Below are 404,764 nucleotides of genomic sequence, written 5' to 3' on the forward strand. Positions count from 1 at the left end.
GAGGCCGCGAAGGCGGCGCTCAAGGCGGCGACCCAGCGCACTTGAGAGGGTGGTCACCTGGTCGTGAGTGGTAATTAGGGTTCTAACCCGAATTACCACTCACGACCAGCCGCGGCAGGACCGGCCGGAAGCGCGTTTTCCGGGCGCTCTACCATCGATGCCGTGCCGTTCACCAGCCTCGTCGCCCGTCTGCCGTTTCCTTCCGCTGCCGTGCAGCGGGCCGTCGGGATCGCCGCGGTCCTCGCGCAGGCGCTGATCGGCGTCACCGGGTCGATCGTGCGCGTCACCGGCTCCGGGCTCGGCTGCCCGACCTGGCCCCAGTGCGTGGCCGGCAGCCTCGTGCCGAAGCACGACTCCGGGATCGACGCGCTCAACCAGTGGATCGAGTTCGGCAACCGGCTGCTCACCGGCGTCGTCATCCTGGTGGCCGCCGTCGCGGTCGTCACGGCGTGGCGGGTGCAGATCGACCACCCGGACCGCAAGCGCCTGGTGAAGCTGGCCTGGACGATGCCCGGCGGTGTCGTGCTGCAGGCCGTCGTCGGCGGTCTCACCGTGCTCGCGAAGCTGGAGTGGTGGACGGTCGCGATCCACTTCCTCGCGACGACCCCGCTCGTCTGGCTCGCCGTCCTGCTGCTGCGCGCGTTCCGCGAAGGCGACGAGCCCCCGCGGCCGCTGGTCCCGGCGGCCGGCCGCACGATCCTGGTCCTGCTCGCCGCCGTGATGTGGCTCGTGCTCGCGGCGGGCACCACGGTGACCGGCGCCGGCCCGCACAGCGGCGACATCAACACCCACCGCCTCGACGCCCCGGTCGAGACCCTCGCCCAGGTCCACGGCGGACTGCTGGTGCTCTACCTGCTGCTGCTCGCGGTGTTCGGCCTCCAGCTGCTGCGCGCCGGCGCCCCGAAGAGCCTCTGGCGGCGCTACACGGTGGTCTGGGTGGTCGCGGTCGCGCAGGGCGGGCTCGGTTCGCTGCAGTACGCGCTGGGCGTGCCGGAGGCGATGGTGTCGTTCCACGTGCTGGGTGCGATGGCGGTCATCATCGCGACGGCGTCACTGTGGACCGGCAGCCGCGACCGTGGCCCGGTGACATCGCTGACAGCGGCGCCCCGGGAGCTCACGGCCGCCTGACGTCAACGCGGCCGTAACTCCGCGTCGGCGTGCCCGTCCCGGCCGTGTATTACTGTTCGCGCCATGACGTCGCGCACCGCGCCCAAGCCGCTGATCTCCCACCGCCGCGGCACCGGCGAGATGATCGTGCTCAAGACCTTCCTGCTGGTGCCGTTCGCGGCGCTCCTGATAGCGGTCCCGCTGGTCTGGGGCTGGGGCATGAGCTGGATCGACCTGATCCTCGCCGCGGCGTTCTACACGTTCGCGACGCTCGGGGTGACGGTCGGCTTCCACCGCTACTTCACCCACGGCGCGTTCAAGGCGTCGCGGCCCCTCCGGGTGGTGCTGGCCATCGCGGGCAGCATGGCGGTCCAGGGCTCGGTGATCTTCTGGGTGGCCAGCCACCGCCGCCACCACGCGTTCGCCGACCGCGAGGGCGACCCGCACTCGCCGTGGCTGTTCGGCACGTCGCCGTCGGCGTTGCTGCGCGGCTTCTGGCACGCGCACATGGGCTGGATGTTCGGCCGCGAGGTGACCAACGCGGACCGCTTCGCCCCGGACCTGGTGGCGGACGCGGACGTCCGCTGGGTGAACCGCTACTTCTGGCTGTGGATCACGCTGAGCCTGGCCCTCCCGGCTGTGCTGGGCGGCCTGATCTCATGGTCCTGGTGGGGCGTGGTGACGGCGTTCTTCTGGGCGGGCCTGGTGCGGATCGCGTTCCTGCACCACGTGACGTGGTCGGTGAACTCGGTGTGCCACCTGATCGGGGAACGGCCGTTCGCCAGCCGCGACAAGGCGGCGAACTTCTGGCCGCTGGCGCTGCTGTCGATGGGCGAGTCCTGGCACAACTCGCACCACGCTGACCCGACTTGCGCGCGGCACGGGGTGCTGCGGGGGCAGGTGGATGTTTCGGCGCGGGTGATCTGGGCGTTCGAGCGGTTCGGGTGGGCGACGGATGTTCGGTGGCCGAGGGCTGATCGGCTGGCCGCGAAGCGGGCCACGAGTCCGTAGGGGTCCGGCCGACGCCCAAGCAACGTCGGTCATCGTTCAGCATCACTCAACCGGCCACTTGAAGAAGATCCCGTACTCCTCACGCGGTTGGCACGGTTCTTCGAAAGTGTGCTCCACGAAGCCGTCGCCGACCTCGAGGAGATGGCGATCGCCGTCCGGTGGTCGTCTCAACCGTTCGGGTTCGGTTTGCTCCGCATACCACCAGCAGGCATCGGGCAGGCACTGAGGATCGCAGTTCACCTGCACCGTCAGTCCGGCGATGGGCCGGCCGTGGTCATCGAAGGCTCCTGGCGCGATGCCGTGGTGATCCACAACCACGCCGATCCATCGCTTCCAGTCTTCGGGGTCGTCGTCCCAAGTCTCGGAAACGAAGTGATGCCGGTCTCCCCGGCGAAGCACCTTCGGGAATTGGAGCCGCGCCGGGGCCGGCGGCCCGGCACGCGGCGTCGAGAGGCGGCAAGCCCAGATCGCCTTCACCGGCAATTCGGAAAGGTCGGCGGTCCGGCCGGCCGACGCCAGGACGTCGAACCCGTCGACTCCGTCTTCGCGGGCGACGACGTCGCGTTCCGTCATGCGCCGAGAGACCTGCCGGCGATGCATGACCACTCTGACGAGCATGCGTTCCACGAACACCGGTTGCGCGCCGGGCGACGGTGCCCGGAATCGCGATCCGCCACCACTTCGCCGATCCGAGGAAAGACGGCGAGGTGGCTGCTCCGCGGCTCTCCGGCCGATTTCGGCGTAGCCCTGCCACGCCCGGCCGTCTTGCCGCAACAACTCGAGCTTCTCCGCCAAACAGTCCGCCAGTTTGCCGACTGCCCGCCGCCAAGCCTTGTGCATGGGCGTCGTCGTGGTCGGCCGCGGATCACCGAACACCCCCGGAAGTCCGGCCAACTGGTGGAACCGGTCATCGAGCGTCGCCTTCCACCCCGTCTCGGCTGCCGGAACGGGCGGCAACCGGAAAGCGGCCATCAGCGTGCAGCGGCGACGCGATGTCTCGGCCGAGCCCAGTTTGCCGATCTCGTCGACCATCAGTCCCCACACTGCGAAGGCGAGCGATTCCGACTCAGCTGCCTCCAGAGACGCGGTCGGTTCGACCAAACAGCCGAGGGCGACTGCCGACCCACTCGCCGGTTCTTCGATCGCGTAGCGGAGAAATCTCGGCGGCGTACCGTCCTTGCGAGTCGCGAGCCACCGCAAAGCGACCTCGATGTCCGCTCGCGCCGGCGATCCACCGGCGAGCGGGCCGTCCGACCGGATGGCCACGGTCTCCTCCGCTTCGTCGCGGGAGCAGGGCAATGATCGACATGTCCTCGGCAAGGACAGACGATGACCCGAACGGAACCGACAACCGACCGACGACGAAAGACATCTGTCGGACACGAATGACCACGCCCGGCACAGCACCCCGTCAGCCACCATCTATCCGAGGTGTCCTAGTACACCACGGAAGGGGTGTCACGGTGACGGAGAAGAAGACGGACAAACTTGCCCCAGACCGGCTCGCGGGGAAAACGATCAAGACCGGTCTCACCGGGATCGGCGGGCTTTACCTGGTCACCGGGTCGCTGACCGTCACGGCGATAGGAGCCGTGGTCACGGTGGCACTGGCCCTCGCGCCACGAGCCGGCCGGTGACTACGCCAGCTGCTGCCGCACCGCGGACGCGAACCGCGTCGCCGCCGCCGGGTCCGTCTGGCGGAAGCCCAGCGATGGCTCCGTCAGCTCCAGCTCCAGCAGCAACGGCTTGCCGTCCGCACCCCGCACCAAGTCGACCCGCGCGTACAGCAGCTCCGCCCGCAGGATCCCCAGCAACGCCGATGCCGCGTCCAGGACGTCCTCCGCCAACGCCACCGCGTCGGACGGTGGCTCGGCCTTGTCCAGCTGCTCGGTCAGGTACAGCCCCGACGGGTCCATTGTGGAACCGAGCATCGCGCCCTTCGCGAACGCGTGGGAATAGACCCCGCCGAAGTACACCAGGGCCAGCTCACCTTCGCTGTCCACACTGGACTGATACGGCTGGATCAACGCGGTGTGGCCCTCCGCGTGCAGCGCGGCCACGTGCGCCGAAGCGTCAGCGCCCGCCGCGAACCGGGCCGCTCCGCGGGAACCCGCACCCACCGAAGGCTTGACCACGAACTCCGACGACGGGAACCGGGCCGGGGAGTCAGGCGAGGCCAGCGAAGTCGGCACCACCGCCAGACCCGCGTCCAACAGTTCCACCAGGTACGACTTGTCCGTGTTCCACCGCACCACGGACGCCGCGTTGAACAGCGACGGGACCGACTCGCACCAGTCCAGGAACTCCGCCCGCCTCGAGTCGTAATCCCAGGTCGCGCGCAGGATCACCGCGTCCGCCGAGGAGAAGTCGAACGACGAGTCCCAGGGCGCCCACGAGACCGAAAAGCCCAGCGCAGCCAACGCAGGTACGACAGCGTCGTCGTCGCCGTCGCCCGATGGGAGCTCCGCGCAGCTGACCAGGACCGCCGTGGGGCTCACTTGCCCGCCATCTTCCTGCGGTGCTCCGGGCCGATCTTCGTCTGGTTGACCGTCTCCGCGTCCCACGTCGCCGGTGCGAGGTCCTCGACGGCCTCGATCAGGGCCTCGCCGGTCGCCGCCGAAGGCACCACGACGTCGCCGAGAGCGCCATCCGCGCCGACCAGGACCACGCGGGCTCCGGCCCGGCCGATGTTCTCCACCACCGCGCGGGAGGGCTTGCCGTGCGCCTTCACGAACTTGCGGGCCGCGGCCAGCTGCGCGCTGGTCGGCGCAACGACGGTTTCTTCTGAAGTCACGTCCCGAACGATAACCAACAAGCCGCCGGAACGCGGAACAGCGTGGCCTCGGCCATAGTTGCACCCGGGAGAACCGACCCGAGGAGGACCCATGCCCACCGCAGTACAGGTGACGAAGACCGGCGGCCCGGAAGTGCTCGAACCGGCCGAAGTGGACGTCCGCGCCCCGGAGGCCGGCGAGCTCCTGGTCGACGTCGCCGCGGCCGGGGTCAACTACATCGACACCTACCAGCGCCAGGGCATCTACCCGATGGAACTGCCGGTCGTGCTCGGGCTCGAGGGTGCCGGCACGGTCGTGGAGGCGGCCGACGGCACCGGCTTCGCGCCCGGCGACCGCGTCGCCTGGCAAGGGTCGATCGGCAGCTACGCGGCCCGCAAGCTCGTCCCCGCGTCGGTCGCCGTGCGGGTCCCCGAAGGCGTCTCGCTCGAGACCGCCGCCGCGACCATGCTGCAGGGCATCACCGCGCACTACCTGGTCGCTTCGACCTTCGAGGTCAAGCCGGGCCACGACGTGCTCGTCCACGCGGCCGCGGGCGGCGTCGGCCTGCTCCTGGTGCAGCTGGCGAAGGCGCGCGGTGCCCGCGTCATCGGCACCGTGTCGACCGAAGAGAAGGAAAAGCTGGCCCGCGAGGCCGGCGCCGACGAGGTCATCCGCTACGACCGCGACGACTTCGCCAAGCGCACCCGCGAGCTGACGAACGGCGAGGGCGTCGACGTCGTCTACGACGGTGTCGGCAAGGACACCGTCGACGGCAGCCTGGCCAGCCTGAAGGTCCGCGGCCTGCTCGCGCTGTTCGGCGCCTCCAGCGGCCCGGTCCCGCCGATCGACCCGCAGCGCCTCAACTCCGGCGGCTCGCTGTACCTGACCCGCCCGACGTCCGTGCACTACACGCGTACGCGCGAGGAGATCGACTGGCGTTCGAAGGAGCTGTTCGACGCCATCCTCGCGGGCGAGCTGAACGTCCGCATCGGCGGCAAGTACCCGCTGGCCGACGCCCGCAAGGCCCATGAGGACCTGCAGGCCCGCCGCACCACCGGCAAGCTCCTGCTCATCCCCTGACCCGAGCGCCCCAAGGCGGCCTTGGTTGCGTCTCACGCACCGAAGGCCGCCTTGGGTGCGTCTGACGCACCGAAGGCCGCCTTGGGGCGCTTGGGGTCACGCGGCGGCGACGGCCACGGCGTCGGTGACGAACACCAGCGTCTCGTTCGGCTTCATGCCGTTGCCGCCGTCGCCGTACGCGAGGTCCGGCGGGATGATCAGCAGCCGGCGGCCGCCCTGCTTGATGCCCGTCAGGCCCTGGTCCCAGCCGGGGATGACCTCGCCCGCGCCCAGGTTCAGGTCGAACGTCTTGCCGCGGTCGAAGGAGCTGTCCAGCTTCTGCTTGTCCGACCAGGTCACCAGCAGGTAGTTCATCTTGAGCTTCTGCCCGGCCTTGGCCGGCTCGCCGGTGCCCTCGGACAGGTCCTTCGTGACCAGCTTCTTCGGCGGGTCGCAGTCGTCCGGGACGGTGATCGTCGGCACCTCGCCGAACTTGCCCGTCGTCTTGACGTCGTCCGCGGTGCACTCGCGGCCCTTGCTCTGGGGCGCCTGCGGGGCGCTGGACGACGGAACGGGCGGTCCCGCCGGGGCGGCCGTCTGGGTCTTGGGGGTCTGGCCGCACGCGGCCAGCGACAGTGCCGCCGCGGCGACGACCACGATCTTCCCGATGTTCTGCATGCCGGGCACCCTAGCCAAGCACGGAGAGTGCCGGAACATCGTCACCGGTCCGGACCACGCCGAGCCGCCGGGTCGCCCTGGTCAGGGCCACGTACAGGTCGTTGAGGCCCCGCGGCGAACCCGCGACGACCTCGTCCGGCGCGACCAGCACCACCGAGTCGAACTCCAGTCCCTTCGCCCGCTCGACCGTCAGGACGCTCAGCCGCTCGCCGTTCCCCGCGAGCAACGCCGAAACCGCGTCGAACCGGGCCGCGGGCACCAGCACCGCCACCGTGCCGCCGTCCACTTCGGACAGCTCACGCGCCACCAGTCCGGGCAGCTCCGCGTCCACCGAAACCGGCCGCACCGACCACGGCGGTACGCCGGTCTCCCGCACCGACGACGGCACCGACAGCTCCGGGGAGACCTCCGCGAGCACCCGCGCGGCGACGGCCATGATCTCGGCGGGCGTGCGGTAGTTCACGGTCAGCTGTTCCAGCCGCCAGCGGTCCTCGACGTACGGCGAGAGCACCTCGCCCCACGACCGCGCCCCGCCCGCCGCGCCGGTCTGGGCCACGTCGCCGACCAGCGTCATCGACCGGTTCGGCGTGCGCCGCATCAGCAGCCGCCAGTCCATCGCCGACAGCTCCTGGGCCTCGTCGACGATCACGTGCCCGAACGTCCAGGTCCGGTCCTGCGCGGCCCGCTGGGCGGCGGTCAGCTCGCTGCGCTCCTGCTGTCGTTCGGCGAACAGTTCGGCGTCGAGGACGTCGGAGACGCGCAGCAGTTCCTCGTCGATGATCTCTTCGTCCTGCTCGAGGATGTCGAGCACGCCCTCGGCGTACGCACGGTCCTCGCGCTCACGACGTTTGCGCTCGACGCGGGCCTCGGTGTCGTCGACGCCGATCAGCTCGGCCAGCTCGTCGAGCAGCGGGACGTCGGCCGGCGTCCATTTCGCGTCGCGGCCGCTTTCCAGCAGGGCGCGATCGTCCGGGGACAGCAGCTTCCCGGCGGCCTGCGCGAGGCGTTCGCGGTCGGCGAACAGGTCGTCGAGCACGCCTTCCGGGCTCAGCACCGGCCACAACGAGTCGATGGCCGCGGAGACGTTCTCGTCCGCGGCCAGCTCGGCGCGGATGTCGGCCAGGTCCTGGCCGTCGAGGAGGTCGTCCCCCAGTTTCCGGGCGGCCTGGCGGGTCAGCGCGTCGAGGACGTCGGAGACGAACAGGCGCCGCGCCGGGTTGTGCGGGCGCCGCGAGCGGCGAGCCCGGGTGCGTGCTTCGGTGCAGGTCTTGCGGTCCAGCCGCAGCACATCGTGCTCGTACTCGATCTCCAGGACCGGCTCGGGCACGCGCTGGCGGTCGCGGACGGCGTTGGCCAGCACCTCGGCCAGCACCAGCCGGCCCTTGACCTCGATCGTCTCGCGCGGCTCCACGCCGTCGGCGGTCAGGCCGGGGTAGAGCTGGCCGACGGTGGCGAGCAGCACGCCGGTCTCGCCCAGCGAAGGCAGCACCTGGCCGATGTAGCGCAGGAAGGTGCTGTTCGGGCCGACGACGAGCACGCCGCGGGTGGTGAGCTGCTGGCGGTGCGTGTAGAGCAGGTAGGCCGCGCGGTGCAGCGCGACGGCGGTCTTGCCGGTGCCGGGGCCGCCCTGCACCACCATCACGCCGCCGAGCGGGGCGCGGATGATGCGGTCCTGCTCGGTCTGGATGGTCGCGACGATGTCGCTCATCTCGCCGGTGCGCCGCTGCTCCAGAGCGGCCAGCAGCGCGGCTTCGCCGGCCAGGCCCAGGTCCTGGCCCTGGTCGGCGGCGGTGAGGTCGAGGATTTCGTCGTCGAGGCCGGTGACCTTGCGGCTCAGCGACCGCAGGTGCCGGCGCCGCCGCACTCCGTCGGGCGAGGCGGCGGTGGCCAGGTAGAACGGCCGCGCGACCGGTGCCCGCCAGTCGACCAGCAGCGGCCGGTAGTCGTCGTCGGAGTCGAACAGCCCGAGCCGGCCGATGTAGGTGGTTTCCTCGGCGCTCTCGGGCACGAAGTCGAGCCGTCCGAAGGCCAGGCCCTGCTCGACGGAGCCGAGCTGGGCGAGCCGGTCGGTGTAGAGCGTCGTGGCGACGTCGCGCTCGGTGCGGGCCTGCGGGGTGCCGCCGGTCTGCCGCAGCGTCTCGTCGAGGCGGCGCTGGGCTTCGAGGCGCTCGGCGTCGAGCTTTGCGTAGAGGGTGGTGACGTACGCCTGCTCGCGGGCGAGCTCGGCGCCGAAGTCGGTGGGGTCGTCCGAGGAGACGGACAAGAGCATCCTGCTTTCGCCTCAAGGGAAAAAGAGCCAGTGAAGTGTAACGGCGGCCGCCGCGCGATCATTCCGTCCGCAGGTCGCAGTAGGGAAAGACCTCACCACCGGGCGGCACGGCGGCCGGCAGTTCCCGCTCGCCGGGTGCGCACGAGACGCTTTCCGGCGGCACCTGTGCACCCCCGGTGATGCGCCCGGACGGGTCGCGGAACAGCACGGCGGCGCCGCGGCCGGTCAGCGCGCGGCAGTTCCCGGAGCGGTAGCGGACCCCTCCGGGGACGACGGTGGCGGTCACCGGGCTGAAGCCGCCCAGCGCCTCGGGCGCGATCCAGACCACCGGGCCGAGCGTGGGCCGGTCGAGCACGACGCCGACCCGCTGTCCCGGGGTGAGCACCGGCACCTCGACGGTCCGGGAGCCGGACGTCACCGGGATCCGGTACGCGGCAAGAGTGCTGGTGTTCTCCAGCACCGCCGCACCCGGCCCCTGTTCGGCGACCCGCACGCTGCCGCCGTCGGGAGCCGGTCCGGGGACCGCGGTGATCCGGTTCGGGATGGCGCAGCCGCCGGTGAGCAAGGTTTCGTCCAAGGCCGGCAGCTTCCCGCGGCCGAGCAGGGCCAGCAGCGCGAAAACGACGATCGCGACCGCGGCGGCACCGATCTTCTTGACCATCCGGCGGCCTCAGGGAATTCCGGTGCTCGAGCTCGCGACGCGGTAGAGATCGCCGGCCTGCCCGTAGTCCGCCCCGGCGACCACGTAGACCATGATCCGCGCCGCCGGCTGCCAGTAGGTGCGTATTTCGTCCGGGTACGGCACCTCCACCAGCGGCACATCGCGAGCGGCGAGCAGCGCGGCGACCTCGTCGAACGTCACCGGCCCGGGGAAAACGCCGTAGCGGTCGCGGATGACGCGGTTGACCGTCTCCGGGCCGCCGGACCGAAGCCGGTGCGCCTGCACCGAGAAGTGGGTCCCCGCCCAGCGCCCGCCGGCCCGCTCCCAGAAGAACTCGACCAGGCCGTGGTCGCGCCCCAGGAAGCGTCTCGAACGGTTGTCGCCGTAGTGGTCGCCGAACAGCTCCGCCACCTGCTCGGGCGACCAGGTCCGGTCAGCGCCGAGCACGGTGCCGGACTCGACGACGTCCGCGAAGAACGCCGCCGGGCTCAGAACGGCAGGCCGAGGGTCGGCAGCCCGATGGCCGAGTCCACCGCCAGCGCCACGAACACGATCATCAGGTACGTGTTCGACCGGTGGAACAGCGCCATCGGCTTGGTCTCTTCGCCGCGCCGCACCGCCGCCTGCAGGCTGTGCGCGTAGAAGAGGAACCAGCCGCCCGCGAGGATCGCGAAGGTGCCGTACAGCCACGACGTCACCGGGAGCAGCAGCAGCGTCCACGCCACCATCACCCACGAGTAGATGACGATCTGGCGGGCGACGTGCTGGGCGGTGGCGACCACCGGCAGCATCGGGACGCCGGCGCGCTCGTAGTCGTCGCGGTACTTCATGCCCAGCGCCCACGTGTGCGGCGGGGTCCAGAAGAAGATCACACCGAACATCACGAACGCCGGCCACTGCACGGTGCCGGTGACGGCCGCCCAGCCGATCACCACCGGCATGCAGCCGGCCGCGCCGCCCCAGACCACGTTCTGTGACGTGCGCCGCTTGAGGCCGAGCGTGTACACGAAGATGTAGAAGAGGATCGTCGCGATCGCCAGGATCGCCGAAAGCAGGTTGACCGTGAGATAGAGCACGACGGCCGAGGCGACGCCCATCACCAAGCCGAAGACCAGCGCGCCACGGCGGGGCACCGAGTCCTTGACCAGCGGACGGCGCTTCGTGCGGTTCATCACCTTGTCGATGTCCGCGTCGATCACGCAGTTGAGCGCGTTCGCGCTGCCCGCGGCCATCGTCCCGCCGACCAGCGTGGCCAGGACCAGCCACGGCGAGGGGATCTGACGGCCGGCGAGGAACATCGCCGGGATGGTGGTCACCAGCAGGAGCTCGATCACCCGCGGCTTCGCCAGCGCGGCGTAGGCGCCGACGACCCGGCGGATGCTTCGCCGGTCACCGTGCGGTCGCTCACCGGTCGGGTGCACGGCGCTGGTGTCTTCACTGCGTCCGTGCGCAGCGTTCACCGGCGACATTTCACTCCCTGCGTCAGGTTCGATGGGCCCCAGCTCGGTTAGGCGTGGTGGAACCGAGGAACCCGCCGGACTGAACCCTGAACCGATGTTAGACGTGGTGAATCCCGTGGGTGATCGCGGGTCCTCGACCGGCCGAAGCACTAGGCTGGCCGCGACGGGCCGCGATTGCCCCTGCGCATGGCCGCGAGCAGGAATATCGTCCCTTCGGGATCGATTGAGATAGTAGCCGTGCGTACGGGTAACCGGAACGAGCAAGACCAGCCGCAACCATCATGACCGGGAGTTGGAGTTCAGTGTCCGAAACCGCCACTACCAGCGAGAACAACCCACTCCTCCGGCGCAGCACGCCTGCTGACTGGACCGACACCGACACCCGCGCCGTGGACACCGCCCGGGTGCTCGCCGCGGACGCGGTCGAGAACTGTGGCAGCGGCCACCCCGGCACCGCGATGAGCCTGGCACCGCTGGCCTACACGCTCTTCCAGCGCACGCTGCGTCACGACCCGAACGACCAGCACTGGCCGGGCCGCGACCGGTTCGTGCTGTCGGCGGGCCACTCGAGCCTCACGCTCTACATCCAGCTGTTCCTCGCCGGCTACGGCCTCGAGCTCGAGGACCTCAAGCAGCTGCGCAAGTGGGGCTCCAAGACCCCCGGCCACCCGGAGTACCGCCACACCGACGGCGTCGAGACCACCACCGGCCCGCTCGGGCAGGGCCTGGCGAACGCCGTGGGCATGGCGATGGCCGCCCGCCGCGAGCGCGGCCTGCTGGACCCGGACACGGCGCCCGGCGAGAGCATCTTCGACCACCACATCTACGCCATCGCTTCCGACGGTGACATCGAGGAGGGCGTGACCGCCGAGGCCTCGTCCATCGCGGGCCGCCAGGAGCTGGGTAACCTGATCGTCTTCTGGGACGACAACAAGATCTCGATCGAGGACGACACCAACATCGCGCTGTCCGAAGACACCGTGAAGCGCTACGAGGCCTACGGGTGGCACACCCAGGTCGTCGAAGGCGGCGAAGACGTCGTCGCGATCGAAGAGGCCATCGACAACGCGAAGGCCGAGACCGGCCGCCCGTCCTTCATCGCGGTGAAGACCGTGATCGGCTACCCGGCCCCGAAGAAGATGGGCACCGGCAAGGCGCACGGCGCCGCGCTGGGCGCCGAAGAGGTCGCCGCGGTCAAGAAGATCCTCGGCTTCGACCCGGAGCAGTCGTTCCAGGTCGAGGACGACGTGCTCAAGCACACCCGCCAGGCGCTCGAGCGCGGCCGGGCCGCGCACGCGGAGTGGAACGAGAAGTTCGAGGCGTGGGCCGAGGCCAACCCCGAGCGCAAGAAGCTCGCCGACCGGCTGTCCACGCGCACGCTGCCCGAGGGCTTCGCCGACAACCTGCCGAAGTGGGAGCCGGACGCCAAGGGCGTCGCGACCCGCAAGGCCTCCGGTGAGGTGCTCAACGCCCTCGCCGACCCGCTGCCGGAGCTCTGGGGCGGCTCGGCCGACCTGGCCGAGAGCAACAACACGACGATGAAGGGCGCCGACTCGTTCGGTCCCGAGAAGGCCTCCACCGACATGTGGCAGGCCAACCCATACGGCCGGACGCTGCACTTCGGCATCCGCGAGCACGCCATGGGCTCGATCCTCAACGGGATCGCGCTGCACGGCGGCACCCGCCCGTACGGCGCGACGTTCCTCATCTTCTCCGACTACATGCGCCCGCCGGTCCGGCTGGCCGCGCTGATGAAGGCGCCGGTCACCTACGTCTGGACGCACGACTCGATCGGCCTCGGCGAGGACGGCCCGACGCACCAGCCGATCGAACAGCTCTCCGCGCTGCGCGCGATCCCGGGCCTCAACGTCGTCCGCCCGGCGGACGCCAACGAGACCGCGTACGCGTGGAAGGCGGTCCTGGAGGACATCCACCACCCGTCCGGCCTGGCGCTGACCCGCCAGAACGTGCCGGTGCTCGAGGGCACCAGCGCCGAAGGTGTCGCCAAGGGCGGGTACGTCCTGGCCGACTCCGACGGCACCCCGGATGTGGTGCTGATCGGCACCGGCTCCGAGGTCCAGCTCGCCGTCGAGGCGAAGAAGACCCTCGAGGCCGACGGCGTCAAGGCGCGCGTCGTCTCGATGCCGTGCGTCGAGTGGTTCGACGCGCAGGACGCGGCCTACCGCGAATCCGTCATCCCGGCCGGTGTGAAGGCCCGCGTGTCCGTCGAGGCGGGCATCGCCCAGTCGTGGCACCGCTTCACCGGTGACGCCGGGGTGAACGTTTCGATCGAGCACTTCGGCGCCTCCGCCGATGCCGCCACACTGTTCCGTGAGTTCGGGTTCACCGCGGAAGCAGTCGTCGAGGCGGCCCGCCGCTCGATCGCCAACACCAAGAACTGAAGGGACTGAAGCAGCAATGAGCACCGACAAGCTCGCGCAGCTGTCCGAGGCCGGCGTTTCGATCTGGCTGGACGACCTTTCGCGTGAACGCCTCAACACCGGCAACCTGGCCGCCCTGATCCGCGACAAGCACGTCGTGGGCGTGACGACCAACCCGACGATCTTCGCCAACGCGATGTCCAAGGGCGACGCCTACGACGAGCGGACGCGAGAGCTCGCCGCCCAGGGCGCCGACGTCGAGGCGACCATCCGCGACCTGACCACGACCGACGTGCGCAACGCCGCGGACCTCTTCCGCGACGTCTACACCGCCACCAACGGCGTCGACGGCCGCGTCTCGATCGAGGTCGACCCCCGCCTGGCCAAGGACTCCGACAAGACGGTCGTCGAGGCGCAGGACCTGTGGAAGACCGTGGACCGGCCGAACGTGCTGATCAAGATCCCGGCCACCGAAGAGGGCCTGCCGGCCATCACCAAGACCCTGGCCGAGGGCATCAGCGTCAACGTCACGCTGATCTTCTCCGTCGAGCGGTACAAGAAGGTCATCGAGGCCTTCTTCGCGGGCCTGGAGCAGGCGAAGGCCAACGGCCACGACCTGCGCGGCATCCACTCGGTGGCGTCGTTCTTCGTGTCCCGCGTCGACACCGAGATCGACAAGCGCCTGGAAGCCATCGGCACCGACGAAGCCCTGGCCCTGCGCGGCAAGGCGGCCGTCGCCAACGCGCGGCTCGCCTACGCGGCCTTCCAGGAGTTGCTCGCCACCGACCGGTGGAAGGCCCTCGCGGCCGACGGCGCCCACGCGCAGCGCCCGCTGTGGGCGTCCACCGGTGTGAAGAACCCGGACTACTCCCCGACGCTGTACGTCGACGACCTGGTCGTCAAGGACACCGTCAACACGATGCCGGAGAAGACCCTCGACGCGGTCGCCGAGAGCTCCGAGCTCAAGGGTGACCAGGTCACCGGGCGCGCCGCCGAAGCGCAGGAGGTCTTCGACAAGCTCGAGGCCGTCGGTATCGACATCACCGACGTGTTCCTCACGCTGGAGAACGAGGGCGTCGAGAAGTTCGAGAAGTCGTGGACCGAGCTTCTGGAGACGGTGCAAGGGCAGCTCGAGCAGGCGAAGGGCTGACGCACCACATGACGACAGGTGAGAAGACCGGCGTCGAGATCGTGGACGCCGCACTGGCGGAGCGCGCCGCGCCGCTGGCCGAGCGGCTGGTCGCCGACCAGGCCGCGTCGAAGCTGGCGGCGCAGGACGCGACGCTCTGGGGGCCGGACGCCGAAGCCGAGGCGTCGATCAGGCTGTCCTGGACGACGCTGCACAAGTCGTCGCGGCCGCTGATCGGCGAGATCGAGGCGCTGCGGACCGAACTGCGGTCCGAAGGCGTCGACCGCGTCGTCCTGGCCGGCATGGGCGGCTCGTCGCTGGCGCCGGAGGTGATCACCGGCACCGAGGGCGTCGCGCTGACCGTCCTCGACACCACCGACCCGGGCCAGGTCGCCGACGCACTCGCCGGTGACCTCGAGCGCACGGTGATCGTGGTGTCGTCGAAGTCGGGCGGCACCGTCGAGACCGACAGCCACCGGCGGATCTTCGCGAAAGCGTTCACCGACGCCGGGATCGACGCGGCCCGGCGGATCGTGGTCGTCACCGACCCGGGCTCGCCGTTCCAGGAACTGTCCGAAAAGGAGGGATACCGCAAGGTCTTCCTCGCCGACCCGCACGTCGGCGGCCGCTACTCGGCGCTGACCGCGTTCGGGCTCGTCCCGTCCGGGCTCGCCGGCGCGGACGTCGCCCGGCTGCTCGACCAGGCCGCTTCGGTGGCCGACGAGCTCGCCGCGGATTCGGCGGACAACCCGGCGGTCAAGCTGGCCGCCGCATGGGCCGCCGCGCACGAGGCGGGCGCCGAAAAGGTCGTCCTGGCCGACACCGGTTCGGGCATCAAGGGTTTCCCGGACTGGGCCGAGCAGCTGATCGCCGAGTCCACCGGCAAGCAGGGCACCGGCCTGCTCCCGGTCGCGGTCGAGGGCCCGGAAGCACCCGGCTTCGGCGACGCCAAGTCCGACGCCACGCCCACCGCGGTCGGCAGCCCGAAGGGGGCGGCGAAGATCGCCGTCACCGGCTCGCTCGGTGCGCAGTTCCTGCTCTGGGAGTTCGCCACGGCGCTGGCCGGCCGGCTGCTCGGGATCAACCCGTTCGACCAGCCGGACGTCGAAACCGCGAAGAAGGCGGCCCGCGCGCTGCTGGACGACCCGGAGAAGCTGAAGGGCGGCGAGGAACCGTCCAACGTGGACGGTCCGGTCGAGATCTTCGGCAGCGACGGGGTTTCCACCGAGGGCAGCCTGACCGACGTGCTGCGCGCGTTCTTCGCTTCGGCGCCGGACGCGGGCTACATCGCGGTGCAGGCGTACCTCGACCGGCTCGACGACGCCTCGACGGCAGTGCTGCGCGGCGAAATCGCCAAGCGCACCGGGCTGCAGACGACGTTCGGCTGGGGCCCGCGGTTCCTGCACTCCACCGGCCAGTACCACAAGGGCGGGCACCAGAACGGCGTCTTCCTGCAGCTGACCGGCGCGGTCGAGCGGGACCTCGACGTGCCGGACCGGCCGTACACGCTGGGACAGCTGCAGCACGCCCAGGCCCTGGGTGACGGCCAGGTGCTCGCCGAGCACGGCCGCCCGGTGCTGCGCCTGCACCTGACCGACCGGGCCGCGGGCCTCGCGGCCGTCGCCCGCGCGGTACAGGAGGGGGCCGCATGACCTGGAGCAACCCCCTGCGCGATCCGCGGGACAAGCGGCTCCCGCGCATCGCCGGGCCGTCCAGCCTGGTGATCTTCGGGGTCACCGGCGACCTGGCCCGCAAGAAGCTGATGCCCGCCATCTACGACCTGGCCAACCGCGGGCTGCTGCCCGCGGGCTTCTCGCTCGTCGGGTTCGCCCGCCGCGACTGGGAGCACCAGGACTTCGGCGAGCTCGTGCACGACTCGGTCAAGGAGCACGCGCGGACGCCGTTCAAGGAGTCGGTGTGGAACCGGCTCGCCGAAGGCATCCGGTTCGTCCAGGGCACCTTCGACGACGACGACGCCTTCGACCGGCTCGCGCAGACGATCAAGGACCTCGACGAGGAACGCGGCACCGGCGGCAACACCGCGTTCTACCTGTCGATCCCGCCCGGCGCGTTCCCGGTGGTGACCAAGCAGCTGGCCCGGTCCGGGCTGGCGCACGCCGACGAGAACACCTGGCGGCGCGTCGTCATCGAGAAGCCCTTCGGCCACGACCTGAAGAGCGCCGAAGAGCTGAACGCGATCGTCAACGACGTCTTCCCCGAGGAGTCGGTGTTCCGCATCGACCACTACCTCGGCAAGGAGACGGTGCAGAACATCCTGGCGCTGCGCTTCGCGAACCAGCTGTTCGAGCCGATCTGGAACGCCAACTACGTCGACCACGTGCAGATCACCATGGCCGAGGACATCGGCCTCGGCGGCCGCGCGGGGTACTACGACGGCATCGGCGCCGCCCGGGACGTCATCCAGAACCACCTGCTGCAGCTGCTGGCCTTCACCGCGATGGAGGAGCCGCTGTCGTTCGAACCGCGGGCCCTGCGCGCCGAGAAGATCAAGGTGCTCTCGGGCACCAAGCCGGTCGAGCCGCTGAGCAAGACCACCGCGCGCGGCCAGTACGCGGGCGGCTGGCAGGGCGGCACGAAGGTGCCCGGCCTGCTGCAGGAAGAGGGCTTCGCGAAGGACTCGAAGACCGAGACCTACGCCGCGGTGACCCTCGAGGTGCAGAGCCGCCGCTGGGCCGGGGTGCCGTTCTACCTGCGCACCGGCAAGCGGCTCGGCCGCCGCGTCACCGAGATCGCCGTCGTGTTCAAGCGGGCGCCGCACCTGCCGTTCGACTCGACGTCGACCGAGGAGCTGGGGCAGAATGCCCTGGTCATCCGGGTCCAGCCGGACGAGGGCATCACGCTGCGGTTCGGCTCGAAGGTGCCGGGGACCACGATGGAGGTCCGCGACGTCACGATGGACTTCGGGTACGGCCACGCGTTCACCGAGTCCTCCCCCGAGGCCTACGAACGCCTGATCCTCGACGTCCTGCTCGGCGAGCCGTCGCTGTTCCCGGTCAACGAAGAGGTCGAGCTCTCCTGGAAGATCCTCGACCCGATCCTGGAGAACTGGGCCAAGGAAGGGGCGCCGGAGCAGTACCCGCCGGGCACGTGGGGCCCGCCGTCGGCGGACGAAATGCTGGCGCGCACCGGCCGGAAATGGAGGCGCCCGTGATCATCGACCTGCCGTCCACCACGACTTCGGCACTCAACAAGAAGCTGGTGGAGATCCGCGAACAGGGCGGCCAGGTCGCGCTGGGGCGCGTCCTGACGCTGGTGATCGTGGCCGACGACGACGCCAAACTCGAAGAGGCCATCGAGGCGGCCAACGGCGCGAGCCGCGAGCACCCGTCGCGGGTGATCGTGGTGGCCAAGGGCGCCCGCACGGCCGCCCCGCGCATCGACGGCCAGATCCGGGTCGGCGGCGACGCCGGCGCGAGCGAGGTCATCGTGCTGCGGCTGTACGGCCAGCTCGTCGGGCAGGGCCAGAGCGCGGTGGTGCCGCTGCTGCTGCCGGACGCGCCGATCGTGTGCTGGTGGCCCAGCGCCGGTCCGAAGGACCCGGACAAGGACCCGCTCGGCGAGCTGGCCCAGCGCCGGATCACCGACTCGGCCGCGGAGAAGAACCCGGTCAAGGCGCTGACCACGCGGGCAAAGGCGTACGCCGAAGGCGACACCGACCTGGCCTGGACGCGCCTGACGCACTGGCGCGCCCAGCTCGTCTCGGCGCTGGACCTGCCGCCGTACGAGAAGATCACCGCCGCGACGGTGACCGGCGAGGCCGACTCGCCGTCGACCGAGCTGCTGGCCGCGTGGCTGGCCGAGTACCTGAAGGTGCCGGTCAAGCGGGTCAAGAGCTCGGGCGCGGCCGGGATCATCTCGGTGACGCTCGACCGCAAGTCGGGCCCGGTGGAGCTGCACCGCCCGGACGGCCGCGTCGGCACGCTGACCCAGCCGGGACAGCCGACCCGCCGGATCGCCCTGCAGCGGCGCAGCACGCAGGACTGCCTGATCGAGGAGCTCCGCCGGCTCGACCCGGACGAGGTCTACGAGGCGGCCCTGCACGGCCTGGGCAAGATCACGTCAGGCACGAACGGCAAGACGGGAGCGCCGCCCAAGGCGGACGTGACGTCACCGGCCACGGCGGCCGGCTCGGCTGCGTCGGGTTCCTCGGCTGCTTCGGCTGCGTCGGGTGCTTCGGCTGCGTCGGGTGCCAAGAAATGAGCAAGACGGAAGTCGTCGTCTACGCGAACCAGGACATCCTGGCCGCGGCGGCAGCGGCTCGCCTGGTCACGCGGCTGGTGGACGTCCAGGCGGCCAAGGGATCGGCGTCGCTGGTCCTGACGGGCGGCGGCACGGGCATCGCGGTGCTGTCGGAGCTTCAGGCGTCCTCGGCCCGCGACGCGATCGACTGGTCGCGCCTGGACATCTACTGGGGCGACGAGCGGTTCGTCCCGGCGGATTCGGACGAGCGGAACGAGAAGCAGGCGCGCGAGGCGCTCCTGGACCACGTCCCGCTGGACCCGAAGCGCGTCCACGTGATGGCGCCCTCGGACGGTGAGTTCGGTTCCGACGTCGACGCGGCGGCCGCGGCTTACGCCGACGTGCTGGCGGCGCAGGCCGGCCCGGAGGACCACGGCGACGTGCCATCGTTCGACATCATGCTGCTGGGTATGGGCGGGGAGGGGCACACGGCCTCGGTGTTCCCGGAGTCCCCGGCCGTGTACGAGACCGAGCGGTCGGTGGTGGCGGTGCGGAACTGCCCGAAGCCGCCGCCGACGCGGATTTCTCTGACACTGCCGGCGATTCGGCGGGCTCAGGACGTGTGGCTGATGACGGCCGGTGAGGCGAAGGCGGACGCCGTGGCGTTGGCGTTGGCGGGGGCTGGTGAGGTGCAGCTGCCGGTGGCCGGCGCTCGCGGGCACCGGCGGACGTTGTGGCTGCTGGACCGGGCTGCGGCGGGCAAGCTGACGAAGGTTTATCAGCCGCCAACGGCTTGAGCGTGTTGTTCGGTGAAGGCCTCCTGCTGCGGCAGGGGGCCTTCACTCGTTCCGGTGGGTGCGCCGGGTCGCGAGGTCGGGCTTCGCTGGTCACCGAAGCGGGCTCACTCGGTCCGCCAGCCGCGCTGCAAGCGGGCTCACTCGGTCCGCCAGCCGCGCTGCAAGCGGGCGAAGATCTCCTCCGCCGCCCGGCGCGGGTGCGGGTCCGCCTGGATCAGCTCGCGGGAGGCCAGCGCGAACCGGGCCAAGGCCGCGCACGCGACGTCCCCCTCCGGGGCCCCCATTTCCTCCGCGATCGCGCGGGCGAGCGTCGTCTCGTGGCGCATCCACATCCGCCTGGCGTAGTCGCGCAGGGCCGGCTCGCTCTCGATCAGCCGCAGGAACTCGCCGCTCGGGGCGCCTTCGGCGAGGCGCAGGATGTGCTTGCGCAGGGCGTCCACGACCGAGTGGTTCGGCGGCCGCCCGTGGACCGCCAGGACGAGCGCCGCCTCGATGTCTTCGTCCTGGTCGAACACCAGGGCTTCCTTGCTGGGGAAGTACTTGAACAACGTCGTCACCGAGACGTCCGCGGCGTCCGCGACCTCCTTCACCCCGACCTGGGCGTAGCCGCGGGCGAGGAACAGCTCGAGCGCGGCGTCGGCGAGGGCTTTGCGGGTCTGCGCCTTCTTGCGCTCGCGGCGTCCGATCACTTCGGTCATGAGGCAAAGTCTAACTCACTCCAAAAGTTGAGTCGTTGCACTTTTTGAGTGACTATGCTTTCTTAGTGACATGACCTTTCCTCGTATCGCGATCGCCGGCGCCGGCCTCGGCGGACTCGCCTGCGCCCGCGTCCTGCAGCTCCACGGCCTCGACGTCACCGTCTTCGAACAGGAACCCGCCGCCGGCGCGCGGCCGCAGGGCGGAACCCTCGACATGCACGCCGACACCGGCCAGGTCGCCCTCCGCACCGCCGGCCTGAACGAACAGTTCCGTACATTGGCGCGGCCCGAGGGCCAGCAGATGCGCGGACTCGACCCGCACACCGCCGAAGCCGTCTTCGACGAGTCCCCCGCCGAAGGCGACGACTCCCGGCCCGAAATCGACCGCGGCCAGCTCCGCGGCATCCTGCTGGACTCCCTGTCCCCCGGCACCGTCCAGTGGGGCCGGCCGGTCGAGGATGTCACCAAGGCCGGCGCCCGGCTGACGTTCGCCGACGGCACATCCCAGGACTTCGACCTGGTCGTCGGCGCGGACGGCGCGTGGTCCCGCGTCCGGCGTGCCCTCACCGGCGTCCGGCCGGAGTACAGCGGCGTCACGTTCGTCGAGTTCGGCCTCGACGACACCGACCGCCGCCACCCGGCCCTGGCCGCGCTGACCGGCCAGGGGACGATGATGACGAAGGCCGGCGGGCAGGCGCTCGTCGCGCAACGCACCAGCAACGGCCACATCCGCTGCTACGCCACCTTCTACGCCCCCGAAGACTGGGCCGCCGGCCTCGACTTCGCCGTCACGGACGCGGTGCGCGACCACCTGCTCGAGCGCTACGCCGGCTGGCACCCGGACCTGCTCGCGTACCTGCGGGAGCACGACGGCGGGTTCACGCACCGGCCGCTGCACGTCCTGCCGGTCCCCCACGCCTGGACGACCACGCCCGGACTCACCCTGCTCGGCGACGCCGCGCACCTGATGCCGCCGCTCGGCGTCGGCGCGAACCTCGCCCTGCTGGACGGCACCGAACTGGCGACCGCGCTGGCCACGACCTCCAGCGTCGACGAAGCGGTCCGGACGTACGAGGCCGGCATGCTGCCGCGGTCGATCGAGATGGCGAAGGCCTGCTCGTCCGGGCTGCACGACCTGCTGAGCGACGACCTCCGGTCCATGGCGGCCTGAGAGCTGTGCACCAAAAGCGACCACACGTGGGTAACATGATTCCCACGATGTGGTCGTCTTGGCACACACTGGGAGACAGAGTTCCCACACTCGGTAGCACCGTTCGCCGGCTATCCGCCGAACGGCCCAACCGGTTACGGAATCCGGACGCCGGAGCGCCGCACACGGGTGAAACTAACCGTCTCCGTACGCGACCTCGTTAGCATCCGCACATTTGTCTGCCGCTGCGCGTCCCGATCGGGCCCTGAGCGCCTCTCACCACCAAGTCCACAAGACGAATGGGGTCGCCAGCGATGAGTACAGAGGGACTCTCGATTCCAGGCATCTCGATCGCCGGCTCGGGGCCATCGGCCGCCGAGCGGGTGCGCAAGCGCGGCCTGAGCCTGTTCGGCTCGGTGCCCCGCCCCGCTGTGGTCACGTTCGCCATCGAGGCGGCCGCGGTCATCCTGGCCGTGCTCGACGTCTGGCTGGTCATTCCCGAGAAGGCCCAGCCCTATTCGATCTGGCTCTCCGGCGCGGCCTGCCTCGCGGTGGTGTTCCGCCGGAAGTTCCCGTTCCTCGCCGTGCTCGTCGCGGTCCCCGGCTTCCTGGCCGGCTGGGCGCAGCTCGCGTCGATGATCACGCTCGGCATGCTCGCCACCCGCCGTCAGCTGCACTGGCAGGTCTGGGTCGGGGCCGCGCTGGTGTGGACCTGCCGGTTCGTGCAGTGGCCCCTGGAGGACTTCGCCGAGCTGAGCTGGCGCGAGCACATCCTCGACGGCATCTACGGCGTCCTGGTCGCCGGCATGCCGATCGCGATCGGCCTGCTCATCGGTGCCCGCACGGAAGTTTCGAACAAGCTCGCCGAGCTGGCCACGAGCCGCGACCGCGAGCGCCGCTTCCACGCCGACGCCGTCCGCGCCGAGGAACGCGCCCGGCTGGCCCGCGAAATGCACGACGTCGTCTCTCACCAGATCACGCTGATCGCCATGCAGGCCGGCGCGCTCCAGGCCCAGACCACCGACGACCGCGCACTGGAGACCGCGCAGGTCATCCGCATGCTGTCCAAGCGGACGCTGGAGGAACTGCGGTCGCTGGTCAGCGTCCTGCGAGCCGGGTCGGACGACGACGGCCCGCGGCCGGGGATCAACGAGCTCGACCGGCTGATCCGCACGTCCGACGTCCCGGTGCACCTGACGGTGGAGCACCTGCCGGAGGCGCTGCCCAACCAGGTGTCGGCGGCGGCGTACCGGACGGTGCAGGAATGCCTGACGAACGTCCACAAGCACGCCCCGGGCGCGACGGCGACGATCCGCATCCAGGGTGAGCACGGCGCGCTCAAGATCGAGGTCCGCAACGAGCGCGCGAACCGTCCGGCGGAGGGGTTGCCGTCGGGCGGCCACGGCCTGACCGGCCTGGCCGAGCGGGCCCGCCTGCTCGGCGGAAGCTTCGAGACCTCAGGCATGGAGGACGGCGGCTTCCGCGTACGGGCGCGGTATCCGCTGGACCGCTGACCTCCGGCCCCCGGTATCCAGCCTACCGACAGTCACCGACAGTTCCGGACCGCTCGCAGCCTCCGCCGGACGTGATTGGAGGGTCGACACGCGTGATTGGAGGGTCGACACGCGTGATTGGGCAACCATCGCGATGATGCCCCTCCAGTCACGCATGATGCCCGGCTGATCACGCTTGATGCCCCGTCAATCACGCGTGATGCCTTGCTGGTCACGGGGGTCGGCTGCGTGAGGGCGCGAAAAGCCACCTCGAGGGGTTCGCTTCCCTCGGGGTGGCCTTGTCGATCGAACCGCTAGAGGATTTCCCGGCGCTTGCGCAGGCGGTCGAGCGCCTCCGCCAGGATGGCCTCGCCGTCGGCGTCGCTGCGCCGCTCCTTCACGTAGGCCAGGTGCGTCTTGTAGGGCTCGGTCCGCGGCGCGGCCGGCGGGTTCTTCTCGTCCTGCCCGCCCGGGAGCCCGCAGCGGGGGCAATCCCACTCGTCGGGGATCTCCGCGTCGAGCGCGAACGACGGACGAGCCTCGTGCCCGTTGGCGCACCAGTACCCGACCCGGCGTCGCGGCGCCGATTCACCTCGTTCCGATTCGCCCGTAGGACCGGCACCCACCCGGGTGCCTCGAATCGCGTTACCGCCAACCATGAATCCTCACACCTAGGAATCGGCGGCGCGCCCCCCAATAGGCACGCCGAATCGCTGCGCCCCGCCGCCGTAACCCGGTCGCGGCCGACGACGGAACGCCGGACGCCTCACACCTTGAGCAGCAGACCCAGGCCCACGATGCTGATCAGCCAGACCGCGCCCAGCAGCAGGGTGATCCGGTCGAGGTTCTTCTCGGCCACGCTCGACCCGGCCAGGCTCGACTGCATCCCGCCGCCGAACAGCGACGATAGGCCACCGCCCCGGCCGCGGTGCAGCAGCACAGCGACCACCAGCAGGACGCTGGAGACGATCAACAGGATTTGCAGGAACAGCTTCATGTCATCCTCTGGGCTCTAGGAGAATGCAGGGGTACGGCATGGTCGTTTCCGACCTCCACCGTACCCCTGGACTCGTCCACTGCTGTGTGACGGACCGGATACACAGGTTACCCGGTCGTGGCCTCGATCAGGGCAGCGGCCCGCCCGCGGCGAGTGCACAGAGTTTCGTGAACTCCTCGCCGTCGAGGCTCGCTCCGCCGACCAGGGCACCGTCGATGTTCTCGCAGCCCACCAGTTCGCTGATGTTGCCCGACTTCACCGATCCCCCATAGAGCACCCGGACGGACGAAGCGACCTCGTCGCCGTACTTCTCCAGGAGGGTGGCCCGGATGGCCTTGCAGACCTCTTCGGCGTCGGCCGACGACGCGACCTTGCCGGTGCCGATCGCCCAGACCGGCTCGTACGCGACCACCACGCCGGCGACCTGCTCGGCCTTGAGGCCCTTCAGCCCCTCGATCAGCTGCGTCGTGGTGTGGTGGATGTGCTCGCCGGCCTCGCGGACCTCGAGCTTCTCCCCGATGCAGAGGATCGGCGTGATGCCGTGCTTGAGCGCGGCCTTGACCTTCTTGTTGACCAGCTCGTCGGTCTCGGCGTGGTACTCGCGCCGCTCCGAGTGCCCGACGGCGACGAACTTGCAGCCCAGCTTGGCAAGCATCAGGCCCGAGATGTCGCCGGTGTAAGCGCCCGAATCCTGCGGCGCGATGTCCTGCGCGCCGTAGGTGAGCGACAGCTTGTCGCCGTCGACCAGGGTCTGCACGCTGCGGATGTCGGTGAACGGCGGCAGCACCGCCACGTCGACCTTCGCGTAGTACTTCTCCGGCAGGGCGAAGGCGATCTTCTGGACGAGCGCGATCGCCTCGAGGTGGTTCAGGTTCATCTTCCAGTTGCCGGCGATGAACGGCTTGCGTGCCACTAGTTCTTCTCCTCCAGGGCGACGTTCTCCAGAGCGGAAACGCCCGGCAGTTCCTTGCCTTCGAGGTACTCCAGGGAGGCACCGCCGCCGGTGGAGATGTGCGAGAAGCCGTCTTCGGGCAGGCCCAGCTGCCGGACCGCGGCGGCCGAGTCGCCGCCGCCGACCACGGTGAACGCGTCGCTCTTCACGAGCGCCTCCGCGACGGCGCGGGTGCCGCCGGAGAACGCCTCGAACTCGAACACGCCCATCGGGCCGTTCCAGAACACGGTCTTGGCGTCGGCCAGCTTGCCCGCGAACAGCTCGCGCGAGCGCGGGCCGATGTCGAGACCCTGGCGCTCGGCCGGGATCGCGGTGGCGTCGACGACCTCGTGCTCGGCGTCGGCCGAGAACTCCGTCGCGGCCAGCACGTCGACCGGCAGCACCAGTTCGACGCCGCGCTTCTCCGCTTCGGCGAGGAAGCCCTTGACCTGGTCGAGCTGGTCGGCCTGCAGCAGCGACTGGCCGACCTCGTGGCCCTGGGCCTTGAGGAAGGTGTACGCCATGCCGCCGCCGATGAGCAGCCGGTCGACCTTGGTCAGCAGGTTCGCGATGACGCCGAGCTTGTCGGACACCTTCGCGCCGCCGAGCACGACCACGTACGGCCGCTGCACGTCGTCGGTCAGCTTCTTCAGCACTTCCAGCTCGGCCAGCACCAGGCCGCCCGCGTACGCCGGGAGCACCGACGCGACCTCGTAGACCGAGGCCTGCTTGCGGTGGACGACGCCGAAGCCGTCGGAGACGAACGCGCCGCCCGGGACGAGCGCGCCCAGTTCGGCGGCCAACTCGGAGCGGTCCGCGGCGTCCTTGCTGGTCTCGCGCGCGTCGAAGCGCACGTTCTCCAGCAGGACGACACCGCCGTCGGTGAGGCCGGCCGTCAGCGCCTTCGCGGACTCGCCGACCACGTCACCGGCCAGCGTGACCTCGGCGCCGAGCAGCTCCGAAAGCCGCTTCGCGACCGGAGCCAGCGTGTACTTCGGGTCCGGCTCGCCCTTCGGACGGCCGAGGTGCGCGGTGACGACGACCTTCGCGCCCGCGCCGGCGAGCTTCTCGATCGTCGGCAGCGCGGCGCGGACCCGGCCGTCGTCGGTGATCCGGGACCCGTCGAGCGGGACGTTCAGGTCGGACCGCACGAGTACGTACCGGCCCTGAACGCCCTCGCTCAGCAGGTTGTCGAGGTTCTTGACGCTCATCCGTTCAGGACAGCTTCGAACCGACGAGCTTGACCAGGTCGGCGAGGCGGTTGGAGTAGCCCCACTCGTTGTCGTACCAGCCGACGACCTTGACCTGGTTGCCGATGACCTTGGTCAGCGGTGCGTCGTAGATGCAGGACGCCGGGTCGGTGACGATGTCGGCCGACACGATCGGGTCCTCGTTGTAGCGCAGGTAGCCCGAGAGCGGGCCCTCGGCGGCGGCCTTGTACGCGGCGTTGACCTCTTCGAGGGTCGCGGCCTTGGTCAGGGTGACCGTGAGGTCGGTGGCCGAGCCTGTCGGCACCGGGACGCGCAGCGCGTAGCCGTCCAGCTTGCCCTGCAGCTCCGGCAGGACCAGGCCGATCGCCTTGGCGGCGCCGGTCGAGGTCGGCACGATGTTCAGCGCGGCGGCGCGGGCGCGGCGCAGGTCCTTGTGCGGCGCGTCCTGCAGGTTCTGGTCCTGCGTGTACGCGTGGATCGTGGTCATCAGGCCCTGCTCGATGCCGAACGCGTCCTGGAGCACCTTGGCCAGCGGGCCGAGGCAGTTGGTGGTGCAGGAAGCGTTCGAGATGATGTTCTGCGAGCCGTCGTACTTGTCGTCGTTGACGCCGAGCACGATGGTGAGGTCCTCGCCCTTGGCGGGCGCGGAGATGATGACCTTCTTGGCGCCGCCGGCGATGTGCGCCTTGGCGGCGTCGGCGTTGGTGAAGAAGCCGGTCGACTCGACGACGACGTCCACGCCCAGGTCGCCCCAGGGCAGGTTGGCCGGGTCGCGCTCGGCGAGGGCCTTGATGGTCTTGCCGTCGACGACGATGCCCTCGTCGCTGACGCTGACCTCACCCGGGAAGCGGCCCAGGATGGAGTCGTACTTCAGCAGGTGGGCCATGGTGGCGACGTCGCCGAGGTCGTTGAACGCGACGACCTCGATGTCGTGGCCGCTGGCCTGCACGGCGCGGAAGAAGTTGCGGCCGATGCGGCCGAAGCCGTTGACACCTACGCGAACGGTCACTGCTGCCACTCCTCTGAGGATCGGCCGGGTGACCCGGCCGTGACTTGCGGGCTCGCGGCCACCCTAGCGTGCGGGCATGCGCGTCCCTGACTGCCCTGACGAGACTTCCACCACTTGGCGAACGGGTCAAGAATCGATTAAGAAGCCGGGGCGCCACCGGGGGTGTTCCCGGGGTGGACCACGGCGGACCGGTGGCAGCCGGAGATCCGGGCGCCGGGACCGGTTCCGGCTGATCGCGAGCGGTGACCGCCGACCGGCGGGACGATCGGCCGCGAACCGGAAACCTGCACTTGACCGATCCAGACACCAGGCAGCCACCGCGGGCGATCGACGGCGGCCCGGCAGCGGGACGTGAGGTCGATGACTCGACCGATCCAGCGACCCGCGGCCGCCCCTCCCGCGGTCTCCTCGGACCGGTACCGCATCGCCCTCCCCCGCGGGGTGGCCCGGGCTCCGATTCGCCGTCAGCCGGTCAGCTCGCGCTCCAGCGGAGTGCGGAACCGCGGCGTCGCCCGGATCTCGCCGAACCACTTCGCGCACTTCTCCGCCTCCGCCTCGACGGCCGCCGCCACCTCCGCGCCGACGTCCTCCAGCAGCCGGAACACCACCTCCCCCGAGGCTCGCTGGGCCCAGCCGCCGACCACCCGCCCGGACGCCCACACCGTCGGGCCGACGTTGCCGCTGCGGTCGAACAGGGCCGCCCGGTGCGGGCCGAGGAACCAGTCGCGGTCCTGCCAGCCCATCGGCGTCGGGTCCAGCGACGGGAGGAACGCCACCCAGGGCGGCGGCGACGGCACCGGATCGAGGTCGTCCGCCGGCACCACTCCCGGCGCGCCGTCGAGGTCGACCTCCACCGGGGACAGCGCCGCCAGCGCCTTCTTCGTCTGGCCCGCCGTCCAGCCCGTCCACCACCTCAGGTCGGACACCGGGGCCGGGCCGTACGCACGCAACCAGCGCCGCGCCAGTTCCACCCGGGCCTCGTCCGCGCTCCACGCCGGCAGCCCGCCCGGGACCCACTCGTCGAGCGGGTGCCACACGTACTGGCTGCTGAGCCAGCTGCCGCGGGGACGGCCACGCGCGATCCGGCCGCCCGCCGCCAGCAGGAACAGCACCCGGCTCGTCACGTTGCCGATCGCCTCGTACGGCTTGCCGGCCGCCATCAGCAGCTGCTGGCGCAAGCGCGGCTCGTCCTCGCTCAGCTGCTGTGCCGTCGCCGAACCGCGGGCGCGCAGGGCCGCCTCGACCGACGCCTCGACGTCGGCCAGCCACGCCGCCGGCTCCGGCACGTTCTCCGGGTGCCCTTGCTGCCCGAGGTGCTGCTGCAGGAGTTTCCGCTGCTTGACCTCGATGTCCGCCGAGCAGCCCGCCTGGACGAGCGCCGCGGTGTCCAGGTCCGTCACGAACACCGTGCGCCGCATGCCCAGCATGCGCAGCAGCGAACGTTCGTCGTACAGCGCGCGCTCGACCTCGGACACCGCCGGGGCGGCGAGCCGGGCGGACGCGGACAGGTGGACGGTCGCCGGGTCGGTGGCGTGCAGGGCGACGACCCCGGCGACGGCGTCGGCCACCGTGGCCGCGGGCGCGGCGAGGTGGTGGCGGACGGCGAGGCGGGCCCGGCGCTGCTGGGTGCTGATCTTCGGAGGCACCCGCTTTTCCTATCAGCCGGCACCGACAAAAACCGCTGGTCGCGTCGGCTGACCTGGGGATAGCCTCGGGAAATGGTCTCCGGCACACACTTGGCGGCCTTCGCCGCACTGACGTTCCTCATGGTCGTGGTCCCCGGGCCGAGCGTGCTGTTCACGATCAGCCGCGCGCTCACGGTCGGACGGCGCGACGCCCTGCTCACCGTCGCGGGCAACGCCGTGGGCGTCTACACCCAGGTCGTCGCGGTCGCGTTCGGCCTCGGCGCGCTGGTGACGACGTCCGCGGCGGTGTTCACCGCGATCAAGGTCGCCGGCGCGATCTACCTGGTGTACCTGGGGATCCAGGCGCTGCGCCACCGCCGGAAGCTGACCGACGCGATGGCCGCGAAGGTGCGCGCCGCACCCGGCCGCGTGCTGACCGTGCTGCGTGACGGCTTCGTCGTCGGCTTCGCGAACCCGAAGTCGATCGTGTTCCTGGCGGCGCTGCTGCCGCAGTTCGTCGACCCCGCCACCGGGTCGGTGACCGCCCAGATGCTGGTCCTCGGGCTCTGCCTGCCCGCGATCGCGCTGGCGACCGACAGCGCGTGGGCGCTGGTCGCCGGGACCGCCCGCGCGTGGTTCGCCCGCTCGCCGAGGCGCCTGGAGCTGGTCGGCGGCACCGGCGGCCTGGTGATGATCGGCCTGGGCACCACCCTGGCCTTCACCGGCCGGGGTGACTGACTCAAGTTCGTGAAGGCCACCTTGAGGAACTTGTAGTTCCTGAAGGTGGCCTTCACGAACTACGGGCCGGCGTGACCGAGCACCAGGTCCAGCAGCCCCGGGAAGGCGGCGTCGAATTCGGGACGCCGCAAGCGGTTCAGCCGCCGCGGGCCTTCGTCGCGCTGTTCGATCAGGCCGGCCGCGCGCAGCACGGCGAAGTGGTGGCTGCGGGTCGCCTTGGCCACCGGCAGGTCGAACGTGCCGCACGCCTTCGTCCACGCCGGCACGGCCGCGAGCTCGCGCAGGATGCTGCGGCGCACTGGGTCGGCGACCGCGGCCAGGGCGTCCTGCAGCGAAACCTGCTCCGGGACCGCGTGCGTGAGGCCGCGCGCCCGCGCAGTGTTCGATGATTGTCGTACACTCATCCGGTCGACCTCCATCGAACACTCTAGAAGGAGCCGCGATGCCCCGGCACCTCGACGCCACCTTCGGTCTCGACGCGCGCAACCGGCTCGACGAAGCCGCCGAGCCCGGCCGCGAGGGTGCGCTGGCCGCGCTCGAATCGTTCTACTACGCCTTCAACCAGCGCGATCTCGAAGCATTCCGCCGGGTCTGGACGCGCGATCCCCTGGCCCAGCTGAACAACCCGCTCGGCGGCATCCTCCGTGGCGGCGAAGCGATCACCGAGCTGTACGACCGCGTCTTCCACGGCCCGGCCCGGGTCACCGTCACCTTCGGCGACATCGTCGAGTACTCCGGCGAGGGCCACGCGGTGTTCGCCGGCCGCGAGACCGGCGAGTACCGCGTGACCGAAACCGTGCCGCTGAGCATCCGCACGACGCGGTTCTTCGCCTACCAGAACGGCCGCTGGGTGCAGGTGCACCACCACGGCAGCATCGACGACGCCGACGCGCTCGCCGCGTACCAACAGGCGATCCGCGGTTAGGCCAGCGCCGTCACCAGCTCCGGCCACCACTCGCGGGGCAGGCCGCCGAGCGGGACGACCACCTGGTCGGCGCCCGCGGCCCGGTACTCCCGCAGCCGCGCGACGACGGCGTCGAAATCACCCCACACGGTGAGGCCGTCGACCAGCCGGTCGGACCGGTCCGCGATGTCCGCGTCGGTGAAGCCCATCCGCCGGAAGTTGGCCGCGTAGCCGGGCATCCCGGCGAGGAAACCCAGCGACCCGCCGCGCACGACCTCGCGCACGCGAGCCGCGTCGGTCTCCGCGACCACGTTGAGCAGCACCGCGAGCTGCCGGTCCGCGCCCAGGATCTCCCGCGCCGACGCGACGTAGTCCGTCGTCACCAGGTACGGGTACGCTCCCGCCGCGCGATCGCGCGCCAGCTCGAGCATCCGCGGCCCGAGCGCCGACAGGATCCGCGCGGACGGCGGCACGACGTCCTCGATCTCGTCGAGGTAGTCGCCGAGCGCGGCCAGCGGACGCGCGCCGTGCGCCCCGCCCAGGCCGACCACGAACCGGCCGGCCGGCAGCTCCGCGTACGCCGACGCGACGGCCGCCGCCGGAACCCGGTCCACCGACAGGATCCCGCTCGCCACCTGGATCCGCGAGGTCCCGCGGACGACCTCGGTGATCCGCGGCAGGTTGTTCCCCTGGCCGCCGGCCAGCCAGAGCGTGTCGTAGCCCAGCTCTTCGAGCTCGGCCGCCACGGCCGTGTCGGTGTCCAGTGCGGTGTGGGTGGCCCCCAGCGGCCCCAGTTTCGTCATGCGCCCGGCAACCCCGGACGACGCCGCGTTGTTCCCGTCAGGCCGGTTGTTCGTCCTCAGCGGAATCAGCGGAATCAGGGGCTTCGGCCGCCCGCGTGAACATCCGGGTCGCCGACAGCCGCGCGACGCCGTCGGGCTCGCCCAGGTTCTCCAGGGAGTTCCGGAGCGTCGAGTCCACGGACAGGTACTTCCGGCCCGCGCGCAGGTCGGCGTCGTTGCGCAGCCGCACGATCAGCGGGAACTCCGACAGCGCGCCCGCGTCGAACAGGCCCGTCGTGTAGATCAGCTGCACGCCCAGCGCCTCGGCCACCGCCCGCTGCAGCTCCAGCAGGTACCCGGCCGACGCACGGCCGATCGGGTTGTCCAGGAACAGCACGCCCGAGTGCCGGTTGCGGGCCTTGCCGCGGTTGTTGGCCCGCAGCGCCGCCAGGGTGCAGTACAGGATGATCGCCGCAGTCAGCTGCTGGCCGCCCGAAAACACGTCGCGGATCTCCGAGACGCGCTGGCGCTCGGTCCGCAGCACCGAGTCCGGCTTGAGCATGTCGACGCGGAACCCCTTGGGCGCCGCGGCCCGGACCCCGCGCAGCACCAGGGAAAGCCCGTCGCGCTTGACGTCGCGGCCGTCCGCCGTCTTGCCGACGGCGGCCTCGTCGACGACCTCGCCGAGCTTCTCGGTGAGCGCGTTGTCCTCCAGCTCGGTGAAGCGGATGCGGAGGAACTCCTGGCCGGACCAGTCGCCCAGGCCGTCCGGCAGCCGGGAGACGCGCTGGGCCGAGCGCAACGTCCGGAGCGCGCCGTCGACCATGCCCTGCAGGCGCGTGATGATGCCGCCGCGGTGCCGGTCGATCTGCGCGAGGTCGTCGGTCAGCGAGCGCAGGCGCGGCCGCAGCGCCTCGGCCCACTCGGCGGCGTGCGCCGGGAGCTGGTCGCGCTTGACCGAGATGACCTGCTGCCGCACCGGCGTGCTCAGCTTCTCGAACCGCTTCTCCGTCGCGTACTGCGCGAGCTGGTCCGCGGCCGCGCGCACCCGCCGGTCGCCGGCGTCGGCGGCCTCCTGCGCCTGCCCCAAGGTGGCGTTCAGCCGCGCGTGCTGGGCGCGCGCGGTGTCGACGTCGCCGTCGTAGGCGGCCGAGTCCGTGTCGGTCACCAGGTGGCCCATCGACTCGGCGAGCAGCGCGAAACCCGAAGCCGACGTGCGCGCCGAGTCCAGGGTCGCTTCCGCCGCCGCCCGGCGTTCCTGCAGCTCTTCCCACTTGCGCGCGGCCGCCGAGGCCTCCAGCCCGGCGGCGTCGATCAGCTCCAGGCCGTGCTCGATGTCCCGTGGCTTCTCGCCGTGGACGCCGTTCTGCAGCGGCAGCGCGTCCAGCTCCGCGCGGCGCGTCGAGACGAGCCCGATCGCTTCGGTGCGCTCGTCCTCGAGGCCGTCGACGGCCCGGCGGGCGCGGGCCAGCGCGGCCGCCCGGGCCGACGCGTCGGAGCCGTCGGGCGTCTCCAGCAGCTCCGCCGCGCGGGCCCGGACGGCCTCGTCCAGGGACTCGACGGCGGTACCCGCGGCGGCTTCGGCGGACTCGGCCTGCTCCAGTTCGCCGCGCAGGTCGCTGCCGACCTCGACCTTCGCGTACGACTCGGACGCCGACAGGTAGGTCCGGCGCAGGGCGTCGACCGGTTCGCCGGTCGACGGCCCTTCGGCAGCGTCGGCCGCTCCTGGCACCTCGGCCAGCTCGGCGCGCGCGGTGGTCGCGGTCCGGCGGTGACCGTCGGCGGTGCGCTGCTCCTCCGCCGCCTGCTCGCGCAGCCGCGCGGCCTTGCCCGCCGCGTCGGAGGCCTGGAGGTCGGCGCGCTCGGCGATCTCGGTCGCCCGCTCGGCTTCTTCGGACCACTGGGCGATCCGGGCGCTGCGGACGCCCAGCTCGCCGAGCCGCCGGGCCTTCTCCTCGGCCTCGGCGGCAGCCGCCCGCAGCTCCGGAACGCGCTCACGCAGCGAAGCGGCTTTTTCGCTCATCCGGGTGAATTCCGCGTCGGCCAGCGCCAGCGCAGTGCGGGCGGTCTCCCCCGCGGCCCGGGCCGACTGGGCCTGCTCGGCCAGGGTCGCGACGGCGCCGGGCGGGTAGTCCTCGCGCCACGTCGTGAGCTTCCACATCAGGGCGCCGTCCGCGGACAGCTTGGCGGACAACGCTTCGAGCCGCCGCTGCCGCTCGGTGTGCCGCCGGGCGACGGCTTCCCGCTCGGCGTCGGCGGCTTCTTCGTCGTACATGGCGGGGTTCGGCGGCACGAGGAACTCGACACCGGGCGCGGACGGCACCTCGGCCTGCAGCGCCTCGGTGGTGCCGACGGCGATGATCGCGCTCGGCAGCAACCGCCGCTTCGTCAGCACCTCGCGGGCGCGATCGGCGTGCGCGGGGTCGTTCAGCAGGACCCCGGACACCAGCTGCGGCAGGCTTTCCAGCACTTCGGCGCGCCGGAAGGCGTCCAGTTTGGACAGATAGCGCCAGCCGGACCACGCGGTGATCCCGGCCCCTTCCAGTGCGTCCAGCGCCGCCTGGACGTCCTCGGGGGGCGGCAGCAGCCCGCCGGACCCCAGCGCGGACAGGGCCCGCTCGTCGGCGGACTCCTCCATCCGCAGCGCGGTCTGCTCCTTTTCGACGGCCGCGCTCGCCTCGCGCAGCCGTTCCAGCAGCACCGGAAGGTCGCTCTCCAGGCTGACGTCGTCGGCGCCGAGCAGCTCGACCAGGCGGCTTTCGGCGGCGAGGGCGTCGGTCCGGCGGTGCGCGCGGTCAAGGTCCTCGGCGGCGCGTTCCAGGCGGTCCTGGGTGGTGCCGGCGAGCTGGTGCGCCTCGTTCACGGCCCGTTGCGCCGCCTGGAGATCCGTGCCGACGCGGTCGAGTTCCTGCTCGCGGCGGGCTAGTTCCGCACCAGCCTGCTCGGCCGCGGAGCGAGCGGCCCGCGACGCTTCGGCGACGTCGGCGCCCGAGGGCAGCAGCCCGGCGCGCACCGCCGTCTGGACCTCTTCGCGCAGTTCGGTGATCCGCACGGTCAGCCCGCGCGCCTCGGCCCGGCGGGCGGCCGCGAGGTTCGCGGCTTCGTCGCGTTCGGTCTGCGCCTTCTCGGCTTCGGCCCGCAACGCGCCCGCGTGCGCTTCGGCCTTGTCGGCCTGCCGCTGGGCGTCCTGGGCGAGGGCGTGCAACCCGCGGGCGAGCGCCGAAGCTGCGTCGTTGCGCGCCTTCAAGGCGGGCCGCGCCTTCTCCTCGCGGCTGCCGACGAGTTCGCGCAGGTCCTTCGCCTTGCGCGCCGCGTTCAGGGAGTTGAGGACGGTCGCCGTCTCACGCCAGGCTTCCGCCTCGGTCTTCGCCGACGCCAGCTCGGCGTCGACGCGCTTGCGGGCCTCCTGGGCTTCGTCCAGCCGCAGCACCGCGACCAGGCGGCGCAGCTCGGTGACGGCCGCGGCGAGCCGCCGGTGGTCACCCTCGGCGAGCTTCTCCGCGGACTTGACCTCGGTGACGTGGTCTTCGAGCCCGGACAGCCGCGCGTTCTCGAGTTCGTTGCGGGCGACGACCCGCCCGGCCAGCTCGGCCATGGCGGCCTTCGCCGATTCAGCGATCTTCCGCGACTCCGCGGCGACGCCTTCCTCGGCGGCCAGAGGGCCCAGCAGGTCCAGGGCACCGGCCACGAAGTCGCGCTCGGAAAGGAGATCTCCGCGCTGCGCGAGGTTGTGCGCGTAGGTGGCGACGACCTCGGCGAGGTCCTTCGGCTCGTCTTCGGAGATGACCGCGCGCAGCAGGAACTCGACGAAGGCGTCGTCGGTGCCGAAGGCGAACGCGTCCGCCGCTTCACCCTCGCCCGCGTTCATCGCACGCTGGTAGCGGAACAGCTCGGTGTCGAGGCCCAGCCCGTCCAGCCGACCGGTCCACTCGTGGTGGCGGCGGGTCCAGGACAGCTCCAGCTCGGGTTCGGCCAGCTGGGCCGCGGCGAGCTTGTCGTGGAAGCCGGACATGGTGAGCAGCCGGCCGTCCTGGGTCATCGGCAGGGAATCGAGGCCCAGCGCGGCGGTCGGGCGGAAGCAGTACCAGGAGTCGACCAGGTTCTCGGAGTCGGCGGACACGACGTGCCCGCGCCACTCCGACACCTTCCCGGTGATGATCCGGTGCCCGCTTTCGACGTGCAGCCACTCCAGCACGACGTGCGAGACGTCCTTGGCGGCGACGAACTTCTCCAGGACCTTGGTGCTGGTGGTGCCCACGACCTGGCGGCGGCCGGGCAGCATCACCGAGAAGATCAGCTTGATGAGCACGGACTTGCCGCCGCCGTTCTCGAGGAACAGCACGCTCGCCGGCGACGGGCGGCGCAGCTCGGCCGGGCCGGTCGCGTGGATGCCGGCGCTGAACAGCGCGTCCTGCTGAGGCGCGGTGATCTTGGCGCCGACGCCGCTGAAGTCGAGCACGACGTCCTGGTAGCGGGCGCCCGCCGGGCCCACCGAGTGCAGGCGGACCCGTGAAAGCTCGTACATCGGTTCCCCTCTTAGAGCGTGTCGGAGGCGGCCGCGCGCAGCGTGCCCCCGGCGGTCGCGACGGCCACGACGTCGAGCGCGAGCAAGTCGTCGAAGGCGGCGTCGGCGGCGAGTTCGCGGACCTGGATCTGGTAGCGCGGCGTGGTCCGGTAGGTGCCGCCCTGCTCGTCGCTCACCGGGACCAGGAAACCCTGGTCGGCGAGGAACCGCAGGGCCCGGCTGACCATGCCGCGGGTGGTGTCGGCGGCGAGCCGGCCGTCCTTGGTGGCGGCCGCGGCCGGACGGCGGGTGTAGGCGCGCCACGCCTGTTCCAGCTCGGGCGCGTCGGCCAAGGGGTCGTTGTTGGCCTCGGCGGCCGCGGCGCGTTCGTCCAGCATCCGCGCGGCTTCGCGGACCATCGCGTCGACCTGCTCGACGCTGACGCGGCCGATGTAGGTGTCGTTGGCGAGGTCGTCGGGACGCGGGTAGCCGAGCGCGGCGGTGGCGAGGTGGATCAGGCCGTGCAGCACCTTCTCGGTCTCGCGGCGCTCGCGAATCTTGGCCTGGCGCGCGTAGGAGTCCATCTTGATCTCGAAGACGGACTCGTCGGTGGCCGCGAGGACCGCGCCGGCCTGCTGGTTGACCTCGAGGACCATGAGGCCGAGCCCGGCGGCGACGGCGTGTGTGAGGGCCTTGAACGCGTTGTCTTCGCCGTAGCGGCGCACGAGGTCGCCGTAGACGACGTCACGCGCGGGCAGCTGCTTCGGCCGCATGCCGAAGGCGACCAGCCGGGCCGCGGCCTCGGCGTCCACGCTGCTGTGGGACAGCGCCATCAGGCGACCTCCTCGTTCTCTTCTTCGTCGGCGCGTTCGACGGCGGCCGTGGACAGCAGCAGGTCGGCGCCGCCGAACTCCGGGTCGTCCAGGAGCGTGCCGTCGTCGACGGCGAGCAGGACCGAGCGGTCCCCCTGGCGGCGGGCCGCGCCGACCCCGGGACTGTAGGCGTGGACCGCGCGCAGCGCGACCAGGGCGGCGAGCCCGGGCTGACGGCTGCTGCGGGCTTCGTCGAGCAGGCCGGACAGGCGTCGTGGCACCTCCGGCAGGTCGAGCAGCTCGTCGGCCCGGCGCCAGACGTCGTCGCCGAACTTGTCGGTGATGTCGGCGGGCATCAGCTCGGGTTCGGGGATTTCTCCGACGAGCTGGTCACGCTCGGGCGCCGGGCGCAGCAGCAGCGAGACGAGGGAAGACAGCGACGGCACGACCGGTGGGGTGATCCCGGCGGCCGCGTGGAAGAAGTGCTCGACGGGGGCGACGGCGTCGGCCAGCGGGAGTCCGAGCGTCGGCACCAGGAGCTGGCCGAACAAGTCCAGGGTCGCGCGCTGGGGCGGGCCGGAGAACTGCTGGCGGTCCTGCTCGGCGCGGAAGACCGCGCCCGCGTCGGCCAGCCGGGACTGCAGGCGGGTGTGGCGGCGGATGCAGTCGCCGACGATGTCGACGAGCTCGGCGGCGCGGCGCTTGCGGTCGAGGTCCTCGGTCTCGTCGCGGGCGGTGGTGATGTTCTTGAGGATGGCGTTCTCGGCGCGGAACCGGGCCTCGATGTGGCTGAGCGCGCTGTCCAGGAGTTCCGGGACCTCGCGTTCCCAGTCGACCGAACGGACGTCGCGGCGGGTCGCGTCGAGCTTCGCCCGGAGTGTCTCGCCGTACTGGACGGTCCGGTAGCGGGCCTGCTCGGCGGCGAGCTTCGCGTCGGCCAGCCGACCCCGCGCAATCAGGTTCTCGAGCTTGACCTCGGCGGCGATCTGCGCGGACTCGACGTCGGTGTCGAGCGCGCCGACCAGGACGTTGATGGCCTCGTCGGTGGCGCGCAGGTAGACCTCGCCGTCCCGCGCGGCCAGCTCGACCAGCAGCTTGAAGTCGAACTGGCGCCGCTGGTAGCCGCCGGGCCCGATCGAGCCGTAGACGCGCCGGAAGCCGCGGTCGGTGGTGCCGACGTTGATCAGGTTGTCCAGCACCCACTTGGCCACCCGGACGTGCTCTTCGGGCATCCGCGACGGCGCCTGCTGCGCGATGAACGGCAGCAGCCGGTCGATGACCTCGTCGTGGCCGGCGCCGGTGTCGAAGTCCATCGCGATGGTGACCTGGTCGATCGTGTGCAGCGCGATCTCGGCCATCTGGTAGACCGTGGCGTCGGCCCAGTCGAGCTTCGCCTTCCGCGCGTCCAGGTCGTGCAGCGGCGCGGTGCAGGCCAGTGCCTTGAGGCGGCGGGTCAGCCCCTCGTCGGCCAAGCCCATGGCGGCCCTGTCGTCGTCTCGCACAGCAGGCCAGGCTAGTCGGCCACCCTCTGCGCACGCGCGGGTGACGGGCTAACGTCCTTCTCATGCGTGAGATGAGCCGTGACGAGTGGTGGAATTTCGCTTCGGAGGGGACCCGGACCGGCAAGCTCGGCCTGGTCCGGGCCGACGGCGCCGCGATCGTGACGCCGATCTGGTTCCTGCTGGACGAGACCCCCGACGGCGACGAGCTGGTCTTCACCACCGGTACCGAGACCCTCAAGGGCAAGGCGATCCGCCGCGACCCGCGGATCTCCCTGGTCGTCGACGACCAGGAGCCGCCGTACTCGTATGTGCAGTTCACCGCCGAGGCGCGGCTGACCCACGACTACGACGAAATGCTCGACTGGGCGACGAAGCTGGGCGGCCGGTACATGGGTGCCGAGCAGGCCGAGGCGTACGGCAAGCGCAACGCCGTGCCCGAGGAATCCCTCGTCCGGGCGAAGATCACCAAGGTGATCGCGCGGGCCGACATCGCCGGCTGACCCCGGTTCGCTGGTAACCTGCTCCCGGGGGTGGGGGAATGCCTTCAGGGGACAGACGCGACGCCGTCAGGGCGATCGTCAGCGCGGGCCAGCGGGAACTGGTGGCCGAGCTGGAACGCCTCGACGGCGGGCGCTTCGGCCGGTCCGGCCGCACGAGGCTGCTCGAGAACGGTGACGTCTTCGAACGAGCCGTCGTCAGCGCGGCCTTCTCGGACGAGTTCTTCGCGGCCGGGCTGTCGGTCGTGCTGCACCCGCGCAACCCGTACGTCCCGGCGTTCCAGGCGCACTTCCGCTACCGCGAAACCGCCGACGCCTGGTGGTTCGGCGGCAGCGTCGACCTGCTCCCCTGCTACGGCTTCGCCGCGGACGCGACGCACTTCCACCGCGTCCTGAAGAACCACTGCGACACGCTCGACCCGGCGTTCCACGCGCAGGCGAAGCGGGCGTGCGACGACCGCTTCCGGCTCCCGCACCGCGACGAGGCCCTCGGCATCGGCGGCATCCTCTTCGACCACCTGAGCCTGCCCGGCCCGGACGGCTGGCGGCGTTCGGCGGCGTTCACGGCGGCGGGCATCGCCGCGATCGCCCCGGCGTACTTCCCGATCGTGCGGCGGCGCAAGGACGTGCCGTACGGCGAACGCGAGCGGCAGTGGCAGCTCTACCGCCGCGGCCGGTACGTCGAGTTCACGCTCGTCCACGACGCGGCTCAAGCCGATGCCGACGCGATCCTGACGGCGCTGCCGCCGTCGGCGCGGTGGCAGCCGGAGTTCACGCCCGAGCCCGGGAGCGCCGAGGCGGAGCTGTCCTCGTTCCTCGTGCCACGCGATTGGGCGGCGGAAGCGCCGGTCACCGCGGGCTGACCCGAGCGCCCCAAGGCGGCCTTGGGTGCGTCTGACGCACCGAAGGCCGCCTTGGTTGCGTCTGACGCACCGAAGGCCACATTGGGGCGCTCGGGGCCTGCGGGACTGGGCCGTCCTGGGCGTGGTGCCCCGGTGAGCGGGAAACCGTTGGCACGCTGGGTGAGCCGTCATGTCGAGTATTGACAGGGCCCGCTTGCAGGGTGTGTGATCTGTCCCATAGATAGGAAACTTTCCTAACTATTGTCGCCGGTGGTCCGCCGACCATTCCGCCCCGGTCACCCCCTGTCCCCCGACCCACGCAGGAGGCTCCCAGTGGCACCCCGTCCACCGTGGCGCGCGGTACTGGCCGGTACCGCCGTCGCGGCGCTCGGCCTCACCGCGCTCAGCCCGGTAACCGCTTTCGCGGCCGATACCGATTACGAGTCCGAGAACGCCACCATCTCCCAAGGCGCGGTCGAATCGAACCACGCCGGCTACTCCGGCACCGGTTTCGTCAACTTCGACAACGTCGTCGGCAGCTACGTCGAATACTCCGTGAACGCGGCCCAGGCGGGCACGCACACCCTGACCTTCCGCTACGCCAACGGAACCGCCGACAACCGGCCGGTCAAGCTGACCGTCGACGGCGGCGACAAGGGCACCGTCGACTTCCCCGCCACCGGCGCGTGGACCACCTGGAAGACGGTCACCGCGACCGTGCAGCTCACCGCCGGCGTCAACAAGGTCCGCACCACCGCGACCACCGCCACCGGCGGCCCGAACGCCGACAAGCTCACCGACACCTTCACCGCGCCGGTCGACCCCGAGCCGCCGTCGCCGCCGTCGAACCTCAAGGCGAGCAACATCCTGCCGACCGCGGCGACCTTCAGCTGGACGGCCGCGACCGACAACGTCGGCGTCGTCCGCTACGAGATCAACCGCGGCGGCAACATCCTCAAGACCGTCGACGGCACCACCACGAGCGCGACCGTCGACAACCTGACCCCGAACACGGCCTACGACATCTCCGTCGGCGCGTACGACGCCGCGGGCAACCCGTCGCAGCAGAGCAACGTGGTCACCTTCACCACGCCGCCGAGCAACGACACGACCCCGCCGAGCGTGCCGGGCAACCTGCGCTCCACCGGCGTCACCGCGAACAGCGTCTCCCTGGCGTGGAACGCTTCCACGGACAACAGCGGCACCATCTCGGGCTACGACGTCTACCAGGGCGCCACGAAGGTGGCGACGACGACGTCCCTGAGCACGACGATCACGAACCTCGACCCGAGCACGTCCTACACGTTCACCGTGAAGGCCCGTGATCCCGACGGCAACACCTCGGCCGCCAGCAATGCCGTCACGGCGAAGACCAGCGCTCCGGGCGGCGCCGGGGGCATCCCGGAGTACGACAAGGACATCGCGAAGGTCGACCTCGCCTGGTCGGTGGACTTCCTGCCGAACGGCAACGCGCTGGCGACCGAGCGGGACCGGTTCGAGATCCTGCTGGTGACGCCGTCCGGCCAGAAGACCACGCTGGGCAAGGTGCCGGGCGCGGTCGGCACCAACGGCGAAGGCGGCCTGCTCGGCCTGGCGATCTCGCCGAACTGGGCGTCCGACCACGCGATCTACCTCTACCACACCGCTTCCGGCGACAACCGGATCGTGAAGATGACCTACGACGGCAGCACGCTGTCGTCGACGTCGACACCGGTGCTGACCGGGATCGCGAAGAACCGCTACCACAACGGCGGCCGGCTCAAGTTCGGCCCGGACGGCAAGCTGTACGCCACCGTCGGCGACGCCAAGAACAGCGACAACGCGCAGAACAAGAGCTCGCTCAACGGGAAGATCCTGCGGCTCAACCCCGACGGCTCGGCACCGAGCGACAACCCGTTCTACGCCACCGGCGGCAACGCGCGGTACGTCTGGAGCTACGGCCACCGCAACCCGCAGGGCCTGGCCTGGGACTCCCGCGGCCAGCTGTGGGCGGCGGAGTTCGGCGAGAGCAGCCAGGACGAGCTCAACCTGATCCAGAAGGGCGGCAACTTCGGCTGGCCGAGCTGCGAAGGCACGCAGGGCAGCTGCAGCGGCTACATCGCCCCGAAGAAGACCTGGTCCACTTCGCAGGCCGGGCCGAGCGGGCTGGAGATCGTCAACGACTGGATCTACATCGCCGGCGTCACCGGTGAGCAGCTGTTCGCCACGCAGATCAACGCGGCGGGCACGGGTGTCGGCACGGTGTCGACGCTGTTCTCCGGCCGCTGGGGCCGGCTGCGCTCGGTCACCAAGACCCCGGACGGCGGGCTCTGGCTGACCTCGACGAACAACGACAAGAACGGCGGCACGCCGTCGGTGCTGGACAACGTGATCGTGCGGCTGAAGTTCCCGGGCGGCAGCACGCCCGGCGGCTTCAAGCTGGCCAGCTCCGCCTTCGCCGACAACGCGACCATCCCGGACAAGTACACCTGCGCCGGGGACGGCACGGCGGGCCAGGACCCGTCGCCGCCGCTCGCGTGGGGCGAGTCCACGGGTGCGAAGGGCTACGCCGTCGTGTTCGCCGACGTCGCCAATAGCGGAAACAAGCTGCACTGGGCGATCTGGGACGTCCCGGCGGCGGCTCGTTCCCTCCCGGAGGGACTCGGGGCGGGCTACACCGTGCCGAACCAGGGTGGCGCGAAGCAGAAGGCGATGGGCAGCGGGGCGAACGCGCAGAAGTTCTTCGGCCCCTGCCCGGGCGGTTCGAGCCACCCGTACACGTTCACGCTCTACGCCCTGAACACCGCGACCGTCCCCGGCCTGACGTCGTCCTCGACGATGGCCCAGATCGAAACGGCGATCAAGGGCGCGTCGACGGCGAACGTCGTGCTGCGCGGCAAGTCCAGCGCGGCCGCCTGAAAGCCGCGGCAGGGGTGACCGGAGCGGCGCCGGTCACCCCTGCCGCCCTTACCGCCGGGCTCGGCCCGGTTCGACTCGGCCCGGTTCTGCTCGGCCCGGTTCTGCTCAGCCCGGTTCGGAGATCCGGCGCAGGTGCGCGTCGACGTCGAAGCCGTGTTCCTCCAGCCGGCGGCGGGCCAGCAGCAGCTCATCGGGGGTGAACAGCTCGGCGTACTCCTCGCGGAGCATCACGGCCTCGGAGCTGCGGCCGAGCTGCTTCTTCTCCCAGAGCACGGTGAACCCGCCCGCGGTGCCGGCCCCGCGCAGCAGCAGCCGGGCCGCTTCGACGCCGCCGTGCTCGCGCACCATGCGCTCGAACTGGGCGGGACGGTAGCCGTAATCCTTGGCCAGGACCCGGCAGCCGTCGAGCAGGTCCTCGGTGAACCGCGCGGCCAGCCGAGGATCGGCCGGGACGGATGCGGCTGGTTCGGGCATGGGGCAACCTCTCGACGGGACGGCTTCCCAGATTAATCGCGAACCGGGCCGGTTTCGCTACGCCATTCGAGCAACGAATTCGCGAAGAGCACTCTCCGTGTCCACAGAAGCGGGCGAATGCGGCAAATCGAAACTGTCGGTGGTCTCTGCCATGCTGACCGCCATGCGAACTGTGGTCCACGGCGACGTTCACGTCCACTATGGACAGATCTACGTCCACGACGAGGCCGGCGAGCCGTTCGAAGGCGACCTGACCGCCTGCTTCGCCGGGCAGCGCAACGGGCTGTGCGGCGCCGCGGTGCCCGGCCACCTCTTCCTCATCACCGGGCTGCACACCGGCGAAGTCGGCTTCACCGCCGAGGTGCACGCGTCCGAGCCGCCGGACGACGACGGGGAGGACGTCGTCGAGGCTTCCTTCCACGCCGGAGGCCGGACAGTGCTGGTCACCTGGGGCGGCGAGGACTGGTGGGACCTCGAGCTGGCTCCCGGCGACTACCGCGTCCGCTACCGCGGCACAGCGATGGACGCGGGCCGCGAGCGCGACACCCGGCTCGGCGGCGAACCCCGGCAGGACAGCTACCTGCTGCAGTTCTGGCCCGCGCCGCCGGCGCCCGACGTCGTCGTCCGCGAAACGAGCGCGATCGCGGCCTATTGGCACGGTTTCGCGCGCGATCTGCCCCCGCCGCCGACCGAAGAGGAGCTCGCCGCGCGGTGGGCGGCGCGCCAACGGGCCGAGGAAGAGGCACGCGCGAAGGCGCGGCACGAGCAACTGCTGCATGAGTGGGGTGGCACGCTGCCGGCCGGGCCGGTCCTGAACCTGCCGCCGGGCTCGCTGCGGGAGTTCGCCAAGGTCGATCGCGAACTGGTGGGCGCCGCGATCGCCGCCGGCCCGGAGATCTGCCGCGCGCTCGCCCGCCGGGTGGCCCACCTCGCGTGCGAGCGGGCCGGGCTCGACGGCGTCGGCTGGATCGCCGACGGCCTGCGTGCGATGGACGAAGGGAAGGCTTTGCCCGCGCCGTTCGACGACTGGACCACGGCGTGGGACCGGCTGTTGTCGGACCTGGACGTCCCGCGGACGCTGGTGCGCACGCCGGACGGCCGCCACGACAACGCCTTGCAGCAGGCCATGGCGTTCCCGGCGATCTTCGCCGCGGTGCACGAGAACGAGCCGGAGGCCTTGGGCGGAGCGATGTCGGCGGCGGAACACACCTACGGCGACGACCGGGCGCGGCTCCTGGCGGAGACGCGGGCGGCGCTGGCCGAGCTGACGGGGAGCGGCTGAGGTCCCCGTCGGTTCCCGCCCGAGCACCCGGCCGGGCGTCACCAGCCGAACAAGCCGCCCATGATCCGGGCGCAGCGGGCCGTCATCGCATCGGCGTCATCCTCGGGCCGGTCGATCCACCAGCTGATCAGCGAGTCGACCACCCCGGTCCACACCTGCGCGACGGCCTCGATGTCCGCCGGGTCGGCCAGGCCGCGGGAGGTCAGCAGTTGCGTCGCGCCGAGCACCGCGAACACGTCGAGGCGGCGGCGGTAGTCCGCGGCTGCCGCGGCGATGTCGCCCGTCGACGGCACCGTCGCGTCGCGCAGGAGACGCCACGCGTAGCGGTCGTGGTCGAACGTCGTGAAGATCGCCGAAAGCACTTTCAGCGGCATCTGGTCGGGCTCGCCACCGGCCGCCATGGTCGTCGCCACGCCGTCGGTCAGACGGCCGCCGGCGCGGTGGAGGCAGGCCAGGTACAGCCCGTCCTTCGAGCCGAAGTACTGGTACAGCAACGGCTTCGTGACCCCGACCCGGCGCGCGATCTCGACCATCGACGCGCCCGCGTACCCCGCCCGGCCGAACTCCTCGGTGCCGGCCACGACGAGCTGGGCCTCGCGCTCTTCGCGGGGCATCCCCTTGGTCCCGACCGCCCTTGACTCCGTCACAGGCGAGAGCCTACCGTGCGTAAAGTGACCCGAGGGTAAGTTACCGCATGGTCAGATCCAAGGAGGCGACGTGGCCGAGTTCCTGGCGCACCTGCGCGACCCCGTGCTGTTCGCGATTCCGGTGTTCCTGCTGTTCGTGACGATCGAAATAGTCGCGTTGCACGTGCTCGGCCACGACGACAACGTCGTCGGCTACAGCGTCGCCGACACCCGGACGAGCATGCTGATGGGCACGGTCTCCGTCGGCGTCAACGCGCTGTTCCGGCTGGTGATGCTGGGCGTGTTCGCGGCCCTGTTCGAGCTGGCACCGGTCAAGCTGGATCCGCGCGACTGGTGGACGTGGGTGCTCATGCTGCTCGGCCAGGAACTCGTGTTCTACGCCTACCACCGGGCCAGCCACCGCGTACGGCTGCTCTGGGCCGGCCACCAGGTGCACCACTCCAGCGAGCACTACAACTTCTCGACGGCGCTGCGCCAGAAGTGGACCCCGTACTTCCAGCTGCCGTTCTGGTCGGTGCTGGCGCTGTGCGGGATCCCGCCGTGGATGATCCTGACGGGGCTGTCGATCGACCTCGTCTACCAGTTCTTCGTGCACACCGAGAAGGTCGGCAAGCTGCCGCGCTGGTTCGAGTACGTCTTCAACACCCCGTCCCACCACCGCGTCCACCACGGCAGCGACGCCGAATACCTCGACGCCAACTACGCCGGCATCCTGATCATCTGGGACCGCCTGTTCGGCAGCTTCGTCCCCGAAGGCAAGCGGCCGACGTACGGGCTGACGAAGAACATCGGGACGTACAACCTGCTGCACGTGGGGTTCCACGAGTACGGCTCGATCCTGCGCGACTTGCGCGCAGCCCGGACGTGGCGCGAGCGCGCGGGTTACCTGTTCGGGCCGCCTGGGTGGCAGCCCGCCGGGGCTCGCGCGCTCGCGCCCGCCGAATACTGTGCCGATAGTTACTAATCCGACCACAGTCACGGCCGAATGACTTTCGCAGCAAAGGTTACGTGCCGCGCGAGGGTCGGCCTGCTTTTGGCCGGATTAGTGACTAGGCGGTGTCCTGCAGGGTCCGCTCGTTCTCCGGGCGCAGCGTCACCGGCAGGCTCGCCAGCGGCGGGCGCTGCCGGGACGTCAGGTCGGTCAGCACCAGTTCCCGCTCGACGCCGTCCGCCGACGCGCCGCGCTGGAACTGCGCCAGCATCGTGGCCGGCGGGATGGCCGTGACCAGCCGGTCGTAGCGCTCCAGACGGTCGAACAGCGTCTGCATGATCTGCCCGGACATCCGGCCGAGCGCCTGCGTGCTCTGGTGCCGGTGCACGCGATGGCCGAGGTCGACCTGGGCCAGCGCGTCGAGGCCACCCAGCTCCACCAGGTCGATGAGGTGCCCGATCTCGACGCCGTAGTTCACCACGAACGGGATGCTCTCCAGCACCTCGCGCCGCCCCGCGTACTCGCCGGCAAGCGGCTGGACGAACCCGGACAGCTCCGGCCAGAACATGTTGAGCAGCGGCCGCGCGACCAGCTCGGTGACGCGGCCGCCGCCTTCGGGCTCGCTGCCCGCCGCGCCGTTGAGGGGGCGGTGGTAGAAGCCCTTGACGTAGGCCACGGACGGGTCGGTGAGCAGCGGGCCGAGCAGCCCGGTGACGTAGCTCGTGGTGAAGTCGTAGAGGTCGCCGTCGACGAAGACGACGAGGTCGCCGGTCGTTGCCGCGACCCCCTTCCACAGGGCCTCACCCTTGCCCTGCAGGCCGTCGAGGGCGGGGAACACGGCGTCCTGCGCGACCACGCGCGCCCCGGCCGCGGCGGCCACCTCGGCGGTGGCGTCGGTCGAGTGACTGTCCACGACGAGGATCTCGTCGACCAGCCGGTGGTGTTCCCGGAGTTCCTCGCGGATGGCGGTGACGATGGCGCCGACCGTGGCTTCCTCGTTCCGGGCCGGGATGACGACGGAAACGGTGGTACCGCGCTTGGCCGCGACCAGATCCTCGGCCGTCCAGTCGCCCGCCTTGCTGCTGCGCCGGGCGAGCCAGGTGCCGACCTCCGGTGACACCTGCAGCCGCGCGTTGCTCGTGCGCATGCCTTCCCCTTCCCTCGTTCGGCGTATCCCTCCCGACCGAGGTTCGAGGGCCCGCGTTTCGGCGGCCACTCCCCGGTGCTACCGGAGTGTTACGAGATCGGCCCGGCGGCACCGATCCCGTTAACACGACGACCGACAGTGAGATCGCGCAGGCCCAGGCGCAAAACCACGTGGAGAATCGCTACTCGGCTCCGCGGAATTCCTGCATCGCGCACCCTGCGATGGCGGGCCGGAGGCCGGCTGTGGCTAGTACTACAGGGACACTTGTGTGCGTGACCTGGGTGAATAGAGTCACCGTCTGCGGTGGCTGGGTGGTCGTGAGTGGTAATTAGGGTTCTAACCCTAAAAAACACTCACGACCAGCCACGGCAGGCCGGCGTCGGGGGTGTCCCGGGCAGGCCGTCTTCGGCCGCACCGAGGCAACGATCTAGCCCTGTAGTACTAGGCCTCTTCCTCTTCCAGCATCTCCGGGGTGACCGCCGACTCGGTGTCCGGGATGTTCAGGTCCTTGGCCCGCTTGTCCGCCATCGCCAGCAGCCGCCGGATGCGGCCCGCGACCGCGTCCTTCGTCATCTGCGGCTCCGACAGCTGGCCCAGTTCCTCCAGGGACGCCTGCCGGTTGGACAGCCGGAGCCGGCCTGCCGCCAGGAGGTGGTCCGGGGCCGTCTCGCCGAGGATCTCCAGTGCGCGCTCCACCCGGGCCGCCGCCGCCACCGCCGCGCGGGCCGACCGGCGCAGGTTCGCGTCGTCGAAGTTCGCCAGGCGGTTGGCCGTCGCGCGGACCTCGCGGCGCATCCGCCGCTCTTCCCACTGCAGCACGCTCGTGTGCGCGCCCAGGCGGGTCAGCAGCGCGCCGATCGCGTCGCCGTCGCGGACCACCACCCGGTCGGCGCCCCGGACCTCGCGGGACTTCGCCTGGATGCCCATCCGGCGCGCCGCGCCCACCAGGGCCAGGGCCGCTTCCGGGCCCGGGCAGGTCACCTCGAGCGACGACGAGCGGCCCGGCTCGGTCAGGGATCCGTGCGCGAGGAACGCGCCCCGCCACGCCGCTTCCGCGTCGGCCACGCCGCCGGACACCACGGCCGCGGGCAGCCCGCGCACCGGGCGGCCGCGCTGGTCGATCAGCCCGGTCTGGCGGGCCAGGCCTTCGCCGTCCTTCACCACGCGCACGACGTAGCGGGTGCCCTTGCGCAGGCCGCCGCTGGCGGTGATCACGTGGACGTCCGAATGGTGGCCGTACAGCTCGTGGATTTCCTTGCGCAGCCGTCGCGCGACCGAGCCGGTGTCCAGCTCCGCCTCCACGACCACCCGGCCGGCCACGATGTGCAGCCCGCCGGCGAAGCGCAGCAGCGACGCGACCTCCGCCCGGCGCGGCCCGATCTTCGTGATCTCCAGCCGGCTCAGTTCGTCCTTCACCGCGGCGGTCATCGCCATTACTGCCCCTCCCTGCCTTTCGCTCCTCCCCCGTGCTCCCCGCCGAGACCGAGAGCCTCCCGCATGCACAACGCGAGCGCATCAGGATCATGCCGTCCCGCCACTTCGGGGTCGGCCACCGCCCCCAGGTGCGCCCGGCCGCCCAGCCGTTCCGCCGCGCGCCGGAGATTCGCCGGGTCGGGCACGGAATCGCGGTCCGCGATCACCGCGTCGACCCGCAGATCGGGCGCGTGCTCGAAGAGTACGTCGAGATGCCGCTCCGGCGAGAATCCCGCGGTTTCCCCCGGCTGGGGGACAAGGTTGAGCACGAGCACCTTCGTCGCGGCCGTCTGCACGAGCGCGTCGTGCAGCCCCGGCACGAGCAGGTGCGGCAGCACGCTGGTGAACCACGAGCCGGGCCCGAGGAACACGACGTCGGCGGCGAGCACGGCGTCGACGGCCTCCGCGCACGCCTGCGGCGGGCGCCCCGACCGGCCCGGCGCGTGCAGGCTGACGCGCTGCACCTGCCCCGGCGTCGACGCCACCGCGACCTGGCCGCGGATCGTGCGCACCGCCGCCGGGTCCTCGCTGTCGAGGCCGCTGACCTGACCCACGATCTCCAGCGGCTCCGGCGACATCGGCAGCACGCGGCCCGAGACGCCCATCAGGCGGCAGGCCTCGTCGAGCGCGGCGACCGGGTCGCCGAGGACCTCGAACAGCCCGGCCAGCAGCAGGTTTCCCACCGCGTGCCCGGCCAGTGCGCCGTCGCCGCCGAAGCGGTGCTGGAACACCTCGGCCCAGAGCGTGCCGCCGTCCTCCGCGGCGAAGGCGGCGAACGCCTGCCGCAGGTCGCCCGGCGGCAGGAGCCCGAGTTCGCGCCGCAGCCTGCCGGACGATCCGCCGTCGTCGGCCACGGTCACGACCGCGGTGACGTCGGGGGTGACCCGCCGCACCGCGGACAGCGTGGCGTGCAGTCCGTGGCCGCCCCCGAGGGCGACCGCGCGCACGTTATTCACGACCAAGGTCGCGGTGCACCACCTTCACGGCCATGCCGTCCTCTTTGGACAGACGCTGGGCGAGCTCGACCGACAGCGCGACGCTGCGGTGCTTGCCGCCGGTGCAGCCGACGGCGAGCGTCAGGTACCGCTTGCCTTCGCGCTTGTAGCCGGCGCCGATCAGCCGCAGCAGCTGGTGGTAGCGGTCGAGGAACTCCTCGGCGCCCTCCTGCGAGAGGACGTAGTTGCGCACTTCACCGTCGAGCCCGGTGTGCTCGCGCAGCTCCGGGATCCAGAACGGGTTCGGCAGGAACCGGACGTCCATCACCAGGTCGGCGTCCATCGGCAGGCCGTACTTATAGCCGAAGGACAGCACGGTGACCCGGGTCTGGGTGCTCGCCTCCGAGCCGAACGCGTCCTCGATCTTGGCCCGCAGGTCGTGCACGGACAGCGACGACGTGTCGAGCACCAGGTCGGCCTCTTCGCGCAGCGGCTCCAGCAGCGTCCGCTCCGCGGTGATGCCGTCGGCGAGCCGGCCGTCGCCCTGCATCGGGTGGCCCCGGCGGACGGCCTCGAAGCGCCGCACCAGCACGGCGTCGGTCGCCTCCAGGAACAGCACCCGCGGCTTGTAGCCCCGCGCGTCGAGGTCCTTGATGACCGAGGCCAGGTCGTCGGTGAACGCGCGCGAACGCACGTCCATGACGACGGCCACCTTGGTGATCGCGCCGCGTGCCTGCGCACCCAGCTCGACCATGGTGGCGATCAGCTCCGGGGGCAGGTTGTCGACGACGAACCAGCCCAGGTCCTCCAGGCACTTGGCCGCGGTGCTGCGGCCCGCACCGGACAACCCGGACACGACGGCGACCTCCATGCCGGAGCCGCGGATCTCCTCTTGCGCACTCACTCTGTTTCCCTACTCCCCTGCTTCTGTGCCGTTGCTCGCGCCGGACTCCCCGGCCAGCGCGGCGACCACGGCCTCCGCGGTGCGCCTGCCGAAGCCGGGCACCGCCTCGATCTCTTCGATCCTGGCCTGCTTGAGCTTCTTCACCGAGCCGAAGTGCTTGATCAGCGCGGTGCGGCGAGCCTGCCCCAGCCCGGGCACACTGTCCAATTCGGACGTCACCAGGCGCTTGGACCGCTTCTCGCGGTGGTAGGCGATGGCGAAGCGGTGGGCTTCGTCACGCAGCCGTTGCAGCAGATACAGCCCCTCCGACGTCCGGGGCAGGATCACCGGATCGGGGTCGGCGGGCAGCCAGACCTCTTCGAGCCGCTTGGCCAGCCCGATCACCGAGATGTCGGTGATGCCGAGCTCGGCCAGCACGTCCGCGGCCGCGGTGGCCTGCGGGCCCGCACCGTCGACCACCAGGAGGTTCGGCGGGTAGGCGAACTTCTTCGGCCGCCCGGTCTCCGGGTCGAGACCGGGCGTGCTCGACTCCTCCGCGGTTTCCTTCAGGTAGCGGTAGAACCGCCTTCGCACGACTTCGGCGATCGAAGCGACGTCACCCTCCGTGGCCGCCTCCCGCAGCGCGAAGCGCCGGTACTCGGACTTGCGCGCCAGCCCGTCCTCGAAGACCACGAGCGACGCGACGACGTCGCTGCCCTGGATGTGGCTGATGTCGATGCACTCGATGCGCAGCGGCGCGGTGTCGAGGGCGAGAAACTCCTGCAGCTCGGTGAGCGCCGCCGAGCGGGCCGTGAGGTCGCCGGCGCGGCGCAGCTTGTGCTGGGTGAACGCCTCCCCCGCGTTGCGCTGCACCGTCTCGGCCAGGGCCTTCTTGTCGCCGCGCTGGGGCACCCGCAGCTGGACCCGCGAGCCGCGCAGCCCGGTGAGCCACTCCGCGACCGCGTCGGCGTCCGCGGGCAGCTCCGGGACCAGGACCTCGCGCGGGACGACCGGCCCGGCGTCGACGTCGTCGCGGGCGTCGAGCTCGGCCTCGTCGCCGTAGAACTGGGTGAGGAAGTGGTCGACCAGGGCCGGGACGTCCATCTCCTCGGCCTTGTCGATCACCCAGCCGCGCTGGCCGCGGACCCGGCCGCCGCGGACGTGGAAGACCTGGACGGCGGCCTCGAGGTCGTCGTGGGCGAACGCCACGACGTCGGCGTCCGTGCCGTCGCCGAGGACCACGGCCTGCTTCTCCATGGCGCGGCGCAGCGCACCGAGGTCGTCGCGCAGCCGGGCGGCCCGCTCGAACTCGAGTTCTCCGGAGGCGGCGGCCATCTCGTTCTCGAGCCGCTTGATCATGACGTCGGTCTTGCCCGCCAGGAAGTCGCAGAAGTCCTCGACGATGTCGCGGTGCTCGCCCGCCGAAACGCGGCCCACGCAGGGCGCCGAGCACTTGTCGATGTAGCCGAGCAGGCAGGGCCGGCCGATCTGGCCGTGGCGCCGGAACACCCCGGCCGAGCAGGTGCGGGCCGGGAAGACGCGCAGCAGCAGGTCGAGCGTTTCCCGGATGGCCCACGCGTGCGCGTACGGGCCGAAGTACCGGACGCCCTTCTTGCGCGCGCCGCGGTAGACGTGCAGGCGGGGGAACTCCTCGTTCAGCGTCACCGCGAGCATCGGGTAGCTCTTGTCGTCGCGGTAGCGGACGTTGAACCGCGGGTCGAACTCCTTGATCCAGTTGTACTCGAGCTGGAGCGCCTCGACCTCGGTGGTGACGACGGTCCATTCGACGCCCGCGGCCGTGGTGACCATCTGCCGGGTGCGCGGGTGCAGGCCGGAGAGGTCGGCGAAGTAGGAGTTCAGCCTGCTGCGGAGGCTTTTGGCCTTGCCGACGTAGATGACCCGCTTGGTCGCGTCGCGGAATTTGTACACGCCAGGGGCATCCGGGATGCTCCCCGGCGAGGGACGGTAGGTGGTCGGGTCAGCCACGTTGTCAAGACTATGGGGCGGCACCGACAGTTTTCGCACACCCCCGGACTGCCCCACCGGAAGTAGGGTGATCGTCGGCTTCCGACCTTCGTCGGTGTCCGCACCTGTGACGCGGTGGTTACTTTCCGACCGGCCGATCCGGTCCCCCTCCGAAAGGATCACCGCCGTGACCTCTCTCCGTCTCCTCGGTGCCGCCTCCGTGATCTCCACAGCCGCTGTCGCGCTGACCCTGGCCGGCGGCGCGGTCGCCGCCGCGGGCGTCCAGCCGAACATCGTCGGCGGCACCACCGCTTCGACGGTCTCCTGGGGTGCCCAGGTGTACGTGAACACGCCTGGGCGTGACTACCAGGGCTTCAACTGCTCGGGCACGGTCATCGCGTCGCGCTGGGTGCTGACCGCGGTGCACTGCCTCGACCAGGACGGCTCGGGCATGTACGTCCGGGTCGGCAGCAACACGCTGCTGTCGGGCACGAAGATCGCCGTCGACAACGAGTACGAGTCCCCGAACGGCGACATCGCGCTGCTGCACCTGGCGTCGGCGACCAGCGCGTCGCCGATCTCGCTGGGCAGTGCGGACCCGGCGACCGGCAGCACCAACCAGATCTACGGCTGGGGCCGCACCACCCCGACCGGCCCGCCGGCGACGGCGCTGAAGACGGCGAACGTCCAGGTGACCGGCCGGTCCACGGACGCCTACGGCGGCCGCGCGATCCAGAGCGTCGGCGTCAACGGCTCGGCGTGGAAGGGCGACTCGGGCGGGCCGCAGGTCTCCGGCGGGGTCCAGGTCGGCGTCGCGTCGACGGTCCAGAACCAGAGCGGCTCGACCACGCGCGGCACGAACAACTACGCGAGCGTCGCGGCGAGCCGGTCCTGGATCCGGACGACCGCGGGCGTCTGACATTTCTCCGACGGGGCGGTGCTGTCGGCGCCGCCCCGTTCCGGCCGGTGCTGTGTGGGATGCTCGCGGGCATGCGGATCGCCACCTGGAACGTGAACTCCATCGTCCCCCGCCTGCCCCGCGTGCTGGGTTTCCTGGAGGAGACGGCGCCGGACGTGCTGTGCCTGCAGGAGCTGAAGAACACGACCGAGGCGTTCCCGGCGGCCGAGATCGAAGCGCTCGGCTACGAGGTCGCGGCCTACGGACTGGGGCGCTGGAACGGCGTCGGCATCGTGTCGCGCGTGGGGTTGACCGACGTCGTCCGCGGGCTGCCGGGCGAGCCGCGGTTCGAAGGTGCCGCGGAGGCTCGCGCGGTGGGCGCCACGTGTGGGGGCGTGCGGGTGTGGTCGGTGTACGTGCCCAACGGGCGTGAGCCGGACAACCCGCACTACGCGTACAAGCTGGAGTGGCTTTCGTCGCTGCACTCGCTGGTGGCTTCGGAGCTTTCGTCCGGGCCGTTCGCGGTGCTCGGGGACTTCAACGTGGCCCCGACGGACGCGGACGTCTGGGACATCGCGCTGTTCGCGGAGTCGACCCACGTGACGAAGCCGGAGCGCGACGCCCTGGCCCGCCTGCGGGACCTCGGCCTGTCGGACGTCTTCCCGCGGCCGCTGAAGTACGACCACCCGTTCACGTACTGGGACTACCAGGCGGGGAATTTCCCGAACAACAAGGGCATGCGGATCGACCTGGTCTACGGGAACGAGGCTTTCACCTCCGCCGTCACGGATTCCTATGTGGACCGCAACGCGCGGAAGGGCAAGGGGCCGTCGGACCACGCACCGATCGTGGTCGACCTGGACCTCTGACGCACCTTGTCGTGAGTGGTATTTAGGGTTCTAACCCGAATTACCACTCACGAGAGCCGCGGCAGACTGCTCAGCCGCCGGTGGCCGCGCGGTGCAGCTTGCGCAGCGCCCGCACCGCTTCCACCGCGCGGTCCCGGTCGACGGCCTGGACCGCCATCACCGCGTGGTACTCGTCGTCCGGCAGCTCCAGCCGCGCCCACGACGCCCCGTCGGGGAAACTCACCGACAGCACGTCGCTCCACGCGAAGCGGCGGGTGATCAGCACGTTCCGGACCTCGATGCCCTCCGCGTCCGCCCGGACCCGCGCGATCGCGAACAGCATCACGCCGCACGCCAGCAGGATCCCGATGCCCACCATCGCCGCCTGGTCGGAGCGCTGGAAGCGGACACCCGTGTCGCCGGTGCGCAGCAGGATCGCCACCACGACGAACACCGCGAGCAGCGCCACCGCCAGCACGCTGCACATGATCATCGCGCGCCGGGGACGGATCACCAGGAGAGTCTGCACGCTCACACGAAACCCCGCTCGGTCCACGGCTGGCGCAGGCTCCGCAGCACGTGCGCGGAGTCCAGGGCCGCCACCGTCGCCTCGTAGCCCTTGTCCTCCTTCGCGCCCGGACGGCCCGACCGGTCGACCGCCTGCTCGTGCGTGTCGCACGTCAGGACGCCGTTGCCGACCGGGGTGCTCTCGTCGAGCGCCACCCGGGTCAGACCTGCCGTCACCGCGTCGCACACGTACTCGAAGTGCGGGGTGCCGCCGCGGATGACCACGCCGAGCGCGACCACCGCGTCGTGGTTGCGGGCCAGCGCCTGCGCCACCACCGGGAGCTCGACCGCGCCGGCGACATGGACCACCGTCGGGTCGTCCTCGAGCTCGGCTTCGCGGGCCGCGACCAGCGCCCGCTCCAGCAGGACGTCGGTGATGTCCGCGTTCCAGCGGGTGGCGACGATGCCGAGCTTCAGCGACTTGCAGTCGGAGAGGTCCAGTTTGGCCTCAGGTCGGCCGTCGCCGCTCACAGTGCTCCTCCGTCGGGGTGCTCGGTCCCCGCGCCGACCTGGTCGTAGTGCTCCAGCTGGGCCAGGTCGTGGCCCATCCGGTCGCGCTTGGTCCGCAGGTAGCGCAGGTTCTCCGGGTTCGGCGAGATCGGCAGCGGCACCCGCCCGGTGACGCGCAGCCCGTAGCCCTCCAGGCCGATCCGCTTGGCCGGGTTGTTGGACAGCAGCCGCATGGTGCGGACGCCGAGGTCGCACAGGATCTGCGCGCCGGTGCCGTAGTCGCGGGCGTCGGCCGGGACGCCGAGCGCGAGGTTCGCGTCGACGGTGTCCGCGCCGTCGTCCTGCAGCTGGTAGGCCTGCAGCTTGTGCAAGAGGCCGATGCCGCGGCCCTCGTGGCCGCGGATGTAAAGCACGACGCCACGGCCTTCGGTGGCCACCGCTTCCAGGGCCGCCTCCAGCTGCGGGCCGCAGTCGCAGCGCAGCGAGCCGAAGACGTCGCCGGTGAGGCACTCGGAGTGCACCCGCACCAGGATGTCCTGGCCGTCGCCGATCTCGCCGTAGACGAACGCGACGTGCTCGATGCCGTCGAGGAGCGAGTCGTAGCCGACCGCGCGGAACGTGCCCGCGGCCAGCGGGATGCGGGCTTCCGCGACCCGCTCGACCTGCTTCTCGGTGCGACGGCGGTAGGCGATCAGGTCGGCGATGGTGATGATCGCCAGGGCGTGGTCGGCGGCGAACACCTCGAGCTCGTCGCGGCGCGCCATGTCGCCCTCGTCCTTCTGCGACACGATCTCGCAGAGGACACCGGCGGGGGCGAGCCCGGCCATCCGGGCCAGGTCGACCGACGCCTCGGTGTGCCCGGGGCGGCGCAGCACGCCGCCTTCCTTCGCGCGCAGCGGCACGACGTGCCCGGGGCGGCGGAAGTCCTTCGCGGTGGACGAAGGGGCGGCGAGCAGCCGGATCGTGTGCGCACGGTCGGCGGCGGAGATGCCGGTGCTGATGCCCTCGGCGGCGTCGACCGTGACGCTGTACGCGGTCCCGCGCGCGTCCTGGTTCGTGTGGTACATCGGGGGCAGGTCCAGCCGGTCCGCTTCGGACTCGGTCAGCGCCACGCAGACGTAGCCCGAGGTGTAGCGGACCATGAAGGCCAGCAGCTCCGGCGTCGCCTTCTCGGCGGCGAAGATGAGGTCACCCTCGTTCTCGCGGTCCTCGTCGTCGACCACGACGACCGGACGGCCCGCCGCGATGTCCGAGATCGCCCGCTCGATGGCGTCGGCGTCGAACACTGCCCCGCTGCCGCACGGGGTCCAGCCCGCTTCGGGCGTGGGTGCACTCGTCTCACTCATGACCGCTCCTCCGTGCCGCCGCCGCTGTCCCGATTCTGCACCTGGTCGCGGATGTGGGCCTCGGCCAGCTTTTCCACGTACTTCGCGACCACGTCGACCTCGAGGTTGACCAGGTCGCCGGCTTCCCGGCGGCCGAGGGTCGTCACTTCGAGGGTGGTCGGGATCAGCGCCACCTTGAACCGGTCGGCGGTCACCGCGGCCACCGTCAGGGAGATGCCGTCGACCGCGATCGAGCCCTTCTCGACCACGTACCGGGCCAGGTGCGCCGGCAGCGCGAACGTCGTGACGCCGTTCTCGTCGCGGCCGAGGAACACGCCGGTCCCGTCGACGTGGCCCTGCATGATGTGCCCGCCGAGCCGGCCGCCGGCCGGGGTGGCGCGCTCGAGGTTGACCCGGTCGCCGACCGCGACCTTGGCCAGGCTGGAGCGCTGCAACGTCTCGTGGACGACGTCGACGGTGAACTCGCCGCCCGCCACCTCGACGACGGTCAGGCAGACGCCGCTGACCGCGATCGAGTCGCCGTGCCCGGCGTCGCTGGTGACCAGCGGGCCGCGGACGCGCAGCCGGGCCGCGTTCGTCAGCTGCTCGACCGCGGTGACTTCGCCGATCTCCTCGACTATGCCGGTGAACACGTGCGCTGCCTCCTCGTGAGCCGGTCTGTGAGCCGGTCTGTGAGCCGGTCCTTCCATCCAACACCCGCCGCGGCCCGGTGGCTTCTCCGGTGCCGCTGCGGAGTCAGCCGGCCCGGCCGCGAGCCGCCTGTTCGCGCAGTGCGGCGACCGCCTTGCCCGGGTCGCCGGCGCCGTAGACGGCGGACCCGGCGACGAAGCAGTCGACGCCCGCCTCGGCGGCCTGCTCGATGGTGTCGGTGTTGATGCCGCCGTCGATCTCGACGATCAGCTTCAGGTGCCCGGTGTCGACCAGCCGCCGCGCGGTGCGGACCTTGTCGAGGACGTCGGCGATGAAGGACTGCCCGCCGAAGCCCGGCTCGACGGACATGACCAGCAGCGTGTCGTAGTGCTTGAGCGCGTCGAGCCACGGTTCGAGCGCGGTGCCCGGCTTGAGCGAAAGGCCGGCCTTCGCGCCCGCGGCCCGCAGGTTCTTCGCCAGCGCGACCGGGTCCTTCGCGGCTTCGGCGTGCACCGTGACGTTGTAGGCACCGGCCTCGGCGTACCCGATCGCCCAGCGGTCCGGATCGTCGATCATCAGGTGGCAGTCGATCGGCAGGTCGGTGCTGGCGATCAGAGCCTTGGCGACGGGCAGGCCGAGGGTCAGGTTGGGCACGAAGTGCGCGTCCATGACGTCGACGTGGACCCAGTCGGCGCGGTACTCCCCGCGGCCGGCGACGGCGGCGATCTCTTCGCCGAGCCGGGCGAAGTCCGCCGCGAGGATGCTGGGTGCGATCAAAGGTCGGTCTGCCACGTCCCGAGTGTAGGAGGGCGGCGCTGCTGCCTGCTAACCGGTTGTGACGGGTCTCGCCGCGCGATCTGGCTCCTCGGGGGGAAGCCCGCGGGCGCCCGCTTCCATAATCTCGACGTCATGTCCGGTTTCCCGCGTTCCCTCCTGCGTCTCGGCAGCTACCGCAGCGTGCCCTACGCCCTGCTCGGGATGGCGCTGGCGCTGCCCGCGTTCCCGTTCGCCCTCGTCGCCGCGCTGTTCCCCGGTACGCCCCGGCTGCTGTTCTTCCTCGCGCTGCTGGTGGTCGCCGCGGTGCTGGCGCTCGCCGGGCTGAGCGGGCCCGTGCGGCGCTTCGGCGTCGCCGTCGCCAACGCGGTGCTCGGTACCGACCTGCCCTCGCCCGGCCGGACCCGGCCCGCCTGGCCGGACCGGGCGCGCTCGGCCGCGTGGCTGGTGCTGCACGCCGGGCTGAGCGGGCTGCTGCTCGCGATCGGCAGCATCCTGCTGCTCGGCGTGCTGACCCCGGTGATGTGGCTGGCCGGCGACGGGGCGCAGTTCTCGTTCTTCGGCGCCACCGCCGTCGCCGGCTCGTGGACGGTGCCGGTCGCCCTCGCCATGCTGGCGCTCGCGCTGCTGCTCGCCGCGGCCGCCACCCCCGTGTTCCGGGCCGGTGCCACGGCACTGCTGGGCCCGTCCGCGGCCGAGCGCGCGGCGCTCGCCGAACGGCGGGCGGCGTTGCTGGCCCAGCGCAACCGGCTGGCCCGCGAGCTGCACGACTCGATCGGGCACACGCTGACGACGTCGACGATCCAGGCGGCCGCCGCGGCCGATCTGGTCGAGGCGGACCCGGCCCAGGTCCGGCGCGCACTCGGGACGATCGAAGAAGCGTCCCGAAGCGCGCTCGAGGACCTCGACCACGTCCTGGGCCTGCTGCGGGAGGAGCCGGCCGCGAAAGCGCCGACGCGCACGCTGGCCGAAGTCGACGTCCTCGCCGTGCGCGCCCGCGAAGCCGGGCTCGACGTCCGGCTGGCCGTCACCGGGCCGGTCGCCGCGCTGCCCGCCACGGTGTCGCGCGAGGGCTACCGCATCGTCCAGGAGGGCCTGACCAACGCGCTGCGCCACGCCGGTCCGGGCGCGGTCGACGTCCGGGTCGAGGCCGGCCCGGAGCGCCTCGGCATCGCGGTCGTCAACGCGCTGCCCGGTGCGGGGCCGCGGACCGGGCGGCGCGGGCTGGCCGGGCTCGCCGAGCGCGTCGAAGCCCTGCGCGGTGAGCTCGACGCCGGGCCGGACGGGCAGCAGTGGCGGCTGAGCGCGTCCATCCCGCTGCGGGCGGGCGCGTGACGCCCACGGTGCTGCTCGCCGACGACGAGCCGCTGGTCCGCACCGGGCTGCGGGCGCTGCTGGAGCAGCAGGGCCTGCCGGTGGTCGGCGAGGCGGCCGACGGCGGCGAGGTCCTGGACGCGGTGCGGCGGACCCGGCCGGACGTCGTGCTGATGGACGTCCGGATGCCCGGGACGGACGGCATCGAGGCCACCCGGCAGGTGCTCGCGGCGCTCGCGGAACCCCCGAAAATCCTGGTCGTCACGACGTTCGACAACGACGACTACGTGCACGAGGCGCTGCTGGCCGGGGCCAGCGGGTTCCTGCTGAAGCGGGCGCGCAAGGAGGAGATCGCGCACGCCGTGCGGACGGTCGCCGCCGGTGAATCCCTGCTGTTCCCGGAGGCGATCCGGCGGCTGGTCGGCAGCCGTCCCGCGGGCGGGAAGCACGCGCGTGCGGCGAAGACGCTGACCCGCCGCGAAGCCGAGGTGCTCCGGCTCATCGCCACCGGACTGTCCAATCAGGACATCGCGGCGGCGCTGGTGATCAGCCTGGAGACGGTGAAGACCCACGTGGGCAACATCTTCGGCAAGCTCGGCGCCGGAAACCGCAGCCAGGCCGTGGTGATCGCGTACGAAGCCGGGGTCGTGCAGCCCGGCCACGTCGGCCGCCGTTGACCCGAACGGGGGTGAGGTTTACCGCAGGAAGATCCTGCGGTTGTCCCCATCCCGCCGGCGTCCCGGATTCCCTAGTGTGCTTGGAGACCGAGACACCAAGGGGGCTCATCCATGCGGAAGTCATTGCACGGCAGACGGATCGTGGCGGCGGGCATGCTCGTCGTGCTGCTCGCCGCCACCACGGCGGCACCCGCGCTCGCCGCCACGAGCCCGGTCAAGGCCGGCCTGGACGTGCTGACCGCCCAGGACGGCGTGCCCGGCGCCGAGGTGGTGATCCAGGACGGCCGCCGGACGCGGGTCGTGCGCAGCGGCACCGGCGATCTCGCCACCGGGAAGCCGTTTCCGCGCGACGGCTCGTTCCGCGCGGGCAGCGTCACGAAGACGTTCGTCGCCACCGTCGTCCTGCAGCTCGTCGGCGAGGGACGGGTGCGGCTGGACGCACCCGTCGAGCGGTACCTGCCCGGGCTCCTGCCGGACACCCGGATCACCGTGCGCCGGCTGCTGCAGCACACGAGCGGGCTCTACAACTACACGCAGGACTTCGCCGGGCTCGACCCGGAAACGCTGCGCCACCGCGGCGCCGAACCCGCCGAGCTGGTGGCGATCGCGCTGAAGCACCCGCCGTTGTTCGAGCCCGGCGCGAAGTGGTCGTACTCGAACACCAACTACATCGTGGCCGGGATGATCGTCGAACGCGTGACCCGGCACGACCTGAGCGGCGAGATCGCCCGGCGGATCACCCGCCCGCTGGGCCTGCACGGCACCTACCTGCCCCGCCGCGGCGACGAGCGGCTGCCGTCACCGCACGCGGTCGGCTACACGCCGGTCGGCGGGAAACTCGCGGACTTCAGCGACTTCGACGCCACCATCGCCTGGGCCGGCGGCGGGCTGGTCACGACGCCGTCCGACCTCGACCGGTTCTACGGCGCGTTGCTGGGCGGGCGGCTGCTGCGCCCGGCCGAGCTGACGGAGATGAAGCGCACCGTCCCGGCCGACCTGGGCGGCATCCCGGGCGCGGGTTACGGCCTCGGGCTCGGCGGCATCCCGCTGTCCTGCGGCGGGGTGGCCTGGGGGCACGGCGGGTCGATCCCCGGCTTCACGACGATGTCCGGGGTCGCCGCGCACGACCACCGGGTGACGCTCGTGGCGAACCAGGACCCGGTGCCGAAGGGCACCTCCCAGCACGTGGCGGCCGCTTTCGACGCCGCCGCCTGCTCAGGGCAGTAGGTCCAGGGCCTCGGTCCACGGCCGCCGGACGTCCAGGCGGTGCAGCGTCACCCCGGCGCCCGCGAGGGTGTCGAGGTGGCGCTGCCACGCCGGGTGGTGCACCCGGGTGTCCTGGATCTGGTACGCCACGACGATCGTGATCCCCGGTGCGCCCAGCACGTCGCTGAGCACGGTCAGGGCCTGGTTGTCCGCGATGCCGAGCGCGAGCTTGGCGACCGAGTTGGCCGACGCCGGGGCGAAGAGGAACACCTCCGGGTCGGGGTGCGGCCGCGGCTCGCCGGGCAGCCGGGACACGCTGCGGACCGGCAGGTCGGTGCACGCGGCGACGTCGGCGAGCGCACCGGTCGCCTCGAGCCAGCGGTGGGCGGTCGGCGTCAGGGTGATCGCCGGCCGCCAGCCGCGGGCCGCGGCGGGTTTCGCCAGCTCGGCGGCGAACCGGACGTCCAGTCCGCCGCACGAGCCGGCGATCAGCCCGAGGTCCCTCACGGTTTGCGGAGCACCGCGCAGAACATCGCGTCCGTGCCGTGGCGGTGCGGCCACAGCTGGACGTACGGCCCGTCGCCGAGCTCCGGCACGCCGGGGAAGAACCCGCGCGCGTCCAGCACTTCGGCCTTGAGCCGCCGCGCCGTCTCCGCGAAGACGCCTTCGGTCTCGGCCAGGTGCGGCGAGCAGACGACGTAGGTGAGCGCGCCGCCGGGCCGCAGCAGGTCGTAGGCTGCGGTGATCAGCTCGCCCTGCAGCTTCGTCAGGTCCGCGACGTCGGACGGCTGGCGGCGCCAGCGCGCCTCCGGCCGCCGCCGCAGCGCGCCGAGCCCGCTGCACGGCGCGTCGACGAGGATCCGGTCGTAGCCCGGCTCCAGCCCGCTTTCGCGGCCGTCGCCGACGTGCACCTTCACCGGCAGGCCGGTCGTGGCCTTCTCGACGAGCTTCGCGCGGTGCGGCGCCTTCTCGACGGCGTCGACGCGCGCCCCGCTCATCGCGGCCAGCGCGCCGAGCAGCGCGGCCTTGCCGCCGGGGCCGGCGCAGAGGTCGAGCCAGCGCTGGTCGGAGCCTTCGAGCGGCACCTTCGTCGCGGCGATCGCGCAGAGCTGGCTGCCCTCGTCCTGGACCGCGGCCAGCCGCTCGCGGACCGGCTCGACGTCGGCCGGGTCGCCGGCGCCGGCGGGCAGGTGCACGCCGTAGGGCGAGTAGGGCGCCGGGTCGCCGCCGGTGATCGCGGCGAGCTCGTCGGCACTGATCTCGCCGGGGCGCGCGACGAGGTGCACCTCGGGGCGGGCGTCGTCGGCTTCGAGAGCGGCCTTGAGGCCGGCGCCCTTGTCACCCAGCGCTTCGGCGAACGAGCGGGCGATCCAGCGCGGGTGCGCGGTGCGCAGCGCGTAGGCCCCGATCGGGTCGGCCGCCTCGTCCGGCGCCAGCTCGTCCAGCCAGGTCTGCTCGTCCTTTTCGGACACCTTGCGCAGGATGGCGTTCGCGAAACCCGTGGCCCACGAACCGGCTTCCGCACGCACGAGGTCCACAGTGGATGTCACGGCGGCGTGCTCGGGGATGCGCGTGCGCAGCAGCTGGTAGACGCCGAGGCGCAGCGCGTCGAGCACCGCCGGGTCGGTCTGCTTGAGCGGACGCTCGGCGCAGGACTCGATGATCGCGTCGAGCAGGCCCTGGGCCCGCGACGTGCCGTACGTCAGCTCGGTGGCCAGCGCCGCGTCCCGGCCGGTGATCCGCCGCTCGCGCAGCAGGTCCGGCAGGACCAGGTTGGCGTAGGCGTCCTTCGTCCGGACGGCCGCGAGGACGTCGAACGCGGCCTGCCGGGCCGGGTCGACCTCCGGCGGGCGGCGCGGCCCCTCCTTGCGCGGTGCCGGCCGGCCCCGCTGCGGCCGTGACGGACGTCGTTCCCTGTGGTCGTTCACCGGAGGCGCTCTCCCTGGTCGATCCTCGTGCCGCGCGCCCAGTCGGTGGCCGCCATCCGTTTCTTGCCGGGTGCCTGGACTTCGCCGAGCCGCAACGGCTTCGTCGCCGTCCCGACCAGGACCCGTTTGCGTTCGACCACGATCTCGCCCGGCGGCGGGCCGGGTTCGTCGAGCACCGTGACCGGGCCGAGCTTGATGCGTTCCCCGCGGAACTCCGCCCACGCGCCCGGGTCCGGGCTGACCGACCGGATCTGCCGGTCGACGGCCGACGCCGGATCGGCGAAGGACACCCGCGCGTCCTCGACGGTCACCTTCGGCGCGTAGCTGAGGCCCTCGGCGGGCTGCTCCCGCGCGACGAGGCTGCCGTCGGCCAGACCGTCCATGGTGGACAGCAGCAGCTTGGCCCCGGACTCCGCGAGCCGCCCGAGCAGTCCGCCGGCGGTGTCGGTGGCCTTGATCGCCTCGGTGACGACGCCGTAGACGGGACCGGCGTCGAGTTCCTTGACGATCCGGAAGGTCGAGGCGCCGGTGATCTCGTCGCCGGCGCGGATCGCGGCCTGCACGGGCGCGGCCCCCCGCCACGCGGGCAGCAGCGAGAAGTGCAGGTTCACCCAGCCCAGCCGCGGGATGTCGAGGGCGGCCTGCGGCAGCAGCGCCCCGTAGGCGACGACGGGGCAGGCGTCCGGCGCGAGCTCGGCCAGCCGCGCGAGGAAGGCCGGATCACCGGCGCGCGCGGGCGTGAGGACCTCGATGCCGTGGTCGTCGGCGAGCGCGCCGACGGGCGACCGCACGACCCGCCGGCCGCGCCCGGCCTGCGCATCGGGCCGCGTGACGACGGCGACGACCTCGTGCCGCCCGGAATCGAGCAGGGCACGCAGGGCGGGGACCGCCGGGTCGGGAGTGCCGGCGAAGACGAGCTTCATCGGCCCACCCCCGGCGGAAGCAGGGTTTCAGGTGGCTGGAACATCGGAGCCGAGTCTAGAAGGCGGCCGCCGGCCGGGCGCGCCCGTGCCCCGATGTGCCGATCAGCAGGTCAGGCGGGGTTGTCCACAGACCGGTCGCGATGGGGACAACAGGGGCCGCGGCAGCGGCTTTCCCGGCTTTCCGTCGGCCGCGCTCGATACGCTGGACCCGGGGGGCGCCCCGGGGCCACCGGGGCCACCGAGTCCACCGACACAGCCGCGTCCGAGGTCTTGAATGACTCATTCAGGACCTCGGACGTCTTGAATGAGTCATTCAAGACACCACAGCGGGTCGGGCGAACCCGCGCCCTATCAGTTCGCCGGCCACACCACCTGCGCCGCACCCTGGCCGCGCCGCACCGGTTCCGCCGCCGCCAGCCACCGGCCGTCTCGCAGCCGCTCCACTCCCGTGGCCGCGCCGATCTCCGCCGGGGCCGTCGAGAAGCCCTGGCCACGGGTCTTCAGGTCCGCCGTCTCCGGCTGGTCCAGGAAGGCCTGCTCCACCTGGGCCGCCGCCGAGTTGCGCTGCGAGGCCCGCGGGGCCGCGATGGCGTCCTCCAGGGACAAGCCGCGGTCGAGGCGGCCGAGGATCACCTGGAGCACCGTCGTGATGATCGACGCGCCGCCCGGCGAGCCCGTCGCGAAGAACGGGCGGCCGTGGTCGAGGACGATCGTCGGGGCCATCGACGAGCGCGGCCGCTTGCCCGGGCCCGGCAGGTTCGGGTCCGGCACGCCCGGCGTCACCGGCGTGAACGAGAAGTCCGTCAGCTCGTTGTTCAGCAGGAACCCGCGGCCCGGCACGACGATGCCGCTGCCACCCTCCTGCTCGATCGTCAGCGTGTAGGCGACGACGTTGCCCCACTTGTCCGCCACCGTCAGGTGCGTGGTGTTCTCGCCCTCGTACGGCGTCGGCGCGGCGGTCGTGCCCGCGGCGCACGGCGCCGGGTGCTTCGGGTCGGCCGGGGCGACCGGGCTGGTCGCCGCCTTGTCCTTCGAGATCAGGCACGCTCGCGAGTCGGCGAAGCGCTGGCTCAGCAGTTCGCGCGCCGGGACGTCGACGAACGCCGGGTCGCCGATCCAGCGGTTGCGGTCGGCGAAGGCGAAGCGGGTCGACTCGAGGAAGTACTGCAGGTAGTCGGCCTTGCTCGCGTGCTTGAGGTCGAAGTTCTCGAGGATGTTGAGCGCCTCGCCGACCGTCAGCCCGCCGGACGACGGCGCCGGCATGCCGTAGACGTCGAGGCCGTGGTAGGTCGCGTGGGTCGGGCGGCGCTCGATCACGTCGTACGCGGCGAGGTCACCCGTGGTCAGCTTCCCGGGCCGGACGTTCAGCGTCGACGCCGGGTCGACCGGCGGTTTCTGCACCGTCTTGGCGATGTCCGCGCCGATCGGGCCGCGGTACAGCGCGTCGACGCCGGAACGCTCGAGCTGCGCGTACGTGGCGGCCAGGTCGGGGTTCTTGAACACCGTCCCGGGCGCCGGTGGCGCGCCGCCCGGCAGGTACAGCGACCGGGTCGACGGGAAGGCCGAGAACCGGGCCGCGTTGTTCGCGATCTGCGTCTGGAACGTCGGGTCGACGACGAAGCCGTCGCGCGCGAGCTTCTCCGCGGGCTTCAGCGTCTTCGCCAGCGAGCGCGTCCCCCACTTGCGCAGCGCCTCGGCCCAGGTCGCGGGCGTGCCGGGCACGCCGACGCCCAGGCCGCTGGTGACGGCGTCGGCGAACGGGAGCGGCTTGCCGTTTTCGACGAAGAGGTTCTCGTCGGCGGTCTTCGGGGCGATCTCGCGGCCGTCCAGGGTGTGGACGCGGCGGGTCTTGGCGTCGTAGTAGACGAAGAACCCGCCGCCGCCGACCCCGGCGGAGAACGGGTCGGTGACACCGAGCGCGGCGGCGACCGCGACGGCCGCGTCGACGGCGTTCCCGCCGTCGCGCAGGACCTGCGTGCCGATCGCGGTGGCGTCGGCGTCGATGCTGGCCACGGCACCCCCGAAGCCGACGGCGACCGGCGACTTCGGCGTGGGTGTGGCGGCGGTGGCGGGCGCGGCGACCCCGGCGGTGAGCACGGCGGCGACGGCCAGGACGAGCGTGGTGCGACTCCGATGCGCGGGCATGCGGGCGAGTCTGCCCCTTGCACCGGACGGCTTCAAGACACAGCCGACTTATGCCGCTATGCGGACCCCTCCCGGTCCGGAAGACTGGACCGCGGAGATCGCTCAGCGACGTGGAGGGAAACCCCGTGCGCCTGTCCGCCCTGCTCCCCCTGCTCACCGCCGTGCCGCTGTTCGTGCTGCCCGGCGTCGCCGCGGCCACGCCGGCGCGGAACTGCTTCGACGCGACCGTCCCGCTGACCGTGGAGGAGCAGCGGCTGACCGCGACGATGCCGGCCGGCGGGCCCGCCGTCGGCCCCGAGCTGGTCCGGCTGGCCGGGTTCGCCCCGTTCGTCGCCGAGGTCGGGCACGATCTCTGCGCCGCGCGCACACCGCGCCGGGCCGAACGGGTGGTCACCCAGGCCGGTGAGCGGCTGTGGCGGACGGCGGTCGACCGCGCCCAGGGCCGCCGGCCCGGCCTCGGCACGCTCGACCGCTTCGACGACCGGCCGCTGTACTGGGCCCGGCTGCAGCTCAGCAGCGCGATCCGGCAATGGCGGCCGTCCTTCCCGCTGCCGGCTGCGCAGCGGGCGTCGCTGCTCGCGGCGTTCGACCGCGGATCGCGCGGCCTCGACGACACCCGGTTCCCCCTCGGCACGGCGCGGCGGGTGATGGTGAGCGGCTTCGACCCGTTCCAGCTCGACGGCGCGGGCGTCCGGATCTCGAACCCGGCCGGGGCGTCGGCCCTGCAGCTGGACGGCCGGATCCTGACCACGCCGTCGGGCCCGGCCGTGGTGCAGGCGGTGACCTTCCCGGTCGTGTGGGGCTACTTCGACGCGGGCATCGTCGAAGCGGCCTACGGCACGGCGTTGCGCGACCGCGCGCGGCGGCCGGACGTGATCATGACCATCAGCCAAGGCCGCCCCGGCCGGTTCGACATCGAACGCTGGGCCGGCGCCTGGCGCGGCGGCTTCCCCGACAACAACAACGTCCCGGTGACCGGCGGCGTGCCACCGGCCGCGGGCTGGCCGCAGCCGGACGTCCAGTTCATCGAGACGACGCTGCCGTACGACCGGATGCTGGCCGCGCCGGCCGGTACCTACCCGGTGAACTTCAACCAGGCGTTCTGCGTCTGGCCGGACGCGTCCCACCCGGGCACCGGCACCCCGGTGTGCCGCTCGGACGCTCCGGCCGCGGGCGAGATCGCCGCCTCCGGCGGGGGCGGCAACTACCTGTCCAATGAATCCATGTTCCGCAGCAACCGCGTCCGCCTCGGCCTGGGCCTGGCGTCGGTGGCGGGCGGGCACCTGCACACACCGGTGCTGGGCCAGCCGGCGGCCCCGGAAGCCCTGACGGACGCGGACTTCGAGGCCCGCCGCCAGGCGATCGCGGCGCAGGTGGTCACGTTGACCACGGCGGCCGCGAGCGGCTCCGGCACCGCTGCGCCGCCGGCGGTCACGGAATCACCGCGTGCGGCGGTGGAGTCGTTGCCCGGCACGGTCCTGCCGGGCTGAACGGCGGAATTGCCTGCCGGGGGATCGAAACCGCGCGCCCCGGCGCTTCCTCACCGCCCACGGCGACAATGCGTGATACACCCACCCGAAATCGGATCCATCACGGAATTCCGTTCACATTCTTGCCGCCGGAATCCGGTCGTACACTGGCCGGATGGGTAGCCAGGAGCAGCGTGCACTCGATTCCCTCTACGCGATCGACAATGTGGTGTCGATCGATATCACGATGCCGCCCGGGGACTGGGATGCCGTGCGCAATGAGCAGCCCGCCGGTGGGGTGTGCAACTTCGACTGGACCGGCGGCAGCCGTTACACCTGGCGGAAGGCGACCTCGGTCGAGGTGTCCGGGACGAAGTTCCCCGCGCGGACGGCGTTCGCCGACGTCGGGATCAAGAAGAAGTCCTTCTGCGGCTCGCTCAGCAGCAGCAAACCCTGCCTGCACATCGACTTCGGGAAGTTCTCCGACGCGAACAAGGATCCGGTCCGGAAGCTGATCGGGTCGCGGTACCTGACGCTCAACAACTCCGTCCAGGATCTCTCCTACCTCCGGCAGCTGCTCGGCTACAAACTGTTCGAGCTCGCCGGTCTCCCCCATTCGCGCGGCAATTACGCCCAGGTGCGGGTGAACGGCGTGCCGATCGGGCAGGGGCTGGCCGAGGTCAACAGCCCCGGGGTGTTCGTGAACGTCGAGCCGATCATGCCGCGGTACATCGAGCGCAACTTCGGCAACCTGAACGGCAACCTCTACGAGCTGGAGCACAAGGATGACTTCGTCGCCGCGCGGCTGCCGTTCATCGGGGTCGAATCGCTGTCGAAGTTCGACGACAAGGCCGACCTGCGGTTCGCCATCGACCACATCGCCGCGCACGGGCTGGCCGGGGCGAGCGAAGTCTTCGACCTCGACCAGTTCGTCAAGATCTACGCGATGGAGTTCTTCCTCAAGCACTGGGACGGCTACTCCCGCAACACCAACAACACCTACGTCTACAACGACGTGGACGCCGTCGCCCAGCCGGGGGTCGACGACATCGACTTCAAGCTGATCCCGTGGGGCCTCGACCAGACCCTCCAGCCCGCCCGGCACTTCCGGCTCGACACGGCCGGGCTGCTCGCCCAGCTCGTGCGCGACGACGCGGGACGGCGGGCGCAGGTGCTCGACCAGGTCCGTCAGTACCGCGACACCGTCTTCGGCTTCCGGACCCACCGAGAGGTGCTGCAGCCGCTGCTCGACGGGATGGCGACGCTGCTGGCCGGCCTCGGCGTGCCGGACGTGCCCACGCAGCTCACCGCCGTGCGCAAGCAGCTGCGGCTGGCCACCTCCGCCGGCTACCTCTGCGGTGGCCTGCCCGGTGCCGCCGGGGCCTACATCCGCGACGACGTCACCAACGAATGCCTGCACGCCAGCGGCAGCGAGGCCATCCCGGCCACGGCGGCGGAGCCCGGCGGCGGCGAGGTCGACCACCGGTGGCGGCCGGCGAACGTCGACGACACGGACCTGTGGTGCCTCGCCCCGCTCGGCGGCGGGCAGTCGGTGGCGAGCAAGGCGTCCGGCCGGTTCCTCCACGCGACCACGACGACGTCGAGCCAGGGCCACCAGCTGCTCTGCACGCGCGCGGCGGACAACGCGGCCCACGCCGAGGAGTTCGCGGTGACCCCCGTCGACCCGGTCGGCGACCCCTTCACGTCCAGCGGCTATTTCACGGTGACGAGCGTCCGGACCGGGCTGGGTGCGGCGTTCGGCACGGATCCCACGGCGGCCGGGAAACCGCGGGTCCACCAGGACCCCACCCCGTCGAAACTGTACTTTTCCTGACTGTACTTTTTCCTGACTCAGAGAACCGCGTAGCCACCGGCGTCGTCGACGATCAGGATCCGCTGCCTGCCGCCGATCGTGAACGTCGTGACGCCTTCGGGCTTCGCGGTCCGGTGGAAGGTGACGTCGAGCAGCGCGGCATGATCGTCGGCGCGGTTCCAGGTGGCGAGCCGGAACGGCGTGTCGCCGTGGCTGGTCGAACGCCCGAGCAGGAGCAGGAAATCGCCGGTTCCCGCGGCACCGGAAATGTCGCGGACCCCGCGGGTCACCGCCGGCTCGGGCAACCGAACGTCGATCGATTCCGGCTGTCCGAGCGACGCGGTCGTCCACCTCGCCCCGCCGACGTCGGCGGGCACCCGGACCAGCGTGACGTGGCCGGGGCGTGCCGGCCCCCGCAAGCCGAACAGCAACGCGTTTCCGTCCCAGGCCAGGCCTTCCACGTTGAGGCCGTCCGCGTCCGGTTCCCGCCGCCCGGCCGCGGCGAGCGCGGGGACGCGATCGAGCAGCCAGTCCCGGAACCCGGTCATCGGTTCGGCGGGCAGCTCGCCATCGAGGGCGTACCGGACGCGCACGAGCCCGTCGCAGATCCGGTTCCCGTCCGCGACGCACAGCGAAGAAGCGACGACGAGAAAGATTTCCCCGTTCACGTCGACCCGGGTGAGGCCTTCGGGATCACGCAGCATTCCCTTGGCCACCCCGGCCAGCGGGCGCCGGTGAATCCGCCGGACCGCGACGACGTCGGGATCGAACGTCATTTCGAACAAAGCGGTGGGGTCTTTGTTGTCGACGAAGACGAACCGGCGGGAACCCACCCGCACCACCCCGGAAGCGTTGAACGGCGCGTTGCGGTTCTGCTCCGGGAAAGGTGTCGGCCGGACTTTCGTCATGAACCCAAAATACCGCGAGGCGGGGATCCGGGAATCAGATCAGGTCCAGCGGGTCGAGCTGGATGCGGATCGGTTCCGTGGCCTTCTTCATGTCCCGCCGGGCCGCCGCCGCCTGGATGGCCGAGGCCAGCGGCTTCCCCTCCGCCCGGGACACCCGCACCAAGGCCCGCTCACGCTCGGCGTTGCCCTCTTCGTCCACCTCGCCCAGCGGGACCGGCCCCAGGATCTCCCCCGACGACGGCAACGGCAGGTCCGCGAGGAACCCGGCCACCGCGTCCGGGCTGCCCTCGACGCTCGCCATCCGCATCGCCGGAGGGAAGCCCAGCTCCTGCCGCTCCCCCAGCTCCTGGCCCGCGTGCCAGGCCGGGTCCCAGCGGACCAGGGCCTGGACCACCGCCAGGCCCGCCTCGGCGCCGACGATCACCCGGCCGCCCGAAGCCGCCGGGCGGACCAGGGCCGCCGCCGCCATCCAGCGACGCAGGGTCTCTTCGCCCGCCCGCAGGTCCTGGCGGCCCAGCAGCGCCCAGCCGTCCAGGAGCAGGGCCGCGCCGTAGCCGCCCTCCGCCACCGGCTCCGCGCCCGGCGTGCACACCACCAGCGCCGGTTTGCCCGGCACCGACTCCAGGACCTCCGCCGCCCCGGACGTGCGGACCGGGATGCCCGGGAACGCCCGGCCGAGCTCCTCCGCCGTCCGCTTCGCGCCGACGATCACCGCGCGCAGCCGGACCGAACCGCACGCCGTGCAGCGGAACGCCGTTTCGGGGACGCCGCACCAGCGGCACGCCGGGGGTTTCGGTTGCCCGTCGAGCGATCCGCCGGGCAGCGCCAGCGGCCCCGCGCACCGGCGGCAGTGGGCCGGTGTCCGGCAGTTCCCGCAGGCCAGACCGGGAACATACCCGCGCCGCGGCACCTGGACCAGCGCCGGGAGGTCGGCCGCGAACGCCTGGCGCGCCGCCTCGAACGCCACCGCCGGCAGGCGCGCGACCCGGGCGGCCTCGTCGCGGGCGACGTCGAAGTCCTCGCCGACCGGCGTGACACGCGGGGCGGCGGAACGCAGCGTCGCGCGGTCCGCCAGCACCGGCGCGGCCCAGCCGGACTCGACGAGCAACTGGGCTTCGGCCGTCCGGGCGAAGCCGCCGACCAGCAGCGACGCCTTCGCCGCGTGCGCGCGGTCCATCAGGACGTCGCGGACGTGCGGGTACGGCGCGTGCTGGTCGAGGTGCAGGTCGTCGCCGTCGTCCCAGACGGCGAACAGGCCGGGGTCGTGGACCGGCGCGAACATCGCCGCCCGCGTCCCGACGACCACCCGGACCGCGCCGCGCAGCACGGCGAGCCAGCGCCGGTACCGCTCGGCGGGCCCGAGCCCGGCGATCAGCGCCACCACTCCGCCGTCTCCCACGACCGCCGCGCAGGCCGCGTGCACCCGGGTCAGGTCGCGGTGGTCCGGCACCACCAGCACCGCCCCCCGCCCCGCGGCGGCCACGACACCGGCGGCCTCGGCGAGCCGGCGTGGCCAGTCCTCGCCCGGCAGGGCCTGCCAGACGGCGTTCGCGGGCTTGCCCTCGCCGAGTGCCTCCAGGAACGCCGGGCCACGCTGGTAGCGCGCCCAGGCCGCGGTGTCCGGCGCCTCCGGAGCGGCCGCGGGCGGATGCGGCGGCTCGCCTTCGGCCTTGGCGTGCCGCGGCGGGAGCGCGAGCCGCAGGACGTCGGACAGCGTGCCGCCGTAGCGGTCGGCGACCGACCGGCACAAGGCGTGCAGCGACGGCGGCAGCACCGGCTCCGGCGAGGTCACGCGGTCGAGGAAGGCCAGCTTGCTGCCGTAGTCGCTGGTCTCGCCGCGTTCGATCAGGTAGCCGTCGACCAGCTGCCCGGCGAACCGGACGCGGACGCGGCAGCCGGGCACGGCGGTCTCGTGCAGCTTCTCCGGGACGAGGTAGTCGAAGGTGCGGTCCAGGTGGGCCAGCGGGATGTCGACGACGATCCGCGCGACCGGCCGCTCGGGCGCCGGCGACTGGGCACCCTTCGCCTTCTCTCCCGGCTTCGGCGCCTTCTTCCGGGCGCGCGAGGGTGCCGCCTGGGGTGCAGGCGGCTTCTCCGGGAGCTCCCAGAGGGCAGCGGGCTCGGAACTGCTCACGCCGTGATCTCTACCAGACCCCTCCGACAACCCGGACACCAGAACGCCGTGAAGGCCACCTTCAGGAACTACAAGTTCCTCAAGGTGGCCTTCACGAACTCGGGGATCAGGCTCCCGCGGCCGACTTCAGCGCTTCGGCGCGGGCCGTGCTCTCCCAGGGGAGGTTCAGCTCGGGCCGGCCGAAGTGGCCGTAGGCGGCGGTGGGGGCGTAGATCGGGCGCAGCAGGTCGAGGTCGCGGATGATCGCCGCCGGCCGGAGGTCGAAGACCTCGGTGATGGCCTGCTGGATCTTCGACGGGTCGACCGTCTCGGTGCCGAACGTCTCGACGAACAGGCCGACCGGGGCCGCCTTGCCGATCGCGTAGGCGACCTGGACCTCGGTGCGGGAGGCCAGGCCCGCGGCGACGACGTTCTTGGCCACCCAGCGCATCGCGTACGCGGCGGAGCGGTCGACCTTGGACGGGTCCTTGCCGGAGAACGCGCCACCGCCGTGGCGGGCCATGCCGCCGTAGGTGTCGACGATGATCTTGCGGCCGGTCAGGCCGGCGTCGCCCATCGGGCCGCCGATGACGAACCGGCCGGTCGGGTTGACCAGCAGGCGCGCGTTCGACGTGTCGATGCCCAGGCCCTCGAGCTCGGGGCCGACGACGTGCTCCTTGACGTCGACGCTGAGCATCCGGTCCAGGTCGATGCCGTCGGCGTGCTGCGAGGACACGACGACCGTGTCGAGGCGGACCGGCTGGTCGCCGGCGTACTCGATGGTCACCTGGGTCTTGCCGTCCGGGCGCAGGTACGGCAGCACGCCGTCCTTGCGGACCGCGGTCAGGCGCTTCGAGAGCCGGTGGGCCAGCGCGATCGGCAGCGGCATCAGCTCGGGGGTGTCCGAGCAGGCGTAGCCGAACATCAGGCCCTGGTCGCCGGCGCCCTGGCGGTTGATCTCGTCCTCGTCGGACTCGACGCGCGACTCGTACGCGGTGTCGACACCCTGGGCGATGTCGGGCGACTGCGACCCGATCGCGACGTTGACGCCGCACGAGTTGCCGTCGAACCCCTTGGCGGAGGAGTCGTAGCCGATCTTGAGGATGACGTCGCGGACGATCGTCGGGATGTCGGCGTACGCCTCGGTGGTCACCTCACCGGCCACGTGCACCTGGCCGGTGGTGATCAGGGTTTCGACGGCGACGCGGCTGCGCGGGTCCTTCGACAGCAGGCCGTCGAGGATCGAATCGCTGATGGCGTCGCAAATCTTGTCGGGGTGCCCTTCGGTCACCGACTCCGAGGTGAACAATCTGCTGCTAGACGCGGTCACGGTGGCCGTCACTTCCTCACCTTGTCGTCGGATGCCCGGAAAGTTAGGCACCCCTTACCTGTGCAAGCGTACTGACTATCGCTCGGGGGACGGTCAACGCTTCATGAAGCTCACCACAGCGTCCCACAACGTGGACGCCAGTTCGGCTTTCTGCGCGAGAGGTAGGGGTTTTTCCGTGGCATCGGCCCCTAGCAGCCAGCCCGAATTGTCCTCGGTGCCGAATGCCTTGCCGTCCCCGACGGCGTTGACGACCAGCAGGTCGGCGCCCTTGCGTTTGAGCTTCGCGCGGGCGTGCTCGAGCACGCTTCCGTGCTCGTCGCCGGTTTCCGCGGCGAATCCCACGACAACCTGTCCCGGACGCCGGTTTTGCACCAATTCCGCAAGAATGTCGGCATTGCGGTCGAGGGTGATCACCGGATCCGGCCGGCCGTCGGCCTTCTTGATCTTATGCTCGGCCCGGTTCGCCGGCCGGAAGTCGGCGACCGCGGCGGCCATCACGACGACGTCCGCGGACTGGGACGCGGCGTGCACCGCCTGCCGCATCTCCTCCGCCGTCGAGACGTGCTCGACCACCGCACCTGCCGGATCCGGCAGGGCGACCGTGTGGGCGGCGACCAGGGTGACCTCGGCGCCGCGCTGGGCGGCGACGCGGGCCAGCGCGTAGCCCTGCTTACCGGACGAGCGGTTGCCCAGGTAGCGGACCGGGTCGAGGGGCTCGCGGGTGCCGCCCGCCGAGATCACCACGCGGACGCCTTCGAGGTCGCGCGGGAGGGCGTCGGGGCGGGCCAGCAGCAGCCGGGCCAGGTCGACGATCTCGGCCGGGTTCGCCAGGCGGCCCTTGCCGGTGTCGGCCCCGGTCAACCGGCCCGAGTCGGGCTCGGTGACGACCAGGCCGCGCGAGCGCAGCAGGGCGACGTTGTCGCGGGTCGCGGGGTGCTCCCACATCTCGGTGTGCATCGCCGGGAAGAAGGCGACCGGGCACCGGGCGGTGAGCAGGGTGTTCGTCAGCAGGTCGTCCGCGAGGCCGTGGGCGGCCTTGGCGAGCAGGTTCGCCGTGGCCGGGACGACCAGGACGAGGTCGGCTTCCTTGCCGACGCGGACGTGCTGGACCTCGGGCACCTCGGTGAACACGCCCGTGTGCACCGGGTGCCCGGAGAGGGCTTCGAAGGTGGCCGCGCCGACGAAGTTCAACGCGGCTTCGGTCGGTACCACGCGGACATCGTGACCGGACTCGGTCAGCCCCCGCAGGACCTCACAGGCCTTGTAGGCGGCGATGCCGCCACCCACGCCCAGGACGACGCGGGGTTTACTCACCCTCGGTGTGCTCGAGCAGGCCGCCGTGGATCTCGCGCAGCGCGATCGAAAGCGGCTTCTCGCGCGGGCCCGGCTCGACGAGCGGGCCGACGTACTCGAGCAGGCCCTCGCCCAGCTGGGCGTAGTAGTCGTTGATCTGGCGGGCCCGCTTGGCCGAGTAGATCGCCAGCGCGTACTTCGAGCTGACCTTTTCGAGCAGGTCGTCGATCGGCGGGTTGGTGATGCCCTCGAGCTCTTCGGTCAGGGGTACCTGGTTGGTCACTCGTGGTGCTCCGCTTCTTCGGAAAACTGATCAGCTGCAATCAAGTTTAGCAAGTGCCCGGCGGCCTCCCGCACGTCGGCGTTGACGAGGCGGTGGTCGAACTCCCCCGCCGCCGCCAGCTCGCGCTCCGCTTCGGCCAGCCGGGCCTTCACGGCAGCCTGGTTTTCGGTGCCGCGTCCGGTGAGCCGGCCGACCAGTTCCTCCCACGACGGCGGCATCAGCATCACCAGCCGAGCCTCCGGCATCGCCGCGCGGACCTGGCGGGCGCCCTGCAGCTCGATCTCCAGGACGGCCGGGCGGCCCTCGGCGAGGGCCTTCTCGACCGGCTCGCGCGGGGTGCCGTAGCAGTTGCCGGCGAACTCGGCCCATTCCAGCAGCCGGCCGTCGGCGACCATCGCGTCGAACTCCGCGCGGTCGACGAAGTGGTAGTGCGCCCCGTCGACTTCGCCGGGACGCGGCTTGCGCGTGGTGACCGAAACGCTGAACCAGACATCGGGCTCCAGCTTCCGCAGCTCGCCCACCACGCTCGACTTCCCGACTCCCGAAGGCCCCGATACGACGGTGAGCCGGTGCCGGGGGATGTCCCCCGGCACCGGCTCACTGCCGCGGTCGGTGCCCCGGCTCACCGGGTAGTCACGACCGGCGCCGTTCACTCGCCGCTGAACTCGGCCAGCAGCGCCTTGCGCTGCCGGTCGCCGAGGCCGCGAAGGCGACGGCTGGGGGCGATCTCCAGTCGTTCCATGGTCTGCTGCGCGCGGACCTTGCCGACGCCCGGGAGGGCCTCGAGCAGAGCCGAAACCTTCATCTTGCCGAGAACTTCGTTCTCCTCGGCCTGCTTCAGCACGTCGACCAGAGTGGTACCGCCCCGCTTCAGCCGCTCCTTCAGCTCAGCACGGATCTTGCGAGCGGCGGCGGCCTTCTCCAGCGCCGCAGCGCGCTGTTCCTCTGTCAGCTGGGGAAGTGCCACGTTTTCCTCCGGTAGTTCTCAAAACTGGGTGGGTGACGCGACGGTACCCACCCGTGAGCACCGGCCACAATGCGGGGGTGCCTGGTGGGGGCCTGTTCCGCGCCCTGCTATTGGTCGTTTTCCTGCGGGTCGGCCAGCACTTCGGCGACTCGTTCGACCGCTTGGCGCAAAGCCGGTTGCTCCGGACCGTGCTTCAGGATGTCCCGGGACGACGCGGGCAGCACGCCCGGGAGACCAGCGCCGAACAGGGCCCGCAAATCGGCCACAGTGGCTCCCTGAGCGCCGAAACCGGGCGCCAGCACCGGACCGTTCAACCGCGAAAGATCAAGCTCTCCCGGCGGAACGGTGGCCCCGACGACGACACCCACATCGCCGAGCGGTTCCGCCTCTGCGTTGAGTGCCGCCACCGAATCGACGATCGCCTGCGCCACGGTGCGTCCGTCAGGCAGCTTCGCGTTCTGCACTTCGGCCGCTTCCGGGTTCGACGTCCGGGCGAGCACGAAGACGCCGCGCCCCGCCGAGACGGCCGTTTCGGCGCATTGGGCCAAAGAGCCGAACCCGAGGTACGGCGAAACGGTGATCGCGTCGGCGGCGATCGCCGCACCCTCGGCGACGTACGCGGCGGTGTAGGCGCCCATCGTGGACCCGATGTCGCCGCGCTTGACGTCCAAGAGCACCAGCGCCCCGGCTTCGCGGGCGGTCTCGACGACCCGTTCCAGCACCCGGACGCCGTCCGGTCCGAAACTTTCGAAGAACGCCGACTGCGGCTTCACGATCGCCGCGCGCGCCGCCAGGACCTCCGTGGCGGACAGCGCGAACCGTTCCAGGCCCGAGACGTCCGCCGGGAGCCCCCAGGCCTCGATCAGGCCCGGGTGGGGGTCGATCCCGGCGCACAGCGGGCCGCGGGCCGCGACGGCCTTGGCCAGCCGCGCCCCGAACCGCTCCCGCCCGCTCACGACTTCGCCTTCAGCGCCGCCTGGAGCTCCTGCAGCGACTTGACCCCGATGTCGCCCCGGATCAGCGCCTCGATGCCGTGCACGGCCGCCGCGGCGCCCTGCACGGTGGTCACGCACGGGATGTCGCGGGACACCGCCGCGGTGCGGATTTCGTAGCCGTCGACGCGCGGACCGCTGTTCCCGTAGGGAGTGTTGATCACCATGTCGACGTCGCCGTTCAGGATGACGTCCACGATGTTCGGCTCGGCTTCGGTCGAGCCCTCGTAGTGCTTGCGCACCACGGTGCACGCGACTCCGTTGCGCCGCAGCACTTCCGCGGTCCCGGACGTGGCGAGGATCTCGAACCCGAGGTCCGCCAGCCGCTTCACCGGGAACACCAGGGAGCGCTTGTCGCGGTTGGCGACCGAGACGAACACGCGCCCGGACGTCGGCAGCGAGCCGTACGCGCCGCTCTGCGACTTGGCGAACGCCTTGCCGAAGTCGACGTCGACACCCATCACCTCGCCGGTGGACTTCATCTCCGGGCCCAGCAGCGAGTCGACGCCGTGGCCTTCGGGGGTGCGGAAGCGGTGGAAGGGCAGCACGGCTTCCTTCACCGCGACCGGCGAGTCGGCCGGCATCCGCCCGCCGTCGCCCTCGGCCGGCAGGACCCCGCTCCCGCGCAGGTCCTTGATCGTCGAGCCGGTCATGATCAGCGCGGCGGCCTTGGCCAGCGGCACCGCCGTCGCCTTGGACACGAACGGCACCGTGCGCGACGCACGCGGGTTGGCCTCCAGGACGTACAGGACGTCGTCCTTGAGCGCGTACTGGACGTTCAGGAGCCCGCGGACGCCCACGCCCCGCGCGATCGCCTCGGTGGAGCGGCGGACGGCCTGCAGGTCGGTGTGCCCGAGCGTGATCGGCGGCAGCGCGCACGAAGAGTCACCGGAGTGGATCCCGGCCTCTTCGATGTGCTCCATCACACCGCCGAGGTAGAGCTCCTCGCCGTCGAACAGCGCGTCGACGTCGATTTCGATGGCGTCGTCGAGGAAGCGGTCCACCAGCACCGGGTGCTCGGGGTTGATCTCCGTGGCGCGGCTGATGTACCCGGCGAGGGTCTCCTCGTCGTAGACGATCTCCATGCCGCGGCCGCCGAGCACGTAGGACGGGCGGACGAGGACCGGGTAGCCGATCTCGTCGGCGATCCGCTTGGCGCCTTCGAACGACGTCGCCGTGCCGTAGCGCGGGGCGGGCAGCCCGGCGTGGGTGAGGACTTCGCCGAACGCGCCGCGGTCCTCGGCAAGGTGGATCGCCTCCGGCGGCGTGCCGACCACCGGGACACCGGCGTCCGCGAGCCGCTTCGCCAGGCCCAGCGGGGTCTGGCCGCCGAGCTGGACGATCACGCCGGCGACGGTGCCGGACGCCTGCTCGGCGTGCACGACCTCGAGGACGTCCTCGAAGGACAGCGGCTCGAAGTACAGCCGGTCGGAGGTGTCGTAGTCGGTGGACACGGTTTCCGGGTTGCAGTTGACCATGACGGCCTCGAACCCGGCCTCCCGCAACGCGATCGCCGCGTGCACGCAGGAGTAGTCGAACTCGATGCCCTGCCCGATCCGGTTCGGGCCGGAGCCCAGGATGAGCACCTTCGGCTTGTCCGGCTGGGCGGCCACTTCGGACTGCGCGTCAGGGTCGGACTCGTACGCCGAGTAGTGGTACGGCGTCGTGGCCGCGAACTCGGCCGCGCAGGTGTCCACGGTCTTGAACACCGGCCGCACGCCGAGGCGGTGGCGCAGCGTGCGGACGCCGTCCTCGCCGGCCAGTTCCGGCCGCAGCGCGGCGATCTGGCGGTCCGACAGGCCCGTGCGCTTGGCCCGGCGCAGCAGATCGCCGTCCAGGACCGGCGCGTCACGGACCTCGGCGCCGACCTCGCCGATGTAGGCGATCTGGTCGATGAACCACGGGTCGATGCCGGAGGCCTCGTGCACCTGCTCGACGGTGGCGCCGAGCCGCAGCGCACGCTCCACTTCGTACAGCCGGCCCTCCTTCGGCGTGCGCAGCGAGTCCAAAGTGGACTCCAGCGTGACGCCTTCCGGGTCGGGCAGCGTCCAGAAGCCGGTCGCCTTGGTCTCGATCGACCGCATCACCTTGCCGAGCGCCTCGGGGAAGCTGCGGCCGAACGACATCGCCTCGCCGACGCTCTTCATCGTCGTGGTCAGCGTCGGGTCCGCGCCCGGGAACTTCTCGAAGGCGAACCGCGGCATCTTGACGACGACGTAGTCCAAAGTGGGCTCGAACGCCGCCGGCGTCTCACCGGTGATGTCGTTCTGGATTTCGTCGAGGGTGTAGCCGATGGCGAGCTTCGCGGCGATCTTGGCGATCGGGAACCCGGTGGCCTTGGAGGCCAGCGCGCTGCTCCGGGACACGCGCGGGTTCATCTCGATGACGACCATCCGGCCGTCGGCCGGGTTGATCGCGAACTGGATGTTGCAGCCACCGGTGTCGACGCCGACCTCGCGCAGCACCGCGATGCCGACGTCCCGCATCACCTGGTACTCACGGTCGGTGAGCGTCATCGTCGGCGCGACGGTGACCGAGTCGCCGGTGTGCACGCCCATCGCGTCGATGTTCTCGATCGAGCAGACGACCACGACGTTGTCGTGCTTGTCGCGCATCAGCTCGAGCTCGTACTCCTTCCAGCCGAGCACGCTCTCCTCGATGAGCACCTCGGTGACCGGAGATTCGGTGAGCCCGGTGGAGGCGAGCCGCTCCAGGTCCTCGGGCGTGTGCGCCATGCCGGAGCCGAGCCCGCCCATGGTGAAGGACGGCCGGATGACGACCGGCAGGCCGAGTTCCTTGACGGTGTCGCGGACTTCGTCCATGTCGTGGCAGACGCGGGAGCGCGGAACTTCGGCGCCGATGGAGCGCACGATGTCCTTGAACTTCTGCCGGTCCTCACCGCGCTGGATGGCGTCGATGTCGGCGCCGATCAGCTCGACACCGTACTTGTCGAGCACCCCACGTTCGTGCAGCGCGACGGCGCAGTTGAGTGCGGTCTGCCCGCCGAGGGTGGCGAGCAGCGCGTCGGGGCGCTCTTCGGCGATGACCTTCTCGACGAAGTCGGGGGTGACCGGCTCGATGTAGGTGGCGTCGGCGAACTCGGGGTCGGTCATGATGGTGGCCGGGTTCGAGTTCACCAGGGACACGCGCAGGCCTTCGCTGCGCAGCACCCGGCAGGCCTGGGTACCGGAGTAGTCGAACTCCGCGGCCTGCCCGATCACGATCGGCCCGGAGCCGATCACCAGCACGTGCTGGATGTCCGTCCTCTTCGGCATCAGTTTCCTTCTTTCACCAGGCGCCGCAAGCCGTCGCGGAAGACCTGAAAGCTTTTGGAGCGGTTGTTCTCGATGTCCGCTTCTGCGCCAGGCGGATTGCAGAGCGAGATGGGCGTCTTGAATGAGTCATTCAAGACCTCCGCGGTCCTGAATGACTCATTCAAGACGCTTCCTGGCCTGGATGCGCTCGATGCCGGTCGTGAGTGTCACGACCGCTTCTCCATGAGCGAAACGAAATCGTCGAACAGGGGCGCCGCGTCGTGCGGGCCGGCCGCGGCTTCGGGGTGGTACTGGACCGAGAACGCCGGGACGTCCAGCGCCCGCACGCCCTCGACCGTGTCGTCGTTGGGGCAGTAGTGGCTGATCTGCGCCGCCCCGAACGGGGACTCGAAGCGCTGCCCCGGCTCGCCTTCCAAAGCGAACCCGTGGTTCTGCGCCGTGATCGCCACGGACCGGGTCGCCACGTCGATCACCGGGATGTTGATGCCGCGGTGGCCGTAGCGCATCTTGTACGTCCCCAAGCCCAGCGCGCGGCCGAGGACCTGGTTGCCGAAGCAGATGCCGAACAGCGGGATCTCGCGGCCGAGGACCTGCTTGGTCAGCTCGGTCGCGTGCACCGTGGTGGCCGGGTCGCCCGGGCCGTTCGACAGGAACACGCCGTCCGGCTCGATCGCCAGCACGTCTTCCAAAGAAGCGGAAGAGGGCAGCACGTGCACCTCGATGCCGCGCTGGATCATCTGGCGCGGGGTGTTGGACTTGATGCCCAGGTCCAGTGCGGCCACCCGGAAGCGCACCTCACCGTCAGGCGAGACCACGTACGGCGCACGCGTCGACACCTGGCCGGCCAGGTCCGCGCCCTCCATCTTCGGGCTGGCGAGCACCGAAGCGACCATGTCGTCCACCGTGCCGAGTGCGTCGCCGGAGAAGACCCCGGCGCGCATGGCGCCGCGCTCGCGCAGGTAGCGCGTCAGCGAGCGGGTGTCGACCTCGGCGATGCCGACGATCCCCTGGCGCACCAGCTCCTCGTCCAGCGTCCGGCGCGAGCGCCAGTTGGACGGCGTGCGCGCGGGGTCGCGCACCACGTAGCCGTTGACCCAGATCTTCGAGGACTCGTCGTCCTCGTCGTTCCAGCCGGTGTTGCCGATCTGCGGCGCCGTCTGCACCACGATCTGCCCGTGGTAGGACGGGTCGGTCAGCGTCTCCTGGTAGCCGGTCATGCCGGTGCAGAACACCGCCTCGCCGAGGGTTCGCCCCTGCGCGCCGTAGGCAGCGCCGCGGAACACCCGGCCGTCTTCGAGTACCAGTGCGGCCTGAGCGCGCGCGTTCACTGGGCACCTCCCTTGATCTTGAGCTGTTCGATCCACTGTGGATAGTCGTCGAGGTCGTCGCCGCGGAAGCCGGTGTCGAGCTCGGTTTCGCCGAGGCGCCACGTAAGCACCAGCAGCGCGTCCGTGCCCATCACCTTCCCGGCGATCTTCGTGTCGCGCCGGACGCCGGTGACGGCCTCCCGCGGGATCCAGAAGTCGGGCGCGCCGCCGCGTTCGATGGCGACGCCGCCGTCGTGGAGCCGCCAGGAAGCAGAACTCCGCAGCCCCGCGCCGCGGGTGACGATCCGGTTCTGCCACTCCCCCGCGATCGTCGTCGACAGGTAGACGCCGGTCGACTCCAGCAGGACGTCTCCCAAAGCAGCGGGGATGGCGGGGAACGGCGGCACCTGGGCGCTCTGCGAGCGGGACTTGCGCCGCCAGCCGACGTACATGCCCCACAGGCAGAGCAGGAAGAAGGCGAAGATCGCCAGCACCAGCCAGAAGCGCTCCATCAGCAGATCTTCCCGTCCCGCGCGGTGATCCGCCCGCGCAGCAGCGTCGCGGTCACCACGCCGGGCAGCCGCATTCCCTCGTACGGGGTGTTGGCCGCGATGCTGGCCAGCTCCACGCCCCGGACGGTCCACTCGGCGTCCGGGTCGACCAGGGCCAGGTTCGCCGGCTCGCCGACGGCGATCGGACGGCCCTGGTCGGCCAGGTTGCCGATCTCGGCGGGCCGCTCGCTCAGCACCCGGGCGACGCCGCGCCAGTCGAGCAGGCCGGTGCGGACCATCGTCTCCGTGACGATCGAGAGCGCCGTCTGCAGGCCGAGCATGCCCGGCCGGGCCGCGCTCCACTCGGTGTCCTTGTCCTGGACCGCGTGCGGCGCGTGGTCGGTGGCGACGCAGTCGATGGTCCCGTCGGCCAGCGCGGTCCGCAGCTTCTCCGCGTCGGACTCGGTGCGCAGCGGCGGGTTCACCTTGTTCACCGGGTCGTAGGTGGCCAGGCGCTCGTCGGTGAGCAGCAGGTGGTGCGGGGTGACCTCGGCCGACACCTTCGTGCCGCGGTCCTTGGCCCAGCGCAGCACATCCGCCGTGCCCGAGGTGGAGACGTGGCAGACGTGCAGCCGCGCGTTCGCGTGCCGGGCCAGGAGGCAGTCGCGGGCCACAATGGACTCCTCCGCGGCGGCCGGCCAGCCGGTGTAGCCGAGCCGGGCCGCGCGCTCGCCCTCGTGCGCCTGGGCGCCGACGGTCAGCCGCGGCTCTTCGGCGTGCTGCGCGATGACGACGTCGAGGGCGGTCGAGTACTCCAGTGCGCGGCGCATCAGCAGCGGGTCGGCGACGCAGAGGCCGTCGTCGGAGAACACCTTCACCTGGGCCTGCGACTTCGCCATCGTGCCCAGCTCGGCGAGCTTCTCGCCCTTGAGCCCGACGGTGACCGCGCCGACCGGGTGGACGTCGACCAGGCCGACCTCCTGCCCGCGCCGCCAGACGTGCTCGACGATCACGGCGTTGTCGGCGACCGGGTCGGTGTTGGCCATGGCGAACACCGCGGTGTAGCCGCCGAGCGCCGCCGCGGCCGAGCCGGAGTCGATCGTCTCGGTGTCCTCGCGGCCAGGTTCGCGCAGGTGGGTGTGCAGATCGACGAAGCCAGGAAGCAGGACCTGGCCGCTCGCGTCGATCACTTCGGCGTCTTCGGGGACATCGACGGCGCCGATCGCGGTGATCACGCCGTCTTCGATCAGGACGTCGACGGGATCGCCTTCGCCGTAGGGCCGGGCGCCCTTGATCAGGGTGCTCACGCGGCGGCTCCTTCGCTGGCCAGGAGGTGGTAGAGGACCGCCATGCGCACGTGGACGCCGTTGCGGACCTGTTCGGTGATGGCCGAGGCCGGGGAGTCGGCGACCGCCGAAGCGATCTCCATCCCGCGCAGCATCGGGCCGGGGTGCAGCACGACCGCGTGGTCCGGCAGCAGCTTGTGCCGCTTTTCCGAGAGGCCGTACGCGATCGAGTACTCCCGTGCGCTCGGGAAGAACCCGCCGTGCATGCGTTCCGCCTGGACACGCAACATCATGACGGCGTCGACCGCGGGCAACTCGGCGTCCAGGTCGTGCGAAACGGTCACTGGAAGGCTTTCGACGCCGTAAGGCAGCAACGTCGGCGGCGCGACGAGGACCACCTCGGCGCCGAGCGCGGAGAGCAGATGGATGTTCGAGCGGGCAACCCGGCTGTGCAGGACGTCCCCGACGATCGCGACGCGCCGGTCCTTCAGCGAACCCAGGCGCTCGCGCAGGGTCGCCGCGTCGAGCAGCGCCTGCGTGGGGTGCTCGTGGGTGCCGTCGCCGGCGTTGACCACGGACGTGCCGGGCTCGGCGAGCCACTCCGAGAGCCGCTGGGCCGCGCCGCTGGCGGGGTGCCGGACGATCACGCAGTCGGCGCCCGCGGCGGCCAGCGTCAGCGCGGTGTCCCGCAGGGACTCGCCCTTGTTCACCGACGAACTGGACGCGGAGACGTTGATCACGTCGGCGCTCATCCACTTCCCGGCGATCTCGAACGACACCCGGGTGCGCGTCGAGTTCTCGTAGAACAGGGTGATCACCGTGCGGCCGCGCAGCGTCGGCAGCTTCTTGACCTCGCGGCCGAGCAGGGTGTGCTTCAGCTCGTCGGCGGTGTCGAGCACGGCCGTGGCCAGTGCCGGGTCCAGGCCGTCGGTGGCGAGCAGGTGCTTCACGAGTCCTCTCCAGCAGGTTCGGACGGACGCAGCAGAACGGCGTCGCGGCCGTCGATTTCGGCCAGCAGGACGGACACACCCTCGGTGCGGGCGGTCGGCACGTTCTTGCCCACGTAGTCGGCGCGGATCGGCAGCTCACGGTGACCTCGGTCGACGAGGACCGCCAGCTGCACCGCGCGGGGGCGGCCATGATCACGGAGGGCATCGAGCGCGGCCCGGATCGTGCGGCCGGAGAAGAGGACGTCGTCGACCAGGATCACGACGCGGTCGTCGATGCCGTCGGTGGGCAGCTGCGTCTGTTCGAGCGCGCGCGGCGGGCGGCGGCGGAGGTCGTCCCGGTAGAGGGTGACGTCGAGGGCGCCGGTGGGCGGGCGGACCCCGGAGAATTCGCCGATCTTGTCGGCCAGGCGGACGGCGAGCGGCGTACCCCGGGACGGGATGCCGAGCAACACGGGCGGGGTAGTGCTCTCCGCACCGTTCGCGGTCTTTTCGATGACCTGATGGGCCATTCGGGCGATCGTGCGCGCGACATCGCCGGCCGTCAGGAGCTCGCGCTCCCCGGCCGAACCAGCCGCGTCACGCGGGCGTGACGACAAACCGGACTCCTTCCCCGCCTCACCGGACGGGTCCTTAAAGGACGTCTGTTCCCCTGCTGGTCGGGGCTTTCGCACCGACAGTAGCAGGCACTTTGCTCAGTCTTCCGGGTGGTGTGGCGTGATTCGCGGCAAGCTTCTGCTTGACCTGGTGACAACAATGCGTAACCATTACTCAGAGTATTCGACTCAGTGAGTCCCCCGGCCCGGTCACCCCGACCGGGAGGGGGTGAAGAACGGAGAACGACCAGATGGGCGATTACGCCAAGGCGCTCGGGGCCAAGCTCCGCGGGATCCGCCAGCAGCAGGGCCTGTCCCTGCACGGGGTCGAGCAGAAGTCCGGTGGGCGCTGGAAGGCCGTCGTCGTGGGCTCGTACGAGCGTGGCGACCGCGCCGTCACCGTGCAGAAGCTGGCCGAGCTGGCCGACTTCTACGGTGTCCCGGTGGTCGAGCTGCTGCCCGAGGGCCGGGTCCCCTCCGGCGCCGAGCCCGCCACCAAGATCGTGATCAACCTGGAGCGCCTCCAGCAGCTGCCGGCCGAAAAGGTGGGCCCGCTCGCCCGCTACGCGGCGACGATCCAGAGCCAGCGCGGCGACTACAACGGCAAGGTGCTCTCGATCCGCACCGAGGACCTGCGCTCCCTGGCCATCATCTACGACATGACCCCGGGCGAGCTGACCGAGCAGCTCATCGACTGGGGCGTCCTGCCGCCGGAGGCGCGTCCTTCCAAGGAGGACTGATCCGGATCCGGGAGTGCGCGAAACCGACGCAGTGAGCGTCCCTCGGTGGGGCACCGGAGACGCTCACTGATTCGTCGGGGGGCCCGCAGCACTCAGAGCACGGCGCGCAGGCGGTCGGCGATCGTGCCGATCCGGCCCAGGACGCCGTTGACGAACCGCGGCGAGTCGTCCGTGGACAGTTCCTTCGCCAGGCCGACGGCCTCGTCGATCGCGACCGGGTCCGGAACGTCCTCGGCCCAGAGCAGCTCGTAGACCCCGATCCGCAGCACCGCGAGGTCGACCTTCGGCATCCGCTCCAGGGTCCAGCCCTGCGCGTGCTCGGCCAGCAGCTCGTCGATCTGCGTCTTCCGGCCGGTCACGCCCTCGACCAGGCTGATCGTGTAGTCCGCGATCGGGTCGACCTCGGTCGCGCCGACCCGGTCGGCCAGCAGCGTCACCGCGTCGGTGTCGCGCTGCGAGGCCTCGTACAACATTTCCACCGCACGGCGGCGCGCCTGCCGGCGGCTGATCGCGCCGCCGCGGTTCGGGTGGGGTTTCGACGTCGGCATCAGCTGGAGACGCGGCCCAGGTAACGGCCGTCGCGGGTGTCGACCTTGATCTTCTCGCCGGTGGACAGGAACAGCGGGACCTGGATCTCCGCGCCGGTCTCCAGCGTCGCCGGCTTGGTGCCACCGGTCGAGCGGTCGCCCTGCAGGCCCGGGTCGGTGTGCTGGATGATGATCTCGACCGAGGTCGGGAGCTCGACGTAGAGCGCCTCGTTCTCGTGCACCGCGACCTGGACCTCGGTGTTCTCGAGCATGTAGTTGGCGTTGTCGCCGACGACCGCGGCCTGGACCGTGATCTGGTCGTAGGTGTCGCCGTCCATGAACACGAAGTCGGCGCCGTCCTTGTACAGGTAGGTCATGTTCCGGCGGTCCACCGTGGCCGTCTCGACCTTCGTGCCCGCGTTGAACGTCTTGTCGACCACCTTGCCGGTCAGCACGTGCTTGAGCGTCGTGCGCACGAAGGCGCCGCCCTTGCCCGGCTTGACGTGCTGGAACGCGGTGACGGTCCACAGCTGGCCCTCGAGGTTGAGGACGAGCCCGTTCTTCAGGTCGTTGGTCGTGGCCACGAGCTTGCAGTCTCCTGTGTCGGATCTTCGGGTTCGGGGCCGCTGTCAGACGACCACGAGGTTCTTGGTGCTCAGGGTGAGGAGTTCGGGTTCCCCGGCCCGCACGACGAGCGTGTCCTCGATGCGCACGCCACCGCGGCCCGCGAGGTACACGCCGGGCTCGACGGTGACCGCCATACCGGCGGCCAGTGTACCGACGCCCGTCGCGGCGAAGCTGGGCGCCTCGTGGATCTGCAGGCCGACGCCGTGCCCGAGACCGTGCGCGAAGTGCTCGCCGTGACCCGCGTCCGCGATCACCCTCCGCGCGGCGGCGTCCACATCGGACACCTCGGTGCCCGGCACGACGGCGGCGACCCCGGCCGCCTGGGCGGCGTGGACGAGGTCGTAGACCTCCCGCTGCCAGTCCGCGGGCTCGCCGAGGACGAAGGTGCGGGTCATGTCGGAGTGGTAGCCGTCGACGGTGGCGCCGAAGTCCAGCTTGACGAAGTCGCCGCGCTTCAGCTCGGCGTGCGTCGGCTGGTGGTGCGGGATGGCGGAGTGCGCGCCGGCGGCGACGATGGAGGCGAAGCTGGGCGCGGACGAGCCGTGCTCCAGCATCCGGTGCTCCAGGTCACGGGCGATGTCCAGCTCGGTCCGCCCGGGCCGCAGCCCCCCGGCGGCGACGAGGTCGTCCAGCGCCCGGTCGGCGGCGGCGCACGCCTGGCGCAGCGCTTCGATCTCGGCTTCGTCCTTGACCTCGCGCAGCCGCTCGACGAGGCCGGGGGCCCGCTTCAGCGGCACCTGCTCGTTCAGCGCCTCGTACTGCTCGACGCTGACGTGCTGGCTCTCGAACCCGACCTGCCCGTAGGTCCGGCCGTCCTTGGCGGCGCGGGCCACGAGAGCGGCGGCGCTGGCCCGGTCGACGACGGTCTCCAGATCGGGCACCTCGGCGGCCGACTGCGTGGTGTAGCGGCCGTCGGTGCAGAAGAGCGTCTTGTCGTCGCCGCCGGCGTGCAGCAGGACGGCGGCGTTCGAGCCGGTGAACCCGGTCAGGTAGCGGATGTTCAGCAGATCGGTGACCAGCAGCGCATCGACACCGGCACCGGTCAGGAGCCCGCGCAGCGCGCCGCGTCGTCGTCCATGGGTTTCAGGCACCCGTCCACCCTAGTGCGCGCGCTTCCCGGGGGAAGCGACTCGCCAGTAGGCCGCCTACACTCCGCAGGATGAGCGCCTGGGTGATTCGCGGACTGGTGATGGCGGTGCTGCACGGCGTCGCCCTCACGGTGCTGGCCAAGTACGCCGTGTACCACCCCACGGACCAGGCGCTGGTGATTTCCCTGACCCTGGCGGTGCTGGTCGGGGCCGCGGCCTTGTGGAGCGCGCTGGACGCCTGGCGCGACGTGCCGGAGCGCGGGCGCGTGTGGTTCATTTCCGCGCTGATCGCGGGACCGGTGGCGGGGATCCTGTACGTGATCGGCCGGGCGGTGTTCGTGGACCAGACCGGGGTCTCGGAGCTGGGTGGGGCGTTGACCGGCGGGGCGGCGTTCTCGGCGTTGCTGGTGCTGGTCCCGGCCGGGCTGGGCTTGTTCGTGGGTGGCCGGATCGGCCGGTCGCCGAACGCCGACCGCGAGAACCACGCCGGCTAAGTGCCCTGCCGCGGCCGGCCGTGACCTACGTTGTCAGTCGAGGCAGGAACGGCCAACTCACCGCCCAGAACGGCCAATTCATGAACCGGAACGGCCAACTCGCCGGCGGTGTGGGTGAGTTGGCCGTTCCCGTGGGTGAGTTGGCCGTTCCCGCGGGTGAGTTGGCCGCCGGGGGGCCGGGTGGAGGAAGCCAGTGGCGGGTCCGGATGCACCCGATGGGGTCCTGGGTGCGTTCCCGGCCGGCGCAGACGCCCCCGCGCCGTAGGTAGTCAAGTGATCGTCGGCCCTTACCCGACTTACCACTCACGACGGGCGGGGGCGGGACAGCTTCAGCCCACCAGGGACGCACCCGGCGGGAAGCCGTCCCACTGGGCCGTCGTCACCGGGCGTGCCGTCGAGCCGTTGTTGCCCACCGCCGCGGCGTCGGTGACCGGCCAGCGGCGGCCGTCCAGCACGAAGGCGTAGCCGCGGCCCGGCGCCTGCACCGCGTCCGCGCCCGAGGGCAGCCGCGTCGTCAAAGGGAGCGCCGCCAGCGCCGGCGGGGCCTTCTCGAGGACCTCGCCCGCCAGCGCCACCGCCACCGCGCGGCGGTCCACGCGGACTCGCCCGCCCGCCCGGACCAGGTCCATCGTCCGCTCCGGGGAGGGCGCCGTCACGCCGTCGAACGTCGCCGCCACCCGGCCCGGGGTCGCGCAGGCCTGGCTGCCCAGCAGGTCCAGCCCGAAGTGCCGCAGGTCGCTCGGGGCGCCGGCACCGCCGAGCGACGTCGCGCGCACGAGGTCGAACGGCACCCGGTCGCACGGGTCGGCCGGCGACAGCGGCGCGTGCCCGTCCGCGCGGCGCACCAGGCCCGGCCCTTCCCGCCACGGCCCGGGAACCAGCACGGGCCGGAACGGGTGCTCGGTGAAGTCCGCGGTCCAGAACGTCAGCGTGGTCCCGCCGTCGGTCTCGTGCGCGACGACGAACGCGGCGAGCGCGCCCACCCACATCAGGTCCGCGCTGAACCCGTCGACGACCGACCGGGCGCGCGGCGCCGAAGTCGACGCCACCGGCACGAACCCGCCGACGTCCAGGGCCTGCACCCCGGCCCCGAACGCCGGGTCGCGCGAGCGGAGCACGAACTGCCCGGCGCCGTTGGTGCCCGCGGCGCGGCCGGTGGTGTCGGTGAACATCAGGTAGAACCAGCCGTCGAGGTAGACGGCCGACGGCTGGCCGGCGCCGTAGACGTTCGCGCGGTGCACGTCGTGCGACGGCCCGAGGATCGGCCGCCCGCCGGCCGCGCGGGTCCAGTGGATCCCGTCGGGGCTGGTCGCGAGCCCGATCGAGTTGCCGAGCGCGTGGTCCCCGGCGGCGCCGGTGTAGTACAGGTAGTACGTCGAGCCGACGCGCAGCACGGACGGGTCGCAGGTGTGCATGCCGTCGAACTGCCCGGGCGCACCGGAGAACACGGCGGCCGGGATCCCGCCACCCGGTCCGGTGAACGGCCCGTCGAAGGAGCGGGCCTGCGCGTACAGAATGTCGTCCCCGGCCGGGCCGGCGCCGCCGTACTGGCTGCACCACCACATCCGGGTCTGCCCCCGATCGAGCATCACCGACGGTCCGTAGTTGTAGACGGCATCGGCCCCACCGGCGGCGATGACGCCACCACTCTGCCGGGGGTCACCCGAAGCGAGCTTGACGTCGCTGGGCCGCGGCGCGGTCTTCCCGCCCGCGATGGCGGGCTGCTCCCCCGCCGCCTGCGGCTGGGCGTAACCCTCGGTGCACCCCGCGACCAGGAGGCCCGCCAGGAGGCTGGCGAGCAAGGCACGAGCGGGTCGCCGACCCCCACGACGAAACGGGTGCACGGCATCGGAGTGTAGCGAGCGACCTCACCCGTCCGAGCGACCGCGCTCCTGTTCGGGGGTCTGCGGGGTCGAACGTCTTGAATGACTCATTCATGACGTCCGGCGCCAGGAATGAGTCATTCAAGACGTCGGAGACTCGAGCCGGCCGCCTCAGGTGCCTGCGAGCGGCCCTTCCGCCGCGACCAGCTCGACCTCGAACCCGGCCTCGTTCTCCAGGTACGCCGCGTAGTGAGCGTCGCCGCCCGCGTGCGGGTACCGGTCCGCGAACAGCGGCTGCCAGCCGTGGCCGGTCGCGCGGGCCGCCAGGTCGTCGACCTGCTCCCGCGTGCCCACGTGCAGCGCCAGGTGGTTCAAGCCCGGCCGGGTGCGCTCGTGGTCCGCCGCGCTCCGCGCCGGTGACGCCTCCACCACCAGGTACGTCCCGCCGAACCGCCAGCTGACGCCCGCCGGCCAGCGCTGGAACTCCCGCCAGCCGAGCTCGCCGAGCAGCCAGCCCCAGCTCCGCTCGGCTTCGGCGAGGTCGGGCACCCACAGCTCGATGTGGTGCGGCCGCCCGTGCGCCGCCGGCAGCGCGACCAGCACGCGGTGCAGGTCGCCGTAGTGCACGCCGCTGCCGACGTCGAGGAACCCCAGGCGCCCGGCCACCTTCAGGCTCGCCGCGTTCCGCTCGTGGACCAGCGCCCACACCGCCCGGAGCCCAAGCGTGCCGAGGCCGTGGTCCAGCAGTGCGCGGGCGGCCTCGGTGGCCAGGCCCTGCCCGGCGTGCGCGCTCGCGACGTAGTAGCCCAGCTCGGGCACCTCGCCCGGCAGCTCCGACGACGGCCGCAGGTGCGCGACACCGATCACCTCGCCGGCGCGCTCGATCACCCAGTGGCCCTGGCCGGCCGGGCCGCGGTAGGCCAGGCGGCGATCCACCATCGCGCTCGCCGTGGCCGGGTCGGAGAAGTCCGCCGCGAAGAACCGGCTCATCTCCGGGTCGGCGAACACCTTCACCACGGCCTCGCGGTCGGCCTCGGTCAGCGGCCGCAGCGTCAGCCGTGGCGTCGCCAGCCGGGTCATCCCGGGTGCGCGGCGAGCCAGCGCAGGGCGAGCGGGTAGCCGTCGACGCCGAGGCCCGCGATCACCGCCGTCGCGATGTCCGACAGCACGCTGTGGTGCCGGAACGCCTCCCGCTGGTGGACGTTCGAGATGTGCAGTTCGATCAGCGGCGCGGTCAGCTGCGCCGCGGCGTCGCGCACCGCGATCGAGTAGTGCGTCCACGCGCCGGCGTTGAGGACCACCGGGTGCCCGCCGTCGGCCGCTTCGTGCAGCCAGCCGACCAGCTCCCCCTCGTGGTCGGTCTGCCGGACCTCGACCTCGATGCCCAGCTCGTCGCCGGTCTTCACGCACAGCGCCGCGAGGTCGTCGTGCGTGGTCGAGCCGTAGACCGACGGCTCGCGCTTGCCGAGCCGGCCGAGGTTGGGGCCGTTGAACACGAACGCCTTCACAGCAGCACGCTCCCGCTGCCGCGAGACGGCTCCGCCGCGATCGCCGAGTACGCGGCCGCGAGCAGCGCCGGGTCCGGGCCCTCCAGCCGCCCGGGCTTGGCGAGCGCGTCGAGGACGACGAACCGCAGCGCACCGGAGCGGGTCTTCTTGTCGCCCTTCATGGTTTCCAGCAGCTGCGGCAGCGCGTCGGCGTCGTACGTCGTCGGCAGGCCGATCAGCTTCAGCACGGCGGCGTGGCGCTCGGCCGTGGCGTCGTCAAGCCGCCCGGCCAGCCGCGCCAGCTCGGCGGCGAACACCAGGCCGACGCTGACCGCGGCGCCGTGGCGCCACCGGTACCGCTCGCGGCGCTCGATGGCGTGGCCGAGGGTGTGGCCGTAGTTGAGGATCTCCCGCAGGTCGGACTCGCGCAGGTCCGCGGCGACGATGTCGGCCTTGACCCGGATGGACCGGCGCACCAGCTCGGCCAGGACGTCGCCGGCCGGGTCGAGCGCGGCGGCGGGGTCGGCCTCGATCAGCTCGAGGATCCGCGGGTCGGCGATGAAGCCGGCCTTGACGACCTCGGCCATCCCGGCGACGAGCTCGTTCTTCGGGAGCGTCTCCAGCGTCGCGAGGTCGACGAACACCGCGCTCGGCTCGTGGAACACCCCGACGAGGTTCTTGCCGGCCTCGGTGTTGATGCCGGTCTTGCCGCCGACCGAGGCGTCGACCATGCCGAGGAGCGTCGTCGGCACGTTGACCAGCCGGACGCCGCGCATCCACGTGCCCGCGACGAACCCGGCGAGGTCGGTGACGGCACCGCCGCCGAGGCCGACCACGGCACCGCGGCGGTCCAGCCCGATCCGGCCGAGCACCTCCCAGCAGAAGCCCGCGACGGACAGCGCCTTGCCGTCCTCGGCGTCCGGGATCTCGACGCTGTGGGCGTCGAGGCCCGCCGCGATCAGCTCGTCGCGGATGGCCTCGGCCGTGGTGGCCAGCGTCGGCGGGTGGATCAGCGCGATCTTCGAAGCATCGGCCAGGTGCTCGACGAGGTCGCCGAGCAGGCCGCGCCCGACCACGACGTCGTAGGGCTGGGCGGTGGCGACCGGGATGCGCACCGGATCAGACTGCGCCGGATCAGACACGGGGGTGACTCACTCCTTGGCTTCGGCGGGAGCGGCGAGCTCCGCCACGAGGTGCGCGACGATCTCGGAGGGCGTCCGGTCGTCGGTGACGATCTCGACGGTGGCGACCTCGCGGTAGACGGGCACCCGCTCGTCGAGCAGTTTCTTGAAGGTGGCGCGGGGGTTCACCCCGGCCAGCAGCGGCCGCGCACTCGACAAGCCGGTGCGCTGCACCCCCGCCGCCAGGCCGACGTTGAGGAACACCACGGCGTGCCGGGCCAGCCGGGCCCGGGTGCCCGGGGTGAGCGGCGCGCCGCCGCCGAGGGAGAGCACGCCCTCGTGCTCCGCCAGCGCCGTCGCCACCGCTTCTTCTTCCAGCGCGCGGAAAGCGGGTTCGCCGTCTTCCGCGAAGATGTCGGAGATGCTGCGCCCGGTGCGCGCGACGATGTCGTCGTCACTGTCCCGGAAGGTGACGCCGAGCGCGGTCGCCAGCAGCGGGCCGACCGTGCTCTTGCCCGAGCCGGGCGGGCCGACGACCACCGCGCGAGGACTCACCACCGCTCCTCGAGGGCCTTGAGGTACGCGTCGGCGTTGCGCTTGCTCTCGATGAGCGAGTCGCCGCCGAACTTCTCGAGCGCGGCGTCGGCGAGGACGAGCGCCACCACCGACTCCAGCACGACCCCGGCGCGGGGCACCGCGCAGACGTCCGATCGCTGGTGGATGGCGACGGCCGGTTCGCCGGTCCTGACGTCTACTGTGGACAGTGCTTTGGGGACGGTCGAGATCGGCTTCATGGCCACGCGGACGCGCAGCGGCTCGCCGTTGGTGATGCCGCCTTCCAGGCCGCCCGCGCGGTTCGACCGGCGGGTGACACCGACCGGGCCGGTGCCGCGGTCGATCTCGTCGTGCGCCTGGCTGCCCCAGCGACGGGCGGTCGTGAAGCCGTCGCCGACCTCGACGCCCTTCATCGCCTGGACGCCCATCAGCGCACCGGCGAGCCGAGCGTCGAGCCGGCGGTCCCAGTGGACGTGGGAGCCGAGGCCCGGCGGGAGGCCGTAGGCGAGGACCTCGATCACGCCGCCGACGGTGTCGCCCGCCTTCCGGACGGCGTCGACCTCGGCGACCATCGCGTCGGTGCCCTCCTGGCTGAAGGCGCGCACCGGGCTCTCGTCGATGGCCGCGAGGTCGGCGGCCACGGGCAGCGGGCCCTCGGGCGCGTCGGCACCGCCGATCGAGACGACGTGGCTGAGGATCTCGACGCCGAGCAGCTGCTGGAGGTAGTTGCGCGCGACGGTGCCGAGCGCGGTCCGCGACGCCGTCTCCCGGGCGCTCGCGCGCTCCAGGACGGGACGGGCCTCGTCGAAGCCGTACTTCTGCATGCCGGGCAGGTCCGCGTGGCCGGGGCGGGGCCGGGTGAGCGGTTCGTTGCGCGCGAGGCCGTCGAGGATCTGGGGGTCGACCGGGTCGGCCGCCATGACCTGCTCCCACTTGGGCCACTCGGCGTTCTCGATCTGCACGGCGACCGGGCCGCCCTGGGTGAGGCCGTGCCGGACGCCGCCGAGGAACTCGATGTGGTCGGTCTCGAAGCCCATCCGCGGGCTGCGGCCGAAGCCGAGGCGGCGCCGGGCCAGCTGCTCGGTGACGTCGGCGGTGGTGACGGCGACGCCCGCGGGCATGCCTTCGAGCACGGCGGCCAGCGCGGGTCCGTGCGATTCACCTGCGGTGATCCAGCGCAACATGGGCTCAATCCTGTCACGGGCGCGACGCGGGCCGGGAAATGCCTCCGGTCATCCCGCACCGGAGAAGAGCCGGGACGGTCGGCGCGTACCCAGAGGGACGACACGCGTGATCGAAGCGTCGACTCGCGTGATTGGAAGGTCGACACGCGTGATCAGGGGGTCGACACGACGGCCATGCCCGTGTCGGCTCCTCAATCACGGGTGGGTGGTGGCTCATCCGGGACCCCCTGCGGCCCGGATGAGCCACCGGCTCAGAGGGTCAGCCGGAGCAGGGCGGGCCCGTCCGTCAGGCGGATCTCGAGGGCCGCGAGGTCCGGTGTCTTCAGGGCCGTGCCGATCGAAAGGCGGGCCGTGTTGTCCGGGAGGGCCTTCCAGGTCGCGAGCTGGGTCTCCACCCCGGTGCGGGAGATCGCCATCAGGACGTACTCGCCGCCGCTGCGGCCGCCCGTGTAGCTGCACGACATGTCGACCTGGGTGCCCCAGTCGAACGCCGCCAGGCGGGCGTCGGCGCGGACCGGGAACTGGCCCAGCGCCGTCATCGCGACCGACGGGGGCGGAGCAGGCGGAGCCGGGGCCGGCCAAGCCACCACGCCCAGTGCGACGCAGGCCGCCACCGCGACCGCCGCCGACCCCGTGGTCACCGCGAAGCGGATCCGGCGGCCGCGCCGGACGCGGCGGAGCACCGCCGGCAGCAGGTCCGGCGGTGGTGGACCGGCGTCGGGCATTGAAGCCGGCGTGTCCACCCGGGCCAGCAGCCCGGGCAGCCCCGCCAGCTCGCGGACCGAGGCCGCGCACCGGTCGCACGTGCGCAGGTGCTCCTCGAAGCGCTGCCGGTCCTCGGGGGCGAGCGCCCCGAGCACGTACGCGGCGTCGAACGTCGCGAACGGGTCTTCGCTCACTGGGTCACTCCCCTCTCCTCGAGCACCAGGCGGAGCGCGCGCAACGCGTAGTGCGTGCGCGACTTGACCGTCCCTTCGGCCACCCCCAGCTTCAGCGCCGCGTCAGCGACCGAATAGCCCTGGAAGTAGCACAGCAGCAGCACCTCGCGGTGCCGTTCCGACAGCTCGGCCAGCGCCTCGGCGACCAGCCAGCCCTGCACCGCACGGTCGGTGCCGTCGGCCACCACGCGGTCCGGTGGCCGGTCGGTCATCACCTCCGACCGCGCCGCCGCCGACCGCCAGCCGTCGATCGCGATCCGCCGGGCGACCGTGAACAGCCACGCCCGCGCCGAACCCTGCGACTGGTCCAGCACCGCCGGCGACCGCCAGGCCCGCAGCAGCGTCTCCTGGACGACGTCCTCGGCCCGGATCCGGTCACCGGAGGTCAGGTGCAGGGCGTAGGACCACAGCGCGGCCGCGTGGTCCTCGTGCAGCGCGCGCATCAGCGCCTCTTCGGCCACGTCCTTCACCGGCAATGCCTCAGACCGCGGTGCGGCGCCGGTCCTTCACGAATATCAGCGCGAGACCACCCACGATGCAGATCGCCTCGGTGATGACACCCCAGTACTCCGGCTGGCTGTTGAACTGGTCGTGGTTCCCCATGAACCCGACCGTCGCGGCCAGCACGTACGCGCCGAGCGTCAGCGCCCCGAACCCGGCCGCACCCAGCGCGGGCAGCCAGTGCCGCCAGGCCAGGACGGCGATCGCGAGCACCAGCCCGGCGATCGCGTCGAGCAGGAACAGCGTCCCGGTGATGCCCGAGTAGCCCTGCGTCCACAAGAAGTAGTGCACGCCCGCCGAGCCGAGCAGCGCGGCCGCCACGACGATGCGTAGAACCCAACTCACCATGATCGTTCCTCCACTCCACACCCACTCCGGTACATACACGGAACAGGGGGCGATCCGGTTCACCGGGAATTGAACCGAACGGGTGGCGCTCTCGTTCTTTAGGTCATGACAGCCGAACTGCACTCCCGCCGCACCGTCCTCTCCACCGGTGCCGCCGTCGCCGGTGCCGCCGTCGGCGCCGTCGCACTCACCGCCTGCTCGTCGGAATCGAACGGCAAATCGGGCACCGCGCAGGCCCCGATCGCCGCCGGGACGCCGCTGGTCGCGCTCGCCGAGGTCCCGGTCGGGCAGGCGAAGGCGGCGAAGGCCCCGGACGGCTCCGACGTGATCGTGGCCCGGACGTCCGAGTCGGCCTGCGCCGCGTTCAGCGCCGTGTGCACGCACCAGGGCTGCACCGTCACCCCGAAGGGCGCCGACCTGGTCTGCCCGTGCCACGGTTCGGTGTTCAACGCGCTCACCGGCGAGGTCAAGCAGGGCCCGGCGAACAAGCCGCTGCCGTCGGTGCCGGTCAAGGTCGAGAACGGGAAGGTCGTCACCGGCTGACGAGCCGGACGCGCGAACGGGCCCTGGTGGATCATCCGCCCACCAGGGCCCGTTCGCGTGTGCCGGAGAAAGCTCAGGCGTCCCAGGCGAACAGCCGGTCGCCGGCGGCGACCTCGCGTTCGGTGTCCAAACCGGACAAAATCTCCGCCGAGGCGTCGAGCGCGACGACCGGGACGATAGCCGAGTAGCCCGCCGCGGTCACCGCCTCCGGGTCCCAGCTGACGATCGGCTGGCCGGCCCGCACCTGCTCGCCCTTGACGACGTGCAGCGTGAAGCCCTCGCCCTTTTCCTTGACCGTGTCGATCCCGAGGTGGACCAGCACGGCCTTGCCGTCGTCGGTCGCGATGACGTAGGCGTGCGGGTGCAGCGTCGCCACCGTGCCGTCGACCGGCGCGACCGCGTCCGAGCGCCCGCCCGACGGCTGGACCGCGATGCCCGGGCCCACCATGGCCTGCGCGAACACCGGGTCGGGGACCTCGGTGATCGGCACCACGCGCCCGGCGACCGGGCTGAGGATGTCGGACGTCACAGCAGGTCCTCGATGTCGCTGGCGATGGTGTCCGCCTCCGGCCCGACGATCACCTGCAGGGCCGTCGACCCCATCTTGACCACGCCCATCGCGCCGGCCTTCTTGAGCGCGCCCTCGTCGACGAGGCTCATGTCCTCGACCTCGCAGCGCAGCCGCGTGATGCAGCCCTCGATCTCGGTGAGGTTCTCCGTGCCGCCGAGTGCGGCGAGGATCTTTTCGGGCCTGTCATCCGCCATCGCGGTCTCCTTGATCACTGTTTGTTGCCAACCTGACGCGAACCGCGTGTCCACCTGTACTACGCCGTTCGCCCGCATGCACCCCGCCGCGGGCCACGAACGGATAACGGTGGTTGACACCCGTCCGCGCGGCGGAGCATCCTGCCCCATCAGATCATTGGTCTAGACCGGAACGTACCAATGTTCCGGGCCGGACGCGAGCACCGGTCCCCCGGTGAAGCGAGAACGAGGAGGGTGACGCCGATGAGCGCGGCAGCGCACGTCCCGCCACCCGACCGGGTCGTCAACGGGCCCACGCCCAAGCACGCCCAGCTGCGGGAAATCCTCCGCCGCACGGTGGAGCGCGAGCTCCCGCCGGGTGCGCCGATCCCGTCGGAACGCGAGCTGGCCCAGCGCTACGGCGTGTCGCGGCTCACGGTCCGGTCGGCGATCGGCAAGCTGGTCGAGGAGGGCCTGCTCGCCCGGGTCCGCGGCAAAGGCACGTTCACCGCGGCCCGGCGGATGGAGCTGCAGCTCTACCTGATGTCGTTCACCGACGACATGCGGAGGCGGGGGCTGACCCCGACGACCGAGGTGGTCTCGGCGACCACCTCGGTGCCGCCCACCGCCTCGGCGCACGCCCTCGGCCTGACCGAGGGCACGTCCGCGCACCACCTGGTGCGGTTGCGCCACGCCGACGGTGTGCCACTGGCCGTCGAGCGTGGTTGGTACCACGCGGGCCGGGCCCCCGGCCTGCTCGGGCTCGACCTGACCCAGTCCATTTACGCGCAGCTGGCCGAGACGTACGGTGTGCGTCCCGATCAGGCGTGGCAGACGGTCTGGGCCGAAGGCGCGGACCGCGAGACGGCCCGGCTGCTGGGCATGCGTGCCGGCAGCCCGCTGCTCGTGTTCCGGCGGGTCTCCAGCGCCAAGGGCGACCCGATCGAAGACATCACGTCCTGGTACCGGGGAGATCACTACCAGGTGACCATGCAGTTGGACCGGAACACCCCGGAACCCGGTCAACCACCCCACTATGGAGGATCCAGATGAGCTCCACCACCGCGGAAGGGGCGACCAAGAAGGGCGGCGGAGGCCTCGCCGGTCTTCAGCGCTTCGGCCGTAGCCTCATGCTGCCCATCGCCACGCTCCCGGCGGCAGGCATCCTGCTGCGCCTCGGGCAAGAAGATCTGCTCGGTCCGAAGGGGCTGGGCTGGAACAAGGTCGCGGACGTCCTCGGCGCCGCCGGCGGCACGCTGTTCAACTGGCTGCCGCTGCTCTTCGCCGTCGGCATCGCGGTCGGTTTCGCCCGCAAGGGCGACGGCTCGACGGGGGTGGCCGCGGTCGTCGGCTTCTTCGTGTTCACCAGCGTGATCCAGGCGATCTTCCCCCTGAAGGACGTGCCGGGCTACAAGGCGGGCTCGACCGAGCTCAACCCCATCAACTGGCCGTACAGCGTCCTGGCCGGTGTCGTGGTCGGTCTCGTGACCGCCGTACTGTGGCAGCGGTTCCACCGGATCAAGCTGCCTGCCTACCTCGCCTTCTTCGGTGGCCGCCGGTTCGTGCCGATCATCAACGCCGTGGTCCTGCTCATCCTGGGCGTCATCTTCGGCCTCCTGTTCAAGTACGTGAACAGCGGCATCCAGGCGGTCGGCGAGGCGGTCACCAGCAACACCATCGTCGGCGGCGGCATCTACGGCCTGCTGAACCGGCTGCTCATCCCGGTCGGCCTGCACCAGCTCATCAACGTGCCGGTGTGGTTCATCTTCGACGGCGGTGACATCAACAACTTCTTCAAGCTGGGCGACCCGCACGCGGGCGGCTTCACCACCGGGTTCTTCCCGATTTTCATGTTCGCCCTGCCCGCGGCGGCTCTCGCGATCTGGCAGACCGCCCGGCCCGCACAGAAGAAGGTCGTCGGCGGTGTCATGATCGCCGCGGCGCTGACCTCGTTCCTGACCGGGATCACCGAGCCGATCGAGTTCTCGTTCATGTTCGTGGCGTGGCCGCTGTACATCTTCCACGCGATCATGACCGGCTTGTCGCTGGCGATCTGCAACGCGCTGGACATCCATCTGAGCTTCTTCTTCTCGGCCGGGGCGACGGACTTCGCCTTGAACTCGAGCGCCGCGGCGGCGTCCAAGACCTGGTTGCTCATCCCCATCGGACTCGTGTACGCCCTGATCTACTACGTGGTGTTCCGCTTCGTGATCACCAAGTGGAACCTGCGCACACCGGGCCGCGAGGACGACGCGGTCGAGTCGGACCTCGAAGCAACCGCCGCGAAGTAACATCGCACCCGACGAAACCCCGTAGCGAGAGGACGAACATGCCGGAGAAACGCGTCGCCGTGGCCAGCAAGGTGGGGCTGCACGCCCGGCCGGCCGCGCTGGTGGCGAAGGCGGCCGCGGCGCAGCCCGTCGCGGTGCAGATCGCCAAGGCCGGCGGGAACCCGGTGGCCGCCGGCAGCGTGCTCAACCTGATGACACTGGCCGCCGGCTACGGCGACGAGGTCGTCATCAGCGCCGAGGGCGAGGGTGCCGAGGAGGCCGTGGAAGCGGTCGCCCAGCTGGTCGCCACCGACCTCGACGCGTAGGCCGCGCAGGGTAACCACAAGAGCCGTGCGGGGTGTCTCTTCACGACACCCCGCACGGCTCTTGTGCCGCAACACGGTTCCTACCGAAGTCTCAGATTCGAACACTCGAAGATCTCGTCGGTCCAGGGCGCACACAATTCCCGGTAACGTTGAGCGTCCGACGCGCTCTTGAACCGGTCGAGCAGAGCCGCGATCAGCGCATCGAGATGTCGCCCCGATCTGTCCACAGCGCTGTTCGAGATCAGTTCCTCGTCACGGCGGATTCGTATCGTCCGCAACAAGACGGAGCCGGTCAGCGCGTCGCCGATCAGGCCGGCGACCGAGCGAAAATAGTGGGCGTCCGGGCTGTCGCACCGATCGACGCGATCCAGTTCGTCGCAGTAGACGTGCAACGTCGCCCAGTCGCCCATCACCACGAGACCCTGACAGGCGATGCAGAGCGCCCGGCGGTAGTAGTGGCGGGCTTTCAGGCGGTCGCCCGTTTCGGGATCACGCTCGACCAGATCCTTCAACGTGCCGCACAGGTCCAGGATGCGCGCCCGATCAAGGACGGGGAGCCCGTCCCGAACCATGAAGTACGGCCACCGAGGGTTGTCCGGGTCGGCTTTCCCCGCCACGTTCAGCAACCGGAGATTGCGGCTTCTCTTGTCCTTTTCGGCGAGTACCGCTTCCTCGTACCCGTCATGGTGGAACAAGAGGTTCAAGCTGACCATGCCGACCGGCTCGTCCACAGGTCCGGCACACACCGGGTATTCGTGCACCGGTCCTCTATAACGAATGCGGCTGTCCGCCCTGAAAATGCGGGGAACATCCTCCATGACCTGGTCGCGGCCGACGTGCTGAATAATCGGCGCGAAAACCAAATGGTCCAGGCCTTGCAGAACGTTCAACGATGCCAGACAGGAGAGCAACTGTCCGGCGGAGCGCCTGTCGATCCATTCATCAGCGTCGAGGAAAACCACCCAGCCCGTGCCGACGGCCTCAATGGCGAAGTTGCGAACCTCGGAGAAAGAATCCGCCCACGGCACCCGGGCCAACTGGACGCCATGCCGCCGGTACTCCTCCACGATGGCCGTGGTCTTGTCCACAGAACCGGTGTCCACGACCAGGACTTTGTCCAATCCCAGGCCCACCAAGCTATCCAGGCAACGCGCGACGCACCTTTCCTCGTCCTTGGCGAGAACCACAACACTCACCGGGCACGTCACCGGCGCGCCAATGACGGCAAGCGGGGCGAGCGGCGGAAAGAGCCGCTGGATCCATCGGCTCGGATGTACCTGGCCGTCGTTCACGTCCATCCCCCCATGGGATCACCGTAGGTGCCTACCCCGCACAAGACGGGAGATCGGCACCTACGGTCATCGATCACCTTCTACCGGGCCAGCCCGTCTTACTCACATGCCGTGGTAGCACGGCCGGGATCGTGGCCGCACCCCAGATCGCGAAGCTGACTGAGGAACTTGTAGCAGTTCCTCTCATTGGGACCGGTACCGACCGTGTACGAACCCCGATACCAGTGATAGTAGCCGTTGGATCCGCACCCTTTGAAATGATCGCGCGGGATCGGATCCGGCTGCCCACAATTGCTGTTCACCGACCGAGGCGCGGCAGCAACCGTACCGGCGGACGCAGTGGACGCGAACAATGCGGAAAAAGAAAGGCACACCGCGAGCGTGGCGCCGACCATGCCCGCCCCTCGAGCAAACCTGGAGCCCCGCACCCGTCCCGAGCCGGACTCGCCGACACTGCAGGATTTTACGGCTTCCAGATCAGCTTCCATGTCGTCCAGAAACGCCAAATGCTCACCGTTCATGCAGATTTCCCTCCTGAAATATCCGGAATCAGTGACAAAATTGGTGGTCGAGTGCGGTTTTCGTTTTCGCACGCGGCCGGGCCGAGGCTCAGCCCTTGGCGCTTCACCAATGCCGACGGGAACACCGATGGCCGCCCGCGGCGTGCTCAACCTGACGACGCCCAGCCGAACTGATTACTTCACCCTGAACGACGCGTCACATCGAAAACAATGAAACGCGCGACTACAAAATCGATGAAATAGGCCGTTCATCGCCCACACCCGCTGCGGCCGGCTAATCGGAACGGGTCACCTGCCCGTCGCGGCACCCGGCTCGACGTACCAGCCTCGCAACTGCGGCGCGGACCTGATCGCGTTCTCACACAGCGATTTCCCGGCGAGCGCGCCCGACCGCGCATCCGCCGCCACGGAGAAAACCACCAGGCGGATGCGACCCGGCCCCGTGACCACGCGCAGGTGCTGGATGCCCCACTCCGGCACGGCCAGCGCCCATAGCAGATCGACCACGAGGTTCGAGTCGAGCCGGCGCCGCGGGGCGCCCTCCGTCGCGGCCAGCGCAACGGTGGTCATGTACATGCGGCGCCCTCGCCTTCCCGGCCGGCTTACCTCCCGGGCACCGGAACCGTCGCATCCCAGTCGAAGCCGCCCGGGCCGTTTACCGCAACCGTCCCATTGTTCGGGCAATGAGTTTTTTTCATCCGTCCCCCTATTTCATCGCTGTCGAGCTTGAACAGAGCTTTGCGCACGGACACGGCGTACGGAAGGGATCGGGGATGGCACGAACCACCCGCGCACCTTCGTGCCAGGACGGGACTTCCCCACGCGATCATGATTTCGTTGACAACCCCCGCCGTCGCGGAGGTATGATCACCATGGGCGCAACAGTCCGACTACCGGGGAGGGTAGCTCGATTGATGTTGAAGCCATTCGGGGTCGACAGCACCGCCGAGACGGTTTACCGGACCATGATCGTCCACCGTGACTGGAATGTCGGCGAGATAGCCGGCGCCTTGGAGCTGCCCGAGTCGGACGTCCGCGCCGCGCTGGACAGGCTGGCCGATCTCGCCCTCGTGCGGCAGTCGCTGGAGAATCCCGGGTCACTGCGCCCGGTCGACCCGGAATTCGGGCTGTTGTCGCTGATTCGGGGCCGTCAGGTGGAACTGCACCGCAGCCAGCAAGAACTCACCGAAAGTCACGCGGCGGTGTCCGAACTGATCGCCACCCTGCAGACCACTGCGCCACGCATGGAAATCGACCAGCTGATCGGCATCGACGAGATCCAGAGCCGGATCGAGGTGCTGGCCCACCAGGCGACCACCGAATGTCTCTCGTTCATCCCCGCCGGCGCCCAGACACCCGAGAGCATCGCCGCCGGCGGCCCGTTGAACGACGCCGCGCTCGACCGCGGCGTGGCCGTCCGGACGATCTACCTGGACAGCCTTCGCAACGACCCACCGACGTGCAGGTACGCGAACTGGCTCACCAGCCGCGGCGGAGAGGTCCGGACCAGACCGACACTGCCCGCGCGGCTGCTCGTGGTCGACCGGGAAGTCGCGCTGCTCCCGCTGGATACTGGGCACAGCCGGGCCGGCGCCATCGAGCTCACGACGCGCAGCGTGGTCCAGATGCTCACGGCCTTCTTCGAACACCTGTGGCTGAGCGCCATCCCGTTCGGCACGGAACCACCGCGAGACGACGCGGGGGTGACCGGTCAGGAGCGGGAACTGCTGGCGCTGCTCTCACAAGGACTGACCGATGAAATGGCCGGCCGCCGGCTCGGTGTTTCGCTGCGCACCGTCCGCCGGACCATGGCCGGTCTCATGGAACGTCTCAGCGCCAAGAGCCGTTTCGAGGCCGGAATGCGCGCAGCCGAGCGGGGTTGGCTCGCCTGAAGGAGTGAGCCGGGCGCCGAACCCGGCCTACCTCGGGGCCGGAGGCCGGCGCGGGACGGCGTTTCGTAGGGTGGGCGCATGGAGAGCGTGCGCCTGATCGACGAGTGGCCGGTGGACAACGCCGCGACGGCCGTGGTGACGACGGACGGCACCGTGGCAGGCAGCCACGGCGACACCGCGCGGAGGTTCCGGCTGGCCTCGGTGTCCAAGCCGCTGACCGCCTACGCCGCGCTCATCGCGATCGAAGAGGGCGTCGTCGAGCTCGACACGCCGGCCGGGCCCGAGGGCTCGACCGTGCGGCACCTGCTCGCCCACACCTCCGGGCTCGCTTTCGACGCGCACCAGGCGATGGCCGCGCCGGGCACGCGGCGGCTGTACTCCAACGCCGGGTTCGAGCAGCTGGCCGACGCGCTGGCCGAGCACTCCGGCATCCCGTTCGCGCAGTACCAGGCCGAGGCGCTGTTCGCCCCGCTCGGCATGACGTCGACCGCGCTGGACGGGTCGCCCGCCTCCGGCGCGGTGTCTACTGTGGACGACCTGGTGGCCTTCGCCGCCGAGCTGCAGGCACCGAAGCTGCTGGATCCGGCCACCGTTGCGGAAGCGACGAACGTCGTGTTCCCCGGGCTTTCCGGCGTGCTGCCCGGTTTCGGGCACCAGAAGCCCAACGACTGGGGCCTCGGCTTCGAAATCCGCGACCACAAGAGCCCGCACTGGACGGGCGCGACCAGCTCGCCGCGGACGTTCGGCCACTTCGGCCAGTCGGGCACGTTCCTGTGGGTCGACCCGGACGCGGGCGCGGCCTGCGTCGCACTGACCGACCGCGCGTTCGGCCCGTGGGCCGCCGAGGTCTGGCCGCGCTACACCGACGCCGTCCTGGCGGACCTGGGCGCGGTCAAGTAGAAGTTCGTGAAGGCCACCTTGAGGAAGTTGAAGTTCCTCAAGGTGGCCTTCACGAACTTCGGGCGGCCGGGCCGCACACCTTCTTCAGTCCATGACGCGGATCGGCGATCCCGCCTGGTAGGCCGCGATGTCCTCGACCGCGTCGCCGTAGAAGATCTCGTAGACCTCCCGGGTGACGAAGCCGATGTGCGGCGTCAGGACCGCGTTGTCGAGTGTCCTCAGCGGATGGTCGGCGGGGAACGGCTCGGTGTCGTAGACGTCCAGCGCGGCGGCGCGGATCTCCTTGCGCCGCAACGCGTCCACCAGCGCGGCTTCGTCGACGATCGGGCCGCGCGAGGTGTTCACCAGCAGCGCGCTCGGCTTCATCGCGGCGAGCTCGGCCGCGCCGACCAGGCCGCGGGTGCGCTCGCCGAGCACCAGGTGGACGGACAGCACGTCCGACCGCGCGAACAGCTCGTCCTTGGTCACCGCGGTGACACCGTGCGGGTCCGCCTTCTCCTGCGTCAGGTTCTGGCTCCAGGCGATGGTCTCCATCCCGAAGACCTGGCCGATCTTGGCCGCGCCCGCGCCGAGCCTGCCCAGGCCGAGCAGGCCGAGCGTCTTGCCGTGCAGCATGGTGCCGACACCGGTCTGCCAGCCGCCCTCGCGCATGGACCGGAACTCCTGCGGCAGGTTCCGCGACGCGGCCAGGATCAGCGCCCAGGTGTGCTCGGCGGTCGGCTCCCCGAGGTAGCCGGTGGCGGACACCACGACGCCGGTGCGCCGCGCGGCCGGCACGTCGATGGCCGCGTTCCGCTTGCCCGTGCTGACCAGCAGCTTCAGGTCCGGGAGGGCGTCGAGCACCTCGGCGGGGAACCGGGTGCGCTCGCGCATCGCGACCACCGCTTCGAAGCCCTGCAGCTGCTTCACGACGTCGGTCAGGGGCTCGGTGAAGACCGTGATGTCGGCCTTCAGCGAGTCCCAGTCACCGAAGGTGAGGGCGACGTTCTGGTAGTCGTCGAGAATCGCGATCCGCATGGCCTCACCGTAGTGGGGCTCAGCCAGGGTCGGCAGCGGGTGGCTCGCCGGGGAAGAGGATCGGGCTGAGCAGGTACCGCGTGCGGTCGGGGCCGGCCGGGTTGGCCAGTCGCGGGAGGATCGCGGCACGCAGCTCGCCGACCATCGCGACGAGTTCGTCCCGGCTCAGCCAGATCGCGTGCTGCCGGTAGGCGACGGGGTCGGCCGACGGGTCGGTGCCGTCGCGGTCGAGGTAGGCGTTGAACTCGGCGACCAGGGCCGCGACCGCCACGGCGAACCCGCGCCGGTGATCCTCGGCCGACATCGACGCGGCCGTGTCGGAGTCGATGGACGCCCGGTCCCGGCGCAACCGGTAGTGGCGCTCGACCGCGCCGCGGACCCGGCGTTCGCCGGCCACCTCCAGGACTCCACCGGCGGCGAGCAGGTCGACGTGCCGGTAGAGCATCGCTTTCGAGACGTCCGGCAGCAGCGCGCCGAGCTGGGCGGTGGTGAGCGTCCGTTCGCCACGCATGGCGTGCACGATCCGCAGCCGCACCGGATGCCCCAGCAGTTCCAAGGTGTCCACTACTCAATGATCTCATGGCGTGATACCGTTCGCAAAATCCGAGAACGGTGGGGGTGGGGATGATGGCGGGCACGGATCCGGCGGCGGTCGCTCTGGCGGTCGTCGACATGGTGACAGCGGGACGTTTTGCGGACGCCGAGGAGCGGTTCGCGCCGCGGCTGCGGGCGGCGGCGTCGGCCGCGACGCTCCGGGTCGGCTGGGAGACGGAGATCGCCAAGGCCGGGCCGGTCCGGGCGGTCGGCGGCCCGGTGCGCGAGCCTGCCAAGGCGGGGCTGATCCGGGTGAGCGTCCCGGTGACCTGCGAGCGCGGGGGCCTCACGGTGATCATGTCGATCGACGACGCCGGCCTGCTGCACGGTCTCCGGCTCGCGCCGCCGACCGGCACGTCGTGGGAGCCGCCGCCCTACGCCGAGCCGGACCGGTGCACCGAGCAGGAGGTCACCGTCGGCTCCGGCCCGCTCTCGGTGCCGGGCACGATCACCCTTCCCCGGGGGTCCGGCCCGTGGCCGGGACTGGTGCTGCTCACGTCGGGGCCGGCGGACCGCGACTTGACGACCGGGCCCAACAAGCCGTTCAAGGACCTGGCGTGGGGGCTGGCCTCCCACGGCGTGGCGGTGGCCCGGTTCGACAAGGTGACCCACGTCCACCCCGGGGCCGGTTCCGAACCCGGCTTCACGATGGTCGACGAGTACGTGCCCCACGCGGTCGCTGCCGTCCGCCTGCTCCAGCAGCAGCCGGACGTGGACCCGGCACGGGTGTTCGTCCTGGGACTCAGCGGTGGCGGCAAGGCGGCTCCCCGGGTCGCGACCGCCGAGCCGTCGGTCGCCGGCGTGGTGAGCTTGGCCGGCGACACGGTGCCGCTGAGCCGGGCGGCCGTCCGGGTCGCCCGCTACCTGGCCGAACTGGACCCCGGACCGGCCACCACGGCGGCCGCCGAGTCGATCGCGCGACAGGCGGCGCTCGTCGAGAACCCCGGCCTGTCACCCGCGACCCCGGCGGCGGACCTGCTGTTCGGCTGGCCGGCCTCGTACTGGCTGGACCTGCGTGACTACGACCCGGTCGCGACCGCCGCCGCGCTGGACAAGCCGATGCTCATCCTGCAGGGCGGCCGCGACTACCAGGTGACCGTGGCCGACGATCTCGCGCGCTGGCAGGCGAGCCTGGCACAGCGGCCCGACGTCACGATCCGCGTCCACGACGCCGCCGACCACCTGTTCTTCCGCGGCGAAGGACCCTCCACGCCCGCGGCGTACGAGTCACCGCAGCACGTCGACCCGGCCGTGGTCACCGACATCGCGGACTGGATTTCGAGGCCGCGCTAGGGGACGAGCACGTCCACCCGGACCAGGTGGTGGTCGGAGGCGTCGTTCAGCCGGGACAGCGGGTCGGACGGCACCGGCCAGAACACCTCGGCACACCACGGCAGCAGCCCCTTGGACGGCAGCACGTAATCCGTCCGCAGGTTGCCCGGCGCGACGTCGTTGAAGTCGCCGGTGTCGAAGTACGGGTCGCTCTTCTGGCCGACGTTCGCGCCGCCCTGGGCCTGGGCGGCGAGCACCGCGCCCTGGCTGCCCGGGTACGTCTCGATGACGCGCCGGGCGTGCAGCAGCCGGTCGATGGCGCCGGGGACGCTGTCACCATCCAGGGGGTCGGAGTTGTTGTCGCCCGCGATCACGAACCGCTCGGCCGCGCCCAGGCCGCCGCGGTGGCCACGGTCGTCGTAGAGGTAGCCGCCCTTGCCGGGCGTCACGTAGTCGGCCCAGAACCGGATCTCGTCGTTGTTGCGGGTGCCGTTGCGGTCCTCCGGGCCGTCGAAGCTCGGCGGCGTCGGGTGCGAGACCAGGAAGTGCACGGTCGAGCGGCCGATCTGCAGCGGCAGGTCCCAGTGCGACTTCGACGACAGCCGCAGCACGTTCAGCTCCGCGGGGCTGTACCAGTCGTGCGGCGCCGGCGTGGCCGGGTCATCGGGCAGCAGCGCGCCCGGCATGTCCTTCCACCGGAAGTGCTGGAACGTCCGCACGTGCGCGAGGTCGATCGGGTACTTCGACAGCACGAGCAGCCCGTACTGGCCTTCGAAGACACCGAAGCCCTGGGCGTCGTTGCCGCCGCCGACCGTGCCGCTGCGGTCGAGGTCGAAGCCGGTCGGCACGCCCGTGTTGACCGGCGCGGTGTAGGCGTACGGGTAGTCGATGGGCTGCGCGCCGCGTTGGCCGATCGCCAGGTAGTTCTTCCGGAACAGGTCGGCGGCCGCGTTGCCGGGCGCGTAGTCGAACTCGTTGATCAGCTGGACGTCCGCGCGGTTGCGCTGGATCACCTCGGCGACCTCCTGCGCCTGGGCGTTGGCCGGCGTGGACAGGTCGGTGACGAGCTGCCCGGCGGTGGCGCGGTTCAGCGAGGCGTTGAAGGTGGCGAAGCGGACGCTGCGGCCGTAACCGGCGTCGGCGGTGGCGGGCACGAAGAGCGCTACGAGCGCGGCAGCCGTCAGCCCGGCGGCGATGCGTTTCACGGCGGTCACCCTATTCCGGATTCCGCCCGTCCGGGTGAGCACCAGGTGAACGTCCGACGTGACGCAGCCCTCTTGAACACGTTCAAAAACAGCGCTACCGTCCTTCTTGAACACGTTCAAAACAAGGAGGAACCATGGACCGGATAGTCCTCGCCTACGCCCTCTACCTGCTGATCAGCATCCCGCTGACGGTGCTCGTCGCCCGGACGCTGAGCAAGCACGGCCGCACCTTCCTCACCGAGGTCTTCACCGAGAGCCCCGGCCTGGCCAACGCCGTCAACCAGCTGCTGGTCGTCGGCTTCTACCTGATCAGCCTCGGCTTCGTGACGCTCTTCCTGACCAGCAACAGCTACGTCGTCACCGCCCGCGACGTGTTCGAGATGCTGTCGGTCAAGATCGGCACGGTGGCGCTCGTCCTCGGCGTGATGCACCTGTTCAACGTCCTGGTCTTCAACGGCATCCGGCGCCGCCACCTGGCCCCGAAGCCCATGCCGCTGCCGGTTCCCTACCCCGGCGTGCCGCAGGCCCCGCCCTTCCCGCAGCCCTGACGCCGCTAACGTGCAGCGCGTGGCCAAGAGCGAGGAAACGCGGTCCCTGATCGTCACGACCGCGATGCGGCTGTTCACCGAGAACGGCTACGACCGCACGACGATGCGCGCGATCGCCGCCGAAGCGGGTGTCTCCGTCGGGAACGCCTACTACTACTTCTCGTCGAAGGAACAGCTGGTCCAGGGCTTCTACGACGAGATGTCGGGGCAGCACCTGGCGGCGGCCAGGCCGCTGCTGGCCGGCGAGACCGGCTTCGCGGCCCGCCTCAAGGCGGTGCTGCTGTGCTGGCTCGACGTCGCCGAGCCCTACCACCGCTTCGGCACGCAGTTCTTCGTCAACGCGGCCGACCCGGAGTCGCCGCTGAGCCCGTTCAGCGACGACTCCTCGGCCGCCCGCGAGGCGTCGATCGGCCTCATGCGCGAGGTCGTCGAAGGCTCCGACGTCAAGCTCGACCCGGAGCTGCGCGAACAACTGCCGGAGCTGCTCTGGCTCTACCAGATGGGCGTGGTGCTGTTCTGGGTCCACGACCGCTCGGCCGGCACGAAACGCAGCCGGCTGCTGGTCGAGCGCAGCGTGCCGCTGCTGGCCCGGCTGGCCGCGCTCTCCCGGCTGCGGGTGTTCCGCCCGGTCAGCCGGGAGATCGTCGACCTGATCCAGGAGCTGGCTAGGCGGGACTGACCGCCCGGAAGTACAGGAACCGCGGCTTGGTCCGCAGGTTCGCCGCCCACTTCGGATCGGCGGCCTCGGCCTCCGGGACCGGCATCGGCTCCACCAGGCGGTCCACCGCGAAGCCCGCGTCGCGGACCGCCTGGAACGTCCAGCTCAGCGGGCGCCGGTGGAAGCGCACCACGGTGCCGGGCGGGAACTCGTCCTCCAGCAGCTCGAGCTCGAAGTAGTTCTCCTTGCCGAACCACCGCCAGTCCTCGCCCGGGTGGTGCACCGAGAACACCAGCGCCCCACCGGGTTTGAGCACCCGGCGGAACTCCGCCAGCGCCGGTCCCCAGTCCGCCAGGTAGTGCAGCACGAGCGACGCCGTGATGACGTCGATCGAGCCGTCCGGCAGGTCCAGGGGCCGGGCGATGTCGGCGACCTCGAAGCGGGCGACGTCGCCGAACTTGCGGCGCGCGACGGCGATCATCCCCGCGCTGGAGTCGACGCCGAGGACGTCGGCACCGCGCTCGGCCAGCAGCGCGCTCAGGTGCCCGGCCGCGCAGCCGACGTCCAGCACGCTCAGCCCGTCGACGGCCCCGGCCAGCTCGAGGATCGCCGGCCGGTCGTAGAGGGCGTTGGTGACGGACTTCTCCGCGTGCTCGGCGTAGGCCTCGCTGTGGGCGTCGTACTGCTCGGCCCGCGCGCGGCCGAGGATCTCCTCGACCACCTCCGTCTTGGCGTCGGCGTAGTTCTGGATGTACTTCCACGTCTTCCCGGCGAGTTCACGCTTCTTCGCCGCGTACAGCTCCAGCTCCTCCGGGTGCGAACGCAGGCGGTCGCGGAAGAGGCGGTACCGCGGGGTCTGGCCGTTGCCCGGCGAGTAGACGTGCAGGTTGATGTCCGTGTCCGGGCCCTTGAAGCAGCGGTGCTTCTCCCAGTCCGGCTCGCGGATGACGAGCCGGTAGCCCGCCGCCTCCAGCGCCGGGACGTAGGCGTCCTCGTCGTCGGAGTCCGGGACTTCCAGGAGGATGTCGACGATCGGCTTGGCGCACAGGCCGGGTACCGACGTCGAGCCGACGTGCTCGAGCACGAGCACCCGCTCCCCCAGGATGCCGCAGATGCGCTCGGCTTCGCGTGCGAAGAGCTTCGGCCACTCCGGGTCGTAGTCGGCGAGCGTGACGGTCGAGTTGAGCTTCGGCGCTTCGCCGACCCAGACCCCCTGGACCTCTTCGTCGCTCAACGCTTCTTGGCTGGTCATTCCGGTAGACCCCCTTCAGGAAGGCAGTCGACCAGATTATCAACGCGCGCAAGCGGTTTCTTCAGTCGATCGGCAGCGGCAGCAGGTTGCCCGTCGCCGCGCGCAGCGCGTCCCGCATCGCCGCCCGCGGGGCCGGGCGGCCGGTGAAGTGCTCGGCCTGGCCGAACGCCTGGTGCAGCAGCATGTCCAGCCCGGTGGCCAGCCGGCCCCCGCGCGCCGCGACCGCTTCGGCGAGCGGCGTCGGCCACGGGTGGTAGATGACGTCGAGGACGTGCTCGACCGCCGCGAGGTCGGCGACGTGCGCGGCGACCGCGTCCGGCGGGACGGTGTTCACGAGGACCGCCGCGGACCCCAGGGTCGCGAAGTCGGTGTCGGCCCAGCGCAGGACGTCGACGTCGAGCGCGGCCCGCTTCGCCGCGTCGAGGGTCTCCCCGGCCCGGGCGGGTTCGCGCACGACCAGCCGCACCTGCCGGACGCCGAGGGCGGCGAGCCCGACGACCGCCGCCGCCGCCGTGCCGCCCGCGCCGAGCACCACCGCGGTGTCCGCCGGGGACGGCTCGTAGCCGCCCGCGGCACGCAGCGCGCCGGTGACGCCCTCGACGTCGGTGCAGTCCGCGAGCCAGCCCCGCTCGGTGCGGACCAGCGTGTTGGCCGCGCCGACGGCGGCCGCGCGCGGCGTCACCTCGGCCGCGTGGTCCAGTGCCGCGCGCTTGCCCGGCATGGTGACCGAGAAGCCGGCCCACTCCGGGCCGAGGCCGTCGACCAGGCCCGGGAGCTCCTCGGCGCTCGTCTCGATCCGCTCGTAGGTCCAGCCGGTCAGGCCGAGCGCGGCGAACGCGGCGCCGTGCAGCACCGGGGACAGCGAGTGCGCCACCGGCTTCCCGAGCACGGCGGCCCGGCGAGGCTCAGATGACACCGCGTGACCTGGCCAGGTCCCGGTTGCGGTTGTGCTCGTCGTTGGTGACCGCGAAGCAGGACAAGCCGTTCTTCTCGCACTTGACGAAGTACACCCAGTCACCGTCCGGCGGCTTCACCGCGGCCTTGATCGCGTCCGAGCTCGGCACCGCGATGGGCGTCGGCGGCAATCCGGTGTTCTTGTAGGTGTTGTACGCACCGGACTTCACCCGGTCGTTTTCGTCGGTCAGCAGCGTCGGCCGGTCGAGCACGTAGTTGACGGTGGAGTCCATCTGCAGCCGCATGGTGGGGGTGGCCTTCAGCCGGTTGTAGATGACCCGCGAGAGCTTGCCGAAGTCGGCCTTCACCGCCTCGCGTTCGATGATCGAGGCGATGATCAGCGTCTGGTACGGCGTCGCCCCCGGGCCGGTCGACTGCGGCGTGAGCCCGGCGTTCTGGATCGCCTCGGCCGAGGTGCGCACCAGCTGCCCGAGGATCTCCTGCGCGGTGGATCCGGGCTTGACGTCGTAGACGCCGGGCGCGATCAGGCCCTCCAGCCTGCGGTCCTTGCGGTCGGCCTTGTTCGCGGGCTCGATCGCCCAGTCGGGCACGCCGAGCTGCTTGAGGTCCGCCGCGTCGACGGCCTTGCGCAGGTCGTCCGCGGAGACGCAGGTGCTCTTGCCGTTGAGCTGCGCGCACGACGCCTTCGCCATCAGGCTGTACACGCCGGGCGTGACCTTGCCGTCGGGCTGGGTGATGTCGTCGAACTGCGTGTACGGCCGGATCTCCAGCTGGCCGACGCGGGCGGCCGCGTCGGTGATCCGGTCGACCGCGCTGGCCCCGGACATGTGCGACTTCATCACGTAGAAGCCGTGCTGGACCCGGGCGAGCTTCGCGTTGCCCTCGCCCGCCTTGACGAACGCCTTGCTGCTGGCGACGACGCCCGCGGTGGTGAGCTTCGCGCCGATGGCCGACGTCGTGTCGCCGTCGTCGACCTGGAACACCACGTCGTCGGTGCCGGCGCCCTCGAAGTCGTCGTACCCGAAGAACCTGTTGAAGCCGTACCAGGCGCCGCCCGCGAGCAGGGCGATCACCGCGATCGCGGCGACCCAGCCGAGGGCGCGCTTGCCCTTCTTCCGCGGCTTGTCCGGCTCGTCGTCGTAGTCGTCGTACTCCTCGTAGTCCGACTCGCTGTACTCCGACTCGTCGTAGTCCTCGTACTCGCCGTACTCGTCGTAGTCCGCGTACTCGTCGTCCTCGGCGAACTGCTCGGGCTCCTCCTGCGGCGCGCGCGCCGGTTCGGCCGGGGGCGGCGGGGCCAGCGCGGGCAGGACGTCGGTCACCGGCTCCTCGCGCACGGGCGGCGCCGGCGGGCGGCGGCGAGGCTCCGCGCCGGATTCGGGCACGCCTGCGGAGCGGTCACCCGGCTGGGCGGCCCGCCGGACGGGCGGCTCGGCGTCGGGATCCAGGGCCGCACGGCGCCGTCGCGCATCGACGGCCTCGGCCGCGTCGGGGGCGGCCCGGCGGCGGCCGGGCGGCCCGGCGGCCTCCATCGGCTCGGGTGCCGGGCCACGCCGGCCCGGCTGCGGGTCGGCCGCGTCGGGATCCGCGCGACGCCGCCGCGCGGGCGCCGGCTCGATGCGCTCGGGCAGGGCGCGCCGCTGGGCCTCGGCCTCACCGGGGTCCGGGGCCGCGCGCCGCCGGGGCGGCCTGGCCTCGGCCTCGGCGGGCTCGGGCGCGGCCCGCCGCCGGGACGGCCTGCCTTCGACCTCGTCGACGTCCTGAGCCGCACGCCGCCGGGGCGACCGGTCGTCGGCCTCGTCCGGGGCCCCGCGTCGCCGGGAGGGCCTGCCTTCGACTTCGTCGAGGTCTTGAGCCGCACGGCGCCGGGCCGACCGGTCGTCGGCCTCGTCCGGATCCGGGGCCCCGCGCCGCCGGGGCGGTCTGGCCTCGGCCTCGGCGGGCTCGGGCGCGGCCCGCCGCCGGGCCGGTCTGCTCTCCGGCTCGTCGACGTCCGGCGCGCCGCGACGCCGGCGCGGAGCCGGCTGTTCGATCTCGGAGCCCTCGTCGAGGCCGTGGCGGGCGTGGGCGGCGCGGGCCGGGGCGGCCCGCCGCTCCCGCGGATCGAGGTCGGCGTCGGCCGAAGGCAGGGTGCCGGGCGGCTCCAGGCGGCGACGGCCGGGTTGCGGCGCGCCGCCGCGCGGGTCGTAGCCCGGAGGCTCCTCCCGCCGGGCCCGGCGGGAGGGCTGGGGCAGGTCGTACTCGCCGCTGGGTGCCTGCCCGCGCGGTGGCAGCTCGTGCTGCCCGCTCGGGCTGCGGCGCGGGTCCGCGGCCCGGGGGTCGCGCGGGTCGGCGCGGCGCGGAGCGGGCCGGGACGGCGGCGGAGTGGCCGCTTCCGGCTCACGCAGTCGCCGGCGCCCGCGTGGGGGCTCAGGTGGCTGCTCGTTCATCGGTCTCCCTCCCGGGCGCGGTGCGCAGCGGCGGCGTCGATCCAGGCCTGCAGGATCTCGACGGCGGCGGCCTGGTCGACCACCGCACGCTGCTTGCGGCCTTTGACCCCGCGCTGGGAGAGGATGCGGGATGCGGTGACCGTGGTCAGCCGCTCGTCGCCCAGCCGGACCGGCACGGGCGCTATCCGCCCGGCCAGGCGTTCAGAATACGCGATCGCCAGCTCGGCCGCCGGTCCCTGGCGGTTGGCGAGCGTTCTGGGCAGGCCCACGATCACCTCGACCACCTCGTGCTCGGTGACGAGGGCGGCCAGCTGGTCCAGATCACTGTCGTCGGTCGCATCGCGGGAGAGGGTAACCAATGGCGAAGCGAGCACGGGTGCCGGATCGCTCAGCGCCACGCCGACCCGGACGGATCCGACATCCACCCCGAGCCGACGGCCGCGCCCCGGATCGTCCTTGCCTGGCCGATCCGGGCCACGGTTTCCGCGGTTAACCAATGCCGGCAATCGCCGACCGCAGGGCGGTGACCGCCTCGGCCGCGCCGGCCGGGTTCGTGCCGCCCCCCTGGGCCATGTCGGGCTTGCCGCCGCCCCGGCCGCCGATCTTCTCGGCGAACGACGGCACGAGCTTGCCCGCGGCGATGCCCTTGTCCTGGGCCGCCTTGGTCGTCGCGACGACGAAGCTCAGCTTCTCGCCGGCCGGCGAGAACAGCGCCACCACGCCGGGCCGCGCGCCGAGCCGGCCGCGGATGTCGGAGGCGAGCGCGCGCAGGCCGTTGCCGTCGACGTCCGGGACGACCTCGGCGACGACCGTGACACCGCCGATCTGCTGGGCCTTGTCGACCAGGGCGCCCGCCGAGCCCAGCACCTGCTGGGTCTTGAGCTGGGCGATCTCCTTCTCGGCGTTCTTCAGCCGGGTCAGGACGTCGTCGATGCGGCCCGGCAGCTGGTCGGACGGCACCTTGAAGGTGTTCGCCAGCTGCGAGACCAGCAGCTGCTCCTTGCGGACGTACTTCAGCGCGTCCGTGCCGACCAGCGCCTCGACGCGGTGCACGCCCGAGCCGATGGAGGCGTCGGAGACCAGCTTGACCAGGCCGAGCTGGCCGATCCGGTCGACGTGCGTGCCACCGCAGAGCTCGCGGGAGTACTCGCCCATGTCGACCACGCGGACGTCGTTGCCGTACTTCTCGCCGAACAGCGCGACCGCGCCGAGCTCGAGGGCCTTGTCCTTGGTCGTGGTGAAGCTCTGCACCTCGACGTTGGTCTGCAGGTAGTCGTTGACCTCCTGCTCGACCTCGGTCAGCACGTCCGCCGACACCGAGCCCGGGGTGGTGAAGTCGAACCGCATGCGGCCCGGCGAGTTCAGCGAACCCGCCTGCGCCGCGCGCTTGCCGTACGCGCCGCGGACGGCCGCGTGCACCAGGTGCGTCGCGGAGTGCGAGCGCTCGATGGACAGGCGGCGGTGCGCGTCGACCGAGCCGGTCAGCTTGGTGTCCAGCCCGACCTCGCCGTCGGTGACCTCGACGCGGTGCACGAACAGGCCCGGCACGATCTTCTGGACGTCCAGGACCTTCAGCTCGACGCCGTCGCCCAGCAGCACGCCGGTGTCGGCGACCTGGCCGCCGCTCTCGGCGTAGAACGGCGTCCGGTCGAGGACCAGCTCCGCCTTCCTGCCCGCGGAGACGCTGCGGACCGGCTGCCCGTCTTCCAGCAGCGCGACGACCTTGGCCTCGGCCTGCAGGTCGGTGTAGCCGAGGAACTCGGTCTCGCCGTGCTGCTCGAGGACCTTGCGGTACTCCGAGAGGTCGCCGTGGCCGGTCTTGCGGGCCGCCGCGTCCGCCTTCGCGCGGGTGCGCTGCTCGTTCATGAGCGTGCGGAAGCCGTCCTCGTCGACGGTCAGGCCCTGCTCGGACGCCATCTCCAGGGTCAGGTCGATCGGGAAGCCGTAGGTGTCGTGCAGCTGGAAGGCCTTGTCACCGGCCAGCACGTCGCCGCCGCCGCGCTTGGTCTCCTCGGCCGCCATGTCGAAGATGCGCGAACCGCTGGTCAGGGTCGAGAGGAAGGCCTCCTCCTCGATCCGGACGACTTCGCTGATCCGGTCGAAACCGGTGACCAGCTCGGGGTAGGTCGGGCCCATCGTGTCGCGCACGACCTTCGCGAACTCCTGCAGCACCGGCTCCTGCACGCCCAGCAGGCGCGTGGAGCGGACGATGCGGCGCAGGAGGCGGCGCAGCACGTAGCCGCGGCCGTCGTTGCCCGGGGTGACGCCGTCGCCGATCAGCATGACGCCGGTGCGGGCGTGGTCGGCGATCACGCGGAAGCGGACGTCGTCGGCGTGGTTGCTGCCGTAGCGGCGGCCGGAGAACTCCTCCGCGCGGCCGATGACCGGGCGCACGAGGTCGGTCTCGTAGACGTTCTCGACGCCCTGCAGGATCGTCGCGACGCGCTCGACGCCCATGCCGGTGTCGATGTTCTTCTTCGGCAGCACGCCGATCGGCTTGTGCCCGAGCTTGGGGCTCAGGTCGCCGCGGACGTCCTGCATGAAGACGAGGTTCCAGATCTCGATGTAGCGGTCCTCGTCGGCGACCGGGCCGCCCTCGCGGCCGTACGCCGGGCCGCGGTCGTAGTAGATCTCCGAGCAGGGACCACCGGGACCGGGCACGCCCATGTCCCAGTAGTTGTCCTTGCCGTCGCGCTCCTGGATCCGCTCGCCGGGCAGGCCGGTGAGCTTGCGCCACAGCCCCGCGGCCTCGGCGTCGTCGTTGTAGACGGTCGCCCAGATGCGGTTCGGGTCGAGGCCGTAGCCGCCTTCGCTCTGGGGCTTGGTGATCAGCTCCCAGGCGTACTCGATGGCGCCTTCCTTGAAGTAGTCGCCGAAGGAGAAGTTGCCGGCCATCTGGAAGAACGTGTTGTGCCGGGTGGTCTTGCCGACCTCGTCGATGTCCGGCGTGCGCACGCACTTCTGCACGGAGGTCGCGCGCGGGTACGGCGGCGGCGCCTCACCGAGGAAGTACGGCTTGAACTGCACCATGCCGGCGTTGACGAACAGCAGGTTCGGGTCGTCGAGGATCAGCGGCGCGCTGGGCACGCGCGTGTGGCCCTTGCTCTCGAAATGGCGCAGGAAACGATCGGTGATTTCGTGTGTGTCCACGGGTCAAGTCCTTGTGCTGGTGACGACGAACGGGGTCGGCGGCGACGGCGGAGGGGATTCCGGGGCGGGCCCGGATCAGCCCTCCGCCCGGCGAGCTCGCCGGACCGGGCGCCGCGCGGCAGCGGCGTGCCGTCCTTCGGCGCGGGGCGCCGAGACGCCCGTCCGCTCCTCGACCATGTCGTGCAACTCCTGCTCCCGCTCGTTCATGCCCGCACGCACCTCGGCGCCGAACGAACCCACGGCGCCCGCCAGCTCGCGCACGGCGTCTCCCAGGTTCGATGCTAACCCGGCGGGAGTGGCCTGACGAGCCGTTTCGGCGGCCTTGCGGGACAGCACGACGCCGGTCACGACGCCGACACCAAGCCAGAACAGCCGCTTCATTTGCCGGCCTTCCTCGCGGCCTTCAAGGCGCTCTTCTTCTTGCGCGCCTTGATCGCCTTGCTGAGCCCGTAGGACAGCGCCGCGGTCTTGACCAGCGGGCCGCCGAGGGTCGCGGTGAACACGGACGTCAGCGCGGAGACGTTGCCGGTGACCGCCTGCGCGTTCGCGGTGATCCCGTCGACCCGCTCGAGCTGGGTGTTGACGTGCGTGATCGTCTGGTTCGCGCCGATCAGCAGCGGATCGGTGTTGCTGTTGGTGCGCTCGATCGCTTCGGTGGCCGCGTCCAGCGTCTTGCCGAGCTTGATCAGCGGGATCGCCAGCAGGACGACCAGCACCACGAATGCTCCTGCGGCGATCAACGCGGCGATCTGCCCTGCCGACACGGGCCCTCCTCGGTTCAGGGGTCGGGATGCCGAATGAGGCTACCGCCTGGGCTGGTTCCCGACCGTGTCACCCCGCCGGGCCCGGAAAACACCTCGCCGGGGGCCGGTCCGGCTCGCTGAGCGCCGCCCGGTCCGCCGGGGGCCGCGGCCTCGGCGGCAGGCCGCGAGTACTTCCTTCGCCGCAGCACTTCCCGAATGACTCATCCGGGTTCGTACCAACCGGAGCGGCCAACTCGCCGCCCGCAACGGCCAACTCGCCGGGAACTCGGGCGAGTTGGCCGTTCCGGAGGGCGAGTTGGCCGTTCCGGAGGGCGATCCCGGAGCCGTCCGGCCGCCTGGGGGCCGTCCGGCCGTCGAAACTGTCGGTGCCCACCGGTAGAGTCGAAAACGGGGGGCGCCCCGGCGGGCCGGGCCTGTTTCGGCTGCTTTCTACCGCTCCTTCAGCACCGCGCGGTACAGCGCCGCCATGTCCTCTTCGCCGTGGCCGGCCGCCACCGCCGCCTCCAAGTGGGCGAGGACGGCCTTCGCCCCCGCCACGTCGACGTCCTCGCCCGCGGCTTCCACGACCAGGCGGGCGTCCTTCGCCGCCAGGCCCGCCGGGAACGCCGGCGGGTACTCGCCGGCCAGCATCGCGGCGCCCTTCACGTGCGCGTAGCCGACGTCCAGGCCACCGCCCTCGATCGTCTCCAGGAACAGCTTCGGGTCCAGGCCCAGCGCGCGGGCCAGGCCGAGGCTCTCCGCCGTCGCGTTCGTCAACGCCAGCACCCACGCGTTCAGCACCAGCTTCAGGCGGCTGCCCCGGCCCGCCGGGCCGAGCCAGACGGTGCGCATGCCGACCGCGTCGAACACCGGCGTCGCCGCCGGGCGAGACTCCTCCGGGCCCGACCCGAGTACCAGCAGCTGCGCCTGCTCGGCGGGCTGCCGTGTGCCGAGCACCGGCGCGTCGACGAACACCACGCCCGCCCGCTCCGCCGTCGCGGCGAGGCGATCGGTCCACTCGAGACCGACCGTGCTCATCTGCAGCCACAACGTCCCCGAAGCGGGCGAAGCGGCTTCGAAGGCCGAAGCGACGGCGGGACCGTCGGCCAGCATCGTCACGAGGACGTCCGCGCCATCGGCCGCGGCGGACGGCGAGCCGACGACCGTGGCGACGTCGGACAGGGGTTCGGCCTTCTCCCGGGTCCGGTTCCAGACCCGGACCTCGAGGCCCGCCTTGGCGATGTTGGCGGCCATCGGGGCGCCCATGATCCCGGTTCCGAGAAACGCGACAGTCATCCCGCCATCGTGCCGAAGCCGGAGCGTGCCCGCGCGCTCAGTAGTCGCCGAGCAGGCAGAACGGGTGGCCCGCCGGGTCGGCGTAGACGCGCCAGCCGCGGCCGCCGAGGTCGGGGTCGAGCAGCCGGCCGCCGTTGGCCAGGACCGCGTGGTGCGACTCCCGGAAGTCGTCGACCTCGAAGTCGAGGTGGAACTGCTGTGGGAAGGCCGGGTCGGGCCAGCGCGGCGGCTGGTGGTCGAGAGCTCGCTGGAAGCCCAGGACCATCCCGTCCACGTGCAGGGTCGACCAGTCCTCGTCCACGCGCCACCGCGGGTCGGGCCGATCCACCTCCCCGCCGAGCAGGGCCTGGTAGAAGCGGGCGAGCACCAGCGGGTCCGGACAGTCCAGGACGATGCACTGCAGCGTCGCGGGCACGGGCACGCCTCCTGCCGTAGCGGGGGCGCCCCTTGTTCAGGCCGCCTCGAAGGGGAAGAGTTTACGAACTTCGATGATCTTGGCCACCTCGGCCCACGAACCGGGTTCACCGCGGCGTGCGGCCCGCGTCACTGCCCGCGGATCGTCCTCCGCAGCTTGGGCACCCGCTCGGCCAGCGGCCGCTCGGCGCCGCGCTGGGTGGGCTCGTAGTAGTCGCGGCCGACCAGCTCGTCCGGGGGGTACTGCTGCGCCAGCACGCCCTCCGGCACGTTGTGCGGGTACCGGTAGCCCTGCGCGTTGCCCAGCTTCTTCGCGCCCGCGTAGTGCCCGTCGCGCAGGTGGGGCGGCACCGTGCCCGCCAGGCCCGCGCGGACGTCCGCGAGTGCCGCGTCGATGCCCTTGATCACCGAGTTCGACTTCGGCGCGGTGGCCAGGTGCACCGTGGCCTGGGCGAGCGCCAGCCGGCCCTCCGGCATGCCGATGAACTGGACCGCGTGCGCGGCCGCGATCGCCGACTGCAGCGCCGTCGGGTCGGCCATCCCGATGTCTTCGCTGGCGTGCACCACCAGCCGCCGGGCGAGGAACCGCGGGTCCTCCCCCGCCTCGATCATCCGGGCCAGGTAGTGCAGGGCAGCGTCCACATCGGACCCGCGGATCGACTTGATGAACGCGCTGATCACGTCGTAGTGCTGGTCGCCGTCGCGGTCGTAGCGCACCGCCGCCTTGTCTACTGTGGACTCGACGATGGCCAGGTCGATCGTCTTCGCCTCGGTGGCCGACGCCGCGTCCGCGGCCGCCTCCAGCGCGGTGAGCGCGCGGCGCGCGTCCCCGCCCGCGAGCCGGACGAGGTGGGCGCGCGCGTCCTCCGTCAGCGTCAGTTCGCCGCCGAGGCCGCGCTCGTCGGCCAGCGCCCGCTCGATCAGCGCCGTGATGTCCGCGTCGGTCAGCGGACGCAGCTGCAGCACCAGCGACCGCGACAGCAGCGGCGACACGACCGAGAACGACGGGTTCTCCGTCGTCGCCGCGACCAGCAGCACCGTGCGGTCCTCGACCGCGCCGAGCAGCGCGTCCTGCTGGGTCTTGGAGAACCGGTGCACCTCGTCGATGAACAGCACGGTGTTCTCGGCGTTGTACTGCCGGCGCCGCCGCGCCTCCTCGATGACCCCGCGGACCTCCTTGACGCCCGCGGAAAGCGCGGACATCGCGACGAACCGGCGGCCGGTCGCGATCGAAACCAGGTTGGCCAGCGTCGTCTTGCCCGTGCCGGGCGGGCCGTAGAGCAGCACCGACGCCGGTGCGGCGCCCTCGACCAGCCGCCGCAGCGGCGCCCCTTCGCGCAGCAGGTGCTGCTGCCCGACGACCTCCTCGAGCGAACGCGGGCGCATCCGGACGGCCAGGGGTGAGCTGGCCGGGTCCGCCTGCGGTTCCGCGCCCGCGTTCGACTCCGTGCGCTCCGGCGGAGGCGCGATGTCGGCGTTCACGGTGAAGAGCTCGTCCTGGGCCACACCGTTGACGTTAACCGACCCCACCGACACAACCGCTTGCCCCGGTCCCCGGATCGGCGCTACGGTCGTGTTGACCCGTTGACCGAAAGTGCGATTCGCGTCAACCAGTCAAATGCTCAACGAAACCACAGGTGGAGCCGCATGAGTCATCCCAACCGCGAGCGTGCCGACCGGATCCTGGACGCGGCGGGCGAGCTGCTGCTGCGCATGGGCTACCGCAAGGTGGCGATCGACGACGTCGCACGGGCGGTCGGCATCGGCAAGGGCACCGTCTACCTGCACTGGCGGAACAAGGAGCTGGTGTTCCAGGCGCTGATGATGCGGGAGTCGGCCGATCTGACCGACGAGCTGCTGGCGATGATCAAGGCCGATCCGGCGATGATCCTCCCGCACCGGATGATCCCCGGGTCCTTCCTCATCACCCATCGCCGTCCGCTGGTGATGGCGATGCTGCGCGGCAACGCCGAGATGTTCGGCTCGCTCGGCGACCTCGCTCTGAAGAAGCAGCAGGACGAGCTGAGCGTGCACTTCGAGACCGCGCTGCTGCGGCGCGGGCTGATCCGCGCGGACGTCCCGCACGTGAGCTACGCGCTGCACGCGGCGACGCTCGGCTTCTACGTCGGCGACACGATTTCGGACGAGTTCGAGGGCATCCCCGTCGAAGAGAAGGCGGATGTCCTCGCCCACCTGATCCGCACCGCTTTCGAGCCGCCCGGGGAACCCGACCCCGCCGCGGTCGCGGAGGTGGCGGCGGAGCTGAGCTCGGCGCTCGAGGAGCTCGTCTCGGGCTACCGCAACGGGATCTACGCACACGATCCCGCCAAGGCACCCGGCTGATCCCGGGGCCACACGGGGAAAGGGGCGGAAATGACCACGATGGCCGACACCTGGGGACTTCACGAGGCCCAGTTCTGGCTGCGGGGGAAGCAACCGGAGAAGCGCGTCGAGTTCGCCGCGGAGCTGGGGATGTGGAACGTCTACGGGCACCCGGAGATCGAAACGATTCTCCGCGACCCGGCGACCTTCTCGTCCGACACCACGCGGCTGGTGCCGAAGGAGATGATGCCGGACCCCGAATACGACATTTCGACCGGCAGCATCCTGCAGATGGACCCGCCGCTGCACAACAAGATGCGCAAGCTGGTCAGCCGCGCGTTCACGCCCAAGGTGGTGGCGGACCTCGAGCCGAGGATCGCCGCGATCACCCACGAGCTGCTGGACGCGATCCCGGCCGGCGACCGGCTGGAGCTGGTCGAGGACCTGGCCTACCCGCTGCCGGTGATCGTGATCGCCGAGCTGCTGGGCGTCCCGGCGAGCGACCGGTACCTGTTCAAGGGCTGGGTGGACAAGATGTTCGAGTCCTCCAACCAGGTCTCGCTGGTGAAGAAGGACGAGAAGCAGGAGGCGGCGATCCTGGCGTCCCTGGAAGGCCAGAAAGCGCTCGCCGACTACCTCGGCGTGCACGTCGACGAGCGGCGCAAGCAGCCGCGGGAAGACCTGCTGACGAAGCTGGTCGAGGCCGAGCTGGACGGCGAACGGCTGTCCCGCTCCGACGTCGTCGACTTCGCGAACATCCTGCTGCTGGCCGGCCACATCACCACCACGATGCTGCTCGGCAACGCGGTGCTGTGCCTGGACACGCACCCGGAGTGGGCCGAGCGGGTGCGCGCGGACCGCGCGCTCGTGCCGCCGATGATCGAAGAGTCGCTGCGGTACCTCACGCCGTTCGCGGTGGTGGCCCGCACGACCACGCGGGAGGTGGAGATCGGCGGCGTCACGGTGCCCGCGGACCAGATGCTGCTCTGCTGGGTAGCGGCCGCCAACCGCGACGAGCGGGTGTTTCGCGACCCGGACACGTTCGACCCGCTGCGCGCGGAGAACCCGCACCTGGCGTTCGGCCGCGGGATCCACTTCTGCATCGGCGCGCCGCTCGCCCGGCTGGAAGGCCGGGTGGTGCTGGACATCCTGCTCGACCGCTACCCGGTGCTGCGCACGATCCCGGGACAGCCGCCGAAGTTCCAGGTCAACCCCAACATGACCGGGGTGCGGGAACTGCCGCTGACCACCGGGTAGGCCGGTTGCGCCCTGGGCGAAATCCCTCGCCCGGGGCGCTCGGCGTGCCCGATGGTGGACCGGTGAACGTAGCGGTGCTGGCGGACATCCACGGGGTTCTCCCGGCGCTGGAGGCGGTCCTGGCGGAGCCGGACGTCCAGGCGGCGGAAAGGATCGTGCTGCTCGGCGACCTGCTCGCCGGGCCGATGCCCGTCGAAACCCTCGAGCGGCTCCAGGCGCTCGGCGACCGGGCGGTGTGGGTGCGCGGCAACGCCGACCGCGAGCTGGCCGAATCGGCGCGCACCGGCGGCTCGTTCGTCCCGGACCCGATCTTCCCGTGGGCGGCGAAGCAGCTGCGCCCGGCCGACCTGCCGGTCTTGGACGCACTGCCGCTGACGGTGACCTTGGACGGGGTGCTGTTCTGCCACGCGACCCCGCGCAACGACACCGAAATCGTGCTGGTGGACTCTTCACCGGAGCGCTGGGCGGAGGTGCTGGCGGGCGTTTCCGCGTCGACGGTCGTCTGCGGGCACACGCACATGCCGTTCGTGCGGCTCGCAGACCGGCGGTTGGTCGTGAATCCTGGCAGCGTCGGAATGCCGTACGGGACAACGGGAGCGCACTGGGCGTTGCTCGGCGACGGCGTCCGGCTGCGGCGGACGGAGTACGACGCCGAGGCGGCGTGCCGGTTCCTCGTTTCGCGGTCGGCCTATCCGGACATCGAGGAGTGGGCGGACTTCTTCGTCCGCAACCCGGCTTCGGACGTGGAAGCGCTGCGGGTGTTCAGCGGGCGCGGAACGAGTTCCACATGATGGCGGCGGCGTAGGGCAGGAACTCGCGGCCGCGGCGCCAGAGCCACGGGACTCCCTTGAGCACCAGCCAGCCCACGTGGCCCGTGGTGCTCGGCTCGACCCCGCCGCTGCAGGCGAGGCTCACCGGTGCCGGCACGGCGAACCCGGCCTCGGCGAGCAGCCCGGTGAAGCCCTCCGCGAGCATGCGGTGGCCCAGTTCGGAGGGGTGCAGCCGGTCGACGCTCCAGGAGGCGAGGTCGTACGCGCCGGGCAGCCGGTCGAGATCGAGGCAGGGCACGCCTTCGCGGACGACGACGTCGTCGATGGCGGCGTTGAGCTCGGCGACGCGGGCGCTGAGGGCGCGTTTCAGCGACGACGGAAGGCGGAAGACCTTGCTGTGGTCGTGGAAGCGGACCGGGAGGACGGTGGTCCCGGTCTCGCGGAGCCGCCGGATGACCTCGGTGAGATCGGCGGCGATGCGGGCGGCGTCGAAGTCCGGGCGGAGAGTGTCGTTCATACCGGCGACGACGAGGGCGACATCGGGCCGGTGGGCGACGGCCGCGGGGACCTGTTCGGTGAGCACGCAGCGCATGCGGGCCCCGGCAAAGGAGGGATTGAAGTAGCCGCGCTCTTCAACGCCGAGCGCGGCGGCAACCAGCGGGCCGACGCCCCGCCAGCCCGCACGCCGCGGAAGGGGGTCGCCGAGCCCGACGGCGGTGGAGTCGCCGAGGACGGCCAGGCGGCGGGCTCGCTTCGGCGGTGTCCCGGGGTGCTCGGGCCGGGGAGTGACATCGACGCTCATCACGGTCACGCCCACGACCATCGGCCACGCAGGCTCACACCCGGTGAGGTCGAGGTAACGCGCCCGCGACACCGGGCCTAATTCTTGACGCCTGCCGCAGCACTTGGGCCAACGTGGCCTGGGGTGCGCCAGACGCACCGAGGCCAGATCGGGAAGCCCGGGCCTCGACGCTCTGTCTTGAATGACTCATTCCTGACGTCGGACGTCAGGAATGAGTCATTCAAGACACCGCACCCAGCCGCCGCACTCGCCCTCTGGCTCGAGCTCAGGCCTCAGGCCTCAGGCCCCGGCCCCGGCCCCGGCCCCGGCTCCGAGGCCAACTCCGACATCACCGGCCCGAACACAACTCACGCTCGGCCACACCCCCCTGCCGACCCGATACGAAGCCGCCTCAGCGGCCGCCAGGCCGGGTCAAGGCACGCTTTCCCGCCTTGACGCGGACTGGCGGCCGTTGAACAATCCGGCGTTCGGGCCGGCGGGACCACCCCGGCAGCGCTCACCCGGCAGAACCCCGACCGGCGCCCCACCCGGCAGAGGCCCGAGAAACCCGCCCATCCAGAGCCGAGCCGAGGGCTCGGCAAGACCAAGGCAACCGACGTGGCCGTCGCAGGCCCGAAACCAGCGTCTTGAATGACTCATTCCTGGCGTCCAACGCCAGGAATGAGTCATTCAAGACACCGCACCCAGCCGCCGCGCGCCCCCATCAGCCGCCTTGTGGACAACCCACCAGGCTCAGCGGAACGCGGGATAGAACGCCAGATCGGCATGCGGCCCCAGCCGCGCCGCCAGCGCCGCCGCGACCCGGGCCGCGAACTCCGAAACCGCCGCCATCCGAACATATCCGGCGTGCTTGGCCAGGTCCCGCCACCAGGTCACGAACGCCGCCTCCCGGCTGACCGGCGCCGCGTGCCGGGACAGGTTCAGCGACGCCAGCTCCTCGCCCGTGATCAGCCAGACCCGCAGCAGCTCACTGGACGTCAGGTGGTCCGCGAGGACCTCGTCGTCGGTGAAGGCCGGCCACACCCCGACCACCTCGGCACGCCAGGCTGCGATCATCGCCTCGCTCATCCCGGCCGGCAGGGCGAGGGCGTCCGGCCAGCTCGCGAACGGCAGCCGCAGATGGGCCGCGTCCACCAGCGCCGACCGGACGCGGCCGTACTCGAAGTCGAGGAACCGGATGCCCTGGCCCGTCACGAGGTTGTTGTCCGGGCTGAGCTCGACCGGGCTGAACGCCCGGAAGCCCGCCGCGCGCGACTGCTCGAGGGCCGAGGTCACCTGGGCCCGGACCTCGTCCGGCACCGGGATGCCCAGGCGCTTCTGGATCAGCGACGGCACCCGCTCGCACAGCTCGTCGACGCCGTCGGAGTCACCCTTCGCCGGGCCGCCGAGCCGCCGCAGCAACGCGTTGAAGTCCGCTTCCCGGTCGGCCGTGCTCGCGTGCAGGCGGCCCAGCGACCGCGCCCAGGACAGCAGCGCCCGCTCGGCCGCGCGGGAGTCGCGGGCGTAGAGGTTGTCCTCCAGCGTCGGCGTGCGGCCGAGGTCTTCCAGCACCAGCACCCGGTCGCGGCCGTCGTGGGCCACCAGTTCCGGGCACATCCGCTCGTCCGGGGCCAGCGCCGTGAACAGCTGGTAGCTGACCGCCTCCTGGGCGAACGGGTCGGCACCGGACTCCGGCCGGTCCGGGTAGTGCTTGATGACGAGCGTGCGCGGCAGCGCGAACGACGACACCACCCGCGCGCGGACCACCGTGGCCGGGCCGCTGCCCGCGAGGTCCTCGGGCGCGACCAACGTGATCGCGCTGCCGAACCGGCGGGAGAGAACGGACTCACCCGCCGCGACGGCCGCGGCGATGGCGAGCTGCTCGGCTCCTGCCCCGACTCCAGCGTCGCCGGCGGAGGAGGTGTCGACTGTCATTGTCACCGACCCTACTCGTGACTGAGCAACCATGACTACTGACATCCGGACAAGAAGGGGCATCCCGCCCGGAGACGGGTCACCCGCGTGAAAGCGGACGCATTCCCCCCGGTGAACGTTGCCCATTCCGGCGCACTGTCAACACAATGGCCGCTGCTGCAACGATTCCGAGAAGGTTGACCAGCAGCTGCGCGACGGACTGGAGGCACCGGCTCCACTCCCCCGCCACGGCCGCGACGACCGCGTACCCCGCCGCCGGCACCGTCGTCACGGAGATGAACACACCCACCAGCGCGGCCGACTTCGCCGACGTCATGGCGAGCATCCCGGCGGCGCCGGCGAGCAACGCGACGACCAGCGACGGCGCGCCCACGGAAAACACGAAGTCGACCTCGTCGTGCTGGTGCAGCTCGAACGCGTGCTCGCCGAGGACGCCGGTCGCGCGGAACAGCAGCGTCGCGCCCAGTGTGACGGCCATCGCCAGCGGGAAACCGACGGCGAGGGCCGCACCCGCCTGCCGGACCAGGTCCCACCGGCGTAGCACCAGGCCGACCGCGAGGGCGGCCAGCGGCCCGAACTCCGGCCCGACGACCATCGCACCGACGATCGTCACCGCGGACGAGGTGAGCACCCCGACCGCGGCGAGCAGGCAGGCGATGGTGAGGAACGCCAGGAACGTCACGTTGAGCCGCGACTCCTCGCCCGTGCGGCCGAGCAGCTCCTGCCACACGACGGCGTCCGCCGCTTCGCCCGGCGCGGCCTCTTCCGCCCGGTCGGCGGCGTCGGACAGCGCGGTGTCGAGCATTTCGAGCGTGATCCCGCCGGTGTGGTCGAGGTCGAGGCCGCACAGCGCGTCGATGATCTCGTCCGCCGCTTCGCGGGCGATATCGGCCTCGACCAGGTCACCCGCGGGTTCCACGGCGGCGCCGCGGTGCACGATGACGTGCGCGGTGCCGGCGTGTGCCCGCAGGACGTCGAGCGCTTCGGCGGTCTTGTCCGGCGGGCACACGGCCCTGAGGTGCAGCACTAGTTCGGCGGGGCGGCGGCCGGTTTCGCGTCGATCCCGGCCTCCTTGCGCTGCTGCGCGGTGATCGGCGCCGGCGCCGCGGTCAGCGGGTCGTACCCGCCGCCGGTCTTCGGGAACGCGATGACGTCACGCAGAGAGTCGGCCTTGGCCAGCAGCATGACGATGCGGTCCCAGCCGAACGCGATGCCGCCGTGCGGCGGCGGGCCGAAGGCGAAGGCGTCGAGCAGGAAGCCGAACTTCTCCTGCGCCTCTTCCTCGCCGAGGCCCATCAGGCTGAAGACGCGCTTCTGGACGTCGCCGCGGTGGATACGGATCGAGCCGCCGCCGATCTCGTTGCCGTTGCAGACGATGTCGTAGGCGTAGGCCAGGGCGTTGCCCGGGTCCTGCTCGAACTTGTCGATCCACTCCGGGGTGGGCGAGGTGAACGCGTGGTGCACCGCGGTCCACTTGCCGGAGCCGACGGCGACGTCGTCGCCGATGTCCTCGACCGGCGCGAACAGCGGCGCGTCGACGACCCACACGAACGACCAGGCGTTCTCGTCGATCAGGCCGAGGCGCTTGCCGATCTCGTCGCGCGCGGCGCCGAGCAGCGGCTGCGTCGAAGCGGCCTTGCCGGCGGCGAAGAAGATGCAGTCGCCCGGCTTGGCGCCGGCCGCCTTGGCGACGTTCTCGCGCTCGGTCTCGGACAGGTTCTTGGCGACCGGGCCGCCGAGGGTGCCGTCCTCGTTGACGAGGATGTACGCGAGACCGCGCGCGCCGCGCTGCTTCGCCCACTCCTGCCAGGCGTCGAGCTGGCGCCGCGGCTGGTCCGCCCCGCCCGCCATGACGACCGCACCGACGTACGGGGCCTGGAACACGCGGAACGGCGTGTCGGCGAAGAACTCCGTCATGTCGGTGATCTCGAGGTCGAAGCGCAGGTCCGGCTTGTCGGAGCCGTACTTGGCCATCGCCTCGTGGTAGGTGATGCGCGGGATGGGCCGCGGGATCTCGTGCCCGATCAGCTTCCACAGCGCGGAGACGATGTCCTCGCCGAGCGCGATGACGTCGTCCTGCTCGACGAAGCTCATTTCGATGTCGAGCTGGGTGAACTCGGGCTGCCGGTCGGCGCGGAAGTCTTCGTCGCGGTAGCAGCGGGCGATCTGGTAGTACCGCTCCATGCCGCCGACCATGAGCAACTGCTTGAACAGCTGCGGCGACTGCGGCAGCGCGTACCAGGAGCCGGGCTTGAGCCGCGCGGGCACCAGGAAGTCGCGCGCGCCTTCGGGCGTCGAGCGGGTCAACGTCGGGGTCTCGATCTCGACGAAGTCCTGGGCGTGCAGCACCTCGCGCGCGGCGCGGCTGACCTCGCTGCGCAGGCGCATGGCCGCGGCCGGGGCGCTGCGGCGCAGGTCGAGGTAGCGGTGCTTGAGCCGGACCTCTTCGCCGACGTCGACGCGGTCGTCGATCGGGAACGGCAGCGGCGCGGACTCGGACAGCACGTCGAGCTCGGTCGCGAGGACCTCGATCTCGCCGGTGGGGATCTCGGCGTTGGCGTTGCCCTCGGGCCGCTTCGCGACCTCGCCGACGATCTTGACGCAGAACTCGGAGCGCAGGGCGTGGGCGCGCTCGGCCATCTCACCCTCGCGGAAGACGACCTGGGCGACGCCGCTCGCGTCGCGGAGGTCGATGAAGATGACGCCGCCGTGATCGCGCCGCCGGGCCACCCATCCGGTGAGAGTGACGGTCTGTCCGGCCTGTCCGGCACGCAGGGTGCCGGCGTTGTGAGTGCGGAGCACTGCGACTGCTCTCCTTCGACATGGATGGTTCTCGCTGCTCGGAAAGGCTAACGAACCACCCAGCCTACGACGTCGGCAGGCTGACCCGGCGCGGCGGGCGGTGTCGCGGCGACGGCTGGGCAGTCTGCCGCCGCTCGTCGTGAGTGGTAATTAGGGTTAGAACCCTAATTACCACTCACGAGAACTTGCACCGGGGTCAGAGGACGTACTTGGGCCGGGTCTCCAGCGCCGCGACCAGGCGGTGGGCCTGGGCCAGGTAGGCGGCCACCTGGTAGATCCGCCCGCCCGGGTGCGCCACCAGCCAGCTCGCCGCCGCGGTGGCGGAGGCGAAGAACGGCTGCCCCGCGCAGGCGACCGCGTCGACCCCCTCGAGCCCGAAGCCGAGGTCGACCGCCGCGACCACCGCCGCCGGCGGGTCGACCAGGAGGATCGCCCGGGACACCAGTTCGATGCGGATGCGCGTGCCCGTGACCGGGCAGACCGCGGCCGCGTGGACGCGCTCGCCGGTCGCGATGGCCAGGAGGAAGAGGTCGACCGTGCCGTCCGGGCCCGCGCCGAGCGTGCCTTCGGCGGGCTGGAGGCGGTGGTGGGCGCCGCGCGGCGCCGGGCCGGTCGACACGAGGTCGCGGTGCAGGGTGAACCCGATCAGCTCGACCAGCCGCCGGGCCTCGGCCGGGGCGACGCCGACGGTCGCGGCGAGCCGGTCGACGCCCACCGGGTGCCGGCCGGCCCGGGTCAGCTTCAGGGCGGCCCAGGCGAGCCGGGCGGCGGCGACACGGTCGGTCTGCGAGGTCGTCATCGTCCGGCTCCTAATCGGGATCGATCCCTTCGACGTTAGGCGCCGGTGAGGCGAGACGACAACGACACGATCGGACATTTTGCCGTAAACCGAAGACACCAGCCCGCAGACGCCCCGAACGGCCCAGCAAGTCACCCGGTTGCTCCACAATGGACCGGCAGCGCAGCCGCAGCAGCGCCGCGGGTCACTCCACACGCAACTCCCCCACGCGTCACAGCAGGCGCAGCTGCTCCACCGGCGCCGCCTCGGCCGCCGGCAGCTCCGGCCCGCGCGCGTCGAAACCGCTCTTCCGATCCAGCCCGTGCCGCCGCAGCAACGGCCCGACCCGCTCCGCGAGCCCGTCCCGGTAGGCCTTCCGCACATAACTCCCCCGCGCGTACAGCTCCCGGTACCGCGGCACCAGCTCCGGGTGCGTGCCCGCCAGCCAGCGGCCGAACCACTCGCGCGCCCCAGGCCGCAGGTGCAGCGCGAACGCCGTGACGCTCGTCACGCCGACGTCGGCGAGCTGGGCGAACAGCGCGTCCAGCGCCTCCTCGGAGTCGGTCAGCCACGGCAGTACCGGCGCCACCAGCACCGAGCACGGCAGCCCGGCCTCGCGCGCCTTGCGGACCAGCTCCAGCCGCGCCCGCGGGCTCGGCGTGCCGGGTTCGAGGCGGTGCTGCAGCTCCTCGTCGAGCAGGGCGATCGACACCGCGAGCCCCACCGGCACGTCCCGGGCGACATCGCGCAGCAGCGGCAGGTCCCGGGCCAGCACCGTGCCCTTGGTCAGCACCGACAGCGGCGTGCCGGAGCGGGCCAGGGCCGTGATGATCCCCGGCATCAGCCGGTAGCGGCCTTCGGCGCGCTGGTAGGGGTCGGTGTTGGTGCCCATCGCGACGTGCTCGCGCCGCCACGACGGCTTCTTCAGCTGCGCGGCCAGCACCTGCGGGGCGTTGACCTTGACGATCACCTGGGTGTCGAAGTCGCGGCCGGCGTCGAAGTCGAGGTAGGTGTGGGTGTTCCGGGCGAAGCAGTTGTGGGACACCATGCCGTCGGCCACGAAGTCGCCGGTGCCGGTGGTGATGTCGAACAGCGGCAGCTGCAGGCCCAGCGGCTCGATCGCCTCCACGCGGCGGCGGCTCGCGCCGATCACCGCGCCTTCGAGGGACCGCTTCCACGGCACGGCGGGGTTGCTCACGTGGAAGAACCGCAGCACCTCGCCGACGCCGCCGAGCAGCCGGATCTCCTGGCGCGTCGGGAACTTCGGCACTTCGTCGAGCTGGTGGGCGAAGCCGAAGCGGGCGAGCGCGGCGATGAAGGCGTCGGCGATCTCGGGTTCGTCGTGCGCCACCGAGAGGACGCCGCGGCCGTATCCGCCCGCGATGTCGAAGACGCCGGCGAGGAATCCGCGCTGCCAGTGGGCGTCCGGATCCGGCGGCACCTTGAGAAATCCCACCGACGCCCCGAAGTCCGGCAGGTAGCGCAGGGCGCGCGAGGCGGCGTCCGGCTCGGCGGCGAACCCGCCGGAGCGCAGCATCCCGCACAGGTAGCCGGCCCGGTAGCCGAGCGTCTCGTCCGGCGTCGGCTCGAACCGGCCGACGCCGATCAGCTCGGTGCCGGGCTCCAGGTGCGGCCGCTGCGCGGCGCCGAACTTGCTGCCGGTGACGTGCTTCCAGCCCTTGCTCGTGAGGAACCGGTGATCGCCGCCGGCCACGAGCCGGGTGCCGTCTTCGAGGGTCACGCGGTAGGCGTCGCGCAGCGTGGTCCAGTGGGCTTCGACCCGGGTGGGCACCAGCCGCCGGGACGCGCCGTGGCCGCGGGTGCCGTAGATCCGGTCACCGACCTTCACGTCGGACAACGCCTTCGTCCGGCCGTCGGCCATCAGGATCCGGGTGCCGCCTTCGAGGCAGTAGGTGCAGGCGTGGGAGCAGCCGCGGTAGGGGTTGACGGTCCAGCCGAAGGGCACGCCGGAGCCGGCGGGCACCTTGTTCAGCACCGACCGGGCGTGCACCTCGTGAAAGGTGACGCCGTCGAATTCCGGTGACCGCACCGATCGCACCAGGCCCTCGAGCCCGGGCAGTGCCGGTTCACCCTCCCCTGTCCGCTGTCGATCCCATCGCACGGCGCCAGTCGAACATATGTTCTAGACGGGTGTCAAACCGGTTCGGGGCAAGAGGATCACGTGGTGCTGGTGTGACTGCTGGGGCCCGGCCGCACCGTCGTGAGTGGTAATTCGGGTTCTAACCCTAATTACCACTCACGAGGGCCGCGGCAGGAGGAGCTCAGGTCGAGAAGCGCTCCAGCGCCCGGATCTTGTTGGTCGCGTCCAGCGCGGCCACCTTGTACGCCTCCGACAGGGTCGGGTAGTTGAACACCGCGTCCACCAGGTAGTCGACCGTGCCGCCGCAGCCCATCACCGCCTGTCCGATGTGGACCAGGTCCGTCGCACCCGTGCCGAACACGTGCACCCCGAGCAGCTTGCGGTCCGCCGTGGACACCAGGAGCTTGAGCATGCCGTAGCTGTCGCCGGTGATCTGGCCGCGCGCCAGCTCGCGGTAGCGGGCGATGCCGACCTCGTACGGCACCGACGACGACGTCAGCTGGGCCTCGGTCGCGCCGACGTAGGAAATCTCCGGGATCGTGTAGATGCCGATCGGCTGCAGCGCGCCCAGCTCGTGCGCCGGTTCGCCGAACGCGTGGTACGCCGCGAGCCGGCCCTGGTCCATCGACGTCGCCGCCAGCGCCGGGAAGCCGATCACGTCGCCGACCGCGTAGATGTGCGGCACCGGGGTGCGGTAGTTCTCGTCGACCACCAGCCGGCCGCGCTCGTCCGCGGCCAGGCCCGCGGCCTCCAGGTTGAGCTCGGCGGTCATGCCCTGGCGGCCGGCGGAGTACATGACGCCGTCGGCGGGGATACGCTTGCCGCTGACCAGGGTCGTGATCGTCGTGTGGTCGGACACCGCCACGTCCGCGACCTTCTCGCCGAAGCGGAACGTGACGCCGAGGTCGCGCAGCTGGAACTTGAGCGACTCGACGATCTCGGGGTCGCAGAAGTCGAGCATGTGCTCGCGCTGCTCGACCACGGTGACCCGGGAGCCGAGCGCGGCGAACATCGACGCGTACTCGATCCCGATCACCCCGGCGCCCACCACGACCAGCGACGACGGGATCTGCTCGAGCCGCAGGATCTCGTCGGAGTCGAGCACGCGGGCGGCGTCGAAGTCGACCTGCTTCGGCCGCGCGGGCCGGGTGCCGGTGGCGATCACGACGTGGTCGGCCGACATGGTCCGCCGGTCGCCGCGGTGGCGGCCTTCGACGAGGACGGTGTGCGCGTCGGCGAAGGAGCCCATGCCGTCGACCAGGTCGATGTGGTTGCGCATCAGCTGCGCGCGCACGACCTGGACCTCGCGCCCGACGACGTGCTGGGTGCGCGCGAGCAGGTCGGCGATGGTGATGTCCTGCTTGACGCGGTAGCTCGCGCCGTAGAGCTCGCGCTGGTTCATGCCGGTCAGGTAGAGCACCGCTTCGCGCAGCGTCTTGGACGGGATCGTGCCGGTGTTGACGCACACCCCGCCGACCATGTCGTGCCGGTCGACGACCGCCACCTTCTTGCCGAGCTTCGCCGCGGCGATCGCGGCCTTCTGCCCGCCGGGGCCCGAACCGATGACGATGAGGTCGTACTCGTGCTCGCTCACGACGTCGAGCCTGCGCACCCGGCGGGCCGGGCGCAACCCCCCGCCGGTGAAGATCCGCGCACAGCCCCGCCGAAGGGCTAGCGTGTCCCGGTGCTGCGCGTCTCGCTGCTGGGCGAGCAGGTGATCGCCGACGACGAGTCCGGCGCCGTGCTGACGCGGTCGCCGCGCTCGGTCGCGCTCGTGGCCCACCTCGTCGTGCACGCCGGCCGGGCGCAGCCGCGGCGCCTGCTCGCCGGGCTGTTCTGGCCGGACTCCACCGACGCGCAGGCGCTGACCAACCTCCGCCGCGAGCTGCACCAGCTGCGCCGTGTGCTGGGCGACCCGCCCTCGCTGACCGTCACCGGGCAGGACCTGTGCTGGCGGGACACGCCGTCGAGCCGGGTGGACGTCCGGGAGTTCGCCGTCGCCCACCGGGCCGCGCTGACCGCCGAGGACCCCGGCGAAGCCGTCGCCCACGCCCGGGCCGCGCTCGCGGCCTACCGCGGCGAGCTGCTGCCCGGCCTGGCCGACGACTGGGTGCTGGCGGCCCGCGCCGAACTCGAACGCCAGTGCGTCGAGCTGTGCGACCTGATCGGCCGGACACCTTCGGGCGACCCGGCCGCCGCGCTCGCCGCGGCCCGCCGCCGGATCGCGCTGCGCCCGCTCGAAGAGCCGGGCTACCGGACGCTGATGGCGCTGCAGGCCGAGGCCGGCGACCGGGCGGGCGCGGTGAGCACCTACCACCGGTGCGCGTCGGTGCTCGAGCGCGAACTCGGCGTCGTCCCGGCCGAGCCGACGCGCGCGGCACTGCGGCGGCTGCTGGCCCGGCCGGACGCCGAACCCCGGCGGGCGGCCGCGCCCGGGCTCGTCGGCCGTGCCCCGGAGCTGGCTCGGCTGGGCGAGCTCTGGCGGACGGCCGCGGCGGGCCGGGCCGGGGTCGTCCTGGTCCGCGGCGACGCCGGCGTCGGCAAGACCCGGCTGGTCACCGAGCTGGCCGGGCCGGCCCGCGCCGAGGGTGCGGTCGTGGCCGCCGGCCGGTGCTTCGGCACGCCGGGGCGGCTCGCGCTGGCACCGGTGGCCGAGTGGCTGCGCACCCCGGCCGTGCAGCGGGCAGCGGCGTCGCTGGACCCGGTGTGGCGCGCGGAGGTCGACCGGCTGCTGCCGGCCACGCGGACGGCCGGCGGCGGGCACCCGACCGCCGAGGCCTGGCAGCGCCTGCGGTTCTTCGAAGGCCTGGCCCGCGCGCTGACCGCCGGCGGGCGACCCGTCCTGCTGCTGCTCGACAACGCGCAGTGGTGCGACGAAGAGACGGGCGCGTTCCTCACCTTCTGCCTCGGCCTGCTGCCGGACGCGCCGCTGCTGGTCGCCGCGACCCTGCGCGACGGCGACCCCGGCGCGGGCCTCCCGGCCTGGGCGGCCCAGCTGCGCGACGACGGCAGGCTGACCGAGCTGCCGCTGCGCCCGTTCGACGCGGCCGGCACGGCCCGCCTCGGCGAAGCGGTCGCCGGGCGTCCACTGTCCACTTCGGATCGCGACCTGCTGCACGCGGCCACCGGCGGCTACCCGCTCTACGTCGTCGAAGCCCTGCGGGCGCACGATTCCCTGCCCGCCGAGGGGCTGGCGGCCGTGCTGCGGACGCGGCTCGAACAGCCGGGCCCGGCGGCCCGCGAGATCGCCGGGCTCGCCGCCGCGGCCGGCGGGGACGTCACCCTCGAGCTGCTCACCGAGGCGAGCGACCTCGACGCGGACACCGTCGTCGACGCCGTCGACGAGCTGTGGCGCCGCCGGCTCGTGCGCGAGTTCGGCGGCAGCTACGACTTCACCCACGACCTGCTGCGCGAGACGGCCTACCAGCAGGTCAGCCCGCCGCGGCGGTGGCTGCTGCACCGGCGGCTGGCCCAGGGGCTCGAGCTGCTGCACGCCGGGGACACCGACGCCGTGGCGGCGCAGCTGGCCGAGCAGTACGCCCGCGGCGGCCGCCCGGACCGCGCCGTCGCCCACTACCGGCGGGCCGCCGCCGTCGCCGCGGGCACGTTCGCCCACGCCGAAGCGATCCGGCTGCTGCGGGCGGCACTGGACCTCGTCCGCGCCCGGCCGGCGAGCGGCAACCGCGACCGGGACGAGCTGGCCGTCCTCGAAGCACTCGCCGGGCCCCTCAACGCCCACCGGGGCTATTCCTCCCCCGAGCTGCAGCGCACTCTGGAGCGGTCGCTCGCGCTGGCGGAGTCGCTGGGCGACGAGGGGGCCGCGCTCACCGCCTTGCTGGAGCTGTGGTCGTCGCGGTTCGTCCAGGGCCGGACGATCCAAGCCCACGAGGCCGCCGAACGCGCACTCGGGTTGCTCGCGCCGGGCGGGAGCGCCGAGCAAGACGGCTCGGCGCACTTCATCCTCGCGGGTTCGTCGCTGAGCCTCGGGCACGACCCGGCCGAGGCGCTGCGGCACTTCGAGCTGGGCGCCGAACGCACGCGCGGCGCGTCGTCGTGGCCGATCGGCACCCGCCCGGACGTCCACGGCCCGGCCTGGGCGGCGCACGCCCACTGGCTGCTCGGGCACGAGGACGCCGCCGTGGCATCCGGCGCCAGGGCGATTGCGCTCGCCCGGCGGATCGAGCACCCGTACAGCCTCGCCATCGCGCAGGCCTACGCGGGGATCACCCACCAGATGCGCCGGGACCGGCGGGCACTGGGGACGGCGGTGGCCGAACTGCGGACGCTGTGCGACCGGTACGGCTTCGCGTACTACCGCGAGTGGGCGCTGGTACTGGGCGGCTGGGCCCGGGGCGGCGCGGCCGGGCTGGCCGCGGCGCAGGAGGGCGTCGCGAACCTCAAGGCCGAGGGGTCGTTCGCCCGGATGCCGTATTGGCTGTCGCTGGTCGCCGAGCTGTCGGCGCCGGATGCGGCCCGGGCGACCCTGGACGCCGCGCTGGCCGCCGGCGAGGCCCGCGACGACCGCTGGTGGCTGCCGGAGGTGCTCCGGCAGCGGGCGGCGTACGACGCCGATCCGGTGCCCCGGCTGCGCGCGGCCGCGGAGCTGGCCCGCACCCAGGGCAGCATCGCCCTGCGGCGGCGGGCCGAGGCGGACCTGGCCGTGGCGTCATGTTCATGAAGGGCACCCCCTCATGAACTCAAGAGCCAGGGCCCCGGCAAAGTCGAGGGGGCGGGCCTGAAGGGGGCGGGTTTCGGCGGCGCTGGTGTGGCCGCGGTGTCTTGAATGAGTCATTCAGGGCTTCGGAGGTCCTGAATGACTCATTCAAGACGTTTGGCTGAGCTGCGCTGCCGGGTGAGCGAGCCACCGCGACTTTGCCGGAACCCGCGAACGGGCCGAACGCTGCGCGAACGCCCGCTGCCTACGTTCCCCTCCGGTACCGGAAATCCGAGAGGGGCCACCATGACCACCACCGCCTTGCCGCACGAGGAACTGGCCGCCGCGCTGCGCGGCGACCTCGTCACACCGGCCGACCCGGGCTACGACGAGGCCCGCGCCGTCTACAACGCCATGATCGACAAGCGGCCCGCCGCGATCGCCTACTGCCGCGACGCCGCCGACGTCGTCGCGTGCGTCCGCTACGGCCGCGCCCAGGGCCTCGACCTCGCCGTGCGCGGCGGCGGCCACAACGCGGGCGGGCTCGGCGTCGCCGACGGCGCGCTCGTCATCGACCTGTCGCGCCTGCGCAGCACGACCGTCGACCCCGTGCACCACACCGTCCGCGCCGACGCCGGCTGCACCTGGGGCGACGTCGACCACGCCACGGTCGCGTTCGGCATGGCGACGCCGTCGGGCATCGTGGCGTCCACCGGCGTCGCGGGCCTCACCCTCGGCGGTGGCATCGGCTACCTGGCCCGGCGCTTCGGTCTGACCATCGACAACCTGCTCGGCGCGGACGTCGTCCTCGCCGACGGTTCGTTCGTGCACGCGTCCGAGTCCGAGCACCCCGACCTGTTCTGGGCCCTGCGCGGCGGCGGCGGCAACTTCGGCGTCGTCACGTCGTTCACGTTCCGCTGCCACGACATCGGCGAGCACGGCGTGGTCATCGGCGGGCCGGTGCTGTACGACCTGGCCGACACCCCGGACGTGCTGCGCTGGTACCGCGAGCTGCTGCCATCGCTGCCGGAGGAGCTCAACGGCTGGTTCGGCCTGCTGACCGTCCCGCCGGCACCGCCGTTCCCGGAGGAGCTGTGGGGCCGCAAGGCCTGCGGCATCGTCTGGTGCTACACGGGTGCACACGACAAGGCGGACGAAGTGCTGGCGCCGGTGCGGGACTTCGGTTCGCCGTTGCTGGTCGGCCTGCACGACATGCCGTACACGGCGTTGCAGGGCGCATTCGACGCGCTGTACCCGGCCGGCCTCCAGTGGTACTGGCGAGCAGACGTCTTCCACGAGATCTCCGACGCGGCGATCGACATCCACCTCAAGCACGGCGAAGGCCTGCCGAGCATGCACTCGTCGATGCACCTGTACCCGATCGACGGCGCGGCGAGCCGGGTCGCCCCCCACGAGACGGCCTTCCCCCACCGTTCGGGCGGCTGGTCGGGCGTGATCGTCGGCGTCGACCCATCGCCGGAGAACGCGGCCACCATCTCCCAGTGGACAAGGGACTACTGGGAGGAACTGCACCCGACCTCGGCGGGCGGAGCGTACGTCAACTTCATGATGGAGGAGGGCCAAGACCGCGTCCGGACGTCCTACCAGGGCAACTACGAGCGCCTGTCCGCGGTGAAGCGCCGCTACGACCCGGAGAACGTGTTCCACATCAACCAGAACATCCGCCCGGCGTAAGCCCCGCCTCAAGTTCGTGAAGGCCACCTTGAGGAACTTGAAGTTCCTCAAGGTGGCCTTCACGAACATTCGGGTATCAGGAGCGGAGGGTGCCGCGGCGGCGCTGCCAATCGGTCACCGCGTCCAGCCCGGACTCGATCTCCTCGGTCAGCAGCGCCGCCAGCTGCGCGGCGACGTCGGGACCCAGCAGCTCCCCCGCGCGGTCCAGCAGCGCAAGCGCCTCCCACGGCGAAGCCGCCAGCGCACCCACCGCGACCCCCGGCTCCGGCGGGGTCAGGCTTTCCTCCAACCCGAACCTCCCGGCGGCGAGCAGCGCCGCCACCACCAGGTGCGGCTGAGCGTCGGCACCGGCGAAGCGGAACTCCAGCCGGCGGTTCCCCGCGGGACCGGCCACCCGCACCGAAGCCGTCCGATCGTCATGACCCCACCGAACCTCGCGCGGCGAAAACGGCGCCGTCCGCAGCCGGACGTAGGAGTTCCACGTCGGCGCCCACACCGCCGTCAGCGCCCGCGCGTCGCGGAGCACCCCGGCCAGGAACCCACCCAGAAGATCAGGCTCCGATCCATCCACAGTGGACAGTGACAGGTGGACATGCCCCGAGTTCCCTTGCCCGGGCGAAGGAGCGGCCAGGTAGTCGGCCGTCACCCCGTGGCGCGCGGCCGCCCGGCGCACGACCAGCTGCTGCAACAGGACGTCGTCGCAGGCGGCGAGGGCATCCCGGTGCCGCAGCACGATCTCGTACTGCCCCGGGTGACATTCGGCCCGAGCCGACTCGACGCCGAGCCCGGCATCGCCCAGATCCGTCCGCAGGTCACGCAGCAACGGCGCCAGCCGCTCGGTGCCGCCGAGGGCGTAGTCGACGCCGTGCGCCGTGAGCGGCACCCCGAGCGCATCCCGGAACACGACCTCGTGCTCGATGCCCACCGACGGCACCAGCCCCAGCCCCTCCAACGCGGCGAGCTGCCCGCGCAGCACCTCGCGCGGCGCCAGCTCCGCGGCGGCCCCGGACGGCCACTCGGCGTCGCACACCACCGCCCAGGTCCGCTCGCCGAGCGGGATCGCCGAAGCCGCATCCGGCCGCACCCGCAGGTCGCCGAAGCCTTCGAGGTACCCGCCCAGCACGCCGGACGCCGGCAGCGGCTCCCGTGACGGCGTCCACGCGAAGACGTAGCTGCAAACGCCGTAGCCGTCTTCGAGCACCGAAGCGGCGAACGGCGCGGCGAGCTCCACCGCGGCGAACCGGGCGTGCGGGTCGGGGACCAGCAGGAGCAGCCGGGCGCCGTCTTCGGCGAGCACGCCGCGCAGCACCGTCTCCCCCGCCGTGGCCACCGCGCGCCGGACGGCCAGTGACCGCGGGCCGGCCGGCCGCGCGAAGGCCGTCACCACGCGCCGCCCGGATCCGGGGCGTGCAGCGGGTTCGGCACCCGGCCCCAGCGGACGTCGAATTCGTCGTCGCGTTCCACCTTGTCGAAACCCTGCCCGGCGAGGTGCTCCCGGTTGAGGGTCACGCGCTCGACGTCCGGGGCGAACAGGCGGCACGCGTCGAAGCGCGCGGCCACGTCCGGGTTCTCCTCGCGGTAGCGGCCGACGATTTCCCGGACCGGCGCCCAGAACGCCGCCCGCGGCAGGCCCAGCTCGTCGAGCAGGACCTCGGCCCAGAACCGGAACTGGCCGGAGAACACCGAGCTAAACAGCGACTGGGCCAGCAGGTGCGCGGGCCAGCGCAGCATGTCCGCGGCCGCGTCGGGCGGGAGCGACGCGTAGCTTTCCAGCTGCTCGTCGAGCAGGTCGACGCCCTGGGCGAAGTCCTTGATCAGCACCCGTTGCGGGACCCCGGCGGCGTCGACGACCAGGATCAGGTTCTGGCCGTGCGGGCAGAACCCGACGCCGTGGCGCAGCAGCCACTGCAGCAACGGCGTCAGCAGCAGATCGAACAGCCGCGTCAGCCACGCCGTCGCGTCCCCGCCGCCGATCAGGTGCGCGAGCATCGAGCCGCCGTCCGGGCCGCGGTACGGCAGGGCGGCGAACGAAATCGCGCGTTCCCCGTCCGCGAGCCGGATCGGCTCGCGCCACAGCGCGCCCAGGGTTTCGTGGAACCGGTACGGCAGCTCCTCGAGGTGCCCGAACAGCGGGTGCCGCACCGACACGCTCGCGACCTCGCCGAGCAGCCCGAACCGGTACTTCTCGCTCAGCAGCGGGTCCGCGGCGCTCACCTGCCGCAGCCACGTCGTCACCGACGGCCCGGCCAGCGTCGCCGCGGAGTTGAGCCCCCGGTAGACGAGCGTGTTCCGCACCGCCACGGCGGTCTTGACGTCGTGCCGGCCGGGGGTGCTCACGTTGGCCAGGGTCCGGACGGTCTGGTGCGGGCGGTAGGCGTCGGCGCTCTCCCCGAGGTCGATCACGACGCCGGTGGCGAGTTCGGCGGCGTAGAGCGTGCCGAGGATTTCGTCGGCCTGCCACGGGTGCACGGGCACCCAGACGTAGTCCCCGGGCGCCTTCGCGGCGAACTCTTCGCGCAGGTCGCCGAGTTCGGCGGCCAGCAGCGCGTCCCGGCTCAGCTCGTCGACGCAGCGGAACTCGGCGTGCTCCGGGTGGACGGCGAACCAGCGCAGCCGGACGTCCGCACCGGCCTCGGGCGCGTACCGGGCCCGATCGCGCGCGGAGAACCCGACGCGGCCCTTGTTGAGCACGAGCCGCGGGTGGCCGGTGAGGTGCCCGTCGGCGACGTCGTAGTCCATTGTGGACAGTTCGGCCGCGGTCGGCGCGCGGCGCAGGCGGGCCGCCTCGTTGGCGACCGTCGAGGTCAGCTCGGCGAGCACGTCGGCCAGCCGCAGCCCGCTCAGCCCGAGGACTTCCCGGGCGTCCACGACGAGGGCGCGTGGGTCGGCGACCGGTTCGCCGTTCCGGTGTGCGCTGCCCGGTTCGACCGTCCAGGCGTCGAACGCGCCCCGCCGGGCCCGGAACGCGTAGGCGGCGCCGGGCAGCTCCAGCCGGTACGCGTCGCCGTCGGCGACCGGTTCCAGCAGGTGCTCGTAGGACAGCTCGCCGAGCATCTTGTGCGTGATCAGCGCGCCGGCCGCGCGCCAGGCGGCTGCCTCGTCCAAGGTCACAGGTCCTCCAGGCCGAACGTGGTGAAGGCGGTGCGGTCGGGCAGCTCGTGCACGGTCTTGCCGCACACGGCGTTGAGGATCACGGCCGCCCGCCACGCGCCGAGGCCGAGGTCGGGGGCACCGGGCCCGTGCGTGTGCCGTTCGGCGTTCTGCACGAACAGCGACCCGGGCACGTCGAGCGCGACCCGGTAGTCGGTGCCGACTTCGAGGCGGCCCCGCCGGTCGCGGCGGACGGCGTCGCCGAGCCCGGCCAGCAGCGGCCCGGTCGGCGCTTCCGCGTACCCGGTGGCCGCGACGACGGCGGCGGTGCGCAGGGTGGCGTCGCGGCCCTGCTGTGCGTGCCGGACGCCGAGTTCGAGCTCGCCGTCCACTGTGGACGCCGAGACGACTTCGACGCCGGGCGTCAGCACGGCACCCGGCGGGCCGGCGATGCTGCGGCGGTAGAGCTCGTCGTGGATCGCGCCGATCGTTTCGGTGTCGATGCCCTTGTAGAGCTGCCACTGCGCGGGCAGCAGCCGGTCGCGGACGGCTTCGGGCAGGCCGTGGAAGTACGCGGTGTAGTCCGGCGTGAACTGCTCGAGGCCGAGTTTCGAGTACTCCATCGGCGCGAACGCGGGCGTCCGGGCAAGCCAGCGCACGCCGTCCACAGTGGATCGCGAGCGCAGCAGGTCGAGCACCACTTCGGCGCCCGACTGCCCGGAGCCGACGACCGTGACGCTCTCGGCGGCAAGGAGTTCGTCCCGGTGCGTCAGGTAGTCGGCCGAATGCAGCGCCAGGACGCCGGGATCGGCGACGAGGTCGCGCAGCGGTGCCGGCACCGACGGTACCGAGCCGACGCCGAGCACGACGTGGTCCGCGAGCACCGCTTCGGTCCCGGCGATCGTGAGCTCGAAGGCGTCGCCGGCCCAGCGGATGCCGGTCACTTCGTGGCCGAACCGGCACGACGGCAGCCGCGCGGCGGCCCAGCGGCCGTAGTCGTCGTACTCGACGCGCGGCATGTGGAACCGCTCGGCGAAGTAGAACGGCAGCAGGCGGCCGCAGTCGCGCAGGTAGTTGAGGAACGAGAACGGGTTCGTCGGGTCGACCAGCGTGACCAGGTCGGCCAGGAACGGCACCTGCAGCGTCGCGCCGTCGACGAGCAGGCCGGGGTGCCAGCGGAACTCCGGGCGGGCGTCGAAGAAGACGGCGTCGAGGCTTTCGACGCCGGTGGCGAGGGCCGCGAGCGAGAGGTTGAACGGCCCGATCCCGACGCCGGCGAGGTGGTGGCGCCTCACGAAGCGACCGGGCTTTCCCGGCCGGCTACGAGCTCGGCGCAGGCCGTGGCGACGATCCGGTCGAGCAGCGGGAGGTAGTCGTCGGCGGTGGTGTGCGGGTGCAGCAGCGTCAGCTTGAGCCACAGCTGGTTCGCCCCACCCGGCCCGGTCGGCAGCGCGGCCCGGCCGATGACCGCGGTGCCGGCTTCGAGGAGCGCGCGGCGGACGCGCGCGACGAGCTCGTCGCCGCCCGCCTCGTCGGCGACGAGCGGCCGCAGGACCACTGTGGACAGTTCGGGCGGGCCCCAGAGCCGCAGCCCGGGGTGGGCTTCGACGCGCCGCGCGACCTCGGTGGCGGTGGCGCAGCAGCGTTCGACGAGCGCGCCGAGGCCGTCGGTGCCGAGCGCGTGCACGGTGACGGCCATCCGGAAGGCGTCCGGCCGCCGCGACGTCCGGATCGAGCGGCCGAGCAGGTCCGGCAGGCCGGCTTCGGTGTCGTCGTCGGCGTTGAGGTATTCGGCGCGGACGGTGAGCGCACCGAGATCGGCGGCTTCACGGGCGGCGAAGAGCCCGGCGGCGACCGGCTGCCAGCCGAACTTGTGCAGGTCGAGCGCGACGGAGTCGGCGAGGTCGAGCCCGGCGAGCTTGGGCCGGAGGGTGTCGCTGCACAGCGCCATGCCGCCGTAGGCCGCGTCGGCGTGCAGCCGGGCCCCGTGCCGGCGGCAGATTGCGGCGATTTCGGGCAGCGGGTCGAGGGTGCCGGTGTTGGTGGTGCCGGCGGTCGCGACGACGACGCAGCCGGGGGTGAGGAGCTTGTCGAGCGCATCGGGAAGCAGCCGGTCGCCTTCGCAGGGGACGACGATCGGCGCGGGCAGACCGAGCAACCAGGCGGCCCGGGCGACGCTGTGGTGGGCGTTGGCCCCGCAGACCGGCTGGACGATGCCGTTTTCGCGGGCGAGGAGGAGACCGAGGAGGTTGGATTCGGTGCCCCCGGTGGTGACGACGGCGTCGGGGAGGGCGGCGCCGGGGTAGCACAACCGGGCGATCCCGGTGGTGAATTCGCGTTCCAGTTCGCTGGCGACGGGCGCCTGGTCCCAGGAGTCCATGGACGGGTTGAGTGCGCTCGCGACGACATCGGCGGCCACGGAGACGGCGAGGGGCGGACAGTGCAGATGGGCGGCACAGGCCGGATCGGAGGGGTCCGCGGACCCGGCGGCGAGGAGCCGGCTGAGCTGTTCGAGCGCGGCTTCGGCTCCGACACCGCGGCGGGGCAGGGCACCGCGCCCGGCGGCCGGGGCGGGTGCCGCATCGTGTGGCCCGGGGGGCGCGAACCCCGCGGGCCCCAGCTCGGCGGGAGCCGGGACAGCCTCCGGTTCACCGGGCTCGAAATCCGTCGCCGCCTGGCCCGGCTCGCCACGCTCCGCCACCAGGGCCGCCGCCACCGCGGCCGGACCGCCCGCCGGGATCGGGCCGCCGCGCTCGGCCACGCCGACCGCCATTGCGCGCAGGGCCACCGGGATCAGCTCGCCGAGCCGGTCCGCGCCGCCGTCGCCTCCGGCCAGCCCGTCTGCCCGCATGTGCCCGCCTTCCTTAGGATTGCCTTGCCTACGCTGAGCAACAGTACGGCGACCGGCGACTGCCTGTCATCCCCGTCCAGCATGCTCGACCGGGTGGCGGCGACGCGTCGGCCATCGGGAGTAGGTTCACCGCGAGGAGGTGATCAGCGTGCCCCGATGGGACGTCCTCGCGGCGATCGGCGCCGGCGGCGCGCTCGGCAGCCTCGCCCGCTACGGCCTGTCGGTGGCGATCCCGCACGCCCGCGGCGAGTTCGCCGTCGCAACGCTGCTCACCAACGCGCTCGGCTGCCTGCTCATCGGCGTCCTGATGGCGATCCTGACCACCACCGCCCGCCCGCACCACCTCCTCCGGCCGTTCCTCGGCGTCGGGATCCTCGGCGGCTTCACGACGTTCTCCACGTTCGTGACCGACACCCTCGACGCGGCGACGACCGGGCGTCTCGTGGGATCCGTGGCGTACGTGGCCGCGTCGGTGGTGCTGTGCCTGACGGCGGTCGCGGCCGGTCTCGCGGCGACGCGCGCGGCGCGAAAGGGACGCTGATGGAAGGAGTGACGCTCGTCCTGGTGGCCCTCGGCGGAGCGGCGGGCTCGATCCTGCGCTACCTGACGGACCGTCGCGTGCAGCAGTGGCGCGACTCGCCGTTCCCGTTCGGGACGCTGACGGTGAACGTCGTGGGTTCGTTCATCCTGGGCTTCCTGAGCGGCTGGCTCCTGCACGGCGCGGAGCCGTCGTCGGTCCGCGCGCTGGTGGCGGTGGGGTTCTGCGGCGGCCTGACGACGTTCTCGACGTTCGGCTACGAGACGGTCCGGCTGTTCCTGGAGAAGGCGCGGCTCTACGCGGTGCTGAACGTGGTCGTCACCATCGTCGCCGGCCTGACCTCGGGCGCCCTCGGCCTCCTGCTCGCGAAGGGCACTTTCACGTGAAAGTGCCCATTGGAGGCAACCTCCGGGGCACTTTCACGTGAAAGTGCCCCGTCAGGGGCGTGGGGCGAGGCCGCGCACCTGCTCGAACGGGTCCTCCCCGGTCGGCAGCAGGGCGATGATCGGCGTCGTCAGGCCGTTGTCCACATAGGCCTGCACCTGCTCCCGGCACGACTCGACACTCCCGTGGATCACCAGCTCGTCCACGACCGAATCCGGGATCACCTGGTTCGCCTTCTGCCGGTCGCCCGCGGCCCAGGCCTCGTGCATCGGGGCCAGCGCCTCGCCACGACCCAGCCACTCGTGGAACGCCGCGTACACCGGCACCGTCAGGTAGCTCGAGATCAGCATCCGGCCGAGACCCCGCGCCGCCTCGACGTCCTCCGTCGGGCAGACGAAGATCCGCGCCGCCAGCTCGACGTCCGGGCCCACGACCGCGCGCACGCGAGGCATGTCCGAAGCCGCCAGCCAGTTCGTGATCGCGCCGTCGGCCTCGCGCGCCGCCAGGCGGAGCATGCCCGGCCGCAACGCCGCCAGCATGATCGACGGCGGCGGGTCGGCCGGGCGTTCCAGGCGGAACTTCGAGACCGCGAACGTCTCGTACTTCTCGGTGACCTTCTCCCCCGCCAGCGCCGTACGCAGGAAGCGCAGCGTGTCCCGGGAACGCGCGAACGGCTCGTCGAAGGAAGCCGCATTCCACTGGGAGACGATCACCGGGGACGACGCGCCGATGCCGAGGACGAACCGGCCGGGGGCCAGCTCCGCGACCGTCGCCGCCTGCATCGCCAGCAGGCCGGGGCCGCGCGTGTACACCGGCACGATGGCCGTGCCCAGCCGCAGCTGGGGCGCCCACTGCGAGGCCAGGACCAGCGGCGTGAACGCGTCCGTGCCCGCCGTCTCCGCCGTCCACGCGTCGGTGTAGCCCAGGTCCGGCAGCTGTTCGACCAGTTCCTTGTGCGCGGTCAGCGGCACCCCGGTCAGCGGAATCGTGAGGCCCCAGCGGCTCATGCAGTCTCCTTCTCGACAGCGGACAGTTCACGCAGCAGCCAGTCCACCTGCGTGCGCATCAGGTTCTCCGCGACCTCTTCGGCCTGCGGCGTCATGTGGGTCGCGCCCACCAGCGGCAGGAAGACGTGCGGCCGGCCCTTCGCCAGCAACGCCGAGGACAGCCGCAGCGCGTGCGCGACGAACACGTTGTCGTCGGCCAGCCCGTGCACGATCAACAGGGCCCGGCTCAGCTCGGCCGCGCTCTCGATCAGCGAGTTGTGCGCATAGCTTTCCGGTTCTTCCTGCGGTTTTCCGAGGTACCGCTCGGTGTAGTGCGTGTCGTAGAGCGACCAGTCGGTGACCGGCGCGCCCGCGACCGCCGCGTGGAAGACGTCCGGGCGTCGCAGCACGGCCAGCGCCGACAGGTACCCGCCGTAGGACCAGCCGCGGATCGCCACCCGTTCCACATCCAGCTCCGGGAACCGAGCGGCCGCCGCCTGCAGAGCGTCCACCTGGTCCTGCAGAGTGACGTCGGCGAGGCGGCCGGCGATCTCGCGCTCCCACACCGCACCGCGGCCGGGCGTGCCGCGGCCGTCCGCGACGAGCACCGCGAAGCCCTGGTCGGCCAGCCACTGCGACGTCAGGAAGGCGTTGCGGCTCTGCAGGACGCGCTGGGCGTGCGGGCCGCCGTACGGGTCGAGCAGCACCGGCAGCCTGCCCTCGCTCGGCTCGTACCCGCGCGGCAGCAGCAGCGCCGCCCGCAGGTTCCGTTCCCCCAGTGTCAGCCAGGTCAGGTTCGGCACGATGTCGGGGTCCACTGTGGACGACTCGATCGTCGCGACCGGCGCGCCGTCCCGCAGCACCGACACGCGCGGGCCGCTGTGGTCCAGGCTCCACGACGAGAGCACGGTGACCGCGGCGGACCCGGCGCCGACGTGCACGCCGTCCACAGTGGACAACCGACGCACCGACGTGCCTTCGGTCCGGAAGACGTGGATCTGCGTCGGGTCGTCCTCCGAGGCGCTGAACAGGATCTCGGCGCCGACGTCGAGCACGGCCCGCAGCTGCAGCCCGGCCGGGGTGACGGCCTCGCCGCCGACGAAGAGCCGGTGGTCGCCGTCGACCATGCCTTCGACGACCAGGCGGCCGTCGGGCGTCCACGCCGGGACGCCGCCGACGATGTCGATCCAGTGCTGGTCGGCCGCGGTGTGCACGACCGACGTCGAGCCGTCGGCGACGTCGAGGGCGAGGACGTCCATCCGCTTCTGGTCGCGCGGCTGCACGGCGAGCAGCGGCGCGCCGCCGGCCGACCAGTGCACCGAGGCCAGGTACTCCCAGTCACCCGGCGCGACGTCGACGCGCGAGCCGTCCAGGCCGAGCACCGCCAGCGAAACAAGGGCGTTCGTGGTGCCCGCGGCCGGGTACGCGACGACGGTGGCCGGGTGCTGCGGGTTGGCCGGGTCGGCGATGGTCCAGCGCGGCACCGGGCCGCGGTCGGAACGCTCGGCCAGGATGCTCCGGCCGTCCGGGGCCCACCAGTAGCCGCGGGTGCGGTCCATTTCCTCGGCGGCGATGAATTCGGCGAGGCCCCAGGCGATGTCCTCGCCGTCCTCCTCGGCGAGCACCCGGTCGTCGCCGGTGGCCAGCTCCAGCACGTGCAGCCGCCGGTCCTGGACGTAGGCGACGTGCGTGCCGGCCGGGCTGGGCCGCGGGTCGATGACCGAACCGTCGACGCGCAGCGTCACCTCGCCCGAAGCGAGGTCCAGGGTGTAGAGCTTGCCCGAAAGCGAGAACACCGCGACGGTGAAGGCCGCGTCGACGCCGTAGTGCACGACGCCGCCGCCGGTCTCGCGGGCCCGTTCGCGCCGCGCACGCTCTTCGGCGGGCAGTTCTTCTTCGCCGGGCAGCAGTTCGGCGGCGTCGACGAGCTTCGTTTCGACGCCGGTCTCCAAGTCAGCCGACCAGAGGCTGTGCCGGGGGTCGGTGCCCGACTCCGCGCGCAGGAACAGCACGCGGGAGCCGTCCGGGGCGACCCGGAACTCCTTCGGCGCGCCGAGGGTGAAGCGCTGGGTCCGGGCCTGTTTGCGGAGGAACGGGAGGTCGTCGACATCGGTCACGCCCGCACTCTTCCAGAAGGTCACGACGGGGCGCCAACACCCGTCAGCTTGGCCAGCTCGGCCTCGACGTCGTAGTCCGGCTCCGGGAACCGCGGCTTCAGGTCGGTCAGGGTCTCGATGAGCAGCTCGGCGACGGCCCAGTTGCGGTACCACTTGTGGTCGGCGGGCACCGCGTACCAGGGCGTCTCCGGGGGCGACGTCTTCTTGAAGATGTCGGCGTAGGCCTGCTCATAGGCCGGCCAGTGCGACCGCGCCTCCAGGTCGCCCGGGTTGTACTTCCAGCGCTTTTCGGGCGTGACGAGCCGGGCCTTGAGCCGCTCGAGCTGTTCTTCCGCCGAGATGTGCAGGAACACCTTGACCACGGTGGTGCCCGCCTCGGCCAGCTCCTGCTCGAACGCGTTGATCTCGGCGTAGCGACGCTTCCGTTCGGCCGCGGTCAGCAGCCCGGACACCCGCGGGACGAGGATGTCCTCGTAGTGCGAGCGGTCGAAGACGCCGATCTGGCCGGCCGCGGGCAGCTGCTTGCGGATCCGCCACAGGTAGTGGTGCCGCCGCTCGACCGCGGTCGGCTTCTTGAACGCCGCGTACCGGACGCCCATCGGGTTGACCAGGCCGAGCACGTGCGACACCGTGCCGCCCTTGCCGGAGGTGTCCATGCCCTGCAGCACGAGCAGCACCCGGCGCGTGCCCCCGCCGACGCCCTCGGCGTAGAGCGCCTCCTGCAGCGCGGACAGCCGCTCGCCCGCGCTGCCGAGCTGCTCGAGTGCCTTCGCCTTCTTCCCGGGCCCGACCGGGGTCGAGCCCGGGTCCGGCAGTTCGCCGCCGACGCGCAGAGCGTCCCGGACCCGGCTTCCGTCGTGCTTCTTGGCCATCCAGCGAAACTACCCGCTCAGGCGGTGGCTTTCTCGGCGAACAGGTTCAGCAGGGCGCCGTGCCCCCCGGCACCGGAGACGCCTTCACGGACTTTCGGGCCGGTCTCGCCGTGCCGTTCGAAGTGCCGGTGCTCCAGCTCGACGCGGGTGCTGCGCGGGCCTTCCTCGATGAACCTGACCTCGATCTCGCTGGCGTACGCCGGGTCGGGGTTGATCTTCCAATCGCCGTCGATGCGCCACGACAGGACCACCCGCGCGGGCGGCTCCCAGACCAGCACCTCGCCCCACTGGCACTCGGCGCCGTCCACGGTGCGCTCGTACCAGCGGCCACCGGGCTTCGGCTCCAGGACGGCTTCGGCGAGGTCGCCCGCCCCGATGTGGTGCTGCCGCGGCCACCAGCTGTCGAAGGCCTCGGTGTAGGTCTTGAACGCGTGCTCCCGCGAGCACGCGACGATCACGCTCTTCCGGATCGGTTCCAGAGTCATGGCTGCTCCTCTTCGGTGGATTCCGCCAGTTCGGCGAAGGCCTTCAGCGCGTCCGACCACATCCGGTCGAGGTACGCGCGCACGGCGGCGATGCCGTCGGGCTCGAGGCGGTAGAGCCGCTTCGTGCCCTCGGCCCGGTCCGTGACCAGGCCGGCCGCCTTGAGCACCTTCAGGTGCTGGGAGACGGCCGGGCGGCTGATGGGCAGGTCCGCGGCCAGCTCGCCGACCGCGCGCGGCCCGGCACGGAGCGCTTCGACGATCGCGCGCCGCGACGGGTCGGCCAGCGCGGCCAGCTGGTCGCTTCCGTAAGTCGCCACGAACGGTAAGTTACGGCTTACCAATGGACTGGTCAACGGGCACGCACTGTTTCAGTGGTGTAACGCGCGGATTGCGCAACGAACAACGGGTGAAAGCAACGATTCCCGGCTGAAGTCTGCGTGTTCTGCCTCTAACCTGAACGTATGACGACGTTCGCCGGCCGGGAGACCGCCGCCCCCACCGCCGCGAGCTTCATCGAGCTCGACGAGCGGTGGAGCACGCACAACTACCACCCGCTGCCCGTCGTGATCGCCGAAGCCTCCGGCGCCTCGGTGACCGACGTCGAAGGCCGGTCCTACCTGGACTTCCTCTCCGGCTACTCGGCCCTGAACTTCGGCCACCGCCACCCGGACCTGGTCGCCGCCGCCGTCGAGCAGCTCGGCCGCGTCACGCTGACCTCGCGCGCGTTCCACCACGACCAGCTCGGCCTGTTCTGCCGCGAGCTGGCCGAGCTGACCGGCACCGAGCTGGTGCTGCCGATGAACTCCGGCGCCGAAGCCGTCGAGTCCGCGGTCAAGATCGCCCGCAAGTGGGCGCACCGCATCAAGGGCGTCCCCGACGGCACCGCCGAAATCATCGTCGCCGACGCGAATTTCCACGGCCGGACCACGACGATCGTGTCGTTCTCCACCGACGAGACCGCCCGCGCCGACTTCGGCCCGTTCACCCCGGGCTTCGTCACCGTGAAGTACGGCGACGCGGCCGCGCTGCGCGACGCGATCACCCCGCGCACCGCCGCGGTGCTGCTGGAGCCGGTGCAGGGCGAAGCCGGCGTCATCGTGCCGCCGGAGGGCTACTTCGCCGACGTCCGGCAGGCCTGCGACGAGCACGGCGTGCTGCTGATCGCCGACGAGATCCAGTCCGGGCTGGCCCGCACCGGCACCGTGCTGGCGCTGGACCACGAGGGCATCCGGGCGGACGTCTACACCCTGGGCAAGGCCCTCGGCGGCGGCATCCTGCCGGTGTCCGCGGTGGCCGGCCGCCGGGACGTCCTCGGCGTGCTGAAGCCGGGCGAGCACGGCTCGACCTTCGGCGGCAACCCACTGGCCTGCGCGGTCGGGCGGGCGGTCGTCCGCCTGCTGAACACCGGCGAGTTCCAGCAGCGGGCCACCGACCTGGGCGCCCACCTGCACACCCGGCTCACCGCGCTGATCGGGCACGGACTGTCGGAAGTCCGCGGGCGCGGGCTGTGGGCGGGCATCGACATCGCCCCCGGCGGTCCTTCGGGCCGGGCGGCGTCGGAAGCGCTGATCGCGCGGGGCGTCCTGTGCAAGGAGACGCACGAGCGCACCCTGCGCGTCGCCCCGCCGCTGGTGATCACCCGCGAGGAGCTGGACCGCGGCATCGACGCGATCGCCGAGGTCGTCCGCCCCTGAAACCACCCGGACGCCGCCGGGTGAGCCTCCCGCCCCGGCGGCGTCCGGGAGCACAACATCCGGCGCTCGATCGAGCAGCCGGCCCCCGGCTTGGTCGCCGAGGTCTTGAATGACTCATTCAGGACCTCCGACGCCGTGAATGAGTCATTCAAGACGGTCGAACCCCAGCGAACCCGGCGGCGCCCGGGAGAAGACGGTCCCCTTCGGACGTTGTGCCCGGCATGGGATCAGGGGAATGGGCAGAACGACCGCTGGTCGGCACCGACAGCGTGACGCCGGCCGAGCTGTACGAACAGGGGAAGCGCCTCCGAGAGAAGACGCCGGCCGGGCTCCACGACCACGCGACGGCCGCCGCGGACCGGCCGACACCGCACGAGTACTTCGAGGCCACCAACGCCGGCCGCCTGCCGGAGCTGACCGGACTGCGGCGGGAGCGGATGCTCGCCTCGCCCTTCACGTTCTTCCGCGGCGCGGCCGGGCTGATGGGCGCCGACCTCGCCGGCACGCCGTCGTCCGGCGTCACCGCGCAGCTCTGCGGCGACGCGCACGCGGCCAACTTCGGGCTCTACGGCACGCCCGAGGGCAAGATCGTGATGGACATCAACGACTTCGACGAGACCGTGCCCGGCCCGTGGGAATGGGACCTCAAGCGGCTCGGGGCCAGCCTTGTGCTCGCCGGCCGGGAAGGCGGCATCCGCGAATCGGGCTGCCGCGAGGCCGCCGAAGACGCCGTGAAGTCCTACCGCCGGACCATCCGCGCGCTGGCCGAGCTGCCGTTTCTACGAAGCTGGAACGCGCTGCCGGACTCGTCGGTGCTGTCGAAGGCGCGGGCCGACGAGCTGATCGACGACTTCGCCGACGCGGCCGAGAAGGCCCGCAAGAACGACCATGCGAAGGTCGCGGCGCGGTGGACCGAGCGCGTCGACGACCACGAGACCGGCCTGGCCCGCCACCGGTTCGTCGCGGACCCGCCGGTGCTGACGCACGTCGGCGAGGAGACCGCCGAAGCCGTCGCCGCCGGCCTGGTGTCCTATGTGGACACCCTGCGTGAGTCGCGGCGCACGCTGATCGCGCGCTACCGGCTCGCCGACGTCGCCTTCCGGGTGGTCGGCACGGGCAGCGTCGGCTTGCGCAGCTACGTCGCCCTGCTGCACGGCAACGACGACGAAGACCTGGTCCTGCAGGTGAAGCAGGCCCAGCGGCCGGCCCTGGCGCCGTACCTGGACCTGCCGCCGGCCGCGCACGAAGGGCAGCGGATCGTCGACGGCGCCCGGCTGGTGCAGGCGGAGACGGACATCCTCCTCGGCTGGACCACGATCGGCGGCGTCCCGTACATCGTCCGGCAGTTCCGGAACCTCAAGGGCGACATCGACCCGTCGGCACTGGAGAAGGACCACCTCGACGACTACGGCAGGCTGGCCGGGGCGCTGCTGGCCCGCGCCCACACGCGGTCACTGCACCCGAAGCTCCTGTCCGGGTACTTCGCCGACGACTCGGAGCTGGACGAGGTGCTGGGCGCGTACGCCGTGCGGTATGCCGACCAGACGGAGGCCGACCACGCCGCCTTCTCCCGTAGCTGACCGGACAGGTTGCCGGTCAAGGCTGGAGATCGACTTCCCGCCGTGCTAGATCTGCGCGATCAAGTGACGGCGAGGAGGCAGCGTGGCGGATCTCAACCGGCGGTCGATGCTCACGGGGGTCGCGGGCGCGGCACTGGCGGTGTCGGCGGCTCCCCCGGCGGCCGCCGGGGGTCCGGTCCGGCGCCGGGCGTTCCGGCTGGGCGTCAACTACACGCCGTCGACGCGCTGGTTCCACATGTGGGAGGACTGGCGCGAGGACGACCTGCGCCGCGACCTCGACGACATCGCCGCGCTCGGGCTCGACCACATCCGGATCATGCTGCTGTGGTCGGCCTTCCAGCCGGAACCCGCGCTGGTGAGCGGCGAGAAGCTCGACCGGCTGCACCGGTTCCTCGACCTCGCGGGCGCGGCCGGGCTGGACGTCGAGGTCACCGTGTTCAACGGCCACATCTCGGCCCGCTACTGGACGCCGAACTGGCTGCAGACCAAGCCGAAGCCGGTCAACTGGTTCACCGACCCGGCCGCACTGGACGCGCAGCGGGTGTTGTTGCGGGCCCTCGCCGAGCGGATCGGGCAGCACCCGCGGTTCCTCGGCTTCGACCTGTCCAACGAGCCGTACTACTACTGGGACGACTTCGCCGGCCTGTTCGTCACCCAGGCCCAGGCCGACACGTGGGCCCGCACCCTGTGCGCCACGGCCGAGGAAGCAGCCCCCGGCAAGGCGCACACGGTCGGCTGCGACCGCGCACCGTGGGACAACGGCACCTACTTCACCCGCCCCGGGCTCGCGGACGCGGGCAACGTGGTGGCGATCCACCCGTGGACGTCGTTCTCCGGCACCCTCGCGACCGACCCGCTCGGCCCGGTCGCGACGCACAACGCGGAACGGCTGATCCAGGTGGCCCAGGCGTACGCGACGAACCCGGCACGCCGCGTCTGGATCCAGGAGGACGGCGCGGCGCCGTCGATCCACTTCAGCGACGCGACCCGCCCGCAGTACGGCGAGTGGCTGTCCCGGTCGATCCGCAACGCGGCCTCCTCCGCCAACACCCTGGGCTTCACGTGGTGGTGCTCCCACGACGTGCACCCGGCCCTGGTCCCCAACCTGAACCCCCTGGAGTACGACCTGGGGCTGTACACGAACGACCGCAAGCTGAAGCCCGCCGGCCAGGCGCTGAAGGCCGTGGTGGCGGAGTTCGACCGCACACCACCGGAGCCGGCCCCCCGCACGACGGCGATCGTGGTCCCGGACCTCTTCCCGACGTGGGGCAACGACCGGTTCTTCAAGCTGGCGGCCGAGGGGAAGCGAGTGGCGTTCGTGCTGTGGAGCCGAGCTTCGGACGCGAATTACCTGAAGCAGCGCGGGATCACGGAGCTCATCCAGCCCTAGCACTTCCGGAACACGGTGTGGGTGACCTGGGAAACCCGGCACTGGTCGCCTCTGCAGGGACCCGAGCGCCCCAAGGCGGCCTTCGGTGCGTCTGACGCACCGAAGGCCGCCTTCGGTGCGTCAGACGCAACCAAGGCCGCCTTGGGGCGCTGGAACCGGCACCTCCGGGGAGCAGGTGACCACATGCCGGTCCGCCCTAACCCTCTTTACCCCTCACGACCAGCTCGGCGACGTCCGCCGCGCAGCCCCAGGCCAAGGTGATCCCCGCTCCCCCGTGCCCATAGCAGTGCACGACGTCGCCCACCCGCTCCAGCCGCACTTCCCGCCGGGACGGGCGCAGCCCCACCAGTGACCGCAGCACCTCCGCGCCCTCCAGACGGGGCTCCAATTCCCGGCAGCGGCGCAGGATGTCCGCCGTCACCGCCGGGTTCGGGTCGGTGTCCGCGCGGCCCGGCTCCTCCGTGCCGCCGCACACCACGTGGCTGCCGTGCGGGATCACGTAGGTGATGCCCGGGCCCGTTCCGTCGACCACGAACTCCGGCAGGCCCGGGTCGGTCACGTGCACGACCTGGCCGCCGACCGGGACGATCGCGTCGTCGCCCGCCAGTGCGCCCGCGCCGAGGCCCGCCGCGTTGACCACGACGTCCGCGTCGAGGCCGGACAGCGACTTCAGGAACCGGTACTCGACGCGCACGCCGAGCGAACCCACCCGGGCGAGCAGCCACTCCAGGTACACCGGCGTGTCGACCACCGCCGTCGTGAACTCCACGCGGTCACCGTCGCGGACCGCGTCCTCCACCGCGGGCAGCCACGGCGGGTCCGGCTCGCCCGCCGCCAGCTGGACCCGGCCGCGGCGGAAGCGCACGCCCGGCGCGTCCTGCCCGTGGAACACCGCGAGGCTCGCCGCCGTCCACCGCACGATCCGCTCGTCCAGGCGCCGCAGGGGCGGGTACAGCACCCCGCCGGCGACCGCCGACGTCGACGCCGCCGGCGGGGCCGCCGCCACGACCGTCACGTCGTGTCCCGCTTCCGCCAGCCGGTACGCGCTGCTCAGCCCGACGATCCCGGCTCCGGCGATGGTGACCCGCATCCGCTACTCCCGCCTTGGTCCCCCCGCATCCTGACGCACCCGCGGTGCCCGGGGCGCCGAGGGGGCCCGGCTACCCTCGCGCGGGTGAGGACGATCCGGGTGCCGGCCGCCGTCTGCGGCCTGCTCGCACTGCTGCTGGGCCTGCCGTTCGCCGGCGGGACGTCTCCCGGCGCGGTCGACGAAGCCGCCGCCCGTGCCGTCGCGCACCTGAGCCCCGGCGTGCTGCGGGCCCTGGTCTTCCCGACCGAGCCGTACGTCGTGCTCGCGCTCGGCCTGCTCGGGGTCTTCCTGTGCCTGCGCGCCGGACGGCGGCTGGAGGCCGGGCTCGCCCTCGCCGTCCCCGTCCTGGCGATCCTGCTGACGACCTGGCTGCTCAAACCGCTGTACGACCGGTGGAAGAACGGCACCCTGGTCTACCCGAGCGGCCACACGGTGAGCCTGGTGGCGGTGCTGACGGTGCTCGTCCTGGTCACCCGCCGGGTCGTCGTGGCCGTGCTGGCCGCGGTGGCGTTGCTCGCCGCCGCGGCCGGGCTGGTCGGCCTGGGCTACCACTACCTGACCGACGTCGTGGGCGGAACGCTGTTCGCGGTCGCGGTCGTGGTGTTCAGCTGGCCGGTACGGCGTCCCGTGCCAGCGCCGTCAACCGGCTGACCGCGCGCAGGTACTTCTTGCGGTAGCCGCCGTCCACCATCTCCTCGGTGAACAGCGACGGCAGCGGCTCGCCCGAGACGACCAGCGGGATGGCCCGGTCGTAGAGCCGGTCGGCGAAGGCGACCAGGCGCAGCGCAACGTTCTGGTCCGGCGCCGGGTGGATGCCGCGCAGGTGCACGCGGGTGACGTCGTCGAGCAGCCGCCCGTAGCAGGACGGATGCAGCTCCGCGAGATGGGCGCACAGCGCGTCGAAATCGTCCACTGTGGACCCTTCGTGCGCGGCGACCGACGCTTCCAGCTCCGCCGGCGAGACCGGCGGCGGCGCGTCCGGCAGGCCGCGGTGGCGGTAGTCCGGGCCGTCGACGCGCACCACGCCGAAGCGGGCCGACAGCGTCTGGATCTCGCGCAGGAAGTCCTCGGCGGCGAACCGGCCCTCGCCCAGCTTCTCCGGCAGGGTGTTCGACGTCGCCGCGATGAACACCCCGGCGTCCATCAGCTCCTGCAGCAGCCGGGTGACCAGCGTGGTGTCGCCCGGGTCGTCCAGCTCGAACTCGTCGATGGCCAGGATGCGGTGCTCCGACAACCGCCGGACGGCCTCGGCGAAGCCCAGCGCACCGACCAGGTGGGTCAGCTCGACGAAGGTGCCGTACGCCTTGGGCGACGGCGCCGCGTGCCACGTCGAGGCGAGCAGGTGGGTCTTGCCGACCCCGAAGCCGCCGTCGAGGTAGAGCCCCATCGGCCCGGCCGGCTCGGCGGAGCCGCCGAAGAGCCGGAACCGCTTCTTCTCCCGGCGCGGGCCCACCTTCGCCGCGAACGCCGAGCAGGCCTCGACCGCGGCGGCCTGGCTGGGCTCGTCCGGGTTCGGGACATAGGTCTCGAACCGGACGGCGCCGAAGCGCGGCGGCGGCACCAGCGCGCCGATCAGCTCGTCGGCGGACAGCTCGGGACGGCGGCCGGTCAGGTGCGCGGGCATGGTCGCAGAGCCTATCCGCGCACCGGGTACCGATCAGCGGGCATATGCCCCGGTAGAGACGTGCTTCACGCCCATGCTGGGATGATCGGGTGCAGAGTCTGTGGCCCGATCGGACGGGCGAGTTGAGCGGTTCGGACCTCGAAACGATCTACGCCGGTCCGGAGCGCCTGGATCGGCCGTGGGTGCAGGTCAACTTCGTCGCGTCCGCGGACGGCGCCGTCGAGATCGACACCACCTCGGCGGGGCTCTCGCACGCCGCCGACCGCGAGGTCTTCCTGCTCGGCCGCGACCTCGCCGACGTGATCCTGGTCGGCGCCGGGACCGCCCGCGCCGAGAACTACCGCGGGGTCGTCGCGGGAGCGAAGCGCCTGGAGCGCCGTCGACGGCTCGGGTTCGACGGTGTCCCACCGATCGCCGTCGTGACGCGCACCGCCGACCTGGACCCTGCTTCCCGGCTGTTCACCGAAACCGCCGTCCCCCCGATCGTGGTCACCACGGACACCGCCGACACGCGTGCCCTCGAAGCCGCCGGGGCCGAAATCCTGCGTGCGGGCGCCGATGACGTCGACCTCGCCCGGGCCCTCGACCTGCTCGCCGCCCGCGGCCTGCACCGGGTCGACTGCGAAGGCGGGCCGGGCCTCTTCGCCCAGCTGATCGCCGCCGACCTCGTCGACCAGCTGTGCCTGACCGTCGCGCCGCTGCTGGTGGCCGGGACCGCGGGCCGGATCGCCGCGGGCGCCGCGCCCGCCGTGCCGCGCCGGCTCGCCCTGGCCTCGATCCTGGTCGAGGACGGCTTCACGTTCCTGCGCTACCGCCGGGACGCCGGGTGAGCGACGACGCCGAACTGCTCGCCCGCGCCGCGAACGGCGACAACACCGCGTTCGGCGCGCTGGTCCGGGCGCACACGCCCCGGATGTACCGGGTCGCGCTGCGGATCACCGGCAGCGCGGCCGAGGCCGAGGACGTCGTGCAGGAGTCGTGGCTGGCCGCGTGGCGGTCACTGGCCGGGTTCCGGCAGGAGTCGGCGGTGTCGACGTGGCTCTACCGCGTCGTCACCAACAGCGCGCTCGCCGTGCTGCGCCGCCGCCGTCCGACGGTCTCGCTCGACGACCCCGGTCCGCAGTCCACTGTGGACAGCGCACTGCTCGCCGCGGCGGTGCCCGGGCCCGAAGGCGGGGTCGTGCGGGCCGAAGAGGTCGACGCCGTGCTGCGGGCGGTCGGCCGGTTGGAGGTGTCCCAGCGCGTGCCGCTGGTGCTGCGCGAACTGGAGGGGCTGAGCTACGAAGAGGTCGCCGAAGTGCTCGACGTGAACGTCGGCGCCTTGCGCTCCCGGCTGCACCGGGCCAGGGTGGCGCTGCTCGCCGAGTTGAGGGAGCGGTGATGGCCGAGACCGAGGATCCCGAGCGGGACCCCCGCTGGGACGACGTGCGCCGGGCGGCGGCACGCCGGGTACCGACCCCGCCCGGCCTGGTCGAACGCGTGCTGCGGGCCGTCGCCCGCGGCCGCCGGACGGTGGTGGACGTGCCCGGCGGGACGGGCCGGCTGCGCGTCGACGAAGGCGTCGTCGACCGGCTGGCCCGGACGGTCGCCGCCGACCGGGCCCCGTTCGGCGTGCGGATCTCGGCCGTCGCCGTCGAGGACGACGTCGTGCAGGTACTGGTGTCGGTCCGGTTCGGCATCATCGCCGACGCGGCCGCCGAGGCGCTCCGGCGGGAGATCACCACCGAGCTGTCCCGGCAACTGGGGGTCGCCTCGGTGGTGAACGTGCACGTCGTGGACGTCCACCCGGGCTGAGGTTAGCCCGATCGGGGGACCTTGCGTGAGGGTTTCGTGCTGCCGGGCATCGTAAGGGCGAGAACCCGCCGAGAGGAGCCCACACGCATGCACCCGGAACGGACCGAAAGCCCCGGCACGGTGACGCCGCTCAACGAAGAGGGCACCGCCGGCCGCACCACCATCTCGTCGCTGGTCGTGCAGAAGGTCGCCGGCCTGGCCGCCCGCGAAGTCGCCGGCGTGCACACACTGGGCGGCGGCGGGGTGTCCCGCGCGATCGGCGCGCTGCGCGAGCGGATCCCCGGCTCCGGCACGGTCACCACCACCGGCGTGTCGGTGGAGGTCGGCGAGAAGCAGACCGCGATCGACCTCGACGTCATCGTCGAGTACGGCGCGCGCATCACCGACGTCGCCCGCGCGGTACGGCGCAACGTGATCACCGCGGTCGAGCAGATCACCGGGCTCGAGGTGATCGAGGTGAACATCGCGGTCAACGACATCTTCCTGCCGGGTGAGGAAGAGCCCGAATCCACGCGCGTGGAATGACCGGGCTGCAGGCTCGCCGCCGACCTGCCCAGGCGTCTTGAATGACTCATTCAGGACCTCCGGCGTCCTGAATGAGTCATTCAAGACGTTCCCCGCCACCCCTCCAAGGAGGACATGTGAACGCAACGCAGACCGGGCTACTGGCCGGGCTGATCCTCGGCCTCGCCGCGACCCAGGGGTTCACCGCGTTCCTGGTGACCCTGGCCGTCGGGATCATCGGCCTGGTCGCCGGCCGGGTCCTCGACGGCGAACTCGACCTCGGCGAACTGTTCGGCAAGGGCCGCGACAAGTGAGCCCCGCCCTCGACGTGCCGCGGGAGCTCGCCGAACCGGCCGAGCGCGGCACCCTCACCATCGGGCACGCGGTGGTCCGCAAGATCGCCCAGCACGCGGCCGGCGCGGTGCCCGGCACCGCGCGGGACGCCAAGAAGGGCCCGAAGGCCAAAGTCGGCGGCCACGACAACGACGTCGACCTCGCGCTCGACCTGGCCCTGCATTACCCGGCGGCGGTCCGCGTGGTCGTCGGCGACGTGCGCGAGAAGGTCACCGAAGAGGTCGAGCTGCTCACCGGCTACCGCGTGCGGACCCTGGCCGTGACGGTGTCCGCGCTGCTGCCGGACGCGCCCCCGAGGGTGCGGTAGCCGTGCGCCCGTTCGTCCGCATCCTCGCCACCCTGCTGGGCCTGGCCTTCGCCGCGGCCGGCGCGCTGCTGGCCCTGGAGGTCGGCTGGCACTGGTGGCGCCCGGGCTCGGCGCCACTGCTGGTGCCGTGGCCGCGCTGGCAGGCCGGCCTGGCGTCGCTGGGCTGGGACGCCTACGCGGTGCGCGTCGGAGCCGGCGTGCTGGCCGCCGCGGGCCTGATCCTGGTGGCGTGCGCGCTCGCGGCCGGAAACCGGGCGGTGCGGCTGACCGATCCGGCCGGCGAGGTGAGCGTCTCGACGTCGCCGCGGTCGCTGGCCCGGCTGGTCGGGCTGACCGTGCGGGCGCAGGACAACGTCGCGGGCGCGTCGGTCACCGCGAGCGCCCGCCGCGTCCGCGTCCGCGCGAAGAGCACCCTCGAAACCGAGGCTGAGCTGCGGCCGCGCCTGCTCGCCACGGTGTCGGCACTGCTGGACGAACTCCCGCTGGTGCGGCGGCCGAAGGTGACGGTCGTCGTCGACTCGCCGAAGGACCGCCGATGAGCCGCTCAGTCGCCACGAAGGCGCTCGCCCGGTCGTACACCGGCGAACGCACGCTGACGTTCCTCGTCGGGCTGCTCGCGTTCCTGGGCGGCGCGCTGGCCCTGGTGGTCGGCTTCGGCGGGCTCGGCGAGTTCCGCGGCCGCCGCCCGCTGCTGGACCCGATCGCCGTGGAGTGGCTCGGCGGCCACGCGACGCCGGCGCGCATCGCCGCCATCGTGCTCGGCGTGCTGCTGTTCGTGCTCGGGCTGCGCTGGGCCCTGCGCTCGCTGCGCCCGGAACCGCGTCCCGACCTGGACCTCGACCGCACCGAGGGCGCGGAGCTGGTGGTCACGGCGGCCGCGATCGCCGGCGCGGTCCAGACGGACGCGGAGCAGCTCGACGGCGTCAGCCGGGCCCGGGTCCGCGCGGTCGGCTCGCGCACTTCTCCGGCGTTGCGCATCACGCTGTGGCTGCGCGAAGGCACGGACCTGAAGGGGGTATGGGCGGGCCTGGACACGCGGGTGCTGACCAGGGCCCGTGAATCGCTCGGCTTGGATTCGCTACCGGCCGCGGTCCGGCTGGAACTCGACACGAGCCCCGCGAAACGCGTGCGCTGAGCCGGGGTTTTCCGCAGAATGCGGGGCATGCCCCTACCGCTGCAGCCGCCGCTGAAGCCGATGCTCGCCAAGCCCGCCAAGGCCATCCCGGACTCCGGCGGCCTGCTGTTCGAACCCAAGTGGGACGGCTTCCGCTGCATCGTCTTCCGCGACGGCGACGAGCTGTACCTGCAGTCGCGCGCGGAAAAACCGCTCAACCGGTACTTCCCGGAGGCCGTCGCGCGGCTGCTGGACATCCTGCCGCCGCGGGTCGTGCTCGACGGGGAGCTCGTCGTCGCGCGCGACGGGCGGCTCGACTTCGATGCCCTCACCGAACGCATCCACCCCGCCGAGAGCCGGATCACGCTGCTGGCCGGCGAGCAGCCCGCCGAGTTCGTCGCCTTCGACGTCCTGGCCCTCGGCGACGAGACGCTGCTCGACGAACCGACGTCCGTGCGCCGCGAGCGGCTCGTCGAGCTGGCCGGCGACCGGTTCCCGCTCACCCCGGCCACCACCGATCCGGACACCGCGCGGCACTGGTTCGAGCTGTTCGAAGGCGCCGGCCTCGACGGCGTCATCGGCAAGCCCCTCGACGAGCCCTACACCCCCGGCAAGCGGGTGATGCTCAAGTACAAGCACCTGCGCACCGCCGACTGCGTGCTCGCCGGGCTGCGCTGGCACGTCGACGGCGGCCCCGGCGACCTGGTCGGGAGCTTCCTGCTGGGCCTGCACGACGAGAAGGGCGTGCTGCACCACGTCGGCACCGTCGGGTCGTTCCCCAAGGAACGCCGCCGCGAGCTCGCCGAGGAGCTGGCCCCGCTGATCACCGACGGCGAGGACCACCCCTGGGGCGGCCGGGCCACCGGCGAGGCGCAGCGCATCCCGGGCGGCATCACCCGCTGGCGCGCCACGGAGCACGAGTGGGTGCCGCTGCGGCCCGAGCGGGTCGTCGAGGTGGCCTACGAGAACACCGAAGGCGGCATGCCGTCGCGGTTCCGGCACAACGCGCGGTTCGTGCGGTGGCGGCCCGACCGCGAACCCGCGTCGTGCGACTACGGCCAGCTCGACGAGCCGGTCCGCTACGACCTCGACGCCGTCTTCCGGGGGCAGGTGGTGCGGACCCGCTAACCCGCGTCCCACACCGGCCGTGCAAAGCTCGGCTCACCTTTGATCGACGTCCGACGTGAGGATCCCGCCCGTGCGCCGCCGCCGTACCCGTCTCCTGGCCGCGCTGCTCGCCCTGACCGCCGCCGCGGGCTGCGCCGCGGGGCCGTCGGTGCGCCCGGCGCTGGTCGAGAACGACGGGAAGACGACCGGCGCCGCGCCGACCCGGACACCCGGGGTCCCCCTGCCGCCGCTGGGCGAGCCGCAGTCGCCGTCGCTGAAGTGGGCCGACTGCGACGACGACACCCGCCAGCGCATCGGCACCCCCGGCGTCCCGGACGGCCTGCACTTCACCTGCGCCCGCGTCACCGCCCCGCTCGACTCCCCCGGCGAGCCCCGGCGCTCGGTGGTGCGGCTGCTGGCGCTGAAGGTCGGCAGCGGGCCGGTGCCGCTGGTCGTGGTCAACGACATCGACGGCGAGCCGGGCACCGTGTACGCCGCCCGGCTGGCCGCGACGCTGCCACCCGTGTTCCTGGAGAAGTTCTCGCTGATCGGCCTGGACCGGCGCGGCACCGGGCTCTCCGGCGCGGCGCAGTGCATCCCCGCCGACACCCGGCCCGAGCTCATCGCCGCCGACCCGGCGCAGGGCGGCCTGGGCGACGTGCTGGACGCGGCCCGCAAGTCCGGCCAGCAGTGCGCCATCGAGCTGGACGACTCGCAGACCGCGCTGGACAGCTGGCGCGGTGCGGGCGACCTCGACGAGCTGCGCAAGCAGCTGGGCATGGAACGGCTCGACGCGCTCGGCCACGGCGACGGCTCGAAGGTGCTGACCGAGTACGCCGTGCGCTTCCCCGGCCAGGTCGGGCGCGTGGTCCTCGACGGCGTCCCCGACCCGGGCGCCGACACGGCCGCGGTCCTCGACGCGGTCGCCGCCGGCGCCCAGTCCACATTGGACGCCTTCGGGACCGACTGCGCGGCGCGGCACTGCGCACTGGGCGATCCCAAGGCGGCGCTGTCGGCGCTCACCGACCAGCTGCGGCGCAGCCCGGTGTCGACCGGCGACAGCGTCACGTTCGGCCCGGGCGTCGCCATGTTCGCCGTCTACACGGGACTCTCGCAGCGCTCGCGGTGGCCGGAGCTGGCCGACGCGATCGCCGCGGCACGCGCGGGGGACGTCGGCCCGCTCGCGGCGTTCGCGGCGCCGGTGCTGCGCGACACGCGCGCCCAGCCGTCCCGGATCGACGCGACGATCGCGACCCGCTGCAACGACAGCCAGACCCGGCTCTCGGCCGACCAGCTCGACCAGGTCGTGGCCGGGATGCGCGGCAAGTACCCGCAGTTCGGCGCGGTCGTCGCCCAGCAGCTGGCCTGGTGCGGCCCGTGGCCGGTGCGCACGGAGCCGCTGCCGGCGCCGGGCGGCCCGGGCGCCCCGCCGATCCTGGTCGCGGCCACCGCGACGGACCCGGTCACGCCCCAGGTCGGCAGCACCCGCGCGGCCGACCAGATGCCGTCCGCGGTGACGATCACCTGGCAAGGCGCCGGCCACGGCGCCCTCGGCGTCTCCCCCTGCGTCACCGACGCGGCCCGAGCCTTCCTGATCGACGGCAAGATCCCCGCCGACGGAACCCTCTGCCCCGCCTGACCTCGTGTCGACCCTCCAATCACGCGTGTCGACTCCGCGATCACGCGTGTCGACCCTTCCCGCACGCCGGTTACCGGCGGGTGTTGAGGCGGGCGGCTTGGCGGGTCAGGTGGTCGACCTCGGCGAGGCTCGACGCCTTCGCTGCCGCTTCGGCGTACAGCTTCGCCGCCGTTTCGAGGTCGCCGTCGCGCTCGTGGAGGTAGGCCGACACCGCCGCGTGGCGCGGCACTGTGTCGTCCAGTTCCGCCAGCGCCGCCAGCCCGGCCCGCGGCCCGTCCGCTTCACCGACGGCCACCGCGCGGTTGAGCCGCACGACGGGGCTGCCGGTGAGGCTGACGAGCTCGTCGTACCACTCGACGATCTGCACCCAGTCGGTCTCCGCGGCGTCCTGCGCGTCGGCGTGCAGGGCCGCGATGGCGGCCTGGGCCTGGAACTCGCCCAGCCGGTCGCGCGACAGCGCCCGCTGCAGGAGCGCCACGCCCTCGGTGATCAGCGCGGTGTCCCACCGGGCCCGGTCCTGCTCGGACAGCGGCACCAGGCTGCCGCTGTCCGTCGTCCGGGAGCTGCGCCGGGCGTGGTGCAGCAGCATCAACGCGAGCAGCCCCGCCACCTCGGGGTGGTCGATCGCCGCCGCGAGCTGCCGGGTCAGCCGGATGGCCTCGGCGGCCAGGTCGACGTCCCCGGAGTAGCCCTCGTTGAAGACCAGGTAGAGGACGCGCAGCACGGTCGCGACGTCGCCGGGCTGGTCGAACCGCACCACCGACACGGTCCGCTTGGCGCGGCTGATGCGCTGCGCCATGGTCGCCTCGGGCACCAGGTACGCCTGCGCGATCTGCCGGGTGGTCAGCCCGCCGACGGCCCGCAGCGTGAGCGCGACCGCCGACGACGGCGTCAGCGACGGGTGCGCGCACAGGAAGTACAGCTGGAGCGTGTCGTCGACGGCCGCGGCGGGCTCGGGCGCCACCTCGGCGTCGACGACGTCCTCGCGCTTGCGGCGCGCGGCGTCCGCCCGGGTCGCGTCGAGGAACTTGCGCCACGCCACGGTGACCAGCCAGCCCTTCGGGTCCCGTGGCGGGTCGGCCGGCCAGCCGCGCAGCGCCTCGACGAGCGCCTCCTGGACGGCGTCCTCGGCCGCCGCGAAGCCGGCTCCGCGGCGGACGAGGACGCCCAGCACGCCCGGGGTGAGGCTCCGGAGCAGCGATTCGTCCACGGCTCAGCCGATCCGCTCGGCCGGCGCCCAGGCAGCCACGGCGATCCGCGCCGGCTGGTGTCGCGAATGACTCATTCGGGACCTCCGAGGCTGCGAATGAGTCATTCGCGACGCTCCGGCCGAGCCGCACGACGCCTCGCCGGCGTGGTCCGGAACCCGCTCGCCCACGACGTACCCCGTCATTCCGTGATGGTCGGCGGCGCGGCCAGAAACGGGCGCAGCTCGAGCCACTCGTGGATCGGCTCCCCGCCCGGGCCGGGCGCGGCCGACAGCTCCGCGGCCAGTTCGAGGGCACGTTCGTAGCTGTCGACGTCGATCACCGTCCAGCCGGCGATCAGGTCCTTGGTCTCGGGGAACGGGCCGTCGGTGACCGGCGGCCGTCCCTCGCCGTCGTAGCGGACGAACGTCCCCTCCGGGGCGAGGGCCTGGTGCTCGACGAACTCGCCGGTGTCGACGAGCTTGTCCCCGAAGTCCTGCATGTACTGGATGTGCGCGGTGATCTCCTCCGGCGTCCACTGGTCGATGGACGTGTCGCAGTTCGCCGGCGCCGGCGCGCCGCGGTAGTGCTTGAGCAGCAGGTACTTCGCCATCGTGGTGCTCCCTCGGTGTGTGACGGCCCATTCTGGCCGCTCGCACCCCGGGGACGGAGCCGATACCGGCGTTTCGACATCGCCGGGGAAAAGTTTTGCGCCGCCCCGCGAGGAGCGGCCGCGGGCCTACTGGCGGTACGACTCCACCTCGGACACCGGGCGGGCCGCGGCGTCGTCGGGGTTCTCGTGGAACTCGGCCTTCGCACGCCGCTGGCGCAGCAGGTCCCAGCACTGGTCGAGCTGCTGCTCGACCGCGGTGAGGCGCTCCTTGTCGCCGCCGCTCAGCCCGACGCCGACCGAGCGCGACCGGAGTTCGTGCTCCTCCGCGATCAGTTCGTCGATCCGGCCCAGGATTTTGTCGTCGGCCATTCTGTTCCTCCTCAGACGGGGTGCGCTCGCTCAGACGCTACCCCGGCCCCGGGAATTCCCGCCGCGCCCGGATCGTTGACCTGGGCATGAGCACCGTTGAGCTGACCGCCGAGAACTTCGACCAGACGCTTTCCGACAACGAGTTCGTCCTGATCGACTTCTGGGCGAGCTGGTGCGGGCCGTGCCGCCAGTTCGCGCCGGTCTACGAGAAGGCTTCCGAGAAGCACGACGACATCACCTTCGCGAGCGTCGACACCGAAGCGCAGCAGCAGCTCGCGGCCGCCTTCGACGTCCGCTCCATCCCGACGCTGGCCATCATCCGGGACAAGACGCTGATCTACGCCCAGCCCGGCGCGCTCCCCGAAGCCGCCCTCGAGGACCTGATCAAGCAGGCCCGTGAGATCGACATGGACGAGGTCAAGCGCAAGGCCGCCGAAGCCTGACCCAAGTTCGTGAAGGCCACCTTGAGGAACTACAACTTCCTCAAGGTGGCCTTCACGAACTTTCAGGACCGCGTCGCGAGCCCGCGCAGGAAGAACGCCAGGTTCGCCGGCCGCTCGGCCAGCCGCCGCATGAAGTAGCCGTACCACTCGTCGCCGTAGGGCACGTAGACGCGCATGCGCGCACCCGAGGCCGCGATCCGCGCCTGCTCCTCCGGCCGGATGCCGTAGAGCATCTGGAACTCGTGGTCGTCGTCCGTGCGGCCGTTCTCGATCGCCAGCGCGGCGGCGATCTCGATCATCCGCGGGTCGTGCGAAGCCACCATCGGGTCGCCCTGACCCGCCATCAGGACGCGCAGGCAGCGGACGTAGGACTTGTCCACTTCGGACTTCTCCGGGAACGCCACCGACTCGGGCTCGGCGTAGGCGCCCTTGCACAGCCGCACGCGCGAACCGGGCCCGGACAGCTCCCGGCAGTCCTGCTCGGTGCGCCGCAGGTAGGCCTGCAGCACGGCGCCCACCCACGGGTACTCCCCGCGCAGCTCGCGCAGGATGCCGAGCGTCGAGTCCGTGGTGGTGTGGTCCTCCATGTCGAGCGTCACGGTGGCCCCGACCGCCTCGGCCGCCGCGCAGATCTTCCGCGCGTTCTCCAAGGCGACGTCCTCGCCGTCCACCGGCAGGAACTGGCCCACCGCCGACAGCTTCACCGAGACATCCGCTCCGGACGCCAGGCCTTCCGCGGCCAGCGCGGTCAGCACGGCTTCGTAGGCCGCCACGGTCGCGGTCGCCTGCGCGGCGTCGGTGGTGTCCTCGCCCAGGTGGTCCAGGGTGATCCGCCGGCCATCCGCGGCCAGTTCCCTGGCCACGCGGACGGCGTCGGCGCTCTCGGACCCGGCGACGAACCGGCGCACCACGGATCGCGTGGCGGGCACGGCCTCGACGAGCCGCCGGATGCCCTTCGACCGGGCGGCGGCGAGCAACGGGGCACGCAACATGACGGTCTCCCTCTCAGCCCTGGTGCGGGTAGCGCACGGAGGTCGGCGGCACGAAGGTTTCCTTGATCGAGCGCGGGCTGGTCCAGCGCTGCAGGTTGAAGATCGAGCCTGCCTTGTCGTTGGTGCCCGAGGCCCGCGCCCCGCCGAACGGCTGCTGGCCGACGACGGCTCCGGTCGGCTTGTCGTTGACGTAGAAGTTGCCGGCGGCGAACTTCAGCGCCTCGGAGGCCTTCGCGACGGCGGTGCGGTCGGCGGCGATCACCGCGCCGGTCAGCGCGTACGCGGCGGAGGAGTCGATCAGCTTCAGCACGGCGTCGAAGTCGCCGTCCTCGTAGACGTGCACCGACAGGATCGGGCCGAAGTACTCGGTCGAGAAGATCTCGTGCTTCGGGTTGTCCGAGACGAGGATCGTCGGCTTGACGAAGTAGCCGACGCTGTCGTCGGCGGTGCCGCCGGTCAGGACCTCGACGGAGGCGTCGCCGCGCACGCGGTCGAACAGGTCGCTGTGCTTGGTGAACGCGCGCCGGTCGATGACCGCGCCGCCGAAGTGCGAGAGGTCGGTGACGTCGCCGTAGGACAGCGCCTCGGTCTCGGCGACCAGGCCGTCCTTGAGCTTCGTCCACAGGCTGCGCGGAACGTAGGCGCGCGACGCGGCGGAGCACTTCTGGCCCTGGTACTCGAAGGCGCCGCGGACCAGCGCGGTGCGCAGGACGTCGACGTCGGCGGACGGGTGCGCGAGCACGAAGTCCTTGCCGCCGGTCTCGCCGACCAGCCGCGGGTAGCCGCGGTAGCCCGCGATGTTCGCGCCGACCGTGCCCCACAGGTGCTGGAACGTCGCGGTCGAGCCGGTGAAGTGGATGCCGGCCAGGTCGCGGTGGGTCAGCGCGACCTCGGAGACGGCCTTGCCGTCGCCCGGCAGCAGGTTGATCACGCCCGGCGGCAGCCCGGCCTCTTCGAGCAGCCGCATGGTCAGGTGCGCGGCGAACGACTGCGTTGGCGACGGCTTCCACAGCACGGTGTTGCCCATCAGCGCGGGCGCGGTGGGCAGGTTGCCGGCGATCGCGGTGAAGTTGAACGGCGTGATCGCGTAGACGAAGCCCTCCAGCGGCCGGTGCTCCATCCGGTTCCACACGCCCGGCGAGCTGATCGGCTGCTCGGCGAGGATGCGGCGGCCGAACTCGACGTTGAAGCGCCAGAAGTCGGCGAGCTCGCAGGCGGCGTCGATCTCGGCCTGGGTCGCGGTCTTGGACTGGCCGAGCATGGTGGCGGCGTTCAGCGTGGCGCGCCACTTGCCGGTGAGCAGGTCGGCGGTGCGCAGGAGGATCGCGGCGCGGTCGTCGTAGGACAGCGCGCGCCACTCCGGGGCGGCCTTCGCGGCGGCCGCGATGGCGTCGGTGGTGTCCTGCTGTGTCGCGCTGTGGACGGTGCCGAGGACGTGCTTGTGGTTGTGCGGCTGGACGACGTCGATCTTCTCGCCGCCCCCGTGACGCTGCTCGCCGCCGATGGTGACGGTCAGGTCGACCGGTTCCGCCTGGCCCAGCCGCTTGAGCGCACCCTCGAGCTCGGCGCGCTCGGCGCTGCCCGGCGCGTACGTCAGCACCGGCTCGTTCGTCGGGGCGGGGGTCTGGGTCACGGCGTCCACGGCGGCTCCTCTGCTTTGCGTCCAGATGCCCCGAACGGTAACTCCGGACACGTTCTCGCGGCTTGTCCGATCAGCTAAAATCGCTCGTATGATATTGGCTGATCGGACAACCCTGCGGTGACCTCGCTGCGGCACGTGCTGGCGACGCTCGGCGAGCCGCTCGTCGAGGTCGTCGTGGCGCCGCACGGCCTGGGCGTCCCGGTCTCCGACGTCGTGATCCTCGACCCCGAGGATCCCCTGGAAGCGTCCCCCGGCGACCTGGTGCTGGTGATCGGCGCCCGCGGCCGGGCGGCGGCCCCGGCCATCCGCGCGGCCGGGCGCGGCGGCGCGGCCGCGGTGGCGGTCAAGGGCGCGACGGGCGCCGACGTCGCCGCCGACGCGGGCGTCGCGCTGCTCACGGTCGGTGCGGAGGCGCGCTGGGAGCAGGTGGAATCGCTGGCCCGCGGGGTCGTCGAAGCGGCCCGCGCGGGCGGCGAAGCGGCGAGCGGCGAGGTCCTCGGCGACCTGTTCGCTCTGGCCCAGACGATCGCGACGCTCACCGGCGGCCTGGTCAGCATCGAGGACACGGCGAACCGCGTGCTCGCGTACTCCCGGGCGGGCGACGAGGTCGACGAGCTGCGGCGGCTGTCGATCCTCGGCCGCGAAGGCCCGGAGCGCTACCTCGCGATGCTCCGCGAATGGGGCGTCTACCAGCGGCTTCGCGCCGGCGAAGGGATCGTCCGGATCGACGAGCGGCCCGAGCTCGGCATCCGGCGCCGCATCGCGGCGGGCATCCACGCGGGCAAGCAGCCGCTCGGCACGATCTGGGTCCAGGAGGGCGCCCAGCCGCTCACCGAACGGGCCGAGACGGCGCTGCTCGGGGCGAGCCGCACCCTGGCGCCGCAGCTGATCCGCGCGCGCACGCTGCCGAGCCCGGAGCTGCGGCTGCGCGAAGACCTCCTGGCGAGCCTGCTCGAGGGGCGTCTCGACGCCGAATCCGTCGCCGACGACATCGGCGCGGACCCCGCGCGCCCGGCGCAGGTGCTGGCGTTTTCCCTGGAACGATCCGGCAACCGTCAGCTGCGGCGCGCCGAGCTGGTCCACCTGATCGCCGTCCACACGGCGGCCTACCGGCGCAGCGCACTGGTGAGCGTGATCGGCGGCCGCGTCTACGCGCTGCTGCCGGACCTGCCCGAGCACTCGGACGCGGCGGTTTTGGCGCTGGCCCGCGAAATCGCCGCGACGGCCCGCCGCCACCTGGACGTCCCGGTCCGCGCGGCCCTCGGCGGCATCGTGTCCCGGCTGTCGGAGGCGGCGGCGTCCCGCGGCGACGCCGACCGCGTGCTGGCGGCGATGACGCGCGGGCACTGGGCCGCCGACGTCGCCTCGCTGGCCGACGTCCGCGCCGAGGTGCTGCTCTCGGAGGTGCTGGCCTACCTGGGCGAACAGCCGCGCATCCGCGACCCGAGGCTGACGGCGCTGGTGGAGCACGACGCCGAGCACGGCGGCATCCTGGTCCCGGCGGTCCTGGCCTGGCTGAACACCTTCGGCGACGTCCGGGCGGCGGCCCGGGTGCTGAACATCCACCCGAACACGGTCCGGTACCGGGTCCGCCGCGCGGCCGAGGTGTCCGGTGTGGACTTCGACGACCCGGCGCAGCGCCTGTTGACCCAGCTGCAGCTGCGGCTCTGATCCTGCTAGCTTCGCGCGCGTGAATCTCTTCTCGCGCACGTGGGCGGCGTTGCGCGCCGCAGTCGCTTCCCTTCCCGACACGGACTTCGAGAAGCCGTCCGGCTGCCGGGGCTGGCTGGTTCGGGACGTGGTGTGCCACCTGGTGATCGACGCGCAGGACGTGCTGATCACCCTGGCGACCCCGGCTTCCTCGGCTTTGACGCACAACGCGATCACGTACTGGGCGGTGTCTTCCGAGCCACCGACGGGCGACGACCCGCTGTCGGCGCTGATCGTCCGCCTGGCGGCGGCGTACGAGGACCCGGCGCTGCTGAAGTTCCACCTGGACGACGTGGGGTCGGCAGCGGGCCGCGCGGCGGACCTGGTGGACCCGGGAGAGCGGGTGTCGACGCAGGAGATGGTCCTGACGGCGGGCGACTACCTCTCGGCGTACGTGCTGGAGTGGACGTTGCACCACCTGGACCTGGTGGCGCACGTGCCTTCGGTGGCCGGGCCGCCGGCCGACGGCCTGGCGCGGACGCGGTCGATGCTGGAGCAGATCGCGGGAGCGGAGTTCCCGTCGTCGATGCCGGACGAGGACGTCCTGCGGGTGGCGACCGGCCGTCGCGCACCGACCGAGGCGGAGACGGCGTCCCTGGGCGACCTGGCCGGGCGGCTGCCGCTGGTCCTCGGGTGATCGTCTGGCTGAACGGCACGTTCGGCGCGGGCAAGACGACGACCGCGGCCGAGCTGGCCGGCCTGCTGGACGCCCGGACGTTCGACACGGAGTTCGTCGGCTACCTGCTGCGCACGGCGTTCCCGGAGCACGAGGGCGACTTCCAGCACCTGCCGCTGTGGCGGCCGCTGGTCGTCGAGAACACGGTGCGGGTGCACGACCACGCCGGCACGCTGGTCGTCCCGCAGACCATCCTCGTCGAGGCGTACGCGCGGGAGATCTTCGACGGACTGGCCGTGCGCGGTGTCCCGGCCGCGCACTTCGTCCTGCACGCCGAGCCGGCCGAACTGCGCCGCCGGATCGACGCCTCCGCCGACACCGCGGCCCGGCCGTGGCGGCTCGACCACGTCGACCGCTACGGCGAGGCCCTGCCGTGGCTGCGCCGGTCGGCGACGCTGGTGCCCACGGACGGGCGGACGCCGGCCGTGGTGGCACGCGACATCGCCGGACGGGTCCGGGACCGGACGACCCCGGACCCTCCTCCGGCTACGCCTTCACCAGGCTGAACCGGCGCCGCTCCACGTCGATCTGCTCGATGCGGACCGGCAGCCGGGTCCCGGCCGGCGGCACCACGTCCGTCACCAGGAACCCGTGGATGCCGTCCGCGACTTCGACGAACGCGCCGAACGGCAGCACCCGGGTCACGACGCCGTCGAGGACACCGCCCTCGGCGTGGGCCGCGACGAACTCCGGCCACTGGGTCATGCGATTCACCTCCCTTCCGCGCACGTCCCGATCAGGGCGACACGTGCGAGGAGGCGGCGGCCCACGGGGCCGCCCGGAGGTCACGGCACAGCCGGATACCCCGTCTGCTCACGGCTCGAGGCCGACCCGGCAGTCACCCGGAAATCGTATCACCGGGATACGCCACCGAAATTCCTTGACGTGATATCTCCGAATCAGGAAACAGCCTCACGCAGTTCGGCCGATCGGGCCAGTGCGGCGAAGGAATCGAACCGCGCGGATTGGTCGTAGGCGGCGGTTGTCGCGAGGATTTCGTCGGCGCCGGTGAGCGCGACCAACCGTCCCAGCCGATCCTCGACTTCGGACGGCGTCCCCGCGATCTGACCGTCCACAGTCTCCTCGAGCCGCCGGCGCTCGCGGTCGGTCATCGGCGCCGCGAGGACGTCGCCGGGCGGGTCCAGGGGCGGGAAGACGCCGTGGGAGCGCGAATACACCGTCGCCCAGGCTTCCGAGACGAGCAGGCGGCGCGCGTCCGCCGCCGAGTCCGCCACCGCGATCGCCGTCGACACCACCACGTACGGCCCCCGCGCCCACCCGGACGGCCGGAACCCGTTCCGGTAGCGCGTCACCGCCTCGGCCAAGGCCTGTTCACCGCGCACCGGAGCGATCACCAGCGGCAGCCCGAGCTCCGCGGCGAGGTCCGCACCGGACCCGGTGGCCAGCAGGAACGGCGGCACGCGCAGCCCCTCGGCAGGATAGGCGTGCACGCCCGGATAAGCGTGCTCCCCGGTGAAGAAGCCGAGCAGTTCACGGACCTGCGCGCCGAAGTCGCCGGCGGCCTCTTTGCCGTGTCCCAGCGCCGATCGGACGCCGCCGGTGAAGCCGACGGACCGGCCCAGCCCCATGTCGATCCGGCCCGGGTGAAGCGCTTCCAGCACGCCGAACTGCTCCGCCACGACCAGCGGCCGGTGGTTCGGCAGCATCACGCCCCCGGTCCCGACGCGGATCCGGCTCGTCGCACCCGCGACGGCGGCGGCCAGCACGGTCGGCGCGGACCCGGCGACGCCCGGCACGCTGTGGTGTTCGGACACCCAGAACCGGTGGTAGCCCAGCCGTTCGATGCCGGCGGCGAAGGCAACGGTGTCCCGCAGCGCCTGCGCGGGCCCGCGGTCGCGCCGCACGGGCGAACGGTCGAGCACGGAGAACAGCGTCACGCAGGGTGCAACGCCGGGCGTCCGGCGGGATTCCCGTCAGGGCCGCCAGCGCTCGCTGTACTCCGGGTGGTCGACGTAGGGCAGGGCCAGCAGGCGCAGCGTGAGACACCAGTTGGAGCCGGCCTCGTCGGCGGGCACGTGGCAGGTCTCACACCAGTATTCGCTGCCGTAGAGCGGAAACCCGGGCACCTTCTCCGACACCGTGGTGCGGTGGGCGAGCAGGATCCGCCGGGTCGCCTCGATCTCGTTGATCATCTGGTTGACCGCGTCGAGGTCCAGGTCGGTCAACCCGCGGATCTTCTGCTCCACGGCAACCTTGGTCTCGCCGCGGTTCATCGTGTCGCCGGCCTTCGCCTTGTTGACGGCCTGCATGATGAGCGCCTGCCGCGCACCCACCCGCGCCGCGAGGAAAGCGATCAGGTCGTCCACGAACGGCCTCCTTCCTCGAACCCGCTCCCCGATGGCCCCGGGGAGTCGTCGATTCGGGACCGCACGTTACGCCGTCGGAGACCAAGATCGTGACATCGAGATCGGCCGTGCAACATTTGTGACCCGAAAGGCGACAGCGGGCGCTTGCGCGATCACTCGCTGTTCTCGGGCCGGGCTTTGCTCGGCTGCACCCGCTTCGGTTCGCCCGGCATTTTCGGATAATCGGGAGGGTAAGGCAGATCACCGAGACCGTGATCACGCAAATCCCGCTCGTACCACTCCAGCGCCGTCTCCAGCCCGGACGGCGACTCGTCCATCGCCGCGTGCAGGTCGCCGTGCTTCTCCAGGAACGCCGGGATCGTCAGCACGTCGAAGTCGTCCGCGTCCACCTCGCCCAGCAGGTCCCACGTCAGCGGCGTCGACACCGTCGCGCGCGGCGTCCCGCGGACCGACCACGACGAAGCCACCGTCCGGTCGCGGGCGGCCTGGTTGTAGTCGAGGAACACGCGGCCGCCGCGCTCCTCCTTCCACCAGGAGATCGTCGCCTTCTCCGGGATCCGGCGGGTGACCTCGCGGCCCACCGCGATCACCGCGTGGCGGACCGCGACGAAGTCCTGGTCCGGGCGGATGCGGACCAGCACGTGCACCCCGCGGCCGCCCGAGGTCTTCGGCCAGCCCGTCAGGCCCGCGTCCGCCAGGACCTCGCGGACCACCATGGCCACTTCGACCGCGCCCGCGAAGCCGGCCCGGTCCGGCGGGTCGACGTCGATCCGGAGCTCGTCCGGGTGGTCGACGTCCGGGCGGCGGACCGGCCACGGGTGGAAGTCGAACGTGCCCAGGTTGGCCGCCCACGCGAACACCGCCGGCTCGGCCGGGCAGACTTCGGCGGCCGTGCGGCCCGACGGGAACGTGATCTCGGCGGTCGTCACCCACGGTGGCGCGCCCTTCGGCAGGCGCTTGGCGTAGAACCAGTCGCCCTCGACGCCGTCGACGTACCGCTTCAGCGTCGTCGGGCGCTCGCCGATCGCGCGCAGCAGGGGGCCGCCGACCGTGATGTAGTGCTCTACGACCTGCCGCTTCGTGATGCCGCGTTGGGGGAAGTACACCTTGTCGGGGCTGGTGACGCGGACCGTGCGCCCGCCCACCTCGTACTCGACCGGGTCACCGTGCTTGGGCATGCGGCCACGCTAGCGGTCACCGGACGTCTTGAATGACTCATTCAGGGCGTCGGACGTCCTGAATGAGTCATTCAAGACGCGCGAACCGGCCACGCCAGCGGTCCCGGACGCCCCCGGTAGGCTCGAACGGGTGTCCGGCCGCACCAAGCTGATCGTCGCGCTCACCGTGCTCGCCGTCTTCGCGGCGGCCGCGGTGCTGCTCCCGATCCCCGGTCCGGCCGACCTGCGGGCCTGGGCCGCCACCACCGGCCCCGCCACCCCGCTCGTGCTGTTCGTCGCGTACTCGCTGCTGACCGTGGCGCCCATCCCGCGGACGGTGTTCAACCTCGCCGCCGGCCTGCTCGTCGGCACCGCGGCCGGGATCGCGATCGGCCTGGCCGCCACCACCATCGCGGCCGGCCTCTCCTTCGGGCTGGCCCGCCTGCTCGGCCGCGACCTGGTCACCCGGCACCTGCACCGGTCCGCCGTGAAAACGGTCAACGACCGCCTTTCGGACGGTGGCGTCCTCGCCATCACGTCGCTGCGGTTGATCCCGGTGGTGCCGTTCGCGCCGTTCAGCTACCTCTGCGGGGTGTCCTCGGTGCGGCTCGCCCCGTACCTGGCCGGCACACTGCTCGGGAGCGTGCCCGGTACGGTCGCCGTGGTCTTCCTCGGTGACGCCCTGACCGGCGACACGCCGCCCGCGCTGCTCGCGTGTTACGGCGTCTTCGCGCTGGCCGGAGCAATCGGGCTGGTCAGGGTGTTCAAGAAGCGGGCACCGGCCGAACCGCGGCCCGCCGGACCGGCTGGCTGACGCGGACTCCCACCCGGCCGACCGCTACACTCGATCGGGTGCGCGAAGCGGTAACGCGCTGAGCAGGGCCACCACCACCGGGAATTTCGTCAGGAGCAGTCGCCATCGACACCGGTCAGCTGATCGCGGGGCACTACCGCCTCGTCGAGCACATTGGTAGCGGTGCCATGGGAGTCGTGTGGCGCGCGACCGACGTGCGCCTCGAGCGCGACGTCGCGATCAAGCAGATCCTCCCGCAGCCGGGCGTGTCGGAGACCGAACGCGACAACATGCGCCAGCGCGCGATGCGCGAGGCGAAGAACGCGGCCCGGTTCCAGCACCCGAACGCCATCGTGGTGTTCGACATCGCCGAGCACAACGGCGATCCGTGCCTGGTGATGGAGTACCTCGACGGACCCAGCCTCTCCACGATCCTCTCCGAGCAGGGCACGCTCCCGCTCGGCCGCATCGCCCGGATCGGCGAGCAGGTCGCGTCCGCGCTGGTGGCCGCCCACCGCGCCGGCATCGTGCACCGCGACGTCAAGCCGGGCAACATCCTCATCGACCAGACCGGCACCGCGAAGATCACCGACTTCGGCATCTCCCGCGCGGCCGGCGACATGACGCTGACGGCGACCGGCCTGATCGGCGGCACGCCCGCGTACCTGGCGCCTGAGCTGGCCCGCGGCGCCGACCCGGTGCCCAGTTCCGACGTCTTCGCCCTCGGCGCGACCCTCTACCAGGCGATCGAGGGCACCACGCCGTACGGCAACACGACCAACCAGCTCGCGCTGCTCTACGCGGCGGCGAACGGCCAGATCAACCCGCCGGTGCAGGCGGGCGGGGCCACCGCACTGCTGATGAGCCTGCTGCGCAGCGAGCCGGGCGAGCGGCCGAGCATGGCCGAGGCCCGCGAGCGGCTGGCCGCGCTGGCCCGCACCGAGCCCGGCGGCATGACGGCGTCACCGCCGCTGCTCTCCGGCGGCGCGGGCCGCAAGCCCGCCGCACCCGCGTCCGCCGACGACGGCGAGCGGCCGCCGTGGCAGCGCACCGCCGGCGCGGCGCCCTCGTCCCCGCCGGCCGGCACGCCCGCGCCCGCGAACAAGGCACCGGACAAGGCACCGAACAAGCCGCCGTCGAACCCGCCGCGCCCGACGGCGGCGTTCATGCCGATGCGGTCCCCGGCCGCCCCGCCGAACACCCCGCCCAGACCGATGCCCGCGGCCGCGCCGTCGGCCAGGGCTCCCCAGTACTCGTCGGGCACCCCGAAGCCGGACAACAAGCGCAAGTACGCGGTGTTCGCCGGCGCCGGCGCGGCGGTCGTCGTGATCGCGGTGATCGTGTTCCTGGTGCTGAACTCGGGCAACGGCGGTTCGGGCGGCAACCAGACCGCCCAGTCGCCGGGCAACCAGCCGACCACGGGCAAGACCTTGCCCAGCACCGGCCAGAGCAGCAACTCGAATGTGGCCGCCAAGCTGGGACAGACCCCGACCGAGAGCCGGGTCAGCAACTTCAGTTCGGCCGGCAAGATGGTCATCGACTACTTCGGCAACCCGGCGGCGCACTGGGACCAGCTGACCCCTGCCGCGCAGCAGGTCTACGGCAGCGAGCAGGCCTACCAGCAGTACTGGACCGACAACAAGGACTCGATCGGCCAGGTCAACACCGCGCACGCCGATTCGGGCGGCAACGAGAGCGACGGCTCGCTGATCATGAACGTCAACGTCGGCGGCAACCGCCGCGCCTACCGGCTGGTCATCATCGGCGGGCAGACCCTGATCGACGCCAGCACGAAGCTCGACGGCGCCGGTGCCGGCACGGGCAACTGAGACGTAACGCGCGTCCGGTGGGCTGAGCGGCGCCGATGGCCTACCGTGGTGGCATGGCCGACGACGGAGCTTCGCTGCCGGGCCAGAATCCTCGCTTCCACGAGGACCTGGTCGGCCTGGACCCGTACGACCCGGAGGCGCGCGCGTTCGCGGAGCACCTCGACCGCATCGAGCGGTGCGGCCCGAACTTCACCATCGAAGCCGCCCTCGACGGCGTCTCCGACTTCGCCGACTCCAGCAACCGGCTCGGCGGGCTGCGCTACTGGGTGGCCGCCCTCGTCGTCGTGCTCATCGTGCTCGGAGTGATCGTGGCCGCATGGGACATCGTCGTGCACGCCCTCGCCTGGCTCGCGGCGTAACGTGGATCGGGTGAAAGGTATGAAACCCGTTGTCGGCGCGACCCCACGGGTCGTGAAGTCCGAGCAGGAATGGCGGCAGCAGCTCAACCCCGACGAGTTCGCCGTGCTCCGCCAGGCGGGGACCGAACGGCCGTTCACCGGTGAGTACACCGACACCAAGACCACCGGCGTCTACGAGTGCCGCGCGTGCGGTGCCGAGCTGTTCCGCAGCGACACGAAGTTCGAGAGCCACTGCGGCTGGCCGTCGTTCTACGACCCGGCCGATTCGGACGCCGTGCTGCTGCGCGAGGACCGCGCGATGGGCATGAAGCGGATCGAGGTGCTCTGCGGCTCCTGCCACAGCCACCTCGGGCACGTCTTCGAAGGCGAGGGCTACCCGACCCCGACCGACCAGCGCTACTGCATCAACTCGATCTCGCTGAAATTGGTACCCCAGTCGTAAAACCCCCAGTCCTAAATCCTCCTTAAGCGTGCAACCCGCCGCCCTTCCTCGAACGTAGTCTCCGCACACGGACGAGGGAGGGCGGACTCATGACCGACACCTGGGGTATTCCCGGACCGGTGTTCGCGGGGCTCTACCTGGGGTTGCTGCTGCTGCCGGCGCTGGCCGCCGCGCTCCGGCTTCACGCCCTGCGGCGCGGCCGGGGCGGTGGCGCACCGGAGAAGGCCGAAGAGCTCGCGCTGCTCACCGGCGGCCGCGCCCGGGCCGGCGAATTCGTCGTCGCCCGGCTGCTGGAGCGCCAGATCATCCGGATGGACGGCACCGGCCGGGTGCACCGCGTCCGGGGTTCGGCACCGGACGACCTGGGCCGGGCCGCGCTCACGCGGATCGGCAAGACCGGCACCGCCGTGGACTCGGTGCGCCGCGAGGTGCGGCACCACCCGACGCTGGTCGCCCTGGAGAACGGGCTAATCGCCCGCGGCCTGCTCGTCGACGCCCGGAAAGTGCGCTCGACCTGGGTGATCGCCGCTGTCGCGTACTGGGCGCTGGTGGTGTTCGGCGTGGTCCGGCTGATCGCCGGCAGTTCCACCGGGCACCCGGTCGGCTACCTGCTGGGCCTGCTGGCGCTCGGCACGGTCGCCGCCGTCTTCGTGACGACCCGCGCCACGCGCACCCCGGAGGTCAAGGCCACCGCCGCCGGGCGGGCCGCGACCGGGGCCGCCGAGCTCGCCGGTGTGCTGACCGCCGGCCCGGCGGGTGCGGTCGCGGTCGGCGGGTTCGGCAGCCACCCCGACAAGGACGTCCGGCTGGCCGTCAGCCGCTCCTCGGTGGTCCCGGCCAGCACCGGTGCCCGCGCTCGCGGACGCCGGAGCCGGTGGGCGGCGGCCAGTGGCGGTGGGTTCGCCGGCTACTACGGCGGCAGCTCGTCCTCCTGCAGCAGCGGCGGGGGCGGCAGCTCGTGCGGCGGCGGGGGCGGCGGCTGCGGAGGGGGTGGCGGCGGGGGCTGCGGCGGTTGAAACGCCGACGCGAGCGCGTGCGTCTCACAGCTACGGTAACCGCGACACACTGAGGGGAGACGGGCGATGACCGACCCGTGGGGCATTTCCGGTCCGGATTTCGTGGTCCTCTACATCGCGTTGCTCGGCGCGGTCCTGCTGATCAGGGTCGTCGTGTCCGGTGTCGTGAGCAGCCGGGCGCTGCGGGCGGACGCCGTCACGCCCGGTCCGCCGCCGACCGTCTACCAGCTCGCCTTCCTCGCCGGCGGCCCCGACCGGGCCGTCGACGCGGCGATCGCGGCCCTGGTCGAGCGCGGGCAGCTGCGCGTCAACAGCTACAAGCAGGTCAGCCAGGCCGGGACGCGGCCGGCCGAGCCGCTGGAGCAGGCGATCTTCGACTCGGCGCAGCTGAAGACGACAGCGACGCTGCGGGCGTACGGCCGCCGGTCGGCGGCGATGCGGGCCCTCGAGGAGGGCCTCGACCAGCGCGGGCTGCTGACGTCGGCGGCGGCCAAGCGGCAGGCGCGGACGTTCGGTCTCCTCCTGCAGCTGGCCGTGCTGGCGCTCGGCGTGGTCCGGCTGGTCAACGGCATCTCGCTCGGCCGCCCGGTCGGGATCCTGGTGTTCCTGGTGATCGTCGCGGCGGTGCTGGCGATCGTGGCGGCGGTCCGCCGGTCGAAGACGGGCGCCCGGCAGCCGTCGGCCGCGGGGCACCGCCTGCTCGGCCAGGCCCGGGCCGCGGCAAGCGGGCCGGTCCCGGCCGGCATGCTGGCCGGCGGCGTCCTGCTCGGCGGCGCCGCGGCCGCGGTGGCACTGGGCGGCTGGGGGATGTACCCGGACGAGGAGCTGAGCGCGGCACTGGCCCCGCCGATGACGTACGGCGGCGGCTCGTCCGGGTCGTCCGGGTCGTCGTGCAGCAGCGGCTCGTCGTGCTCGAGCTCGTCGTGCAGCAGCGGGTCATCGTGCGGTTCGTCGTGCGGCGGCGGAGGGGGTTGCGGTGGGTGAACTGGGCATCGGGATCGGCTGGCGGCACGAGCTGGACCTGTCGATCGCGCGGCTGCCGGGCGTGGACTGGGTCGAGGTCGTCGCCGAGAACCTGCACGCCGACCACCTGCCGGAGACGCTGGTGGCGCTGCGCAAGCGGGGCCTGCCGGTGCTGCCGCACGCGGTCTCGCTGTCCCTCGGCGGGGCCGAGCCCCTGGACACCGGCCGCGTCCAGCACCTCGCGGAGATCGCGCGGGCCCTGGACGCGCCGCTGGTCAGCGACCACGTGTGCTTCGTCCGCGCGGGCGGGCTCGACTCGGGACACCTCATGCCGCTGCCCCGCACCCGCGAGGCCCTGGACGTGCTGGTGGCGAACATGCGGCTCGCCCAGTCCATCGTGGACGTGCCGTTCGCGCTGGAGAACATCGCCGCGGTGCTCGACTGGCCGGACGCCGAGCTGACCGAGGAGCAGTTCCTCACCGAGCTGACCGAGCGGACGGACTGCCGGCTGATCATCGACGTCGCCAACCTGTACGCCAACGCGCGCAACATCGGCACGGACCCGGTGGCGTTCCTGGACGGAATCCCCTGGGAGAGGCTGGCGTACGTGCACATGGCGGGGGGCGTCGAGCGCGACGGCGTCTACCACGACACGCACGCGCACCCGGTGCTGCCGGAGGTGCTGGCGTTGCTGACGGAGCTGCGCCGCCGCACGGACCCGCCGGGCGTGCTGCTGGAGCGCGACGACGACTACCCGACCGACGACGAGCTGGCGGCGGAGCTCTCGGCCCTGCGGACGGCGGTGACGGGGTGAGCCGCGAGGAACTGGCTCGCCGCCAGGCGGAGCTGCTGCACGCGTTGCTGGCCGGCGGCCCGGCACCGGCGGGTTTCGACCCGGCCCGGCTGAAGGTGGAGGCCCAGGTGCTGCGGCGCAAGCATGGGCGGGTGCTGGCCTATCAGCGGCCCGAGCTGGCGGAGGCGCTGGGTGAGCGGTACGGGCCGCTGTTCGCGCAGTTCACCGCGGCCCGGCCCAAGAAGGCGGCCGAGCGCTCGGGGGCGTACGCGGACGAGTTCGTGACGTGGCTGATCGAGGGTGGCCACCTGCCGAAGCCGAAGCGGCGGCTGGTGGACCGCCTCCGGCGCCGGTGATCCACAATCCCGCCTGGGTGTGGACAACCCGGCTCTGACCAGGGTTTTGTCGGCCGCTGCCGGTAGACTGGAACCGGGGCCGGCCCCCCAAGGGTGGGCGGGCGCTCGCTCACCCGGCAGCGCAGCCCAGCTCAGCCAACGTCTTGAATGACTCATTCAGGACCTCCGAAGCCCTGAATGACTCATTCAAGACACCGCGGCCACACCAGCGCCGCCGAAACCCGCCCCCTCGGGCCCCTCGACTTTGCCGGAAACCTGGCCCCCAAGGGTGGGCGAGTGCCGCGTCAGGGCGTCCAAGTCGGTTTGTCGACTCCGGGCTCCCGCGTCCCGAACTCCCAGTACGGTTCCGCACCCGGCAGCCCGCCGGCCATCCGCACCCGCGTCAGCCGTCCGTAGCCGCTGTCCGCTTTCTCCAGCAGGTCCGCGTAGTCGACGTCGGCCGCCGTGGAGTCCTTGCGGCCCAACGAATCCAGCCAGCGGCCCGTGCCCGCCAGGGACAGCCGGGCCCGCCAGGTGCCGCCGTCCACCACCTGGCGCCGCAGCGCCGTCATCACCGCCGCCGCCGCGAGCCAGCCCGTGGCGTGGTCCAGCGCCTGGACCGGCAGCGGTGCCGGCTCTTCGGCACCCCAGGCCAGGCCGCTCGACATCTGGACCAGGCTGTCGAACCCGCGACGCCGGGCCCACGGGCCCTCCCAGCCGTATGCGCTCAGGTCCGCGATCACCAGGCCCGGCCGCAGCTCGGCCAGCTCCGCCGGCCCGAAGCCGATGCGCTCCAGGGCCCCCGGGCGGAACGACTGCACCAGCACGTCGGCCCGGCTGATCAGCTTCTTCAGCCGCGCGCGGCCGCCCTCGGTGTCCAGTGCGACGAACGTCGAGCGCTTGCCCTGGTTCGTGTCCCGCACCAGCGCCTCGACCCGCGGCAGGTGCGCCGCGCCGACGTGCAGCACGTCGGCGCCGTGCGCGGCCAGGACCCGGCCGGCCACCGGCCCGGCGAGCACGTGCGTCAGCTCCAGGATCCGGATGCCGCCCAGCGGCCGGTCCGAGTAGAACAACGTCCGCTTCGGCGCTTCGCCGATCGGAGTCAGGTCCACCAGCGGCAGCTCGGCCACCGCCCGGCCCTGCGGGTGGGCGGCCCAGTCCTCGGGCGATCGCAGCTCGGCCGCCGCTCCCCCGGCCGACACGACGGCGTGCTCCACCTCGCGGGCCCCACGTCCGGAGACCGCCTTTTCGACGGCGGCCCGGGTCCCGGGCACGCCCAGGCCCCAGCACACCGCCGCTTCGTGCCGCGGGTAGTTGGCGTGCAGGCGCACCCAGCCGTCGGCCGTGCGGTAGTCGCCCGACAGCGGTGCCCAGACGGACTCCGCGCCGACGCCGTCCACCCGCAGCAGTTGCTCGCTCCGGAACGCCGCCGCCGCGTGCCGGGTGTCCGCCGTGACCACGCCCGGCTCGATCTCGCGCAGCTTCAGCATTTCGGCCGCCGCCAACGTCGCCGCGGCCACGGACGCCGTGGCGGCCGCCGCCACCCGGTACGGGCCGGGCAGCACGTCTTCGGCGCCGGTCAGCTCGAATGCTCCGGGCGGAGACTCCGTGAGGGCGTCCCAGACGCCCGCCACCAGCTCGCGCACTACGGGAGCGCCGCGACGAGCTCGGCGGGCGGCACCCGGGTGCCGGTGTAGAACGGGATCTCCTCGCGCACGTGCAGCCGCGCCTCGGTGCCGCGCAGGTGCCGCATGAGGTCGACGATCCGGTGCAGCTCGTCGGCCTCGAAGGCGAGGATCCACTCGTAGTCGCCCAGTGCGAACGACGCGACGGTGTTCGCGCGGACGTCCGGGTAGTCGCGGGCTTCCTTGCCGTGGTCGGCGAGCATCTTGCGGCGGTCGGCGTCCGGCAGCAGGTACCACTCGTAGGACCGCACGAACGGGTAGACGCAGATGAACTTGCGGGCCTCTTCGCCGGCCAGGAAGGCCGGGATGTGGCTCTTGTTGAACTCGGCGGGCCGGTGCAGCGCGGTCTGGCTCCAGACCGGCGTCGACGCGCGGCCCAGCGGCGTCCGGCGGAACCCGGTGTAGGCGGCCTGGACCTGCTCGATCTCCTCGGCGTGCCACCAGATCATGAAGTCGGCGTCGGCGCGCAGCGCGGAGAGGTCGTAGACACCCCGCACGGTGACGCCCTTGGCCTCGAGGCCGTCGAGGTACTCGGCGGTCTCCCGGCCGGCGGTCCCGCGGTCCTCACCCAGCCGGCCCGGCTCGATCCGGAAGACCGACCAGGTGGTGTAGCGGATGGTGTCGTTGAGCTCGTTGTAGTTGACCCGCGCCATGAGTCCATCCTGTCACCGCGGCGGAACCGCTGCCGCCACGGGTCGGGTGAGCACCCTCACGCCGTCAGGTGGGCCGCGATCCGTTGCGCCGCCGCCTCCGCGGTGGCCACGCACGCCGGCAGCCCGACCCCGTGCAGCGTCGCCCCGGCGATCGCCAGCCCCGGCACTTCCGCCACGGCCTTCTCGATCCGCTCGACGCGGTCGAGGTGCCCGGTGCCGTACTGCGGCAGCCCGCCGCCCCACCGCGTCACCAGCGTCTCGATCGGCGCCGCCGTCACGCCCGTCAGCCGGGCGAGGTCGTCGCGGACCACGCGGACCAGCTCGACGTCGTCGAACTGCAGCGCGCCCGGCTCGCCGAACCGGCCGACCGACCCGCGGACCAGGACCGGGCCGGTGCCGTAGTGCGCCCACTTGCGCGAGGAGAAGGTGAACGCCTTCGACGCGTACGGCACGCCCGAAGCGTCCCGTTCGCCCTGGCCGATCAGGATCCCCGACGCCTCGGGCAGCGCGGTGCCGGGCGGCAGCGCCAGCGCGACCACGGCCATCGACGCCAGTTCGACCTCGCCGAAGGCCGCCGAAGCCGCCGGGACGACGTCGGTGAGCAGGCGGCGGGCCGACGGCGCGGGCACCGCGAGCACCACCGCGTCGGCTTCGGCGGTGTTGCCCGCCGGTGCGTGCGCGGTCGGCGCCGCGCCGATGCGCAGCCGCCAGCCGGCGTCGTGGCGCTCGATCTCGCACACCGGCAGGCCGGTCCGCAGTTCGGCGCCGGACGCCGTGGTGAGCCGGTCGATCACCGCGCCGAGGCCGCCCGGGACACTGCCGAACACCGGCGCCGTCGACGGGTTCGCCGGCAGCTGGGCGGCGGCCGCCGCGGTCAGCGAGCCCGCGCCCGCCGCCAGCGCGGCAGCCAGGCCGGGCATGGTCGCGCGCAGGCCGAGGCCGTCGGCCCCGCCCGCGTAGACGCCGCCGAGCAGCGGGTCGACCAGCCGGTCCACCAGTTCGTCGCCGAAGCGCTCGCGCAGCAGCGGCCCGAGCGGCACGTCCCCGCCCGGCAGCCGCAGCTCGGGCAGCGACGGCTCGGCCTCGACGGCGTGGCGCCCCGCCTCGGACAGCACGCCGGCCACCGACTCGGCGGACGCCGGCACGCCCATGACCGTGCCGGGCGGCAGCCCGGTGACGGCGCCGCCGGCGTGGATCTTCGCGCGGGCTTTCGTCGGGTGCACGACGTCGAGCCCGAGCTCGCGGACCAGCGCGAGCATTTCGGGGCGGCGGACGAGGAACGCCTCGGCGCCGACGTCGTAGGGCACGCCGGCGAGCTCGGCGGTGCGCAGCTTCCCGCCCGGTGCCGTCGTCTTCTCGAAGACGGTGATCTCGGCTTCCGGGCCGAGCAGCCGCCGCAGCCGGTACGCCGCGGTCAGCCCGGAAACGCCGCCGCCGACGACCGCGACGCGCTTCACAGCTCGTGCACCAGCCCGACCACGCGGGTCAGCACGTCGGGGTCGACTCCCGGCAGCACGCCGTGGCCCAGGTTGAAGATGTGGCCGTCGGCCGCCTTGCCCTCTTCGACGATCCGCCGGACCTCGGCTTCGAGCACCGGCCAGGAGGCGTGCAGCAGTGCCGGGTCGAGGTTGCCCTGCACGATCGCGCGTCCACCGAGGCGCCGCACGGCCTCGTCTAGGGGGATCCGCCAGTCGACGCCGACGACGTCCGCGCCCGCGTCGCGCATCGCGGCCAGCAGTTCGCCGGTGCCGACGCCGAAGTGGATCCGCGGCACGCCGTACTCCGCGACGCCCGCCAGCACCTTCGTCGAGTGGGGCAGGACGAACTCGCGGTAGTCCCGCTCGGACAGCGCCCCGGCCCAGGAGTCGAACAGCTGGACCGCGTCGACGCCGGCGTCGAGCTGCGCGCGCAGGAACGTCAGCGCGACGTCGGCCAGCCGGCCGGCCAGCTCGTGCCAGACGTCCGGCGACGAGTGCATCAGCGCCTTGGTGTGCTCGTGGTTGCGGCTGGGGCCGCCCTCGATGAGGTAGCTGGCCAGCGTGAACGGCGCGCCCGCGAAGCCGATCAGCGGGGTCCCGCCGAGCCGCTCGACCAGCAGCCGGACGCCGTCGGCGACCTTCGAGACCTGGTCGGGCTCGAGTTCCGGCAGCGCTTTCACGGCGGCGAGGTCGCGCACCGGCGCGGCGGCCACCGGGCCGGTGCCGGGCACGATGTCGATGTCGACGCCGGCCGCCTTGAGCGGCACCACGATGTCGCTGAAGAGGATCGCCGCGTCGACGCCGTGCCGGCGGACCGGCTGCAGGGTGATCTCGGCGAGCATTTCCGGGTCGAAACAGGCGTCGAGCATCGGCACGCCCTCGCGCAGCGCGCGGTACTCGGGCAGCGAGCGGCCGGCCTGGCGCATGAACCAGACGGGCGTGCGGGCCGGGCGTTCGCCGCGGGCGGCGGCCAGGAACGGGGCTTCGGGCAGCTCGCGGCGGCCGGACGAGGCGGCCTGGCGCGGCAGGGGCGTGGTCTGAGACATCGCGTCAATCGTGCCACGAGCCCGGGCGGGCCGTTCTCTCGGCGCGCCTGCGCCCGCAACAGGGCGTGCCCGCCCTAAAGTCGAAGCGTGACCGCGATGACGCCAGTGCCCGAACTCTTCCGCGAAGCAGTCGCGGCGCTGCAGTCCGTCCGGCCCCGCCGGGAGGTGCTGCTGGAGCCGATGCGCGCACCGCAGCGGCTCGCGCCGTGGTCGTACGCGGTCAGCTGCGAGGTGTCCGGGCCCGCCGACGTGCTCGCCTCGGGCCGGCTCGTGCTGCTGCACGACCCGGACGGCCAGGACGGCTGGGACGGCGTGCTGCGCCTCGTCATGTACGTACGCGCGGAGCTGGACCGGGAGCTGGCGACGGACCCGTTCCTGCCGGCGGTCGGCTGGTCGTGGCTGACCGACGCGCTGGAAGTGTCCGGGGCGAGCTGGAAGGCCCTCGGCGGCACGGTGACCGAGACGTCGTCGGCCCGCTTCGGCGACATCTCCGGACCCGCCCGCACCGACGATCTGGAACTGCGGGCGTCGTGGACGCCGACCGACGCCGGACTGCTGCCCCACGGGCAGGCCTTCTGCCAGGTGATGGCGAGCGTCGTGGGCCTGCCGCCGGTCGGGGTGACCCTCTTCGGGCAGCGCCAGGGCTCCTGACCCTGCCACAGCTGTCGTGAGTGGTAATTAGGGTTCTGGCGAACGGTCTTTTGCCGACCCACGTTGTCAGTAGGGCCAACTCACCGCCCGGAACGGCCAACTCACGCACCGGAACGGCCAACTCGCCGACGGTGTGGGTGAGTTGGCCGTTCCCGCGGGTGAGTTGGCCGTTCCGGTTGGTGAGTTGGCCGCCGGGGGCTGCCTGGGTGCGTTCCCGGCCGGCGCAGACGGCCGCCGCGCCGTAGGTAGCCAAGTGACCGTCGGCTCTAACCCGCCTTACCACTCACGACCCCAGCGGCTGTCCGGGCGATCTTCGGCAACGAATCGGCAACGGCCGGTCACTCGCGGCGGTCCCTGGATCGCCCTTTGTACGGATGTGAGCAAAATTCACCTCCGCTGAACACTGTTCACCTGCCTCTTGAGCCCTGAGACGCCGCCAGGCGGCCGGAACGGCCCGGATGATCCCCGGACACCCCCGGCAGCCCGCCATGGTCCGCGAGGGCGTTTCACGTCTCCTCGTTCGTGACTCCCCGCGGTCACGCACCGCTACAAGATCAAATCGCGGCCACGGCACTCACCGGCACCTCGAAACAGACACGGACAGTCACGGAGCCCGGCTTCGGCAGGCCCTCGCGGGGCCGCGCGGCGGAGTTGATCAAGCCCCGGCCGGAGCCACATTCCGAGGGTCGGGGGAGCCCATCCGGACCCTCGTCACTAGGCGCACCGGAAGCTGCACGGCTCATCTGCACGGCCATTTGGGCGCCGGTAACTCCTTTGCATCGTGTTCACTGGGCTATCCGTTAGCAACCGGCCGTGTACTAGCCCGATCGTGTTACTACGAACCCACTGAGTGACTGTTCGTTTGAGATAGATACCCATTCGATCCCCCCGCAACGGCCTCAGGGCCGCTACAGTGCCTTCGACGACACCACTTTCGGTCTAAAGCTGGCGCGGCTGAACGGCCGAAGGTCCCGGTGCCGGTCGGGGGGCACGACCGACTCCAGGGAGGTAGTGACGTGGCTACCGTCGGCATTTCTCAGGCCGTCCGATCCACGCCAGCCGGCGCGTTGCCGGCGAGCATGGTTCCGCACCCGCGGGAAGAGCTTTTTTCCGTGTTGGTGGTCGATGACCACCCGCTGTTGAGGGAGGCAATCGCAGCAAGACTCGCACAGATGGGTGCGGGTACCGTTCACGAAGCCGCCACGGTGGCCGAAGCGAGGGCGCGAGCACAGGCCACTGGGCCTTGTGACCTGGCGATCCTCGATCTCGGACTGCCGGACGGCAGCGGCATCGAGCTGGTTACGGAACTCCGTAGCCACGGGTGGCCGCGCGTGGTCGTACTCGCATCCTCGGACGACCCGTACGCGGTCCGCTCGGCCTTCCAGGCCGGGGCCCAGGCGTACCTGCTGAAGTCCGCGTCGCCGGTCGTCGTGACCGATGGCGTGCGGCGTGTGCTCGAGGGCGGCGTCTACGCCGACCCGAGCGTGGCTCCGGTGCTGGCCACCGGGACCCGCGTCGCGGGCACCGACAACACCCCGCGCGAGCTGTCCGCTCGTGAGGTGGAGGTGCTCCAGCTGGTCGCCGACGGGCAGTCCAACAAGGAGATCGGCGAGGAGCTTTCGCTCTCCGCCCTCACCGTCAAGTCCCACCTCTCCCGGATCGGGCGCAAGCTCGGCACGGGCGACCGGGCACAGATGGTGGCACTGGCCATGCGAGCCGGCGTCATCCGCTGACGAAAGCACACCTCCCTGCGGGGCGGGCGGACCAGGCGCGGTACGCCCGTCCCGTAGGGTCGTCAACCATGGGAAGCACTGAGGCCGAGGACACCGGGATGGAGATCGAGTCCACGGGCGGCCCTGTGCTGCTACGCGAACCCGCCGAGGGCACACCCCCGGTGATCACCGACGCTGCCGCGCTGGCCGAGGCCTGCGCGAAGCTCGCCGCGGGCTCCGGGGCGGTCGCCGTCGACACCGAACGCGCGTCCGGCTACCGGTACTGGCCCAAGGCCTACCTCGTGCAGCTGCGCCGCGAAGGTTCCGGCACGGTGCTGATCGACCCGATCGGCCTGACCGACGAAGACCTCGCCCCGCTGCGCGAAGTCCTGAATTCCCTGGAGTGGGTGCTGCACGCCGCCTCCCAGGATCTCCCCTGCCTCGCCGAGCTGGGCCTGCACCCGGCGACGCTGTTCGACACCGAGCTGGCCGGTCGGCTCGCGGGCTACGAACGCGTCGCGCTGGGCACGCTCGTCGAGCTGCTGCTGGGGTACACCCTCGAGAAGGGCCACAGCGCGGCCGACTGGTCGAAGCGGCCGCTGCCGGTCGACTGGCTGAACTACGCCGCCCTCGACGTCGAGCTGCTCGTCCAGCTGCGCGAAAAGCTGGAAGCGGAGCTGGGCGCCCAGGGCAAGCTGGAGTGGGCCCGGCAGGAGTTCGAGTTCGTGCGGACGGCCCCGCCGCCGCCCCCGCGGGCCGAGCCGTGGCGCCGGACGTCCGGCGTGCACAAGATCCGCAGCCCGCGCGGCCTCGCGGCGGTCCGCGAACTGTGGCAGGCGCGCGACGAGCTGGCCCGCAAACGCGACCGGGCACCGAGCCGCATCCTGCCGGACAGCGCGATCGTCAACGCGGTGACGGCGGATCCCAAGACGGTCGAGGAACTGCAGGCGCTGCCGGTGTTCAGCGGCCGCGTCCAGCGCAAGTACACGGCGAGCTGGCTCCGCCACTTGCAGACGGCGAAGGCGCTGCCGGCTTCCGAACTACCGTCGCCTTCGCAGCCGACGGACGGCCCGCCCCCGGTGAACCGCTGGGCGGACAAGGACCCCGACGCGGCGGCCCGCCTGTCGGCGGCCCGGGCGGCGTTGACGGCGATCGCGGAGGACCGCCGCCTGCCGGTGGAGAACCTGCTGCTGCCGGATCTGGTCCGCCGGACGTGCTGGCGGCCGCCGGCCGAGACGGACGAGGACTCGGTCGCGGAGGTTCTGCGCGCGGGTGGGGCCCGGCCGTGGCAGGTCGAGCTGACGGCGGCGGCGTTGAGCAAGGCGTTGCAGGCAGTGGCTTCCTGATTGGTACGGGCGCGGGTGACGGAAACTCCCGGTGTCCGGCACCCGATCGCCCGTCTTTGCAGCACCGGGATTGCAGCCACCGGCAAGAATACCCAGACCACCCGCCAGGCCGACCCGACCACCGGCCCGCCGGTCTGCCGCAGCAGTCGTGAGTGAGAAACAGTGTTCCAACACTGTTTCTCACTCACGACCGACGGTTGCGGCGCGGGCCTCGGCCAGCGCCGCGGCCGACTTGACCGTCTGTGGATGTCCCGCACCCAGCACGACCTCGAACCCCTCGACCGCGTACTCGTACGTCTCCACCGCCGCCGCCCACTCCTCGCGCCGGAACTGGACCCGGGCCACCGTCGCCAAGGCGTGCAGCAGGACCGGGTGTCCCGGCGGCAACGGCGCCGAATCCAGTGCCGCCCGCGCGTAGTGCTCCGCGTCCGCCAAGCGGTCCGTCTCCGCCAGCGCGAGAGCCAGCAGCACCCGCGCCTCCCACGTCAGCCGATCCTCCGGGCCCGGGTGGCGCAGCCGGGCCGTCACCACCGTCGACGCCTCCGCCGCCGCGTCCGCCGCCGCCCCGGCCAGCAGCAACCCGTACGCCAGCCACATCCGGGCCGCCTCCGGGTCCGCCGAGTCCGCGGCCCGCTGTTCGCGCGTCTGCTCGATCAGCGGGCCCGGGGCACCCAGCTCGGCCTGGATCGTCGCACGCACGAACCCGGCCTCCTCCGGTGAAACCGCGCAACGTCTGCTCGGCCTCGTCGAACCTCGCCAGCTTCACCTGGGCGCGGGCGATGTCGACCGTGCACTCCGTGCCGCCCAGGGCCCGGTAGGCGTCGATCGCCTGGACGTACCGGCCCGCGTCGAACAGCGCCGTCGCGATCGCGTACCCGCAGTGCGCCACGACATCGTGGTCCGGCCCGTGCACGTGCGCATACGCCGCGCGGACCGATGAGAACAGCTCCAGCGCTTCGTCCACCCGCCCGGTCTGCGAGCAGCGCGAGGCAATGAGGAACCAGGACGCCAGCGTCGCGTGGTGCCGCGCCCCGAACACGCGGATCTGGTCCGCGACCAGTGCGCGCAGCCAGGCCTCCGCAGCCGGGTCGCGCAGCTCCGCGAGCCGCTCGGCGACCTGCGCTCGCAGGTCGAGCGCCGTCAGGTCGTCCTGGCGGCGACGGCGCTGCAGCTTCGCGCTCAGCCAGGCGATCTCGCTCCGAAGCCGGTCCACGCTCATTCCGCGAGGACCGCCAGCAGCCGGTGCGCCTCCGCCCGCAGCTCGTCGGTCGGCTCGGGCGGTCCCACCAACCGGACCACCCCGTCGGCCCCTTCCCGCACGTGGGCCTCGACGTCCAGCGCCGGGTCGTCCCGGCGGATCACCGCGATGCTCTCCACCAACCCGAACACCAGGTCCGTCCGGATCGCGACGGCCGAAGGCGCCACTCCCGACGCCGCCACGAGCCGGCCGTACGCCGCCTTCAGCTCCGCGCGCTCGGTCCGGAACCGGGCCAGGTTCGGCGATCCCACCTCCGGCAGCAGGTACAACGCGCCGAGGTTGTGCCGGGCCCCGCCCAGCAGGCCGATGTCCGCGTACGCCAGCGCCCAGAGCCGGACCGCCGCCGGGGCCTCGCCGGCGACCAGGCGGGCCGCCAGGGCCAGGGACGGGCGGACCGTCTCCGCCAGCAGCGCGGCGAGAATGTCTTCCTTGGCCGGGAAGTGGTAGTAAAGCGACGCCTGGCGCAATCCCGCGCGTTCGGCGATCGCTCTGGTCGTCGTGGCCGCGTATCCGGCTCCGGTGAACAGCTCGCCCGCCGCCTCGAGCACCGCCTGGCGCGCGTCCGGCCGGTTCGCCGCCGCCCCGCTCGCCCTCGGCCTGCCGACTCCCGACCCTTTGCCCACGTGCGTGATCTTGCCAGGTCTTCGGCGACGACACGCGCACGGAGGTGCGGTTACGCCCGGATGTCGTCATTGACGCCGTGTCGATCCCCGCGTTAACCGCCCCCTAACACGGCGGAGATCATCGCGTCGCGGCGAAGACCTAATTTCTGTCAAGCGACAGAAACAAGGAGTCCGCATGACGCCACCCGACGAACTCGCCGCCTTCGGTTACCGCCAGGAACTCCGCCGGTCGCTGGGCGGGTTCTCCGCCTTCGCCGCCGGCTTTTCCTTCGTCTCCATCCTCACCACCGTCTTCCAGCTCTTCGGGTTCGGCTACACCTTCGGCGGCCCGCTCTTCTTCTGGACGTGGCCGGTCGTCCTGGCCGGCCAGCTGCTCGTCGCCCTGGTCTTCGCCGAACTCGCCGCCCGCTACCCGCTCGCCGGCTCCGTGTACCAGTGGGCGAAACAGCTGACCCGGGGCTTCCTCGGCTGGCTGGCCGGCTGGATGATGCTGCTCGGCTGCATCGTCGCCCTCGCGGCGGCCGCGATCGCGCTGCAGGTCGTGCTCCCGTCGGTGTGGGACGGCTTCCAGTTCGTCGGCGGCGACCCGTCGGTGACGTCGCCGTCCGGCGCGGCCAACGCCGTGCTGCTCGGCACTCTGCTGCTCGTCTTCACGACCGCGGTCAACGCCGGCGGGGTCCGGCTGATGGCGCGGATCAACGACGTCGGCGTCGCGGCCGAGCTGGTCGGGGTCGTCGTCCTCGTCGCCGGCCTGGCCCTGTTCGCCGTCCGCGGCCCGCAGGTGGTGCTGCACGACGCGCCCGGCACCAGCGCCGGGATCGGCGGTGTGCTCGCTTCGGCACTCATGGCGGCGTACGTCCTCTACGGTTTCGACACCGCCGCGTCGGTCGCGGAGGAGACGAAGGACGCACGCAAGGCGGCTCCGCGGGCGGTGCTGCGCGCCGTGCTCGTCTCCGGGATCGGCGGCCTCGCGGTGGTCGTCACCGCGCTGATGGCCGCGCCGAGCCTCACCGACGGGCAGCTCGCCGGCCACGGCCTGCCGTACGTGATCACCGCCGTCTTCGGCGACACCCTCGGCCGCGTCTTCCTCGCCGACGTCGCGATCGCCGTCGTCGTCTGCACCCTGACCATCCAGACCGGCACCGTCCGGCTGATCTACGCGATGGCCCGCGACGGCGCGCTCCCCGCGTCCGCCCGCCTCGCCGGGGTGAGCCCGCGCACCGGGACACCGGTCACCCCCGCGCTGCTCTCCGGCGGGCTGGCCATCGGGCTGCTGCTGCTCAACGTCGGCAACCCGACGTTGTTCAGCACGATCACCGGGACGTCGGTGGTCGTCGTGTACCTGGCCTACCTGCTGGTGACGGGCCCGCTGCTGGTGAAGCGGCTGCGCGGGCAGTTCCCGGCCGAGGCCGGCCGGTTCTCCCTGGGCCGCTGGGGCGTTCCGCTGAACGGCGCAGCCGTGCTGTACGGAATCGGCATGATCGTGAACATCGGCTGGCCCCGTGCGGAGATCTACGATCTCGCCGGTTCGGGCTCCCCCTGGATGCTCTTGTTCCCGATAGAGTTCGTCGGCGGCGCGCTGGTGATCGGCTGGCTCTGCTGGCTGCGGCTGCGCCCCGCTCCCGCCCTCGAACCCGCGACCTGAGAGAGGACGACCATGAGCACCACCGCGACGACCTACGGAGCGCGCGATCACGCCCGCGCCCAGGCCGGCACCGTGGTCGACACGATGCCGTCGATCCCGGCGAGCACCTGGCCCGCGCCGCCGGCCGAGGTCGCCCCCGAGGCGCTGACCTGGGCCGAAACCGTGGCCGGCGGCGGGTACACGCACAAGGTGCTGGCCCGGGGCACGCGGCTGCGGCTGACCGACGTCGACGGCGACGCCTGCGCGCACCTGCTGCTGTTCAACGCCGAGGGGCCGTGGGAGCGGCTGAACGTCGCCGACACGGTCAAGGTGCAGTGGAACGCCTACCTCGGCGAGTCGGTGGCGCTGCTGTCGGACCAGGCGCGGGTGCTGGCCACGATCATCGGCGACTCCAGCGGGCGTCACGACGCCCTCTGCGGGACGTCCACTGTGGACGGAAACACCGCACGCTACGGCGGCGGCGCCCCGGAGGGCCCCTCCCCCGCCGGACTGCCGCTGTTCACCCTGGCCGCGGCCAAGAACGGTCTGGGGCCCCGGGATCTGCCGCCGAGCCTGTCGTTCTTCCAGGGTGTCCGGGTCCAGCCGGAAGGCGAGCTGGAGTTCACCGGCTCCGTGGGCCCCGGCCACAGCGTCGACCTCCGGATCGAAATCCCGTCGATCGTCCTGCTCGCCAACGTCGCGCACCCGGTCGACCCGCGGCCCGACTACACCGTGAGCAGGCTCGAAGTCCTCGCCTGGCGCGACCGGCCGACCACACCGGACAGTCCGGAGTGGACACACTCGCCCGAAGCGCAGCGCGCCTTCGAGAACACCGCCGACTACCTGAGCGCCCGGGGGATCGCATGAGCACGGCCTACGAATCCCAGCTGGAAGTCAGCGTCGACGTTCCCGCGCGCGCACCCTATTCGACGGTGCTGCAGCAGGGCCAGGAGCTGGCGATCATCGACCTCGGCGGCAACCAGGCCGTCGACTTCCTCTGCTACGACGCGAACGACACGTCGAAGCGCTACAGCGCGGCCGCGACGATCGCCGCGCAGGGCAACATCTTCCTGACCACCGGCAGCGTCCTGCGCACCCAGGAGGGCGCGCCGCTGCTGACCGTCGTCGCCGATACCTGCGGGCGCCACGACACGCTCGGCGGCGCGTGCAGCAAGGAGTCCAACAGCCTCCGCTACGGCCAGCACACCCGCCACCAGCACGCCTGCGTCGAGAACTTCCTCATCGAGGGCGCCAAGTGGGGCCTGGGCAAGCGCGACCTGGTCAGCAACGTCAACTGGTACATGAACGTCCCGGTCGAGGAAGACGGCACGCTCGGCATCGTCGACGGCATCTCCGCGCCGGGCCTGGAGGTCCGGCTGCGCGCGGAGACCGACGTACTGGTCCTCGTGTCGAACTGCCCGCAGATCAACAACCCGTGCAACGGGTTCGACCCGACGCCGGTGCGGATGGTCGTCATCTCCCCGGGAGTCGGCGCGTGAGGCTGCTCGTCGCCAACCGCGGCGAGATCGCGGTCCGGATCCTGCGCAGCGCCAAGGAACTGGGTCTCCAGACCGTCGCGGTGTATTCCGACGCCGACCGCCTCGCCCCGCACGTGCGGCTCGCCGACCGGGCCGTGCGGCTCGGCCCGGCGCCCGCGGCGGAAAGCTACCTGCGTGCCGGCGCGATCATCCAAGCCGCTCTCGACACCAGCTGCGACGCGATCCACCCCGGCTACGGCTTCCTCTCGGAGGACGCGGCGTTCGCGCGCGCCTGCGAAGACGCCGGGATCGCGTTCGCCGGACCGGCACCCGAGCACCTGGAGGTGTTCGGCAGCAAGCACACCGCGCGCGAGGCCGCGATCGCGGCGGGCGTACCGCTGCTGGCCGGCACCGGCCTGTTGTCCGATGTGGACGAAGCACTCGCGCGTGCCAGGGAAATCGGTTACCCGGTGATGCTCAAGGCGACCGGCGGCGGGGGCGGGATCGGGATGCGCGCCTGCGCGTCGCCGGACGAGCTGCGCGCCGCCTGGGACACCGTGCGCAGCGTCGCGGCCAAGAGCTTCGCCAGCTCCGGCGTCTTCCTCGAACGCCTGGTGACCCGCGCGCGGCACGTCGAGGTCCAGGTGTTCGGCGACGGCTTCGGCGAGGTCCTCGCCCTGGGCACGCGCGACTGCTCGCTGCAGCGGCGCAACCAGAAGGTCGTCGAGGAGTGCCCGGCGCCGGACCTGCCCGACGAGGTCCGCAAGCACCTGGTCGAGTCCGCCATCGCGCTGTGCTCGTCGGTGCGGTACCGCTCGGCGGGCACCGTCGAGTACGTCTACGACCCCGAACGCGGCGAAGCGGCGTTCCTCGAGGTAAACACACGGCTGCAGGTCGAGCACCCGGTCACCGAGGCGGTGTACGGCGTCGACCTGGTCGCCTGGATGCTCCGGCTCGCCCAGGGCGACCGCGCGATGTTCCGCGCGATCCCGGTCGCGCGCGGGCACGCCGTCGAAGCCCGCGTGTACGCCGAGGACCCGGGCGCCGGGCACCGGCCGAGCGCGGGCCTCGTCACCCGGGTCACCCTGCCCGCGGACACGCGCGTCGACACCTGGGTCGAGCCGGGCGCGACCGTCACCACGCACTACGACCCGTTGCTGGCCAAGGTGATCTGCACCGGCACCGACCGCGCCGACGCGCTGGCGAACCTGCGGGAAGCGCTCGCCGCGACCCGGTTCGACGGCGTGCAGACCAACCTCGGGCAACTGCGGGCGGCGGCCGCCGAAGCGGCCTTCACCGCCGCGGCCCACGATACGTCCACTTTGGACCACGTCGAGGACGCGGAGCCGCGGATAGACGTCCTGCGCGGCGGCACGATGACGACCGTCCAGGACTGGCCGGGCCGCACCGGGTTCTGGGCCGTCGGGGTGCCGCCGAGCGGGCCGATGGACGACCTTTCGCTGCGGCTGGGCAACCTCGCGCTCGGCAACCCGGAGGGCGCACCCGGCCTGGAGTGCACTGTGGACGGTGTCGCGCTGCGGTTCTCGCACGCCACCGAGGTGTGCGTCACCGGCGCACCGACGACCGTGCTCGTCGACGGCACGCAAGTTCCCTTGTGGACGCCCGTCGAGGTGCCCGCGGGCGCGACCCTGGACGTCCGGGCGTGCACGGCCGGGCTGCGCAGCTACGTCCTGGTGCGCGGCGGCGTCGACGTCCCGGAGTTCCTCGGCAGCGCGGCGACGTTCACGCTGGGGAAGTTCGGCGGGCACGGCGGCCGCGCACTGGCCGCCGGGGACGTCCTGCGGCCCGGGCCAGCCCCGGCGGACCCGGTCGTCGGGCCGGTCGCTTCGGCCGATCGCCCGGCCTTCGCTGCTCACTGGACGATCGGCGCGCTCGAAGGCCCGCACGCGGCCCCGGAGTTCTTCACCCCGGACGACGTCGACACGTTCTACGCCACCGACTGGCAAGTGCACTTCAACTCGGCGCGCACCGGCGTCCGGCTGACCGGGCCGCGGCCGAAGTGGGCGCGGCCGGACGGCGGCGAGGCGGGCCTGCACCCGTCGAACATCCACGACACGCCGTACGCGATCGGCGCCGTCGACTACACCGGCGACCTGCCGATCCTGCTCGGCCCGGACGGGCCCAGCCTCGGCGGGTTCGTCTGCCCCGCGACGGTCGCCACCGGCGAGCGGTGGAAGCTCGGGCAGCTGCGGCCCGGCGACACCGTGCGGTTCGTGCCGATCGGCACCGACCACGCGGCGGCGCTGCGGACGCGGCCGACGTCGGCGGTCGAGCCGAGCCGGGCCGCCCGCGACGACGGCGGCGTCCTCGCGCGACTGTCCTCTTCGGATGAAGAGCCGTCGGTCACCTACCGCCGCAGCGGCGACGACAACCTGCTCGTCGAGTACGGCGAGATGAAGCTCGACCTCGCCCTGCGGATGCGGGTGCACGCGCTGGCCGAGCGGCTGGCCGCCGAAGGCGTCCCGGGGATCGTGGACCTGACGCCGGGCATCCGGTCGCTGCAGGTGCACGTCGACCCGGACGCGCTGCCGGTCGGCAAGGCGCTCGGGCTGGTGCGCGAGCTGGAGCGCGACCTGCCGCCGACGCACGACCTCGTGGTGCCGAGCCGCAGCGTCCGGCTGCCGCTGTCGTGGGACGACCCCGCGACGCGCGAGGCGATCGAGCGCTACATGACCGGCGTCCGCGACGACGCGCCGTGGTGCCCCTGGAACATCGAGTTCATCCGGCGCGTCAACGGACTGTCCAGTGTGGACGACGTGTACCGGACGGTGTTCGACGCGGAGTACCTGGTGCTCGGCCTCGGCGACGTCTACCTCGGCGCGCCGGTGGCGACGCCGCTGGACCCACGCCACCGCCTGGTGACGACGAAGTACAACCCCGCGCGGACCTGGACGGCGGAGAACTCCGTCGGCATCGGCGGCGCCTACCTGTGCATCTACGGCATGGAGGGCCCGGGCGGCTACCAGTTCGTCGGGCGGACCGTCCAGGTCTGGAACAGCTGGCGCGGCGGCGACCAGCCGTGGAACCTGCGGTTCTTCGACCGGATCTCCTGGTACCCGGTGTCGGCCGAGGAACTGCTGGACCTGCGGGCGCAGAGCACGTCCGGAACCCTGGAACTCGACACCACCGAGGGCACCTTCGCCCTGGCGGACTACCAGAAGTTCCTCGCGGACAACGCCGGCAGCATCGCCGGGTTCCGGGCGACGCAGGCGGCCGCGTTCGAGGCCGAACGCCAGGCGTGGGCGGCGGCGGGCGAGTTCGACCCGAAACCGGAGCCGGTCACCCGGCCGCCGGCGCGGGTCGAGGCGCCGCCGGGCGGGCACGTCGTCGAGGCGCCGTTCGCGGCGACGGTGTGGCGGGTCGACGTCTCCGCGGGCGAGCGCGTCGAGAACGCGCAGTCGCTGGTGACGCTGGAAGCGATGAAGACGGAGGCGCGGATCCCCGCGCCGGCGAGCGGTGAGGTGGTCGAAGTGCTCGTGTCCCCCGGTGACCAGGTGGCGCCCGGAACCCCGCTGGTGGTGCTCGGATGAGCCTTCTCGAACGCGTGCGGGCGGCCTACCGGCGCATCGAGCAGGTCGACCGGCCCGAGATCTGGATCGACCTGCGGCCCGAAGCCGACGTCCTGGCCGAGGCCGCGACCTTGTCGGGTAAGGGGTTGCCGCTGTACGGCAAGCTCGTGGCGGTCAAGGGCAACATCGACGTCGCGGGTTTGCCGACGACGGCGGCCTGCCCGGACTACTCGTACAAGCCGGAGGCGGACGCACCGGTGGTCGCGCGGCTGCGGGCGGCGGGCGCTTTGGTGCTCGGCACGACGAACCTCGACCAGTTCGCGACCGGCCTGGTCGGGACGCGCAGCCCGTACGGCGCGGTCCGGAACGCCGTCGACCCGGCGTACGTGTCCGGCGGCTCCAGCTCGGGCTCGGCGGTGGCGGTCGCCCTCGGCATCGTGGACCTGGCGCTGGGGACGGACACCGCCGGGTCGGGCCGGGTGCCCGCGGCGTTCAACGGGATCGTCGGGCTCAAGCCGACACCGGGGCTACTGCCGACTCTTGGCGTTGTGCCCGCGTGCGCGAGCATCGACTGCGTCTCGCTGTTCGCCCGGACGGTCGAGGAGGCCTCGTTCGCGCTGACCTGCCTGGCCGAGCCCGCGCAGGTCCACACGGGACGGTTCCGCCTCGGCGTGCCGTCCCCGGCTCAGCTGGGCCCGCTGGCCGACGGCTGGACGGAGGCCTTCGAAGCCGCGGTGTCGGACTACGCCGCGGCGGGCGCCGAAGTGACCACTGTGGACATCTCGGCGTTCCTGGAAGCGGCGCAGCTGCTGTACGGCGGGGCGTTCGTCGCCGAGCGGTACACCGCCGTCGGGGAGTTCATCGACGCCCACCCGGACTCCGTCGACCCGGTCGTGCGCTCGATCATCGCGTCGGCCCGGGACATCCGGGCGCACCGGCTGTTCGCCGACCAAGCGGTACTGGCGGGCCTGCGGGCGGAGGCGCTGGCCACGCTGGCCGGTGTCGACGCGCTGCTGGTCCCGACGACGACCGAGCACCCCACGATCGCCGAAGTCGCCGCGGACCCGGTGGCGGTCAACGCCCGGCTGGGCCGGTTCACCAACTCCACCAACCTGTTCGGGCTCTCGGCCTTGGCGGTCCCGGCGGGGTCGGTGGCCGGGCGCCCGTTCGGCGTGATGCTCCTCGGCGCCCCGCACGACGACCTGAAGCTGGCGGCCTTGGCGGGGTTGCGGCGTGAACGCATCCCGATCGTCGTGGTCGGCGCGCACCTGCGCGGCCAGCCGCTGAACCACGAGCTGACGTCCCGCGGCGGCCGGTTCGTGTCCGCGGTCTCGACGGCGGCTTCCTACCGGTTGTACGCGCTGGACACGGTGCCACCGAAGCCGGGCCTGGTGCGGGTCGCGTCCGGCGGCGTTGCGGTGGCCGCGGAGATCTGGGAGCTGCCGCCTCAGGGCTTCGGCGAGTTCGTCGCCGGAATCCCGGCACCCCTTGCCATCGGCAAGCTCGAACTGGCCGACGGGACATCGGTATCGGGCTTCCTCTGCGAACCGGCGGCCACGGAGGGAGCGGAGGACATCTCGGCGAAGGGTGGCTGGCTGGCCCACCTCGGCGTCCGGTAAATCGGTTGCGCCGCCGGTCGACACTGAAGTGGTGAAAGTTCTTTCGTGCGGCCATGTCGCTCCGGCCGCCGGGGCGCGCGTCTGCGCCCACCTCACCACCGACAACGGACCCGCGTGCTTCCGCGTGCTCACCGGGATCAAGACCCACTTCGACCTGCAGTGCCCGGACTGCGCCGATGCCGAGGCGCCGGAACTGCTCGACGCCTGCGTCGGCTGCTTCGACCGCGCCGAGGAACTGGCGCACCTCGGCTGGCGCGGCTCGCCCGAGGTCCTGCTGCGGGACCGGGAACTCGCCGGCGCCTGGACGACGCGTCCCTGCCCGATGACGCCGCTGAACGACCGGTGCCTCGTGCCGGTGCCGGGCGGCTGGCTCGCGCTCACCGAAGCGGGTTTCGTCCGGATCGACCACGAGGACCAGTGGCTCCTCGGGCCGGTCGTGCTGCCCGAGGAGCGTGACGTCGAGCGGAACGACGGGCCGGAGCGGCCTCGCGGCCCCGTACTGCACGCTTCGCGCGACGGGCGGTTCGCGGCGATCGTCTCGGACTACGGGCAGTACGGCACCGTCGTCGACCTGGCGGAGTGGGTCACCGTGCTCGGCCTCGACCGGGACTGGGACGACAACGAGTGGACCCGCTTCCCGTTCGCCTTCCTCGACGGGGACAGGTTCGTCGCGGCCACCGACTCGAACCGGCTCGACGTCTTCGAGGCGGCCACCGGCCGCCTGCTGACCGAGCGCCCGACCACCCGCGAGGACAACCCCGAGCACTACCTCGACTACTATTTCGGCGCCCTGCTGCCCAGCCCGTCCGGCCGTTCGCTGCTCACCGACGGCTGGGCCTGGCACCCGGTGGGCATCCCGCTGATCATCGACTGCGCGGCGTGGCTCGCGGGCGACCGGCACGCCCCCGAACACGGACGCCACCTCGCCGACCGCGGCGACACCTGGGACACCCCGATCGCCTGGCTGGGCGAGCACACCGTGGCCCTGCAAGGCATCGGTGAGCCGCTCCTCGACGGCATCGAGCTGCGCGAAGCCGCGACCGGACGCTGCACCGGGTCCTTCACCGGGCCCGCCGGGCGGATGTGGGCCCACGACGGCCTGCTGTACGTCGCCGCCGAAGCCGGGCTCGAGGTCTGGGACCCGGCCGAGGGCGCCCGTGCCGGCTTCGCTCCCGGGTTCCACCCCATCGCCCACCACGACGGCACCTTCGCCGAGCTGCGTAACGATCAGCTGAGAACTTGGACAACTCCCCGGTAACAAGCCTCATCCGTGGGCACCTCCCGGCCGATTCACCTCAGTGAACCCCCGGAGGCGGCCATGACCACGGCGACCAGATCCCCGCAGAACACCCTCGTCCACTCGTACCTGTTCCTCCGCCGCGCCATCGGGCTGATCGGCCTGGCCCTGCCGGTCGTCGTCATCCTCGGCAAGCAGTTCGTCCAGGGCGGCGACCTCATCGGCTCATTGAGCGGCTACTACTACACCGACCTGCGGGACGTCCTGGTCGGCGCGATGTGCGCGGTCGGGGTGTTCCTGCTCGCCTACTACGGCCACGACCGGATCGACAACATCGCCAGCACCGTCGCCGGCCTCGGCGCGATCGGGCTCGCGCTGTCCCCCACCACCCCCGACCACGACGTGACGGCGTGGGACCGGACCGCCGGCGTCCTGCACCTCGTCTTCGCGGCGGTGTTCTTCCTCTCCCTCGCCTACTTCTGCCTCCGCCTGTTCCCCCACGACGGCGAGCAGCCGGAGCGCTTCGGCGCGCTCTACCGCGTCTGCGGCGGCGTCATCCTCGCCTGCCTGGTGCTGATCGCCCTGGCCAAGTACCTCGGCATCGCGCCGTCGCTGCACCCGGCGCTGTGGCTGGAGGCCGTCGCCGTGGAGGCGTTCGGTGTCGCCTGGCTCGTGAAGGGACGGACGATGGAGCCCAGGAGTGTGCCGTAGCCCACTCGACCGGGCCACACCACTGGTTACCGACCGGTAACAAGGGCTATCGTGCGGTCAACAACGTCTACTTCATGGAGCATTCGTGGCCGCACCAGCAACGCCGCTCGCGCCGACCGCGCGAGGCGTGCGCAACGTCGCCTTCGTCGAGGGGGTCCGCACCCCCTTCGGCAAGGCCGGCGACAAGGGCATGTACGCCGGGACCCGCGCTGACGACCTGGTCGTCAACGCCATTCGCGAGCTGCTGCGGCGGCACCCCGAACTGCCGCCCGAGCGCGTCGACGAGGTGGCCATCGCCGCCACCACCCAGATCGGTGACCAGGGCCTGACCATCGGCCGCACCGCCGCGCTGCTGGCCGGGCTGCCGAAGTCGGTGCCCGGCTTCGCCATCGACCGCATGTGCGCCGGCGCCATGACGGCCGTCACCACCGCCGCGTCCGGCATCGGCTTCGGGGCCTACGACATCGCCATCGCCGGCGGCGTCGAGCACATGGGCCGCCACCCGATGGGCGAGGGCGTCGACCCGAACCCGCGGATCATCGCCGACAAGCTCGTCGACCCCACCGCGCTCGTCATGGGCCAGACCGCCGAGAACCTGCACGACCGCTTCCCCGCGATCACCAAGCAGCGCACCGACGCCTACGCCGCACGCAGCCAGGAGCGCTACGCCGAGGCCGTCAAGACCGGCAAGATCGGGCCCGAGCTGGTACCCGTCGCCACCCGGTCGAAGGAACTCGGCTGGGGCCTGGCCACCGAGGACGAGCCGCCGCGGCCGGGCACCACGGTCGAGCAGCTGGCAAACCTCAAGACGCCGTTCCGCCCCTTCGGCCGGATCACCGCGGGCAACGCCGCGGGCCTCAACGACGGCGCGACCGCATCGATCCTCGCCGACGAGGAAACCGCCCGCGAGCTGGGGCTGCCCGTCGCCATGCGGCTGGTCGGCTACTCCTTCGCCGGCGTCGAGCCGGAGGTCATGGGCATCGGCCCGGTGCCGGCCACCGAGAAGCTGTTCAAGCGCACCGGCCTGTCCATCGACGACATCGGCCTGTTCGAAATCAACGAGGCCTTCGCCGTGCAGGTGCTGGCCTTCCTCGATCACTTCGGCATCGACGACGAAGACCCCCGCGTGAACCAGTGGGGCGGCGCGATCGCGTGCGGCCACCCGCTGGCCTCGTCCGGCGTCCGGCTCATGACGCAGCTGGCCCGCCAGTTCGCCGAGCGGCCCGACGTGCGTTACGGCATGACGACGATGTGCATCGGGATCGGCATGGGCGGCACCGTGATCTGGGAGAACCCGGCGTTCGAGGGGGCGAAGTAAATGACTTTCACCGCTGAAGCAGCGAAGGCCGCGTTCCCGGACGAGGTCGTCACCGAGGCGAAGACCCGGCTGGTCAAGGTGCCCGGGCTCGCCAAGCCCGTCGCGCTGATCACGCTCGACAACGGCCACGACCACACCCGGCCGAACACCTTCGGCCCCCAAGGCCTGGTGAGCCTGAACGCCGCGCTGGACGAGGCGTTCGCCGCCGAGCCGGCCGCGATCGCCGTCACCGGCAAGCCGTTCATCTTCGCCGTCGGCGCCGACCTGTCGGGCGTCGAGTCCGTGAGCGACCCGGAGCTGGCGCGCGAGATCGCCCAGACCGGGCACGACGTGTTCCGCCGCCTCACCGAGTCGACGATCCCGACGTTCGGGTTCGTCAACGGCGCGGTCATGGGCGGGGGCCTGGAGCTGGCGCTGTCCTGCCACTACCGGACGCTGTCGGAGAACACCGCCGCCATCGCGTTCCCCGAGGTCTTCCTCGGCCTGTTCCCGGGCTGGGGCGGCACGCAGCTGCTGCCGAACCTGATCGGCGCGGACGCCGCCGTCACGGTGATCATCGAGAACGCCCTGGCGCAGAACAAGATGCTCTCCGTCAAGCAGACGGCCGAGCTCGGCATCGTCGACGCGGTCTTCGGCTCGGCCGACTACCTCGAGCAGTCGCTGCTGTGGCTGGCGAAGGTGGTCAACGGCGAGATCACCCCGGTCCGCCGCGAGATCGACCGCGGTTCGGGCTGGGACGCGGCCATCGCCCGTGCCAAGTCCATTGTGGATGGACGAACGCACGGCGCGTCACCGGGCGCCACCAAGGCCGTCGAACTGTTGGAACTGGCGCGCGAAAACGATCTGGACCGCGGGTACGCGGCCGAGACCGACGGCCTCGCCGAGCTGCTCATGTCCGACGTCCTGCGCGCCGGGCTGTACTCGTTCAACCTGGTGAACAAGCGCGCCAAGCGCCCGGCCGGCGCGCCGGACAAGTCACTGGCGCGCAAGGTGAACAAGGTCGGCATCGTCGGCGCCGGCCTGATGGCCAGCCAGCTCGCGCTGCTGTTCGTGCGGCGCCTGAAGGTGCCGGTCGTGCTCACCGACGTCGACCAGGAGCGGGTCGACAAGGGCGTCGGGTACGTCCACGCCGAGATCGACAAGCTCCTGGCCAAGAAGCGGCTGTCCCCGGACGGTGCGAACCGGCTCAAGGCGCTCGTCACCGGCTCGCTCGACAAGGCCGCGTTCTCCGACGCCGACTTCGTCATCGAAGCCGTCTTCGAGGAGCTGGGCGTCAAGCAGCAGGTGTTCGCCGAGCTGGAGCAGCACGTCAAGCCCGAGGCGATCCTGGCGACGAACACCTCGTCGCTGTCGATCACCGCGATGGCGTCGAAGCTGCAGCACCCCGAGCGGGTCGTCGGCTTCCACTTCTTCAACCCGGTGGCCGTGCTGCCGCTGCTGGAGATCGTCCGCGGCGAGCAGACCGACGACGCTTCCCTGGCGACGGCGTTCTCGGTCGGCAAGCAGCTGAAGAAGTCCAGCGTGCTGGTGAAGGACGCTTCGGCGTTCGTCGTCAACCGGCTGCTGCTGCGCTTCCTCGGCGAGGTGCTGGTCACCGTCGACGAGGGCACGCCGTTCGAGGTCGCCGACTCCGCGCTCGAGCCGCTGGGCCTGCCGATGACGCCGCTGACGCTGATGCAGCTCGTCGGCCCGGCCATCGCGCTGCACGTCGGCGAGACGCTGCACGAGTCCTTCCCGGACCGGTTCACCGTGTCCGAGAACCTCGCGAAGTTCGTCAAGGCGGGCAAGAAGGGCGTCTGGATCTGGGACGCCCAGGGCAAGCCCTCGGCCGACCCCGAGGTCGTCGAGCTCTGGACGCAGGGTGACAAGCCGTCCACCTCGGAGGAGGTGCGCGACCGGGCGCTGTCCGCCATCGCCGAGGAGATCCGGATCATGCTCGACGAGGGCGTGGTCGCCGAGGCGCAGGACATCGACCTGTGCCTGATCCTCGGCGCGGGCTGGCCGTTCTGGAACGGCGGCATCACGCCGTACCTGGACCGCTCCGGCGTCTCCGAGCGCGTGAACGGCAAGCCGTTCCTCGCCCCGGGCGTGGCTTCGGTCCCGGCTTCCTGACCAAGTTCGTGAAGGCCACCTTGAGGAACTTGTAGTTCCTGAAGGTGGCCTTCACGGCTTTCAGTACTCGCCCTCGCGAGGGCACTTCGGCGGCGGCGCAGTGAGTTTCAGCTGCGCCGCCGTCGTCTCGGAGTCGATCACCGTCACGCGTTCGGCGCCCCGGTAGCGGGCGTGCAGCTCCTGCGCCCACGCCTTCAGGTCGGTGCCGGGGACGGCGAGCAGGGACACCGACGGCGGCTCCAGGAACACCCGCCGGGCCTTCGGGTCGGCGCGAACGGACGGCACCGCGGCCCGCATGTCCTCTTCGGACAAAAAGGTCACGACGACCGCCGCGCACAGCGTGTGCCCGGCCAGCGGCGCGGGGTTCGTGTCCACCGGCAGGTCCGGCGGCCGGACGAGCGCGGCGATGAAGAACGCGAGCCCGATGCCTGCCGCCAGTGCCAGCGCGATCACCGGCAGCAGCACCCGGGTCAGGGGTTTCTCCGCCACACCGAAGATCACAGCACACGTTGGCCGCCGGGACACCGCCCGTTCACCCCGGCGGCTTAGCGTCCCGCCGTGACCACCGACAGACGCCGCTTCCTCAAGGGCGCCGGCCTCGCGGCCGCCGCCGCGAGCGTGCCCCTCCCGGCCCCCGACCTCGACTTCAGCGGCCGGTTCGACCGTTACCAGTGGCTCGTGGGCGACCACCACACGCACAGCCAGTACTCCTACGACGCGATGTACCGGATCGACGACATCGCGCGCGGCGGGCGGGCCCACGGCGCGGACTGGATCGTCTTCACCGACCACGGGCACGCCGAGCACGAGAAGGTGTCGGTCGAGCCCACCGAAGCCGACTTCCTCGCCGCCCGGCGGAAGTACCCGGACCTGCTGCTGTGGCACGGCATGGAGTGGAACGTCCCGGGTGCCGAGCACGCGACCGTGTTCTTCCAGGCCGGTTCGGAGCAGGCGGCCAAGCTGCGCGAGTTCGAGCGGGCCTTCGACTGGCGGCTGACGAACTCGGAGGCGTCGAACCCGGCGAACGAGGCCCTCGCGCTCCGGGCGTTGCGCTGGCTGGCCGCGGAGGAACAGGCGAAGCGGCTGCACGCGCCGGTCGTGCTGATCAACCACCCGCTGCGCAACGGCCGCGTCGCCCCGCACGAACTGCGGGCCTACCGCGACGCCGCGCCGGGCATCGTCATCGGCATGGAGGGCGCGCCCGGCGCGCAGGCGGACGGCTTCCCCAAGCCGCTCGGCAACGGCGGCGCGCGCGGCGGGTACGTCAACAACCCCGGCCCGAACTCGTGGCCGGGCTACCCGGCCGAGGCGTACCGGACGCACGGCGGCTGGGACTGGGCGACGGCGAAGGTCGGCGGGCTGTGGGACTCGCTGCTCGCCGAAGGCAAGCCGTGGTGGATCACCACGAACTCCGACTCGCACTACAACCGCGGCGACACGCTGGTCCGCCCGGACGTGCCGGGCGACTGGTACGACACGACCGGCAAGTTCCCCGACCCGATCGACTCCGGCGTCCCGCAGCTGGCCGCCCCGTACGCCGACTTCTACCCGGGAGAGTTCAGCCGGACGTACGTCGGCGTCACGCGGCGCAGCCTCGAAGGCGTCCTGGACGGCCTGCGGGCCGGGCGGATCTGGCTGACGCACGGCGGCCTGGTCCAGGAGCTCGAGGTCGGCGTGTCCGGCGGTGGTTCCTCGGTGACACTGGGCGGGCGCCTGCGGGTGCGGCGCGGATCGGACGTCACGGTCGTGGTGCGCGCGCGGCTCGCGTCGCGGCCGAACGGCGGCGGCTCGGTGCCGCGACTGGCGCGTCTCGACGTCGTCGCGGGGCCGGTGACCGGCCCGGCCGCCGACCGCGACGCGATGACCGCGCCGGGCACGCGGGTCGTGGAGTCGTTCGAGCCGCGCTGGGCGCCGGGGCGGCAGGTCGTGTTCCGGCACACCTTCCGGAACGTGCGTTCGCCGTTCTACGTGCGCGTCCGGGGCTCGAACGGCGATGCCGAGCCCACGCCGGACGTCATCGGGCAGGCGAACCCGTTCGAAGACTTGTGGATGTACGCGAACCCGGTTTTTGTGGACCTGTGCTGAATGGACTGTCCCGGCGGCTGCTCGTGCGGTCGATCATGGCCGGGTTGCGTTTCCTGCTGCGGCTGCCCGCGCCCGTGCTGCGCGTGATCGCGGGACGCCCGGTGGTGGTGGACGGCCGCCAGCCGGTTCTCACCGCTCAGGTGCTGATGCGGGTGTCGCGGTTCGCGCCGTTCGACGCGCCGCACCAGAACGGCAGCCTCGTCCGGGCCCGGGCCGAACTGAACCTGGCCGGTGCGCTCGCCGGCGCCGGGATCTGCCCCGGCGTCCGGACCCGGGACTTCTCGTGGCCCGGGCCGGGCGGGCCGTTGCCGCTGCGGCTGTACGAACCGGCGGGCGTCCCGGCGCCCGGCCCGGCGATCGTGTACTTCCACGGCGGTGGGTTCGTGCTCGGCAGCATCGACACGCACGAAGGTGCGTGCCGGCTGCTCGCCGAGGAAGCCGGGGTGCGGGTGGTGTCGATCGGCTACCGGCTCGCCCCGGAGCACCCGTTCCCGGCGGCGGCTTCGGACGCGGTCGCGGCGTTCTCGTACGTCTTTTCCCACGCGGCGGAGTTCGGCGCGGACCCGGCCCGGCTGGCGGTGGGCGGCGACAGCAGCGGCGGCAACCTGGCGGCGGCGGTCGCCCACGCGGCGGCCCGCGGCGAGCTGCCCCGGCCGGCGTTCAGCCTCCTGCTCACCCCGGCGACGGACGCGCTCGGCGGGTCGGCGTCGCACCGCCAGTTCGGCTCGGGCTTCCGCCTCGACCGGGATGAATGGGCGTGGTACCGCGACCAGTACGTCCGCGACCCGGCCCTGTACCGCGACCCCCGCGCCTCGGTCCTCTACGACGACGCCCTCGACGGCCTCCCGCCGACATTCGTGGCCACGTGCGGCTTCGACCTCCTCCGCGACGAAGGCGAGGCGTACGCGCGCCGGCTCGCGTCCGCCGGAGTCCCCCTGGTCCACCGACGCCACGAAGGCCAGCTCCACGGCTTCGCCAACCGCGTCGGCATCGACCCGGACGCCCGCGCGGCCATGCTCCACGCGGCCGGAGTCCTCCGCGCCGCCCTCGCCCTGTCCAGGTCGTGAGTGGTAATTAGGGTTCTAACCCTAATTACCACTCACGACAAGCCGCGGCAGACTGCCTACCGGACCGGGAGGTGGACCGTTACGCCGAGGCCGCCGCCCACGATCGGCTCGGCCGTCACCGTTCCGCCGTGCGCCGCCACCGCGGCCCGGACGATCGAGAGGCCGAGGCCGGCGCCGTGGCGGGCCGTGCGGGCCACGCCGGCCCGGCGGAACGGCTCGAACAGCTCCGGCACCACCGCCGGGTCGACCAGGCCGCCCGAGGAGCGGACGCGCAGCAGGGACCACCGCGGCCCCGGCTGCGTCACGACCTCCAGCCAGCCGCCGTCGACGTTGTGGCGGACCGCGTTCTCCAGCAGGTTCCCCGCGATCCGCTCCAGCAGCGCCGGGTCGCCGAACGCGGACGCCGGCGGCATATTGAACGACGCCCGGATGCCGCGTTGCCCGGCTTCGCGGTGGACCGCGCGCCACGCCCGGTCGACGAGGACCGCGAGATCCACCGGCTCGTGCACACCGAGCCCGGCGCCGTCGGTGCGGGCCAGCAGCAGGAGCGAGTTGACCAGCTGCCCGGCCCGCTCGGTCGCGTCCCGGACCACCCCGCCCATCCGGCGCAGCTCGGCTTCGTCGGCGTCGTCGTCGGCGAGGGTGACGTCGAGTTCGGTGCGGATCACCGACAACGGCGTCCGCAGCTCATGGCTCGCGTTCGCGACGAAGTGGCGTTGCGCGTCGAACGCGGACTGGAGCCGGTCGAGCATGTCGTCGAACGTGCTCGCCAGCTCGGCCAGCTCGTCGCGGGTGCGGAGCTGGCCGATCCGCTCCCCCAGCGACTCGACCGACAGCCGCCGCGCGGTGCCGGTGATCTCGCGCAGCGGCAGCAGGACGCGCGAGGTGAACGTCCAGGCGAGGATCGCCGCGGCCGCCACCACCAGCAGGAACGCGATCGAGCCGAACAGCAGCATCCGGTCGCGGGCGTGCACGCGCAGGTGCTCGGCGAGCGTCGAGGCGTCGACCGTGACGCCGTCGACGACCACCGTGCTGCCCGGCGGCATCCGCGGGACGGCCTCGAGCGAGTCCCGCACCAGCGTCCAGGCCAGCCAGAGCAACAGCAGGCTGACGGCGGCGACCAGCACGGTCGCCAGCAGCGTGATCCGGGCGCGAAGGGTGCGGGTGCCCGGCAGGTTCACGCGCGCGAAGCGCCGGGCTCCGGCACCCGGTACCCGGAACCGACGACGGTCTCGATGATCCCCGGCTCGCCGAGCTTCTTGCGCAGCGTCATCACGGTGACCCGGACGGTCGTGGTGAACGGGTCGGCGTTCTCGTCCCAGACGCGCTCCAGCAGCTCCTCGCTGCTGACCACGGACCCGGCGGCCTGCAGCAGCACCTCGAGGACGCCGAACTCCTTGCGCGTCAGCTCGACCGGCCCGCTCGCGCGCCGGACAGTGCGTTTGGCCGGGTCCAGTTCGACGTCCCCGGCGGTGAGCAGCGGCGGCGCGGCCGGAGTCGCCCGGCGGCCCAGCGCCCGCACCCGGGCGACCAGCTCGGGGAAGGCGAACGGCTTGGCGAGGTAGTCGTCGGCGCCGAGCGACAGCCCCTCGACGCGATCCGACACCGAGCCGCTCGCGGTGAGCATCAGCACCCGGGTCAGCTCCCCGGACGCGACGATCTCCCGGCACAGCTCGTCACCGGACATCCCGGGCAGGTCCCGGTCCAGCAGCACGACGTCGTACCGCGTGACGGCAGCCTTCTCGTGCCCGTCGTCCCCGGTGAGCGCGACGTCCACCGCCATGCCCTCGCGGCGCAGGCCACGGGCGATCGCGTCGGCCAGGGGTTCTTCGTCCTCGACTACCAAAACTCGCACCAGCCCACAATCCCATATTTTCCTGAGAGTGCCCTTTAAGGACCCGGTGCCACCCAACGCAGGGCGAACCACAGCCGCATCCGGGTCTCCGGGTCCGCCAGATCCACGCCCAACGCCCGCTCGGCCTGGGCGATCCGGTGCCGGACGCTGTTGCGGTGGACGCCCAGTTCCGCCGCCGTCGGTTCCCAGCCGCCGTGGTGGGCCAGCCAGGTTCGCAGCGTCAGCACGAGCGAACGGTCGCCGGCCTCGTCAAGCACCACCAGCGGTTCCAGGGCCTTCTCGGCGAACCCGCGGGAAGCGCCCGGGTCCAGCAGGGCGTCGAAGTCCAGTGGCCCGCCACCCGCGACGACCGGACGGCCCAGGGCGCGGGCCCGCGCCAGCAGCAGGTCCAGTTCCGCCCGCGCCGAAGCCGCCTGAGACGCGGGCACCGGCGCACCCACGACCGCCAGCCAGCCGTGCTCGCGCAGGTCCTCCAGCACCGGACGTGAGACAGCCCCGGCGACGGCGACGAAAGAAGGCCCGGGCAGCACCGAGACCAACGGCGTGTCGAGCCGGGCCCGCAGCCAGTCCGGGCGCTGGGCCACCTCGTCCGGGCCACGCCGGTAGGCCGTCCCGGCGACCAGCCGGACCACCTCCGACCCGAGCAGTGACCGGGCCACCTCCCCGGGCGACGTCCGACCGAGCAGCAGGCCGGTCGCCGCCGCGCCCAGTTCGGCCGCGTCCGAGCCCGCGCGGCCGACCAGGCCGAGCAGGGCCGCGCCGACGGCGAGGATCGCCCGGTCGGCGCCGTCGAGCCGCCGGGACCGGCCGACGACCACCAGGTGCGAGGCGGTGGCCTGCGGGTACACCGGCTGGACGACGACGAACCCGTCGGCGAGCTCGGTGGTCGCGCTCCGGATCCCGCTGCCCGCCCGCACGGTCGCCATCAGGTCGCGCACCTCCGGGGGCAGCGGCGCGGGCGCGTCGTGCGCCGAGGCCAGCACGTCCCCGGCGCCGACCAGCGCGACCCAGGACCGCAGCACCGCCGCCAGCGACGACGTCAGCTCGCCGAGCCCGCCACCCGCGGCGCGCGTCAGCGTCTCGCGGGCCGCGGTGATCCGCCGCTGTTCCCGCTGGCCGGCCGCGGTCAGCGCGACGGAGACCGCCCGGTTGACCGCCAGGAACGGCGTGCGCGCCGGCACCACCAGCAGCGGCAGGCCGCGCCGCGCGCAGGCCCGGCGCAGGGGTTCCGGCAAGGTCTCGTGCACCGTCGGGGTGAGGCCGAAGCCCACTGCCGTCACGCCGGCATCGCGCAGGCCGCGCACGTACCGGTCGATGTCCTCCGGCAGGTTGACGCCCGCGGTGAGGATCAGCTCGCCGCCCACCAGGTAGGGCGCGGGGTCCTGCAGCTCGCTGACGTGGGCCCAGCGCACCGGGGTGTCCAGCGCGCCCGGGCGCAGCGTCTCGGGGACGACGTGGAGCGCGAGCTCCCGGTTGCCGACGACCGCCCGTAACGGGACATTCACTTCGGTGGACAGTGGATCCAGGGTCGAGGTCATTTCATCCCTGCCGAGTCGACTTGGGGACGAATCATCCCATGCCGAGGAGGTGGCAGGCGAACCTACGGTGACCGAAACCGACGTGAGGAGGACACCGTGACCGGCGACTACGCGGTGATCGCGCTGTACATCGCGGGCATGCTCGGGGTCGGCTGGTACGGCCTCCGGCTCGCGAAAACGAAGTCCGACTACCTCGTCGCCGGGCGGCGGCTGGGCTGGTTCATGTACTCCGGCACGATGTCGGCCGTCGTCCTCGGCGGTGCGTCCACGGTCGGCGGCGTGAAGCTCGGCTACACCTACGGCATCTCCGGCATGTGGCTGGTCGTCAGCATCGGGGTCGGCATCCTTGTGCTGCACGCCCTGTTCGCGCGGCGGCTGGTGCGGCTGAAGGTCTACACCGTCGGCGAGATGCTCGACCTGCGCTACGGCGGCCGCACCAGCGCGGTGTCCGGCGTCGTCATGTGGGGCTACACCCTGATGCTCACGGTGACCTCGACGCTCGCCTTCGCGACCATCTTCAAGGTCCTGTTCGACCTGCCGAACTGGGCCGGGATCGTGATCGGCGGCTCGATCGTGGTGCTCTACTCGGTGCTCGGCGGCATGTGGTCGATCACGCTCACCGACATCGCCCAGTTCGTCATCAAGACCATCGGCATCCTGGCCATCCTGCTGCCGGTGGCGATCAGCTCGGCCGGCGGCTTCTCCGGCATGAGCGAAAAGCTCGACGCGAGCTTCTTCAGCTTCACCTCGATCGGCACCGACACGATCATCACGTACTTCGTGATCTACACCTTCGGCCTGCTGATCGGCCAGGACATCTGGCAGCGGGTGTTCACCGCCCGCACGCCCGCGATCGCGACGTCCGGCGGCATCACCTCCGGTGTCTACTGCCTGGTCTACGGTCTGGCCGGGGCCCTGATCGGCACCGCGGCGCACGCGCTCTACCCGGACATCGCCAGCGCGCAGGACGCCTTCGCGACGATCGTCGAGCGGCTGCTGCCGACCGGCGTCCGCGGCCTGGTGCTGGCCGCCGCGCTCTCGGCGATGATGTCGACGGCGAGCGGCGCGCTCATCGCCTGCTCCACCACGACGACGTCGGACCTGCTGACCAAGCTGGGCCTGAAGAAGGGCGGCGAACTCCGCCGCAACCGGATCGCCACGCTCGTGCTCGGCCTCCTGGCCATCGGCATCGCGATGATCGTCGACGACGTGGTCAACGCCCTCACCATCGCCTACGACATCCTGGTCGGCGGCCTGCTCGTCGCGATCGTCGGCGCGCTGTTCTGGCGGCGCGGCACGCGGCAGGGCGCGTACGCGTCGATGGTGGCCGGCACCCTCTCGGTGATCGCCTTCATGATCATCGACGGCGTCGACGCCAACACCCCGATCTACTGGGGCCTCGGCGCGAGCCTGGTGGTGTACCTGGCCGTCAGCTTCGCCACGCCCCGCACGTCCGACGCGATCCTCTCCGTCTGGACCCACCGCCTCACCGGCGCCGACCCGGCACTTTCACGTGAAAGTGCCCCGGAGCCCGCACCTCCAGGGCACTTTCACGTGAAAGTGCCGCTTTCCGAGAATCAGGAGTGACAGAGTGCCTAACCTCGGACCTCTCGACTCGTCGCGCGTCCCCCGGTTCGCCGGTTTCGCGACCTTCGCGCGGCTGCCGCGGATCGACCAGGTCGAGCGCGCCGACGTCGCCGTCGTCGGGGTGCCCTTCGACTCGGGCGTGTCCTACCGGCCCGGCGCGCGTTTCGGCCCGGCGGCCGTCCGCGAGGCGAGCCGCCTGCTGCGGCCGTACCACCCGGAGCTGGACGTCTCACCGTTCGCGGAAAAACAGGTCGTCGACGCCGGGGACATCGCGGTCAACCCGTTCAACATCGGCGAGGCGATCGAGACGCTGCAGCAAGAAGCCGAAGCGCTGCAGGCGGACGGGACGCGGCTGGTGACCGTCGGCGGCGACCACACCATCGCGCTGCCGCTGCTGCGGGCCGCGGCGAAGCGGCACGGACCCGTGGCCCTGCTGCACTTCGACGCGCACCTCGACACCTGGGACACCTACTTCGGCGAGCCCTACACCCACGGCACCCCGTTCCGGCGGGCGTCGGAGGAAGGGATCCTCGACACGAGCGCGCTGTCGCACGTCGGCACGCGCGGGCCGCTCTACGGCAAGCGGGACCTCGAAGAGGACCGCCGCCTCGGCTTCGGCATCGTCACCTCGGGCGACGTCATGCGCCGCGGCGTCGCCGAGACCGTCGACGCGCTGCGCCAGCGCATCGGCGACCGGCCGCTGTACGTCTCGGTCGACATCGACGTGCTCGACCCGGCCCACGCGCCCGGTACCGGCACGCCCGAGGCGGGCGGGCTGACCAGCCGCGAGCTGCTGGAGATCCTGCGCGGGCTGCGCGACCTGAACCTGGTCGGCGCGGACGTCGTCGAGCTCGCGCCGGCCTACGACCACGCCGAGATCACCGCCATCGCGGCCTCCCACGTCGCCTACGACCTGGTGAGCCTGCTGAGCCTGGGGAAGGGCGCATGACGCGCATCGGCGGTGACGTCGTCGTCGAAACCCTGCGCGCGCTGGGCGCCGACACGGTCTTCGGCCTGCCGGGCCAGCACGCGCTGGGCCTGTTCGAGGCGCTGCGGCGGGCCGGCGACCTGCGCGTGATCAGCGGGCGCGTCGAGAACAACCTCGCCTTCGCCGCCGATGGGCACGCCCGCGCCCGGCTCGCCGCGAACCCCGACGGCCCGGTGCCGGTGACCCCGCTCGTCGTCTCGACCGGCCCTGGCGCGCTGCTGACGCTGGCGTCGCTGCAGGAGTCCCGCGCGGCGTCGGTGCCGGTGCTCGGGATCTCCAGCCAGGTCCCGGTCGCCGGCCTCGGCGGTGGACGGCACGGCTACCTGCACGAGCTGCCCGACCAGCAGGCGAGCTTCCGGGACGTGGTGAAGTCGGTGCACGTCGTGCGGCGGGCGAGCCAGATCCCGTCGGCGTTGCGGGAGGCGTGGACGTCGGCCGCGACCGCGCCCTACGGCCCGGTGTGGGTCGAGATCCCCCAGGATGTCCTGCTCGGCCCGGCCGGGATCCCGCCGATCACCTCGGCGTCAGCCACTCCCGCCCTGGTGGAACCCCTGCCGGAGCTGGTCACCGAGGCCGCCGACCTGCTGGGGGCGGCGTCCGGCCCGGTGATCCTCGCCGGCGGCGGAGCGCTGCGGTCGGGCGCGCACGCCGAACTGCTGGCCCTGGCCGAAGCCCTGCGGGCGCCGGTGATCTCGACGTTCGGCGGCAAGGGCGTGTTCCCCTGGGACCACGAGCTGTCCGGGCGGTCGTGGCTGGAGGACTGGCACACCACGGAGTTCCTCGCCGCCGCCGACGTCCTGCTCGTGCTCGGCTCCGGCCTCGGCGAGCTGTCCAGCAACTACCGCGAGTTCGCCCCGCGCGGCCGGGTGATCCAGGTCGAAGCCGACCTCGGGAAGCTGGAGTCGAACTACCCGGCGCTGGGCATCCACGCCGACGTGCGGCGCACGCTGCAGGCGCTGTTGGAGTGGGTGCCGATGCGGGCGTCCGACGGCCGGGCCGAGAAGGCGGTTTCGGGGCTGCTCGCGCGGGTGGAGTCGCGGCTGGACGGTCAGGACCTCGGCGTCGAGCGGAAGCTGATCGACGACATCCGCGCGGCGCTGCCCGACGGCACGCAGACGTTCTGGGACATGACGATCGCGGCGTACTGGGCGTGGTCGGCGTGGAACCCCGAGGGCGCGCCGATCCACACCGCGCAGGGCGCGGGCGGGCTGGGGTACGGGCTGCCGGGCGCGCTCGGCGGCGCGGCCACCGGTGGTCCGGCGCTCGCCGTGTCCGGGGACGGCGGCGCGATGTACGGCGTCGCGGAGCTGGCCACCGCGGTGCAGCACAGCCTCGACGTCACCTGGCTGATCATCGACGACGGCGGCTACGGCGTCCTGCGCGAATACCTCACCGACGCCTTCGGCCACACCACGGCCACGGAGCTGGCCCGGCCCGACTTCGTCGCGCTGGCCTCGTCCTTCGGCGTTCCCGCCCGCCTGTCCTCTTTGGACACCGTGGGCGCGGACCTCGCCGCGGCGCTGCGCACGCCCGGACCGTCCGTCGTCGTCCTCCCCGCGTTGCTGAAGCTGTTCGCGCCGACCCACCTGGAGCAGGCATGACCCGCACGCTCGACCTGACCGACCCGGCGACCGGCGAGGTGTTCGGCACCAGCCCCATCGCCACCCAGTCCGCTGTGGACACGGCGCTCGAATCGGCCGCGCAAGCGTTTGCGGTCTGGCGGCGCAGCACCCCGGCGCAGCGGCAGCTGGCGCTGCTGAAGATCGCCGACGCCCTCGAGGCCCGGGCTGCCGAGTTCGCCGAGCTCGAGGTGCGCGAGACCGGCAAGATCCGGTCCGTCGTGCTCGAAGAGGAGATCCCGGAGTGCGTGAGCGCCCTGCGGTTCTTCGCTGGAGCCGCTCGGCACCTTGAAGGCACCGCGGCCGGGGAGTACACGCCGGGCCACACGTCGGTGATCCGCCGCGAGCCGGTCGGCGTCTGCGCGCAGATCGCGCCGTGGAACTACCCGCTGATGATGGCGGTCTGGAAGATCGCGCCGGCCCTGGCGGCGGGCAACACGGTGGTGCTCAAGCCGGCCGAGACGACGCCGTCGACGGCCCTGCTGCTGGCCCGCGTCGCCGCGGAGTTCCTGCCCGCCGGGGCGTTCACCGTGCTGACCGGCGACCGCGACACCGGCCGCGCCCTGGTGCGCCACCCGGTGACCGCGCTGGTCTCGATCACCGGGTCGACACGCGCGGGCATCGACGTCGCCACGGTCGCGGCCGCCGACCTCAAGCGCACCCACCTGGAACTGGGCGGCAACGCACCGCTGCTGGTCTTCCCGGACGTCGACGTCGCATCGGCGGTCGAGGGCATCGTGGGCGCGGCGTTCTACAACGCCGGCCAGGACTGCACGGCGGGCAGCCGGGTGCTGGTCCACGAGTCGATCCACGACGACTTCGTCGCTTCGCTGGCGAAGTTCGCGGCTTTGCAGACGCCGGGCGTCGACTACGGGCCCTTGAACAGCGCGGCGCAGTTCTCCCGTGTCGAGGGCCTCATCTCGCGGTTGCCGTCACACGCCCGCGTCGAGACCGGTGGGTCGCGGTACGGCTCCCGGGGGTTCTTCTTCGCCCCCACGGTGGTTTCCGGGGTGCGGCAGGACGACGAGATCGTCCAGGAGGAGATCTTCGGGCCGGTGATCACCGTCCAGTCCTTTTCGGACGAGGCGCAGGCGGTTTCGCTGGCCAACGGTGTCCCGTACGGACTGGCGTCTTCGGTGTGGACGCGCGACCTCGGCGTCGCCGCGCGGGTGTCGGCCGAGCTGGACTTCGGCTGCGTGTGGGTCAACACGCACGGGCCGCTGGTCGCCGAGATGCCGCACGGCGGTTTCGGCCACTCCGGCCACGGCAAGGACCTCTCGGCGTACGCCTTCGCCGAGTACACCCGCGTCAAGCACGTGATGACGAAGTTCGCCTGAGCACCGCTCTCCCCAGAAGGCGTGACGCCCACCGACCCGTCTCGGGGGCGCCCCCGTTTTCCACGCTACCGGTGACCACCGACAGTTTCCGGCCCGGAGTCCCCGGCGAGCCCACCCGGCAGCTCAGCCAACGTCTTGAATGAGTCATTCAGGACCTCCGAAGCCCTGAATGACTCATTCAAGACACCGCGGCCACACCGGCGCCGCCGAAACCGCCCCCTTCGGGCCCGCCCTCGACTTTGCCGGGCCCGAAGGGGGCGGTTTGCGGAACGGCTCCGCTCAGCTGCGGTTGGCGTTCTTCTTCGCCGGCGCCGAGGCTTCCGGAGTGCCGAGCCGGCCGGAGGCCCACTCCGTCACCCGGCGGGCCACGTCCTGCGCCGTCAGGCCGATCCGCCCCAGCACCTCGTCGCGGCTGCCGTGGTCGTGGAACGACTGGGGCACCGCCAGGTCCCGCAGCGGCACATCGCACTCCGCGTCGCGGAACAGGGCCGCCAGAGCCGAGCCGAAACCGCCGTGGCGGCCGCTGTCCTCGACCGTCACCACCAGCTTGTGCTGCGCGGCCAGCGCGACCAGCTCCGCCGGCACCGGCAGCACCCAGCGCGGGTCCACCACCGTCACGCCGATGCCCTGGTCGGCCAGCCGGTCCGCGGCCGCCAGCCCCAGGGTCGCGAACGCGCCGACCGTCACCAGCAGCACGTCCGCGCCGTCGGCCGGGCGGCGCAGCACGTCGACCGTGCCGATCCGCTCGACCGCCGTCACGTCCGTGCCGACCTTGCCCTTCGAGAACCGCAGCGCCGTCGGCCCGTCGGACACCGCGACCGCCTCGCGCAGCTCCTCGCGCAGCGTCGCCGGGTCGCGCGGGGCGGCCACCCGCATGCCCGGCACCATGCCGAGCAGCGAGAGGTCCCACATGCCGTGGTGGCTCGGCCCGTCCGGCCCGGTGATGCCGGCCCGGTCGAGCACCAGCGTCACCGGCAGGCGGTGCAGCGCCACGTCCATCAGGACCTGGTCGAACGCGCGGTTCAGGAACGTCGAGTAGATCGCGACCACCGGGTGCAGCCCGCCCATCGCGAGCCCGGCGGCCGAGGTGACGGCGTGCTGCTCGGCGATGCCGACGTCGTACCAGCGGTCCGGGAACGCGTCGGCGAACTTGTCCAGCCCGGTCGAGCGCAGCATCGCCGCGGTGATCGCGACGACGTCCTCACGCTCGGCACCGATCGCCGCCAGCTCGGAGCCGAACACACCGGTCCAGCTGGGCCCCTTAACCGGCGGCAGGCCGGTCTCCGGGTCGATCGGGTCGGTCTGGTGCATCTGGTCGTGCTCGTTGTTCACCGCGGGCGCGTAGCCGTGGCCCTTCTCGGTCACCACGTGCACGATCACCGCGCCGCCGAACGCCTTCGCGCTGTGGAACGCCTTCTCCAGCGCGACCTGGTCGTGGCCGTCGACCGGGCCGAGGTACTTCAGGCCGAGGTCGGAGAACATCGCCTGCGGGCTCAGCGCGTCCTTCAGCCCGGCCTTCGCGGCGTGCAGTGCGGCGTAGATCGGCTTGCCGACGACCGGGGTGTGCTTGAGGATCTCGCGGCCGCCGTCGAGCAGGCGCTCGTAGCCGGGCTGCAGGCGCAGCGCCGCGAGGTGGTCGGCCAGGCCGCCGATGGTCGGCGAGTACGACCGGCCGTTGTCGTTGATCACGATGACGACCGGGCGGTCCCGGTGCGCGGCGATGTTGTTGAGCGCCTCCCAGCACATGCCGCCGGTGAGCGCGCCGTCGCCGACGACGGCGATCGCGTGCCGCCCGCCGCCGGCCAGCGCGAACGCCTTCGCCAGACCGTCCACATAGGACAGGCCGGACGACGCGTGGCTGCTCTCCACCCAGTCGTGCTCACTCTCGGCGCGCGACGGGTAACCGGTGAGCCCGCCGGTCTGGCGCAGCAGGTCGAACCCGTCCGCGCGACCCGTGACGAGCTTGTGCACGTACGCCTGGTGACCGACGTCCCATACGATCGCGTCACGCGGCGAGTCGAACACGCGGTGCAACGCCAGGGTCAGCTCGACGACGCCGAGGTTCGGCCCCAGGTGGCCGCCCGCACGGCGGACCTTGTCGACGAGGAAGTCCCGGATCTCGGCGGCCAGTTCGCCGAGGTCCTCGACACTCATGCGTTTCAGGTCCGCCGGTCCGCTCACGGACTCCAGCATCGTCACTCGTCTCCACCTCACTCGCTCGGTTCCGGCCAGTCTACGGAGACCCGCCAGAGTGGGGCCGCAGGCCGCGTCGGGCGTCACAACCGGAGCGCGACCGCAGGTCAGCAGGCGGGGTGAACCTCGTCTCGCCGCGTCGCTGTGGCGGTCACGCCGCGTGGCCACGAGAACGGACCGCATGGCGGATTTCTTCATCGGCGGCGAATGGGTGGACGCGGTGGACGGCGCCCGGCGGGAGATCCGCTGCCCGGCCGACGGTTCCCTGGTCGCGACGGTCGCCGAGGGCACCGCCAAGGACACCGAGGCCGCCATTGCGGCGGCGCGCCGGGCGTTCGACACCGGCCCGTGGCCCGGCACGCCCGCACACCTGCGCGGCGACCTGCTCCTGCGCACGGCGGACCTGCTCGATCGCGACGCGGAGGCGTTCGCCCGCGCCGAGTCGCTCGACACCGGCAAACGCCTGGTCGAGAGCCGGTACGACATGGCCGACATCGCGGCGTGCCTGCGCTACTTCGGCAAGCTCGCGGCGCAGGACGCCGGGCGCGTCGTCGACACCGGCAACCCGGACGCGTTCAGCCGGATCGTGCACGAGCCGGTCGGCGTCTGTGGGCTGATCACGCCGTGGAACTACCCGCTGTTGCAGACCGTGTGGAAGATCGCACCGGCGCTGGCCGCGGGCAACACGTTCGTGCTCAAGCCCAGCGAGCTGACCCCGCACACCGCGATCCTGTTCCTCAAGCTGCTCACCGAAGCCGGCCTGCCGCCGGGCGTGGGAAACCTGGTGCTGGGCGCGGGCGCCGAAGCCGGTGCGCCGCTGGCGTCGCACCCGGACGTCGACCTCGTGTCGTTCACCGGCGGCCTGGCGACCGGGAGGACATCGCCGCGGCGGCGGCCGCCACGGTCAAGAAGGTGGCGCTCGAGCTGGGCGGGAAGAACCCGAACGTGGTGTTCGCCGACGCCGACTTCGAGACCGCGGTCGACTACGCGCTGACGGCGGTGTTCCTGCACTCCGGCCAGGTGTGCTCGGCGGGCGCGCGGCTGATCGTGCAGCGCGAGTGGCACGACGAGTTCGTCGCCGAGCTGGTGCGCCGCGCCGAGCGGATCCGCCTGGGCGGCCCGTTCGACGCGCAGGCGGAAACCGGCCCGCTGATCTCGGCGGCGCACCGGGCGAAGATCGAGGCGTACGTGGCCGCCGCGCTCGCCGAGGGCGCGGTGCTGCGCACGGGTGGCCGCCGCCCGGACGACCCGGCGCTGCAGGACGGCTTCTACTACCTCCCGACCATCCTCGACCAGGTGAAACAGGGTTCGTCGGCGGTGGTCGACGAGTCGTTCGGCCCGGTGCTGACGGTCGAGACGTTCACCGACGAGGACGACGCGGTCCGCATCGCCAACGACACGCACTACGGCCTGGCCGGCGCGGTGTTCACCCAGGACGCCGGGCGCGCCCAGCGCGTGGCGGGCCGGCTGCGCCACGGAACGGTGTGGATCAACGACTTCCACCCGTACCTGCCCCAGGCCGAGTGGGGCGGCTACAAGCAGTCCGGGTTCGGCCGCGAGCTGGGCCCGACGGGGCTGGCCGAGTACACCGAAACCAAGCACATCTACCAGAACCTGCGGCCGGCACCGCAGCGCTGGTTCTCCGGCTGAAAGCCGCCTTATGCTGCGTCCACGGCGACGCAGGGGAGGCCGGAGTGGACCAGCAGCGACCGCGGAAGCGGCTCCGGGGCCCTCGGGCCGTCGTGGTGGGAGCGGCCGGGCTCGGCGTGATCGCCGGGCTGACGCTCCGGACGGCCGAGTATCCGGGGGTGCTGCCGCCGGGAACGCCGGACCCGGAGCTGGACCTGACCCTACGGCTGGTGTGCGCGGCGGCGGTGCTGATCGCGGTGACGCTGGCGTACCTGACCTTCGCCCGCCACCAGGACGAGCCGCTCGCCATGGCGTGCCTGCCGGGGATCGTGGTGACGGGAGTGATCCTGCGGCACCTGGTGGTGACGCTGCCCGGAGTGACGCGCATCCAGCCGGCGGCGCGGGTGGTCCCGGGAGCCGGAGCGTGGGTGCTGCTGGTGTCGGGCGTGGCGATGACGGCTACCGGTCTCGCGGCGGCGTTCGCGGTGCGCCGGGCAGGCTGAGCGGCCGCCTCCCCTTCCCCCGGAGGTCTTGAATGACTCATTCAGGACCTCCGAGGTCCTGAATGAGTCATTCAAGACACTCGGGGAGGCGCTGGCCGGTCACCGCCTTCCGGCCGAGGAAAGCCGCCAGGCGGTCGGCCGCCGTCGCGTCCGGGGGCGGCGGGACCTCTGGACCGAACGGCCCGCCCGGCTGCCGCGGCGTCGCACCGAACCGGGAGCGCCACTGCTCCAGCGCCCGGGAGGCCAGCTCGGGTGCCAGGTCCGTGGGCTGCCCGGTCGCGTCCGCGATGTCCCAGCCGTGGGCCAGGTACTCGTTCACCCGCATGTGGACCAGGAACACCCCGGGCACCTCACCGAGCGGCGTCGTCACCTGCCGCGAGAACAGCCCGGGCGCGGCCAGTACCGCCCGGGCCGACGCCACCGACGCGGCGAACGCCTCGGCCGGCGAAGTGCCCGGCGAAGTGTCCGGTGCCCCACCCAGGTAGTCGCCGTCCGGGGCCGGTGGGCCCGTTCCCGCCCAGAACGCCACTTTCGCGTTCCCGTGCGCCAGGTGGTTCACCACCGCGCGCACATCCCAGTCCAGGCACGCCGTCGGGAGCGCCCACTGGTCGGCACGGACCGCGGTGACCAGGCCGGTCACCGTCGAAGCTGCGAGGTCGAAGTCGTCGAGAGCAGTCATGGCACACAGTGTGCCGACCACCACCGACAGTTTCCGGAAGGAGCAGGAAGGCGGGTCAGGAAAGCAGCGCGACGCACTCCACGTGGTGGGTCATCGGGAACGCGTCGAAGGCCCGCAGGTCCGTCAGCGAATACCCGTGGGACGCGAAGGTCGCCACATCGCGCGCCAGCGCCGCCGGGTCGCAGGCCACGTACACGATCCGGTCCGGGGCGCCCGCCACGATCGATTCCACGACCGCCTTGCCCGCCCCCTTGCGCGGCGGGTCCAGCACGACCACGTCGACCGGCTTGGGCGCCGACTCCAGCACGTGCTCCACGCGCCCGGCGCGCCACGAAACCTGCGGCAGGTCCGCGAGGTTGTGCTCGCCGTCGGAGACCGCGCGCCGGCCGGACTCGACCGCCAGCACCCGGCCCGATGCACCGACCTGGGTCGCCAGCACCGACGCGAACAGCCCGACCCCGGCGTAGAGATCCCAAGCCGTGCCGCCGGAAGGCGCCTCCGCCCACTCCCCCACGACCGCGGCCAGCGTCGACGCCGCCGCCGGGTGGACCTGCCAGAAACCGTGCGCGTCGAGGCGCCAGTCGCGGCCCGCCGCGTGCTGGACCGCGACCCCGCCGGTCAGCTGCCGCGCTCGGACCTTCCCGCGCACCGTCGACAGCTCCCGGACGTGGACGCCGCCGTCGCCGTCCTGGGTGACCTCCAGCTCGCTGCCCGGCCGCCAGCGCCGCGCCAGGACGTCGTCGAGCTCGCCGGGGACGGCGATCGGGCAGTCCTCCAGGGCCACCACCCGGTGACTGTGGTGGGCGCGCAGCCCGGCGCGCCCGTCGTGCCCGGCGACCAGCCGGACCCGGCTGCGCCAGTCCAGCGGCCCGCCGTCGAGGGCCTCCACGACGACGTCCCGCTCGATCCCGGCCAGCCGCTGCAGCTGCTCGGCCACCACCGCCGCCTTCAGCGAGCGCTGGTAGCCCGGGTCGGCGTGCTGCCAGTCGCAGCCGCCGCAGCCACCCGGAACGGCCAGCGGGCACGGCGGCGGAACCCGGTGCGGCGACGGGTCGAGCACCTCGACGGCGTCCCCGCGGCAGAACGCACCGCCGTTGTCCTCGGTGACTTCGACGCGAACCTGCTCGCCCGGCAGCGCGTGCCGGACGAACACGACCCGCCCGTCCGCGCGGGCGACGCAGTGCCCGCCGTGCGCCACCGCGCCGACCTCGACCTCGAGGACGCGACCCAGCCAGCTCGTCATTCGGCCCGCTCCTTCGGTTTCGGTGCCGCGATCGGCTTCCCGTTGGGCGAGAACCCGCGGCGGACGTCGCCCGCGGCGGGGCGCTCGGTGCGGACGCGCGCGGCCGCCTTGGCCGAGGACTCCAGCTGCCACGGCACGCTCGCCACGATCACGCCGGACTGGAACAGCAGCCGGCCCTTGAGCCGCAGCGCGCTCTGGTTGTGCAGCACCTGCTCCCACCAGTGCCCGACCACGTACTCCGGGATGAACACGGTGACCACGTTGCGCGGATTGTCACCGCGCACGCGCTTCACGTAGTCGAGAACGGGCTTCGTGATCTCGCGGTAGGGCGATTCGACGACCTTCAGCGGCACCTTGAAGTTGTGCGCGTCCCATTCGGCGGTGAGCCGGCGCGTGTCCGCATCGTCCACATTGACCGTCACGGCTTCGAGGACGTCCGGGCGCATCGCCTTGGCGTAGGCCAGCGCGCGCAGCGTCGGACGGTGCAATTTGGACACCAGCACGATCGCGTGGTTGCGCGACGGCAGCACGGTCGGGGTGTCGCCGAGCTCCTTCAGCTCGTCGGCGACGCGGTCGTAGTGCCGCCGGATCGCCGTCATCAACGCGAAGATGGCCACCATCGCGGCGATCGCGATCCACGCGCCGAGCAGGAACTTGGTGATGAGCACGATCACCAGGACGGTCGCGGTCATCGTCAGGCCGATGGCGTTGACCGTCTGCGAGCGCCGCATCCGCCGCCGCTTGGCGGGGTCGGTTTCCTTGGCCAGCAACCGGTTCCAGTGCCGGATCATGCCCGCCTGGCTCACCGTGAACGACACGAACACGCCCACGATGTAGAGCTGGATGAGCCGGGTCACCTCGGCGTCGAAGGCGATGATCAGCACCAGCGCGAAGGCGGCCAGGAACAGGATCCCGTTGGAGAACGCCAGCCGGTCGCCGCGCGTGTGCAGCTGGCGCGGCAGGTAGCGGTCCTGGGCCAGGATCGAGCCCAGCACCGGGAAGCCGTTGAACGCGGTGTTCGCGGCCAGCAGCAGGATGATTCCGGTGGAGAAGGAGATGTAGTAGAAGGCCGGCGGGAAGTCGGCGAACACCGCGTGCGCGATCTGCGCCACGATCGTCTTCTGCTCGTAGCCGGCGGGCGCGCCTTCGAGCTGCCGCGCCGGGTCTTCGGCGAACTTGACGTCGGTGATCGTGGCCAGCGTGATGATGCCGACCAGCATGGTGACCGCGAGCACGCCCATCAGCAGCAGCGTGGTGGCCGCGTTCTTCGACTTCGGCTTCTGGAACGCCGGGACGCCGTTGCTGATCGCCTCCACCCCGGTCAGCGCGGCGGCGCCGGAGGAGAACGCCCGCAGCACCAGGAACGCGTACCCGACGCCCGCGAAGGTGCCTTCGGCGGTCAGCGTGAACCCGGCGCTCTCGGCCTTCATCTCGGTGCCGGTGGCGGCTTGTACCAGGCCCCACGCGACCATCACGAGGATGCCGATGATGAACCCGTAGGTCGGGATCGCGAAGGCCTTGCCCGACTCGCGGATGCCGCGCAGGTTCAGCGACGTCAGCACGACCACGATGACGATCGACGCGAGCACTTTGTGTTGCGCGACCCACGGGACCGCCGAGCCGATGTTGGCCACACCGGACGAAGTGGACACCGCGACCGTGAGCACGTAGTCGACCAGCAGGGCACTGGCCACGGTGAGACCGAACTTGCCGCCCAGGTTCGTGTTGGCGACCTCGTAGTCGCCGCCACCGCTCGGGTAGGCGTGCACGTTCTGCCGGTACGAGGCGACGACGACCAGCATGACCAGGGCGACCATGATGCCGATCCACGGCGCGAGCGCATACGCGGACAACCCGGCCACGCTCAGTGTCAGGAAGATTTCTTCCGGGGCGTAGGCGACGCTGGAGAGCGCGTCCGACGCGAAGATCGGCAGCGCGATGCGCTTGGGCAGCAGCGTGTGGGCCAGCCGGTCACTGCGGAACGGACGTCCGAGTACCAGGCGTTTCAGCACGGTCGGGAACTTCGACACCACGGAAGCGTAACGGGCGAGGGGCACGGTAGGTTCGGCGCTGGTAGGTAGGGGTGGCAACGGACGGGTAACCGCCGAGGAGGAGGCAGGGCGTGCACGTGGTGATCATGGGATGCGGCCGGGTCGGCGCGTCCCTGGCCGCGGCGCTGGAGCGGCTCGGCCACGAGGTGGCCGTCATCGACAAGAACCAGCAGGCGTTCCGCCGGCTCGGCAGCGACTTCCACGGCCAGCAGGTCGTCGGCGTCGGGTTCGACCGCCGGGTGCTGATCGAAGCCGGCATCGAGCGGGCCGGTGCGTTCGCGGCGGTGTCCAGCGGCGACAACTCGAACATCATTTCGGCCAGGGTCGCGCGCGAGAACTTCGGCATCGAGCACGTCGTCGCGCGCATCTACGACCACAAGCGCGCGGCCGTGTACGAGCGGCTGGGCATCCCGACGGTCGCGACCGTGCCGTGGACGACCGACCGGTTCCTGCGCTCCCTCCTGCCGGACGGCGTCGCGTCGGCGTGGCGGGACCCGTCGGGCAACGTGGCGCTGCTGCAGCTGCCGCTGCACGAGGGCTGGGTCGGGCATTCGGTGAAGTCGCTGCAGGAGGCGACCGGCGCGCGGGTGGCGTTCATCATGCGCTTCGGCACCGGGGTGCTGCCCGACACCAGGACGGTGCTGCAGGCCGACGACGTCGTGTGGGTGGCCGCGCGTTCCGGCACCGTCACCGACGTCACCAGTGTGGCCCACCGCGAACCGGAGGATGAGGCATGAGGGTCGCGATTGCCGGCGCCGGGGCGGTCGGCCGCTCCATCGCCGCCGAGCTGATCGACGGCAGGCACCAGGTGATGCTCATCGAGCGCGAGGCCGACCAGTTCGAGCCGCACGCCGTCGAGCAGGCCGACTGGGTGCTCGGCGACGCCTGCGAGGTGTCGATCCTGGAGGAGTCCGGGATCGAGCAGTGCGACGTCGTCATCGCCGCGACCGGCGACGACAAGGCGAACCTGGTGGTTTCGCTGCTGGCCAAGACGGAGTTCGCGGTGCGGCGCGTGGTGGCCCGGGTGAACAACCCGGCCAACGAGTGGCTGTTCACCGACGCCTGGGGCGTCGACGTGGCGGTCTCGACCCCGCGGATGCTCGCGGCGATGGTCGAGGAGGCGGTCAGCGTCGGCGACCTGGTGCGGCTGATGACGTTCCGCCAGAGCAACGCGAACCTGGTCGAGCTGACGCTGCCGGCGGAGACCCCGCTGGCCGGGAAACCGGTGAGCGACCTGTCGCTGCCGCGAGACTCCGCGCTGGTGACGATCCTGCGCGGCGACCGGGTGATCGTGCCGCAGCCGGAGGACCCGCTGGAGCCGGGTGACGAGCTGCTGTTCGTGGCGACCGCGGACGTCGAACCGGAGATCCGGACGGCGCTGGGCTACTAGCGCCCCAAGGCGGCCTTGGTTGCGTCTCACGCACCGAAGGCCGCCTTGGGTGCGTCAGACGCACCGAAGGCCACATTGGGGCGCGCGGGATCAGGCTTCCGGAGTCGCGTACTTCTCGCGCAGCCGGGCTTCGACCTCCGCGTCCGTCTCCGGCGCGGGCTCCTCGTCCGCCAGCGCCTTCAGGCGCTTGTCCGACCGCCGGACCGCCCACACGACGACCAGCAGGCCCAGCGCGTACAGCGGGTACCCCATCGCGATCTTCGCGAAGGCCAGCCAGCCGGTGTAGTCCTCCTGGTAGAGCCACCGCTGCACGACGAATCGGGCCGCGAAGATCGCCGCCATGGCCAGCGTCGCGACGTCGTAGCCGTAGCGGGACGGCTTGTCCTTGCGCCACGCCTGGCCGGTGCCGTTGAGCAGGTTCCAGATCACGCCCGCGATCGGCCGGCGCACCACCACCGACAGCACGAAGATGCCGCAGTAGATCAAGCTCGCGTAGATCCCGAACAGGAAAAAGCCCTTCGCCGACCCCGTGCGGTAGGCGATGAACGCCGCGATCGCGACGCCGAAGAAGCCGGAGATCGCCGGCTGCAGGGGCTCCTTGCGGACCACCCGCAGCACCGTGATGGCCACCGCGCTGCCTACCGACGTCCAGATGGCCGCGGTCAGGCCGAAGAACGCGTTCGCCAGCACGAAGACGATCACCGGCACCGACGAATAGATCAGGCCGGACACCCCGCCCATCTGCTCGAGCAGGGTCGGCTGCGGCTCTTCCGAGTCGGTCTTCTTCTCGGTCGGGGCGGGTGTCGGGGTGGGTTCAGTCACGATAGGTGATCAACTCACTGGGCTCTGGAGCTCGTAATAGGGGTTGTACAGCACCTTCTGGCCGTCACGCTCGGCCATCCGGCCGCGCACCTTGATCGTCCGGCCAGGCTCGATGCCCGGGATCCGGCGGCGGCCGAGCCAGATTAGCGTCACGCCCTGTGTCCCGTCGAACAGCTCGGCCTCCAGCGTGGCGGCCTCGTTGGTCGGGCACAGTTCGACGCTGCGGAGCCGCCCCATCACGGTGACCTCTTCGCCGGAGCGGCAGTCACAGGCCCGCTGCGCCCCTTCGGCGCCCGACCTCATCGACATTTCGTCGGCGTCGAGATCCTCGACGTCGCTGGTCAGCTTGCGTACCAACCGGCTGAAGTAGCCGCCGTCTTTGGCGGACATAGGTGCTCCTGTGCTCCGGGGCCCCCGACGTGGTTGTTTGCGGCCCGTGCGAATTCCAGCGTACTGCGGTCCCCGCCAGGGAAACGCCTTTGCGCAAAGATCGCAACGTGACGTCCGCAATCAGAGTTCCCGTCGCGGTGCTGCTGCCCGGCACCGGCTCGGACGAGGTGTTCGTCCGCGCCGTCTTCGAACGGCCCCTGCGCGCCCTCGGTGTCCCGCTCATCGCGCCACCCCCGCCCCCAGGCGCGGCGCTCGCCGACGGCTATCTGGCGGCCCTCGACGCGCTCGCGGACGAGCACGGCGAACTCCTCGTCGGGGGTATCTCCTTCGGCGCCCACCTCGCCGCGGAGTGGGCGGTCCGCCACCCGGCCCGTTGCGGGGGCCTGCTGGCCGCGCTCCCGGCCTGGAACGGCGTCCCGGGCCTGGCACCCGCGTCGCTGGCCGCGACGCTGACGGCGGATCTGGTGGCCGGTTCCGGCGTCGACGCGGCGCTGGCGCAGACCGAAGGCAGCCCGGGCTGGCTGCGGGCGGAACTGGACCGGGCGTGGCGGCGGCACGGCGACGGGCTGGCGGCCGGCCTGCGCGTCGCGGCGAACCGCCCGTCTCCCACCCTCGGCGAGCTCGCGGACCTGGCTGTCCCGGCCGGGATCGGGACGTGCACCGACGATCCGATCCACCCGACGAAAGTCGCATCGGAGTGGGCGGGCGCACTCCCCCGCGCGGCCCTCGGCGAGACGACGCTCACGGCGCTGGGCGCGGACCGCGAGTCCCTCGGCCGGGCGACCGTCCTCGCTTTCCTGCAGGCCCTGCGAAAGCCGTGAAGGCCACCTTCAGGAAGTACAAGTTCCTCAAGGTGGCCTTCACGAGCTTGGGACGATCAGCCTTGCTCCTGCTGGGCCGCGATGTGCTCGGCGACCGCCTCGGGCAGCGTGATGGTCAGCGGGGTCCGGACCGGCATGGGCGCATCGCCGCGGTCGACGATGGTCCGCCGGACGATCTCGCGCAGCACCTCGACCGCCGCCGCGGCCTCCGACTGCGGGCCGGCGATGACGCCGCGCAGCATCCAGCGGGGCCGGTCGACGCCGACGAAGCGCAGCGCGACGTCGTTGATGATGGCCGAGATCTCCAGGCCCCACACGCCGCGGCCGATGGTGACCTTGGCGCCGTCGGCCCGCAGCTGCTCGGCCAGCTCGGAGCTGACCTCGCCCCACAGCCCGCCCGAGCGCGGCGCGGCGTACGCGCTGACCGTGATCTGGCCCTGCTCGGTCACCACGTGCACCGCGCGCACGCCCCCGGCCTCCGGGTCCATCTCGACCTGGACCTGGGAACCGTCGGGCACCGGCACCTTCACCGAGCCGAGGTCGATCCGCGGGATGCCGTCGTCGTCGAAGTCGGCCACGTCGAACGGGCCGTCGGAGACGTCCGAAAGTTCCCCTTCGTCCTCGTACGCCTCGTCCTCGAAAGTGTCGTCGGCCTCGGGCGCGGCGTGCCGTCCGGCGGACCCGCCCTCGGTCCGCCGCTTGCGTCCGAAAATCCCCACTACTTCTCCGTTCCTTCCCCCGTGGCGGCGCTCGCGGCGAGCGCCGGTGCTCCCAGTGTGGCGTGTCCACCCGTGGAGCCGTAGCCTCCGTCGCCCCGCTCGGTCGCGTCGAGCCGGTCGACCTCGACGAACTCGGCGTGCTCGACCCGCTGCACGACCAGCTGGGCGATGCGGTCGCCGCGCGTCAGCTCCAGCGGATGCACCGGGTCGTGGTTGATCAGGCAGACCTTGATCTCGCCGCGGTAGCCCGAGTCGATCGTCCCCGGGGTGTTCACCACGGAGAGGCCGGCCCGGGCGGCCAGACCGGACCGAGGGTGGACGAACCCCGCGTACCCGGGCGGGAGCGCGATCGCGACGCCGGTGCCGACGACACCGCGTTCCCCGGGTCCGAGCACGATATCCGAGGTGGTGACGAGATCGGCGCCCGCGTCGCCCGGTCGGGCGTAGGCGGGCAGCGGGACATCCGGATCGAGCCGGGAGAGGAGTACCTGAACGCTGGACACGGGCGGCGAGATTACTCTCTACCCGTGGGTGAATCAGCGAAGACGGCCGCGAACGCCGCGGTGCAGCACTCCGAACGGCTCTACGTCCCGTGGTGGGGCTGGCCGCTGCCGGTGCTGGGGGCGGTCCTGCTCGCGGCCGAGATCGACCTCGGGTACCCGGGGATCCGGGCGTGGCTGCCGTACGTGATCGCGTTGCCGGTCGTCGTGGCGCTGCTGCTGTCGCTGGGCCGGTCGAAGGTCCGGATCACCGGCGGTGACGAGCCGGAACTGTGGGTCGGCGACGCCCACCTGCCGCTGCGGTTCGCCGGCGAGGTGGAGGTCTTCGACAAGGAAGCCAAGCGCAAGGCCCTGGGGCGCGACGGCGACCCGGCCGCCTACGTGCTGCACCGCGGCTGGGTCGGCCCGGTCGTGAAGGTGCACCTCACCGACGCGAACGACCCGACGCCGTACTGGCTGTTCAGCACCCGGCACCCGGAAAAGGTCGCCGAGCTGCTCAAAGCCGGCTGAAGCCCGGCGCCCGGACATGGGAAGGGGGCCGGCCTGCCGGCCGGCCCCCTTGTCCCCAGCGCGCTTCGAGCCTCCCCCTCACTGCCGGTCGGGCAGTGTCCTCGAGGCTCTCCGTCGCGTCTGTTCGTCCCCTGTGTCCGAGAACCCCTCTGCGCTTCTCAGGCGCAGTCGCGGCAGATCAGGCGTCCGCCGTTGTCCTCGGCCAGCCGGCTGCGGTGGTGCACCAGGAAGCACACGGAGCAGGTGAATTCGTCCGCCTGCTTCGGCACCACCTTCACGGTCATGTCCTCACCGGAAAGCCCGGAGAGGTCGGCACCCGGCAGCTCGAAGTTCTCGGCGGTCGCGTCCTCGTCGACGTCGACGACGCCGGACTGGTTCTCGTTCCGCCGGGCCTTGAGCTCCTCCAACGAGTCTTCGGCCAGCTCGTCGGCTTCGCTGCGGCGCGGAGCGTCGTAGTCGGTAGCCATGTGTCCCTCACCCCTGCGATCAGCTTGTGTAGTCGATTTCCCGGACTCCCGGATGCGCCCGGAAGTCCGCCGTGCCGCTGGTCAACGTTCCAGGGCCCCTGTTTGTGCCCGACGGCCGAAGTGACCGAGGTCTCTTCTTTTCGGGCCTCTTCCTGCGGCCGGAGCCCGGGAAGGGTAGCTCACCGCTGTCCGGGTTCTGCAACGAGTCAGACATTGCCGGGGAATCGTCACCCGACAGGGGGAACCTGCAGGTAAGACGCGTTGTCGTCCGTTGGGGTTGCCCGCAGGTGGAGAACTTCACGCGCGACCTCTGTCCGCTTGCCCCCGCCGACCCCGGCGTGGTGCGATCGCTGCCACGGGGATCGGTCCGGCTGGGGCCCGGTACCGCAGGCAGGACACGGGAACCCACGGGGTGACCCGGGACGACGCGAGCCGGTCGCAGCGCCTAGGCTGATCGGCCTCGGCGGTGCCCGGTACGCACGGCCGGTTTCGGTGTTCGGGAAGGGACGGGCAGGTGGCGTCGGGGAACGGCATCGGGGACCGTGGGACGCGGCCGTATCGCAAGCACAAGCCGCTGCCGGCGCTGATCGTCATCGGCGTGCTCGCCGTGGGCGCGATCGTCGTCTGGGTGAACGCCGCCATCGGCAAGGGTGACGTCGACGAGGCCGTCAAGTGCGACCCGCCCGCGAGCCCGCCGCCGGGCGTCACGTTCAGCACCCTGCCCCACAACGCGCTCGACGACCGCGCGCCCATCCCGCCGGACAAGGTCGCCTACCGGGTCCTCAACGCCTCGGGCAGCCGCGGCCAGGGCGGCATCACCACCACGGCGCTGCGCGAGCTCGGCTTCACCAGCGCCGCCGAACCGGCCAACGACCCGGCGTACGAGAACCGCGAGGCCAAGTGCCGCGGCCAGATCCGCTTCGGCGAGAACGGCGTCACCGCGGCCCGGACGCTCAGCCTGGTGGTGCCGTGCGCCGAGCTGGTCCAGGACAACCGCAAGGACGCGAGTGTCGACGTGGTGACGGGCACCCTCTTCGGCGACCTGCGGCCGCGTGCCGAGGCGCGGCAGATCATCACGCAGCTCGCGGACTGGTCCAAGGCGCACCAGGGTGGCGGCGGCAACGAGCAGTCGGCGGGCGCGAAGGCACCGGTGGTGGACCAGACGCTGCTGGCCTCGGCCCGCGACGCGGCCTGCTGACCCTGCGCCGAACACCCGGCCGCGGGGGCGCCCCCCGATTTCCACGCTACCGGAGGGCACCGACAGTTCTGGTCGCCGAAGGTCTTGAATGACTCATTCAGGACCTCGGACGTCCTGAATGAGTCATTCAAGACCCTCCGGACCCGCGCGAAGGGGGCCGGCTCGCGAGTCAGCCGGACCGCTCAGACCTCCGCCGCCCCGCAGTCGGTCAGCACCTTCCGCAGCGGGTCCGCGATCGACGGCGCCGCCGCGTACGTCGCGTCCGCGCCCAGCTCCGGCGCCGTCCCCGGGAGCGACACCTCCGCGCCCGCCTCGGCCGCGATCAGTGCCCCCGCCGCCCAGTCCCAGCGGTTGAGGCCGTGCTCCACGTACGCGTCCAGCCAGCCCGCCGCCACCGCGCACAGGTCCAGCGACGCCGCCCCGTTGCGGCGGATGTCCCGGACCTGCCCCAGCAGCTCCGCCGCGAACCGCGACTGCCGCGTCCGCCGCTCGCGCGAATACGCGAAACCGGTTCCGACCAGCGTCACCTCCAAACGCTCCGGCGCCGACACCGCCAGCCGCCGTCCGTCGAGGTACGCGCCTTGCCCGCGGGCCGCCGACCACACCCGGCCGCTCGCCGGCTCGACCACCGCTCCGGCCACCGACTCGCCGCCGACCTGCGCGGCCACCGAGACCGCGAACCACGGCAGCCCGTAGAGGAAGTTGACCGTCCCGTCGATCGGGTCGACCACCCACGTGACGCCGTCGCCCGCGGCACCACCGCCTTCCTCGCCCAGCACCGGCTCGCCCGGCCGCAGCGCCGCCAGCCGATCCCGCACCAGGCGTTCGGACTCGTGGTCCACCGCGGTCACCACGTCGGTGGCCCCGGACTTGGTGCCCACGGCCACCGACCGGCCCTCCGCCATACCCGTCCAGGCCTCGCGGACCAATGCGGCGGCTTCCGTCGCGACCTGCACCGCGACGCTTTTCAGCAACGTCTCGTCAACTCCCACGTCCGACATGTCACCACATCCGGTTAAAGTCTCCGAGGCAGGCTTCTGAATCGTGCGAGAAGGGACCACGTCCGTGGTGGAGGCGACCCGCCGAGGTTTCGGCATCGACATCGGCGGCAGCGGGATCAAGGGCGCCTTGGTCGACCTGGACTCCGGCCAGCTCATCGGCGACCGGATCCGGATCGAGACGCCGAAGCCGTCCACGCCGTCGGCGGTGGCGGACGTCGTGCACGACGTCGTCACGCAGGCGGGCTGGGACGGCCCGGTCGGCGTCACGCTGCCCGCGGTCGTCAAGAAGGGCGTCGCGCACACCGCCGCCAACATCGACAAGCAGTGGATCGGCACCGACGCCGACGCGCTGTTCGCCAAGCGGCTCGGCCGCAGCGTCGATCAGATCGCGATGCTCAACGACGCCGACGCGGCGGGCATGGCCGAGATCCGCTTCGGCGACCCGGTCGCGCGCAAGGGCGTGACCGCGCTGCTCACCTTCGGCACCGGCATCGGCAGCGCGGTGTTCCAGGACGGCAAGCTCGTCCCCAACACCGAATTCGGCCACCTCGAGATCGACGGCCACGACGCCGAGAAGCGCGCGGCCGCTTCGGTGAAGGACAACGAGGGGCTCTCCTACCCCGAATGGGCCAAGCGCGTGCACCGTTACCTGACCGTGCTGGAGAACCTGATCTGGCCCGACCTGTTCATCGTCGGCGGCGGGGTCAGCAAGAAGGCCGAGAAATGGGTGCCGCTGCTGGACATCCGCACTCCGGTGCTGGTGGCGAGCCTGCAGAACAACGCCGGGATCGTCGGCGCCGCGGCCGCCGCGACGGAGGGCATCGAGCACTGATTCGGCGCTGAGGGTGATCGCTTCGCACCGCATGCGCGTACCGTCGTTACAATGGAACACGGCCCACGGCTGCGGAGGTCAAAACCGCAGGCCGAGGCGTGATCCCCGAATGTGAGGCAGCAGTGGCCCCAGGCCGTTGCTCGTCGTGATCGACCGCTGCGAAAGGGCGTAAGTGGCAGCCGCAAGAACCGCAACCCGAGGCGGGACGAAGACAGCGACCGCAGCCGGCGAGCCGGCCGAAGAGGCAGCCACCGGGACGGCGAAGCCTGCGGCCCGCAAGACCACCACGGCCAAGAAGGCCCCGGCGAAGAAGGCTCCGGCGAAGAAGCCCGCCACCAAGGGCGCGAAGACCGAAGACGGCGAGCCCGACGGTCCCGAGCTCGAGGAAGACGAACTGGGTACGCCCGACCTGTCGGACCTGGAAGAGGTCGAGGTCGACGTCGTCGACGAGACGGTCACCGAAGAACCGGACGCCGACTCGGCCGACGACGACGATGACGACGAGGAGTCGGACGAGGAGACCCCGGCTCAGCGGCGTCGCGGGGCGGCGGCCGACAAGGCCGCGGCCAAGAGCGACAACCCGGACTTCGTCTGGGACGAGGAGGAGTCCGAGGCGCTGCGCCAGGCGCGCAAGGACGCCGAGCTCACCGCGTCCGCCGACTCCGTGCGTGCCTACCTCAAGCAGATCGGCAAGGTCGCGCTGCTGAACGCGGAGGAGGAGGTGGAGCTGGCCAAGCGGATCGAGGCCGGGCTCTACGCCGCCGAGCGGGTGCGCACCGCCGAGGAGGAGGGCGAGAAGCTCGTCACCCAGATGCGCCGCGATCTCAAGTGGATCGTGCGTGACGGCGAGCGCGCCAAGAACCACCTGCTGGAAGCGAACCTCCGGCTCGTGGTCTCGCTGGCCAAGCGCTACACCGGTCGTGGCATGGCGTTCCTGGACCTGATCCAGGAGGGCAACCTCGGCCTGATCCGCGCGGTGGAGAAGTTCGACTACACCAAGGGCTACAAGTTCTCGACGTACGCCACGTGGTGGATCCGCCAGGCGATCACCCGCGCGATGGCCGACCAGGCCCGCACCATCCGCATCCCGGTGCACATGGTCGAGGTCATCAACAAGCTCGGCCGCATACAGCGCGAACTCCTGCAGGACCTCGGCCGCGAGCCGACGCCCGAGGAGCTCGCGAAGGAAATGGACATCTCCCCGGAGAAGGTCCTGGAGATCCAGCAGTACGCGCGTGAGCCGATCTCGCTCGACCAGACGATCGGCGACGAGGGCGACTCGCAACTCGGTGACTTCATCGAGGACTCCGAAGCGGTCGTCGCGGTGGACGCGGTGTCGTTCACGCTGCTGCAGGACCAGCTCCAGTCGGTGCTGCAGACGCTGTCCGAGCGCGAGGCGGGCGTGGTCCGGCTGCGCTTCGGCCTCACGGACGGCCAGCCGCGCACGCTCGACGAGATCGGCCAGGTGTACGGGGTGACCCGGGAGCGCATCCGGCAGATCGAGTCGAAGACGATGTCGAAGCTGCGTCACCCGTCGCGGTCCCAGGTCCTGCGCGACTACCTGGACTGAGATTGTTCGTTACGGAAACCCCGCCACCGGCTCACGGTGGCGGGGTTTCCGTTGTTCAGGGCCGTCCGGTGAGCGTCGTCCACGGGACGTGCACGACCACGCGGTCCCGCAGCTGCTCGTTGATCAGCCACAGTTCGCCCGTGGCCGGCCAGTAGGACAGGTTCTGGCTGTTCACCGGTGCCTGCCCGGCCAGCCTCGACGTCGACGCGCCGCCGACGCCGCCGTGCAGGCACGACGGGTGATCGCCCGCCACTCCCGCGTATTCCGGACAGACGCCCGTCAGCACGAAGTAGCCGTCTCGCGACACCGCTCCCTGCATTCCCCACACCGGCGACGAGAAGCCCGCCACCGCGTGGACCAGTCCGTCGGACGACGTCTTGAGCCCGCCCGAGGCCGCGTCGAACGGCCAGCGCAGGATCCGGCCGCCCGCCGCGGACGGGACGTGCTCGGCCGTCACGAACGTCGAATCGGTGTGGTCGAACGACAACGTCGACAGGCAGGGACGCACGTCGGTCGCCGTCGTGCACGCGCCGCCGCCCGGGTACCAGTACGCGCCGATCTGCGGCATCGCGTAGTCGTAGAACGCCGCATGGTACTTGCCGCCGGTGCCCAGGCCGACCGTCCCCGCGCCGGCGTCGACCTTCCAGAAGTGCGTCGTGTCGAAGACGCGGATCAGGCCGCCGGTGGTCGCCACGAACAGGCGGTTGCCGACCCAGGTCAGGCCGTGCCCGTGGCCGGTGACGACCCGGAAGTCCGTGCCGGAGGTCGGTTCCACCAGCAGGACGTGCCGGTAGCCGAGCCCGTTCGCGTCCACAAAGGACAAACGGACCATCGTGTCGCCCGGGGTGTGCCACGACGTCGCGACGACGCGCTTGCCGCCCACGGTTCCGGTCGCCGGGTCCGCGTCGCCCGAGCCGGTGAGGCCCTGCGGGATCCAGTCGTTGGTCTGGTCGTCGTTTGCGTTCTCCCAGCAGAAGCCCGCGGGCTTCAGCGCCGTGGCCAGGTAGGTGCCGTGGCAGAGCGGACGGGCCTTCCGGTTGGTGTCGGCGAGCAGCGAGCCGAGGCCCCGCGGCGGGAGTTTCGCGTCCAGGGCGGCGATCCGGGCGCCGTAGGCGGTGAAGGTGTCCCCCGCGGTGAGCCGGAAGCCGTCGACGGTCGCCGCGTCCAGCCGGGGGAAGTTCGCCGCCGCCTGAGCCGTCGAGGTGAGGCCGAGCAGGAGCAGCGCCACGAAGCCGATCAGGAATCGCATGGCGGCAGCGTGCCCGCCGCGCGTACACGACCGGTACAAGTCAGGGCACGGCCAGCCCGCGCTCCCGTAGCGACTGCTCGACGCGCAGGCGTTCGATCTCCCGGTCCATGCCCTCGGGCAGTTCCCCGAGCCGGTGCGGGACGCCGATCTGGCGGCAGGCCACGGTGAGGAGTTCGTCGTACGCCTGCCGGGTGCCGAGCCGGCGCGCGGCCGGCGTCCCCGACGGGTAGCCGGCGAGCAGCCGGTGCACCCGCCGCAGGTCCGCGGCGACGCGTTCGATCGGCGGACCTTCCGGCTGCGGCGACGTGCGTTTCTCGCGGATCCGTTCGACCAGCTTCGGCACGCGCAGCGCGCACCAGAACAGCACCGTGGGAGCGAGGCACACCACGGCGAAGAGAATCAGGTTCGCGAGGACGCCACCGGAGCCGTCCATCCCCCGATGGTAAGCCCGCGGGAAGCCCAGCGGCCTCCCTTCGGCACCAGGGAGGGCACTTTCACGTGAAAGTGCCCTCCTTGGCGGCGGGTCACGGGAGATCCGGGGCCGGTGGGGTTTCTTCGACGAGCCAGAGGACTCCGGACGGGGGGAGCTGAAGGACCGCGGAGGCCGGCTGGCCGTGCCACGGCTCCTCCGTCGCCTCCACCGCGCCCAAGTTGCCGACCCCGGATCCGCCGTAGGCCTCGGCGTCGGTGTTGACGACCTCCAGCCAGCGACCCGCCGAAGGCAGGCCGACGCGGTAGTCGTGGTGCGGGACCCCGGCGAAGTTGGCCACGCAAGCCAGCCGCGAGCCGTCGGCACCGATGCGGAGGAAGCTCAGCACGTTGCCGCTCGAGTCGTTCGCGTCGATCCAGGCGAAGCCGTCCGGGGAGGTGTCCTGGCTGTAGAGCGCCGGCGACGACCGGTACACCGTGTTCAGCGACCGCAGCAGTTCCCAGACGCCGAGGTGCAGCGGCTCGTCCATCAGGTGCCAGTCCAGCGACCGCTGCTCCGACCACTCCCCCGGCTGCCCGAACTCGCCGCCCATGAACAGCAGCTGCTTGCCCGGGTGCGCCCACATGAACGCCAGCAGCGACCGCAGGCCGGCCGCCTTGTTCCAGGCATCACCCGGCATCCGGCCCCACAGCGATCCCTTGCCGTGCACCACTTCGTCGTGCGACAGCGGCAGCATGAAGTTCTCGCTCCACGCGTACACCAGCGAGAACGTCATCTCGTTGTGGTGGTAAGCCCGGTGAATCGGCTCGTGCGAGAAGTACCGGAGCGTGTCGTGCATCCAGCCCATGTTCCACTTGAAGCCGAACCCGAGCCCGCCGAGGTGCGTCGGACGCGTGACACCCGGCCACGCCGTCGACTCCTCGGCCACCATCACGACACCCGGGTGTCGCTTGTAGACGGTCGCGTTGAGCTCCTGCAGGAACCGCACCGCGTCGAGGTTTTCCCGCCCGCCGTACTGGTTGGGCAGCCACTCCCCGTCCTTGCGGGAGTAGTCGAGGTACAGCATCGACGCGACGGCGTCCACGCGCAGGCCGTCGAGGTGGAACTCGTCGAGCCAGTACAGCGCGTTGGCGACCAGGAAGTTGCGGACCTCGTTGCGGCCGAAGTCGAACACGAGCGTGCCCCAGTCGGGCTGCTCGCCGCGGCGCGGGTCCGCGTGCTCGTACAGCGCGGTGCCGTCGAACTTCGCCAGTGCCCAGCTGTCCTTCGGGAAGTGCGCCGGCACCCAGTCCACGAGCACGCCGATCCCCCGCTGGTGCAGGCGGTCGACGAAGTAGCGGAAGTCGTCCGGCGAGCCGAAGCGGGACGTCGGCGCGTAGTACGACGTCACCTGGTAGCCCCACGAGCCGCCGAACGGGTGCTCCGACACCGGCAGCAGCTCGACGTGCGTGAACCCGGTTTCGACGAGGTAGTCGCCCAGCTGGTCGGCCAGCTCCCGGTAGTCCAGGCCGGGCCGCCACGAACCGAGGTGGACCTCGTAGACGCTCATCGGCGCCGCGGCCCACTGGGTCGCTTCCCGGGTGGCCACCCACTCGTCGTCGTCCCACAGGTACGCCGAGCTGGTGACGACCGACGCGGTCGCGGGCGGCTGCTCGGTGGCGAACGCCATCGGGTCGGCCTTTTCGTGCCAGTTGCCGTCCGCGCCGAGGATCCGGAACTTGTAGCAGCTGCCGACGCCGACGCCGGGCGCGAACAGCTCCCAGACCCCGGAGGAGCCGAGCGAGCGCATCGGGTGCCCCCGCCCGTCCCAGCCGTTGAAGTCGCCGATCACGCGGATGCCGCGGGCGTTCGGCGCCCAGACCGCGAACGACGTCCCCTCGACGACCCCGTTCGGGGTCTCGTAGGACCGGAGGTGCGCGCCGAGCGCTTCCCAGAGCCGCTCGTGCCGTCCCTCGCCGATCAGGTGCAGGTCCAGCTCGCCCACCGTGGGCAGCCAGCGGTACGGGTCGTCGGCGACGACGGTGTGCCCGTCGTACTCGATCTCCAGCCGGTAGTCGCCGGGGTGCTCGGGCACGGCGACGGCGAACAGCGCGTCGATCACCGGCTCCATCGGGTAGCGGTTCGAGCCCGCGCAGAGCGTGACGCCCTTCGCGCCGGGCAGCAGCGCCCGGGCGGCGAAGCCGGTGCCGACCGCGTGCACGCCCAGCACCGAGTGCGGGTCGTGGTGGGACCCGGCGAGCAGCCGGTCGATGTCCGCGGCCGGCGGGGCCGCGGCCGGGAGGCCTTCGGGAGCCGCGTTCACGATGTCGTCCCTCCGCTAGTGATCCGGGCGATCGAGGCGAGCGGCACGCCCAGCCAGTCCGGCCGGTTCGCGTGCTCGTAACCCACCTCGTAGACCGCCTTGTCCAGTTCGAAAGCGCGCAGCAGCTCGCCCTGTTCCCGGGGGTCCGCCGCGATCGCGGCGTAGCCCTCGCAGAATGCCGCCCGGTTGCGCTCCGACCATTCGTGGGCGCGCTCGGCCAGCGCCGGCTCGTCCGGCTGGCCGACCAGCATCTGCTGGGCCGCGTAGTCGAACGACCTCAGCATGCCCGCCACGTCACGCAACGGCGAGCGGAGCGCGTGGCGTTCCTCGACCGGGGCCGCGGGCTCGCCCTCGAAGTCGATCAGCAGCCAGCCGCCGACCGTCCGCAGCACCTGACCGAGGTGCAGGTCGCCGTGGATGTACTGCATGGTCACCGAACCGGTGGGCAGCGTGCTCAGCTTCTCGAACGCCGCCCGCAGCTTCGGGGCGTGCTGGGCCAGCTCCGGCACCCGCGCGGCGATCGTGTCGAGCCGCTCGAGCATCGCCTTCGCCGAGCGTTCCAGCTCGTCGGCGTCGACCGGCTCGGTGCCCAGGGCCTCGGCCAGGTCCGCGTGCACCTCGGCGACGGCGCGCCCGAGCCGCTCGGCCTCGCCCGCGAAGTCGCCGCCGACCTCCCCGGCGTGCAGTTCCGGCGCCGCCATCAGGTCGCGGACGCTGGTGGTGGCCATCGCCCAGCCGTCGACCGCGTCCGAGACGAACTGCTGCAGCATGCCGACCGTGGTCGGCTCGCCGTCCAGGTCGCCGGTGATCGAGCCGAGCACCGGCGCGATGTGCTTGCTGCCCACCCCCTGCAGCGCGCGGTGCAGCAGCAGGTCCTTGTTCTTGCCCGGCGACAGCTTCCGGAACAGCTTGAGGATGTACTGCCCGCTGTAGACCAGGGACGTGTTGCTCTGCTCCGACGTGATCGGCCGCGCCCGCAGGCCGGTCTCCAGCTCCACGCCGGGCTCGTGCTCGAAGACCAGCGACCCGACCTGGTCCTCGCGGGCCATCAGGTCCAGCAGCACGCCGGTGACGTCCAGATCGCCGGACGCCTCGTAGGCGTTGAGGTCACCGACCGCCCCGATCCAGCTGGTCGAGGCGATCTCCGGCGGGTGCGTCCGCCGGCCCACCAGCAGCTGGTAGGGCTCGCGCCGGTCGTCCTGGGCGACCTCGACGACGACATGCAGCAGCTGCGGATCGCCGGACACCAGCTCGGTCACGCCGAGCGTGCGGACGCCGGTCACCGGCCGGTCCTTGCCGGCGAACCACCGCTGTTCCGGCAGCCAGCGCTTCAGGTCGCCGGTCAGTTCGTCGACCAGCTCTCGCGGGTCGGACAAGGGACTCACCTCGCTTCGCCTTCGTCTCCCGGGCTCGTCAGCTGGAACCAGTAGAAGCCGTGCCCGGGCAGCGTCAGCAGGTACGACAGGTCCCCGATGCTGGGGAACCGCACGCCGCCGGTGAGCTCCACCGGCGTGCACCCGCGGTGCGCGGACAGATCCAGCTCCACCGGCTGCGGGAACCGGGAGAGGTTGTTCACGCAGAGCACGACGTCTTCGCCGCCGTCCGGGCGCCGCCACTGTCGCTTGTAGGCCAGCACGCTCGGATTGGACCCGCCCAGGTCGATGAACTCGCCTTCGGCGAAGGCGTGGTGCTCCTTGCGCACCTCGATCATCCGCCGGGTCCAGTTGAGCAGCGACGACGCGTTGTTCGACTGCGCCTCGACGTTCAGGCCCTGGTAGCCGTACACCGGGTCCATGATCACCGGCAGGTAGATCCGGCCCGGGTCGCAGGAGGAGAACCCGGCGTTGCGGTCCGGGGTCCACTGCATGGGGGTGCGCACCGCGTCGCGGTCGCCGAGCCAGATGTTGTCTCCCATGCCGATCTCGTCACCGTAGTACAAAACGGGCGAGCCCGGCAGCGACAGCAGCATCGCGGTGAAGAGCTCCTGCTGGTTGCGGTCGTTGTCCAGCAGCGGGGCGAGCCTCCGGCGGATGCCGATGTTGGCCTTCATCCGCGGGTCCTTGGCGTACTCCGCGTACATGTAGTCGCGCTCGTCGTCGGTGACCATCTCGAGGGTCAGCTCGTCGTGGTTGCGCAGGAAGATGCCCCACTGGCTGCCGCTGGGGATCTCCGGGGTCTGGGTCATGATCTCCGAGATCGGGAACCGCGATTCGCGCCGCACCGCCATGAAGATCCGCGGCATCAGCGGGAAGTGGAACGCCATGTGGCACTCGTCGCCGCCGACCGCCGGGTCGCCGAAGTACTCGACGACGTCGGAGGGCCACTGGTTGGCCTCGGCCAGCAGGATCCGGCCCGGGTACTCGTCGTCGACGACCTTGCGGCAGCGCTTGAGGAACTCGTGCGTGCGCGGCAGGTTCTCGCAGTTGGTGCCCTCCTGCTCGAACAGGTACGGCACGGCGTCCAGGCGGAACCCGTCGATGCCCAGGTCCAGCCAGAACCGCAGGGTGTCGATCATCGCGTTCTGGACGTCGACGTTCTCGAAGTTCAGGTCGGGCTGGTGGGAGAAGAACCGGTGCCAGTAGAACTGGCCGCGCACCGGGTCGTACGTCCAGTTCGACGTTTCCGTGTCGACGAAGATGATCCGGGCGTCGGCGTAGCGCGAGTCGTCGTCGCTCCACACGTAGTAGTCGCCGTAGGGCCCGTCGGGGTCGCTGCGGGACTGCTGGAACCACGGGTGCGCGTCCGAGGTGTGGTTGAGGACCAGGTCGGTGATGACCCGGATGCCGCGCCGGTGCGCTTCGTTGAGCAGGAAGACGAAGTCCTCGACGCTGCCGAACTCCGGCAGCACCGCGCGGAAGTCACTGATGTCGTACCCGCCGTCACGCAGCGGCGAGGCGTAGAACGGCGGCAGCCACAGGCAGTCGATGCCCAGCCAGGCCAGGTAGTCCAATCTCCCGGCCAGGCCGCGCAGGTCACCGGTGCCGTCGCCGTTGGAGTCGGCGAACGCGCGCACCAGCACTTCGTAGAACACCGCGCCCTTGAACCACTCCGGGTTGCTCGGCGCCTGCTGCGCCGACCGGAAGTCCCCGGCCTGGGGTTCCACCAGCATGCCGTCCGCGGTCATCGCCTCGCCGGTGTGCGGCACGCCCTCCAGCCCCAGTGCGGCTGCCGCCGCGTCGCGGCGCGCGTCGGGCCGGACCTCATCCGCCATGAATTCCACCTCGTCCCTCGAGTCCCTGTCCTTCCACCTCAGCCGGCCAGCCGGCGTCTCACCGAGACCACGTGCGCCACCGCCCGCCAGGGTTCGAGCCGGACGTAGTTCGCCGGGCCCCAGTCCCAGGTGTCGCCGGTGACCTCGTCGTGGGCGATGAGCCGTTCGTGCGCTTCGAAGCCGAGCGCCGCGGTGTCGAGCCACAGGGTGCCCTCTTGGATCCCGTACGGGTCGAGGGTGACGACCGTGACCACGGTGTCGCCGGTGGCCGGGTCCTGTTTGGAATAGGCCAGCAGCGCGTCGTTGTCGATGTGGTGGAAGTGCAGGGTGCGCATCTGCTGCAGCGCCGGGTGCGCGCGGCGGACGGCGTTCAGCTTCGCCAGCCACGGCTCCAGCGAACGCCCTTCGGCGAGCGCGCGTTCGAAGTCGCGCGGGCGCAGTTGGTACTTCTCGGAGTCGAGGTACTCCTCGCTGCCCTCGCGGACCGGGACGTGTTCGAACAGCTCGTACCCGGAGTAGACGCCCCACGTCGGCGAGATCGTCGCCGCCAGCGCGGCCCGCAGCGCGAACATGCCCGGGCCGCCGCGCTGCAGCGACTCGTGGAGGATGTCCGGGGTGTTGACGAACAGGTTCGGGCGGCCCTCGTGCCAGTGTTCCCGCAGGTCGATCGCGAAGTCGATCAGTTCCTGCTTGCCGGTGCGCCAGGTGAAGTACGTGTAGCTCTGGGTGAAGCCGAGCCGGGCCAGGCCCCACAGGCGCGCCGGGCGGGTGAACGCCTCGGCCAGGAACAGCACGTCCGGGTGGGCGTCCTTGACCGACTGGATCAGCCAGGCCCAGAAATCCGGCGGCTTGGTGTGCGGGTTGTCGACCCGGAAGATCTTCACCCCGTGGTCGACCCAGACGGTGACGACCCGCAGCATCTCTTCGTAGACGGCCTTGGGGTCGTTGTCGAAGTTGATCGGGTAGATGTCCTGGTACTTCTTCGGCGGGTTCTCCGCGTACGCGATCGAGCCGTCCGGGCGGGTCGTGAAGAACTCGGGGTGCTTCAGGACCCACGGGTGGTCGGGCGCGGCCTGCAACGCGAAGTCGAGGGCCACCTCCATGCCGAGCTCGCCGGCCCGCGCGACGAAGGTGTCGAAGTCCTCGAAGGTGCCGAGGTCGGGGTGGATGGCGTCGTGCCCGCCCTCGTCGGCGCCGATCGCCCACGGCGAGCCGACGTCCTCCGGCTTGGCGTCGAGCGTGTTGTTGGGCCCCTTGCGGTTGACTCGCCCGATCGGGTGAACCGGCGGAAGGTAGACGACGTCGAAGCCCATTTTCGCGACCCGGTCGAGGGCGGTCGCGGCGGTGGCGAAGGTGCCGTGCACCGGCTTGCCCTCGGCGTCGAGCCCGCCGGTGGAGCGGGGGAACAGCTCGTACCAGGAGCCGTACGCGGCGCGGCGGCGGTCGACCCAGATCTTGCGCGGCTTGCCCTTGGTGATCAGCTCCCGCACCGGGAACTCGTGCATGACCTGGCGGATCTCGGGCGAAAGCGCGGGCCCGACGCGCTCGGCGAGGCTGCGCTCCTCGTCGCGCAGGGCCTTCACCGCGCCGATCAGGAGCGCTTTCTCGCCCCGGCGGTCGGGGCGGCGCGAGACGCGCTCGATCAGCCGGGCACCGTTCTCGAGGTCGTTGGCGAGGTCCTCGGGTCCCTGCCCGGCGGCGACCTTCACCTCGACGGCGTGCTCCCACGTCGCCCAGGGGTCGCCCCACGCGTCGATCCGGAACGTCCACAGGCCGGTGGTGTCCGGGGCGATCACCGCGGCGAACTCGTCCGGGTGGTCGGGGCCGCGCGGCACCATCCGCGTCTGGCGCGTGAGCCGGTCTTCCGGGCCGCGCCACGCGACGGTGGCCGCGACGGCGTCGTGACCCTCGCGCCAGACGGTCGCGAAGACCGGGATGTGTTCCCCCACAACGGCTTTGGCCGGATACCGGCCGCAGCTCACGCTGGGGGAGACGTCGTCGATGCCGAGCCGGCCGGTCATGGGCAACGCCCCTCGATGTGTCGGTTGGACGCAGACGGCGTCAGTCTGCCTGACTCGATCAAGCGCCCACGAGGCAGGGTTCTCTATCCCTGTACCCAAAGCGGATCAACTGAAACGCTTTCGGCGCAACGAGTTCCGGCCACGTGTCCGCCAGGTTACGACCCGCCGCTTCCCCGGCCCGCGGCCCCACCCGGCCGACACGCGAACCCGAACGGCCAACACCCGTACCCGAACGGACGACTCCCACCGGGGAGGGGCACTTTCACGTGAAAGTGCCCCTCTTGGGCCGGGGGTACGGGTCAGTAGGGTTCGGGGTGGGGTTCCGCCGCCAGGCGGGGGGCGCGCAGCAGGAGCAGGGAGCGGGACTGGAGGGTCACGCGGCTCTTGGCTTCGAGTGCGCCCGGGTTCGCCGGGCTGCCGTCCGCGGTGCTCGTGTCGAGGGTCGGCTTGAACGTTTCGCCGTATTCACGTCCGGGCAGGACGACGTCGGCCGGTCCGTCGCCGGCGTGCAGCCACAGCAGCCACGAGTGGTCGGGCACCAGCTCGCCGTCGCGGTTGCGGGCCTGGCTGTTCGAGCCGTCGATCCACATGCCGAGCGTGTGCCGGTCCTCGAACCAGTCGGTCTCGCCGAACTCCTCGCCGTCCGGGCGGAACCAGACCAGGTCCGGCTTGCCGGTCGGCGTCGTGCGGCCTTCGAAGAACTCCGGCTGCCGCAGCGCCGGGCTGTTCGCGCGCAGCCGCACGACCCGGCGGGCGAACGCGAGCATGGCCTCGGCCTCGGGGTCGTCCGGCGTCCAGTCGAACCAGGACGTTTCGTCGTCGAGGCAGTACGCGTTGTTGTTGCCGCGCTGGGTCCGCCAGAACTCGTCGCCGGCCGTCAGCATCGGCGTGCCGGTGGACAGCAGCAGCGTGGCGAACATGTTGCGGACCTGCCGGGCCCGCAGGTCCCGGATCGCCGGGTCGGCCGTGTCACCCTCGGCGCCGTGGTTCCACGAGCGGTTGTCGTTGCCGCCGTCGCGGTTGTCCTCGCCGTTGGCCTCGTTGTGCTTTTCGTTGTAGGACACCAGGTCCCGCAGCGTGAAGCCGTCGTGCGCGGTGACGAAGTTGATCGACTGCCACGGCCGACGCAGGTTGTGATCGTACAGGTCGGACGAACCGGACAGCCGGTAGGCGAGGTCGCGGACGCCGGTCGCGCCGCGCCAGAAGTCACGCACGGTGTCGCGGTAGCGGCCGTTCCACTCGGCCCACTGGGCGCCGAAGCCGCCGACGCGGTAGCCCTCGCCGGTCGCGTCCCACGGCTCGGCGATCAGCTTGCAGCGCGAGAGCACCGGGTCGACGGTGATCGCGGTGAGCAGGGTCGACGCGTCGTCGAACGCGCCGCCGCGCGGCCGCCCGAGCGTGCTGGCGAGGTCGAACCGGAAGCCGTCGACGCCCATCTCCTGATTCCAGTACCGCAGTGAGTCGGTCACCAGCCGGACGACGGTCGGCGAGCCCGCTTCGAGGGTGTTGCCGCAGCCGGTGATGTCGGCCATGTGCCCGCGGTCGGTGTGCAGGTAGTACACCGGCGCGTTCAGCCCGCGGAAGCTCAGCGTCGGCCCGTCCGGCCCGCCCTCGCAGGTGTGGTTGAACACGACGTCGAGGATCACCTCGATGCCGGCCGCGTGCAGGGCGGCGACCATCAGCCGGAACTCCTCGACCTCGTGGCCCGGTTCGCTGGCGTAGGCGGCGTGCGGGGCGAAGAAGCCGAGCGGCGAGTAACCCCAGTAGTTGTGCCGCCCGGCGCTGATCAGCGACGGCTCGTCGAGGAACGAGTGCACCGGCAGCAGCTCCACCGACGTGATGCCGAGCCGGGTCAGGTACTCGATCGCGACCGGGTGAGCCAGGCCGAGGTAGGTGCCGCGCAGTGCCTCCGGGATGAACGGGTGCTGCTGGGTGAACCCCTTGACGTGCAGTTCGTAGACCACCGCCTCCTCGAACGGCACCTCCGGCTTGGTCCCGGTGTCCGGCCCGCCGGGCGAGGTGACCACCGACAGCGGCACGCTGCCCAGGGAGTCCACAGTGGACATCGGCCCGCGCTCCGGGTCGCCGGTGAAGCCCTGGGCCGCGGCCAGGTCGGTGAGCCCGCCGGTGATCTGCCGGGCGTACGGGTCGAGGAGCAGCTTGTGCGGGTTGCAGCGCAGGCCGCGGGCCGGGTCGTACGGGCCGTGGATCCGGTAGCCGTACCGCTGCCCCGGCGTCACCCCGGGCACCAGGCCGTGCCAGACGCCGAAGGTGCGCTCGGTGAGCGCGATCCGGCGTTCCGACCCGTCGGCGTCGATCAGGCACAGGTCGACGGCGTCCGCGACGGCGGACGTGATCGCGAACCGCACTCCACCGGCCTCGGGGTGTGCTCCGAGCGGGAAGGGGCGACCGGCGAGGACGTGGTCGGCGGAGGGTCGTGTGGCCATTCCTGAATCGTCCCAGATCTCCCGCCGTCCGTGCGCGGCATTACAGACGAGTTGCTCGGAGGCAACCGCCGTCAGGGTGGGAGTTCCCGACCTTCGTGAAGGCCACCTTGAGGAAGTTTAACTTCCTCAAGGTGGCCTTCACGAAGATCAGGGGGTCGTGTCGGCGAGGACGAACGTGTCCGGGGGCAGGTGCGCGGCGCCACCGTCCACCGTGGCCTCGGCCCAGGCCAGTAGCCGCGTCGCCGTGGCGCCGAGCGGCAGCGTCACCGGGCCGGGCCCGAAGTTGACGGCCAGCCGCAGCGCGCCGCGGTGCAGCACGAGCCAGGACCCGTCCGGCGAGGAGTCGACCCGCAGGTTTGCGACCCACGGGTCGGCCAGCTCGGGCCGGTCGCGGCGCAGCCGGATCAACCCGCGGTAGAGCTCCAGCATCTCCCGGTGACCGGGCCGCGCCGGCTCCGCCCAGTCGAGCCGCGAACGTTCGACCGTGGCCGGGTCCATCGGGTCGGGCACGTCCGATTCGCCCCAGCCGTGCCGGGAGAACTCGCGACGGCGGCCCGTGCGGACGGCCTCGGCCAGCTCCGGGTCCGGGAAGGACGCGAAGAACTGCCACGGCGTGCTCGCCGCCCACTCCTCCCCCATGAACACCATCGGCGTGTACGGCGAGCAGAACAGGATCGCGGCCCCGCAGGCGAGCCGGCCCGGCGCGACCGTCGCGGACAGCCGGTCGCCGGTCGCGCGGTTGCCGATCTGGTCGTGGTTCTGCAGGTAGCCGAGGAACCGGTGCCCGGGCACGGTCCGCGTGTCGACCGGGCGGCCGTGGGTCCGCTCCCGGAAGGACGACCAGGTGTTCGCGTGGAAGAACACCTCGCGCAGCACCCGCTCCAGGGCGTCGGGCGCGGCGAAGTCGGTGTAGTACCCCGTCGTCTCGCCGGTCAGCTTGACGTGCAGGACGTGGTGCAGGTCGTCCGACCACTGGGCGTGCAGGCCGTAGCCGCCGCGCTCGCGAGGGGTGACGAGCCGCGGGTCGTTGAGGTCGGACTCGGCGATCAGGGTCAGCGGCCGGTTCAGCGCCGCCGACAGCGCCTCGACCTCGGTGGCGAGCTGTTCGAGCAGGTGGACGGCCCGCCGGTCGAGCAGCGCGTGCACGGCGTCGAGGCGCAGCGCGTCGATGTGGAAGTCGCGCAGCCAGCTCAGCGCGTTGTCGAGCACGTACCGGCGGACCTCGTCGGAGCCGGGGCCGTCGAGGTTGAGGCCCGGCCCCCAGTCGTTCTGGCCGGCGAAGTACGGCCCGAACTTGCCGAGGTAGGCCCCCGACGGCCCGAGGTGGTTGTAGACGACGTCGAGCACGACGGCCAGGCCGCGCGCGTGGGCCGCGTTCACGAACCGCTTGAGCCCGTCCGGGCCGCCGTAGGGCTGGTGGACCGCGCCCCAGAGCACGCCGTCGTAGCCCCAGCCCGCGGTGCCGTCGAAGGCGTTGACCGGCAGCAGCTCGACGTGCGTGATACCGAGGTCGACGAGGTGGTCGAGCCGCTCGATGGCCGCGTCGAAGGTGCCGCCCTCGGTGAACGTGCCGATGTGGAGTTCGTAGAGGACGGCGCCGGGCAGCTGGCGCCCGGTCCAGGCGTCGTCGGTCCACTCGAACTCGCCGTGGTCGTAGACGCGCGACTCGCTGTGGACGCCGTGCGGCTGCCAGCGCGACCGCGGGTCGGGCAGCGGCTTCTCGTCGTCGTCGATGCGGAAGGCGTAGTTGATGCCCTCGGCGTCGGCGTGCCACCAGCCGCCGTCGCCCGCGGACATCTCGTGCACGCCTTCGTCGACGCTCACGCGGACCCGGCGGGCCGCCGGGGCCCACACGCTGAACTTCATGCGTCTCCTCGCACCAGCAACGCGACGGGGTAGCGGTCGAACAGGATGGCGACGTCCGAAGCGGCATCGCGACCGGTCAGGACGTCGGTCCAGGTGCCGTCGGGCAGCGGCAGCATGGTGTCGTGCCAGCCGCCGCCGGCTTCGAGGCCGACGGGCAGCCGGGTGACCGCCACCGCGAGGTCCGGGCTGCGCGTGTAGGCGAGGACGTGCTTGGCGGCCGCCCCCTCGGCCCGCAGCGGCCGGTAGCCGCGGAACAGGGCGGGGTGCTCCTGGCGAAGCTTCAGCGCCTTGTGCGTGACCAGCAGCTTCGCCGCGCCCGAGGCGTCGATCTCCGGCAGCTCGCCGTCGGTGATCCGAGCCAGGATCTCGCGGCGCACGACGTAGTCGACCGGGCGGCGGTTGTCCGGGTCGACCAGCGAGAAGTCCCACAACTCGGTGCCCTGGTAGACGTCCGGAATGCCGGGCGCGGTGAGCTGGACGAGCTTCTGGCCGAGGGAGTTCGCGTAGCCGGGCCCCTCGATGCGCCGGACGAACGCCTCGACGTCCGCGGCCAGTTCGGCGTCGTTCATGACGTCGTCGGGCCAGGCGGCGACGTCGGCTTCGAAGGCCTCGTCGTGGTCGGTCCAGCTGGTCCGGAGCTTGGCTTCCTTGGCCGCCTTGTCCAGGTAGTACCGCAGCCGCGGCGGCTCGATCGGCCAGGTCGCGACCAGGGTCTGCCAGGCCAGCAGGTTCAGCGACGGCTCGTCGATCCCCCGCCGCGCGGTCCACCGCCGGACGGCCTGGGCGAACTCACCGGGCACTTCGGCCAGCACCGCCATCCGGGCGCGGGTGTCCTCGGAGCGCTTGGTGTCGTGCGTGGTCAGCGTCGTCATCGCGGCCGGGTAGCCGGCCTCGCGCCCGGCGGCCAGCCGGTGGAACTCCTCGACGTCCAGGCCGAAGCGGTCCGGGTTGCCGCCGACCTCGTTGAGCGCGGCGAAGCGCGTGTAGCGGTAGAAGGTCGTGTCCTCGGTGCCCTTCGCCACGACCATGCCGGAGGTCTGCTGGAGCCGGGTGGCCAGCTCGCTGTCCGGGTTCTTGCGCATGACGGCGTCGAGCATCATCAGCGGCTCGGCGAGGTCGGGCCGGGCGCGGCGGGCCCCGTCGATCGCGGCCGCCCAGTGCGCCGCCCCCTCCGGGAGGTAGGAGCGGTAGACGGGGAAGGCGATCATGGTCTCGGCGACCGCCTGCCGCGCGGCTTCGGGGTCGACGTCCCGCAGCTGCGCGGCGATCCGCCGGACCTCGGCGACCAGGATGCGGTCGGTGACCAGGCGCCGGGCCTCGGCCTCGACGCGGTGGTAGCCGGTCTTCACGCCCAGCTCGTTCGCCAGCGCGGTGAAGCCGGGCTCACCCGCCGGGTCGACGAAGACACCGGCGATCTCGCGCAGGGCGTCGTAGCCGGTGGTGCCGTCGACCGGCCAGCTCTGCGGCAGCGGCTCGCCCGGGTGCAGGATCTTCTCGGCCACGATCCACGCGTCCGGCGCGTTCTCCCGCAGCCGCCGGAAGTAGCCGCCGGGGTCGGCGAGGCCGTCCGGGTGGTCGACGCGCAGGCCGGTGACGTCGCCGTCGGCGACCCAGCGCAGCACCTCGCCGTGCGTCTCGGCGAACACCTTCGGGTCTTCGACGCGGACCGCCGCCAGGTTCGTGATGTCGAAGAACCGGCGGTAGTTCAGCTCGGCGTTGCCGCGGCGCCAGCCGATCAGGCGATAGTGCTGGCGCTCGTGGATCTCTTGCGGCGTCCCGGTTTCCGTGCCGGGGGCGATCGGGAAGCGGTGGTCGTGGTAGACCAGTTCGTCGCCCTCGACCGTCAGTTCCCCGACTGCGTCGTCGTCGCCGAGGACCGGCAGCAGGAGCGGGCCACGGTCCCAGTCGATGTCGTAGAAGGACGCGTACTCGGAGCCCTGGCCGTGCTTCAGCACGTCCCACCACCAGCGGTTCGCCTTCGGCACCTCGACCGACATGTGGTTCGGCACGATGTCGACCACCAGGCCCAGCCCGAGCTCCTTCAGCAGCGCGCAGAGCTCCTGGCGCGCCGCCTCCCCGCCGAGCGCGGGCCGCGCGCGCGTCGGGTCGACGACGTCGTAGCCGTGCGTCGAGCCCGGCGTCGCGTCCAGCACCGGCGACGCGTACAGCGCGCCGATGCCGAGGTCGCGCAGGTAGCCGGCGATGCCGGCCGCGTCGGCGAAGGTGAACTCCGGGCGCAGCTGCACCCGGTAGGTCGACTCCGGCACCGTCATGCGGATTCCGTCTCCGTCCGTTGCAGCACGATCAGGGACCGGGCGGGCAGGGCGAGCCGGCCGCCGCCTTCGATCGGCTTCGCGTCGGCGGGTTCCACCTCGCCGGTCGCGGTGTCGATCACGACGGTCCAGCTCTCCCCGTAGCCGTTGCCCGGGAGCGTGGTGTCGATGTCCTCGTAGTGGGCGTTGAAGGCGAGCAGGAACGAGTCGTCCTCGACGTGCATCCCGCGCGGGTCGAGGTCGGGGATCGCCTTGCCGTTGAGGAAGACGACGACCGCCTTGCCGAAGCCGTCGTCCCAGTTCTGCTCGGTCATCTCCGCACCGGCCGGGGTGAACCAGGCGATGTCGCCGAGCTTGTCGCCCTTGCCGACCGGCCCGCCCTGGAAGAACCGGCGGCGGCGGAACACCGGGTGCCGTCGCCGGAACGCGCCCAGCCCGCCGGTGAACTTGACCAGGTCCGCGTTCTCCTTGGCCAGTTCCCAGTCCATCCAGGACAGTGCGGAGTCCTGGCAGTAGACGTTGTTGTTGCCCTGCTGGGTGCGGCCGAACTCGTCGCCGTGCAGGATCATCGGCACGCCCTGGGACAGCATCAGGGTGGCCAGCATGTTCCGCTGCTGCCGCGCGCGCAGCGTCAGCACCTCGGCGTCGTCGGTGTCGCCCTCGACGCCGCAGTTCCACGACCGGTTGTCGTCGGCGCCGTCGCGGCTGTCCTCTCCGTTGGCCTCGTTGTGCTTCTCGTTGTAGGACACCAGGTCCCGCAGCGTGAAGCCGTCGTGCGCGGTGACGAAGTTGATCGACGCGAACGGGCGGCGGCCGTCGTCCTGGTAGAGGTCCGACGACCCGGTGATCCGGCTCGCGAACTCCCCCAGCGTCGAGGGCTCACCGCGCCAGAAGTCCCGGACGGTGTCGCGGAACTGCCCGTTCCACTCCGTCCACAACGGCGGGAAGTTCCCGACCTGGTAGCCACCGGGCCCGACGTCCCACGGTTCGGCGATCAGCTTCACCTGGCTGACGATCGGGTCCTGCTGCACCAGGTCGAAGAACGTCGACAGCCGGTCGACGTCGTAGAACTCGCGCGCCAGCGCCGAGGCGAGGTCGAACCGGAAGCCGTCGACGTGCATCTCCGTCACCCAGTAGCGCAGCGAGTCCATGATCAGCTGCAGGGTGTGCGGGTTGCGCACGTTCAGCGAGTTCCCGGTGCCGGTGTAGTCCATGTAGTACTCGGGTTCCCCCTCGACCAGGCGGTAGTAGGCCTCGTTGTCGATGCCGCGCATCGACAGGGTCGGCCCGAGGTGGTTGCCCTCGGCGGTGTGGTTGTAAACCACGTCGAGGATGACTTCGATCCCGGCCTCGTGAAGGGCTTTTACCATGCCCTTGAACTCCTGGACCTGGCCGCCCTCGCCGGGCATCGCGGCGTAGGAGTCGTGGGGCGCGAAGTACCCGATCGTGTTGTACCCCCAGTAGTTCGTCAGGCCCTTCCCGTCGAGGCCGTGGTCGGTGACGAACTGGTGCACCGGCAGCAGTTCCACCGCGGTCACGCCGAGCTTCTGCAGGTGCTCGACGACGGCGGGGTGCGCGAGACCGGCGTACGTGCCCCGCAGCGCTTCGGGCACGAACGGGTGGTGCACGGTCATGCCCTTGACGTGGGCCTCGTAGATGACCGTCTCGTTGTACGGCCGCTTCGGCTGCCGGTCGTTGCCCCAGTCGAAGAACGGGTTCGCGACGAGCGAGTACGGCACGTGGCCGGCGGAGTCGTCGTCGTTGCGCTCGTCCGGGTTGTCGAACTTGTAGCCGAACAGCGAGTCGTCCCACTTCACGCCGTGCGAGACGGCCTTCGCGTACGGGTCGATGAGCAGCTTGTTCGGGTTGCAGCGGAGGCCGCGCTTCGGGTCGTACGGGCCGTGCACGCGGAACCCGTAGCGCTGCCCCGGGCCGACGTTGAGCAGGTAGCCGTGGTGGACGAAGCCGTCGACCTCTTCGAGCGCGTACCGCGTCTCCTTGCCCTCGGCGTCGAACAGGCACAGTTCGACGCGCTCGGCCACCTCGGAGAACAGGGCGAAGTTCGTCCCGACTCCGTCGTAGGTGGCGCCGAGCGGGTAGGGCGTTCCGGGCCAGGGCCGCACTGGGTCTCTCCTCGAGCTTGAGTCGTGCCGGTGGCGTATCACCGGGGGTCGCGCGCGACGGGGTGGTCGTTACCGTCGCTACCGTCGTTACCGGGGCAGCGGCCGGGCCGCCGCCAGCGGTGCGACCGCGGCGCGGACCCCCTTCGCGGTGAAGAAGCCGTCTACGCTGACGGACAGGCGAATCCGCCAGTTAGGGTACTGGTCGACGGTTCCGGGCAGATTCGGCTGCCGCACTTGCCCCGCGACGTCGGCCGGCGAGGTCAGCACGAGCCGCGACGCGGCTCGCGCGAGGAGACTGTGCAGCGCGACAACCGGGTCGTCGTCCGCGATCCCTTCGCGCGCAACGAGTTCCAGCAGCGCCTTGCGTTCGGCGGCGGCCGCTTCTTCTTCGGCCTCGACCCCGCGGTCCAGCAGACCCAGTTCGGCCCGGACCCGGACGTGTTCGCTCTTCAGCCAGCCCGCGACGGTCGGCAGATCGTGCGTGGAGATGCTCGCCATGGCGTCCGGGTCCCAGCTCCGGGGCGGGGTGAACGGCTGGCCGGGTGCGTCCCAGTCGCGCTCGAACCACAGCACGGCCGAGCTGAGCATCCCCCGTTCGTGCATGGTGTCGGTGACGACCTCCTCGACGGTGCCGAGGTCCTCCCCCACGACGACGGCCCCGGCCCGGTGCGCTTCGAGCGCGAGCACACCGACCATCGCTTCGGCGTCGTAGTGGACGTACGTGCCGCGGTGCGCCGGCTCGCCCGGCGGGATCCACCAGAGCCGCCACAGACCGGCGATGTGGTCGACGCGGATGCCGTCGGCGAAGCGCAGGACGCCCCGGATGACGTCCCGGAACGGCGCGTACCCGGCCTCGGCCAGCTTGTCCGGCCGCCACGGCGGCAGGTTCCAGTCCTGCCCCTGCTGGTTGAAGGCGTCGGGCGGAGCGCCGACCCGCACGTCGGCGGCGAAGACGTCCCGGACGGCCCAGGTGTCGGCCCCACCGGGGTGCACCCCGACCGGCAGGTCGTGCACGATCCCGACGGTCATCCCGGCCTCCCGCGCGGCTGTTCGCGCCGCTTCCAGCTGGACCCGGCAGAGGTGCTGAAGCCACGCATGGAAGGCGACGCGCTCCTTCAGCTCTTCACGCGCCTTCGCCGTCGCAGGCCCGGCCGGGTCCCGCAGGTCGTCGGGCCAGTCCCGCCAGTCCCCGCCGTGCTGCTCGGCGAGGGCGCAGAAGAGGGCGAAGTCCAGCAGATCGCCGTCCTCGGGCACCTCTTCGACGCGGTGCGGCCACAGCAGCTCGAGCGCGGCCCGCTTGGCGGTCCAGACGGCGTCGTAGTCGATCAGCTCGCCTTCGCGGTCCGGGGCCAGGGACTCGACGGCCGCCTGGGTGGCGGCGTCGGACTGCTCGAACGTCTCGGTGGCGGTGACCCGCAGGTAGACGGGGTTGGCGAACCGCCGGCTCGCGGGCGAGTACGGCGACCGTTCGATCGGGTGTGCCGGGCTGATGGCCTGAACCGGGTTCACCAGCAGGACGCCGGCATCCAGTTCCGCGGCCGACCGGGCGGCGAAGGTGGCGAGGTCGGCGTAGTCGCCGATGCCCCACGAGCCGGCCGAGTGCAGGGCGTAGAGCTGCAGCATCCACCCCCAGGCGGGCCGCACCCGCGGCAGCTTCGCCGGCACGACGACGAGCACGACGTCCTGATGGGCGGTGACCACCCGGTGCCACCCGAGCGGCAGGTCCGCGGGCAGCCGGCCATCGGCCCGCCGCCGCGTCCCGTCTTCGAGGACGACCTCGGCCTCGACGCCCAGCGCTTTGCCGGTGCCCTCCCGCACGACGATGGTCGCCGGCAGCGCGGCAGGAGCCTCCCGCGCGGCGCTCAGAGCGGCGGCGATGGCCTGGTCGCCGGTGGCGTCGACACCGAACTGTCCGAGGATGGCGACGACGACGTCGTCGTCCACGTCGACCCAGACCCGGTCGGCATTCTGGTACCGGGTGGCGACCCCGTGAAGGTCGGCGAGCTCGTGCAGGGCACTGCGGGCGGGGATCTCATCGGGCACGGGACCAGCATTCCGGTGCCAGGCCGTTCCCGCCATCTGCACGGCCGACGTCACTCCCGACGGCCGTCCCGGCTGCGGCCGGCCGGGTGGAGGGCCGTCCAGCCGCAGCTTGCACGGCCTCCCGGCCTCCGCCGGACCACACCCGGCCCGGCGGAACCTCTCACCGGCCCCTGCCCGAGCGATCCTCAATCGCTCCCCTCCCTCCTTCCCGGCCCCGGCCACCCCTGGGCGACATCCCTCACCTCCGGCGCTTCCGCACCCCGGCCAGCACCACCACCCCGCCGAGCACCATCACCACGCTGGCCGCGACATGCAGCGACGGCGGCAACACGTGCAGCTGGACAAACCAGCTGGGCGACCGCGCACCCAGCAGCCGGTTGAGCAGCCCACCCCCGCCTTGCACGACCAGCAGGATCCCGAGCAGCTCGATCACCGCCGCACCTCCTCTCTCCTGCCGAACAGCTCCTCCCACACCGGTCCGGTGGCCAGCCAGATCGCCGAAACCACGCCCAGCCGCGGGAACCAGCCCCACAGCGGCGCCACCTGCTCCGGCTCGCCGATCGCGCAGATCGCCGCCAGCAGGGCCGCCGCCGCGAGCCCGCAGGCCAGCAGGCACTTGAAGAACTCACGCCACTCGTGACGCGCGCCACGTCGCTTCGGCGGTGGCGCCGGGCCGCCGGCGAAGCGCTGCGCGAACCGCACGTCGGCCCAGCGGACCATGCTCGGCCCGAACACCACGCTGAAGCCGAGGTACACCGCCGCCAGACCGTGCGTGAAGTTCGCCCGTGCACCGCCGCTCAGGTCGGCCACCGTGGCCACCAGCACCACCACGTCGATCAGCGGCACCAAGGCGAGCAGTACCGCCGACGTCCGCCGGGCCCGCAGCAGGTAGCGCACCGCGAGGCCCGCCGCGATGAGCACCCAGAACCCGATCTCGCCCGCCGCGATGACGGCGGCCATCGGGTTCTCCGCGAAGAACTTGCCGATCTCGTCCACGTCTCCAGGTTCGCCCGGAGGCCGGCCCGGGCGCGTCGGCGGAAAGCACGACCGGGGGTCATCACTTAGTAGGACGCGCACCCGTCACCCCGTGTGCTGGGATGGTCACATGTCCATCCCGCGTCTGCGTTCACTCCCGGTGTGGCAGCAGGACGCCCTGATCGCGCTGGCCACCTGGCTGATCGGGCTCCTCGTCTACGTGACCGGCGTCCACCGGCTCGTGTCGGCGTACGACCACGCGCCGCTGTGGGTGCGGCTGCTGGAGCTGACCGCCTTGTGCGGGCTCGAACTGCTCCGCCGGCGGGTGCCGGCCGCGCTGGTCCTGGCGACGGGGATGCTCGCGGTGGACCTCTGGCTCGGCGCGTCGCTGCCGGTGCTGGTCATCTACACCGACTTCCTTTACGCGGCGACGCTGTACGGCTCCCGGCGCACGAGCCGGGTGATGATCGGCCTAGCCGGGTTCTCGGTGGTGGCCGTGCTCGCCGGGGTGCTGCTGTTCGCGCAGGAGTGGCGCGCGGCGGTGCTGGCCGCCGTGGCCGTGCTGCCGTTCGTCCTCACGCCGGTGTGGTGGGCGGCGAACGTCCGGCAGCAGCGCGACATCGCCGAAACCGAGCGGGCGAACGCGGCACAGCTGGCGAAGATCGCGGAACTGGACCGCCGGGCCGCGGTCGCCGCCGAACGCGGGCGGATGGCGCGCGACCTGCACGACGTGATCGCCGGGCACCTCTCGGCCATCGCGATCCAGTCGGAGGCGGCGCTGTCGTTGCCGGACCCGAAGCTGGCGAAAACGGTCCTGCAGTCGGTGCGGGAGAACAGCGTGAGCGCCCTGGAGGAGATGCGCGCGATGATCGGGCTGCTCAAAGCGGACAGCGGAACGGCGGAAACGACCGCTCCACCCCGGCTCGTGGACCTGCTCAAATTGGTAAATTCGGCGCGGGCGAGCGGACTGGACGTGTCCTTCGGGTCCACTGTGGACGTGGTGTTGCCGACGGCGGTCGACCTGACCGCGTACCGGATCGCGCAGGAGGCGCTGACGAACGCGGCCAAGCACGCGCCCGGCGGCCGGGTCGACGTCGACGTCCGCTACCTCGACGACGTCCTGGCGGTCCAGGTCCGCAACGACGTCTTCCACGCCGACACCGAGCCCGCCGACGGCGCCGGCCTGATCAACATGCGCGAACGCGCGGACGCCGTCGGCGGCACGCTGACCGCGGGGCCGGCCGACGACGGCTGGCTGGTCCGCGCGGAACTCCCGGTGAGAGATCAGCGATGACCGTCACCGTTCTCATCGCCGACGACCACGAAGCCATCCGGTTCGGCCTCGCGACCATCCTCGACAACGCCGAAGGCATCAAGGTCGTGGGCGAGGCCGCCGACGGTGCCGCCGCCGTGCGGCAGGCACGCGCCCTCCGTCCGGACGTCACGCTGATGGACATCCGGATGCCGGGCACCGACGGCATCGCCGCCACCCGGCAGCTGGTCGCCGAAGGGCTCACGCAGGTGCTCGTGCTGACCACGTTCGACCTCGACGAGTACGTGGACGGCACGCTGCAGGCGGGCGCCGCCGGGTTCCTGATCAAGTCCGTCGAAGCACCGCGGCTGATCGAAGCCGTGAAGCTGGTCGCGGCCGGCGAAGGCGTACTCGCCCCGCAGATCACCCGGCGGGTGATCACCGCCTTCGCCGCGGCCGGCCAGGATCCGGCGTCGGCGCCCCAGGGCCTCGGCGACCTCACCGAGCGCGAACGCGAGGTGCTCGGCTGCCTGGGCGAGGGCCTGTCCAACGCCCAGATCGGCACCCGGCTGTACATCGGCGAGACGACGGTGAAGACACACGTCTCGCGGGTGCTGGCCAAGCTCGACCTGCGCTCCCGCGTGCAGGCCGCGATCCTCGCCCAGGAAAACGGCCTGACCCGGGAAAACTCCGTCGCCGATCTGCGGGAGCGCCCATGACCTTCTAACTTCTCCTCATGGGTGAGCGGCGAACGCTGAACGTGGACGAGGTCCTGAAACGTCAGGACTCCGGGGAGCTCAAACGACGGCTGCGCGGACGCGATCTGATCGGGTTCGGCGTCGGGATCATCATCGGCACCGGCATCTTCACCTTGGCGGGTGTCGAGGCGAAGACCCACGCGGGGCCCGCCGTGACGCTGTCGTTCGTGCTCGGCGCGGTCGTCGCCGGGCTCGCGGCGCTGTGTTACGCCGAGCTCGCCTCCAGCGTCCCGACGGCGGGAAGCGCTTACACCTACGCGTTCGCCACCCTCGGCGAGGTGTTCGCCTGGATCATCGGCTGGGACCTGCTGCTGGAGTTCGCGCTCGGCGCCGCTGTGGTGTCGCGGGGCTGGTCAGGGTACCTGGCGAACCTGCTCGGGCTGTCGCCTGAGTGGTTCGGCGAAGACGCGAAGGTCAACGTCGGCGCCGTGCTCGTCATCGCCGTGCTGACCGTCGTCGCCGTGCTGGGCATCAAGGAGTCGGCCTGGCTGACCAACCTGCTGGTGTGCGTCAAGGTCGCGGTCTGCGTGCTGGTGCTCGCGGTGGGGCTGTTCTTCGTCAAGGGCGCGAACTTGACGCCGTTCATCCCGCCGGCGAAGGCGCCCGAAGCCGGCACGACGGTGCTGGAGCAACCGGTGGTCCAGGCGGCGCTGGGGTTGGAACAGTCGGTCTACGGCCTCGCCGGCATGATCACCGCGGCCGCCGTGATCTTCTTCGCCTACACCGGGTTCGAAGCGCTCGCGAACCTCGGCGAAGAGACGCTGAACCCGCGCAAGGACCTGCGCGTCGGCATCCTCGGCGCGCTGGGCGTGTGCGCGCTGCTCTACATCGGCGTCTCGATCGTGCTGACCGGCATGGTCCCGTTCACCGAAATCGACACCGGCGCGCCGCTGGCCGCTGCGTTCGACCGGGTCGGCCAGCACTGGGTGGGCGCGCTGATCTCCCTCGGCGCGGTCACCGGGCTGACGTCGGTGATGATGGTCGAACTGGTCACGATCGGGCGGATCGGGTTCGCGATGGGCCGCGACGGCCTGTTGCCCAAGGCACTCGGCACCACGCACCCGCGCTGGGGCACGCCGCACCGGATGACCGTCGGCGGCGCCGCCCTGATCGCCGTATTGGCCGCGTTCATCCCGATTTCCGAGCTGGCCGACATGGTCAGCATCGGCGCGCTGTCGGCGATGATCATCGTGGCCGTGGCGGTCCCGGTGCTACGCCGCCGCCGTCCCGACCTCGACCGGCCGTTCAAGGTGCCGTTCACGCCGGCGATCCCGATCGTCGCCGCACTGGCGTGCCTGTACCTGATGCTCAACCTGAACGTGCTGACGTGGATCCGGTTCGCCGCGTGGCTGGCGATCGGCCTGGTCATCTACTTCGCCTACGGCCGCCGCCACTCCCGCTTCGCGACCAAGACGCCGGTCAGTCCCAAAGGGACGGAGTGAGCCCGGCCGCGCGAGCCGCCGCGCGCACCACGGCGGCTTGATCGGCGTCGACGACCACGAGGACGCCGAGCCCGGTCAGCGCCGCCGTCACCCATTCGACCGGCTGGTCGTGGCGGCCGTCGTCGCCGAGGGACGGATAGGTGTCCACAACGGACAGCAGGGTGCCCTCGGCGCCGATGCGGATACCCGCCAGGAGCACGAAGTGGCCGCCGGGCGGCCGCCAGCGGGACGTCCACAGTGGCGGGACGCCGGTATCGAGGTAGTCGAGCAGCGCGCGTTCCGGGGTGTCGTGGGCGCCGAGCTCGGCGCCGTCGATCCGGGCGAGCACCGCGACGCGCGGGACGTCCCACAGCCCGATGAGCAGGTCGAACAGTGCCTCGGTGGTCCACTCCCCCGTCACCGGCACCGCCGCGAGAGCGCCCCGCGACAGCGACTCGACGGCCGCCGCCAGCCCGGAAACCCGGGTGCCGGCCGCGGCCGGGTCGTCGACGACCGGCAGCGGCAGCCGGAAGTCGCCACGGCCCGGCTCGCCCGGCGGGTGCACGGCCGGACCGCGGACCGTGCCGGCGGCCGCCGCGACGGCGTCCTGATCGGGCACGTCGAGCCCGGCGGCCCGCAGCGCGGCGAGCCCGCAGAACGCGGCGGCCAAGCCGTCCTTCTGGGGTAGTTCCGCCTGGGCGACCGCGGCCAGCCGGGCCCCGCCCGGCAGCCACCGCACCCCGGACAGGTCGAGCTGCCCGCCGTCGATCCCCGAAGTCATCGGTCCCCTCAGTAGCGCCAAAGGTGGGCGGCGACGATCTCGTCGGCCGTGCGTTCGGCCGCCCACGCCGCGTCGGAGGCCCGGACGGCGCGGAAGGCGCCCAGCAGCTCGGCACCGAGCACACCGGCGATCCGCGGCGACGCCACGAGCGCGGCGTCCTGTTCGGCGGAGTTCGCCGGCAGCCGGCACACCCCGCGAGCCTCCCGTTCTCCGTCCGTCCAGCTGCCCGGGTCTTCGCCGATCGGCTCGGGCAGCGCGGGCGCGTCCTCGATGCCGGCCATCCCGGCGGCGAGCACCGCGGCCAGCGCGAGGTACGGGTTGGCCGAGGCGTCGGACGTCTTGAGCTCGACGTTCGCGTGGTCGGCACCCAGCATCGCCGAACCGGGGACGTACCGCAGCGGCGCTTCCCGGTTCTCGACGCCCCAGAACGCATACGCACCCGCGAAGTAGCCGGGCCGCAGCCGCAGCGTCGAGGGGACGCTCGGCGCGGTGAGCGCGGTCAAGGCCGGCAGGTCGCGCAGCAGCCCGGCGACGTAGCCGGCGCCGTCCCCTTCCGGCTGCCCGTCTCCGTCGAGCAGGTTGCGCCCCTCGCGGCGGACCGAAGTGTGCAGGTGCCACCCGTTGCCGGCAGCGTCGAGGCCGATCATGGGCGCGAAGCTGACGGCGAGGCCGTGCACCCGCGCGGCGGCGTGGATGGTCTGCCGGGCGAGCAACTGGTCGTCGGCGGCGGAGACGGGATCGGTGACGGCCAGCGACAGCTCGAGCTGCGCGACGCCGTACTCGGCGTGGAGCTGGCCGATCTGCAGGCCGTTGGCCGCGAAGTCGTGCAGGAGGGCCCCGATGAAGCCGTCGAGCCCGACGAGGGCGTGCGGGCTGTAGGCGGGCCCGGGGTGCCCGGGAACGGCCAGGACGTCGAGGCTGCCCGCCGGAGCGACGGCGAACTCCAGTTCGTAGCCGGCCCGGAATTCGAGCCCGCGCCGGGCGCCCTCGGCCACCTGCGCTTCGAGGACAGCGCGCTGGCAGTAGGGCGAGGGAGCACCGTCGCGGGTGAGCTGCCGCACGGGTGCCCAGGCGAGCGCGGGCTGCCCGGCGAGCCGCCGCAGCCGCTCGACGACGGGCACGAGCCGGATGTCCCCGGACGGCGTGTCGAGGCCGGGGTGCGCGTAGGTGATGGCGTCATGGCTGTCGAAGACGGCGAAGAGCGAGGTGGCGCCGACGCCACGCGTGGCGGCATCGGCCAGCCCGGCGACGGGCACGATCCGCGAGCGTGGAATGCCGTTGTTGTCCGCCCAGGCCAGGTGAACCCCACCCACTCCGGCTGCGGCGAAGTCCTTCGCCGCGGCCGACGCCGCCTTGGTCATGGCCACCCGCTTCCTGCCGCCCGGGCTCAGTATCCCGGGCGAGGGAGACGCGAGCCAGCACGATCCGGTCCAGGTCTGGCACCCGCGACATGAGGGCTACGCGGCACGGCCGCTGCCAGCCAGCGTCGAAACGTCCTGAATGACTCATTCAGGACCTCCGACGTCCTGAATGAGTCATTCAAGACACCGGCAACAACCGAGAGCTTCCTCACCCCGGCGGCTCAACCCCCCGCTCCCCCGCCCCTTCCCGGCTCCGCAACGCCACCCCCGCCACCACGGCCAGCGTCCCCACTGCCTCCGGCAGGCTCGGCACCTGGCCCAGCAGCGCGAACCCCATCACGCCGGCCGTCACCGGGAGCAACGCCAGCAGCGTCGCGAACCTGGCCTGGCCCACGCGGCGCAACACCACCTGGTCCAGGGCGTACGGCACCACCGTCGACAGCACCCCCACCCCGATCCCCAGCAGCAGCAACCGTGGCGAGGACCACACCGGGCCCGTTCCCAGCGCCAGCGGGGACAACACGATCGTCCCCGCCGCGAAGCCGATCGCCAGGCTGTCGATGCCGTCGCCGTCCGTGGCCACCCTCTTGCCCAGGAGGATGTAGCCCGCCCAGGCCGCCGCCGCGGCCAGGGCGAACGTCACTCCCCAGAAACTTCCGCCGAGGCGGACGTCCGCGATCGCCGCCACCCCGGCCGCCACCAGGACCAGGGCCAGGACGTCGCGCACCGTCCGGGAGCCCAGGGCCGCCACCAGCACCGGGCCCGCGAACTCCACCGCCACCGCCGTGCCCAGGGGCAGCCTGGCGATCGCCTCGTAGAACAGCACGTTCATGCCCGCCGTCACCACGCCGAACACGATCGCCAGGAGCAGACGGCGGCCGCGCCAGGCCGCGCGGCCCGGGCGGCGCCATGCCAGCAGGACCACCGCCGCGCCCAGGCAGCGGAGCCACGCCACCCCCGCCGGGGTGGCGTGGCCGAAAAGGTCGACCGCGACCGCCGCTCCGGCGTACATCGAAATTCCGCTGAGAACGAACAAGAGCGGAGCGGGGACCGCGGAAAGCCGTCTCGGGGAAGTTGCGGTGCTCACCGCCCCATCCTGCCTGACCACGGAAAATGTAACTCTCCGGGTAATCGTCTCCTGGAATGCGGGACAGCGTTACGGCATCCGGGGTAAATCGACGTGACTCAGGTCCCACCGGCGCGGGAACACTTGCGAGCCGCGAAACGTCTGGAACAGTAGAAGCACGAACACGCGGAGCCGGAGGCGATCGCCGCCCCCGGCAGCAGTCCCGAAGTGGGCGTAGCTGGATCGATGGCACCGGGCGACCGGTGCCGGGACGGAGGGAGACCCCCATGACATCGCCGACGCTCACCCGCCCCGAACTGACCGCCACCGACCGCTGTGACCGGTGCGGAGCAGCAGCTCAGGTACGAGCCATCCTCAGTACGGGTGGCGAACTGCTCTTCTGCGGGCACCACGCCCGCGAGCACGAGGCCAAGCTCAAGGAACTGTCCGCCGACATCCAGCGGTAACCACAGACGACCGAAAGGCGGCCGGTGCGCACAGGCACCGGCCGCCTTTCTGCATCTTGCAGATCGAGACTTATTCTGGTTAGGCCGCTGCTCGCTGCGTGGCGGAAATCACGGTTCAGCCGCGATAAGTGGTGTTTCCGGACACGAAACCGGACAGGAAATCAGACAGAATCCAGCACGACTTCGAACGCCACTTCGGCGGCGCCGAGCAGCTTCCCGTCGGCCCCCAGCGCCGAACTGACGATCCGCGTGCCCCCGACCGCCCGGCTCACCAAGCTGCGTCGGCGCACCTCGGCGCCGACGTGCCGCAGCACCGCCTCCGGCAGCACCGTCAGCAGGTCGCCGAGGATCACCAGCTGCGGCCCGAGCAGGTTGACGACGTTGATCAGCCCCAGCGTCAGCCACTCGGCGAACTCTTCGAGCCGGGTCAGCGCCGCCTCCGGGTCGCGGCCCAGCTCGCGCAGCTCGAACAGAATCGCGCCGCGTGGAGTGTCCTCCGCCAGGCCGAGCGCCCGGCACAACGCCGCTTCGCCGACCTCGGTCTCCCAGCAGCCGCTGCTGCCGCAGTAGCACGGCCGCCCGTCCGGCCGGATGACCATGTGCCCGATTTCGCCGACGTAACCCGAGCCGCCGCGCAGGGCCGAGCCTTCCGCGATGACGCCGCCGCCGACCCCGACGTCCGCCGAGATGTACACCATGTCGGACGCCCCGCGGGCCGCCCCGCGCAGGTGCTCGGCGACCGCGCCGAACTCGGCGTCGTTGCCGACCAGGATCGGGATCTGCAGCACCGCGCCGAGCCGGTCGCCGAGCGCGACGTCGGTCCAGCGCAGGTTCGGGGCCTCGTGCACGTGCCCGTCGGCCCGCCGGACGACGCCGGGCACCGACACCCCGGCCGCCACCGGGGTCACGTCGAGGTCGCCGGCCAGGATGGCCGTCGACTCGATGACGTGCGTGATGACTTCGTCGGGCTGGCCCATCCGGCCCCGCAGGTTCCAGCTGTTGCGGCCCAGGATCTGGCCGCCCAGCCCGACCAGGGCGATCGCGACGTGCTCGACCTGCAGGTCGACCGCGAGCACGACCGCCGCGTGCGGCTGGGGCAGGACCAGGAGCGAGGGGCGGCCCGCCCCTCGTCCCGGCCTCGGCACCTTCTCCTCGACGACGCCGGCTTCGGCGAGCCCGTCGACGAGGGTCTTGATCGTGCTCCGGTTGAGCCCCAGCTGGGTGGCCAGGGTCGCCCGGGTGCTCGGCCCGCCGACGTGCAGCAGGCGGAGCAGGGTCGTGCGGTTGTGCCGGCGCACCTCGTCCGGTCGAGCAACGGGTGAACTGGACACGGGCTTGATCATTCCATGCTGGTTCAGCGCGCCGACGCAGCCGCGCGGCGCCGGGACAGCGCGTCGACCGTGGCGGCGAGCAGCAGGACCAGACCGGTGATGATGTTGACCACCGCGGCCGGCTGCTTGAGCAGGCCGAGGCCGTTGATCACGACGGCGATCACGAGCCCGCCGACCACGGCGTCGGACACCCGGCCCTTGCCGCCGAACAGCGACGTGCCGCCGATGACGGCCGAACCGACCGCGAACAGCAGCGTGTTGAGGCCACCGGACTGCGGGCTGACCGAGCCGACCTTCGACGCGGCGACGATGCCGCCGATGGCCGCGACCGCCGAGCCGATGACGAACACGCTCGCCCGGATCTTCGGCACGTCGATACCGGCGCGGCGGGCGGCTTCCTTGTTGCCGCCGACCGCGTAGACGTACCGGCCGTACCTGGTGCGGTTGAGCACGTAGGTCCCGGCGACCAGCAGCACCAGCATGATCGGGATGACGTACGGGATGCCCTCGATCGTGACGACCGCCTTGTTCGGCGAGCGGTTGATCGTCAGCAGCCAGGTGCCGACCGCCGACAGCACGACGAGCGCGCCGACCTTGACCATCACCAGCGCCGTCGGCTGGACGACCAGGCCCCGCTGGAGCCGCTTGAAGTGGCTGGTCAGCGTGATCACCGCGAACCCGCCCGCGGCGACGAGGAAGAAGATCCAGCTGCCCAGGATGTTCAGGTTGCCGTTGGCGATCTTGTAGAGGACGTCCGAGTTGCTGATGCCGATGGTGCCGCCCTCACCGATGAACTGCAGCAGGACGCCCTGCCACACGATGAACAGCGCCAGCGTCACGACGAAGGACGGCATGCCGATCTTCGACACGAGGAAGCCGGTGATGCAGCCGATCGCGGTGCCGACGCAGATGGCCAGCAGGATCTCGAGCCAGGCGTTGGCGGGGACGCCGATCGCCACGAGCAGCAGGCCGACCAGCGAAAGCCCGGCGCCCGCCCAGATCCGCTGGTAGGCCGACAGCAGCATGGCCACGGCCAGGACCCCGATGAACGTGATGAACACGCCGGATCCCATGTTGCCCAGCAGGTTTCCGTTGTGGACGTAGTGCAGGGCCGTCACCGACGCCGCGACACCGGACGCGACACCGGCGGCGAGGTCGATCTCGCCGAGCAGCAGCACGAACACGATGCCCATCGCGATGATGATCACGCCCGCACCCTGCGGGAAGACGTTGGCGATGTTGGCCAGCGTGAAGAAGTTGTCCGACAGCGCGCTGAACAGGATGACGAGCACGAGCAGGCCGAACAGCGACGGCAGCGCGCCCAGTTCACCGGCCCGCAGGCGGGCGAAGTAGTCGCGGATCGCTTCGCCGGTTGACATCGATGTCGTGTCGATGCCGAAGTCGGAGATCGCCCCGGTCGGGTTCTGGGTCTGCGCGAGGGCTTCCGCGGCCGGGGTGCCGACCTCGTGCTTGGCAGGGGTTTCAGTCATTTCCGGTTCTTTCTTCCCGCTCACAGGACCACGGCTTCGGGCCGGGCCAGGCCGAGGTCACCGGAGCGACCCGCGGTGATCAGCTCCACGACCTGGCCGTGGGAGACGTCCTTCGTGTGCACCTCGGCGACGAGCCGGCCGAGGTAGAGCACGGCGATGCGGTCGGCGACCTCGAACACGTCGGCCATGTTGTGGCTGATCAGCACGACCCCGAGGCCCTGCTCGGCCAGCCGGCGGACCAGGTCGAGCACCTGCCGGGTCTGCGCGACGCCGAGGGCGGCGGTCGGCTCGTCGAGCACGACGACCTTGCTGTTCCACAGCACCGACTTCGCGATGGCGACGGTCTGCCGCTGCCCACCGGACAGCGAGGAGACCGGCGTGCGGACCGACTTCACGGTCCGGACCGACAGGGAGGCCAGCGTCTCGCGGGCGGCCTTCTCCATGCTGGCTTCGTCGAGCTTCCAGGAACTGCCGCGCTCACGGCCGAGGAACATGTTCTGGACGATGTCGAGGTTGTCGGCGAGCGCGAGGTCCTGGTAGACGACCTCGATGCCGAGGTCGGCGGCGTCACGCGGACCGCGGATGTGGGCGTCCTGCCCGTTGAACCGCACGGCCCCCGAGTCGTACGGGTGGATGCCGGCGATGCACTTGACGAGCGTCGACTTGCCGGCGCCGTTGTCGCCGACCAGCGCGGTCACTTCGCCCGCCCGCACGTCGAAGTCCACGTCGTGGAGGACGTGGACCGGCCCGAAGCTCTTGTTCAGGCCCTTGATCTCGAGAATGGGCTCACTCATGGATGGCTTTCTCCTGGGTGGGGACCGGGCCGGGACGCGCCGTCGGGGTGCGCGTCCCGGCCCGGCTGTTCAAGGGGTGATGCGGGAACTCAGCCGGAGATGCCGAGCGAGGCACACTTGGCGGCGAGGTCGCCACCGCAGATCTCGGTCGCCTTCACGTAGCCCTGGGTCACGACGGTCTTGATGTCCTTCGCCAGGACCGTCGTCGGGGTCAGCAGCACGGACTTGATGTCCCGGTTGTTCTTCGGGTCGTGCAGCTTGGCGGTCGCGATCGCGTCGGCCCCGGCCTTGTCACCCTTGGCCAGTGCGGCCGCAAGCTTCGCGCTCGCCTCGGCCTCTTCCTTGATCGGCTTGAACACGGTCATGTACTGCTCGCCGCGCATGACCGCCATCAGGCCGTCGGCGGTGGCGTCCTGGCCGGTGACCGGGACCTTGCCGTTGAGGCCGTTCTTCTTGAGGATGTTGATGACCGCGCCGGCCAGGCCGTCGTTCGCCGCGACGACGCCGTCGACCTTGCCCGCGTTGGCGGTGAAGATCTGCTCGAACGTCGTGCCGCCGAGCTGGTTGTCCCAGTCGTTGATCGGCTGCTTCTGGATCCGCTTCAGCTTGCCGGAGGTGAACAGCGGCTCGAGAACGGAGTCCTGGCCGTTGGTGAACAGCGTGGCGTTGTTGTCGGTCGGGGCGCCCTCGATCTGGACGACACCCGCGCCCGCCTTGTCCTTGAGCGCGTCCGCCATGGCCTGGCCCTGCAGCTGGCCGACCTTCTCGTTGTCGAACGAGACGTAGTACTCGGCGCTGCCGCCGAGGCTCGGGCGGTCGTAGTTGATGACCGGGATGCCCGCGGTCTTCGCCTTGGCCTCGACCGCGGCACCGACGGCCGGGTCGGCCGGGGCGATGATCAGGACCTTGACGCCGGAGCTGATGAAGCCGTCGGCCAGGGTGGCGAACTTCTGGGCGTCGCCCTGGGCGTTCTGCACGTCGGCGTCGAAGCCCTGCGCCGCGAGGGCGGCCTGCAGCATCGGCTTGTCGAAGGCTTCCCAGCGGGCCGAGCTGGCGGTCTCCGGCAGGATGACGCCGACCTTGCCGCTGGCACCGCCACCGGCGGCCGGGGCGGACGAGGAAGCGGAGTTGCTCCCCGTGCCCCCGCTGTTCGAACTGTTTGTACCGCAGGCGGTCAGCACCAGGCCGACGCTCACCGTGGCGGCGAGGAGGGTAAGGGTTCTGCTGCGCATCCTCGTTCCTTCCGGATCCAAGCATTGGTGACGAGCGGCCGTCGGCGTGTGCTTCGGGCCAGCGAGGCGGCGATCCGGGGAGGCCCGGCGCACCGTCGCGCATATGTTGTGGGCGACAACATATGCCGCTGAGCGGCTGCGGGGAAGATAGCTGGATCGATTAAATGACACCAATTGGACACGGTTCGGCAACACAGGCTGAAGCTCGCCCGGAAAGAGTAGATCCGCTGACGATGTGATCGCCAGCACTCACGGTTAGTTACATCCAGGTTTCATCGAGCTGTGACGTTAGGCCGGTCGTGTGCACCGAGCGCAACCCGTGGCGAATCCACGACCCGGCAGCGCAATTGGTCGCCGACTTGCGGAGTTCGAGCGTAGAGGTGCCCGGGAGGCCACCCGCCGGGGGCCGGACGGGCAGGCGAGGGGCCGTTTGCCGGGTACGGACCGTCACGGGGGCGGGGCAGGTTCCGGGCGAGGCGGAGGGAACGGACAGTGATGGCCGAGCTTCAGCCTCATGGGCGACAACGCGGGCGGTCTCGGGCCGTCGCAGACCCGGCCTTCCGCAGCCTCCCGTCCCTCTCCGGCCCCGGCCGGTCTCCTACCAGGACCGCAGCGTCACGATCCGCTCTTCCAGCTGCTCGACCGTCGCCATGGCCGTCACCGGTCCGCCGCAAACCCGCCGCAGCTCGTTGTGGATCGCGCCGTGCGGCTTCTTCGTCCGGTGGTGGTACATCCCCACCAGCGCGTTCAGCTCCTTGCGCAACGCACCGAGCCGCTCGCTGACCGACTGGGGCCGAGCCGCCGGCGGCGTTGCCTCCTTGGCCGGCTTGCGGCGCTTCTCGTCCGCGACCTGCTCTTCCTGCCGCTTCCGCAGCAGCGCCCGCACCTGATCCGGCTCCAGCAGCCCCGGCAGGCCCAGGTACTCCTGCTCCTCGTCCGAGCCCGAGAACACCGCCGTGCCGAACGAGTTGCCGTCGTAGATGACCTGGTCGAGCTCGGCCGAGGCACCCAGCGACGTGAACGCCTTCTCCTCCTCGCCCGGCTCGTCCTCGGTGCGGTTGGCCTGGGCGAGGAGCTCGTCCTCCCAGCCTTCCTTCTCCCGGTGCGGCTTGCCGAGGACGTGGTCGCGCTGGGCCTCCAGCTCGCTGGCCAGCTCCAGCAGCACCGGCACGGACGGCAGGAACACGCTCGCCGTCTCGCCCTTCTTGCGGGCCCGCACGTACCGGCCGATCGCCTGGGCGAAGAACAGCGGCGTCGACGCGCTCGTCGCGTACACGCCCACCGCCAGCCGCGGGACGTCGACGCCCTCCGAGACCATCCGGACCGCCACGATCCAGCGCTCGTTCGTCTCGGAGAACTCCTTGATCCGGCCCGAGGCCTTCGGGTCGTCCGAGAGCACCAGCGTCGGCGTCTCGCCCGAAAGGCGCTCCAGGATCTTCGCGTACGCCCGCGCCGACTCCTGGTCCGTCGCGATCACCAGGCCGCCCGCGTCCGGCACGCTCTGGCGGACCTGCGACAGCCGGGTGTCCGCCGCCTGCAGGACCGCCGGGATCCACTCGCCGGACGGGTCGAGCGCCGTGCGCCACGCCCGGGCGTTCTGCTCCGCCGTCAGCGGCTCGCCGAGGCGGGCGGTGAACTCCTCACCCGCGCTCGTGCGCCAGGAGGCCTCGCCCGAATACGCCAGGAAGACGACCGGCCGGACCACGCCGTCGGCCAGCGCGTCCGCGTAGCCGTACGAGTGGTCGGCCTTGCTGCGCTGGAAGCCGCCCGCGTCCGGCTCGTAGGTGACGAACGGGATGGCCGAGTCGTCGGAGCGGAACGGCGTCCCGGTCAGCGACAGGCGCCGCACGGCCGGGGTGAAGGCCTCGCGGATCGCGTCGCCCCAGCTCTTCGCGTCGCCGCCGTGGTGGATCTCGTCGAGGATGACCAGCGTCTTGCGGTTCTCCGTGCGCACCCGGTGCAGGGTCGGGTGGGCCGCGACCTGCGCGTACGTCAGCGCGACGCCGTTGTAGTCCGACGAGGTGACGCCGGTGGTGTTGCGGAAGTTCGAGTCGATCGCGATGCCGGCCGCCGCGGCCGAGGCCGCCCACTGGTGCTTGAGGTGCTCGGTGGGGGTGACGATGGTGACCGCCTCGATCGTGCGGTCGCTGAGCAGCTCCGCGGCGATCCGCAGGCCGAACACCGTCTTGCCGGCCCCCGGCGTCGCCACCGCGAGGAAGTCCTTCGGCTTCCGCGTCAGGTACTTGGTGAGTGCCCGCCGCTGCCACGCCCGCAGCGGGCGCGCGGTCGAGTCCTTCTCCGCGGGAGGCGCCCCGAGCTGCGTCTCCGTCATCGCCGGTCCTCCCCCTCGCTCAAGTACTTTGACGTGCGGCTGTGACATGCAAAAACCCTCACTGTGGTTCCGACTTCAGCTGCATTGATCAGCCGGCGACTGCGGTGAGGGCACTGGAACGAGTCTACCGGCCGGGTCCGACAGTTCCGGGCACCGGCACGGGTGATGTCCCCCGACACGCCCGGCCGCAGGGGGTGTGACGAGCCAAATCCGGGCCGATGGACCATGCTGGACACGTCATGGGTGAGGTGCAGCCGTCCGCAGCGACGAAGGTGGCCCGCAAGGGGCCGTGGCGGCTCGTCACGCGCACGTTCGCCAAGGCGTGGGAGGGCAACGTCTTCTCCGAGGCCGCGGAGGCGGCCTTCTGGCAGACGCTGTCCCTGCCGCCGCTGCTGCTCGGCCTGCTGGGCAGCCTGGGCTTCGTCGGCGAGTGGTTCGGCCAGGACGTGGTCACCGCGGTGCACGACCGGATCATCGGCTTCTGCCGGACGGTCTTCAGCCAGAACGCGGTCCACGACATCATCGAACCGACCGTGAACAGCATCCTCACCGTCGGCAAGGGCGAGATCGTCTCGGTCGGCTTCCTCATCTCGCTGTGGGCGGGTTCGTCGGCGATGTCGTCGTTCGTCGACGCGATCACCGTCGCGCACGACCAGTACGGCGTCCGCAACGACGTCTGGCAGCGGATCTTCGCACTCCTGCTGTACCTCTGCGGCCTGGTCATCCTGGTCGTCGGGCTGCCGCTGCTGGCGATCGGCCCGGACCTGCTGCCGGAGTTCTTCCCGGCCGCCTGGCGCCCGACCGTGACGTCGTGGGTGAGCGCGCTGTACTTCCCGGCACTCGGCGCGATGATCACCCTCGCGCTGACCACGCTGTACAAGCTCTCGCTGCCGCGGAAGCTGCCGTGGCACCGCGGGCTGCCCGGCGCGGTGCTCGCCATGGTCGTGTTCCTGCTGTCCTCGGTCGGCCTGCGCGTCTACCTGAACTGGATCACCAAGACCGGCTACACCTACGGCGCGCTGGCCGCGCCGATCGCGTTCCTGCTGCTGATGTTCTTCATCGGGCTGGCCGTGGTCGGCGGCGCGTACTTCAACAGCGCGATCCAGGAACTGTGGCCGGCGAAGGCGACGCGGCGGCAGCGGCGCAAGTGGCGGCGGCTGGAGATGGAACGCGCCGCCGAGCGGCTGCGCTCGGAAGAGGGCCGCAAGCTGTGGGACCGCTCGACCACGCCGCCGCGGCGCCCGCGGGCCGAGGACGTCGCCGCCAACCGGGCCGAGCCGTCCGAAGAGGACACGTCGTCACCAAGCGTGCCGGAGCCGGCACCCAGCGCTGCCCAGGATCCCCTCTCCTCCCAAGGGACGACCCGGAATCCACCCTCAGACTGAGTCGCTCCTCAGCAACGGCGTGAAAGGCTCAGCGGGCCATTGACGCCGGCGGGGGTCGCCGCGTCGTTCCCGAGGGGGTTTTAACGTCATGTCCGTGCTGGCCAGACTGAGCCTGCGCAACCGAAGCTTGATCGGATTGCTCGCGCTGGTGGTCGTCGGCTTCGGCGCCTTCGCGCTGCCGCAGCTCAAACAGCAGCTCTTCCCGTCCCTGCAGTTCCCGCAGGCGCAGATCGTCACGGCGTACCCGGGTGCTTCGCCGGACGCGGTCGACCGGCAGGTCTCCGAGCCGCTCGAAGGCGGGCTCCAGGGGCTGAAGGGCCTCGAGCAGGTCACCTCGACGTCGTCGGACGGCGTTTCGCGAGTCGTCGCGCAGTTCGAGTTCGGCACGGACATCGACGCCGCCGTCTCACAGATCCAGCAGGTGGTGAACCAGGTCCGGCCGCGGCTGCCGCAGAACTCCGAGCCCGCGGTTTCCGCGGGCAGCACCGACGACCTGCCGGTGGTGCTGGTCGCCGCGGGCACCACCGGGGACCCGCAGGCGCTCGCGCCCGCGCTGACCGACCAGGTCGCGCCGGAGCTGCGGAAGATCGACGGCGTCCGCACGGTGACGGTCACCGGCGTCCAGCAGCCGCGCGTCACGATCACGCTCGACTACGCGAAGCTCGCCGCCGCGGGTGTCGACCCGGCTTCGATCGCGACCACGCTGCAGACGGCCGGGGCCGCGGTACCGGCCGGGACGCTGACCGAAAACGGCAAGACGCTGTCGGTGCAGGTCGGCGGTGGGCAGACCACTGTGGACAGCCTCCGCGGCCTGTACCTGACGCCGGGTGCGCGGGCGGGGGCGCCGGCCCGGGGTCCGGTGAAGCTGGGTGACGTCGCCGACGTCCAGGCCGGGTTCGCGCCGCCGACGTCCATCACGCGCACCAACGGCAAGCCCAGCCTCGGCCTCTCGGTCACCATGGTCGACAACGGGAACGCCGTCGCGATCTCCGACGCGGTCCGCGGCAAGCTGCCGGACCTGGCCAAGAAGACCGGCGCCGAGATGAGTGTCGTGTTCGACCAGGGCACCCCGGTGAAGGACGCGATCAGTGGCCTGACCACCGAAGGCCTGCTGGGCCTGGCCTTCGCCGTCGTCGTCATCCTGCTGTTCCTGCTGTCGGTGCGCTCGACGCTGGTGACCGCGGTGTCGATCCCGCTGTCGGTGGTCGTCGCGCTGCTGGCGCTGTGGACCGGCGACCTGTCGCTCAACCTGCTCACCCTCGGCGCGCTGACCATCGCGATCGGCCGGGTGGTCGACGACTCGATCGTGGTGCTGGAAAACATCAAACGACATCTGGCCTACGGCGAGGAGAAGGACCGGGCGGTGCTCGACGGCGTCCGCGAGGTGGCCGGCGCGGTCACTTCGTCCACGCTGACGACCGTCGCGGTGTTCCTGCCGATCGCGTTCGTCGGCGGGTTCGTCGGCGAGCTGTTCTCCCCCTTCGCGATCACCGTGACGGTGGCGCTGCTGGCCTCGCTGCTCGTGTCGCTGACCGTGGTTCCCGTGCTGGCGTTCTGGTTCCTGAAGCGGCCCGCGGTCCCCGCAGACCCCGTCGAGGCCGAGCGCGCGCGTGAAGCGGCCGTCGAAAAGGAACGCCGCAGCATCCTGCAGCGCGCCTATCTGCCGGTGATCCGGTTCGCGACCCGGCGGCGGCTGACCGTCGTGCTGCTGGCGCTGCTGATCTTCGCGGGCACGGTCGGGCTCGCGACGCGGCTCAACACGAACTTCCTCGACCAGTCCGGCGGCACCACGCTGAACATGACGCAGAAGCTGCCCGCCGGCACCAGCGTCGAGGCGAAGGAGAAGGCGGCCACGGCCGTCGAGCAGGCTCTCGCGGCCGAGTCCGCGGTGCGGACCTACCAGGTCAGCATCGGCGGCGGCGGGGCGTTCGGCTTCGGCGGCGGGACCAACACGAGCATCTCCGTCACCGTCGCCAAGGACACCGATCTGAACGCGCTGTCGGACCGGCTGCGGTCAAAGCTGACGTCGCGGCCCGAGCTGGGCGAGATCAAGATCGGCGCGGACGCGTCCGGTTTCAACTCCGACCAGGTCTCGGTGACGGTCACCGCGCCGTCGGAGGCCGCCCTGAAGCCCGCGTCCGACCAGGTGGTGCAGGCGCTGGGCGGGGTGGCCGGGCTGACCGAGGTTTCGAGTGACCTGGCCGTCGGCTCGCCCCGGGTGCAGGTCGAGGTGGACGACGCCGCGGCCGCGGCGCGCGGGCTGTCGGCGAGCACCATCGGGCAGATCGCCAACCAGGCGATCGCCGGGCGCACGGTGACCCAGCTTCCGGTCGGCGGGCAGCGCACGGACATCGTCCTGCGGGCCGGCACGGCTCCGGTCACGGTCGACCAGGTGAAGGGCCTGCCGATCCCGGGCCCGGCCGGCGTCGTCCGGCTCGACGAGGTGGCCAAGGTGTCCACTGTGGACGGACCGGCGTCGGTGCACCGCACCGGCGGCGACCTGAGCACCACGGTGACCGCGAAGAACACCGGCGACGACCTGACCAAGACCACCGCGGACATCAAGTCCAAACTGGACGGCCTGACGTTCACCGGCGGTGCGGCGTACTCGCTCGGCGGCGTCAGCCAGGATCAGCAGGAGGCGTTCTCGAACCTGTTCCTGGCGCTGCTCGCGGCCATCGCGATCGTGTTCCTGATCATGGTGGCGACGTTCCGGAGCCTGATCCAGCCGCTGATCCTGCTGGTGTCGATCCCGTTCGCGGCGACCGGCGCGATCGGGCTGCTGCTGGCCACCGGCACCGCGCTCGGCCTGCCGTCGCTGATCGGGATGCTGATGCTGGTCGGCATCGTGGTGACCAACGCGATCGTGCTGATCGACCTGATCAACCAGTACCGCGCCGAGGGGATGAGCGTCGCCGACGCCGTCACCGAAGGCGGCCGGCGCCGGCTGCGGCCGATCCTGATGACCGCGGCGGCGACGATCTTCGCGCTGGTCCCGATGGCTTTGGGCATCACCGGCCAGGGCGGCTTCATCGGCCAGCCACTGGCGATCGTGGTGATCGGCGGCCTGGTCAGCTCGACCCTGCTGACCCTGGTCCTGGTCCCGACCCTCTACACGATGGTCGAGACCCGCAAGGAACGTCGCAAGGCCCGCCGCGAAGCCCGCCGAACCCCGGCCCAAGCCCCGGACTCGGAGTCCCTCAACCCGGAACTCGCGTGATCAGAACGCCGACACGCGTGATTTGAGGGTCGACACGCGTGATCAGGAGGACGACACGCCGGGGCCAGGTCGGGGCCCGGCGTGTCGTCGCTTCAATCACGCGTGTCGTCGCTTCAATCACGCGTGTCGACTCCGCAATCACGTGTGTCGACCCTCCAATCACGGAGCCGTTACTGGCGGAAGCGGTAGGTCTTGCTGTCGAAGAGGATGCAGATGCTCGGGGACATGACCACCACGCGGAGGGTGTTGTCGCGTTCGTCGAAGTCGATGCCTTCGACCTCGAACGAGCCCGAGCAGCCGCTGCGGAGCGGGAGCTGGCCGAGGGACGTGACGTGGGCGGTGACGTCGGAACCGGACAGCGGGCCGGCCAGGTCCACCTGGAGGAGCGGCTTCGTCGTGCCGAAGAGGCTGCCGTCCGGGTCATCGGACGCGCAGAGCAGGCGGGTCGCGGTCTGGAAGTCGCAGCCCTGGATGTCGCGGACCGCGTGGTCCAGGCGGATGGTGCCGGCCAGAGGCAGGTTCTGCGCCGGGTTCGTGGCCACCACGCCCGGCATCGGGTGCACCAGGAGCCGGCTCATGGTGCCCCACTCCCCCGCCACCAGCCAGCGCGCGTCGGGCGACACCGCGGCGAAGGAGTTGTTGTTCGCTTCCCACGACTCGAGGTTGTGCTTGTAGCTGGCCCATGAGCCGTCCGGGGCCTGGACGCGGAAGAGCTTCGCGCCGCGGTCGTCGCGCTGGTAGGGCTCGACGTACCAGCCCTGGGCCGAGCCCGGGTCGCCGACGTGGTTCCAGCCCTGCGAGTTCAGATCGGCCGGGATGGTGCCGATCCCGGTGTAGCGGATCGTGGTGCCCGACGGGCGCACGATCGTGGCCAGCCCCTGGCTCTCGTCAAGGGCCCGGGCGTTGTCGGACCCGACTTCCGTCCAGCCGGTGACGGCCTGGGCCAGCGCGGGCGAGACCACGGCGAGCAGGGCGGCGAGGGTGAGCACGATCCCGGTTCTGCGCATGTGCGACTCCGGTGGGTGAGGGAACCTGGCCCGCTGGATTTACCAGGACTCCCGCACCCGGCACACCCGCCGAATGAAGGTTTTTCACGTTTGTTCGACGATCTGTCCGATTCCGGACAGCACGAAACCCCGGCGGGGACACCCGCCGGGGTTCAGGCCCGGTTACTTGCCCGGGCGGAGACTGTCGTAGATCTCCTTGCAGGCCGGGCAGACCGGCGACCCGGGCTTCGGCGACTTCGTCACCGGGAAGACCTCGCCGCACAGCGCCACCACGTGAGTGCCCATGACCGCGCTCTCGGCGATCTTGTTCTTCTTCACGTAGTGGAACATCTTCGGCGTGTCATCGTCGGTGGTGTCCGTGCCCTCGGGCGTGGTTTCCGGCTTCGTCAGCGTCTCGGTGCTCACCCGGCCATTGTGCCCGAGTCCCGCCGAACCTCCCGCGATCGGCCCCTCGGCCTGGCAGGATCCCCGGCATGTTCCAGAAGGTGCTCGCGACATTCGGCTCGGGCGGGGCGCGGATCGACGCCCGCCTGCTCGACCGGACCGCCGCCCCCGGCCGCCCGCTGCACGGCGAGGTGCTGCTGCTCGGCGGCGAGGTCGACCAGGAGATCAAGGGACTCGCGGTGACGCTGCTGACCCGCGTCCGGCTGCCCGGCGGCACGACCGAAGACCTCCCCTTCGGCACCCAGCAGCTGGTCGGCGGCGAAGTCATCCGGGCCGGGCAGCAGGTCCGGCTGCCGTTCGAGGTGCCACTGCCCTGGGAGACGCCGGTGACCAGCGTCTACGCCAAGCCGCTGACCGGCATGGCGGTCGGCGTCCGGGCCGAGCTCGACCTGGCCGCCGCGGTCAGCGACCCCTTCGACGCCGACGCCGTCGCGGTCGAGCCGCTCCCGGCGCAGAAGCGGATCCTCGACGCGCTGAGCCGGCTCGGCTTCACCTTCCGCGAGGCGGTCCTCGAGCAGGGCCGGGTCGACGGCGCCCGCCAGCAGCTGCCGTTCTTCCAGGAGATCCGCTTCACGCCGTCGCCGCGCTTCGCGACCATCTTCTCCCAGGTCGCGGTTACCTTCCTGACCTCGGCCGAGCGCACGGACGTCGTGCTCGAGGTCACCAAGCGGGTCCGGGTGAGCAAGACCGGCGGGTTCGGCGGCCGCGGGCAGGACTTCCTCGGGATGTTCACCGCGAAGCCGGACGTGAACTGGGAGAAGCAGCTCGAGGACTGGCTCGACCAGGTCGCCCGGCCGCGCGGGATCTTCGACTGATGCGCCTGCCCGACGCCGTGGCCGCGCTCGGCGGCACGTCCGATGCCTGGCCGCGGCTCGAAGCCCGCTACCGCGAGCCGCACCGCCGGTACCACACGCTGGACCACGCGGCGGCCGTCGCGCGCGACTCCGCCTGGCTGGCCGGCGGCCTCGGTGACACCGACCGCGCGATCGTCGCCGTGGCGGCCTGGACGCACGACGTCGTGTACGACGCGAAGCCCGGCGAAGACGAACGAGCCAGCGCCGCCTGGGCCCGCGAAGCCCTGGCAGGCGTGGCCGAAGTGCACGCCGACCGCGTCGAAGGCCTGATCCTCGCCACGATCGGGCACGACGCCCCGCCGGACGACGACCTCGCGACCGCCCTGCTCGACGCCGACCTCGCGATCCTCGGCGCGTCCGAAGAGCGCTACGCGGCCTACGCGGAAGGCGTGCGCCAGGAGTACGCGAAGTACCCCGACGACGTCTGGCGCGAAGGCCGCATCGCCGTCCTGGAGGGCATGCTCGCCCGCGAGCTCTACCGCAGCGAAACCGCGCGGACACGCTGGGCGAGCGCCGCGAAAAAGAACCTCGCCGCCGAGCTGACCCACTGGCGCCGCGCGCGGGGCGATCACCGATGATGGTCCCTCGTGACTACCGCACTCTCGCTGCACGAAGAGGTCGCCTCGGCGCTGCGTGACGGGCACCCCGTCGTCGCGCTGGAGAGCACCATCCTGTCCCATGGCCTGCCGCCGGGCCGCAACCTCGACGTCGCCCGCCGGCTCGAAGGCGTGGTCCGCGACGGCGGCGCCGTCCCGGCCACGATCGCGGTGCTCGACGGGCGGGTCGTCGTCGGCCTCTCCCCCGCCGAGCTCGAGCGCGTCTGCGCGCCGGACGCCGGCCTGGACAAGCTCTCGCTGCGCGACCTCGGCCCGGCCGTCGGCCTCGGCCGCTCCGGCGCCACCACCGTGGCGAGCACGTCGGCGCTGGCCGCCGCGGCCGGGATCGGCATGTTCGCCACCGGCGGGCTCGGCGGCGTGCACGTCGGCGCCGCGCAGTCCTGGGACGTCTCAGCGGACCTCGGCGTGCTGGCGAAGGTCCCGACCGTGGTCGTCTGCTCCGGCGTGAAGTCGGTGCTCGACATCCCGGCCACCCTCGAGGTGCTGGAGACGAACTCGGTGCCGGTGCTGGGGTACCGCACCGGCGACTTCCCGGCGTTCTACCTGCGCTCGTCGGGGCACCAGGTCGGCTGGCGGGTCGACGACCCGAAGCAGGCCGCCGCGGTCATCGACGCGCACCGCACGTACGCGAATTCCGGTGTCCTGCTGGCGAACCCGATCCCCGAAGCGTCCGAAATGGACCGGGAGCTGCACGACCGCCTGCTCGCCGAGGGCCTCGCGCTCGTCGCGGAGCGGGGCGTGCACGGCGCCGACGTCACGCCGGTGCTGCTGGAGCACTTCCACACCGCGAGCGGCGGCGTGAGCATCGACGCGAACGAAGCGCTGGTGCTGAACAACGCGAAGCTGGCCACCGAGGTCGCGGTGGCGCTGGCATGAGCGAGCTTGCGAGTGAATCGTCCGACACCGGTGGGATCGTGGTCGTCGGCGACGCGGCCCTGGACGTGATCGCCCGGCACGACAAGCCGTTGCCGCACGGCGGCGACGCGCGCGCGAAGATCCGGTTCACCGGCGGCGGCTCGGGCGCCAACACGGCGCTGTGGCTGCGGCACCTCGGCGCGGAGACCACGCTGCTCGCGCGGATCGGCGACGACCCGGGGGGCCGGCTCATCCGGGCCGAGCTGGAGGCGGCGGGCGTGCGGTGCGCGTTCGCCGTCGACCCCGAGGCGCCGACCTGCTGCGTCGTGGTGATGGTCGACGGGTCCGGGCAGCGCAGCATGCTGGCCGACCGCGGCGCGAACCAGCGCTTCGCGCCCGAAGACGTCACCCCCGAGTCACTGGCCGGGGCGAGCCACCTGCACCTGTCGGGGTACGTGCTGCTCGACCCGCCGTCGCGCGCGGCCGGTCTCGCCGCGCTGGCGGCCGCTCGCGAGGCGGGGCTGACCACGTCGGTCGACCCGCAGGCCGCCGCGCACATCACCGACCCGGCCGCGTTCCTGGCCGACGTCCGCGGGGTCGACCTGCTGATGCCGAACACCGAGGAGCTGGTCGCGCTGACCGGTTCGGCCGACCCGGTGTCGGCGAAGGAGCTGCTCGGCGCGGTCGGCGCGGTGGTCGTCACCGCGGGGCTGGACGGCGCCAGCTGGGTCGACGCGGACGGCGTCACCAGCGTGCCGGCGGTCGAGGCGGAGTGCATCGATTCGACCGGCGCCGGCGACGCCTTCGACGCCGGCGTGCTCACCGGCTGGCTGGCCGGGGAGTCCACTGTGGACGTCCTGCGGCACGGAACCCGCCTGGGCGCCCTCGCCGTCGGCAAGGTGGGCCCCCAGCCGTCGTGAGTGGTAATTAGGGTTAGAACCCGAATTACCACTCACGAGCCGGGACGTGCCTCAGCCGTCGATGACGCGGTGGGTGGTGCCTTCGATCGCCGTCGCCTCGTGCCGGTAGGTGTTCACCTGCTCGGTCTTGCGGGGCGGGCGGTCGTTGGCGATCAGCACCGCGATCCACGGCAGCGGCACGGAGATCGCCAGGAAGCCCAGCGCCAGCCACCACACGTGGTAGGTCAGCCCGGCCGCGATCAGGCACGGGATGCGGCACCCCATCATGATGACGTACTTGCGCTTGCGCGCGGCGAGCTGCTCTTCGTACGACGGGGCCGCCCCGGTGATCAGCACCGGGTCCGAGTCGTTGGCGGGCATGGTCACTGCACCACCTCCACCGTCCATCGTCCCACTTGCGCGGTTCATCCGACACCGGGGTGACGCAACTTGCTCACCGCGGCGAGAACGAGGGTTTCGATGCCGGTGCGCAGGGTCGGGTGCAGAACCGGGGCAAACCGCGGCGAGTGGTTGGACGGGACGTCGCGCTCGAACCGGCCCTCGGTCATCGCCGTGATCACCGTCTGCGGGTCGAAGCCGCCGACCAGCCAGAACACCGACGGCACGCCGGCCGCGCGGCCGAACTCGCTGAAGTCCTCACTGCCGGTGATCAGCGGCGCCGGCAGCACGACGTCGGTGCCGAAGTGGCCGCGGAAGACCTCGGTGAGGGCGTCGTTGGCGGCCTCGTCGTTCTCGGTGATCGGGTAGGAGCCGGACCGCTCGATCAGCGGCGGCTTCGGCGCGCCGGCCGTGGCCGCTTCGCCGTTGACGATCCGCTCGACCGCGGCCAGCACCCGCTCGCGCACGGCCTGGTCGAAGGACCGGACGTTGACCTCCAGCACGGCGTCGTCGGCGATCACGTTGCTCGCGGTGCCCACGTGCAGCGAACCGACGGTGACCACGGCCGAGTCCGTGGCGGCGATCTCCCGCGAGACGATCGTCTGCAGCTTGAGGACCACGGACGCGGCCAGCACGGCCGGGTCGACGGTGGTCTCCGGGCGCGAGCCGTGCCCGCCGCGGCCGTGCAGGGTGACGCGCAGCGTGTCGGTGGCGGCCATGATCACGCCGGGCCGGGTGAGCACCCAGCCGGCCGGGCCGGGCACCAGGTGCTGCCCGAACACGACGTCGGGCTTCCCGGCGACGTCGAACAGGCCGTCGCGAACCATCGCCGACGCGCCGCCCGCGCTCTCCTCCCCCGGCTGGAACACCACCAGTAGCGTGCCGGCCCAGGTGCCGCGACCCTTCGCGAGCAGCGCGGCGGCGCCGGAGAGCCAGGTGGCGTGCATGTCGTGCCCGCAGGCGTGCATCACCGGGACGTCGGTGCCGTGCTCGTCGGTGCCGCGGGCGGTGCTGGCGTACGACAGCCCCGTCTTCTCCTCGACCGGCAGCGCGTCGATGTCGGCCCGCAGCAGCACCGTGGGCCCCTCGCCGTTGCGCAGCACGCCCAGCACCCCGGTGCCGGCGATGCCGGTGTGCACCTCGTAGCCGTCGCCCTCGAGCCGCCGGGCCAGCTCGGCCGCCGTCCGGGTCTCGGCGAAGGACAGCTCCGGGTGCCGGTGGAGGTCGATGTACAGCGCTTCGAGTTCGGGCAGCGCCGCGTCGAGCGGGGCGAGGACGCGTTCAAGGGTCACGGGGGCCATCGTGGCAGCATTACCCACCGTGAGCACGCGAAGTGGATTGCCCGACCTGTCCGACGACGTCTGCGCGCGGCTGCGCGAGGCCTTCCGGCGCACCTCCTACGACGCCGACGGCGTGGTGGCGGCCCTCGGCGGGGCCGCGCACGCGGCGCTGGGCCGCGGCGAGCCGGTGCCGGCCGAACGCGCGACCCGGGACGCGGGTGACCTCGGCACGCTGATCCGGCTGTTCCTGCTGGGCGGCACCGAGCCGGAGACGGCGGTCAAGGCCGCCTTCGCACCCCTGTCCCCCGAAGACGCCGTGGCCGCGGGGGTGCTGGCTCCGGCGTCCGAGGGGTACCGCGCCGCCCTCGACATCCGGCCGCACGGCGACGAGGAGGGCTCCTGGTGGGTGGTCTCCGACCTCGACGCCGACGTGCTCGGCACCACCGTGCCCGAGGACCACGTGCTCGGCGTCGGCCACGCGTCGCTGTCGCTGATCCGCGCGACCGGCCGCCGCCCGGTCGGCACCCTGCTCGACCTGGGCACCGGCAACGGCGTCCAGGCGCTGCACGCGACCCGGCACGCCGAGCGCGTCACCGCGACCGACGTCTCCGCCCGGGCCCTCGCCCTGGCCGCGGCGACCTTCCGGCTGAACGAACTGGACGTCGAACTCGTCCGGGGCGAGTGGTTCGCGCCGGTCGCGCGGCGGAAGTTCGACCAGGTCGTCTGCAATCCACCGTTCGTGGTCGGCCCGGCACGGGTGGACTACACCTACCGCGACTCCGGGCTGGCCGGTGACGACGCGAGCGCGCTGGTCGTGCGGCAGCTGCCGGGCTTCCTGAACGACGGGGGCACCGGCCACCTGCTCGCGTCCTGGCTGCACACCTCCCGCGAAGACTGGGCCGATCGGGTGGGCCGCTGGCTGCCCGCCGAGACCGACGCCTGGTTCGTGCAGCGCGACGTCGCCGATCCGGCGCTCTACGTCGGCACGTGGCTGCGGGACGCCGGCCTCGACCCGCGCTCGCCCGAGGGCCGGGCGAAGGCGGCGGCCTGGCTCGACTGGTTCGCCGCCAACGACGTCCGGGGCATCGGCTTCGGATTCGTCACGCTGCGGCGGGCGGCCGGGCGGACACCGACCGTCGTGTGCGAGGACCTGCGGCAGGCCTACGACGACCCGCTGGGCCCGGAAGCCGCGGGCTGGCTGGACCGCGTGGAATGGTTGCGCGAATCGGGTGATTCATTGCTGGATGTCCGATTTGTTGTGCCGGACACGGTTTTGCTCGAAAGCGTCGAAGAACCCGGCGACGAAGGCTGGGCGACGACCGTCCGGCGCCTGCACCGCACCGACGGGCCGGGCTGGCAGCACGAAGTCGACGAACTGGCGACGCGGCTGCTCGCGGGCTGCCGCGGCGCGCTGCCCCTGGCGGACCTGATCGAGCTGCTCGCGGCCGCGCAGGGGCTGTCCGCGGAGGAGCTGGCGGCGGCCGCGCTGCCCGTCGTCCGGGAGCTCGTCCGGCACGGGATGCTCGTCCCGGCGGGCCGGTGAGGGCGGTCGCGGCCCGCGTCACGCGGGCGGACGTGACGGTCGGCGACGAGGTCGTCGGCGCGATCGACGAGCCGGGTTTGCTTGTACTGCTGGGAATTCACGTCGATGACGACAACGGCAAGGCCGCCACCATGGCCCGCAAACTGCACGAACTGCGGGTGTTGCGCGACGAGGAATCATGCGCCACGGCGAATGCGCCACTGCTCGTGGTGAGCCAGTTCACGCTCTACGGCGACACGAAGAAAGGGCGCCGGCCGTCGTGGACGCAGGCGGCCCGGCCGGAGGTCGCCGAGCCGTTGGTGGACGCCGTCGTGGCCGAGCTGCGCGGCCGCGGCGCCACCGTGGCGACGGGCCGTTTCGGGGCCATGATGGCGGTCTCCAGCGTGAACGACGGTCCGTTCACCATTGTCGTAGAGGTCTAGACCACAGGGATCCGGTTCAGTTTCCGACCGGATTCATATGGAATTCTCAGGTTCCCCGGTCACGGAACGTTCTCAGCAAAAGTTCAGCATTGGTTCAGCAACCGGATCGCTCCCGCATCCGTCTTCCCCTATGACGAGCCGGGAACGTTTTGGGAACCCGGAGCGTTGTGCCAGATGTCCAGCCAAGCCGGCCGGACCGGCGAACCGGGATCCACAGGCCCCGGTCCGCGGGTACGCACCCGGAGGACCACCGCAGCAGCACGTTCAGCCCGTGACCGGGGAGGCAGAATGTCAGTCCAGACTCTCGAACGCGAGTCGCGCGGGATTCGCGAGCGCATCCCGGCTCAGACGACCGAGGAGCCGTCGATGAGCGTGGGGACGCTCACCGACGCCGACCTCGACGCCCAGAGCCCCGCCGCCGACCTCGTCCGCGTCTACCTCAACGGCATCGGCAAGACGGCTCTGCTGTCCGCGGCCGACGAGGTCGAGCTGGCGAAGCGCATCGAAGCCGGTGTGTTCGCCCAGCACGTGCTGGACACCGCCGAGCAGCTCACGGCCAAGCGCCGCACCGAGATGGCCGCGCTGGTCCGCGACGGCCACGTGGCCAAGAACCACCTGCTGGAGGCCAACCTCCGCCTGGTGGTCTCGCTCGCCAAGCGCTACACCGGCCGGGGGATGCCGCTGCTGGACCTGATCCAGGAGGGGAACCTGGGCCTGATCCGCGCGGTGGAGAAGTTCGACTACTCCAAGGGGTTCAAGTTCTCGACCTACGCCACCTGGTGGATCCGGCAGGCCATCACCCGGGGCATGGCCGACCAGGGCCGCACGATCCGGCTGCCCGTCCACCTGGTGGAACAGGTGAACAAGCTGGCCCGCATCAAGCGCGACCTGCACCAGCAGCTCGGCCGCGACGCGACGCACGAGGAGCTGTCGGCCGAGTCGGGCATCCCGGCGCACAAGATTTCGGACCTGCTCGACCACTCGCGTGATCCGGTAAGCCTGGACATGCCGGTCGGTGCCGAGGAGGACGCCCCGCTGGGCGACTTCATCGAAGACTCCGAGGCGACCGACGCCGAGAGCGCCGTGATCTCGGGCCTGCTGCAGGACGACCTGCGCCGCGTCCTGGCGACGCTGGACGACCGCGAGCAGCACGTGATCCGCCTGCGCTACGGCCTCGACGACGGCCAGCCGCGCACGCTCGACCAGATCGGCAAGCACTTCGGGCTGTCCCGCGAGCGCGTCCGCCAGATCGAGCGCGAGGTCATGTCGAAGCTGCGTCAGGGCGAGCGCGCGGACCGGCTGCGCGCGTACGCCAGCTGATCGGTTCTCGTTCGAGGGCGGGTGCACATCGTGCGCCCGCCCTCGGTCATTTCCGCACCCCGGTGACCAGGCATTCGGCGGGACCGGAAAATTTTCCACGAAAGCCGGGTTTCACCCTTCCCGAGCCGGGGTAGCAACCCTCCGCCAGCACCCGTTCGGCGGCGTTGACTTATGACCTGCGTCACGACAGCCTCGAAGTGCCGGTGCAGGCCTCGCGACCGGATGTGCACGAATCCGGGAGCTTTCCCCGGGAGGTCGGGTCCGTCGGGGTGGACCCGGCCTCCCGACCAGCTTTCCGCCGCCGGTTCGGCGCGTTCCGCACACCCGGGCACAAGCGGTGTCGCAGGCCTGTGGGTGGGGCGCTTCACAGTGACCGGGTGCTTCTGTCCGGCGCCCGGCCCGCCTGCGTAGGGTGGACCGATCCCGGAGCTGGCAAAGGAGCCTGGCAGTGCCGTCCACCACGTTTCAGCACACCGAAGTCCTCCCGCTGGGCAAGGACACCACCACCGAATACCGGCTGGTCACCGACGAGGGCGTCGAGACCGTCGAAGCCGCCGGGCGGACCTTCCTGAAGATCGCGCCGGAGGCGCTCACCACGCTCGCCCGCACCGCCATCACCGACATCCAGCACCTGTTGCGCACGTCACACCTGAAGCAGCTGCGGGCCATCGTCGACGATCCCGAGGCCTCCGGGAACGACCGGTTCGTCGCCATGGACCTGCTGCGCAACGCCGCCATCTCCGCCGGCGGTGTCCTGCCCATGTGCCAGGACACCGGGACCGCGATCGTCATCGGCAAGCGCGGCGAAGGCGTCCTCACCGGCGGTGACGACGAGCGTGCCCTCTCGCAGGGCATCTTCGACGCCTACCAGCAGCTGAACCTGCGGTACTCGCAGATGGCGCCGGTGAACTTCTGGGACGAGCGCAACACCGGCACCAATCTGCCGGCCCAGATCGAGCTGTACCACAAGGACAACACAGCCGGGCAGCCCGAAGATCCTTCCTACGAGTTCCTCTTCATGGCCAAGGGTGGCGGCAGCGCCAACAAGACGTTCCTCTACCAGGAAACCAAGGCCGTCCTGAACCCGAAGCGGCTCGCACGCTTCCTCGACGAGAAGCTGCGCAGCCTCGGCACCGCCGCCTGCCCGCCCTACCACCTCGCCATCGTCGTCGGCGGGATGTCCGCGGAGTTCAACCTCAAGGTCGCGAAGCTCGCCTCGGCCCGCTACCTCGACACCCTGCCGCAGGAGGGCTCCGAACTGGGGCACGCCTTCCGCGACACCGGCCTCGAGCAGCAGGTGCTGGAGATGACCCGGCAGTTCGGCATCGGCGCGCAGTTCGGCGGCAAGTACTTCTGCCACGACGTCCGCGTCATCCGGCTCCCTCGGCACGGTGCCAGTTGTCCGGTCGGCGTCGCCGTCTCCTGTTCCGCCGACCGGCAGGCCAAGGCCAAGATCACCGCCGACGGCGTGTTCATCGAGCAGCTCGAGCGCGACCCGGCGCAGTTCCTCCCCGACGTGACCGAAGAGGACCTCTCCGACGACGTCGTCGCCGTCGACCTGAACCGGCCGATGGCCGAGATCCGGGCCCAGCTCTCGCAGCTGCCGGTCAAGACGCGGCTTTCGCTCACCGGGCCGCTGGTCGTCGCGCGGGACATCGCGCACGCGAAGATCGCCGAACGCCTCGACGCCGGCGAGGAGATGCCGGGCTACCTGAAGGACCACCCGGTCTACTACGCGGGCCCGGCGAAGACGCCCGAGGGCTACGCGTCCGGTTCGTTCGGCCCGACCACGGCCGGGCGGATGGACTCCTACGTCGAGCAGTTCCAGGCCGCCGGCGGCTCGCTCGTCATGCTGGCCAAGGGGAACCGCTCGAAGCAGGTGACGAACGCCTGCCAGGCGCACGGCGGCTTCTACCTCGGCTCGATCGGCGGTCCCGCGGCGCGGCTCGCGCAGGACTGCATCAAGAAGGTCGACGTCCTCGAGTACGCCGAGCTCGGCATGGAAGCCGTCTGGAAGATCGAAGTCGAGGACTTCCCGGCGTTCATCGTCATCGACGACAAGGGCAACGACTTCTTCGCCAGCACCGGCGATCCGGTACTGCAGATCAGCTTCCGTTAGCACACAAGGAAAAGGGGACACCAGCCCGCCGCCGGTGTCCCCTTTTCCCTTGCGCTCAGCCGACGCGCTCGATCCGCGCGCGCCGGATGAGGAACTTGCCGGACTCCCGGACCTGTTCGAAGGCCGCGTTGTTGAGCAGCGTGCAGCTGCCCGACACCGACGTCACCTCCACCGTGGTGGACTTCGAGTTGTCCAGGTTGGTCACCTTCAGCTTCGTCCCGGCCGGGAACTGGTTGCTCGACGCGGCCGGTGCGCCGCCCTCGCCCGAGAGCGTCACGGTCGAACCGGGGCACACGACCTGGCCCACCGCCGCGCCCGCGCCGGTGGCCGGCTGCTCCTGCTTCTTCTGCTGGCCGGGTGCCTGCGCCTGGCCCGGCGCGTTCCCGGAGTTTCCGGGCGCCGCCGCGGCCTGACCGTTGGTCGCCGCGACGTTCGCCGTGCAGCCCGCAACTTGCCGCCGCTGCTGGATCAGGTCCACGACCGCCTGCCGGTTGGCGATCCGCGCGGCCGACTGCGCGTCCGGGTTCGCCTGCTGGCCCGCGATGAAGGTCAGGTTGTTCTGCAGCGCGGTGTCGAGTCCCCCGCAGTTCTCCTTGGGCGCTTCGGCCGCGTTGCCCGCGGGACTGCTCAGCGCGATGGCGGTCGCGGTGACGCCGGCGACGCCCAGCAACGCGGCCAATCCGACGGTCGCCTGCTTGCGGTGCCGGCCACTGCTCAACCGGGGCATGGGCCCCTCCTCTCTGATCGCCACCTCACCCGGGGACACGGGCCGGTCACAGTGGCGGTTCAGCGAAAGCCCTGACAATTTTCGACAACTTCGACAAACCGGACCACGCGCCCCACGTGGTCCGGACCACGGCACTTTCACGTGAAAGTGCCGCCCCCAGGTGGGCGCTTTCACGTGAAAGTGCCCACCTGGGGGCGGTCTACCGGGCAGGCGTGGTCTTCAGCACCACCGTGCGCTGGTCCAGCGGCGCGGCCAGGGTGACCGAGATGACCGGGTACCGGATGTCCATCGTGCACATCTGATTGGTCTGGGCCTTCGTCTCGCTCAGGGTGACGACGACGTGGTCGCCCGCCTGTTCGGCCGCTTCGCCGAGCGCGTGGCCGCAGCCGCCCTCCTGGGCTCGGATGGTGAGCACGGTGCCGCCGTTGGCCGTCCACACCTCGCGCGGGAACCCGGCGGGCAGTGCGGTCGCGTCGATCTTGTCCGCCGGGACCCGCGTGCTGCCCTCGGGCACGGTCAGCCGGGGCTTGCCCGGCGGGTTGGGCTCGGGCGGCGCCGGCAGCACCGATGCGCTCGGCGACGGCGACGCCGGTGCGGGTACCGACACGCTGCCGGTCGAACCCGCGGGCTGGTTGGTGGGCATGTCCTGGCCGGCGCAGGCCGTCACCATCAGCAGGAGCGCGCCTGTTCCGACCACCTTCGCTGAGTACCTCATGCCCCGAAGACGGAACGGGGGCGCCGCGGGGTTGCATCGATCAGGCCCCGGACCTGGTCTGGGAGGGTGGCCCCGGGCATCCCGGGGCCGCCCTCCCAGCGTCGGTGGTGCTCAGCCCTGGCGGAGGACGACCGTGCGCGTCCCGAGCGGCTCCGCGAGAGCGAGGGGGATCTTGATCTCCTTGATGTAGTCCGGGCACATCTGGCCCTTGGGCGCCGACAGCACGGTGACCAGCACGACCACCTGCTGTGCGGCCTGCTCGCCGACGCGCGCCGAGATGCGGCGGCACCCACCCTCCTCAGCCTGCAGGATCAGCGTCTGCCCGTCGAGGCTGCGGGTGAGGCTGCGCGGGAAGCCCTCGGGCAGCCCGCGGGCGTCGACCTGCGTCTCGGCGATGACGTCGTCGCCGGGCGCGATGCCCTGCGTCGGCCGCCCGACCGTCTGCGACGGCGGCGGGCCGAGGGTGGGGGTCGTGGTCCCGGGCACGCTCGCCGACGTCGTGGGCGTCTCCGGCCCCGGACCGGTGCCCGCCGGGGCGCCGGCACCGGAATTCGCCGCGCAGGCCGTCGCCGTGAGCAGTGCCAAGCCCACGCCCAGCAGTTTCACCGTGGTACGCATACCTGCCAGACGGAGCGGACCCGCCCCGGGTTGCATCGGCACCCTCAGAGACGGCCCGCGGCGACGAAGACGCACACCGCCAGCAGCGCCACGTTGACCCCGACGTTCCGCCACTCGGCCGGCTTGTGCTGCACGACCGCCAGCCTGCCGTGCATCGCCATCGCGCCGACCATCACCACGGCCAGCCCGACCGCCGCCCAGCCGGTCAGGACCGGCGCGATGCCCAGCAGCGGCGGCAGGATCAGGCCCACCGCGGCGAGGATCTCGCAGATCGCGGCGAACCGGACCACGGGCAGCGGGTACGCCGCCGCTCCGGTTTGGCCGGTTTCGAGCATCCGCTGCTGCGTCATCGTCGACTTGAGCGCGCCCGACACGGCGAAGATCGCGGCGAGCAGAACCTGTCCGGTCCAGAGTGCGGCGTTCATTTCGGTCCTCCCAGTTCCCGTTGCTTGCGGGAGGAACGAGGACGCCCGGCGAAACGTGACCGGTGGTCAGTCGGCGCGGCCCAGGCGGGTCGTGAAGCTGAGCCGGTCCCCGCGGTAAAGCGACCTCACCCGCTCGAACGGCACTCCGTCGGGGTCCCACGAGATCCGGTGCGTCAGCAGCATCGGCAGCGCCGGGTTCGTCCCGATCAGCATCGCCTCGCGCGGCGTGGCCAGCACGGTCTCGACCCGCTCCTCCGCCCCGGCGGGCTCCACGCCGAGCTGCTCGCTCAACGGTTGCTCCGGGGTGAACACCGTGAGCAGGTCCGGGCACCGCGACGCCAGGAGATATGTCGACTCGAGCCCGACGCGCTCGTCTCCGGCCAGCAGGACCCGCTCGAGGTGGAACACCTCGGCGTCCGACGTCGCCTGGAGATCGGCCGCCAGCGCGCGCCCGGCCGGGCGCCGCTCCAGGGTGATCGCGCTGCGGCCCGGCCGGATGCCCGACCGCCGCCCCGCCGGGGCCAGCGGCTGGACGAGCTTCGGGCCGGCGATGTACGTGCCGCTCCCCTGGCGGCGGCTGAGCCTGCCCTCGAGCACCAGCTCCCCGACCGCTTGCCGTACGGTCGCCCTCGACACTTCGAACCGTTCGCACAATTCCCGTTCCGTGGGCAGCACCGCGCCTTCGCCGAGTTCCGCGATCACCGCCAGCAGTTCGACCTTGACCGCGTAGTAACGCGGGACACGGCCGTGCTCGGGAATCCCGTCGAGGACGGGACCGTCGGCGGACAGGCGGGAATGGCGCGAAGGGGCAGGCACGGAATCGACCCTATTCGGTTTCCCGTGCGCCGTGGTTCGCTGTGGCACGCAACACGGCCCGCACCAGGAGGATCACCCGGATGCCCCCGACTTCCCTCAACCGCAGGCTCGGCCTGGCCGACGCCGTTTTCCTGGGGCTGGGCTCGATGATCGGGGCCGGCGTGTTCGCCGCGTTCGCCCCGGCGGCGCGGGCCGCGGGGGCCGGTTTGCTCATCGCATTGGTCCTTGCGGCCGTCGTCGCCTACTGCAATGCGATGTCTTCGGCGCGGCTCGCCGCGATTTATCCGGAATCCGGAGGCACCTACGTATACGGCCGGGAAAAGCTCGGTGAATTCTGGGGATACCTGGCCGGCTGGGGATTCGTTACCGGGAAGACAGCCAGTTGCGCCGCGATGACGCTGACCGTCGTCGCCTACGCCGCGCCCGGGCTCGGGCAGCCGTGGCGGAGCCTCCTCGCGGTCGCGGTGGTCGCCGCGCTCACCGCCGTCAACTACTTCGGCGTGCACCGGTCGGCGCTCGCCACCCGGGTGATCGTGTCGTGCACCCTGCTCGTGCTCACGGTCTCCGGGGTGGCGATGGCCGCCGGGCCGGCCGGCGGCGGCCCGCTCGTCGCCTGGCCGGGTGGCGGGGGCGTGCTCGAAGCGGCCGGGCTGCTCTTCTTCGCCTTCGCCGGGTACGCGCGGCTCGCCACGCTCGGCGAAGAGGTCCGGGACCCGGCCCGCACCATTCCCCGCGCCATCCCGCTCGCCCTCGGGATCACCCTCGTGGTCTACGCCGCGCTGGCGGTGCTGCTGCTCGTCCGGCTCGGCCCGGCCGCGCTCGCCGCGAGCCCGGACCCGATCGCCGCGGCCGTCCCGGGGTGGCTCGCCCCGGTCGTCCGGGCAGGCGCGGCCGTCACCGCCCTCGGCTCGCTGCTCGCGCTCATCCTCGGCGTCTCGCGCACGACGCTGGCGATGAGCCGCGACGGCCACCTCCCCCGCTTCCTCGCCGTCGTGCACCCGCGCTACCAGGTGCCGCACCGGGCGGAACTCGCCGTCGGGATCGTCGTCGCCGTGCTCGCCGCGACACTCGACCTGCGCGCCGCGATCGGCTTCTCGTCCTTCGCCGTCCTGACCTACTACGCGATCGCCAACGCCGCGGCGTTCACGCTGAGCGGGACGGCCCGGCCGATCGCCGTGCTCGGCCTCGCGGGGTGCGTGGTGCTGGCCTTCAGCCTGCCGCTGCCGTCGGTGCTCGCCGGCTGCGCCGCCCTGGCGCTGGGCGGTCTGGCCTACGGCGTTCGTCGGATCCGCAGGTGAGAAATCACCCAACCGCCCGAAAGATCCGAAGAAAGTCGGTTGTCCCGGTCTGAGAGCACCTGGTGTAGTCATGGAGCCGCAGACGGCAACCGCTTCCACTGTGGACACTGGAAGGACTGATCCCCTTGGCCCCCAAGCGCTGGTTCACCCTGCTCAGAAACGCCACCACCACACTCGCCGCGGTCGCCGCGGCCGCGTCGTTCGCCACCCCGGCGATCGCCACCGCCGCTCAGCCCCCGTCCACGAACGTGGTGGGCGGAACCCGGGCGGCCCAGGGCGAATTCCCGTTCATGGTCCGGCTTTCGATGGGCTGCGGCGGAGCGCTGTACACGAACCAGATCGTCCTGACCGCCGCCCACTGCGTCAGCCGGACCGGGGCCAACACCTCGATCACGGCGACCGTCGGGGTGGTCGACCTCAACAGCACGAGCGCCAAGAAGGTCAAGTCGACCTACGTCTACCGGTCCCCCACGTACGGCACCTCGACCGGCGGCGACTGGGCGCTGATCAAGCTCGCCAGCCCGGTGACCGGTCTGTCCACGCTGCCGATCGCAACGACCACGACGTACAACTCCGGCACGTTCACCGTGGCGGGCTGGGGCGCGGCGACCGAGGGTGGTGCGCAGCAGCGGTACCTGCTCAAGGCGACCGTTCCGTTCGTCGCCGACTCGACCTGCGCCGCCCAGGGCGGCAGCTACCCCGACCTGATCCCGAGCGCCGAGATCTGCGCGGGCAACCTGGCCTCCGGCGGGGTCGACACCTGCCAGGGCGACTCCGGCGGCCCGATGTTCCGCCGCGACAACAACAACGCCTGGATCCAGGTCGGCATCGTCTCCTGGGGTGACGGCTGCGCCCGGGCGCACGCCCCCGGTGTCTACACCGAGGTGAGCACGTTCGCGTCGAAGATCGCCGCTGCGGCCGCCACGCTGTAGCTCCCCGTAGTTCGTGAAGGCCACCTTGAGGAACTTGTAGTTCCTGAAGGTGGCCTTCACGAAGTTTCAGCGGGTCTTGTCCAAGCGGGACAACGCTTCTTCGTAGCCGCTCACCAGGTCCGCGACGACGTCGGCGACCGGGCGGACCGCGTTCATCCGGCCGACGATCTGCCCGACCGGCATCGACACCAGGCCCGGGTCGTTCGTCGCGTGGATCCGGTTGTGGGCCGGGGAAACCAGCAGGTTCTGCAGCGGCATCGGCAACGGCTCGGGCGCGTCCGCCGCGGCCCACGCCTCGGTCCAGCGGGTCTTGAGCAGCCGGGCCGGCTTACCGGTGTAGATCCGCGTCCGCACGGTGTCGGACGACGACGCCGCGACGAGCGCCTGCTGGATCGCCCCCGACGTCGCCATGGTCTGCAGGTACTCCTCCGTGGTGAGCCACGCCGAGCCCATCCAGACGCCGGAGGCGCCGAGCGCGAGCGCCGCGGCCATCTGCCGGCCGGAACCGATTCCGCCCGCGGCGAGCACCGGCACGTCGACCGCGTCGACGATCTCCGGCACCAGCACCATGGACGCGATCTCGCCGGTGTGCCCACCGGCTTCGTAGCCCTGCGCCACCACGAAGTCGACGCCGTTTTCGACGTGCCGCACCGCGTGCTCGGCCTTCCCGGCGAGCGCCGCGACCGGGACACCCTTGTCGTGGCACTGGCCGATCACGTCCGCCGGCGGCGAGCCGAGCGCGTTGGCGATCAGCTTGATCGGGTGGTTCAGCGCGACCTCGACGTGCGAGCGGGCGACCGAGTGCAGCCAGCCGAGCACCCCCGCGCGCTCGTCGGTGTCCTCCGGCAGGGGCGGTACCGAAAGCTCCTTCAGCACGCGGTCGACGAACGCGCGGTGCCCGTCCGGGATGAGCTTCGCCAGATCGACCTGCGTGCCCTCGGCGGGCACCTTCGCCGGCATGACGATGTCGACGCCGTACGGTTTCCCGCCGGTGTTCTCGTCCATCCAGGTGAGCACCCGGTCGAGCTCGGCGGCGTCGTTGAACCGCACGCAGCCGAGCACGCCGAGCCCGCCGGCGCGGCTGAGCGCCGCGGCGACGTGCTCCGACGGGGTGAACCCGATGATCGGCAGGTCGATGCCGAGCCGGTCACACAGCGATGTCCGCACTGTCGTCTTTCCTCCTCCCAGAAGGGCACTTTCACGTGAAAGTGCCCTTCTGGATCAGTAGTCAGTGGGCTCAGACAGGCTGGGCCGTGGCCGGTTCGTGCTCGGCGGCGTAGCGCTGGGCCCACGGGTAGTCCGGCTTGCCGCTGGGCGAACGGCCGATCTCCGCGGCCAGCCAGATGGTCCGCGGCACCTTGTAGCCGGCGATCTCACCGCGGACGTGCTCCTCGATCGCGGCGAGGTCTCCTCCGGCGCCCTCGCGCAGCTGGACGACGGCGGCGACGCGCTGGCCGAGCCGCTCGTCCGCGACCCCGATGACGAGCGCGTCGAAGACGTCGGGGTGCGACTTGAGCGCCCCTTCGACCTCTTCCGGGTAGACCTTCTCGCCGCCGGTGTTGACGCACTGCGAGCCGCGGCCGAGAAGCGTGACCGTGCCGTCCTCTTCGTAGCGGGCGTAGTCGCCCGGGACGACGTACCGGACGCCGTCGACCTCGACGAAGATCTTCTTGCTCTTCTCGGGATCGTTGTAGTAGCCGAGCGGGACGTGCCCGCGGCGGCCGATCAGCCCGGTCGCGCCGGGCTTCTTCTCGACGATGGCGCCGTCTTCGTCCAGCAGGACGGCGTCCTTGCCGAAGTTGACCCGCGGGCCCGCGCTGTGGTCCGACCCCTTGGCCACCGCGCCGATCCCGGTGAAGCCGCTCTCCGACGCGCCGATCGCGTCGGTGACCAGCGCGTGGGGCGGCACGAGTTCGACGAACTGCTGTTTCACCGACTGCGAGAACAGCGCGGCGTGGCTCGACACCGCGACGATCGACGAAGCGTCGTAACCGCCCTCGTGGTAGGCCTCGATGAGCGGCCGGGCCATCGCGTCGCCGACGATCGTGAGGACCTGGACCTTGTGCTTCTGCACGGCCTTCCAGATCTCGTGGGCGTCGAAGCGGGGCACGAACACCACTGGGCTGCCGGTGAACAGCGCACCGAACGCGGCCCACTGCGCGGCGCCGTGGATCAGCGGCGCGGCGGGCAGCCGGCTCAGGCTCCCCAGCTTGCCCTGCTCGGCGAGCGTCCATTCGTCCGGGACGTACTCGCCGGTGACGAAGTTGATCCCGCCACCGAGCGCGCGCCAGACGTCCTCCTGCCGCCAGAGGACGCCCTTCGGGTAGCCCGTGGTGCCGCCGGTGTAGAGGATGTAGAGGTCGTCGCCGCTTCGCTCCTCGAAGTCCCGCTCGGGGCTCTGCGCTTCGAGGGCGGCTTCGTAGCCGACGCCGCCGTAGCTCTCGTAGTCGCCGTCACTGCCGTCGTCGATCACGACAACGTGTTTCAGTTTCGGCGACTCGGCCAGGGCGGCTTTCACTTTGCCGGCGTAGCTGCGTTCGTGCACGAGGGCGATGATCTCGGCGTCGTTGAAGAGGTAGACGAGTTCGCCGTGCACGTAGCGGTAGTTGACGTTGACGGCGATCGCGCGCAGCTTGTACGCCGCGATCATCGCCTCCAAGGCCTCGATCGAGTTGCGGGAGTAGACCCCGATATGGGATCCGCGTCCCACGCCGTGTGCGGCGAGGTGGTGGGCGAGCCGGTTGGCCCGCGCCTCCAGTTCGGCGAAGGTGACTTGCCGGTCGCCGCACACGACAGCGACGCGCTCCGGCACGGCGTCGACGGCGTGCTCCAGAAGATCCGCGATGTTGAGTGCCACGTGCTCAAAGTAGAACATGTTATCGTTCCGGGCAATGGCACTGCTCCTTCAGGAGGTCTTCCGTGGGTGAACCGCACGCGCTGGTGACACAGGAGGGCCAGACCCTCGTCGTCACGATGAACCGGCCCGAGGCGCGCAACGCGATCACCGGCGAGATGATGTCGATCATGGTCGACGCCTGGGACCGCGTCGACGCCGACGACGGGATCCGCAGCTGCATCCTGACCGGCGCGGGCGGCGCGTTCTGCGCGGGCGCGGACCTGAAGTCGATGTCGAAGAACTCCCCCTCGGAGTCGTTCGCGTCGGGCAAGTTCGACCCTTCGCGCATCCCCGGGCTCCTGAAGGGCCGCCGGTTGACGAAACCCCTGATCGCGGCGGTCGAGGGGCCGGCGATCGCGGGCGGGACCGAGATCCTCCAGGGGACCGACATCCGAGTGGCGGGCGAGTCGGCTCGGTTCGGGGTGTCGGAGGCGCGGTGGGGGCTGTTCCCGATGGGCGGGTCGGCGGTGCGGCTGGTGCGCCAGATCCCGTACACGGTGGCCGCGGACATCCTGCTGACGGGCCGGCACATCACGGCTTCGGAAGCACTGGCGATCGGCTTGATCGGCCACGTCGTCCCCGACGGTTCGGCGCTCACGAAGGCCCTGGAGCTGGCTTCGCTGATCAACGCGAACGGGCCGCTGGCCGTGCGGGCCATCCTGCGGACGATCCGGGACACCGAGGGACTCCACGAGGAAGAGGCCTTCAAGCTGGACTCGCAGTACGGCATCGAGGTGTTCGCTTCCGAGGACGCCAAGGAGGGGCCGCGGGCCTTCTCGGAGAAGCGGAAGCCCGAGTTCCGCGGCCGCTAACCAGAACACGTTTCATTTGAACCGGACCAGCCCGCGGGGGAATCTTGCCGCCAGAACGAGAACATGTTTCACTCAAGGACGTGACCGAGACACCGCTTGCGGCACCGCTGAACGTCGGCTTCGACTACACCCGGTCGACCGGGCCCGTCCTCGGCCGGTTCGTCACCGCGCTGCGCGACCACCGCATCGAAGGCATCCGGGGCAGCGACGGCCGGGTGCACGTCCCGCCGGTCGAATACGACCCCGTGACCGCCGAACAGCTCAGCGAGTTCGTCCCGGTGGGCGAAGAGGGCACCGTCGTCTCCTGGTCCTGGTGCCCGCGGCCGCTGGACGGGCAGCCGCTGAACCGGCCGTTCGCCTGGGCGCTCGTGAAGCTCGACGGCTCCGACACCCCGATGCTGCACGCCGTCGACGCCGGCTCGCCGGAGAAGATCCACAGTGGACAGCGGGTCCGGGTGCGCTGGGCGGACGAGGTCGTCGGGCACATCCGCGACATCGCCTACTTCCTGCCGGTGGACGCCGAAGACACCACGCCCACCGAGCCCGCTCCCCCGGTCGCCGAGCGTGCGGAGGGGGCGCCGGTCAGCGTCGTCATCACGCCGGTGCACCTGAAGTACATGCACTCCGCCTCCCCCGAGGAGAGCACCTACCTGCGCGGGCTCGCCGAAGGGAAGATGATCGGCCAGCGGTGCCCCGCCTGCGCCAAGGTCTACATCCCGCCGCGCGGAGCCTGCCCGACCGACGGCGTGCCGACCACCGAAGAGGTCGAACTCCCCGACACCGGCATCGTCACCACGTTCTGCATCGTCAACGTCCCGTTCCTCGGGCAGCGACTCAAGCCGCCCTACGTCGCCGCGTACATCCTGCTCGACGGCGCCGACATCGCCTTCCTGCACCTCGTCCTCGGCTGCGCCGCCGAAGACGTCAAGATGGGCATGCGCGTGCGCGCCGCGTGGAAGCCGCGCGAAGAGTGGTGGACGTCGCTGGAGAACATCAGCCACTTCGAGCCGACCGGTGAGCCGGACGCGGCTTACGAAACCTTCGCCCACCACCTGTGAGGTCCTGATGCCAGACGTCGCGATCGCGGGCTTCGCGAAGGCCCCCAACGTCCGCGAAACGCCGGGTACCACCAATGGCGTGGAGATGCTCGTCCCGATCTTCGCCGAGGTCTTCGCGCAGACCGGCCTGTCCAAACAGGACATCGGGTTCTGGTGCTCCGGCTCGTCGGACTACCTGGCCGGGCGCGCGTTCTCCTTCATCGCCGCCGTCGACGCGATCGGCGCGTTCCCGCCGATCCACGAGTCGCACGTCGAGATGGACGCCGCCTGGGCGCTCTACGAAGCGTGGCTGAAGATCAAGATGGGCGAGGTCGAGACCGCGCTCGTCTACGGCTTCGGCAAGTCCAGCGCCGGGCAGCTGAGCCGGGTGCTGTCCCTGCAGCTCGATCCGTACGTCGTCGCCCCGCTGTGGCCGGACTCGGTTTCGATCGCCGGGATCCAGGCACGGCTCGGCCTGGAGGCCGGACTGTGGTCCGAAAAGGACCTCGCCGAGGTGGCCGCGCGCGGGACCGCCCACGATGTCGCGGAGCTCCTCGACACGCCGTACTACGCCGATCCGTTGCGCAAGCACGACATCGCGCCGATCACCGACGGCGCCGCCGTGGTTGTCCTGTCCACTGTGGAGCGTGCCAGGGAGATCGTCGAACGTCCGGCGGTGATCACCGGCATCGAGCACCGCGTCGACTCCCCCGTGCTCGGCGCCCGTGACCTGACGCGTTCGCCGTCCACCGAGGCGGCAGGCCAGGCGCTGGACCTCGACGGCGTCGACCTCGCCGAACTGCACGCGCCGTTCACGCACCAGGAGCTCATCCTGCGCACCGCGCTCGGGCTCGGCGACGGCGTGAAGATCAACCCTTCCGGCGGAGCACTGGCCGCGAACCCGATGTTCTCCGCCGGGCTCGCCCGGATCGGTGAAGCGGCGATCCGGATCCACAGCGGCGAATCCCGCAAGGCCGTGGCGCACGCGACGAGCGGGCCGGCCCTGCAACAGAACCTGGTGACCGTGCTGGAGGCCCGATGACCAAGCAGCTCACCGCCGTGCTCGGCACCGGCCAGACGCACCACCGCGCGAAGCGGCAGGACGTCTCGATGCCGGGCCTGCTGCGCGAGGCGATCGACCGCGCGATGACCGACGCCCAGGTGGAGTGGGCCGACATCGACGCCGTCGTCCTCGGCAAGGCTCCCGACCTGTTCGAGGGCGTCATGATGCCCGAACTGTTCCTCGCCGACTCCCTCGGCGCGACCGGGAAGCCGCTGCTGCGCGTGCACACCGCCGGGTCGGTGGGCGGCTCGACGGCGCTGGTGGCGGCGTCGCTCATCCAGTCGGGCGTGCACCGGCGCGTGCTCACCGTGGCCTACGAGAAGCAGTCCGAGTCGAACGCGATGTGGGGCCTGTCGATCCTGCCGCCGTTCCAGATGCCGGTCGGGGCCGGCGCGGGCGGCTACTTCGCGCCGCACGTGCGGTCCTACATCCGCCGTTCGGGCGCACCCGAGCACGTCGGGGCGATCGTCGCAGCGAAGGACCGGCGCAACGGGGCACTCAATCCGTTTGCGCACCTGCAGCAGCCGGACATCACCGTGGAGTCGGTGCGGGCGTCGCAGATGCTGTGGGACCCGATCCGCTACGACGAGACGTGCCCGTCGTCCGACGGCGCGTGCGCGATGGTGCTCGGCGACGAGGCCGCCGGGGACGCCGTCGAAGGCGGCGCGGCGTGGATCCACGCGACGGCGATGCGCACCGAGCCGACCACGTTCGCCGGCCGCGACCAGGTGAACCCGCGGGCCGGGCGCGAGGCCGCGGCCGCGCTGTGGGCCGAGGCCGGGATCACCGACCCGATGTCCGAAGTGGACGTCGCCGAGATCTACGTGCCGTTCTCGTGGTTCGAGCCGATGTGGCTGGAGAACCTGGGGTTCGCGCCCGAAGGCGAGGGCTGGAAGGTCACCGAGAAGGGCGAAACGGCGATCGGCGGGCGGCTGCCGTGCAACCCGTCCGGCGGGGTGCTGTCGTCCAACCCGATCGGCGCGTCCGGCATGCTCCGGTTCTCCGAAGCGGCGAAGCAGGTCATGGGCCGGGCCGGGGACTACCAGGTGGACGGCGCGCGCCGCGCGCTCGGCCACGCCTACGGCGGCGGCTCCCAGTACTTCTCGATGTGGCTGGTCGGCTCCGAAAAACCCGCCTGAAAGGGCACTTTCACGTGAAAGTGCCCCTGCCCCTGCCCCCAGGTGGGCACTTTCACGTGAAAGTGCCCACCTGGGGTCAGCGGCGGGAGCGGCGCCAGGCGAGGGCGAGCAGGGTGCCGAGGACGCCGGTGACCACGCCGACCGTGGCGGGCACCGCCATCGGCGGGTCCACCACGACCACCGGCTTCAGCACCACCGGCGCCGGCGGCTGGACCGGCTTCGGGGGCGCGTCCGAGCCGGTCGCCGTCCACGCCGTGACGTAGACGAGCAGCCGGGCGACGAGCGAGATGAAGAAGATGAGGCCGATGATCGAGCCGAACGCGATCCCGGTCGGCGAGTCGCCGATCAGCCGGAGGTAGAACCCGCCGAGCAGCTTCAGCGCCTCGAACCCGATGGCCAGGGCGACCGCGCCGCGGACCGCGCTGCGCACGCCGACCTTCTGCCGCGGCAGCCGGGTGAGCACCCAGAGGAACACCAGCCAGTCCGCCGCCAGCGACAACGGCACCGACGACGCCGAGACGAGCTGGTGCCCCCAGCTGGTGTCGTCGAGGCCGACCAACCTGAGCAGGTAGCTGCCGAGCGCGGTGCCGGAGATGGTGAGCGTGAACGACACCAGCAGCGCCGCGGTCAGGCCGAGCAGGGCGAGCAGGTCGCCCAGGATCAGCCGCAGCAGCGACTGGTCCGACCGGTTCTGCCCCCACAGCGCCGTCAGCGAGTCCCGCAGGGCGTTCATCCAGTTCCAGCCGGAGTAGAGGCCGATGGCCAGACCGAGCACCCCGACGCTGGTCCGCTGCTCGACGAAGCCGGTGAGCAGTTCGGTGGCCTTGTCGCCGAGCCCGCCGGGCAGCGTGCTGACGATCGCGTGCACCAGCGTGTCGAGCAGGTGCGGCTGGGTGGCCAGCACGAACCCGGCGACCGACGAGGCGACCATCAGCAACGGCACCAGCGACAGCAGGCTGAAGTAGGTGATCGAGGCGACGTAGTGGTAGCCGCCGGACTCGATGTAGCGGTTGGTCGCGCGGGCGAGGTGGTCCAGCCATCGGTACCGGGCGCGTGCCCGGGCCCAGAGGCTCGGCGCCGTGGGGGAACTCTTCACGAAGACTGTCTACCCAGCCGGGGCCCTCTTTGCGCAGGCAACACGCGGGGTCAGCCCAGAACGACCAGGCCGGACCCGTCGTCGACGGGCAGCGCGGCGTCGGTCGTGGCGAAGACGGTGCTGCCCAGGAAGTCGAGCTCGCCGCCGAGGGTGGCGAGGAAGGCGGTGTCGGCGGCGTCGCGGCCGGTCGAAATCCGGAGCATGGTCTGGCGCGGCGCGAGCCGGGTGGCGTCGAAGACGTACCAGTGCCCGTCGACCGCGGCTTCGAAGACGGCGTGGAAGTCCATCGGCGCGAGCCCGGGCGCGTAGACGCCGACGTACCGCGCGGGGATGTCGAGGAAGCGGCACAGCGTGACGCAGACGTGCGCGAAGTCCCGGCAGACGCCTTCGCCGGCCAGGAGGGTGTCGATCGCGTCGTCGGTCGGCCGGCTCGAACCGACCACATAGGACAGTCGCTCGTGGACGTGCCGGACGACGGCTTCGACTTGCCGGTGGCGGTTCTCGAGCCCGAGGAGTTCCGGCGGCACGAGCCCGGCGACGCGATCGGACGGGCAGTACCGGCTCGGCCGGGTGAACACGGCGACGTCGGCGAGCGTGACGGGTTCGGGTTCGGGGCCGGTCAGCACGCGCTCGGCGTGGTAGGTGACGCGGTGCTCGCCGGCGGGCAGGTCGAAGACCTCGGCCCGGGTGCCGTGCTCGAACTCGACGGATCGGCTGTCCCCGTGCCAGGACACGGTCAGCTCATCGGTGTCGGCGTGCGCGGCGGAGACCGAGATCGCCGCGGGGCCGGGTTCGGTGACGCGGATGGCGAACTCGACGTCCACCGTCGCTCGCGGGGCCATCACCCCATCATGTCATCCCCCGGCAGGATTGCCGGGTGGCCTGGCGCGAGGCCGCAGCGAGGCGGGGTGCCTCGCTGCGGCCGAACGCACCTGGGAACGCGTTGCCGGGTTCCTCAGCCGTAGTTCACCGGGTAGTGCTTGATGCCGTTCAGCCAGCTCGACCGCAGCCGCACCGGCGGCGCCGCCTCGGTGATGTTCGGCATCACGTCGGCGATGGCGTTGAAGATCAGGTCGATCTGCAGCCGGGCCAGGTTCGCCCCGATGCAGTAGTGCGACCCGGTGCCGCCGAAGCCGACGTGCGGGTTGTCCTCGCGGAGCACGTCGAACTTCTCCGGGTCCTGGAAGACCTCGTGGTCGAAGTTGGCGGAGCTGTAGAACATGCCGACGCGGTCGCCCTTGCGGATGTGCGCGCCGCCGAGCTCGGTGTCACGGGTGGCGGTGCGCTGGAAGGCGATCACCGGGGTGGCCCAGCGGACGATCTCGTCGGGCGCGGTCTTCGGCCGCAGGTCCTTGAAGGTCTCCCACTGGTCCGGGTGGTCCAGGAGCGCTTTCATGCCGTGGGTGATGGAGTTGCGCGTGGTCTCGTTGCCGGCGACGGCGAGCAGGATGACGAAGAAACCGAACTCGTCGGAGCCGAGTTCTTCGCCGTCGACGTCGGCCTGGATCAGCTTCGTGACGATGTCGTCCATCGGGCACTTGCGGCGGTCCTCGGCCATGTTCCACGCGTAGCCGATGAGCTGCGTGGACGCCTCGAGAGGCTCGACCTCGTACTCGGGGTCGTCGTAGGCGACCATCTGGTTGGACCAGTCGAAGATCTTGAGCCGGTCCTCCTGGGGGATGCCGATCAGCTCGGCGATCGCCTGCAGCGGCAGCTCGCACGCGACGTCGGTGACGAAGTCGCCGGTCCCCTTCTTGCGGGCCTCGGTGACGATCCGCTCCGCGCGGTCGCGGAGGGTGTCCTCGAGCTTGGAGATCGAGCGCGGGGTGAAGCCCTTCGACACGATCCGCCGCAGCTTGGTGTGCTGCGGGGCGTCCATGTTGAGCAGGACCAGGCGGTTCGCTTCGAGGTTGTCCTCGGTCATGTTCTCGTCGAAGCGGATGATGGCGGTCTTTTCCCGCGACGAGTACAGCGTGCTGTCGCGGGAGACCTCCTTGACGTCCGCGTGCCGCGAGACGACCCAGTACCCGTCGTCGCGGAAGCCCGCGGTGTTGTGCTTCTGGGGGTTCCACCACACCGGGGCAGTCCGCCGAAGTTCGGCGAACTCGGCGACGGGAAGTCGCTCTGCCAAGAGATCGGGATCGGTGAAGTCGAACCCGGCGGGGATGAGCGGAGCGGCCACGTTGCCTCCCACGGTTCGGCTTGGAACACGTTCTAGGTTGGATTGAAGCATACGGCGTTAACCAGCGGAAGACCGTAAGTGAAACCCGTTTACTTAACCGATGATGCCAGGTGAGCGTGCGCTCACCGCGCGAAGATCAAGAAGGGGTTAAGCCTGCGCAGACTTGCACAAAACGATAACTTGTTCTAGTTTTTGCGGTAGTGAACAGTGTTTCCCGACGAAAGGGACGAGCATGGGCGTGCCGGTCATCGTCGAAGCCGTGCGGACCCCGATCGGCAAGCGGAACGGGCTGCTGGCCGGCCTGCACGCGGCCGAGCTGCTGGGCGCCGCGCAGCTCGCCCTGCTGGACCGCGCCGGGATCGACCCGGCCCTCGTCGAACAGCTCATCGGCGGCTGCGTCACGCAGGCCGGCGAGCAGTCGAACAACGTCACGCGCACGGCGTGGCTGCACGCGGGTCTCCCCGAAACGGCGGGCGCGACGACGATCGACGCCCAGTGCGGCTCGGCGCAGCAGGCCACCCACCTGATCGCCGGCCTGATCGCGGCGGGCGCCATCGAAGCCGGCGTTTCGTGCGGCGTCGAGGCGATGAGCCGGGTGCCGCTGGGCACGAACCGCGCCGGCGCGTCCCCGCGGCCGTCGTCGTGGTCGATCGACCTGCCTAACCAGTACGGCGCGGCCGAGCGGATCGCGGTCCGCCGCGGGCTGACGCGGGACGACGTCGACGCGTTCGGCGCGGCGTCCCAGCAGAAGGCGGCGGCCGCCTGGGCGGCGGGCCACTTCGACCGCGAGGTGGTGCCGGTGAAGGCGCCGGTCCTCTCCGCTTCCGGCGATCCGACAGGGGAAACGCACCTGGTCACCCGCGACCAGGGCCTGCGCGAGACCACCGTCGAAGGCCTCGCCCGGCTCAAGCCGGTGGTCGAGGACGGCATCCACACGGCGGGCACGTCGTCCCAGATCTCCGACGGCGCGGCGGCCCTGCTCCTGCTGGACGCCGACCGCGCAACGGCGCTGGGGCTGCGTCCGCGGGCGCGGATCGTGGCGCAGGCACTGGTCGGCGCCGAGCCGTACTACCACCTGGACGGCCCGATCCGCGCGACGGAACGCGTGCTGTCCCGGGCCGGGATGACCGTGGGTGACGTGGACCTGTTCGAGGTCAACGAGGCGTTCGCTTCGGTCGCATTGTCCTGGCAGCAGGTGGTTTCGCCGGATCCGGCCCGGGTCAACGTCAACGGCGGTGCGATCGCCCTCGGCCACCCGGTGGGCAGCACGGGAGCGCGGTTGCTGACCACGGCGTTGCACGAGCTGGAGCGCCGGGACGCCTCGACGGCGCTGGTGACGATGTGTGCAGGCGGCGCGCTGGCCACCGCGTCGATCATCGAACGGCTCTAACCCGGCAGGTGGGCGTCCACCTCGATCTCGATCTTCATCCGCGGGTCCGCCAGGCCGCATTCCAGCATCGTCGCGGCCGGGCGGACGTCCGCGAACGCCTTGCGCAGCACCGGCCAACACGGCTCGAAGTCCTCGCGCGCGGGCAGCAGGTAGCGGACGCGGACCACGTCCGCGAACGTGCAGCCCGCCTCCGCCAGCGCCGCCTCGATGGTGCGCAGGCACTGGGCCGCCTGCTCGACGACGTCGTCGGAGATGGTCATCGTCGCGTAGTCGAAGCCGGTCGTGCCCGAGACGTACACGCGATCGCCGCGCACCACAGCGCGGGCATAACCGATCCGTTCCTCGAAGGTGGACCCGCTCAGGATCGCTCGCCGTTCCGTCATACCGCGCACATTAGCTTGCGGCCCTTGTGCTTCACTTCGATGCATGATCTCGGAAAGCCGTTGCCCGGTGGAGGACGGTGAGCTCCTCGTCCGCCGCGGCGGCGAGGGCCCGGCGCTGCTGCTGATCGCGGGCGGCACCGGATCGGGCGACGCGTACCGCGCGCTGGCGAAGCAGCTGTACGCGGACTACACCGTGATCACCTACGACCGCCGCGGCCACTTCGGCAGCACGGACACGACGACCGGCCCGGTCCCGGTTTCCCTGCAGGCGGACGACGCACTGGCGGTACTGGACCACGCGGCCGGCGGCCCGGCGCAGGTGTTCGGCTCGAGCGCGGGCGCCCTGATCGGCCTCGACCTCGTCGCCCGCCACCCGGACCGCGTGACGACGCTGATCGCGCACGAACCCCCGGCGGTCCACCTGATGCCGGACGCGGGCGGCTGGCTCGAAGCGGCGGCGGAACAGGTCCGGCTGGCCCGGTCCGGCGAGCTGATGGCCGCGGTGACGCGGTTCGCGGACGCGATCGCGGGCGCGGCGCTGCCGAACCTGCCGAACCTCCGCCTCCCCCACGAAGCCGACTGGATCCGGCTGTTCGACCGCGAGCTGACGGAGTTCTTCGACTACCTGCCGGATCTGCGGGCGCTGCGGAAGGCGGGCACGGAGATCTTCCCGGTGGCCGGCGAGGGCAGCCGGGGGCGGTACCACTACCAGCCGGCGAAGATCCTGGCTCTGGAGCTGGGGTTGCCGTTCACCGAGATGCCGGGAGCACACCTGGCGCCGCAGCGGAACCCGGCGAAGTTCGCCGCGGCGTTGAAGGACCTGCTGACTCCGGACGACACGCGTACTTAGACGGACGACACGCGTGCCTGGACGGACGACACGGCGTCAGACCACCCGGATGCCGTCCTTCCAGACCTCCCGGATGTTCGACGCCAGCGCCGGGAAGTCGTACGGATCCCCGGCCACCACCACGACGTCCGCCCGCAGGCCCGGCGCCAGCCGGCCCAGCTCGCCGTCCAGGCCCAGCAACCGCGCCGCCGAGGACGTCGTTGCCTCCAGGACGTCCCCCGGCGTCATTCCGCACGCCGCCATCAGGGCCAGTTCCTCGAGGTTCGTCCCGTGTGGGCCCACTCCGCTGTCCGTACCCATCGCGATCCGGACCCCGGCCGCGTACGCGCGGCGGACCGAGTCGCGGTGCGCCTCCACCACTTCGCGCGCCTTCGCCACCACCGCCGCCGGGAGGTCGACGCCCGCGTCGGCCGCGCGGACCACGTTGACCGGGGCGATCAGCGTCGGGACCAGCCAGGTTCCGTGGCCGAGCATCAGCTCGATCGCTTCGTCGTCCAGGTAGATCCCGTGCTCGATCGAGCGGGCGCCCGCGCGGATCGCGTTCTTGATGCCCGCCGCACCCTGGGCGTGCGCCATCACCGGGCGGCCCTGCATCGCCGCCTCCGTCACCAGGACGTCCAGTTCCTCCGGCGTGAACTGGGCGTGCCGCGGGTCGTCGCGCGGGGACAGCACGCCGCCGGTCGTGCACACCTTGAGCACGTCGGCGCCCGCGCGCAGCAGCTTCCTGGCCACCCGGCGCATCTCGTCGGGGCCGTCGACCGTGGTGTCCGGCCGGCCCGGGTGCGGGACCATCAGCGGGACGCACAGCCCCGACGGGTTCCACGCGTCGCCGTGGCCGCCGGTCGGGCTGATCAGGCCGATGGAGATCTGCAGCCGCGGGCCCGGGATCAGGCCGTCGTCCACCGCCTGCTTGATGCCGAGGTCCGCGCCCGCCGCGTCGCGGACCGTCGTGATGCCCAGCCCGAGCGTCGCCCACAGGTTCCGCGCGGCTTCGTAGAACTGGTAGGAGAACGGCTTCTGCACCCGCGCCAGCAGCCCGATGTCCGAGATCGTCACGTGCACGTGGCAGTCGAACAGCCCGGGCAGCAGCACCGTGCCGGTGCAGTCGACGCCCTCGTCGCCGTCGAGGTCCGTTCCGACGTCGACGATCCGGCCGTGCTCGACGACGACGTCGGCGGGCGCCGGGTCCGCGCCGGTGCCGTCGAAGACCGAGCCGCCGGTGAACACCGTGCGCGTCACGCCGCCTCCACGAGAGAATGAGTGTCCACAAAGGTCAGTCGGATGACCACGAGCTCGCCGGCGGATCCGGCCGGAGGATGCCGAGCACGGGGGCAAGAGTACCCGCCGGCACCGGAACGCACCCCCGCACGAGCGTCACCCCGCCAGGAGCCCGAGCCGGCGGACGGCGAGTTCGGCCAGCAGCGCGGCGCCGTCGCCGAGCACGCTGTCGTCGAACCGGGCGCGCGGCGAGTGGTTGTCCGGGGCGGTCGCCGGGTCCGTGGGACACGCGCCGAGGAAGAGGTACGCGCCGGGAACCCGTTCGAGGACACGGGAGAAGTCCTCCGAACCGGTGATCGGATCCGCCATCTCGGTGAAGCGCTCCTCACCGAAGACGTCGCGGATCGTGCCGGCCACGAAGTCGTAGGCGCCGGCGTCGTTGACCGTCGCGGGGTACTCGGGTTCGTAGGTGACTTCGATGTCGAGGCCGTGCGCCTGGGCGATGCCGCGGCAGACCCGCACCGCGCGCTCGCCGACCCGGGCCGCGACTTCCGGCGAGAACGACCGGAGCGTCGCCTCGAAGACCGCATCGTCCGGGATGATGTTGCGCCGGGTGCCGGCGTGGAACGAGCCGACGGTGATCACGACCGGGTCGAAGACGTCGAAGGTGCGCGTGACCATCGTCTGCAGGGCGGTCACCATCTCGCAGGCCGCCGGGATCGGGTCGCGGGCGTCGTGCGGGGACGAGCCGTGGCCGCCGTCGCCCAGCACGCGGACCTCGAGGGCGCCGGACGCCGCCATCAGCGTGCCGGGCCGGGTGACGAAGTGGCCCTTGGCGTAGCTGGCGGCCGAGACGTGCAGGCCGTACGCGGCGTCGACCTGCTTGCCCGACGCGGTCAGCACGCCTTCGTCGATCATGTGGCCGGCGCCGTCCCAGCCCTCTTCGCCGGGCTGGAACATGAACACGACGTCGCCGGGGAGGTCTGTGCGGGCGGCGAGCAGGCGGGCCGCGCCGACCAGGCCGGCCGTGTGGAGGTCGTGGCCGCAGGCGTGCATGGCGCCGTCGAGGGTCGAGGTGAACTCCTCCCCGCTGGCCTCGGTGACCGGGAGCGCGTCCATGTCGCCGCGCAGGAGGACGGTGCCGCCGGGCCGGGCGCCGCGGAGGACGGCGGTGATCGACGACAGGTTCTTGCCGAGGGTGATTTCGAGCGGCAGGCCGTCGAGGGCGGCGAGGACCCGTTCCTGGGTGCGCGGCAGGTGGAGGCCGATCTCGGGGATGCGGTGCAGGTCGCGGCGCAGGGCGACCAGGTCGTCGAGCAGGGCGGCGGCGTCCGAGCGCAGGGTCATGTGCCGATCATGCGAGAGTCGAGCACAATGGACGCGGAAAATCGACAAAACCACCGTTTTGAGGGCTGATGAGCGAAGAAACCGCCATGCTGGCCGAGCAGGACCTCAAACTGGCCGACGCGCTCCAGGCGGCGCCGCGGGCGTCGTGGTCGACGCTCGGGGACGCGCTCGGCCTGAGCGCGGTGACCGTCGCCCGCCGCTGGGACGCACTGGTGGAGCGCGGCGACGCCTGGCTCACCGCGTACGCCGGCGGGGAACTGATCGAGCAACTGGTGCTGGCCTTCGTCACCATCGACTGCGAGCCCGGAGCGGCGTTTTCCGTCGCTGCCGCGCTGGCGGCGGACGTGCACGTGGCGACCGTCGAGTACGTGGCGGGGCCGGGTGATCTGCTCGCCCACGTCGTCGCGCCGTCGGTGCGGGAACTGGGGGCGCACGTGGCGGGCCGGGTGGCGGCGGTGCCCGGCGTGACGCGGCTGCGGACGACGTTGTCCCCGCGGATCTTCACCGAGGGCAGCCGCTGGCGGGTGCGGGCGATCTCGCCGGGTCAGCGGGAGGCGTTGGCCGCGAAGCCGGCTCGCCAGCGCGCGCCACTGCGGTTCGACGCGGCCGACCGGGCGCTGATCCTGGCGTTGGGCGCGGACGCCCGGGCCTCGGCGGCGACGCTGGCGGGCTCGCTCGGCGTCGGGGCGACCACCGTGCGCCGTCGCCTGGACGGGCTGCTCGGCCGCGGCGCGATCCGGGTCCGCTGCGAGATCGCGCGGTCGGTGTCGCCCGCGCCGGTCACGGTGACGCTGTGGCTGCGGGTCCCGCCGGACAAGCTGGAGACGACGGCCCGGTCGCTGGCGATGGTGCCGGAGGTCCGGATGTGCGCGGCGCTGACCGGGGCGGCGAACCTGATGCTGGTGCTGTGGCTGCCTTCGTCGCACGACGTGCTCGCGGTGGAGGCTCGGCTGGCGGCGAAGCTGCCGTGGCTGGAGGTTGTCGACCGGGCGGTGACGCTGCGGAGTGTCAAGCTGATGGGCCGGTTGCTCGACTTCGCGGGCCGCGGGACGGGCCGGGTGCCACTGGACTTCTGGGCCGCGGTCCCCGTGCCGGAGCACGGGGACCGCAGCGTTCACCGGTCCGGGGAATGAGGGGGGTGAGGTGGAGGGAAGCATTCCCCGGGACCGGAGTTCATGGGAAGCCGCGAAGTGGCCCGGACCGGACCGGTGACCGAGGGGCGGCCACCGGCCGGGGATTTCGGGCGGGGTTCGCGTGGTCGGAGACGGAAGTCGCGTGACTGGGGGCGGAAGTCGCGTGATCAGCCACGGATCTCGCGTGATCGAGGACGGATCTCGTGTGCTGGGAGTGATTTTCGCGTGCTTGAGGGGGCATCTCGCGTGATTGCAGAGGCATCTCGCGTGATTGGAGAGGCATCACGCGTGATTGGGGGTCGGGTGGGTGGGGAAGGGTTCCGGCGCGGTGGACGGGGGGGTGAGGTGGAGGGAAGCGTCCACCGGGCCGGAACTCGCGGGCGGGAGTGACTCCCGCTTTCTCCTCCTTCGCTGATCCGGCTGGCCGGATCGGTGGTGAGGTATCCCGGCCCGGCGGACAGGGGGGTGAGGTGGAGGGAAGCGTCCACCGGACCGGGGCTCGGGGAGCGGAACCGAAGTTCCACGGTGGGTGCGGGAGGGAGTCCCGCGGTTTTCTCGGGGTGAAGCAAACCGGCCCGGTGGACTGGGGGGGTGAGGTGGAGGGAAGCGTCCACCGGACCGGGGTTCTCGGTGCGGGAGGGAGTCCCGCGGTTTTCGGGGTGGTGCAACCGGCCCGGCGGACGGGGGGGGTGAGGTGGAGGGAAGTGTCCGCCGGGCCGGGGATCGGGGAGCGGGTCAGTACCCGCTGGGGGATTGCGCGATGGCCTGCCGGACCGGCGGCCTGACGGCCGGGTCGGCCTTGCAGCCGTTGGGCTCCAGGGCGTACCACGTGCCGCCCGCGCCGTGGCCGCCGGCCACTCCGGGCTCGCCGTCCGCGGCGTAGGTGTACGCCGGCCAGCCGCCGACCGTCACCTGGGCCGTGCCGTCCGCTCGGCGGATGCGGCCGACCAGGCCGGGGTCGATGCCGTCGGCGACCGTGATGCGGCCGTCCGCCGGTACCGGTGGCCACTTCTGCGCGCAGGATCCGTCGCAAGTGGACTTTCCGGAACCCTTGCGGTCCGGGGTGAAGAGGTAGAGCGTGCGGCCGTCCGCGTCCGTGAGGACGGGCCCGAGGCCGTCGATCCGCGTGGTGCCGAGGGTGGGCGGCTCGGTGCCCGCCTTCTCCCCCGCCGGCGTGATCGCCGCCCAGTCCGCGCTGACCTCCCGGCCGAGCGCGACGCCCGGCCCGGTGTCCTTCGCGTACCGGTAGACCGGCCAGCCGTCGATCGTCACCTGCTTGCGGCCGTCGGGCCGGGCGACCTGGCCGACCAGCCTGCTGTCGACGCCGGCGGCCACCGCCGGGGCGTCGGACACCAGGGGTGGCCACGTCGTCGCGCAGGGACCGGCGCAGGTCGCCTTCGACGGGGTGGCCGCGTCTTTCGCGAACCGGTAGAGCGTGTGCCCTTCGGCGTCGGCCAGTACCGTGCCCAGACCATCCACAGTGGACGAGATCAGCTGGGCCGCGGCGCCGGCCGGGACCGCGCTCACCGGCTGCTGCTGTGCCCCGAGCACCACCGGCTGGACGGCTCCGGACGTGGCGTACGGGTTGGTCCCGCAGGCCGCGACCAGCGCGAGTCCGGCGACGGCGATCGGTGCGGCAACAGCCGGGCGAGCACGGTTCATCGGAAATTCTCCTTCCCGCTTTCGAAGTGACCGGGTGACGTTATTCGGCGCAGGCCTTGCCGGAGTTGATGCAGTTGACCAGGCGGCCCATGATCTGCTTGCTCATCACGTTCGCGAAGTCGTCGTGGTCGGACTTCGGGTTGTGCTCTTCCTGGGCGAAGGCGTCCACTTTGTACTGCTTGTTCTGCTGGACGTCCTGCGGGACGTCGTACACCAGGGTCACCTGCAGCTGGGGCACGTTCTTGAAGCCCTGGGGGCACTTGCCCTGCTGGTCGGAGAACACGATGTGGCTGCGGTGGTCCGCGCTGTCGGTGTTCTTGCCGTCCCAGCAGTTCGGGAACGCGTGGATCCGCTCCACCTTGCTGCCCTGCGGGCAGATCGGGTACTTGTCGGTCAGCCGGTCCTCGAACCCGGTGCAGGTCCAGCTGGGCCGGGCGTTCTTCGGGCCGTTGGTGCTCTGCTTGGCGTCACCGTAGAGGATCTTCAGGCCGAGCGGCATCGCGACGACGTTCTGCGCGCCGCCGCCGATGAACTTCAGGGTCGCGGACTCCGGCTCGATGATCTCGCCGTCGTTGTCGCCGACCTCTTCGTTCGCGCCCTGCGGGCCGCCGAGCTCTTCCGCCTGAGCCTGGTCCTTGTTCTGGTCCTGCTGGGCCTGGTCCTGGTTCTGCTGATTCTGGTTCTGCTGCTGGTTCTTGTTCTGGCCGTTCTGGTTCTGCTGGTTCTTGTTCTGGTCCTGCTGGTTGTTCTGCTGGTTGTTCTGCTGCTGCTTCTGCTGCTGCTGGTTCTTCTGGTTCTGGTTCTGGTTCTGCTGACCGTCGTTCTGGTCGCCCTGCTGCTGGGCGCTCAGCCCGGCCTGGCCACCGCCCTGGCGCTTGCGCTCGCGCTGGTTCTGGGCCTGCGCGTCTTTGGCGTCCTGCGCGCTCTTGTCCTGCTGGACGTCGCCGGTCTTGCCCTTCTGCTGCTGCTGGGCCTTCTGGTTCTTGCTCTTGTCGGCCGCCGCGTCTTCGCGGTCGACGCGGATCACCGGCCAGAAGTACGCCGACTGGTCACCGTTCTTACAGGTGGTGTCGCCGGCGAGCAGGCTCTTGAGGCTGGAATCGGCGTCGGTCGTCACGTTGCCGACGTAGTCGTGCAGGTGCTGGGCACCGTTCTTGATCCCGGGCTGGGCGATGAAGTTGTCCGGGTTGTGGTGCGAGCCGTCCGCGTTCGTTCCACAGTCGACGGTGAAGGAACCCTTGGCACCCTTCTGCTTCAAAGCCGCGTTCACGTTGGTGCCGGCCGCGACCTTGGTGATGTCGATGAAGAACGACGGGTCCGCGGGGTCCGCGCTGGCTTCGCCCGTGCGGCCCGTCGTGACCGCGACGGCGAGTGCGCCGACGGCGATCGCCAGGCCGATCGCACCCATGGCGATCTTGGTTCGGCGGGCAACACGGTGCTTGCCCGTCACGGGGGGCCGAGAATTCCGGGCCATAGACTAGTTCACCTCGTTCGTTATTCCGGGCGCGCACCGAACGGCGCGGCAGCCCGGGCAAGAACTACCGTTGATTGAGCTTGAGATCGCACGGAACCCGGTCGGGGGATGCTTGCGGTTCCGGCTGTCGGGATGCATCGGGGGATGCATTGGGGGATACGGACATGAGCGCCCCGAGGTTCAAAAGCGACCGGTCCGTTATCTGTTCGTTATCTACGAGAACGCAACCGGGCAGCATTGACCCAGGTCACAGCGTTTTGTCGAAAGAAAGAGATTCAGCGCTGAACGACGACGAGGACCGTGCCGTCCTCGCCGCGCACCTCGAACCGGCCGATCTGGTCCATCGCCAGGGAGACCGAACCCTGCAGTCGCAACGGTTCGGGCGAGCCCGGGATACCGAATCCCTTGGGCGGCACCGACCAGCTGGCGACGACGCGCTCGGCACCGGTCGCCGGGACGGCGACCAGCTGGCACTTCACCGGCCCGACGATCCCGCGCAGCTCGAGCTCGACGCGGCTGCCCCACTCCACCGGCGAAACGGTGACCAGGGCGCTGACGGCGGACCCGCCGCTGCCGCGGCCGTAGGTCTGGCCGCCGCCGGGCTGCCCCTGGGCGCCCGCGGGCGGTGCGGTGGACGTCGCCGGGACGCTCGTCGCCGGCGGCTGCTTGTTGCCGGTGGCGGCGAGCGAAGCGGGCGGGACGGCGTCGGCCGGCCGGACCGCGAGGGTCACCAGCGGGCCGGCGATCACGGCCGCCGCGGCCGCGGCCCCGGCGAGGATGCCGATCCGGCGACGGCGGCGGCGTTTGACGGCGGCCTCTTCCATGAGGCCGCGCAGCACCCGGGGGCCGGGCGAGAGGGTGCGCGGGCCGGGCGCGGGCATCGGGGGCTCCGGCCAGCTGCGCTTCACCAGGTCGAGGACGTCCGGCAGCTGGTAGAGCTCGATCAGGTCGAGCTGGCAGTGCGGGCAGTTCATCAGGTGGGCTTCGAACTGGGTGTTCTCGGCTTCGCTGAGGACGCCGAGCACGTAGGCGGCAACGTCGGTGTGTGAGGATCCGGCCACGCTCAGTTCACCCCCGCTCGCGCAAGGCCCGGCGCAGCGCGCGGACGGCATGGTGGATGCGGGACTTCACGGTGCCCGGGGGCACGCCGAGGGTCGCCGCGACCTCGTTCACGGTCCGATCGCGCAGGTAGGTCTGCTGGATGGCCTCCCGCTGCTCGGGCGAAAGGCCCTGCAGCGCCTCGTAAACGATCATCGCGGCGAGCGTCCGGTCCGATTCGTCGGACACCGCGATCGCGTCGGATTCGATCTCCTCGATCTCCTGGGGCCGGGCACTGCGGCTGCGCCAGCCGTCGATGACGATACGCCGGGCCACCGTGAACAACCAGGCACGCAGCATCTCAGGCTGGCGGTCGAGCTTGTCCGCGTTCCGCCACGCCTTGATCAGGGTCTCCTGCACGACGTCCTCGGCCCACTGCCGGTCGTGGCCGGTCAGCCGCAGAGCGAACGCCATGAGGGACCCGCCGAACTCCTGGTAAAGCGCCTTCGCCAGATCGTCATGGCCGCCGTCGGGCTCGACGACGGCTTCCTGATCACCGACGGATCTCAGCGCTCGGGTGTGCCGTCCCACGCGGGACATCCTGGTGGGCCGGACGGGCTACGTCCAGTACTTCCGGCCTGCAAACTGGGGGCAAAACTTTTTTGAACCGTTTCCGGACCGTGTCCGTATCCCCTACCGAAGACCCCCGACCAGTGCGTTGTCCCCCGCAACGCTCCGCATCCACTCCGGACCGAAAGTCCACTGTGGATCTTTCGCGCCCTTTTCCGTTGCACTACCGGCAACAGCGCGTAGTCATGCCCCACGGAGGAGCAGTGATCCGCATTCCCCGCCCGGTGGTCCCCGCCGCCGTGTGCCTCACCGCACTCGCCCTGCTCACCGCTTGTACCGCCGGCGCCGCCACCACCTCGGGTGGCGGTTACGCTGCCGGCGGCGCCGGGATGCAGATGCCCGGCATGCAGCAAGGACAGGTTGTCCTGCCGATGCCGCAGGGCATCACCGCCGACCCGAACAACCCGGCGAAGAGCCAGCTCCGGGCCGCCAAGACGTTCGACCTCGGACTCCTGCTCGTCGACGGGACCGGGTACACGATCTACCGGTATGACCGGGACACCCCCCGGCCCTCGCGGTCGAACTGCACGGACGCGTGCGCGGCCAAGTGGATCCCGGTCAAGCCCGGCAACCTGGGCCCGATCGACGTCGACCAGTCGCTGATCGGGCAGATCACCCGCGACGACGGCAGCACGCAGCAGACCCTCGCCGGCTGGCCGCTCTACCACTTCACCGGCGACCAGGAACCGGCCGACACCTCCGGCCAGGGCCTCGACCAGGCGTGGTACCCGATCGCGCCGGACGGCAAGAAGATCACGCTCACCCAGGACGAGTGGAGGCAAAATGCGTTCGGCGTCTGAGCTCGCCGGGTTCGACTTCGAGCCCCTGTCCGTCCTCGAGCGTTCCCGGCCGCTGGTCCGGATCCTGTTCGTCGTGGCCCTGGTGCTGGCGCTGCTCGCGCCGGGCTCGGCCTCCCTCGCCCAGACCACCGCGATTTCCGACACCGACGCCGTGCTGCTGACCAAGGTCCGCCAGGCCGGTCTGTGGGAGATGCCGTCGGGCATGATGGCGATGGAGAAGGGCAGCCCGATCGTCCAGAAGGTCGGCTTCGCGATCATGATGGACCACGGCCGCCTCGACGTGGCGACCCGTGCCCTCTCGCAGAAGCTGAACTCGCCGGTCCCCGACCAGCCGTCGGAGGAACAGCGCGGCTGGCTCGCCGAAGAGATGGCCGCCTCCCCCGGCCCGGAGTTCGACCGCGTCTTCGCCAACCGCCTGCGGGCGGCGCACGGCGCGGTGTTCAACGTCCTGGCGCAGCTGCGGGCCGGTACCCGCAACGACGACGTGCGGGCCTTCGCGACGGTCGGCAACCAGGCGGTGATGCGGCACATGACGATGCTCGAGAGCACCGGGATGGTCGACTACACCGCGCTGCCCGCCCCGTCCGTCTCCACGACCGCGGCGCCCACCGGGATCCAGCTCGGCCTCGACCCGTCCCAGATCGCCGTGGTGGCAGCGTTGTTCCTGCTGCTCGGTGGCGGCTTCTTCTACGTGCTGCGCCAGGTGAAGAGCAACCGCAGCCGTGGCCGGGCGGCGGCTCGGCCGGCCACCGCGAGAGCCGGGGGTACCCGTGGTTGAGACCTGGCACGACGCGACGATCTTCCTCACCCAGCAGTTCCAGCCGAAGACCGACCCCGCGGCCCGCAACCTCGCGGCCTTCGCCGCCCGGACGTCCTACGCGGCGACGATGCTGACGCTCACCTGGGGCGTGCTCACCGCGACCGGCTGGATCCGCTCGGTCACCGGCCGGAAGGGCCTGCGCAGCACGCACATGGTGCTGGCCACCGCGACGATCATCTTCGGCCTCATCCACGCACTGGGCTTCACGTACCTGACGGTTCAGCCGTACAGCTTCGGCTACATGTTCATCCCGTTCGGCTCCGGGCAGGAGGGGCGCCACATTGCCGGCATCGTCGGCTTCGAGGTCATGTTCGCCATCTTCCTCACCGCGGGCCTGCAGCGCTTCACCTCCTACCGGCGCTGGCTGTGGCTGCACCGCTGCGCGTACCCGGCGGTGGCGCTCATCGCGATCCACTCCTGGTTCGGCGCCATCGCGAACGGACACCTCTCGGTCACCTGGCTGGGCGGCATCACGCTGCTCGTCCCGGCCGTGACGGTGTCGATGCTGCGGTTCATGCCGGCTCGCACCCTGGAACGCATCGGACTCGTGGAAGAGCAGGTGGCTTGACATGCCGCTCCGTTTGCCCGGTGGCGGGCCCCGGATCAGCGTCGACAACGACCGGTGCGAGCTCTACGGCATCTGCGCCATGGAGGCGCCGGACGTGTTCGACCTCGGCCAGGACGGCCGCTTGCGCTTCATCAAGCGGCTGCTGGACGAAGACACCTTGGAACAGGCGAAGCAGGCCGCCCGCTGCTGCCCGATGCAGGCGGTCGTGATGAGAGGGGACCTCGATGGCTGACGGCGACCGGATCGTCATCGTCGGTGCGGGCGTCGCCGGGCTGCGCGCCGCGGAACGCCTGCGGGAACAGAAGTTCGACGGCGAAATCGTGCTCATCGGCGACGAGGCCCGGCGGCCCTACCACCGGCCGATGGTCTCCAAGGCGCTGGTGATGGGGACCGAACGGCCCAGCGACGTGGGCCTTTCGCACTACTTGCCGGACCTCGACGTCCACTGGCGGCTCGGTGCGCGGGTCACGCACCTCGACACCACCGAGCGGGTCGTGCACCTGCCCGGCGGCGAGTCCCTCTGGTACGACGGCCTGATCGCCGCGACCGGCGTCTACCCGCGGCACCTGCCCGGGGCCCCGCGGCATGACCCGCGGGTGCGGATCCTGCGCACGGTCGAGGACTCGATGGCGGTGCGGCGCTGCCTCAACGCCAGCAAGAAGCCGGCCGTCGTGATCGGCGCCGGCCTGATCGGCAACGAGTTCGCCGCGAGCATGCGGCACATCGGCCGGGACGTCACCCTGATCGGGCACGCGAAGGCGCCGCTGCACCGCTTCGGCGACCGCGTCTCCAGCGGCATCGTCGAGGCACACCACGAGCACCGCGCGAACCTGGCGATGCGGAGCGAAGTCCGGCACTGGATCAGCACGAAGGACACCGTCGGGCTGCACCTGACGAACAACCAGCTGCTGGTCGCCGCCGTCGTCGTGCTCGCCATCGGCAGCGTCCCGTCGGTGGACTGGATGCGCGGCTCCGGCCTCGACATCAGCGACGGCGTCCTCTGCGACTCCAAGCTGTTCGCCGAAGGCGCCTCCGACGTCGTCATCGCGGGCGACATCGCGCGCTGGCCGAACCTGCGCTTCGACGAGACCCCGCGGCGGGTCGAGCACTGGATCAACGCCGTCGAATCGGCCCGGCACGCGGCGGACAACCTGCTGATGGGCCACTCCAGCGCCATCCCGTTCACCCCGCTCCCCCGCGCCTGGTCGACGCTGTACGACACGCGCCTGCAGATGTGCGGGATGCCGTCGCTGGCCGAGGACACCGTGTCCCTGGCCGACGGCATCACCGGCTTCGTCCGCGACGGGCAGCTCGTCGGCATCTCCTGCTGGGACAAGCCGCGGGCGATGCTCGACTGGATGGCCGAGCTCAACCGGCGGCTGCCCGCCCCGGACTACGTGCCCGAGCCGGAACCCGCGCCCGCCGCGGAGGTCCCGGTGGTCGAGCCGTCGCTCGCCGGCCTGGCGGCCGAGGTGCCGCCGGAGTTCGAAAGCGGGTTCGACGCGCAGGCCTTCGAGCGCGAGTTCGAGAGCGAGTTCGCCAACGACATCCCGACGACGGCGTTCCCCGCCCAGTCGCTGTCGGCCCAGTCCCCGCCCACGACGGCAATTCAGGCGCAGTCGCTGCCCGCGGCGGCGCTGCCGACCATGGCCATCCCGATGGGGAGGTAGAGAAGCCGGGGCGGGGCTGCGCGCGGCGGCCTCCGTCCCTTGTCGGCCACCACACCCCCTCCGCGGCTGGGTGGTGTGGTGGCCGGCCCAAAACGTCCCCCTGCCCGCCTCGCGTTCGTGGTGATGCGAGCGTCCGGCGGGCCAGGAGAAGGTCATCCCGAGGGAACCCGACGCCCCCGGGGTGACCTTCTTCCGGCACACCGGGCGGGGCCCGGGGTCGAGCGCCGCGGCGGGTCACTCCGCCTCGGCGCACGGGTCGTGGAGATCGTTCCGGTGGACGGGTATGCCGCCGGAAGGGGCGCCACGGTCTTGTAGCACCGGTGCACGGCCGTCCCGGGGGCACGGGAACCCCCGGGACGGCTCCACTGTCGCTTGTGGACAATCCCAGCCTCGTGTCGTCTCCCCAATCACGCGTGTCGTCTCCCCAATCACGCGTGTCGTCTCCCCAATCACGGGTGATGCCCCTTCAATCACGCGAGATCCGGCTTCGAGCACGCGGGATGCCGTGCGCGAACGGTCGACACGCGTGCCTGAAGGGTCGACACGCGTGTCTGGAGAGTCGACACGAAGGCCTCCGCCTCACCTCGTCCCCTGTGGCAGGATCCAGGGGTGACCAGCACCTCCTCGGCGCAGTACCTGCGCGACCTCGCGCTGCTGCGCCGCGTCCGCGACCGGATCGACCGGGAGTACGCCCAGCCGCTCGACGTCGAGGCGCTGGCCCGTGGCGTGAACATGTCGGCCGGGCACCTCAGCCGGCAGTTCCGGCGGGCGTACGGAGAGTCACCGTATTCGTACCTGATGACGCGGCGGATCGAACGGGCGATGGCCCTGCTGCGGACCGGCGAGCTGAGCGTCACCGAGGTCTGCTTCACCGTCGGTTTCTCGTCGCTCGGCACCTTCAGCACCCGGTTCGCCGAGCTGGTCGGGATGCCTCCGAGCGTCTACCGCGAACAGCAGGCCGAGGCCACTGTCGGGATGCCGCCGTGCGTCGCCAAGCAGGTCACCAGACCGATCAGGAATCGAGAAGCGCGGCCCTCGACGGCCACCTAGGGTGACCACCATGGACGTCACCATTCACTCGAGCTTCCTCCCCCACACCGATCCGGAAGCTTCGCTCGCCTTCTACCGCGACCTCCTCGGCTTCGAGGTCCGCCAGAACGTCAAGTACGGCGACCTGCAGTGGATCACCGTCGGACCGCCGAACCAGCCGGACACCGCGATCGTGCTGTCCCCGGTGTCCGCGACGCCGGGCCTGACCGACGACGAGCGCCGCATGATCGCCGAGATGATGGCCAAGGGCACCTACGCCTCGGTCAACCTGGCCACCGAGGACCTCGACGCCCTCTTCGCCAAGCTCGAGGCGGGCAACGCCGAAGTCGTCCAGGAGCCGGTCGAGCAGCCCTACGGCATCCGCGACTGCTCGTTCCGCGACCCGGCCGGCAACCTCCTGCGCATCCAGGAGCTGCGCTGACCACGACGCACGGCTACCGCCAAGTCCTGCGCGACCGGCGGATCGCCGGGCTCCTGCTGGGGGACCTGCTGGCCGGAGTCGGCACCGGCATGCTGCTGGTCGCCATGCCCGTCCAGACGCTCTCCCTCCACGGCGGCGTCCCGAAGGCGATCGCCATCGGGCTCGTGGAAGCCGCGCCGTTCGTCCTGTCCACCGTGCTGGCCCTGGCCATCGGCCTCGGCCGGGTGCGGGTGCCGCCGCGCACGCTGCTCGTCGCCGACTGCGTGCTGCGCTCGCTGACCTTCGCCGTCCTCGGCGTCCTGGCCGTCACCGGCCGGCTCACCCTGCCGGTGCTGGTCGCCGGGCTCCTCTTCGGCGCGACGTTCCGGCTGGCCGGGTCGAGCAGCCGCCGCCTGCTGGCGACGTCGGCCGCGGGCGAGGCCGGGCGGTTCTCGGTCAACGGCCTGCTGGGCCTGAACACGACGTTCGCGCTCTACATCGCCGGGCCGGTGCTGGGCGGGGTCGTCGTGGCGACCGCCGGCGCGGGCTTCGCGCTCTTCGTCGACGCGGTCGGAGCGCTGATCCTGCTGGCCGCCACGCTCGCCTGTGTTCCCCGCGGAACCGAGAGCCGTGACGCCCTGCGCGACGGCGGCACCCACGAGTCGGGCTGGCGGATCCTGCGCCGCCGTCCGGTCGCCGCGCGGCTGCTGGTGGTCGAGTTCTTCTTCAACTTCCTGTACATGCCGGTCGAAGTGGCGCTCCCGCTGTACGTGGGCGGGTCGCTGCACGCCGACGCGTCCGGTCTGGGGCTGCTGTGGGGTGCGCTCGGGGTCGGTGCGTTCCTCGGTTCCGCGCTCGTCAGCCGGCTGCGGAACCTGCCGCAGCAGCCACTGCTCGTCGCCATCATCGGCCTGTGGGCGCTGTGCCCGATCGCGCTCGCCGTCACCGGCGACCTGACCGTGGCCCTGCTCGTCTTCGGCCTCGGCGGCCTGGTGTACGCGCCGTTCACGCCGGTCGCGTACAGCTTCCTGCAGTCCGGGCTCGCTCCCGGGGAACAGCAGCAGGTCGTCACGCTCTGGACGACCGGCGCGACCGTGGCCGCCCCGCTGGGGCTGGCCCTGGGCGGGCCCCTGATCGAATTGACCGGCAGCACCGGCGGGCTGGCGCTGTCCGGGGTGCTGACCCTCCTGCTGCTCCCGATCGCGGCCTGTGTCATCCGGGGCTCCGCCCCGGGCCGGGGGCTCCGCCACCCGGAACCCCCGAAAAGCGACCTGTGTCATCCGGGGCTCCGCCCGGGCCGGGGGCTCCGCCACCCGGAACCCCCGAAAAGCGACCTGTGTCATCCGGGGCTCCGCCCGGGCCGGGGGCTCCGCCACCCGGAACCCCCGAAAAGCGACCGGGCGGTGCTCGGCCGCACACCGGAAAGGGAACCGACATGTGCCTGAGCCTCGCCGTCGCCGCGCGAAAGCACTTCGGCGAATTGATCCTGCTGCGCCGCGTCCGCGACCGCATCGACCGCGAATGCGCGCGGCCGTTCGACGTCGAAACGCTGGCGCACAGCGTGGATATGCCCGTCGCGCAGTTCGTCCGCCGATTCCGGGAGGCTTACGGCCTTTCCCCGCACGATTACCGGCGGGCCGCCGAGGCCGTCAGGAATCGAGAAGCCCGGGCCGCGCGGCCGGCAGTAGCGTGATTCCCGTGCGCCGCCCATTCACCCCGAAAGCTGGAGAACCCCGATGAGCAAGCCCACGAGGAAGAACGCACCGCACGTGGCCGACAGCCACGACCTGATCCGCGTCCACGGCGCGCGCGTCAACAACCTCAAGGACGTCAGCGTCGAGCTGCCCAAGCGGCGGCTGACGGTGTTCACCGGGGTCTCCGGCTCCGGCAAGAGCTCCCTGGTGTTCAGCACGATCGCCGCCGAGTCGCAGCGGCTGATCAACGAGACCTACAGCACCTTCGTGCAGGGCTTCATGCCGACGCTGGCGAGACCGGACGTCGACGTGCTCGACGGGATCACCACCGCGATCATCGTCGACCAGGAGCGGATGGGCGCCAACCCGCACTCCACGGTCGGCACCGCCACCGACGCGAACGCGATGCTGCGCATCCTCTTCAGCCGGCTCGGGCAGCCGCACATCGGCTCGCCACAGGCGTTTTCGTTCAACGTCGCCTCGATCAGCGGCGCCGGTGCGGTCACCATCGAAAAGGGCGGCCGGCAGATCAAGGAGCGGCGCAGCTTCAGCATCACCGGCGGCATGTGCCCGCGCTGCGAGGGCCGCGGCAAGGTCAACGACATCGACCTCACCGCGCTGTTCGACGAGAACAAGTCGCTCAACGAGGGCGCGATCACGATCCCGGGCTACAGCATGGAGGGCTGGTACGGCCGCATCTTCCGCGGCTCCGGCTTCTTCGACCCGGACAAGCCGATCAAGAAGTACACGAAGAAGCAGTTCGCCGACCTGGTGTACAAGGAACCGACGAAGATCAAGGTCGAGGGCATCAACCTGACCTACTCGGGGCTCGTCCCGGCGATCCAGAAGTCCTTCCTGTCCAAGGACGTCGACGCGATGCAGCCGCACATCCGCGCGTTCGTCGAGCGGGCGGTGACGTTCCAGACCTGCCCGGACTGCGCGGGTACGCGGCTGTCGGCGGAGGCGCGGTCGTCGAAGATCGACGGGATCAGTATCGCCGACGCCTGCGCCATGCAGATCAGCGACCTCGCCGCGTGGGTGGGGAAGCTGTCCGAGCCGTCCGTGGCGCCGCTGCTGGACGCGCTGAAGCACACCCTCGACTCGTTCGCCGAGATCGGGCTCGGCTACCTCTCCCTGGACCGTCCATCCGGGACGCTTTCCGGCGGGGAAGCCCAGCGCACCAAGATGATCCGCCACCTCGGGTCGTCGCTCACCGACGTCACCTACGTCTTCGACGAGCCGACGATCGGGCTGCACCCGCACGACATCCGGCGCATGAACGACCTGCTGCTGCAGCTGCGCGACAAGGGCAACACGGTGCTGGTCGTGGAGCACAAGCCGGAGGCGATCGCGATCGCCGACCACGTCGTCGACCTCGGCCCGCGGGCCGGCACCGAGGGTGGCGAGATCGTCTTCGAGGGCACTGTGGACGGTCTGCGGTCCAGTGGCACGCTGACCGGGCGGCACCTGGACGACCGGGCGTCGCTGAAGTCGTCGGTGCGCTCGCCGTCGGGCGTCCTGGAGGTGCGCGGGGCGGCCACGCACAACCTGCAGGACGTCGACGTCGACATCCCGCTCGGCGTGCTGGTGGTCGTCACCGGGGTGGCGGGGTCGGGCAAGAGCTCGCTGATCCACGGCTCGGTGTCCGGCGGGGAGGGCGTGGTGACGGTCGACCAGACGGGGATCCGCGGCTCGCGCCGGAGCAACCCGGCGACGTACACGGGCCTGCTGGAGCCGATCCGCAAGGCGTTCGCCAAGGCCAACGGCGTCAAGCCGGCCCTGTTCAGCGCCAACTCCGAAGGGGCGTGCCCGAACTGCAACGGCGCCGGCGTCATCTACACGGACCTGGGGATCATGGCCGGTACGGCGACGCCGTGCGAGGTCTGCGAGGGCAAGCGGTTCAACGCCGACGTGCTGGAGTACACCTTCGGCGGCCGCGACATCAGCGAGGTGCTCGGGATGCCGGTGACCGAGGCCCAGGCGTTCTTCGCGTCCGGTGACGCCGCGCTGCCGGCGGCGCACAAGATCCTCACGCACCTGGCCGACGTCGGCCTCGGTTACCTGACGCTCGGCCAGCCGCTGACGACGCTGTCCGGCGGCGAGCGGCAGCGGATCAAGCTGGCCACGCACATGGCGGAGCAGGGCGGGGTGTACGTCCTCGACGAGCCGACGGCGGGCCTGCACCTGGCCGACGTCGAGCAGCTGCTGGGCCTGCTGGACCGGCTGGTGGACGCGGGCAAGTCGGTGATCGTCATCGAGCACCACCAGGCGGTAATGGCCCACGCGGACTGGATCATCGACCTCGGCCCGGGCGCCGGCCACGACGGCGGCCGGATCGTCTTCGAGGGCACGCCGGCGCAGCTGGTGAAGTCACGGAAGAAGACGCTGACGGGCAAGCACCTCGCGGAGTACATCGCCTGACGCCCGTCCCGACCGGTCGTGAGTGGTAATTCGGGTTCTAACCCTAATTACCACTCACGACGAGCCGCGGCAGACATGGGAAGCCGGTGCGCGTATACCAGCGTGGGCGGTAGGGCTGGCCCCCGCACAGCGCCTGGGGCGCACAGGGTTCCGGTGCCCGCCCCGGGCGCGAAGACTCGGGTGGGTGACCACCACCGAGAACCAGGTCGGCAGCGACTTCGCCCGGCTGAGCCACCGCATCTCCGCCGCCGGCCTGATGGAACGCCGTCCCGGCTACTACACCGCCCGGATCGCCGTCGTGACCGGGTTGTTCGCCGCCGGGTGGGTGGCCTTCGCGCTGCTCGGGAACTCGTGGTGGCAGCTCGCCGTCGCGGCCTTCATGGCGGTGCTGTTCGGGCAGATCGCGTTGCTCTCGCACGATCTCGCGCACAAACAGGTGTTCCGGCGACGGCGGCCCACCGAAATCGCCGGCCTGCTCGCCGGGAACCTCGGGATCGGGATGAGCTACGGCTGGTGGATGGACAAGCACACCCGCCACCACGCCAACCCGAACCACGAGGAGCTCGACCCCGACGTCGATCCGGACATCCTCGTCTGGTCGAAGGACCAGGCGCGCGCCAGCCGCGGTGTCCCCCGGTTCATCGGGCGGTACCAGGCGTTCCTCTTCTTCCCGCTGCTCACCCTCGAAGGGCTGAACCTGCACTGGTCCGGCGTCCGCGCGGTCCGCAAGCCGGGGCTGCGCCGCCGTGGCCTGGAAGCCGCCTTGCTCGCCGCGCACTTCGTCGGCTACCTCAGCGCGCTGTTCACCGTGCTCAGTCCCGGCATGGCGGTGCTGTTCTTCGCCGTCCACCAGGGACTGTGGGGTGTCTACATGGGATCGATCTTCGCGCCGAACCACAAGGGCATGCCGACGCTGACCGGGCGCACCGAGCTCGACTTCCTCCGCAAGCAGGTGCTCACCTCGCGCAACGTCCGCGGTGGCGTCGGCACCGACGTCGCCCTCGGCGGCCTCAACTACCAGATCGAGCACCACCTGTTCCCGAGCATGCCGTCGCCGCACCTGCGGCGGGCGCAGCCGATCGTCCAGGCCTACTGCGCCGAGCTGGGCATCCCGTACCTGGAGACGAGCCTGGTCGAGTCCTACCGGCAGGCCCTCACCCACCTGCATGAAGCTGGGGCCCCTCTCAGGAACCGTTCGTAGACTCGATCCCATGAGGAAGACGATCGCGTCTCTGCGCGACCTGCCGGCGGCGTTCGGAGCGAAGGCGACCGGCGCCCGGGCCGAGCGGGTCCGCTCCTCGCCGCAGTTCGACGGCAAGGTGTTCCGCAACGCGGCGCCGCGGCATCCGATGACCGCGGCCTCGATGCGGACCATCTTCCGCGAGATGTTCTTCGGCGAGCACCGTGAGCTGCGCAAACCCGCCGGCGCGGTGCCGCTGGTGGCGACGGCGCCGGTCGAGTCGGCCGACGGCCTGCACCTGACCTGGTACGGCCACGCTTCGACGCTGGTCGAGCTCGACGGCGCCCGCGTGCTGCTCGACCCGGTCTGGAGCGACCGGGTCTCCCCCGCGGCGTTCGCCGGCCCGCGGCGGCTGCACGAGCCGCCGGTGCCGCTGTCGGCCCTCGGCCGGATCGACGCCGTGGTGATCTCGCACGACCACTACGACCACCTCGACCTGGCGACGGTCCGCGCGCTGGTGACATCGTCTCAGGCGCCCTTCCTCGTCCCGCTCGGCGTCGGCGCGCACCTGGAGCGCTGGCACGTCCCGGCCGACCGGATCATCGAGCTGGACTGGCACGAAGAGGCGACGGTGGCGGGTGTCCGCTTCGTCGCGACCCCGGCCCAGCACTTCTCCGGCCGCGGCATCACGAACGACGACACGCTGTGGACGTCGTGGGCGCTGCTGGGCCCGGAGCACCGGGTGTTCTACAGCGGCGACACGGGCTACTTCGACGGGTTCGCGGCGATCGGCGCGGAGCACGGCCCGTTCGACGCGGCCCTGATCCAGATCGGCGCGTACGCCCCGCTCTGGCCGGACATCCACATGACGCCGGAGGAAGGCGTCGCGGCGGGCCTCGACGTCCGGGCGAAGCTGCTGGTCCCGGTGCACTGGGCGACGTTCCAGCTGGCGATGCACCCGTGGGGCGAGCCGGCCGACCGCGTGTGGAGCGAGGCGAAGGAGGCCGACCTCCCGCTGGCGATCCCCCGCCCGGGTGAGCGCATCGACGCGGCCGAGCCGCCCGCGGTGGACGGCTGGTGGCAGGCGTTGTGACCGGCGAGCACGAGCGGTACGCGCGTTACCTGCTCGAGTTCGCGAACGTCTCCGACGACGACGAGCCGGCGCTGGTCCGCGCGGTGCTCACCGCCCCGGACCGGGTGATGGCGGAGTCGGCGGTCGCGCGCCACCTCGACCTGCGCGCGGCAGCCCTGCTGACCGGCCCCGGCTTCCCGGCGTGGGCGGCCCGGATCGGCGCGCTGGTGGCGGACCACCGCTTCCCGGCCCGGCGGCTGCGGGAGTGGGTGCTGCTGCACGCGATCACGCGCGACGAGGGCTGGCGGGAGAGTGAGCTGACGAGTGCGTCCGACTGGCTGCAGCGACGGGCGTGCGCCGAGCCCGCGGCCCCGGCCGCGCTCGCGGTGCTGGCCGAACAGGGCCGCACCCGCCGGGTGCGGGCGGCGGCCCTTCGAGCCCGGGAGGCGTTGTGAAGCTGAAGCTGGACCTGCACGACGTCTACAACCGCGGCGGCGAGATCGACCGGGCCCTGCGGGCGATCATCGACGAGGCCGTCGCCAAGAAGGCGCCGCTGGTCGAGATCATCCCCGGCAAGGGTTCGGGTCAGCTGAAGAAGCACGTCCTGCGGTTCCTCGAGCGCAAGGACGTCAAGGCCCTGTACCACCGGGTCGAGAAGGACAAGGACAACTTCGGCCGGGTGTTCGTGCACTTCCGCTGGAAGTGATCAGAACCGGCTGTCGTGGCGGGCTTGCGACCACGCCCGGTCCCAGGCCGCCGCGTGGAAGCGGGTCACCACGAACCTGGCGAAGAAGTACAAACCCGCCAGCGCGCCGGTGATCGCCGCCCACAGCAGGATCGCCGCGAACACGCCGTCCGCCGCCGAGGTCGACGCCGAGAGCGGCTCGCCCGCCAGCTCGCCGCGCTGGTCCAGCCAGATCGATACGCGGGTGCCCGCCGGGCTGCCCGGGTCGGCCAGGACGTCGCCGGTGTGGCGGGTGCCGCGGGCGTCGAACCAGGCTGCCGGGACCGTGGTCTGGGCGGCCGGGGCGCCCGCGCCGTCGGTGCTGTAGGGCTGACCGGACGCCGCCGCGAGGGAGACCGCCGTCGCCGGGTGGCGGGTGGTGCGCTCCTGCGCCGCGCGGGCCGTCTGCGCCGCGTACGTCTCGGAGCCGAACGCCGCCGCGAACGGGATCGCGAGCAGCGCGCCGGCCACGGCCAGGAGCAGCAGGAGAGCTTCGACGCGGTCACCGGCCCGGGCCACGGGGTTGCGGCCGGGGCGTAGCCGGCGCCCGAACCGGGCGATCCGTCCGCTGGGCCCACGCATGCGCGACTCACTCCTCCCGGGAAGGTGTCTTCTCGGTAACAGTGTGCGCGCCGGGACTCGGCTTTCTCTCGTCAATGGGATGCGGCCCACCTGTGAACCCGTGCACAACCACCCGGTCGCGCCAACGCAGCGCGATCGGCGGCCACGCATCGTCACCTGATTCCGGCCGCCCCACGGGCAATCCGGCCGGCTTCACCGTCGCGAATGACCCATTCGCGACGTCGGAGGGTGCTGTTGGCTTATTCGGGCGGGTGTGCTGAGGCCGGCTCGGTGGCGAGGGATCGCCCGGACCGGCCAACTCGCCACCCGGACCGGCCAACTCGCCCGGGTTCTCCGGCGTGTTGGCCGTTGCAGCCGCTGAGTTGGCCGCTCCGGTCGGCGAGTTGGCCGCTCCGGTGGGCACGAACCCGAATTCGCCAACAGCATCGTCGGAGGTCCCGAATGAGTCATTCGCGACGTCCGGGCCGGGGCGGTTACAGCCAGTCGTCGGGGCGGGGCCAGGGCAGCATGGCCGCGAGCACGTCCCGGGCCGGCTCGGTGACCGCGTACTGACCGCGGTGGAACAGCAGCGGGCGAACTTCCGACGGCGCGCCCAGCGCCGTCACCCGGCCGATCACGACGTAGTGGTCGCCCGCCTCGTGCACGGCTTCCAGCGAACAGTCGATCCAGGTCAGCGCACCGTCGAGCAGCGGCGCTCCGGACGGCGCGGGCGTCCAGCCGACCCGGGCGAACTTGTCCTCCCCGCGGGCGCCGAACACGGCGCTGACCTCCTGCTGGTCCTCGGCCAGCACGTTGACCGCGAACCGGCCGGCCGCGGCGAGCACCGGCCACGTCCGCGACGTCCGGCTCGGGCAGAACAGCACCAGCGGCGGGTCCAGCGACAGCGCCGCGAACGACTGGCAGGCGAACCCGGCGAGGGTGTCGCCGTCGCGGCCGGTGATGACCGTGACACCGGTGCAGAAGTGCCCGAGCACGCTGCGGAACTCGGTCTGGTCGACCGCCACGGACGTCATGCGCCCGGGGGCCGCGCGCCGACCGAGAAGTCGTGGCCCCACAGCGACACCGCGGTGCTCTCGCGGGCGATCCAGTTGTCGTCGTCGACCTGTCGGCCTTCGCAGCCGAACTCGACGTCGAAACCACCCGGGGTCTTCATGTAGAACGACAGCATCAGGTCGTTGACGTGCCGGCCGAGGGTGGCCGACATCGGCACCTTCCGCCGGATCGCGCGGTCGAGGCACAGGCCGACGTCGTCGGTGTTCTCCACCTCGACCATCAGGTGCACGATCCCGCTCGGCGTCGGCATCGGCAGGAACGCCAGGCTGTGGTGGCGCGGGTTGCAGCCGAAGAACCGCAGCCACGCGGGCGGCCCGTCCGCGGGGCGCCCGACCATTTGCGGTGGCAGGCGCATCGAATCGCGCAGCCGGAAGCCGAGGACGTCGCGGTAGAACCGCAGCGACGCTTCGTCGTCCTTTGTGGACAAAACGACGTGGCCGAGCCCCTGCTCGCCGGTGACGAACTTGTGGCCGTACGGGCTCACCACGCGCCGGTGCTGCAACGCGACGCCGTGGAACACCTCCTGGGTGTTGCCCGACGGGTCGTCGAAGCTGATCAGCTCGTCGACGCGGCGGTCGGCCAGCTCGTCCGGCGTGCCCTCCTTGTAGGGCACCGACGCGGCGTCCAACCGCGACCGCAGCTCGGCCAGCTCCGCCGCGTGGGCGACCTCCCAGCCGGTGACCGCGAGACGGTCCGCGGCACCGGGGGAGACGACCAGCCGCGCCGGGAAGTCGTCCATGCGCAGGTAGAGCGCGTCCGGGTGGGTGCCGCTGCCTTCCACCATGCCGAGCACCTTGAGCCCGTACTCGCGCCACGCGGCCATGTCGGTGGCTTCGATGCGGAGGTAGCCCAGTGACCGGATGCCCATCAGGAACTCCCGAGGAAGTCGAGGGCCAGCCGGTTGAACTCGTCGAACTTCTCCAGCTGGGCCCAGTGCCCGCAGCCGCCGAACACGTGCAGCTGCGCGCGCGGAATCGTCTTGAGCGCCACCAGCGCCCCGTCCAGGGGGTTGACGCGGTCCTCGCGTCCCCAGATCAGCAGGACCCGCTGGCGCAGGCGGTGGGCTTCGCGCCAGAGCATGCCCTCTTCGTAGGTGTCCGGCTGCGCGAACGACATCCCCATGGCCCGCATCGCGGCCAGGGACTCCGGGGTGTTCGCGGCGGCGAAGCGTTCGTCGATCAGCTCGTCGGTGATCAGCGCCTGGTCGTGGACCATGATCCGCAGGAAGGCCTCCATGCGTTCGCGCGACGGCTTGGCCGCGAACCGCCCGAGGTTCTTGACGCCCTCGGTCGGATCGGGCGCGAACAGGTTGACGCTCAGCCCGCCCGGCCCCATCAGCACCAGCCGCCCGGCCCGCTTCCCGTGGTTCAGCGCGAGCCGCACCGCCGCGCCCCCGCCGAGGGAGTTGCCGACGAAGTGGGCGCGCTCGATGCCCAGTGCGTCCATCAGGCCGGCGACGGCGTCCGCGCTGTGCCGGAAGTACTGCGGGTGCTCGGCCGGCTTGTCCGACCGCCCGAAGCCGGGCTGGTCGAGCGCGATCGTCCGGTAGTGCTTGGCGAACTCCGGCAGGTTGCGCCCGAAGTTGCTCCACGCCGACGCGCCGGGCCCGCCGCCGTGCAGCAGGATCACCGTCTCGGCGTGTTCCGCACCGGCCTCGTGGTAGTGCAGGTTCAGCGAGCCCGCCTGGACGTACTTGCCTTCGGGCGCGGCCATCAGTACATCGAGTTCTCGACGGGGAGCCCGAAGGCGCCGGTGCCGAACATGACGTACGCGCGCTCGGCGTCGTTGGCCGCGTGCACCCGGCCGCCGTGCGCGTCACGCCAGAAGCGCTGGATCGGCGTGCCACGCTGGATGGCCCGGCCGCCGGAGTTCTCGAACAGCCGGTCGATCGCGGCGATCGCGCGTTCCGTGCCGCGCACCTGGTCGCGCCGGACGCGCAGCCGCAGGTCCACGGGCAGCCGTTCCTCGCGCTTGGCGAGTTCGTACAGCTCCTCGATGTTGCGCGTCAGCTGCAGCCAGGCAGCATCGATCTCACTGGCCGCCTCGGCGATCCGCACCTTGGCGAACGGGTCCTCTTTGGACTGCTCACCGGCGTACGCGGCCCGGACGCGCTTGCGCTGGTGCTCGACGTGCGCGTCGTAGGCACCCTGGGCCATGCCGATGATCGGCGCGGTGATCGTGGTCGGGTGCACCGAACCGTACGGGAGGCGGTACAGCGGGCCCGGATTGACCGCCTGGCCCGGCACCCGGCACTTCGACGTCGCGATGAAGCTCAGCGCCCGGTGCTGCGGCACGAAGACGTCCTCGACGACGATGTCGTTCGAACCGGTGCCGCGCAGGCCGATCGTGTCCCAGACGTCCACGATGGAGTAGTCGGCGATCGGCAGCAGGTAACTGCAGAAGTCGACCGGCTTGCCGTCCTTGAACGCGGGTCCCCCGAGCAGCACCCACGTGCAGTGGTCACAGCCGGAGGAGAAGCTCCACCGGCCCGAAAGCCGGTAGCCGCCTTCGACGACCTCGGCCTTGCCCATCGGCGCGTACGACGAGGAAATCCGCACGTCCTGGTCCTCGCCCCACACCTCCTGCTGCGCCTGCGCGTCGAACAGGGCCACGTGCCACGGGTGGACGCCGAGGATGGAGGCGACCCAGCCGGTGGACCCGCACGCGCTCGCGATCAGCTTGACCGCGGTGTAGAAGCTCACCGGGTCGGCTTCGAGGCCCCCGTGGAGCTTCGGCTGCAGCAGCTTGAAGAACCCGGTCTCCTGCAGGGCCTTGACGGACTCCTCGGGGACGCGGCGCGCGTCCTCGGTGTCCTGGGCCCGTTCCCGCAGGACCGGCAGGAGGTCCCGGACCCCGGCGATCACCTGCTCGCTCATGCGCAGTTCCTCTCTAGTCTTCAGTACGGCAAGACTAGAACACGTTCTCGTTTTTGTCGAGAACACCCTGCGCCAGGGCACTGTTGATCCCCGCTCTCCGACCGGAAAACACGCAGTCGGCCAGCGACAGGCCACTCACATAGGACCTGGAACAGATTCCCACAGCGGTGCGGCCGGCGGCGTACAGGCCGGCGATGGGCGCCCCCGCCGTGCTCCGCACCGCGCCGGTGTCCTCGTCGACGACGAGGCCGCCGAGCGTGAGCATCGGCGTGGGATACCCGAGGTTCGGCCGCACCGAGATGTCGATCAGCGAGTACGGCGGGTTGTCCAGGCGCCGCACGAACTCGGTCGGCTTGCCCACGGGATCCCGGTCGCCGTGGTAGGCCTCGACGCTCGCGCGCAGCCCCTGGGGATCGACGCCGGCCTTGCGCGCCACCTCTTCCACCGACGTGCCGGTGACGCGGCCGCGCCGCAGCAGGTACCGCAGCTGCAACCCCTGGAACCACTGGCTTTGCGCCTTCGTGTCGCGGCGGGCTTCGGCGACAATGGGCGCGTCGACGAGCAGCCAGCCCTTGCTGCCGTGCTCCTCGATGAGCTTCTCGCCGACGGCGGCGCCGTACCGGGACTCGTCGATGACCCGCCGGCCCGCGGCGTCGACGATGATCCCGCCGAGGAACGCGCTCGGCGGCGTGATGAACCGCCACGCGGAGATCCGGCCGAGCTCGCCGGTCGCGGCACCGGCCGAGAGGCCGAGCCGGATGCCCGAACCGTCGTCGGCGGACGTGCCGAGCGGGAGCCCGCCGCGGTAGGCCGGCGCGTGCTCGCGCACCATCTCACGGTCGGCGATGAAGCCGCCGGCGGCAAGCACGACCCCACACCGGGCGGAAATCCGCAGCTCACGGCCGTGCGCTCGTTCGAACCGCTCGACCCGGCGGTGCAGCGACCTGCGCAGCGACGGCACGTAGATCCCGGGCTTCGCCGCGTACTGCGAGAGGCGCTGGTGCCGCGCCCGCACCGACGCGGGGGCCTCGCTCAGGGTGTCGACGACGAGCCCGGTGACGCGGCCGGCGCCGTCGCGGATCAGGGTCCGGGCGGTCGTCTGGGTCAGCACCCGGATGCCGCGGGCGCGCACGGCCGCCTTGAGCCGCGCCATCAGCATCTTCCCCGAAGTCCCGGGCCCCTTGACGCGGTGGCCGCGCGGCGCCGGCTTCGCCGCGTCGCGGAACCCGCCGGCGGCCTCGCTGCCGGAGTAGTAGAGGTAGTGCCGGTCGCTCGGGTACGACGTCTTGTACGGGCAGAGGCTGCCTTCGAACGGCACGCCGTTGCCCTCGAGCCAGGTGATCATCTCGCGGCTGCCCTCGCAGAACCGCCGCAGCGTCCGCTCGGAGACGACGTCCCCGGTTTCCATGCGCAGGTAGGCGTACATCGCGTCGACGGAGTCGTCGACGCCCGCGTCGAGCTGCTGGCCGGTACCCCCACCGGCGTAGACGACGCCACCGCTGACCGCGCTGGCCCCGCCGCCGGCGAAGCGCTCGACGATGATGACGTCGGCGCCCGCATCGGCCGCCTCGAGGGCGGCACAGGCACCGGCCGCCCCGAACCCCACGATGACCACGTCCGCGACGAGTGCGTCCATGGTCGCTACCCTAGAACTGAAACACGTTCTCGTCTATGGTGACCGAAAGTGGCTCTCAACTGGATACTCAGTCGGTGGAACACGTTATAGGTGAGGTGGCATGACGGAGCAGTTCGACGTCGTCGTGGTCGGCAGCGGCGCCGCCGGGATGACCGCCGCACTGGCCGCGGCCCGCCAGGGCCTGAGCGTAGTGGTCCTGGAGAAGGCGGCCTGCTTCGGCGGCTCGACGGCGCGGTCCGGCGGTGGTGTCTGGCTGCCCGGCAACCACGCGCTGCGCGCCGCCGGGATCGACGAACCACCCGAGCGGGCGCGCGAGTACCTGGCCTCGATCGTCGGCGACGCCGTCCCGGCCGTCCGGCGCGACACGTTCCTCGCGCACGGCCCCGAAGTGCTGCGGTTCGTCTGCGACCACACGCCGCTGAAGTTCCGCTGGGTCCGCGACTACAGCGACTACCTCCCCGAGGCCCCCGGCGGGCGCTCCGGCGGCCGGTCGGTCGAGCCGGTCGCCCTCGACGGCAAGCTGCTCGGCCCCGAGCTGGCCCACCTCGAACCGCCGTACAGCGCTCCCCCGCTCGGCGTGCCGATCACCCAGGCGGACTACCGCTGGCTGAGCCTCCTCGCCAGGCATCCGCGCGGGGCCGTCCGGATGCTGTCGCTGGGCCGGCAGTGGCTCGTCGGCAAACTCCGCGGGCAGCAGCTGCTGAGCATGGGGCAAGCGCTTGCGGCGGGCCTGCGGGTGGGCCTGGCTCAGGCCGGCGTCGAGGTCCGGCTGAACACGCCCCTGGTCGACCTGCAGGTCGACGACGACCGCGTCACCGGGGTCGTCACGTCGCAAGGAGTCATCGGCGCCCGGCGCGGGGTGATCCTCGCCAGCGGCGGCTTCGAGCGGAACCTCGAGATGCGCGAGAAGTACCAGCGGGCGCCGATCGGCGTCGACTGGACCGTCGGCGCGGCCGCCAACACCGGCGACGGCATCACCGCCGGCCTCAAGCTGGGCGCGGCGCTCGACCTGATGGACGACGCCTGGTGGGGGCCGTCGCTGCCGCTCACCGGCGGGCCGTGGTTCGCGCTGGCCGAGCGGTCGCGGCCGCGCAGCATCATGGTCGACGCGCGCGGCGAGCGGTTCGCCAACGAGTCGGCGCCCTACGTCGAGGCCGTGCACGCGATGTACGGTCCCGGAGACGGCCCGGGTCAGCACATCCCGACCTGGCTGGTGTTCGACCAGCGCTACAAGGACCGGTACATGTTCACCGGCATCGGGCCACGCCAGCCGCTGCCCGGCCGCTGGTTCAAGGCCGGGATCGCGGCGAAGTCGTCGTCGCTGGCCGGGCTGGCGGCGAAGATCGACGTCCCGGCTCAGTCCTTGGAGGCGACCGTCGAGCGCTTCAACGGCTTTGCACGCCGAGGCGTCGACGAGGACTTCCACCGCGGGGTCAGCAAGTACGACCACTACTACGGCGACCCGCGCAACAAACCCAACCCCAGCCTCGGTCCCCTGGACAAAGCGCCGTTCTACGCGGTGAAGATCGTGCCGGGCGACCTGGGCACCAAGGGCGGGCTGCGCACCGACGAGCACGCGCAGGTCCTGCGCGAAGACGGCTCGGCGGTGCCGGGGCTGTTCGCCGCGGGCAACGCCAGCGCGGCCGTGATGGGCCGGACGTACGCCGGGCCCGGCGCGACCATCGGTCCCGCCATGGTGTTCGGCTACCTTGCGGCGACGCGGCTGGCACACGAAGATCGAGAGACCACGGGAGGGCAGCGATGACGCAGGATTCGGTACGCACCATCTACGCCGGTGAGCCGCCGACCCGGTTCGCCCGCGGCTGGCACTGCCTGGGCCTGGCGGAGAGCTTCCGCGACGGGAAACCGCACGCGATCACCGCGTTCGGCACGAAGCTCGTGGTGTGGGCGGACTCGGCAGGCGACCTGCACGTGCTCGACGGCTACTGCCGGCACATGGGCGGCGACCTCACCCAGGGCAGCGTCAAGGGCGACGAGGTGGCCTGCCCGTTCCACGACTGGCGCTGGAACGGCAAGGGCAAGTGCGTCTCGATCCCCTACGCCAAGCGGGTTCCGCTGCGCGCGCGGACACGGTCGTGGCCGACGGAGGTACGCAACGGGCAGCTGCTCCTGTGGCACGACCCGGAGGGCAACCCGCCGGCCGACGAGCTGGCGATCCCGCGGATCGAGGCCGCCGACAGCGCCGAGTGGAGCACCTGGACCTGGGACTCGATCTTCATCGAGGGGTCCAACTGCCGCGAGATCATCGACAACGTCGTGGACATGGCGCATTTTTTCTACATCCACTACGCCTACCCGACGTACTTCAAGAACGTGTTCGAAGGCCACATCGCCACGCAGTACCTCAACACCAAGGGCCGCCCCGACATGGGCATGGCGTCCAACTACGGCGGCGAGGAAAACCTGCTGCGGTCGGAAGCTTCGTACTTCGGGCCGTCCTACATGATCAACAAGCTGGTGAACTCGTTCCAGGGCTACGAGATCGAGAGCGTGCTGATCAACTGCCACTACCCCGTCACGCCGACGTCGTTCGTGCTGCAGTACGGGATGAAGGTGCGGAAGCCGCCGGGGATCTCGGACGAGCACGCGGACAAGATCGCCGCGAAGCTGGCCCGCGGGATCGGCTCCGGGTTCCTGCAGGACGTCGAGATCTGGAAGCACAAGACGCAGATCGACAACCCGCTGCTGTGCGAAGAGGACGGTCCGGTCTACCAGCTTCGCCGGTGGTACCAGCAGTTCTACGTCGACGCCGCCGAAGTCACCGAGGACATGACCCGGCGGTTCGAGTTCGAAGTGGACACTTCGAAGGCGAACGAGGCGTGGGCGGCGGAGGTCGCGGAGAACCTGGCGCGGCAGAAGACCGAGGCGGAAGTGTGACCACCGCCGAGCAGGCTGCGTTCTCGGATGCGGCGGAGTTCCTTTCGGGCGGGCTGCGGCCGCACGAGTGCCGCAGCTGCGGGACGCGCGTGCTGGTGAAGAAGAACAGCATCCAGCACACGAGCATCCAGTGGACGTCCCGCCCCGCCGACACCTGCCCGGTGTTCGCGGACGCGGAGGGCCCGTCGGCGCTGCTCGACGCGTGCCCGAAGCTGGCCGACAGCATCTCCGACGCGGCGCGGGAGGGCACCCTGGCGGTGGCCGATGGGTGAGCGGGTCTACACGCTGACCGTCGCCGACGTCGTCGTCGAAACGCCGGACGCGCGGTCGGTGGTCTTCGAGATCCCGCCTGCGCACACCGACGCGTTTCGGTATTCCGCCGGGCAGTTCCTGACCTTGAAGATCCCCAGCGAGCAGACCGGTTCGGTGGCACGGTGCTACTCGCTGTCGAGCGCGCCGCACGAGAACCGCGTGCAGGTGACGGTCAAGCGGACCGACGGCGGGTACGGGTCGAGCTGGATCTGCTCGTCCCTGCGGCCGGGGATGCAGCTCGACGTGCTGGCGCCGGCCGGGGTGTTCTGTCCCGCGTCGGTGGACGAGGACTTCCTGCTGTTCGCCGGCGGCAGCGGCATCACGCCGGTGATGGCCATCCTGAAGACGGCGTTGGAGCAGGGGTCGGGGCGGGTCGTGCTGGTCTACGCGAACCGCGACGAGCACTCGGTGATCTTCGCGGGCGAACTGGCGTCGCTGGCGAAGCGCTACGGCGACCGGCTGGTGGTCGTGCACTGGCTGGAGAGCGTGCAGGGGCTGCCGGACGTCTCACAGCTGCGCGGGCTGGCTTCGGCGTACACCTCGCACGAGGCGTTCCTGTGCGGGCCGGCGCCGTTCATGGCCGCCGTGCGGGAGGCGCTCGGGCAGCTCGGCGTGCCGCGGGACCGGGTGCACGTCGAGAAGTTCACCTCGCTGACCGGGAACCCGTTCGAAGCCACCGTCGAGGTCGTCGAGGAAGAGCCTTCCGACGAAGCCCCGGCGGCGCTGACGGTGACCCTCGACGGGGAGACGCGGTCGATGGTGTGGCCGCGGCGGCGGAAGCTGCTCGACCGACTGCTGGAAGACGGCATGGACGCGCCGTACTCCTGCCGCGAGGGACAGTGCAGCGCGTGCGCCTGCCGGGTCGTCTCCGGCGAGGTGAAGATGCTGCACAACGAGGTCCTCGACGCCGAGGACATGGCGGACGGCATCGTGCTGGCCTGCCAGTCGCTGCCGGTCACCGACGAGGTCTCGATCAGCTACGAATAGGAGAGCCCGCGTGCCCATCGACCCCGACGTTGCGATCGGCGCCGAAATCGGCGAGGTGAGCTTCGCCTGGACGTCATCGGACGTGCTGCTGTACCACCTGGCGCTCGGCGCGGGGCCGGACGAACTGCGCTACACCTACGAGCAGGACCTGGTGGTGCTGCCGACGTTCGCGACGGTCGCGGCGAACCTGCGCGTGTTCGACCCGCCGGCGGTGTCGTTCCCGGGGGTGGAGATCGACCTGGCGAAGGTGCTGCACGGCAAGCAGGAGATCACGTTGCACCAGCCGATCCCGACGGCCGGGAAGGCGGTGGCGCGGTCGCGGATCGCCGACGTCTTCGACAAGGGCAAGGCGGCGGTGGTGGTCCAGGAGGTCGCCGTCACGTCGTCGGCCGGCGATCCACTGTGGACGGCCCGGTCGAGCATCTTCGCCCGCGGTGAAGGCGGTTTCGGCGGCTCGCGCGGGCCTTCGGACCGGCTTTCCTGGCCGACGCGTTCGCCTGATTTCGTGCTCGAGACGCCGACGTTGCCGCAGCAGGCGTTGCTGTACCGGCTGTGCGGCGACCGGAACCCGCTGCACGCGGACCCGGAGTTCGCCCGGGCGGCCGGGTTCGACCGGCCGATCCTGCACGGGTTGTGTACGTACGGGATCGTCGCGCGGGTGCTGGTGAACGAGTTCCTGGACGGCGATCCGGCGCGGGTGGCGTCGTTCGCGACGAAGTTCGCCGGGGTGGTGTTCCCGGGCGAGACGCTGCGGATCCGCGTGTGGCGCTCCGGCGACGACCGGCTGCTGGTGACGACGTCGGCGGTAGAGCGCGACGACGCGCCGGTGCTGGCGGACACCGTGCTGGTGTCCACTTCCTGAACTGTGTTGTCCGGGCGGCTACCGTGGTGGGGAGACTTCGGGAGGACGAATGCCGGAATACTTCGTGGTGCGGGGAACGGTCGAACCGGGCGACAAGCGCGGCCGTGAGCTGGGCTTTCCCACGGCGAACATCGCGCTGCGCGACCAGGACGGCTCCCTCGGCGACGGGGTGTGGGCGGGCTGGATCGGCCGCGCGGACGGCACCCGCTTGCCGGCGGCGATCTCGGTCGGCCGCCGCCCGACGTACTACGGCGCGGACGGCTACCGCCTGCTGGAGGCCCACGTCCTGGAGTTCTCGGGTGACCTGTACGGCGAGACGCTGGCGGTGTGGCTCGGGTCGCACCTGCGGGAGCAGGAGAAGTACGCCTCGGTGGAGGACCTGATCACGGCGTTGAAGAAGGACATCGCGGCAGCCACCCAGTGGACGGCGGCGCACCCGGCAGCTTCGCTCCCGGACGCCGGCGAGAGCCCGCTCGGCGAGGTTCGCAGGCTTACCGCGGGCTGAGGGGTCACCCGCGGCTTTCGGCCAGACGTCTTGAATGACTCATTCAGGACCTCGGAGGTCCTGAATGAGTCATTCAAGACGCTCGACCCGGGTCCGGCCGTGCGCGCAGGGGCCCCGCCGCGGCACCCGGAATTGTCGGTGGTCTCCGGTAACGTGAAATCCGGGGGTCCCCCAGGCCGGGGACCTCTTGACGCCGTGCTCAGAGGGCGAGGCTCAGAGGGCGGAGGCCAGCAGCATGTAGCCCATGCCGGCGCCCATCACCGCCCGGCACACCGCGCGCGAAGCGTGGCCGGAGCCGACCGCCGAGCCGGGGACGACCGCCGAACCGGAGGTGGCAGCCGGTCCCGCGACCGCCGAACCCCGGATCGCCAGCACCCCCGACCAGGCCGCGTCGGCCACGAAGTACCCCGCCGCCACCACCGCTATCAGGGGCACCGCCAATCGGGCGTCCATCGCCGACATCGTCAGCCACGGGCCATGGTCGCTCCCGCCGTGGGGCATCGCCGTCACCATGTACAGCATCGCCGCCGCCGACAGCGCGTGGTGCGCGCACGTCCGGCTCCGCCACCAGGCCACCGCGAACCAGCCCGTCGTCAGGACCAGCACGGCCTGCCAGCCCGCCGCCGGGATCGGGCCGCCGACCGGGGAGAACATCGCCACCATCGCGACCACCAGCAGCAGCTCCGCGAGGTCGCCGTGGCGGACTCCGTGGCCCAGCCGCGCGTAGTCGAGGCGGACGAGGCGCAGCACGCACGGCAGCACCAGCGCCGCGAAGACCGCGGTGAGCACCCAGTCCACCAGCATCGCGACGCGGCCTCACTCTCCGTCGTGGGTCGTGTCTCCACCGTGACACCCACGACGGCCGCGCACCAGCCGTCAAAGAGGTGACGCCTCAGTCACCCGTCAGGATGAGTCCGCTCGTCGGCACGCCCGTCCCCGCCGTGACCAGCACCTGGGCCGCCTCCGCGACCTGGTTGGCCGCCGTGCCGCGGATCTGCCGGACGCCCTCCGCGATGCCGTTCATGCCGTGGATGTACGCCTCGCCGAGCTGGCCGCCGTGCGGGTTGAGCGGCAACGCGCCGTCGAGTTCCAGCGCGCCGTCAGCGATGAAGTCCTTCGCCTCGCCACGGCCGCAGAAACCCAGTTCCTCCAGCTGCATCAGCACGTACGGCGTGAAGTGGTCGTAGAGCACCGCGACGTCCACATCGGACGGTCCCAGTCCCGACTGCGCCCACAGCTGCCGGCCCACGACGCCCATCTCCGGCAGCGCGGCCAGGTCGTCGCGGTAGTAGCTGGTCATCACGTACTGGTCCGGCCCGCTCCCCTGCGCCGCCGCGGCGATCACCGCCGGCGGGCGCGCGAGGTCCCGGGCCCGCTCCACGCTGGTGACGACCAGCGCAACCCCGCCGTCGCTCTCCTGGCAGCAGTCGAGCAGGTGCAGCGGCTCGGCCACCCAGCGCGACGACTGGTGCTCCTCCAGGGTGATGGGCCGCCCGTGGAACCACGCGTTCGGGTTGGTCGCCGCGTGCTTGCGGTCGACCACCGCGACGCGCCCTAAGTCCTCGCTCGTCGCACCGTAGTCGTGCAGATAGCGCTGCGCGACCATGGCCACCGTCGCCGCCGGGGTGGCGATGCCCATCGGGTAGTGGAACGCGTTGTCCACGCCCGACGAGTTGACCTGCCCGGCCGCGGCGGACGACACCTGGCCGAAGCGGTGCCCGGACCGCTCGTTGAACGCCCGGTACGCGACGACGACGTCCGCGACACCGGTCGCCACCGCCATCGCGGCCTGCTGCACGGTCGCCGCCGCGGCGCCGCCGCCGTAGTGGATGCGGCTGAAGAACTTCAGTTCCGGGATGCCCAGCTCGCGCGCGACCGCGATTTCGGCGTTGCCGTCCATGGTGAACGACACCAGTCCGTCCACATCGGACGGCGTCAGCCCGGCGTCGGCCAGTGCGTGGGAGATGCATTCGGCCGCCAGCCGCAGCTCGCTGCGCCCGGAGTCCTTGGAGAACTCCGTCGCGCCGATCCCGGCGATCGCCGCCTTGCCCGAGAGCGTCACGGCAGCGTCACCGCCACCGTCCCGGCGACGTGCTCGCCGAGACTGTCCACACCGGACACCGAGACGACGACGTCGTTGCCATCGCACGACACCACCCGGCCGGTGAACGTCAGCGTGTCGTAGGCGTAGCAGGGCACGCCGAGCCGGATCTTGATCGACCGGATCAGCGCCTGCGGCCCGGCCCATTCCGAGACGAACCGCTGGACCAGGCCGGTGTCGGTGAGGATGTTGAGGAAGATGTCCTTCGAGCCGCGGGCCACGGCCGAGTCGCGGTCGTGGTGGACGTCCTGGAAGTCGCGGGTGGCCAGCGCCGTGCTGACGACGAACGTCGGCGTCGCCTCGATCGTCAGCGGCGGCAGCTCGGTCCCTTCGGCGACGGTCATCGGGCCACCTTCCACGCGGGCAGGGTCAGGTCGTCGTCCACCTTGACGAACGCCGCGACCACCGGCAGTCCGATGTGGACTTCGTCCGGTGCCGCGTCCAGCAGCTCGGCCATCACGCGGACCCCCTCTTCGAGTTCCACCAGTGCCACCACGAACGGGAGCTCCTTGCCCGGCACCGGCGGGTGGTGGTGCACGACGTAGGAGTACACGGTCCCCCGGCCACCGGCCACGACGTAGTCGGGCTTGGTGTCCAGCGAGCCGTCGGGCGGCATCGGCCCCGGCGGGTGCCGCAGCGTCTCACCCCAGCGCTGGATGCGCAGCTCACCCTCGCGGAGGCCGTCCCAGAAGAACTCGGTGTCCCGGCTGATCACCGGCCGCAACACCGGCGCCGACGGCGGCTTCGGGGCGGGCGGGCGGAACTTGAGCACCCGGAACATCATCTCCGCCACCGCTTCGGCGCCGACGTACCAGGTCATCCGGGTGGTGACGAACCAGCCCTCGCCCAGTGCGGTCCTCTTGGGACCGACGACGTCCTCCAGCCTCGTCCGCGCTTCGACCTGTTCTCCCGGCCGCAGGTAGCGGTGGTAGGTCTGCTCGGAGTTCGTCGCGACGACGGAGGTGAACCCGGCATCGTCCAGGAGTTCCATCATCAGGCCGAGGGGGTCGTCGGCGCCCCGCGGGACGTTCAGGCCGCCCATCGTCCACACCTGCGCCATCGCGGGTGGCGCGACCAGTCCCTTGTGGACGCTCGTGGCGGCGTACTCCGGGTCGGTGTACACCGGGTTGCGGTCCCCGATCGCCTCGACCCAGTTGTTGACCATGGCCTGGTTGACGGGGTCGCGCGCCAGGCGCGGCGCGCACTCCCCGCGGGCGGCGATCGCCGCGGCGGCCTCTTCGATGTTCATCGTGGCACCCTCGGCAGGCCCAGGCCGATCGAGGCGATCAGCTCCCGTTGGATTTCGCTGACGCCCCCGCCGAAGGTCAGCACGATGTTGCGCTTCGCGGTGAGGTCGAGCCATTCGGCGAGCTCGGCGGTGTCCGGATCGGCCGGATCGCCGTGGCGCGCGACGACTTCTTCGAGGTTCCGGCCGATCCGCTGGATGGCCTCCGAACTGAACACCTTGGTCGCCGACGCGTCGGCGACGCCCACCGGCGCGCTCGCCGCGGACACCGCGACCTGCCAGTTCAGCAGTTCGTTCACCCGCGTCACGGCCAGCGCCTCGGCGAGCACGGCCCGGACGTCGGCGAGGTCCAGCAGGCCGTGCGCGCTCGCCCACGCGCGCACGCGGTCGTACAGGCCGCCGATCCGGCCGGCCGGCCCGAGCATGACGCGCTCGTGGTTGAGCTGGGTCGTGATCAGCCGCCAGCCCGCGTTTTCCTGCCCCACCAAGCGGTTCACCGGCACGCGGACGTCCGAGTAGTACGTCGAGTTGACGTGGTGGGCGCCGTCGCAGGTGATGATCGGCGTCCACGAGTAGCCGGGGTCGCTCGTGTCGACGATGAGGATCGAGATGCCTTTGTGCTTGGGCGCGTCCGGCGCGGTCCGCACGGCGAGCCAGATGTAGTCGGCGTCGTGCCCGCCGGTGGTGAAGATCTTCTGGCCGTTGACGACGTATTCGTCACCGTCGCGCACCGCCGTGGTCCGCAGCGCCGCGAGGTCGGTGCCCGCTTCCGGCTCGCTGTAGCCGATCGCGAAGTGGATCTCCCCCGCCAGGATCTTCGGCAGGAAGAAGGCCTTCTGCTCGTCCGTGCCGAACTCCTGCAGCGTCGGCCCGACCGTCTGCAGCGTGACCGACGGCAGCTGGACGTCGGCGCGCGCGGCCTCGTCGACGAACAGGTGCTGTTCGATGCCGCCGAAGCCCTGGCCGCCGTATTCGACCGGCCAGCCGACGCCGAGCCGGCCGTCGCGGCCCATCCGGCGGACGATCTCGCGGAACACCGGCCCGTGCCGCTCACGCCGCATCGCCCGGCGTTCCTCGGGGCTGATCAGCCCGGCGAAGTATTCACGCAGCTCGGCGCGCAACTGCCGTTGCGCGGTGGTCAGTTCGACGTGCATCTCCCTCACCCCGCCACTCGTTCGCCGAGCCGGCCGAGCCGGTGCGCGGCCCCGCCTAGCGTCCGGCCGAGATCCTTGACCGCCGACGAATACCGGTGCAGCGGATAGGTTTCGTCGACGCCGACCCCGCCGTGCAGGTGGTGGCAGGTCGCCAGCGCTTCGGGCGCCTGCGAGGCGAACCAGTAGGCGGCGACGTCCAGTTCGGCGTCGGCGTCGAGTCCCGAAGCCAGCCGCCACACCGCGGACGTCACGGCGAGGTGCACGGTCCGCGCGGCCACGTAGACGTCGGCGATCTGGCCCGCCACGGCCTGGAAAGCGGAGAGCGGCCGGCCGAACTGGGTCCGCTCGCCGATGTGCTTCACCGTCAAGGCGAGGGCGCCGGCCAGGAGGCCGTCGCCGAGGGCAAGGGCGCCGGCCAGCGCGAACCGGTGCAGCGCCGCGACCGCGCCGCGGTCGAACAGGAGGTCCGTTTCCTCGACCGCGACGTCGTCGAGCCGGACGGTGAACTCCGGCGTCCCCGAGGAGGTGGGCGTCGGGACGAGCGTGACACCGTCGGCGTGCGGGTCGACGAGGTAGACGGCGCTGCCGTGCGCGGTGGTCACCGGGGTGAGGATCCGGGTGGCTCCGGCAGCGTACGGGACCGCGGTTTTCACGCCGTTGACCAGCCATTTCCCGTCTCCGGCGCGCGCGGTCGCGGCGGGCTCGGCGACCAGCGGCGCGGACGGCTCGTGCAGGGCCGCGGTGAGCAGTGCGTCCCCGGCGGCGACCGCCGGCAGGAACTCCGCGCGCTGGGCGGGGGTGCCCAGCGACTCGATCGGCAGGACGCCGAGGGCGAGCGCGGCGTACGCGGGCACCGGCGCGGCGGCGCGGCCGACCTCGGTCAGGACCTGGGCGACCTCGGCGACACCCAAGCCGTCGCCTTCCAGCTCCGGTGGCAGCGCCAGGGCGAGCAGGCCCGCGGACGCGAGGGCACGCCAGGGATCGTCTTGCGACCCGAGCACCTTCGCGGCGAGGGCGGCGATCTCGGTCTGCGTATCGTCAAGGGCGAAGTCCACGCCTGTCCTCCGGATCGGGCGCAATAGTGAAACCTGTTCTAGTCTTAACCGGAAAGGGTGGGCACGGCAACCCCCGGGGGGTGGGCGGAATGGCGGGGACACGGCGGCGGATCACCGTGCCGCCGACCGCGGGCGTGCCCGAGCCGGTCCCGGTGGAGCTACCCGGCCGTGGCCGCACGGTGGTCACCGACGTCGGCCCGCGGGACGCACCCGCCCTCTTCCTGCTGCATTCGGTCGCCTGCACGGGCCTGCTGACCTGGTATCCGGCCCTCACCAGGCTGGCGCGGCACCACCGCGTCGTCGTGTTCGACCAGCGGTGGCACGGCCAGGGCATCCGCTCGCGGGAGTTCCGGCTCGCCGACTGCGCGGAGGACGTCACCGCCGTCGCGGACGCGCTCGGCATCGGCCGGTTCGCCATCGCCGGATACTCGATGGGCGGCATGGTCGGCCAGCTCGTCGCCCGCGCCGAACCAGAACGTGTTACCGGACTGGTGCTCTGCTCGACCGCGAGCACCTTCCGCCGCGGGCTGCGCCAGCGGGTCGCCCTCGACGTGTTCGGCCGGACCGTGCGGCAGCTGCGCGAGCGCGTGAAACCGCCGGTCCAGCCGGTCCAGCGGGTCACGGTGCCGCGCGCCCGCGTCGAGGACCACCGGTGGGGGCTGCGGGAGTTCCGGTCGACCCGGCCATGGGAGATCGCCGTCGCCATCGACGAGATCGGCCGGTTCGACTCGACGCCGTGGCTGCACACGCTGCGGCTGCCGGCCGCGGTCGTGGTGACCACCCAGGACCGGTTCATCGCGCCCGCCCACCAGCGATCACTGGCCCACCGGATCCCCGGCGCGGCCACCTACGAGGTCGCGGCCGGGCACGCCGCCTGCGTGCTGGCCGCCGGCCGCTGGGTGCCCGCCCTGCTCGCCGCGGTCCACTCCCTCCGAGGAAGGAACCCATGATGGGACGCTTCAGCCTGCCCGACCACAAACCCGACGGACTCGACTCGCCGGTGACGGCGAAAGCCATGAAGTACCTGGCGAAGGCGCAGGTTTCGGTCTTCCGGCTGACCGGCGGCCGCGTCGGCAGCACGTGGCGGGTCGGGGCCGGGTTCCGCAAGCCGGTGCCGACGCTGCTGCTGGAGCACCGCGGCCGCAAGTCCGGGCGGCTGTTCACCACCCCGCTGCTCTACCTGCGCTCCGGCGACGACGTCGTCATCGTCGGCTCGCAGGGCGGCCTGCCCCGGCACCCGCAGTGGTACCGCAATCTGCTGGCGCACCCCGAGACGCACATCGACCTCAAGGGCCGCCGCGGCGTCCCGGTCACGGCCCGGGTCGCCGGGCCCTCGGAACGCGCGGAGCTGTGGCCGCGGCTGGTCGAGCTGTACGCGGACTTCGCGAAGTACCAGGCCTGGACCGAACGGGAGATCCCGGTGGTGGTGCTCAGCCCGCGGCCTTGACCAGCTCGGCGAGCGCGTCCGGGAGCGCGTCGGCGAGCGGCCACAGGTCCTTGACGAGCTCCCGCGCGCCGAGCAGGCCGACGTGCACCTTCCCCGCGTTCGACAGGACCGTGACGTTCAGCCCGGCGCCGTGGAAGACCGGGCCGAGCGGGTAGAAACCGGTGATCCGCGCGCCCAGGAAGTACAGCGGCATCGGCGGCCCCGGCACGTTCGAGACGACCAGGTTGTGCACCACCGGGTGCCTTTCGGCCAGGCGCAGCGCCGAGTACGCGCGCACGGCGAGCCCGAACGCCGTCGCGGCCGAGAACTGCGCCCAGTCCTGCAACATGTCGGCGTCGATGTCGTGGTGGTGGTCCTTCGAGCGCCGGTTGGCCTCGGCGAGGAAGAACACCCGCGCGGCCGGGTCGGGCAGGTGCGTCGGCAGGGAGGCGAAGAACGCCGAAACCTTGTTGCTGCCGTGCTCGCGTTCGGTGCGGTCGTGCACCGAAACCGGGACGGTCGCCACCAGCGGGTCCTCGGGCAGTTCGCCGCGGGCGGCGAGGAACTCCCGCAGCGCGCCGGCGACGAGCGCGAGCACGACGTCGTTCACCGTGACCCCGAAGGCGTTCTTGACGTCCTTGATCTCGGCGAGGTCGAGCTGGGCGAAAGCGACGCTGCGGTGCCCGGTGATCGTGCCGTTGAGCGACGTCCTCGGCGCGGTGAACGGGACCGGCATCCCCTTGCCGCGCAACGCCCGGCCGACCCAGCGCGGCACCAGCCCGAGGAGGTCGGGCAGCAGCCGCGCGACCTCCGCGGGCCGCTTCACGACGTTTTCGACCCCGGAGCGGATCAGGTCCAGCGGCGACGGCAGCCCGGCGTTGCGGGGCTCCTCGATCACCGGCATCGGCCCATCCGGTTCGAGCCCGGCCAGGTAGGTGATCAGGCTGGCGCCGCTCACGCCGTCGACGCTCGCGTGGTGCATCTTGAGCAGCACGGCGAGCTGACCGTCGGCAAGGCCTTCGATGACGTACAGCTGCCACAGCGGACGTGCGCGGTCGAGCTGCTGCCCGGCGATGTGCGCGCACAGCCCGGCCAGCTCGGCGCGGTCGCCGGGAGCGGGAACGCCGATGCGGTGCACGTGGTGGTCGAGATCGAAGTCCTCGTCCTCCACCCACACGGGATGACTGAGGTTCCAGAGCGGATTGTGCAGTTTGCGACGGAACGCCGGGATCATCCGGACCCGTTCGTCGAGTTTTTCCTGCAGCTTCGCGAAGGTGTAGCCGCCGGGGACGGTCGAGCCGTCGAGCACGAGCAGCCCGCAGACGTGCAGGACCTGCGACGACGTCTCGAGGTAGAGGAAACTCGCGTCGAGGCCGCTCAGTCTCTGCATGGCGTCAGGGTAAAGCACTCGCGGTGAGCGGCGCGTCACCCTACTCGCCGGTACAATCGCGGTGGTGCAGCCGAATTTCCTGATCCGTCGCGCGGTCCAGCTCGGTCTCACCGCCAACGCCCTCCGCCCGTTGCGGGCGCGGTCCACGACGATCCCGGTGTTCTTCGCCGGGTGGCTGACCGGCGAGCTGGCGCCCCAGTTCCTGGCCTTGACGGCGGCGGACACGGCTTTGCACGTGGCCCGCCACGGCACCGCCGACCGGTCGACGAAGGTGGGCCTGGCGATGGCGGCCGCGTCCGCCGCCGGGCTGGCCGCGCTGGTCCGCACCGGGCACGGAGCCCGCGAGGAGATCGAGAAGGCGTTGACGGCCGCTTTGGGTTCCGGCTACGCATCGGAACTGGGCCGCTCCGATTTGGGCCTGCCGTGGGGCGAGCTGGCGCTGCCGTTCCGGATGGGCGCCCCGGACGTCCGCGTCGACCGCAACATCGCCTACGCCCCGGGCGGCAAGCGGTTCCTGCTGGACGTCTACCGGCCCTCCGAGCCGGTCTCCGGCGCCCCGGTGCTGCTGCAGGTCCACGGCGGCGCGTGGGTGATCGGCAACAAGGAGGAGCAGGGCCGGCCGCTGATGCGCTACCTGGCCCGGCGAGGCTGGGTGTGCGTCGCGATCAACTACCCGCTCTCGCCGGCACACCGGTGGCCGGCGCACATCGTCGCGGCGAAGCAGGCCCTGGCCTGGATCCGCTCCTCGATCGAGTCGTACGGCGGCGACCCGCGGTTCGTGGCGGTGACGGGCGGATCGGCGGGCGGCCACCTGTCGGCGCTGCTGGCGTTGTCCCAGAACGACCCGGCGTTGCAGCCGGGCTTCGAGGACACGGACACGAGCGTCCAGGCGTGCGCCCCGCACTACGGCGTGTACGACTTCGCGGCGACGTCCGGCGCGCCGGCGAGCAAGTACCGGCTGGAGAGCCTGATCGCCCGCCGGGTGTTCGCGCCGGACCGGGATCCGGTGGCACACCTGGACGACTACATCGCGGCGTCGCCGCTGGACCGGATCACGTCGGACGCGCCGCCGTTCTTCGTGATCCACGGCCGAGACGATTCGCTGGTCCCGGTGCGGGAGGCGCGCGAGTTCGTCTCGCGGCTGCGGGAGAAGTCGCGGCAGCCGGTGGCGTATGCGGAGCTGGCCGGGGCGCAGCACGCGTTCGACGTGTTCACGTCGGTGCGTTCGGCGCACGTGGTCCGCGGGGTGGCACGGTTCCTGGATCACACGTACAACGCTTGGAAGGCCGAGCACCGGTAGGCGCCTTGCGCCCCCATGTGGCGTTGGGTGCATGTGACGGGGCTGTTGGCGAAGTCGTCGGATGCGGTAGTCGGGCGGTCTGCCGTGGCTTGTCGTGAGTGGTATTTAGGGTTAGAACCCTAAATACCACTCACGACAAGCCACGGCAGGACGGTAAGCCGGACCCTGGGGCGTTTGGGCGCCCCTCCGGGAGGGGTTCTGCCGGTCAGTAGCTGAGGTCCAGCGGGCTGGCCGAGGGTGGGCCGTCGAGGCGCCACTCCGGTCCTTCACGGACGAAGCGGTACCAGCGCGCGTCGCGGCCGTAGCGCAGTTGCAGATCTCCCTGGGTGAGGCGGTTTCGCCATACCTTCGGCTGCCCGGGGAGCCCCGCGTCGGCGAGGATTTCCTGCGCTTCGGCGAGTGGGCCCGGGCCGGGTTGCCAGGTCTCCCGCAACGCGGCCAAGCCGCCGCGGCCCGCTTCGCGCCAGGCCTCGGCCCAGCGGGCCAGGTCGCGGGGTGGCAGCTGGGCCGCAGTGGCCAGCGCGGTGATCTCCGCACTCGTGCGGCCGGCCGCGCGGCGGGCGAGGTCTTCCTCGAACGTCAGCTCCGCCGCCGCCGGTCCGCTTGCCAGCAGGTCGCGGGCCAGGGAGGCCGCGTCGGCCGCGAGGGCGGACAGCGCCGCCGCGGTCCAGCCCGTGCCCGGTGGCGGATCGAGGTCCAGGACCGCCGGTGGCCCGGGCACCCGTGGTGGCGGTGGCAGGGCGGGGATCGCGCCCGGCCGTCGTGCGTAGGCCGCGCGGGGTGTCAGGCCCTCGTCCGCGGGCTTCGGGAGCATCGGTTTCTCGCCGCGCGCCGGCGACCGGCGGGCGCGCAGTTCGGCCAGCACGTCCGCCCGCGGACGTCCGCGCAGCAGGAAGAGTGTGAACGGGTCGCGGTCCACCTCGTCGGCGACCAGGTAGTAGACCGCGGCGACGTGCTTGCACGGGTTCGCCGAGTCCGGGCACGAACACCGCGGCCGCAGGTCGCCCGGGCCCGGCAGCAGGTCGACGCCCGCTTCGCGCGCCTGTTCGGTGAGCGCACCCGGCAACTCGCCGTCGAGCAGCGCGGCCGCGTGGCCGAGCTGGGTGCCGACCACGCCGAGCAGTGTGTCCCACTCGCCGCCGGTGAAGGTGCGCATGGTGATCGTCACCTTGTACGGCTGCGGACGGCTGCCGCGCACCCGGGCACTCACCGCGCCGGCGCCGACGTGCAGCTCGTCGACCGTGCCTTTCCGCGCGTACGTCCGTCCGCGGGGCAGGCGGTTCGGGTCGAGCTTCGCGCGCCGCTCCAGTGCCTCGACCCAGGCCCGGCCCCACCACGTCGTGCCGAAGTTCCGCCTCGGTGGCATCACCCGCCCCCGAGCCGGACGAGGTCGGCGAGGTCGTCGTCGGACAGTTCGGTGATCCAGTCCTCCCCCGCCCCGACGATCGATTCGGCGAGGCCCCGTTTCTTTTCGAGGACCTGCGCGATCCGTTCCTCGAGGGTGCCCTCGGCGATCAGCCGGTGCACCTGGACCGGCCTGTCCTGCCCGATCCGGTAGGCGCGGTCGGTGGCCTGGTCCTCGACCGCCGGGTTCCACCAGCGGTCGTAGTGGATCACGTGGGTCGCCCGGGTCAGGTTGAGCCCGACACCCCCGGCCTTGAGCGAGAGCAGGAAGACCGGGATTTCGCCGGCCTGGAACCGGTCGACCATGTCCTGCCGCTTCGACGGCGAACTGTCGCCGGAGAGCAGTTCGGTGGGCAGGCCGCGGTCCTTGAGACGGCGTTCGAGCAGACGGCAGAGCTGGACGTACTGGCTGAACACCAGGACGCTTTCGCCTTCGTCGAGGATCACGTCCAGGAGTTCCTCGAACGCCGCGAGCTTGCCGGAGCGGCCGGTGAGCGCGCCGTGCGGTTCTTTGAGGAACTGCGCGGGGTGGTTGCAGATCTGTTTGAGCTCGGTGAGCAGCTGCAGCACCTGCCCGCGCCGCTTGATGCCCTGCGTTTCCCGGATCTCGGCGAGGTTTTCCCGCACGACGGCTTCGTAGAGCGTGGTCTGCTCGGCGGTGAGCGGGACGAACCGGTCGGTCTCGGTCTTGGGCGGCAGTTCCGGGGCGATGTCCGGGTCGATCTTGCGCCGCCGCAGCAGGAACGGCCGGACGGTGGCCGCCAGCCGTTCGGTGACCGCCTTGTCGCGGTCGCGCTCGATCGGGCGCGCCACGGTGCGGCGGAAGCGGTCGAGCGGGCCGAGCAGGCCCGGAGTGGTCCAGTCCACAATGGACCACAGCTCGGTGAGCCGGTTCTCGACCGGCGTGCCGGTGAGGGCGACCTTGGCCTGCGCGGGAATCTTGCGCAGTTCCTTGGCGGTGGCGGAGAGCGGATTCTTGACGTGCTGGGCCTCATCGGCGGCGACGAGACCCCAGTCCACTTCGGACAGAGTTTCGCGGTCGCGGCGGAGGACGCCGTAGGTGGCGAGGACGACCTCGTCGGGAGCGAGGTCATCGAGGTGGCGGCTACCGCCGTGGAACCGCCGGACGGGGATGTCGGGGGCGAAGCGGGCGAACTCGCGTTCCCAGTTGCCGAGAAGCGAGGTGGGACAGAGGACGAGGGTCGGGCCGCCGGAGGTGCCCGGCGACCCGGCCGCCTCGCCGGGCTGCGGTGGCAGCTCAACTGCCGAAGGTCCGGCCTCGCCGCGCGGTGCCGGACCTGACAGCCTGCCGGCCCTCGCCAGCTCGCGCCGGTGGAGGTGGAGAGCGATCAGCTGGATCGTCTTGCCCAAGCCCATGTCGTCGGCCAGGCACGCTCCCAACCCCAGCCCCGTCATCGTCGCCAGCCAGGACAAGCCCGCCTGCTGGTACGGGCGCAACGTCGCCTGCAACCCCGGCGGGGGTGGCACCAAGTCCTCCGCCCGATCCCTGATCCGCTCCGCCAGCCCACCCAGCACCGGTGGCGCCGCGAACTCCACGCGTTCGCCGTCCAGTTCCAGTTCGCCCGTCAACGCCGCCGCCAGGGCCTCGCCCGCGTCCAGCTTGCGGGTTCGGCCGCGGACCCGGGCCAGCAGCTGCGGGTCGACCCGGACCCACTGGCCGCGCAGGCGGACCAGCGGCCGCTTGGCTTCGGCCAGGGCCGCCACCTCGGCTTCGGTCAGCTGCTCGCCGCCCAGGCTGAGCTGCCAGCGGAACTCCAGCAGGCTCCGCAAGGCGAACTCCGCCTCCGTGACGCTCGCCGGCGCCTGGGTGGCGCTCGCCTTCGCCTTCACCTCCGCCGCGAACAGCCCCTTCGACCAGAGCACCTCGATGCCGGCGCCGCCCAGCTCGCGGGCGCCGTCGGTGAGGAGGTCGACCACCTCGTCGTCGGACAAGGCCAGCGAATCGGGCGTCGCCTGGGTCAGCACCCGGCCCAGCGGCGCCCAGGCCCGCGCGCCGCGGCGCAGGCCGAGCAGGAGCTGGGTCTCGACCTGGTCGCCGAGGCGGTTCAGCACCGCGTCCGGGGCCTCCCACAGCGTGGCCGCCTCCACCACCAGGCTCGGCTCCGCCATGCTGCGCACCGCCAGCACGCCGGCGAACGAGTCGTCGTCGTGACCCTCGACCCGCAGGAGCACCTGGACGCCGCGAGGCTCGCGGGCCTCCAGTTCGGCCAGCCACGCCGCGCCGTCCGGGCCGAGCAGGGCCGGTTCGCGGGCCGCGAACGCCGGATCGCCCGCGCCGACCGGTGCCGCCGGGCTGCGGACCAGCAGGTCGGCCGTCGCGTCCCAGAGCGCCCGGACCAGGGAGTCCGGCGAGTGCAGGCGGATGCGCTTCAGCCCGGTCAGCGGCAGCGCGTACGCCTCCGGGGGCAGGGCTCCCGCCAGCCCCCGCAGCAGCTCCTCGTCGGCGGCGTCCAGCGGGCCGATCCGCCAGGCCGCCGCCCCACCTGGCGAGGCGGCCGGCCGCAGCCGCCCCCGCGCGACGAGGTTCACCCCCGCGTTGACGGCCGCCGACCACGCCGCGACCGCCGGGCTCGCCCCCTCCCCCACCGCAAGCAGCCGGGGCAGGGCTCGCTCCAGGGGGACCAGCTCGGCGTCGACCTTCGTCCGGGCGAACTTGGCTCCGCGGGGCAGCACGAGCTCGATCGTGGTCCCGCCGGCCACGTCCTCGCCCCACAAGGCCAGCACCCCGTCCCGCGGGGGATCCGCGGGGAGGTACGTGGCCTGGGTGTCTGCGCTGAACTCCACGACCGCAACGCTAGAACACGACCCCGACAGTTTTGCCCTCGGCGGCGCGAACGGTCCTTTCGCACCGTTGTCCAACGCAACCCACCCGTGCGCCGAAAGGCATCACACGTGACTGGAGAGGCATCACGCGTGATTGGCGGGGCATCAGCCGCGGGGCAGGCCCAGCAGGCGTTCGGCCGTGAGGGACCGCAGGACCTGCGTCGTGCCGCCGGCGATGGAAAGGCAGCGGGTCAGGAGGAATTCGTGCTGTGGCGCGCCTTCGGCGAGCAACGCGCTCGAGCCGGCCAGCTCCAGCGCGAACTCCGCCACGTCCTGCCGGTGCTGGACGCCGAGCAGTTTCCGGACGCTCGACTCGGCACCCGGGTCCTGGCCCTCCAGCCGGCGCAGGGCCGCACGCAGGTCCAGGACGGAACCCGCGACGCCGTCGGCCACCAGGGAACCGAGCCGGTCCAGGGCGACGTCGTCCAGTGCCGCAGCGTCCAGTGTGGACACCAGGGTCTGCACGCTCTCGCCGACCGCCGAACCGCTGCCGATGGCCACCCGCTCGTTGGCCAGCGTCGTGCGCGCCAGCCGCCAGCCGCCGCCCGGCGGGCCGACGACGTCGGCGTCCGGGACGAAGACGTCGTCGAGGAACACCTCGTTGAACACCGCCTCGCCGGTGATCTCCCGCAACGGCCGCGTCGTGATGCCCGGAGCGCGCATGTCGACCAGGAAGTACGTGATGCCCTTGTGCTTGGGCACGTCCGGGTCGGTGCGCGCCAGGCAGATGCCCCAGTCGGCTTCGCGGGCCAGCGACGTCCACACCTTCTGCCCGGACAGCCGCCAGCCGCCGTCGACGCGCCGGGCCGCCGTCCGCAGCGCCGCCAGGTCGGACCCGGCCCCGGGCTCGCTGAACAGCTGGCACCAGGTGAGCTCGCCGCGCAGGGTGGGCCGGGCGAACCGCTCCCGCTGCTCGTCGCTGCCGTGCTCGAGGATCGTCGGCACCGCCCACGCGCCGATCACCAGGTCCGGACGGCGGACGCCCGCCGCCCCCAAAACCGCGTCGATCCGCAACTGCTCCGCGGCATCGGCACCCCGGCCGTAGGGCGCCGGCCAGTGCGGCGTCAGCAACCCGGCGTCGGCCAAGACGACCCGCTGATCACCAGGGGGCAGCGCGGCGATCCGCGCGACCTCGTCCCGCAGCGCCGGATCGTCACCGACGTCGACGCCCAGCGTGCGCTCGCTCCCGGAGAGCGCCAGCGACGCCGCCCGCCGCCGCCACGATCCGCCGAGCCACTGCCGCAGGGCCACGGCCCGGCGCAGGTACAGGTGCGCGTCGTGCTCCCAGGTGAACCCGATCCCGCCGAGGATCTGGACGCAGTCCTTGGCGTTGGCGACGGCCGCGTCGAGGGCCACGACGGCCGCGCTCGCCACCGAAAGCGGGTGCTGCCCGGAGGCCGCGTCCCAGGCCAGCGCCTCGGCGGCTTCGGCGCGGCAGAGCATCTCGGCGCACAGGTGCTTGATGGCCTGGAACGCCCCGATCGGCTTGCCGAACTGCTCGCGGACTCCGGCGTACTCGACGGCGACGGTCAGGCACCGCCGCGCCACGCCCGCCGCCTCGGCCGCCGCCAGGGTCGCGGCCGGCGGGGCGACCGGCGGCAAGGTGAGCGGCTCGGCACGGACCCCCGAGAACCGGATGCGCGCCAGCGGGCGCGAGAAGTCGAACGCGGCCAGTGGCTCGACGCTCACCCCCGGCGTGCCCGGCGCGAGCAGGACGTGGCCGCCGTCGACCGGGACGAGCAGCCAGGCGCCGGGATGCGCGCCGGGCACGGGCCCGCTGAGGCCGTCCTCGAGGGACACGGCCTCGAGCAGCACCGCCACGGTGGCTTCACCCTCGGCGAGGGCCGGGAGGAGCTCCTTCGCGTCGGGGACATCGGCGAGCAGGAGGCCGGCGAGCGCGGTGCCCAGCACGGGCCCGGGGACGAGTTCTTCCGCCGCCGCGGCGAGCCCGGCGGCGAGGTCGGCGATACTGCCGCCGGCCCCGCCTGCCGCCTCGGGCAGCGCGACACCGAACAGGCCGAGTGCGGCGAAGCCGGCCGGGATTCCCGCGCCGGCCCCGGTTTCCGCCGCGCGCACCACTTCCCGCGGGTGGTGCGCCGCGGACCAGGCGTGGATCGCCTCGGCCAGCGCGGCCTGTTCCTCGGTGAGCGCGACCGGCATGGGCTCTCCTAGCGAATGGGCGACACTACTCGTGAGTGTAGAACGTGTTATAGTTTTTCGGCCAGTGGGTCAATTGTCGCGAGGTTCGCCTGGACAGGTAATCTACGTCGTGAACTGGAACAAGTTCCGAAGGACGGGGGAATGCCGATGCCAGGCAAGACCAAGGCCCGCGGCAACGGCCTGAGCGCGATCGGCGCGGACGAACTCGGCTCGGCCGCCCAGCGCGACCGTCGCCGCCGGATCATCGACGCCACCCTCGCGCTCGCCTCGAAGGGCGGCTACGACGCCGTCCAGATGCGCGCGGTCGCCGAGAAGGCCGACGTCGCCCTCGGCACCCTGTACCGGTACTTCCCCTCGAAGATCCACCTGCTCGTCTCCGGCCTGGCCCGCGAGTTCGAGCGTGCGCAGGAGAAGCTCGAGCGCCAGGCCATCCCGGGCGACACACCCGCCGAGCGGCTGATGTTCGTGCTCGGCCGCAACACGCGCATGATGCAGCGCGACCCGCACCTGACCGAGGCCATGGTCCGCGCGTTCATGTTCGCCGACACCTCCGCCGCCGCCGAGGTCGAGCAGGTCGGCCTGCTGATGGAGAACATGTTCGCCAAGGCGATGGGCATCGCCGAGCCGACCGAAGCCGACCGTGACATCTTCCACGTGGTCGCGGACGTCTGGATGGCGAACCTGGTCGCCTGGGTGACCCGCCGTGCCTCGGCGGCCGACGTCGCGAACCGCCTCGAACTGTCGGTGCACCTGCTGCTCGACAAGTGATCCCGGTCGCGGCGGTCGCCGAAGCGCACCGCCGGCTCCACCACGCACTGGACGGCCTGACCGACGAGCAGGTCCGCGAGCCGTCCCCGCTGCCCGGCTGGACGCGCGGCCACGTGCTGGCCCACGTCACCGACGCCGGCCGCGCGCTCGCGGACCTGGTCGAGCACGCCCTGCTCGGCGTGCTCATCCCGCTCTACGATCCGCGGACGCACGACCGAGACGGCATCATCGAAGCGACCGCGGCCCGGACCGCCGACGAGCACCGGCGCGCCCTGCTCCGGCACTCCGTCCGCCTGGAAGACGCCTGGGCCCGGGTCCGTGACTGGGACCAGCACGTCGACTACCGCGACGGCAAGCTGTCCAGCACGGTCTTCGCGCGCCGGCGCGAGGTCTGGATCCACGCCGTCGACCTCGACATCGGCATCGGCGTGGCCGACTGGCCCGAAGACTTCGCCGTCCACGCCGTGGACTTCCTCGCCGAGCGCCTGCCCGAGGACGTCGCCGTCCGGGCCGGCGACCGCCGCTGGGGCACCGGCGGCACCGAAGTCGCCGGGCCCGTGCGCGACCTCGCGGCCTGGCTCTCCGGCCGGACCACCGGCGACGGCCTCACCGGTAACCTCCCTGAACTGGGTCCCTGGCCGGGCGTCAGCGGTGCGCGGCAGCCACCTCGGCCAGCTCGTCGAGCGCCTTGAGCGTCTCCGATTCCGGCAGCGTGTCCAGCAGGAACGTGTACCGCTCGACGCCGGCCTCGCGGAAGCCGTCGATCACCTTCGGCGTCGTCGGGCCGCCGAAGACCGCGAACTGGACGTCGTCCCGGCCCTGCTCCGCCAGCCAGCCGCGGACGCGCTGCGCCTCCTGGTACTTCGTGTAGCCCCGGAGCAGCCAGCCGTCGCCGTACTTGGCCAGGCGGTTCAGGGCCGCTTCGCTCTCGCCGCCGATGTAGATCGGGACGTGCGGCTTCTGCACCGGCTTGGGCCAACTGAAGATCGGGTCGAGGTCGATGTACTCGCCGTGGAACTCGGCCTCGTCCTTCGTCCAGATCTCCTTGAGCGCGGCCAGCTGCTCGTCCATCAGCGCGCCGCGCGTCTTCGGGTCGGTGCCGTGGTTGCGCATCTCCTCCCGGTTCCAGCCGACGCCGACGCCGAACAGCGCGCGGCCGTCGGAGATCAGGTCGAGCGACGCGACTTCCTTGGCCGTGTGGATCAGGTCGCGCTGGATCAGCAGGGCGATCCCGGTGCCGAGCAGCAGCTCCGACGTCGCGGTGGCGGCGGCGGCGAGCGCGACGAACGGGTCGAGGGTGCGGTAGTACACGCGCGGCAGGTCGCCGCCGCCCGGGTACGGGCTTTCCCGGCTCACCGGGATGTGCGAATGCTCCGCGAGGAACAGCGAGTCGAAGCCGCGTTCTTCCAGGGCGGCACCCAGCACGTCGGGCCGGATGCCCTCGTCGGTCACGAACGTCGAAATCCCGAATTTCATGCTCAAGGACTACCACCGGGTTGACCGGTTGCGCAGGATGGGGGCCGCTCACCAACCCAAGCGCCCCAAGGCGGCCTTCGGTGCGTCTGACGCACCGAAGGCCGCCTTGGGTGCGTCAGACGCAACCAAGGCCACCTTGGGGCGCTTGGGGCCCGCCGGGTCGACGAACCTCAGCCGCGCGACACCCTAAGTACTACAGGGACAGTTCTTCGGTCGACGTGGCAGTGGTGGCTGGTCTACCGGGACAGGAACGGCCAACTCACCGCTCGCAGCGGCCAACTCACACACCGGAACGGCCAACTCGCCGGGCACGCGGGTGAGTTGGCCGCTGCGGTTGGTGAGTTGGCCGCTGCGGCTGGTGAGTTGGCCGCTGCGGGCCACCAGCCGCGGCAGGCCGGCCAGCCGGGTTTTGCCAGGTCGCGCGCACAAGTGTCCCTGTTGTGCTAGACGTTGCGCCGGTACTGACCGCCGACCTCGAAGAACGCCTCCGTGATCTGACCGAGCGAGCACACCCGCGCGGCATCCATCAGCACCCCGAACAGGTTGCCGCCGCGGGTGGCCGCCTCGCGCAACGCCTTCAGCGCCTGCTGGGCCTCCTCGTGGTGGCGGTGCTGGAAGTCCGCGAGGCGGTCCAGCTGGGACTTCTTCTCGTCCTCCGTGGCCCGCGCGAGCTCGACCTCGACCTCGTCCTCCGCCGAACGCGGGTTGCGGAACGTGTTGACACCGATGATCGGCAGCGAGCCGTCGTGCTTCTTGCGCTCGTACAAGATCGATTCGTCCTGGATCTTGCCGCGCTGGTAGCCGGTCTCCATCGCGCCGAGCACGCCGCCGCGCTCGCTGATCCGGTCGAACTCGGCCAGCACGGCCTCCTCGACCAGGTCGGTCAGCTCGTCGATGACGAAGGAACCCTGCAGCGGGTTCTCGTTCTTCGACAGGCCCCACTCCTTGTTGATGATCATCTGGATGGCCATCGCGCGGCGCACCGACGACTCCGACGGCGTCGTGATCGCCTCGTCGAACGCGTTGGTGTGCAAGGAGTTCGCGTTGTCGTACAGCGCGCAGAGCGCCTGCAGCGTGGTGCGGATGTCGTTGAAGCTCATCTCCTGCGCGTGCAGCGACCGGCCCGACGTCTGCACGTGGTACTTCAGCTTCTGCGACCGCTCGTTCGCGCCGTAGCGCTCGCGCATCGCCACCGCCCAGATCCGGCGCGCCACCCGGCCGAGCACCGAGTACTCCGCGTCCATGCCGTTGGAGAAGAAGAACGACAGGTTCGGCGCGAAGTCGTCGATGTCCATGCCGCGCGCGAGGTACGACTCGACGTAGGTGAAGCCGTTGGACAGCGTGAACGCCAGCTGCGAGATCGGGTTCGCCCCGGCCTCGGCGATGTGGTAGCCGGAGATCGACACGGAGTAGAAGTTGCGGACGCCGCGCTCGATGAACCACTCCTGGATGTCGGCCATCATCCGGAGGCTGAACTCGGTCGAGAAGATGCAGGTGTTCTGGCCCTGGTCCTCCTTGAGGATGTCGGCCTGCACCGTGCCGCGGACGTTGCGCAGCACCCACTCGCGCAGCTCGGCGGCTTCGGCGTCGGACGGCTCGCGCCCGTGCTCGGCCTTGAACGCCTCGACCTTCTGCTCGATCGCCGTGTTGAGGAAGAAGGCGAGGATCGTCGGCGCCGGGCCGTTGATGGTCATCGACACCGACGTGTTCGGCGCGGTCAGGTCGAAGCCGTCGTAGAGGACCTTCATGTCGTCGAGCGTCGCGATGGACACCCCCGACGTGCCGACCTTGCCGTAGATGTCGGGGCGGGTGTCGGGGTCGTGGCCGTAGAGCGTCACCGAGTCGAACGCCGTCGAGAGCCGCTTGGCCTCCGAGTCGGCCGAGAGCAGCTTGAACCGGCGGTTGGTGCGGAACGCATCGCCCTCGCCGGCGAACATCCGCGCCGGGTCCTCCCCGTCGCGCTTGAACGGGAACACGCCAGCGGTGTACGGGAAGTAGCCGGGCAGGTTCTCGCGGCGCAGGAACGACAGCAGCTCACCGGACTCGGTGTAACGCGGGAGGGCGACGCGCGGGATCCGGTTGCCGGACAGCGTGTCGCGCCACAGCTGCGTGCGCAGCTCCTTGTCGCGGATCTTCACGACCAGCTCGTCCTGGCGGTACTCCTCCGCCAGCACGCGGAAGCGGTCCAGGAGCTTTGTCGACTCGCCATCCACATCGGACTCGGCGGCGGCGAGGAGGCCGTCCAGCGCGTCGGTGGAGGCGTCCACCTTGGACAGCTCGTCGCGCGCCAGCGCCAGCGCCTCGTGCTTGCGGATCGCGGCGACCTGCTGCACGGTCGTCGCGTGGTAGCCGCGCACGGTGTCCGAGATTTCGGCCAGGTACCGGGACCGGTTGCCCGGGATGATCGTCGAGGCGTCCGTCGAGACCTTGCCCTCGACCCGCGACAGCGTCCCCGCGGACACGCCGAGGCCCCGCTCGGCGAGCATCCCGCGCAGGTGCTGGTACAGCGCGGTGACGCCGTCGTCGTTGAACTTGGCCGCGCTCGTGCCGTACACCGGCATGTCCTCCGGACCCGACGAGAACGCCTCGCGGTTGCGCACCAGCTGGCGCGCGACGTCGCGGCGGGCGTCCTCGGCGCCGCGGCGTTCGAACTTGTTGATCGCGACGACGTCGGCGAAGTCGAGCATGTCGATCTTCTCCAGCTGTGACGCGGCGCCGAACTCCGGCGTCATCACGTACAGCGACTCGTCCACGAAGTCGACGATCCCGGCGTCACCCTGGCCGATGCCCGGCGTCTCGACGATCACCAGGTCGAAGCCGGCGGCCTTGCAGGCCAGGATCGACTCGCGCAGCCCGGCCGGGATCTCGCCCGAGGTCGTGCGCGTCGCCAGCGACCGGAAGTAGACCGGAGAGCCGTCGAGGCAGTTCATCCGGATGCGGTCGCCGAGCAGCGCCCCACCGCCCTTGCGCCGTGACGGGTCGACGGCGAGCACCGCGATCCGCAGCTTGTCCTCCTGGTCGAGGCGGAACCGGCGGATCAGCTCGTCGGTGAGCGACGACTTGCCCGAGCCGCCGGTGCCGGTGATGCCCAGCACGGGTACCTCGCGCTTGCCCGCGGCCTCGGTGAGGCCACCCAGCAGGTCACCGGACAGCTGCCCGGCCTGCACCTGGGTGATGACGCGCGAGAGCGCCGCGACGTCCCCGGAGAGCACCTTGTCCAGCGCCGGGGCTTCGGCCGCGAGGTCGACGTCGCAGGCCTTGATCATCAGGTTGATCATGCCCGGCAGGCCCATCTCGTAGCCGTCCTCGGGCGAGAAGATGCGGGCGACGCCACGCGAGTGCAGCAGCTCGATCTCCTCGCGCACGATCACCCCGCCCCCGCCGCCGAAGACCTTGATGTGGCCGGCGCCGCGCTCGCGCAGCAGCTCGACCAGATAGGAGAAGTACTCGACGTGCCCGCCCTGGTAAGCCGAGATGGCGACACCCTGGACGTCCTCGGCAATGGCCGCGGTGGCCACCTCGTCGACCGACCGGTTGTGGCCGAGGTGGACGACCTCCGCGCCCTGTGACTGCAGGATCCGCCGCATGATGTTGATCGACGCGTCGTGCCCGTCGAAGAGGCTCGACGCGGTCACGAAGCGGACGGGGTGCACGGGGCGGTACAGCTCACTGCTCATCCCTCCAAAATACTTTGACTTCCTACTATTGGAAACCCGAGGACCAGTGACGCAGCTCTCAGGGCAGCGCGGGAGAACCTTGACACCCACCAGCTCGGCCTATATTTAAGGAGTTCGTTAATTAACAGGATGGTGAAATGACCGACACGCTGAGCCGCACGTTCTCGGCGCTCGCCGACCCGACCCGGCGCGCCATCCTCGCGCGCCTCTCGGCCGGCGAAGCGACGGTGAACGAGCTCGCCGAGCCGCTCCCGATGAGCCTGCCCGCGGTGTCCCGGCACCTGAAGGTGCTCGAGGAGGCCGGGCTGATCACCCGCGGCCGCACCCGCCAGTGGCGGCCCTGCCGGCTGGAGGCCAAGCCCCTGGAAGACGTCGCCGGCTGGGTCGCCGGCTACCGGCAGTTCTGGGACGGCGGGTTCGACGGCCACGACGAGGGCTGGACCTCCAGCTTCGAGAACCTGACCGGCTTCATCCGAGGAAAGGACGCCCGATGACCGCCACCCTGCCCGAGATCGTCTCCCCCGAGGAATGGCAGGCCGCGCGCGACGCGCTGCTCGTCAAGGAGAAGGAGCTCATGAAGGCGGCCGACCACCTCGCCGCCGAACGCCGCCGGCTGCCGATGGTCCCCTTCGGCAAGCCTTACGAGTTCGAGTCGGCCGAGGGGAAGCGGAGCCTGCTCGACCTGTTCGACGGGCGCCGCCAGCTGATCGTCTACCACTTCATGCTGCACCCGGGCGACAAGGCGGGGTGCCCCGGCTGCTCGCTGGTCCTCGACAACCTGCCGCACCTGGCCCACCTGCACGCCCGCGACGTCACGCTGAAGGTCGTCGCGCCGGCGACCTTGGCCGAGATCGAGCGGTACAAGGCGCGGATGGGCTGGGACGTGCCGTGGGTGTCCGCGCACGGCAGCGACTTCACCGAAGACTGCGGCGTCGGCGCGGGCTTCGGCGTCAGCGTGTTCCTGCGCGACGGCGACGACGTCCACCGGACCTACTTCACCACCGGACGCGGCGGCGAGATGTTCCTCTCGTCGCACCGCTACCTCGACATCACGCCGCTGGGCCGCCAGGAAGCGTGGGAAGAGGAGAGCCGCGGCGACGACGGGCCCAGCTCGTGGTGGCGGCGTCACGACGAGTACTGAAAGATTCTTTCGCCGGTCGTGTCCGGTCGGCGGCCGCGGCTCCGACCTCCTGCCGTCAGACCCGACAGTGTCTGGCCCCTGACAGAGGAGACGGAAATGCGCGAGATCGTCTACATGGTCCACACTTCGCTCGACGGCTGCATCGAGGGTCCGAACGGCGAGTTCGACTGGCCGGTCATGGGCTCCGAGCTGTCCGCCTACTCGCAGGAGGTGAGCGCGCGCTCCGGCGAGTTCGCCTACGGGCGGAAGGTCTGGGAGATGATGTCCGCGTACTGGCCGGAGGCCGAGTCGATCTCCGACCACCCGCACGACATCGCGTTCGCGCCCGTCTGGCGGGCGACGCCGAAGGTCGTGTTCTCGCGGACGCTGGAGAAGGCGGACTGGAACACCCGCGTCGTCGGCGGCGACCTGACCGAGGCGGTGGCGTCCCTGAAGGCCGAACCGGGCAAGGACCTGCTGCTCATGGGCGGCGCGGAGCTGGCCGCCGAGCTCACCGCCCGCGGCCTGATCGACGAATACCAGGTGTTCGTGCACCCGGTCGTCCTCGGCGGCGGCAAGCGCCCGTTCGCCGAGGGCACCGCGCGGCTCGGCCTGGAGCTGGCGGAGGCGCGCACCTTCGACGGCCAGGTCGTGCTGCTGCGCTTCCGCCGTGCGTGACCGGCGCCGGGCCCGGGCTCGTCCCGGGCCCCCGGGCGCCGCCAGTGTCAGCGCGCGTTGGCCGCCCGCAACGCGATCCACTGCCGCATGGCGTACTCGACCAGCGTGATCAGCGTCTGCTTGGTCGACTCGCGATCCCGCGCGTCACAGCGGACGATCGGGATGTTCGGGTCGATCGACAGTGCCTCGCGGACGTCGTTGATGTCGTGCTCCAGCACGCCGTCGAACGTGTTGACGCCGACGATGTACGGCAGCCCGCGGTCCTCGAAGAAGTCGATCGGCGCGAACGAGTCGGCCAGCCGGCGCGTGTCGGCCAGCACCACCGCGCCGATGGCGCCGCGGACCAGGTCGTCCCACATGAACCAGAACCGCTGCTGCCCGGGCGTGCCGAACAGGTAGAGGATCAGGTCCGCGTCCAGCGACACCCGGCCGAAGTCCATCGCCACCGTGGTCGTCGACTTGTTCGGGGTGTGGTCGAGGTTGTCGACCCCGACGCTGGCGTCGGTCATCATCGCCTCGGTGGTCAGCGGCACGATCTCCGACACCGACCCCACGAAGGTCGTCTTCCCCGCACCGAAGCCGCCAGCCACCACGATCTTGGCGGATGTCATGGTCGGGGGCGCGGTGTCCCGCGGTGCCTTAAAGCCGACGGAGTCCACTCAAAACCCTTTCCATCAACACCAGATGTGCCTCGGCGCCGTCATTGCCCGTAATCGTCTTGTGCACCGTGACCAGCCCCGCGTCGGCCGCGTCGCTGATCAGTACCCGGGCCACCCCCAGAGGCACCCGCAGCGCCGACACGATCTCGGCGACCGAACGGGGGGTCCGGCACTCTTCCATGATCGAGATGCACTCGATCTGCTCCACGGCCACTTCGGGGAAGCCACCGGTGGCAGCGTAGTCCTTCGCGGAGATCAGTGTCTCCAGCTCCAGGGCGTAATTGGCCCGGGTGCGGCCGCCGGTCAGCGCGTAGGGCCGGACGATCGCCGTCAGCTCCTCCGGCGCGGGCGGCTGTTCGAAGACCGCGGGCATCACGAATTCGCCGCTGGGCGGGCCCGGATCGAACAAACCGCCTGGTCTGGGGCTGTCCCCGTCGGTACTGCCGGGTGGCGAGACTAAAGAGGTCACACGATCTCCTTGGTCGGCCGACGGCGCGGGCGCCGGCGGATCCGCGGCCGGGGATGCACCGGCGGCCGGGGGTGGCGGGGACTCCTTGCTCTTCTTGCGCTTCCGGCGGGCACGGCCGGAATCCAGCGTGAACCCGTTGAGGACGTCGGCGAACGTGCCGTCGTCCCCACGCCCGCCGGGGCTGTGCCCCGCGGGTGGTTCGCCGTTGAATCCGGACCCCGTGCTCATCGCGCCATCATCCCACCGGTTCGCCGATCAGCGACCCCCCGGAGCCCTGGAGCTGAGCGCGCAGCTCCGGGGTGAGGATCTGGCCGACCCGGTCGACCAGCATCGTCATCTCGTAGGCGACCTGCCCGATGTCGCAGTTGGGGGCGGCGAGCACGGCCAGGCAGGAGCCGTCGCTGATCGACATCAGCACCATGATCCCCAGCTCCATCTCGACGACGGTCTCGTTGACCGCGCCGGCTTCGAAGCAGCGGGCCGCGCCCTGGGTGAGGCTGACCAGCCCGGAGGCGACCGCGGCGAGCTGGTCGGCCCGGTCCAGCGGAAGCCGGTTCGACGCGGTCAGCAGCAAGCCGTCCGCCGAGACGACCACGGCGTGGGCCACACCGGGCACCCGCTCCGCGAAGTCGTTCACCAGCCAGCCGAACTGGTTCTGCGTCGGCTGAGCACTACTCGGCGAGGTCATTCACCCTCCAAGGTCTCGTGGTTGGTCTCGGCCGCCTGTGCGGTGCGGTGGCGTCCGCGCTCGATGCCCTGCTGGAAACTCCGCAGGCGGCCGCGCACGTCGTGTGCGTCCCGTTGTGGTCGGGGGGCCGTGGCCCCGGTGGACGATCCGGCACTGCCCGGAAGCAACTGCTCCCCGCGACGGCGCCGGGGCAATCCTGCCGAAGTGAAGGTGGAGGGTGCCGACTGGGACACCGCTTGCACCGCACGCCAGCCGTCGTCCGTGCCGAAATCCCACTCGGTGGTGGCTTCGACCGCGGACTCTTCGCTGCGCGGGACCGGGGTCTCCGGGGCCTTCCTGCCGGGCAGCGAGGACGGCGGGGAAACGGGACGGCCGTTGGCGACCGGCAGCTGCCCGGACTCCTGGAAGACGTCCGGGCGCCGGCGGGTGGGCTGCGGGAGGGGCGGCTGCGGGAAGGCGCCGGAAGTGGACCCGTTCGCGGCCGGCCGGCGGCTGGGGAGCACGCCGCCCGCAGGCGGCCGGGGGCCGGGCCGGGGTGCCTTGCCCGGCTGCGGGGTGACTGCGGGTGCCTGCGGGACGGCCGCGGCTGCTTGCCGAGCCGTACCCGGCTGCGGCGCGGGCTCCTGCTGAGCCGCCGCGGACTGCGGCGCGGGCGGTTGCTGCGATGCGGGCGGTTGCTGCGATGCGGACGGCTGTGGCACGGGTGCCTGCCGCGCGGCCGCAGGCTGCGATGCGGGCGGTTGCTGAGCCGTGCCCGACTGCGGCGCGGCCTGCTCCGAGGCCGGTTCCTGCTCGGCGCCCGGCTGCTGTGACGCTTGCGCATTCGGCGAGCCCGCCACCTGCTGTGTGGCCGCCGGACCTGCCGCCTGCTGCGCCGGACCCGTGGTGGCCGCAGCACCACCGGCCGCCGGCTGCGCCGCCGCCCCCTGCTCGGCCGTCGGCTGCGCCGCCGCCTCCTGCTGCCCCGCGGACTGGGCCGTGCCGAGCCCCTGCACCGCCGATGTCCCCGGTGTCCCCGGTGTCGGCTGGGCCGGGCGGGATCGCTGGGCCGCGGCCTGGCGGGCCTGGCGGCGGCCGCGGGTCACGCCCTGCTGGAAGCTGCTCAAGCGGCCGCGGACGTCCGCCGGGTCGCGGACCGGGAGGTCCGGGCCGGCCGGGGCCGGCTTGGGGGTCGCCGCCGGGGAGTGCGGGGTGGCGCTGCCCGGGAGGAGCTGCTCGCCGCGGCGGCGGCGCGGGAGACCCGCCTCCGTGAACGCCGTCGGCTCGGCCTTCGTCACCTCCTGGACCGTGCGGAAGTTCTCGTCGCTCGCGAAGTCCCAGCTGCGGCGCTCTTCCGGCGGCGTCTCGGGGGAAGCGGCGGCCGGTTCCTCCTCCGCGGCCGGCTTGTCCTCGCGGAACCACGCCGACAGCATCTCGTCGAAGATCGGCGTCGTCTCGGACCGGTCCGGTGCCGGGGCCGGCGGGGGCGGCTCCTTCCCCGCGGTCGCCTCCTGCCACCAGTCGCTGAGCGTGGTCTCGTTGGCCGTGAACAGGTCCTTGCCCGCCGGCAGGTCGTCGCCGCGCGGAGGCGGGCTCTGCGGCACGGGCAGCACCGCGGGCACCTGCGGCAAGGCGGGGCGCTGCGGCGGGACGTCGCCGTCCTTCTCGATCGGGGCGAACAGGGCCGTCCCGGAGATCTCCAGGTCCGACGGCGGGCGCACGCCGGACAGGCCGGCCAGGTCGCTCGCCGACGGCCACCGCTCCTCGCCCATCGCCGGCTGCTGCGGCACCAGCGGCCGCGGGCGGCTCGCGCCGTTGACCGGGCGGCGCGGCAGCTGGTTGCCCGCCGCCGGGCTCGCCGGGTGCTGCTGCAGAGAGCCGATCGGGCCGGTCGCCGGGCCGTCGGTCACCGGCATCACCAGCTCCGGCGGGACCACGACCGTGGCGCGGACGCCGACGATGTCCCGGCCGCCGTGCAGCGACACCCCGATCCGGTGCCTGCTGGCCAGCCGGCCGACGACGAACAGGCCCATCCGGCGCGACGTCACCAGGTCGACCGACCCGGCCTCGGTCAGCCGGGTGTTCGCCTCGATGACCTCGCACTCGGTCATCCCGATGCCCTTGTCCAGGATGTCGATGTGGAGCGAGCCGTCCTCGCCCAGCCGCGACGCCACGGTCACCGTGGTCTCCGGCGCGGAGAACGCCGTGGCGTTGTCCAGCAGCTCGGCGACCAGGCGCATCAGGTCGCTCGCCGCGTAGCCGACGATCCGGGCCGGGGGTGGCGGCTGCACCTGGACGCGCTGGTACTGCTCGATCTCCGACACCGCGGCACGCAGCATGTCGGTGGTGCCGACCGGCTTCCCGGACCGGCGGCCCGGCTCGGCGCCCGAGAGCACCATCAGGTTCTCGTTGTTGCGCCGCATCCGGGTGGCGAGGTGGTCGAGCTGGAACAGCGTCGCCAGCTGGTCGGCGTCCTCTTCGTCCCGCTCGAGCTGCTCGATCAGCTGCAGCTGCCGCTGCACCAGGCTCTGGCTGCGCCGCGAGAGGTTGACGAAGACGCTGCCGTAGCCGGTGCGCATCGCGGCCTGCTCGGTCGCCAGCCGCAGCGCCTGGTGGTGCACCTTGTCGAAGGCCCGCGCCACCTCGCCGACCTCGTCGTCGGTGTGCACCGGGACCGGCCGGACGTCGGTGCCCTGCGCGCGGCCCTCCTGGATGTTGCGGACCGCCTCCGGCAGCGCGGTCTCGGCGACGTCGAGGGCGCTGCGACGCAGCACCTTCAGCGAGCGCAGCAGCTGGCGGGTGATGAGGAAGACGACCGCGACGGCCAGCACCATCGCGGCGAACAGCAGCACCGCGAGCAGGCCGGCACCGCTGCTGGCGTCGTCGACCAGGTCCGCCGCCGTCTGCGCCGCCGACGCGCCGAGCCGGTCGGCGATCGAGCCGATCTGCGTGCGCATCGCCGCGGAGGCGGTGGTCCAGTCCGCGGCCGGCAGGGCACGGAACGCGTCGTCCACCGCGCCGCTCTGCGCGTTCAGCACCGTCTCGACCATCCGGGCCCGGCTCTGCGCCTGCGTGCCTTCCGCGATCGCCGCGAAGTCGCGCTGCAGCGTGTCACCCGCCGCCGACCGGAAGTCGACGAGCCGGTCGGCGAGCCGCAGCTCGGCGGCGCGCAGGGTGGCCAGCTCGCTCGGCGTCAGCCCGCCCCGGCCGACGCCGTAGGAGACGAGGGCCTCGCTGAGCGACACCTGCTCGCCGGCGACCAGCAGTTCGTGCAGCCCGGCGGGCGTGCCGCCGAGGGTGCCGTCGCCGGCCCCCGCGGTGGCCGCGGTGTCGAGGCTGATGAGCGAGCCGGTGACCGCGGAGTACGCCGTGATGGCCTGACCGGGGTCGAGCTGGCCGCCGTCGACCTGGCGGCGCAGGAAGGAGAGGTTGCCGACCTGTGCGGAGGCGGTACCCGCCGCCCCGGAGACGCCGGGCTCGGCTTCGGACGCGCGGGCCTGCTCCGCGGTGAACGGGCCGGTCGCGGCGTCGGTGGCCTTGCGCGCCGCGGCCAGCTCGGGGGTGCCGCCGACGGTGCCCTCGGTCAGCATCGCCGCGGTGACCGTGCGCTCCTGCTGGAGGGCGGCGGTCAGGGTGCGCACCCCGCCGCCGAGCGCGACCAGCCGGTCGAGCCGCTGGTACTCGTCCGAGCGGCCGACCTGGGCGGCGATCGTCGCGACGCCCAGGACGAGCGCGAGGACGATGGGCACGACCGTGACGGCCGAAAGCTTGACGGGCAGGCTCCAGTCGCGCCACTGCACCAGCGCGCGCCACACGGCCTTCCCCTTCGACCGCCGGGGCGCTCGGCCGAGCAGCTCCCCGACGGGCACCTGACCTTCTCCTGCAACGGTCACGTGAGTGACTCCCTGTCCGGCGTCATGGATCCGCGTCGGCGGCGCGGCGTCCCGGAGCGCGACGGGCTTGCGGACGGCCGTGCCGTCCCCGCCCTGCCGCTTCCCCGGCGCCCTCGCTCGGCCCCGGCCGCCCCGCCGTCCGCGCGCCCGTCGCCGGGCAGGCACCGCTTCGCGATCCCGCGCCCGGGGCGCTGCTGCCCGGGACTATGCACGTGCATGTCGCAAGTTGCGTTGTGCACGGTGATCGAGATCAACTTTATCGGTGCCAATCGATCGCTGCGGTCAGCTGGGCCAAAGAATCGTACCCCCGATGCCGTGCCGGTCAATTGTGTTCCCCGTTCGGGCGCTGACCTGCGAAAAGTGTATTCGCGACCGTCCACCGCCCAGGACATTCCAGCCTCACCGCCACCGAAGAGGGAATTCCGGTTACCGGACTGCGGGCCACTCGCATCCGGCTGTCACCCGATTAGCCCAGGCAGGGTAGCAGCATCCCTCGGTCGATCTACACTCCGTACCACCAACGGGTGGGTCAAGTCTCAAGATGCGCCCGATGTTGTGGCGTTGCGCGTTCCCCGGCCCCGACCTGGTGATTTCTTTCGGAACCCTACGCTGACCAGTGGATCTTCGCCGCCCTTACGCTACCCGAAGCCACCCGCGAGCAGGATCAAGCTCGGCATTCGACTACTTTTGGTGACCACCTCGGCGAGACGACCAGCGTCGTTACCCCGTTTGCCGTAGTCCACTTCACCCCCGACAACGTCCCGTCACAATTCTTTTCCGCATTACGGACGTTCTCCACACCGCGTTGTCGCCGGTCACCCATTCGACGCGATCGACGGGAAAACGAATACCGTCTCCCGAACCGACCGGACGGTCCGGCCGCCTTCGGCACCCGCCGGATGGCGTAGTTACGATGTGCCCTCGCAGTCCGCAAGGGCGGCCCGGCGCCCTGCCCGCAGGCGCCCGGGGCCCGCCGCCACGGAGGCACCTGCCGGAGGCACCATGTACGACGTAGCGCGGCCCGCGCCGGGCAACGCCCTCGAGGAGACGAGCCGGATCCCGGTCCTGCCCGCCGGTCCCGACCCGGCCGGGGACCTGCCCCGCCGGTCCGCCACCCCCTCGGGCCCCGACTACACCGCGATCCAGGCCAGCCCCGAGTTCGTCTCGCTGCGCCGCCGGTTCCGCGGGTTCGTCTTCCCGCTCAGCTTCGCCTTCTTCGCCTGGTACATGACGTACGTGCTGCTGGCCGCGTACGCGCACGAATTCATGAGCCGCAAGGTCTTCGGCCAGGTCAACGTGGCCATCCTGCTCGGCCTCGGCCAGTTCGCCAGCACCGCGCTGATCACCTGGCTCTACCTGCACTACGCGCGCCGCCGGCTCGACCCGCAGGTCGCCGAGCTTCGGGCGCGCGCGGGCCTGGTGGAAGAGAAGCGCCGATGACCGCGCTCGCCGCGGGCGGGCCGGCCGCCAGCGACCCCGTCATCAACACCGTCGTGTTCGCCCTGTTCGTGGCGATCACTCTGTACGTCGTCTACCGGGCCGGCAGCCGGAACTCCTCGACGTCGGACTACTACGCCGCGGGCAGTGCCTTCACCGGCCGCCAGAACGGCATCGCGCTCTCCGGGGACTTCCTCTCCGCGGCGTCGTTCCTCGGCATCGCGGGCGCGATCGCCGTCCACGGTTACGACGGCTTCCTCTACTCCATCGGCTTCCTGGTCGCCTGGCTAGTCGACCTGCTGCTGATCGCCGAGCTGACGCGGAACACCGGCCGGTTCACGATGGGCGACGTGATCAGCTTCCGGATGAAGCCGCGCCCGGTGCGGGCCGCGGCGGCGACGTCGACGCTGGTGATCTCGCTGTTCTACATGCTGGCGCAGATGGCGGGCGCCGGCGGCCTGGTCGCCCTGCTGCTCGACATCCACACCCGGCTCGGGCAGGCGCTGATCATCGGCGTGGTCGGCCTGGTCATGGTCGTCTACGTGCTGGTCGGCGGGATGAAGGGCACCACGTGGGTGCAGATCATCAAGGCCGGCGTGCTGATGCTGGCCGTGGTGCTGATGGCGGTGTTCCTGTTCGGCAAGTACGGCTTCAGCTTCTCGAACCTGCTCTCGGCCGCGACCGAGAAGAGCCCGCTGGGCGAGCACCTGCTGGAACCCGGCGGCTCCTACGGCAAGGACGACACCACCAAGCTCGACTTCGTGTCGCTCGCACTGGCCCTGGTGCTCGGCCTGTCCTCGCTGCCGCACCTGCTGATGCGCTTCTACACGGTGCCGAACTCCCTGGAGGCGCGTCGCTCGGTCGTCTGGGCGACGGTCTGCATGCTCATCTTCTACGCGTGCACGCTGGTGATCGGCTTCGGCGCGGCCGCCCTGGTCGGCGCGGACGAGATCAAGAGCGCCCCTGGCGGGGAGAACTCGGCGGCGCCGCTGCTGGCGCTGCACATCGGCGGGACGCTGCTGCTGGGCGTGATCGCCGCGGTGGCGTTCGCGACGATCCTCGCGGTGGTGGCCGGGCTGACGATCACCGCGTCGGCCTCGTTCGCCCACGACGTCTACGCGAACATCTTCAAGCGCGGCAAGGCCGAGCCGGCGGACGAGGTCCGGGTGGCGCGGCTGACCGCGATCGTGGTCGGCGTGCTGGCGATCGCCGGCGGGGTGCTGGCGAACGGGCAGAACGTCGCGTTCCTGGTGGCGCTGGCGTTCGCGGTGGCGGCGTCGGCCAACCTCTCGACGCTGCTGTACTCGTTGTTCTGGAAGCGGTTCAACACCACCGGGACGCTGTGGGGCATGTACGGCGGCCTGATCGCGTGCCTGCTGCTGGTGCTGTTCTCGCCGGTCGTCTCGGGCTCGCCGGACTCGATCGTCAAGGGCCTCGACTTCGCCTGGTTCCCGTTGAAGAACCCGGGTCTCGTGTCGATCCCCTTCTCGTTCCTGTGCGGGTTCGTCGGGACGCTGGTGGGCCGGCCGAAGGCGGATGCGGAGAAGCAGGCCGAGATGGAGGTCCGCTCGATGACCGGCATCGGCAGCTGATCCGCGCCGGCGGCCTGCGTCAGGCGCGCAGGCCGTCCAGGATCACGTTCAGCACGCGCCTGCCCTCGTCCGGGGTGCAGTTGCGCACGGCCATCCCGGCGCCGTGGCCGAGCCGGAGGACATCGACGCCGACGACGTCCGGGCGGACCAGCCCGGCCTCCTGCGCCGCTTCCACGAGCACTCCCGTCGCTTCGCGAAGCCGCTTCTGGCAGTACTGGAAGGTCTCCGAGCCCGAATCGATGGACTCCTTGAGGATCGTCGCCAGCTTGTGCCGCTCGACGACCCAGGTGACCTGGGCGAGCAGCCACGCTTCCAGGGCTTCCCACGGCGGCAGCTCGTCGTGCAGGACGAACGCGCGGTCGGCCAGCACCGTGATCTCGTCGCGGTAGACCGCTTCGAACAGCTTCTCCCGGGTCGGGAAGTGCCGGTAGAGGGTGCCCGCGCCGACGCCGGCCTTCTTGGCGACGTCGTCCAGCGGCACGTCGGCGCCCTGGGCGGTGAAGAGGTCCTTCGCCGTCGCGACGATGCGCTCGTAGTTGCGTCGCGCGTCCGCCCGCATCGGACGCTCGGTGTCCGGCATCCCGGCCTCCTCGCCACTTAACCGGAGAGATTCTCCGAATTCACTTGCGCATCCGGAGACGCTCTCCATATTATCGGATCGCACGCAAGCGGAGAACATCTCCGCTTCCTCTCTTACTCCTCGGGGGAGTATTCCTTGTCGCACCAAACGCTCGACCGCGCGCCCGTACCGGCGCGCCCCCACCGCGGCGGGCTGGTCCTCGCGATCATCCTGACCTGCCAGCTCATGCTCGTCCTCGACGCGACGGTGATGAACGTCGCGCTCCCGCGCATCCAGTCCGACCTGGGGTTTTCCGCCACCGGCCTGTCCTGGGTGATGACCGCGTACAGCCTCGTCTTCGGCGGCCTGCTGCTGCTCGGCGGCCGGGCGGGCGACCTGTTCGGACGGCGGCGGATGTTCGTCGCGGGCATCGTCGTGTTCACGCTCGCCTCGCTGGCCGGCGGGCTCGCCGACTCGGCCACGCTGCTCATCATCGCCCGCGTGCTGCAGGGGGTCGGCGCCGCCATGGCGGGTCCGAGCACCCTGGCGCTGGTCACGACGACGTTCACCGAGCCCAAGGCGCGGGTCCGCGCGCTGGCACTGTTCTCCGCGATGTCCAGTGGCGGCTTCGCGATCGGCCTGATCGTCGGCGGCCTGCTCACCGAGTGGATCTCGTGGCGCGCGGCGCTGTTCATCAACGTCCCGTTCGGCCTGGCGATCGCCCTGCTCGCCCCGCGGTTCGTGGCCGAGCCCGAACGCCGTCGCGCGCACCTGGACCTGCCGGGCGCGGTCACCGGCACCCTCGGCGTCGGCGCGCTCGTGTTCGCCTTCACCCACGCCGCCTCCGACGGCTGGGGCAACCCGGTGACGCTCGGCTCGCTCGCCGCCGGCCTGGTGCTGCTCGCCGGCTTCGTCGCCATCGAGGCCCGCACCGCGCTGCCGCTGGTGCCGCTGCGGCTGTTCGCCGACCGCAACCGCAGCGCGGCCTACGTCAACTTCTTCCTCGGGCCGATGGCGATGATGTCGATGTTCTTCTTCCTGACCCAGTTCATGCAGGACATCCGGCACTTCGCGGCGCTGGCGACCGGGTTCGCCTTCCTCCCGATGGCGGTGCTGATCTTCACCATGAGCCGGCTCGTGCCGCGGCTGCTCCCCCGCTACGGGCCGAAGCCCGTGGCCGTCACCGGCTCGCTGCTGATGGTCGCCGGCGTCGGCTGGCTCACCCTGCTCACCACCGAAAGCACGTACTTCCCGGCGTTGTTCGGGCCGCTGCTGCTGATGGGCCTCGGCGCCGGGCTGTCGTTCGCGCCGTTGAACGTGATCGTGATGGCGACCGTGCCGAGCGAGGACGCGGGCGCGGCGGGCGGCGTGCTGCAGACGATGCAGCAGGTCGGCAGCACGCTCGGGCTGGCCGTCCTGGTGACGGTGTTCGGTTCGGTCACCCGCTCGGCCACCACGACGGGCGCGCAGCTGACGGTCGACGGCATGACGGCGGCGTTCGCCACGGCCGCGGCGTTCGCGGCCTGCACGGTGCTGGTGGCGCTGACCTTCCGCCGCGTTACAGCTTCTGCCCGGCCTTGACCTTGTGCGTCACCCGGCGCTCGACGAGGAACGAGACGAACGGGACGCAGCCGGCCAGCAGCACGAGCACGGTGCCCTTGATCGACCAGCGGGCCTTGATCGCCAGGTCGATGGTCAGCACGAGGTAGATCATGTAGAGGACGCCGTGGATCGGCGAGTAGACCGCGGACGGCGTCGCGTTGCCGAAGGCGTACCGCAGCACCATGACGAAGCACAGGCCGAGCAAGCCGACACCGGTGACGTAGGCGGCGGTGCGGAACCGGACCAGGGGGCCGACGAGCGGCACGGCTGTCCGGGCGCCTTCGGTGCTGGTGGTCATCGGGTCGTCCTCACTCTTCACTCTGCTGCCTGCTGATCACGGGCGTGCAGCTCGCGCAGGTAACGGTTGTAGGCGGCCAGCTCGTCGTCCTCGTCCGTGACCTTCGTGTCCGGGTGGGGACGCGGAGCGGGCACCTCGGCGACGGGGGCCGGCTTCGGCGTCTCGCCCGCGGTGCCGTCGGCTTCGGCCTTCAGCCGGAGCTTGCGGATCCGCCAGAACATGAAGGCGGGGAACAATCCGAACAGCGGCCACTGCAGGACGTAGCCGAGGTTCTGGAAGGTGCCGTTCGCGGAGGTGAAGCGGTCCCACTGCCACCAGGCGAGCCCGCAGCAGACGAGCAGGCTCACCAGGCAGGTCGCGGCGATCGCGATCCGGCGACCCCAGGGGGATCCCACCGGCGGGTGAGGGTCTGGCACGAAGGTGACGCTAGCACTGGCCGGCTGAGAGCCGACGCGCGGTCGCGGACGAGGTGGCCGGGCTCTCAACCCTGCTTGCGCGCCGCCTGGGCGGCCTTCGCGTACCCGTCGGCAAGGCCGAACACCTTCTGCGCGTACTCCGTCGAGTTGTTGTACGACAGGATCCCGGCCCACCACCCGCTCGGGCTCGCCATGTCCCGCCCGCCCGCGCACAGGTACCGCGCCGCCGCCAGGGCCGCGTCGTCGATCTGCTGCGGGTCGCCCAGGCCGTCGCCGTTGCCGTCCGAGGCCCACTTGCGCCACGTGCCGGGGATGAACTGCATCGGGCCCACCGCCCGGTCGACCCCGGCGTCGCCGTCGTAGCGGCCGCCGTCGGTGTCGCCGATCGCCTGCACCCCCGCCGATCCGTCGAGCGGGACGCCGATGATCGGCTTGGACGGGCGGCCGTCCGCGCCGAGGACCGCCCCGGCGTACTGGCCGTGGTTGGACTCGATGCGGCCGATGCCCGCGAGCGTGGCCCACGAGATCTTGCAGCCCGGCTGGTCCGCGCGCATCGCCAGCTCGGCGTTGCCGTACGCCTGCAGGGCCCGCGCCGGGACGCCGCTGGCCGCCGCGACCTGGGCCGCCCACTGCGACAGCGTGGCCGGCCCCGTCTCACGCGGATGGGCCTGCTGCGGGCTCGTCTGCTGCTCGGCCCCGCCCGCCACCGCACCACCGGCCGGGGCGACCGAGCCCGGCCGGACGTCGGCCGCCTTGACCTGCAAGGCGGGGATTTCGGTGGTGGTCGGGCTCGCCTCGGGCGTCGAGGCGCGGGTGACGAGCCAGATCCCGCCGCCGGCCACGGCCAGCACGGCGAGGACCACGATCAGCCGGGTGAGCACGGCCACGCCCGGAGAGCGCGGTCCCGGTGGGGCGGGGACGGCTTCGTCGGCGCGAGCGCCGATCGGGTCGTCCTCGGTCTTTCCGGTCCTGGTGCGCACGAAACTCCGGTCCTCCAGCGTGGTGTGGACGATCTGTCAACGAGCCCGCGCAGGTTAGCGTTACGCGGGCCGTCCCGATCGTCTCACCACGCCGGGTCACCCGGTCGAGTGGAAAACGTCTCGTCAGGCGGATTTCTGCTGACGCGCGAGCCGCGCCACGCACCAGGCCGGGGCGCTGCCGCGGCGCAGGTGCTGCAGGACGGTCATCGGCCCGAGCCGGCGACTCAGGTCGGACGGCGCGAGGCCTGCCGCCCGGTAGTCGAGGGCCCGCTGGTCGAGCGGGCTGATACCGGCGTCCCACCACTCCTCGGCTTCGGCGACGCCGCCGACCATCTGCCACCAGCCCGCGGCGGCGGTGAGGAGCTCTTCGGGCACCTCCGGCAGCCGGCTGCGCATCGCGGCGAGGTAGCCAGGATCGGCCGACTCCACCGGGACGAACCGCGACTGGCCGGTCCGCGCACGCTGGCCGGGAATGCCCGGAGCCTGCGCGGGCGCGTCGGCCAGCCACGCGGAAGCGATGCGGTCGACCTCCTGCTCCTCGGGAGTCCTCTCGCGCTCGGCGGCCCACTGCCGGATCAACGCGTCCACTCCGGGATCTCCGGTCATCCCTGCCTCCTATGTAGGTCCCCGACGGACAGGCCCTGACGGCTGTCCCACGCGGTGGTGCCGCACGCACCAACCTGCACCTTGCTGAGTGGAAAATGCCTGCGTACCGAGGGTCTCCGGGGGGATGGCGAACCACCCGATCACGCAATGTGAGCACCGTAGGGCCGGGGTGGTCGTCTTCGCCAGACCCCCGGTGCCACGAATTCGACGACCAGCGCGTTTTCGACCGCAATCCACCCGGATGGTCGAGTGCCGGAGTCCGGATTCCGAGATTGGTGACGCTGGGTGATTTACCGTCCGTTAACACGCACGGTAGTCACCGGCACCGCCCGTGGCGGCGCCGGTACGGAGAAGCGCCAGGTCAGGAGAAGAGGGCGCGGAAGAACGTGACGATCGCTTCGGCGCCGTCCTTGAGCCAGCCGAGCACGCGGTGCACGAAGTCGGCGGACTGGGTGGGCTGGGTGATCAGGAGGAAGAGCACGAGCGCGACCACGCCCACGATCAGAATCTTCTTCACGCCGCCCGACATGTGCTTCCTCCCCGGCTCGCCGTCCCCGTCCTGGGAGTGGCCATCCCAATACTGTAGGGAAGGCGTCCACCGAAGACACCTCGATCAACCCCAGTCGATCAACCCCAGGAGCGGCCATGTCCCGGAACGTGCTGGTGCAACGGGACGGCGCGGTGACGACGATCACCATCGACCGCCCGGCGGCGCGCAACGCCGTCGACGCGCCGACGGCGGCGGAGCTGGCCGAAGCCTTCCGCGCGTTCGACGCCGACCCGGGCGCGGCCGTCGCGGTCCTGACCGGAGCCGGCGGCGCGTTCTGCGCGGGTGCCGATCTCAAGGCGATCGGCACCGACCGGATGAACCGCACCCACCCGGACGGGGACGGCCCGATGGGGCCCACCCGGATGGCCCTCGGCAAGCCGGTGATCGCGGCGGTGCACGGGCCGGCCGTCGCGGGCGGGCTCGAGCTGGCCCTGTGGTGCGACCTGCGGGTCGCGGACGTCACGGCGGTGTTCGGCGTGTTCTGCCGCCGCTGGGGCGTCCCGCTGATCGACGGCGGGACGGTGCGGCTGCCGCGCCTGATCGGCCAGTCCCGCGCGATGGACCTCATCCTCACCGGACGGCCGGTCGACGCCGCCGAGGCCTTCGAGATCGGCTTGGCCAACCGCCTGGTCCCGGCGGGCGAAGCGGTGCCGGCGGCGCAGGAGCTGGCCCGGCAGCTGGCGGCCTTCCCGCAGTCCTGCCTGCGCGGCGACCGCCGGTCGGCACTGGCCCAGTGGGGCGAGTCCGAAGAGGACGCGCTGACGGCGGAGTTCGCCGCGGCGATGGGCTCGGGCGTCCTGGCCGCGGAGGCGGTCGACGGCGCGGCCCGCTTCGCCGGCGGCGAAGGCCGCCACGGCACCTTCGCGTGACCAGCGGGGCATCTAACGTGATCCGCGGGGCATCTCGCGTGATTGAGCGGTCGACTCGCGTGATCGAGGAGTCGACACGCGTGATTGGAAGGTCGACACGGCCGGGCCTCCGGTTGCGCCGTGTCGACCTCTGGATCACGCGTGTCGACTCTTGAATCACGCGTGTCGACCTCTCGGTCACGGGTGATGGCTCTAGCGAGCTATCTTGCGCGCGGACGTGCCGGTTCCGGTCAAGCGGCCGATAAGGTCTCCGGATGGACGACGACGGTGTCGGAGTGGAGCTCCGGCCGGTGGCCGAAAGCGACCTCGGCCTGCTGGAACAGCTGACCAACGATCCCGTCGCGGCCGGCGAGCACCAGTGGTTCGGCTGGCACGATCCCGGTTACCTGCGCCGCCGGTGGCTGGAGACCGGGATGCTCACCGCCGAGACCGGCATGCTCGTGCCGACGCTCGGCGGCCGCGTCCTCGGGCTCGTCTCCTGGCACCGCACCCGCACCGGGGCGACGTCCTACTGCTGGAACATGGGCCTCGTGCTGGCGCCGGAGGCACGCGGCCACGGCTACGGCACCGAGGCCCAGCGCCTGCTCGTCGGCTACCTCTTCGCCCACACCCAGCTCAACCGGGTCGAAGCGACGACCGAGACCGGCAACCGCGCCGAACAGCGCTCGCTCGAGAAAGCCGGCTTCACCCGCGAAGGCGTGCTTCGTGGCTACGGCTTCCGTGACGGCGAGTGGCGCGACCACGTCATCTACTCGGTCGTGCGCTCCGACCTGGCGAAACCCTAGGCGATCACGCCCGCCGCGCGCAGGGCGTCCAGGTCCGTGACGCCCAGTTCGGCGAGCACCGCTTCGGTGTCGGATCCCTTGGCCCGCGGTGCTTCCGGCGTCGACGGCGGCGTCCGGCCGAACCGCGGGGCCGGCGCCGGCTGGACCATGCCGCCGATCTCGACGAACGTGCCGCGCGCCGCGTTGTGCGGGTGCGACGCCGCCTCTTCCGGCGACAGCACCGGCGTCAGGCACGCGTCGGTGCCTTCGGCGCGCGCGACGAGCTCGTCGCGGGTGTGCTTGGCGATCGCCCCCGCCACGATTTCCCGCAGCCGGGGCCACTGCGTCCGGTCGACGTGCAGCGGCAGCTCCGCCGGGTCCAGCTCCAGCACCTTGACCAGGTCGCCCCAGAACCGCATCTCGATCGCGCCGACGGCGACGTACTTGCCGTCCGCGGTCTCGTACGTGTCGTAGAACGGCGCGCCGCCGTCGAGCATGTTCTCGCCGCGCTCCTCGGACCAGAGCCCGGCCGCCTTGATGCCGTGCAGGCTCGTGGTGAGCAGGGCCGCGCCGTCGACCATCGACGCGTCGACGACCTGGCCGCGCCCGGACGTGTTCCGTTCGTACAGCGCGGCCAGGATGCCCATCGCCAGCAGCAGCCCGCCGCCGCCGAAGTCGCCGACGAGGTTCAGCGGCGGCACCGGCCGCTCGCCCGCGCGCCCGATCGGTTCGAGGGCGCCGGCGATGCCGATGTAGTTGATGTCGTGGCCGGCCGCACGGGCGAGCGGCCCGTCCTGACCCCAGCCGGTCATCCGGCCGTAGACCAGCCGCGGGTTCCGGGCGTGCACGACGTCGGGGCCGAGCCCGATGCGTTCGGCGACGCCCGGGCGGAAGCCCTCGATGAGGACGTCGGCGCTGTCGCACAGCTTCAGCACCAGCTCGACCCCCTCCGGCGTCTTGGTGTTGATGCCGGCGGACCGGCGGCCGCGGGCGAGCGGGTCGGTCCCGATGCCGAGGATGTCCTCCCCCGGCTGCGCGCGGTCGACGCGGACGACGTCGGCGCCGAGGTCGGCGAGGATCATCGTGGCGAAGGGCCCGGGCGCGAGACCCGCGAGCTCCACCACCTTCAGGCCGCCGAGCGGACCTGCCTTCATGAGCGGCACCCTTTCAGAGCGAGCGGGAGATGATTTCCTTCATGATTTCGCTGGTGCCGCCGAAGATCCGCGAGATCCGGACGTCGGCCCAGGCGCGCGCGATCGGGTACTCGGTCATGTAGCCGTAGCCGCCGAACAGCTGCACGCAGTCGTCGATCACCTTGTTGACACGCTCGGTGGTCCACAGCTTGGCCATCGCCGCGCCCTGGACGTCCAGTTCGCCGCGCAGGTGCCGTTCGATGCACTGGTCGAGGAACGCCCGTGCCACCGCGGCCTCGGTCGCCGCCTCGGCGAGCTTGAACTTGGTGTTCTGGAAGGAAAAGATCGGCCGGCCGAACGCCGTGCGCTCCTTCGTGTACTCGAGCGTGAGGTCGACCGCCGACTCCAGCCCGGCCACCGCGGTGACGGCGATGATCAGCCGTTCCTGGGGCAGTTGCAGCATCAGCTGGACGAAGCCTTGACCCTCGGCGTCGCCGAGCAGGTTGCCGACGGGCACGCGGACGTCGTCGAAGAACAGCTCGGCGGTGTCCTGGCCCTTCATCCCGACCTTGTCGAGGACGCGCCCGCGGCGGAAGCCCGGCGTGTCGGTCTCGACGACGATCAGCGAGACGCCCTGCGCGCCCGCGTCCGGGTCGGTCTTGACCGCGACGACGACGAGGTCGGCGTGGAGTCCGTTGGTGATGAAGGTCTTCGCGCCGTTGAGGACGTAGTGGTCACCGTCGCGGACCGCGCGCGTCTTGATGCCCTGCAGGTCGGAGCCGGTGCCGGGTTCGGTCATCGCTATCGCGCCGACCATTTCGCCACTGGCCAGCTTCGGCAGCCACTCGCGCTTCTTCTCTTCCGAGGCGTAGGCGAGCAGGTAGTGCGCGACAATTCCATTGTGGACGGTGACGCCCCAGGCGCTGTCGCCGGCGCGCGCCTGCTCCTCGTAGAGGACGGCTTCGTGGGCGAAGGTGCCGCCGCCCCCGCCGTACTCCTCGGGGATGGACAGGCAGAGCAGGCCGACCTCGCCCGCCTTCGTCCACAGCTCGCGGTCAACCCGCTTCTCCGCCGCCCAGCGTTCCTGGTGCGGGACAGCTTCCTTCTGCAGGAACGACCGCGCGAGCTCGCGGAGGTCCTCGAGCTCGGTCGTGCTCCACGAGCTCTTCGGCAGTTGCAGTGGCACGGGACCCTCCTGCTGGAAAACATTCCGATCAGCATGTAAGTTCTGCTCGGAATGTACATCCGTACCGGTCGCAGGTAAAGCAGGGAGGCCGCGGTGACCGAGACGACGCACCGGACCCAGGCACAGCGGCGCGAGCAGACCCGCACCGCACTGCTCGACGCGACCATCGACTGCCTGGTCGACGTCGGCTACGCGCGCACCTCGGTGCCGGAGATCTGCGCCCGCGCGGGGGTGTCGAAGGGCGCGGTGCAGCACCACTTCACCGCGAAGGCCGAGCTGATGGCGGCCGCGGTCGAGCACCTGACGACGAAGCTGCGCCGTCAGCTCGCGGCGTCGCTGGACGACCTGCCCGGGGGCGGCAGCGGGGTCGCCGCGGCGATCGACCTGCTGTGGGCCGGCTACTCCGGGACGCTCTCGACCGCCGTCACCGAGCTGTGGGTCGCCGCCCGCACCGATCCCGAGCTGCGCGCCGCCATCCGCCCGGTCGACCGCGCGCTCGGCCGCGCCACGCTCGAACACGTCACCCAGGTCGCCGGCGAGCTCCCGCCGGAACGCGCGGAAATGCTGTTCTGGCTCACCGTCAACCTCACCCGCGGGCTGGCGCTGGACGCCGAGCTCGGCGGCGACCCGAACCGGCGCCGGCAGCTCCTGGAGGAGTGGAAGCGCATCGCCGTCCTGCTCTACCAGGACGCCACCACTGCACCGAGCTGACCAGTGCGGCACCGCCAGGGTGCTTTGCCCCTTATCCCGCAGGCCGATTTCGTGGTCCAATCCCCTCCCGAACGAGGGGAGTTCCGATGACCGCCGCCCCGTACCCCTACTCCTACGGCCCGCCGCCCGCCCCGCCGCCGGCCGACCCGGGCGGGTTCTTCCGGCTGCTCGCCGGCATCCTCGGCGCCCTCGCCGCGGTGGTGGTGATCGCCGGGTCGTTCCTGCCGCAGACGTCGTTCGAGCAGGTGCTGGACGGCAAGACCGACAGCAGCCAGACGATCAGCGCCTGGTCGCGCTCGTTCCCCGTCGAGCCGAGCGAGGCGGCGAAGAAGTTCTACGACCAGACCCACGTCGCCCGGTACGGCATCCCGCTCACCGCCGGCGCGGTCGTGCTGCTGGCCGGAGCCGGGCTGGCGTTCGCCGCCGTGCGCCGCACGGCGAGGCCCGGCGTGCGCTCGGGCGCCCGGACGGCTCTGGTGGCCGGAGCCGCCGGGGTGGTCGCGGCGGTGTGGATGCTCGGCATGGACGTCTCGGCGACGATGAGCTACGAGTCGGACGAGGGGACGATCAAGTCGCACTACTCGACCGGGACCGGGTTCTGGCTGCTGCTCGGCGGCGGGCTGATCGCGCTGATGGCGCTGGTCCTCGCGGCGCTGCCCGAGCGGCGGGCGCCCGTCGCGGCCCCGGCCGGGCCGCCGCCGTACCAGCAGCCATCGCGGCCGTACCCGGTGCCGCCGCAGCAGTTCGCGCAGCCCTATCCGGGATATCCGCCGTCGCAGCCGTTCCCCGCACAGGCCCCGGCGCCGCAGACCGGTGCGCAGCCGCCGCCCCCGTACGGCGGGCCGGCGTCGCAGCCGTTCCCGGCGCAGCAACCCGGCGATCCCTACGGCGGCGTCACGCAGGCCCAGCCGCACCCGGCCCAGCAGGAGCCGACCGAGCCGAATTACCAGCTGCCGCCGCTGCACCCACCCAATACGTGAATCATATTCACATCACGCTGGACAGCTGACGTACCGACGGTATGGTGTACTCGTCGGTAACCTCCGCGCGGCGTCGCGCGGACTCCGCGGAACGGAGACGTCATGACCAGCACGACCCCCGCGAACGCGGTCGGAGACACCTCGCTGCCATCGACCGTCGGCGGCGTCGCCGGGGCGCCGGGCTCGGCGCGGGCGGCCCAGCTCGTCGCCCGCGTGACGGGCGGCGCGGACTCCGCCCCGATCCGGATGCGGGCACCCTTCACCGGGCTGCCGATCGCGACGCTCCCGCAGGCCACCGACGCCGACGTCCGCGCGGTGTTCGCGGACGCGCGCAAGGCTCAGCGGGCCTGGGCGGACCGCTCCCCCGCCGAGCGCGCCCGCGTCCACACCCGGCTGCACGACCTGGTGCTCGCCCGGCAGGACGAGGTGCTCGACCTGGTGCAGGTCGAAGCGGGCAAGGCGCGGCTCGACGCGTTCGACGAGGTCAGCGCGACCGCGCTGGTGGCGGCTTACTACGGCAAGCATGCCCCGAAGCTCCTCGCGCCCCGCCGCGTCGCCGGCGTCATCCCCGGCCTGACCCGCGCGGGCGAGATCCGGCACCCCAAGGGCGTCGTCGGGATCATCTCGCCGTGGAACTACCCCCTGGCCCTGACGGCGATGGACGTCCTGCCCGCGCTGGCCGCGGGGAACGCCGTCGTGCAGAAGCCGGACAACCAGACCGCGCTTTCGGCGCTGTGGCTGCACGAGCTCGCCGAGGAGGCCGGGCTGCCCGCCGGGACCTGGCAGATCGTGCTCGGCCGGGGTTCGAAGATCGGCACCGCGCTGGTCGAGGAGTCGGACTACCTGTGCTTCACCGGTTCCACGCCGACCGGCAAGGAGCTGGCCGGCCAGGTGGCCAAGCGGCTGACGTCGTACTCGCTGGAACTCGGCGGCAAGAACCCGATGGTCGTGCTGCCCGACGCCGACGTCGCGAAGGCCGCGGCCGGCGCGGTGACCGCGTGCTTCTCCTCGGCCGGGCAGCTGTGCGTGTCGGTCGAGCGGATCTACGTCCACGAGGACATCCGCGACGAGTTCACCCGCGCGTTCGTCACCCGGACTGCGGCTTTGCGGCTCGGCGGCGCGCTGGACTACCACGCCCAGATGGGCTCGCTGACGTCGGAAGACCAACTCGCGGCGGTGTCGGCGCACGTCGAGGACGCCCGCGCGAAGGGCGCGTCGGTGCTCACCGGCGGCCGGGCGCGGCCCGACCTCGGCCCGTTGTTCTACGAGCCGACGGTGCTGTCCGGCGTCAGCCCGGACATGCTGCCGTTCGCGGAGGAGACGTTCGGGCCGGTCGTGTCGATCTACGGCTACACCGACGTCACCGACGCGATCGAGCGGGCCAACGACACGCCGTTCGGGCTCAACGCCAGCGTCTGGTCCCGCAACGGCCGCGCGGGCTGGGAGATCGCGGCGCGCCTGAAGGCCGGGACGGTCAACGTGAACGAGGGCTACGCGGCGACGTTCGGCAGCGTCGGCGTCCCGATGGGCGGGATGAAGGACTCCGGCGTCGGCCGCCGCAACGGCGCCGAGGGCCTGCTGAAGTACACGGAATCCCAGTCGATCGCGCTCCAGCGCGGCTTGCCCTTGCGCCCACCACGCGCGATCCCGGGTTCGCTGTGGTCCCGCGGCATGACGTTCGGCCTCAAAGCCCTCCGCCGTCTCCCCCGCTGACGTGATCGAAGAGTCAACTCACGTGATTGAAGGGTCAGCACTCGTGATTTGAGGGTCGACACGGCGAACCCCGCAGGCTCAGCCGTGTCGACCCTTCAATCACGCGTGTCGACCTCTCGATCACGTGAGTTGACCCTCTGATCACGCGGTGGGGGCGGTGAGGAGGCCTCGGTCGTAGGCGATGGCGACTGCTTCCGCGCGGCGGCTTGCGCCCAGTTTGGCCATTACGCGGGAAAGGTGGACGCTCACTGTTTTTTCGCTGATGTAGAGCTCCTCGCCGACCTGGCGGTTCGTGCGGCCGAGGGCGACGCGCTCCAGGACGTCGCGCTCGCGGTCGGTCAGCGGGTTGGTGACCGTGCGGGCCGGGGCCGCCGGTTCGACGCCCGCCAGCTCGATCCGGGCGCGGTGCGCGAGGTCGCGGACGGCGTCGCGCAGCGGGATCGCGCCCAGCCGGACCGCCGTCGCGTGGGCCGCTTCGAGGGACGTGCTCGCGTCGGCGTCCGCGGCCAGCCGGGCTTCGGCTTCGTGCCAGCGGCAGATTGCCTGCTCGTAGACGGCGCCGTAGCCGAACGCCTCCGCCGCGGCCGCCCACTTCGCCGCGTCGCCACGACCGGCCAGGCAGCTCGCGCCCGCCTCGAGGCGGGCCAGCCACGCGCGGCCCTCCGGACCGAGCTTCCCGGAGCGCGGCTGGCCGACGACCGAGCACATCCGGCCGTGCGCCAGGAACCGCTCGCCGGCCGCCACCGCGGCTTCGGCCGCGGCCTGGTCACCGTGGACGCGGGCACCGGCGGCCAGCTCGGCCGCGGCGGACACGCCGAGCGCGGCTACCCGGATACCGGCCAGCAGTCCGGGTTCGATCCGCTCCAGCCAGCCGATCAGGTCTTGGGCCTGGCGCACGGCTTCGGCGTGGTCGCCGCGCCAGTACGCCAGTTCGATGGCCGCACCTCCGGCCGACAACGGGATCTGGATGTCCGCCGCCCAGTGCTGCCGCAGCCCGCCGAGCTGCTTCGCGGCCTCGTCGAACCGGCCGCGAGCGACGACGAACAGCGACCAGATGGCCAGGATCCGCGCGGCGACCGCGCTGGACACCCCGCGCCCGGCACGCCCGGCGCTCTCGTCCGGCCAGTCGCCCATCAGATAACGCAGCATCAGCTGCCGCGCCCGCAGCTCCAGTCCGTAGACGCTCCAGCTCAGCCCGGCTTCTTCGGCCCGCGCGACGCCGTGCGAGGCGTGCTCCAGCGCTTCGGCGAACTCGCCCTGGTCGTCGTGGCTCAGCGCGAGGAAGTAGGTCGCGCGGATCTCGGTGTTGTACGCGCCCACGTCGCGCGCCTTGCGTTGCGCCTGGCGCAGCCGCTCCCGGGCCTCGGCGGCGTCGCCCCGCGAATCCGCCAGCGTGCCCAGGGTGACCAGCGCCGACGCCTCGGCCCCCGTCGCGCCCACGGCCTGGGCGTCGGCGACCGCGGCGAGCGCGCTGTCGAGCGCCGCCTCGGGCTGGTCGAGGATCCGGAGGAACCCGGCCCGGCTGGCCAGCACCCACGCGCGCGCCGAGCTGGGATCGGTGTCCTTCACCAGGTTCCAGGCCCGGTCGATGGCGGCGACCGCCTCGTCCAGGGTGCCTTCCAAGGCGAGCAGCGCGTCCGCCAGCCGCCGCCACACCTTCGCGGCCCGGTCGTTCGGGATGTCGGCGGTCAGTGCTTGGGTGGCCGAGCGTGCGAACGCGGCGGCTCGCTCGGGCTCGCCGGACGTCCCCGCGAAGTACGACGCTTCGTACAGCAGTTTCAGCTCGTCGAACCCGTCCGGCCGGTCCGCCACCGGGACGGCGTCCCAGATGGACAGTGCCTGTTCGACGTGCTGCAGCGCCGACCCGGGCGCGCCGAGCTTCTCGGCTTCGTCCATCGCGCGCAGCAATGCCGGCAACGCGGTGGCCAGATCGCTGCTCTGCATCGAGTGGTAGGCCAGCTTCGCGTCGTGGCCGCGGCCCTGGGGCCGCGCCTTGATCCGCGCCGCATACCCCGCGTGCGTGCGCGACCGCTCCCCCGGCAGCAGATCGCCGTACACCGCTTCCTGCAGCAACGCGTGCCGGAAGATGTAGGAGCCGTCGGAGAGCACCACCAGCACGTGGTGCTGGACGGCCTCGCGCAGCGCTTCGTCAAGTTCGAGCTCGCCCAGCCCGCAGACCGCGGCGAGCGCGGCGTGCATCACCGGCTCGGTGGCCACGGAGAGCACGCGGACCACGCGGCGGGTGTCCGGCGAGAGCCGCTCGAGCCGGGACAGCAGCACTTCGGCCAGCCCGGCCGGCAGGTCGTTGCACTCGGTCTTGGTGGCGAGCAGCTCTTCGGCGAAGAACGGGTTGCCCTGGGAGCGGGTGACGATGTCGGCCACGACGTCCGACGGCAAGGGCTCATCGGCCAGCGCCTCGACGAACTTCCGGCCATCGGCCGCGCCGAAGGGCTGCAGGTCGACGCGCTCGACGGTGGCGAGCCGGACCAGCTCCGAGAGGACCCCGCGCAGCGGGTGACGCCGGTGCACGTCCTCCTCGCGGTAGCTGCCCACGACCAGCAGCCGCTGCGCCCGCAACCTGCTGAGCAGGAAGGACAGCAGGTTGCGGGTCGACGCGTCGGCCCAGTGGAGATCCTCCAGGAGGACCACCACCGGGCGCGACTCGGCGATCTCGGTCAGCACCCCCAGTACCGCGTCGAACAACTGCAGCTGACCGAGATCCTGCTCCGGCCGGGGACGCACCATGGTCTCCCGGTCGTTGGAGGTCATCGGGGGGTGTTCGGCCGTCCGCGGTTCCTCCAGCCCCTGCCCCTGCGGCAGCAGCCGCCCGAGCGCGGGCCGGGCCCGCACCGCGGCCGCGAGCACCGCGTCCGTCGCCGCGCCGAGGGGGGCGAGCGCCTCGGCGAACGGAAGATAAGGAAGACCGCCCTCGCGGACGTCGATGCAGCGGCCGGTGAGCACCAGCGCACCGCACGCCGCGACGTGCTCGGCGAGCGCGGTCAGCAGCCGGGTCTTGCCCACCCCGGCGTCCCCCGAGAGCAGCACCGCGCCGGCTTCGCCCCGATCTGCCCGGGCGAAGGCGGCGCGGAGCCGCCGCATCTCGTGGGTACGGGCGACGAGCGGGATTCCGGAGCCGAGTCGGGGCACGAGGAGCATTCTGTCTCACACCCCCGACAGTTTCCGACCGCTTATCGCCTTGGACACCATTACCCGCCCTCTACCGGGCGGTCTTGGCGGCGTCCGCGGTCTCCCGCGCGCCTTCGCGACGCTCCTGCGCCGGTACCTCGACGTCGGTGCGCGCGGCCCGCACGTGGCGGACGACGCGGCGGGCGCGGGCGGCCCAGACGCTGCGCCCGGCCTTCCGCAGTTCCTCGGCCCGGTACGCCGCTTCGGCTCGGACCGCGTCCAGCATGAGATCGCTGTGCATCGTGTTCCCCTGTCCCTGGGTTCTCCGGTTGGTAGGACTCAGGTTCGTCCTGAGGGAGCACCCCGGGCATCGGGTGATCACGCAGGGATGGACGCAAGAAGACCCCTTACTCCCGGTCGAGCCCAGCTCGGCGGGGGTAAGGGGTCTTCTTCAAGCGCCTTGTTCCTGAGTGACTCAGTCCTGCGCCGGGCCGCCGGTCCGCACCGCGGCCAGCAGCCCCCGCCAACCCGACGCGGGCAGGCGGAACGCACCCCCTTCGGGGTCCTTCGAGTCGCGCACCGCGGCGCCGCCGGCGACGAAGGCCACTTCGACGCAGTCGTTGCCGCCGCCGCTGTGGCTGCTCTTGCGCCACCGCGCCCCGGAGAGTTCTGCTTCCATGGTCCCCACTCCCTTACTGTGTCCTCGGTTCCGGATGGTGCACCGGACCCGGTACGGCCGCCTGTTCGGCGAACCGTCCGGCCGCCTCGGCGATGAGGTCCACCGAGTCGTCCGGTTTCAGTGCGGCGGCGCGCAGATGGTCGAACATCAGCCCGTAGCGCCGCACGTCTGTGGGTTCCTCCAGGTAGAGGCCGCTGGACGTGCTGTCGTCGACGTAGACGACGTCCGGGTCGGCCTGCTCGGGGAAGCCCATGATGAGGAAGGGACCTTCCATACCGGGGTGCGCGCCGGCACCGAACGGCACGACCTGGACGGTCACGTTCGGCTTCTCGGCGACGGCGACCATCCGGTAGAGCTGCTCGGCCATCACTTCGGGGCTGTCGACCACGCGGCGCAGCACCGCCTCGTCCATCACCGCCCAGTACTCCGGCGGCGGGGTCTCGGACAGCAGTTCCTGGCGGGCCATCCGGGCGGCGACGCGGCGGCGGATCTCGGCGTCGTCGGCATCCGGTCGCAGCGCGCGGATCACCGCACGGGCGTACCGCTCGGTCTGCAGCAGCCCGGGCACCAGCAGGGCCTGGAACGCGCACAGTGAGCTGGCGTCGGCTTCGAGCCCGACGAAGGTGCCGGTGAAGACCTCGTTGTACGCGTGCCACCAGCCGCGCTTGCGGGCCTCCCTGGCCAGCTGGACGAGCGCCTCCTGCTCGTCGCCGGTGATGCCGTAGAGGGCCAGCATGTCCCGGGCGTCACGCGGGGTGACCCCGACGTGGCCGGTCTCGATGCGGCTGATCTTCGAGGCGGAGCACTCGAGCTTCTCGCCGACCTCGTCGATGGTGAGGTCCGCGGCCTCGCGGAGCCGGCGCAGCTCGCCCGAGAGTCTCCGTCGGCGAACCGTGGGGCTCTGTCCCCTTGCCATCGCGGCACCTCCGGATGTCGAGTGCTACCTGTATCCAACCATCCGGGCGCGGAGTCGGTGGAGCATTAACGAGAGTCGATTCCGGCGCCGGATCTGCAATTTGCAGAATGCTCTTGTATCCTCGCACCCTGCACTGCGGCGGGCGCCTGACAGTCGGCCACCCGTGGCTACGACCGGCCTCTGAGCAGGGTAGACGATGACCGCGCGGAATGCCGCGCGATCGTCACCCGGAGGGGTCCGGGACCGTCCCCCGATCGGTCCCGGCCCCCTCACCCGGGTCGAATGCCCTTTTCCGGCGACGGATATTCGAGCTATTAGTCGCCCGTGAGGGTGATTTCCCGGCGAACCTCACAAGACGCGCAGGAGTCCTTCTTGGACGACCGTCGCGATCAGCGTGCCGTCCTGCGCGAAGAACCGGCCGGTGGCGAGACCGCGGGCGCCGGACGCCGTCGGCGAGGCGCTGTCGTAGAGGAACCACTCGTCCGCGCGGAACGGCCGGTGGAACCACAGCGCGTGGTCGAGGCTGGCCCCGAGCACCTTGTCGGTGTCCCAGTAGACGCCGTGGCGGGCGAGCACCGAATCCAGCAGCGTCATGTCCGAGGCGTAGGTCAGCACGCAGACGTGCAGCAGCTGCTCGTCGGACAGTTTCCCGTCGGCGCGCATCCACACCTGGTTGCGCGCGGGCCGCTCGCCGGTCTCCCGGGTGACCCACGGCGGCTCGTTGACGTACCGCAGGTCGATCGGCCGCGGCCGGGCGTGCGCGCCGATCGCGTAGCCCTCGGCGCGCTCCATCAGCGTCGGCAGCGTCTCCGGCGCCGGCACGCCCTCCGGCATGACCTCGGCGTGCTCGATGCCCGGTTCGTCCGTCTGGAACGACGCCGAAAGCGAGAAGATCGCCTTGCCGTGCTGGATGGCCACCACCCGGCGGGTGGTGAACGACCGGCCGTCGCGGATCCGGTCGACCTCGTACACGATCGGCACACTGGGGTCGCCGCCGCGGATGAAGTACGCGTGCAGCGAGTGGACCCGGCGTTCCTCGGGGACCGTGCGCCCGGCCGCGACCAGCGCCTGGCCGGCGACCTGCCCGCCGAACACCCGCACCGGCGAGTGGGCGGGCGAGACACCGCGGAAGATGTTCTCTTCGATCTTTTCCAGGTCGAGCAGCGCGATCAGGCGGTCGAGCACCGGCTGGCCGCCACCGGACAGTTCCGGTTCGGTGGCGGCCGTCCTGGCCATTTCAGTCATGGCAGGACCATACGTGCATACTGAGCGGTCGGTCTCTCAAGCGTGGTCGTCTTCACCGAGCCGGTGCACGCGGATCAGGTTGGTCGACCCGACGGTGCCCGGCGGGGAACCGGCCACGATGACGACCAGGTCGCCCTTCTGGTACTTGCCCATTTCGAGCATCGCGTGATCGACCTGCTGGATCATCTGGTCGGTCGAGTCCACGAAGGGCACGATCCGGGTGGTCGTGCCCCAGGTCATCGAAAGCTGGCTGCGGACGCTCTCCTCCGGCGTGAACGCCAGCAGCGGCAGCCGCGTGTGCAGCCGGGCCAGGCGGCGCACGGTGTCACCGGACTGGGTGAACGCCACCAGGGCCTTCGCGTTGAGCCGCTCGCCGATGTCGCGGGCGGCGTAGGAGATGACGCCGCGCTTGGTACGCGGGACGTGCGTCAGCGGCGGGACGACCGGCGAGTCGGTCTCGACCGCCTCGATGATCCGGCCCATCGTCTCCACGACCTCGATCGCGTACCGGCCGACCGAGGTCTCACCGGACAGCATCAGCGCGTCGGCGCCGTCGAGCACCGCGTTCGCGACGTCGGAGGCCTCGGCGCGGGTCGGCCGGGAGTTGTTGATCATCGACTCGAGCATCTGCGTCGCGACGATGACCGGCTTCGCGTTCTCGCGGCAGATCTGGATGGCGCGCTTCTGCACCAGCGGGACCTGCTCCAGCGGCAGCTCGACGCCGAGGTCGCCGCGGGCGACCATCACCGCGTCGAACGCCAGCACGATGGCTTCGAGGTTGTAGACGGCTTCCGGCTTCTCGATCTTGGCGACGACCGGCAGCCGGCCCTTGCCGACGCGGTCCATCACCTGGTGGACCAGGTCGATGTCGGCCGGCGAGCGGACGAAGGACAGGGCGATGAAGTCGACGCCCAGCTCGAGGGCGAACTCGAGGTCCTCGATGTCCTTCTCGGACAGCGCCGGGACGGAGACGTCCATGCCGGGCAGCGAGACGCCCTTGTTGTTGCTGACCGGGCCACCCTCGGTGACCTCGCAGACCACGTCCTGGCCCTCGACACCCTTGACCACCAGGCCGACCTTGCCGTCGTCGACGAGCAGGCGGTCGCCGGGCTTGGCGTCCCTCGCCAGGCCCTTGTAGGTGGTCGAGACGCGGTCGTGGGTACCGGCGACGTCCTCGACGGTGATCCGGACGATGTCGCCGTTGTGCCACTCGACCGGCCCGCCGGCGAACGTGCCGAGGCGGATCTTCGGGCCCTGCAGGTCGGCGAGGATGCCGACCGCCCGGCCGCTCTCGGCGGCCGCGGCCCGGATCAGGTCGTAGACCTGCTTGTGGTCGCTGTGGCTGCCGTGGCTGAAGTTCATTCTGGCCACGTCCATGCCCGCATCAACGAGCGCCCGCATCTTCTCGGGCGTTGCAGTGGCAGGGCCCAGGGTACAAACGATCTTCGCGCGTCGGCTCACGTCCGCATAGCGTAGTCCCTCATCGCGCGTTCGTCTGTACCGATCCCGAATGTTCAAGAAAGTGTTCAGAAGCCTGCCTGGTCAGGTTCGGTTTCAGCGACGCCGGTGTTCACTCGGCCCGACCCGGTCGCGGGCCCACTCGTTGAACTCCCGGAGCTGCCGCCAGGCCTTCCGGACCCGGTCGAGGGCACCCCGCTCGTGCAGGACGTCGTCGGGCTCCCAGCCGCGCACGGCGTACACCGAGCGGTGGCGCAGCAGGTCGATGCGCGGGTGGTCGGCGTCGAACCCGCGGGGCTTCGACTTCAGCCGGTCGCCCTTGACCTCCCAGCCGGCCCGCTCGAGCTTGGCGAGGGTCTTCCGCAGCGCCTCGCCGTGCAGTTCGGTGTCGACGGCCGTCCGGAACCGGGCCAGCTGGTCGGACTCGAGGTGGAAGCACCCGCCGCCGACGCGCAGGCCGTCCGGCCCGACCTCGACGTAGTAGGCGCCGCCGCCGCGGCCCTGCTCGATCACCCCGCCGCAGTGGGTCTTGTACGGCGTCTTGTCCTTGGCGAAGCGGACGTCCCGGTAGGGGCGGAACACCTTGGGCTCGCCGAAGCCGTCGGAGAACTCGGGCGCCAGCTCGGCCAGCAGCGCCTCCATCGGGGCCCGGACGTCGGACTTGTACGTCTCGACGTGGTCGTCCCAGTAGGGCTTGGAGTTGTCCTCCACCAGGCCGTCGAAGAAGTCGACGGCGTACTCGCCGAATCCGCTGAACGTCACGCCCGCGACGATAAACGGGGGCACCGACAAGTTCTGCCGGTGCCCCCGTGGGAACCGTGCTACTTCGCGACGGCGGTGATCAGCTCGCCGTTCGTGGTGTCGCCCGAGAGCTCCCAGAACATCGCGCCGCCCAGGCCCTGGGTCTTGGCGTAGGAGATCTTGCCGGCGATGGTCGTTGGGGTGTCGTAGCTCCACCAGTTGCTGCCGCACCTGGCGTACGCGGTGCCCGCGACCGTGCCGGTCGCCGGGCAGGACGTCTTGAGCACCTTGTAGTCCTCGATGCCCTGCTCGTACTTGCCGGGCGCCGGGCCGGTCGCCGTGCCGCCCGGGGCGCTCTGCGTGACGCCGGTCCAGCCGCGGCCGTAGAACCCGATGCCCAGCAGCAGCTTGCTCGCCGGGACGCCCTTGCTCTTCAGCTTCTGGATCGCCGCGTCGGAATAGAAGCCGGCCGTCGGAATGCCCGAGTACGACGTCAGCGGCGAGTGCGGGGCCGTCGGGCCTTGGGCCGCCCAGGCGCCGAAGTAGTCGTAGGTCATCACGTTGTACCAGTTGACGTACTGCGCCGCGCCGCCGTAGTCGGCCGCGTCGATCTTGCCGCCGCTGGTGCCGTCGGCGGTGATCGCCGCGGTGACCAGCTTCGAGCCGAACTTGGCGCGCAGCGCCTGGAGCAGGTTCTTGAACGCCGCCGCGCCACTGGTGTCGCACGAGAGGCCACAGGCGTTGGGGTACTCCCAGTCGATGTCGATGCCGTCGAAGACACCGGCCCAGCGCGGGTCGTTGACCAGGTTGTAGCAGGAGTTCGCGAACGCGGCCGGGTTCTTCGCCGCCTGCCCGAAGCCGCCCGACCAGGTCCAGCCGCCGAAGGACCAGATGACCTTCAGGCCGGGGTGCTTGGCCTTGAGCTTCTTGAGCTGGTTGAAGTTGCCGGCGAGGGGCTGGTCCCAGGTGTCGGCGACGCCGTCGACGCTGCCCGCGGCGTCGTAGGTCTTCTGGTAGTCGGCGTAGGCATCGCCGATCGCGCAGCCGCCGTTCGTCACGTTGCCGAACGCGTAGTTGATGTGGGTCAGCTTGCTCGCCGAGCCCGACGTCTCGATGTTCTTGACGTGGTAGTTGCGGTCGTAGACTCCCCATTCGGTGAAGTAGCCGACCACCTTGCCGACGGAAGCTTGTGCGGTATCGGTCGCGGCGGTGGCCACCGGGGCGGTGGCACCGCCCGCGACGAGGCCCGCGGCGGCCGCCACGGCCAGCAGGGCCGAGAAGCTCTTCCTGCGGAAACGGGACATGCGTTCTCCCTCCGGGGAATTACTCACGGCACCGGTGCCGGAGTGGTGTGGACCACACTTACCGTAAGTGGACTAGACCACTAGGTCAATGGTTCAGACCATGCCGGGGCTACATTCCTCGACCGGAATATGCCCGGTGACGGACCATCCTCGACCTGCTGCGCGACGGCGAGCGGTCGGTCGGCCCCTTGCCGAGGCCGGCGCCTGGCCGACGCCCTCCGGAACGTCTTGAATGACTCATTCCTGGCGTGGGACGCCAGGAATGAGTCATTCAAGACGGTGGGTCAGGCGCGCTCGGATCAGCTGGGGTCGAAGGTGATGCCGCGCTCGGCCGCGCGGCGCTCGCCCCACTCGTACAGCGCCGTCAACGCCGGGCGCAGCTCCTCCCCCACCTCCGTCAGGTGGTATTCGACGTGCGGGACGCGGCCGTCGAACTCCTCGCGGCGGACGAGGCCGTCCGCCGCCAGCTCGCGCAGCTGCTGGGTCAGCATCTTCTCGCTCACCCCCGGCATCCGGCGCCGCAGCTCGCCGTAGCGGTGGGCGCCCTCCTTCAGGTGGGCCAGGATCACCGGTTTCCACTTGCCGCCGACCAGGTCGACCGCCAGTTCCGTCGCGCAGTGGTACCGCTTCATCCCGCTCCCCCTACGTACCGGAAAGTACGTGGTTGCCCGGCCGGAGAACCACTGGTTGCCTGGTCCGGTGATCGTGCCAGAAACCCCGCCGACCCCCACCCTCCACGACTGGGCGGGCGGCCACGAAGCTCTCGTGAAGCTGCTGACCGTCTTCTACGGCCACGTCCTCGAAGACCCGCTGCTCGAACCCGTCTTCCGCGGCATGGACCCGGACCACCCGAAGCACGTCGCGGTGTGGCTCGGCGAGGTCTTCGGCGGGCCGGCCGAGTACTCCGCGAGCCACGGCGGGCACGCCCACATGGTCGGGCGCCACCTGGGGCGCGGCATCACCGAAGAGCAGCGGCGCCGGTGGGTGAACCTGCTGCTCGACGCCGCCGACGAGGCCGGCCTGCCCGGCGACCCCGAATTCCGCGCCGCCTTCGCCGGCTACCTCGAATGGGGCAGCCGGCTGGCCGTCGTCTTCTCCGCGCCCGGCGCCGAGCCGAACCTGCACGAACCGGTCCCGCAGTGGGACTGGCCGGTACCGCCCTGGCAGCCGCCGTCGCCCTAGCCGCATAGTAGGGCAACCGAACGGAGGGTTGCCCTTGATCCGGGTGGACGGTCGGACCCTGCGGTGCGCTGACGTCGTGACCGCGGCGCGCACCGAGGGACCGTTGAGCATCGACGTCTCGATCGCCGCGCTGCGGGGAGCCGAGCACGCGTGGAAACTCGCCGAAGAACTGAGCACCCGGCGGGTGGTCTACGGCCGGACCACCGGTGTCGGGGCCAACAAGGACGACACCGTCGAAAGCTCCGTCGAGCACGGCCTGCGGTTGCTGCGCAGCCACGCGGGCGGCAGCGGGGACGAGATGCCGCCCGGTCAGGTGCGGGCGATGCTGCTGATCCGGCTCAACCAGCTGCTGTCCGGCCGGTCCGGGATCAGCCCCGAGCTGATCGGCGCGCTGGCCGACGCGGTCCGCACCGGCGCGTTGCCGCTGGTGCACCGGCTCGGCGCGATCGGCACCGGCGACCTGGCACCGCTCGCCGAGGCGGCGCTGGCGCTCACCGGCGAGCGGCCGTGGGTCATCGGCGACGTGCCGCCGGTGGCGGTCCGGGCGGGGGACGCGCTGGCGTTCATGAGCAGCAACGCGGCGACGCTCGCCGAAGCGACCCTCGCCGCGATGCGGCTGAACACGCTGACCCGGGCCAGCCACGCCATCGCGGCGCTGACGTACGTCGCCCTCGACGGCAACCCCGAGGCGTACGCGACGCCGGTGCACGAAGCGCGTCCACACGCGGGGCAGGTCGCCTGCGCGGCCGAGATGCGGCGGCTGCTGGGCATGCACCAGACGCCGAAGCCGGGGCGACGGATCCAGGACCCGTTCGGGCTGCGGGCGTTCCCGCAGGTCCAGGGCCCGGCACTGGACGCGATCCACTACCTGCGGGACGTGCTCGCCGTCGAGATCAACGCGAGCACGGAAAACCCGATGATCTCGACCGTCCACAACGACGCCTACCACCACGCGCACTTCCACACCGCATACGTGTCGACGGCGCTGGACCAGGCCCGGGCGACCGTGCACCAGGTGGCGGAGCTGTCGGTGGCGCGGCTCGGCGACCTGGTGGAGCCGGAGTTCACCGGCCTGCGTCCGTTCCTCGCGGCCGGACCGCCGGGCAGCTCGGGCGTGATGATCCTGGAGTACGTGGCGCACGACGCGCTGACGGAACTGCGGCAGGCGGCCCTCCCGGCCACGCTCGGCACGGCGGTGGTGTCCCGCGGCATCGAGGACCACGCGAGCTTCTCGACCCAGGCGGCCCGCGCGGCGACGGCGGCGTGCTCGGCCTACCAGCAGGTGCTGGCGTGCGAGCTGGTGGCGGCGGTGCGTGCGTTGCGGATGCGGGAAGCCGACCTGGTGGAGCTGCCGGTGCGGGACGCGTTCGACGCAGCGTCGGAGGTGCTGGACGAGAGCCTCGACGACCGGCCGCTCACCGACGACATCGCCGCCGCCATCGGCGTTCTGGAGGAGCTGGCCCGCATCTAGCGTGAACTCGATCCGCCCGTTCCGCCAACAACGGGGCAGATGGCCTCACGACAGGCAGGCGGTTCATGAGTTCACCAGGTGAAGCCGGGGACGACGCGGACGTGATCACCGCGTCGCTCCGGCACCCCGAGCGGTTCGCGGTGGTCTTCGACCGCCACGCCCCGCACATCCATCGCTACCTCGCCCGGCGGCTCGGCGGCCAGGTCGCCGACGACCTGATGGGCGAGACGTTCCTGATCGCGTTCGGCGGACGCGCCCGCTACGACCCGGCGTTCCCGAGCGCGCGGCCGTGGCTCTACGGCATCGCCACCAACCTCGTGGGCCAACGCCGTCGCGAAGAGGCCCGCGAATACCGGCTGCGGGCCGCTCTCGGGCCGCCCGCCGAGCAGGACGGTCACGCCGACCGGGTCGCCGAGCGGGTGACGGCCCAGGCGATGAACGAGCAGCTGGCCGGGGCGCTGGCCGGGCTGGCCCGGCGGGACCGCGACGTCCTGCTGCTGATCGCCTGGGAAGGCCTGGCCTACGAAGAAGCCGCGGCCGCGCTGGCGATTCCGGTCGGCACCGTCCGGTCGCGCCTGAACCGGGCTCGCCGGAAAGTCCGCGCGGAACTGGGGCACGCGCCCGCCGAGGAGGTCTCGAACCATGGATGAGCTGCAACTGCTGCGCGACTTCGCCGGACCCGCCGAGCTACCGGCGCGCGACGACCTGACCCGGAAGCGGGCCGAGTTGCTCGCCGCCGCGGCTCGTCTCCGGCCGCGGCACCGGCGCGCGATGTGGGGCGGGGTCACCGCGGCCGGGCTCGCCGCGGCGATCGCCGCCGTCGTCGTGCTCGCACCGGCGGACGAGATCGCCCGGCCCATCCCGGCTCCCGAGCCCGAACCGGTGCGCATCCTGCACGCCGCGGCCGCGAAGGCGCGCGCCCTGCCGGACGTCACCCCACGGCCGGACCAGTTCGTGTACACGAAGACGCGGCTCGCGGACGGCCGGGAGAACGAGACGTGGGCGTCGGTGGACGGTACCCACGACGGGCTGTCGTTCGTCTTCGGCCACGAGACCTTCGTCGCGGGCTGCCGCGGCGGGAAGAGCCGGTGCGTGCCGCACCCGGCCGCCCCCGCGGACCTGCCCACGGACGCCGACGCCATGCTCGCCTACCTGCACAAGAGCACCTACGGCGAGGGCGACACGCTGCACGACCTCGGTCGCGAGGTCGTCGACCTGGCCGGCGGCCACCTGCGCCCGGCGGTGCGGGCCGCGCTCTACGAGGCCGTGGCGAAGGTGCCCGGCCTGGTCGCCCGCCCCGACGCGAAGGACGCCACCGGCCGGACCGTCTTCGGCATCACCTGGAACAGCACCACCGAGCACGGGATCGGCAACCAGGACGAATTCCTGTTCGACCCGGTCACCTTCGCCTACCTCGGCTCCGGGATGGGCGCGGTGGTGAGCCAGGGCATCGTCGACTCGGTGCGGCAGCGGCCCTGACCCGGAAAGACGTGAAGGCCACCTTGAGGAACTTGTAGTTCCTCAAGGTGGCCTTCACGAACCTTGGCTCAGCCGAAGAAGACTTCGGCTTCCTGGTAGCGCTCGGCCGGGACCGTCTTCAGCTCGGCCGTCGCCTCGGACAGCTTCACGCGGACGATGTCCGTGCCCTTGAGGGCGACCATGACGCCGAAGTCGCCGTCCGCGACCGCGTCGACCGCGTTGAGGCCGAACCGGGTGGCCAGGACGCGGTCGTAGGCCGTCGGCGTGCCGCCGCGCTGGACGTGGCCCAGCACGACCGCGCGGGACTCCTTGCCGGTGCGGTGGGCGATCTCGTCGGCCAGCCAGGTGCCGATGCCGCCGAGGCGGACGTGCCCGAAGGCGTCCTTCTCGCCGGTCAGCAGCTTCTCCTCGCCGCCCTCGGGCAGCGCGCCCTCGGCGACGACGATGATCGGCGCGAACTCCTTCTCGAAGCGGCGCTCGACCCAGGAGACGACCTGGTCGACGTTGAAGTGCCGCTCCGGCACCAGGATCACGCTCGCGCCGCCGGCCAGGCCGGAGTGCAGCGCGATCCAGCCGGCGTGGCGGCCCATGACCTCGACCACGAGCGCCCGGTGGTGCGACTCGGCCGTGGTGTGCAGCCGGTCGATCGCCTCGGTCGCGATGGAGACCGCGGTGTCGAAGCCGAAGGTGTAGTCGGTGGCGCCCAGGTCGTTGTCGATCGTCTTGGGTACACCCACGACGCCGACGCCGTCGTCGGTCAGCCGCTTCGCGACGCCGAGGGTGTCCTCGCCGCCGATCGCGATCAGCGCGTCGACGCCCTGCTCGGCCAGGACCTGCTTGATCTTGTCGACGCCGCCCTCGACCTTGTACGGGTTCGTGCGCGAGGACCGCAGGATGGTGCCGCCGCGGGTGAGGATGTCCTCGACGTCGTTCAGGCCCAGCGGGCGGCTGTCGCCGGTCAGCGGGCCGTTCCAGCCGTTGCGGAAGCCCACGAAGTCCCAGCCGTGCACCTCGATGCCCTTGCGCACCACCGCGCGGATCACCGCGTTGAGCCCCGGGCAGTCGCCGCCGCCGGTCAGCACACCGACACGCATGAGAAGCCTCCGTCTGTTCTCGGGAGATGACAGTCACATTTCGTCGTCCGCCAGAGTAGCGGCTCGCGTCTTGATCGGTGCAGGCCGTACCACCTGCCGGATCGGTCCCCGCCCGGCCTGTGCTACCTTGGCGCCGTGCAGCGCTATTTCTGGTTTACGAAGCCGGCCCCGGGTGGGCACGGCGGCGTGAACCTGCGCTGACCTCCCACCCCGAGCCGGATTTCGAACCGGCTCGGCGAGTCCCCCGCGGGTCGGTGTCCACCAGGAAGGAACACCCCCGCCATGACGCTCTCCGCCGGACCGGCCACCATCGGTGACCTCAGTGATCTCGATGCCGCGCGCACCACGTCGATCAGTCCGCTCATTTCGCCCGCGATGCTGCGCGAAGACCATCCGGTCGACGCCGCCGTCGCGAAGGTGGTGCGCCACGGCCGCGCCGAGACGGTCGACATCCTCGAGGGCCGCGACGACCGGCTGCTCGTCGTGGTCGGCCCGTGCTCGGTGCACGACCCGGAAGCCGCCCTCGACTACGCCCGCCGGCTGGCCGCGAAGGCCGAGGAGCTGCGCGGCGAACTGCACATCGTGATGCGCGTGTACTTCGAGAAGCCGCGCACCACGCTGGGCTGGAAGGGCCTGATCAACGACCCGGACCTCGACGGCACCTTCGCCGTCAACAAGGGCCTGCGGATGGCCCGGAAGCTGCTGCTCGACGTCTCCGAGCTGGGCCTGCCGGTGGGGTGCGAGTTCCTCGACCCGATCACGCCGCAGTTCATCGCGGACATCGTCACGTGGGGCTCGATCGGCGCCCGCACGGCGGCCAGCCAGGTGCATCGCCAGCTGTGCAGCGCGCTGTCGATGCCGGTGGGCATCAAGAATTCGACCGAGGGCGACGTCCAGGTGGCGGTCGACGCGACCCGCGCGGCGGCGGCGAGCCACGTGTTCCCGGGCATCAACACCGACGGACTGGCAGCGCTGCTGACGACGTCGGGCAACCCGGACTGCCACGTGATCCTGCGCGGCCACAACGCCGGCCCGAACTACGACGCGGCCACGGTGGCGGACACGCTGGCGCGGCTGGCGAAGTCGGGGCTGCCGGAGCGGGTGATCATCGACGCTTCGCACGGGAACAGCGGCAAGGACGAGGTGCGGCAGGGCGCGGTGGTGCGTGAGCTGGCCGCGCGGCTGGCGTCGGGTGAGCGCGGGATCGCGGGGCTGATGATGGAGAGCTTCCTGGCCGGCGGCCGGCAGGAGCTTTCGCTGGGGCGCGCGGAGGAGCTGACCTACGGGCAGTCGATCACCGACGCGTGCCTGGCTTGGGACGACACCGCGCCGCTGCTGGACGAGCTGGCCTCGGCGGTGCGGGCGCGCCGCTGAGAGGTCCCCGGCCTGGGGGTCCCCCGGTTCTTACGTTACCGGGGACCCCCGACAGTTCCGGGGTCTGCGGCAGGTCCGGACGTCGCGAATGACTCATTGGGGACGTGCGAGGTCCCGAATGAGTCATTCGCAATGTTCGGGGGCGGGTCAGCGGCGCGGGAAGTAGTTCTCGATGACGTCCCACCGGGCGAGGTTGTGCTTGGCGTCCGCCAACGCGTCGTGCTGGTCGGTGGGGGCCACCGGGAGCTTCGGCTTCCCCGCGTCCTCCCAGCGCTGACGCAGGTCACGCGTGAAGCGCGGCAGCTGCCGGGGCAACGCGGGCATCGGGCCCCACAGCTGGGCCAGCGCGACGTGGTCGTACGCCGCGAACCAGGCCCACAGCTCGATGCCGCCCGGGGGCTTGCCGAAGAACTCCAGCAGGTCGGTGCGGATCTTCTCGCGGCTGCGCCACGCCCGGTCGGCCGGGGACGGCAGCTTGTCCAGGACGTTGTCGCGGACCCACGGCCCCGCCTTCGCCGGGTCGAATTCGGTCGAGACCGCGTAGAACTCCCGGCCCCGCTCGTCCACCACCCCGATCGACACCAAATCGATCGTCACGCCGTCTTCGATGAACTCGGTGTCGTAGAAAAAACGCACTGGTGAACAGTAGTGGGTCAACCGACCTTGGTATCCGGCACCCGGGCCGCGTCGCGCGCAACGGGCTGGGCGGGCACCTTCGGCTTGATCCCGGCCGCCTCCGCCGCCAGCAGTTCCTTGGCCTTCGCCGCGTAAATATCGACGTACTCCTGGCCCGACAGCTCCATCAGGGCGTACATGATCTCGTCGGTGATCGACCGCTCGATGAAGCGGTCGCCGGCGAGACCCTCGTACCGGGAGAAGTCCAGCGGCTTGCCGAAGCGGACCTCGAGGCGGCGGGGCCACCACATCTTCGAGCCGATCGGGTTGACCTTGTCCGTGCCGACCATCGCCACCGGGACCACGACACCGCCGGACTCCAGGGCGATCCTCGCCACGCCGGTCTTGCCCTTGTACAGGCGTCCGTCCGGCGAGCGGGTGCCCTCCGGGTAGATGCCGAGCAGGTGTCCCTCGCGGACCAGCCGGGTCGCCGTGTCGAGCGCGGCCTGGGCGGCGTTGCCGCCGGACCGGTCGATCGGGAACTGGCCGACGCCGGTGAAGAACCACTTCTTGAGCAGGCCCTTGAACCCGGGCTCGGTGAAGTACTCGGACTTGGCCGGGAAGGTCACCTTGCGCTTGACCCGCAGCGGCATGAAGAACGAGTCCGCGACCGCCAGGTGGTTGCCGGCCAGGATCGCGCCACCCGTCTCGGGGATGTTCTCCGCGCCGACGACCTTGGTCGGCCAGAGCGTCTTGAGCAGCGGTCCGAGGAACACCCACTTCATGAGCCAGTACAGCACCGGTGTCTCAGTCCTCCATCGCAGCCGCAGCCCCTGTCCACCCGAGACGAACAGCCTACGAACACCGGCGGCCGCCGCACAACGCAGACCACCCGGTTACCACTTCGGCAGCGATCGATCTCACAGCGAATTCCGGGCCCGGGCGGACCCCCACAAGGTCCGCCGGGCGTGAGAGCATGGACGGGTCCACCGCTCACAGGGAAGGCGATCGCATGGGCGTGCTCGTCGGCGCGGAACCGTTCGGCCACACCGGTTCGGCCGAGACCGGGTTCCTGCTCTGCCACGGGTTCACCGGTACTCCCGCGAGCATGCGGGCTTGGGGTGACCACCTGGCCGGAGCCGGGTTCACGGTGCGCTGCCCGCTGCTGCCGGGCCACGGAACCCGCTGGCCGGACCTCAACCGCACGACGTGGGAGGACTGGTACGGCGCCGTCCGCGAGGCCCTGCTCGCGCTGCTGGCGACGTGCAAGACCGTGTTCGTCGGCGGCCTGTCGATGGGCGGCACGCTCACCCTGCGCCTGGCCGAGGAGTTCGGCGACCGGATCGCCGGGATCGTCCTGGTCAACCCGTCGGTGACGCGGCTGAAGTGGGACACGCGGCTGCTGCCGGTGCTGGGCCGGGTCGTGCCGTCGGTGCCGGCGATCGCGAACGACATCAAGAAGCCGGGCGAGACGGAGCTGGCCTACCCGCGGACGCCGGTGCGCGCGGCGGCGAGCCTGGCGAAGCTGTGGGCGGTCGTGCGCGCCGACCTGGGCAAGGTCACGCAGCCGGTGTTGCTGCTGCACTCGTCGATCGACCACGTCGTCGAGCCGGTGAACTCGCAGCTGGTGCTCGAAGGGGTCTCGAGCACCGACGTCACCGAGGTCGTGCTCGAGAACAGCTACCACGTGGCGACCCAGGACAACGACGCCGAAGTGATCTTCACCCGCAGCGTCGAGTTCGCGAAGGCGCACGCCGCCCAGCCCGAGGAGACCGCATGAGCCGGGGGAAGGACGGGCCGGAGGACGTCGACGCGACGTTTGCCGAGATCGTCGCCGACCTGCGCGCCGACGGGTTCGGGCTCCCGGAAGACGACCCTGCCGACACTGCGGGCACCGCCGGCACCGCGGACGCTCCAGGCACGGCCGACACCGCGGGCGCCGCCGGCGCGGAGCCGGAGTCGCGCAAGACGCCCCGGCGGCCCGTCGAGCCGCCGGCCGTGGAGACTCCGCCGGAGCCCGGCTGGCGGTCCGGGGGCACGTCGTGGGACGCCACGATGTTCTCCGACGACCCGGCGGGCGACGACGAGCACTACATCCCGCCGGAGCCGCCGCCGCTGCCCCGGCCGAAGCTGGGCGCGTTCCTCATCCTGCTGCTGTTCCTGGCCGGGCTGTTCCTGCTGATCCTGCCCGGCGCGATCGGCGTCGGCCCGACGGTGGCGACGCCGCTGGGCATCCTCGCGCTCGCGACGGCGATCGCGCTCCTGCTGCTCCGCGTGCGCCAGGGGCCGCCGCCAGGCGCGGACCCCAGCAACGGCGCCCAGGTCTGACCCGAACGGCGATGCGCATCGAGTTCAGTCCTTCGCGGCGATCGACCGTCGGCGCGGAATGGGAGCTCGGCCTGGTCGACCGCCGCAGTGGCGAGCTGTCCTCGGTGGCCGAGCAGATCCTCGAGGCCGTCCGGCCCGACGGGCAGGCGGAGCACCCGAAGATCAAGCAGGAGCTGCTGCTCAACACGATCGAGATCATCACCGGGGTCTGCGACACGATCGCCGAGATCAAGGCCGACCTGAACGACTCGCTCGACGTCGTGCACGGCGTCGCCGACCCGCTGGGCGTCGAGATGTTCTCGGCGGGGACGCACCCGTTCTCGAACTGGTACCAGCAGAAGGTCACCGACAAGGAGCGCTACGCCAAGCTGATCGACCGGACCCAGTGGTGGGGACGGCAGATGCTGATCTACGGCGTCCACATCCACGTCGGGGTCGACCACCGCGAGAAGGTGCTGCCAGTCCTCGACGCGCTGCTCAACTACGCGCCGCACCTGCAGGCGCTGTCGGCGTCGTCGCCGTACTGGGGCGCCGAGGACACCGGGTACGCGTCGAACCGGGCGCTGATGTTCCAGCAGCTGCCGACGGCAGGGCTGCCGTTCCAGTTCCGGAAGTGGGCGGAGCTGGAGAGCTACGTCGAAGACATGTTCACCACCGGCGTGATCGACAGCTTCTCGGAGATCCGCTGGGACATCCGGCCGTCGCCGAAGCTCGGCACGATCGAGATGCGCGTCTGCGACGGCCTGCCGACGCTGGAGGAGGTCGGCGCGATCGCGGCGCTGACGCAGTGCCTGGTGGACGACTTCGTCAAGCGCCTCGAAGACGGCGAGGTCCTGCCGACGCTGCCGCCGTGGCACGTCCAGGAGAACAAGTGGCGCGCGGCCCGCTACGGCACGGACGCGATCGTCATCCTGGACGCGGCCGGCCGCGAGCGGCTGGTCACCGACGACGTCGTCGACCTGCTCGACCGGCTGGAGCCGGTGGCGCGGCGGCTGGACTGCGTGGCCGAGCTGCGCGACGTCGAGACGATCCTGCGGTACGGGCCGAGCTACCGGCGGCAGCGCGCGGTCGCCGAACAGCACAAGGGCAGCCTCAAGGCCGTGACGGCGTCGCTGGTCGCCGAGATGCGCGACGGGATCCGGAAGGACTAGTACTGCAGGGCGAGATCTTTGTTCGGTGAGGCCGAAGACAGCCTGCCAGGACAATCCTGGACGCCGGTCTGCCGCGGCTGGTCGTGAGTGGTAATTCGGGTTAGAACCCGAATTACCACTCACGACCACCAGCCACGGCAAACGGTGACCTTGTTT

General features: G+C 71.6%; 374 protein-coding genes and 2 pseudogenes. 165 read left to right on the forward strand and 211 right to left on the reverse strand.

Features of this window, described 5'->3' with window-relative positions; translation table 11 throughout:
- Positions 1 to 162: 162 nt before the first annotated feature.
- Both ACLJQF_RS19080 and ACLJQF_RS19085 read left to right on the forward strand, forming a co-directional pair.
- Positions 163 to 1,128 (forward strand): COX15/CtaA family protein, encoded by a 966-nt coding sequence (locus ACLJQF_RS19080; protein WP_410610362.1) that lies wholly within the window; start codon positions 163 to 165, stop codon positions 1,126 to 1,128.
- A 63-nt stretch (positions 1,129 to 1,191) separates the two neighbouring features.
- Positions 1,192 to 2,118: an acyl-CoA desaturase gene (locus ACLJQF_RS19085; protein WP_410610364.1), complete on the forward strand. Its 927-nt coding sequence runs from the start codon at positions 1,192 to 1,194 to the stop codon at positions 2,116 to 2,118.
- 42 nt (positions 2,119 to 2,160) lie between these two features.
- Here the strand turns inward: ACLJQF_RS19085 and ACLJQF_RS19090 are convergent, their stop codons facing one another.
- Entirely contained in the window at positions 2,161 to 3,384 is a 1,224-nt protein-coding gene (locus ACLJQF_RS19090) for a hypothetical protein (protein ID WP_410610366.1), read from the reverse strand.
- A 197-nt stretch (positions 3,385 to 3,581) separates the two neighbouring features.
- Here ACLJQF_RS19090 and ACLJQF_RS19095 point away from each other — a divergent pair, with 197 nt between their 5' ends.
- Positions 3,582 to 3,755: a hypothetical protein gene (locus tag ACLJQF_RS19095; protein WP_410610368.1), complete on the forward strand. Its 174-nt coding sequence runs from the start codon at positions 3,582 to 3,584 to the stop codon at positions 3,753 to 3,755.
- Here the strand turns inward: ACLJQF_RS19095 and ACLJQF_RS19100 are convergent, their stop codons facing one another.
- Both ACLJQF_RS19100 and ACLJQF_RS19105 read right to left on the reverse strand, forming a co-directional pair.
- Positions 3,756 to 4,616: a RimK family alpha-L-glutamate ligase gene (locus ACLJQF_RS19100; RefSeq protein ID WP_410610370.1), complete on the reverse strand. Its 861-nt coding sequence runs from the start codon at positions 4,614 to 4,616 to the stop codon at positions 3,756 to 3,758. It abuts the gene before it with no gap.
- Positions 4,613 to 4,912, reverse strand: coding sequence for a hypothetical protein (locus ACLJQF_RS19105; RefSeq protein WP_410610372.1), 300 nt, complete (start codon positions 4,910 to 4,912; stop codon positions 4,613 to 4,615). The genes ACLJQF_RS19100 and ACLJQF_RS19105 overlap by 4 nt, the downstream gene beginning before the upstream one ends.
- Before the next feature lie 91 nt (positions 4,913 to 5,003).
- On the opposite strand from ACLJQF_RS19105, the gene ACLJQF_RS19110 reads away from it, so the two are divergent.
- Entirely contained in the window at positions 5,004 to 5,972 is a 969-nt protein-coding gene (locus ACLJQF_RS19110) for a quinone oxidoreductase family protein (protein WP_410610373.1), read from the forward strand.
- Between the two features lie 96 nt (positions 5,973 to 6,068).
- Here ACLJQF_RS19110 and ACLJQF_RS19115 read toward each other — a convergent pair whose 3' ends face one another.
- From ACLJQF_RS19115 to ACLJQF_RS19135, 5 genes are read right to left on the reverse strand one after another with little or no spacing between them, the layout of a single operon-like run.
- Positions 6,069 to 6,629 carry an FKBP-type peptidyl-prolyl cis-trans isomerase gene (locus tag ACLJQF_RS19115; protein ID WP_410610374.1) on the reverse strand — a complete coding sequence of 187 codons (561 nt, stop codon included), beginning with the start codon at positions 6,627 to 6,629 and terminating at the stop codon, positions 6,069 to 6,071.
- A 10-nt stretch (positions 6,630 to 6,639) separates the two neighbouring features.
- On the reverse strand, positions 6,640 to 8,898 hold the full coding sequence (locus tag ACLJQF_RS19120) for a HelD family protein (RefSeq protein ID WP_410610376.1): 2,259 nt from the start codon (positions 8,896 to 8,898) through the stop codon (positions 6,640 to 6,642).
- 58 nt (positions 8,899 to 8,956) lie between these two features.
- The gene (locus tag ACLJQF_RS19125) at positions 8,957 to 9,559 is read right to left on the reverse strand and encodes a hypothetical protein (protein ID WP_410610378.1); all 603 of its coding nucleotides are present in this window, start codon (positions 9,557 to 9,559) and stop codon (positions 8,957 to 8,959) included.
- A 9-nt stretch (positions 9,560 to 9,568) separates the two neighbouring features.
- The gene (locus tag ACLJQF_RS19130; protein WP_410610380.1) at positions 9,569 to 10,006 is read right to left on the reverse strand and encodes a hypothetical protein; all 438 of its coding nucleotides are present in this window, start codon (positions 10,004 to 10,006) and stop codon (positions 9,569 to 9,571) included.
- A gap of 41 nt (positions 10,007 to 10,047) precedes the next feature.
- A complete protein-coding gene (locus ACLJQF_RS19135; protein WP_410610382.1) occupies positions 10,048 to 11,028 on the reverse strand; it encodes a heme o synthase in 981 nt (326 codons plus the stop codon).
- 293 nt (positions 11,029 to 11,321) lie between these two features.
- Between ACLJQF_RS19135 and tkt the strand changes: the two genes are divergently transcribed.
- From tkt to pgl, 6 genes are read left to right on the forward strand one after another with little or no spacing between them, the layout of a single operon-like run.
- Positions 11,322 to 13,421, forward strand: coding sequence for a transketolase (gene tkt / locus ACLJQF_RS19140; RefSeq protein ID WP_410610384.1), 2,100 nt, complete (start codon positions 11,322 to 11,324; stop codon positions 13,419 to 13,421).
- 16 nt (positions 13,422 to 13,437) lie between these two features.
- Entirely contained in the window at positions 13,438 to 14,550 is a 1,113-nt protein-coding gene (tal, locus tag ACLJQF_RS19145) for a transaldolase (protein ID WP_410610386.1), read from the forward strand.
- An 8-nt stretch (positions 14,551 to 14,558) separates the two neighbouring features.
- Positions 14,559 to 16,181, forward strand: a complete 1,623-nt coding sequence (locus ACLJQF_RS19150) for a glucose-6-phosphate isomerase (protein WP_410610388.1) — start codon at positions 14,559 to 14,561, stop codon at positions 16,179 to 16,181.
- Positions 16,178 to 17,701: a glucose-6-phosphate dehydrogenase gene (zwf, locus tag ACLJQF_RS19155; RefSeq protein WP_410610390.1), complete on the forward strand. Its 1,524-nt coding sequence runs from the start codon at positions 16,178 to 16,180 to the stop codon at positions 17,699 to 17,701. The genes ACLJQF_RS19150 and zwf overlap by 4 nt, the downstream gene beginning before the upstream one ends.
- Entirely contained in the window at positions 17,698 to 18,750 is a 1,053-nt protein-coding gene (gene opcA, locus ACLJQF_RS19160) for a glucose-6-phosphate dehydrogenase assembly protein OpcA (protein ID WP_410610391.1), read from the forward strand. The genes zwf and opcA overlap by 4 nt, the downstream gene beginning before the upstream one ends.
- Entirely contained in the window at positions 18,747 to 19,526 is a 780-nt protein-coding gene (pgl, locus tag ACLJQF_RS19165) for a 6-phosphogluconolactonase (protein WP_410610393.1), read from the forward strand. The genes opcA and pgl overlap by 4 nt, the downstream gene beginning before the upstream one ends.
- Before the next feature lie 137 nt (positions 19,527 to 19,663).
- On the opposite strand, the gene ACLJQF_RS19170 is transcribed toward pgl, so the two are convergent.
- Entirely contained in the window at positions 19,664 to 20,224 is a 561-nt protein-coding gene (locus ACLJQF_RS19170; RefSeq protein WP_410610395.1) for a TetR/AcrR family transcriptional regulator, read from the reverse strand.
- A 70-nt stretch (positions 20,225 to 20,294) separates the two neighbouring features.
- Here ACLJQF_RS19170 and ACLJQF_RS19175 point away from each other — a divergent pair, with 70 nt between their 5' ends.
- On the forward strand, positions 20,295 to 21,395 hold the full coding sequence (locus tag ACLJQF_RS19175; protein WP_410610397.1) for an FAD-dependent oxidoreductase: 1,101 nt from the start codon (positions 20,295 to 20,297) through the stop codon (positions 21,393 to 21,395).
- Between the two features lie 293 nt (positions 21,396 to 21,688).
- Entirely contained in the window at positions 21,689 to 22,888 is a 1,200-nt protein-coding gene (locus tag ACLJQF_RS19180; RefSeq protein WP_410610398.1) for a sensor histidine kinase, read from the forward strand.
- A gap of 293 nt (positions 22,889 to 23,181) precedes the next feature.
- Here ACLJQF_RS19180 and ACLJQF_RS19185 read toward each other — a convergent pair whose 3' ends face one another.
- From ACLJQF_RS19185 to ACLJQF_RS19210, 6 genes are all read right to left on the reverse strand, one after another.
- Complete coding sequence (locus tag ACLJQF_RS19185) at positions 23,182 to 23,526, reverse strand: RNA polymerase-binding protein RbpA (RefSeq protein WP_285990045.1); 345 nt, start codon at positions 23,524 to 23,526, stop codon at positions 23,182 to 23,184.
- A gap of 107 nt (positions 23,527 to 23,633) precedes the next feature.
- On the reverse strand, positions 23,634 to 23,864 hold the full coding sequence (secG, locus tag ACLJQF_RS19190) for a preprotein translocase subunit SecG (RefSeq protein WP_003071471.1): 231 nt from the start codon (positions 23,862 to 23,864) through the stop codon (positions 23,634 to 23,636).
- 127 nt (positions 23,865 to 23,991) lie between these two features.
- Positions 23,992 to 24,777 carry a triose-phosphate isomerase gene (gene tpiA, locus ACLJQF_RS19195; RefSeq protein ID WP_410610400.1) on the reverse strand — a complete coding sequence of 262 codons (786 nt, stop codon included), beginning with the start codon at positions 24,775 to 24,777 and terminating at the stop codon, positions 23,992 to 23,994.
- Positions 24,777 to 26,006, reverse strand: coding sequence for a phosphoglycerate kinase (locus ACLJQF_RS19200; RefSeq protein WP_410610402.1), 1,230 nt, complete (start codon positions 26,004 to 26,006; stop codon positions 24,777 to 24,779). The genes tpiA and ACLJQF_RS19200 overlap by 1 nt, the downstream gene beginning before the upstream one ends.
- A gap of 4 nt (positions 26,007 to 26,010) precedes the next feature.
- Positions 26,011 to 27,015, reverse strand: a complete 1,005-nt coding sequence (gene gap, locus ACLJQF_RS19205; protein ID WP_410610404.1) for a type I glyceraldehyde-3-phosphate dehydrogenase — start codon at positions 27,013 to 27,015, stop codon at positions 26,011 to 26,013.
- A gap of 464 nt (positions 27,016 to 27,479) precedes the next feature.
- On the reverse strand, positions 27,480 to 28,661 hold the full coding sequence (locus ACLJQF_RS19210; protein WP_410610406.1) for a winged helix DNA-binding domain-containing protein: 1,182 nt from the start codon (positions 28,659 to 28,661) through the stop codon (positions 27,480 to 27,482).
- 72 nt (positions 28,662 to 28,733) lie between these two features.
- Between ACLJQF_RS19210 and ACLJQF_RS19215 the strand changes: the two genes are divergently transcribed.
- Positions 28,734 to 29,378: a LysE family translocator gene (locus ACLJQF_RS19215; RefSeq protein ID WP_410610408.1), complete on the forward strand. Its 645-nt coding sequence runs from the start codon at positions 28,734 to 28,736 to the stop codon at positions 29,376 to 29,378.
- A 59-nt stretch (positions 29,379 to 29,437) separates the two neighbouring features.
- Here ACLJQF_RS19215 and ACLJQF_RS19220 read toward each other — a convergent pair whose 3' ends face one another.
- Positions 29,438 to 29,782: an ArsR/SmtB family transcription factor gene (locus tag ACLJQF_RS19220; protein ID WP_410610409.1), complete on the reverse strand. Its 345-nt coding sequence runs from the start codon at positions 29,780 to 29,782 to the stop codon at positions 29,438 to 29,440.
- 38 nt (positions 29,783 to 29,820) lie between these two features.
- Between ACLJQF_RS19220 and ACLJQF_RS19225 the strand changes: the two genes are divergently transcribed.
- Complete coding sequence (locus tag ACLJQF_RS19225; protein ID WP_410610411.1) at positions 29,821 to 30,303, forward strand: YybH family protein; 483 nt, start codon at positions 29,821 to 29,823, stop codon at positions 30,301 to 30,303.
- Here ACLJQF_RS19225 and ACLJQF_RS19230 read toward each other — a convergent pair.
- Genes ACLJQF_RS19230 through ACLJQF_RS19245 form a run of 4 tightly spaced genes read right to left on the reverse strand, consistent with a single transcriptional unit; the run spans position 30,300 to position 37,858 of the window.
- Positions 30,300 to 31,085 carry a TIGR03620 family F420-dependent LLM class oxidoreductase gene (locus tag ACLJQF_RS19230; protein WP_410610413.1) on the reverse strand — a complete coding sequence of 262 codons (786 nt, stop codon included), beginning with the start codon at positions 31,083 to 31,085 and terminating at the stop codon, positions 30,300 to 30,302. The two genes, ACLJQF_RS19225 and ACLJQF_RS19230, sit on opposite strands and share 4 nt — an antisense overlap.
- 37 nt (positions 31,086 to 31,122) lie before the next feature.
- Positions 31,123 to 35,589, reverse strand: a complete 4,467-nt coding sequence (locus ACLJQF_RS19235) for a hypothetical protein (protein WP_410610416.1) — start codon at positions 35,587 to 35,589, stop codon at positions 31,123 to 31,125.
- 11 nt (positions 35,590 to 35,600) lie between these two features.
- Positions 35,601 to 36,401, reverse strand: coding sequence for a hypothetical protein (locus ACLJQF_RS19240; protein ID WP_043788290.1), 801 nt, complete (start codon positions 36,399 to 36,401; stop codon positions 35,601 to 35,603).
- Positions 36,401 to 37,858: a hypothetical protein gene (locus ACLJQF_RS19245; protein WP_410610877.1), complete on the reverse strand. Its 1,458-nt coding sequence runs from the start codon at positions 37,856 to 37,858 to the stop codon at positions 36,401 to 36,403. Before ACLJQF_RS19245 ends, ACLJQF_RS19240 begins: the two co-directional genes overlap by 1 nt.
- Positions 37,859 to 37,944: 86 nt before the next feature.
- Between ACLJQF_RS19245 and ACLJQF_RS19250 the strand changes: the two genes are divergently transcribed.
- The 3 genes from ACLJQF_RS19250 (at position 37,945) to ACLJQF_RS19260 (ending at position 42,119) form a co-directional block, all read left to right on the forward strand.
- The gene (locus tag ACLJQF_RS19250; RefSeq protein ID WP_410610418.1) at positions 37,945 to 38,382 is read left to right on the forward strand and encodes a PPOX class F420-dependent oxidoreductase; all 438 of its coding nucleotides are present in this window, start codon (positions 37,945 to 37,947) and stop codon (positions 38,380 to 38,382) included.
- A 38-nt stretch (positions 38,383 to 38,420) separates the two neighbouring features.
- On the forward strand, positions 38,421 to 39,242 hold the full coding sequence (locus ACLJQF_RS19255) for a coproporphyrinogen III oxidase (protein WP_410610420.1): 822 nt from the start codon (positions 38,421 to 38,423) through the stop codon (positions 39,240 to 39,242).
- Positions 39,243 to 39,554: 312 nt separating this feature from the next.
- Positions 39,555 to 42,119 (forward strand): PQQ-dependent sugar dehydrogenase, encoded by a 2,565-nt coding sequence (locus tag ACLJQF_RS19260; protein WP_410610422.1) that lies wholly within the window; start codon positions 39,555 to 39,557, stop codon positions 42,117 to 42,119.
- 105 nt (positions 42,120 to 42,224) lie between these two features.
- On the opposite strand, the gene ACLJQF_RS19265 is transcribed toward ACLJQF_RS19260, so the two are convergent.
- Positions 42,225 to 42,593 carry a hypothetical protein gene (locus ACLJQF_RS19265; RefSeq protein ID WP_410610424.1) on the reverse strand — a complete coding sequence of 123 codons (369 nt, stop codon included), beginning with the start codon at positions 42,591 to 42,593 and terminating at the stop codon, positions 42,225 to 42,227.
- A 163-nt stretch (positions 42,594 to 42,756) separates the two neighbouring features.
- Between ACLJQF_RS19265 and ACLJQF_RS19270 the strand changes: the two genes are divergently transcribed.
- Positions 42,757 to 43,875, forward strand: coding sequence for a hypothetical protein (locus ACLJQF_RS19270; RefSeq protein WP_410610426.1), 1,119 nt, complete (start codon positions 42,757 to 42,759; stop codon positions 43,873 to 43,875).
- 38 nt (positions 43,876 to 43,913) lie between these two features.
- Here ACLJQF_RS19270 and ACLJQF_RS19275 read toward each other — a convergent pair whose 3' ends face one another.
- Positions 43,914 to 44,522: a TetR/AcrR family transcriptional regulator gene (locus ACLJQF_RS19275; protein WP_410610427.1), complete on the reverse strand. Its 609-nt coding sequence runs from the start codon at positions 44,520 to 44,522 to the stop codon at positions 43,914 to 43,916.
- Positions 44,523 to 44,592: 70 nt separating this feature from the next.
- Here ACLJQF_RS19275 and ACLJQF_RS19280 point away from each other — a divergent pair, with 70 nt between their 5' ends.
- Entirely contained in the window at positions 44,593 to 45,486 is an 894-nt protein-coding gene (locus ACLJQF_RS19280; RefSeq protein ID WP_410610429.1) for a sterol desaturase family protein, read from the forward strand.
- Positions 45,487 to 45,571: 85 nt separating this feature from the next.
- Here ACLJQF_RS19280 and ACLJQF_RS19285 read toward each other — a convergent pair whose 3' ends face one another.
- The 5 genes from ACLJQF_RS19285 to uvrC form a co-directional block, all read right to left on the reverse strand.
- Complete coding sequence (locus ACLJQF_RS19285; RefSeq protein ID WP_410610431.1) at positions 45,572 to 46,600, reverse strand: glucosyl-3-phosphoglycerate synthase; 1,029 nt, start codon at positions 46,598 to 46,600, stop codon at positions 45,572 to 45,574.
- Between the two features lie 441 nt (positions 46,601 to 47,041).
- Complete coding sequence (gene whiA, locus ACLJQF_RS19290; protein ID WP_013224649.1) at positions 47,042 to 48,034, reverse strand: DNA-binding protein WhiA; 993 nt, start codon at positions 48,032 to 48,034, stop codon at positions 47,042 to 47,044.
- On the reverse strand, positions 48,034 to 49,020 hold the full coding sequence (locus ACLJQF_RS19295) for a gluconeogenesis factor YvcK family protein (RefSeq protein ID WP_410610433.1): 987 nt from the start codon (positions 49,018 to 49,020) through the stop codon (positions 48,034 to 48,036). Before ACLJQF_RS19295 ends, whiA begins: the two co-directional genes overlap by 1 nt.
- Position 49,021: 1 nt before the next feature.
- The gene (rapZ, locus tag ACLJQF_RS19300) at positions 49,022 to 49,879 is read right to left on the reverse strand and encodes an RNase adapter RapZ (protein ID WP_003101350.1); all 858 of its coding nucleotides are present in this window, start codon (positions 49,877 to 49,879) and stop codon (positions 49,022 to 49,024) included.
- A 42-nt stretch (positions 49,880 to 49,921) separates the two neighbouring features.
- A complete protein-coding gene (uvrC, locus tag ACLJQF_RS19305) occupies positions 49,922 to 51,877 on the reverse strand; it encodes an excinuclease ABC subunit UvrC (RefSeq protein WP_410610435.1) in 1,956 nt (651 codons plus the stop codon).
- Between the two features lie 166 nt (positions 51,878 to 52,043).
- On the opposite strand from uvrC, the gene ACLJQF_RS19310 reads away from it, so the two are divergent.
- Together ACLJQF_RS19310 and ACLJQF_RS19315 are read left to right on the forward strand one after the other, a co-directional pair.
- Positions 52,044 to 52,775: a S1 family peptidase gene (locus ACLJQF_RS19310; RefSeq protein ID WP_410610437.1), complete on the forward strand. Its 732-nt coding sequence runs from the start codon at positions 52,044 to 52,046 to the stop codon at positions 52,773 to 52,775.
- Between the two features lie 71 nt (positions 52,776 to 52,846).
- The gene (locus ACLJQF_RS19315) at positions 52,847 to 53,623 is read left to right on the forward strand and encodes an exodeoxyribonuclease III (RefSeq protein ID WP_410610439.1); all 777 of its coding nucleotides are present in this window, start codon (positions 52,847 to 52,849) and stop codon (positions 53,621 to 53,623) included.
- A 70-nt stretch (positions 53,624 to 53,693) separates the two neighbouring features.
- Here the strand turns inward: ACLJQF_RS19315 and ACLJQF_RS19320 are convergent, their stop codons facing one another.
- From ACLJQF_RS19320 to rpe, 5 genes are all read right to left on the reverse strand, one after another.
- A complete protein-coding gene (locus ACLJQF_RS19320) occupies positions 53,694 to 54,095 on the reverse strand; it encodes a PH domain-containing protein (protein ID WP_410610878.1) in 402 nt (133 codons plus the stop codon).
- Positions 54,096 to 54,133: 38 nt separating this feature from the next.
- Positions 54,134 to 54,640 (reverse strand): 6,7-dimethyl-8-ribityllumazine synthase, encoded by a 507-nt coding sequence (gene ribH, locus ACLJQF_RS19325; protein WP_410610441.1) that lies wholly within the window; start codon positions 54,638 to 54,640, stop codon positions 54,134 to 54,136.
- Positions 54,637 to 55,965: a bifunctional 3,4-dihydroxy-2-butanone-4-phosphate synthase/GTP cyclohydrolase II gene (locus tag ACLJQF_RS19330; RefSeq protein WP_410610443.1), complete on the reverse strand. Its 1,329-nt coding sequence runs from the start codon at positions 55,963 to 55,965 to the stop codon at positions 54,637 to 54,639. Before ACLJQF_RS19330 ends, ribH begins: the two co-directional genes overlap by 4 nt.
- A complete protein-coding gene (locus ACLJQF_RS19335) occupies positions 55,962 to 56,597 on the reverse strand; it encodes a riboflavin synthase (RefSeq protein WP_410610445.1) in 636 nt (211 codons plus the stop codon). Before ACLJQF_RS19335 ends, ACLJQF_RS19330 begins: the two co-directional genes overlap by 4 nt.
- A gap of 103 nt (positions 56,598 to 56,700) precedes the next feature.
- The gene (gene rpe / locus ACLJQF_RS19340; protein ID WP_410610880.1) at positions 56,701 to 57,372 is read right to left on the reverse strand and encodes a ribulose-phosphate 3-epimerase; all 672 of its coding nucleotides are present in this window, start codon (positions 57,370 to 57,372) and stop codon (positions 56,701 to 56,703) included.
- A 132-nt stretch (positions 57,373 to 57,504) separates the two neighbouring features.
- Here rpe and ACLJQF_RS19345 point away from each other — a divergent pair, with 132 nt between their 5' ends.
- From ACLJQF_RS19345 to ACLJQF_RS19355, 3 genes are all read left to right on the forward strand, one after another.
- Positions 57,505 to 58,704, forward strand: coding sequence for a sensor histidine kinase (locus tag ACLJQF_RS19345; RefSeq protein WP_410610446.1), 1,200 nt, complete (start codon positions 57,505 to 57,507; stop codon positions 58,702 to 58,704).
- Complete coding sequence (locus ACLJQF_RS19350; RefSeq protein ID WP_410610448.1) at positions 58,701 to 59,360, forward strand: response regulator; 660 nt, start codon at positions 58,701 to 58,703, stop codon at positions 59,358 to 59,360. The genes ACLJQF_RS19345 and ACLJQF_RS19350 overlap by 4 nt, the downstream gene beginning before the upstream one ends.
- Before the next feature lie 111 nt (positions 59,361 to 59,471).
- Positions 59,472 to 60,587: a serine hydrolase domain-containing protein gene (locus ACLJQF_RS19355; RefSeq protein ID WP_410610450.1), complete on the forward strand. Its 1,116-nt coding sequence runs from the start codon at positions 59,472 to 59,474 to the stop codon at positions 60,585 to 60,587.
- On the opposite strand, the gene ACLJQF_RS19360 is transcribed toward ACLJQF_RS19355, so the two are convergent.
- The 4 genes from ACLJQF_RS19360 to ggt all read right to left on the reverse strand — a co-directional run bounded on the left by ACLJQF_RS19360 (position 60,576) and on the right by ggt (position 65,562).
- Positions 60,576 to 61,073 carry a flavoprotein gene (locus tag ACLJQF_RS19360; RefSeq protein WP_410610452.1) on the reverse strand — a complete coding sequence of 166 codons (498 nt, stop codon included), beginning with the start codon at positions 61,071 to 61,073 and terminating at the stop codon, positions 60,576 to 60,578. The two genes, ACLJQF_RS19355 and ACLJQF_RS19360, sit on opposite strands and share 12 nt — an antisense overlap.
- Entirely contained in the window at positions 61,070 to 62,494 is a 1,425-nt protein-coding gene (locus ACLJQF_RS19365) for an RsmB/NOP family class I SAM-dependent RNA methyltransferase (RefSeq protein ID WP_410610454.1), read from the reverse strand. The genes ACLJQF_RS19360 and ACLJQF_RS19365 overlap by 4 nt, the downstream gene beginning before the upstream one ends.
- Positions 62,491 to 63,417, reverse strand: coding sequence for a methionyl-tRNA formyltransferase (gene fmt, locus ACLJQF_RS19370; RefSeq protein ID WP_410610455.1), 927 nt, complete (start codon positions 63,415 to 63,417; stop codon positions 62,491 to 62,493). Before fmt ends, ACLJQF_RS19365 begins: the two co-directional genes overlap by 4 nt.
- A 351-nt stretch (positions 63,418 to 63,768) precedes the next feature.
- Positions 63,769 to 65,562 carry a gamma-glutamyltransferase gene (gene ggt, locus ACLJQF_RS19375; protein ID WP_410610457.1) on the reverse strand — a complete coding sequence of 598 codons (1,794 nt, stop codon included), beginning with the start codon at positions 65,560 to 65,562 and terminating at the stop codon, positions 63,769 to 63,771.
- 125 nt (positions 65,563 to 65,687) lie between these two features.
- Between ggt and ACLJQF_RS19380 the strand changes: the two genes are divergently transcribed.
- A complete protein-coding gene (locus ACLJQF_RS19380) occupies positions 65,688 to 67,052 on the forward strand; it encodes a hypothetical protein (protein WP_410610458.1) in 1,365 nt (454 codons plus the stop codon).
- Between the two features lie 154 nt (positions 67,053 to 67,206).
- Positions 67,207 to 68,865 carry a CotH kinase family protein gene (locus tag ACLJQF_RS19385; protein ID WP_410610459.1) on the forward strand — a complete coding sequence of 553 codons (1,659 nt, stop codon included), beginning with the start codon at positions 67,207 to 67,209 and terminating at the stop codon, positions 68,863 to 68,865.
- A 17-nt stretch (positions 68,866 to 68,882) separates the two neighbouring features.
- On the opposite strand, the gene ACLJQF_RS19390 is transcribed toward ACLJQF_RS19385, so the two are convergent.
- From ACLJQF_RS19390 to pyrR, 14 genes are all read right to left on the reverse strand, one after another.
- Entirely contained in the window at positions 68,883 to 69,752 is an 870-nt protein-coding gene (locus ACLJQF_RS19390; protein ID WP_410610460.1) for a DUF3616 domain-containing protein, read from the reverse strand.
- Between the two features lie 34 nt (positions 69,753 to 69,786).
- Positions 69,787 to 71,886 (reverse strand): primosomal protein N', encoded by a 2,100-nt coding sequence (locus tag ACLJQF_RS19395; protein WP_410610461.1) that lies wholly within the window; start codon positions 71,884 to 71,886, stop codon positions 69,787 to 69,789.
- Between the two features lie 106 nt (positions 71,887 to 71,992).
- Entirely contained in the window at positions 71,993 to 73,195 is a 1,203-nt protein-coding gene (metK, locus tag ACLJQF_RS19400; protein WP_410610882.1) for a methionine adenosyltransferase, read from the reverse strand.
- Between the two features lie 93 nt (positions 73,196 to 73,288).
- Positions 73,289 to 74,509, reverse strand: coding sequence for a bifunctional phosphopantothenoylcysteine decarboxylase/phosphopantothenate--cysteine ligase CoaBC (gene coaBC, locus ACLJQF_RS19405; protein ID WP_410610463.1), 1,221 nt, complete (start codon positions 74,507 to 74,509; stop codon positions 73,289 to 73,291).
- Positions 74,502 to 74,771: a DNA-directed RNA polymerase subunit omega gene (gene rpoZ, locus ACLJQF_RS19410; protein ID WP_360267413.1), complete on the reverse strand. Its 270-nt coding sequence runs from the start codon at positions 74,769 to 74,771 to the stop codon at positions 74,502 to 74,504. Before rpoZ ends, coaBC begins: the two co-directional genes overlap by 8 nt.
- The gene (gene gmk, locus ACLJQF_RS19415; RefSeq protein ID WP_410610465.1) at positions 74,768 to 75,424 is read right to left on the reverse strand and encodes a guanylate kinase; all 657 of its coding nucleotides are present in this window, start codon (positions 75,422 to 75,424) and stop codon (positions 74,768 to 74,770) included. The genes rpoZ and gmk overlap by 4 nt, the downstream gene beginning before the upstream one ends.
- Complete coding sequence (mihF, locus tag ACLJQF_RS19420; protein WP_013224622.1) at positions 75,421 to 75,738, reverse strand: integration host factor, actinobacterial type; 318 nt, start codon at positions 75,736 to 75,738, stop codon at positions 75,421 to 75,423. The genes gmk and mihF overlap by 4 nt, the downstream gene beginning before the upstream one ends.
- Positions 75,739 to 75,845: 107 nt before the next feature.
- Positions 75,846 to 76,694, reverse strand: a complete 849-nt coding sequence (pyrF, locus tag ACLJQF_RS19425) for an orotidine-5'-phosphate decarboxylase (protein WP_410610467.1) — start codon at positions 76,692 to 76,694, stop codon at positions 75,846 to 75,848.
- Positions 76,691 to 80,005, reverse strand: a complete 3,315-nt coding sequence (carB, locus tag ACLJQF_RS19430) for a carbamoyl-phosphate synthase large subunit (protein ID WP_410610469.1) — start codon at positions 80,003 to 80,005, stop codon at positions 76,691 to 76,693. Before carB ends, pyrF begins: the two co-directional genes overlap by 4 nt.
- Before the next feature lie 206 nt (positions 80,006 to 80,211).
- Positions 80,212 to 81,333, reverse strand: a complete 1,122-nt coding sequence (gene carA, locus ACLJQF_RS19435) for a glutamine-hydrolyzing carbamoyl-phosphate synthase small subunit (protein WP_410610471.1) — start codon at positions 81,331 to 81,333, stop codon at positions 80,212 to 80,214.
- Positions 81,330 to 81,824, reverse strand: a complete 495-nt coding sequence (locus ACLJQF_RS19440; RefSeq protein ID WP_410610473.1) for a transporter — start codon at positions 81,822 to 81,824, stop codon at positions 81,330 to 81,332. The genes carA and ACLJQF_RS19440 overlap by 4 nt, the downstream gene beginning before the upstream one ends.
- Positions 81,824 to 83,110, reverse strand: a complete 1,287-nt coding sequence (locus tag ACLJQF_RS19445; RefSeq protein WP_410610474.1) for a dihydroorotase — start codon at positions 83,108 to 83,110, stop codon at positions 81,824 to 81,826. The genes ACLJQF_RS19440 and ACLJQF_RS19445 overlap by 1 nt, the downstream gene beginning before the upstream one ends.
- Entirely contained in the window at positions 83,107 to 84,039 is a 933-nt protein-coding gene (locus ACLJQF_RS19450; RefSeq protein ID WP_410610475.1) for an aspartate carbamoyltransferase catalytic subunit, read from the reverse strand. Before ACLJQF_RS19450 ends, ACLJQF_RS19445 begins: the two co-directional genes overlap by 4 nt.
- A complete protein-coding gene (gene pyrR / locus ACLJQF_RS19455; RefSeq protein ID WP_410610476.1) occupies positions 84,036 to 84,635 on the reverse strand; it encodes a bifunctional pyr operon transcriptional regulator/uracil phosphoribosyltransferase PyrR in 600 nt (199 codons plus the stop codon). The genes ACLJQF_RS19450 and pyrR overlap by 4 nt, the downstream gene beginning before the upstream one ends.
- 248 nt (positions 84,636 to 84,883) lie before the next feature.
- Here pyrR and ACLJQF_RS19460 point away from each other — a divergent pair, with 248 nt between their 5' ends.
- Positions 84,884 to 85,372: a transcriptional regulator gene (locus tag ACLJQF_RS19460; protein ID WP_003096372.1), complete on the forward strand. Its 489-nt coding sequence runs from the start codon at positions 84,884 to 84,886 to the stop codon at positions 85,370 to 85,372.
- Positions 85,373 to 85,464: 92 nt separating this feature from the next.
- Here ACLJQF_RS19460 and nusB read toward each other — a convergent pair whose 3' ends face one another.
- From nusB to ACLJQF_RS19475, 3 genes are read right to left on the reverse strand one after another with little or no spacing between them, the layout of a single operon-like run.
- Positions 85,465 to 85,920 carry a transcription antitermination factor NusB gene (gene nusB, locus ACLJQF_RS19465; protein ID WP_410610478.1) on the reverse strand — a complete coding sequence of 152 codons (456 nt, stop codon included), beginning with the start codon at positions 85,918 to 85,920 and terminating at the stop codon, positions 85,465 to 85,467.
- Positions 85,920 to 86,483, reverse strand: coding sequence for an elongation factor P (gene efp / locus ACLJQF_RS19470; protein WP_410610480.1), 564 nt, complete (start codon positions 86,481 to 86,483; stop codon positions 85,920 to 85,922). The genes nusB and efp overlap by 1 nt, the downstream gene beginning before the upstream one ends.
- 45 nt (positions 86,484 to 86,528) lie before the next feature.
- Positions 86,529 to 87,617 carry a M24 family metallopeptidase gene (locus ACLJQF_RS19475; protein ID WP_410610482.1) on the reverse strand — a complete coding sequence of 363 codons (1,089 nt, stop codon included), beginning with the start codon at positions 87,615 to 87,617 and terminating at the stop codon, positions 86,529 to 86,531.
- Between the two features lie 68 nt (positions 87,618 to 87,685).
- Here ACLJQF_RS19475 and ACLJQF_RS19480 point away from each other — a divergent pair, with 68 nt between their 5' ends.
- A complete protein-coding gene (locus ACLJQF_RS19480; protein ID WP_410610484.1) occupies positions 87,686 to 88,108 on the forward strand; it encodes a B-4DMT family transporter in 423 nt (140 codons plus the stop codon).
- A gap of 329 nt (positions 88,109 to 88,437) precedes the next feature.
- Here the strand turns inward: ACLJQF_RS19480 and ACLJQF_RS19485 are convergent, their stop codons facing one another.
- From ACLJQF_RS19485 to ACLJQF_RS19525, 9 genes are all read right to left on the reverse strand, one after another.
- The gene (locus tag ACLJQF_RS19485; protein WP_410610485.1) at positions 88,438 to 89,910 is read right to left on the reverse strand and encodes a beta-xylosidase; all 1,473 of its coding nucleotides are present in this window, start codon (positions 89,908 to 89,910) and stop codon (positions 88,438 to 88,440) included.
- Positions 89,911 to 90,102: 192 nt separating this feature from the next.
- The gene (locus ACLJQF_RS19490; protein ID WP_410610487.1) at positions 90,103 to 91,011 is read right to left on the reverse strand and encodes a GNAT family N-acetyltransferase; all 909 of its coding nucleotides are present in this window, start codon (positions 91,009 to 91,011) and stop codon (positions 90,103 to 90,105) included.
- Positions 91,008 to 91,439, reverse strand: a complete 432-nt coding sequence (gene aroQ / locus ACLJQF_RS19495; RefSeq protein WP_410610488.1) for a type II 3-dehydroquinate dehydratase — start codon at positions 91,437 to 91,439, stop codon at positions 91,008 to 91,010. The genes ACLJQF_RS19490 and aroQ overlap by 4 nt, the downstream gene beginning before the upstream one ends.
- Entirely contained in the window at positions 91,436 to 92,560 is a 1,125-nt protein-coding gene (aroB, locus tag ACLJQF_RS19500; RefSeq protein WP_410610489.1) for a 3-dehydroquinate synthase, read from the reverse strand. The genes aroQ and aroB overlap by 4 nt, the downstream gene beginning before the upstream one ends.
- A 9-nt stretch (positions 92,561 to 92,569) precedes the next feature.
- A complete protein-coding gene (locus tag ACLJQF_RS19505) occupies positions 92,570 to 93,094 on the reverse strand; it encodes a shikimate kinase (protein ID WP_410610491.1) in 525 nt (174 codons plus the stop codon).
- On the reverse strand, positions 93,091 to 94,278 hold the full coding sequence (gene aroC, locus ACLJQF_RS19510) for a chorismate synthase (protein ID WP_410610493.1): 1,188 nt from the start codon (positions 94,276 to 94,278) through the stop codon (positions 93,091 to 93,093). Before aroC ends, ACLJQF_RS19505 begins: the two co-directional genes overlap by 4 nt.
- A gap of 251 nt (positions 94,279 to 94,529) precedes the next feature.
- Complete coding sequence (locus ACLJQF_RS19515; RefSeq protein ID WP_410610494.1) at positions 94,530 to 95,177, reverse strand: anti-sigma factor family protein; 648 nt, start codon at positions 95,175 to 95,177, stop codon at positions 94,530 to 94,532.
- A complete protein-coding gene (locus tag ACLJQF_RS19520; protein WP_410610496.1) occupies positions 95,174 to 95,686 on the reverse strand; it encodes a sigma-70 family RNA polymerase sigma factor in 513 nt (170 codons plus the stop codon). The genes ACLJQF_RS19515 and ACLJQF_RS19520 overlap by 4 nt, the downstream gene beginning before the upstream one ends.
- Before the next feature lie 10 nt (positions 95,687 to 95,696).
- Entirely contained in the window at positions 95,697 to 96,065 is a 369-nt protein-coding gene (locus tag ACLJQF_RS19525; RefSeq protein ID WP_410610497.1) for a hypothetical protein, read from the reverse strand.
- Between the two features lie 105 nt (positions 96,066 to 96,170).
- Between ACLJQF_RS19525 and ACLJQF_RS19530 the strand changes: the two genes are divergently transcribed.
- On the forward strand, positions 96,171 to 96,608 hold the full coding sequence (locus ACLJQF_RS19530) for a ubiquinol-cytochrome c reductase iron-sulfur subunit (RefSeq protein WP_360183497.1): 438 nt from the start codon (positions 96,171 to 96,173) through the stop codon (positions 96,606 to 96,608).
- A 73-nt stretch (positions 96,609 to 96,681) separates the two neighbouring features.
- On the opposite strand, the gene ACLJQF_RS19535 is transcribed toward ACLJQF_RS19530, so the two are convergent.
- Positions 96,682 to 97,137, reverse strand: coding sequence for a PTS glucose transporter subunit IIA (locus tag ACLJQF_RS19535; RefSeq protein ID WP_410610499.1), 456 nt, complete (start codon positions 97,135 to 97,137; stop codon positions 96,682 to 96,684).
- The gene (locus ACLJQF_RS19540; protein WP_167384636.1) at positions 97,134 to 97,373 is read right to left on the reverse strand and encodes a glucose PTS transporter subunit EIIB; all 240 of its coding nucleotides are present in this window, start codon (positions 97,371 to 97,373) and stop codon (positions 97,134 to 97,136) included. The genes ACLJQF_RS19535 and ACLJQF_RS19540 overlap by 4 nt, the downstream gene beginning before the upstream one ends.
- Positions 97,374 to 97,616: 243 nt before the next feature.
- On the opposite strand from ACLJQF_RS19540, the gene ACLJQF_RS19545 reads away from it, so the two are divergent.
- Genes ACLJQF_RS19545 through ACLJQF_RS19555 form a run of 3 tightly spaced genes read left to right on the forward strand, consistent with a single transcriptional unit; the run spans position 97,617 to position 99,948 of the window.
- A complete protein-coding gene (locus ACLJQF_RS19545; RefSeq protein ID WP_410610500.1) occupies positions 97,617 to 98,405 on the forward strand; it encodes a GntR family transcriptional regulator in 789 nt (262 codons plus the stop codon).
- Complete coding sequence (locus ACLJQF_RS19550; protein ID WP_410610501.1) at positions 98,402 to 99,643, forward strand: PTS transporter subunit EIIC; 1,242 nt, start codon at positions 98,402 to 98,404, stop codon at positions 99,641 to 99,643. Before ACLJQF_RS19545 ends, ACLJQF_RS19550 begins: the two co-directional genes overlap by 4 nt.
- 38 nt (positions 99,644 to 99,681) lie before the next feature.
- A complete protein-coding gene (locus ACLJQF_RS19555; protein ID WP_103335999.1) occupies positions 99,682 to 99,948 on the forward strand; it encodes an HPr family phosphocarrier protein in 267 nt (88 codons plus the stop codon).
- 80 nt (positions 99,949 to 100,028) lie between these two features.
- Here ACLJQF_RS19555 and ACLJQF_RS19560 read toward each other — a convergent pair whose 3' ends face one another.
- Complete coding sequence (locus ACLJQF_RS19560; RefSeq protein WP_410610503.1) at positions 100,029 to 101,246, reverse strand: glycosyltransferase; 1,218 nt, start codon at positions 101,244 to 101,246, stop codon at positions 100,029 to 100,031.
- A 285-nt stretch (positions 101,247 to 101,531) separates the two neighbouring features.
- Here ACLJQF_RS19560 and ACLJQF_RS19565 point away from each other — a divergent pair, with 285 nt between their 5' ends.
- The gene (locus ACLJQF_RS19565; protein WP_410610505.1) at positions 101,532 to 101,975 is read left to right on the forward strand and encodes a hypothetical protein; all 444 of its coding nucleotides are present in this window, start codon (positions 101,532 to 101,534) and stop codon (positions 101,973 to 101,975) included.
- A gap of 74 nt (positions 101,976 to 102,049) precedes the next feature.
- Here the strand turns inward: ACLJQF_RS19565 and ACLJQF_RS19570 are convergent, their stop codons facing one another.
- Entirely contained in the window at positions 102,050 to 102,331 is a 282-nt protein-coding gene (locus ACLJQF_RS19570; RefSeq protein WP_410610506.1) for a hypothetical protein, read from the reverse strand.
- A gap of 293 nt (positions 102,332 to 102,624) precedes the next feature.
- On the opposite strand from ACLJQF_RS19570, the gene ACLJQF_RS19575 reads away from it, so the two are divergent.
- Positions 102,625 to 103,653, forward strand: a complete 1,029-nt coding sequence (locus ACLJQF_RS19575) for a helix-turn-helix transcriptional regulator (protein ID WP_410610508.1) — start codon at positions 102,625 to 102,627, stop codon at positions 103,651 to 103,653.
- 78 nt (positions 103,654 to 103,731) lie between these two features.
- On the forward strand, positions 103,732 to 104,553 hold the full coding sequence (locus tag ACLJQF_RS19580) for a serine hydrolase domain-containing protein (RefSeq protein WP_410610509.1): 822 nt from the start codon (positions 103,732 to 103,734) through the stop codon (positions 104,551 to 104,553).
- 84 nt (positions 104,554 to 104,637) lie between these two features.
- Here the strand turns inward: ACLJQF_RS19580 and ACLJQF_RS19585 are convergent, their stop codons facing one another.
- Both ACLJQF_RS19585 and ACLJQF_RS19590 read right to left on the reverse strand, forming a co-directional pair.
- The gene (locus ACLJQF_RS19585) at positions 104,638 to 105,570 is read right to left on the reverse strand and encodes a D-2-hydroxyacid dehydrogenase family protein (RefSeq protein ID WP_410610511.1); all 933 of its coding nucleotides are present in this window, start codon (positions 105,568 to 105,570) and stop codon (positions 104,638 to 104,640) included.
- A 19-nt stretch (positions 105,571 to 105,589) separates the two neighbouring features.
- Positions 105,590 to 106,135, reverse strand: coding sequence for a helix-turn-helix domain-containing protein (locus ACLJQF_RS19590; RefSeq protein WP_410610512.1), 546 nt, complete (start codon positions 106,133 to 106,135; stop codon positions 105,590 to 105,592).
- Between the two features lie 62 nt (positions 106,136 to 106,197).
- Here ACLJQF_RS19590 and ACLJQF_RS19595 point away from each other — a divergent pair, with 62 nt between their 5' ends.
- Complete coding sequence (locus ACLJQF_RS19595) at positions 106,198 to 107,457, forward strand: hypothetical protein (protein WP_410610514.1); 1,260 nt, start codon at positions 106,198 to 106,200, stop codon at positions 107,455 to 107,457.
- On the opposite strand, the gene ACLJQF_RS19600 is transcribed toward ACLJQF_RS19595, so the two are convergent.
- The gene (locus ACLJQF_RS19600) at positions 107,454 to 108,641 is read right to left on the reverse strand and encodes an endonuclease/exonuclease/phosphatase family protein (protein ID WP_410610515.1); all 1,188 of its coding nucleotides are present in this window, start codon (positions 108,639 to 108,641) and stop codon (positions 107,454 to 107,456) included. The genes ACLJQF_RS19595 and ACLJQF_RS19600 overlap by 4 nt on opposite strands.
- Positions 108,642 to 108,775: 134 nt before the next feature.
- Here ACLJQF_RS19600 and ACLJQF_RS19605 point away from each other — a divergent pair, with 134 nt between their 5' ends.
- Both ACLJQF_RS19605 and ACLJQF_RS19610 read left to right on the forward strand, forming a co-directional pair.
- Complete coding sequence (locus ACLJQF_RS19605) at positions 108,776 to 109,189, forward strand: hypothetical protein (protein ID WP_410610517.1); 414 nt, start codon at positions 108,776 to 108,778, stop codon at positions 109,187 to 109,189.
- A gap of 19 nt (positions 109,190 to 109,208) precedes the next feature.
- Complete coding sequence (locus tag ACLJQF_RS19610) at positions 109,209 to 109,868, forward strand: TetR family transcriptional regulator (RefSeq protein ID WP_410610518.1); 660 nt, start codon at positions 109,209 to 109,211, stop codon at positions 109,866 to 109,868.
- Here the strand turns inward: ACLJQF_RS19610 and ACLJQF_RS19615 are convergent.
- The 10 genes from ACLJQF_RS19615 to ACLJQF_RS19660 all read right to left on the reverse strand — a co-directional run bounded on the left by ACLJQF_RS19615 (position 109,855) and on the right by ACLJQF_RS19660 (position 121,552).
- Entirely contained in the window at positions 109,855 to 111,099 is a 1,245-nt protein-coding gene (locus tag ACLJQF_RS19615; protein ID WP_410610520.1) for a GrpB family protein, read from the reverse strand. The two genes, ACLJQF_RS19610 and ACLJQF_RS19615, sit on opposite strands and share 14 nt — an antisense overlap.
- Before the next feature lie 61 nt (positions 111,100 to 111,160).
- Positions 111,161 to 111,988 (reverse strand): shikimate dehydrogenase, encoded by an 828-nt coding sequence (locus tag ACLJQF_RS19620; RefSeq protein ID WP_410610883.1) that lies wholly within the window; start codon positions 111,986 to 111,988, stop codon positions 111,161 to 111,163.
- A 16-nt stretch (positions 111,989 to 112,004) separates the two neighbouring features.
- Positions 112,005 to 114,443 (reverse strand): endolytic transglycosylase MltG, encoded by a 2,439-nt coding sequence (gene mltG, locus ACLJQF_RS19625; RefSeq protein WP_410610522.1) that lies wholly within the window; start codon positions 114,441 to 114,443, stop codon positions 112,005 to 112,007.
- Positions 114,440 to 114,868, reverse strand: coding sequence for a Holliday junction resolvase RuvX (ruvX, locus tag ACLJQF_RS19630; protein ID WP_315863291.1), 429 nt, complete (start codon positions 114,866 to 114,868; stop codon positions 114,440 to 114,442). Before ruvX ends, mltG begins: the two co-directional genes overlap by 4 nt.
- A gap of 64 nt (positions 114,869 to 114,932) precedes the next feature.
- A complete protein-coding gene (gene alaS, locus ACLJQF_RS19635) occupies positions 114,933 to 117,593 on the reverse strand; it encodes an alanine--tRNA ligase (protein ID WP_410610524.1) in 2,661 nt (886 codons plus the stop codon).
- A 75-nt stretch (positions 117,594 to 117,668) separates the two neighbouring features.
- A complete protein-coding gene (locus ACLJQF_RS19640; RefSeq protein ID WP_086865269.1) occupies positions 117,669 to 117,974 on the reverse strand; it encodes a hypothetical protein in 306 nt (101 codons plus the stop codon).
- The gene (locus ACLJQF_RS19645) at positions 117,971 to 118,357 is read right to left on the reverse strand and encodes a DUF948 domain-containing protein (protein ID WP_410610526.1); all 387 of its coding nucleotides are present in this window, start codon (positions 118,355 to 118,357) and stop codon (positions 117,971 to 117,973) included. The genes ACLJQF_RS19640 and ACLJQF_RS19645 overlap by 4 nt, the downstream gene beginning before the upstream one ends.
- Before the next feature lie 429 nt (positions 118,358 to 118,786).
- Positions 118,787 to 119,632, reverse strand: a complete 846-nt coding sequence (locus ACLJQF_RS19650; RefSeq protein WP_410610528.1) for an NAD(P)-dependent oxidoreductase — start codon at positions 119,630 to 119,632, stop codon at positions 118,787 to 118,789.
- Positions 119,633 to 119,669: 37 nt separating this feature from the next.
- Positions 119,670 to 120,047, reverse strand: a complete 378-nt coding sequence (locus ACLJQF_RS19655) for a VOC family protein (RefSeq protein ID WP_410610529.1) — start codon at positions 120,045 to 120,047, stop codon at positions 119,670 to 119,672.
- A 128-nt stretch (positions 120,048 to 120,175) separates the two neighbouring features.
- On the reverse strand, positions 120,176 to 121,552 hold the full coding sequence (locus ACLJQF_RS19660) for a replication-associated recombination protein A (RefSeq protein ID WP_410610531.1): 1,377 nt from the start codon (positions 121,550 to 121,552) through the stop codon (positions 120,176 to 120,178).
- 141 nt (positions 121,553 to 121,693) lie between these two features.
- Here ACLJQF_RS19660 and ACLJQF_RS19665 point away from each other — a divergent pair, with 141 nt between their 5' ends.
- The 3 genes from ACLJQF_RS19665 (at position 121,694) to ACLJQF_RS19675 (ending at position 124,416) form a co-directional block, all read left to right on the forward strand.
- Entirely contained in the window at positions 121,694 to 122,389 is a 696-nt protein-coding gene (locus ACLJQF_RS19665) for a TetR/AcrR family transcriptional regulator (RefSeq protein WP_410610533.1), read from the forward strand.
- A gap of 30 nt (positions 122,390 to 122,419) precedes the next feature.
- Positions 122,420 to 123,625 carry a cytochrome P450 gene (locus tag ACLJQF_RS19670; RefSeq protein WP_410610535.1) on the forward strand — a complete coding sequence of 402 codons (1,206 nt, stop codon included), beginning with the start codon at positions 122,420 to 122,422 and terminating at the stop codon, positions 123,623 to 123,625.
- A 62-nt stretch (positions 123,626 to 123,687) separates the two neighbouring features.
- Entirely contained in the window at positions 123,688 to 124,416 is a 729-nt protein-coding gene (locus tag ACLJQF_RS19675) for a metallophosphoesterase family protein (RefSeq protein WP_410610537.1), read from the forward strand.
- Here ACLJQF_RS19675 and ACLJQF_RS19680 read toward each other — a convergent pair.
- The 7 genes from ACLJQF_RS19680 to sthA form a co-directional block, all read right to left on the reverse strand.
- Entirely contained in the window at positions 124,388 to 125,218 is an 831-nt protein-coding gene (locus tag ACLJQF_RS19680) for an SGNH/GDSL hydrolase family protein (RefSeq protein WP_410610885.1), read from the reverse strand. The genes ACLJQF_RS19675 and ACLJQF_RS19680 overlap by 29 nt on opposite strands.
- A 711-nt stretch (positions 125,219 to 125,929) precedes the next feature.
- Positions 125,930 to 127,111, reverse strand: coding sequence for a phosphotransferase (locus ACLJQF_RS19685; RefSeq protein ID WP_410610538.1), 1,182 nt, complete (start codon positions 127,109 to 127,111; stop codon positions 125,930 to 125,932).
- A 79-nt stretch (positions 127,112 to 127,190) separates the two neighbouring features.
- Positions 127,191 to 128,138 carry a DUF389 domain-containing protein gene (locus ACLJQF_RS19690; protein WP_410610539.1) on the reverse strand — a complete coding sequence of 316 codons (948 nt, stop codon included), beginning with the start codon at positions 128,136 to 128,138 and terminating at the stop codon, positions 127,191 to 127,193.
- Complete coding sequence (gene aspS, locus ACLJQF_RS19695) at positions 128,138 to 129,913, reverse strand: aspartate--tRNA ligase (RefSeq protein ID WP_410610541.1); 1,776 nt, start codon at positions 129,911 to 129,913, stop codon at positions 128,138 to 128,140. Before aspS ends, ACLJQF_RS19690 begins: the two co-directional genes overlap by 1 nt.
- Positions 129,914 to 130,109: 196 nt before the next feature.
- The gene (gene merB, locus ACLJQF_RS19700) at positions 130,110 to 130,712 is read right to left on the reverse strand and encodes an organomercurial lyase (protein ID WP_410610543.1); all 603 of its coding nucleotides are present in this window, start codon (positions 130,710 to 130,712) and stop codon (positions 130,110 to 130,112) included.
- Positions 130,713 to 130,923: 211 nt separating this feature from the next.
- Positions 130,924 to 132,813, reverse strand: a complete 1,890-nt coding sequence (locus ACLJQF_RS19705) for an intein-containing Rv2578c family radical SAM protein (RefSeq protein WP_410610545.1) — start codon at positions 132,811 to 132,813, stop codon at positions 130,924 to 130,926.
- Positions 132,814 to 132,973: 160 nt separating this feature from the next.
- Entirely contained in the window at positions 132,974 to 134,386 is a 1,413-nt protein-coding gene (sthA, locus tag ACLJQF_RS19710; protein WP_410610546.1) for a Si-specific NAD(P)(+) transhydrogenase, read from the reverse strand.
- Between the two features lie 90 nt (positions 134,387 to 134,476).
- On the opposite strand from sthA, the gene ACLJQF_RS19715 reads away from it, so the two are divergent.
- Complete coding sequence (locus ACLJQF_RS19715; RefSeq protein WP_410610547.1) at positions 134,477 to 137,470, forward strand: ATP-binding protein; 2,994 nt, start codon at positions 134,477 to 134,479, stop codon at positions 137,468 to 137,470.
- Positions 137,471 to 137,752: 282 nt separating this feature from the next.
- The gene (locus tag ACLJQF_RS19720) at positions 137,753 to 139,141 is read left to right on the forward strand and encodes an FAD-binding oxidoreductase (RefSeq protein ID WP_410610549.1); all 1,389 of its coding nucleotides are present in this window, start codon (positions 137,753 to 137,755) and stop codon (positions 139,139 to 139,141) included.
- Between the two features lie 76 nt (positions 139,142 to 139,217).
- Here ACLJQF_RS19720 and ACLJQF_RS19725 read toward each other — a convergent pair whose 3' ends face one another.
- Genes ACLJQF_RS19725 through ACLJQF_RS19740 form a run of 4 tightly spaced genes read right to left on the reverse strand, consistent with a single transcriptional unit; the run spans position 139,218 to position 145,082 of the window.
- Complete coding sequence (locus tag ACLJQF_RS19725) at positions 139,218 to 140,525, reverse strand: glutamine synthetase (RefSeq protein ID WP_410610551.1); 1,308 nt, start codon at positions 140,523 to 140,525, stop codon at positions 139,218 to 139,220.
- A complete protein-coding gene (locus ACLJQF_RS19730; RefSeq protein ID WP_410610552.1) occupies positions 140,522 to 142,252 on the reverse strand; it encodes an IucA/IucC family protein in 1,731 nt (576 codons plus the stop codon). Before ACLJQF_RS19730 ends, ACLJQF_RS19725 begins: the two co-directional genes overlap by 4 nt.
- On the reverse strand, positions 142,249 to 143,526 hold the full coding sequence (locus ACLJQF_RS19735) for a lysine N(6)-hydroxylase/L-ornithine N(5)-oxygenase family protein (RefSeq protein ID WP_410610553.1): 1,278 nt from the start codon (positions 143,524 to 143,526) through the stop codon (positions 142,249 to 142,251). The genes ACLJQF_RS19730 and ACLJQF_RS19735 overlap by 4 nt, the downstream gene beginning before the upstream one ends.
- Entirely contained in the window at positions 143,523 to 145,082 is a 1,560-nt protein-coding gene (locus ACLJQF_RS19740) for a pyridoxal phosphate-dependent decarboxylase family protein (protein ID WP_410610554.1), read from the reverse strand. Before ACLJQF_RS19740 ends, ACLJQF_RS19735 begins: the two co-directional genes overlap by 4 nt.
- A gap of 139 nt (positions 145,083 to 145,221) precedes the next feature.
- Here ACLJQF_RS19740 and ACLJQF_RS19745 point away from each other — a divergent pair, with 139 nt between their 5' ends.
- Both ACLJQF_RS19745 and crcB read left to right on the forward strand, forming a co-directional pair.
- Positions 145,222 to 145,623, forward strand: coding sequence for a fluoride efflux transporter FluC (locus ACLJQF_RS19745; protein ID WP_410610556.1), 402 nt, complete (start codon positions 145,222 to 145,224; stop codon positions 145,621 to 145,623).
- 8 nt (positions 145,624 to 145,631) lie between these two features.
- Entirely contained in the window at positions 145,632 to 146,006 is a 375-nt protein-coding gene (gene crcB, locus ACLJQF_RS19750; protein WP_410610887.1) for a fluoride efflux transporter CrcB, read from the forward strand.
- A gap of 51 nt (positions 146,007 to 146,057) precedes the next feature.
- On the opposite strand, the gene ACLJQF_RS19755 is transcribed toward crcB, so the two are convergent.
- From ACLJQF_RS19755 to ACLJQF_RS19775, 5 genes are read right to left on the reverse strand one after another with little or no spacing between them, the layout of a single operon-like run.
- Positions 146,058 to 147,011: an LLM class F420-dependent oxidoreductase gene (locus ACLJQF_RS19755; protein ID WP_410610558.1), complete on the reverse strand. Its 954-nt coding sequence runs from the start codon at positions 147,009 to 147,011 to the stop codon at positions 146,058 to 146,060.
- Positions 147,008 to 149,107: a prolyl oligopeptidase family serine peptidase gene (locus ACLJQF_RS19760; protein WP_410610559.1), complete on the reverse strand. Its 2,100-nt coding sequence runs from the start codon at positions 149,105 to 149,107 to the stop codon at positions 147,008 to 147,010. Before ACLJQF_RS19760 ends, ACLJQF_RS19755 begins: the two co-directional genes overlap by 4 nt.
- Positions 149,108 to 149,127: 20 nt before the next feature.
- Positions 149,128 to 149,979: a PPK2 family polyphosphate kinase gene (locus ACLJQF_RS19765; protein ID WP_410610560.1), complete on the reverse strand. Its 852-nt coding sequence runs from the start codon at positions 149,977 to 149,979 to the stop codon at positions 149,128 to 149,130.
- Positions 149,980 to 149,996: 17 nt separating this feature from the next.
- Positions 149,997 to 150,464, reverse strand: coding sequence for an SRPBCC family protein (locus ACLJQF_RS19770; RefSeq protein WP_410610562.1), 468 nt, complete (start codon positions 150,462 to 150,464; stop codon positions 149,997 to 149,999).
- The gene (locus tag ACLJQF_RS19775; RefSeq protein WP_410610563.1) at positions 150,461 to 150,781 is read right to left on the reverse strand and encodes an ArsR/SmtB family transcription factor; all 321 of its coding nucleotides are present in this window, start codon (positions 150,779 to 150,781) and stop codon (positions 150,461 to 150,463) included. The genes ACLJQF_RS19770 and ACLJQF_RS19775 overlap by 4 nt, the downstream gene beginning before the upstream one ends.
- Positions 150,782 to 150,925: 144 nt before the next feature.
- On the opposite strand from ACLJQF_RS19775, the gene rocD reads away from it, so the two are divergent.
- The 3 genes from rocD (at position 150,926) to ACLJQF_RS19790 (ending at position 155,128) form a co-directional block, all read left to right on the forward strand.
- Complete coding sequence (rocD, locus tag ACLJQF_RS19780; protein WP_410610565.1) at positions 150,926 to 152,158, forward strand: ornithine--oxo-acid transaminase; 1,233 nt, start codon at positions 150,926 to 150,928, stop codon at positions 152,156 to 152,158.
- Between the two features lie 221 nt (positions 152,159 to 152,379).
- Positions 152,380 to 153,738, forward strand: a complete 1,359-nt coding sequence (locus ACLJQF_RS19785; RefSeq protein WP_410610566.1) for a DUF2252 domain-containing protein — start codon at positions 152,380 to 152,382, stop codon at positions 153,736 to 153,738.
- A gap of 82 nt (positions 153,739 to 153,820) precedes the next feature.
- On the forward strand, positions 153,821 to 155,128 hold the full coding sequence (locus ACLJQF_RS19790) for a glycoside hydrolase 5 family protein (RefSeq protein ID WP_410610567.1): 1,308 nt from the start codon (positions 153,821 to 153,823) through the stop codon (positions 155,126 to 155,128).
- Between the two features lie 196 nt (positions 155,129 to 155,324).
- Here ACLJQF_RS19790 and ACLJQF_RS19795 read toward each other — a convergent pair whose 3' ends face one another.
- Positions 155,325 to 156,218 (reverse strand): FAD-dependent oxidoreductase, encoded by an 894-nt coding sequence (locus tag ACLJQF_RS19795; RefSeq protein ID WP_410610568.1) that lies wholly within the window; start codon positions 156,216 to 156,218, stop codon positions 155,325 to 155,327.
- Positions 156,219 to 156,317: 99 nt separating this feature from the next.
- Here ACLJQF_RS19795 and ACLJQF_RS19800 point away from each other — a divergent pair, with 99 nt between their 5' ends.
- The gene (locus ACLJQF_RS19800) at positions 156,318 to 156,869 is read left to right on the forward strand and encodes a phosphatase PAP2 family protein (protein ID WP_410610889.1); all 552 of its coding nucleotides are present in this window, start codon (positions 156,318 to 156,320) and stop codon (positions 156,867 to 156,869) included.
- On the opposite strand, the gene zapE is transcribed toward ACLJQF_RS19800, so the two are convergent.
- Entirely contained in the window at positions 156,823 to 157,842 is a 1,020-nt protein-coding gene (gene zapE, locus ACLJQF_RS19805; protein WP_410610569.1) for a cell division protein ZapE, read from the reverse strand. The genes ACLJQF_RS19800 and zapE overlap by 47 nt on opposite strands.
- An 89-nt stretch (positions 157,843 to 157,931) precedes the next feature.
- On the opposite strand from zapE, the gene ACLJQF_RS19810 reads away from it, so the two are divergent.
- From ACLJQF_RS19810 to ACLJQF_RS19855, 10 genes are all read left to right on the forward strand, one after another.
- Complete coding sequence (locus ACLJQF_RS19810) at positions 157,932 to 158,672, forward strand: pyrimidine reductase family protein (protein ID WP_410610570.1); 741 nt, start codon at positions 157,932 to 157,934, stop codon at positions 158,670 to 158,672.
- Positions 158,669 to 159,223: an RNA polymerase sigma factor gene (locus ACLJQF_RS19815; RefSeq protein ID WP_410610571.1), complete on the forward strand. Its 555-nt coding sequence runs from the start codon at positions 158,669 to 158,671 to the stop codon at positions 159,221 to 159,223. The genes ACLJQF_RS19810 and ACLJQF_RS19815 overlap by 4 nt, the downstream gene beginning before the upstream one ends.
- Entirely contained in the window at positions 159,223 to 159,636 is a 414-nt protein-coding gene (locus tag ACLJQF_RS19820; protein ID WP_410610572.1) for a hypothetical protein, read from the forward strand. The genes ACLJQF_RS19815 and ACLJQF_RS19820 overlap by 1 nt, the downstream gene beginning before the upstream one ends.
- Before the next feature lie 87 nt (positions 159,637 to 159,723).
- Positions 159,724 to 160,161: an Asp23/Gls24 family envelope stress response protein gene (locus tag ACLJQF_RS19825; protein ID WP_410610573.1), complete on the forward strand. Its 438-nt coding sequence runs from the start codon at positions 159,724 to 159,726 to the stop codon at positions 160,159 to 160,161.
- 116 nt (positions 160,162 to 160,277) lie between these two features.
- Positions 160,278 to 160,454 carry a hypothetical protein gene (locus tag ACLJQF_RS19830; protein WP_013224542.1) on the forward strand — a complete coding sequence of 59 codons (177 nt, stop codon included), beginning with the start codon at positions 160,278 to 160,280 and terminating at the stop codon, positions 160,452 to 160,454.
- Complete coding sequence (locus ACLJQF_RS19835; protein ID WP_410610574.1) at positions 160,451 to 160,801, forward strand: hypothetical protein; 351 nt, start codon at positions 160,451 to 160,453, stop codon at positions 160,799 to 160,801. The genes ACLJQF_RS19830 and ACLJQF_RS19835 overlap by 4 nt, the downstream gene beginning before the upstream one ends.
- Before the next feature lie 2 nt (positions 160,802 to 160,803).
- Positions 160,804 to 161,340 carry a DUF6286 domain-containing protein gene (locus ACLJQF_RS19840; RefSeq protein ID WP_410610575.1) on the forward strand — a complete coding sequence of 179 codons (537 nt, stop codon included), beginning with the start codon at positions 160,804 to 160,806 and terminating at the stop codon, positions 161,338 to 161,340.
- Positions 161,337 to 161,936, forward strand: coding sequence for an alkaline shock response membrane anchor protein AmaP (locus ACLJQF_RS19845; protein ID WP_410610576.1), 600 nt, complete (start codon positions 161,337 to 161,339; stop codon positions 161,934 to 161,936). Before ACLJQF_RS19840 ends, ACLJQF_RS19845 begins: the two co-directional genes overlap by 4 nt.
- A gap of 27 nt (positions 161,937 to 161,963) precedes the next feature.
- Positions 161,964 to 163,043, forward strand: a complete 1,080-nt coding sequence (locus tag ACLJQF_RS19850; RefSeq protein WP_410610577.1) for an ATP-dependent DNA ligase — start codon at positions 161,964 to 161,966, stop codon at positions 163,041 to 163,043.
- Positions 163,044 to 163,113: 70 nt separating this feature from the next.
- Positions 163,114 to 164,661: an alpha/beta hydrolase gene (locus tag ACLJQF_RS19855; protein WP_410610578.1), complete on the forward strand. Its 1,548-nt coding sequence runs from the start codon at positions 163,114 to 163,116 to the stop codon at positions 164,659 to 164,661.
- A 70-nt stretch (positions 164,662 to 164,731) separates the two neighbouring features.
- Here the strand turns inward: ACLJQF_RS19855 and ACLJQF_RS19860 are convergent, their stop codons facing one another.
- The 3 genes from ACLJQF_RS19860 to ACLJQF_RS19870 form a co-directional block, all read right to left on the reverse strand.
- Positions 164,732 to 165,871: an RNA polymerase sigma factor gene (locus ACLJQF_RS19860; RefSeq protein ID WP_410610579.1), complete on the reverse strand. Its 1,140-nt coding sequence runs from the start codon at positions 165,869 to 165,871 to the stop codon at positions 164,732 to 164,734.
- Positions 165,872 to 166,050: 179 nt separating this feature from the next.
- Positions 166,051 to 166,461 carry a YciI family protein gene (locus tag ACLJQF_RS19865; RefSeq protein WP_410610580.1) on the reverse strand — a complete coding sequence of 137 codons (411 nt, stop codon included), beginning with the start codon at positions 166,459 to 166,461 and terminating at the stop codon, positions 166,051 to 166,053.
- A gap of 126 nt (positions 166,462 to 166,587) precedes the next feature.
- Positions 166,588 to 166,830: a DUF2630 family protein gene (locus tag ACLJQF_RS19870; protein ID WP_410610582.1), complete on the reverse strand. Its 243-nt coding sequence runs from the start codon at positions 166,828 to 166,830 to the stop codon at positions 166,588 to 166,590.
- 86 nt (positions 166,831 to 166,916) lie between these two features.
- On the opposite strand from ACLJQF_RS19870, the gene trxA reads away from it, so the two are divergent.
- Complete coding sequence (gene trxA, locus ACLJQF_RS19875; RefSeq protein ID WP_410610583.1) at positions 166,917 to 167,273, forward strand: thioredoxin; 357 nt, start codon at positions 166,917 to 166,919, stop codon at positions 167,271 to 167,273.
- A gap of 62 nt (positions 167,274 to 167,335) precedes the next feature.
- Here trxA and ACLJQF_RS19880 read toward each other — a convergent pair whose 3' ends face one another.
- The gene (locus ACLJQF_RS19880) at positions 167,336 to 168,265 is read right to left on the reverse strand and encodes a proline dehydrogenase family protein (RefSeq protein ID WP_410610585.1); all 930 of its coding nucleotides are present in this window, start codon (positions 168,263 to 168,265) and stop codon (positions 167,336 to 167,338) included.
- Between the two features lie 13 nt (positions 168,266 to 168,278).
- The gene (pruA, locus tag ACLJQF_RS19885) at positions 168,279 to 169,907 is read right to left on the reverse strand and encodes an L-glutamate gamma-semialdehyde dehydrogenase (RefSeq protein WP_410610586.1); all 1,629 of its coding nucleotides are present in this window, start codon (positions 169,905 to 169,907) and stop codon (positions 168,279 to 168,281) included.
- A gap of 117 nt (positions 169,908 to 170,024) precedes the next feature.
- Between pruA and ACLJQF_RS19890 the strand changes: the two genes are divergently transcribed.
- Genes ACLJQF_RS19890 through ACLJQF_RS19900 form a run of 3 tightly spaced genes read left to right on the forward strand, consistent with a single transcriptional unit; the run spans position 170,025 to position 172,799 of the window.
- On the forward strand, positions 170,025 to 171,578 hold the full coding sequence (locus ACLJQF_RS19890) for a PucR family transcriptional regulator (protein ID WP_410610588.1): 1,554 nt from the start codon (positions 170,025 to 170,027) through the stop codon (positions 171,576 to 171,578).
- Between the two features lie 19 nt (positions 171,579 to 171,597).
- On the forward strand, positions 171,598 to 172,254 hold the full coding sequence (locus ACLJQF_RS19895; protein ID WP_410610590.1) for a maleylpyruvate isomerase N-terminal domain-containing protein: 657 nt from the start codon (positions 171,598 to 171,600) through the stop codon (positions 172,252 to 172,254).
- On the forward strand, positions 172,251 to 172,799 hold the full coding sequence (locus ACLJQF_RS19900) for an AAA family ATPase (RefSeq protein WP_410610592.1): 549 nt from the start codon (positions 172,251 to 172,253) through the stop codon (positions 172,797 to 172,799). The genes ACLJQF_RS19895 and ACLJQF_RS19900 overlap by 4 nt, the downstream gene beginning before the upstream one ends.
- Here ACLJQF_RS19900 and ACLJQF_RS19905 read toward each other — a convergent pair.
- The 4 genes from ACLJQF_RS19905 to ACLJQF_RS19920 form a co-directional block, all read right to left on the reverse strand.
- Complete coding sequence (locus tag ACLJQF_RS19905; protein WP_410610594.1) at positions 172,780 to 172,998, reverse strand: S1 RNA-binding domain-containing protein; 219 nt, start codon at positions 172,996 to 172,998, stop codon at positions 172,780 to 172,782. The genes ACLJQF_RS19900 and ACLJQF_RS19905 overlap by 20 nt on opposite strands.
- A gap of 194 nt (positions 172,999 to 173,192) precedes the next feature.
- Complete coding sequence (locus ACLJQF_RS19910; protein ID WP_410610595.1) at positions 173,193 to 174,191, reverse strand: LLM class flavin-dependent oxidoreductase; 999 nt, start codon at positions 174,189 to 174,191, stop codon at positions 173,193 to 173,195.
- A gap of 36 nt (positions 174,192 to 174,227) precedes the next feature.
- A complete protein-coding gene (locus tag ACLJQF_RS19915) occupies positions 174,228 to 174,620 on the reverse strand; it encodes a DUF6221 family protein (RefSeq protein WP_410610597.1) in 393 nt (130 codons plus the stop codon).
- Between the two features lie 152 nt (positions 174,621 to 174,772).
- Positions 174,773 to 175,798 (reverse strand): DNA polymerase domain-containing protein, encoded by a 1,026-nt coding sequence (locus ACLJQF_RS19920; protein WP_410610599.1) that lies wholly within the window; start codon positions 175,796 to 175,798, stop codon positions 174,773 to 174,775.
- A gap of 130 nt (positions 175,799 to 175,928) precedes the next feature.
- Here ACLJQF_RS19920 and ACLJQF_RS19925 point away from each other — a divergent pair, with 130 nt between their 5' ends.
- The 8 genes from ACLJQF_RS19925 to ACLJQF_RS19960 all read left to right on the forward strand — a co-directional run bounded on the left by ACLJQF_RS19925 (position 175,929) and on the right by ACLJQF_RS19960 (position 182,328).
- On the forward strand, positions 175,929 to 176,591 hold the full coding sequence (locus tag ACLJQF_RS19925; RefSeq protein ID WP_410610601.1) for a TVP38/TMEM64 family protein: 663 nt from the start codon (positions 175,929 to 175,931) through the stop codon (positions 176,589 to 176,591).
- A 119-nt stretch (positions 176,592 to 176,710) separates the two neighbouring features.
- Positions 176,711 to 178,399: a protein kinase domain-containing protein gene (locus tag ACLJQF_RS19930; RefSeq protein ID WP_410610891.1), complete on the forward strand. Its 1,689-nt coding sequence runs from the start codon at positions 176,711 to 176,713 to the stop codon at positions 178,397 to 178,399.
- A 53-nt stretch (positions 178,400 to 178,452) separates the two neighbouring features.
- The gene (locus ACLJQF_RS19935; RefSeq protein ID WP_410610602.1) at positions 178,453 to 178,758 is read left to right on the forward strand and encodes a hypothetical protein; all 306 of its coding nucleotides are present in this window, start codon (positions 178,453 to 178,455) and stop codon (positions 178,756 to 178,758) included.
- A 19-nt stretch (positions 178,759 to 178,777) separates the two neighbouring features.
- On the forward strand, positions 178,778 to 179,200 hold the full coding sequence (msrB, locus tag ACLJQF_RS19940) for a peptide-methionine (R)-S-oxide reductase MsrB (RefSeq protein WP_410610604.1): 423 nt from the start codon (positions 178,778 to 178,780) through the stop codon (positions 179,198 to 179,200).
- Positions 179,201 to 179,289: 89 nt separating this feature from the next.
- A complete protein-coding gene (locus tag ACLJQF_RS19945; RefSeq protein ID WP_410610606.1) occupies positions 179,290 to 180,216 on the forward strand; it encodes a TIGR04222 domain-containing membrane protein in 927 nt (308 codons plus the stop codon).
- Positions 180,217 to 180,282: 66 nt separating this feature from the next.
- Positions 180,283 to 181,200, forward strand: coding sequence for a TIGR04222 domain-containing membrane protein (locus ACLJQF_RS19950; RefSeq protein ID WP_410610608.1), 918 nt, complete (start codon positions 180,283 to 180,285; stop codon positions 181,198 to 181,200).
- Positions 181,193 to 181,993: a DUF692 domain-containing protein gene (locus tag ACLJQF_RS19955; protein WP_410610609.1), complete on the forward strand. Its 801-nt coding sequence runs from the start codon at positions 181,193 to 181,195 to the stop codon at positions 181,991 to 181,993. Before ACLJQF_RS19950 ends, ACLJQF_RS19955 begins: the two co-directional genes overlap by 8 nt.
- Positions 181,990 to 182,328, forward strand: coding sequence for a hypothetical protein (locus ACLJQF_RS19960; protein WP_410610611.1), 339 nt, complete (start codon positions 181,990 to 181,992; stop codon positions 182,326 to 182,328). The genes ACLJQF_RS19955 and ACLJQF_RS19960 overlap by 4 nt, the downstream gene beginning before the upstream one ends.
- Before the next feature lie 284 nt (positions 182,329 to 182,612).
- On the opposite strand, the gene ACLJQF_RS19965 is transcribed toward ACLJQF_RS19960, so the two are convergent.
- The 4 genes from ACLJQF_RS19965 to hemE are packed head-to-tail and all read right to left on the reverse strand — an operon-like array spanning position 182,613 to position 187,169.
- Positions 182,613 to 183,953, reverse strand: coding sequence for a CoA transferase (locus ACLJQF_RS19965; RefSeq protein WP_410610612.1), 1,341 nt, complete (start codon positions 183,951 to 183,953; stop codon positions 182,613 to 182,615).
- Positions 183,953 to 184,645 carry a hydrogen peroxide-dependent heme synthase gene (gene hemQ, locus ACLJQF_RS19970; RefSeq protein ID WP_410610614.1) on the reverse strand — a complete coding sequence of 231 codons (693 nt, stop codon included), beginning with the start codon at positions 184,643 to 184,645 and terminating at the stop codon, positions 183,953 to 183,955. Before hemQ ends, ACLJQF_RS19965 begins: the two co-directional genes overlap by 1 nt.
- Before the next feature lie 56 nt (positions 184,646 to 184,701).
- On the reverse strand, positions 184,702 to 186,102 hold the full coding sequence (hemG, locus tag ACLJQF_RS19975; protein WP_410610615.1) for a protoporphyrinogen oxidase: 1,401 nt from the start codon (positions 186,100 to 186,102) through the stop codon (positions 184,702 to 184,704).
- Positions 186,099 to 187,169 carry a uroporphyrinogen decarboxylase gene (hemE, locus tag ACLJQF_RS19980; protein ID WP_410610616.1) on the reverse strand — a complete coding sequence of 357 codons (1,071 nt, stop codon included), beginning with the start codon at positions 187,167 to 187,169 and terminating at the stop codon, positions 186,099 to 186,101. The genes hemG and hemE overlap by 4 nt, the downstream gene beginning before the upstream one ends.
- Before the next feature lie 87 nt (positions 187,170 to 187,256).
- On the opposite strand from hemE, the gene ACLJQF_RS19985 reads away from it, so the two are divergent.
- The 3 genes from ACLJQF_RS19985 to ACLJQF_RS19995 all read left to right on the forward strand — a co-directional run bounded on the left by ACLJQF_RS19985 (position 187,257) and on the right by ACLJQF_RS19995 (position 190,878).
- Positions 187,257 to 187,820, forward strand: a complete 564-nt coding sequence (locus tag ACLJQF_RS19985; protein WP_325155742.1) for a DUF3000 domain-containing protein — start codon at positions 187,257 to 187,259, stop codon at positions 187,818 to 187,820.
- Between the two features lie 1,016 nt (positions 187,821 to 188,836).
- Complete coding sequence (locus ACLJQF_RS19990) at positions 188,837 to 189,553, forward strand: response regulator (protein ID WP_033261886.1); 717 nt, start codon at positions 188,837 to 188,839, stop codon at positions 189,551 to 189,553.
- Between the two features lie 98 nt (positions 189,554 to 189,651).
- Entirely contained in the window at positions 189,652 to 190,878 is a 1,227-nt protein-coding gene (locus ACLJQF_RS19995) for an HRDC domain-containing protein (protein ID WP_410610893.1), read from the forward strand.
- A gap of 180 nt (positions 190,879 to 191,058) precedes the next feature.
- Here the strand turns inward: ACLJQF_RS19995 and ACLJQF_RS20000 are convergent, their stop codons facing one another.
- From ACLJQF_RS20000 to ACLJQF_RS20010, 3 genes and pseudogenes are all read right to left on the reverse strand, one after another.
- Positions 191,059 to 191,577 carry a hypothetical protein gene (locus ACLJQF_RS20000; protein ID WP_410610904.1) on the reverse strand — a complete coding sequence of 173 codons (519 nt, stop codon included), beginning with the start codon at positions 191,575 to 191,577 and terminating at the stop codon, positions 191,059 to 191,061.
- 124 nt (positions 191,578 to 191,701) lie between these two features.
- Positions 191,702 to 192,097 (reverse strand): annotated as a pseudogene (locus ACLJQF_RS20005) (tetratricopeptide repeat protein); the annotation flags it as partial.
- Positions 192,094 to 192,759 (reverse strand): TetR/AcrR family transcriptional regulator, encoded by a 666-nt coding sequence (locus tag ACLJQF_RS20010; protein ID WP_410610618.1) that lies wholly within the window; start codon positions 192,757 to 192,759, stop codon positions 192,094 to 192,096. The gene ACLJQF_RS20010 and the pseudogene ACLJQF_RS20005, both read right to left, overlap by 4 nt.
- Before the next feature lie 175 nt (positions 192,760 to 192,934).
- Between ACLJQF_RS20010 and ACLJQF_RS20015 the strand changes: the two genes are divergently transcribed.
- The 9 genes from ACLJQF_RS20015 to ACLJQF_RS20055 all read left to right on the forward strand — a co-directional run bounded on the left by ACLJQF_RS20015 (position 192,935) and on the right by ACLJQF_RS20055 (position 206,388).
- Positions 192,935 to 194,404, forward strand: coding sequence for an amino acid permease (locus ACLJQF_RS20015; protein WP_410610620.1), 1,470 nt, complete (start codon positions 192,935 to 192,937; stop codon positions 194,402 to 194,404).
- Between the two features lie 12 nt (positions 194,405 to 194,416).
- Positions 194,417 to 195,250, forward strand: coding sequence for an urea amidolyase associated protein UAAP1 (locus ACLJQF_RS20020; RefSeq protein ID WP_410610621.1), 834 nt, complete (start codon positions 194,417 to 194,419; stop codon positions 195,248 to 195,250).
- Complete coding sequence (locus ACLJQF_RS20025) at positions 195,247 to 195,882, forward strand: urea amidolyase associated protein UAAP2 (RefSeq protein ID WP_285989903.1); 636 nt, start codon at positions 195,247 to 195,249, stop codon at positions 195,880 to 195,882. The genes ACLJQF_RS20020 and ACLJQF_RS20025 overlap by 4 nt, the downstream gene beginning before the upstream one ends.
- Positions 195,879 to 199,412, forward strand: a complete 3,534-nt coding sequence (gene uca / locus ACLJQF_RS20030) for an urea carboxylase (RefSeq protein ID WP_410610623.1) — start codon at positions 195,879 to 195,881, stop codon at positions 199,410 to 199,412. Before ACLJQF_RS20025 ends, uca begins: the two co-directional genes overlap by 4 nt.
- Positions 199,409 to 201,010 (forward strand): allophanate hydrolase, encoded by a 1,602-nt coding sequence (locus tag ACLJQF_RS20035; protein ID WP_410610625.1) that lies wholly within the window; start codon positions 199,409 to 199,411, stop codon positions 201,008 to 201,010. The genes uca and ACLJQF_RS20035 overlap by 4 nt, the downstream gene beginning before the upstream one ends.
- Positions 201,011 to 201,041: 31 nt before the next feature.
- The gene (locus ACLJQF_RS20040) at positions 201,042 to 202,268 is read left to right on the forward strand and encodes a hypothetical protein (protein ID WP_410610627.1); all 1,227 of its coding nucleotides are present in this window, start codon (positions 201,042 to 201,044) and stop codon (positions 202,266 to 202,268) included.
- Positions 202,269 to 202,328: 60 nt separating this feature from the next.
- Positions 202,329 to 202,958 carry a DUF998 domain-containing protein gene (locus ACLJQF_RS20045; protein WP_410610629.1) on the forward strand — a complete coding sequence of 210 codons (630 nt, stop codon included), beginning with the start codon at positions 202,329 to 202,331 and terminating at the stop codon, positions 202,956 to 202,958.
- 127 nt (positions 202,959 to 203,085) lie between these two features.
- On the forward strand, positions 203,086 to 204,276 hold the full coding sequence (locus ACLJQF_RS20050) for a thiolase family protein (RefSeq protein WP_363998447.1): 1,191 nt from the start codon (positions 203,086 to 203,088) through the stop codon (positions 204,274 to 204,276).
- The gene (locus tag ACLJQF_RS20055) at positions 204,277 to 206,388 is read left to right on the forward strand and encodes a 3-hydroxyacyl-CoA dehydrogenase NAD-binding domain-containing protein (protein ID WP_410610631.1); all 2,112 of its coding nucleotides are present in this window, start codon (positions 204,277 to 204,279) and stop codon (positions 206,386 to 206,388) included.
- A 60-nt stretch (positions 206,389 to 206,448) separates the two neighbouring features.
- Here the strand turns inward: ACLJQF_RS20055 and ACLJQF_RS20060 are convergent, their stop codons facing one another.
- Positions 206,449 to 206,877 (reverse strand): hypothetical protein, encoded by a 429-nt coding sequence (locus ACLJQF_RS20060; protein ID WP_410610632.1) that lies wholly within the window; start codon positions 206,875 to 206,877, stop codon positions 206,449 to 206,451.
- A 69-nt stretch (positions 206,878 to 206,946) separates the two neighbouring features.
- On the opposite strand from ACLJQF_RS20060, the gene ACLJQF_RS20065 reads away from it, so the two are divergent.
- Positions 206,947 to 208,473 carry a PHP domain-containing protein gene (locus ACLJQF_RS20065; protein ID WP_410610633.1) on the forward strand — a complete coding sequence of 509 codons (1,527 nt, stop codon included), beginning with the start codon at positions 206,947 to 206,949 and terminating at the stop codon, positions 208,471 to 208,473.
- The gene (locus tag ACLJQF_RS20070; protein ID WP_410610634.1) at positions 208,467 to 209,540 is read left to right on the forward strand and encodes an alpha/beta hydrolase fold domain-containing protein; all 1,074 of its coding nucleotides are present in this window, start codon (positions 208,467 to 208,469) and stop codon (positions 209,538 to 209,540) included. Before ACLJQF_RS20065 ends, ACLJQF_RS20070 begins: the two co-directional genes overlap by 7 nt.
- A 56-nt stretch (positions 209,541 to 209,596) precedes the next feature.
- On the opposite strand, the gene ACLJQF_RS20075 is transcribed toward ACLJQF_RS20070, so the two are convergent.
- From ACLJQF_RS20075 to ACLJQF_RS20085, 3 genes are read right to left on the reverse strand one after another with little or no spacing between them, the layout of a single operon-like run.
- Positions 209,597 to 210,721 carry a sensor histidine kinase gene (locus ACLJQF_RS20075; protein ID WP_410610636.1) on the reverse strand — a complete coding sequence of 375 codons (1,125 nt, stop codon included), beginning with the start codon at positions 210,719 to 210,721 and terminating at the stop codon, positions 209,597 to 209,599.
- Complete coding sequence (locus ACLJQF_RS20080) at positions 210,718 to 211,395, reverse strand: response regulator transcription factor (protein WP_410610637.1); 678 nt, start codon at positions 211,393 to 211,395, stop codon at positions 210,718 to 210,720. Before ACLJQF_RS20080 ends, ACLJQF_RS20075 begins: the two co-directional genes overlap by 4 nt.
- Before the next feature lie 35 nt (positions 211,396 to 211,430).
- A complete protein-coding gene (locus ACLJQF_RS20085) occupies positions 211,431 to 212,933 on the reverse strand; it encodes a PucR family transcriptional regulator (RefSeq protein ID WP_410610638.1) in 1,503 nt (500 codons plus the stop codon).
- A gap of 96 nt (positions 212,934 to 213,029) precedes the next feature.
- On the opposite strand from ACLJQF_RS20085, the gene ACLJQF_RS20090 reads away from it, so the two are divergent.
- From ACLJQF_RS20090 to ACLJQF_RS20105, 4 genes are read left to right on the forward strand one after another with little or no spacing between them, the layout of a single operon-like run.
- Positions 213,030 to 214,520 (forward strand): sodium:solute symporter, encoded by a 1,491-nt coding sequence (locus ACLJQF_RS20090; RefSeq protein WP_410610640.1) that lies wholly within the window; start codon positions 213,030 to 213,032, stop codon positions 214,518 to 214,520.
- Between the two features lie 4 nt (positions 214,521 to 214,524).
- Positions 214,525 to 215,469 (forward strand): agmatinase, encoded by a 945-nt coding sequence (speB, locus tag ACLJQF_RS20095; RefSeq protein ID WP_410610641.1) that lies wholly within the window; start codon positions 214,525 to 214,527, stop codon positions 215,467 to 215,469.
- Complete coding sequence (locus ACLJQF_RS20100) at positions 215,466 to 217,109, forward strand: thiamine pyrophosphate-binding protein (RefSeq protein WP_410610642.1); 1,644 nt, start codon at positions 215,466 to 215,468, stop codon at positions 217,107 to 217,109. The genes speB and ACLJQF_RS20100 overlap by 4 nt, the downstream gene beginning before the upstream one ends.
- Complete coding sequence (locus ACLJQF_RS20105; protein ID WP_410610644.1) at positions 217,106 to 218,464, forward strand: aminobutyraldehyde dehydrogenase; 1,359 nt, start codon at positions 217,106 to 217,108, stop codon at positions 218,462 to 218,464. The genes ACLJQF_RS20100 and ACLJQF_RS20105 overlap by 4 nt, the downstream gene beginning before the upstream one ends.
- A gap of 279 nt (positions 218,465 to 218,743) precedes the next feature.
- Here the strand turns inward: ACLJQF_RS20105 and dxs are convergent, their stop codons facing one another.
- Positions 218,744 to 220,663, reverse strand: a complete 1,920-nt coding sequence (dxs, locus tag ACLJQF_RS20110; RefSeq protein WP_410610645.1) for a 1-deoxy-D-xylulose-5-phosphate synthase — start codon at positions 220,661 to 220,663, stop codon at positions 218,744 to 218,746.
- Between the two features lie 175 nt (positions 220,664 to 220,838).
- On the opposite strand from dxs, the pseudogene ACLJQF_RS20115 reads away from it, so the two are divergent.
- Positions 220,839 to 222,307, forward strand: a pseudogene (locus ACLJQF_RS20115) (aldehyde dehydrogenase family protein).
- 44 nt (positions 222,308 to 222,351) lie between these two features.
- Positions 222,352 to 222,789 (forward strand): hypothetical protein, encoded by a 438-nt coding sequence (locus tag ACLJQF_RS20120; protein WP_410610647.1) that lies wholly within the window; start codon positions 222,352 to 222,354, stop codon positions 222,787 to 222,789.
- 67 nt (positions 222,790 to 222,856) lie between these two features.
- On the opposite strand, the gene ACLJQF_RS20125 is transcribed toward ACLJQF_RS20120, so the two are convergent.
- From ACLJQF_RS20125 to ACLJQF_RS20135, 3 genes are read right to left on the reverse strand one after another with little or no spacing between them, the layout of a single operon-like run.
- Positions 222,857 to 223,468, reverse strand: a complete 612-nt coding sequence (locus tag ACLJQF_RS20125; RefSeq protein ID WP_410610649.1) for a TIGR03086 family metal-binding protein — start codon at positions 223,466 to 223,468, stop codon at positions 222,857 to 222,859.
- Between the two features lie 55 nt (positions 223,469 to 223,523).
- A complete protein-coding gene (locus ACLJQF_RS20130) occupies positions 223,524 to 224,711 on the reverse strand; it encodes a class I SAM-dependent RNA methyltransferase (RefSeq protein WP_410610650.1) in 1,188 nt (395 codons plus the stop codon).
- Positions 224,708 to 226,741: an APC family permease gene (locus tag ACLJQF_RS20135; protein WP_410610652.1), complete on the reverse strand. Its 2,034-nt coding sequence runs from the start codon at positions 226,739 to 226,741 to the stop codon at positions 224,708 to 224,710. Before ACLJQF_RS20135 ends, ACLJQF_RS20130 begins: the two co-directional genes overlap by 4 nt.
- A 92-nt stretch (positions 226,742 to 226,833) precedes the next feature.
- Between ACLJQF_RS20135 and ACLJQF_RS20140 the strand changes: the two genes are divergently transcribed.
- Both ACLJQF_RS20140 and ACLJQF_RS20145 read left to right on the forward strand, forming a co-directional pair.
- Positions 226,834 to 227,499, forward strand: coding sequence for a potassium channel family protein (locus ACLJQF_RS20140; protein ID WP_410610654.1), 666 nt, complete (start codon positions 226,834 to 226,836; stop codon positions 227,497 to 227,499).
- Positions 227,496 to 228,152 carry a potassium channel family protein gene (locus tag ACLJQF_RS20145; RefSeq protein ID WP_410610655.1) on the forward strand — a complete coding sequence of 219 codons (657 nt, stop codon included), beginning with the start codon at positions 227,496 to 227,498 and terminating at the stop codon, positions 228,150 to 228,152. Before ACLJQF_RS20140 ends, ACLJQF_RS20145 begins: the two co-directional genes overlap by 4 nt.
- A 90-nt stretch (positions 228,153 to 228,242) precedes the next feature.
- Here the strand turns inward: ACLJQF_RS20145 and ACLJQF_RS20150 are convergent, their stop codons facing one another.
- A complete protein-coding gene (locus tag ACLJQF_RS20150; RefSeq protein WP_410610894.1) occupies positions 228,243 to 228,893 on the reverse strand; it encodes a DUF3159 domain-containing protein in 651 nt (216 codons plus the stop codon).
- A gap of 90 nt (positions 228,894 to 228,983) precedes the next feature.
- Positions 228,984 to 229,364: an OB-fold nucleic acid binding domain-containing protein gene (locus ACLJQF_RS20155; protein WP_003074944.1), complete on the reverse strand. Its 381-nt coding sequence runs from the start codon at positions 229,362 to 229,364 to the stop codon at positions 228,984 to 228,986.
- Between the two features lie 107 nt (positions 229,365 to 229,471).
- Between ACLJQF_RS20155 and ACLJQF_RS20160 the strand changes: the two genes are divergently transcribed.
- Complete coding sequence (locus ACLJQF_RS20160) at positions 229,472 to 230,185, forward strand: alpha/beta fold hydrolase (protein WP_410610657.1); 714 nt, start codon at positions 229,472 to 229,474, stop codon at positions 230,183 to 230,185.
- A gap of 56 nt (positions 230,186 to 230,241) precedes the next feature.
- Here the strand turns inward: ACLJQF_RS20160 and ACLJQF_RS20165 are convergent, their stop codons facing one another.
- Both ACLJQF_RS20165 and dut read right to left on the reverse strand, forming a co-directional pair.
- Positions 230,242 to 230,904 carry a DUF3710 domain-containing protein gene (locus tag ACLJQF_RS20165; RefSeq protein WP_410610658.1) on the reverse strand — a complete coding sequence of 221 codons (663 nt, stop codon included), beginning with the start codon at positions 230,902 to 230,904 and terminating at the stop codon, positions 230,242 to 230,244.
- Positions 230,904 to 231,407 carry a dUTP diphosphatase gene (gene dut, locus ACLJQF_RS20170; protein WP_410610660.1) on the reverse strand — a complete coding sequence of 168 codons (504 nt, stop codon included), beginning with the start codon at positions 231,405 to 231,407 and terminating at the stop codon, positions 230,904 to 230,906. The genes ACLJQF_RS20165 and dut overlap by 1 nt, the downstream gene beginning before the upstream one ends.
- Positions 231,408 to 231,431: 24 nt before the next feature.
- On the opposite strand from dut, the gene ACLJQF_RS20175 reads away from it, so the two are divergent.
- Positions 231,432 to 231,914 carry a DUF3093 domain-containing protein gene (locus tag ACLJQF_RS20175; RefSeq protein ID WP_410610661.1) on the forward strand — a complete coding sequence of 161 codons (483 nt, stop codon included), beginning with the start codon at positions 231,432 to 231,434 and terminating at the stop codon, positions 231,912 to 231,914.
- Positions 231,915 to 232,072: 158 nt separating this feature from the next.
- Here ACLJQF_RS20175 and ACLJQF_RS20180 read toward each other — a convergent pair whose 3' ends face one another.
- Positions 232,073 to 232,381, reverse strand: coding sequence for a DUF4193 domain-containing protein (locus ACLJQF_RS20180; protein ID WP_013224476.1), 309 nt, complete (start codon positions 232,379 to 232,381; stop codon positions 232,073 to 232,075).
- A 514-nt stretch (positions 232,382 to 232,895) separates the two neighbouring features.
- On the opposite strand from ACLJQF_RS20180, the gene cei reads away from it, so the two are divergent.
- Complete coding sequence (gene cei, locus ACLJQF_RS20185) at positions 232,896 to 233,579, forward strand: envelope integrity protein Cei (protein WP_410610662.1); 684 nt, start codon at positions 232,896 to 232,898, stop codon at positions 233,577 to 233,579.
- Positions 233,580 to 233,761: 182 nt separating this feature from the next.
- Here cei and ACLJQF_RS20190 read toward each other — a convergent pair whose 3' ends face one another.
- Positions 233,762 to 234,580 carry an inositol monophosphatase family protein gene (locus ACLJQF_RS20190; RefSeq protein WP_410610664.1) on the reverse strand — a complete coding sequence of 273 codons (819 nt, stop codon included), beginning with the start codon at positions 234,578 to 234,580 and terminating at the stop codon, positions 233,762 to 233,764.
- Between the two features lie 64 nt (positions 234,581 to 234,644).
- Here ACLJQF_RS20190 and ppgK point away from each other — a divergent pair, with 64 nt between their 5' ends.
- Positions 234,645 to 235,412, forward strand: coding sequence for a polyphosphate--glucose phosphotransferase (gene ppgK, locus ACLJQF_RS20195; protein ID WP_410610896.1), 768 nt, complete (start codon positions 234,645 to 234,647; stop codon positions 235,410 to 235,412).
- 172 nt (positions 235,413 to 235,584) lie between these two features.
- Positions 235,585 to 236,982 carry an RNA polymerase sigma factor gene (locus ACLJQF_RS20200; protein ID WP_410610665.1) on the forward strand — a complete coding sequence of 466 codons (1,398 nt, stop codon included), beginning with the start codon at positions 235,585 to 235,587 and terminating at the stop codon, positions 236,980 to 236,982.
- Positions 236,983 to 237,037: 55 nt separating this feature from the next.
- Here ACLJQF_RS20200 and ACLJQF_RS20205 read toward each other — a convergent pair whose 3' ends face one another.
- The 13 genes from ACLJQF_RS20205 to ACLJQF_RS20265 all read right to left on the reverse strand — a co-directional run bounded on the left by ACLJQF_RS20205 (position 237,038) and on the right by ACLJQF_RS20265 (position 257,907).
- Positions 237,038 to 238,231: a hypothetical protein gene (locus ACLJQF_RS20205; protein WP_410610666.1), complete on the reverse strand. Its 1,194-nt coding sequence runs from the start codon at positions 238,229 to 238,231 to the stop codon at positions 237,038 to 237,040.
- A 40-nt stretch (positions 238,232 to 238,271) separates the two neighbouring features.
- Positions 238,272 to 238,664, reverse strand: a complete 393-nt coding sequence (locus ACLJQF_RS20210) for a hypothetical protein (RefSeq protein WP_410610668.1) — start codon at positions 238,662 to 238,664, stop codon at positions 238,272 to 238,274.
- 91 nt (positions 238,665 to 238,755) lie between these two features.
- Positions 238,756 to 240,963 carry a 1,4-alpha-glucan branching protein GlgB gene (glgB, locus tag ACLJQF_RS20215; protein ID WP_410610670.1) on the reverse strand — a complete coding sequence of 736 codons (2,208 nt, stop codon included), beginning with the start codon at positions 240,961 to 240,963 and terminating at the stop codon, positions 238,756 to 238,758.
- On the reverse strand, positions 240,960 to 242,339 hold the full coding sequence (locus tag ACLJQF_RS20220) for a maltokinase N-terminal cap-like domain-containing protein (RefSeq protein ID WP_410610672.1): 1,380 nt from the start codon (positions 242,337 to 242,339) through the stop codon (positions 240,960 to 240,962). Before ACLJQF_RS20220 ends, glgB begins: the two co-directional genes overlap by 4 nt.
- Positions 242,340 to 242,344: 5 nt before the next feature.
- On the reverse strand, positions 242,345 to 244,174 hold the full coding sequence (gene treS / locus ACLJQF_RS20225) for a maltose alpha-D-glucosyltransferase (RefSeq protein WP_410610673.1): 1,830 nt from the start codon (positions 244,172 to 244,174) through the stop codon (positions 242,345 to 242,347).
- 38 nt (positions 244,175 to 244,212) lie between these two features.
- Positions 244,213 to 246,195: a maltotransferase domain-containing protein gene (locus tag ACLJQF_RS20230; RefSeq protein ID WP_410610674.1), complete on the reverse strand. Its 1,983-nt coding sequence runs from the start codon at positions 246,193 to 246,195 to the stop codon at positions 244,213 to 244,215.
- Positions 246,196 to 246,494: 299 nt separating this feature from the next.
- Positions 246,495 to 248,642, reverse strand: a complete 2,148-nt coding sequence (gene glgX / locus ACLJQF_RS20235; protein ID WP_410610676.1) for a glycogen debranching protein GlgX — start codon at positions 248,640 to 248,642, stop codon at positions 246,495 to 246,497.
- 147 nt (positions 248,643 to 248,789) lie between these two features.
- Positions 248,790 to 250,508, reverse strand: a complete 1,719-nt coding sequence (treZ, locus tag ACLJQF_RS20240; protein ID WP_410610677.1) for a malto-oligosyltrehalose trehalohydrolase — start codon at positions 250,506 to 250,508, stop codon at positions 248,790 to 248,792.
- Entirely contained in the window at positions 250,505 to 252,781 is a 2,277-nt protein-coding gene (gene treY, locus ACLJQF_RS20245) for a malto-oligosyltrehalose synthase (RefSeq protein ID WP_410610678.1), read from the reverse strand. The genes treZ and treY overlap by 4 nt, the downstream gene beginning before the upstream one ends.
- On the reverse strand, positions 252,778 to 254,904 hold the full coding sequence (glgX, locus tag ACLJQF_RS20250) for a glycogen debranching protein GlgX (protein WP_410610680.1): 2,127 nt from the start codon (positions 254,902 to 254,904) through the stop codon (positions 252,778 to 252,780). The genes treY and glgX (ACLJQF_RS20250) overlap by 4 nt, the downstream gene beginning before the upstream one ends.
- A gap of 87 nt (positions 254,905 to 254,991) precedes the next feature.
- Positions 254,992 to 256,947: a 4-alpha-glucanotransferase gene (malQ, locus tag ACLJQF_RS20255; protein WP_410610682.1), complete on the reverse strand. Its 1,956-nt coding sequence runs from the start codon at positions 256,945 to 256,947 to the stop codon at positions 254,992 to 254,994.
- A 238-nt stretch (positions 256,948 to 257,185) separates the two neighbouring features.
- A complete protein-coding gene (locus ACLJQF_RS20260) occupies positions 257,186 to 257,380 on the reverse strand; it encodes a hypothetical protein (protein ID WP_410610684.1) in 195 nt (64 codons plus the stop codon).
- The gene (locus ACLJQF_RS20265; protein WP_410610897.1) at positions 257,377 to 257,907 is read right to left on the reverse strand and encodes a hypothetical protein; all 531 of its coding nucleotides are present in this window, start codon (positions 257,905 to 257,907) and stop codon (positions 257,377 to 257,379) included. Before ACLJQF_RS20265 ends, ACLJQF_RS20260 begins: the two co-directional genes overlap by 4 nt.
- Before the next feature lie 145 nt (positions 257,908 to 258,052).
- Between ACLJQF_RS20265 and ACLJQF_RS20270 the strand changes: the two genes are divergently transcribed.
- From ACLJQF_RS20270 to ACLJQF_RS20280, 3 genes are read left to right on the forward strand one after another with little or no spacing between them, the layout of a single operon-like run.
- Positions 258,053 to 259,216 (forward strand): sensor histidine kinase, encoded by a 1,164-nt coding sequence (locus ACLJQF_RS20270; RefSeq protein ID WP_410610686.1) that lies wholly within the window; start codon positions 258,053 to 258,055, stop codon positions 259,214 to 259,216.
- The gene (locus ACLJQF_RS20275) at positions 259,213 to 259,893 is read left to right on the forward strand and encodes a response regulator (RefSeq protein ID WP_410610687.1); all 681 of its coding nucleotides are present in this window, start codon (positions 259,213 to 259,215) and stop codon (positions 259,891 to 259,893) included. The genes ACLJQF_RS20270 and ACLJQF_RS20275 overlap by 4 nt, the downstream gene beginning before the upstream one ends.
- A gap of 17 nt (positions 259,894 to 259,910) precedes the next feature.
- Positions 259,911 to 261,374 (forward strand): amino acid permease, encoded by a 1,464-nt coding sequence (locus ACLJQF_RS20280; protein WP_410610688.1) that lies wholly within the window; start codon positions 259,911 to 259,913, stop codon positions 261,372 to 261,374.
- Here the strand turns inward: ACLJQF_RS20280 and ACLJQF_RS20285 are convergent.
- From ACLJQF_RS20285 to ACLJQF_RS20295, 3 genes are all read right to left on the reverse strand, one after another.
- Positions 261,352 to 262,134 carry a DUF6885 family protein gene (locus ACLJQF_RS20285; RefSeq protein ID WP_410610689.1) on the reverse strand — a complete coding sequence of 261 codons (783 nt, stop codon included), beginning with the start codon at positions 262,132 to 262,134 and terminating at the stop codon, positions 261,352 to 261,354. The two genes, ACLJQF_RS20280 and ACLJQF_RS20285, sit on opposite strands and share 23 nt — an antisense overlap.
- Positions 262,135 to 262,142: 8 nt before the next feature.
- Positions 262,143 to 263,495 carry a glutamine synthetase gene (locus tag ACLJQF_RS20290; protein ID WP_410610899.1) on the reverse strand — a complete coding sequence of 451 codons (1,353 nt, stop codon included), beginning with the start codon at positions 263,493 to 263,495 and terminating at the stop codon, positions 262,143 to 262,145.
- 208 nt (positions 263,496 to 263,703) lie between these two features.
- Positions 263,704 to 264,507, reverse strand: a complete 804-nt coding sequence (locus ACLJQF_RS20295; protein WP_410610691.1) for an EamA family transporter — start codon at positions 264,505 to 264,507, stop codon at positions 263,704 to 263,706.
- Positions 264,508 to 264,848: 341 nt separating this feature from the next.
- Here ACLJQF_RS20295 and ACLJQF_RS20300 point away from each other — a divergent pair, with 341 nt between their 5' ends.
- Positions 264,849 to 265,028, forward strand: coding sequence for a hypothetical protein (locus tag ACLJQF_RS20300; RefSeq protein WP_020645063.1), 180 nt, complete (start codon positions 264,849 to 264,851; stop codon positions 265,026 to 265,028).
- Positions 265,029 to 265,189: 161 nt separating this feature from the next.
- Here the strand turns inward: ACLJQF_RS20300 and ACLJQF_RS20305 are convergent, their stop codons facing one another.
- The 5 genes from ACLJQF_RS20305 to ACLJQF_RS20325 all read right to left on the reverse strand — a co-directional run bounded on the left by ACLJQF_RS20305 (position 265,190) and on the right by ACLJQF_RS20325 (position 272,207).
- Positions 265,190 to 266,371 carry an ROK family protein gene (locus tag ACLJQF_RS20305; protein ID WP_410610693.1) on the reverse strand — a complete coding sequence of 394 codons (1,182 nt, stop codon included), beginning with the start codon at positions 266,369 to 266,371 and terminating at the stop codon, positions 265,190 to 265,192.
- An 11-nt stretch (positions 266,372 to 266,382) separates the two neighbouring features.
- On the reverse strand, positions 266,383 to 267,849 hold the full coding sequence (locus ACLJQF_RS20310) for a sugar ABC transporter permease (RefSeq protein ID WP_410610694.1): 1,467 nt from the start codon (positions 267,847 to 267,849) through the stop codon (positions 266,383 to 266,385).
- 20 nt (positions 267,850 to 267,869) lie between these two features.
- Positions 267,870 to 268,643 (reverse strand): ATP-binding cassette domain-containing protein, encoded by a 774-nt coding sequence (locus ACLJQF_RS20315; protein WP_364585854.1) that lies wholly within the window; start codon positions 268,641 to 268,643, stop codon positions 267,870 to 267,872.
- Positions 268,644 to 268,732: 89 nt separating this feature from the next.
- Positions 268,733 to 269,875: a sugar ABC transporter substrate-binding protein gene (locus tag ACLJQF_RS20320; RefSeq protein WP_410610695.1), complete on the reverse strand. Its 1,143-nt coding sequence runs from the start codon at positions 269,873 to 269,875 to the stop codon at positions 268,733 to 268,735.
- A gap of 598 nt (positions 269,876 to 270,473) precedes the next feature.
- Entirely contained in the window at positions 270,474 to 272,207 is a 1,734-nt protein-coding gene (locus ACLJQF_RS20325; protein ID WP_410610697.1) for a DEAD/DEAH box helicase, read from the reverse strand.
- 239 nt (positions 272,208 to 272,446) lie between these two features.
- On the opposite strand from ACLJQF_RS20325, the gene ACLJQF_RS20330 reads away from it, so the two are divergent.
- Positions 272,447 to 273,592, forward strand: coding sequence for a YihY/virulence factor BrkB family protein (locus tag ACLJQF_RS20330; RefSeq protein WP_410610699.1), 1,146 nt, complete (start codon positions 272,447 to 272,449; stop codon positions 273,590 to 273,592).
- Between the two features lie 88 nt (positions 273,593 to 273,680).
- The gene (locus tag ACLJQF_RS20335) at positions 273,681 to 276,812 is read left to right on the forward strand and encodes an efflux RND transporter permease subunit (protein WP_410610701.1); all 3,132 of its coding nucleotides are present in this window, start codon (positions 273,681 to 273,683) and stop codon (positions 276,810 to 276,812) included.
- 170 nt (positions 276,813 to 276,982) lie between these two features.
- Here the strand turns inward: ACLJQF_RS20335 and ACLJQF_RS20340 are convergent, their stop codons facing one another.
- Positions 276,983 to 277,819 (reverse strand): hypothetical protein, encoded by an 837-nt coding sequence (locus ACLJQF_RS20340; protein WP_410610703.1) that lies wholly within the window; start codon positions 277,817 to 277,819, stop codon positions 276,983 to 276,985.
- Positions 277,820 to 277,981: 162 nt separating this feature from the next.
- On the reverse strand, positions 277,982 to 278,224 hold the full coding sequence (locus ACLJQF_RS20345; protein WP_034284335.1) for a DUF3039 domain-containing protein: 243 nt from the start codon (positions 278,222 to 278,224) through the stop codon (positions 277,982 to 277,984).
- Between the two features lie 68 nt (positions 278,225 to 278,292).
- On the opposite strand from ACLJQF_RS20345, the gene ACLJQF_RS20350 reads away from it, so the two are divergent.
- The 4 genes from ACLJQF_RS20350 to ACLJQF_RS20365 are packed head-to-tail and all read left to right on the forward strand — an operon-like array spanning position 278,293 to position 281,509.
- The gene (locus tag ACLJQF_RS20350; protein WP_410610705.1) at positions 278,293 to 279,078 is read left to right on the forward strand and encodes a sporulation protein; all 786 of its coding nucleotides are present in this window, start codon (positions 278,293 to 278,295) and stop codon (positions 279,076 to 279,078) included.
- Entirely contained in the window at positions 279,078 to 279,695 is a 618-nt protein-coding gene (locus ACLJQF_RS20355; RefSeq protein ID WP_410610707.1) for a hypothetical protein, read from the forward strand. Before ACLJQF_RS20350 ends, ACLJQF_RS20355 begins: the two co-directional genes overlap by 1 nt.
- A 9-nt stretch (positions 279,696 to 279,704) precedes the next feature.
- On the forward strand, positions 279,705 to 280,610 hold the full coding sequence (locus ACLJQF_RS20360) for a pseudouridine-5'-phosphate glycosidase (protein WP_410610709.1): 906 nt from the start codon (positions 279,705 to 279,707) through the stop codon (positions 280,608 to 280,610).
- Entirely contained in the window at positions 280,607 to 281,509 is a 903-nt protein-coding gene (locus ACLJQF_RS20365; RefSeq protein ID WP_410610711.1) for a carbohydrate kinase family protein, read from the forward strand. Before ACLJQF_RS20360 ends, ACLJQF_RS20365 begins: the two co-directional genes overlap by 4 nt.
- 51 nt (positions 281,510 to 281,560) lie before the next feature.
- Here the strand turns inward: ACLJQF_RS20365 and ACLJQF_RS20370 are convergent, their stop codons facing one another.
- Both ACLJQF_RS20370 and ACLJQF_RS20375 read right to left on the reverse strand, forming a co-directional pair.
- Positions 281,561 to 281,875 carry a DUF3099 domain-containing protein gene (locus ACLJQF_RS20370; RefSeq protein WP_410610713.1) on the reverse strand — a complete coding sequence of 105 codons (315 nt, stop codon included), beginning with the start codon at positions 281,873 to 281,875 and terminating at the stop codon, positions 281,561 to 281,563.
- Between the two features lie 38 nt (positions 281,876 to 281,913).
- Entirely contained in the window at positions 281,914 to 283,179 is a 1,266-nt protein-coding gene (locus ACLJQF_RS20375) for an amidohydrolase (RefSeq protein WP_410610714.1), read from the reverse strand.
- Between the two features lie 28 nt (positions 283,180 to 283,207).
- On the opposite strand from ACLJQF_RS20375, the gene ACLJQF_RS20380 reads away from it, so the two are divergent.
- The 4 genes from ACLJQF_RS20380 to ACLJQF_RS20395 all read left to right on the forward strand — a co-directional run bounded on the left by ACLJQF_RS20380 (position 283,208) and on the right by ACLJQF_RS20395 (position 288,571).
- Entirely contained in the window at positions 283,208 to 284,710 is a 1,503-nt protein-coding gene (locus ACLJQF_RS20380) for a methyltransferase (RefSeq protein ID WP_410610716.1), read from the forward strand.
- The gene (gene dtd, locus ACLJQF_RS20385; protein WP_410610717.1) at positions 284,707 to 285,132 is read left to right on the forward strand and encodes a D-aminoacyl-tRNA deacylase; all 426 of its coding nucleotides are present in this window, start codon (positions 284,707 to 284,709) and stop codon (positions 285,130 to 285,132) included. Before ACLJQF_RS20380 ends, dtd begins: the two co-directional genes overlap by 4 nt.
- Positions 285,133 to 285,420: 288 nt before the next feature.
- Positions 285,421 to 286,452, forward strand: coding sequence for a sigma-70 family RNA polymerase sigma factor (locus ACLJQF_RS20390; protein WP_410610718.1), 1,032 nt, complete (start codon positions 285,421 to 285,423; stop codon positions 286,450 to 286,452).
- A gap of 448 nt (positions 286,453 to 286,900) precedes the next feature.
- Positions 286,901 to 288,571, forward strand: coding sequence for a fumarate hydratase (locus tag ACLJQF_RS20395; protein ID WP_410610719.1), 1,671 nt, complete (start codon positions 286,901 to 286,903; stop codon positions 288,569 to 288,571).
- A 55-nt stretch (positions 288,572 to 288,626) separates the two neighbouring features.
- On the opposite strand, the gene ACLJQF_RS20400 is transcribed toward ACLJQF_RS20395, so the two are convergent.
- From ACLJQF_RS20400 to ACLJQF_RS20420, 5 genes are all read right to left on the reverse strand, one after another.
- On the reverse strand, positions 288,627 to 289,298 hold the full coding sequence (locus ACLJQF_RS20400) for a hypothetical protein (RefSeq protein WP_410610721.1): 672 nt from the start codon (positions 289,296 to 289,298) through the stop codon (positions 288,627 to 288,629).
- A 199-nt stretch (positions 289,299 to 289,497) separates the two neighbouring features.
- Positions 289,498 to 290,013 (reverse strand): hypothetical protein, encoded by a 516-nt coding sequence (locus ACLJQF_RS20405; RefSeq protein ID WP_410610722.1) that lies wholly within the window; start codon positions 290,011 to 290,013, stop codon positions 289,498 to 289,500.
- A gap of 111 nt (positions 290,014 to 290,124) precedes the next feature.
- On the reverse strand, positions 290,125 to 290,631 hold the full coding sequence (locus ACLJQF_RS20410) for a hypothetical protein (protein WP_410610723.1): 507 nt from the start codon (positions 290,629 to 290,631) through the stop codon (positions 290,125 to 290,127).
- A 44-nt stretch (positions 290,632 to 290,675) separates the two neighbouring features.
- Positions 290,676 to 291,056 carry a DoxX family protein gene (locus ACLJQF_RS20415; RefSeq protein WP_410610725.1) on the reverse strand — a complete coding sequence of 127 codons (381 nt, stop codon included), beginning with the start codon at positions 291,054 to 291,056 and terminating at the stop codon, positions 290,676 to 290,678.
- A gap of 66 nt (positions 291,057 to 291,122) precedes the next feature.
- A complete protein-coding gene (locus ACLJQF_RS20420) occupies positions 291,123 to 291,872 on the reverse strand; it encodes a GntR family transcriptional regulator (RefSeq protein WP_410610726.1) in 750 nt (249 codons plus the stop codon).
- Positions 291,873 to 291,952: 80 nt separating this feature from the next.
- On the opposite strand from ACLJQF_RS20420, the gene ACLJQF_RS20425 reads away from it, so the two are divergent.
- Together ACLJQF_RS20425 and ACLJQF_RS20430 are read left to right on the forward strand one after the other, a co-directional pair.
- Complete coding sequence (locus tag ACLJQF_RS20425; RefSeq protein WP_410610727.1) at positions 291,953 to 293,170, forward strand: APC family permease; 1,218 nt, start codon at positions 291,953 to 291,955, stop codon at positions 293,168 to 293,170.
- A gap of 125 nt (positions 293,171 to 293,295) precedes the next feature.
- Positions 293,296 to 294,102 carry a S1 family peptidase gene (locus ACLJQF_RS20430; protein WP_410610729.1) on the forward strand — a complete coding sequence of 269 codons (807 nt, stop codon included), beginning with the start codon at positions 293,296 to 293,298 and terminating at the stop codon, positions 294,100 to 294,102.
- A gap of 66 nt (positions 294,103 to 294,168) precedes the next feature.
- On the opposite strand, the gene ACLJQF_RS20435 is transcribed toward ACLJQF_RS20430, so the two are convergent.
- Complete coding sequence (locus tag ACLJQF_RS20435; protein WP_410610731.1) at positions 294,169 to 295,269, reverse strand: NAD(P)H-dependent flavin oxidoreductase; 1,101 nt, start codon at positions 295,267 to 295,269, stop codon at positions 294,169 to 294,171.
- A gap of 70 nt (positions 295,270 to 295,339) precedes the next feature.
- Positions 295,340 to 296,959: an acyl-CoA synthetase gene (locus ACLJQF_RS20440; RefSeq protein ID WP_410610734.1), complete on the reverse strand. Its 1,620-nt coding sequence runs from the start codon at positions 296,957 to 296,959 to the stop codon at positions 295,340 to 295,342.
- Positions 296,960 to 297,021: 62 nt separating this feature from the next.
- Between ACLJQF_RS20440 and ACLJQF_RS20445 the strand changes: the two genes are divergently transcribed.
- The 4 genes from ACLJQF_RS20445 to ACLJQF_RS20460 all read left to right on the forward strand — a co-directional run bounded on the left by ACLJQF_RS20445 (position 297,022) and on the right by ACLJQF_RS20460 (position 301,049).
- Complete coding sequence (locus ACLJQF_RS20445) at positions 297,022 to 297,810, forward strand: crotonase/enoyl-CoA hydratase family protein (RefSeq protein WP_410610735.1); 789 nt, start codon at positions 297,022 to 297,024, stop codon at positions 297,808 to 297,810.
- An 80-nt stretch (positions 297,811 to 297,890) separates the two neighbouring features.
- On the forward strand, positions 297,891 to 298,868 hold the full coding sequence (locus tag ACLJQF_RS20450) for a Zn-ribbon domain-containing OB-fold protein (protein ID WP_410610737.1): 978 nt from the start codon (positions 297,891 to 297,893) through the stop codon (positions 298,866 to 298,868).
- A 7-nt stretch (positions 298,869 to 298,875) separates the two neighbouring features.
- The gene (locus ACLJQF_RS20455; RefSeq protein WP_410610738.1) at positions 298,876 to 299,889 is read left to right on the forward strand and encodes a thiolase domain-containing protein; all 1,014 of its coding nucleotides are present in this window, start codon (positions 298,876 to 298,878) and stop codon (positions 299,887 to 299,889) included.
- Positions 299,886 to 301,049 carry a thiolase domain-containing protein gene (locus ACLJQF_RS20460; RefSeq protein ID WP_020645032.1) on the forward strand — a complete coding sequence of 388 codons (1,164 nt, stop codon included), beginning with the start codon at positions 299,886 to 299,888 and terminating at the stop codon, positions 301,047 to 301,049. Before ACLJQF_RS20455 ends, ACLJQF_RS20460 begins: the two co-directional genes overlap by 4 nt.
- A 76-nt stretch (positions 301,050 to 301,125) precedes the next feature.
- Here the strand turns inward: ACLJQF_RS20460 and ACLJQF_RS20465 are convergent, their stop codons facing one another.
- The 3 genes from ACLJQF_RS20465 to ACLJQF_RS20475 all read right to left on the reverse strand — a co-directional run bounded on the left by ACLJQF_RS20465 (position 301,126) and on the right by ACLJQF_RS20475 (position 304,327).
- Positions 301,126 to 302,145 carry a YhjD/YihY/BrkB family envelope integrity protein gene (locus ACLJQF_RS20465; RefSeq protein ID WP_410610740.1) on the reverse strand — a complete coding sequence of 340 codons (1,020 nt, stop codon included), beginning with the start codon at positions 302,143 to 302,145 and terminating at the stop codon, positions 301,126 to 301,128.
- Between the two features lie 50 nt (positions 302,146 to 302,195).
- Entirely contained in the window at positions 302,196 to 302,987 is a 792-nt protein-coding gene (locus ACLJQF_RS20470; protein ID WP_410610742.1) for a transglutaminase-like domain-containing protein, read from the reverse strand.
- A 113-nt stretch (positions 302,988 to 303,100) separates the two neighbouring features.
- Entirely contained in the window at positions 303,101 to 304,327 is a 1,227-nt protein-coding gene (locus tag ACLJQF_RS20475; RefSeq protein ID WP_410610743.1) for a cytochrome P450, read from the reverse strand.
- A gap of 232 nt (positions 304,328 to 304,559) precedes the next feature.
- On the opposite strand from ACLJQF_RS20475, the gene ACLJQF_RS20480 reads away from it, so the two are divergent.
- The gene (locus tag ACLJQF_RS20480) at positions 304,560 to 305,717 is read left to right on the forward strand and encodes a steroid 3-ketoacyl-CoA thiolase (RefSeq protein WP_410610745.1); all 1,158 of its coding nucleotides are present in this window, start codon (positions 304,560 to 304,562) and stop codon (positions 305,715 to 305,717) included.
- Here the strand turns inward: ACLJQF_RS20480 and ACLJQF_RS20485 are convergent.
- Positions 305,714 to 306,100, reverse strand: a complete 387-nt coding sequence (locus ACLJQF_RS20485) for a RidA family protein (protein ID WP_410610747.1) — start codon at positions 306,098 to 306,100, stop codon at positions 305,714 to 305,716. The two genes, ACLJQF_RS20480 and ACLJQF_RS20485, sit on opposite strands and share 4 nt — an antisense overlap.
- Positions 306,101 to 306,143: 43 nt before the next feature.
- Between ACLJQF_RS20485 and ACLJQF_RS20490 the strand changes: the two genes are divergently transcribed.
- On the forward strand, positions 306,144 to 306,950 hold the full coding sequence (locus ACLJQF_RS20490; RefSeq protein ID WP_410610748.1) for an alpha/beta fold hydrolase: 807 nt from the start codon (positions 306,144 to 306,146) through the stop codon (positions 306,948 to 306,950).
- A 36-nt stretch (positions 306,951 to 306,986) separates the two neighbouring features.
- Here ACLJQF_RS20490 and ACLJQF_RS20495 read toward each other — a convergent pair whose 3' ends face one another.
- Both ACLJQF_RS20495 and ACLJQF_RS20500 read right to left on the reverse strand, forming a co-directional pair.
- The gene (locus ACLJQF_RS20495; protein ID WP_410610749.1) at positions 306,987 to 308,189 is read right to left on the reverse strand and encodes an amidohydrolase family protein; all 1,203 of its coding nucleotides are present in this window, start codon (positions 308,187 to 308,189) and stop codon (positions 306,987 to 306,989) included.
- A gap of 135 nt (positions 308,190 to 308,324) precedes the next feature.
- Complete coding sequence (locus ACLJQF_RS20500) at positions 308,325 to 309,515, reverse strand: M20 metallopeptidase family protein (RefSeq protein ID WP_410610750.1); 1,191 nt, start codon at positions 309,513 to 309,515, stop codon at positions 308,325 to 308,327.
- A gap of 68 nt (positions 309,516 to 309,583) precedes the next feature.
- Between ACLJQF_RS20500 and ACLJQF_RS20505 the strand changes: the two genes are divergently transcribed.
- Positions 309,584 to 310,648 carry an Lrp/AsnC family transcriptional regulator gene (locus tag ACLJQF_RS20505; RefSeq protein WP_410610751.1) on the forward strand — a complete coding sequence of 355 codons (1,065 nt, stop codon included), beginning with the start codon at positions 309,584 to 309,586 and terminating at the stop codon, positions 310,646 to 310,648.
- 735 nt (positions 310,649 to 311,383) lie between these two features.
- Here the strand turns inward: ACLJQF_RS20505 and ACLJQF_RS20510 are convergent.
- The 4 genes from ACLJQF_RS20510 to ACLJQF_RS20525 form a co-directional block, all read right to left on the reverse strand.
- Complete coding sequence (locus tag ACLJQF_RS20510; protein ID WP_410610753.1) at positions 311,384 to 312,310, reverse strand: SCO0930 family lipoprotein; 927 nt, start codon at positions 312,308 to 312,310, stop codon at positions 311,384 to 311,386.
- A gap of 40 nt (positions 312,311 to 312,350) precedes the next feature.
- A complete protein-coding gene (locus tag ACLJQF_RS20515) occupies positions 312,351 to 313,784 on the reverse strand; it encodes a DUF1996 domain-containing protein (protein WP_410610755.1) in 1,434 nt (477 codons plus the stop codon).
- A gap of 275 nt (positions 313,785 to 314,059) precedes the next feature.
- Positions 314,060 to 314,845 carry a zf-HC2 domain-containing protein gene (locus tag ACLJQF_RS20520; protein WP_410610756.1) on the reverse strand — a complete coding sequence of 262 codons (786 nt, stop codon included), beginning with the start codon at positions 314,843 to 314,845 and terminating at the stop codon, positions 314,060 to 314,062.
- Between the two features lie 7 nt (positions 314,846 to 314,852).
- On the reverse strand, positions 314,853 to 315,413 hold the full coding sequence (locus ACLJQF_RS20525) for a sigma-70 family RNA polymerase sigma factor (protein WP_176176041.1): 561 nt from the start codon (positions 315,411 to 315,413) through the stop codon (positions 314,853 to 314,855).
- 242 nt (positions 315,414 to 315,655) lie between these two features.
- On the opposite strand from ACLJQF_RS20525, the gene ACLJQF_RS20530 reads away from it, so the two are divergent.
- From ACLJQF_RS20530 to ACLJQF_RS20595, 14 genes are all read left to right on the forward strand, one after another.
- The gene (locus ACLJQF_RS20530) at positions 315,656 to 316,252 is read left to right on the forward strand and encodes a hypothetical protein (protein WP_410610757.1); all 597 of its coding nucleotides are present in this window, start codon (positions 315,656 to 315,658) and stop codon (positions 316,250 to 316,252) included.
- A complete protein-coding gene (locus ACLJQF_RS20535; RefSeq protein WP_410610758.1) occupies positions 316,236 to 317,030 on the forward strand; it encodes a DUF4142 domain-containing protein in 795 nt (264 codons plus the stop codon). Before ACLJQF_RS20530 ends, ACLJQF_RS20535 begins: the two co-directional genes overlap by 17 nt.
- A complete protein-coding gene (locus ACLJQF_RS20540) occupies positions 317,023 to 317,640 on the forward strand; it encodes a ferric reductase-like transmembrane domain-containing protein (RefSeq protein WP_410610759.1) in 618 nt (205 codons plus the stop codon). The genes ACLJQF_RS20535 and ACLJQF_RS20540 overlap by 8 nt, the downstream gene beginning before the upstream one ends.
- A gap of 1 nt (position 317,641) precedes the next feature.
- Positions 317,642 to 317,872, forward strand: coding sequence for a ferredoxin (locus ACLJQF_RS20545; protein WP_410610760.1), 231 nt, complete (start codon positions 317,642 to 317,644; stop codon positions 317,870 to 317,872).
- The gene (locus tag ACLJQF_RS20550; protein ID WP_410610761.1) at positions 317,865 to 319,310 is read left to right on the forward strand and encodes an NAD(P)/FAD-dependent oxidoreductase; all 1,446 of its coding nucleotides are present in this window, start codon (positions 317,865 to 317,867) and stop codon (positions 319,308 to 319,310) included. The genes ACLJQF_RS20545 and ACLJQF_RS20550 overlap by 8 nt, the downstream gene beginning before the upstream one ends.
- A gap of 609 nt (positions 319,311 to 319,919) precedes the next feature.
- On the forward strand, positions 319,920 to 320,360 hold the full coding sequence (locus ACLJQF_RS20555; RefSeq protein ID WP_410610762.1) for a helix-turn-helix transcriptional regulator: 441 nt from the start codon (positions 319,920 to 319,922) through the stop codon (positions 320,358 to 320,360).
- A gap of 10 nt (positions 320,361 to 320,370) precedes the next feature.
- The gene (locus ACLJQF_RS20560; protein ID WP_410610763.1) at positions 320,371 to 320,781 is read left to right on the forward strand and encodes a VOC family protein; all 411 of its coding nucleotides are present in this window, start codon (positions 320,371 to 320,373) and stop codon (positions 320,779 to 320,781) included.
- A gap of 65 nt (positions 320,782 to 320,846) precedes the next feature.
- Positions 320,847 to 322,205, forward strand: a complete 1,359-nt coding sequence (locus ACLJQF_RS20565; RefSeq protein ID WP_410610901.1) for an MFS transporter — start codon at positions 320,847 to 320,849, stop codon at positions 322,203 to 322,205.
- The gene (locus ACLJQF_RS20570) at positions 322,196 to 322,453 is read left to right on the forward strand and encodes an AraC family transcriptional regulator (protein WP_410610765.1); all 258 of its coding nucleotides are present in this window, start codon (positions 322,196 to 322,198) and stop codon (positions 322,451 to 322,453) included. The genes ACLJQF_RS20565 and ACLJQF_RS20570 overlap by 10 nt, the downstream gene beginning before the upstream one ends.
- Before the next feature lie 43 nt (positions 322,454 to 322,496).
- The gene (locus tag ACLJQF_RS20575) at positions 322,497 to 324,875 is read left to right on the forward strand and encodes an ATP-binding cassette domain-containing protein (RefSeq protein WP_410610766.1); all 2,379 of its coding nucleotides are present in this window, start codon (positions 322,497 to 322,499) and stop codon (positions 324,873 to 324,875) included.
- A 184-nt stretch (positions 324,876 to 325,059) separates the two neighbouring features.
- A complete protein-coding gene (locus tag ACLJQF_RS20580) occupies positions 325,060 to 326,076 on the forward strand; it encodes a fatty acid desaturase family protein (RefSeq protein WP_410610767.1) in 1,017 nt (338 codons plus the stop codon).
- A gap of 10 nt (positions 326,077 to 326,086) precedes the next feature.
- Positions 326,087 to 327,148: an MBL fold metallo-hydrolase gene (locus ACLJQF_RS20585; RefSeq protein WP_410610768.1), complete on the forward strand. Its 1,062-nt coding sequence runs from the start codon at positions 326,087 to 326,089 to the stop codon at positions 327,146 to 327,148.
- Positions 327,133 to 327,582: a hypothetical protein gene (locus ACLJQF_RS20590; RefSeq protein WP_410610770.1), complete on the forward strand. Its 450-nt coding sequence runs from the start codon at positions 327,133 to 327,135 to the stop codon at positions 327,580 to 327,582. Before ACLJQF_RS20585 ends, ACLJQF_RS20590 begins: the two co-directional genes overlap by 16 nt.
- Positions 327,579 to 327,833 carry a Smr/MutS family protein gene (locus ACLJQF_RS20595; RefSeq protein WP_013224398.1) on the forward strand — a complete coding sequence of 85 codons (255 nt, stop codon included), beginning with the start codon at positions 327,579 to 327,581 and terminating at the stop codon, positions 327,831 to 327,833. Before ACLJQF_RS20590 ends, ACLJQF_RS20595 begins: the two co-directional genes overlap by 4 nt.
- Here the strand turns inward: ACLJQF_RS20595 and ACLJQF_RS20600 are convergent, their stop codons facing one another.
- The 6 genes from ACLJQF_RS20600 to ACLJQF_RS20625 form a co-directional block, all read right to left on the reverse strand.
- Positions 327,834 to 328,433 carry a hypothetical protein gene (locus ACLJQF_RS20600; protein WP_410610771.1) on the reverse strand — a complete coding sequence of 200 codons (600 nt, stop codon included), beginning with the start codon at positions 328,431 to 328,433 and terminating at the stop codon, positions 327,834 to 327,836.
- A 473-nt stretch (positions 328,434 to 328,906) separates the two neighbouring features.
- Complete coding sequence (hsaB, locus tag ACLJQF_RS20605; protein ID WP_410610773.1) at positions 328,907 to 329,446, reverse strand: 3-hydroxy-9,10-secoandrosta-1,3,5(10)-triene-9,17-dione monooxygenase reductase subunit; 540 nt, start codon at positions 329,444 to 329,446, stop codon at positions 328,907 to 328,909.
- A complete protein-coding gene (gene hsaC, locus ACLJQF_RS20610) occupies positions 329,443 to 330,354 on the reverse strand; it encodes an iron-dependent extradiol dioxygenase HsaC (RefSeq protein WP_410610774.1) in 912 nt (303 codons plus the stop codon). Before hsaC ends, hsaB begins: the two co-directional genes overlap by 4 nt.
- Complete coding sequence (hsaD, locus tag ACLJQF_RS20615) at positions 330,354 to 331,199, reverse strand: 4,5:9,10-diseco-3-hydroxy-5,9,17-trioxoandrosta-1(10),2-diene-4-oate hydrolase (protein ID WP_410610776.1); 846 nt, start codon at positions 331,197 to 331,199, stop codon at positions 330,354 to 330,356. Before hsaD ends, hsaC begins: the two co-directional genes overlap by 1 nt.
- Positions 331,199 to 332,362: a 3-hydroxy-9,10-secoandrosta-1,3,5(10)-triene-9,17-dione monooxygenase oxygenase subunit gene (gene hsaA, locus ACLJQF_RS20620; protein WP_410610778.1), complete on the reverse strand. Its 1,164-nt coding sequence runs from the start codon at positions 332,360 to 332,362 to the stop codon at positions 331,199 to 331,201. Before hsaA ends, hsaD begins: the two co-directional genes overlap by 1 nt.
- A gap of 34 nt (positions 332,363 to 332,396) precedes the next feature.
- Complete coding sequence (locus ACLJQF_RS20625) at positions 332,397 to 333,998, reverse strand: FAD-binding protein (protein ID WP_410610779.1); 1,602 nt, start codon at positions 333,996 to 333,998, stop codon at positions 332,397 to 332,399.
- Positions 333,999 to 334,098: 100 nt separating this feature from the next.
- Here ACLJQF_RS20625 and kstD point away from each other — a divergent pair, with 100 nt between their 5' ends.
- The 6 genes from kstD to ACLJQF_RS20655 are packed head-to-tail and all read left to right on the forward strand — an operon-like array spanning position 334,099 to position 339,562.
- Positions 334,099 to 335,763: a 3-oxosteroid 1-dehydrogenase gene (gene kstD, locus ACLJQF_RS20630; protein ID WP_410610781.1), complete on the forward strand. Its 1,665-nt coding sequence runs from the start codon at positions 334,099 to 334,101 to the stop codon at positions 335,761 to 335,763.
- On the forward strand, positions 335,760 to 336,896 hold the full coding sequence (locus tag ACLJQF_RS20635; RefSeq protein ID WP_410610782.1) for a Rieske 2Fe-2S domain-containing protein: 1,137 nt from the start codon (positions 335,760 to 335,762) through the stop codon (positions 336,894 to 336,896). The genes kstD and ACLJQF_RS20635 overlap by 4 nt, the downstream gene beginning before the upstream one ends.
- Entirely contained in the window at positions 336,893 to 337,168 is a 276-nt protein-coding gene (locus tag ACLJQF_RS20640; RefSeq protein WP_410610784.1) for a hypothetical protein, read from the forward strand. The genes ACLJQF_RS20635 and ACLJQF_RS20640 overlap by 4 nt, the downstream gene beginning before the upstream one ends.
- Entirely contained in the window at positions 337,161 to 338,195 is a 1,035-nt protein-coding gene (locus tag ACLJQF_RS20645) for a 2Fe-2S iron-sulfur cluster-binding protein (protein WP_410610785.1), read from the forward strand. Before ACLJQF_RS20640 ends, ACLJQF_RS20645 begins: the two co-directional genes overlap by 8 nt.
- Before the next feature lie 10 nt (positions 338,196 to 338,205).
- Entirely contained in the window at positions 338,206 to 339,057 is an 852-nt protein-coding gene (locus ACLJQF_RS20650; protein WP_410610787.1) for a MaoC/PaaZ C-terminal domain-containing protein, read from the forward strand.
- Positions 339,058 to 339,106: 49 nt separating this feature from the next.
- On the forward strand, positions 339,107 to 339,562 hold the full coding sequence (locus ACLJQF_RS20655) for a riboflavin kinase (RefSeq protein WP_410610788.1): 456 nt from the start codon (positions 339,107 to 339,109) through the stop codon (positions 339,560 to 339,562).
- Positions 339,563 to 339,775: 213 nt separating this feature from the next.
- Here ACLJQF_RS20655 and ACLJQF_RS20660 read toward each other — a convergent pair whose 3' ends face one another.
- The 6 genes from ACLJQF_RS20660 to ACLJQF_RS20685 form a co-directional block, all read right to left on the reverse strand.
- Positions 339,776 to 340,366, reverse strand: coding sequence for a DUF5134 domain-containing protein (locus ACLJQF_RS20660; protein WP_410610790.1), 591 nt, complete (start codon positions 340,364 to 340,366; stop codon positions 339,776 to 339,778).
- Between the two features lie 88 nt (positions 340,367 to 340,454).
- A complete protein-coding gene (locus ACLJQF_RS20665) occupies positions 340,455 to 341,624 on the reverse strand; it encodes a lipid-transfer protein (protein ID WP_410610792.1) in 1,170 nt (389 codons plus the stop codon).
- A complete protein-coding gene (locus tag ACLJQF_RS20670; protein ID WP_410610794.1) occupies positions 341,621 to 342,007 on the reverse strand; it encodes a MaoC family dehydratase in 387 nt (128 codons plus the stop codon). The genes ACLJQF_RS20665 and ACLJQF_RS20670 overlap by 4 nt, the downstream gene beginning before the upstream one ends.
- Positions 342,004 to 342,912, reverse strand: coding sequence for a bifunctional MaoC family dehydratase N-terminal/OB-fold nucleic acid binding domain-containing protein (locus tag ACLJQF_RS20675; protein WP_410610796.1), 909 nt, complete (start codon positions 342,910 to 342,912; stop codon positions 342,004 to 342,006). Before ACLJQF_RS20675 ends, ACLJQF_RS20670 begins: the two co-directional genes overlap by 4 nt.
- Complete coding sequence (locus ACLJQF_RS20680; protein WP_410610797.1) at positions 342,909 to 344,063, reverse strand: acyl-CoA dehydrogenase family protein; 1,155 nt, start codon at positions 344,061 to 344,063, stop codon at positions 342,909 to 342,911. Before ACLJQF_RS20680 ends, ACLJQF_RS20675 begins: the two co-directional genes overlap by 4 nt.
- Positions 344,064 to 344,068: 5 nt before the next feature.
- The gene (locus ACLJQF_RS20685) at positions 344,069 to 345,118 is read right to left on the reverse strand and encodes an acyl-CoA dehydrogenase family protein (RefSeq protein ID WP_410610798.1); all 1,050 of its coding nucleotides are present in this window, start codon (positions 345,116 to 345,118) and stop codon (positions 344,069 to 344,071) included.
- 89 nt (positions 345,119 to 345,207) lie between these two features.
- Here ACLJQF_RS20685 and ACLJQF_RS20690 point away from each other — a divergent pair, with 89 nt between their 5' ends.
- Together ACLJQF_RS20690 and ACLJQF_RS20695 are read left to right on the forward strand one after the other, a co-directional pair.
- A complete protein-coding gene (locus tag ACLJQF_RS20690) occupies positions 345,208 to 346,068 on the forward strand; it encodes an alpha/beta fold hydrolase (RefSeq protein ID WP_410610799.1) in 861 nt (286 codons plus the stop codon).
- The gene (locus tag ACLJQF_RS20695) at positions 346,068 to 346,565 is read left to right on the forward strand and encodes a nitroreductase family deazaflavin-dependent oxidoreductase (protein ID WP_410610801.1); all 498 of its coding nucleotides are present in this window, start codon (positions 346,068 to 346,070) and stop codon (positions 346,563 to 346,565) included. Before ACLJQF_RS20690 ends, ACLJQF_RS20695 begins: the two co-directional genes overlap by 1 nt.
- On the opposite strand, the gene ACLJQF_RS20700 is transcribed toward ACLJQF_RS20695, so the two are convergent.
- Complete coding sequence (locus tag ACLJQF_RS20700) at positions 346,549 to 347,934, reverse strand: WS/DGAT/MGAT family O-acyltransferase (protein WP_410610803.1); 1,386 nt, start codon at positions 347,932 to 347,934, stop codon at positions 346,549 to 346,551. The two genes, ACLJQF_RS20695 and ACLJQF_RS20700, sit on opposite strands and share 17 nt — an antisense overlap.
- 64 nt (positions 347,935 to 347,998) lie before the next feature.
- Between ACLJQF_RS20700 and ACLJQF_RS20705 the strand changes: the two genes are divergently transcribed.
- Positions 347,999 to 349,234, forward strand: a complete 1,236-nt coding sequence (locus ACLJQF_RS20705; protein WP_410610804.1) for an alpha/beta hydrolase — start codon at positions 347,999 to 348,001, stop codon at positions 349,232 to 349,234.
- Positions 349,235 to 349,439: 205 nt separating this feature from the next.
- Here the strand turns inward: ACLJQF_RS20705 and ACLJQF_RS20710 are convergent, their stop codons facing one another.
- The 3 genes from ACLJQF_RS20710 to ACLJQF_RS20720 all read right to left on the reverse strand — a co-directional run bounded on the left by ACLJQF_RS20710 (position 349,440) and on the right by ACLJQF_RS20720 (position 355,642).
- Complete coding sequence (locus ACLJQF_RS20710; protein ID WP_410610805.1) at positions 349,440 to 350,600, reverse strand: SWIM zinc finger family protein; 1,161 nt, start codon at positions 350,598 to 350,600, stop codon at positions 349,440 to 349,442.
- Positions 350,600 to 353,443: a DEAD/DEAH box helicase gene (locus ACLJQF_RS20715; protein WP_410610807.1), complete on the reverse strand. Its 2,844-nt coding sequence runs from the start codon at positions 353,441 to 353,443 to the stop codon at positions 350,600 to 350,602. The genes ACLJQF_RS20710 and ACLJQF_RS20715 overlap by 1 nt, the downstream gene beginning before the upstream one ends.
- Before the next feature lie 144 nt (positions 353,444 to 353,587).
- Positions 353,588 to 355,642: an acyl-CoA dehydrogenase family protein gene (locus tag ACLJQF_RS20720; RefSeq protein ID WP_410610809.1), complete on the reverse strand. Its 2,055-nt coding sequence runs from the start codon at positions 355,640 to 355,642 to the stop codon at positions 353,588 to 353,590.
- Positions 355,643 to 355,783: 141 nt separating this feature from the next.
- On the opposite strand from ACLJQF_RS20720, the gene kstR reads away from it, so the two are divergent.
- Positions 355,784 to 356,410, forward strand: coding sequence for a cholesterol catabolism transcriptional regulator KstR (kstR, locus tag ACLJQF_RS20725; RefSeq protein WP_020644981.1), 627 nt, complete (start codon positions 355,784 to 355,786; stop codon positions 356,408 to 356,410).
- Complete coding sequence (locus ACLJQF_RS20730; protein ID WP_410610810.1) at positions 356,407 to 357,102, forward strand: maleylpyruvate isomerase family mycothiol-dependent enzyme; 696 nt, start codon at positions 356,407 to 356,409, stop codon at positions 357,100 to 357,102. The genes kstR and ACLJQF_RS20730 overlap by 4 nt, the downstream gene beginning before the upstream one ends.
- Here ACLJQF_RS20730 and ACLJQF_RS20735 read toward each other — a convergent pair.
- A complete protein-coding gene (locus ACLJQF_RS20735; protein ID WP_410610812.1) occupies positions 357,056 to 357,886 on the reverse strand; it encodes an LLM class F420-dependent oxidoreductase in 831 nt (276 codons plus the stop codon). The two genes, ACLJQF_RS20730 and ACLJQF_RS20735, sit on opposite strands and share 47 nt — an antisense overlap.
- A 443-nt stretch (positions 357,887 to 358,329) precedes the next feature.
- Positions 358,330 to 361,563 (reverse strand): fused isobutyryl-CoA mutase/GTPase IcmF, encoded by a 3,234-nt coding sequence (gene icmF, locus ACLJQF_RS20740; RefSeq protein WP_410610814.1) that lies wholly within the window; start codon positions 361,561 to 361,563, stop codon positions 358,330 to 358,332.
- A gap of 137 nt (positions 361,564 to 361,700) precedes the next feature.
- On the opposite strand from icmF, the gene ACLJQF_RS20745 reads away from it, so the two are divergent.
- The 3 genes from ACLJQF_RS20745 (at position 361,701) to ACLJQF_RS20755 (ending at position 363,361) form a co-directional block, all read left to right on the forward strand.
- A complete protein-coding gene (locus tag ACLJQF_RS20745; RefSeq protein ID WP_410610816.1) occupies positions 361,701 to 362,057 on the forward strand; it encodes an ArsR/SmtB family transcription factor in 357 nt (118 codons plus the stop codon).
- Positions 362,054 to 362,704 carry a DUF899 domain-containing protein gene (locus tag ACLJQF_RS20750; protein WP_410610817.1) on the forward strand — a complete coding sequence of 217 codons (651 nt, stop codon included), beginning with the start codon at positions 362,054 to 362,056 and terminating at the stop codon, positions 362,702 to 362,704. The genes ACLJQF_RS20745 and ACLJQF_RS20750 overlap by 4 nt, the downstream gene beginning before the upstream one ends.
- Positions 362,705 to 362,800: 96 nt before the next feature.
- The gene (locus ACLJQF_RS20755) at positions 362,801 to 363,361 is read left to right on the forward strand and encodes a dihydrofolate reductase family protein (RefSeq protein ID WP_410610819.1); all 561 of its coding nucleotides are present in this window, start codon (positions 362,801 to 362,803) and stop codon (positions 363,359 to 363,361) included.
- A gap of 47 nt (positions 363,362 to 363,408) precedes the next feature.
- Here ACLJQF_RS20755 and ACLJQF_RS20760 read toward each other — a convergent pair whose 3' ends face one another.
- The 4 genes from ACLJQF_RS20760 to ACLJQF_RS20775 are packed head-to-tail and all read right to left on the reverse strand — an operon-like array spanning position 363,409 to position 369,025.
- Positions 363,409 to 363,972 carry a GTP-binding protein gene (locus ACLJQF_RS20760; protein WP_013224365.1) on the reverse strand — a complete coding sequence of 188 codons (564 nt, stop codon included), beginning with the start codon at positions 363,970 to 363,972 and terminating at the stop codon, positions 363,409 to 363,411.
- A 28-nt stretch (positions 363,973 to 364,000) separates the two neighbouring features.
- On the reverse strand, positions 364,001 to 364,717 hold the full coding sequence (locus tag ACLJQF_RS20765) for a DUF742 domain-containing protein (RefSeq protein ID WP_410610821.1): 717 nt from the start codon (positions 364,715 to 364,717) through the stop codon (positions 364,001 to 364,003).
- 7 nt (positions 364,718 to 364,724) lie between these two features.
- The gene (locus ACLJQF_RS20770) at positions 364,725 to 365,177 is read right to left on the reverse strand and encodes a roadblock/LC7 domain-containing protein (protein WP_004561253.1); all 453 of its coding nucleotides are present in this window, start codon (positions 365,175 to 365,177) and stop codon (positions 364,725 to 364,727) included.
- Positions 365,174 to 369,025 (reverse strand): nitrate- and nitrite sensing domain-containing protein, encoded by a 3,852-nt coding sequence (locus tag ACLJQF_RS20775; RefSeq protein WP_410610902.1) that lies wholly within the window; start codon positions 369,023 to 369,025, stop codon positions 365,174 to 365,176. The genes ACLJQF_RS20770 and ACLJQF_RS20775 overlap by 4 nt, the downstream gene beginning before the upstream one ends.
- 1,026 nt (positions 369,026 to 370,051) lie before the next feature.
- Between ACLJQF_RS20775 and ACLJQF_RS20780 the strand changes: the two genes are divergently transcribed.
- Both ACLJQF_RS20780 and ACLJQF_RS20785 read left to right on the forward strand, forming a co-directional pair.
- The gene (locus tag ACLJQF_RS20780) at positions 370,052 to 370,489 is read left to right on the forward strand and encodes a DUF485 domain-containing protein (protein WP_410610823.1); all 438 of its coding nucleotides are present in this window, start codon (positions 370,052 to 370,054) and stop codon (positions 370,487 to 370,489) included.
- Positions 370,486 to 372,078, forward strand: coding sequence for a cation acetate symporter (locus tag ACLJQF_RS20785; RefSeq protein ID WP_410610824.1), 1,593 nt, complete (start codon positions 370,486 to 370,488; stop codon positions 372,076 to 372,078). Before ACLJQF_RS20780 ends, ACLJQF_RS20785 begins: the two co-directional genes overlap by 4 nt.
- Positions 372,079 to 372,097: 19 nt before the next feature.
- Here ACLJQF_RS20785 and ACLJQF_RS20790 read toward each other — a convergent pair whose 3' ends face one another.
- Entirely contained in the window at positions 372,098 to 372,658 is a 561-nt protein-coding gene (locus ACLJQF_RS20790; protein ID WP_410610826.1) for a TetR/AcrR family transcriptional regulator, read from the reverse strand.
- Positions 372,659 to 372,793: 135 nt separating this feature from the next.
- Here ACLJQF_RS20790 and ACLJQF_RS20795 point away from each other — a divergent pair, with 135 nt between their 5' ends.
- Positions 372,794 to 374,218 (forward strand): MFS transporter, encoded by a 1,425-nt coding sequence (locus ACLJQF_RS20795; RefSeq protein ID WP_410610828.1) that lies wholly within the window; start codon positions 372,794 to 372,796, stop codon positions 374,216 to 374,218.
- Here ACLJQF_RS20795 and ACLJQF_RS20800 read toward each other — a convergent pair.
- The 5 genes from ACLJQF_RS20800 to ACLJQF_RS20820 form a co-directional block, all read right to left on the reverse strand.
- Positions 374,196 to 374,537 carry a DUF3817 domain-containing protein gene (locus ACLJQF_RS20800; RefSeq protein ID WP_410610829.1) on the reverse strand — a complete coding sequence of 114 codons (342 nt, stop codon included), beginning with the start codon at positions 374,535 to 374,537 and terminating at the stop codon, positions 374,196 to 374,198. The genes ACLJQF_RS20795 and ACLJQF_RS20800 overlap by 23 nt on opposite strands.
- Before the next feature lie 17 nt (positions 374,538 to 374,554).
- On the reverse strand, positions 374,555 to 374,953 hold the full coding sequence (locus ACLJQF_RS20805; RefSeq protein ID WP_410610831.1) for a hypothetical protein: 399 nt from the start codon (positions 374,951 to 374,953) through the stop codon (positions 374,555 to 374,557).
- Positions 374,954 to 375,018: 65 nt separating this feature from the next.
- Positions 375,019 to 375,933, reverse strand: coding sequence for a lytic transglycosylase domain-containing protein (locus ACLJQF_RS20810; protein ID WP_410610832.1), 915 nt, complete (start codon positions 375,931 to 375,933; stop codon positions 375,019 to 375,021).
- 123 nt (positions 375,934 to 376,056) lie between these two features.
- Positions 376,057 to 376,539: a hypothetical protein gene (locus tag ACLJQF_RS20815; protein WP_013224355.1), complete on the reverse strand. Its 483-nt coding sequence runs from the start codon at positions 376,537 to 376,539 to the stop codon at positions 376,057 to 376,059.
- Positions 376,540 to 376,900: 361 nt separating this feature from the next.
- The gene (locus ACLJQF_RS20820) at positions 376,901 to 377,056 is read right to left on the reverse strand and encodes a hypothetical protein (protein WP_176742160.1); all 156 of its coding nucleotides are present in this window, start codon (positions 377,054 to 377,056) and stop codon (positions 376,901 to 376,903) included.
- 128 nt (positions 377,057 to 377,184) lie between these two features.
- Between ACLJQF_RS20820 and ACLJQF_RS20825 the strand changes: the two genes are divergently transcribed.
- Both ACLJQF_RS20825 and ACLJQF_RS20830 read left to right on the forward strand, forming a co-directional pair.
- A complete protein-coding gene (locus ACLJQF_RS20825; RefSeq protein WP_410610834.1) occupies positions 377,185 to 377,958 on the forward strand; it encodes a crotonase/enoyl-CoA hydratase family protein in 774 nt (257 codons plus the stop codon).
- Positions 377,959 to 378,212: 254 nt separating this feature from the next.
- Positions 378,213 to 378,743 carry a GNAT family N-acetyltransferase gene (locus tag ACLJQF_RS20830; RefSeq protein ID WP_410610836.1) on the forward strand — a complete coding sequence of 177 codons (531 nt, stop codon included), beginning with the start codon at positions 378,213 to 378,215 and terminating at the stop codon, positions 378,741 to 378,743.
- On the opposite strand, the gene ACLJQF_RS20835 is transcribed toward ACLJQF_RS20830, so the two are convergent.
- Together ACLJQF_RS20835 and ACLJQF_RS20840 are read right to left on the reverse strand one after the other, a co-directional pair.
- Positions 378,740 to 379,876 (reverse strand): CaiB/BaiF CoA transferase family protein, encoded by a 1,137-nt coding sequence (locus ACLJQF_RS20835; RefSeq protein WP_410610838.1) that lies wholly within the window; start codon positions 379,874 to 379,876, stop codon positions 378,740 to 378,742. The genes ACLJQF_RS20830 and ACLJQF_RS20835 overlap by 4 nt on opposite strands.
- 13 nt (positions 379,877 to 379,889) lie before the next feature.
- Positions 379,890 to 381,041 (reverse strand): acyl-CoA dehydrogenase family protein, encoded by a 1,152-nt coding sequence (locus ACLJQF_RS20840; protein ID WP_410610840.1) that lies wholly within the window; start codon positions 381,039 to 381,041, stop codon positions 379,890 to 379,892.
- A gap of 93 nt (positions 381,042 to 381,134) precedes the next feature.
- Here ACLJQF_RS20840 and ACLJQF_RS20845 point away from each other — a divergent pair, with 93 nt between their 5' ends.
- From ACLJQF_RS20845 to ACLJQF_RS20855, 3 genes are all read left to right on the forward strand, one after another.
- Positions 381,135 to 381,752 (forward strand): TetR/AcrR family transcriptional regulator, encoded by a 618-nt coding sequence (locus ACLJQF_RS20845; RefSeq protein ID WP_410610842.1) that lies wholly within the window; start codon positions 381,135 to 381,137, stop codon positions 381,750 to 381,752.
- 86 nt (positions 381,753 to 381,838) lie between these two features.
- On the forward strand, positions 381,839 to 382,732 hold the full coding sequence (locus ACLJQF_RS20850; RefSeq protein ID WP_410610844.1) for a hypothetical protein: 894 nt from the start codon (positions 381,839 to 381,841) through the stop codon (positions 382,730 to 382,732).
- Between the two features lie 102 nt (positions 382,733 to 382,834).
- Positions 382,835 to 384,445, forward strand: coding sequence for a succinic semialdehyde dehydrogenase (locus ACLJQF_RS20855; protein WP_410610846.1), 1,611 nt, complete (start codon positions 382,835 to 382,837; stop codon positions 384,443 to 384,445).
- A 141-nt stretch (positions 384,446 to 384,586) separates the two neighbouring features.
- Here ACLJQF_RS20855 and ACLJQF_RS20860 read toward each other — a convergent pair whose 3' ends face one another.
- The 9 genes from ACLJQF_RS20860 to ACLJQF_RS20900 form a co-directional block, all read right to left on the reverse strand.
- Positions 384,587 to 387,601 (reverse strand): helix-turn-helix transcriptional regulator, encoded by a 3,015-nt coding sequence (locus ACLJQF_RS20860; protein WP_410610848.1) that lies wholly within the window; start codon positions 387,599 to 387,601, stop codon positions 384,587 to 384,589.
- Between the two features lie 61 nt (positions 387,602 to 387,662).
- Positions 387,663 to 387,872 (reverse strand): hypothetical protein, encoded by a 210-nt coding sequence (locus ACLJQF_RS20865; RefSeq protein WP_410610849.1) that lies wholly within the window; start codon positions 387,870 to 387,872, stop codon positions 387,663 to 387,665.
- Positions 387,873 to 388,046: 174 nt separating this feature from the next.
- Positions 388,047 to 388,250, reverse strand: coding sequence for a DUF397 domain-containing protein (locus ACLJQF_RS20870; protein WP_410610850.1), 204 nt, complete (start codon positions 388,248 to 388,250; stop codon positions 388,047 to 388,049).
- A 13-nt stretch (positions 388,251 to 388,263) separates the two neighbouring features.
- The gene (locus ACLJQF_RS20875; RefSeq protein WP_410610851.1) at positions 388,264 to 389,166 is read right to left on the reverse strand and encodes a helix-turn-helix domain-containing protein; all 903 of its coding nucleotides are present in this window, start codon (positions 389,164 to 389,166) and stop codon (positions 388,264 to 388,266) included.
- A 348-nt stretch (positions 389,167 to 389,514) separates the two neighbouring features.
- Positions 389,515 to 390,411: an acyl-CoA thioesterase gene (locus tag ACLJQF_RS20880; protein ID WP_410610852.1), complete on the reverse strand. Its 897-nt coding sequence runs from the start codon at positions 390,409 to 390,411 to the stop codon at positions 389,515 to 389,517.
- A gap of 36 nt (positions 390,412 to 390,447) precedes the next feature.
- On the reverse strand, positions 390,448 to 391,872 hold the full coding sequence (gene pyk, locus ACLJQF_RS20885) for a pyruvate kinase (RefSeq protein ID WP_410610853.1): 1,425 nt from the start codon (positions 391,870 to 391,872) through the stop codon (positions 390,448 to 390,450).
- Between the two features lie 93 nt (positions 391,873 to 391,965).
- The gene (locus tag ACLJQF_RS20890; RefSeq protein ID WP_410610854.1) at positions 391,966 to 392,631 is read right to left on the reverse strand and encodes a DUF2461 domain-containing protein; all 666 of its coding nucleotides are present in this window, start codon (positions 392,629 to 392,631) and stop codon (positions 391,966 to 391,968) included.
- Between the two features lie 59 nt (positions 392,632 to 392,690).
- Entirely contained in the window at positions 392,691 to 393,914 is a 1,224-nt protein-coding gene (locus tag ACLJQF_RS20895) for a glycoside hydrolase family 18 protein (protein WP_410610856.1), read from the reverse strand.
- A gap of 299 nt (positions 393,915 to 394,213) precedes the next feature.
- The gene (locus tag ACLJQF_RS20900; protein ID WP_410610857.1) at positions 394,214 to 394,546 is read right to left on the reverse strand and encodes a winged helix-turn-helix transcriptional regulator; all 333 of its coding nucleotides are present in this window, start codon (positions 394,544 to 394,546) and stop codon (positions 394,214 to 394,216) included.
- Positions 394,547 to 394,613: 67 nt separating this feature from the next.
- Between ACLJQF_RS20900 and ACLJQF_RS20905 the strand changes: the two genes are divergently transcribed.
- From ACLJQF_RS20905 to ACLJQF_RS20920, 4 genes are all read left to right on the forward strand, one after another.
- On the forward strand, positions 394,614 to 395,096 hold the full coding sequence (locus tag ACLJQF_RS20905; protein ID WP_410610859.1) for a group II truncated hemoglobin: 483 nt from the start codon (positions 394,614 to 394,616) through the stop codon (positions 395,094 to 395,096).
- Positions 395,097 to 395,130: 34 nt separating this feature from the next.
- A complete protein-coding gene (locus tag ACLJQF_RS20910) occupies positions 395,131 to 396,567 on the forward strand; it encodes an aromatic amino acid ammonia-lyase (RefSeq protein WP_410610860.1) in 1,437 nt (478 codons plus the stop codon).
- A 65-nt stretch (positions 396,568 to 396,632) separates the two neighbouring features.
- Positions 396,633 to 397,217, forward strand: a complete 585-nt coding sequence (locus ACLJQF_RS20915) for an RNA polymerase sigma factor (RefSeq protein ID WP_410610861.1) — start codon at positions 396,633 to 396,635, stop codon at positions 397,215 to 397,217.
- A complete protein-coding gene (locus ACLJQF_RS20920; protein ID WP_410610863.1) occupies positions 397,210 to 398,046 on the forward strand; it encodes a CU044_5270 family protein in 837 nt (278 codons plus the stop codon). Before ACLJQF_RS20915 ends, ACLJQF_RS20920 begins: the two co-directional genes overlap by 8 nt.
- A gap of 68 nt (positions 398,047 to 398,114) precedes the next feature.
- Here ACLJQF_RS20920 and ACLJQF_RS20925 read toward each other — a convergent pair whose 3' ends face one another.
- A complete protein-coding gene (locus ACLJQF_RS20925; protein WP_410610864.1) occupies positions 398,115 to 399,140 on the reverse strand; it encodes a 6-phosphofructokinase in 1,026 nt (341 codons plus the stop codon).
- Between the two features lie 282 nt (positions 399,141 to 399,422).
- Between ACLJQF_RS20925 and ACLJQF_RS20930 the strand changes: the two genes are divergently transcribed.
- Positions 399,423 to 400,514 (forward strand): 3-deoxy-7-phosphoheptulonate synthase, encoded by a 1,092-nt coding sequence (locus ACLJQF_RS20930; protein ID WP_410610866.1) that lies wholly within the window; start codon positions 399,423 to 399,425, stop codon positions 400,512 to 400,514.
- Positions 400,515 to 400,661: 147 nt separating this feature from the next.
- Here the strand turns inward: ACLJQF_RS20930 and ACLJQF_RS20935 are convergent, their stop codons facing one another.
- Together ACLJQF_RS20935 and ACLJQF_RS20940 are read right to left on the reverse strand one after the other, a co-directional pair.
- Positions 400,662 to 401,150, reverse strand: coding sequence for a polyadenylate-specific 3'-exoribonuclease AS (locus ACLJQF_RS20935; RefSeq protein ID WP_410610868.1), 489 nt, complete (start codon positions 401,148 to 401,150; stop codon positions 400,662 to 400,664).
- A 17-nt stretch (positions 401,151 to 401,167) separates the two neighbouring features.
- Complete coding sequence (locus ACLJQF_RS20940; RefSeq protein WP_410610870.1) at positions 401,168 to 401,929, reverse strand: lysophospholipid acyltransferase family protein; 762 nt, start codon at positions 401,927 to 401,929, stop codon at positions 401,168 to 401,170.
- Positions 401,930 to 402,141: 212 nt separating this feature from the next.
- Between ACLJQF_RS20940 and ACLJQF_RS20945 the strand changes: the two genes are divergently transcribed.
- From ACLJQF_RS20945 to ACLJQF_RS20955, 3 genes are read left to right on the forward strand one after another with little or no spacing between them, the layout of a single operon-like run.
- Positions 402,142 to 402,909 (forward strand): alpha/beta hydrolase, encoded by a 768-nt coding sequence (locus tag ACLJQF_RS20945; protein WP_410610871.1) that lies wholly within the window; start codon positions 402,142 to 402,144, stop codon positions 402,907 to 402,909.
- Complete coding sequence (locus ACLJQF_RS20950) at positions 402,906 to 403,457, forward strand: hypothetical protein (protein WP_410610873.1); 552 nt, start codon at positions 402,906 to 402,908, stop codon at positions 403,455 to 403,457. The genes ACLJQF_RS20945 and ACLJQF_RS20950 overlap by 4 nt, the downstream gene beginning before the upstream one ends.
- Positions 403,458 to 403,468: 11 nt before the next feature.
- Positions 403,469 to 404,608 (forward strand): glutamate--cysteine ligase, encoded by a 1,140-nt coding sequence (locus tag ACLJQF_RS20955; RefSeq protein ID WP_410610875.1) that lies wholly within the window; start codon positions 403,469 to 403,471, stop codon positions 404,606 to 404,608.
- The last annotated feature ends 156 nt before the right edge of the window (positions 404,609 to 404,764 follow it).

The organism is Amycolatopsis sp. lyj-109 (assembly GCF_046548995.1).
Taxonomy (GTDB): Bacteria; Actinomycetota; Actinomycetes; order Mycobacteriales; family Pseudonocardiaceae; genus Amycolatopsis.

Excerpts from the sequence above, each read along its gene's own strand:
- ACLJQF_RS20410 (WP_410610723.1), bottom strand. The coding sequence starts at position 290,631 with ATGCGTACCACGGTGAAACTGCTGGGCGTGGGCTTGGCACTGCTCACG.
- ACLJQF_RS19605 (WP_410610517.1), top strand. The coding sequence starts at position 108,776 with ATGGACCGGATAGTCCTCGCCTACGCCCTCTACCTGCTGATCAGCATC.
- ACLJQF_RS19650 (WP_410610528.1), bottom strand. The coding sequence starts at position 119,632 with ATGACTGTCGCGTTTCTCGGAACCGGGATCATGGGCGCCCCGATGGCC.
- ACLJQF_RS19935 (WP_410610602.1), top strand. The coding sequence starts at position 178,453 with ATGGCCGACGACGGAGCTTCGCTGCCGGGCCAGAATCCTCGCTTCCAC.
- hsaC (WP_410610774.1), bottom strand. The coding sequence starts at position 330,354 with ATGGGCATCCGGTCACTGGGCTACCTCCGCATCGAAGCCACCGACATG.
- ACLJQF_RS19920 (WP_410610599.1), bottom strand. The coding sequence starts at position 175,798 with ATGCCCAAGCACGGTGACCCGGTCGAGTACGAGGTGGGCGGGCGCACG.
- ACLJQF_RS19115 (WP_410610374.1), bottom strand. The coding sequence starts at position 6,629 with ATGCAGAACATCGGGAAGATCGTGGTCGTCGCCGCGGCGGCACTGTCG.
- ACLJQF_RS20265 (WP_410610897.1), bottom strand. The coding sequence starts at position 257,907 with ATGGCCGCCGTCATCGCGGCGGGCGAGATCGGGTTCTGGGTGCTCATC.
- ACLJQF_RS19615 (WP_410610520.1), bottom strand. The coding sequence starts at position 111,099 with ATGACCAGCCAAGAAGCGTTGAGCGACGAAGAGGTCCAGGGGGTCTGG.
- ACLJQF_RS19670 (WP_410610535.1), top strand. The coding sequence starts at position 122,420 with ATGACCACGATGGCCGACACCTGGGGACTTCACGAGGCCCAGTTCTGG.
- hemE (WP_410610616.1), bottom strand. The coding sequence starts at position 187,169 with ATGTCTCAGACCACGCCCCTGCCGCGCCAGGCCGCCTCGTCCGGCCGC.
- ACLJQF_RS19345 (WP_410610446.1), top strand. The coding sequence starts at position 57,505 with ATGTCCGGTTTCCCGCGTTCCCTCCTGCGTCTCGGCAGCTACCGCAGC.
- ACLJQF_RS20035 (WP_410610625.1), top strand. The coding sequence starts at position 199,409 with ATGAGCCTTCTCGAACGCGTGCGGGCGGCCTACCGGCGCATCGAGCAG.
- ACLJQF_RS20155 (WP_003074944.1), bottom strand. The coding sequence starts at position 229,364 with ATGTCCGCCAAAGACGGCGGCTACTTCAGCCGGTTGGTACGCAAGCTG.
- kstR (WP_020644981.1), top strand. The coding sequence starts at position 355,784 with ATGCCGATGCCAGGCAAGACCAAGGCCCGCGGCAACGGCCTGAGCGCG.
- ACLJQF_RS20925 (WP_410610864.1), bottom strand. The coding sequence starts at position 399,140 with ATGCGTGTCGGTGTGCTGACCGGCGGCGGCGACTGCCCGGGGCTCAAC.
- ACLJQF_RS20645 (WP_410610785.1), top strand. The coding sequence starts at position 337,161 with ATGGGTGAGCGGGTCTACACGCTGACCGTCGCCGACGTCGTCGTCGAA.
- ACLJQF_RS20695 (WP_410610801.1), top strand. The coding sequence starts at position 346,068 with ATGGGACGCTTCAGCCTGCCCGACCACAAACCCGACGGACTCGACTCG.
- ACLJQF_RS19265 (WP_410610424.1), bottom strand. The coding sequence starts at position 42,593 with ATGCCCGAACCAGCCGCATCCGTCCCGGCCGATCCTCGGCTGGCCGCG.
- ACLJQF_RS19135 (WP_410610382.1), bottom strand. The coding sequence starts at position 11,028 with ATGTCGCCGGTGAACGCTGCGCACGGACGCAGTGAAGACACCAGCGCC.
- ACLJQF_RS20325 (WP_410610697.1), bottom strand. The coding sequence starts at position 272,207 with ATGACGGAGACGCAGCTCGGGGCGCCTCCCGCGGAGAAGGACTCGACC.
- ACLJQF_RS19880 (WP_410610585.1), bottom strand. The coding sequence starts at position 168,265 with ATGTTGCGTGCCCCGTTGCTCGCCGCCGCCCGGTCGAAGGGCATCCGG.
- ACLJQF_RS20770 (WP_004561253.1), bottom strand. The coding sequence starts at position 365,177 with ATGACCTCGCCGAGTAGTGCTCAGCCGACGCAGAACCAGTTCGGCTGG.
- ACLJQF_RS19665 (WP_410610533.1), top strand. The coding sequence starts at position 121,694 with ATGAGTCATCCCAACCGCGAGCGTGCCGACCGGATCCTGGACGCGGCG.
- ACLJQF_RS20290 (WP_410610899.1), bottom strand. The coding sequence starts at position 263,495 with ATGACCAAGGCGGCGTCGGCCGCGGCGAAGGACTTCGCCGCAGCCGGA.
- pgl (WP_410610393.1), top strand. The coding sequence starts at position 18,747 with ATGAGCAAGACGGAAGTCGTCGTCTACGCGAACCAGGACATCCTGGCC.
- ACLJQF_RS20460 (WP_020645032.1), top strand. The coding sequence starts at position 299,886 with ATGACCAAGCAGCTCACCGCCGTGCTCGGCACCGGCCAGACGCACCAC.
- ACLJQF_RS20850 (WP_410610844.1), top strand. The coding sequence starts at position 381,839 with ATGACCGCCGCCCCGTACCCCTACTCCTACGGCCCGCCGCCCGCCCCG.
- ACLJQF_RS19385 (WP_410610459.1), top strand. The coding sequence starts at position 67,207 with ATGGGTAGCCAGGAGCAGCGTGCACTCGATTCCCTCTACGCGATCGAC.
- ACLJQF_RS19545 (WP_410610500.1), top strand. The coding sequence starts at position 97,617 with ATGAGCGCGGCAGCGCACGTCCCGCCACCCGACCGGGTCGTCAACGGG.
- ACLJQF_RS20230 (WP_410610674.1), bottom strand. The coding sequence starts at position 246,195 with ATGACCGGCCGGCTCGGCATCGACGACGTCTCCCCCAGCGTGAGCTGC.
- ACLJQF_RS19530 (WP_360183497.1), top strand. The coding sequence starts at position 96,171 with ATGACAGCCGAACTGCACTCCCGCCGCACCGTCCTCTCCACCGGTGCC.
- ACLJQF_RS19460 (WP_003096372.1), top strand. The coding sequence starts at position 84,884 with ATGGGCGATTACGCCAAGGCGCTCGGGGCCAAGCTCCGCGGGATCCGC.
- msrB (WP_410610604.1), top strand. The coding sequence starts at position 178,778 with ATGAAACCCGTTGTCGGCGCGACCCCACGGGTCGTGAAGTCCGAGCAG.
- ACLJQF_RS19785 (WP_410610566.1), top strand. The coding sequence starts at position 152,380 with ATGGGATCAGGGGAATGGGCAGAACGACCGCTGGTCGGCACCGACAGC.
- ACLJQF_RS20055 (WP_410610631.1), top strand. The coding sequence starts at position 204,277 with ATGACTTTCACCGCTGAAGCAGCGAAGGCCGCGTTCCCGGACGAGGTC.
- ACLJQF_RS20295 (WP_410610691.1), bottom strand. The coding sequence starts at position 264,507 with ATGTACGCCGGAGCGGCGGTCGCGGTCGACCTTTTCGGCCACGCCACC.
- ggt (WP_410610457.1), bottom strand. The coding sequence starts at position 65,562 with ATGCCCGCGCATCGGAGTCGCACCACGCTCGTCCTGGCCGTCGCCGCC.
- ACLJQF_RS20425 (WP_410610727.1), top strand. The coding sequence starts at position 291,953 with ATGCCCCCGACTTCCCTCAACCGCAGGCTCGGCCTGGCCGACGCCGTT.
- ACLJQF_RS20210 (WP_410610668.1), bottom strand. The coding sequence starts at position 238,664 with ATGGACGGCTCCGGTGGCGTCCTCGCGAACCTGATTCTCTTCGCCGTG.
- ACLJQF_RS19180 (WP_410610398.1), top strand. The coding sequence starts at position 21,689 with ATGAGTACAGAGGGACTCTCGATTCCAGGCATCTCGATCGCCGGCTCG.
- mltG (WP_410610522.1), bottom strand. The coding sequence starts at position 114,443 with ATGAACGAGCAGCCACCTGAGCCCCCACGCGGGCGCCGGCGACTGCGT.
- ACLJQF_RS19570 (WP_410610506.1), bottom strand. The coding sequence starts at position 102,331 with ATGACCACCGTTGCGCTGGCCGCGACGGAGGGCGCCCCGCGGCGCCGG.
- ACLJQF_RS19085 (WP_410610364.1), top strand. The coding sequence starts at position 1,192 with ATGACGTCGCGCACCGCGCCCAAGCCGCTGATCTCCCACCGCCGCGGC.
- treS (WP_410610673.1), bottom strand. The coding sequence starts at position 244,174 with ATGGCGGATGAGGTCCGGCCCGACGCGCGCCGCGACGCGGCGGCAGCC.
- ACLJQF_RS20660 (WP_410610790.1), bottom strand. The coding sequence starts at position 340,366 with ATGCTGGTGGACTGGGTGCTCACCGCGGTCTTCGCGGCGCTGGTGCTG.
- ACLJQF_RS20780 (WP_410610823.1), top strand. The coding sequence starts at position 370,052 with ATGTACGACGTAGCGCGGCCCGCGCCGGGCAACGCCCTCGAGGAGACG.
- ACLJQF_RS20745 (WP_410610816.1), top strand. The coding sequence starts at position 361,701 with ATGACCGACACGCTGAGCCGCACGTTCTCGGCGCTCGCCGACCCGACC.
- ACLJQF_RS20865 (WP_410610849.1), bottom strand. The coding sequence starts at position 387,872 with ATGCACAGCGATCTCATGCTGGACGCGGTCCGAGCCGAAGCGGCGTAC.
- ACLJQF_RS20680 (WP_410610797.1), bottom strand. The coding sequence starts at position 344,063 with ATGCACGTCGAACTGACCACCGCGCAACGGCAGTTGCGCGCCGAGCTG.
- ACLJQF_RS19355 (WP_410610450.1), top strand. The coding sequence starts at position 59,472 with ATGCGGAAGTCATTGCACGGCAGACGGATCGTGGCGGCGGGCATGCTC.
- ACLJQF_RS20480 (WP_410610745.1), top strand. The coding sequence starts at position 304,560 with ATGGGCGTGCCGGTCATCGTCGAAGCCGTGCGGACCCCGATCGGCAAG.
- ACLJQF_RS19950 (WP_410610608.1), top strand. The coding sequence starts at position 180,283 with ATGACCGACCCGTGGGGCATTTCCGGTCCGGATTTCGTGGTCCTCTAC.
- ACLJQF_RS19540 (WP_167384636.1), bottom strand. The coding sequence starts at position 97,373 with ATGGCGGATGACAGGCCCGAAAAGATCCTCGCCGCACTCGGCGGCACG.
- ACLJQF_RS19170 (WP_410610395.1), bottom strand. The coding sequence starts at position 20,224 with ATGACCGAAGTGATCGGACGCCGCGAGCGCAAGAAGGCGCAGACCCGC.
- ACLJQF_RS20945 (WP_410610871.1), top strand. The coding sequence starts at position 402,142 with ATGGGCGTGCTCGTCGGCGCGGAACCGTTCGGCCACACCGGTTCGGCC.
- nusB (WP_410610478.1), bottom strand. The coding sequence starts at position 85,920 with ATGCCGACGTCGAAACCCCACCCGAACCGCGGCGGCGCGATCAGCCGC.
- hsaB (WP_410610773.1), bottom strand. The coding sequence starts at position 329,446 with ATGACGTCCGTGGCGGTCGACCAGACCGAGTTCCGCAGCGTGCTCGGG.
- ACLJQF_RS20025 (WP_285989903.1), top strand. The coding sequence starts at position 195,247 with ATGAGCACGGCCTACGAATCCCAGCTGGAAGTCAGCGTCGACGTTCCC.
- ACLJQF_RS19480 (WP_410610484.1), top strand. The coding sequence starts at position 87,686 with ATGAGCGCCTGGGTGATTCGCGGACTGGTGATGGCGGTGCTGCACGGC.
- ACLJQF_RS19795 (WP_410610568.1), bottom strand. The coding sequence starts at position 156,218 with ATGCGGGTCACCATCGCCGGAGCCGGGATCGTCGGGCTGAGCAGCGCG.
- ACLJQF_RS19580 (WP_410610509.1), top strand. The coding sequence starts at position 103,732 with ATGGAGAGCGTGCGCCTGATCGACGAGTGGCCGGTGGACAACGCCGCG.
- ACLJQF_RS20920 (WP_410610863.1), top strand. The coding sequence starts at position 397,210 with ATGGATGAGCTGCAACTGCTGCGCGACTTCGCCGGACCCGCCGAGCTA.
- ACLJQF_RS20545 (WP_410610760.1), top strand. The coding sequence starts at position 317,642 with ATGCCGCTCCGTTTGCCCGGTGGCGGGCCCCGGATCAGCGTCGACAAC.
- ACLJQF_RS19240 (WP_043788290.1), bottom strand. The coding sequence starts at position 36,401 with ATGGCGCTGTCCCACAGCAGCGTGGACGCCGAGGCCGCGGCCCGGCTG.
- ACLJQF_RS19525 (WP_410610497.1), bottom strand. The coding sequence starts at position 96,065 with ATGGTGAGTTGGGTTCTACGCATCGTCGTGGCGGCCGCGCTGCTCGGC.
- ACLJQF_RS19215 (WP_410610408.1), top strand. The coding sequence starts at position 28,734 with ATGGTCTCCGGCACACACTTGGCGGCCTTCGCCGCACTGACGTTCCTC.
- ACLJQF_RS19270 (WP_410610426.1), top strand. The coding sequence starts at position 42,757 with ATGCGAACTGTGGTCCACGGCGACGTTCACGTCCACTATGGACAGATC.
- ACLJQF_RS19110 (WP_410610373.1), top strand. The coding sequence starts at position 5,004 with ATGCCCACCGCAGTACAGGTGACGAAGACCGGCGGCCCGGAAGTGCTC.
- ACLJQF_RS19825 (WP_410610573.1), top strand. The coding sequence starts at position 159,724 with ATGCACCCGGAACGGACCGAAAGCCCCGGCACGGTGACGCCGCTCAAC.
- ACLJQF_RS20125 (WP_410610649.1), bottom strand. The coding sequence starts at position 223,468 with ATGACTGCTCTCGACGACTTCGACCTCGCAGCTTCGACGGTGACCGGC.
- ACLJQF_RS19585 (WP_410610511.1), bottom strand. The coding sequence starts at position 105,570 with ATGCGGATCGCGATTCTCGACGACTACCAGAACGTCGCCCTCACCTTC.
- ACLJQF_RS20300 (WP_020645063.1), top strand. The coding sequence starts at position 264,849 with ATGACATCGCCGACGCTCACCCGCCCCGAACTGACCGCCACCGACCGC.
- ACLJQF_RS20880 (WP_410610852.1), bottom strand. The coding sequence starts at position 390,411 with ATGACTGAAATGGCCAGGACGGCCGCCACCGAACCGGAACTGTCCGGT.
- ACLJQF_RS19685 (WP_410610538.1), bottom strand. The coding sequence starts at position 127,111 with ATGACAGTCGACACCTCCTCCGCCGGCGACGCTGGAGTCGGGGCAGGA.
- ACLJQF_RS19905 (WP_410610594.1), bottom strand. The coding sequence starts at position 172,998 with ATGACCCAGTGGCCGGAGTTCGTCGCGGCCCACGCCGAGGGCGGTGTC.
- ACLJQF_RS20330 (WP_410610699.1), top strand. The coding sequence starts at position 272,447 with ATGGGTGAGGTGCAGCCGTCCGCAGCGACGAAGGTGGCCCGCAAGGGG.
- ACLJQF_RS20860 (WP_410610848.1), bottom strand. The coding sequence starts at position 387,601 with ATGCTCCTCGTGCCCCGACTCGGCTCCGGAATCCCGCTCGTCGCCCGT.
- kstD (WP_410610781.1), top strand. The coding sequence starts at position 334,099 with ATGACGGAGCAGTTCGACGTCGTCGTGGTCGGCAGCGGCGCCGCCGGG.
- ACLJQF_RS20710 (WP_410610805.1), bottom strand. The coding sequence starts at position 350,600 with ATGCCACCGAGGCGGAACTTCGGCACGACGTGGTGGGGCCGGGCCTGG.
- ACLJQF_RS19200 (WP_410610402.1), bottom strand. The coding sequence starts at position 26,006 with ATGAGCGTCAAGAACCTCGACAACCTGCTGAGCGAGGGCGTTCAGGGC.
- ACLJQF_RS19865 (WP_410610580.1), bottom strand. The coding sequence starts at position 166,461 with ATGGCGAAGTACCTGCTGCTCAAGCACTACCGCGGCGCGCCGGCGCCG.
- ACLJQF_RS20800 (WP_410610829.1), bottom strand. The coding sequence starts at position 374,537 with ATGACCACCAGCACCGAAGGCGCCCGGACAGCCGTGCCGCTCGTCGGC.
- ACLJQF_RS20340 (WP_410610703.1), bottom strand. The coding sequence starts at position 277,819 with ATGCGCAGAACCGGGATCGTGCTCACCCTCGCCGCCCTGCTCGCCGTG.
- ACLJQF_RS20570 (WP_410610765.1), top strand. The coding sequence starts at position 322,196 with ATGTGCCTGAGCCTCGCCGTCGCCGCGCGAAAGCACTTCGGCGAATTG.
- hemQ (WP_410610614.1), bottom strand. The coding sequence starts at position 184,645 with ATGGCGCGGGTCAACTACAACGAGCTCAACGACACCATCCGCTACACC.
- ACLJQF_RS20485 (WP_410610747.1), bottom strand. The coding sequence starts at position 306,100 with ATGACGGAACGGCGAGCGATCCTGAGCGGGTCCACCTTCGAGGAACGG.
- ACLJQF_RS20205 (WP_410610666.1), bottom strand. The coding sequence starts at position 238,231 with ATGCGATTCCTGATCGGCTTCGTGGCGCTGCTCCTGCTCGGCCTCACC.
- ACLJQF_RS20575 (WP_410610766.1), top strand. The coding sequence starts at position 322,497 with ATGAGCAAGCCCACGAGGAAGAACGCACCGCACGTGGCCGACAGCCAC.
- ACLJQF_RS19945 (WP_410610606.1), top strand. The coding sequence starts at position 179,290 with ATGACCGACACCTGGGGTATTCCCGGACCGGTGTTCGCGGGGCTCTAC.
- ACLJQF_RS19820 (WP_410610572.1), top strand. The coding sequence starts at position 159,223 with ATGGCCGAGACCGAGGATCCCGAGCGGGACCCCCGCTGGGACGACGTG.
- merB (WP_410610543.1), bottom strand. The coding sequence starts at position 130,712 with ATGACGACCTCGCAGACCGACCGTGTCGCCGCCGCCCGGCTCGCCTGG.
- ACLJQF_RS19870 (WP_410610582.1), bottom strand. The coding sequence starts at position 166,830 with ATGGCCGACGACAAAATCCTGGGCCGGATCGACGAACTGATCGCGGAG.
- ACLJQF_RS19850 (WP_410610577.1), top strand. The coding sequence starts at position 161,964 with ATGCCCCTACCGCTGCAGCCGCCGCTGAAGCCGATGCTCGCCAAGCCC.
- ACLJQF_RS19125 (WP_410610378.1), bottom strand. The coding sequence starts at position 9,559 with ATGGTCAAGAAGATCGGTGCCGCCGCGGTCGCGATCGTCGTTTTCGCG.
- ACLJQF_RS20150 (WP_410610894.1), bottom strand. The coding sequence starts at position 228,893 with ATGGGCGGGGTGTCCGGCCTGATCTATTCGTCGGTGCCGGTGATCGTC.
- ACLJQF_RS20515 (WP_410610755.1), bottom strand. The coding sequence starts at position 313,784 with ATGGCCCGGAATTCTCGGCCCCCCGTGACGGGCAAGCACCGTGTTGCC.
- ACLJQF_RS20830 (WP_410610836.1), top strand. The coding sequence starts at position 378,213 with ATGGACGACGACGGTGTCGGAGTGGAGCTCCGGCCGGTGGCCGAAAGC.
- ACLJQF_RS20670 (WP_410610794.1), bottom strand. The coding sequence starts at position 342,007 with ATGACCGTCGCCGAAGGGACCGAGCTGCCGCCGCTGACGATCGAGGCG.
- ACLJQF_RS19320 (WP_410610878.1), bottom strand. The coding sequence starts at position 54,095 with ATGATCATGTGCAGCGTGCTGGCGGTGGCGCTGCTCGCGGTGTTCGTC.
- ACLJQF_RS20895 (WP_410610856.1), bottom strand. The coding sequence starts at position 393,914 with ATGTCCCGTTTCCGCAGGAAGAGCTTCTCGGCCCTGCTGGCCGTGGCG.
- ACLJQF_RS20455 (WP_410610738.1), top strand. The coding sequence starts at position 298,876 with ATGCCAGACGTCGCGATCGCGGGCTTCGCGAAGGCCCCCAACGTCCGC.
- ACLJQF_RS20550 (WP_410610761.1), top strand. The coding sequence starts at position 317,865 with ATGGCTGACGGCGACCGGATCGTCATCGTCGGTGCGGGCGTCGCCGGG.
- ACLJQF_RS19555 (WP_103335999.1), top strand. The coding sequence starts at position 99,682 with ATGCCGGAGAAACGCGTCGCCGTGGCCAGCAAGGTGGGGCTGCACGCC.
- secG (WP_003071471.1), bottom strand. The coding sequence starts at position 23,864 with ATGAAGCTGTTCCTGCAAATCCTGTTGATCGTCTCCAGCGTCCTGCTG.
- ACLJQF_RS20720 (WP_410610809.1), bottom strand. The coding sequence starts at position 355,642 with ATGCCGGTCGCGCTCACCGAGGAACAGGCCGCGCTGGCCGAGGCGATC.
- ACLJQF_RS20400 (WP_410610721.1), bottom strand. The coding sequence starts at position 289,298 with ATGCCCCGGTTGAGCAGTGGCCGGCACCGCAAGCAGGCGACCGTCGGA.
- ACLJQF_RS19845 (WP_410610576.1), top strand. The coding sequence starts at position 161,337 with ATGAGCCGCTCAGTCGCCACGAAGGCGCTCGCCCGGTCGTACACCGGC.
- ACLJQF_RS20655 (WP_410610788.1), top strand. The coding sequence starts at position 339,107 with ATGCCGGAATACTTCGTGGTGCGGGGAACGGTCGAACCGGGCGACAAG.
- ACLJQF_RS20585 (WP_410610768.1), top strand. The coding sequence starts at position 326,087 with ATGAGGAAGACGATCGCGTCTCTGCGCGACCTGCCGGCGGCGTTCGGA.
- ACLJQF_RS20765 (WP_410610821.1), bottom strand. The coding sequence starts at position 364,717 with ATGAGCACGGGGTCCGGATTCAACGGCGAACCACCCGCGGGGCACAGC.
- ACLJQF_RS20190 (WP_410610664.1), bottom strand. The coding sequence starts at position 234,580 with ATGTCGGACGTGGGAGTTGACGAGACGTTGCTGAAAAGCGTCGCGGTG.
- ACLJQF_RS20130 (WP_410610650.1), bottom strand. The coding sequence starts at position 224,711 with ATGACGAGCTGGCTGGGTCGCGTCCTCGAGGTCGAGGTCGGCGCGGTG.
- ACLJQF_RS19315 (WP_410610439.1), top strand. The coding sequence starts at position 52,847 with ATGCGGATCGCCACCTGGAACGTGAACTCCATCGTCCCCCGCCTGCCC.
- ACLJQF_RS19595 (WP_410610514.1), top strand. The coding sequence starts at position 106,198 with ATGGCGGGCACGGATCCGGCGGCGGTCGCTCTGGCGGTCGTCGACATG.
- carB (WP_410610469.1), bottom strand. The coding sequence starts at position 80,005 with ATGCCGAAGAGGACGGACATCCAGCACGTGCTGGTGATCGGCTCCGGG.
- ACLJQF_RS20045 (WP_410610629.1), top strand. The coding sequence starts at position 202,329 with ATGACCACGGCGACCAGATCCCCGCAGAACACCCTCGTCCACTCGTAC.
- ACLJQF_RS19550 (WP_410610501.1), top strand. The coding sequence starts at position 98,402 with ATGAGCTCCACCACCGCGGAAGGGGCGACCAAGAAGGGCGGCGGAGGC.
- ACLJQF_RS20785 (WP_410610824.1), top strand. The coding sequence starts at position 370,486 with ATGACCGCGCTCGCCGCGGGCGGGCCGGCCGCCAGCGACCCCGTCATC.
- treY (WP_410610678.1), bottom strand. The coding sequence starts at position 252,781 with ATGACGGTGCCGGAGTCGACCTACCGGGTGCAGCTGCGCCCGGAGTTC.
- ACLJQF_RS20950 (WP_410610873.1), top strand. The coding sequence starts at position 402,906 with ATGAGCCGGGGGAAGGACGGGCCGGAGGACGTCGACGCGACGTTTGCC.
- ACLJQF_RS20335 (WP_410610701.1), top strand. The coding sequence starts at position 273,681 with ATGTCCGTGCTGGCCAGACTGAGCCTGCGCAACCGAAGCTTGATCGGA.
- ACLJQF_RS20145 (WP_410610655.1), top strand. The coding sequence starts at position 227,496 with ATGAGGGTCGCGATTGCCGGCGCCGGGGCGGTCGGCCGCTCCATCGCC.
- ACLJQF_RS20285 (WP_410610689.1), bottom strand. The coding sequence starts at position 262,134 with ATGACTTCGGGGATCGACGGCGGGCAGCTCGACCTGTCCGGGGTGCGG.
- ACLJQF_RS19230 (WP_410610413.1), bottom strand. The coding sequence starts at position 31,085 with ATGACGAAACTGGGGCCGCTGGGGGCCACCCACACCGCACTGGACACC.
- ACLJQF_RS19235 (WP_410610416.1), bottom strand. The coding sequence starts at position 35,589 with ATGTACGAGCTTTCACGGGTCCGCCTGCACTCGGTGGGCCCGGCGGGC.
- ACLJQF_RS20490 (WP_410610748.1), top strand. The coding sequence starts at position 306,144 with ATGATCTCGGAAAGCCGTTGCCCGGTGGAGGACGGTGAGCTCCTCGTC.
- tal (WP_410610386.1), top strand. The coding sequence starts at position 13,438 with ATGAGCACCGACAAGCTCGCGCAGCTGTCCGAGGCCGGCGTTTCGATC.
- ACLJQF_RS19640 (WP_086865269.1), bottom strand. The coding sequence starts at position 117,974 with ATGAAGCGGCTGTTCTGGCTTGGTGTCGGCGTCGTGACCGGCGTCGTG.
- ACLJQF_RS20690 (WP_410610799.1), top strand. The coding sequence starts at position 345,208 with ATGGCGGGGACACGGCGGCGGATCACCGTGCCGCCGACCGCGGGCGTG.
- ACLJQF_RS19440 (WP_410610473.1), bottom strand. The coding sequence starts at position 81,824 with ATGGAGCGCTTCTGGCTGGTGCTGGCGATCTTCGCCTTCTTCCTGCTC.
- ACLJQF_RS20355 (WP_410610707.1), top strand. The coding sequence starts at position 279,078 with ATGCGCCTGCCCGACGCCGTGGCCGCGCTCGGCGGCACGTCCGATGCC.
- ACLJQF_RS20100 (WP_410610642.1), top strand. The coding sequence starts at position 215,466 with ATGACGCGCATCGGCGGTGACGTCGTCGTCGAAACCCTGCGCGCGCTG.
- ACLJQF_RS19285 (WP_410610431.1), bottom strand. The coding sequence starts at position 46,600 with ATGCGCACGAGCAACGCGCGGCTGCAGGTGTCACCGGAGGTCGGCACC.
- ACLJQF_RS20870 (WP_410610850.1), bottom strand. The coding sequence starts at position 388,250 with ATGGAAGCAGAACTCTCCGGGGCGCGGTGGCGCAAGAGCAGCCACAGC.
- ACLJQF_RS19490 (WP_410610487.1), bottom strand. The coding sequence starts at position 91,011 with ATGACCCGGCTGGCGACGCCACGGCTGACGCTGCGGCCGCTGACCGAG.
- ACLJQF_RS19390 (WP_410610460.1), bottom strand. The coding sequence starts at position 69,752 with ATGACGAAAGTCCGGCCGACACCTTTCCCGGAGCAGAACCGCAACGCG.
- ACLJQF_RS20350 (WP_410610705.1), top strand. The coding sequence starts at position 278,293 with ATGTTCCAGAAGGTGCTCGCGACATTCGGCTCGGGCGGGGCGCGGATC.
- ACLJQF_RS20020 (WP_410610621.1), top strand. The coding sequence starts at position 194,417 with ATGAGCACCACCGCGACGACCTACGGAGCGCGCGATCACGCCCGCGCC.
- ACLJQF_RS19330 (WP_410610443.1), bottom strand. The coding sequence starts at position 55,965 with ATGAGTGAGACGAGTGCACCCACGCCCGAAGCGGGCTGGACCCCGTGC.
- ACLJQF_RS20675 (WP_410610796.1), bottom strand. The coding sequence starts at position 342,912 with ATGAACATCGAAGAGGCCGCCGCGGCGATCGCCGCCCGCGGGGAGTGC.
- aroC (WP_410610493.1), bottom strand. The coding sequence starts at position 94,278 with ATGTTGCGCTGGATCACCGCAGGTGAATCGCACGGACCCGCGCTGGCC.
- ACLJQF_RS20500 (WP_410610750.1), bottom strand. The coding sequence starts at position 309,515 with ATGACCCTGCGCTCGGACGCCGCCGCCCTGCTCGACGACCTGGTCGCC.
- hsaA (WP_410610778.1), bottom strand. The coding sequence starts at position 332,362 with ATGAGCGAGCAGGTGATCGCCGGGGTCCGGGACCTCCTGCCGGTCCTG.
- ACLJQF_RS19185 (WP_285990045.1), bottom strand. The coding sequence starts at position 23,526 with ATGGTTGGCGGTAACGCGATTCGAGGCACCCGGGTGGGTGCCGGTCCT.
- ACLJQF_RS19150 (WP_410610388.1), top strand. The coding sequence starts at position 14,559 with ATGACGACAGGTGAGAAGACCGGCGTCGAGATCGTGGACGCCGCACTG.
- treZ (WP_410610677.1), bottom strand. The coding sequence starts at position 250,508 with ATGAAGTTCAGCGTGTGGGCCCCGGCGGCCCGCCGGGTCCGCGTGAGC.
- ACLJQF_RS20750 (WP_410610817.1), top strand. The coding sequence starts at position 362,054 with ATGACCGCCACCCTGCCCGAGATCGTCTCCCCCGAGGAATGGCAGGCC.
- ACLJQF_RS20470 (WP_410610742.1), bottom strand. The coding sequence starts at position 302,987 with ATGGCCCCGCGAGCGACGGTGGACGTCGAGTTCGCCATCCGCGTCACC.
- ACLJQF_RS19560 (WP_410610503.1), bottom strand. The coding sequence starts at position 101,246 with ATGGACGTGAACGACGGCCAGGTACATCCGAGCCGATGGATCCAGCGG.
- ACLJQF_RS20825 (WP_410610834.1), top strand. The coding sequence starts at position 377,185 with ATGTCCCGGAACGTGCTGGTGCAACGGGACGGCGCGGTGACGACGATC.
- ACLJQF_RS20915 (WP_410610861.1), top strand. The coding sequence starts at position 396,633 with ATGAGTTCACCAGGTGAAGCCGGGGACGACGCGGACGTGATCACCGCG.
- zwf (WP_410610390.1), top strand. The coding sequence starts at position 16,178 with ATGACCTGGAGCAACCCCCTGCGCGATCCGCGGGACAAGCGGCTCCCG.
- ACLJQF_RS20320 (WP_410610695.1), bottom strand. The coding sequence starts at position 269,875 with ATGCGCAGCAGAACCCTTACCCTCCTCGCCGCCACGGTGAGCGTCGGC.
- ACLJQF_RS19220 (WP_410610409.1), bottom strand. The coding sequence starts at position 29,782 with ATGAGTGTACGACAATCATCGAACACTGCGCGGGCGCGCGGCCTCACG.
- ACLJQF_RS20600 (WP_410610771.1), bottom strand. The coding sequence starts at position 328,433 with ATGCGTGGGCCCAGCGGACGGATCGCCCGGTTCGGGCGCCGGCTACGC.
- ACLJQF_RS20280 (WP_410610688.1), top strand. The coding sequence starts at position 259,911 with ATGGGTGAGCGGCGAACGCTGAACGTGGACGAGGTCCTGAAACGTCAG.
- ACLJQF_RS20700 (WP_410610803.1), bottom strand. The coding sequence starts at position 347,934 with ATGCAGAGACTGAGCGGCCTCGACGCGAGTTTCCTCTACCTCGAGACG.
- ACLJQF_RS20405 (WP_410610722.1), bottom strand. The coding sequence starts at position 290,013 with ATGAGGTACTCAGCGAAGGTGGTCGGAACAGGCGCGCTCCTGCTGATG.
- ACLJQF_RS20305 (WP_410610693.1), bottom strand. The coding sequence starts at position 266,371 with ATGATCAAGCCCGTGTCCAGTTCACCCGTTGCTCGACCGGACGAGGTG.
- ACLJQF_RS19120 (WP_410610376.1), bottom strand. The coding sequence starts at position 8,898 with ATGCTCTTGTCCGTCTCCTCGGACGACCCCACCGACTTCGGCGCCGAG.
- rocD (WP_410610565.1), top strand. The coding sequence starts at position 150,926 with ATGACGACGTTCGCCGGCCGGGAGACCGCCGCCCCCACCGCCGCGAGC.
- ACLJQF_RS20415 (WP_410610725.1), bottom strand. The coding sequence starts at position 291,056 with ATGAACGCCGCACTCTGGACCGGACAGGTTCTGCTCGCCGCGATCTTC.
- ACLJQF_RS19250 (WP_410610418.1), top strand. The coding sequence starts at position 37,945 with ATGCGTGAGATGAGCCGTGACGAGTGGTGGAATTTCGCTTCGGAGGGG.
- ACLJQF_RS19720 (WP_410610549.1), top strand. The coding sequence starts at position 137,753 with ATGACCACCACCGCCTTGCCGCACGAGGAACTGGCCGCCGCGCTGCGC.
- ACLJQF_RS20365 (WP_410610711.1), top strand. The coding sequence starts at position 280,607 with ATGAGCGAGCTTGCGAGTGAATCGTCCGACACCGGTGGGATCGTGGTC.
- ACLJQF_RS20510 (WP_410610753.1), bottom strand. The coding sequence starts at position 312,310 with ATGAACCGTGCTCGCCCGGCTGTTGCCGCACCGATCGCCGTCGCCGGA.
- ACLJQF_RS19575 (WP_410610508.1), top strand. The coding sequence starts at position 102,625 with ATGATCACCATGGGCGCAACAGTCCGACTACCGGGGAGGGTAGCTCGA.
- ACLJQF_RS20875 (WP_410610851.1), bottom strand. The coding sequence starts at position 389,166 with ATGGCAAGGGGACAGAGCCCCACGGTTCGCCGACGGAGACTCTCGGGC.
- rapZ (WP_003101350.1), bottom strand. The coding sequence starts at position 49,879 with ATGGAGGTCGCCGTCGTGTCCGGGTTGTCCGGTGCGGGCCGCAGCACC.
- ACLJQF_RS20755 (WP_410610819.1), top strand. The coding sequence starts at position 362,801 with ATGCGCGAGATCGTCTACATGGTCCACACTTCGCTCGACGGCTGCATC.
- ACLJQF_RS20085 (WP_410610638.1), bottom strand. The coding sequence starts at position 212,933 with ATGACCTCGACCCTGGATCCACTGTCCACCGAAGTGAATGTCCCGTTA.
- ACLJQF_RS19770 (WP_410610562.1), bottom strand. The coding sequence starts at position 150,464 with ATGACTCTGGAACCGATCCGGAAGAGCGTGATCGTCGCGTGCTCGCGG.
- ACLJQF_RS20735 (WP_410610812.1), bottom strand. The coding sequence starts at position 357,886 with ATGAAATTCGGGATTTCGACGTTCGTGACCGACGAGGGCATCCGGCCC.
- ACLJQF_RS19680 (WP_410610885.1), bottom strand. The coding sequence starts at position 125,218 with ATGGTCGTGGGCGTGACCGTGATGAGCGTCGATGTCACTCCCCGGCCC.
- ACLJQF_RS19255 (WP_410610420.1), top strand. The coding sequence starts at position 38,421 with ATGCCTTCAGGGGACAGACGCGACGCCGTCAGGGCGATCGTCAGCGCG.
- ACLJQF_RS20835 (WP_410610838.1), bottom strand. The coding sequence starts at position 379,876 with ATGAAGGCAGGTCCGCTCGGCGGCCTGAAGGTGGTGGAGCTCGCGGGT.
- ACLJQF_RS19225 (WP_410610411.1), top strand. The coding sequence starts at position 29,821 with ATGCCCCGGCACCTCGACGCCACCTTCGGTCTCGACGCGCGCAACCGG.
- ACLJQF_RS20275 (WP_410610687.1), top strand. The coding sequence starts at position 259,213 with ATGACCGTCACCGTTCTCATCGCCGACGACCACGAAGCCATCCGGTTC.
- ACLJQF_RS20315 (WP_364585854.1), bottom strand. The coding sequence starts at position 268,643 with ATGAGTGAGCCCATTCTCGAGATCAAGGGCCTGAACAAGAGCTTCGGG.
- ACLJQF_RS20900 (WP_410610857.1), bottom strand. The coding sequence starts at position 394,546 with ATGAAGCGGTACCACTGCGCGACGGAACTGGCGGTCGACCTGGTCGGC.
- ACLJQF_RS20790 (WP_410610826.1), bottom strand. The coding sequence starts at position 372,658 with ATGCCGGACACCGAGCGTCCGATGCGGGCGGACGCGCGACGCAACTAC.
- ACLJQF_RS20930 (WP_410610866.1), top strand. The coding sequence starts at position 399,423 with ATGACGCTCTCCGCCGGACCGGCCACCATCGGTGACCTCAGTGATCTC.
- trxA (WP_410610583.1), top strand. The coding sequence starts at position 166,917 with ATGAGCACCGTTGAGCTGACCGCCGAGAACTTCGACCAGACGCTTTCC.
- ACLJQF_RS19740 (WP_410610554.1), bottom strand. The coding sequence starts at position 145,082 with ATGCGGGCAGACGGGCTGGCCGGAGGCGACGGCGGCGCGGACCGGCTC.
- ACLJQF_RS20625 (WP_410610779.1), bottom strand. The coding sequence starts at position 333,998 with ATGGACGCACTCGTCGCGGACGTGGTCATCGTGGGGTTCGGGGCGGCC.
- ACLJQF_RS20635 (WP_410610782.1), top strand. The coding sequence starts at position 335,760 with ATGACGCAGGATTCGGTACGCACCATCTACGCCGGTGAGCCGCCGACC.
- ACLJQF_RS19755 (WP_410610558.1), bottom strand. The coding sequence starts at position 147,011 with ATGAGCCGCTGGGGCCTCACGATTCCGCTGACCGGGGTGCCGCTGACC.
- ACLJQF_RS19175 (WP_410610397.1), top strand. The coding sequence starts at position 20,295 with ATGACCTTTCCTCGTATCGCGATCGCCGGCGCCGGCCTCGGCGGACTC.
- ACLJQF_RS20560 (WP_410610763.1), top strand. The coding sequence starts at position 320,371 with ATGGACGTCACCATTCACTCGAGCTTCCTCCCCCACACCGATCCGGAA.
- icmF (WP_410610814.1), bottom strand. The coding sequence starts at position 361,563 with ATGAGCAGTGAGCTGTACCGCCCCGTGCACCCCGTCCGCTTCGTGACC.
- ACLJQF_RS20505 (WP_410610751.1), top strand. The coding sequence starts at position 309,584 with ATGAGCGAAGAAACCGCCATGCTGGCCGAGCAGGACCTCAAACTGGCC.
- whiA (WP_013224649.1), bottom strand. The coding sequence starts at position 48,034 with ATGGCGATGACCGCCGCGGTGAAGGACGAACTGAGCCGGCTGGAGATC.
- ACLJQF_RS20815 (WP_013224355.1), bottom strand. The coding sequence starts at position 376,539 with ATGACCGGAGATCCCGGAGTGGACGCGTTGATCCGGCAGTGGGCCGCC.
- hsaD (WP_410610776.1), bottom strand. The coding sequence starts at position 331,199 with ATGGCCGCGCCCGAAGGCAAGTACGTCCAGGCGGGCTCGCTGAACCTG.
- ACLJQF_RS20760 (WP_013224365.1), bottom strand. The coding sequence starts at position 363,972 with ATGACATCCGCCAAGATCGTGGTGGCTGGCGGCTTCGGTGCGGGGAAG.
- ACLJQF_RS20270 (WP_410610686.1), top strand. The coding sequence starts at position 258,053 with ATGTCCATCCCGCGTCTGCGTTCACTCCCGGTGTGGCAGCAGGACGCC.
- ACLJQF_RS20955 (WP_410610875.1), top strand. The coding sequence starts at position 403,469 with ATGCGCATCGAGTTCAGTCCTTCGCGGCGATCGACCGTCGGCGCGGAA.
- ACLJQF_RS20310 (WP_410610694.1), bottom strand. The coding sequence starts at position 267,849 with ATGACTGAAACCCCTGCCAAGCACGAGGTCGGCACCCCGGCCGCGGAA.
- ACLJQF_RS20535 (WP_410610758.1), top strand. The coding sequence starts at position 316,236 with ATGCGTTCGGCGTCTGAGCTCGCCGGGTTCGACTTCGAGCCCCTGTCC.
- ACLJQF_RS19765 (WP_410610560.1), bottom strand. The coding sequence starts at position 149,979 with ATGGCCAAGAAGCACGACGGAAGCCGGGTCCGGGACGCTCTGCGCGTC.
- ACLJQF_RS19245 (WP_410610877.1), bottom strand. The coding sequence starts at position 37,858 with ATGGGCTTGGCCGACGAGGGGCTGACCCGCCGCCTCAAGGCACTGGCC.
- ACLJQF_RS20105 (WP_410610644.1), top strand. The coding sequence starts at position 217,106 with ATGACCCGCACGCTCGACCTGACCGACCCGGCGACCGGCGAGGTGTTC.
- ACLJQF_RS20855 (WP_410610846.1), top strand. The coding sequence starts at position 382,835 with ATGACCAGCACGACCCCCGCGAACGCGGTCGGAGACACCTCGCTGCCA.
- fmt (WP_410610455.1), bottom strand. The coding sequence starts at position 63,417 with ATGAAGCTCGTCTTCGCCGGCACTCCCGACCCGGCGGTCCCCGCCCTG.
- zapE (WP_410610569.1), bottom strand. The coding sequence starts at position 157,842 with ATGCCCGCGCACCTGACCGGCCGCCGTCCCGAGCTGTCCGCCGACGAG.
- ACLJQF_RS20015 (WP_410610620.1), top strand. The coding sequence starts at position 192,935 with ATGACGCCACCCGACGAACTCGCCGCCTTCGGTTACCGCCAGGAACTC.
- ACLJQF_RS20390 (WP_410610718.1), top strand. The coding sequence starts at position 285,421 with ATGTCAGTCCAGACTCTCGAACGCGAGTCGCGCGGGATTCGCGAGCGC.
- ACLJQF_RS20180 (WP_013224476.1), bottom strand. The coding sequence starts at position 232,381 with ATGGCTACCGACTACGACGCTCCGCGCCGCAGCGAAGCCGACGAGCTG.
- glgX (WP_410610676.1), bottom strand. The coding sequence starts at position 248,642 with ATGGCCACACGACCCTCCGCCGACCACGTCCTCGCCGGTCGCCCCTTC.
- ACLJQF_RS19995 (WP_410610893.1), top strand. The coding sequence starts at position 189,652 with ATGGAGATCGAGTCCACGGGCGGCCCTGTGCTGCTACGCGAACCCGCC.